The organism is Herbaspirillum seropedicae (assembly GCF_001040945.1).
GTDB classification, from domain to species: domain Bacteria; phylum Pseudomonadota; class Gammaproteobacteria; order Burkholderiales; family Burkholderiaceae_D; genus Herbaspirillum; species Herbaspirillum seropedicae.
In genome coordinates, this window is record NZ_CP011930.1 from 567057 (window position 1) to 1016659 (window position 449603).

The window sequence follows — 449603 nt, forward strand, 5'->3', positions numbered from 1 at the left end:
TTGTAGACGATCTTGCTGCCGGCCTGCGACTGCCGCATCGGATAGGCCGAGTCATCTTCCGGGGTGAAGCGTATGCCCAGCGCGGCCTTGATGGCGTCGCTCAGCTTGACCGGGGTGGTGTTGAAATAGGCGCCGATGAAGTCGGCCTGGCTGTTGCCGTCATTGACCAGGAAATCGGTAGCCTGCATGCCCCACAGCGTGACATTGGTGGCCTTGAACCAGTAGGCCCCGCCCTCGGTCTTGTAGGGCGGCCCGAAGGCGGCGAACAGGTAATCATAGAAATACTTGCTGTTGAGCTGGTTCAGGCACAGCAAGGCATTGCCGACCTCGATGCCGAAGCTGGGTTGCGGGGCAGCCTGCGCGGCCGGGGCCAGCGCGGCCGCGCAGGCCAGCATCAGCGCCGGCGCAGCGGCGGCCAGACGACGTACGATTTTCAAGCGGACTCCCAGGAAATTGCCTGTTTGGCATGGGTCAGATGGGTCGGTAATGCCGTCGATGACGGCCAGGGAGTCGATTGTAGGGGGCTTTTGCCGATATTCCAATCGGCATGATGTCAGCTTGCTACCACCTCAGCTGCGCCGCCGGATCACGCGGTCGCCGCGCGCCGATGGACCATCGTGCGTGGCCTGGGCTTGCGCCAGGTGGCCCAGACCATCCAGAAAGGAGGCGATGCCAGTCCCCTTGACCAGCACGCAGGGCTTGCCCAGCTTCTTGCAGGTGCTCTTGACCAGGTGATAGGCGTTGTGACTGATGTTGCCCGAGGCGCAGATGACGATATCGGCGGCGGCCAGCATGGGAGTGAGGCGGTGCAGGTTGTCCTCGCGCCCGCCATCGTGATGCAGGAAGCGGCCAGCGCGGGTTTCGATCTGGGTGCGGTAGTGGTTGCGGGCCCCGGTGAGACCGCCCACGCACAGCACGCAGCGGTCCTCCAGCGAGACGTTGGCAAGGGCAGGGGAAAGCGGGGCAGCGTGCATGGCGACAGACTCCGTGGCAGTGAGAGACATGCCAGCCTACGTCCTGCCTGGCCGCGTGCGAACGAATCAATTCGCAGCAGCATATGCGCTTTGCGTGTTTGCGCCCGGGTCAGGCCGGTCCTTGCGCACGGGCCTGGCGCACCTGGCGCTGCATGGCGCGCACGAAGTCGGGCAGGCGGCGGCCATTACGGTCAGGATAATGACCTTGCTCGCTCATCTGTTGCACCCGGTCCAGCCGGAACGAGCGGAAGTCTTCGCGCGCCTCGCACCAGGCCGCCAGCAGCCAGGTACCGCCGAAGAAGGCCAGCGCCAGCGGCCACACCACCCGCTGGCTGGCGCGCTGCTGGGCGTCGCTGTAATCCAGCAGCAGCTTGTGGCGGCTGCCGATGGCCTGGCGGATCGCCTCCAGCCGTTCGCCCTGTCCGCATTCATCCGGCACGGCCGGTGCAAACAAGGGCGTGGCTTCGACGAAATCGCGTTTTTCCTTGGGCAGGGCCAGCACTACCTTGGCCAGCGCCGACGCCGCCGATGCACCCAGTTGCGGGCCACCCCAGGCCTGCACCATGCGCATGCCGATGACCAGGGCGTCGATTTCGTCGGCATTGAACATCAGCGGCGGCAGGTCATAGCCGGGCTTGATGCGATAGCCGACGCCGGCTTCGCCATCCACCGGCACGCCCGAGAGGGAGAGGTCGCGGATGTCGCGATAGATGGTGCGCTCGGACACCGACAGCCAGGTCGCCAGCTGGCGGGCAGTGGTGAGGCGGCGTCCGCGCAGGTATTGGGTGATCTGGAAGAGGCGGTCGGCTCGACGCATGGCAGGGGCAGGGAAACAGGATGCGCGCCATTCTGGCATGCCGCCGGAGCAATGACCACCGGCTTCGATGCTGCTGTGCAAGGTGCGCGCATCCTGCTCTCCTGCGCCCCTTTAGTTCATCGCATGCAGCGCCAGGCGATTGCCTTCGCTATCGATGAACTGGGCGATGTAGCCGATGTCGTTGGGCAGCTGGAAGCGTTCCATGACGATCTCACCGCCGGCCTCGCGCACCCGGTCCAGCACGGCCTGGATCGAGGGGCCGGCATCGAGGTAGATCAGCGTGCCCTGGCGGCTGGGCTCCAGCCAGCCGGGGCCGGTCAGGCAACCGATGGACTGGCCGTCATCCCGCACGAAGATGGCCATCGGGCCTTCTTCGGACAGCTGTTCCTGGCGCAGCTGGGTGGCGAAGACGGCTTCGTAGAAGCGGGTGGCGCGCTGCAGATCCTTGGTGGCGATCTCGAACCAGTTGACTTGGGTTTGCATGATTCTTCCTTGTTCTGTTGAGGGATGCGTAACATGCCGGTTGGCATGCGACGCATCATGCGCGAGGGCTACTGACACCATCCTGTCAGTAGCCCTCGCCAAGGAAGAACAATGGGCTGCCGCTGGCCGTCAGCGCGAGCCGGCCAGGGTAGCGGCGCGCTGCGAGGAGGCGTCATCCGCATCGAGATGGTCTTGCTGGGCCGCATAGCGCCGCGCCAGCACCGCGCACAGCATCAGCTGCATCTGGTGGAACAGCATGATGGGCAGCAGCACCACCGCCGCGCCACTGCCGGCAAAGAGCACCGAGGCGATGGGAATGCCCGAGGCCAGCGATTTCTTGGAACCGCAGAAGACCAGCACGATCTCGTCGCCGCGCGGCATCTTCAGGGCGCGTGCGCCATAGGTGGTGATCAGCAGGACCGCGCCCAGCAGCATCGCATTGACCAGCACCAGCAGCGCCAGCTGGCCGGGCGGGAACAGGTGCCAGATGCCCTGCGCCACCGCAGCGCTGAAGGCGGCGTAGACCGAGAGCAGGATGCCGCCACGATCGACCACGTTGACGATCACCTTGTGGCGGTTGATCCAGTCGCCTATCCACGGGCGCAGCAGATTGCCCAGCACGAAGGGCAGCAGCAGCTGCAGCAGGATGCTCAGCACCTGCGACAGGCCATTGGCTTCATGGTGACGGTGCAGCAGCAGCGTCACCAGCAGGGGCGTGACCAGGATGCCCAGCAGGTTGGAAGCGGTGGCGCCGCAGATCGCCGCCGGCACATTGCCGCGCGCAATCGAGGTGAAGCCGATCGAGGATTGCACCGTCGAGGAGAGCGTGCAGACGAACAGCACGCCCATCCACAATTGCGGCGTGAGCAGGTCCGGCGCCACGGCCTTGAGCCCCAGGCCCAGCAGCGGGAACAGCAGGAAGGTGGAGCCCAGCGTGAGCAGGTGCAGCCGGGGCTGCTTCAGGCCTGCCAGCGCGGCTTCGCGCGAGAGCTTGGCGCCGTGCAGGAAGAACAGCAGCGAGATGGCCACGTTGCTGGCCACGTGCATGAATTGCTCGAAGCTGCCCGTGGCGGGGAAGAGCGTAGCCAGCAGCACGGTGCCGATAAGCAACTGGGTGAAACGGTCGGGGAGAAAGCGGTTCATGGCGGACTCGATGGAAGGATGGGTTTGTCCTCATCATAGGAAAAGCCATGCCCATCGGGAACCCCTCTGATAACGTTGACTGTCATCGGAAATGCCGATGATAATGCCGCCATGCTCAATCCCATATGGCTACAGACCTTCAGCACCGCCGCCAGCTCGGCCAGTTTTACCGAGGCGGGCCGCCAGCTGGGCCTGACCCAGTCCACCGTCAGCGACCATATCCGCCGGCTCGAAGAAAGCCTGGGCCGGCGGCTGTTCGTGCGCGATACCCATTCCCTGGCCCTGACCGCCGATGGCGAGAGCCTGCTGGTGCATGCGCGCCTGATCCTGCAGGCGCACGCCCGCGCCGAGGCGCAATTCAGCGCCCCGCGCCTGCGCGGCCGGGTGCGCTTCGGCACCTCCGATGACCTTGCCATGGGGCCGCTGCCGGACATGCTGGCGGCCTTCCGCAGCCAGCACCCCGAGGTCGAGCTGGAAATCACCATTGGTCTCACCAGCGACCTGTATGCCTCACTGGACCAGGGCAAGCTCGACCTGCTGGTGGGCAAGCGCCGCAGCGGCGAGTCGCGCGGCCACAGCATGTTTTCCACCCCCATGCAATGGCTGACCCGCCCGGACACCCTGGTGGACCTGGCCGAGCCGCTGCCGCTGATCCTCTTGCCCGAGCCCAGCATCACCCGCGCCGCCACCCTGCAGGCGCTAGGCAAGTCGGGGCATCACTGGCGCATCGTCTGCACCAGCGGCAGCCACGCCGGCTGCATGGCCGCAGCCCGCGGCGGCCTGGGACTGGCGGCCTTGCCGCAGCACCTGGCCTCGCGCGACCTGGTGCCGCCGCTCAATCACGCAGCCTTGCCGGCCTTGCCCGATGTGGAATATGTGGCGCTGACGGCGCGCCGGCTATCGCGTCCGGCCGATACGTTGTACCAGATCCTGATGGCCAGCCGCCTCAGCCGCAACTGAGCGCTACTGTGCGTCTATGATCCGTTGCGGCGCATCCAGCGCACGGATGCGCCGGTCCACGAAGTAGCCGCCGGCCTCCATGTAGCGCAGGTAGTGGCGGCCGCACCGCGTGCAGCGGGCGATATTGCAGCGGTTGTAGGGATACCAGCGGGGTGCGATGGGCGCCTCGGGCGAGGCATAGCGGGTGCCGTCGGGATGGTATTCGGTGAAGGTGGGTTCGTCGTAGGGATCGACGATGAGGGTGGCGATATCGTCCAGCTGCGTTTCCGGCAACGACAGCGGCAGGCTGATCCAGCCGCTGCTGTCGCTGGCGCGGCAGTTGCAGTCCTGCGAGACGGCTGCGCTGCGGGCCGCCAGTTCGCGTAGATGCGCCAGGTCGGCGAGGGGAAGCTGATCTTGCATGAGCGTCGATGTCAGCCTGTGGATAAGATCAGGTGGAATGACATAAATGATTTATCCACAGGCCTGGATGAACATCCTATTTCTTCGGGTTGTAGCGGATATCGCCTTCGAACAGCTGGGCCGTGCCGCCGCCCAGGTCCGACTGCACCGGCCACACTTCATGGCCGATGCGCAATTCCGTGCCTTCATGGACGGCCTTGGCCACGATGATGCGCGCATCTTCAGCGGCGACCATGCCTTCCTTCATCTGGCTCACTTCTTCCAGCAAGACCTTGACCTCGTAGGCCAGCGCCTTGCGCTTGTCGCTGGTCTCGTGCAGCAGTTCGGGGGTGGCCTTGTCGGGATTGAGCTTGTAGTAGCTCTGCTGCTTGATGGTGCGGTCCAGCTCGGCCACCTTGCGGCTGTATTCCTGTTCCTTGATGGCGATCTTTTCTTCCAGGTAGGGATCCAGGCCGACCTGTATGCGCGTGTGCGCAGCGGTGGGCGCACCGATGACATTGGCGCGGATGATGTTGGTGGCTTCCACGCGGCCGCCGATGATGTGGCCGGTGCGCGGATTGCCCTTGCCCACCGTGATCTCGTTGCCGGCCAGCAGTTCGCAGTGGCGCGCGTTGCCCAGCACCAGGATGTCGTCGGCGGCTTCGATGTGGGCGCTCTCGGCAAACATCACCTGCACCGATTTCTGCGAGCTGATGCGCGAGGCGATGGCCGTGGTGCCGGCGCCGGCGGCCACGCCTTCGCTATGGCCGATCACTCCGCCCTTGACCGTGACGCTGCCGCCGGCCACGATCTCGGCCGCTTCCACGGTGCCATTGACCACCACGTCGCCGCCCACGTGCAGTTTCATGCCCGTCATGACGTCGCCCGAGACCCGTACCGTGCCCTCGAAGGTGAGGTTGCCGGTGGAGAGGTCGACGTTTTCCACATCGATGACCGGGTTGACCTTCACGCCATTCTTGATCAGTGAAGGCTGGCCCGGCACCATCGCGATGAGCAGGTCAGGGTCGTCCGGACTCGGTTCGGCGCCCACGCATTCCTTGGCAAAGCCGATGTCGGCAATCGGACGGGCCGGCACCTTGCCGCCGCGGATGTCGATGCCATCCTGGCCCGGCACCGGCGGGATGCGCCGCATCAGCGGATCACCCACCGAGACCTGCAGGATGTGGCCCATGTCGGCATAGGAGACCACGGCGTCCTCGTCGATGTCGGCCAGCTCTTCTTCCTTTTCTTCCAGCAGGCTCTCGAAGCGCGCCGGCTCGGCCGGGGTCGGCATGAGGCCCTGGGCGATCACCAGCTTGTTGCACTGGCCCGCCGAAAGGGCATGGCGCAGCGTCTCGTGCAGGATGCCGTAGCTGATGCCGGCAGCGCGGATGGCGTTGACTACTTCCACGCTCTTGGCGCGACCGCCATAGGGCGGCACCAGGGTCAGCGACGCCGTCATCAGGTCATCGGCCACCTCCAGCGCGAATTCGCCATCGCGCCGTTCGGCGATGACCTGGCTGACCGCCTCCTTGGCCCCTTCGGCCTTGCGCACGAAGGCGTTCAAGACCGAATCCTGGAAGAACAGCTTGGTGAGGCCGTGGTCCGTCATGGCCTGTTTCAGGAAGGCCAGCGTGAGTGGCGGAAAGCCCTCCATAGGCGTAAACGTGGCGCTCAGTTCGCCGCTGGCCCTGTCGAACGCGAACGACAGTGGTTGCGGGTTTGCTTGGTTCATGCTGGTCCTCGATGAATGGCTGCACCGGGTCGGCCGGGTATCATGCGCACCGTGAGCGGTAGAGGAAGGCGGGCAATCGTTGGCGCTGTCACGCATTCTGCCGCCGCCCTTGCTCTGGCCGATTGCCGGCCTGTCGCCCCCCACGGTGCGCTACGACCGTCATTGTAATGTGGCAAGATGATCTAGTAATTTGACTGTAAGCACAAGTTTTGACGACTTTCGCTCTAGATTAGGCTCTTATCGTTAGTTTTATGTTAAGTACCCAAATAGAAGACTTCAAGGCCGACGATGCCCGCCATCGCGCCGGCCGGACCAGTACGCTGGTCAGCATCCTGGTCAACATCGCCCTGGTGATCCTGCAGGTCACGGCGGGCGTGTTCTCGGGCTCGCAGGCGCTCATTGCCGACGGCATCCATTCCCTGTCCGACCTGGTGTCGGATTTCGTCGTCCTGCTGGCCGGCCATCACAGCCGCAAGCAGCCTGACGACGATCACCAGTATGGTCACCAGCGTTACGAAAACGCCGCCTCGCTGGCGCTGGGCGCGCTGCTGCTGGCCGTGGGCGTGGGCATGCTGTTTTCGGCAGCGCAGAAGATCCAGGCCTATGGCCATACGCCGCCGGTGCATGTGGCCGCGCTGTGGGTGGCCCTGACCGCCTTGCTGGCCAAGGAACTGCTGTTTCGCTACATGTTGCGCATCGCCGAGCGGGTGCGCTCCAGCATGCTGGTGGCCAATGCCTGGCATGCGCGCTCGGACGCCGCCTCGTCGCTGGTGGTAGCGCTGGGCATCGTCGGCAGCCTGGCCGGCTTCACGCTGCTGGACCCGGTCGCCGCCGCCGTGGTCGGCCTGATGGTGGTGCGCACCGGCTGGGGCTTTTTCTGGAGCGCCCTGCATGACCTGATGGATCGCGCCGTCTCGGCCGACGAAGCCCAGGCCATCCGCGCCACCCTGCTGGCCACGCCTGGCGTACAGGGCGTGCATGATCTGCGCACCCGGCGCATGGGCGACCTCACGCTGGTGGATGTGCATCTGGAGATCGATGGCGCGCTCACCGTCACGGCCGGCCACGCCATCGCCACGGCGGCGCGCCGACGCGTGCTCGATGCGCATCATGTGCTCGATGTGATGACCCACGTGGATCCGGTGGAGTCGCCGCACCCGGCTGCCTAGACCAGCAGAGACGCGGCGTATCGAGACGCCCCGTGCGTCCAGCTAAAGAAGCGGCGACAGGGCACCGTTAGAGTGCTATCGCTTCTTGTTTCTTGCGCTCATGAGTCCATTGACCTCGGTGTCGTCGGCACCGGCCTATCTTCCCGCCGCAGCAGTGGCGCCAGCCGCCAGCGCTGCGAGTACTGCATCGACCCCATCGAGCCCATCGACGTCATCAACGACTTCCTCCGCCGCTGCGCTCGGCGTGCGTCCGTCCGCCCCTGCGCTGTCACTGTATTCTGCTGACGGCCGACTGACTGCGCCGGCGGTCTGGGAACAGCGGCAGGACGACCCGCTCTCTGCGCGGCTGGCCCGCAACCTCGCCGCCAGCGATACGGCGGGCCGCTGGAGCGGACTGGGCAAGGCCCTGCTGGACCAGGCCAGCGTGAGTAGTTCGGTCTATTCGCAGTCGGTGCTGCTGTCGGCCACCGCCGCGCAAGGAGACGATGGCGTGCATGCCATCCTGCGTGACCAACTGCACCGTTTCGCCAGCCAGCGGATCGCCCTCACGCTGACCACTAACGCCGGGGCGCGCATCGACGTGCAACTGGGAGCCAATGCGGAGGGCGTGGCCGTCGATTTCAAGGTGTCCCAGGGCAGTCTCAGCGACGAAGACCGCGCCGCCGTGACGGCCCTGGGCGAAGCCTTCGACCAGGCCATCCAGGGGCTGGCCGGACGTCCGCCCACCCTGGCGCTGGACAAGCTGATGCAGTTCGATACGCACCAGCTGGCCGCGCTTGATTTCACCGCCACGCTGGGCGATGACCTGAGCCTGCAACTGCAGATCGACGGCAGCCAGCGCAGCGTGACCGCCCATACCGCTGCCGGCGCCATGAAAGTCGGCCTGGACGCCACCGCGGCCCCCGTGACCGGCAGCGCCCAGCAACGCCAGCGCGCCATTGCCAGTTACCTGGAACAGTTCGACGCCGCCGCCCGGCGCGGACAAGGGGACGCCGGCCTGATGGCCCTGTTCAAGGACGCCTTTGCGCAATTGCATGCAAGCGCCACCGCGCCTGTGCAGGACCACACGCCTGCGCTGCTGGCGGCCGACGCCACGGATCGCGGCATGCTTTCCGGGCTGGGGGATTTCAGCGCCTCCATCACCGGCAACAGCGCCTGGCCCAATCCCTTGCGCCGTGACGAGGTCGATGGATTCGACTATCAGGTCTCGCAGCGCACCAGCTTGTCCGGCGCCGGCCAGGCCGATCGCAGCATCGTGCAGCAGGCGCAGTCGCGACTGAAGGCGTCCTACCATCAATCGCTGCAGCCCGACCTGCCCCTGCAACTGGACAGCACCCGGCAATCGCAGAACTACACCTACCACCAGATCGATGACCGCGCCGACAGCCAGCTGGAAATCGGCTATCGGCAAGGTTTCATGACGCAGGCGCGCCTGCGCCAGTCGGCCAGCCAGGACAGCCGGGTCAGCAAGTACGTGCTGGGTGAGCTGGTCAGCCAGACCCACACGCCCTTGCAGGCGCAGATCGTGCGCGACTTTGCCGCCCAGTTGCAGGATGGCAAAGAAGCCCGTGCCGCCGACGGCGCCTATCGCCGCAGCCGCCTGCTGGACGGCATCAGCGAGCTGGGCCTGTTGCAGAGCGACCCGCAGCGCGTGCGCGCGCATGGCGCGCAGTGGCTGACAGAATGATGACCTTGCACGCATCCGTGCGTGACAGCAACAGTGCCAGCACAGCCTTGTACAAGCCCGCCGCCATGCGCTAGAATGCGGCCTTCTCTTTGGGGAGTAGCCAGCTTCCGGATCATCCGGAAGAGCCCGTGTCAACATTCTCGGCAGCAGCAGCTGCCGTGGCGCGGGTAGCCAATCGGTAGGCGAGACCATAGACGTTTCCTGCGGCCAGGCTGGGCGCGCAGGCGCGTCCATGGACTTTTCGCCCGGCCAAGGAATCCCCGCTCATGAATTTCCCCGCTCTCGTTCTCCTCGCGCTTGCGATGTCCACTGACGCCTTTGCGGCAGCCATCGGCAAGGGCGCCGCCATGCAGAAACCGCGTTTCCTGCAGGCCCTGCGCATCGGCCTGCTGTTCGGCGTGATCGAAGCCATCACGCCCCTCATCGGCTGGTTCGCCGGTTCGGTGGCCACCAAATGGGTCTCCCAATGGGATCACTGGATCGCCTTTACGCTCTTGCTGGTGCTGGGTGTGCGCATGATCCGCGAAGGCATGAGCGACGATGATGAAGACGAGGACGCCAGCGCCGCCCCGCAAAAGCAATCGGTGGTGATGCTGGCCTTGACCGCCGTGGCCACCAGCATCGACGCCATGGCCGTGGGCGTGGGCCTGGCCTTCATCGACGTCAACATCCTCGAAGCAGCCCTGTTGATTGGCCTGGCCACCACCACCATGGTCACCATCGGCGTGATGGTCGGCCGCGTACTGGGCCACCTCATCGGCAAGCGCGCCGAGATCATCGGCGGCGTGGTGCTGATCGGTGTGGGTGCGGCGATCCTGTATGAGCACTTGAGCCGCGCGGGCGGTTGAATTCAGCGCGCCGTGGCCGGGCGCAGCCTGGCTGCGCGCGCGGCGCAGTAATCGGCGGCCATCAGGCGGAAGGCCGTGACCGCCGGATTGTCCTGGTCGGGCCGCCAGGCCATGCTCATCTCGGCGCGCGGCGCTTCGTCGGCCAGCGGGCGGAACTCCACCCGGTCGTAATGGAAACGCTGCGCCGAGGCCGGCAGGATGCCAACGCCCAGCCCGGCGCGCACCAGCGAGAGGATGGTGTGGCTCTGGTCGATGTACTGGGTGAAATCGGGTTTGACATCCGCCGCCCCCAGCATGGCCATGATGCGTTCGTAGAAATACTTGCCATGCGTGGGCGAATGCATGATGAAGGGCTGGCCATCGAGCTGGGTGGTGGCGATGCGGTCGTAGGCGGCCAGCGCATGACCCTGGGGCATGGCCAGCACCAGCGCTTCCTCGTCCACCAGTTGCAGTTCCAGCGGCTGGCGTGATGCGACTGGCCGCAGGAAGCCGATGTCGATGGTGTTGGCAGTGAAGGCTTCCAGTTGCGCGACCGAAATCAGTTCGAAGAGCACCACATCGATCTCGGGCAGGCTGGTGCGCGCCTGCATCAGCAACTCCGGAATCAGCTCATAGCCCGCCGCGCCGGTGAAACCCACCCGCACGCGCCCGGTCTTGCCTTGGCTGGCGCGGCGCACCGTGCTCTCGGCTTGTTCAGACAATTGCAGCAGGCGCGACGCATCGGCCAGGAAGACGCGGCCTTCGGTGGTCAGCCGCACCGTGCGGCCGACCCGCTCGAACAATTGCACGCCCAGCCTGTGTTCCAGCAGATGGATCTGCCGCGACAAGGGCGGCTGGGTCATGTTCAGCAGCGCCGCCGCACGGCGGAAATTGAGTTCGGTCGCAGCGACCACGAAACAACGGACTTGAGCCAGATCGAGCATGAGGATTCGCCGGTAAGGGGAGCGCCTGCATTATAGGCATGGCCGCTCCCGGGCGCGGCCATGATCCGCTTCAGGTGGTGAGACTGCCCTCGGGGCGCTGTCCCGCCAGGCCTTGCGCCAGGCTGGCCAGCACCATCTCGCCCATGGCCGTGCGCGATTCCACGGTGGCGCTGGCGCGGTGCGCCTGCAGCACCACCTGGTCCATCTGCAGCAAGGCGGCCGGCACGTTCGGTTCATCCACGAACACATCCAGTCCTGCCCCGGCGATCACGCCGCGCTGCAGCGCATCCACCAGGTCCTCTTCCACCACCAGCTTGCCGCGGGCGATGTTGATGAGGATGCCTTCGCGTCCCAAGGCGTCGAGCACGGCCGCATTGATGATGCCCTGCGCCTTGTCGGCGGCGGCGGCCAGTACCAGCACATCGCTCTCCCGCGCCAGTTGCAGCAGTTCCGGCTGGAACGCGTAGGGCAGGTCCTCCATGGCGCGCAGGTCGGTATAGGTGATCGGACAGCCGAACGCGGCAGCGCGCTGGGCGATGGCGCGACCAACCTTGCCCATGCCGACGATGCCCACGCGCTTGCCGCTCAGGCGCCGCGACAGCGGGATGGCCGTGGGCGACGGATGGCGCACCCAGTCGCCGCGCTGCACGAAGGCATGGCCCGGACAGATCTGCCGGCTCACCGCCAGCATCAGGCCCAGCGCCAGGTCGGCCACATCCTCGGTGAGTGCGCCGAAGGTGCCGGTGACCGGCAGCCCCTTGCTGCGGGCGTGGTTCAGGTCGACCGCGTCGGTGCCGACACCATTGACGGCCACCACCTTCAGGGCCGGCAGACTATCCATGAGCGCATTGCTGATGCCGGTGTGGCCACCGGTGATGACGCCTTCGATGACGGCGCCGTGGCGCGCGATGTAGGCCTCCTTGTCCTCCTGCTCGAACAGGCGGTGCATGTGGTAGAGGCTTTCGAGCTTGTCATTGATGGCCGGGACCAGGATGGGATTGAGCTGCAGCACGTGGCGTTTCATGAGGGGACTCCTTCTCGTTCGATGGCAATGCCGGCGGATGATGCGGGCATTCCGGCGGCACGTCCAATCCGAAAAGGCTATCAATTGATTCAGGAAATGGTGGTAGATCCGGTATCAATATCCCTCCCTATCGATTCAATCTGCACATCACCTGATAGCCAGAAAAGATTGGACGCCATGCAAGGGCGCGGCCATGATTCCCGGCATCGGCCCCCAAGAGAGCCGCGATGAACGCCGGGCGCCAACAGATCCCGCACGGGACGCATGACAAGGCCCGCCACCGCACTGGAGACAAGCATGAACCTGGGATCACCCCCGCGCCGCCACCCGCTGCCGTCCTGAGCGCGCCTTGCCGCCGCCATAACGATAACCACGAGACACGCCTTCAAGGAGCCCGACAATGCATCATGTCGACGCCGCCGACCCGGTCGGCCGCGGCAGTTCCGCCGCATCCGTTGCACCCGCTGCATCCGCCGCATCCAATGCCCCCGCCGCCGCTCAGATCGGGCAGAAGCCGACCCGTTACCGCTGGGTGGTGATGGGCCTGATCTTCCTGATCTGGGCCATCGCCTGCGCTGACCGGGCCAATTTCGGTATCGCCTTGCCCTACATGAAGAAGGAATACGGCATCACCAATACCGAAGCCGGACTGATCGTGAGCCTGTTTTCGTTTGCCTATGGCCTGGTGCAGATTCCGGTCGGGCTGATGTACAAGCGCCTGAGCGAAAAGACCACCGGCATTCTCTTTTCCGTCTTCATGCTGCTGACCTCGCTCTTCACCGGGCTCATGGGCACGACCTCTTCGGTCTTGCTGCTGCAGCTCTACCGCGTGGGGCTGGGCTTGTCCGAGGGACCGCTGGGCATCGGCTGTACCAACGTGATCAACCGCTGGTTCCCGCCCGAGGAAAAGGGCACCGCCACCGGCCTCTGGATTGCCGCCTCCAAGCTGGGCCCCCTGATCGTGCCCACGGTCTGCATCATCGTCATCCAGCTCTGGGGCTGGCGCGAAATCTTTTACGTATTTGCCGTGCCCGGCATCTTCCTGGCCATCCTGTGGTTCTTCCTGGTGACCAATTCGCCCTCCGAGAACCGTTTCTGCAATGAGGCCGAACGCCGCTACATCACCCAGGATGTCGCGGCCGGCCCCGCCACCGCCACCGCCAGCAGCCGCGCCCATGTGGGCGCGCAAGTGACGCCGATGCCCTGGCTGGACGGCATCAACCGCACCCGCCGCGTGCCACGCCTGGAAACGCTGCGCCAGGTGTTCACGTCCTGGAACGTGATCGGCGTGGCCATCGGCTATGGCTGCATGATCGGCATCAGCAATATCTTCATGTCGTGGATTCCGACCTACCTGGTCACGGTCAAGGGCTTTGCCTCGGTGAAGATGGGCTTCCTCGCCTCGGCCCCCTTCATCGGCGCGGTCGCCGGCAACATGCTCGGCGGCGTGATCTCGGACCGCCTGCTGGGCGGCCGCCGCAAGCCCATGATGCTGCTGGGTGCGCTGGGCACGGCCCTGATGACCCTGCTGCTGGTGGAAGCGCCCGACAGCGTGCTCTACCTCGGCGCCATGCTGATGCTCTCGGGCCTGATGCTGGGCATCGGCTTTGCCGGCTACTCGGCCTATCCCATGGGCCTGGCAACCAAGGCCACCTATCCGGCCGCCTTCGGCATCGTCAATTCGCTGGGCCAGATCGGTGGCGCCTGCGCACCGCTGGCCGTGGGGATGTTGCTGGACCGCTATGACTGGAGCAGCGTCTTCCTCTACATGGTGGGGACATCGCTGCTGTGCCTGGCGCTGCTGCTGAGCGTGGTCGAGCCGATCACGGTGAGGAAGGCCGGGGAGGAAGCCTGAGCGCCATCGGCCCGGGATCATCGGGACGGGCGAACAATGTTGCGGGTGAATAATATCTCATCGATATTAATAGGAATCGAATTATATATTGGACAAATGGAAGCACCCGAGGCACCCTTACGGTCCCTTTTTCCCTAAGCCGCCTCTGAGGAGACACCCATCATGCCAACCTACCGTTCCTATACCACCACCCAGGGCCGCAACATGGCCGGCGCGCGCGCGCTGTGGCGCGCCACTGGCATGAAGGATGGCGATTTCACCAAGCCCATCATCGCGGTGGTCAACTCCTTCACCCAGTTCGTGCCCGGCCACGTCCACCTGAAGGACCTGGGACAGCTGGTGGCGCGCGAGATCGAGGCGGCCGGCGGCGTGGCCAAGGAATTCAACACCATCGCCGTCGATGACGGCATCGCCATGGGTCACGACGGCATGCTGTACTCGCTGCCCTCGCGCGACCTGATCGCCGACTCGGTGGAATACATGGTCAACGCCCACTGCGCCGACGCCATGGTCTGCATCTCCAACTGCGACAAGATCACCCCGGGCATGCTGATGGCCGCCATGCGCCTGAACATCCCCGTGGTCTTCGTCTCCGGCGGCCCGATGGAAGCCGGCAAGGTCATCAAGACCGTCAACACCGACAAGAAGGTCATCAAGCTGGACCTGGTGGACGCCATGATCCAGGCCGGCGACAAGAACATCTCGGACGCCGACGTGGCCGAAGTGGAACGCTCGGCCTGTCCCACCTGCGGTTCCTGCTCGGGCATGTTCACCGCCAACTCGATGAACTGCCTGACCGAAGTGCTGGGCCTGTCGCTGCCGGGCAATGGCACCATCGTCGCCACCCACGCCGACCGCAAGGAACTGTTCCTGCGCGCTGGCCGCCTGATCGTCGAACTGGCCAAGCGCCACTACGAACAGGACGACTACAGCATCCTGCCGCGCAACATCTGCACCAAGGAAACCTGGGAAAACGCCATGACCCTGGACGTCTCCATGGGCGGCTCCACCAACACCGTGCTGCACCTGCTGGCTGCCGCGCACGAAGCCAAGGTGGAATTCACCATGGCCGACATCGACCGCATCTCGCGCCGCGTGCCCTGCCTGTGCAAGGTCGCCCCGATGACCAACAAGTACCACATCGAAGACGTGCACCGCGCCGGCGGCATCATCTCCATCCTGGGCGAACTGGCCCGCGCCGGCTTGCTGGACACCTCCCGTCCCACCGTGCACAGCAAGACCCTGGGCGAAGCCATCGAGAAGTTCGACATCCGCGTTTCCAGCGATCCGGCCGTGCACAAGCTGTTCCGTGCTGCGCCCGGCGGCGTGCCCACGCAGGTGGCCTTCTCGCAGGAAGAGCGCTTCGAGGCCAACGACCTGGACCGCGCCAACGGCTGCATCCGTGATCGTGAACACGCCTACTCGCAGGATGGCGGCCTGGCCGTCCTCTACGGCAACATTGCCGAGAAGGGTTGCATCGTCAAGACGGCGGGCGTGGATGAAAGCATCCTGAAGTTCTCCGGCACCGCACGCGTCTTCGAAAGCCAGGACGCCGCCGTGGAAGGCATCCTGGGCGACAAGGTCAAGGCCGGCGATGTCGTCATCGTGCGCTACGAAGGCCCCAAGGGCGGCCCCGGCATGCAGGAAATGCTGTATCCGACCTCGTACATCAAGTCCAAGGGCCTGGGCAAGGCGTGCGCGCTGTTTACCGATGGCCGCTTCTCCGGCGGTTCCTCCGGCCTGGTGATCGGCCACGCCTCCCCGGAAGCGGCTGAAGGCGGCGCCATCGGCCTGGTGGAAGAGGGCGACATGATCGACATCGACATCCCCAACCGCACCATCAACCTGCGCATCTCCAGCGACGACCTGGCCAAGCGCCGCACCGCCATGGAAGCCCGTGGCGACGCCGCCTGGCAACCGGGCAACCGCCAGCGCGTGGTCTCGCAGGCGCTGCAGGCCTATGCGGCGCTGACCACGTCGGCTGATCGTGGCGCGGTGCGTGATCTGTCGCAATTGAAGCGCTGATCTGTTGATCTGCCTGAAATGACAAAGCCGCCCGGTGCATGCCGGGCGGCTTTTTTTGCGCCCGCAGTCCGGGCGCGCTACCTCCGCGCTTCAGGCCTTGAGCTCAGGCCGCATATGCGTCGCCGCAAAGGCCAGTCCCTCCTCGAATGAACTCAGCACCATGTCCACCTGATCCTTGACCACGCCAGCCTCTACCTCTTCGCTGAAGAACGAGGGGCGGATCGTCGCCAGCAGCGCCTGCGGAATGGCTGCGCGCAGCGTGCGCACCTGCTCTTGCCAGCGCGCCAGGCTCTCGCGCAGCGGATAGACCAGGAACACGATGGAGACCAGCTCGGCCTTGCTGCTGTCGGGCTGCTCGTCCTCCGGACGGTCCAGCGTGATGCTGCGGGCGTCGATGCCGGTCATGCGCAGCGCATGCACCAGCAGTTCGCAGAGCAGGTCGTCGCGCTCATGATCGAGCCCCGCGCACAGCACCACCGAGCCCACCGGCACATCCAGCGAGCCTTGCCAGCGTCCCAGCCGGGCCTGGCGCAGTTCGCGCAGGTGGGCGCCGACGCTGCTGTTGAGCAGCGGCACTTCGCGCCGGCGGCGCAGGCTCTTGGGCGTGCCGGGGGTCTGCATCAGGGTTTCGGTCAGTTGCGAGATGGAACTGAGCAGGCGGTTCTGCTGCGGCCCTTCGATGCGGCCCTCGCGGAAATCCACTGCGGCCAGCGCCAGGCCGGGCAAGAGCACCTGGTCGCAGTACTTGGCGAAGCTCTGCTTTTGCAGATGACGGCGCGCATCGCGGATGATGGCGTCGGATTCGCCGGCCAGGGCGCGCTGGTAGAAGCGTTCGGCATGGCTCATGTCGGGCGCTTCGCCCAGGAGGATGCTGATGGGTTCCAGCGCGGCGACGTGGCGTCCCGCCACCACCAGGCATAGCGTCAGCGGGGTCGACAGCAACAGGCCGATCGGTCCCCACAGGCTGCCCCAGAACAGCGCCGAGACGATCACCGCCAATGGCGACAGCCCCGAACTATGGCCATAGATGCGCGGTTCGATGAAGTTGGCCACGATCACTTCCAGGCAGCCGTAAAAGGCCAGGAAGGACAAGGCCAGCCACCAGCCCGGATCGATGGCTGCAATGAAGATGGCGATCATCACCCCCGAAGCCAGCGCGCCCAGGTAAGGCACGAAGCGCAGCACGCCGGCCAGCGTGCCCCACAGCACCGCATGCGGCACGCCGCCGGCGGCCAGGACCGCGCCCATGATCAGGCCGAACGCCAGGTTGACCAGGAACTGCGAGAAGAAGAAGCGCGACACCCCTTCGGCCGCGTCACCCAGCGCCTGCATGGTGCGGCTCATCTCGGTGAGGCCGGCCAGGCGGATCAGGCGCTCGCGCAGCGATTCCTGTTCCAGCAGGATGAACACCAGCAGCACCAGCACGATACCGGCCTGGCCGATCGGTCCCCAGGCCAGCGCAAAGAGGCGCTTGATCGCCCCTCGCACCGACATGCGGGTATCGGCTTCGGCCGCAGGCGCCGGCGCAGTGGCGGCGGCATGGCTGGCCTTCTTGCCGCTGCGGGTGGTTTCCGGCACCGGCTGCGGGATCACCGCGCTCAGTTCCGCTTCCAGCCGCGCGAAGGGGCGCTCGGTCATGGCGCGCACGCTTTCCACCTTGTCCTGGATGGCTTCGCGGTACTGCGGCAGGTCACTGGTGACGCTGACCAGCTGGAAGGCCAGCACCACCGCCAGCGCCACCAGGCAGGAGCCCACCAGCAGCACCGAGACGATGGCTGCCCCCGCGCGGTTCAGGCCGAGCGCATCGAGCTTGCGCACCAGCGGCAGGATGATCAGGCTGGCAATGCCGGCCACCGCCAGCGGCGCCAGGATCTCGCGGCCGAAATAGAGCATGCCCAGCGCGACAGCAGCGCCCAGCAGGGTGGTGGAATTGAAACGGGAGAGCGCGGAAGCTTTGCTGTGGATAGTCATGGCGTGTTGAGCTTGGCCTGAGGGGCAGGGGGCAGCGCGAGTATAGCAATGCCCGCCGGGCTGGCGTGGCGGCGTCGGCAGAAGTTTTTTTGCTGCGGGCTGATCCGTTTTCGGAAGTCGAGGGTCAAGGCAGATGAGAACGCTTCTTTTTTGCATCCGGAAGCGTATCCCCATCTTGTCCATCATTCATCGATCCGAAAGGTAAGCACCATGCGGCAGGCACAGCGCCACTGGCAGTCCAGCGAGTTTTCTTCCCCTCTTTGCACCCGTCCCACCGCCGTCGCGCAAGCCGCGCGCCTGCTGGTCCTGGGCACATTGCTGGCGGCGCCGGCCGCGTTCGCCCAGGACAGCGGCACGGCCCAGGACGCCAGCCTGCCCACCGTGACCGTCACCGGCCGCAGTGATACCGGCCTGCCCGCAGCCTATGCCGGTGGCCAGGTGGCGCGTGGCGGCGGCCTGGGCGTACTGGGTACGCAGGACGTGCTCGATACTCCCTTCTCGACCCTGAACTACACCGTCGAAGGCATCAAGAACCTGCAAGCCCGCACCGTGGGCGATGTCATCACCAGCGAAGCCTCGGTGCGCAACACCAACGGCGATGGCGGCTTCGGCGACAGCTACCAGATCCGTGGCCTGCCGGTGTCGGTCAATGACACCGGCTTCAATGGCCTCTATGGACTGGTCTCGCTGAGCCGTATGTCCACCGCCATGCTGGAGCGGGTGGAAGTGCTCAAGGGACCCGGCACCCTGATGTATGGCATGGGTCCGGCCGGCGGCGTGGGCGGCGCGATCAACCTGGTCAGCAAGCGCGCTGGCGAGGAACCGGTTTCCAGCCTCACCGCGACCTATGTGGGCAGCGCCCAGCTGGGCCTGCAGGGCGACATCGGCCGGCGTTTCGGCCAGGACAAGGAATGGGGCATCCGCGTCAATGCGCTCTATGCCGATGGCCGCACCAGCGTGGCCGACAACCGTCAGCAGCAGAGCATGGGTTCGCTGGCGCTGGACTATACCGGGCGCAAGCTGCGCTGGACCCTGGACGCCTACACCCAGCACGAAGACACCCGCAACTTCCGGCCGCAGTTCAGTATCGGCACCACCAGCATGCCATCGGCCCCGGCGGGCGACAGCAATCTCTATCCCGGCAATACCTTGCAGATCGACGACAAGGTCGTGGCAACCCGGCTGGAATACGATCTCACCGAGCAATTGACTGCCTATGGCGCGATCGGCTACCACGAAGGCGCGACGGCGCAGAGCTTCCCCAGCGCCACCATCACCGGCCTGGATGGCGCGACCTCGGTGCGCAATGGCTACTACGACCAGAAGGTCGTCAGCACCTCGGCCGATGTCGGCCTGCGCGCGCGCTTTGCCACCGGGCCGGTGCAGCATACCCTGAGCATGGCGGCCAATACGCTGGACCAGCAGACCAGCTACTTCTACTTCGTCAACGCCACCGGCGTGGCGTCCAACCTGTACCAACCCGCTCCGCTGGCCCCGGTCACCGCCGCCCGTGGCGAACCCCTGCCGCAGAGCCAGACGCGCCTGAGCGGCCTGGCGCTGACCGATACCCTGTCCATCGCCGATGGTCGCCTGCTGCTCACCGGCGGCCTGCGCCGCCAGCAGGTCTACAGCAACAGCTTCAGCACCCGCTCCAGCAGCAACAAGATCGGCTATTCGCCGGTGCTGGGCGTGGTGGTCAAGCCGCTGGAAAACCTCTCGCTGTATGCCAACTACACCGCCGGCCTGTCGGCGGGCGGCTTTGCCGGCGCCCAGTACGCCAATGCCGGCCAGGCCTTTGCACCCTACAAGACCAAGCAGTATGAAAGCGGCGTGAAGCTCGACTGGGGACGCGTCACCACCACCGCCGCGGTGTTCCAGATCGAACGCGCCAACAGCTCCACGGCCGTGGTCGGTTCGCAGACCTTCGCCACCCAGGATGGCCGCGCGCGCGTGCGCGGGCTGGAGCTGTCAGCCTATGGCGAAGCGCAGCGCGGCCTGCGTCTCATGGCCAGCGGCACCTTCTTCGAGACGCGCCAGTCGCATACCGTGGGTGGAACCAATGACGGCAAGGAGATCGGCGCCGTGCCCAAGCACAACTTCAACCTCGGGGCAGACTGGGACACGCCGTGGCTCCAGGGCCTGGCGCTCAATACGCGCATCATCAACACCGGCGCGAGCTGGTACAGCGACGCCAATACCGTCAAGGTGCCAGGCTGGACCCGCATGGACCTGGGCGCGCGCTACACCAGCCGGTTGGGCGGCCAGACCATCACCTATCGCGCCAACCTGGAAAACCTGTTCGACAAGCATTACTGGATCATGCAGAACGGCTATGCCGGCTACGGCGCAGGTCGCACGCTGGTGTTATCGGCACAGGTGGACTTCTGATGTGATCGCGCCGCGCTGGTCTCGGCGCAGAGCCTGTGGTGGGCTCTTCCCCGTTGCTGGCGCGGCGTTCCAGGCTGGAGGGAGAAATCGAGGGCGCGTGAGCTTCTCACGCGGCCTTGTTCAGGTGGACCTTCTACGCTGACCTTTTCTGCACCATCACGCTGCCGGCTGTTCATACAGCTCCAGCGGCAAGCCATCGGGATCGGCGAAGAAGGTGAAGCGCTTCTCCGTGTATTCATCGACGCGGATCTCTTCCACCGCCACGCCCTGTGATTCCAGCCAGGCCTTGGCGGCGGCCACGTTTTCCACGGCAAAGCAGAGATGGCGCAGGCCGCAGGCCTCGGGCCGCGAAGGCCGCGCTGGGGGCGCGGGAAAGGAGAACAGTTCCAGTTGCCCGCCGGAGGGCAGGGCCAGGTCCAGCTTCCAGGACTGGCGCGCCTCGCGGTAATGTTCGGCCACGACGCGCAGGCCCAGCAGGTCGACGTAGAAGGCGCGCGAGGCGGCATAGTCTGAACAGATCAGGGCGACGTGATGGATGGCTTGCAGTTGCATGGGCGTTTCCTGATACGAAAAGTTAGGGTTTGCCGGGCCGGCGGTGCGCCAGCGGTGCGCAGACGGCGCGTACTTTGTCGCGCAGCCAACGATGCGCCGGGTCCAGTTCCACCCGTGGATGCCACATCAGCGACACGATGATGGGCTCCAGCGGCAGCGGCAGTTCGAACACATGGATGCCAGCGGCGCTGCCGTCCTTGCGCTCTGCACCGGCGCGGGTGAGGAAGGAGCCCGGCACCATCGTCACCAGGTCCGAGGTGCGCACCACCGCCAGCGCACCGGGAAAGCTCGGCACCACCGCCACCACCCTGCGCACCAGCCCGCGCGCGGCCAGCGCCTCGTGCAGCGGACCTGCGGCCACGCCGCGTGGCGAGGCGCTCACGTGATCAAAGGCGCAGTAGCGTTCGGCGCTGACCCGGCGCAGCGCTGCCAGCGGATGGCCGGTGCGCACCGCTCCCACGAAGCGATCGCGGAACAGCGTCTGCAGGCGCACCTCCGGCCCCATCTCGCTGGCCACGCCAATCTCCAGGTCGGCGCTACCCTCGCGCAGCGGCACTGGCCCGCGCTCCACCTTGGGCACGAAGCGCAGCCGCACCAGTGGCGCCTCTGCGGTCACGGCCTCGATCAACTGGGCGCCCAGGGCTTCGATGAAACCATCGTTGGCGCGGATGCTGAAGTCGCGCTCCAGCCGGCTCAGGTCCAGCTCCGGCACCGACGGGCGCAGCACCGAACGCGCTTCGTGGACCACATTGCGCACGCGTTCGCGCAGCGCTTCGGCGCAGGGGGTGAGCACCATCTGGCGTCCGGCGCGCACCAGCAGCGGGTCGCCGGTGGCTTCGCGCAGCCGCGTGAGGGTGCGGCTCATGGCCGAGGCGCTCAGGCCGAGCCGACGCGCTGCGCCGGCCACGCTGGCTTCGGCGATGAGGGCATCGAGGGCGATGAGCAGGTTCAGGTCGGTTCCAGTCATGACGGGGATGCTAGCACGATCGCGCCAGACATGGCGTCGCATGCAATGATCCATTGCAAGCCATGCGTCTTCCGCCTTGTCTGCCGGATGGCTATAGTGAAGGCCTGTCCCGCTTTTTGCCGATCCCCGCCATGGAACTGTTCTCCGACCACCCCAACGATGAAGGCTTGCCCGGCAAGCAACGCCGCCGCGCCATGCTGGCCGTCATGACCGCCACCACCATGGCCGTCTTCGACGGCACCATCATCAATGTGGCGCTGCCCCAGATCAGCCAGGCCCTGCAGACCTCGGCAGCCGTGTCGATCTGGGTGTCCAATGCCTATCTGCTGGCCACGGCCATGACCCTGGCGGCCTTTGCGGCGCTGTCCTCGCGCATCGGTTTTCGCGCCCAGTTCAGCGCCGGGCTGGCGGTGTTCACGCTGGCCTCGCTGGGCTGTGCGCTGTCGGGCTCGGTGACCTTGCTGATACTCATGCGCATCCTGCAGGGGCTGGGCGGCGCGGCCATGCTCAGCATTGCGCCGGCGATCCATCGCACCATCTTCCCCAATCGTCTGCTGGGCCGCATCCTGGGTCTGAATGCCGTGCTGGTGGCCGCCAGCACGGCAGTGGGGCCGGTGCTGGGCGGCACCTTGCTGGCCATGCTGGGCTGGGAATGGATCTTCGCCATCAATGTGCCGCTGGGCGTCTTGGCGGTGTGGCTGGCCTGGAACGCCGTGCCCGATACGCGCAAGCCGGCCCAGGCCGCCTTCGACCTGGCCGGCGCACTCTGGTCGGCGCTCGCGATGGGGGCGCTGATCATGGCCGCCGATACCTGCGCGCGTTTCGCCGAACCCGGCCAGGGCAGTGGGGCCGCCTTCACCGCCGCCGCCTATGCTGTCACGGCGCTGCTGGCGGGCCTGGCCTTTGTGCGCGGCCAGCGTCGTGCCGCTGATCCATTGTTGCCGCTGGACATCTTCGCCAACCCACGCTTCTCGCTGGCCGCGCTGACCTCACTGGCTTCCTTCGTGGGGCAGGGCATTGCCTTCGTGGCCCTGCCTTTCCTGTTCCAGAACGCCTATGGCTATACGGCCTTCGAATCGGCGGCCTTGTTCACGCCCTGGCCGCTGGGCATCGTGCTGGTCGCGCCCCATGCTGGCCGGCTGGCCGACCGTCATTCGCCGGCGCTGTTGTCCAGCCTGGGGCTGGCGCTCTTTGCGCTGGGGCTGGTGCTGCTGGCCTTGCTGCCCGATCAGGCCCAGCCTTGGGATATCGGCTGGCGTGCGCTGGTCTGCGGCATGGGTTTCGGATTCTTCCAGAGTCCCAACAACCGCGAGATGCTCGGCAATGTGTCGCGCGAGCGCAGCGGCAATGCCTCGGGGGTGCTGGCCATCATGCGTACCTTCGGGCAATGCCTGGGGGCGGCGCTGCTGGGCGTGATCCTGGCCGTGCGGACTGCCGCCGCCGTGGCGCAGGGCGAGTTGCAGATGAATCCCGTCCAGGATGGCGAGGCGATCCGTATCGCACTGTGGCTTGCGGCAGCGGCCACCGCGCTGGCGACGGCAGTGAGCGCCAGCCGTCTGCGTCGCAAGGCTGAATCGCCCGCCTGATGAGCTTTTGCGGGCGATGGTGCAGAAAACGTCAGCGCCGCCGAATGTATGGACAAAACTGAAATGTACGTAAAATCTAGATTTTATAGAACCCGTAAAGCATCGCTAATCCTCGCTTTGGCGTAACCGGCAGGAGCATAGACTGGCTCCTGCTTGTCGGCGTTCTTTCTGCCACATTTGCAACAATAACCATCACAACGCAAACCTCCCCCGACGCCAGTCTCAAGCAGAGGTTCTGCAGTCCGTCTCCCGGCAAGCACCGTCAAACTTCTCTCCGGCCTCATCCTTGAGTCGGCCGGAGGATATCGTATAGGGGACACACTATGGGCAATCTGAAAGTCGTCACCAGGCTGGCATTGGGCTTTGGCCTCATCCTGGTATTTCTGCTGAGCATTTCCGCACTGGGTTTATATGGTATGGCGCGCGTCAATGATGCGCTCACCGACATCACCGACGTCAACAATGCCGAGATCAAGCTGGTCACTGCCTTGCGCAATGCGCTGAGTCAGCGCGCATTGGCTATCCGCAACATTGCCTTGCTCGATGAGCAGGCCGACATGCAGGTGGAATCGCAGACCCTGGCGCGCCAGGAAAAATTGTATGCCGATGCGTATGCCGCATTGGACAAGATGTTCACCACCGAAGCTGCCACCACCGAGCGCGAGCGGCAGTTGCTGGTGCAGATCAAGAACGATGAGGCGGCGACCTTGCCGCTGATGGCCAAGGCCGTGCAGCTAGGCCTGGAAAACAAGGCGGCCGAGGCGGGCAAGATGCTCATCACCCAGGTGCGCCCCAAGCAGCAGGCCTGGATCAAGTCGCTCACTGAGCTGGCGGAGTTCGAGGACCAGCTCAACGATGAAGCCGCCACGAGCGCGCGCAACACCTATGCCTGGCTGCGCATGGTGACAGTGGCCGCAGCGCTGGCCGCGCTGCTGGTCGGTGTGGCGGCCTCGGCGCTGATTGCCCGCAGCATCCTGCGCCAGCTCGGCGCCGAACCCTCCGAGGCGCAAGCCGTCGCGCGTGACATCGCCAGCGGCGACCTGACCGCCACGGTGCGCGTGCGCGAGGGCGACAGCTCCAGCCTGATGGCCTCGATCGAACAGATGCGTTACCAGTTGAATGTGATCGCGCACGGCATCAAGTCCGCCGCCGAGACCATCTCGGTGGCCAGCGGCCAGATCGCCCAGGGCAACTTCGACCTGTCGCAGCGCACCGAAGAGCAGGCTGCCTCTCTGGAAGAGACCGCCGCCAGCATGGAAGAGCTGACCACCACCGTGCGCCAGAACACCCAACACGCCAGCGAGGCGCTGCGCCTGTCGGGCGGCGCCACCGAGACCGCCGCGGCGGGCAGCCAGGCCTTCGACCGCGTGGTGCAGACCATGGACCGCATCACCGCCAGCAGCAGCAAGATGTCCGACATCATCAGCGTCATCGAAGGCATCGCCTTCCAGACCAATATCCTGGCGTTGAATGCGGCGGTGGAAGCCGCGCGCGCCGGCGAGCAGGGACGCGGCTTTGCGGTGGTGGCGTCGGAAGTGCGTTCGCTGGCCCAGCGCAGTGCGGTGGCGGCCAAGGAGATCAAGGAGCTGATCGGCGAATCGATGTCGCACGTCGGAGCCGGTTCGCAGCTGGTCAGCGACGCCGGCCAGCAGATGGCCCAGATCGTGGCCTCGGTGCAACGATTCGGCGAGATCATGAATAACATTGCCACCGCCACCCAGGAACAGGGCAGCGGCATCGAGCAGATCAATACGGCCATGGTGCAGATGGACCAGGTGACCCAGCAGAACGCCGCCCTGGTGGAAGAGGCCAGCGCCGCTGCGCAGTCGCTGTCGCAACAGGCCAGCGGCTTGCTGAAGGTGGTCTCGGTGTTCAAGATCCGCCAGGACCGATCACTGGCCGCGCCGCTGGAACAGGCGGCGCTGACGCGCACACCGGGGATGCCGGGGATGCCGGCACTGCATTGAGGAGCGTGTTCTTCGCTGTGCCGATCCGGTCAGGCCGGATCCGCACAGTTCCGCTCAGGTCGGATCAGCTGGAAGCGCCGTCTTCGTCATCCTCGTCCTTGGGCACGAAGACCATGCCGGTCTTGGCGTTGTAATCCATCAGGCCGGCATAGCGCCCCCAGGCGATCATGGTCTCGAAGGTCTTTTCGGGATTGTCGTAGGGCAGGGCGCTGCCGATGTCCTTCAACACACGCTCGGCCTCGATTTCCTCGGCCTCGCCCAGCAAGGCCAGGATGATGTGGAAGATGCGCAGCTTGTAGACCTGCTCGGCAAAGATGGCGCGCTGGCCCAGGCGGTCGGCGGCCACGAAGCGGCGGCCCAGGTCGGTCAGGTAGACCTCTTGCTTGGGCGTATCCACCAGTTCCAGGATTTCCGCCGCCTTCACGGTGGCGATGGTCTCGCCGAATTCCTTGCCGATCTCGTCGGAGATGTCGTAGATGTTGTTCAGTTCCGGCTCGTCGTGCAACAGGCTCATCAGGCCCAGGATCTGGCCCACCGGGATCAGCGGGATCGACTCCATGCGCTTGCGTCCGCGCGAGATCGGCTCGCCCGGCACATGCACTTCCGGCGGCAGGTCGGGCAGGGTGAGGGTGGTGATGGCTTCGTGGATGATATTGACCAGGCGCTGGAATTCCGGGCTCTTGGTATCGCGCGGATAGGGCAGGGGATTGTCCAGCACCAGGCCCAGGCGGCCCGGACGCGGAAACACCACGACGATGCGCGTGGCCATTTCCACCGCTTCCTCGATGTTGTGGGTGACCATGAAGATCGAGGTCAGGCCGCTGTCGGGCGCACGCCACAGGCTGATCAGTTCCTGGCGCAGGTTCTCTGCGGTCAGCACGTCCAGGGCGCTGAAGGCTTCGTCCAGGCACAGGAGCTTGGGCTTGGACACCAGCGCGCGCGCAATGCCCACGCGCTGGCGCATGCCCCCCGAGAGTTCACGCGGATAGGCGCTGTGGTAGTTGCCCAGGCCGATCAGTTCGATGGCGCGGTCCACCGCCGCATCGCGTTCTTCGCGGGTCGGATTGTGCGACATCAGGCCCACGGCCACATTCTGTTCCACCGTCAGCCAGGGATAGAGCGCGAAGGTCTGGAACACCACCGAGGCATCGCGATTGACGCCATACAGCGGTTTGCCCGCGGCCATGGTGTGGCCCGAGCTGGGTTCCACCAGGCCGGTCAGGCAGCGCAGGATGGTCGACTTGCCCGAGCCGGACTGACCCAAGAGGGCCAGCAGTTCACCTTCGTGGACGGCCAGGTCGATGTTGTCCAGCACCTTGAGCTCGTGGCCGCCGGCGGTGTTATAGGATTTGCTGACGGCGCACAGTTCAGCGACGGCGGGACGTTGTTGCGGAGAAGTCATGGTCATGGCGTGGCTCAAGGTCAATCGAGACGGAAACGGCGTTCGGCGAAGGCATACAGGCGACGCCAGACAAACTTGTTCATCAGCACGACGAACATGGACATCACGCCGATGCTGGCGATGATGAGAGGCGTATCACCGGACTTGGTGACCGCCGAGATATAGGCGCCCAGGCCATCGGCCTTGAGCGAGACATCGCCCCAGCTGGCCAGTTCAGCCACGATGGAAGCATTCCAGGCGCCGCCGGCGGCGGTACACGCACCGGTCACCCAGAACGGGAAGATGGCCGGCAGGATCAGGGTCTTCCACAGGTTCCAGCGCGACAGGCCATACATGCGGGCGGCTTCCTTCAGGTCATTGGGAATGGCCATGGCCCCGGCAATCACGTTGAAGAGGATGTACCACTGCGTGCCCATGGCGATCAACAGGATGCTGCCCCAGTTCATGCTCACGTTGGCGGCCACGAACCAGCCCACCACCAGCGGGAAGGTCATGTTGACCGGGAAGGACGCGCCGATCTGCGCCAGCGGCTGGGCGAAGCGGGCGATGTGCGGCTTGGAGCCGATCCACACGCCTACCGGGGTCCAGATGAGGGTGGCAATCACCGTCATGGCCAGCACCCGCAGCATGGTCAGGAAACCCAGCCAGACGATGTGGCCGAACAGGCTCCAGCTCATCGCGCCATGCAGTGCATCGATGGCCGCCACCAGCCCGCGCAGCGCTTCGAAGATCAGCAGGCCGCAGATCAGGCCCGTCAGCACGCGCTTGGTCCAGCGTTCGCGGGTGATGCGGGCCGGTGTCGGTGCGGCCGAGGTGCCCGGACGGTGGCGCGCCAGCCAATCGCCCAGCGGCTGCCAGCATTTCTCATCGAGCCAGGTGAAGACGTAGGAGCCGCGCAGCAGGTCATAGACCCAGGAGGTCGGCGGCGAGCTCGATTCGGTCAGCTCGATCTTGAACTTGTCGGCCCAGGCCAGGAGAGGACGCCAGACCAGCTGGTCGCTCACCAGGATCAGCGCCAGCATGGCGATGACCGCCCACAGCGCCGCCGTATGGTCGCCCTGGTCGATGGCCTGGGCCATGTAGGAACCCAGGCCGGGCAGCTTCAGGTCCTTGTTCATGACGCTGATGGCCTCGCTCTGCGCCACGAAGAACCAGCCGCCGCCGAAGGACATCATCGAATTCCAGATCAGGCTGTGCGCCGAGGCCGGCAGTTCCACGGTGCGGAAGCGCTGCCAGGCCGTGAGGCGATAGGTGGTGGCGGCTTCCTGCATGTCGGTCGGGATGGTGACCATGGAGTGATAGAAGCCGAAGGCCATGTTCCACACCTGGCCAGTGAAGATGGCGAAGATGGCCGCGCATTCCACGCCCATCAAGCTACCCGGGAACAGCGCCATGAAGCCGGCCACGGTGGCCGAGAGGAAACCCAGCACCGGCACCGATTGCAGGATATCGAGGGCCGGCAGGATGAGGGCGCGCGCACGGCGGCTCTTGGCGGCCAGGTAGCCGGTGCCGATGGCGAAGAATAACGAAAACGCGAACGCGATCCACATGCGCAGCAGTGTGCGCCCGGCGTAATAGGGGATCATGGCCGGCGAGCTGTCCACCTCCAGCTGGTCGGACGGGTCGAAGTGGACCAGCATGCCCTTACCGAAGTGCAGGGCGCTCCACAGCAGGCCGAACAGCACCGCCAGCACCAGCGCATCGATCCAGCCGAAGCCAGGCTTGACTTCTTCATAGGCCGTCAGCTGCGGCGAGGTGGTCTTCATTTTCATGGCGGCAAGGCGGGATGGCGGTGGTGGCTGGGCAAGGAGTGTTCAGGTGGTTGCGGGCCGGTCTGGCCTGATCGGTCGGACCAGGCGTCCCCGAGGACTGGCGGCGCAACTGTAACAACAAATTCTGACAGTTTCTTGACCAGCCCGTCGGCTGTCGCACAAATGCCAAGTATCGACACTGGAACGCATCTCATGCCTATTGATGAAATGCGTTCCAATGACAACCGGCGCCGGGGCAGCAAGCCCGGGCGCCGGTGTAGATGAGGTGTGCTGATCGGGCCGGATGGCCGTCTCAGTGAGGTTCTAGGCGGTGGCAGCCGTCGCGGCCTTCCTCGGAATCAGGCTCCACATCGCCAATCCACTGAGCAACAACAAGCCCGCCAGGATATAGAGCGCGATATCCATGTTGCCGGTCCGTGTCTTGACCAGCCCGATCAGCCAGGGGCTGACGATGCCGCTGGTAATGCCCACGCTGGAAATGAAGGCGATGCCCGGGGCGATGGTCTGCGCGGGCAACAGGCCCGGCGGCAGCGACCAGAAGATGGGCAGGGCCGCGAAGATCAGCACCGCCGCCACCGACAGCAGGCCCAGCGAGACCGCAAAGCTGGAGGGATGCAGCGTCAGCGCCGCCAGCGCCAGTGCGCCGCCGGTGGTGCAGACGGCGAAGTGGCCGTGACGCTCATTGCGGCGGTCGGAACGGCGCGCGATCAGGATCAGGCCGACTGCACCGATGGCATTGGGAATGACGCTATAGAGCGAAACCTCGACCACGTCCTTGATACCAAAGTCGCGGATCATCAGCGGCATCCAGAAGTTCAGCGTCAGCGAGCCGCAGGTCAGGGCGAAGTAGATGAAGGCGAACAGGTAGGTGGTGCGATGCGACAGCGCCTGCCTGAGCGCGGCCAGCGAATGGCCGCTGACATGGTGGGTGCGCAGCGCTTCCTGTTGGTGACGGGCCTGCAGGAAGCTGCGTTCTTCCGGGCTGAGCCACTTGGCCTGGGCCGGCCCGTCGGCCAGCAGGAAGATCGCCAGCAGGCCCAGCACCACCGCCGGCGCGCCTTCGATGGCAAACATCCATTGCCAGCCGTACAGCCCCATCACGCCGGCCATGTCACGCATGATCCAGCCTGAGACCAGTCCCCCCAGCACCCCCGCCACGGCCACGCCGGCAAAGAAGATGGCCATCACCGCCGCACGGCGGCGGGCCGGGAACCAGTAGCTGAGATAGAGCACGATGCCGGGGAAGAAGCCGGCCTCGAACACCCCCAGCAGGAAGCGCAGCGTATAGAAGTGGGCCGCATCGGTCACCGCCATCATGCCCACCGAGGCCAGTCCCCACAGCACCATGATGCGCGAGAAGGTGCGGCGCGCGCCGAAGCGCGCCAGCGCCATGTTGCTGGGCACTTCAAAGAGTACGTAACCGACATAGAAGATCGCTGCGCCCAGGCCATACATGGCGTCGCTGAAGCCCAGGTCCTGCTTCATCTGCAGTTGCGCAAAGCCGATGTTGATGCGGTCCAGGAAGGAGACCACATAGCAGATGAAGAGGAAGGGGATGATGCGCAGCCAGACCTTGCGGTAGATCGCGTCTTCGGCCTGGCTGGCAAGGCTGGGGGTGGTGGACAGCGTCGCGCCGCCCGAGGATGGGGTCATCATGGTTGTCTCCGTTGTGTCGGCGCCTGGGGCGCTCTTCTGGATATCGTTGTAGGAATCGTGCAGGCATCGTGCTGCGGTGACAGCCCGGTTCCCGGCCGGGCATGTCGTCAGCGACTGCGCGCTCAGGCCGCTTCCGCCAGGGGCGCGGCGACGCCGGCGCGGGCGCTGCGCATGGCGTCGAGCAGCACGTCGTGGCCGCCGATGTGATTGCACAGCAGCAGGATCAGGCGCGCATTGACGGCCTGGCTGGCTTCATCGTCCAGTCCGCGATGCATCTCGATGAGGGCTTCATAGAAGTCGTCCGGGCGGCTCAGGTTGGGGGCGGTGTTGAGGTTCATGCAGGTCTCCAGTGTTGATGTTGTTGGTCGGTCTTGCGTTTGCCTATGCCTATGCGGCCAGCGCCTGTGCGGCATTGGTTGTGTTGGTGGTGTGGGTGGCGTGTCCGGTGGCGCGCAGCAGCGCCTGCGCGACGGCTGCCGCGTCGGCGCTACGCCAGCGGGCGCTGACATGCTGGTCGGGGCGGATCAGGTAGCAACTGCCCGGGTGGGCGTCGTAGCGCTGGGCCGCCAGCGTGTCGATGTCCTGCACCTGGATGGCTTGGCCAGCGAGCGTCTGCAGCACCCGTTCATCCTCTTGCGTGGCGGCCTGCGCACTGATGAAGAGCAGCCTCAGTGCGTCAGGCTGGGCCAGCGCCGCCAGTGCTTGCCGCGTGGCGGCGGGCAACTGGGCCGGTGCGGCAAAGATCATCAGCACGAAGCGGTCACCCAGTTGCGGCAACAGCCAGGCCGGCTGGCCTGCCTGCAGCAGGGGCGCATCGCAGCAGGGGGCGCCGGGCCGCATCGGGCCGGTGAAGGCTACAGCCTCTGGCGCGGCGGCCTGGTCCGGCGTGTTCAGCGGTGACTGGTCCAGCGTGGCCGGCAGCGACAGCCGGCCGCTGTTGACCAAGCGGCGGGCGAAGGCATGCTCGCGCGCCAGGCCCAGGACGGCGTCGCGGAAGGCGCGGCTGACCGCGCTCTTGGGTGTGATGAAATCGGTGGAGCGGGTGGAATTGAGCAGGTTCTCGTCGGCGGCATATTCGCGCTCGCTGGCATAGCTGTCCAGCAGGCTGTCGGGAGCCTTGCCTTGCAGCACATGGGCCAGTTTCCAGGCCAGGTTCTCGGCGTCCTGGATGCCGCTGTTGGCCCCACGCGCGCCGAAGGGTGAGACGCAATGCGCGGCATCGCCCACGAACAGCACCCGGCCGTGGCGGAAGCGCTCCATGCGCACGCACGAGAAGGTATAGACGCTGACCCATTCCAGCGAGAAGGACACCTCCTCGCCCAGCAATGCGCGCACCCGCGGGATGACGCGCTCGGGGGTCTTTTCCAGCACCGGATCGGCGTCCCAGCCAAGCTGGAAGTCGATGCGCCAGACGTCGTCGGGCTGGCGGTGCAGCAGCACCGATTGCTGCGGATGGAAAGGCGGATCGAACCAGAACCAGCGCTCGGCCGGGAAGGGGGCGTCCATCTTCACGTCGGCGATGAGGAAGCGGTCGCGGAAGGTGTGGCCCTGGCTTTCCAGTCCCATCATCTTGCGCAGCGGGCTGCGCGAACCGTCGGCGGCCACCACGTAGCGCGCCTTGAGCGTGTAGCTGCCCTGCGGGGTGTCGACGGTGAGCGCTTCGTGGTCCTCATGGTGGGCGATGGCGCTGACCTTGTTCTTCCAGCGGATCTCGATGTGGGGCCACTGCTGCGCCTGCTCCAGCAGATAGCCCTCGACATAGTATTGCTGCAGGTTGATGAAGGCCGGACGCGCATGGCCGCTCTCGGGCAGCAGGTCGAACTCGTACACCGCCTGGTCGCGCAGGAACACCTTGCCGCGATTCCAGCCCACGCCCTTGTCCACCATGCGCTGGCCGCAGCCGATGCGGTCGAAGATGTCCAGGGTGCGCTTGGCAAAGCAGATCGCCCGTGAGCCGGTGGAGAGGGTGTCGTCATCGTCCACCAGCACCACTGCGATGCCTTGCCGCGCAAGGTCGATGGCGCAGGCCAGGCCGACCGGGCCGGCGCCGATGATGACCACCGGATGCACCGGCGCATGGCCGGGCGACTGCTGTTCGGCGCAGGGTGTCCAGGCAAAGCGCTGCTGCTGGTAATCGATGGCTGGGTTCTGGTTCATTCTGGGTCTCCTCGCTTTCCTGCTGCCATCAGGCCTGCAGCGCCTTCCACATTTCCTTGTCGCGCTCGGCGGTCCAGATGCGCGGGTGACTGATGCCGGAGGCTTCGTCAAAGGCGCGGGTCACGTCGAAGGGCAGGCAATGCTCGTAGATGAAGACCTGACCGAACTTGGGGTCCATCAGGCTGCGCGTATGCGCCATGGCTTCCTTCAGGCTCATCTTGGCGGCCACGGCGTCCTTGCCGGCGCGCAGCAGCGTGGAGACGAAATCGCGGGTGTAGGCAATGCCTTGCTCGACCTGTTCGCGACCCACCAGGGCCGGGCCGCGTCCCGGCACCAGGGCGTCGGCCTGCAGGTCCGAGAGCGCATCCAGGGTGGCCGGCCATTGTTCGAGCTGGGCGTCGCCGCAGTAGCAGGCGGCGTCGTATTCGACCAGGTCGCCGGAGAACAGCACCTTCTGGCTGGGAATCCACACCACCGTATCGCCCTTGGTGTGGCCTGCGCCGAGATGGGCGATCTTCACTTCCAGATTGCCCATGAAGATCGTCATCTCCTTCTCGAACACCATGGTCGGCCAGGTCAGGCCGGGCACGGTCTCGACGCCGGCGAACAGGCGCGGGAAGCGCTCGATCTCGGACTTCATGTCGGCCTCGCCGCGCTCGACGATCATTTCGTAGGTGCCGCGGCTGGCGATGACCTGCTCGCCGCCTTCCTGCAGATAGGCCGAGGCCCCCAGCACGCGCACTGCGTGATAGTGCGACAACACCACGTACTTGATGGGCTTGTCGGTGATGGCGCGGATGCGCGCGATGAGGTCCTGGGCCATGGCCGGCGTGGCGGTGGTGTCGATCACCATCACGCTGTCGTCGCCGATGATGACGCCGGAATTGGGATCGCCCTCTGCCGTGTAGGCGTAGGCGTTGTCGGAAAGTTGGACGAAGCTGATCTTCTTGGCTTCGAGATCTGCCTGGGATGCAAAGGCCTTGGCCATGGCTGCCTCTCTCTATCGGGTTGCGGGCTGGAGCGGGGACGAGCGCAGGCAATGGCTGGCGCCTTGGGGGCTGGTCTCCGTCCACGTCTGGGTGGTTCTGGTGTGTTTTTGGGTGACCCGGTGTGGCCGGGTGAACACATCTTAGTGAGCGGATTTGCATTAGTCAATATCAAATACGCTTGCTGCTGGTTAATGGCGTTCCAGGCAATGAGAATTGCCGGAGCAGCGTCCGAGCCCGCAGAGAGGGAATCAGGGAGCGGCGCGGTGGATTAGAATCCAGCCTTCGACGTTCGCTTCTATCCCTTTTCGATCACGACCGGAAATTGCCGATGCCCCAGCCGCCTGCCAAGACACAACGAGGAATCCAGAGCGTGGAAGTGGCCGGCCGCCTGCTGCAGGCGCTGGCGGCGGCACGCCAGCCCATGCCGCTGGTGGCGCTGGCCGCCGCCGCTGGTCTGACCTCGGCGCAAGCCCATACCTATCTGGTGAGCCTGTTGCGGCTGGGCTTGATCAAGCGCACGCCGGCCGAGGGCCACTATGAGGCCGGTCCGTTGGCGCTGCGCCTGGGTGTGGCGCGACTGTCGCAACAGCCGGCCTATCGTCTGGCCATTGCGCAGGCGCAGCACCTGAGCGCGGCCACGGGGTGCAGCGTGGCGGTCTCGCTGCCGACGCCGGAAGGGCCGACCATCGTCCACTACGCCCATGCCGGCAAATCCTTGCACCTGAACCTGCACGTGGGCAGCGTCATGGCCCTGGCCGATACCGCCACCGGCCGCACCTGCTGCGCCTTCCAGCCACCCCAGCAGTGGCTCCCCGCCTGGGAGCGCCAGCATCCGGAGGCCAGCCGCGCGCGCATCCGCCAGTTCCAGGCCGAGCTGGAGGCGATCCGCCAGCGCGGCCTGGAGCGCGCCATCGATGCACCCAGTCCGGGCGTGTCCAGCCTGTGCATGCCCTTGCTGGACCAGGATCAGGTGCTGTCGCTGCTGCTCACCGTCATCGGTCCCAGCGGCAGCATCGACACGGGCTGGCGCGGCGCGGTCGCACGCGAGCTGCGCGCCTGCATCGCCAGCATCAGCAGCCAGTTGAACGAGGAAACCGCATGAAACACCTGCCCCCTGACGACGCCCCAGCCGATAGCGATGCTCGCGGCCAGCGCGGCATCCAGTCACTGGACAACACCGGTCAATTGCTCGACGCCCTGCTGGCGGCGGGCCGTCCGCTGGCGCTGGGCGACCTCGCGCGGCTGGCCGGCATGCCGGCGGCCAAGGCCTTTCCGCATCTGGTGAGCCTGCAGAAGATCGGCCTGCTCATGCGGGATGCGCAGGGCAATTTCCTGCCCGGCGCGCTCGGCCTGGAACTGGGGCTGGCCGCCTTGCAACGGCTGTCGCCGCTGCGTGAAGCCGAGGCCGAAGTGGCGGCATTGGCGCAGGAGACGGGTTTGTCGGTGGCGCTGGCGGTGGCCGGTCCCTTGGGGCCGACCGTGGTCCGGCTGGAAGAATCCTCGCGGCCGCAGCACGTGAGCCTGCGCATCGGCACCGTGCTGTCGATGGTGCATACGGCCATTGGCCGCGTGTGCGCGGCCTGTGCGCCGGCAGATGGCTTGCCCGGCGCGCTGGCGCTGGATGGGATCCGGATGGAAGGGGCCGCGCTGGAATCGGTCTGCCATGCCGATGGCAGCCTGCATGCCGCTTACGCTGCCCAGCTGGCCAAGATCCGGGCGCAGGGCATGGACCAGGCGCTGGGACATCCGGTGCCAGGCATCAATACCCTGGCCGCGCCGGTGTTCAATCACGCCGGGCAACTGGCGCTGGTGATGGCGGTCATGGGCAGCAGCGGCAGCTACGATACCGCGTTGCAGGGCGCGGTGGCGCAGCGTCTGCGCAGCGCGGCGCAGGCAGTGTCATGGCGGCTGGGCGCGGCCCTGGATGCTCAGGCGCCCTTGGCCTGAGGCGCGGCGCGGTATGTTCTCCTGCGCCGCTCAGTTCGGCGCGACCCGGCTTTCCAGTATGCTCTGCACCCGGCGCGCCAGTGCTTCCATCTTGAAGGGCTTGGTCATCAGTTGCATGCCCCGCTCCAGATGGCCGTTGTCGAAGGCGGCGTTTTCGGCGTAACCGGTAATGAAGAGCACGTGCAGATCCGGTCGCGCGGCGCGTCCGGCGTCGGCCACCTGGCGCCCATTGAGGCCGCCCGGCAGGCCCACGTCGGTGATGAGCAGATCGATACGCTGCTTTGATTGCAGGATGCGCAGCGCACCCGGCCCATCCTCGGCCTGCAGCACGTCATAGCCGGCGTCACTGAGGATCTCCGCCACCAGCATGCGGATGGAGGCCTCGTCATCGACCACCAGCACCACCTCGCCGTTGCCGTCGCCCGCAGCCGTTTCATCGAGCGCGTCGGCCTCGTCCTGTTCGTCGCCATCGTGCTGGTGGCGCGGCAGATAGATCGATACCGTGGTGCCTTGTCCCACCTCCGAATACAGCCGCACCTGGCCGCCCGACTGCCGCGCAAAACCATACACCATCGACAGCCCCAGCCCGGTGCCGGCGCCGATGGGCTTGGTGGTGAAGAAGGGATCGAAGGCGCGCGCCAGCACATCGGGCGGCATGCCCACGCCGCTGTCGGTGACCGAGATGCAGACATATTGGCCGGGAGGCAGGTCGCGCTCGTGCGCCCATCTGTCATCCAGCCATTTGTTGGCGGTCTCGATGGTCAGCCGTCCACCGCCGGGCATGGCGTCGCGGGCGTTGATGCACAGGTTCAGCAGCGCGCTCTCCAGTTGCGGGCCATCCACGAAGGTCGGCCAGAGGCCCCCCGCGCCCACCACTTCCAGCACGATGGCAGGGCCGATGGTGCGGCGGATCAGCTCTTCCATGCCGCTGATGAGCGCATTGACCCGGGTCGGCTTGGGCGCCAGCGTCTGGCGGCGCGCAAAGGCCAGCAACCGCTGCGTGAGCGAGGCGGCGCGCTGGGTGCTGCGAGCGGCCAGTTCGACGTAGCGCAGCAGTTCCTCGCCGCGTCCCTGCACCAGACGCACGCGCATGAGGTCCAGGCTGCCGCTGATGCCGCCCAGCAGATTGTTGAAGTCATGCGCCAGGCCGCCGGTGAGCTGGCCGATGGCTTCGATCTTCTGGGAGTGACGCAGCGCTTCTTCAGTGGCCATCAGCTCGCGCGTGCGGGCGCTCACTTCGGCTTCCAGCGATTCATTGATGGCGCGCAGCCGCGCTTCGCTCTCGGCCAGGGCGCGCTGGTTGCGGATGCGTTCGAAGGCGGCGCAGGCGCGTTCGCTGACTTCGCGCACGATGGCCAGTTCGTTCTCGGTCCAGACGCGCGGCGCATCGCTGCTCACCTGCACCAGCGCCACCGGCTGGTCCTGCGCCAGCACCGGCACATCCATGAAGGACACCACGCCCAGCGCGCGCTGCTCGTCGGCCAGCGCGACAGTGCGGGCGTCGCTGGACACATCGGCCACCAGCATGGGATGGCCCTGCTCCAGCACGCGCTGCAGCGGCCGCCGGGCATGCGCCTGCAGCCCGCGCTCGGCATCGTCATCGCGATGGAAACGCCACTGGCCCAGGTCCTGGCACTGCCGTTGCGGCCCAAGAGTGTGGAAACTGACCCAGCGCGCGGTCAGCGCTTCGCCGATGATGTGGGCAGCCGCGCTGGCGATGTCTTGCGGCGAATCGGTGGCGCGGATCGCGTCGGCCAGGTGCAGCAGCGCATGCTGGCGCGCTTCGCTGTGCTTGCGGTCGGTCACGTCGCGGGTGGTGCCGGCGACCGCTTCGACTTCGCCATCCGGTCCCAGGACGGGGAAGATGATGTAGTCATAGATGCGCCGTCCGAACGTGCCATTGAAGGGCACGTCGCCGCGCACCGGGCGTTTGGTGGCGCGCACCTGTTCGATTTCGCGGCTGTGCATTTCCGCATGCCAGGGTTCATAGCCCAGTTCCAGGCAAGTCTTGCCGATGGCCTCGTCCCAGGTCTTGCCCCACATCTGCAACAGCACCCGGTTGGCATAGGTGAAGCGATGCTCCAGGTCCCAGGCGTAGGCCAGGTCGGGTGTGGTGGCGAAGAAGGTTTCGTAGAAGCGCCGCCGCCGCTCGGATTCGTCGGTCAGGCGGGCCAGCTCGGCCACCGCTTCATGGCGCAGGCGCGTCTGCTGCAGGCCATGCTCGGCCGCCGGCTGCGCCGCGATGGCGCGCAGCTTCACCGACAGGCCGTGCGCGCCGGCATAGCAGGAGACCGCGTAGGCCGGTCCGGGCTGGTGATGCGGATGGATCAGCACGGCGTCACGACTGCGCTGGTCGGCCTGCACGGCCCGCAGGCACTCTTCCAGCGGGCTGCCCAGCAGCTCGGGGCAGGCCTGCCAGATAGGACGGCCCAGCAGGTCCTGGCCATGCGGGTTCAACAGCGCCTGTGCGGGGCTGTCGAGGAAGACGAAACGCCACTGCGGGTCCAACGCGAAAAACGCCTCGGGCGGAAGCGCCGGCAGGCGGTCAGGGGAGAGGGCGGTCGACATGGCGCACCTTGATTTTTGGTTACGCCGATTTTAGATGAGGTTGCGTGAGGATGCTGTAGGACAACCTGCCTAATTGCATCCTGCGCAACAGGAATGCTTGACCGGGAAATGGCTCATCAGGTGAGATTGCCCGTCGGAAATCCGCTTGCCATCAGGGTTTTCCTGAGTTGGGCCGGCTCTGTCGGACGTTATAATGTTGACCTTTGGTCTACCGACCCAGCCCCGTCGCCTGGCGACGCCTTTCCGGCAGAAACTCCCTCAGATGCGTCTTTCCTCATGGATGAGCAGTTTGCGTAACTACTGGCGTGTCGACCACGAGCGGCCGCAGCTGGTGATCGCGCAATACCAGGCGTTCTCGACCAAGATGCCGATGATGTATCTCATCCTCATCATCAACAGCTGGGCCTTGGCCTACACCTATCTCGACCTGGCTCCGCTCTGGCTGGGGCTGTATTTCCCGGCTGTGCTCAGCGTGCTGTGTTCGGTGCGCCTGCTGTTCTGGTGGCGCAACCGCCACCTGGTTCCCACGCCTGTCGCGGCGGCCCAGGCGCTGCGCCGGACCAACCTGCTGGTGGCGCCGATCGCGCTGAGCTTCTCGCTCTGGTCGATCATGCTCTTCCCCTATGGCAACGCCTATGCCCAGGCGCATGTGGCCTTCTACATGGGCATCACGGTCATCTGCTGCATCTTCTGCCTGATGTACCTGCGCTCGGCGGCGCTGACCGGGGCCCTGATCGTCAATGGCATCTTCACGGTCTTCTTCCTGTCCACGCACATCCCGGTCTTCGTGGCGGCTGCGCTCAATGTGGTGCTGGTCACCATCGGCATGCTGGTCATCGTCAACAGCCATTACGAGGACTTCACCCGCCTGGTCGAAGCCCAGCTCAGGACCGCCGTGCTCAGCGATGAGAACCTGCAACTGGCCAATGTGGATTCGCTCACCCAGATCCCCAATCGCCGCAAGTTCTTTGCCCAGCTCAACGAAATCTGCGCGCGCGCCCACGGTGCGCAGCAGCGCTTCGCCGTGGCCATCCTCGACCTCGATGGCTTCAAGGCGGTCAACGATCTGTACGGTCACAGCCACGGCGACCGTCTGCTGGAGCAGGTTGGCCAGCGCCTGCTGACCGCGTGCCGCGACCCGGCGCTGCACCTGGCGCGGCTGGGCGGTGACGAGTTCGCGCTCATCATCGACCGCGACCTGAGCGATGCGGCCCTGCAGGAGATCGGCCAGCAGCTCTGCCACACCCTGCGCCGGGCCTTTGTGCTGGACAAGGCCGTGGTGCAGATTGCCGCCTCGGTGGGCGTGGCCACCTTCCCCGACATGGCCGCCGATGCCGCCACGCTCTACGAGCATGCCGACTACGCGCTCTACCAGGGCAAGCGTGAACGGCGCGGCACGGTCACGCTCTTCTCGGAACACGACAAGGCCCAGATCCGGCGCAAGTCCAACATCGAACAGGCCTTGCGGCTGGCCGATTTCGAGCGGGAACTGTCGGTCTTCTTCCAGCCCATCGTGCGTCTGGACGATGGCCAGGTGATCGCCTTCGAAGCCCTGGCGCGCTGGCACAGCACGGTCAAGGGCGCTGTCTCCCCGGTCGAGTTCATTCCGGCGGCCGAGCGCATGGGCATCATCAACCAGTTGAGCGTGATCCTGCTCAGGAAGGCGCTGGCCGCCGCTGCCAGCTGGCCGGCGCAGATCCGCCTGTCCTTCAACCTCTCGGCCAATGACATCAACAGCAGCGAGGGGATGGCCGAAATCATCAAGCTCATCAGGGAATCCGGATTCTGTCCTTCACGACTGGATCTGGAGATCACCGAGACCGCCCTGCTGCAGGACCTGGAAAAGACCCGCCAGCTCATCCACTCGCTGCGCCAGCTCGGCTGCGGCATCACCCTCGATGATTTCGGCACCGGCTATGCCAGCCTGAGCCACCTGCATGCGTTACCGCTGACCCGCATCAAGATCGACAAGAGTTTCGTGGCAGACATCGGGCAGGATGCGGTGAGCCTGAAGATCGTCAAGTCCCTGCTGGCGCTGACGCTGGACATGGACCTGGCGTGTGTGGTGGAAGGCCTGGAGACGCCGCAGCATCTGGCCGTGCTGCGCGAGCTGGGCGCGATGTATGGACAGGGCTACCTGTACGCCCGCCCCATGGCCGCCGACGATGTCGCGCCCTGGCTGGCGCAGCGGGCCGCCCGCGTGCAGGCAGGCTGAAGTCAGCGTGGCCGGCGCCGTGCGGCATCGAAGTCCATGCCGTTGGCGCGATAGATTTCCTGCAAGGCATTGTGGATGTGGGGATCGTCGCTGGTGACCAGCAGCAGGGCTTCGCAGGACCAGAACACCTCTTGCCGGCCCGCTCCCACGTTGGGATCGTCACGGCTGCCGGCCATGTCCATCCAGCTGCTGTCCTGATGCACATCGGTTTCCTTGTACTCCAGGATGAAGTTGCCGCTGGACGGGCCCGCTTCATCATCCATCACCCGCAGCTCCAGCCGGTCCGCCGGAAAGCCACGTTCGCGCAGGGCGGCATAGGCCTTTTCGGCCCGCGCCAGCGACGGAAAGGGAAAGGCCGCCACCGTGGCGGCTGCCTCGTTGCGCCGGCCTTGCTCCTGGCCCGCCTCGCCGAGCGCGTTCATACCTTGGCCTTCTGGCCGGGCGTGGCCGAACGGATCAGGAAGTCGCGTGTGACCGTGGGCAGGTTGTTGAGCATCCAGCTGCTCATGGCCTTTTCCTGTTCCAGGATCTGCGTACAGACCTGTTCGGTCTCGGTGTCACCGGCTTCGCGGGCAGCAGCGATGAGCGAGGTGTAGCAGGCAATCTCCAGGTTCTCGAAGACGTAGCCAGCGATGGCGCCCTTGACCACTTCGTCGTGCTGGGTCATGCCGCCAGCGGCCTGGGCAAAGGCGGTCATGCGGCCGGCCAGGTCCTTCATCATCGAGGCGCTGCCGTTGAGGCGCTTGATGCAGCCTTCCACCAGTTCTTGCTGGCCCAGGGTTTCCTGCAGGTGGGATTCCAGCCGCGCCTTGAGTTCAGGATAGTGATCGATACGGCTGGCCTGGGCCTTGAGCATCTGCTCGGCCTGCTGCTCCATGGCGTGGGCGTCCTTGAGCCAGGCCAGCAGGTTTTCGTTGACGTCGGTGGTCATGGCAATCTCCTTGGGTAGGTGGGGGGCAGCAGCACAGGGCTGCTGCGCCGTTGGCGGAACTCGGTTGAGGGAAACTCAGCTGAGGGAACTCAGCTGAAGCCACTCAAGGCTGTCAGGGCTTCTTGGCCTTGAGGTTCATCTCCGGATCGGCAGAGCCCAGCTCGGCGCCGGTCAGCGGTTCGCCGTCCTGGGCCGAGGCGGTGCGGGCGGCCAGCTGGTCCAGCACGGCCTGCTCGTCGGCGCTCAGCTCCACGCTGGCCTGGCCGTCACCGCCATCGACGGGAGTGAGCGCATCGGCGCCGTCCAGGCGTTCCCATTGCTTGCCGTCGTTCCACGGCCCGGTCTGTTCGCCCAGCCCTTGCGAGAGGTTGACGTAGACGCGCGAGAAGCGCGGATCGCCCGGCATCTTCCCGGGAGGGAAATTGGGACGGATGGCATAGAGCGCCTTTTCGAAGGACTTCTGGTGCGCGATCTCGCGCGTCATCAGGAAGCCCAGCGCCTCCTTCACGCCCGGGTCGTCGGTGAGATTGATCAGGCGCTCATAGACGATTTTGGCGCGCGCTTCGGCGGCGATGTTGGAGCGCAGGTCGGCAGTGGGTTCGCCGATGGTGTCGATATAGGCGGCGCTCCACGGCACCCCGGCCGAATTGACCAGCGGCGCACCGGCGCCGTACAGCACCTGGGTGACGTGGCTGTCGTTGCCGGCGGCGGTGATGTCCTTGTAGAGCAGGCCTTCTTCTTCCACGCCTTCGGCGAGCTTGCCCTTGGCGCCCTTGTTGAGCATGACCACGATATTGCCGATCACTTCGAGGTGGCTCAGTTCTTCGGTGGCAATGTCGAAGAGCATGTCCTTGCGACCGGGATCATCCTCGGCCAGGGCCTGGGTGAAGTAGCGGCAGGCCGCCGCCAGCTCGCCCTGCGGGCCGCCGAATTGTTCCAGCATCAGATTGGCCAGGCCGGGGTTGGGCGCAGCCACACGCACGGTGTATTGCAGGCGTTTGTTGTGGGCAAACATGTCCGTCTCCTTGTCGGGGTTGGGGATGAGAGTGCGTCGAGTTGGGGAGTGGCCGGACCACGCGCAGCGGATCGCAGGGATCGCCGCGCCGCATCCAGCTCAGAGACGATGCTAGGCCGCAGGTGCTCAGCCATACCATCGGGCGCTGCGGAAAACTGCCGGTGGCGAGCCGCGCATCGGCATGTCGGACATCCTTAGCGCGGCCGTGCGCGTCAGAGGGCGATGAGCGGGTGATTCAGTGTTAGTCCGATGGGACAGCACGCGGGCCTTGGCTAGACTGCTGGGATCATGCGCCGGTACACCAACCGTACGCCAGCAGCACCTTAGCCGTACCTCTCAGTCGTCCCTCTTTACTCCCGGGAGCATCATGTTCGAGGATTTCAAGCCGTCGGCCAGCAGCGCCGCCACGTCCGCCGCCATGGCGGCTCCGGCGGGTGCTGCTGGCCTGGCAGCGGAGCACCGCATGCCCATCCGCTGGCCCATGGTCGCGCTGGCCCTGACGCTGGCCTGTGCAGCCATGGGCTGGTGGAGCGTGCGCGATCCGCGCATCTGGCACGCCTACTGTGGCGGCATGGCCGCCGCTGCCGCCACTGCGGCAGGCACCCTGCCGCTGTTTTTCTCGCGCCGTTTTTCTGCACGCATGGCTGATTGCTGCACCGGTTTCGGCGCCGGCGTGATGCTGGCGGCGTCGGTCTTCTCGCTCATCCTTCCAGCCTTGCAAAGTGTGCGCACTGCCGGCATGGGGCAGGGCCAGGCCAGCCTGGTCATCGGCGCCAGCGTGGTGGCCGGCGCCTTGCTGGTATTGCTGTTGCAGCGCGCCGGCCAAGGGCATGACGACGCCGCGCGGCAGGCGGCGCTGCGGCGGGTCTGGCTGTTCGTACTGACGGTGGGATTGCACAACCTGCCCGAAGGCCTGGCCGTGGGCGTGGCCTATGGCGGCGTGCCGGCCGAGCAGGCCTCGGTGCTGACCTTCGGCATCGCCTTGCAGGATATCCCCGAGGGCATGATCGTGGCCACGGCCCTGCGCGGGATCGGTTATTCGCGGGCCGACGCCATCGGCTGCGGCATCCTCTCCGGTCTGGTGGAGCCGCTGGCGGCCGTGGCGGGCGCGGCCGTGGTGGCTTTGTCGTCGGCGCTGTTGCCGTGGGCGCTGGGCGGCGCCGCCGGCGCCATGCTGTTCGTGCTGGCCCACGAAGTCATTCCCGATCCGCATCGTCGCCACGATGCACTGGCAGCGACCTGCTGCCTCATCGCCGGCTTCGTGCTGATGATGGTGCTGGATACGGCGCTGTCCTGACCCCTTCGCCGGCGCTCACGCGGCGGCGTGGACACGCCGCCGCACTGCCTATCAATGAGGACGATTCACCATGCAAGACCAGGACAGGGACACCCCCTTCGATCCACCGGAACCCCCGCTGACCTATGCCGAACTCTGGCATGGCGCAGACGTGCTCATCCGCAAGGCGGGTGAAGACGAAGCCAGCTCGCGCTGGGTGTTCCTGTCGGCCTTGCTGATGTTGTCGCTGTGCCTGGAAGCCTACCTCAACCATGCCGGCCCGCTGCTCTTCGGCAGCACCTGGAGCGAGGGGCCGCAAGCGCTGGTGCACAAGAACGTACGCGCCAGGCTGGCGCTGATCTGCACAGCCTGTGGCGTGGAATGGAGCGCACGCCGCAAGTACTGGACGGTGGCCTCGACCCTGATCGATCTGCGCACCAGCCTGGTACTGGCGCGCCAGACCCGGCTGAATGCGGCGGCCGATACGCGCACCCAGGAACAGTCCGGGGTGGTCGATCCATCGTGGAGTCCGTATTGCAACCGTGCGGTGGTGCTCGACTATCGCGCCGAGCTGCGCAGCCTGCTGGCGAGCATCCATGGACGGCTGCCCGCACAGGGAAGAGGCAATCTGTTCGCCCTGTCGAGCTAAAAAATAAGTAAAAAAATAGCCCGCCGTGAGGACACGGACGGGCTGCTGCGCGCAGGCCGGAGAAATCAGGCGGCCAGCTTTTCGTTGACCTTCTGCAGCGCCAGGGCGCTGAGCTTTTCGTCGGTGGCCTTTTCTTCCTGCAGGGTTTCGTCGAGCAGGCGGGCCGCATCGTCCAGCCCCAACTGGCGCGCCAGCGCGCACAGGGTGCCATAGGCGGCGATCTCGTAGTGCTCCACCTTCTGGGCTGCGCCGATCAAGGCGGCATCAAGAACAGCGCCCTTCTCGATCTCATCGATTTCTTCGCGGCCTTCTTCCACCAGGCCTTCCATGGCAACGCACTTGATGCGCTTGAGGCGCAGTTCGCTGCCTTCCACCAGGCGGTCGATGCGTTCGATCTGCCCCTGGGTTTCTTCCAGGTGCTGCTCGAAGGCCTGGCGCAATTCAGGCAGGGTGGCCGCGCGCGCCAGGCGCGGCAGCGCGCGGGTCAGTTGTTTCTCGGCGCTGTAGACGTCCGACAGGCTATGGATGAACAGGTCCTTGAGGGTCTTGACGGTCATGCTGATCTCCTTGCTGGATGCAATGATGGGAAGGGTGGGATAGGAAAAAAGGGCGAGCAGGCAAGAGGGCCGGAGAAAAAGAAAGAGGACCCCGCAGGGTCCTCTGCCAGAGGCATGCAGCTAAGGGAATTAGCCGTTGTTGCCGCCCTGGTTGCCACCGCCATGGCTGTTCTGGCCGCCCTTGCGGCCGGCTTCACGCGCCTCTTCCGAAGTGAACTCGTGGGCGGTGCCCTTTTCGTGGGCGGCCTTGCCGCCCTGGCTGGCGATCTCGCGCTGCTTGTTTTCATCCATCGAAGCGAAGCCGCGGTTGCTGGTCGAGCCTTGGTTCTGGTTTGCCATGATGTATCTCCTAATGTCATGAGGGTGGAAAAAACCGCAGGGCCGTCACTGCCCTACGAGTCCTCATCTTAGGGATAGCCTTGCGCCAGCCATATCGGTGCAGCGCTCGACTGAGGGGTGGCGACTACTGTCAGTCTTGCCAGAGTCGCTGAAGAAGAGCCTAGAACTCATTTCATAAATAGGCGTGAGTGCGAGCGAGTCCCGTTTGGGATGAAGTGCAAGGCGCGAATTTGGGTCAAGACTGGGCGTCTTGACCCAAATTCGTAACGCAGCAATTCGCCCAAACGGGCCGCTCCCTCCGGGTTCTGCCCAGAAAGGGCGCTGGCCGCGTTGCGCTCCTTGCGTGTGGCACCGCCACACGACGCGTCGCGCGCCTTGCCAGCGCCCTTTCTGGGCAGAACGCATCTCACGCCTATTTATGAAATGAGTTCTATGCGCGACCGTCGTTGCAAGCATTGCGGGTAAAGGGCGCCTCCGACAGGACGATCTCCATCTGCAGGCACATCCACTTCATCTCGGCCAGGCGCATGCGGAACGCGTGGATGGCGTGGCGGCGTTCGTTCAGGTCGACTACGCGTGAGTTCTCGATGCCGCCCACGGTCTCCAGGGCGTCATGGGCTTGCCGGCTTGCCGAACGCAGGGCGTCGAGACTGTTGAGGAAATGCTGTTCTCTATTCATCGTGTTCTCCTTGTGACGAACTTTCATCATCGTCGTCGGAGCTCGGCGATACAAGCGCTACAGGGGAGAAAAGCGGCGCCAGCAAACGCGCCGCGCGCCTCACGCCCATGCGCCGGGAATGGATGAGCGCAGGACTGGAATCAGCGTCAGGGATGGAAGAGTCAGCTGCGGCGGGACCGTGCCGCTGCGGAACAAAAGACAGGCAAAGCACTCCATTGCCTGTTCGATGTTGAGCCTACTGTACTGGGAATAACAATGAAGAAGAAGCAAGCACTGATCGAAGGCGTGAACCGGCTCAAGGCCTCCCACGAACAGGCGGCCGGCATCCTGCAGGTGATCGTCCACGATGTAGTCAGACTCAGCAAAGGCAGCGAAGGGCTGCCCGACCGCAAGCACTTCAAGCGCTACCGGCGCGCCATCAAGGAACTCAAGCTGCAGTGCCTGCAAGTGGAGATGGTGCTGGCCGAATTCGACCGTGAGGAATGAAGCCGGACAGCCGCCGCCAGGTGGGCGACGGCGTCCGATGCCGTCGGGCAATTACAGTTGCGGACTATTCTCACGCAGGTCCAGGTCGGAATAGTTCTCTCCCTCGGGCTTGTTCTTCGAGCCGTATTCGCGGCTGTCACCCGGTGCATAACGCTCACCGCCGCCGCGCAGGTCGCGTTCATTGCTGCCGCTGTGGGCATTGTGTTCGCCCGCCGGTTGCGGTTGCAGATCCTGCGGTCCCGAGGTGTGTTCGCCGTGGGTGTGCTTGTTGATGGCGTCGCTCATGCTGTCCTCCTTGGCTAGGAAAAATGGGGATGGAAAGGCGCGATGCGTAGTTCGCGTCGATTCGCATCGATTCGCATCGATTCGTATCAAATTCGCATCATGATCCTAGCGCCCCCGACCGCTCGGGTATGTCGGCCAGCCTGCAGATCCCATCGCGCCTTCCTCTGACGTCCATGCCGGAATCGGCCCGCGGCGATGCGCTCATCAAAGCGGACTGACGTGTCCGTCAGCGCTGGCCGACACCGCATGGCGGGCCTCGCTGATGGCTGCACGGTTCCAAGCTCCCTACTCTTGATACCGAAGGCGCACGGCCGCGGCCAGCGCATGCTGACTGCGGCGGGCCTTCGGGTCACTGGCAGACCAGGACGACCCTTCTATTCAACCGAGCAAGGAGATAGCACATGTCTAGCGAACATACCCGCGGCGGCAGCCACGAACAGCACGTCAAGGCAGGACAGCAGAGCCACAAGAACTCCCCCGGTTCCTCCTCCGGCAGCGGCAGCAAGTCGGCCAGCGCTGGCGGCTCTTCCCAGGGCGGTTCGCATGAGCAGCACGTGAAGGCTGGCCAGCAAAGCCACAAGAACAGCAAGTGATGCCTTGCCCGCGCCACTTGACGCCTAGCGAACGGCCGCCGCGCGCGGCCGTTTGTATTGGCATCCTTTTTCCCTCACGCACCCAGGAGCTCGTGTCATGGCCATCGAATCCAAACTCCCCACCCGGGCCAACCCCAGTCCGGCGCAATCCTCGTCGGACGCCACCGCCCGCCAGGCGCGCAGCGACCACGTCGAGAACCGCGAGACCAGCACCGATCACGCCAACAAGGAAATCGCCAAGCCCGAGTTCGATGTAGTGCAGGAGCAGGCCCGCTCGCCGCAGTAAGGCAGGCGCGGTTCCGCACCAGATCAACCCATTGCCGAGAAGGAGACGCCATGCGCGCCTTGCTCTATCATTCCGCCCACGATGTCCGGGTCGAGACGGTACCCGACCCGATCATCCAGGAAGCCGACGACGTCATCCTCAAGGTCACCGCCACCGCCATCTGCGGCTCCGACCTGCACCTGTACCGGGGCAAGATCCCCGCCACCAAGGCTGGCGACATCCTCGGCCATGAATTCATGGGCGTGGTGGTGGAAGCGGGACCGGCGATCAAGCGCCTCAAGAAAGGCGACCGCGTCGTGGTGCCCTTCGTGATTGCCTGCGGGCAGTGCTTCTTCTGCGACCAGCATCTCTACGCCGCCTGCGAAACCACCAACCCCGACCGCGGCGCGTTGATGAATGCCAAGGGCATTCGTTCCGGCGCCGCCATGTTCGGCTACAGCCACCTGTATGGTGGCATGCCCGGCGGACAGGCCGAATACGTGCGCGTGCCCAAGGCCGACGTCGGACCGATCCGCATCGACTCGGCGCTGGCCGATGAGCAGGTGCTGTTCCTGAGCGATATCCTCCCTACCGGCTATCAGGCCGTGAAGAACGCCGGCGTACGTGAAGGCTCCAGCGTCGCCATCTACGGCGCCGGACCGGTCGGCCAGATGGCGGCGGCATCGGCGCGCATGCTGGGCGCGGAAAGGATCTTCATGGTCGATCACCACGCCTACCGGCTGCGCTTTGCCCAGGAGCAGTACGACGTCATTCCCGTCAATTTCGACCAGGTTGATCCGGCGGAGTACATCATCGCCAATACCGCCGGGCGCGGCGTGGATGGCGTGATCGATGCGGTCGGCTTCGAAGCCAAGGGCAGCGTGCTGGAGACCGCCATGACCACGCTGAAGCTGGAGGGCAGCAGCGGCCAGGCGCTGCGTCATTGCATCGCCTCGGTGCGGCGCGGCGGGGTCATCAGCGTGCCGGGCGTGTATGCCGGCTTCATCCATGGTTTCCTGTTCGGCGACATCTTCGAGAAGGGCGTCACCGTCAAGACCGGCCAGACCCATGTCCAGCATTACATGCCCGAACTGCTGGCCAGCATCGAGGAAGGCCGTCTGCGCCCGGACGCCATCATCACCCACCGCCTGCCGTTGGAAGACGCCGCGCGCGGCTACCAGATCTTCAACGACAAGCTGGAAGACTGCCGCAAGGTGGTGTTGACCGCCTGAGGCCGCCCTGCGCGGGTAAAGCCTGGCGCCGGATGAAGCCAATGTATGAGCAAATATAATGGATCAATGAGATCAAATCATTTTTATTCATGATTGCATCCGCATAGAATTCACCCCACACATTGACCACCTCGAGTCAGCCCTTGCCGGTCTGCCCATGCAGGCAGGGCAGCCCGGCAAGGCGCGGACTCGAGTTCAGCAATCACGGGGCCGGATCATCATGGATAAAGATTTGTCGTTTGCCATCAAGCGCATTTGCTTCGACGAGGACTATCGTCCCGCCGACAACACCCGCATCACCACCAACTTCGCCAATCTGGCCCGTGGGGCGCAGCGCCAGGAAAACCTGCGCAACACCTTCCGCATGATCAACAACCGCTTCAACGCGCTGGCGCACTGGGACAATCCCAAGGGCGACCGCTACGCCGTGGAGCTGGACATCATCTCCGTCGAGATGGGCTTTGCGGGCGAAGACCACGCCCAGGCGCTGCCACTCATCGAGGTGCTCAAGACCAGCATCGTCGACCACAAGACCGGCGAGCGTATCGAGGGCATCGTCGGCAATAACTTTTCATCCTACGTGCGCGATTACGACTTCAGCGTCGTGCTGCTGGAGCACACCCGCGGCCAGCCCGACTTCAGCGTGCCGGAGCATTTTGGCGAGCTGCATGGCAAGCTCTTCAAGCGCTTCGTGCAGTCGCAGGCCTACCAGGCGCACTTCAGCAAGCCGCCCGTGATCTGCCTGAGCGTGGCCAGCAGCAAGACCTACCATCGCACCGAAAATCTGCATCCGGTGCTGGGCGTGGAGTACCTGCAGGATGAATATTCGTTGACCGACGCCTACTTCGGCAAGATGGGCCTGAAGGTGCGCTACTTCATGCCACCCGACAGCGCCGCGCCGCTGGCGTTCTACTTCAGCGGCGATCTGCTCAGCGACTACACCAACCTGGAACTGATCAGCACCATCAGCACGATGGAGACCTTCCAGAAGATCTATCGCCCCGAGATCTACAACGCCAATTCCGCCGCCGGCAAGACCTACCAGCCCAGCCTGAAGCACCAGGACTATTCCCTCACGCGCATCGTCTATGACCGCGAAGAGCGCAGCCGCCTGGCAATCGAGCAGGGCCGGTTTGCCGAGGAACACTTCATCAAGCCCTACCAGGCCCTGCTCGACCAGTGGTCGGCCAGCTACGCCCATTGATCTCTCCATCTACAAGGTCTTCCACCGTGAAAAAAAGATTGCCCACCTCCACCGCCGGCAGCCTGCCGAAGCCCGCCTGGCTGGCCGAGCCTGAAAAACTCTGGTCACCCTGGAAGCTGCAAGGCGCAGAACTCGAAGACGCCAAGCGCGACGCCCTGCGCCTGTCGCTGCAAGAGCAGCAGCATGCCGGCATCGACATCGTCAGCGACGGCGAACAGACTCGCCAGCATTTCGTGACCACCTTCATCGAACACCTCGACGGCGTCGATTTCGCCAAGCGCGAGACGGTGCGCATCCGCAATCGCTACGACGCCAGCGTGCCGACCGTGGTCGGCGCCGTGTCGCGCCCCAAGCCGGTGTTCGTGGACGATGCGCGATTCCTGCGCAGCCAGACCGACCAGCCGATCAAGTGGGCGCTGCCTGGCCCCATGACAATGATCGACACCCTGTACGACAGCCATTACAAGAGCCGCGAAAAGCTGGCCTGGGAATTCGCCACCCTCCTCAACCAGGAAGCCCGCGAGCTCGAAGCGGCGGGGGTGGACATCATCCAGTTCGATGAGCCGGCCTTCAATGTCTTCTTCGATGAAGTCAACGACTGGGGCGTGGCCACCCTGGAGCGCGCCATCGAAGGGCTCAAGTGCGAGACCGCGGTGCACATCTGCTATGGCTACGGCATCAAGGCCAACACTGACTGGAAGAAGACACTGGGTTCCGAGTGGCGGCAATACGAAGAGACTTTCCCCAGGTTGCAGGCCTCCAGCATCGATATCGTCTCGCTGGAGTGCCACAATGCACGCGTGCCGATGGACCTGATCGAGCTCATTCGCGGCAAGAAGGTGATGGTCGGCGCCATCGATGTGGCCAATCATGGGGTGGAGAGCGCCGAGGAAGTGGCGGCGACCTTGCGCCGCGCCTTGCAGTTTGTGGAGGCGGACAAGCTCTATCCTTGCACCAACTGCGGAATGGCGCCGCTGCCGCGGGACGTTGCGCGGGGGAAGCTTGCTGCACTGAGTGCAGGGGCGGAGATTGTGCGCAGGGAGCTGGGGGCTTGAATCCTGGCTGTCTTTTTCAGAACGGCATGCTTGGATGGCCCTCGCCCGCTTGCGCGGGCTAGGGCTGCATGCGCCGGTCTGCCGGTGGCGTGTCGTATCCCACCCAACGGCATGCCCGGCCCCCTCCGCTGCAGTGCGTCCCTCTACACTTCTGTGTGATCAAAGGATTTCACCCCTTCGAGTTGCATAAAGGTCTGCATCACTTTCTGGAACTCTCTTTCGGACAAGCGACTGAAGACGATAAAGACTTCATCGTATCTTTCATCCTGGTCGCGCTTGACGACGAACTTGCTGACGCAAGCGGCGGACCTGCCGAGCAAGGTGGGCAGGTGGCTCATGTTGAAGCTGTCCGCCAGGACCAGGAACTTCACGCCCCGTTTTTGCTTGTCCGCGAAAAAACGGCGCTCCAAGGGCTTCATGCCGGCCAGGATGAGGAGGACAATGAAGGTTCCCGCCACCGCCGCCACATACATGCCACCGCCTACCGCCAAGCCGATGGCCGCGACCGTCCACAGGCTGGCGGCGGTGGTGAGGCCACGGATGATCTCGCCGCGCAGAAGGATGGAGCCTGCGCCCAGGAAGCCAATGCCCGACACCACCTGGGCAGCCATGCGGGACGGGTCAAGCACAACCTTGTCCGATTGCAGGATGTTGGCAAAGCCATAGGCCGACACCAGCATGATCAAGGTCGAGCCCACGCTCACCAGCATATGCGTACGTAAGCCTGCCGCCCAGGAAAGACGCTCGCGCTCGATCCCGATCAGGCTGCCCAGTACTGCCGAGACCGTCAATCTAAGGATGACCTCTGTTGCTGAAATCATGTGCTTCTCCTCCTAGGCAAGGATGGTGGATGAACGACTGCGTTCCTCCTGTCAAGGAATAAATTATTTATATCATTATTTTCTGAGACAGGTTCCGGCATGGAAAATTCGCTGACAGGCCGGGGAGGACCTTGATCTGCCGAACACAGGCGCGACAGTCTTGCCCATCTGTTGCGGTCACCGTTGCCATAACCCTCATTTCACTTTCCTGACCAGCGTCCGGGCCGGATTCAGGTGGCTTCCATCCCTGGATATAGGCGCCATATAGGCCACGGGCTTTCCGGTGTCCGTATCGATGAGCACCGAGTGTTTCTCACCGCGCTTGAACAAGTGCGCCTCGCCCCATTGCCTCAGCGCCACGACCAGTGGAAACAGGCCGAGGCCGGTTTCGGTCAGTACATATTCCTGATACGAAGTCCCGTCCGATGCCGCTTGCATTTCCAGAATGTTGGCATCCACGAGCTTGCGCAAGCGATCTGCCAGGATATTCTTCGACACCGACAAGTTACGCTGAAAGTCACCGAACCTGCGTATCCCATCAAATGCATCCCGCACGATCAGCAGCGCCCATCGGTCTCCCACCACGTCCACGCTACGTGCGACGGGGCAATGTTCTTCGTGGTGATCCGCATGACTTGACATGGCTCTTCCTGGCTCGTGTGGATGGCAAAGTGGTTGCATTTTAAAATCGTGTGGCATAGCATTCAACTGGTTTCAAATCAGAACCAGATTGATGGCATGGCGACTTCTTCCCCTCCCTTATCCCAAGGCTTGCTTCTCCTGTTCGCGATTGCAAGCGGCTTGAGCGTGGCCAACGTTTATTACGCGCAGCCTTTGCTGGATGCGCTGTCTGACGATTTCAAGATCAGCCAGGCGGCAGTGGGCGGTGTCGTTACCGCCACCCAGCTTGGCTGTGCACTTGCCTTGCTTCTGCTGGTGCCGCTGGGCGACAAGGTCCCGCGCAAGATGCTGATGGGCATTCAATTGCTTGCCCTGGTGTGTGCGCTAGTGACAGTGGGACTGGCGCGTTCTTCCTATGTGCTTTTGGCGGGCATGCTGGCGGTCGGCCTGTTGGGCACGGCCATGACGCAAGGGCTCATCGCCTATGCGGCAAGCGCCGCAGGAGAGGATGAACGTGGACGTGTGGTGGGTGCGGCGCAAAGCGGCGTGTTCATCGGTTTGCTCCTGTCGCGCGTGTTCTCGGGCGCCGTCAGCGATGTCACGGGGTGGCGGGGCGTCTATCTCTGTGCAGCGATCATGATGCTGTGCCTGGCTTGGCCATTGTGGAAGCGCCTGCCGGCGATACCGGTACAAGCGGACGGATTGAGGTATCTGACACTCATCAAGTCGATGTGGTGCTTGCTGCGTGATGATAAAGTGCTGCAGGTGCGTGGCGTGCTGGCAATGCTGATGTTCGCCGCCTTCAATGTTTTCTGGAGTGCGCTGGTCCTGCCGCTGAGCGCAAGCCCCTACCATTTCTCGCACACCGTGATCGGCGCCTTCGGACTGGTGGGTGTCATTGGGGCGCTGGCGGCATCGAAGGCCGGGAGATGGTCAGACCAGGGACATGCGCAACGCACCAGTGCGGTTTCATTAGCGGTGCTGCTGCTGGCATGGTGGCCGCTTTCACTGATGGAGTCTTCCTTGTGGGCATTGGTGGCGGGGATCATCCTGCTCGACCTGGGCGGTCAGGCTTTGCATGTGACGAACCAGAGCTTGATCTTTCGGAGCAGCCCGCAAGCGCATAGCCGGCTGGTGGGCGTCTATATGTTGTTTTACGCGGTAGGCAGTGGCCTGGGCGCCATTTCCACCACGGCGATCTATGCGGCCAGAGGATGGCAGGGCGTGTGTTTTCTCGGCGCCGCCGTGAGCTTCATCGCGTTGCTGTTCTGGCTGATGGCCAGGCGCGGCGATTGAATAGCCAGATAATTCGGAGAAGAAGGAGCACCCGCAATGGACAACGCAAAGGCCTGGGAGGCGGCTGCCGCTGGATTTGCAGCAGCCCGCTCCAATATCGGCAGCGAGATCGTGAGACAGTGGGCTAGCGGATTTGGGACAGGCAGCGAGGTAGTGGATATGGGTTGCGGATCAGGTGTGCCGATTTCCCAGGTATTAATCGATGCCGGTTTGACGGTCTTTGGGATCGATGCCTCTCCAACACTGCTGGCGATGTTCGCCGATCGCTTCCCGCAAGCGCGTGCGGTTTGTGAAACGATACAGGAGAGCACGCTTTTTGGCAGGAAGTTTGACGGTGCAGTGGCGGTGGGACTTCTTTTCCTCCTTTCCGAGAGTGATCAACGAGGGATGATTGACAAGGTAGCGCAAGCTCTTCGACCAGGTGGGCGCTTCCTGTTTAGTGCGCCGGCTATCCGATGTGAATGGAGAGATATCCAGACAGGGCAGCTATCGCTGTCTCTGGGGGAGGCGGAGTACAGGCGACTGTTGAATGCAGCGGGTATGCATCTTGGGAATGGGTATGTGGATGAGGGCGGTAACCATTATTTTGATGCTGTGTTGACTACTTGATTGAAAAAATCAGTTGAGTGATCTTTGAATTTTCGGTCAGAAGTGGTCAATCCTAATGATCAAGAATTTGATCATCTCTCTGAAATAAGAAAATTAAAATGGTGTGAAAATCGGCTATTGTGGCGCGCTTCAAAAGAATCGCTTTGACTCTTGTTTGTGGAATGGTTTTTCAATCTCAGACGAAGTGGCGGAGAGAAGGATGTCCGATGCTATCGCAGGCGCTGCACAACGGTTGAAGGGCGCCTGCCAATAACGCGCATTCAAAATATCGAAAAAGAGGCTCTGAGAGTTCGGGCTCCTGCTCCTGTCAGTATGTAAATGTCTGCTACGCGTTCGATGGCGATGTTCGATAGAAACGGCCCTTCTTCCGGCCCCTTAGGTAGTTTCGGACTTTGTATCAAAGTGTGCGCGTGCTGCTGATATGGCCAGCTTATTTGCGTCAGCCCACTTGACCAGCGACATGACTGGTCCCCACAGTGTCATTCCTAGCGCAGTGAGTTCGTAATCTACTCGCGGCGGAATCGTTGGATATATCGTTCGGGTAATCAGCCCGTCGCGTTCCAGACCTCGCAGGGTCAGCGTCAGCATACGTTGTGAAATGCCGTCTATTTCCCGCTTCAACTCATTGAACCGCCTAGTTCCATTTGCCAGCGTGGCGATGATATAAAGGCTCCACTTGTCGCCGACGCGATCGAGGATCTCCCGGGTGACGCGGCAGCCTTCTGACTCAGGGGACGGCATGTCTTTGGGTAGCTCAATGTGACTTGGTGACATACATGTGCCTCCTTGTGAATTAACGAAGAGAACCATACCATCCTCAGTATGGTTTAGTAATTCAGATTATTTAAATTACTTAGTTCTTACTTTATACCAGGGAGTCATCATGACGCACGTCCTGCTAATCACTTCAAGCCCTCGTGGAGCTGACAGTCTTTCTTCCAGATTTGCCACTGAAATCGCCGAAGGCATTAAGGCTAGCTCTGCCGGAACGCTGAAAGTGCGCGATCTCATAGCAGATCCGCTTCCTCACATCACTTCAGCGTACATCCAGGGGCGGCTCACAGCCCCAGAGAACAGAACACCCGACCAGGTTGCGGCGGTGGCGCTCGCACAAGAGTTGGTGGATGAGTTAAAGGCCGCCGACATAGTTGTAATTGGATCGGGAATGATCAACTTCGGCCCCTCCTCGCAGCTCAAGGCTTGGTTTGATCACGTAACATGGCCGTCAGTCACTTTTGCCTATGATGACAATGGGCCGAAGGGCTTGCTGACTGGCAAGAAGACCTACCTCGTTGCCGCAGCCGGCGGCGTGTTCTCTGAAGGAATTTGGGCAGCGTTTGACTTCCAGAGCAACTATCTTCTGCACCTGCTCAGTTTCATTGGTCTGAGCGACGTTGAAATGGTGTGTGTAGAAGGTACTGTGTTTGGTCCGGACGCGGCAAAGGCGGCCATCGCAAATACTGAGGCGGCCGTGCAAGTCCTGTTGAATAAGGCGGCATGATCACGACGGCGAAGAACGCCGTCATGCTGTTGGGTACGGGTAACTGCTAAAAGGACGGCTTAGATCATGTTGCGAATTGACCTCTATACGGAGATCACCTGTCCATGGTGTTTTGTGGGGCAGCACCGGCTCGACAAGGTTCTTCGAGAACGCTTTGCGGAGCTGACGGCGGACATTCACCATCATCCGGTTCTTTTACTACCGGACGCGCCGGTGACGGGACTCTACATCCCCGACTTGTTGCGCACGCGCTATGGCGTGACAGATCCAAAGTCAGCATTTTCCCGTCCAGAATCTGAGGCTCGCGCATCCGGGTTCCACTTGGATCTTAGCCGCCAGCGTTACGCCTATCCGACACAAGCGGCGCACGCTATCATTTTGGCGGCCAGAGAGCGCCGCACGCAGCACCAGCTCGCCATCGCAATTACGGACGCATACTTTATCGATGCGAAAAACATCTCCGATGTTGATGTATTGGCTGATCTTGCTGCAGATCACGGATTTAGTGCGGATGAAGCCCGTGCTATAGCGCTTGATCCAATACAACACAAGCGGATCGAGCAACAGGCTGCGAACTCCAATGCCGTCGGCGTAAATTCGGTTCCGCACTTTGTTTTCGGAAGCAACTCAGCCCTCAATGGAGCGTGCAGCGAAGGTGAAATTGCTCACGTGATCGGGAAGACGTTGCACGCCGTCACCGGAGGTCGATAACCACCTCGGCGTAGCCAGCGATCGCCGAGAATCAGACCTTCAATTCACTATTGTAGGGTCAATAATAATCGGGCTCTCATGTATTCATTATGCGTTTATCCAAAGTCAGGATTGAGGACAAGCGCCTTGCTTTGGTGTACGTAACAATGGCCGCCCCGGCATGGCGTTCGTCAGCCTGCCCTCATCGACAACCAGTTCGCCGTTGACCACGGTCGCAACAACTCCCACCGATCGCTCTTCATTGTTGACGTAGGTGGCGCGCGGAGCGTATGCAATGGGATCGAACACGACCACGTCGGCAAAATGACCCGGCTGCAGACGCCCTCGTCTGGCGATGCCCAGCGCGTCTGCCGGATAGGAGGTGCTGCTGCGGATGAACTGCGCCAACGTGATGGTGTGCTGGTTCCGTACATATTCGTGATACTTCTCGGCAAACGACGCCACTGTACGCGGATGGCCGTGGAAGGAATCGGATGAGGTCATCACCCATGGACGTTTCATGAATGCCACCACATCCTTATTGCTCTGGTTGAAGGAGGCGATGACGATTTCACTATCTCGAAGAACCTCAATGGCGGCGCTGACCGGATCAGTGTTGCGCTCTTGCGCAAGCTGTTCAAGCGTCTTGCCGACGTACTTGGGGTTGCCCTGGGAAAAGAGGATGGCGCCGGCCCCGTTGCGCAAACGCAGGTTCTCGCCAATGTCGCGGTGCAGGCGTTGCTGCTGAGCTGGATCGTCGAATCTCCTGAGCATGGCAGGGCGACCACCATCCAATGCCCAGGGTGGTATAAGCGCCGCCGAGAACCGCGTGCTGGAAGCGAGCCAAGGGTACTGGTCGGCGGTAATGCGCAGCCCTTGCGCACGTGCAGCCTCGATCATGCGGATGATGGCGCCGCTCTGTCCTTCCACGCTTTTTCCCAGCGCCTTGATATGGGCCACATTGGCGGCAATGCCCGCCTCTCTGGCAATGCGGATGACTTCCCGTATCGATTCGGCAAGCCCGACGTTGTAGGAGGCCTCGTCGCGAATATGGCTGTCGTAGATGCCGCCGTATTGCGCAGCAACCTTGGCCAGGGCGATCACCTCTCCGGTGCTGGCAAAGTTCTGCGGAGCATAGAACAGTCCCGTTGAGAAGCCAATGGCGCCCTCGCACATGCCCTTGGCGACCAGGGCCTTCATCGCTTCCAGCTGCTTCTGGTCGGGCTGCTGGTCCGCCTCGCCGAGCTGGCTTCGCCTGATGGGGCCGAAACCGACATACATGGCGGCGTTCGGCCCTATCCCATGCCTGCTCAGCCAGGCGGCCTGTTGGGCGACTTCATAGCTGCCGCCGCCATCGTTGCCGATGACGGCGGTCGTCACGCCCTGTGTGAGGAAGTAATCCACCTGCCGCTTCTTGATGTCGTCGGTGAACATGTCTCTATCGGCGTGCGTATGCGCGTCAATGAACCCTGGCGCCACGATGGCCCCGCGGGCATCGATGACGCGCAGCGCCGTGAAGCGCGAGCGATCGGCCTTGCCGACATAGACGATGCGGTCGCCTGCAATGCCGAGCTCGCCGGATAGGGGCTCATCATGCTCGCCGTCATAGATACGATCGCTCTGAATGATAAGGTCGAGCTGGACAGGCTGGGCGATTGCCACGCCGGATGTCGCAAAGCACGCTGCCACCGTTGCGATGGCCATCTTGCGCAGATGCTGCTGGCCTGCCTTGCCAGGCAGGGCGGTGCGGCTGGCTGGCGAATGATTTCTTCCTGGCATAGGTATTCCTTGATGTGGGGGACATGCAGCACCGGCGGCGGCCCTGTGCATCCTCAGTCAGCCAACACCAGTGGCTGGCGTCCAGCTCCCAAGGGGGCGCTTCGTGTGTAGAAATCCACGTAGAGCTTCCCTGCCAGCAGCGCTTCCCGGTCTTTTCCCTGCAGTACGATCGATGCCTTGACGCTCTTCTGGTGTTGCCGCAGCAGGTTGGCGACCACCGGTCCCGGCTTGTCGGCCTCGCCGCGCTGCAGCGCCAGGCTGATCACATCGGACGCCGCCACCTTCCTGGCGCTGGCCTGATAGTCCAGCCGGGCGGTGACCGGGTCGTAGGCAAGTTCTACGCGTACCGACGCATCGCCAGGCTGATCCAGCACGATGGGCTTGATGCGCCTGAGTCCCGGCGCTTTGCCTGCGACCAGGGCGGGTGTGCTGTATGGCGATCGCCGTGGACCGATCTTTTGTTCCCATCCGTAGGCAAGGCCGAGCAAGGCGGGCTCTGCAAATTCCGGGGCCAGCAGCTCCAGCGATACCGGCAAGCCGTCTTCGGTAAAGCCGACCGGCAAGGCAAGCGCCGGCAATCCCGTGGTGGCGCTCAGCTGGCAATTCATGGCGCCGCCTTGCGGCTCTCCGATCAAGGCGGCCTTGCGCTGGATGGTGGGATAGACGAGCGTATCGAGATGGTTTTTCTGCATGACATCAGTCATCAGGCTCTTCAAGGCGCTCCGTTTAAGCATGACCTTCTCCAGCTCCTCCTTGTCTTTCGGATTCTGCAGATCCACGCTGTTACGCAGGCGCAAGCCGGCCTCGAGCAGCTCATGCTCCATGCCCCGCGCCAAGATCTCGCCAAGGCTGCCGACCGGAGCGCCCGGATGACTCTGGAGATAAGCGCCCAGGTCATACTTGAATTCATAGGGAATGATGCTGCTGCCGCTGAGCAAGCCGTCGAGTTCCGGGATGGTGACGTCGGTGACAATCGCGCCCTGGTCCTTGAGTTGTTGCAGGGCCTTGTTGATGGCGGCAGACACTTCCGCATCCTCGGGCGCGGCGCCGAAGAGTGCGCGGAGGACGCCGATCCTGGCCCCTTGCAGACTGTCGGCCCGCAAACCATCCCGATACGACTTGGGGATGTGGCCATTGGCGTCCACGGTGGAGCTGTCCTGTGGATCGCTGCCTACCGTGGCGTCCAGCATGATCGCAAGATCTTCCACCGACCTTGCCAGCGGGGCGGCGACATCCTGGGTCGAGGAGAGCGGCATGACGCCGCTGCGGCTGGCCAATCCGCGCGTCGTGCGCAAGCCGAACAGGTTTTGATGCGCTGCCGGGATGCGGATCGAGCCACAGGTGTCGCTGCCCATCCCCGCTGCAGCGAAGCTTGCCGCCACGGCGGCACCGGTGCCACCACTGGAGCCTCCCGGGGCGCGTCGCGGGTCATAGGGATTACGGGTGAATCCGGTCAGGGAGGAGACTGTGGTCACCCCGGCGGCCAATTCGTGCATCGTGGTCTTGCCGAGGATGACCGCGCCGGCCTCACGCAAACGCTTGACCTGGAAAGCATCCGCCTGGGCCTGCAGGGTGGCCAGGGCCAGTGTCCCGCCGGTGGTGGGCATGTCCACGGTGTCGTAGTTGTCCTTGACCAGGATAGGTATGCCGTGCAGGGGACCGCGCGGTCCTGACTGGCGACGCTCGCGGTCGAGCTGGTCTGCCTCTTCCAGCGCTTTGGGATTGAGCGTGACGATGGCGTTGAGCGAAGGACCTTGCTGATCATAGGCCCGGATACGGGCGAGATAGGCCAGCACCAGGCTGCGTGAGGTCGCCCGTCCGGCATCCTGCGCGGACTGGAGATGGGTGATGGAGGCTTCGAAGACCGGGTCTTGTGCCAGCCTACGCTGGCTCGCCGTTTCCTTGCCCTGGGCGAAGGACGTCTGCGTCATGGCGCCCAGCAGCATGGCGGTGAAGACAACTGACGACGCCCGCGCGAATGATGAAGTGTTGTTGCTGTGATATTTCATGATCGATCCTTTGGTTGCCTGGTCAGCTGCTTGCCTTGGAGCGGCAGGGCGCTTGATCGCGCCGCTTGCTCGCTGCGTGACGAGCAATTACGTGGCCCGCCCTTGCTCCCATGTGTTGTCCCAGCCGCCACGTCACCACGCCATTGACGATGACGGCATCGATACCCTGGGCGGGTTCTGCCGGTGTTTCATAGCTGGCGGTATCCCGAATCGTGGCCGCGTCGAACACTACGATGTCGGCGTAATGGCCGACCTCCAGCGTGCCGCGTTCGTGGAGCTTGAAATTGCGCGCGGTCAGGCCCGTCATTTTCCAGACGGCGACTTCCAGATCGAAGAGCCCGAGATCCCGGCTGTAATGCCCCAGGATGCGGGGGAAGGTTCCCCACAGCCGGGGATGCGGCTTTTCCCCGGTGGGGATGCCGTCCGATCCGATCATGGTCTCGTCGAAAGCAAGGATGTTGCGCACGTCACTTTCATCCATGCCGAAATAGACGGCGCTGGCGGGTTGCAGGCGCGCTGCGGCTTCTTCCTTGCTCACGCCCCATTCGGCGGCGATCGCATCGAGCTCGCGGCCAGCCTGCTCCGGATGCGGCTTGCTCGAGCTGATCAAGATGCGCCCGACCAAGCGCTTGGGGTCCCGGTGCAACATGGTGGAACTGGCGTTGTAGGGATAGCAGTCCAGGGCCACGCACTGGCATTGCATGGCCTGGCGTATGCGCGCCAGGGTCTGGGAGGACTTGCCGAAGTTATGTGCACGCTGCAACTTGTGATGCGAAATCACCACCGGTGCATTCAGCTCCCGGCCGATCAGGAAGCTCTCCTCCAGCGCCTCCATCGATTTGTCGGCCTCGTCGCGCATATGCGTGACGTAGAGTGCGCCGGTCCCGGCAATGGGGCGGCACACGTCGATGACTTCCTGGGTGCTCGCATGCGCTGCCGGCGGGTAGTAAGTCCCGGTGGAAATGCCGATGGCGCCGGCTTCCAGGGCTTCATCCAGCAAGGCGTTCATGGCGCTGATTTCATCTGGTCGGGCTTCTCTTTCCAGCGCATCCATCGTCATCACGCGCAAGGTGGAATGGCCCACCATGGCCGCGACGTTGACTGCCGATGGCGTCTGGCGCAAGGCGTCCAGATAGCTGCTGAATGTCTCAAAGCGGGTCCCGTCGGCATCGTCGAGCAGGCTGAGCGGCGCCGGCAATGGCGTGCCGGCACGCAGCGGCGCGATGCTGATGCCGCAATTTCCTGTGATTACCGTGGTGACACCCTGCGAGATCTTGAATGTCATGTCGGGTTGCGAGAGCACCGCCTGGTCATCATGGGTATGGGAATCGATGAAGCCGGGCGCCACTATCTTGCCGCTGGCGTCTATCCTTTGCGCCGCCTGGCGATGCGACAGGTTGCCGATCTCGGCAATGCGGCCATGGCGAACACCGATGTCGGCGCGGAATCGTGGCGCCTTGCTGCCATCGATGATCGTGCCGCCGGTGATCAGCAGATCGAATGCTGGACTGTTTTGCATCTGCATGTCTCGTATGAACTTGTTGAAAGGAATCAGGAGGTGTGGGAAGACGACGTCTCCGGCAGGGTCGCCGCTGGCGCCGCTGGTGGCGCCAGCCGCCAGGTCATGGCAATGAGGAAGGACATCATGGCCGAACCCACCAGGAACCAGAAGGCGGCCAGGTAAGCGCCATTGAACGCGACGATCAGGCTGCCCATGACCACCGGGGCGATCGAGCCGGCCAGCTGGCCGCCAAAATTCATCAGGCCGGTGGCGCTGCCGATCAGGTGCGAAGGGAAGTGCTTCAGCGGGACGGAAAAGACGGTGGCGTAGACAAAATTGAATGACAGCAGGCACAAGGTCCAGTAGACCACCAGCAACTCGATGACCGTGGTGGAGATCATGAGCGCCAGAAACACCGCGCAAGCCAGCGCGCCACCCATCATGAAGTACTTCTCACGCCCCTTGCCGTGCTTGTCCAGCAGCCAGCCCACTACATTGGTGCCCAGAAACGCCAGCAGATAAGGGATCGCCGATGCGATGCCGATATGCAGCAGATCGATCTGATACACCTTCAACAGAAAGGAAGGCATCCAGGAGATCATCCCGATATAGACGATGCTGGTACAGAACCAGATGGCGGTGAGGCGCAAGGCGGTGGGATTCTTGACCAGCTCGCGCAGTTGATTCTTTGGACGCGCGGCGCTTCTTGCCTGTTGTGCGGCCATGCCGCTTCTCAGCGCCAGCCACAGGATCGCGGCCACGATCATGCCCACGAAGGCAAGAATGTGGAAGGTGCCGCGCCAGCCGAGATAGACCACCGTCAGCGCCACCATTCCCGAGCCGACCGCATTGCCCAGAAAGACCGTGGAGATCAGAAAGGATTTGGCGCGTGCACGCTCTTGTTGCGGAAAGACTTCCGCGACGGTGACCGAGCTGGCAGGGGAGAAGCATCCTTCTCCGGCGCCGAACAGGAAGCGGATCAGCAGCAGTGAGGCGAATGACCAGGCCATGCTGGTGAGCCCGGTAAACAAGGACCAGGCCACCACACACATGACAACGACGATGCGTGAGCCGTAGCGGTCGGACAGCCATCCGCCCATGAGTTGCATGAGCGCATAGCTGACGTAGAAGGCGCTGAGCACCATGCCGGCCTGTTGCGCATCCAGGGCGAATTCCTTGCTGATCGGTATGATCGCCGTGCTCATCACGATGCGGTCTGCATAGCCCACGGCCCAGGCCAGGAACAGGGCCGACAGGCAGATCATTTTCTGCGCTCGCGTAGTTGCCATTGGCATCTTCTCCTCAATATTGTCGATGTTCTTGATGTCGGATGATCGGCAAGCCGCGCCATCATCTGCATGTGTCGACTATAGGAGAGCGGGCTGGCCATCGTCCAATGAGAAGAAATTGCTGCCCCATAACCTAAGGTTATATACTTGTTTGTCCATTGTCTGGAGCTGCCATGCGCCTGCGTCATATCGAGATTTTCAGCGCCATCATGCAGACCGGCAGCGCCATCGGGGCGGCAAGATTGCTCAACGTGACGCAGCCGGCCATCAGCAAGATGCTGCGACACGCCGAACAAACGGTGGGCTTTGCATTGTTTCTGCGTTCGGGTGGGAAGCTGGTTCCCACCCCGGAAGCATTACGGCTGCAGCAGGAATTGCAGCCTTTTGATGAACAGCTGGCGCGCATCCGGCGGGTGGTCAGCAATCTCGCCAGCGGGAGCGAGGCGCCCTTGCGCATTGCAGCCACGCCGGCCATTGCGCATCATCTTGCACCCAAGGCCGTGGCATTGTGGTGCCAGGCGCATCCCGATTCAGAATGCCTGCTGTCGGCCTCGCATACCCGTGAACTGCTGTACTCGCTGTTGCTCAACGAGGTCGATATCGCCCTGACCATGCAGCCGATCTCGCATCCCAACCTGATCACCACGGTCGTGTGCGACTGTGACATCTATGCCATCGCGCCGGCCCAGTGGTGGCCGCAAGAGCGGCTCGATACTCCCATCACGCCAGATGAGATTGCCGGACAGCCTTTCATCTCCATCGATATCCGCTCCCATCTGGGAGCATCGGTATCAGCGTGGCTGGCAGGCGTGTCTCCCCCTCCCGATGTCAAGGTCACGGTGCAGACCTATACCTTGGCGCGATCGCTGGTAGAGGCGCGTATTGGCATCGCCGTGGTCGATCACTTCACCGCCAAGGCAGGGCACGCAGACAAGGAAATACAGATGCGCCGGATCGACTTGCCTACGGCCAACAAGGTCTACGCCATCACCAATCGTTCCAGGCCGGCGCCCAAATCGGCGAATTTCCTGTTGGAGGCAATCCGTTCCTTGCCGGACTGAGGGGGCGATGAAGAGGGCCGGTCCTCAGTTGCCCACGTCCCGCACGACGGCCGAGTAAGGAATGGGCGCCCAGGCAAAGCCATCTCCCGCGCGGAGGATATGCCCCAGTCCAGGAAAGGAGAGGTGCGGTCCCGCAACCAGTTCATGCGACTGCGCCAGCGCTTCCAGCGCTGCTATCCGGGTTCGGGCGGCCTGCGCCTCGTCTGCATCGAAATCCACGGTCACGTTCGGATGGGGAAGTTGCACCTCTGCGGCATGGATGATATCGCCGACGACGCGCATCCGACGACCTCGGCTTTCGATGTCGTAGAAGCTATGACCCGGCGTGTGGCCCGGCGCCGGAATGGCTTCTATGCCCGGGAACAGGGTCGTTCTTCCGCTGAATGTCCTGATGCGTCCCGCCGCCAGATAGGGCGCCAGCGCTGCCCGTCCTTCAACGAACATCTGCTGGTGGCTGGCCTTGGCCTGCGCTTTGGCGGAATCACTCATCCAGTAATCCAGCTCGCTCTTGGCCAGGAAGACATCTGCGTTGGGAAACTGCCTTTCACCGTCTCGGGCCAGACCTGCCGAATGGTCGCCATGGACATGCGTCAAGAGCACGGCATCAATGGAGGCGGGATCATAGCCGGCGATCTTGAGCGTCTCGACCAGATGGCCGCAGCAAGAACCAAAGACCTTGCCGGCGCCGCTATCGATCAGAATGCGTCGTTCGCCGGTATCGATCAGAAAGGCATTGATGGAGGTTTCACGATTCACCGGCTCCCCGGCATCGCGGAACTGGGCAGTCAGCGCGTGCTTGTCCATGCCATGCATGATCTGGTCGAAAGGCACAGGGGTGGTGCCGTCGGTCAGCACCGTGACTTTGAAGTCACCAACAAGCACGCGATAAATCCCAGGAGTTTGAGAGAAGGTTTGTGCCGCCGTCAATTGCGGGCCATCGGCAGCGTGGACGGTTGCCGCACTCATTGCCGAGAGTACGGATGCGAAAATCAGGACAATCAGTTTCATCACTATCACCATCAAAGTAAGATAAACAGTCTCAACAGCATCAACAACATTCACAACATCAACAGCCGCGACAGGCAGCTTGTGGCTGATAATGGTGAGCCCTAAGTGACGATAGTTAAAGTACTAACCTGACGGTAAGTATGGAAAAAGAGAGAAAAAAATTCCGCCAGATTGACTGCAGCGTGTTTCTGGCGGATTGTCCCGCGCGCGACGTGTTGGCGCTGCTGGCCGAAAAATGGACCCTGCTCGTCTTGCACGCGTTAAGTGAGAAGACGTATCGAACAGCTGAGTTGAGAAGGCGCATTGGCGGCGTATCGGAAAAGATGCTGATCCAGGCCTTGCGCCGTCTTGAGCAACATGGTCTGGTAAGTCGCATGAGCTACCAGACCGTTCCGCCGCATGTTGAATATTCGCTGACACCGCTGGGGGTATCGTTGAGCAGCATCGTTTGCGCCTTGGATACGTGGGTGGAGACGCACGCATTGGAAATCAGCGGGTGGGAGAACAAGCACTAATTGGCATCCAGCGGCAACCAGCGTCATTGATGAGTATTGATAACAAGAGGAAGAAGATGGAAAAGAAAGTGGCAGGAACCGCCGGCTATGGAGAAAACGCGGCGCAGTTGGCAACGCAGTATGAAAGCATCGAATTCGAGGCCCTCCATCACGACGTCCTTCATTTGTTTCCAACCCAGCCCAGCGCGATCCTGGACATTGGCGCAGGCTCTGGCCGCGACTCCGCTGCGCTGGCGCGCAAGGGACACGCTGTCACGGCAATAGAACCTTCGAAGGAATTACGCGAAGAAGGCCAGCGACGTCACGCCTTGCTCGATATCCACTGGATTGATGATCATCTTCCTGATCTGCAGGTGGCCAAGCGACTGGGGCGAACTTTTGACTTGATATTGCTCACCGCGGTATGGATGCATCTGGAAAAACAGGAGCGGGAAATTGCGATGCAGGCGATTGCCGGGTTGTTAGGTCCCGAGGGGAAGGTCATGATGACACTGCGGCATGGTCCTGTTCCTCCAGGCAGGCAGATGTTTGATGTCTCACCGCACGAAACTGTTGAACTGGCGGCGCAATCCGGTTTGCAGGCGCGACACCTCAGCGAACGTGCCGATATGTTCGACCGTACTGATGTACGTTGGAGTGTCGTTGTGTTGGAGAAGGTGTAGCAGTAGTGATCCGGCTTTCGCATTTCATCGTAGGACCCGATCCCGGCCTGGCCGGACGTATGAAGGAGCTGTCTTCAGTCGCCATGTTTCTCGGCATGTTCATCAACACAAGATCAATTCACGCTGGCACGATGCCAGTCATGAGCCGTCTGCTCATTGCAGCCCTGCTGCTGCTCTTGTCCGCTTGCGCCAGCGACCCCTTGGCGAACGCCGATGCCATGACGCAAGCGGCTGGCTTGCGGCGCGAGCTCACCAGGAGCGGTCCCTTCCTGCTGACCGCCTATGTGCGCATCAGCCGCCTGGACCAGCCGTTGAACCTGTATATCGAGGGCGATGGCCTGGCCTGGCGTAGCCGCTACGAGCCCTCTGCAGATCCCACGCCGCGCAAAGCCTTGGGATTGTCGCTGGCGGCGGCGGACAACAGCGCCAACATGGTCTACCTGGCGCGACCTTGCCAATTCACGCCCATGGCCAGCAACCCCGCCTGCAATGTCGGCTATTGGACGGGCAAACGATTTGCTCCCGAGGTGGTAGCGGCGATGAACGAGGCGGTCGGGCATTACCTTGAACGCGTTCCTGGTCAGCGTGTCAATCTGGTCGGATATTCCGGCGGCGGCGCCATCGCGGTGTTGATCGCCGCACGCCGCAACGATGTGGCCACCGTGCGCACGGTGGCTGGAAATCTGGATCACGTCGCGTTGAACCGCTGGCACAAGGTGACGCCGATGTCGGATTCACTCAACGCCATCGATGTGGCAAGCCGCGTCGCCGGGATTGCGCAACTTCATTTCAGTGGAAGCGACGACGTCATCGTGCCGGAGCGGTTTGCCAGGGCGTTCGTCCAGCAGGTCGGGGCCTGCGCGCATCTGAGGGTGCTACCTGGGTTATCCCATGAGGGAGACTGGGCGGCGATATGGCCGAGCTTGCTGAGGGAGGCGCCGTACTGTGATCATTGAGAGGTCGACAGACCAGAGGGGCCTGCTGGTGCTTGCCCGACCTTTAGTCTGAGCGAAATTTTCCCGGACTGCGTCCCGTCAGTTCCTGTTGACGCAGGAACCCGTCTGGCCAAGGTGCGTTCCTATGCGCCTTGGCCAGGCCGTGAGGCAGTGAATATAGGTCCATCTGCATACGGATTATTGGAACGCATCTCACGCCTATTTATGAGGGGGGGAGTGCACTCAAAATAGGGGTAACCGTGCCCGGATCCAATCCCATTTGGTGGGAGGGATCGATATCGACTGCATGGGACTTTCCCTAGCGCTGTCGAAATAGATGATTGAATCTACTCCTTCAGTCAGATCACGTTCAGTCGCCGAATTCACGTAGTAAGAGAAGTAGCGCTCGGCGAGTAAATCCCCGGACCTACCGAAGACCTGGAGTCTGATTTTGGTACCGTTCTTGATGTCGGCCCCGCACAGCTTGATGTCGTACATTGCACCATGAAATATCTTCTCGCCACCGTTTAGATCCTTCGTGAAGGATTCGCAGCGTCCATAGGTCGGTTGAGCAAGGTGGGCGCAAAGACCAAATCCAATATAGACCACCAACGCTATGCCAATGAGTTTAACGGCTCTAGTCTGCATATCTCGCCAAGTTTGAACACGATAGGTTTTTTCAGTTTGAGGTACACGGGCTTCGAATAGATCATGAAATCTTGGCCTCTGTCATGTTTCTCCCGCCATCGATTGTAGTCAGCGTTAAAGACCGGGAAATAGACATCTGACTCCCTGAAATTAGCGAAGAAACTCCTGCGGGTGTCTACCGGTTTGTTGATGGCCTTTACCCATATATCAATATCTAAATCCCTCTTTGGTTTATTAGACCCTATAAGCCATGTACCTGGCGCAATGATAATTCCATGCCTATTCCAGTGCCCCAAATATTGTTCGCCATTGAATGAGTAGTTGTCTTTCACGTAAGCGTAGACATGCGTAATCGTGCCAACGGCGTCGAGGCAATAAAGGCTTTTTGATTTTTCGTATCTGAAATACTTTTCGCCGGAGATGTCAACGCTACCGACAGCGACGTAGATATTGAAGTTTGCCAATGCTCCCGTAAGATCTGTCAGGGTGAAGCCATCAAAGGTATCTCCGTCACTTAGTGAGGAGAGTTGAAATTGCCAGTCGATGTGAAATTGCAGAAGATCTGTCAAAGATTGAGATGTGTTGAAGCTAAGATCGTTGGTTCGCTCCTCTGAAAACCGTTTTCTTATTCTCGTCAGAATCTTCTGTTTGGCTGAATCAACGGCGGCGGCATTGTAGATGTCTTTGGACAAGAGTTCTTCATATTTTTTCTTGACGATCCCAAACTTCAGCACCCATTCAAGCGTCACATCGGTGTCGTTGATCGGCTGGATCGACTTTGGATTGTTGTCATAGATGTGGGCGGGACCGGAAAACCACCTTCGCGCCAGTTTCGCCGAGACAGTCCAGCCCAAATTGTCCATGGCAACGGGCACATCCTGAAGATCGAAAATAGGCGGATTGTCGCAAACCTCTACTTCCAGTTGTTCAGGTTGCGCTTTCTTCTTTTGTTGGCTCGCTTTGGGATTCTGTATGTCTTGCGGCGGCGCAGATCGCTCCTGAGTCTTTTCTGCCGTCGCAGTGGGTATGGGCGGAGGTGGCTTCACGCCGGGGGCGGCTCTGTCAATCGCTATGCCTCTTGGTGTGTTCAGTGGGATGCATCCTCGAATTGCGCTGAATTCTTTTAATTTGGATCCGAATAGACCTTTCTGCAGGTGGTAATACGGGGCCTTTTTCACGTCCGCCATCGATACTCCATGAATGATTTGAGCAAGTATTTCAACAGTCTCGATTGAGCATTTTGATAGACCTCTCGCAGAGCATTTGGGGATCTGTTTTCACCACGGTCAGCTTTCCGCTCGGGGCTTGAGCCTGCCGTCGAAATGACTAAGGCGCATGCCATCAAGGTCTTGTTGCTGGAACTCTGGGACTGGTCGTAAATGACGAGAGGTAGTTAGCGATGGAGAGAGAAGCTCGCTGTTGGGGAGGATGATATTCCGACCGGACTATGAAGAAGACGGATCCCAGCAAGAAAACAGCTGAGCTAGAAGGAAAACTTGGCGAATATTAAATTTATTCGGACTGATATGCCTGAGGCGCGGCGTCCAATGGTGACTTTAGCGAATTCTCGTACGAGGTGTATTTGCAGAAGGCGCTGTTGTTCTGGCAAGTAGTTGATGCGTCCCACGCAATACTTGGCGATTCAGGTTGAAGAGCTCACTGGCAGTACGCTGTTGCCCATTGGCCAGGAGTCATCATCGTTCCTGGCCATTGATAGACAAGCTCTATGTTCAACGGATGTTTTTCTGCCAGCGCTGCAATTCATTTACCAACTGGTCTCCCTCTCCGCCGTAGAAGAAATCTTGTGAATGGCCAGATCCGCCCCTTCGAACTCCTGCTCCGGATCAAGGCGGATACCGACTGCCTTCTTGAGCAAGCCATACACGATCCACCCGCCCAGCGCTGCAATGACAATGCCCATCACGCTGCCGATCAGTTGTGACAGGAAGGACACGCCACCCCGGCCCCCCAGCGCCTGCAGGCCGAAGATGCCCGCCGCCAGGCCGCCCCACAATCCGCACAGCCCGTGCAGCGGCCACACGCCCAGCACGTCGTCGATCTTCCATTTGTTCTGGGTGCGGGTAAACATCCACACGAAGATCGCCCCGGCAATGCCGCCGGTGACCAGTGCGCCCAGCGGGTGCATCAGGTCCGAGCCGGCGCATACCGCCACCAGGCCGGCCAGCGGGCCGTTGTAGGCGAAGCCGGGGTCATTGCGGCCCATCAGCAGCGCTACCAGTGTGCCGCCGGCCATGGCCATGAGCGAATTCATCGCGACCAGGCCATTCATCTTGTCCAGCGTCTGCGCGCTCATCACGTTGAAGCCGAACCAGCCCACCGTCAGGATCCACGCGCCCAATGCCAGGAAGGGAATGTTGGAGGGCGGATGCGCAGCAACCGCGCCTTCCTTGCTGTAGCGGCCTCGGCGCGCGCCCAGCAGCAGCACGGCGGGCAGGGCGATCCAGCCGCCGACGGCGTGGACCACGATGGAGCCGGCGAAGTCGTGGAATTCTGCGTCGAAGGTGGCGGCCAGCCAGGCTTGCACGCCCAGGTGCTGGTTCCATGCAATGCCCTCGAAGAAGGGATAGACCAGGCCCACCAGCACGGCCGTGGCCACCAGCTGCGGATTGAACTTGGAACGCTCGGCAATGCCGCCCGAGATGATGGCCGGGATCGCGGCGGCAAAGGTCAGCAGGAAGAAGAACTTCACCAGCTCGAAGCCGCTGCGCTGCGCCAGCGTCTCGGCGCCGGCGAAGAAGCTCACGCGATAGGCGACGTAGTAGCCGATGAAGAAATAGACGATGGTCGATACGGCAAAGTCCGCCAGGATCTTGACCAGGGCATTGACCTGGTTCTTCTTGCGCACTGTGCCCAGCTCAAGGAAGGCGAAGCCGGCATGCATGGCCAGGATCATGATCGCCCCTAGCAGGATGAAGAGGGCGTCTGCGCCGTTTTTGTGATCGTCCACCAGAAAATCTCCCAAAAAGTGTGCGAGGAAATGCTTGAAAGCCAGGACTAAAGCAATTTCCGTTCCATTTTGGTGAGAATTCAGCAGATCATTGATTCAAAAAGACTTTTTTAGTGCGTCAGTGTCTTGTCCGGCAAAGTGCTGCACGAACTCCGTGCATGCAGAGGGGGCGGGAGGATGTCGAGCTTCATTTTGGTGCGCTGGATGGGGGCGGTATTCCATTCCCCCCAGTGTCGATGAAAATCACCGCATTTCGGGCAGGGTCAGCATTAGTCAGCGCGATTTCATGGGACGGTCATACATGATTGCTAAATTGCAATCCCCCGTGTATCGCTCACCCCCTCACAGGAGTCGCCATGCCAGACCAGAACCCGCCAGCCGACCACAGCCGCCGCCGCTTCCTGCGCGACAGTGCGGTCACCACCGTCACCACTGCCGCCGCGCTTGCCAGCCCGGCCGCTTTGTCCGCCACCCCGGCCGCACCGGCCATCGTCACTTCCGAACGCCTGCGCCCGCAATTGCCGGGCGGCGTCATGAGCGGGGATGTCACCCGCGACAGCGCCATCCTCTGGGCGCGGGCCGACCGCAATGCCCGCATGCTGGTCGAGTACTCGACCAGCGGGAACTTCTCCAACCCCGTCCGTATCGCCGGTCCCACGGCGCTGGCGCGGGAGGACTACACCGCCCGCGTGGACCTGCGCGACTTGCCTGCCGGCCAGCGCCTGTATTACCGCGTGCGCTTCCAGGACCTGGTGCATGAGTCGGCGCTGAGCGAGCCGCTCACCGGCAGTCTCATGATGCCAGCCTCAGCGCACGGCCAGGCGCGTGACATCACCTTTGCCTTCTCGGGCGATGAAGCCGGCCAGGGCTGGGGCATCAACGAGCAGTGGGGCGGTTATCGCGTGTACGAAAGCATGCGCCGCTTCCGTCCGGATTTCTTCATCCATTCGGGTGACCAGATCTATGCCGATGGGCCGATCCAGGCTGAAGTGAAGCTGGACGATGGCAGCCTGTGGCGCAATGTGGTGACCGAAGCCAAGTCCAAGGTAGCGCAGACGCTGGACGACTATCGCGGCAACTTCGCCTACAACATGCTGGACGCCAACAAGCGCCGTTTCGCCGCCGAGGTGCCGTTCCTGGTCCAGTGGGACGACCACGAGGTGCGCAACAACTGGTACCCGGGCCAGGAGATCGGCGCGGCTGAAAAGCGCTACGACGAACGCAACATCGATGTGCTGGCCGCCCGTGCGCGCCAGGCCATGTTCGAACACAATCCCTTCCGCATCGACAGCGCCGATCCTTTCCGCATCTATCGCTCCTTCAACCATGGGCCGCTGCTGGAAGTGTTCATGCTGGATGAGCGCAGCTATCGCGGCCGCAATTCGCCCAATCGCCAGAAGGGCGGGCACGATGCCGACTTCCTCGGCCCCGAGCAGATGCGCTGGATTAAGCAGGCGCTGCTGCGTTCGCGCTCGACCTGGAAGCTGATCGCCAGCGATATGCCGCTCTCCATCGTGGTGCCGGACCTGAACCCGGATGTGCCCAAGGGGACCTTCGAAGCCTGGGCCAATGCCGACAATGGCAAGCCCTCCGGGCGCGAACTGGAAGTGGCCGAGCTGCTGCGCTTCATCAAGCAGCATGACATCAAGAACGTGGTCTGGGTGACGGCCGATGTGCACTACGCCTCGGCCACGCACTACGCACCGGAGCGGGCCCAGTTCACCGACTTCAAGCCCTTCTGGGAATTCGTCGGCGGGCCGATCAATGCCGGCACCTTCGGACCTGGCGAGATCGATCGCACCTTCGGTCCGGATGTGCGTTTCGTCAGCATCCCGGCGGACATGAAGCAGAACCGCTCACCGGCGGAACTGCTGCAATTCTTTGGCATCGGCAAGATCGATGCGAAGAGCAAGACGCTCACCGTCACGCTGCACAACACCGACGGCAAGGAGATCTACAAGGTGGAGTTGCCGCCGGAGGCCTGATCGGGTGATCCCTTGATGGATGTGTTGTAGCAAGGCTGGACCGGGATCAGCCCGGTCCGGCGAGCTTGCGCGAGATCGTCGCACAGGCTTGCAGCAGCGGTTGCACATAGGCCTGCTGTGCATCGGGCAGGCGACGATAGAGCGGAATGCTCACGCTCACGCAGGCGACCGGCACGCCATCGGCACCGACGATGGCCGCGCCGTAACAGAAAATCTGGGCTTCGTTTTCTTCACGGTCTTCGGCGTAGCCGCGTGCGCGGGTGTCTTCCACATCGGCGCGCAGGGCGGCCAGTTCGGTATGCGTGTTGGCGGTGAAGGCTTGCAGATGCAGCGTACGCATCAGGCGTTCGCGATGCGCTTCTTCCAGTCCGGCCAGATAGGCCTTGCCCACCGAACTCGAATACAAGGTCACGCGGGTGCCGATGCGTGAATCCATGCGCACTGCTTGTGGACTTTCCAGCTTCTCGATGTAGACCATGCTGTGATCGCTGGGCACGGCCAGGTGCACGGTCTCGCGGGTGAGGTCGCGCAGCTGGCGCAAGGACTCGATGGCGGTGGTGCGGATGTCGCTGCGGTCCCAGGCGCGGCTGGCCAGGTTGATGAGACGCGGACCGACTTCATACTGCTTGTTGCGCGGGTTTTCCACCACCATGCCTTCGGCCATCAGTGCAGCCAGGATGCGATAGACGGTTGGCCGCGGATAGCCCGACAATGCGGCCAGTTGCGCGATGTTCAAGGGCGCGTCCTGGTCGGCGATCAGTTGCAGCACCACCATGAACTTGGAGAAGGCGGCGGTGCCGGCGATCCTGGCGGCGTCATCTGGAGGTAGGGCGTGGGCGGGCATGAGCGCGGGCGATGGAAACGGAGTCGCGGGAGATTATAGCGGAGCCCCTGCGTAAAAAATCCCGCGCCGCCTGGAGCCTCGGCGCGGGCAAATGGCATTGCACGTGAAAGCAGGGCGGATGGCTCAGGCCACCAGGTAGCCGCCATCCACCGGCACGATGGCGCCGGTCATGAAGGACGCCGCCGGTGAACACAGGAAGGCCACCACCTGGCCGACGTCTTCCGGCTGCCCCCAGCGGCCCAGCGGGGTGCGCGCCAGGATGGGGCCGGCGCGCACGGGGTCGTCCTGCAGGGCCTGGGTCAGTGGAGTGGCGATCCAGCCGGGCGCCACCGCATTGACGCGGATGCCGTCAGCGGCATAGGCAATGGCCAGCGACTTGGTCAGTTGCGCTACGCCGCCCTTGCTGGCGCTGTAGCCGGGTACCAGGCCGCCGCCGAAGAAGCTGAGCATGGACGCCGTATTGACGATGCAGCCCCTGGACTGCCTGAGCAGCTCGCGCGCGGCGGCGCATACGCGCATGGTGCCGGTGAGGTTCACGGCGATGACCTGCTCGAATACTTCCGTCTCCAGTTCCGCGCCTCGCTTGATGATGCCGGCGCAGTTGACCACGATGTCCAGTTGCGTGAGGCCGGCCAATGCAGCGCGTACGCTCTCTTCGCTGGCGACGTTCATCTCCACCAGGGTGACCTCGCTGCCGGCGAATTCTTCATGCGCAAAGGGCGGCAGGCCGGCGGCGATCACGCGGGCGCCGAGTGCAACCAGTTGTCGCGCGACAGCCGCGCCTATGCCTTGCGTACCGCCGGTGACCAGGGCGGTCTTGCCCTTGAGCAGATCGGGAATGAAGCTCATTGTTTTCCTTGTGGTGGGTGGCAGGAGACTGGCTGGATGCCGCTACCCGCAGGCGGCGGCATCGGGTCAGGCTACTGGTGCATGACGGTGGGGAGGATCAGGCGTGGGACTCGATGGGTTTGTCCACCACGAACATGTAGACCAGTGCTGCGGCAAAGGCGACGGCGGCGCTGATCAGGAGGGCGTTGACGAAGGAGTGGGTCTGGTCCACCACCACGCCGGTGATCACGGGGGCGAGCGAGCCGCCGAGATAGCCGCCGAAGTTCTGCATGCTGCCCAGCGACGCCACCAGGCGGCGCGGAATGGCCACCGACACCAGCGCCCATGCGCCGCCCGAAGCCATGTTCACGAAGGCCATGGCCAGCGAGATGTAGACGATGGCCATGGTCGTGCTGGGGGTGTAGGCCGCCGGGATGGTGAAGGCGCCGGCGCCGATCAGGCCTGCGCAGATCGGCCATTTGCGGCTGCGGATGGCGGGCATGCCGCGCTTCATCAGGCCATCGGCGATATAGCCGGAAGAGAGCATGCCGAGCGTACCGAAGATGTAGGGGATCACCACCACCCAGCCGGTGCGCGCAATGGAGAGGTGGCGCTCATGCTCCAGATAGGCCGGCAGCCAGGTCAGGTACAGCCACACCATGTAGATCACGCCCATGAAGCCGAACAGCATGCCCCAGGTGGTGCGGTAGGTGAAGAGGCTCTTCCATTCGCTCCAGCTCAGCTTGGCATTGGCGTTGGGATCATTGTCGTGGTCATCGGCCAGGTAGAGCACTTCGGAGGGCGTGAGCTGGACTTCGTTGCGATTGCGGTAGAACAGGTACCAGCCCACCGAGACGGCGATGCCCAGCACGCCCATGATGACGAACATCATGCGCCAGCCGAAAGACAGCATCAGGATCGTGAGGATGGGCGGCGCCAGCGCCGGTCCGATGGTGGAGGAGGCCACGAAGATGCCGGTCGGTCCGCCGCGCTCGCGCATGGCAAACCATTCCGAGACCACCTTGGCGCCGGCCGGGAACTGCGGCGCTTCGCCTAGCCCCAGGAAGACCCGCGCCACCAGGAACTGCTGCAGGTTGTTGACGAAGCCGCCGGCCAGCTGCGCCACCGACCAGATGAACATGCCCGCGCCCAGCATCACGCGTGCGCCGAACTTGTCGAGCATGGCGCCGATGGGCAATTGCGAGAAGGCATAGGCCAGCGAGAAGGCCGAGAGCAACAGGCCCATCTGCGAGGCAGAGAGATTGAGTTCCTGGCTCACCGAGTGATTGGCGATGGACAGGGTGCTGCGGTCGAGGTAGTTGACGATGCCGGCCAGCATCAGGAAGCTCAGCGCGACCACCTGTATGCGTTTGAGCCGGGGGCTCTTTTCCTTTTGGACTTCCATGGGTTACGTCTCCAGTGTGAATGAGTCAATGCCATTGGCTTGCTTCGTGCCGGCTCCGTCTGTTGCGGTGCTCGCTGTCGATGACATGGCCGAAGCGTCATGCAAGGATGCTGTCTTGAGGACGTTGTGGATGCCGTCCCTGCTACTGCTCCGGCGCCGCCCGAGTCAGGCCTCGGTGTGGCCTGGCTCGGGCGGCGATCCTTGCTTGCCCGGATGATTCCTTTGGTCGAGCGGCAAGCCGCTCAGTAGGTCGCGCGCCCGCCCGAGAGATCGAACACTGCGCCGGTATTGAAGCTGCAGGAACCGGAGCACAGCCATGCGCACATGTCGGCGACCTCATCGACGCTGCCCAGGCGATGCATGGGGCTCTTGGCGATCATGGTCTGCACATGCGCCGGCGACATCTGTCCCAGCAGCGCGGTCTTTACGGCCGCTGGTGCAATGGCGTTGACCAGCACGCCGCTCTCGGCCAGCTCCTTGCCCAGCGACTTGGTCAGCGCCAGCACGCCCGCCTTGGCGGCGCTGTAGGCCGAGGCATTGGGCGTGCCTTCCTTGCCGGCCAGCGAGGCGATGTTGACGATGCGTCCGCGTCTGGCCGCGCGCATGGCTGGCGTTACGCTGCGGCAGGCATGGAAGACGCCCAGCAGGTTGACCTGCACGATGCGATGCCACTCACCCACGTCATACTCGTCCAGTGGCACGGTGGGACCAGCGTAACCGGCGTTGTTGATGAGGAAATCGATGCGGCCGGTGTCGGCCAGCAATTCCTGGGCGGCCTGCATGACCGCAGGGGCGTCGGTGATGTCGATGCTTTGTTGCCGATAGGGCGAGGCCGCGTCATGGTGCTGGTCCCAGACCACTACCTGCGCGCCGCCAGCGGCCAGGCGCGCGCTGATGGCTGCGCCGATGCCGCCATGGCCGCCGGTGACCACGGCCACGCAGTCGCCAAAGTCATAGGATGCGCGGGAATAAGTCATTTCATTCATCCTCAGCGTACGAAGCGATCGACGTAATCACTGCCCAGTCCAACCGCTTCATAGTGCTTGCGGCACATGTCGAGCTTGGTGAAGACATCCTCGTAGCCTTCGAACTTGCCCCAGGGATCGCAATAGAACATGACGCCGGTGATGTGAAAGTAGGTGATCATCTCGTCCACCTCTTCGGGCACGTAGAGGGTGTGGGTCTCGCCCGGCGGCTCGAAGACGTAGCTGCCTTGCTCGGCGATCCAGTCGTGTTCCAGGTAGCGCCACTTCCCCTTGAGGACCATGCCATGCACCGGCGCCGGATGGCGGTGGCGCGACAGCACACCCGACTTGCGTACGCGCAGCAGGTTGGTCCAGTAGCCCTGCGAGACATTCAGGCACAGCGGTCGGAACCAGACGTTCTCGGCCTGCGGCACCCAGATGCGCTCATCCTCGGGGATGGCCGGGTTGACGACGATCTCCAGCGGCGCTTCCTTGGGGTTGGGGAATTGATAGGGCTGCATGCGCGAATCGGCGGGCATGGGGCTGCTCATGGGTGTCTCCTGTTGAGTGGGGCGTCGACGGCTGTATTTTTATTTGTCCGTATTATGGACATTACGTCTGCTATGTGGTCACTGTGCTTCAAGCAAAACGCAGTGTCAATGCCGTCCAGGTCTGGCAGACCGGTAATGAAAGCGAGTCAGGCGGCGGAATCTGGCTATAAGGCCATGGATAGGAAGGAAACAGCGTGTACCCTACAAGGCGAGTCAGCCGGCAGGTGGGTCCGCATGAAAAAATTTGCAGCAGGCGTTTCATCTCCGTCCTGCGGGAAGCCGCAGGCGGAGGATGAGAACGTGGTGGGATGCCGCCTCAGTCGTTCCAGTGGACCTGGGCGAAGGCCTCGGTAAGGAAATCCAGCATGGCCCGCATCTTGGCCGGCAGGTGGGCGCGGCTGGGATAGACCGCGTAGATGCCCAGTTCGGGCGCGCCATAGTCTCCCAGGATGGAGACCAACTGGCCGCTGCGCAGGTACTGGTCGATCATGAAGGTGGGCTGGCGGGTGATGCCGATGCCGCCCAGCGCCGCCTGTACGCAGCTGTCGCCATTGTTGACGTGCAGGCGCGAACTCACGCGCACGCTCACCGGACCTTCCGGGCCGTTGAACTGCCATTCGTCCTTGCTCTGGTTGTAGCTGTAGCTGATGGTTTGGTGCTGGGCCAGTTCGTGCGGATGGGCCGGCGTGCCGTGGGCGTCGAGATAGGCGGGCGAGGCGCAGACATGCAGGCTGGTGCTGGTGAGCTTGCGATGGACCAGGGTGGAGTCGGACAGGCGGGCGATACGGATGGCCATGTCATAACCCTCGTCGATGATATCGACGATGCGGTCCGACAGGGTAATGTCCAGCGAGATCTCGGGATGGCGCTCCAGGAACATCGGCCACAGCGGGGCCAGGTGCAAGACGCCGAAGGTGAGCGGGGCATTGATGCGCAACAGGCCGGTGGGCTTGGCGCTGCCGGAGGAGAGCAGGTCATCGGCCTCTTCGAGGGCGGCGACGATCTGCTTGCAGCGTTCCAGATAGAGGGCGCCGGCTTCGGTGAGCGAGAGCCGGCGCGTGGTCCGCTGCATCAGCCGCGAGCCCAGGCGGGCTTCCAGTTCCAGCACCGTGCGCGAGACCGCCGCCTTGGAAATGCCGAGGGCCTCGGCGGCCTTGACGAAGCTGCCCAGGTCGGCCACGGCGATGAAGCATTCGATTTCGCGCAGTTTGTTCAAATCATCTATCCCCTGAAGGCGCCGCGTGCGCCCTCGAGCAGGGGCGACTCAGGCGGCGACCGGTTGTTGCGCCAGCAGGCGGGAGCCGGTGCCGAAGGCAAAGGCGTCCATGCGCAGGCTATGATACGTCGAACCACTGTCCAGGTGTACCAGCTGGGTCCAGTCATCGGCCGCACCCATGGCAAAGAAAAGGGTCAGCAGGTGTTCATCGCTGGGATGATTGCGCACGGCGTGCGGGGCGGTGGTCCGGTAGCCGAACAGGGCGTCGCGGTCGCCGGCCTGCATGCGGTCCAGGAACCATTGCAGGAATTGCAGCGTATGCGGGGCATCGCCGCTATCGGCGTCGTTGCGGCGCAGTTCGCGCAGGTTGTGCGTGAAGCTGCCCGAGCCCACCAGCAGGATGCCTTCCTTCGCCAGGGGCGCCAGCAACTGGCCCACCTGGAAGTGATAGGCCGGCGGCTGCTGCGATTGCAGCGACAGCTGGATCACCGGCACATCGGCCTGCGGATACAGGTAGCGCAGCGGCACCCAGGCGCCATGGTCCAGGCCCCAGCCGCCATCGGTATGGGCCGGCAGGCCGCCGTCGCGCAGGCGTTGCGCCACGTGTTCGGCCAGGGCCGGGGCGCCGGGGGCGGGGTAGTCCAGTTCGTAGAGTGCTGGCGGGAAACCACCGAAGTCATGGATCACGCGCGGCTTGGCCTGGTTGCCCACACGCGGGGTGAAGGTTTCCCAGTGCGGCGACACCACCACGATGCCACGCGGACGCGGCAGCGTCGCGCCGATGCCGGCCAGCAGCGGACCGGTGCGACCAGGCTCCACGGCCAGCATGGGCGAACCGTGCGAGACGAACAGCGAGGGCAGGGGGAGGCTATCAGCGGCGATGGTGGACATGACGGGATTCCTTGGATATTGCACTAAATGATATAAAACATTGACGCCGGGCGTGCGGCCCGGCTGTTTGTATGACCAGTGATGACTTGTGATGAGCTGTGCCGTTACCTGCGCGGCTCTTCACGCTTCAAGGCAAAGGCGCCGTCGCCCAGCAGGAACACCGCGATCAGGCCGACGATCCACAGCGCCAGGTATTCCCAGCCGCCCTTGGGGTTGGTGAAGAAGAAGCCGGCCTTGCCATGCACCAGCACGATCGCGCCCAGCAGGTCGGCTGCCAGCGGCAGGGCCAGCCAGCGGCCATAGTAGCCCAGTACCAGCGCAATGCCGCCGACCACTTCCAGTGCGATGACCGGATAGGCGAACCAGCCCGGTACGCCCAGCGAAGCAAAGAAGCCGACGGTGCCGGCCGGGGTGAAGACGAAGATCTTCAGGCCGGCGTGGACCAGGAAGAAGACGCCCATGGTAACGCGCAGCAGGAAGGCGGCGTAGTCGGCGCGGGTGTTGACAGTGACGGTGCTCATGATGATCCCGGGAAAGTGTGGAGTGGATGAAGGATGGTCGGCGTTGCGCATTTTTCTTGCGGCGCTATCAGCAATGACCATGTCCACACTGTAGGGGAGAAGGCGGGCCGGATAAACCGGTGGTGGCGGGATGGATTGTCTTGGTGAGGTTGACAATCCATCCGTGCCCGCGAAGATCAGTCTTCGCTGTCGCGCGAAACCGGCTTGGCTTCTTCACGGCGGTTGTAGCCGGCCACCATGTCGAAGCGGAACAGGCGGCATTCCAGGGCGCCGTTGAAGAACGGGGTCTTGCGCGATTCCTTCAGGCGCATCAGCTTGGGCAGGCCCAGGTCAGCCGAGAACAGGAACACGCTCCAGCCGGCAAAGCGCTGCTTCAGGGTGCTGGAGAAGGCGCTGAAGAATTGCGCAAACAATTCTTCGGTCGGCAGGGCGCGATCGCCGCGCACGCCGATCCGTTCGCCGTAGGGCGGGTTGGAGAGGATGATGCCGACCAGCGGCTTGCCCTCGGCGTCCACCGGCGGCTTGATTTCCTGGGCTTCGATCTGCTTCAGCGGCACCTCGAAATGCACGCCGGCGCGCACCAGGTTCTTGCGGGTCAGCTCGACCATGTCGCCGGAGATGTCGCTGCCGAAGAGCGTGGGCGTGGTCGGGATGGGATTGGGTTTGAAATCGCCCTTGATGGCGAACCAGGCATCGGCGTCGAAGTTGCTGAACTTCTCGAAGGCGAAGCGGCGGCGTGCGCCCGGCGGCACGCCGGCGATGATCTGCGCGGCCTCGGCCAGGATGGTGCCGGAGCCGCACATGGGATCGAACAGCGGCACGCCCGGCTTCCAGCCGGCCGTGCGCAAGAGGCCGGCGGCCAGGTTCTCGCGCAGCGGCGCGTCGCCGGTCTCTTCGCGCCAGCCGCGCTTGAACAGCGCCTCGCCCGAGGTATCCAGGTAGACCGTGAAGTTGTGGGCGTCGACGAAGCCGGCGATGCGCATGTCAGGCGTACGCGTGTTGACCGAGGGACGCAGCTTGAACTGGTCGAGGAAGCGGTCGCAGATGGCGTCCTTGATCTTGAGCGTGGTGAATTCCAGGCTGCGCAGGGGCGACTTCACCGCAGTCAGGTCCACGCGGATGGTGTGCGAGACCTTGAACCAGTCTTCCCAGGCTTGCGCGAGCGTCAGGTCGTAGATGTCGTTTTCATTCTTGTAGGAACCATGGCCCATGCGCAGCAGCACGCGGCTGGCGATGCGCGAGTGCAGGTTCATCTGGTAGGCCGCCAGCAGCGTGCCCGAGCAGTGCACGCCGCCAGGCACCTGGTTGTGCACCTTGAGGTTGGCGGCGGGACCGGCGTGCTGGGCGATCTCGTTGAGTTCTTCGGCCAGGGCGGCTTCCAGGCCGCGCGGGCAGGGACAGAAGTAAGAGTAGTTGGTGTCGGGAGATTGCATGGGAGTACCTTTTATCCGTTGGAAAACAAAGTAACAAAAATGAAAAAAGCCGGACTGCGCGGCTCGGTGCGCAGTCCGGCGTCATTGTACGCTGGCCGCTCAGGCTTTCGCGAAAGCCCGCTCGAGGAAGTCCAGGCGGTCCTGGCCCCAGTAGCCTTCGCCTTCATAGATGAACCAGGGCGCGCCAAAGACGCTGGCGGCATTGGCTTCATCGGTGAAGCGGTCGAATTCGGCTTGCACGCTGGCCGTTTCGGCCGACTTCAGCAGGGCTGCGCCATCGTGTTCCTGGACATTGGCGATGGCCACCAGGGTGTCGGGGTCGGCGATGTTCTTCTGTTCTTCCCAGACTGCGCGCATGACCGCACCGGCCAGACGCAGCGCGGCGGCGGTGCCGTGGGCCAGCTGGGTGGCGATGATCAGGCGCGCGGCATTGTCGCTGTTGACCGGGAAATGGGCCGGCTGCAGGATCATGGGCTTGCCCAGGAATTCGCTCCAGCGCGCCAGTTCCTTCAAGCGATAGGCCTGGCGCTGCGGCGCCCGCTTGGCCAGCGGCAGGCCGCCGGAGACGCCGAAGATCTTGGACAGGTCGAAGGGCTTGGGCAGGATCTGCACCTGGTATTTGTCGGCCAGGGCGACGAAACGATCGTGACCCAGGTAGGCGAAGGGCGAATGCGGCGCGAAGAAGTACTCACAGACTTTGCTCATGACCGGCTCCGGAAGGATGTGGGTGTGGAATGAAGCGTACGTGGACTTGGACTGGGACGATGCAGAACGGTCAGAACGGCTTGACGACGACCAGGATCACGATGGCCAGCATCAGCAGCACCGGCACCTCGTTGAACCAGCGGTACCAGACGTGGCTGCGCACGTTCTTGCCGTGTTCGAATTTCTTGAGCAGCGAACCGCAGGCATGCTGATAGCCGATCACCAGCACCACTAGGAACAGCTTGGCATGCAGCCAGCCATTGCCCGGACCCTTCCAGAATTGCCAGGTCAGGACCAGCAGCCATACGCCCAGCGCCAGCGCCACCAGCGAGATCATGCCGGTGAAGCGGTACAGCCGGCGCGCCATGCCCAGCAGGCGTTCGCGGCTCGCCACCTCGGTTTCCTGGGCCAGGTTCACGAAGATGCGCGGCAGGTAGAACAGCCCGGCGAACCAGGAGGCGATGAAGACGATGTGCAGGGCTTTGATCCAGAGCATGGCTGTCCTTGTCGATGGCGTAGGCGTTGAGGATGGGGTGAAGGCTTACTGGCGCACCTGGCCGTTGCCCAGCACTATGTACTTCAGCGAGGTCAGGCCTTCCAGTCCGACCGGGCCGCGTGCGTGCAGCTTGTCGTTGGAGATGCCGATCTCGGCGCCCAGGCCATATTCGAAGCCGTCGGCAAAGCGCGTGGAAGCATTGACCATGACCGAGGCCGAATCCACTTCGCGCAGGAAACGCATGGCGCGGGTGTAGTCCTCGGTGATGATGCTCTCGGTGTGCTGGGACGAATGGCGGTTGATGTGCTCGATGGCCTCGTCCATGTCGGCCACCACCTTCACGGCCAGGATGGGGGCCAGGTATTCGGTGTCCCAGTCTTCTTCGGTGGCGGCTTTGAGCAGCGGGTAGCCGGCCAGGATCTCGGCGGCTTCGGCGTCGCAGCGCAGTTCCACTTCCTTGACGCGATACAGCTCGGAGAGCGGCGGCAGGATGGCCGCGGCGATGTTGCGCGCCACCAGCAGGGTTTCCATGGTGTTGCAGGTGCCATAGCGATGGCACTTGGCGTTGAAGGCTACGTCCAGGGCCTTGCGGGTGTCGGCCTTGTCATCGATGTACACATGGCAGATGCCGTCCAGGTGCTTGATCATGGGCACCTTGGCTTCCTTCATCAGGCGCTCGATCAGGCCCTTGCCGCCGCGCGGGACGATCACGTCCACGTACTCTTGCATGGTGATGAGCGCGCCCACGGCGGCGCGGTCGGTGGTCTCGACCACCTGCACCGCTTGTTCCGGCAGGCCGGCGCCGGCCAGGCCTTCCTTGACCAGCTTGGCCAGGGCCTGGTTGCAGTGGATCGCTTCGGAGCCGCCGCGCAGGATGGTGGCGTTGCCGCTCTTGATGCACAGGCCGGCGGCGTCCACCGTGACGTTGGGTCGGGCTTCGTAGATGATGCCGATCACGCCCAGCGGCACGCGCATCTGGCCGACCTGGATGCCGGTGGGGCGGTACTTCATGTTGCTGATCTCGCCGATGGGATCGGGCAGGGAGGCGATCTGCTCCAGGCCTTCGGCCATGGTGGCGATGGCCTTGTCCGACAGGGTCAGGCGGTCCAGCATGGCCTCGGCCAGGCCGTTGGCGCGGGCCGCTTCCAGGTCCAGCGCATTGGCGGCGCGCAGGGCGTCGGCGTCGCGGCGGATGGCTGCGGCAATGAGCAGCAGCGCCTGGTTCTTGGCGGCGGTATCGGCGCGCGCCATGGCGCGCGAGGCGGCACGGGCCTGCTGGCCGATGCGGTTCATGTAGAGGTCGATGTTTTCCATACGGTTTTCTCCGGGGCGCGATGGGCGCGTCGGGTTCGATGTGGTTGAATCAGCGTCCGCGGGCCAGCTTCAGGCCCAGCTGCAACAGGGCGTCCCACGGGTCGCCGGCAAAGCTGCGGGCGCGCAGGCCCTTGACCATGCGGTCCACCAGGGCGGCTTCCTGCAGGGCCTGTTCCAGCGCGGCCAGGCTGATGCGGCGCAGGGCCGGTTCCATCAGGCGTTCGCGCGGGCCCCAGATGCGGTATTCCTTCAACAGCGCGCCCACGGGTTTGCCCTGGGCCATGCCGGACTTGAGCTTGAGCAGTGTGCGGATTTCTTCGGTGACGGCCCACAGCACCAGCGGCAGGGCTTCGCCTTCGCCCTTCAAGCCTTCCATCATGCGCGTCAGCCGCGCGATGTCGCCCGATAGCATGGCTTCGTTGAGCTTGAAGACGTCGTAGCGCGCCACGTTGAGCACGGCGTCCTGCACCTGTTCGAAACTGAGCTGGCCGGCCGGGTAGAGCAGGGCCAGCTTCTGGATTTCCTGGTGCGCGGCCAGCAGGTTGCCTTCCACGCGGTCGGCGATGAAGTCCAGGCAGGGCCGGTCGGCGCTCTGTTGCTGGGCCGCCAGCCGGTTGCCGATCCAGCCGGGCAACTGGGGGCGCTCCACCAGCGGGATGTCGATATAGACCGCCGCCTGCTGCAGCGCGCCGACCCAGGCCGCCTTCTGCGTGGCCCAGTCCAGCTTGGGCAGGCTGATGATGGTCAGGTTGTCGGGCGAGAGATTGGCGGCGTAATCCTGCAGCGCCTGGCCGCCATCCTTGCCGGGCTTGCCGGTGGGGATGCGCAGTTCGATGAGCTTCTTGTCGCCGAACAGCGATTGCGACTGGTTGGCCGCCAGCAGTTCGCCCCACTTGAAGCTGCGCTCCACCACCAGCACTTCGCGCTCGGTATAACCGTTGGCGCGGGCGCTGCGGCGGATCTTATCGGCCGCTTCCAGCGCCAGCAGGTGCTCGTCGCTGGCGATCACGTAGAGCGGCGCCAGCGATTTGCCGAGATGGGCGTCCAGGGAGTCGTGGCGCAGTTGCATGGCGCAGCGGGCCGGATCAGGAATCCGAGTCGGCCGCAGCCTTCTCGTTCTTGATGGCCGTCTTGGACGCCGACAGGCGGCGCAGGATCTGCTGCACCAGGTCGGACTGCATGTTGCGGTAGAGCAGAGTTTCTTCCGCCTGCTTGGCCAGTTCCTGGTTTTCGTCATAGGTGATGACGCGGCGCAGGGTGATGGCCGTGGGCGGGATGATGATCGCGCCCTTGGCATCGGTGACCGAGAAGCTGAAGTTCTGGAACAGCGCGTATTCACGCACGCGGCCATTGGTGTTCAAGGTCAGCACCTGGCGGTCGCGCGAATCGGCCAGGACCTTGAGGTTGGCCTCGGCCTCCTTGGCGTCATCGACGACGGTGGCGCCGCTGGCCTGGATGTTGCGCTTCAGTTCCACGCCTACCGGTGAATTGGGCGGGAAGCCCAGGTAGATGGTCTTGAAGGGCAGGTCGGCTGCCCCGCGCAGGTGGAAGCCGCAGGCCGAGAGCAACACGGCGGCGGCCACCATCAGCAGCCATTGCGGGAAACGCTTGATTTGGACTTGAGCGTGCATGGATATCGGTCGGTTGGGTTGGCCCGGATCAGGCGACGATGTTGACCAGCTTGCCGGGCACCACGATCACCTTCTTGGGCGCGCCGGTGAGGAATTTCCTGACGTCCTCGTTGGCCAGGGCAGCGGCCTCGATGGCGGCCTTGTCGGCATCCTTGGACACCGTCACTTCGCCACGCAGCTTGCCGTTGACCTGCACCACCAGCTTGATCTCGCTTTGTTCCAGCGCAGCGGCGTCGACCTGCGGCCAGTCGGCGTCGAGGATGTCGCCCTGCGCCTTGGCATAGCCCAGTTCCTGCCACAGCACATGGGTGATGTGCGGAGCCACCGGGTTCAGCACGCGCAGGAAGATCGAGAAGCACTCGGCAATCACCGCATCACCGGCCGCGCCGGCAGCCGGCTTGGCCGCTTCCAGGGTGTTGAGCATCTTCATGCAGGCCGAGACCACGGTGTTGTACTGGATGCGCTTGAAGTCGTTGTCGGCCTGCTGCAGGACCTTGTGCACTTCGCGGCGCAGGGTCTTGAGGCTGTCGTCGAGCTGGGCCGCATCGACCGCACCTGCCGCGCTGATGCGCGCGGCGTTGTTGTAGCCGAACGCCCAGACGCGGCGCAGGAAGCGGTTGGCGCCTTCGACACCGGCGCCGGACCATTCCAGGGTCTGTTCCGGCGGCGAAGCGAACATGGTGAACAGGCGGGCCGTGTCGGCGCCGTACTGGTCGATCTGGGCTTGCGGGTCGATGCCGTTGTTCTTGGACTTGGACATCTTCTCGGTGCCGCCGATCATGACCGGCTGGCCGTCTTCCTTCAGCACGGCCGAGACCGGGCGGCCCTTGTCGTCGAAGGACAGGTCGACATCGGCCGGGTTGTACCAGGTCTTCTTGCCGGCAGCGTCCTCCCGATAGTAGGTCTCGTTCAGGACCATGCCTTGGGTCAACAGGTTGGTGAAGGGCTCGTCGAACTTGACCAGGCCGAAGTCGCGCATGACCTTGGTCCAGAAGCGCGCGTACAGCAGGTGCAGCACGGCGTGTTCGATGCCGCCGATGTACTGGTCCATGGGCATCCAGTAATCGTTGCGGGAGTCGACCATGGCCTCGTTGCTGCCCGGCGAGGTATAGCGCATGTAGTACCAGGACGAATCCACGAAGGTGTCCATGGTGTCGGTTTCGCGGCGGGCCGGCTTGCCGCAGCAAGGGCAGTCGACCTTGAGGAATTGCTCGTGCTTGTTCAAGGGATTGCCGCTGCCGTCGGGCACGCAGTCTTCCGGCAGTACCACCGGCAGATCCTTCTCTGGCACGGGGACGTCGCCGCAATCCGGGCAGTGGATGATGGGGATAGGCGTACCCCAGTAGCGTTGGCGCGAGATGCCCCAGTCGCGCAGGCGGAAGGTCACCTTCTTCTCGCCCAGGCCCTGTGCGGCCAGGTCGGCGGCCACTGCATCGACGGCCGCCTGATAGCCCAGGCCATCGTATTTGCCGGAGTGGATGGTCTTGCCGGCTTCCTTGTCGCCGTACCATTCTTCCCAGGCCTCGGTGGAGTAGGTCTTGCCTTCCACGCCGATGACCTGCTTGATCGGCAAGTTGTATTTGCGGGCGAAGGCGAAGTCGCGTTCGTCATGCGCCGGCACGCCCATCACGGCGCCGTCGCCGTAGGTGATGAGCACATAGTTGCCGACCCAGACTTCAACCTGGTCACCGGTCAGCGGGTGGGTGACGAACAGGCCCGTGGGCATGCCCTTCTTTTCCATCGTCGCCATGTCGGCTTCGATCACGCTGCCTTGCTTGCATTCGGCGATGAAGGCTTGCAGGGCCGGGTCGTTTTCTGCGGCGAGCGTGGCCAGCGGGTGTTCCGGGGCTACGGCGCAGAAGGTCACGCCCATGATGGTGTCGGCGCGGGTGGTGAAGACGAACAGCTTGCCATCGTTGATCAGTTGGCCGTCCGCGCCCTTGATCTGGTGCGGGAAGGCGAAGCGCACGCCGGTGGACTTGCCGATCCAGTTGGCCTGCATCAGGCGCACGCGCTCGGGCCAGCCGGGCAGCTTGGTCTCCACGTGTTCCAGCAGCTCGTCGGCGTAGTCGGTGATCTTGGCGTAGTACATCGGGATCTCGCGCTTCTCGATCACGGCGCCCGAGCGCCAGCCACGGCCATCGATGACCTGCTCGTTGGCCAGCACGGTCTGGTCGATCGGGTCCCAGTTCACGGTGCCGGTCTTCTTGTAGATGATGCCCTTCTCCAGCATCTTCAGGAACATCCACTGGTTCCACTTGTAGTACTCGGGACGGCAGGCGGTCATCTCGCGCGACCAGTCGATGGCCAGGCCCATGGACTGCATCTGCGACTTCATGTAGTCGATATTGGAATAGGTCCATTGCGCCGGCGGCACGCCATTGGCCATGGCGGCGTTCTCGGCGGGCATGCCGAAGGCGTCCCAGCCCATGGGCATCAGGACGTTGTAGCCGTTCATGCGCAGGTAGCGGTACATCACATCGTTGATGGTGTAGTTGCGCACGTGGCCCATGTGCAGCTTGCCGGAGGGGTAGGGCAGCATCGAGCAGGCGTAGAACTTCTTCTTGTCGCGGCCCTGCTTGTCGCGGGCGTTTTCGACGGTCTTGTAGGCGTCGATGGCGTTCCAGTGCTGCTGTGCGGACTGTTCGACTTCGGCTGGGCTGTATTTATCTTGCATGACGGGCTGATACGGATGGAATGCGGTTGGGAAGGGATTGCAATTCGAAACCCTGCATTATACCGGCTCGCCACCCGGGCGCGGCAGTCCCGGGGGCATGGGCGCTGGGGCGCCCGCCATCGTCGTGTTGTCCTGCCTGAAAAAAACCCGCCCCCCGGAAAGGGAGCGGGCAAAAACCCCTGCGCCAGTGCAGGGCGGCAACAGGGGTGAGCAGCGAAGCAACCAGAGGCTGCGCCCGGTGGGGCGCGGCCTCCGTCGAGAGGGCGCTTCAGGGTTGTCCCCTCGAGCCGCTATGAAACCACTATCGAAATACTTCGTGTTGGAAGTCGAAATATTTCCTATTCAATATCGAATAATTTCGATTCGACAATTTTTTTGGGTCTTTTGCCCGAAATTGGCAGGCCTTGGGGCTTGCTTGTGGTCATGAAGGGGTAACAAACGATGGGCATCATGAAATCGTTTTCATTGCCCTGGGTCTGCCGTGCGTCCATCGATCAAACAAGTCGCCCATCTGGCGGGCGTGTCCATCGCCACCGTGTCGCGCCTGCTCAACAAGCCGGGCTCCGTGAGCGCGGAGACGGCCGAGAAGATCCATCGCAGCATCGCCGAACTGGGCTTCCGCCCCAATTTCACGGGACGTAACTTGCGCGCCGGCAATTCCCGCACGGTGGGGGTGGTGGTGCCCACGCTGTCCAACACGGTCTTTGCGCAATGCCTGCAGGGCATCGAACTGGCTGCCCGGGCGCTGGATTATTCGGTCATGTTCACCACCACCGAATACCTGCCGGAGGAAGAGACGGCGGCTGTCGAATTGCTGTTGGGCCATCGGGTCGACGGCATGATCCTCACCGTCGCCGACGCCAGCGCCAATGCCACGCTGGACTTGCTGGAGCGCGAGCGTATTCCCTTCGTGCTGGCCTACAACCAGCTCGGCACTGACCAGACGGCCGCGCCGGCGCGCGCCTCGGTGTCGGTGGACAACCGCGCCGCCGCCTGCGATGCGGTGGCGCACCTGATCGGGCTGGGCCATCGCCGCATCCAGATGCTCTCGGGCCGCTTCAATGCTTCCGACCGCGCCATGCAGCGCTACTACGGCTACCTGGACGCCATGCGCGCCGCCGGTCTCGCGCCCATGGCGGTCATCGAGGTCGAGCGCCACACCCTCACCGCCGCGGCGGATTACCAGCAGATGATGGCCGATCCGCGTCAACGTCCGACCGCGCTGTTCTGCTCCAACGACCTGCTGGCCATGAGCGCCATGCGCGACCTGCGCGCGCTGGGGATGAAGGTGCCGAACGATATCTCGGTGATGGGCTTCGACGGCATCCCCGTGGGGGCGCTTATGGAGCCGGTGCTGGCCAGCGTGGTGCAGCCCTCCGAACAGATCGGCGAGGTCGCCCTGCGCGTGCTGGTGGAGGCCATCGAACGCAATGCGAGCGCCGCAGCCGCTGCCGCGCCCGACCTCGCGCTGAGCGCGTCCTGGCTGCGCCACATCCTGCCCCACGCCGTGCGCAGCGGGGGCTCGGTCGCGCTTCCCGCCACGGGCGTGGATTGCTGATTTCCCTGTCGTACTTTTGTTATTCAACCCATAGGAAAGGACCTGACATGTTCCTCAAACGTGTTATTCAAACCGCTGCCGGCGCGCTGTTGCTGTCGGCTTCCCTGGCCGCCCAGGCCCAGACCGCGATCTGCTACAACTGTCCGCCCGAATGGGCTGACTGGGCAGCCCAGATCAAGGCCATCAAGGAAAAGACCGGCGTGACCGTGCCGCCGGACAACAAGAACAGCGGCCAGGCCCTGGCCCAGCTGACGGCTGAAAAGGCCAGCCCGGTGGCGGACTTCGCCTACCTGGGCGTGTCCTTCGGCATCGAGGCCAAGAACAAGGACCTGGTCGCCGCCTACAAGCCGGCGCACTGGAACGACATTCCCAATGGCCTCAAGGACCCGGACGGTTACTGGTTCACCATCCACTCCGGCACCATGGGCATCATGGTCAATGTCGACGCCCTGAAGGGCAAGCCGGTCCCCAAGTCCTGGGCTGACCTGCAAAAGCCAGAGTACAAGGGCCTGATCGGTTACCTCGACCCGGCCTCGGCTTTCGTCGGCTATGTCGGTGCGGTGGCGATCAACCAGGCGCTGGGCGGCACGCTGGACGATTTCTCGCCGGCCATCGGCTACTTCAAGAACCTGCAGAAGAACCAGCCCATCGTTCCCAAGCAGACTTCCTATGCACGCCTGATCTCGGGTGAGATCCCCATCCTGCTGGGCTATGACTTCGACGCCTACCGCGCCAAGTACAAGGACCATGCCAACGTGGCCTTCGTGATCCCCAGCGAAGGCACCGTGACCGTGCCCTACGTGGTCGCGCTGGTGAAGAATGCGCCGCACCAGGCTGAGGCTAAGAAGGTGCTGGACTTCCTGCTGTCCGACCAGGGCCAGGCCATCTGGGCCAATGCCTACCTGCGTCCGGTGCGCGCCTCGGCCATGTCCAAGGAAGCCGAATCGCGCTTCCTGCCGGCTGCCGAATATGCCCGCGCCAAGTCGGTGGACTACGGCAAGATGGCCGAAGCCCAGCGCAAGTTCGGCGAGCGCTACCTGGCTGAAGTGCGATAAATGCAGGGCGCAGGAGCAAGCATGAAAACCGTTCTTCCCACCTCGGCCAGGCCAGCCCGCCCGCCAGCCAGCCGTCCACGCCGGGCGGGCAATCAGGTGTGGCTGTGCTTCGCCGTGCCGGGCCTGACGCTGTTCTGCGCCTTCTGGCTGCTGCCCATGGCGCGGCTGGTGGGCGTGGGCGCCTCCGGTCCCGATGGCGCCATGGCCTACCTGTCGGTGCTGACCAACCGCCATTACTTTGCCAGCCTGGTGTCCACGCTGGCGCTCTCGGCGGCGGTCACCGCAGCGACCCTGGCCATCTCGGTCTTCGTTGGCTTGTTCCTGCAACGTCATCGCTTTCCTGGCCAGGCGCTGCTGCTGGCCATGCTGACCTTCCCGCTGGCTTTCCCCGGCGTGGTGGTCGGCTTCATGGTCATCATGCTGGCCGGGCGTCAAGGGCTCATCGGTGCATTGACCAACGGGCTCTTCGGTGAATCGCTGGTATTTGCGTATTCACTGGCGGGCTTGTTTCTGGGTTACCTGTATTTCTCGATTCCGCGCGTGATCCTCACCGTCGTGGCGGCCGCCGAGAAGCTCGATCCTTCGCTGGAAGAAGCGGCCCGTTCGCTGGGTGCGCGGCCCTGGCAGGTGTTGCTGCATGTGGTGCTGCCCGCATTGCTGCCGGCACTGGTCTCGTCGGGCGCGATCTGCTTTGCTACCAGCGTGGGTGCATTCGGTACGGCCTTCACGCTGGCGGCCAACATCGATGTGCTGCCCATGACGATCTATAACGAATTTACCGGCTATGCCAACTTTGCTACGGCGGCCTCCCTGTCCATCGTGCTGGGCGTGATCACCTGGGCCGTGCTGGCGCTGGCGCGCTCGCTCACCGGCAGCGGCGTCGCGGCGGCGGCTTAAGGAGCAGCGCATGCAGAATCGTTTCCGTTTCTATCTTCAACTGGGCTTTACGCTCTTGGTGTGCGCCTTCCTGGTGGTGCCGGTGGTGCTGTCGATGCTGGCCGGCGTGACCGAGAATTTCTTCGTCGGCTTGTCCAGCGGCCTGACGCTGCGCTGGGTGGCCCAGGTGTGGGAGATGTACCAGCCCACCATCTGGCGTTCGCTCTTCATCGCACTGGCTTGCCTGGCGGTGACGCTGGCCGCCGGTGTGCCGCTGGCCTACATGCTGGCGCGCTATCGCGGCGGCAACAGCCGCCTGGCGCGCGTGATCGAGGAATTGCTGATGATGCCGGTGGCCGTGCCGGGCCTGGCCACCGCGCTGGCGCTGATCATGGCCTATGGCCAGTACCGCGAGTTCCGCGCCAGCCTGTGGTTTATTCTGGTGGGGCATGTGATCTTCACGCTGCCCTTCATGGTGCGCCCGGTGCTGGCGGTGATGCAGTCCTCGCAACTGGCCCAGCTGGAAGAAGCCGCCGCCAGTCTCGGCGCAGGACGCATGCGCCGCTTCTTCGGCATCGTCATTCCCAATGCCGCCTCGGGCATCCTGGCCGGAGCGCTGATGGTGGTGACGCTGTCCATCGGTGAATTCAACATCACCTGGATGCTGCACACGCCGTTGACCCAGACCCTGCCGGTGGGCCTGGCCGATGCCTATGCATCGATGCGGCTGGAGGTGGGATCGGCGTATACGCTGATCTTCTTTTTCATGATCATTCCGCTCCTGATCGGCATGCAGTGGGCGACCCAGGCAACGCGCAAGAAAGTCAGTCTATGAAGTCCCATCAAGAAGCCGTCTCTATCCGTCTCTCCCAGTGCGCCAAGTCCTTTGCCAATGGCACGCGCGCGCTGCAGCCGCTGGACCTGCAGATCCATCCGGGCGAAACCCTGGTCCTGTTGGGGCCTTCCGGCTGCGGCAAGACCACCACGCTGCGCATGATCGCTGGCCTGGAGTTTCCTGACGAGGGCGGCCGCGTGCTGTTCGGCGAGGAAGACGTGACCATGCTACCCATCGAGAAACGCGGGGTGGGCATGGTGTTCCAGAACTACGCGCTGTTTCCCAACATGAGCGTGGGCGAGAACATCGCCTATGGCATGAAGATCCGCAAGATCGCCGCCGGCGAGCGCGCCGAGCGGGTCGAGCGCCTGCTGGAGATGGTGCATCTGCAAGGCCTGTCGCACCGCCGCGTGGACCAGCTCTCGGGCGGCCAGAAGCAGCGTGTGGCGCTGGCGCGCGCGCTGGCCATGGAGCCGCGCGTGCTGCTGCTGGATGAACCGCTCACGGCGCTGGACGCCAAGCTGCGCGAAGCGGTGCGCAGCGATCTCAACAAGCTCTTGCGCAGCCTCGGCATTACTGCCATCTACGTCACCCATGACCAGGGCGAGGCGATGGCCCTGGGCGACCGCATCGTGGTCATGGAGCGCGGCAAGATCTCGCAGATCGGCACGCCCCAGGAGATCTACTATCATCCCGCCAATGACTTCGTGGCCGAGTTCATCGGCGCGATGAACCGGGTCGATGGTATCGTGGCGGGAGACCGCCTGCAGTTGCCTACCGGTACCTTGCCGCTGCCGCCGGATGCGGTGGCGGGACAGCCGGCGCAGGCGCTGTTCCGGCCTGAAGATGTGGAGGTGATCGATATCACCGAAGCCGATGCGCATTGCCTGCGCGGCAAGCTGATCAACACGTTTTTCCTGGGTGACCGCACCCGCTTTGAAATCGAGATTGGCGCAGAGCGCCCGGTGATCGCCGAGACCAGCCGCCGCGGCTGGTGGGAAGCCGGGCAGCAGATCGCCATCCGCGTGCCGGCCACGGCGCTGGTGACCATGGCGCCGCGCGCCGCGAAGGAGACCGCATGATACTGGGACAGATTTCCGACCTGCACATCAAGACCGACGGCAAGAAATCCTATCGCGTGGTCGATACCGCCGAGAGCTTGCGTCGCTGCGTGGCTCAGGTCAACGGCCTGAAGCAGCGGCCCGATGCGCTGGTCATCACGGGCGACCTGGTCGATTTCGGCAAGCCCTCGGAATATGCCTGCCTGCGCGAACTGCTGGCGCCGCTGGCCATGCCTTACTACCTGCTGCCGGGCAATCATGATGAGCGCAATGCGCTGCGCGCGGCTTTCCCGGACCATGCCTATCTGCAGCAGGGGGGAGAGCGCATCGAATACGTGATCGAGGATCATCCGGTGCGCATCATCGCGCTTGATACCGTGATTCCGCGCCAGAGCGGCGGCGCACTGTCACCGCAGAGCCTGCAATGGCTCGATGAGGTGCTGGCGCAGCAAGCGCAGCGGCCCACCGTGATCGCCATGCATCATCCGCCCTTTACCACCGGCATCGGCCACATGGATGACATGGGGCTGGCCGATCCGCAGGCCTTGGAGGCGGTGGTGCGCAAGCATCCGCAGGTGGAGCGCATCCTGTGCGGGCACTTGCACCGATCCATCCAGCGTCGCTTCGGCGGCACGCTGGCGACGACTTGTCCGGGCGTATCGCACCAGGTCCAGCTGGATCTGGATGCGCAGGCGCCGTCCTGCTTCGTGATGGAGCCGCCGGGGTTCCAGTTGCATTGGTGGGATGAGGCGGCCAGGAGCCTGGTCAGCCATACGGCCTTCATCGGGGAGTTCGAGGGGCCTTATCCGTTCTATGACGGGGATGAGTTGATCGATTGATCGATTGGTTGATTGGTTGATTGGTTGATTGGTTGATTGGTTGATTGGTTGATTGGTTGATTGGTTGATTGGTTGATTGAGCGGTCAAGCAGATCAATGATCTTGATGTGCCAGGCATTGTTCGACCTGAGCAGGCACCCCCTGGGGCCGTGTCGAAGCCAGTCCTGAATCTGTCGAAAGGGCGCGCCGTCGGCGAACCTTCGATACGCGGCTATGCCGCTACTCAGGCCGAACGGTCGTCATCGCATCAAGCATCAAGGGCGGGAAGAAGGTCCTTACTTCCACACCAGTTCAATCACCGGCGGTTCGCCGTAATCCTCGCAACGGTCATTGATGGCCGTGCAGCAGAATTCCACATCTTCCACCAGGTCCGGCAGGCGCTTGTGCAGGTCGGCGCTGTGGCTGATCTCGATGGTCAGCACTTCCTTGGGTTTGAGCTTGAAGCGGCACATGCCTTCATCGTCGCGCAGGTAGGACAGGCAATCGACCCAGGCATCCATGTTGCGGCCATAGAAATCGGGGAAGCCGAAGGCTTGCGCGCTTTCGGTATGGAAGCTGTCCCAGTCGGTGATGCGGTCGCCCGCCAGTTGTACGGTGGCCATGGATCAGGTTTCCTTCCTCAGTTCTCTTTCTTTTCTTGCACGTGCGCCGGCGTTTTGGGATCGGTGACGAAGCCCAGCTTGCTCAGCCCCGCCCCCTGCGCGGCCGACATCACTTCGGCAATGGTCTGGTAGCGGGTGGACTTGTCGGCGCGCAGTTGCAGTTCCGGTTGCGGTTGCTTGCCCGCCGCGGCAGTCAGGCGCGCATCGAGTTCTTCGCTGGAGACCGGCTGGTCGTTCCAGTACAGCTTGCCGGCCGCGTCGATGCCCAGAGTGATGGTCTCCGGCTTTTCCGGCGCGGGGGCGGACTGCGCAGTGGGCAGGTCCAGCTTGAGCGCGTGGGTGAACATGGGCGCGGTGATGATGAAGATCACCAGCAGCACCAGCATCACGTCCACCATGGGGGTGACGTTGATGTCGGCCATCGGGGCCGAGTTCTGGTTGTCGTTGAATCCTCCGAAACTCATGATGTGCTCCCCGGGCGCATTAGCGGCGCACGCCGCCGACGCGCTCGCCGGTGGTCAGATACGCATGCAGGTCATGGGCGAAGCCGTCCAGTTCGGCCAGTACCACGCGGTTGATGCGGGTGAAGGCGTTATAGGCCAGCACCGCAGGAATGGCCACCAGCAGGCCCAGCGCGGTCATGATCAGCGCTTCGCCCACGGGACCGGCGACCTTGTCGATCTGCACCGTGCCACTGGCCGAGACCGCCACCAGCGCATGGTAGATGCCCCAGACGGTGCCGAACAGGCCTACGAAGGGGGCGGTCGAGCCGACCGAGGCCAGCAGCGTCAGGCCACGTTCCAGGCGCGCCGAGACGCGGTTGATTTCACGGCGCAGGGTGCGCGTTATCAGCTCGCCCGGATCGGTGGCGGCGTTCAGCGATGGCGTGCCTTGCTGGCGGGTGCCGATGTCGGCAGCTTCGGCGGCGCGCTCGGCCATGGGGGTGTAGATCTGTTCGCTGTCCAGGCGCTGCATGGCGGCGGTGGCGTCGGCCAGCGTCGGGGCCTGCCAGAAGCGCTCCAGGGCGTTGCTGCCGCGGCGGATGCGCCAGGCCGCCCAGGCCTTGGAGAGAATGTAGTACCAGCTGGCGATGGACATGATCAGCAGCAGATAGGCGACCGAGTGGGAGACGGCGTCGCCTTGCGCCCAGTAATGGGCAAATCCAATGTTCTGTTCCATGGTGCGTGCTTTCGGGAAAGACGCCGCGCGGACGCGGCAGGGAGTCAATGACAGTGAAGCGCGGAGCAGTCGCTTGGAGCGGCCGACCCCAAAAAAATTCGCTGCCGGACCTGGTGGGGCGCGGCAGCGTCGGGCATTTCCTGTGGTTCCGGGCTCGGCTTACTTGAAGCCCAGCACATCCTGCATGTCGTACAGGCCGGTTTCCTTGTCGGCCAGGTAGCGTGCGGCGCGCAGGCTGCCCATGGCGTAGGAGACGCGGCTGGAGGACTTGTGCGAAATCTCGATACGCTCGCCGATGCCGGCAAACAGGACCGTGTGGTCGCCGATGATGTCGCCGCCGCGCACGGTGGCAAAACCGATGGAGGAGGGATCGCGTTCGCCGGTCACGCCTTCGCGGGCATAGACGGCGACGTCGTCGAGCTTCTTGCCCAGCGCGTCGGCGATGACTTCGCCCATCTTCAGCGCGGTGCCGGAGGGCGCATCGACCTTGAAGCGGTGATGGGCCTCGATGATCTCGATGTCGTAGCCGTGCGAGAAGTTCTTGGCCGCCATCTCCAGCAGCTTCATGGTCACGTTCACGCCCACGCTCATGTTGGGCGCGGCCATGATGGCGGTCTTCTCGGCGTAGGCTGCGATAGCGGCCTTGCCTTCGGGCTCGAAGCCGGTGGTGCCGATGACGACCTTCACGCCATGCGCGGCGCAGTATTCCAGATGCTTGAGGGTGCCTTCGGGACGGGTGAAGTCGATCAGCACATCAGCCTTCGCCAGTCCGCGCGCCAGGTCGGACTCGATCAGGACGCCCGTGGCCTTGCCCAGGAACAGGCCGGCATCGGTGCCGATGCTGGGGGAGGTCGGGGTGTCGAGCGCGCCGGCCAGCTGGAGGTCGTCGGCGTTGAGGATGGCTTCGATGAGCATGCGGCCCATGCGCCCGGAGGCGCCGGCCACGGCGATATTCAATACGGTCATGACAATCTCGGGATTACTTGTTGGCGGAAGACGGGGCGACGGGCGAGGCAGGTTTGACGTCGTCGTCGGTCAATTTCGCCTTGGAGCCGACCTTGGCGTCGGTGATCAGGGTCAGGTATTCGCTCTCGGTGGGCAGGTCCTGGCCGCCTTGCACATGGTCCAGCAGGTCATCCTTGAAGAACACGGTCACGCGGCTGGTCATGATCTCGCCATTGCCCTTGGCCAGGCGGAAATCGTAGTCCCAGCGGTTGGTGTGGAACATGTCGGTCAGCAGCGGCGTACCCAGCACGAAGCGCACCTGGTCGCGTGTGAGGCCCGGACGCAGTTGCGCCACCATCTCGCGGGAGACGAAGTTGCCTTGCTGGATGTCGATGCGGTAGGGGCGCAGGAAACCGAACAGGCTGTTGCTCTTGCCGCTCACTTTCACGCCCTGGGCGTCGGCCGCAGCCTGGTCCGGGGCCTTGGTCGAGGAGCAGCCGGCCAGCGACAGCGCCAGCAAGGCGGCCAGGCCGATTGCGGCGGAATGATGACGGGACTTCAGACGGGAAAGCATGAGCATAAAGTTTTCAACCGGGTTGAGCCATGAGCCTAAAGCACTATATGATAAGCTAGAACTTACTTCTTAAATAGGCATGAGTGCGTTCCGTCAGCAAAAGGCTTCTCCACAGCCAGCCGGAACCGTCCCCAGGCCTTCCCCGCGGGACCCGCGCGCCTGTTTGAGACCAGTCCAAAACCCGGGAACCCACTCTACCATGCCGAACAATCCATCCGAACTGAAGGCCAGCGGCCTGAAGGCTACCTTACCTCGCCTGAAGATCCTGGAGATATTCCAGAACACCTCGGTGCGTCACTTGAGCGCTGAAGATGTCTATAAACAATTGCTTTCCGACAATCTCGATGTGGGTCTGGCCACCGTCTACCGGGTGCTGACCCAGTTCGAGCAGGCCGGCTTGCTCCAGCGTAATCACTTCGAGACCGGCAAGGCCGTCTTCGAACTCAACGAGGGCTCGCACCACGACCACCTGGTCTGCCTGGACTGCGGCAAGGTCGAGGAATTCTTCGACGCCGAGATCGAGAAGCGTCAGCTGAAGATTGCCCAGGAGCACGGTTTCGAGATCGCCGACCACGCCCTGGCCCTCTACGGTCATTGCAAGAACTGCAAGAAGCTGAAGAAATAAGCGCTACGCAAGCTCTCCGCGCTGTCATATGAAAAAAGCCACGTGTACCTCACGTGGCTTTTTTGCATTCCGGCCCGCCCTGCGGATTCAATGCTGGCTCAAGGCGCTGGAGAGCAGCTTGGCCGTGATATCGACGATAGGGATGACGCGCTCATAGGCCATGCGGGTCGGCCCGATCACGCCCAGGGTGCCGACGATGCGGCCGTTGACTTCATAGGGCGCGGTGACGATGCTCATGTCATCCATGGGCACCAGCTGGGACTCGCCGCCGATGAAGATCTGCACGCCGGTGGCCTTGCTGGAGACATCCAGCAACTGCAAGAGCCCGGTCTTCTGCTCGAACATGTCGAAGAGGCGACGCAGCGAATTCATGTTGGACGACAGGTCGGTCACCGACAGCAGGTTGCGCTCGCCGGAGATGACCACGTTGTTGTCGGCCTCTTCGCTCATGGCGTCGCTGCCGGCTTCGACGGCAGCCTGCATCAGCGCGGTCATGTCGTCGCGCAACTGGCGCAGTTCGCCCTGCAGGTGCATGCGCACCTGGTCGAAGGACTGGCCGGCGTAGTGCTGGTTGATGTAGTTGGCGGCCTGGGTCAGCTGGCTGGGGGTGTAATCGACCTCGGTGAGGAGCATGCGGTTCTGCACGTCGCCGCCCTGGTCGACGATGACCAGCAGGATGCGCTTTTCGGAGAGCCGCAGGAACTCGATCTGCTGGAATACCGATTCGCGCTTGGGTGTCATCACCACACCGGCAAACTGCGACAGCGACGACAGCACCTGGGCTGCATTGGTGATGATCTTCTGGGGCGAGGTGCTGTGTTGCAGGCGGGCCTGCAGGCGGCCTTCCAGCGCGCTTTCGTCGATGGCCTCGACGGTGAGCAGGGTATCGACGAACATGCGATAGCCGCGCGGCGTGGGCACGCGGCCCGCCGAGGTGTGCGGGCTGGCGACGAAGCCCATCTCTTCGAGATCGGCCATGATGTTGCGGATGGTTGCCGGTGACAGTTCCAGGCCCGACAGTTTCGACAGGGCGCGCGAACCGACCGGCTGGCCGTCGGCGATGTACCGTTCGACCAGGGCCTTGAGCAGTGTGCGGGCGCGGTTATCGAGTTGCATGGTGCATATTCTAGCGGCTTATTCTGCAAAAAGTGACGCCACCAGCGCCGATGGCCTGATTTGCCCCTTCGTCATGCCGCGGATTGCGCCTCCAGCCAGTCATGCAGCTCATGCAGGTCGCGGCAGACGGCGTCGGGCCGGATGTCCTCGGGCAGCACGCGCCCGAAGCGGTTCATCCAGACTGCCTTCAGACCCGCCTGCTGGGCGCCTTGCACGTCCAGCAAGGGATCGTCGCCGACATAGACGGTCGCGCCCGGCGCCACCTGCAGCGCTTCGCAGGCGGCATGGAAGATGGCCGGGTCGGGCTTGGCGCGGCCGAAGCGATGCGCGGCGATGGAGACCCCAAAATGGCCGGCCAGCCCGATGCGCTCCAGATCGGCAAAGCCGTTGGAGACCGAGCCCAGGGTGAGCTTGCCCTTCAGGCGCAGCAGGGCCGGCTCCACGTCGTCGAACAGCGCGACGGTGCTGCGCGCTTCAGAGAACAGGGCCATGGCCGGGTCGACCAGCGCCAGGTCCACGTCATGTTCACGGAAGACCTCCGAGAGCGCCGTATGGCGCAGCTTCCAGAGATTGATGCGGTAGGCGGGATCGGTCTGCATCAGCGCCATGCGGCGCTCGCGCAGGCTGGCGATGGTGTGGGCCGCCGCCACGGCGGGCGCATGCTGGCGCAGCCAGTCGTAGAGCAGGGTTTCGGCGCGCACCAGCACGGGTTCGATGGCCCATAGGGTATCGTCGAGGTCGAACAGGACCGCCTGGATGGGGGAGGCGGCCGGCGAGGCGGGCAGGGTGGAAGCGCTTGGTTTCATTACAATGTCATCTCAAATTATGGTCTAATCCGCAGCATGTGGCCCATCAAATTACCCGTTCAGGCAGCCGTACCCAAAACCGTCGCCATCGTCGGCAAGTTCCAGGCCGTCGGCATTGCGCAGATCTTGTCGGACATTGCCGTGTTCCTAGAGTCGCATGGCCACACCGTGGTATTCGAGGCGGAAACCGCCGAGAACGTCGCGCTGCAAGGCTATGACAGCCTGACCACCGAGCAGATCGGCCAGCATGCCGACGTGGCCATCGTGGTCGGCGGCGACGGCACCATGCTGGGCATCGCGCGCCAGCTGGCGCCCTACAATGTCCCGCTCATCGGCATCAACCAGGGTCGCCTGGGCTTCATTACCGATATCGCGCAAGACCGCATGATACCGGCTCTGGCCGATATGCTGGAGGGCAAGGTCGAGGCCGAGTCGCGTTCGCTGCTGGAAGCGCGGGTCTATCGCGAGGGCGGCGAGATCTTCCGCGCCCTGGCCTTGAACGACGTGGTGGTGGCGCGGGGCTCCACCTCCGGCATGGTCGAGCTGCGGGTGGAGGTCGATGGCCGTTTCATGTACAACCAGCGCTCCGATGGCCTCATCGTGGCCACGCCCACCGGCTCGACCGCCTACGCGCTCTCGGCGGGCGGGCCGATCCTGCATCCCAGCCTGCATGGCATCGTGATGGTGCCGATTTCGCCGCACTCGCTGTCGAACCGGCCGATCACGCTGTCGGATTCCTGCGAGATCGTCATCCAGGTCGTCTCCGGGCGCGAGGTCAGCGCCAACTTCGACATGCAGTCCTTGACCAGCGTGCTGCATGGCGACCGCATCGTGATCCGCCGCTCGGCGCACAAGATCACCTTCCTGCATCCCCAGGGCTGGAGCTATTTCGACACCCTGCGCGAGAAGCTGCACTGGAATGAATACCCGTCCATAGAAGGCCGATTACAATAAGCCGCAATACCGAGCCCCGAGCCCCGAGCCCGGCCAGCCCGCGCCGGCTCGCCCGAGAATACCGGCCCGTCCGTCCAACCCGCTGCGAGACCACCATGCTGCGTACCTTAACGATCCGCGACTTCGTGATTGTCGATGCCATCGAGCTCGAATTCGCGCGCGGATTTTCCGTCTTCACCGGCGAGACTGGCGCCGGCAAATCCATCCTCATCGATGCCCTGGCGCTGGCCCTGGGCGGACGGGGCGATCCCAGCGTGGTGCGCGAGGGCGCGGCCAAGGCGGACGTGAGCGCTGACTTCAGCGCGACCCCCGAGGTCCAGGCCTGGCTGGAAGAACACGAATTCGCCGACGAGCACGGTGGCGTGCTGCTGCGCCGGGTGATCGACAATGCCGGGCGCAGCAAGGCCTATATCAATGGCAGCGCCGCCACCGCCGCGCAGTTGCGCGAAGTCGGCGAGATGCTGGTCGATATCCACGGCCAGCATGCGCACCAGTCGCTGATGAAGGCCGACGCCCAGCGCCAGTTGCTGGACAGCCAGGCCGGCCTCCTGGAGCAGGCGCGCGAGGTAGCTGCGTCCTACAAGACCTGGCGTGCGCTGGCGCGCCAGCGCGAACAGTTCGAGCAGGATGCGCGCAATGTGCTGCTGGAGCGCGAGCGCCTGGAGTGGCAGGTGGCCGAGCTGCACAAGCTGGCGGTCAAGCCCGGCGAATGGGCCGAGATCAGCACCGAGCACAGCCGTCTCTCGCATGCCGCCGCGCTCATCAGCGGGGCGCAGGAAGCGCTGGGCGTGATCTCGGAATCGGAGTCGCCCATCCTCTCGCAGCTGTCCTCGATCACGCAGAAGCTCACCAAGCTGGTCGATGTCGATACCGCCCTGAAGCCTGTACTCGATGCCCTCGAGCCAGCGCAGATCCAGCTGCAGGAAGCGGTCTATGCCTTGAACGATTACCTGGGGCGGGTCGAACTCGATCCGGCGCGCCTGCAGGAAGTGGAAGAGCGCCTCGAAGCCATCCACTCCACCGCCCGCAAGTTCCACGTACAGCCTGATGAGCTGCCCGAGGAATACCGCAAGCTCTCCGAACAATTGAAGCAGCTGGCCGACGCCAGCGACCTCGACGCCCTGCGCGCGCAGGAAGACAAGCTCAGGCAAGCCTATCTCGCCCTGGCCCAGAAACTCTCCAAGGCGCGCGCCAAGGCCGCTGCTGCGCTGGGTGAGGCGGTGACGGCGGCGATGCAGGACCTGTCGATGGCGGGTGGGCGCTTTGAGATTGCCCTGAATGAAGTCGAACCGGCCGCCTACGGGCTGGAGCAGGTGGAATTCCTGGTCGCCGGCCACGCCGGCGTGGCCCCGCGGGCCCTGGCCAAGGTGGCGTCCGGCGGCGAACTGGCGCGTATCTCGCTGGCCATTTCGGTGATCGCCTCGGCCGCTACCAGCATTCCCACCCTGATCTTCGACGAAGTCGACAGCGGCATCGGCGGCGCCGTGGCCGAGGTGGTCGGACGCTTGTTGAAGCGCCTGGGCCAGGATCGCCAGGTGCTGTGCGTGACCCACCTGCCGCAGGTGGCCAGCCAGGCCAACCAGCACTACCAGGTCAAGAAGCGCAGCGAGGGCGGCAAGACCCTGTCCGATATCGACGGGCTCGACGCCAAGGCGCGCGTGGAAGAAATCGCCCGCATGCTGGGCGGCCTGGAAATCACCGCCACCACGCGCAAGCACGCCCGCGAGCTGCTGGCCTCCTGAGCTGCGCGTCGGTCTCCCTTACAAGAACACCAACAGAATCGACCATGGCCTTTCGCACCGAACCGAAGCATACCCACGGCAGTTCCGCCTCCACCGCCATCGTGCTGGTCAACCTGGGCACTCCCGACGCGCCCAATGCGCCTGCCCTGCGGCGCTACCTCGGGCAGTTCCTGTCGGACCCGCGCGTGGTCGAGATACCGCGCGCCGTCTGGTGGTTCATCCTCAATGGCGTCATCCTGCCGTTCCGGTCTTCCAAGTCCGCCGAGAAGTACGCCAGCATCTGGACCGAGCAAGGCTCGCCCCTGCGCGTGCATACCGAGCGCCAGGCCGCTGCCCTCGGTGCGCAGCTGGCCGCGCGCGGCCATCACCAGCTGCAGGTGGTGCATGCGATGCGTTATGGATCGCCATCGCTGCCGCAGGTGCTGGACCAGCTCAAGCAGCAGGGCTGCACCCGCATCCTGGTGCTGCCCGCCTATCCCCAGTATTCCGGGACGACCACGGCATCGATCTTCGACGCGGTCTTCGATCATTACCGCAAGGTGCGCAACATTCCCGAGCTGCGCCTGATCCGCAATTACCATGACCAGGATGGCTACATCCAGGCGCTGCGCCAGTCGGTGCTGGATCACTGGGAAGTCAACGGGCGGCCCGACAAGCTGGTCATGAGTTTCCACGGCGTGCCCAAGCGCACCCTGGAACTGGGCGATCCCTATCATTGCGAGTGCTACAAGACGGCGCGGCTGCTGGCGCAATCGCTGGGCCTGAACGATGAGCAATACCTGGTCACCTTCCAGTCGCGCTTCGGCAAGGCCGAATGGCTGCAGCCCTACACCGCGCCCACCGTACAGGCGCTGGGGCGGCAAGGCGTGCGCCGCATCGACGTGATGTGTCCGGGCTTTACCAGCGACTGCCTGGAAACCCTGGAAGAGATTGCGATGGAGGTCAAGGATGAGTTCCTGCATGCCGGCGGCAAGGAATTCCACTTCATCCCCTGCCTGAACGAGTCCCCGGCCTGGATTGCCGGCATGGTCGAGATCGTCGAACAGCACCTGGCCGGCTGGCCGACCATGAGCAATGCCGCCGCCCGCGAGCAGATGGCGCAAGACGCCGCCATTTCGGCAGAGCGCGCCAAGGCGCTGGGTGCGCCTCAATAATTTTCCCGGTGGAAATGAAGGGCGCGGCCGGAATTGCCGGCCCGCTCCTACTGGCCTGCTAAAATAGCAGGCTAGTTCCTTTTGCTTGGCGTTTTGGCAATGTAGCCGATCCCAGTGGCAACTATTCTTGCCTTGAAGTAATCAGCAGCCCCGCTGGTCAGAGCGTGAACTCGCCGACCAGATGGGTATAGCTGATCCAGGCTGTGGCCAGCAGGCTGTAGAGGGCGACCAGGAGGGTGGCTGCAAGCAGGGGCAGTTTCATGATGACACCTTGTTGGCGCGACAAGAGTGAAGAAAAAGAGGCAAACGGGGAAGCGGGCCCACGGCCGGGCTTGAATTCATATTAGGTTGAGCTCGTATTAACTTGTAGCTCAGCTCGGTAATTTCTGTAAGCGCGCGTGACATTTTTATTCTCGCATCGGCAGGAATAGGCAAAAAGCCCTTGAAAAACTAGGGACATGCCTTACTTGAGCCGCATCCCGTGGTCGGGTGGCGTGCTGCAAGCGCCTGCCGCACGTACGTAACCTATTGATTTGTTGGAGGTAATTCAGGAATGCAAGACATGGAAAAACAGGAAGCCCAATCCGTCCAGCAAGACAACCAGGCTGCTGACGCCGCCGCTGCCACCGCAGCCGAGCAGGCTGCACCGGCTGCTGCCGCCGAGCCGACCCTGGAAGACAAGCTGGCCGCCGCCGAAGCCAAGGCTGCCGAGCTGCAGGACGCCTTCCTGCGCGCCCGTGCCGAAGGCGAGAACATCCGCCGCCGTGCTCAGGAAGACATCGCCAAGGCCCATAAGTTCGCTATCGAAGGCTTTGCCGAGTCGCTCTTGGCCGTCAAGGACAGCCTGGAAATGGCCCTGAAGATCGAAAACGCTTCCCTGGAATCGCTCAAGGAAGGCGTGGACATGACCTTGAAGCAACTCTCCTCGGCCTTTGAGAAGAACAAGCTGCAAGAGGTCAACCCGCAGGCCGGTGACAAGCTGGACCCCATGAAGCACCAGGCCGTCTCGGCCGTGCCGGCCGAGCAGGAAGCCAATACCGTGGTGGCCGTGCTGCAAAAAGGCTATATGATTTCCGAGCGCCTGCTGCGTCCGGCGCTGGTGACGGTCGCCCAGGGAAAGTAAGCGGACCGGCGCCGGGAGGGGAACAAGGGAAAAGGCATCATTTTTGCTTATTCCGGTGGTTCCGGCGCTTGAAAGTCCATCTTTCCTCCACATATTAAAACCATTCAAAACTACTGTAGCCCGGCATCCAGGGCTGAAAGATCGAAGGAAAAATCATGGGAAAAATCATTGGCATTGACCTGGGCACCACCAACTCTTGCGTTGCCGTCATGGAAGGCAACCAGCCCAAGGTGATCGAGAACTCCGAAGGCGCGCGTACCACGCCTTCCATCATCGCCTATCAGGAAGACGGCGAGATTCTGGTCGGCGCACCCGCCAAGCGCCAGGCCGTCACCAACCCCAAGAACACCATCTACGCCGCCAAGCGTCTGATCGGTCGCAAGTTCACCGAGAAGGAAGTGCAGAAGGACATCAACCTGATGCCCTACCAGATCGTGGCCGCCGACAACGGCGACGCCTGGATCGGCGTGCGCGACAAGAAGCTGGCGCCGCCGCAGATCTCGGCAGAAGTGCTGCGCAAGATGAAGAAGACCGCCGAGGACTACCTGGGCGAAGAAGTCACCGAAGCCGTCATCACGGTGCCGGCCTACTTCAACGACGCCCAGCGCCAGGCCACCAAGGACGCTGGCCGCATCGCCGGTCTGGACGTCAAGCGCATCATCAACGAGCCGACCGCAGCTGCACTGGCCTTCGGCCTGGACAAGGCGGAAAAGGGTGACCGCAAGATCGCCGTGTATGACCTCGGCGGCGGCACCTTCGACGTGTCCATCATCGAAATCGCCGATGTCGATGGCGAAAAGCAGTTCGAAGTGCTCTCCACCAACGGTGACACCTTCCTGGGTGGCGAAGACTTCGACCAGCGCCTGATCGACTACATCATCGACGAGTTCAAGAAGATCAACGGCCTGGACCTGTCCAAGGACGCCATCGCCCTGCAGCGCATCAAGGCCTCGGCCGAGCGCGCCAAGATCGAGCTGTCGTCCTCGCAACAGACCGAGATCAACGAGCCCTACATCGCCATGGCCAATGGCGCGCCGGTCCACCTGAACCTGAAGATCACCCGCGCCAAGCTGGAATCGCTGGTCGAGGAACTGATCGCCAAGACCATCGAGCCCTGCCGCACCGCCATCAAGGATGCCGGCGTGAAGGTCTCCGACATCGACGACGTGATCCTGGTCGGCGGCATGACCCGCATGCCCAAGGTCATCGAGAAGGTCAAGGAATTCTTCGGCAAGGATCCGCGCCGTGACGTCAACCCTGACGAAGCCGTCGCCGTGGGCGCCGCCATCCAGGGTTCGGTCCTCTCGGGCGACCGCAAGGACGTGCTGCTGCTGGACGTGACCCCGCTGTCGCTGGGTATCGAAACCATGGGCGGCGTCATGACCAAGATGATCAAGAAGAACACCACCATCCCGACCAAGTTCAGCCAGGTGTTCTCCACCGCCGACGACAACCAGCCGGCCGTGACCATCAAGGTCTACCAGGGCGAGCGTGAAATGGCCGTGGGCAACAAGGCCCTGGGCGAATTCAACCTGGAAGGCATCCCGCCGGCGCCGCGCGGCACCCCGCAGATCGAAGTGACCTTCGACATCGACGCCAACGGCATCCTGCACGTGGGCGCCAAGGACAAGGCCACCGGCAAGGAAAACAAGATCACCATCAAGGCCAACTCCGGCCTGAATGAGGAAGAGATCGAAAAGATGGTGCGCGACGCCGAAGCCAACGCCGAGGAAGACAAGCGCCTGAAGGAACTGGCCGAGACCCGTAACCAGGGCGATGCGCTGGTACACTCGACCAAGAAGGCGCTGGGCGAATACGGCGACAAGCTGGAAGCCGGTGAGAAGGACGTCATCGAAGCCGCCATCAAGAACCTGGAAGAAGCGTTGAAGGGTGACGACAAGGCCGCCATCGACGCCAAGACCGAGGCGCTGTCGACCGCCGCCCAGAAGCTGGGCGAGAAGATGTACGCCGACCAGCAGGCGCAAGCCGCTGCCGCCGGTGGCGCCGCCGGCGCCGCAGGCGCCCAGGCTGGTGCTGCCGGTGCTGCGCCCAAGGACGACAACGTGGTCGACGCCGACTTCAAGGAAGTGAAGTAATCCGGGTCTGAACCTCGTTTCATCTGAGGTCTACACTCGCGCCCGGGTGCGGATTTTCCGCAGCCCGGGCGGATTTTTAGGAACGAGCTCCAGAAGCATCCACCCGGCCGGGTTGTCTTTTCGGCCAGGCCGGTACGCCGAGTCCGCAGTCAAAAGCTGAACTCGGCTTTTTCACATTGTTGGTTTCCGGTCGTGCTTGCGCGGCCGCAGATGCAGGCCATCGCAGCAGCGACGGAACACAATAACAAGGTGGGTTATACAACATGGCAAAACGTGATTTTTACGAAGTGCTCGGACTGGCGAAGAACGCCAGCGACGACGAGATCAAGAAGGCTTATCGCAAGCTGGCGATGAAGTACCATCCTGACCGCAACCCCGACAGCAAGGGCGCGGAAGACAAGTTCAAGGAGGTCAAGGAAGCCTACGAGATGCTGTCGGACCCGCAGAAGCGCGAGGCCTACGACCGCTACGGCCATGCCGGCGTCGATCCCAACATGGGAGCAGGCGGCGGTGCGGGCGCAGGCGGCTTTGCCGATGCCTTCGGCGACATCTTCGGCGACATCTTTGGCGGCGGCGGAGGCCGCGGTCGCAGTGCCGGTCCGCAGGTCTATCGCGGCGCCGACCTGCGCTACAACCTGGAGATCACGCTGGAGCAGGCCGCCCACGGCTTCGACACCACCATCCGCGTGCCGTCCTGGGACCAGTGCGATACCTGCCACGGCAGCGGCGCCAAGCCCGGCACTTCGCCGGTCACTTGCACCACCTGCGGCGGTCATGGCCAGGTGCGCATGCAGCAGGGCTTCTTCAGCATCCAGCAGACCTGCCCGAAGTGCCACGGCAGCGGCAAGATCATTCCGGAACCCTGCCCTACCTGCGCCGGCGCTGGCCGCATCAAGCGCAACAAGACGCTGGAGGTGAAGATTCCCGAAGGCATCGACGATGGCATGCGCATCCGCTCCTCCGGCAACGGCGAGCCGGGCGTCAACGGCGGTCCTCCGGGCGACCTGTATGTGGAAATCCACATCAAGCCGCACGACGTCTTCCAGCGCGATGGCGACGACCTGCATTGCGAAATGCCGATCTCCTTCGCCAAGGCCGCGCTGGGCGGCGAGATCGAAGCCCCCACGCTCAACGGCAAGGCTTCCTTCTCGATTCCCGAAGGCACCCAGAGCGGCAAGACCTTCCGTCTGCGCGGCAAGGGCATCAAGGGAGTGCGGTCCGGTTATCCGGGCGACCTGTTCTGCCACGTCGTGGTGGAAACTCCGGTCAAGCTGACCGAACGCCAGAAGGAACTGCTGCGCGAGTTCGAGCAGCTCACCACCGAAGGCGGCGCCAAGCACAGCCCGCAGACCAAGACCTGGAAGGACAAGGTCAAGGAATTCTTCGAGTAAGCCGCAGTTTCAACTTCAGCTTCAGCTGCAGCAACAAAGCAAAAGGCCAGCGACATCGCTGGCCTTTTTCTTGTCCACAGCCTGACTGCGAACAATCAGAAGCAATGCTCCTGCGCCGGGAAGCTGCCGTCCTTGACCGCAGCCACATAGCGGCGCACCGCCTCCTCGATGCCGCTGGCCCCGTCCATGAAGTTGCGCACGAAGCGGCTCTTGTGGCCGGGGAAGACACCCAGCATGTCATGCATCACCAGCACCTGGCCCGAGCAATCAGGGCCGGCGCCAATGCCGATGGTAGGAATGCTCAGGCGGTCGGTCACTTCCTTGCCCAGCGTGGCGGGCACCGCTTCGATCACCACCAGCGAGGCGCCCGCCTGTTGCACGGCCAGCGCATCGGCATGCAATTGGGTCGCGCCATCGCTGGTCTTGCCCTGGACCTTGAAGCCGCCCAGCTGGTGCACCGATTGCGGCGTCAAGCCGATGTGGGCGCACACCGGGATGCCGCGCTCAGTGAGGAACTTGATGGTATCGGCCAGCCAGACGCCCCCTTCGAGCTTGATCATCTGCGCGCCGGCCTGCATCAGCAGGGCGGCATTGCGGAAGGCTTCTTCGCGGGTCGGATAGGTGCCGAAGGGCAGGTCGGCGATGATCAGCATGGTGCGCGTGCCGCGCGCCACCGCCGCCGTGTGGTAGGCCACATCCTGGATCGTCACCGGCAGGGTCGAATCATGGCCCTGGCAGACCATGCCCAGCGAGTCGCCGATCAAGACCGTGTCCAGCCCGGCGCGCTCCATGAGCGTAGCAAAGCTGGCGTCATAACAGGTCAGCATGCTGATCTTGTCGCCCTTGGCGCGCATGGCCTGCAGGGTGTGGGTGGTCACCGGCTTGGCGCGTGCGGCGCCCGATTCCTGAAGATAGCCTGCCATGAAGAATTCAACCTCCGTGATTGAGAAAGGCGCGCTTGCCGTGCATCTGCTGGATGTGCTGCAGCAGGATGGCCAGATCGGCGTCGTTGTGGGCCGGATCCAGATGCTCGGTGTTGACGGTCAGCACCGGCGCGTCTTCGTAGTGATAGAAAAAATGACTGTAGCATTCCGACAGCCGTTGCAGGTAATCCAGCGAGATGGCCTGCTCCATGGCGATGCCGCGTGCGCCGATGCGGGCCTGCAAGACCTCCGGCGGCGCCTGCAGGTGGATCACCAGGTCCGGAATGCGCACCTGCGGCTGCAACTGGCGATGCAGGGCGTCGTAGAGCGCCAGTTCGTCGCCGGCCAGGGTCAGCTGGGCGAACAGGATGTTCTTTTCCAGCATGAAGTCGGCGATGAAACGGCCCTCGGCCAGCGCCGGATCCAGTGGCGCCTGCAACTGCCCCATGCGTTGCAGCAGGAAGAAAGCCTGGGTCTGGAAGGCATGCCGCGCCGCATCCCGGTAGAACTCGGCCAGGAAGGGATTGCCCTCCGGCTGTTCCAGCAAGGCTTGCGCTCCCCACAACGTCGCCAGGCGCGTGGCCAGTGAGGTCTTGCCCGCCCCGATGGGGCCGTCGATTGCAATGTAGCGGTAGCTTTCCAGTTCCATGGTGTCTTTCCCCCGGGCGCGCCGGGTGCGGCATTGTAGTTGATTTCATCCTCTGCGGCGCTGCACTGCCCCAGGGAGATGTTTGTTCTCTGATAACGCACCCATGGTCGATGTCGCCATGAACCACAACTCAGGCGTAAACCGGCCCCTATTCCTCGCAAGGACTGCTGCGGGCTAGCCGCACAATAAGCTGTCCACAGGTGCGCTTGCACGATAGACCGGCAGCGCCCGCCTTTAGTGCCAGGGGCAGCCTGCACCAACCGGTCCATTCGGACTGGTCAGATGAAAATCAGTGTGAATATTTTTCCTGTTGCCAAAAGATCAGCGCAGAGATGCCGTAAACACCCTGACGAAGGCCTGACAGATTGACTGACGCAATGAAAAACGCCGACGGCGGGCAACGGGCAGGCCAATCCGCCCGCCGGCCATGACTGATGATGACGACCTTGGGATAGTGGCTGTGAAATCGCTTCGCAATATCTTGCCGGCGCTGTGCCTGGTGAACCTGTTGTTGTTCATGATGCTGGCGCAGCACTGGTGGCTGGGTGCGCTGGTGGGCTTGCTCATCGGCGGCGCGTTCTACCTGACCTGCCTGCCGGCCCCGCCGCCGCCAGCCCAGGCCAGCGCAGTCGCGCCAGCACTGCCAGCGCCGCCGGCGGCCGCCGCCGCGCAGGACGATGCCGGCCAGCAACTCGACGGCCTGCTGCGCGAGGTGCTGCCGGTCTGGCAGGGCAATGTGCAATTGGCGCGGGCGCAGACGCAATCGGCCATCGATAGCCTGACCGCGCGTTTCGTCGGCATCCACGAACGGCTGGAGGGGACGCTCGACCCGGCCCGTCACGGCGCGGGCGGCGAAATCCTGCAGACCGTCCAGCATGCGGCCGACCAGTTGGGCGGCATCGCCACGGCGCTGGAAGGCATGCTCAGCTCACGCCAGGCGCTGGCCAGCCGCCTGGATACGCTCTTGGCCGCCAACGACGAGATCCGTCGCCTGGCCCAGCAGAACGAGCAACTGGCCGGGCAGACCGGCGTGACCGATCTCCTGAGCAGTGAGCAGAGCTGGCAGGAGCTGGCCGAGCGTTCTGCCGAAAACAGCCGCCAGATCGCCGCCCGCGCCAAGAGCGCGCGCCAGCAGATCCAGGCGGTGCTGGGCGCGTCCGGCGAGGCTCCTGCCGGTGAGGGCGAGATCGTGGAACAATCGCGCGCCGTGATCGACCAGGTCATCGCTGATTTCCGCCAGTCGGCCATGAAACTGTCCAGCACCGTAGAGCAACTGGAAGACGAAAGCCGTGAAGTGGACCGCGAAGTCTGCGACATCCTGGTCCATCTGCAATTCCAGGATCGCATCAGCCAGATTCTTGACCATGTGCAGCACGACATCGCACGTCTGCGTGCAGCGGCGGCAGAGGACGCGCCGGCGGCATTGCCCAGTGCGCAGCAATGGCTGGCCGATCTCGAAAAGACCTATACCACCCAGGAACAGCGCCAGGTCCATGCCGGCCAGCAAGGCGGCGCAGCGACGGCTTCGCAAGTGGATTTCTTCTGAGGACGGGCGATGGAAAAAAACATACTGATCGTCGATGACTCTTTCAGCCTGCGCCAGACCATCTCGGCGGCCTTGAAGAGCGCCGGCTATCACGTCGAGGAAGCCGCCGACGGCAAGCAGGCCCTGGCCCACCTGGATGGCCGCAAGTTCAACCTGGTCATTTCGGACCTGAACATGCCTCATCTGGACGGCCTGTCCTTCGTGCGCGAGATGAAGCAGATGCCGGCCTACAAATTCACGCCGGTCATCATGCTCACCACCGAAAGCAGCGAGGCCCGCAAGCAGGAGGGCAAGGCCGCTGGCATCCGCGCCTGGGTGCACAAGCCCTTCCAGCCGCCAGTGCTGCTCGACGCGGTGGCCAAGCTGATCTTGCCCTGAACGCGTCAGCGCGGCGCAAGGCCTGTCCGATACAGTGCAGCAATACAGAGCAATACAGAGCAATACAGTTGAGCAATACAGAGCAACACAGAACGAGAGAAAGCCGAGAAGCACAACATGCCAGTGACCCTCACCGTGCAAGAGGACAAGCTGCTGCTCCAGGTGAGCGGCGGCCTGACCATTTTCCAGGCCGCCGAGCGCAAGCCCGAGCTGCTGCACGTGCTCACGCTGGCGCAGCCGCAGGTGCAACTGGACCTGGCCGGCGTGGACGAGATCGACACCGCCGGCATACAGCTGCTGTTGCTGCTGCGACGCGAACTGCGCGCACAGGGGCGCAGCCTGGACATCGTCGGCGCGAGCCCGGCCTTGCTGGTCGCCTTCGACCTGTTGCAGTTGCATGAGCGTTTCGGCATGGAGGCCGCATGAGCAAGGACTCCGCCCGCCACGCCATGGTGCAGGAAGCCCGCGAATTGCTGGTGGCCATGGAGGCGGCCCTGTTGCAGACCGAAATGGAAGGCCCCAGCCGCGACAGCATCCACGCCATCTTCCGCGCCGCGCATACCATCAAGGGCTCGGCCGGCCTGTTCGCCTTCGACAGCATCGTCCAGTTCACCCACCATCTCGAACACGTGCTGGAGCGGGTGCGCGAGGAGAGGCTGGCGCTGGATAGCCATCTGATGTCGCTGCTGCTGCAGTGTAGCGATTACATCGGCGAACTGGTCGACGCCATCGAGCGCGGCCAGGAGGCCGAAGAACCCAATGCCGAGCGGCGCGCCGCCTTGCTGGCCGAACTCGATGCAGTCGCCGCCTTTTCGGTGGACCACGGGCCCGCCTCTGTACCTGTACCGCTGGCGGCCCTGCGCGGCGCCGCCGGCAGCGAGAGCGCAACAGCCGATCAGGCCGCCACCCGCGTCCCGTATTGGCATCTCTCGCTGCAATTGAACGAGAACGTGCTGCGCGATGGGCTCGATCCCTTGTCCTTCCTGCACTACCTGCGTTCGCTGGGGCGCATCGTGGCGCTGGTCACGGTCGAATCGGCCATTCCCGAGGCGGCGGCGATGGATGCCGAGAGTTGCTACCTGGGCATGGAAGTCTGCCTGGCCTCGGACTCCACGCTGCAGACGCTGGAAAATGTATTCGAGTTCGTGCGTGATGACAGTCGCATCGACATCCTGCCGCCGCGCGCGCCGCTGTCGGCCTACGCCGAGCGCCTGGCGCGTCTGGCCCCGCAGGACGCCGCCCGCTTGGCCGCCGCATGGCGCGGCCTGGCGCTGTTCGACCAGACACAGTGGCAGAGCCTGGAGGCCGCCAGCGCCACGCCGTCGGACGCCCTGGCTGCAGCCGTGGAACCCATGGCGGCAGAGGGCGTGCTGCAACGGCCGCGTGCGCTGGACGAGCGTCGCGCCCAGGAACAGAAATTCATCAAGATCGAAGTCTCCAAGCTCGACCAGCTCATCGACCTGGTCGGCGAGCTGGTCATCGCCGGCGCCAGCGCGCGGCTGATCGCGCGTCGTCGCAAGGACAGCCAGTTCGAGGAAGCCACCCAGGCCATCGATACCCTGATGGAGCAGATCCGCGACGCCGCGCTGACCTTGCGGATGGTGCAGATCAACGAAGTGTTCCAGCGTTTCCCGCGCATCGTGCGCGACATCGCGCGCGACCTCGGCAAGGACATCGACCTGGTCATGACCGGCTCGGACACCGAACTGGACAAGTCCATGGTGGAACGCCTGGCCGACCCGCTCATGCACATCGTGCGCAACGCCATCGACCATGGCATCGAGCCGGCGGCCGAGCGCCTTGCCGCCGGCAAGCCGGCCAAGGCCAGCCTGCAGCTCAACGCCATCCATGAATCGGGCAGCGTGGTCATCGAAGTCATGGACGATGGCCGCGGCATGGACCGCGAGGCCATCCTGGCCAAGGCGGTGGCGCAGGGGCTGGCCAGTCCCGATGCCGAACTGAGCGATGCCGAGATCTACCGCTTCGTCTTCGAGCCCGGTTTTTCCACCGCCCGGCAGGTGACCGAACTGTCGGGGCGTGGCGTGGGCATGGATGTGGTCAGGCGCAATATCGAAGCGCTGCATGGCGAAGTGAGCATCGATACCGGACGCGGGCGCGGCACTGTGGTGCGCCTGCGGTTGCCGCTGACGCTGGCCATCATTTCCGGTTTCCAGGTGGTGGTGGGCAATGCGGTGTTCGTCATTCCGCTGGACATGGTGGTGGAATGCATCGACATGCCGCCGCAGCAGCCGGGCAGCCATATCGTGAACGTGCGCGATGAGCCCTTGCCCTTCGTGCCGCTGCGCGAACTGTTCGACCTGCCGGCGCGCGAGCGCGGGCGCAACAGCCTGGTCATCGTCCAGTACGGACCACTGCGCGCGGGCCTGCTGGTCGACGGCCTGCTGGGCGAGTGCCAGGCGGTGATCAAGCCGCTGGGGCGGCTGTTCGGCAAGGTCAAGGGATTGTCGGGATCGACCATCCTGGGCGATGGTCGGGTGGCGCTGATCCTGGACATCGCCCATCTGGTCCATCACACCCAGCAGCAGGAACAAGGCAGTGCGCAGGCCTATGCCGAACGCGGCGTGGCCTCCGCACCATGACAGGCACAAGCCAGAACAAGGGGACGCGAGCATGCGAGAAACAATGACCCACAGGATGAGCATCAAGCAGCTCTTCATCTGGCTGGCCCTGGTGCTGTCCATCCTGGTGGCGGTGGTGGTCAGCCTGACCGGCGCACTCAAGGACGCCAACCTGGAGCTGGAACGGGCGCACCAGTCGCGTTACGACTCCACGGCGCTGGCCAATGAACTGCGTCGCACCGCCGAGGACATGACCAAGTTCGCGCGCGCCTACGTGACCACGGGCGATCCGAATGACGAGGATCGTTACTACATGATCATGGATATCCGCAACGGCAAGCGCGCGCGGCCTTCCAACTATGACCGCTTCAACTGGGACCTGGTCAACGCCCGCAAGCTGGCCCTGGACCCCGGCGCGCCGGGGGTGCCGCTGGGCGAGCTGATGAAGCGCGCCGGCTTCACCGACGAAGAACTGGCCAAGATGCAGGAAGCCCTGAAGCTGGGCGACCAGCTGGCCAAGATCGAGATCACGGCCTTTCATGCGGTCAAGGGTGAGTTCGATGACGGCGAAGGCAAGTACACCGTCATCGGCGCGCCCAACCAGGCCATGGCCCAGGAACTGGTGTTCGACCAGACCTACCGCACGCTGTTCGGCAAGCTGATGAGTCCGGTCAACGATTTCCTGCGCTTGGTGGACGAACGCACCCAGGCCAACGTGCGGCAGGCCGGCAAGGACTACGCCGAGCTGGAACAGAAGATCTTCTGGCTGCTGGCTGCCTCGGTGGTGGTGCTGTTTGCCTGCCTGTGGCTGTCCTATCGCATCATCCGCTCTCAGATCGGCGGCGAGCCACGCGACGCCATGAGCGTGCTGCGCCGCGTGGCCGAGGGCGATCTCACCGTGGTGGTACCGCTGCCCAAGGGTGACAAGCTCAGCGTGCTCTACAGCACCCAGCAGATGATCAACAAGTGGACCGATGTCATCGGCGATGTCAGCGGCACGGCCACCTCACTGGCCTCGGCCTCGGAACAGATCTCCTCCTCCTCGCAGGCGCTCTCGCACAATGCCGCGCAGCAGGCCGCCAACGTCGAAGAGACCAGCGCCTCGGTGGAAGAGATCACCGCCACCATCGCCCAGAATGCCGACAACGCCCGCACCACCGATGGCATCGCCAGCCTGTCGGCCAGCGCCGCTACCGAAGGCGGGGAAGCGGTGCGCGAGACGGTCGCGGCGATGAAGCAGATCGCCAGCAAGATCGGCATCATCGATGACATTGCCTACCAGACCAATCTGCTGGCCCTGAACGCGGCCATCGAGGCAGCGCGCGCCGGTGAGCACGGCAAGGGCTTTGCGGTGGTCGCCGCCGAAGTGCGCAAGCTGGCCGAACGCTCCCAGAGCGCCGCCCAGGAAATCATCGCGGTGGCCGAGACCAGCGTGGGCCTGGCCGAGAAGGCCGGCGGCCTGTTGAACCAGATGGTCCCGTCGATCCGCAAGACCGCTGACCTGGTGCAGGAGATCGCTGCCGCCTCGCACGAACAATCGACCGGCTTGGAGCAGATCAACAATGCCGTGCACCAGATGGCGCAGACTACCCAGATGACGGCCTCGGCCTCGGAAGAGCTGTCGGCCACTTCGGAAGAGATGAGCGCCCAGGCCATCCATCTGCAAGACCTGATGCGTTTCTTCCAGGTCGGCGAGCCGCGCAAGAACGCCCCGCGCGCCAGCAAGGCGGTGCCGCTGCCGCCCTCGGGCGGCAAGTCCGACAGCGTGCGGCGCCTGTCCATGCTCGATGCGCCCGAGGATGAGCGCGGTGTCGATGAATCGTCTTTCAAGCGCTTCTGAGGAGAGCCATCCAGTGAAGAGCCCAACCGGACCAGCAAGGAGAGCAGGCCATGCCTAGCGTGTCCCTGAACGGCGAGAGCAAGCGCCGCCGCGCACAGGAAGAGGTGGTCGAGAGCCGCCAGTTCCTCACCTTCCTGGTGGGAACCGAGAGCTTCGCCATGCCCATTGCCAGCATCCGCGAGATCATCGAGTTTTCCGGCCTGACCGAGGTGCCGCTGATGCCCGCCTTCCTGCGCGGCGTGATCAACCTGCGCGGTTCGGTGGTGCCGGTGATCGACTTGTCGGTGCGCTTCGGGCGTGCTCCCACCGTGGTAGCCAAGCGGACCTGCATCATCATCATGGAGCTGCAGCAGGATGAGCAGCAATTGCTGCTGGGCGTGATGGTGGATGCGGTCAGTGCGGTGCTGAGCATCGGCGTGGACCAGATCGAACCGCGTCCCTCCTTCGGGGCGGGCATCCGCGCTGACTTCGTCGATGCCATGATCAATGTCAACGAGCGCTTCCTGGTAGTGCTGGATGTGCCACGGGTGTTGTCGGTGGATGAACTGGCCAGTCTCCTGGGCATGAGCGCCGAGGATGCACTCGGTGGCGGGCCTGAAGCCATCGGCAGCATCAGCGGTGCGGCGCAGGAGTAGCGGTAATGACCGGCCCCCACGGCATCGCACTGGACGAAGAGGTCAGCGACCATGACATGCTGCTGTTCCAGCGCCTGTTCAAGCAGCAGATCGGGCTGCACCTGCCCTTGTCCAAGAAGGCCTTGCTGCAGAGCCGCCTGGCGGGACGCCTCAACGAACTGGGCTTGCGCCACCTGGGCCAGTACCACGCGCTGATCAGCAGCGAAGCGGGCGCACAGGAGCGCCAGCGCGCCATCGATCTGATCACCACCAACGAAACCTATTTTTTCCGCGAACCGGGCCACTTCGATTTCGTGGTGGGGCAATGGCTGCCGCAGCTGGCCCAGCAGCCGCAACTGCGCATCTGGAGCGCGGCCAGCGCCACCGGCGAAGAAGCCTATACCCTGGCCATGCTGCTGGACCATCACCGGCCTGGCGCCAGCTGGTCGGTGTTCGCTTCCGACATCAGCACGCGGGTGTTGCGTTTCGCCCGGCGCGCGCTCTATCCCATGGTGCGTGGGCAGAATATCCCGCGCGCGTATCTGCGCCGCTATTGCCTCATGGGCGTAGGCGAGTACGAGGGGCATTTCCTGGTGCAGGCCGACCTGCGCGCCAAGGTCCAGTTCGCGCAACGCAATCTCACCCGGCTGGACGAACATGACGATGGCCAGTACGACCTGATCTTCCTGCGCAACGTCATCATCTATTTCGATTGCGAGACCAAGCTGCAGGTGCTGCGCGACGTGATCGCGCGGCTGCGGCCGGGCGGCTACCTGGTGGTGGGACACTCCGAATCCCTGCACGGCATGGACCTGGGGCTGGACATGCAGTCGCCGTCGATCTACCGGAAACCCGCATGAGCACGCCAGCGATGATCCGCGTCATGGTGGTCGATGACTCTTCGGTGGTGCGCCAGCTGATGCAGCAGGTGCTGGCGCAGACGCCCGATATCCGCGTCATCGGCACGGCGCCCGATCCGGTCTTCGCGCTGCGCAAGATGCAGCAGCAATGGCCGGATGTGATCGTGCTCGATATCAAGATGCCCCGCATGGATGGCGTGAGCTTTCTGCGCCAGATCATGGCGACCCGACCCACCCCGGTCATCATGTGCAGTGCGCACGTGGGGCCGGACAATGCGCTGGCCGCCGAAGCGCTGGCCGCCGGGGCGGTGAGCGTGATTGCCCGCCCGCAACTGGGCGTGCGTGATTTCCTGCAGCAGGCCGTGGAGGAACTGGCCAGCGCGATCCGCGCCGCCATGCAGGCGCGGGAAGGGCAGCGTGCGCCGAAGGCGCCAGCGCGCCTGGGACTGAGCCCGGTCAAGGCAGGCGCGCGCGAAATGCTGCATGATGCAGCTTGGGGGGCGGTCTTGCAGCGCTATACGGCCGATGCGGTGCTGCAGCCGCCCGGCCCGGAAGATGGGCTCAGGCCGGCCACGGCAAGGATAGTGGCCATTGGCGCGTCCACCGGCGGACCGCAGGCGCTGGAGCGGGTGCTGGGCAAGCTAAGCCAGCGTTGTCCCGGCATCGTGGTGGTGCAGCACATGCCGCAGCGCTTTACCCGCAGCTTTGCCGAGCGGCTGCACCGGATCTCGGGGGCCGAGGTCAAGGAAGCCGAGCATCTCGACCGGATCCTGCCCGGACGCGTGCTGATCGCTCCCGGAGGGCGGCATCTGGTGGTCAGGCGGGAGGGCCTGCAGTACTATGTGGAAACACTCGACGGCCCGCTGGTGAGTCGGCACAAGCCCTCGGTGGATGTGCTGTTCCGCTCGCTGGCCAAGGCCGCTGGCAGCAATGCAGTGGGCATCATCATGACGGGCATGGGCGATGACGGCGCGCGCGGCATGCGCGAGCTGGCCGATTGCGGTGGCGCCACCTATGCCCAGGACGAAGCCAGCAGCGTGGTCTTCGGGATGCCCAAAGAAGCGATACAACAGGGTGGCGTCGGTGACGTCATCACACTGGAACACATCTCTGCCGTGATAGAACAATATGCCTGCCGATAACCTCAACGAGCTGATCAAATCCGCGCTGGTGGTCGATGACAGCGCGGTGCAGCGCCAGCATAGCGTGCAGCTGCTGCAGCAGCTGGGTGCGGACCTGATCTACGAGGCCGGCAACGGCAACGAAGCGCTGGACCTGCTGGGGCTGCTGAAGCTGCCGCCCAGCCTGATGGTGGTGGACCTGGAGATGCCGGGCATGGATGGCATCGAGCTGATCCAGCAATTGCAGCAGAAGGGCATCGACGTTCCCCTCATCGTCGCCTCCAGTCGCGAGACCTCATTGCTGCTGTCGGTGGAAACCATGATCCACGCGCTGGGGATGAATCTGATCGGCGTGCTGCAAAAGCCGCTCAACCAGCACCAATTGCGCGCGGCGCTGGAGTCGTTCCGGCCGCACGGGACCGAACATCAGCCCGATCACGATCCCCAGCCCTCGATGTGCGAGCACGACCTGGGCGCGGCCATCGAAGGCGGCCAGGTGCTGCCCTACTTCCAGCCCAAGGTGGATGTGCAGACCGGCATCCTCAAGGGGGTGGAGGCGCTGGCGCGCTGGATCCATCCCGAGCGCGGGATGGTGTCGCCGGATCGATTCATCCCGCTGGCCGAGCAATGCGGGCTGATCCATCCGCTCACCCTGGCCATGATGGACCAGGCCATGGGGCAGGCCGCCATCTGGCATAGCCGGGGGCTGGCCATCAAGGTGGCGGTGAACCTGTCGCCCTTGTTGCTGGAGAAGCCGGACTTCCTGCATCGCATCCTGGAACTGGTGGACAAGCATGCGCTGCCGGCTGAGCACGTGGTGCTGGAAATCACCGAGAGTTCGGTGGTGGCGCACAAGGGCAATTCGCTGGGCATGCTGGCGCGTCTGCGCCTGAAGGGATTCGGGCTGTCCATTGACGATTACGGCACCGGCTTTTCCTCGATGCAGCAACTGGCGCGCATCCCCTTCACGGAGCTGAAGATCGACCGTTCCTTCGTGCATGGCGCGCATGACCGCAAGAACCTGCGCGTGATCCTGCAATCCGCGCTGGACATGGCGCAGCGGCTGGAGCTGGTGACCGTGGCCGAAGGGGTGGAAACGATGGAAGACTGGCGGCTGCTGCAAGACTTCGGTTGCAGCCTGGGCCAGGGTTACCTGATCGGCAAGCCCATGCCGGCCCATGAATTACCGCTGTGGCTCAAGGGCCATCATCGCCGCCTGCATGAATTGCGTCCGGTGGCGCGGGGAACGGCTAGCGGCAGCGCGCTGTGATCGAAGAGGGAAGGAGGGCGGCGTGGCCGCCCTTTTATTTTCTACGGATCAGATTCTGCGGATGGGCTGGTCCGTGATCGCATCCAGCAGGGGACGCGCTGCGCCCACGCCCGGTATCACCGCGTTCTCATCGATTTCCAGCAAGGGGGCCAGCACGAAGGCGCGCTGCACCATGCGCGGATGCGGCACGGTCAGTTCCTGGTCCGCGATGCGGGCCTCGCCATACATCAGCACATCCAGGTCCAGCGTACGCGGCGCATTGCGATAGGGGCGCTCGCGTCCGTGCTGCAGTTCGATGGCCTGCAAGGCATGCAGCAAGTCCAGCGCCGGCAGGGTGGTGCTCACCAGCGCTACGGCGTTGACGTAATCGTCACCGCTGGCATCGACGGGCGCGGTGCGATACAGCGAGGAGCTGCGCAGCAACTGCGTCTGCGGCAGCGCCGCCAGCCGCGCAATGGCCGTTTCGACGGTGGCGCGGGCGTCGCCCAGGTTGCCGCCGATACCGATCCAGGCCAGCGTGGAAGCGGGTTCCATCCGCTCAGCCTCAGTCGCTGCCGGCGCCCGCATCACCGCCTGCGCCCTCGGCGCCGCCGGTACTGCTGCGGCGGCGACGACGGCGCTTGGGCGCTGGGCTCGCGCCGCTATCGGAGTCGGGCGCTGCGCTTTCTGCACGGGCCGGGGCCTCTGCAGGGGCAGGGGCGACATCGCCGGCGGGTGCGGTGTCATTGAAGTCAGCGTCGCCGCCGCTACGGCTGCGGCTGCGTCCGCCACGACGCTTGCGTTTCTTGGGACCGGCAGCCACGCCGGCGGCATCGGCGGGCTTGCGGGCGATCAGTTCTTCGCGTTCCGCGCCGGTGCCGGCGATGAAGGCTTCCCACCATTCGCCCAGCTCGGCATCGAGTTCGCCGGACTGGCAGCGCAGCAGCAGGAAATCGAAGCCGGCGCGCAGGCGCAGGTGTTCCAGCAGCTTGTAGGGCGCCTTGCCCACGCGGCGTTCGAAGCGCGGCTGCATGGCCCAGATGTCACGCATGTCCGAGGCGATCTTGCGCTGCAGGGCCAGCTTTTCGGTCTGGGCGTCCAGCACATCATCGGCCGCCAGGTGCAGTGCGGGAATCGGATATTCGCCGGCCGCCTGGTAGGCGCGCCACTTTTCCAGTACCTGGTGCCACAGCAGCGAAGCGAACAGGAAGCCCGGCGAGACACCCTTGCCCTGCTTGACACGGGCATCGGTATCGGCCAGCGCCAGGGTCACGAACTTCTCGCCCAGCGGCTGTTCCAGCACCACGTCCAGCAGCGGCAGGAGGCCATGGTGCAGGCCTTCCTTGCGCAGCTGCTGCAGGCAGGCCAGGGCATGGCCGCTCATGAGCAGCTTCAACATCTCATCGAACACGCGCGCGGCCGGCACATTGTCGATCAGCGGGGCCATCACGCGGATGGGCGCGCTGCTGGCCGGGTCGATGGTGAACTTGAGCTTGGCGGCAAAGCGCACCACGCGCAGCATGCGCACCGGATCTTCGCGGTAGCGCGCCTCGGGTTCGCCGATGATGCGCAGCTTCTTGTCGCGGATGTCGGCGATGCCGCCGTGGTAGTCCAGCACGGCCTGGCTGGCCGGATCGTAGTACATCGCGTTGATGGTGAAGTCGCGCCGGGTGGCGTCTTCATGCTGCTCGCCGAAGGTGTTGTCGCGCAGCACGCGGCCATGTTCATCCTTGGGCGCGGCTTCGGCGGAGGCGCCGCGGAAGGTGGTGACCTCGATGAGTTCCTGGCCGAACATCACATGCACGATCTGGAAGCGGCGGCCGATGATGAAGGCGCGGCGGAACAGTTGCTTGACCTGTTCCGGCGTGGCGTTGGTGGCCACGTCGAAGTCCTTGGGCTTGATCCCCAGCAGCAGGTCGCGCACCGCACCGCCGACGATGAAGGCCTTGTAGCCGGCTTCCTGCAGGGTTTGCGTGACCCGCACGGCATTAGGCGAGACCAGGCTGGGATCGATGCCATGTTCCTTGGGGCCCAGCACATCGGGCTCGATCTTGCCGTCTGCGCCGGCCTTGGCGCGGGTCTTCCTGGCTGGCGCGGGGGGCTCGGCGCTGGCTGCTGCGGCGGCCGTCTTGCCCCGGCCCAGGATGGAGCGAATCAGTTTCTTGATCATTGCGCGTGGCCGTCGGCAAAGAGGTTCAGCACCGGCCAGCCGCGCGCCTGGGCATGCGCCAGCAGCTTGTCGTTGGGGTTGGTGGCAATGGGATCGGTCACGCGTTCCAGGAGCGGAATGTCGTTCTGCGAATCGCTGTAGAAGTAGCTGCGTTCGAACTTGTCGAGGGCGTGGCCCAGGCGGTCCAGCCAGGCTTCGGTATGGACGATCTTGCCGGGGCCGAAGGTGGGCGTACCGTCGAGCTTGCCGGTGAGGTTGCCTTGGGCGTCCAGCACCGGCATGGCGGCGATCAGGTGTTCCACGCCGAAGTGCAAGGCGATGGGCTTGGTCACGAAGTGGTTGGTGGCGGTGACGATGGCCACCAGGTCGCCGGCGTCCAGGTGCTTCTTCACCAGCGCCACGGCTTGCGGCAGGATGGCGGGCTTGACCACTTCGTCCATGAATTGCAGGTGCATCTCATCGAGCTGCTCGCGCGAGAAGCGCGCCAGGTTGCCCAGTGCGAATTCCAGGTAGGCCACCGGGTCCAGCGTGCCGTTCTGGTAATGGGCGAACCATTGGTCATTGGCCTTGCGGAAGCTGTCGGCATCCACGGCGCCGATGCGCGCCATGAATTCGCCCCACTCGTGGTCGGAGTCGAGCGGCAGCAGGGTGTGGTCGAGATCGAAAAGGGCGAGGTTCATTGTTCTCCGGATTCCTGTTGTAACAGTTCGCGCAGCAAAGGCAGGGTGATGGCGCGCTTGGTGGCCAGCGAGTAGCGGTCCAGCGCGTCGAGCATGCGCGACAGCGAGGGCATGTCGCGGCGGTAGTGGGTGAGCATGTACATCATCACGGCGGGGGGGATCTCCAGGCCGCGGTCCAGCGTGATCTGCAAGAGGGCGGCAATCTTCTCGTCGTCGGAGAGATCATGCACCTGGTAGATCAGGCCCCAGCCGAGGCGGGTGCGCAGGTCTTCGCGCAGCTCCAGCCGGGTCGGCGGCAGGGTGCCGGAGCAGACCATCCAGCCGCCCTGTTCGCGGATCTGGTTGAACAGGTTGAAGGCGGCGATCTGTTGTTCCTCGAACAACTGATCGACATCATCGAGCAGGTAGTGGGTGATCTGCGGGCTGTAGTCGAAGGCCGCATCGGGCGAATCGGCGCGGATCAGGCGGGCCTGGCGGCCCTCCTGCGCCACGCGGGTGGCCAGGGCCTGCAGCAGGTGGGTCTTGCCTGCGCCGGCTTCGGCCCAGAGGTAGAGGAAGCGGTCGGTGCTGGCGCTGCCGGTCTGGGTGGACTGGTCCACGCCGGCCGTGGCCAGCAGCTTCAAGCGCTCCAGCAGTTCTGCATTGCGGCCGGTCACGAAGCTGTCGAAGCTCTGCGGCTGGTCCGCGCTCAAGTCGAGCGGAATCTGTTTCATCGGCGTGTATCAGCTACGAAGGCCGCAAGCAGCTTGCGGCCAGTTAATGCAGGACGGCGCCAAGCGCCCGAGCCTGCGCAGCGTCCTGCAAGGGCAGGGAGGCTGGGTTGGATCATACATGGTTCAACGGTTGTAAAAATTGCTGGCCAGGTATTCGCGTCGCACATGCAGCGCGATCACCGAGACGATGGCCGAGGCCGGCAGCGCCAGCAGCACGCCGACAAAGCCGAACAGCTGGCCAAAGGCCAGCAGGGCGAATATCACCACCAGCGGGTGCAGGCCGATCCGCTCGCCCACCAGCTTGGGCGTGAGGATGAAGCTTTCCAGCACCTGCCCCACGCCATAAATCAGGGCCACCCACAACAGTCCGATGGCGCCATCGAACTGCAGGATCGCCGCCAGGATCGCCAGCACCAGCCCCAGGCCGAAACCGACATAGGGGATGAAGACCAGCAGGCCGGTGAGCACACCCACCGGCAGCGCGCTGTCGAAGCCGGCAGCGGTCAGCGCAACCGAATAATAGACCGCCAGCACCAGCATCACCAGCAATTGGCCGCGCAGGTACTGTCCCAGCAGGCCATCGACCTCGGCGGCCATGGTGTTGATGCGGCCGGCCCAGCGGCGCGGGATCAGGATCTGCATGCGCTTGATGAACTGATGCCAATCCTGCAACAGGTAGAACAGCACCATCGGCACGAACAGCAGATTGGCCAGCCAGGTCAACAGCGCCGTGCCGCCCACCTTGGCCGAGGCCAGCACCGAGGTCCAGACTTCATCGCTGCTGGTGCTGATCTGCTGGGTGAGCAGGGACTTGATGCCGGCCAGGTCCAGGCGCACGTCGATGCCCAGCTGGTGCAGGCGCGGCGAGACGAAGGCGTTCAACTTGTCCAGCAGCGGCGGCACCTGGGCCTGCAGCAGCGGGATCTGGCGCAGCACCAGCGGCACCACGATGAGCACCAGTGCAAGGCCGGCCAGGATCAGCAGCAGCACCATGATGGTCACGGCCACGAAACGCGGCACCCGGACCGGCCCCAGGCGGCGGCTGGCGATCCAGTCCACGCCCGGATTCAAGGCGTAGCCGATGATGCCGGCGGCGACGAAGGGGGAGAGCATGGGCCCCAGGGCGATCAGCAGCGCCAATAGCAAAAAACCGACAATGAGCCACACCAGGTTCTGTTTTTGCTCTTCGGACAAAGAAAAAGGCATGGAATCGGAGTTCGGGAGTGTCGGTTTTGTTAAAATCACGGCTTGGCAGGGCGATCGCACCCTGCAATCCCCCTATTTTACCGTCTTCACTGGCAATTTCATCATGACTTCACCTTCCAATGTCTCCCTCTCCTACCGTGACGCTGGCGTCGATATCGATGCCGGTGACGCCCTGGTCGAAGCGATCAAGCCGTTCGCCAAGCGCACCACCCGCGAAGGCGTGCTGGGCGGCATTGGCGGTTTCGGCGCCTTGTTCGAGATCAGCAAGAAGTACAAGGAGCCGGTGCTGGTGTCCGGGACCGACGGCGTGGGCACCAAGTTGAAGCTGGCCTTCCACCTGAACCGTCACGATACGGTCGGTATCGACCTGGTGGCCATGAGCGTCAACGACATCCTGGTGCAGGGCGCCGAGCCGCTGTTCTTCCTCGATTACTTTGCCTGCGGCAAGCTGGACGTGCCCTCGGCCACCGATGTCATCAAGGGCATCGCCGCCGGTTGCGAACAGGCTGGTTGCGCCCTGATCGGTGGTGAAACCGCTGAAATGCCCAGCATGTACCCGGACGGTGAATACGACCTGGCCGGTTTCGCTGTTGGCGCGGTGGAAAAGTCCAAGATCATCGATGGTACCAAGATCGCCCCCGGCGACGTGGTGCTGGGCCTGGCCTCCTCGGGCGCGCACTCCAACGGTTATTCGCTGGTGCGCAAGATCCTGGATGTGGCCAAGCCCGACCTGGAAGCCGATTTCCACGGCCGCAAGCTGGCCGATGTGCTGATGGCCCCGACCCGCATCTATGTCAAGCCGCTGCTGTCGCTGATGGAAAAGCTGGAAGTCAAGGGCATGGTCCACATCACCGGCGGCGGCCTGGTCGAGAACATCCCGCGCGTGCTGCAGGATCACCTGACCGCCGAGCTGGACGCCAAGTCCTGGACCATGCCGCCGCTGTTCACCTGGCTGCAGCAGCACGGCGGCGTGGCTGACGCCGAGATGCACCGCGTCTTCAACTGCGGCATCGGCATGACCGTGATCGTCTCCAAGGAAAACGCCGACGCTGCCGAAGCGCACCTGAAGGCGGCTGGTGAAACCGTCTACCGTATCGGCGCCATCCGTGCCCGTGCTGAAGGCGAAGCACAGACCATCGTGCGCTGATCGATTCCTATAAATCGTTTTAACGATTTATAAAGTAAAAAGGCTGCATTCCCTGGAATGCAGCCTTTTTTATTTCGGTAGGAAATTTCCCGTCCAATGAAAACTTAGTTTTGTTAAAACAAAGACTAAGTTTCCAAAAGGAAAATCTAACAGTTCAGCTTGCCTGCCCGACATCCCCATCCTGTTCAGCCAGGATCTGTCGCGGCACCGCCTGCAGCCCCCGCGCCACGCCATTGGGCGGCGGCACGCGCACCGGCTCGCTGATGTCGCCGACGCTGGAGAGGACGTTCTGCGTATCTTCCGGCGGCGCATCCCAGACCGGGTCGTCGATGGCTTCGAAGACGCGCTTCAACTGCGATCCCCAGCTGCGGCGGATCATCTGGAAATACTGGTTCTGCTCGTCAATGGTGACGAAGCGGGTCACGGCCAGGTCTTCATTCTGGTAGACCAGCAGGTCCAGCGGCAGGCCCACCGAGATATTGGACTTCAGCGTCGAATCCATCGAGATCAGGGCGCATTTGGCGGCCTCGTCCAGCGAGGTCTGCGGGGCGACGACGCGGTCGATGATGGGCTTGCCGTACTTGGATTCGCCGATCTGGAAATAGGTGTTCTCGTCGTGCGATTCGATGAAGTTGCCCGCCGAATACATCTGGAACAGCCTACAGCGTTCACCCCGGATCTGGCCACCGAAGATGATGCTGACGTTGAAGTCGATGCCGAACTTGCTCAGCTCGGCCGCTTCACGGTCATGCACGGCGCGGATGGCGTCGCCCAGGATCTGTGCGGCTTCGTACATGGACGTGGCGGTCCAGATGCTGCGTCCCTCGGCATTGGTGCGCTCGGTCAGCATCTGGCGGATCGATTGCGAAATCGACAGGTTGCCGGCGGTCATCATGACCATCACGCGGTCGCCCGGATTCTCGTAAACACTCATCTTGCGGAAGGTGCCGATATGGTCAACACCCGCATTGGTGCGCGAATCGGACAGGAACACCAGGCCGCTGTTGAGGCGCATGGCTACGCAGTAGGTCATGATGGAATCTTGATACTTGGAAACGGAAAGCCGGATTTTACCGTAAGGCCCGGTGTGCAAGCGCGCGCGCCGGGGGCATCTGTCGTGACGTACCTACAGTAACGGCCTGTTTCCAGAAAAGATGACAGCGGCTGTGCTCCTTTATTTGCAGGGAAGCACAGCCGGGAGGGTTCATGCTGCCAAAGGAACAAGAAAATCACGGCTGATGCGATTGCCCAGCTCGAAGATGCGCTCCAGGAATTCGGTGAGCGTATCGTGCAGCCCAGCTTCCAGGATTTCCTCGATGCGCGCGAATTTCAGGTCCGCATGCAGCTTGCCGGCAAAGCGCTCGGTGTCGGCCGAGACATCGTTGCGCACATGGTGCAGGTTGGAAATCACATTGCCCATGCAGGCCAACAGCGAGCGCGGCATGTCCGCACGCAGGATCAGCAGTTCAGCCACGCGTTCGGGGGTGATGACGTCGCGATAGACCTTGCGGTAGATCTCGAAGCCCGACACCGAACGCAGGATCGCAGCCCAGTAATAGAAATCGAGCTGGCCGGTTTCTTCGGCAGCGCCCTGGCTCTGCGATTGTGATTGCGATTGTGACTGGCCCTGCTTGTGCGACTGCGTTTCCTTGGCGCCGTGGAACTTGACGTCGATGATGCGCGCCGTGTTATCGGCCCGCTCCAGGAAGGTCCCCAGGCGGATGAAGTGGAAGGCCTCATCCTCCAGCATGGTGCCGATGGTCACGCCCCGCGAGAGATGCGAACGATGCTTGACCCATTCGAAGAAGTCGCTGGGGTTCTGCTCCAGCGCATTGGTCTGCAGGTAGGACTGCATCTTGATCCAGGTGGCGTTCTGGATTTCCCAGGCTTCGGTGGTCAGCGCACCGCGCACGGCGCGCGCATTCTCGCGGGCCTGGCGCAGGCAGGAGGCGATCGAAGACGGGTTGTTGGGATCGCGCACCATGAAGTCGATGACATCTTTTTGCGTGAGCTTGTCGTATTTCTGGTTGTAGCCATAGAGCAGTTCCGAAATGCCCAGCACGGCGCGCCAGCCCTGTTCGGCGTCGTCGGTGGATTGCGGCAGCAGTGCGGTCTGCACGTGCACGTCCAGCATCCGTGCGGTGTTCTCGGCGCGCTCGGTGTAGCGGGCCATCCAGAAGAGGTGATCGGCGGTACGGCTGAGCATCTTATTTCTCCAGAATCCAGGTGTCCTTGGTGCCGCCGCCCTGCGACGAGTTCACCACCAGCGAGCCTTCCTTCAGGGCCACTCGCGTGAGTCCGCCCTTGACCATGGTGATCTGCTTGCCCGACAGGACGAAGGGACGCAGATCCAGGTGGCGCGGGGCGATGCCCGATTCGACATAGGTCGGGCAGACCGACAGGGCCAGCGTGGGCTGGGCGATGTAGCCATCGGGCTTGGCGATGATGCGCGCGCGGAAGTCCTCGATCTCCTGCCTGGTCGAGGCCGGGCCGACCAGCATGCCGTAGCCGCCGGCGCCGTGTACTTCCTTGACCACCAGCTTTTCCAGGTTGGCCAGGGTGTAGGAGAGATCCTCCTTCTTGCGGCACTGGTAGGTCGGCACGTTGTTGAGGATAGGATCTTCGGACAGGTAGAAGCGCACCATGTCCGGCACATAGGGATAGATCGACTTGTCATCGGCCACACCGGTGCCGATGGCATTGGTCAGCGTCACCTTGCCGGCGCGGTAGGCCTGCAACAGGCCCGGCACACCCAGCGCCGAATCGGGACGGAAGGCCAGCGGATCGAGGAAGTCGTCGTCGATGCGGCGATAGATCACGTCGACCCGCTTGGGGCCGCGCGTGGTGCGCATGTAGACCACGTTGTCCTTGACGAACAGGTCCTGCCCCTCGACCAGCTCCACGCCCATCTGCTGGGCCAGGAAGGCATGTTCGAAATAGGCCGAGTTGTACATGCCCGGCGTCATCACCACCACGGTCGGATCGGTCACGCCGGCCGGCGCCACCGAGCGCAGGTTGTCCAGCAGCAGGTCGGGGTAGTGGTCGACGGGAGCGATCTTGTGGCGCGTGAAGAGATCGGGGAAGAGCCGCATCATCATCTTGCGGTTCTCCAGCATGTAGGAGACGCCGGAGGGCACGCGCAGGTTGTCTTCCAATACGTAGAACTCACCCTCGCCGGCGCGCACGATATCGACCCCGGCGATGTGGGCGTAGATGTCGTTGACCACGTTCACATCCTGCATCTCGCGCCGGTATTGCGCGTTCTGGAAGATCTGCTCGGGCGGGATGATGCCGGCCTTGACGATCTTCTGCTCGTGGTAGATGTCGTGGATGAACATGTTCAGCGCCCGCACGCGCTGGACCAGTCCGGCTTCCAGCCTGGCCCATTCGGCCTTGTGGATGATGCGCGGAATGATGTCGAAGGGGATCAGCCGTTCAGTGCCGGCATCGTTGCCATAGACTGCGAAGGTGATGCCGACGCGGCGGAAGATCAGGTCGGACTCGGCACGTTTGCGGGCGATGGTCTCCGCCGATTGCGCGGACAGCCAGTTGGCGAATTCGGCGTAGTGCTGGCGCACCTGGGCCTCATTGCCGTGGCTCTCTCCTGAATACATCTCATCGAAAAAATGTGCCATAGGTTTGCTTCGCGTTCCCGTGGGGAGCGGGAATCTTTCTAAGTGGGTTGTAACGAAAACAGAGGCGGTGGGTACGGCAAAACGGCAGCGTGACTGCCGCCAGACTACAGCGTGATGCGATGGCGCTAAGGGACTGCCGCTGCACGCCAGAGCCAGCGTGCATGAGGAAAGACTAACAGAGGCTTGAAATTTTTGACAGAGGAAAATTGCATGCTTTTGTCCTCGCCGGCGCGGGCCTGCCCCCATGGAAGGCAGACCCGCTGCGGCTTCAGTTATTCCAGGGCGTGGGGGCGGGAACCTCGCAGGGGGCCGGCATGGCGATGGTCTTGAAGTCGGCCGGACTAACGATTTCGAGATACTCCATGTCGGGCGAATAGTCGAACAGGAAGTGCACGATGCCGGGCCGCTGGTGGACGCAATCGCCTGCCTTGACCAGCGTGACCTCGGTCTCGTACATGAAGCGGGCCCAGCCCTTCAACATGATGACGATGTGGAAGTTGGCCTCATGCCGATGCCAGCCGGTGCCGGCCTGCGGCGCGGTGTTGGCCTTGACCAGTTGCGCCACCACCTGGCCACCGGTGGCGGCCGCAATGCCCAGGTCGCGATACAGGAAGAAATCGCGCAGACCGCCGGTTTCATAGGGCGTGTCGCCCTCGCTCACATGCGAGAAGGTGTTCTGCGCCAATACGCTTGCTTCCGCTACGGTATTCATCACATCCGTCCTTTCTGCGGTTTCCCGCCATGGGCCTGCGACAAAAACGGGCGCGATCCTTCCTGGTGCTGCGCCCTAGAATTCCACGTCCAGCTCGTCGATGTCCTCCGGTTCCTTCTTGGCCGCCGTGATCCACTCCTGCATCTCCGGCATGGCCATGATGCGCTTGGCGTAGGCGGTGCAGATCGGGTCGAGCTTGACGTCATAGGTCATGAATCGCGTCACCACCGGGGCATACATGGCATCGGCCACGGTGCGCTGTTCGCCGAACAGGAAGGGGCCGCCGTACTTGGCCAGGCATTCCTTCCAGATCGTGGTGATGCGCACGATGTCGGCCTCGGCGCGCGACCACACCTTGAAGTTGGGGAAGTGGCCCTTGAGATTCATCGGCAGCGCCGCGCGCAGGGCCGAGAAGCCCGAATGCATTTCGCCGCACACCGAGCGGCAGTGCGCGCGGGCGGCCAGGTCGGCCGGCAGCAGCTTGGCGGCGGGGCGGATTTCGTTGAGATATTCGGCAATGGCCAGCGTATCCCATACCAGTACGTCGCCATGGTGGAGGCTGGGCACCAGGATGGAAGAAGACAGCAGCAGGATCTCTGCCCGCGCCGACGGATCGTCCGGCGGCACGATGTCTTCCTCGAAGGAGAGTCCGGCGAACCTGGCCATGAGCCAGCCGCGCAGGGACCACGAAGAGTAGTTCTTGCTGGTGATGCGCAAAGTCGTCTTAGGCATGTCAGTCCTTTATCTGTTTTGTGCAGGTTGACTTTGGGCGCGCTACCGCTTGCGCGGCGGTGTCACGTTGCCCGCCCCGTCTGCGCATCGGTGCGGGCCAGGCCACGTTGCGGGCCTCTGTCTGCTTGCTTGCAAAGCTTGTGCCAGCTCGCGGGAACTGCGGGTCTGCCGCCGCAGGCGGCAAGGCGGCCGCTTCCGTGGCACGACAATTGCATCCTCGACAGGACGATCGACAGGCGAAAAGACCATCCAGAGGCGGCGTTCCCATGATCCCTACCTATCAGCTCTACCAGAACTACGCCGATGCTACCGATCCGCTGCGGGCTTGCGCCCGGATGATGGCGCAGGCGCTGGGCGCAACCTGGCCGGGGATTCCGGTGCATCCCTATTGGCGCAAGATGGCCTCGGCCTGCGAGGTCTTTGCGCGCACCCAGCTCACCCATGCGCGCCCGCCGTTCGGCATCGCGACGGTGGAAGAGGAGGGGTGCACGATTTCGGTGCATGAAGAGGAAATCCACGCCACGCCCTTCTGCGGCCTGCTGCATTTCCGCAAGGACAGCGCCACCGTCCAGCCCAAGGTGCTGGTGGTGGCGCCGATGTCAGGCCACTTCGCCACCCTCCTGCGCGGCACCGTCAGGACCTTGCTGCGCGACCACGACGTCTACATCACCGACTGGCGCAATGCGCGTGATGTGGCCACCGCCCATGGCCGCTTCGGCCTGGACGAGTATGTCAGTCACATCATCGACTTCCTCGGCGTGCTCGGCCCCGGCGCCCATCTGCTGGCGGTGTGCCAGCCCACGGTCGCGGCGCTGACCGCCGCTGCCGTGATGGCGGCCGACGGGCATCCGGCCCAGCCGCGCAGCATGACCCTGATGGCCGGGCCGATCGATACGCGGGTCAATCCCACCGCGGTCAACGCCCTGGCCAAGAGCAAGCCCATCGCCTGGTTCGAAAAGAACATGATCAGCACCGTGCCGGCCCGCCACGCCGGTGCAGGGCGGCGCGTCTATCCGGGCTTTGTGCAGCTGGCGGCGTTCATGAACATGAACCTGAGCCGCCATGTCGAGGCCTTCGGCAAGCTCTACCACCATCTGGTCGACGGTGAGCACGCCCGCGCGGACCAGATCAAGGACTTCTACGAAGAATATTTCGCCATGGCCGACCTGCCGGCCGAGTTCTATCTGGAAACCGTGCGCACGGTCTTCCAGGAACACGCCTTGCCGCTGGGCAAGCTGAGTTATGCAGGACGACCGGTCGAGCCGCGCGCGATCCGCCGTACGGCGCTCTTTACCATCGAAGGCGAGAAGGATGACATCTGCGCCGTCGGCCAGACCTTGGCCGCACAGGAACTGTGCAGCGGCATCCGGCCCTATATGCGCCTGCACCATGTTCAGACGGCGGTGGGCCATTACGGCGTCTTCAACGGGCGCCGCTGGGACAATGAAATCTACCCGCGCCTGCGGGATTTCATTAATATGCATCACAGGTAGGGCCAGCAAGCATGCGCCCACCGCTTTCCAAAAACTAACAAAATACTGCGAGGACCGTGGCAGATCACGAAAGTAACAAGGTAACCAACGAGGTAATAACGCGGTAAGAAAAACCAGGTATGCATGTGTTGCCTGCATGTGACCCATAATACGAGCCACCAGGCTTGACCATTTGCTTGTCGTAAAGGAATTCCATGTCGATCCACGTGGCCCTGAACCATGTCACTTCTTACAAGTACGACCGCGCCATCAACCTGGGGCCGCAAGTCATCCGCTTGCGTCCCGCGCCACACAGCCGCACGCGCATCCTGAGCTATTCGCTGCGGGTGCTGCCTGAGCCGCATTTCATCAACTGGCAGCAGGACCCGGAGTCCAATTACCTGGCGCGCCTGGTGTTTCCCGAGAAGACCACCGAATTCAAGATCGAGGTCGATCTGGTGGCCGAGATGTCGGTCATCAATCCCTTCGACTTCTTCCTCGAGCCCTATGCCGAGCAATTCCCCTTCGACTATGCCGAGGACTTGCAGAACGAACTGCTGCCCTACCGCCAGAAGCTGCCGCTCTCGCCCCTGTTCGCGCAATTCCTCCAGAGCATCCCGCGTGAGAAGGTCGGCAGCGCCAACTTCCTGGTGGCGCTGAACCAGAAGCTGGCCAATCACATCGGCTATACCATCCGCATGGAACCGGGCGTGCAGACGCCGGAAGAAACGCTGGAACTGAAATCCGGTTCCTGCCGCGACTCGTCCTGGCTGCTGGTGCAGTTGCTGCGCCACCTTGGGCTGGCGGCGCGCTTCGTGTCCGGTTACCTGATCCAGTTGACTGCCGACCAGAAATCGCTGGACGGTCCTTCCGGCCCCGAAGCCGACTTCACCGACCTGCACGCCTGGTGCGAGGTCTACCTGCCCGGCGCCGGCTGGGTCGGTCTCGATCCGACCTCGGGCCTGTTTGCCGGTGAAGGTCACATTCCCTTGTCCTGCACGCCCGAACCGGCCTCGGCCGCGCCGGTCAGCGGCCTGGTCGATCCTTGCGAAGTGGAGTTCGAGCACCTGATGTCGGTCAAGCGCATCTGGGAAGCGCCGCGGGTGACCAAGCCCTATACCGAGGAACAGTGGGCCGACATCGAAAAGCTGGGCCATGCCATCGATGCCGACCTGCACGCCAATGACGTGCGCCTGACCATGGGCGGCGAGCCGACCTTCGTCTCGCTGGATCATCCTGATGAGCCCGAGTGGAATACCGCCGCCATGGGGCCGACCAAGAAGCCGCTGGCCGCCGAGCTCTATCACCGCATGCGCAACAAGTATGCCGCGCAGGGCCTGCCGCATTTCGGCCAGGGCAAGTGGTATCCGGGCGAGCAGCTGCCGCGCTGGGCGCTCAATTGCTATTGGCGGCGCGATGGCGAACCGATCTGGCTCAATCCGGCTCTCATCGGTGACGAGACCCGGCCCAACGTGAGCGACAAGATCGTCACCAGCCACTTCCTGCATCGCGTGGCGCAGCGGCTCCGGGTGGATGGCAAGAACGTCTTCCCCGCCTATGAAGACGTGTTCTACTACATGTGGCGCGAGCGCCGCCTGCCCGGCAATGTCGATCCCTTCGATTCGCGCGTGGATGACAAGCAGGAGCGCGAGCGCCTCATGAAGGTCTTCACGCAGGGCCTGCAAAGCGCGGTGGGCCACGTGCTGCCGCTGGCGCGCAGCCATGACGGCCAGGGCTGGCAGAGCGGTGCGTGGTTCCTGCGCAGCGAACGCTGCTACCTGTATCCGGGGGACTCTCCCTTGGGCTATCGCCTGCCGCTGGATTCGCTGCCCTGGGTGAAGGAGGGCGAGTATCCGGCCGTCTATCCGGCCGATCCGACTCAGGCCTTCCGCCCCTTGCCGGGCAGCGCCGAGATCCGCCGCCAGATGGGCAGTCCGCAAGAACCCCTGGCGGGTCTGGGCAAGGCTGTCAGCAGGGCTGCCGCTGCTTCCAGCGCTGCCACCGCTTCCACCATTTCCGATATGGGCCGCGCCAATGCGGCAAGCCCGACCCAGCCTGTGCCCGCGCCCTTTGAATCGGCCAACTGGCTGACCCGCACCGCACTGTGTGCCGAGGTGCGCAATGGCGTGTTCTACCTGTTCATGCCGCCCTTGGCGCAACTGGAACACTACCTGGAACTGGTCGCCGCCATCGAGGCCGTGGCCGAGGAACTGAAACAGCCGGTGCTGCTGGAAGGCTATGAGCCGCCGCATGACCCGCGCCTGCGCAAGTTCAGCGTCACGCCCGACCCCGGCGTGATCGAAGTCAACATCCAGCCGGCCAACAATTGGAGCGAGCTGGTCGAACAGACCACGCACCTCTACGACGCCGCACGCGCCTCGCGCCTGACCACCGAGAAATTCATGCTCGATGGCCATCACTCCGGCACCGGCGGCGGCAACCACATGGTGCTGGGCGGCATCACCACCAGCGATTCGCCTTTCCTGCGCCGCCCCGACCTGCTGCGCAGCCTGATCTCGTATTGGCACAACCATCCTTCGCTGTCCTATCTGTTCTCGGGCATGTTCATCGGCCCGACCTCGCAGGCGCCGCGCATCGACGAGGCGCGCAATGATTCGACGGTGGAAATCGAACTGGCCTTCAACGAGATGGACAAGCAGGTCGCCAGAGGCGATTGCCCACCCTGGCTGGTTGACCGCTTGTTACGTAATCTACTGATCGACGTCACCGGCAACACCCACCGCGCCGAGTTCTGCATCGACAAGATGTATTCGCCCGACAGTGCGACTGGCCGCCTGGGCCTCCTGGAACTGCGCGCCTTCGAGATGCCGCCGCATGCGCGCATGAGCCTGACCCAGCAACTGCTGCTGCGCGGCCTGGTGGCGCGGTTCTGGAAGCAGCCCTACAAGCCGGCGCGCCTGGTGCGTTGGGGAACCGAGCTGCACGACCGCTTCCTGCTGCCGCATTTCATCGAGCAGGATTTCGCCGATGTGATGGCCGACATGAACGAGGCCGGCTACCCCATGCGCGCCGAATGGTTCGCCCCGCACATGGAATTCCGCTGCCCCAAGATTGGCGACTATGCGGTCAAGGGCATGCAGATCGAATTGCGCACGGCGCTGGAACCCTGGCATGTGCTGGGTGAAGAGAGCAGCGGCGGCGGCACGGCGCGCTATGTGGATTCCTCGCTGGAACGCCTGCAGGTCAAGATCAGCGGCATGGCGTCCGACCGCTACGTGCTCACCTGCAACGGCGTGTCGGTGCCGCTGCAGCCCACCGGCACGGTCGGACAGTTCGTGGCCGGCGTGCGCTACCGGGCCTGGCAGCCGCCCTCGGCGCTGCACCCCACCATCCCGGTGGATTCGCCGCTGACCTTCGACCTGGTCGATACCTGGAACGGCCGCAGCCTCGGCGGTTGCCAATACCACGTGGTGCATCCGGGCGGACGCAATTACGAGACCTTCCCGGTCAATGCCTTCGAGGCGGAAAGTCGCCGCCTGGCGCGTTATTTCCGCATGAACCATACGCCGGGAAAATTGCAGGTCACGCCGGCGCGAGCGTCTATCGAGTTTCCTTTTACGTTAGACTTACGCTACTTCTAAAACTGAGCCGGGCGCGGCTCCGCGCTGCTTCCAGCGCGCTACGCCACAGCGGGCCTGCCCTGTGCGCGTGCGCCGCCCGGCCGCCAATGACTTATGCCCCAGCGTCTCCTGGAAAGCTATCCGGTGGCCAGCGATCGTTATGACGAGATGCTGGCAGCCGACGGCCGCCTGCGTCCGCATTGGCGAACCCTGATCGACCAGCTTGAAAACCTGTCGCCGGACATGTTGCGCCGGCGCGCCAACGAGGTGCGCGACGCCATCGCCTCCGACGGCGTCACCTACAACGTCTATGCCGACCCCAAGGGCGCCAACCGGCCCTGGGAGCTGGACCTGCTGCCGCATCTGGTGTCCTCCGAGGAATGGGATTTCCTGGAGCGCGCCGTAGGCCAGCGGGCGCGGCTGATGAATGGGCTGCTCTCCGATATCTATGGGCCGCAGACCCTGATCGCCGAAGGCTTGCTGCCGCCGGCGCTGGTGTTCGGCCAGCATGGCTACCTGATGCCCTGTCACGGCTGGCAGCCGCCGGGCGGCGTGCATCTGCACGCCTATGCGATCGACCTGGCGCGCTCGGTCGATGGCACCTGGTGGGTGGTGTCGGATCGCACCCAAGGACCCTCCGGCACCGGCTACGCCTTGCAGAACCGCCAGATCATGGCGCGCGCCATGCCCGAAGCCTTGCGCGACATGCATGTGGAGTCCCCGCATCGCTACTTCCATACCTTGCGCGCGATGTTGACGCGGCTGGCCCCGGCCCAGGGCGAGGTGCCGCTGATCGTGCTGCTCACGCCAGGCCCCTATAACGAAACCTATTCCGAACATGCCTTCCTGGCGCATACGCTGGGCTTCCCGCTGGTGGAAGGGGTGGACCTGACGGTGCGCGGCGAGCAGGTCTTCCTGAAGACGCTCAATGGCCTGCGTCGCGTCCACGCCATCTTGCGCCGCATGGACGATGACTATTGCGATCCGCTGGAGCTGCGTGCTGATTCCGCGCTGGGCGTGCCGGGCCTGACCCAGGCGGCGCGCCTGGGCAATGTGCTCATCGCCAATTCGCTGGGCAGCGGCGTGCTGGAATCGACGGCGCTGCATGGCTTCCTGCCGGCCATCAATGAACGCCTGTATGGCGAACCGCTGCTGCTGCCTTCGGTGGCCTCGTGGTGGTGCGGCGAGAAGCCTGCACTGGATTACACGCTGGCGCACTTCGATGAACTGGTGATCGTACCGGCGTTTTCTTCCATGCGCATGCAACCGGTGTTTGGTCACAGCGTCACCGGCGCGGCGCGTCGGCGCCTGATCGAAAGCCTGCAACTGCAACCGCATGCCTATGCTGCGCAGGAATGGGTGCGGCTGTCGCAAGCGCCGGTCATGTCGCGCAGTGGCGATTATCGCCTCATGAATCGCACCATCAGCCTGCGGGTGTTCGCGGTGGCCGATGGCGAGGGTGGCTACCAGGTAATGCCGGGCGGCTTGACCCGCGTGGCGCCACGTCAGCGGCGCGATGTGGTGTCGATGCAGCAGGGCGGCACCAGCAAGGATGTGTGGGTACTGCGGGAAGAGGACAGGCTGGAGGCCCATGACGCCCCCGAGGGGCATGGTGCCGAAAACGTCACCCTCATCAAGGGCACCGTCGACGTCTCGTCGCACTCGGGCGAGAACCTGTTCTGGATGGGGCGCTATTCGGAACGCGTCAAGAATCTTGCGCGCCTGTTACGGACGACCTTGCAGTACACCATGGATGGCCAGACCGAAAGCCGTGGCATGCTCGGCAGCGTCTCCTGGATCTGCAGCCAGCTGGGCGTGCAGATGCCCAAGTCGGATCCGCGCCCGACCATCACCGGCTTGCAGCAGAGCCTGCAGGCGGCGGTGGTGGACCCGTCCGCTCCGGTGAGCGTGGCCACGCAACTGCGCCAGCTGGCCAATGCCGCCTACCAGGTGCGCGAACACCTGTCGCTGGACAACTGGCATGCCCTGACCAAGATGCCGGCCATGGTGCAGGAACGCATCAATACGCCGGCGGCCGCGCAGCATGTGCTGGGCAATGTGATCGATGCCTGCTCGGGCCTGGCCGGTCATGCGCTGGATGACATGACGCGCGACGCCGGCTGGCAATTCCTGATGGTAGGCCGCCACATCGAGCGCATGGCCAACATGGCCGCGCTGTTCGACAACTTCCTGCGGCTGCCGCCGCAGCGCCAGACGGCGGCGCTGTCCTGGCTGCTGGAGGCGGCCAGCAGCATCGTTACCTATCGCGTGCGCTATCGCCGCACGCCGGAATGGCTGCCGGTGCTGCACCTGCTGGTGTTCGACGTGAGCAATCCGCATGGCATGGCCTACCAGTTCCGCATGCTGCAGCAATACATGAGCGAGATCGCGCAACAGCTGGGCTTGCTCAGCATGACCATTCCCACCCATCTGTCCAGCCAGCTGGAGGCGATGAACCTGAGCGAATTCGCCCATGAGCATCCCAACGTGGAACAGGCCAATGCGCGCCTGACGCAACTGATGCGGGACGCCGTCAGCGGCGGCTACATGCTCTCCGATGATCTGTCCCGCCATTACTTCACGCCGCTGACCGCACCGGTCAGCCAGGGGGTCTGAGAGGACAGCCATGAGCGACCGCCACGTCTATCGCATCCATCACCAGACCACCTACCAGTATGCGCTGCCGGTACGGCTGTCGCACCAGGTGCTGCACCTGACGCCGCGCGAGCTGCCCTGGCAGGCGTGTCTTTCGCATACCGTCAACATCCTTCCGCAGCCGCAGCTGGTGCGCAGCTACGAAGACAATTTCGGCAACATCATCAAGGCCTTTTCGCTCGATACCGATCACACCAGCCTGGATGTGCAGGCCGATTCCTGGGTGGCGCTGAGCGCACGCGGCCAGCCGCAGGCGCAGATGGCCTGGGATGAGGCGGCCATGCAGATGGCCTATCACGGCGGGCGCGTGATGATGCCGGGGATGCTGGAGGCGTCCAATTTCCTGTTCGAATCCTCCCATGTGCGCATCAAGCGTGAATTCATCCGCTATGCAGCCGAGTGTTTCGGGCCGGGCGTGTCGGTGCTGGAGGGGGTGCGCACGCTGATGCTGCGCATCCATGAGGAATTCGCCTTTGATCCCGCGGCGACCACGGTCTCCACGCCGGTCACCGAGGTCTTCGTCAATCGGCGCGGCGTGTGCCAGGACTTTGCCCACCTGATGCTGTCCTGCCTGCGTTCCATCGGGCTGGCGGCGCGCTATGTGAGCGGCTATCTGCTGACCGAACCGCCGCCGGGACAGCCGCGGCTCATTGGCGCGGATGCTTCCCATGCCTGGGTGTCGGTGTACTGCCCTGGCGTGAATGGCGCGGAAGGAAGCTGGATCGATGCCGATCCGACCAATGGCGTCTTCCCCGATACCAGTCACATCACGCTGGGCTGGGGGCGCGATTTCCTCGATATCTCGCCCTTGCGCGGCGTGCTCATCGGCGGCGGCCAGCAGAGCATGCAGGTGGCCGTGACCGTGCTGCCCGCCGAAGAAGCGCAGGGCTTGCAGCTCTCCATCTGAACCCTGGACCATCCGGACATTCAGGGCGTGCGGATGTGATCGATCAGCGCAATGGTCGCTTCATCGGGCGGCGGCGTGAGCAGGCTCACGATCACCATCGCGGCCATCCCCACCGGCACACCGAAGATGCCCGCGGAGATCGGCGCGATGTGGAACCACTGGCCCGCTGCGCTGCCGCCGAAGGAGGGATTGGTGTGCAGCATGTAGTACACGCACATCAGGAAGCCGCAGAGGATCCCGGCAATCGCGCCGGCCTGGTTGGCGCGCTTCCAGAACACACCGAGCACCAGCGCCGGGAAGAGTGTCGAAGCGGCCAATGAGAAGGCCGCGCCCACCATCGAGAGGATGTCGCCCGGCTTGAGCGAGGCCGCATAGGCCGCCAGCAGCGCCACCACCAGCAACAGCAGCTTGGAAATGGTCACGCGCTTCTGCGTGGACGCGCTGGGATCGACCACCTTGTAGTACACGTCATGCGAGAGCGCATTGGAGATGGTCAGCAACAGCCCATCCGCGGTGGACAGCGCCGCCGCCAGGCCGCCAGCGGCCACCAGCCCGGAGACGAAATAGGGCAGGCCGGCGATCTCCGGCATGGCCAGCACGATGATGTCGCCATCCATGGAAATCTCGCCCAGCTGCACCAGGCCGTCGCGGTTCAGGTCGGTGATGGAGACCAGCGGATTGAGCTTGTCCATGTTGGCCCAGTAGTACACCCAGTCGGGCAGGTGGCTGTAGCTGCTGCCCACCAGCGAGGTGTAGATGTCGTACTTCACCAGCACGGTCAGGGCCGGCACGGTGAGGTAGATCAGCATGATGAAGAACAGGGTCCAGAATACCGAGGTGCGCGCCCCGGCCACGGTGGGCGTGGTGTAGTAGCGCATCAGGATGTGCGGCAGGGCGGCCGTGCCGAGCATGAGGCAGAACACCAGCGCCAGGAAATTGTTGCGCTTGATGTCCGAACTCTCCTGGTCGCGCCCGGGGAAGGGTTCGGTCTGCGAGACCGGCGGTTGGGCGCGCGCCAGGTTGGCCGCGCGCGCTTCGGTCCATTTGCGTTCGGCTTCCTCGGGGGACTTGGGATAGGACGACAGCGCCCGGCTGGCGGCCTTGATCTCGGCCAGGGAGGCGTGGTTGTCGCGGCGGACCTGGTCGGCGTTGGTGTGCGCTTCGAGACGGCCATCGACCCAGGATTGCGGCAGGTTCCTGAGCTTGCGCTCATAGTCGTCGGCGCGCGCCTGGAAGATCTTGCGGATTTCCTTTTCCTTGGGATCATCCTCCAGCCGCTGCTCGATGGCGCTGAGCTTGGGCAGCACCGCACCATAGGCCACCGGCGGCACCGGCACCGTGGTGTGCTTGGCCGAGAGCCAGATCACCGGGATCAGGTAGGCCAGCAGGATGATGATGTACTGCGCGACCTGGGTCCAGGTGATGGCGCGCATGCCCCCCAGGAAGGAGCACACCAGGATGCTGGCCAGTCCCAGGAAGATGCCGATGGAAAAATCGATGCCGGTGAAGCGCGACGTGATCAGGCCCACGCCATAGATCTGCGCCACCACGTAGGTGAAGGAGATCAGGATGGTGGCGGCCACGGCGAGGATGCGGATGACGTTGACGCCCTGGCTGCCCGGCCGGCCCGGATAGCGCGCGGCGAGGAAATCGGCGATGGTGTACTGGCCGAACTTGCGCAGGTAGGGGGCGATCAGCAGCGCCACCAGGCAATAGCCGCCGGTCCAGCCGAGGATGTAGGCCAGGCCGTCGAAGCCTTGCAGGTAGAGGCCGCCGGCCAGGCTGATGAAGGTCGCCGCCGAGATCCAGTCGGCGGCAGTGGCCATGCCGTTGAAGAGCGGCGGCACGCGCCGACCGGCGACATAGTATTCGGGCACGTCGGAGGTGCGGCAGACCACGCCGATGCCGGCGTACAGGCCGATGGTGACGAACAGGAACAGGTAGCCGATCCAGGTGCGCGGCATGCCCTCGCGTTCCAGGATGGCCAGCACGCACAGGAAGGCGATGAAGCCCAGCGTGTAGAACCCGTAGTAGCGGCACAGGCGCCGGAAGAAGTCCTTGTTACTCTCCATTGCCGCTCTCGCCTTGTTCCCGCCGCACCAGCTGTTCGATGCGCCGCATGCGGCGCAGGTAGATGACCACGATGGCCAGGTAGATCAGCATCATCCCTTGCGCGGCCATGTAGAAGGAGATCGGCCAGCCGAACAGGTGGACCCGGTCCAGCTCGCGGGCGAAATAGATGAAGAAGAACGTGGCCAGGAACCACAGCGCCAGCAGCCAGGCCGTCATGCGGCGCGTGCGGTGCCATTGGTTGCCAGGGTCGGAGGGGAGGGCGCCGTGGTCCATGTCAGGTGATGTCGTCGAAGAAGGGCGTGCGCGGCATCATGCGAAAGCTCACGCGAAAGACGCAGCCCGGATACTTGGGATCGGTGCTGCGCGGATTGCTGGTGATCTCGAGCGCTGCCTCGTGCTGCTGGGCGATCTCGCGCACGATGGCCAGGCCCAGGCCGCTGCCGGTGCTGGGCGTGCCGAGGATGCGATAGAAGCGTTCGAACACATTGGCGCGCTCGGCCACGGGAATGCCGGGGCCGTTGTCTTCCACTTCCAGGATGGCCAGGCCGCCGCCCTCGTCGGTACGGGCGCGCACGGTGACGCGGCCATTGCCGTCATGCGGGGTGTAATGCAGGGCATTGTCCAGCAGGTTGGACAATAGTTCGCGCAGCATCACCGGGTTGCCGGTGATGAGGATGGGATGATCGGGTTGCTCGAAGCCCAGGTCGATGCGCTGGGTGAAGGACATCGGCACCCAGTCCTGCACGACGCTGCGGGCCAGCTCATTGAGTTCCACCGGGATCATGCCGCCGGACTGCGATTGCTGGTTTTCGGCGCGGGCCAGGGAGAGCAGCTGGTTGACCAGGCGCGTGGCGGTTTCCGAACTCTTGGCCAGCTGTTCCAGCGAGCGCCGCACATCGACCTGGTCATCCTGACGCAGCGCCAGTTCGGATTGCATGCGCATGCCCGCCAGCGGGGTCTTCATCTGGTGCGCAGCATCGGCGATGAACCGCTTCTGGATGGCGATGGTCTGCGACAGCCGCGCCAGCATGTCGTTGAGGGAGCGCACCAGCGGCGAGATTTCCTCCGGCACCTGGCCGGAATCGATGGGCGAGAGATCATCGGGCCGGCGCGCGCGGATGCGCTGCTGCAGTTCCGACAGCGGCGACAGGCCGCGCGAGAGCGCAAACCACACCAGCGCCAGCGCCACCGGCAGGATGATGAACTGCGGCAGGATCACGCCCTTGATGATTTCATTGGCCAACTGGGCGCGCTTTTCCAGGGTCTCGCCGACCTGCACCGTGGCCAGGCGCGGCTCGCGCGAGGCAGCGCGCTGGGCGGCGCTGCGGCGCAGGTCCACCTGCAGGGTGGCGATACGCACGTCGCTGCCGTGCAGGATGTCATTGCGGAATTGCACCGTGCCCACGGTGCTGCGGTCCTCGTCGGGCGGCGGCTGCGGCATGTCCACATCGCCTTCGATGTATTCACCCGCGGGGCCGGTGACCTTGTAGTAGATGTTGTCGATGTCGTCGGCGCGCAGCAGGTCGCGCGCCGACACCGGCAGGCGCGCCACGACCTTGCCGTTGACTTCGGAGACCTGTTGCGCGAGCACGGTGACGCTGTCTTCCAGGGCGCGGTCGAAGGGCTGGTTGGCGATCGATTGCGCGATCAGATAGGTGATGGCGATGCTCATCGGCCACAGCAGCAGCAGCGGGGCCAGCATCCAGTCGAGGATTTCGCCGAACAGGGAGCGCTGGATGCGCTCCACCGGCTGCGTGGCCAGCGCAGCGCGGCGCTTCTTGCGCGGCGCCGGGGCGTCGCTGGCCTGCTCGGTAGCGGCCTGGGCGGGATCGCGCGCGCTCATGGCTGTCCGGCGCGCAGGCGTGCGGCAAGAGCGGGAAGGGAATCAGGCAGCGTTGTTGGATGCGGCCAGCGCTGCGGCATTGCCGGCCTCGGGCAGTTTCTCCAGGCAATAGCCCAGCCCGCGCACGGTCGCGATGCGTACGCCGCCAACTTCGATTTTCTTGCGCAGGCGATGGACATAGACCTCGATGGCATTGTTGCTGACTTCCTCTCCCCATTCGCACAGGTGGTCCACCAGTTGTTCCTTGGAGACCAGGCGACCCGTGCGTTGCAATAATACTTCCAGCAGCCCCAGTTCCCGCGCTGATAATTCCAGCATCTGTTCGCCGATGTAGGCGATGCGGCCGACCTGGTCATAGGAGAGCGGGCCATGGCGGATCACCGTCGGTCCGCCGCCGGCGCCGCGCCGGGTCAGGGCGCGCACCCGCGCTTCCAGTTCGGAGAGGGCGAAGGGCTTGGCCATGTAGTCGTCCGCACCCAGGTCCAGGCCCTGCACGCGCTGTTCCACCGAGTCAGCAGCGGTCAGGATCAGCACCGGCAGACGCGAGTTGCGCGCGCGCAGGCGACGCAGCACTTCCAGGCCGGACATCTTGGGCAGGCCCAGGTCCAGGATCAGCAGGTCGAAGTCCTGGGTGGAGAGCGCCGAATCGGCCTCTACGCCATTCTTGACGCAGTCGGCGGCGTAGCCGGAATGGCGCAGGGACCGGGTCAGACCGTCGGCCAGTACGCTGTCGTCTTCAGCAAGGAGGATGCGCATAGGAATCGGTCAGCGAGGCGGGCTCGGCTGATTTGTCTCGTGTCGTCGAATTCTTGTGGAACTTTTCATTCATATTCCACTAATTCATGGGCCAATGCAAATCAGGGTTATCCTGATGCGCTTGTCTCTGTGGACGCTTCCCTGCTTCTTTCCTCTTTCCTGCTTCTCCTGCTTTCCTGGCCTTGCCCGGAAGTGTAACAATTCAGCCAGAGGCATTGAACTCTGAAGCTTAGGCCTTATAGTATGGAGCGTCAGCAACATTTACTTGCTGGCAGCGCAATTTTTGTTGTTATAATTTCCCGCATCCATTGCTGGAATATCCGGAATCTCCGATGAAACGTTTGTGGGTCCTTCTGCTGATCTGTCTGTTGCCGGTGCAAGTATTTGCAGCGGTGCTGACGTACGCCAGCTCGATGGCCGCGACCGATTTCGCCGCTCCCGTCCCCGTACAGGCTGCCGCCGTGCAGCACCTGGCCGGCAAGACGGTCTCCCTGTCCGACCAGGCCGCCGCCGACGATGCGTCGCAGGCGCTGCTGGCCGATAACGGCTCGTCCGACGAGGACAGCGCCGGCTATCTGGACAATGGTGAAGATTTCTCCACCCATGCCGGCATCGGTGACGAACCCGTGCTGATCCAGTCGCTGGCCGTCGTGCCGCAAGCTTCCAGCCTGGCGCCCGCTCTCAGTAGCGATGCCGCCCTGCAACCTCCCTTCCTGCCCCGCGCAGGACGTCCTCCCCGGGCCTGATCCCGTCGCTGCGCGCGACCTGTCTTGCTGCGCCCGCTGAACTGCCCCTGAACCATCGAGGCCGCGCGTCGTGCGACAGCAGGCAACTGCGCGCCTGCGGCCAGCACCCGCCAGCCTGCGCCGGTGCTGATCCTTCCAGGGCAAACCACCAGTTTCACGAATCACGGCCGATGTGACCGCATCACATCATCAGAATCCTCTAGGAGAAAGCATGAAAAAAGCATTTGTCGCGCTGATAGTGGCGGTGATGACGCTGTCTGTTGGCATTTCGACCGTTGAAGCCAAACGTCTTGGCGGCGGCGGCTCGATCGGCAAACAGTCCTCGAGCGCCAGCCGTCAGGCGCAGAGCCCTGCCCCGATGCAGCAGAACCAGGCTGCCGCCGCCAAGCCGGCCGCCCCTGCGGCGGCTCCGGCTGCCGCCGCTGCCAAGCCGAGCATGTGGAAGGGTCTGCTGGGTGGCGCGCTGCTGGGCCTGGGCCTGGGCGCGTTGCTGTCGCACTTCGGCCTGGGCGGCGCCCTGGCCAGCATGATCAGCACCATCCTGACCGTGGCCCTGATCGCCCTGGCGATCATGTTCGTGGTGCGCATGTTCCGTCGCAAGTCGGAAGCTTCGCAGCCTGCGCCGGCCTGGGCGGGCGCTGCACCGCAAGCGGCTGACAACGCTTCGGCCACGCCCCAGATCGGCTCCATGCTCAAGACCGACCAGTCTGCAGCCGCAGCGACGCAAGGCGGTTTCGGTGGTGGCTTCGGCAATGCCGAGCAGGCTCCGGCCTATGGCGTGCCGGCTGGTTTCGACACCGTGGGCTTCGTGCGCAATGCCAAGACCTATTTCATCCGCCTGCAAGCGGCATGGGACAAGGCCGACATCAACGACATCCGCGAATTCACCACCCCGGAAATGTTTGCCGAGCTGCGTCTGCAGATCCAGGAACGCGGCGCCGCCAGCAACCAGACCGATGTGGTCTCGCTGGATGCCGAAGTGCTGGGTGTGGAAACCGTGGGCAACGATTATCTGGCCAGCGTGAAGTTCTTCGGCTTCATCAAGGAAGATCCGACTGCTTCGCCGGCCCAGTTCGCGGAGATCTGGAACCTGTCCAAGCCGGCTGCCGGCCAGGGTGGCTGGGTGCTGGCGGGTATCCAGCAGATCGACCCGGTTTCCGCCTGAGCGGGGCAGCAAGGTTCATGTAACAAGTAACAGTTTGGCGCGGAAGGCGGCGGTTAGTGGATGAGCGTCGCCAGTCCGTTTTACCGCCGGCTTTTGCCGGCGGTTTTTTTTTATGTCCGTTCCACGCCTGCATTATTCTTCACTCCCACCTTGAACTGGCTTCCCGTGCAGCCGCGCAGGCTGTCCTGGTCCTGCCTTTGCATCCCTTCCGTCTCTTGGCGCACGATAGAAAAAGCACCGCATCAGCGGCGCTTGTGAGCTTGTTCGTCAGTCTCCTGGCCTGGGTTCTGCCTGTCCCGGTCTCGGTGCAAGGAGCGGCCCTCCGATAGCGGAAACAGGAGCGCCACCACCACCAGGATGAACAGCAATATCAGCGTGATCTGATCCAGTCCGTCCATGTTCAGGCCGCCTGCGCGGCCGTCCAGATGGCCACGTCGTTGGTATTGATCTTCCTGGGCAGCAGACCGGCTGCGAAGAAGGTGTCGGCGATGCGTTGCTGTTCGCCCAGCGCCTCCGGCCGGACGGCCCGTACCTCGTAGCTGCGGCGGCTGTTGGCCAGCTCGATGGTGTCCGCATCCAGGCCCCATAGCGGGGCCAGGAAGGCAGCAGCTTCCTTGGGGTGCTGCTTGACCCAGTGGCCGGTTTTCTGCAGTTCGTCGAATACGACGCGCAAGACCTCCGGGCGCGCCTGCGCGAAGCTGGCCGAGGCCAGGTAGTAGCGCTGGTAATCGGCCACGCCACGGCCGTCGGACAGGATGCGGACCTGGGACTGTCGCTGCACGCCAGCCAGGAACGGATCCCAGGTGACCCAGGCATCCACGCTGCCACGCTCGAAGGCGGCGCGGCCATCGGCCGGGGAGAGGTAGGCGGCATCGACATCGCTGAACTTCAGGCCGGCCTTCTCCAGCGTGGCGATCAGGAGGTAATGCACGCCGGCGGCCTTGGTCACCGCGATCTTCTTGCCCTTGAGATCGCTGGCCTTGCGCAGCACGGAATCAGCCCGCACCACGATGGCCTGGGCCGCCGGGGAGGGGGACTCCTGGGCCACATAGGCCAGCTTGGCGCCCGCAGCCTGGGCGAATACCGGTACGGTGTCGGCCACGTCGGCGCTCAGGTCGACCCCGCCAACGTTGAGCGCTTCCAGCAGAGGCAGGCCGCTGGCGAACTCATGCCAGCTGATCTTGGCCCCGGTGGGCGCCAGAAGTTTTTCCAGCGTCCCGTTGGCCTTGAGGATGGTGAGCAAGGTGGAGGATTTCTGGTAGCCGATGCGAATGGCTTTGTTGCCTTGCGCGAAGACACTGGCTGGCGCAAGCGCGCTGCCCAGGCCAAGTGCTGTGGCGGCGTGTAGCAAGCGGCGGCGAGTGGAGTCGGTGGAGTGCTTGGACATGGATGCGCTCGAAAAAATGGGTTCAGGATGTCTGCTGGCTGGATTGCCGTCGTGCCTCGCGCCAGCCAAGGCTCTTTTGCTCGACGGCTCGCAGCAGGCCATCGCTGAGCTTGCCCAGCAAGGCCAGGATGAGGATGGCCGCCAGCACCAGGTCTGGCCGGCTGCTCTCGCGCCCGTCCGAGAGCAGATAGCCCACGCCCTTGGTGGCGGCGATCAGTTCTGCGGCCACCAGGAACATCCACGCCAGGCTGAGCCCGCCACGCAGGCCGGCAAACAGGTAGGGTAGCGACGCCGGCAGCAGGATGTGACCAATCAGCGCCTGCGTATTCAGCCCGGACGTGGTGCCGACTTCGATGAGCTTATGGTCGATGTCGCGGATGCCGGCCACCAGGTTCAGATAGACCGGGAAGAAAGCGCCGATGGCGATCAACACCACCTTGGGTGTTTCATCGATACCCAGCCAGAGCAGCAAGAGTGGAATCCAGGCCAGGCTGGGGATGGCGCGCAGCGCCTGGAAGCTCGGCTCCAGCAGGGCTTCGGCGCGACGACTGATGCCCACCAGCAGGCCCAGCGCTACCGCCAACGCACTGCCGATGACAAAGCCGGCGGCCACCCGCGCCAGGCTCGCAGCGATATGCGGCAACAGTTCACCGCGCTGCGCCAGCGACCAGAGCGTGTGCGCCAATTCGCTGGGCGGAGGCAGCAGGCGAGCCGGGATCAGCTCCAGCCGCGCGCCGGCTTCCACCAGCAGCAGGAAGGCCAGGGGAACGATCCAGCCCGTGAAACGGCCCGGGCGATAAGCGTCGTCATGCGGCCAGCCACGCCGGTGCGTTCTTGCAGTCGACGTGGAGGTTGGCATGCTGGTTTGCCTTGCACTCGAGCCAGCCGTATCCCCGGCCTGCAACGTCGCCGGGAGGGAGATAGGATCGGACATGGCCTCAGGCCCTCACCACGCCCTGGGCATAGCTGGGATCGATCAAGGCATTGATGGTGCGGGGCAGATCGGTGCCACTCTTGACCAGGTCTTCTTCCAGCAGGATGGGGGCGGCCGCGCGCAGGGCCTCGATGTGTTCGCGGCCGATCTGCGGCTGCGAGAAATCGTTGCGCTTCAATTGCAGCCGGGCCACTGGTGCGGACAGCTTGGACTCTTCCGACAGCAGCGCCACGGTCTCGTCCGGATGGGCGATGATCCAGCTGCGCGCCCGTTCATAGGCAGCGATCACGCGCTTGACCTGGTCCGGATGGCGCGCCGCAAAGCTGTCGCTGACGTTGAGGAAACCATAGGTGTTGAAGTTGACGTTGCGGTAGATCAGGCGCGATCCGGCTTCCAGTTCGCTGGCCGCCAGATGCGGATCGAGCCCGGCCCAGGCGGCCACGCGGCCTTGTTCCAGCGCGGCGCGGCCGTCGGCGTGCTGCAGGTGGACGATCTCGACATCGCTCTTCTTGAGGCCGTTTTCATGCAGGGCGCGCAGCAGGAAGAGATAGGGATCGGTCCCTTTGGTGGCGGCGATCTTCTTGCCCTTGAGTTCGTTGATGGATTTCACCGGTGACTCCTTGCCCACCGCCAGCGCCGTCCATTCCGGACGCGAATAGATATAGACCGCCTTGACCGGATTGCCGTTGGCGCGCGCCAGCAAGGCCGCCAGGCCAGCGGTGCTGCCGAAGTCCACGCTGTCGCTGTTGAGATATTCAAGCGCGCGGTTGCTGCCCTGGCTCAACACCCACTTCACTTCCGTGCCTTGCGCCTTGAGGTCTTCCTCCAGCCAGCCGAATTTGCGCAGCACCAGGCTGGGCGGCGAGTAATAGGCATAGTCCAGACGGATGACCTTGGGCGGCTGCGCTGCGCTGGACAATAGAGGGATGCCGCCCAGGGCGGTGACGCCGAGCGCGGCGGGCGCCAGGCGGAGGAAGTCTCTGCGGTGCATGGATCGGTTCTCCCGGAGGTGGACGGTCTCGCGCCGGATGGCGCAGACGCGACAAACCGCTACTCTAGGGAGGAAGCCAGGTGGGTAGAACGACTATTTTCACGCTTGCATATGCGGCCCGCGCATGTGGCAGACCGCTGCAAGGAGCGGGGCTGCGACCGGGGCGACGGTGCTCATGCAGTCCTGCAGAGGAGTGGTGATGCTGCGCTGTAGTGACGCAGTCCTGCCTAAGTATGGTCAAGGAGTGGTCAAGGAGAAGTGCGATGCGGCGTTGATTCACCGAGCCAGTGCCGCAGCGAAACAAGGCACTGCACCGACCAGGCCGCGTCAGTGGCGCCGTCGTCGGTACTCAGGGTCAGGGCAGGCAGAGTTCGAAGACTGCGCCGCCGTCGGGATGATTGGACAGACGCGCCTCGCCTTGGCGCGTCTCCTTGTTGTGCGCAGTGGCGATGGCGTTGCACAGGTCCATGCCCAATCCGGTGGAGGGTTTCTTTTCCTGGGTGCCGATGCCGGGACCATCATCGCGCACACTGAAGACGACGCCCCCCTCGGGGTGATTGCGGCAGCCCAGCGCGATGCGCGTGCGCGCAAACCGGCTGGCGTTCTGCAGCGCCGCTTCCAGCGCCAGCGCCACCAGGTGCTCATCGAAAAAGCCGATGATCGGCATGTCCGTCTCGTCGACCACCAGGGTGAGGGCGCCCTGGACGCGCGCGACCGCCTGCTCGCGCACCAGCGACTGCAGGAAGTCCTGCGGCGAGACCGCTTCCACCTGGGCGCGCAGTCCCTGGGAGTCGGCCTTGTAGAGCGTGAGGAAAGCGATCAGCTTTTCCTGCAAGGCCAGGCAGGTCACATGGGCCTGCTGGACGCGCGGCACGTCGTCGGAAAGACGACGCAATTCGCCCTCCAGAACGCCCAGGGAATTCTTGATGTCGTGAATGATGATCGCGGCAAGCTTGGGATCCATGGTCAGCTCTTCGGGGCTACTTTGCTCAGGGTGTCGCGCAGGAACTTGTGCATCTTGGCGACTCTATCGTTGCCCGGAATCAGGCGATCCAGCGTGGCCAGGTAGCGGCGCACGCGCTTGACGTATTCCTCGTTCCAGCCGCGCTGGCTCATCCACAGCAGATGCAGTTGGGCCGAGGCCAGCAGCACGCCGGTGTTCTCCGGCATGCTGGCCAGCGCTTCCTCCAGCTTGGCCAGCGATTCATCCGGCTTGGCGCTGCGCATGAGGGCGTTGGCTTCGGCGATGACGCTCATGCAGTGCTTGACGGCGCCATCGACCAGCTCGTCGGCCAGGTTGGCGCGGCCGGTATCGGCCAGCACCTTGCGCGCCAGCATCAGCAGGGTCTTGTTTTCGTGGTCGGACTTGACGGCGTCGGCGATGAGCTTGCTGCCTTCCTCGTCGCGACCCATCGAGAAGGCGGCCTTGGCCAGGGCCAGCGTGGCCATGTCCGAGGTCTCTTCGCCAGCAGCCTGGCGGGCGGTCTCGAAGGCCTGCTGGGCCGAGATGGTATCGCCCAGCTGCACGTAGGCCTGGGCTTGCACGGCGGCTTGCGCCGAGATGAACAGCTTGGATTCCTCGTAGCGGCGCGGGGCGCTTTCCAGCAGGCGCAGGGCGGCATCGGCGTCACCACTGTCGATATGCACCTGGGCCAGCGAGAGCAGGTCGGTGGGTTGTGCGGTCAGCGAGCCCTTGGTGTGCTTGAGCACCTTGTCATAGGCTTCGCGCGCCTGGTCCAGGTGGCCGCTGCGATAGGCCACATCACCCACCAGCCGGCTGCGGCGCGCCGAAGGGATGATTTCCGACGAGCGCGTGAGCGCCTCCAGCGCACCTTCCTGGTTGCCCTGGGCCTCGTCGATCTGCGCCAGCAGGTCATAGGCGGCGATGAACTGCTTGTTCTGCGCCAGCACATCCTCGACGATGGCGCGAGCGTCGTCCATCTGGCCGGCCACGATATTGCAACGGGCCAGGCCGATCTTGGCCCAGACCAGGTCGTCACGCATGCCCAGCGCCTGCTTGTAGACCTCGCGCGCCTCGTCGACGCGGCGCTGCTCGATGAGCAGCGTCCCCTTGGTCTTCATGATCTCCACGATCCACTTGGGCGCCGCCTTGAGCACGTTGTCGCATTCGGCGATGGCGCCGCTGATGTCCTTGCGCTTCATCTTCTCGGTCACCGGCAGCATGGCGTGCTGCTTTTCCAGCAGGCGGTCCACGCGCTCGGCGATGCGGCTGGCCGTCAGCGGCTTGAGCATGTAGGCGTCAGGCTGGAACTCGGCCGCGCTGGCCACCAGGTTGTAGCCGCTCTCGGCGGTGACCATGATGAACATGCAGGTCGGCGAGAGCATGTTCTGGGTGCGGAAGAACTCCAGCAGCTGCTGGCCGTTGCTTTCCTTGTTCAGGTTGTAGTCGCAGATGATCAGGTCATAGTTGCCCGATTGCACGAAACGGATGGCCTCATCAGGCGTGGCGGCCTGATCGACCTTGGTCACGCCCAGCTGTCCCAGGTGCATGCGGATGTTCTGACGCATCGTCGGCATGTCGTCGATGATCAGGCTGCGAAGGGCGCTGATATGGCTGAAAGGCACTAAACTCATGGGAACAATGTATCCAACGATGTGGACTGCAAAATATTGCTGTAATGCAATAAGCGTCAAGATGGCGTAGTTTTACACTTATATTGACGTAAAGCTGACGAAAAATTCTACCAAGTCGCGAGTGTGCCGTTTTTTTGCCGCCCTTGCATCATTCCTCTGCGATTTAGCCGCTTGGAGGGACCGCGACTCTCTTATAATTGTGGTTTTCCTTCCGAACGCTTCTCGGGCGACGAACAAAACGCTTGCACGAAGCACTGTTTTTTTATACAGTATCGCTCTATCGGGGCGTTGAACCGATGCGCGCGGCGAGGCCGCAGCGACATTGCGTTAGATATTGCGCTGTATTGCCGGTCCACCGGCCGCCCCAGCATCACATTCCCCGGGTACCCCTTCTTCACGACATTTTGCCGAGAGAGACTTATGGACGACAAAAAAGCTGCGAACAACTCTGAGAAGAGCAAGGCGCTGGCCGCCGCGTTGGCACAGATTGAAAAGCAGTTTGGCAAGGGCTCGGTGATGCGCATGGAAGATGGCGTCATCGCCGAGGAAATCCAGGCGGTCTCCACTGGCTCACTGGGCCTGGACATCGCCCTGGGCATCGGCGGCCTCCCGCGTGGCCGCGTCATCGAGATCTACGGCCCGGAATCCTCGGGCAAGACCACCCTGACCCTGCAATCGATTGCCGAGATGCAGAAACTGGGCGGCACCTGCGCCTTCATCGATGCCGAGCACGCACTGGACGTCACCTATGCGCAAAAGCTGGGTGTGAACCTGAACGACCTGCTGATCTCCCAGCCCGACACCGGCGAACAGGCCCTGGAAATCTGCGACGCCCTGGTACGTTCCGGCGCCGTGGACCTGATCGTGGTCGACTCCGTGGCCGCACTGACCCCCAAGGCTGAAATCGAAGGCGACATGGGCGACTCCCTGCCTGGCCTGCAAGCCCGCCTGATGTCGCAGGCGCTGCGCAAGCTGACCGGCAGCATCAACCGTACCAATACCACGGTCATCTTCATCAACCAGATCCGCATGAAGATCGGCGTCATGTTCGGCAACCCCGAAACCACCACCGGTGGTAATGCCCTGAAGTTCTACGCCTCCGTGCGCTTGGACATCCGCCGCACCGGCTCGATCAAGTCCGGCGACGAAGTCATCGGCAGCGAGACCAAGGTCAAGGTCGTCAAGAACAAGGTCGCTCCGCCGTTCCGCGAAGCCCACTTTGACATCCTGTATGGCGAAGGCACCTCGCGCGAAGGCGAGATCCTGGACCTCGGTTCCGAGCACAAGGTGGTCGAGAAGTCCGGCGCCTGGTACAGCTACAACGGCGAGCGCATCGGCCAGGGCAAGGACAATGCCCGCAACTACCTGAAGGAACATCCGGAACTGGCGCGCGAGATCGAAAACAAGGTCCGCGTGGCCCTGGGTGTGCCGGAACTGGCCGGTGGCGAAGCCGAAGCCGAAGCGAAAGCCTCCTGATCTTCCGCTCCCTCATTCATGCGCCTGCGTGGCGGCTGGGTTTGCCTGAGCCGTTGCCGTCAGGGAGGCGTTTGATTGCCCTGCGCCTGCCATGTGCTGCTGTTCTGGCGGGCGATGGGGTGCTGTCGTAGTCGCCATATCTTGTTTGTTCCGCGTTGCGGGCAGGCAGGGTATGGGTACCGAACTGCGCTTGTTTTGCCGCATTACTGCATCATTGCATCACCGCTTCATTGCATCATCGTCTCACTGCATCACCCTTTCATTGCATCCTTGCCTCACCGTTGCGATGCCCTGAATGGTTTTTACTGCATCAGCTTCCCGTGTATTCATCTGCTCCTTCGTCCGTGTAATCGAACGTCATGCCCAGACCGCCGATCAGCCTGAAAGCACGGGCGCTCAAATATCTCTCTTCACGTGAGCATAGTCGTCTGGAACTTGCGCGTAAGCTTGCCCCTTACGCGCAAGAGGGCGACGACATCGAAGCGCTGCTCCAGTGGCTGGAGCAGTCCCGCTTCCTCTCCCAGGAACGTTTTTCCGAATCGCTGGTGCATCGCCGCGCTGCGCGCTATGGCAACCAGCGCATCCTCTCCGAATTGCATGGCCACGGCATCGAAGGCGAGGCCATCGCCGACCTGAAGGCGGATCTGGCCGCTGGCGAAGCCGAGCGGGCCGCCCAGGTGCTGCGCCGTAAATTCACTGCCCCGCCGGCCGACGCCGAGACCCGCGCAAAGCAGATGCGCTTCCTGCAGCAGCGCGGCTTTTCCCATCGCAGCATCCGGGAGGCCTTCCAGACCGCCTGGCTGGACGAAGACGATCCGAGCTGACCGCGCCTTGTATCACTGTCGGCGTCATTGCCCCGAGGTAATTGCTGGGGCAATTCGGCAGGCCGTTTTTCTCGACGTCCGGGACTTGGTGCGCGACCTATCCCGGCGAGTGGTAATTTCTCCTCTTTCTCCGGCCTGTTAGCGCTACCAGCCAACAGCCCGTCTTGCCTGTGCTAAAATTCGGAAGTTTTTGCTGCGGCGCGCAAGCCTGAGGAGATATCGCCGGTAGCCGGTTGTCAATACGGCGCCACGATGTAAGGCCCACGACAGCAGCAGGAATGGATAATGCGAACGCACTGGCGCAAGCTGGCGCGTCACGAATATCAGACCAACTAAAGCAGACGGCATGCATATGCCCAATTCTACGAATTCACGCGCAACCCGCGCAGCTCACGCCTGCGCCCGTCCCCATCCGGTTACGGATGCGACACCCGCCTGCGGGTTGCAGTCTGCTTTCTCGTCGGTCGGCATTGCGCTGGCCACCGAATTTCAATCCGGCAAGTTTCATTCATTCAGTGTCTAAAGGGAAGCTCCCATGAAAATCCATGAGTATCAGGGTAAAGAAATCCTGCGCCAGTTCGGCGTAACCGTGCCGCGCGGCATTCCGTGCATGTCGGTCGACGAAGTCGAAGCGGCCGCCAAAGAGCTGGGTGGTCCGGTGTGGGTCGTCAAAGCCCAGATCCATGCGGGTGGTCGCGGCAAGGGCGGTGGCGTGAAGGTGGCCAAGTCCATCGAACAGGTCAAGGAATACGCCAACCAGATCATGGGCATGCAACTGGTCACCCACCAGACCGGTCCCGAAGGCCAGAAGGTCCGTCGCCTGCTGATCGAAGAAGGCGCTGACATCAAGAAGGAACTGTACGTTTCCCTGGTCACCGACCGTGTCTCGCAGAAGGTCGTGCTGATGGCCTCCAGCGAAGGCGGCATGGACATCGAAGAAGTGGCCCACAGCAACCCGGAAAAGATCCACAACGTCATCATCGACCCGGTCGATGGCCTGACCGATGCGCAAGCCGACGACGTGGCCGCCAAGATCGGCGTGCCCGCTGCTTCCATCCCCGCAGCCCGCAAGAACCTGCAAGGTCTGTACAAGGCCTACTGGGAAACCGACGCTTCCCTGGCTGAAATCAACCCCCTGATCCTGACCGGCGACGGCAAGGTCATCGCCCTGGACGCCAAGTTCAACTTCGACTCCAACGCCCTGTTCCGTCATCCGGAAATCGTCGCCTACCGCGACCTGGACGAAGAAGATCCGGCTGAAGTCGAAGCCTCCAAGTTCGACCTGGCCTACATCTCCCTGGACGGCAACATCGGCTGCCTGGTCAACGGCGCCGGCCTGGCCATGGCCACCATGGACACCATCAAGCTGTTCGGCGGCGAGCCGGCCAACTTCCTGGACGTGGGCGGCGGTGCCACCACCGAGAAGGTCACTGAAGCCTTCAAGATCATGCTGAAGAACCCCGAACTGAAGGCCATCCTGGTCAACATCTTCGGCGGCATCATGCGCTGTGACGTGATCGCCGAAGGCGTGATCGCTGCTTCCAAGGCGGTCTCGCTGAAGGTGCCTCTGGTGGTGCGCATGAAGGGCACCAACGAAGACCTGGGCAAGAAGCTGTTGGCCGATTCCGGTCTGCCGATCATCTCGGCCGATTCGATGGAAGAAGCCGCCCAAAAGGTCGTGGCAGCCGCCAAGTAAGTAACCCAACACGCAAGCCTGCGCGGCGCGAGCCGCCGGCCGCAAGCGATTGCAGCCACAGGCGCCGCCAGCGGCGCAGGCATCACAGTCAAGGAAGAGAAATGTCGATCCTCATCAACAAAGACACCAAGGTCATCACCCAAGGTATCACCGGCAAGACCGGCCAGTTCCACACCCGCATGTGCCGCGACTACGCGAACGGCAAGAACGCCTTCGTCGCAGGCGTGAACCCGAAGAAGGCCGGTGAAGACTTCGAAGGCATCCCCATCTACGCCAACGTCACCGAAGCCAAGAACGCCACCGGCGCCACCGTCTCGGTGATCTACGTGCCGCCCGCCGGCGCTGCCGCCGCCATCTGGGAAGCCGTCGAAGCCGAGCTGGACCTGGCCATCTGCATCACCGAAGGCATCCCCGTGCGTGACATGCTGGCCCTGAAGGACCGCATGGCCAAGGCCGGTTCCAAGACCCTGCTGCTGGGCCCGAACTGCCCCGGCCTGATCACCCCGGACGAAATCAAGATCGGCATCATGCCGGGCCACATCCACAAGAAGGGCCGCATCGGCGTGGTGTCGCGCTCGGGCACCCTGACCTATGAAGCCGTGGGCCAGCTGACCGCCCTGGGCCTGGGCCAGTCCTCCGCCGTCGGTATCGGTGGCGACCCGATCAACGGTCTGAAGCACATCGACGTCATGAAGGCCTTCAACGACGATCCGGACACCGACGCCGTCATCATGATCGGTGAAATCGGTGGTCCTGACGAAGCCAACGCTGCCCGTTGGATCAAGGACAACATGAAGAAGCCGGTGGTCGGCTTCATCGCCGGCGTGACTGCGCCCCCGGGCAAGCGCATGGGCCATGCAGGCGCGCTGATCTCCGGTGGTGCCGACACCGCCGAAGCCAAGCTGGCCATCATGGAAGAGTGCGGCATCAAGGTCACCCGCAACCCGTCCGAAATGGGCCGTCTGCTGAAGTCGGTGCTGTAATACCTGCCGCGTTTTCCGGGCAGCTCGGCCGAGGTGTCCGGAAGGCAGGCTGTACCAGCCATATCAGTACCCGCAAGATCAGCAAGACCAGCATGGGGAGCTCCGGCTCCCCATGTCATTTTTGGCTAGCCGTCGCCAGGCGATGGCACTAATCGCGTACCACGCGGTCAGCCAGCCATGCGCCCGACCAGCGGCGCTGTTTTTCCAAAAGGACATGCATGGAATTCCTGGCCAACCTGAACTGGATCGCGGTCGTGCAGATCATCCTGATCGATATCCTGCTCGGCGGCGACAATGCCATCGTCATCGCCCTGGCCTGCCGCAACCTGCCGGACAAGTTGCGCATGAAGGGCATCGTATGGGGGACCGTCGGCGCCATCGCCATCCGCATCGCGCTCATTTCCTTTGCGGTGACCATGCTGCAGCTGCCCTACCTGAAGCTGGTGGGGGGCGTGCTCCTGCTGTGGATCGGCATCAAGCTGCTCAACGAGGATGAGGACCACGCCGAGGTCGATGGCAGCGATCGCCTGTGGGGCGCAGTCAAGACCGTCATCGTGGCCGACCTGGTGATGAGCCTGGACAATGTGATCGCCATTGCCAGCGCGGCCGAACAAGCTGCCGGCGAACACCGGCTCATGCTGGTGGTGTTCGGGATCGTGGTCAGCATTCCCATCATCGTCTGGGGCAGTACGCTGGTCTTGAAACTGATGGAGAGATTCCCGGTGATCGTCACGCTGGGCGCGGCCTTGCTGGGCTATATTGCCGGTGGCATGATCTTCAGCGATGGCGCCATCCAGGGACTGTTGCGAGATTTCATCGACCAGACCGAATTCCTGGTGCCAGGCGCCTCCGTGCACCTGAGCCTGCCTGGCCTGGTGGGCGCGCTGGGGGTGGTGCTGATCGGCCTGAGCCTGAAGCGCCGCCGGCAGCAACTGGCGGGCTAGCCCGCCCTTGCTGCCGAGGGGCGGTGGCCGAAGTTTTTCCCGAAGTATTTTCAAGTCTTGCGCGGCGTTGACCCAGGTCAGCGCCAACAGGCATCAAAGCGCTAAGCTTTGCAACTTATTCGCTAGTGCGTATTTCCGGCCTTGCCCATACTGGCAACGCCCTTTCATTTTCACGAGGAACCCATGAAAGCAGCCGTCACCCGTTCATCCCAACAAGGCTTCACCCTGCTCGAACTGATGGTGACGCTGGCCATCGTCGGCATCCTGGCCATGCTGGGCGCGTCGCAATACCAGGACTACATTGCCCGTGCACGCGTCTCGGAAGGCTTCAACCTGGCCGAGCCCTACAAGCTGGCCGTGACCGAGCAGATCAGCTCCAACAACGGCGTCTTCACCGTGGCGCAACTGGGCCTGCCGGCCTTTACGCCCACGGCCAACGTCACCGGCATCAGCGTTTCGCCGATGCAGCCGCGCGGCGTAGGTGGCGTCATCACCATCACCTACAGCGCGCAGGTGGGCGAGGGCGGCACGCTCACGCTGACCCCGACCATCGCCTCCGGCACCATCCAGTGGCAATGCGCGGCGGCGGGCGTCACGCAGGCGCCGACGCCGCAGGGGGCAACGGCCAATACCGGCTTCGTGGCCGGCACGCTGCCCGCCAAGTACGCACCGGCCAATTGCCGCGGCTGATCCAGCCCTGCGCTCATCAAAAACGCGCCCGCAGGCGCGTTTTTTTTCGGCGCTGACTGGCGTCTCAGGGACGCGGCATGCTGATGTCGCTCTTGCCGCCGCGCTTGTCGGTGACGCAGATATCGCTCATGACCATGGTCTTGTCGACCGCCTTGCTCATGTCGTAGACGGTCAGCAGACCGATCTGCACGGCGGTCAGCGCTTCCATTTCCACCCCGGTCTTGCCGAAGGTTTCCACGCGGGCGGTGCAGCGCACCGAGGCGCTGGCGGCATCGGTCTCGAAGTCCACCGACACGTGCGTCAGCGCCAGCGGGTGGCACAGCGGAATCAGGTCCCCCGTGCGCTTGGCGGCCATGATGGCGGCGATGCGGGCAATGCCCAGGACATCACCCTTCTTGGCCGTGCCGGATTCGATGATGGCCAGCGTGGCTGGCTGCATGCGGATCACGCCAGTGGCCACGGCCACGCGATGGCTCTCGTGCTTGCCGCCGACATCGACCATGTGGGCCTGTCCGCCCTGGTCGAAATGGGTGAGGCCGCCGTTGGCGGCGGGTGCGCCGGGTGTGGTCATAGGATGTGCCAAAAGTCAGTAGGAAACGAAGGAGCGGGTATCATAGCAGGCAGGTCGCAAGCTGCCTTGCGGCGCCATTGCCACTGCCCCTTTACCCGTCTTCGTCCATGCAACGATACGTTCCTGATGCCATTGCCTGCTCACGTCGGCCAGCGCGCAAGCTGATCACCCGACTGCTGAGTGCGGCCCTGCTGCTGTTGCCGGCTGCGCCGCTGACCCTGCTACCTCATCCGGGCGTGGCGCAGAGCCTGCCCACGCTGGGCGATACCGAGCGCGAAGGCCTGTCGCCGCTGATGGAGCGCCGCTTGGGCGAAGAGATCATGCGCGATATCCGCAGCGATCGCGATTACGTCGATGATGGTCCGATCTCCGAATACCTCAACAATTTCGGCCTGAACCTGGTCTCCATTCACCCCGAGGTACGCGGCGAGGCCGGTTTCGACTTCCAGTTCTTCATGGTGCGCGATCCCATGCTCAACGCCTTCGCCTTGCCGGGCGGCTTCATCGGCGTCAATAGCGGGCTGGTGCTGGCGGCGCAGTCGGAGTCCGAGCTGGCGGGCGTGATGTCGCACGAAATCGGCCACGTCGCGCAGCGCCACATCGCGCGCATGCTGGGCCAGCAGAAGCAGAACTCCATGATCCAGCTGGCCGCCATCGTGCTGGGCGCGCTGGCCGGGGTGTCCAAGGCGGGTGGTGACGCCGCCATGGCGACGATGATGGGGGGCACCGGCCTGGCCGTGCAGCGCCAGCTCAACTTCAGCCGTGACGCTGAACGCGAAGCCGATCGCATCGGCCTGCAGATCATGCGCGATGGCGGCTTCGATCCCTCCGGCATGGTGACCTTCTTCGGGCGCTTGCAGGCGGCTTCGCGCAACTACAGCGATGCCGTGCCGCCCTACCTGATGACGCACCCGCTGACGACCGAGCGTATTGCCGATATCGAGGCGCGCATCCGCGACCAGCGCTACAAGCAGCGCGTCGATAATCCCGAGTTCCAGCTCGTGCGCGCACGCACCCAGGTGCTGCAGAACGACACGGTGCAAGGCCTGCGTGAGAATGCCGAGAAATTCATCGCCCAGGCCCGGCAGAACACCAAGTTGCAGACCGCCGCGGCCAAGTATGGCCTGGCCTACGTCTACTATCGCCAGAACAAGTTCGAACAGGCCGAGACCGCCTTGAAGGAAGCCCAGGAAGCGGCCATCCCGATGAAGACCGGCATCATGTTCGGCAGTCTCGACATCGATATCAAGATCGCTCGCAAGCAGTCATCGCAAGCGGTGCAACTGGCCGATGCGCTGCGCAAGCAGTTTCCGATCTCGCGGACCATCGCCCGTCAGTACGCCGATGCGCTCATTGCTGCGCGCCGCACCGATGAGGCCGTGGCCTATCTGCGCGACCAGGCCCAGCTCTACCGCAGCGACGCCCAGGTGCAGCAATTGCTGGCCAAGGCCTATGCGTCCCAGGGTAAGCAGGCCTTGCAGCATCTGGCCCTGGCCGAATCCTATGCCCTGAATGGCAGCTTGCTGGCCGCCATCGATCAGTTGGGTATCGCCCGCCGCGCGCCGGATGCGACGTTCTACGATCAGTCGCAGATCGATGCGCGTGAGCGCGAGTGGAAGGAACGCTGGAAGGATGAGCAGAAAGAAATGAAGGACCGCAGCTAGCCAACGAGAGGGCAGGCTCACTCCTGCTGGGCGCGCGGTAGCGAGACGAAACCAAAGCGCGTGGCCAGCGCGGCGGCGGCGATGCGCTGCAGCGGCACGGCCTGGGCGTCATGGATGAACTGCAGCGAGACACTATCGTCGCCTTCCATCCAGGCCATGAGCGCTGCTTCGTCCGCGCGCTGCCCCGCCTGCAGGCAGGGCAGCAACTGCGCCAGGTCGCGATCATCGACGCCGCAGAACTGGCCCCCGGCTTGCAGATACAGCCGTCCGCTCTCATCCATCCATGCGGCCTCGAGGGCGGGCAGCGCTGCGCCGGTATGCAGTACCAGCTGTAAGGCCTCATTCAAGCCCGGTTGCGTGCGTGCAATCAGCGGCATCCATTCCAGATCGACATAGACCCGCTGCGGGCCATTCTGGAAATACCAGCGGCCGGTCTCGTCGCTGTCATAGTTGCGCTCAATGAACGCCAGCAGGGCAGGGTGGCGGATGGGATCGCCCGGCAAGTCCAGCTGCTGTGCGCGCTCGTCGCGCATGCGCCAGCCGCCGCGTGCGTCCAGCCGCAGCCAGCCAAAGCAGTGCGGCACGTTGGGCCATCTGGCCATGGCCTGGCGCACCACCTCATCCATGGAACGCCTCCGCCTGGGCCGCGAAGCTGCTTTCGGACCTGCCCTCCAGGAAATGCAGCAACCGTCGCGGCAGCCAGTCCAGGCGACCGGGCGGCCCGCCGGCGGCAAAGCCGACATGGCCGCCTTGCTCCGGATAGTCCAGCACCACTTCCGGCGCTGCCGTGCGCGGCAGGTGCTGTTCGGGCAGGAAGGGATCGTTGCGGGCATTGAGCACCAGGGTGGGCACGGTGATGTCGTGCAGGATGTGCTTGGCGCTGGCGCGGTCCCAGTAGTCTTCGGTATTGCGATAGCCGTGCAGGGGCGCGGTGACGATATTGTCGAAGGCGTACAGGTCGCGCGCCGACAGCAGCGCCTCGCGGTCGAACAGGCCTGGGAACTGGTCCAGCTTGGCCAGGCACTTGGGCCGCATGGTGCGCAGGAACACCCAGGTGTAGAGCCGGTTGAAGCCAGCGCCCAGCGCCGCACCGCCACCGGCCAGGTCCAGCGGCGCCGAGACGGCGCAGGCGGCGTCGAGGATCTCGGCCTGGTGCTGCGATTCGCCCAGCCAGCGCAGCAGCGCATTGGCCCCCAGCGAGACGCCGCAGGCGTAGAAGTGGGTCGCGGCCAGGTCTTGCTGACGCAGCTTCAGGCGGCGGATGATCCAGTCCAGCTCGGCGCTGTCGCCCGAGTGGTAGAAGCGCGGAGCAAGGTTGATTTCACCCGAGCAGCCGCGGAAATGGGGGATCGCGCCATGCCAGCCACGGCGCGCCACCTCGGCCATGAGCGCGCGGCTGTAGTGGCTGTCGGACGAGCCTTCCAGGCCATGGAACAGCACTACCAGGGGCCGGCCCGGCTGGCCATCGACGAAGTCGATGTCGATGAAGTCGCCGTCCGGCGCTTCCCAGCGTTCGCGCCGGTAGGCCACCGTCGGCTTGCGCACGAAGGTGGATGGGTAGATGGTCTGGAGATGCCCGCCGGGAAGCCAGCGGGGCGGGATGTAAAGCATGGGACGGCCTTGCGCTAGGTTCGGTGCTTCAGTGCTTCAGTACTTCGGTGGCGGACTCAGTGCAGCATCGCACCGCTGGCCACCGCCTCCACCGGCGCGGCCCCCGGCGCCACCGAAGCATGGTGCATCACGATGCGCCAGCCCATGGCGGTCTTGAGGTAGACGTTGGTGGCAATCACGTGGACATCGGGTTGTTCGTTGCCGTGATCGATTTCTTCGATGACGCTATGCACCGAGGTCATCATGTTCTGCGTGGCATGCAACTGCCGCGGCCGGATATGCAGGCCGCCGCTGGAGAGGATGTCTTCCCAGACTGCGCGGATCTCGGCATGGCCCACCAGGCGCTGCGCGCCGGGATGGATGCAGACGATTTCCTCGTCCTCGGCCCATAGCGCCATGAGTGCGTCCAGATCGGCGCGGGCGAGGGCGTCGTAGTAGGCCGCCTCGATGTCATCGGGGGAGCCATGGATCAGTGTGGTGCGCGGCATGACAATAAACTCCGGTTCAGATGAAAAGAGGGCCTTGTGGGCCCTCTCGTGTCTGGCTTGGCGGGCTCAGTGGCCTTTGACGACGGTGCCCGGCTTGAGCTGGTACTGGGTCCCGCAGTATGGACATTTGGCCGCGCCATGCGCGTCCAGTTCCAGGAACACGCGCGGATGCGAGTTCCAGGTAGTCATGCCGGGGCCGGGGCAGTGGGCCGGCAGGTCCTTGCCTTCGAGCAGGACGACGCCCTGCGATGCTTGAGCTTGGCTCATCTTTTTCTCCGTGGGTAGTGCAATTGAAACAGGCAATTGAAACAGGTTGAACGTTTGTGTTGCGTGAACAGCTTTAGGACAGCGTTAGCTTAGCGCCTCACACCAGCGTGAGCCAGTGCTTGTACTGCGGTGCGCGCCCGGCCACCACGTCGAAGAACAGCGTCTGCAGCTTTTCCGTGACCGGGCCGCGCGCGCCGCTGCCGATGACGCGCCGATCCAGTTCGCGGATCGGCGTGATCTCGGCGGCGGTGCCGGTGAAGAAGGCTTCGTCGGCGCAATACATCTCGTCGCGGGTGATGCGCTTCTCGATGACCTCGATGCCCAGGTCGCGCGCCATGGTCAAGACGGCGTCGCGGGTGATGCCATCCAGGCAGGAGGCCAGGTCGGGAGTATAGATCTTGCCGTTCTTGACGATGAAGACATTTTCGCCCGAGCCTTCCGAGACATAGCCCTCGGTGTCCAGCAGCAGGGCTTCGTCATAGCCGTCGGCCAGCGCTTCCTGGTTGGCCAGGATGGAATTGATGTAGTAGCCGCAGGCCTTGGCGCGCACCAGCGAGACATTGACGTGGTGGCGCGAAAAGGACGAGGTTTTCACCCGGATGCCCTTGTTGAGGCCATCCTCGCCCAGGTAGGCGCCCCAGGACCAGGCCGCCACGGCCACATGGATCTGGTTGCCCTTGGCCGAGACGCCCAGCTTCTCCGAGCCGATCCAGATCAGCGGGCGGATGTAGCAGGACTCCAGCTGGTTCTCGCGCACCACCTGGCGCTGGGCCTGGGCCAAGGTGTCGTGGTCGTAGGGGACCTCCATCTGGAAGATCTTGGCCGAGTTCCGCAGGCGACGGGTATGTTCCTGCAGGCGGAAGATGGCGGTCCCGTCAGGGGTCTTGTAGGCGCGTACCCCCTCGAAGACGCCCATGCCGTAGTGCAGCGTGTGGGTCAGCACATGGACGGTGGCGTCGCGCCAGTCGATGAGCTCGCCGTCCTTCCAGATCTTGCCGTCGCGGTCAGCCATGGACATCATCTTCTCCCGGATTTTCTAGGGTTGCTCTAGGGTTGCAAAGCACTGGTGTAAAGCAAAGATCTCCATTCTAGCGGATTCACGCGAGTAAAAACTTTCATCTGTACAATTGTCAATCTGAGTAAGAATGCAAACAAGCAAGTCCCTCACGGAATCAATAACATGCAACAGGAGACAGGCGAGTCCGACTCAGCCCGGGGGCTGCGCAGCCCCCTGCCGGAACAGCGCCGCATCGAGAAGGAAGCCTTCCAGGAAGGCTGGCGCGCCAGCGCCTCGACCATACCGGCGGTGCTGGCCTGGGGCGTGGTCTCGGGCATGGCCATGGTCAAGTCGGGCATGAGCATCTTCCAGTCGCTGGGAATGAGCCTGCTGGTCTACGCCGGCTCGGCGCAGTTCGCGGTGCTGCCGCTCTTGGCGGTGGGCACGCCCTTGCTGGTGGTGTTCTTCACCGCCATGATCGTCAACCTCCGCTTCATCATCTTCTCGGCCGCCGTGGCCCCGCACTTTGAGCATCTGCCCTGGTATCGCCGCATCTGGTATGGCTTCTTCAATGGCGATATCTCGATGGCCTTCTTCCCGCAGCGTTTCCCACCCTCGACCTTTGGTCAACCGGCCGGCAAGATCGGTTATTTCTCGGCCATCTGCTATCCCGGCTGGCTGGCCTGGCAACTGGGCGCGACCATCGGCATCCTGCTGGCCAGCCAGATCCCGGAGAGCTGGAACATCGGCTTCGCCGGCACCCTGGCGCTGATCGCCATCATGATCCCGATGACCAGCAGCCTGCCGGCGCTGGCCGGGGTGGTGGTGTCCGGCACCGTGGCGGTGCTGGCGCTGGAGCTGCCTTACCGCTTGGGTTTGCTGCTGGCCATGGTGCTGGGAATGAGCGCGGCCATGCTGGCCGACAAGTTGCTTCCCGGCAAGGATGAGGAAGAGGAGCTGGCTGCATGAGCGACTGGTACATCTGGTCAGCCATCGTGCTGATGACCTTGTCCACCCTGATCACCCGCAGCGGCTTCTTCCTCTTCGGTCATGCCGTCAAGCTGCCGCCGCGCCTGAAGCACGCGCTGGGCTACGCCCCGGCGGCGGCGATGGCGGCCATCATCTTCCCCGACCTGGTCACGGCGCGGGGCGTGATCGAGCTCAGTCTGGCCAATCCGAAGTTGCTGGCCGGCATCGGCGGCGCCATTTTCTTTGCTGCGACGCGGCATCTTCTGGGAACTATTGTGGCCGGAATGACACTCTTTACAGTATTGCGCTGGATGTTGTGAACCTGCCCGCAAGGGTGGGCGGCACCGCCCAGCGGCCCGCGGACCTGCCAAAAAGCCGTCTGGAGCAGGTCAGGCTGGAGTAAAATACGACGTTTTTCGCCCCCTTCTTAGAATTCCTACCTATGAAATTCAACCGACTGAGCGACCTCATCTCCAACAAGCAACTGCAGGGCAAACGTGTCTTCATCCGCGCCGATCTGAACGTGCCGCAGGATGATGCCGGCAATATCACCGAAGATACGCGCATCCGCGCCTCGGTCCCGGCCATTCGCGAAGCCCAGCAGGCAGGTGCTGCGGTGATGGTGACGTCTCATCTCGGCCGTCCCACGGAAGGCGAGTTCAAGCCCGAGGATTCGCTGGCGCCGGTGGCCAAGCGTCTGTCCGAACTGCTGGGCAGCGAAGTCAAGCTGGTGGCCAACTGGGTCGACGGCGTGGACGTGCAGCCGGGCCAGGTGGTGCTGCTGGAGAATTGCCGTCTGAACAAGGGCGAAAAGAAGAACAGTGATGAGTTGGCGCAAAAGATCGCCAAGCTCTGCGATATCTACGTCAACGACGCCTTCGGCACCGCGCACCGCGCCGAAGCCACCACCTACGGCGTGGCCAAGTTCGCCCCCGTTGCCTGTGCCGGCCCGCTGCTGGCGGCCGAGCTCGATGCCTTAGGCAAGGCGCTGAACCAGCCGGCCCGTCCGCTGGTGGCCATCGTGGCTGGCTCCAAGGTGTCCACCAAGCTGACTATCTTGAAGACCCTGGCCGAGAAGGTCGACAACCTCATCGTCGGTGGCGGCATCGCCAATACCTTCATGCTGGCCGCCGGCCTGAAGATCGGCAAGTCGCTGGCCGAGCCGGACCTGGTGGACGACGCCAAGGCCATCATCGACCTCATGGCCAAGCGCGGTGCTTCGGTGCCCATCCCCACCGACGTGGTGGTGGGCAAGGAATTCTCGCCGACCGCAGCGGCCACCGTGAAGGCGGCGGCTGACGTGGCCGACGACGACATGATCTTCGACATCGGTCCCCAGACCGCCGCCGCCCTGGCCGAGCAGCTGGGCCGTGCCGGCACCATCGTCTGGAATGGTCCGGTGGGCGTGTTCGAGTTCGATCAGTTCGGTGGCGGCACCGAAACCCTGGCGCGCGCCATCGCCGCCTCCTCGGGTTTCTCCATTGCCGGCGGTGGCGACACCCTGGCGGCCATTGCCAAGTACAACATCGCCGACAAGGTCGGCTACATCTCCACCGGTGGCGGCGCCTTCCTGGAATTCCTGGAAGGCAAGACCCTGCCGGCGGTCGAGATCCTGCTGCAACGTGCGCAATAAGCGCCACATAAGCGCCGCATAAGCGCCGCAGGCAGCAAGCAATGACGGCGGCACGCCGCGCCTTGCGCGGCGGTGGCGGCCTGAACCGGATTCTGAGTCTGTAGCATCACCAAAGGGGAACGCGCAGGAGACGCGCGTCCCGGGGCGGAAGCTCTCCGCCTGATCGGCCCTGCATCGGGCCGGGCAGCGGGCTTCTTCATCAAAAAAGTCGCAACCAGAAGGTTTTCATGTCCAGAGCAACAAAAATCGTCGCCACCATCGGCCCCGCCTCGAGCGACCGCGAGACCCTGACCCGCATGATCCGCGCCGGCGTTGACGTCGTGCGCCTGAACTTCTCCCACGGCAAGCCGCAGGACCACATCGACCGCGCCACGCTGGTGCGCGAAGTGGCCGACGAATGCGGCAAGAAGGTCGCCATCATGGCCGACCTGCAAGGTCCCAAGATTCGCGTGGGCAAGTTCGAGAATGGCAAGATCATGCTGGCCAATGGCGACAAGTTCATCCTCGACGCCGATTGCCAGATGGGCAACCAGGAGCGCGTGGGCCTGGACTACAAGGCGCTGCCGCGTGACCTGAAGGGCAACGACGTGCTGCTGTTGAACGATGGCCTGATCGTGCTGAAGGTCGAGCGCGTGATGGGCAACGAGATTCATACGGTGGTCAAGATCGGTGGCGAACTGTCCAACAACAAGGGCATCAACCGCCAGGGCGGCGGCCTGTCCGCGCCGGCGCTCACCGCCAAGGACATGGACGATATCAAGACCGCCATGAGCTTCCAGGCCGACTACGTGGCGGTGTCCTTCCCCAAGAACGCCACCGACATGGAAATGGCGCGCCAGCTCTCCAATGTCGCCGGTGAGCCCTTCGGTCACAAGCCGATGATGATCGCCAAGATCGAGCGCGCCGAAGCGATCCCGCTGCTGCAGGAAATCCTGGACGCCTCCGACGGCATCATGGTGGCCCGTGGCGACCTCGCCGTGGAAGTGGGCAACGCCGCCGTGCCGGGTTTGCAGAAGCGCATGATCAAGATGGCGCGCGCCTCCAACAAGCTGACCATTACCGCGACCCAGATGATGGAGTCCATGATCGTCAATGCCGTGCCGACCCGCGCTGAAGTCTCCGACGTGGCCAACGCCGTGCTCGATGGCACCGACGCCGTCATGACCTCGGCCGAGACCGCTTCCGGCAAGTATCCGGTGGAAACCGTGGAAGCCATGCACGCCATCTGCCTGGAAGCCGAGCGCTCCGAGAACGTGCAGCTGGATGCGGACTTCCTGAACCTGCGCTTTACCCGCGTGGACCAGTCGATCGCCTATGGCGCGCTGTTTACCGCCCACCACCTGCGCGTGAAGGCCATTGCCGCGCTCACCGAATCCGGTTCGACGGCGCTGTGGATGAGCCGTCACAACATCGATATCCCGATCTTTGCGATCACTCCCAATGTCGCGACCCGCCGCAAGGCTGCGCTGTTCCGCAATGTGCATACGCTGGAACTGGCGCAGTGTCCCGACACCGAAGCCATGTTGAAGGGCGCCCAGGATCTGCTGCTGGCGCAAGGCGTGGTGCAGAAGGGAGACCTGATCGTGGTCACCTGGGGCGAGCCCATCGGCCAGGTCGGCGGCACCAATGCGTTGAAGATCCTGCGCGTTGGCGAGTACTGATTTTTTATCGTTCTGGAGTTTTCATCATGCCTCTCGTATCCATGCGTCAATTGCTGGACCACGCTGCCGAAAACGGCTACGGTCTGCCAGCATTCAACGTCAATAACCTGGAGCAGGTCACCGCCATCATGGAAGCAGCCAATGAAGTCGGCGCGCCCGTGATCATGCAAGCCTCCGCCGGCGCCCGCAAGTATGCTGGCGAAGCCTTCCTGCGCCACCTGATCTCGGCGGCCGTGGAAGCCTATCCGCACATCCCCGTGGTGATGCACCAGGATCACGGCCAGTCGCCGGCGGTCTGCATGGCCGCTATCAAGTCCGGTTTCTCGTCCGTGATGATGGATGGCTCGCTGGAAGCCGACGGCAAGACCGTGGCCAGCTACGAGTACAACGTCGAAGTCTCGCGCAAGGTGGTGGAGTTCTCGCACGCCATCGGCGTGACCGTCGAAGCTGAACTGGGCGTGCTGGGTTCGCTGGAAACCATGAAGGGCGACAAGGAAGACGGCCACGGCGCTGACGGCACCATGACCCGCGAACAACTGCTGACCGACGTGAACCAGGCCGCCGACTTCGTCAAGGCCACCCAGTGCGACGCGCTGGCCATCGCCATCGGTACTTCGCACGGCGCCTACAAGTTCTCGCGCAAGCCCACCGGCGACATCCTGGCCATCGACCGCATCAAGGAAATCCACGCCCGCATCCCCAACACCCACCTGGTGATGCACGGTTCGTCCTCGGTGCCGCAGGAACTGCTGGCCGAGATCCGCGAATTCGGCGGCGACATGAAGGAAACCTATGGCGTGCCGGTCGAGGAAATCCAGGAAGGCATCAAGCACGGCGTGCGCAAGATCAACATCGATACCGACATCCGCCTGGCCATGACCGGCGCGATCCGTCGCTACCTGTTCGAGAACCCGTCCAAGTTCGACCCGCGCGATTACCTCAAGCCAGCCCGCGAAGCGGCCAAGCTGGTCTGCAAGGCGCGCTTCCTGTCCTTCGGTTGCGAAGGCCAGGCTGGCAAGATCAAGCCGATCTCGCTGGAAAAGATCGCCGAGAAGTACAAGAGCGGCGAACTGGCGCAGATCGTCCAGTAAGCGCTTAGCACTCCGTCAAGCGCCGGCACTAACCGACCGGAATCGCCCTGAAAATGGCGGTTCCGGTTTTTGACTTTACGAGAAGACCACCATGAGCAGTCTCTACAAATCCTCGATCACTTCCCTGCCGCTGTTGGGCGCAGGCAAGGTCCGCGAAAACTATGCCGTCGGCGACGACAAGCTGTTGATCGTGACCACCGACCGCCTGTCGGCCTTCGACGTCATCATGAATGAACCGATCCCCGGCAAGGGCAAGGTGCTCAACCAGATGAGCGATTTCTGGTTCGACAAGCTGGGCCACATCGTGCCCAACCACCTGACCGGCGTCGATCCCGAGTCCGTGGTGAGCCCGGCCGAAGTGGAGCAGGTGCGCGGACGCGCCGTGGTGGCCAAGCGCTTGAAGCCCATCCTGGTGGAAGCCGTGGTGCGCGGCTACATCATCGGTTCCGGCTGGAAGGATTACCAGGCCACCGGCGCGATCTGCGGCATCCGGCTACCGGCCGGCCTGCAACAGGCTTCCAAGCTGGAACAGCCGATCTTCACCCCGGCCGCCAAGGCCGACCTGGGCGAACACGACGAAAACATCAGCTTCGAAGAAACCGAAAAGCGCATCGGCGCCGAACTGGCCCACAAGATCCGCGACGTCGCCATCCAGCTCTACAAGGAAGCGGCGGACTACGCGGCGACCCGCGGCATCATCATCGCCGACACCAAGTTCGAGTTCGGCCTGGATGACAATGGCGTGCTGCACCTGATGGATGAAGTGCTGACCGCCGACTCCTCGCGCTTCTGGCCGGCCGACAGCTACCAGGTCGGTATCTCGCCGCCGTCCTTCGACAAGCAGTTCGTGCGCGACTACCTGGAAACCGTCCAGGGCTGGCGCAAGACCCCGCCGGCGCCGCCGCTGCCGGCTGACGTCATCGAAAAGACCGGCGCCAAGTACCGCGAAGCGCTGGAGCGCCTGACCGGCAACAAGCTGAAGGACTGAGATCATGAGCGATACCGTCAAGCCTTTGGTCGGCGTAGTCATGGGTTCGTCCTCGGACTGGGAGGTGATGCAGAATGCGGTCGCCATCCTCAAGGACTTCGGCGTGCCCTTCGAAGCGCAGGTCATCTCCGCGCACCGCATGCCGGACCAGATGTTCGCCTATGCCGACAGGGCCCGCGCGCGCGGCCTGCGCGCCATCATCGCCGGCGCCGGCGGTGCGGCGCACCTGCCGGGCATGATCGCCGCCAAGACCATCGTGCCGGTGCTGGGCGTGCCGGTGCCTTCCAAGTATCTGCGCGGCGAGGATTCGCTGTTGTCCATCGTGCAGATGCCCAAGGGCATTCCGGTGGCCACCTATGCCATCGGTGAAGCCGGCGCCGCCAATGCGGCGCTCTCCGCCATCGCCATGCTGGCCACCACCGACGCGGCTCTGGCTGACAAGCTGGAAGCCTTCCGCAAGACCCAGACGCAAGTCGCTCTCGACATGAAGTTGCCTGTATGACCCAGCAGTCCGCCTCCCCACTTCGTCCCGCCGTTCCTTCGACCACCCCGGCCACCTGGCTGGGCGTGATGGGCGGCGGCCAGCTCGGCCGCATGTTCGCCCATGCGGCGCAGAGCATGGGCTTCAAGGTCGCCGTGCTGGAAGCCGACGCCGATTGCCCGGCCGGGCAGGTGGCGGACCGCCTCATCAACGCGGGCTATGACGATGGCCCGGCGCTGGCTGAACTGGGCGCGCTGTGTGCAGCAATCACCACCGAGTTCGAGAATGTCTCGGCCAAGAGCCTGGCCACGCTGGCGGCGCAGACCTTCGTCGCCCCCGCCGCATCGGGGGTATCGATTGCCCAGGACCGCACCGCCGAGAAGGCCTTCTTCACCGAATGCGGATCGCAGTCCGGCGTGCTGCCGGCGCCGCACCTGGTCATCAACAGCGAGGCCGACATCGAGGGACTGGACGCGAATCTGCTGCCCGGCATCCTCAAGACCGCCCGCATGGGTTACGATGGCAAGGGCCAGGTGCGCGTGCGCAGCGTCGAAGAAGTGCGCGCCGCCTTCGCTTCGATGGGGGGCGTGACCTGCGTGCTGGAAAAGATGCTGCCGCTGGCCTATGAAGTCTCGGTGCTGGTGGCGCGTGGCCATGATGGCCAGGCGGTGGTCTATCCGATTGCCGAGAACGTGCATCGCGATGGCATCCTCTTCACCACCACCGTACCCGGTCCCAACATCAAGGCCGATGCTGCTGCGCGTGCACAGCAGGCGGCGTTGCAGATCATCGGCGCGCTGCAGTACGTGGGCGTGCTGTGCATCGAATTCTTCGTGCTGGAAGACGGTGCGCTGGTGGTCAATGAAATGGCCCCGCGCCCGCACAACAGCGGCCACTACACCATCGATGCCTGCGTCACCAGCCAGTTCGAACAACAGGCCCGCGCCATGGCGCGCCTGCCGCTGGGCGATACGCGCCAGCATTCGCCGTCGGTGATGTTGAACATCCTGGGTGATGTCTGGTACGAGGGCGACACCGACACCCAGCGCGAACCCGCCTGGGACCAGGTGCTGGCGCTGCCGGGCGCACACGTGCACTTGTACGGCAAGGCCGAAGCACGCCGTGGCCGCAAGATGGGCCACGTCACCTTCACCGGCGCCACGCTGGCCGATGCGCAGCAGCAGCTGACGGCGGCTTGCGCCATCCTTGGCATTGCCCTGTAAGGTAAGAGGGCGGCGATGAACGACAAGAGCGCATCTTCCTCGGCCATTGACGCTGCGGCCGTCATGCATGCGGCGCGTACGCTGGAGCGCGGCGGCCTGGTGGCCTTCCCCACCGAGACCGTCTATGGCCTGGGCGGGGATGCCGAGAACCCGGCGGCGATTGCGGCCATCTATGCCGCCAAAGGTCGTCCGGCCAATCACCCGGTGATCGTGCACGTCTCCCCCGAGGCCGATATCGGCTATTGGGCCGCCTCGGTACCGGTGGAGGCGCGCCGTCTGATCGCCTCGTTCTGGCCTGGTCCGCTCACACTCATCTTGAAGCGCGCTGCGCATATTCCTGACGCTGTGGCCGGCGGCCAGGATTCGGTGGGGGTGCGTTGTCCTGCGCACCCGGTGGCGCAGGCCTTGCTGCGTGAATTCCGTGGCGGCAAGGGCGGCATCGCGGGCCCCTCGGCCAACAAGTTCGGCCACGTCAGCCCGACTACGGCCGAGCACGTGCGCGAAGAATTCGGCAGCGACGCCGGCAGTCTCGTGGATTATGTGCTCGACGGCGGGCAGAGCGAGGTGGGTATCGAATCGACAATTGTCGATCTGTCCCGTATCGATACCCATGGTCCGGTGCTGCTGCGTCCCGGCCAGATCAGCGCCGAGCGCATCGAGGCCGTGCTCGGCGTGCCCCTGGCCACACCCGATGCGAGTGCGCCGCGCGCTTCGGGCACGCTCGATGCGCACTACGCGCCGCATACGCCGGTCGTCCAGGTCGCCCCGGAAGAGTTGGCCACGGTGCTGGAGAAGCTGGCGGCGCTGGGCAAGAAGGTCGCCCTGATCGCACGCCTGCAGCGCTCCGGCCTGGTCAGCGTGACCCGTGCCATGCCCGACACAGCCGACGCCTATGCGCATGACCTCTATGCCGCCCTGCGCGACATGGATCACACCGGCGCCGACCTGATCGTGGTCGAAGCGCTACCCCTCAGCGGCCAATGGCAGGGCGTCAACGATCGCCTGCGACGCGCTGCCTTCGACTCGCAAGGCTTGCTGGCACGCCTGTTCCAGGCCTGAACCGCGCGACCTTTCCCCTCGCATCGCCCGCTGAACCGCACCCGTACTGACTCTTGGGTCAGTACGTGGTTGCCAAAAGCCTACATCGCTTCACAACTTCTATACAAATTGTGACAAAGCTGGCATAGTGTGCCTCAAGAATAGTACGCACGTTCTTTTTGGTGCGGAGGCGTGAGTTCAGGTGATGCAGAAGTTACTGATCATTACGCCGGACAAGAAATAACGAAAAGCGGTCATCAGCCGTAGATAAGATCCCGTCAGACGCGAGCTGGCGGGAACAAAAAACCGGGCCACGCCCGCAACTCTTGGAGACAGCAATGCAAAAACAATTTTCTTTCCTGCCGAAAATCGCCGCGTTGTCCGTGATGGCCGCGTTTGCTGCGCCGGTCATGGCGCAGACTGCAGGCAGCAATATCGTCAACGTCGGCTGGTTCCATCTGCAGCCGCAGGATTCGAGCAGCGGCCTGACCAAGCTCAATGGTCCGCAAGCCGGTTTCTTCCCCAACAGCACTTCTACGGTCAGCAATGCGGATACATTGGGGATCGCCTTCACCCACTTCTTCACTGACAACTTCGCAGTGACTGCCGACCTGGGCATTCCTCCCGAGTTCAAGCTCAAGGGCACTGGCGACCTGCAAGCATTGGGTGAGCTGGGCAAGGCCAAGCAGTGGAGCCCGGCCATCGTCGCCAAGTGGTACTTCGGTGGCGCCCAGGACGCCTTCCGCCCCTTCGTCGGTGCCGGTGTGACCTATGTGTGGTATTCGGACGTGTCGCTGTCGCAGGCCTTCCAGAACCGCGCCTCGCTCAACAGCGGCGGTACTGCCACGGCCAACCTGAGCTCCTCCTGGGCGCCGGTGCTGACCGGTGGCGCGACCTACGCCTTCAACGACCGTTGGTCGGCCAGCTTCTCGGTGTCCTACATTCCGCTCAAGACCGACGCCGATATCACCGCCAATCCGGCGGGTGCCTTTGCTGGCCTGGGTCCGCAGCGCTACAAGACCACCATCACTCTGGACCCCATCGTCACCTTCCTGTCGGTCGGCTACAAGTTCTGAGTCGTCCTCCAGCGCCAACGAAAAAGCGCCTCGATGAGGCGCTTTTTTCATGGGCGCAAGCGCTCCGCTTCAGAGATCGCCGGTCTTGATGAAACGCCCACCGTGGAAAACCAGCGCTGCCTGCGGATCGGCTTCGCAATGTTCGACCTCACCCACGAAGATGACATGGTCCCCCTCGGGATACTGGCTGCGGTTATGACATTCGAACCACGCTGAGGCGCCCTCCAGGATGGGCTGGCCGGTGCGGGAGAGGGTATAGGCGACGCCTTCGAACCGGTTCTCCATCTTGCTGGCGAACTGCTGCGCCAGATGGGCCTGGTCGGCGCTGAGGATATTGATGACGTAGTGCGAATTGCCGGAGAAGACCGGCATGCTGTTGGCCTTGCTGCCCAGGCTCCAGAGCACCAGGGGTGGGTCCAGCGAGACCGAGTTGAAGGAGCTGGCGGTCAGGCCCAGCAGGGTGCCGTCGGCCAGGCGCGTGGTGATCACGGTCACGCCGGTGGCGAATTGAGAGAGGGCCTGGCGGAAGTGCGCGGCGTCGAACTGACGCGCATCGGCGCGCGGAAAACGAGTGTGCATCAGGAATCGGATCGGGTTGGTGGACGCCAACTGCGGCCGGTGAAGGCGGCGCAGCAGCGCAGATGCGCACATGATAACGGATACGGAGCGCGCCTGCCGTCCGGCCACCCGGCTGGGCCGCAGGACGTTAGCTTCTTTTTCGCGCCGGGCTGGCCTTGGTAGCGGCTGCGCGCAGGCCGGGCTGTGGGATCGGGTGGATGAGCGGCCAGAGGGTTTGGGCGACCAGAGTGGAGCCGATCGTGGAAAGATGATCGTAGTCGCGATAGAGCAATTGCCCATCCTTCATGGCCCAGCATTGCTGGTGATCGCACAGCGGGGCCGCTGCATCGAACGCTTGCACCTGCGGGAATTGCCTGAGCAAGGCGTTGACGGTTTCACGATAGTGCTGCGTATGCTGCGCGAAGACGGCCTGCTGGATGGCGCAGTTAGGCAGCGACGTGGTCTTGGGACGCAGGGGCATGCTGATGTCCAGGCAGTATTTGGGATGGAAATCCAGAATGGGGATATCCATGACGAAAATCACTTTTTTGCCGGCCGCAGTGAGTGTCGCCAGCATGTCGCGCAGCGCGCCTTCGAAGACCTCGCCGGGTAGTTCGCGATCATAGATGTCCAGCCGCGCGGAGAGGACGACCGTCCGCACGCTGGCTTGCCTGGCTGCGCTGGCGATGCTGTCCCTGGCGGGAGCACAGTCGTGGCGCTTGGTGTCAGCGGAGACGCCCGAGAATCCAAGGCAGGCCCCGACGGCGCGCATGCCGATGATGTCGCCGTTCTGCGCGGCGTAACTGGCCAGGCCATCGTAGAGATGCCAGGCGTGCGAATCGCCGATGACGACAATGGTCGGTGCGCCGGGACGCGACTGCCGGCAGAATTCGAGCCCGGCTCCGCCATCGGCCGTGCAGGTGGCGTCGGTAGTGCCCACGAAAAGTGGCTGCTCGGCATAGTGGGTAGCCAGGCGGAAGGACAGTCCATTGCGCTGGAAGTCGTTGTAGCCGGCCGTTGCAGTCACGCTCAGCAGCAGCGCCAGCAGGGCCGGCACCATCCAGGACTTGGCGCCGAAACGCACCGGGCGTTCCAGCAGCCGGTAGGTCAGCCAGGCCAGCAGCACGCTCAGGGCCACGGCCGCCAGGGGCAGCGGCGCTCCCGGTCGGGTCGGGGTGAGGATGTGCATGAACGACAGGATGGGCCAGTGCCACAGGTAGAGCAGATAGCTGACCAGACCGATCCACACCAGCAGGGGCCGACTCAGCAGGTGGCGATTGACCCACGCCTGCGGTCCGCTGCTCACCAGCAGCACCGCCCCCGTCACCGGCAGCAGCGCCCATGCACCAGGGAAGTAGCGGTGGCGGTCGATCAGCACCAGGCCGCACAGCAGCAGCGCCAGGCCCAGGACGGAGCGAAGGTGGATGGAGGGCAGGTGGGGCAATCTGAACGATGAGGTGGAGAAGGCCACGCCCTTGCGCATCACGCCGAATGCACACAAGGCCCCGGCTAGCAATTCCCACACCCGTGTGAAAGGCAGGTAGAAGGTCTTGACCGGATCTTGCGCCACCCACCAGAGGTTCAGGGCGAAAGAGGCCAGCATCAGCAGCACCAGGCTATTGCGCAGCGGCATCCGGGCGCGCCAGAGGCCACAGACCAGCAGCGGATAGACCAGGTAGAACTGTTCTTCCACCGACAGCGACCACAGGTGCAGCAGCGGCTTCATGTCGGACTCGACATCGAAGTAGCCGGATTCCTTCCAGAGCACGAGGTTCTGGATGAAGCCCGCGCCGGCGGCCATATGCTTGCCTAGCTGGCGGTATTCTTCCGGCAGCAGCGAGAACCAGCCCAGCACGAAACAGCTGGCCAGCACCAGGATCAGCGCGGGAAAGATGCGCCGGATGCGGTGGACATAGAAGTCCGTGAAGGAGAAACGGCCCTGGTCCAGCTGGCGGAAGATGATCGATGAAATCAGGAAGCCCGAGATCACGAAAAAGATGTCCACCCCAATGAAGCCACCCGGCATGGCGTCCGGAAAGGCATGGAAGACCACGACTGAAACAATGGCGATGGCCCTGAGCCCGTCGATATCCGGGCGATAGGAAAGCGGCTTCCCCTGCGCGCTTTCCGGCTTGCTGACTTGCATTATTGTTCTTGCCCCGTGTAGTGATGCACGCATTTCCACCGTGCGCACCGCGACAAGGATGGAAAGCGACGTACATTCCGGACCCCGCCGGAAAAATCATGTTTTGCGCGCCAGCCAACGACCCCTCGTTGCCTGGCGCGTGCAGATTTTACCGGCTATTGATGAGCTTATTAACCAGGATTTACGTTTTTGTGTCCTTTGCACCTCGTCTGGTCCACTGTTCTGCACGCTTGTTGTCGAACTGAAAAGTGTTCCGGCAGCCCCTGCACGGGGCTGCTCGTTTTCGGTTAGAGTTGCATCCGGAGCAAATGAATCGGGAGGACATGATGGCCAAGGAAATCGCAGTACTGGGCGGCGGCTGCTTCTGGTGCCTGGAGGCGGTCTACCAGCAGGTGCGCGGGGTCGAGTCGGTGGAGTCCGGCTACACCGGCGGCAGCGTCGTCAATCCCAGCTATGAGCAGGTGTGCGGCGGCCAGACCGGGCATGCCGAAGTGGTCAAGCTGGCGTTCGATCCGCAGCAGATCAGCTACCGTGAGCTGCTGGAGATCTTCTTCACCATCCACGATCCCACTACGCTGAACCGCCAGGGCAATGATGTCGGGACCCAGTATCGTTCAGTCATCTACTACCAGGACGAAGCGCAGCATGACACGGCCCGCCATATCATTGCCGAAATGGCGCTGGTGTGGGACGCCCCCATCGTGACCGAATTGTCACCTCCCCAGCCCTACTACCGGGCCGAGGATTATCACCAGAACTACTTCGTGCAACACCCTTTCCAGGGATATTGCGCCTTCGTGGTTGCGCCCAAGGTGGCCAAGCTGCGCGAAGTGTTCGCCGAGAAGAGCAAGCCCGAGTAGGGGCCGTTCAGCTCGCCGCCAAGCACAACGGGCATGCCGCAGCATGCCCGTTGTGCTTTGTGCTTGGTGTGGTGTGCCTGCAGCCGCAGCCCGGAGTGCAGTCCAACTAGCGGCGATAGATGTACTGGCGCGACCACGGCAACTGCTGGGCGCTGCGGCCTGCCTTGGTGCAGACCACCTGGTACAGCGAGATCCAGTCGCGTTCGAAGCCGTAGGCGCTGCCGGCGAGATAGACGCGCCAGATGCGGTAGTGCTTCTCGTCGGTCACCCGATGGATGGCCTCGGTATTGGCTTCGAAATTGTCGGCCCAGATGCCGCAGGTGCGGGCGTAGTGGCGGCGCAGGTTTTCCACGTCGAAGGCTTCCAGCCCACCTTCCTGCATGGTCTTGAGCACGGTGCTGATATGCGGCAGCTCGCCGGCAGGGAAGACGTACTTGTCGATGAATTCACCCGCGCCATAGGGAGATTCGCCGTTCTCGATATCAGTGCTGGTGATGCCGTGGTTCATCGCCATGCCGCCATCGGCCAGCAATTTCCTGATCTGCGCAAAATAGCTCGGCAGGTTCTTGATGCCCACATGCTCGAACATGCCCACGCTGGTAATGCGGTCGAAGCTGCCGGTGACGTCGCGGTAATCCTGCAGGCGGATCTCGATGCGGTCCGACAAGCCGGCCGCCTCTACGCGCTCGCGCGCCAGCGCGTACTGGTTGCGGGACAGCGTTACGCCCACGCAGCGCGCACCATATTTCTGTGCGGCGCGCAGCACCAGCGCGCCCCAGCCGCAGCCGATGTCGAGCAGGGTCTGGCCCGGCCTGAGCTGGATCTTTTCCAGGATATGGTCGATCTTCTTGATCTGGGCCGTGGCGAGGTCTTCGTCGCCGTTCTCGAAGTAGGCGCAGGAATAGACCATGTGCTCGTCCAGGAAGAGCTTGTAGAAGTCGTTGGAGACGTCGTAGTGATACTGGATGGCTTCGGCGTCGCGCTTCCTGGTGTGGGTCACGCTGCGCACCATGCGCCCCAGCCGGCCTTCGGCCTTGAGGGTATTGGAGGCCAGGCTGTTGGCGACCTGGATGATGCTCTTGACCTTGCCTTCGACTTCGATCTTGCCTTCGACGTAGGCTTCGCCCAGATTGGCCAGCGAGGGGGTGAGCAGTGAGGTGATGGCCGATGCGTGTGGGACTTTCAGCGTGACCTCGGGCGTACCGCTGCCGAAGTCATACTGCTGTCCGTTCCACAGCACCAGCCGCAGCGGCAGGGCCGATACATTGCGAATGTTTTCTACCCAGGCGTCAAGCTTCTTTTCCCAAAACACGATGTTCCTCCGCGTCAGTGATGTGGATGCTCAACAGCCCTGCCAGGCAGGTGTTCTCGTCCTCAGGGCTGCAGGCGTTGCCGTTGCCATTGCCCGCTGGCATCACGCGTATAGAGCACGCGGTCATGCATGCGGGATGGGCGGCCTTGCCAGAATTCGATGCGTTCGGGGATGACCCGGTAGCCGCCCCAGTGTTCGGGACGGGAGGGATGTTCGCCGAATTGCTGCTTGGTTGTTTCGTATTGCTGTTCCAGCTTTTCGCGGCTTTCTACGGTGCGGCTTTGCTGTGAGGCAATCGCGCCGAGCTGGCTGGCCAGCGGGCGACTGTAGAAATAGGCGTCACTTTCTTCCTGGCTAACGCGCTCGATTTTTCCTTCGATGCGGACCTGGCGTTCTAGTTCTACCCAGTGGAACAACAAGGCGACGTAAGGATTCTCTGCCACGTCGATGCCTTTGCGGCTGTCATAGTTGGTAAACCAGGTAAAGCCCTGCTGGTCGAACTGCTTGATCAGCACGATGCGCGACGACGGCCGTCCATCCTTGCCCACGGTGGCCACGCTCATGGCGTTGGGCTCGGGGATCTGGGCCCGGCTGGCCTCGTCGAACCAGATCGCAAACTGGTCGATGGGGTCGGCGGCGGTCTCGGTCTCGGACAGACTGGCGCGGCTGTAGTCTTTACGAAGGTCGGCTAAGGACGACATGCTACTTGCTCCTTGGGGAACGGCGCTAGATTAGCGCGTTTTAAAAAGTTTTGCAGGGCAGCAAAACGGCGAATGCGAGCCATTGTGCGGCCTGCGGCCCGATGGCTCCATGATCGCAAGCAAGCCGGGCAATAAAAAAGCCGATGCATTATCGCATCGGCTCTGCCTTGCTGCCCGGTGCGGTCGGGACATCGACCGCGCCGGCAAAGGATCCCCTGGATCAGTTGGTCTTGACCGCTTCGACCTGGATGGCCAGCTTGGTTTCCATCGAGAAGCCGTACTTGGCGCCGTAGTCGATGCCGAAGTCGGCGCGGTTGAAGGTGGCCGAGGCGTCGCCGCCGCAGACTTCACGCTTGAGCATGGGGTGCTGGATGCAGTTGAACTTGTTCAGGGTCAGGGTCACCGGCTTGGTCACGCCATGCAGGGTCAGCTCGCCTTCGACGGTGGCCGGCTTGTCGCCGTTGAACTTGATGTTGCCCTTGTACTGCGCGGTCGGGTACTTGGCGACGTCGAACATGTCGGCGCTCTTGGCGTGCTCGTTCATCTTGGCGTGGCCGAAGTCGATCGAGGCGGCATCGATGGTGATGTCCACGGTGCCGGTCTTGGCGGCGCGATCCAGGGTCACGGTGCCGCTGGTCTTGTCGAACTTGCCGCGCCAGATCGATACGCCCATGTGGTCAGCTTCGAAGCTGGGATAGGTGTGGCTGGGATCGATGCTGTAGGTGTCGGCGGCATTGGCGGACATGGCGGCGCCAGCGGCGACCAGGGCGAGCAGGAGGTGGTTCAGTTTCATGTGTAGTGTTTCCTTGATGTGTGAAAAATCGCAGAGGAAGCCCGCGGGGAGCGGGGCGTCATGGCGCGGAACTGCTGTTTTGCTTTATCGCTTATCTCTTGTCGTTTACTGTGCAACGATGTGGAACTTGATCGTGACTTCATCGGCCACCATGCCGGTGTCTTTCCATTCACCTTCGCCGATGTTGTAGGTCAGGCGCTTGATGGGCAGGACGCCGTCGAACACCTGGGCCGCGCCTTCCTTCTTCACGGTCAGGGGGAAGCTCACGTCGGTGGTCTTGCCCTTGATGGTCAGCTTGCCGGCGACATCGTACTTGCCGGCGCCGTTGGCCTTGATGCTGCTGGAGACGAAGCTGGCCTTGGGGAATTGGGCGGCGTTGAACCACTCCTTCTTCTGCACTTCCTTGTTGTAGTCGGGCTCGCCGAGGTCGAAGCTGGTCACGTCGATCTCGACGTTGGCTTTGCCCTCAGCCGGCTTGGCGGCGTCGAAGTCGATGGTGGCGGCGAACTTCTTGAACTTGGCGTCCACCGGCACGTTCAGTTGCTTGAAGGTGGCCACCACGTTGCTCTTGGCGGCATCCACCTTCAGCGGTGCAGCCTGGGCGGAGAGGGCGAAGGAGGCGGCGGCCAGCGCCAGCAGGGTCGGTTTGATGAAGCGGTTGAGAGTCATATCGGGTTCCGTTGAAAAAACGAGCGGGAGGAAAGAATCTGCGTGCTGCCGTGGATGCCTACGGCAGGATGCGCTTGAAGATATTGTCGCGGTCGATGAACTGATGCTTGAGCGCCGCCAGCACATGCAGGGCAAACGCGCCCAGCAGGATCATGTTGAGCCAGTAGTGGGTTTCCTTGAGCAGGGGCTTGAGCTCCGGATTGGGCGCCATGAGCACCGGCAGCGGCAGCACGCCCAGGTAGACCACCGGGACACCTGCGGCCAGGCTGTAGAAATAACCGGAAACAGGAATGGCGAACATCAGCGCGTACAGGCCCAGGTGCAGCCCATGCGCGGCCGACTGTTGCCATTGCGGCATGTGGGCCGGATACGCCGGCGCGCGGTGCGTCAGACGCCACAGCAGACGTGCGCAGGCCAGGGCCAGCACGGTCACGCCCAGCCACTTGTGCCAGGAAAAATACTTCAGCTTGGTGGGCGTGAGGCCCGGAATGTCGACCATGGTCAGCCCCAGCCCGAAGGCGGAGATGATCAGCAGGGCGATCAGCCAGTGCAGCAGCATGGCGGGTTTGGTGTAGCGGTCCATAAGTGGTGACGAGTAGGTGGCGTTTGGAGCGGCTGGCTCGACAAATGGTTCTGTCGGGCTGGCGAGCCGGACGGCATCAAGAGATATGCGGTTTTCTTGATGCGGGGCATCATGCCACTTTTTGCAAATGCTGAGTATAAAGAGCTTTCCCAGCCCTTATTACTTGGGGAAACCGCATATCAGCCGTCCGCTTTTGCGAGTAATCGCCACATTATTCCTTTAACCGGTGCAGTAAATGAAAAATGGCGCACATCGCTGTGCGCCATTCTGGATTTCTGGTTTTTGACGCCGGACGGGACCGGAACCAGGCGCCGAACTGGCTTAGATCTGCTTGGCCAGTTCCACGGCGGTGCCGATGTAGTTGGCCGGGGTCATGGCCAGCAGGTGGTCCTTGGCCTCTTGCGGGATGGCCAGGCCATTGATGAAGTCGCGCAGGGCGTCCTTGGAGATGCCCTTGCCGCGGGTCAGTTCCTTCAGTTGCTCATACGGATTCTCGATGCCATAGCGGCGCATCACAGTCTGCACCGGTTCGGCCAGCACTTCCCAGGTGGCGTCGAGGTCGTCGGCCAGGCGCTGCGGGTTCACTTCCAGCTTGTTCAGGCCGCGCAGGCAGCTGTCATAGGCCAGCAGGGTGTAGCCAAAGCCCACGCCGATGTTGCGCAGCACGGTGGAGTCGGTCAGGTCACGCTGCCAGCGCGAGACCGGCAGCTTTTCGGCCAGATGCTTCAGGACGGCGTTGGCCATGCCCAGGTTGCCTTCGGAATTCTCGAAGTCGATCGGATTGACCTTGTGCGGCATGGTCGAGGAGCCGATTTCGCCGGCCTTGGTGCGCTGCTTGAAGTAGCCCAGGGAGATATAGCCCCAGATGTCGCGGTTCAGGTCCAAGAGGATGGTGTTGGTGCGCGCCACGGCATCGAACAGCTCGGCCATGTAGTCGTGCGGCTCGATCTGGATGGTGTAGGGGTTGAAGACCAGGCCCAGGCGCTGTTCCACGACCTGCTTGGAGAAGGCGGCCCAGTCGGTCTGCGGGTAGGCCGACAGGTGGGCGTTGTAGTTGCCCACGGCGCCATTCATCTTGCCCAGGATCTCGACGGCGGCGATACGCTTGGCCGCGCGTTGCAGGCGCGCCACGACGTTGGCCACTTCCTTGCCCAGGGTGGTCGGGCTGGCCGGCTGGCCGTGGGTGCGCGAGAGCATCGGCACGGCCGCGTGTTCGTGGGCCAGTTCGGTCAGCTTGGTGATCACGGCTTGCAGCGAAGGCAGCAGCACGGTGTCGCGCGCGGCCTTGAGCATCATGCCGTGCGAGGTGTTGTTGATGTCTTCGGAGGTGCAGGCGAAGTGGATGAATTCGGAGGCGGCCACCAGTTCGGGCACATCCTTCACTTTTTCCTTGAGCCAGTATTCGACTGCCTTCACGTCGTGGTTGGTGACGGCTTCGATTTCCTTGATGCGGGCGGCGTCGGCTTCGGTGAAGTCAGCGGCCAGCTTGTCCAGCAGGGCAAGGGCAGTGGCCGAGAACGGCTTGATCTCGGCAAAGCCGGCTTCGGACAGGGCTTGCAGCCAGGCAATCTCGACCTTCACGCGATGGTGCATGAAGCCCGCTTCAGACAGCAGCGGACGCAGTTTATCGGTCTTGGAGGCATAGCGGCCGTCCAGCGGGGACAGGGCCGAGAGAGCAGAGAGGGACATGGTGGAAACGGATGAGGTGCGTTGACTGAAGATTGGCGGGTGTTTGGCAGCATTGGCTGCAGAACCGCAATCGCCCGGGCCGGCAATTCTACCATTGGGCGGCGCCACGGCCCAGTTTTAGCGGGGTGTTGCTTTCCCGTTTGTACACGGGGCTTCCAGAATGAGGCAGAAAATGCGAATGTTATAATCCAGCCAGAACATTACTCGAAACGCTATGCTAAAACTCATCGGCTCCAATGCCAGTCCGTTCGTGCGCAAGGTGCGCGTCGTGATGGCCGAAAAAAAGATCGATTACGAATTCATCCTGGAAGATGTCTGGAGCGCGTCGACCACCATCCAGCAAAGCAATCCCCTTGGCAAGGTGCCTTGTCTGCTGATGGATGATGGGGGCGCGATGTTTGATTCCCGCGTGATCGTGGAGTATCTGGATACCCTCACGCCGGTAGGCAAGCTGCTGCCGCCCAATGGCCGCGAGCGCGCCGAGATCAAATGCTGGGAAGCGCTGGCCGACGGCATGCTGGATGCGGCCGTGCTGGTGCGTCTGGAAAAGACCTTGCGCCCGACCAAGCAGCAAAGCCCGGAATGGATCAAGCGCCAATGGAGCAAGGTCGAGGCTTCCCTGAAGGCGATGGCGGACGGCCTGGGCGAGAAGCCCTTCTGTGTCGGCAACCATTATTCCCTGGCCGATGTGGCGGTGTGCTGTGCGCTGGGCTGGTTGGCGTTCCGCTTCCCCGACCTGGCCTGGCGCGAGGACTATCCCATGCTGGCGCGCCTGTTCGACAAGGTCTCCGAGCGGGTTTCCTTCAAGGACACGGCGCCGCACATCTGATCGGAGCGGGTGTCGGGCATAAAAAAGCGCGCTTCATGAAGCGCGCTTTTTGTTTGCCTGTTCCGCCTTATTCGCCGGCGGGGGACATCTGGCTCTGCAGGTAATTCTGGATGCCGACCTTGTCGATCAGGTCCAGTTGGGTTTCCAGCCAGTCGATGTGTTCTTCGGTGTCGTCCAGGATCATCTGGAACAGCTCGCGGGAGACGTAGTCACCATGCTGTTCGCAGGTGGCGATGCCTTCCTTGACCGTCTTCTGGGCGGCCTGCTCCAGCTTTAGGTCGCATTGCAGCATCTCCGGGGTGTTCTCGCCGATCATCAGCTTGTGCAGGGCCTGCAGGTTGGGCAGACCGTCGAGCATGAGGATGCGGTCGATCAGCTTGTCGGCATGCTTCATTTCGCCGATGGATTCGGCATATTCCTTGGCGCCGATCTTGTCCAGGCCCCAATGCTTGTACATGCGTGCATGCAGGAAATACTGGTTGATGGCGGTGAGCTCATTGGTCAGTTGAGCGTTGAGCAATTTGATGACTGCGGGATCGCCTTTCATGGGACGCCTTTGTACGAGAAATGTGGATGAAAGAGACCGCTTTGCTGGGTGACGTTGCGCTGCCTGGCTGCGGACGGACGGGATCATAGCCCAGGCGTTTCAATTCATCATCAACAATTAGCGGGAATCATTCTTGCCTCTATTGTCGCTTGCCAAAAATATCAAAAAAAAACCTCTTTCGCCAAGCGAAAGAGGTTCTTATTGTAAAGCCTAGATGGCAGGATGTTTGCTACCGTTGGCATCGCTTGCCCGCATGCTGTGCGGGCGACCGAAAGGTTATTTTTTGTCAGGATCCGTCACGAAGCCGATCTTGGCCAATCCACCGGATTGCGCCGCCGACATCACCTGCGCCACCTTCTCATACTGGGTGGTGCGTTCGGCGCGCAGATGCAGCTCGGGTTGCGGCTGCTTCTGGGCGGCGGCGGCGATGCGTACGCTCAATTCGCCGCTATCGATCTTTTCTTCATTCCAGAAGACATTGCCGCTGGCGTCGATGGACAGGTTGATGCTTTCCGGCTTGACCTGATCCGGCTGGCTGCTGGCCTTGGGCAGGTCGATCTTGACCGCATGGTTCATGACCGGAATGGTGATGATGAAGATGATCAGCAGCACCAACATCACGTCCACCAGCGGCGTGGTGTTGATCTCCGGGTTGAAGTCGTCGTCCGAATCGGACAGGGAACCCATCGCCATCACGCCCTCCCGACGGCGGTCAGCTTGGCCTTGCCGCCATTGGGCTGGCCATCTTCACCGGCAGCACGGGCGCCGGTGACGAACAGGGCGTGCAGGTCGAAACCGAACTTGTTGAGCTTGGCGAGGATGGTCTTGTTGCCGCGCACCAGGGCGTTGTAGCCGAAGGTGGCGGGGATGGCCACGGCCAGGCCCAGCGCGGTCATGATCAGGGCTTCGCCGACCGGGCCTGCCACCTTGTCGATGCTGGCCTGGCCGGTGGTGCCGATGGACACCAGCGCGTGATAGATGCCCCAGACAGTGCCGAACAGGCCCACGAAGGGAGCGGTGGAGCCCACCGAAGCCAGCACGGCCATGCCGGCTTGCAGCTTGCCGGAGGCTTCGTCGATGGCCTGGCGCAGCGACAGGGTGACCCAGTCGCTCACCGACAGCTGGTCATGCAGATGGCCCTTGTGGGCGGTGTGGTGGCTCATCGCGGTCACGCCGGCCTTGGCGACTTCAGCGAAGGGATTGTCCTGGCCCAGGGTGGCCACGCCTTCGGGCAGGTTGGTGGTATCCCAGAACTGATGGCCAGCCGCCGCCGAGGCCTTGCGCAAGCGCAGCAGCTGCAGCGCCTTGGTGATGATCACGTACCAGGATGCGATCGACATGGCCAGCAACAGGACGGCGACGCCCTTGGTGACGAAATCGCCTTGCGCCCAGAGGCTTTCCAGACCGTACGGACTAACTTCCATGATGTTTCCTTCTATTTCTGTCAATGATGGGGATGGTGATACGAAAGCGGCTTTTAGTTCAGGCGGAAGGCCAGGCTGCCTACGGTGCTGACGGTAATGGCCTTGCCATTCTCGATGTAGGGCTTGAAGACGGCGCGCATGATGGCGTTGCGGGCGGCGTCGTCCAGCCGTGAATAACCCGAGGACTTGGTGATCTCGACCTTCTCGGCGCGGCCGCTGGTGTTGACGGTCACGCGGAATTCCACCACGCCTTCCTCGCCCATGCGGCGCGAGACGCTGGGATAGGTCGGGTTGGGGCGTTCGATGTATTCGATGCCGGAGGTGATCTGCTTGGGCAGCACCGGTCCGGGCGGCGCGGCGGGCGCCGGGGTCGGCTCGGCGGCCACCTGTGGCGCCGGGGCGGCAGGCTGCGGCGGTTGCGGCGGCGCCGTGATGGCCGTGGGAGCGGGCGTTTCGGTGACCGGGATGGGTTTGGGCGGCGTCACCGCCTTCTTGACGATCTTCACTTCCTTGGGCGGCGCCGGTTGGGCCTTGGGCGGGGCCGGCTCAGGTGCTTTCTCGGGAACGATGAAGGTGGCGATCACTTCCTTGGGCACGGCATTGACGGCCTGCTTGACCAGGCCGCTTTGCAGCGCCCAGAAAAAAGCGATATGCAACAGGATGATCAGGCCCAGGGGGCCAATCTTGCGTGCCTGGCGCATCAGTGCGCTGGGTGGGGACATGCTCATGAGTAAGGGGGACGTGGCGTTCATTGATCTGGTTCAGGCGGCAGCCAGCGACGGGTGGAAGACCACCGGCCGCACGCCCTGTTGTGTTTGACGTGCGCTGCTGAGGCATTCACGCAAGACGTTCTTGGCGCAGGAATGGCATTTGCCGCAGCAAGTGCCAACGCCGAGCTGCTTGCGCAACTCGGCCATGGATGTCATGCCTGCATCGACCGCCTGATGGATCTTTCCCTCGGAGATGTTGTTACAAACACATACGATCATTGTACGCCTCGCTGCCTGCTTCAACAGGCCCTATGCGGATCTCGCTCCTGCAACCATGCGCGAGAAGAAATTGAATTTTTCCGGCGGCGGCATCGTCCGCTCCACTACGGTGGCCCACTGTTCCGACAGTTGCTGGCACGTCGCCCGCAAGACCGGCGCCAGGTTGGGCAGTTCCGCCAAGGCCTTCAGGTGCCTCTCGATGACCGAGGCCAGTTTCACGCAGCTCTGCGTTTCCTGGCTGTTGTTGGCGGTGTAGTGCGACATCAGATGCAGTACGGCGGAAACCAGAAGTTCAGGTTGTGCCGGCGCGCCGTTGGGTTCCACGAATGCGGACGTCATGTTGTCGGTAACCATCAAACTCTCCTCACTAGGCTAGCTTGGCTGGCGACGCGTCTGACGATCAACGCTGGCTGGCCTGTTTATCCACCTGGTCTGATACCGGACGGCTCAGGCCGTCAGGATCAGCTTGTTCAACTGGGTCAGTCGCAACTTGTAGATGCGACCACCGTGATCGATCTCCAGTTCACGCATCTGACGGAACAGGTCCGTGCTCTTGATGCGGGTGATCGGCGTTCCGTTGGCGGTGGTGCCGGGCTTGTTGCGACGTTCCATGCTGTGGTCGTTCAGTTGGCTCATTACAATCACCTCCTATTAAATGCGAACAATTCTTATTTAGATTATTTGCCATTTGCGGCTGGATTGCAAGCCCTTTTATCGGTGTGATTGATAATTTTTATCATTTGGCTGCAGCGGGGAAACAGTTCCAGCCTACAGGAGCTGTCAATGTTGCCAAAAAGAAAACGCCCTGTAGCGAAATCGCTGCAGGGCGTCCGATCTGATTGCTGATGGGTAACTTCAGTCCGGCAAGGCTCCGTTTTCGATGATGCCGCCGCCCAGGCAGACGTCGCCGTCATACAGCACAGCCGACTGGCCTGGGGTGACCGCCCATTGCGGGGTGTCGAAGGCCAGCGAGAAGCTGGCGCCGGCATCGCTGAAGCCGCAGGGCACATCGGCCTGGCGGTAGCGCGTCTTGGCCGACAGCGCAGCCATTTGCGGGGCATGGCCGGCCACCCAGCTGACCTGGCCGGCTGACAGGGTGGGCGAGAGCAGCCAGGGATGGTCATGGCCCTGCACGATGTAGAGGGTATTGTTTTCCACATCCTTGCGCGCCACGTACCAGGCATCGCCATGGCCATCGGCATTCTGGTGCGCCTTGAGGCCGCCGATGCCGATGCCCTTGCGCTGGCCCAGCGTGTAGAACGACAGTCCCACATGTTCGCCCACGGTCTGGCCGTCGGCGGTCTTGATCGGGCCCGGCTTGTAGGAGAGGTAGCGGTTCAGGAATTCGCGGAAGGGGCGCTCGCCGATGAAGCAGATGCCGGTCGAGTCCTTCTTCTTGGCATTGGGCAGCTGCAGCTGCTCGGCGATCCTGCGCACCTCGGTCTTGTGGATCTCGCCCAAGGGGAAGACGGTGCGCGAGAGCTGTTCCTGGTTCAGGCGATGCAGGAAATAGCTCTGGTCCTTGCTGGCGTCGAGCGCCTTGAGCAGCTGGAAGTCGCCCTGCGGACCCTGGCGCACGCGGGCGTAGTGGCCGGTGGCGATCAGGTCGGCGCCCAGCTTCATGGCGTGGTCGAGGAAGGCCTTGAACTTGATCTCGGCATTGCACAGCACGTCCGGGTTGGGCGTGCGGCCGGCCTGGTATTCGCGCAGGAATTCGGCGAAGACGCGGTCCTTGTATTCAGAAGCGAAGTTTACTGCTTCGATATCCACGCCCACCACATCGGCGACGCTGACCGCGTCGATCCAGTCTTCACGGGTGGAGCAGTATTCCGAATCGTCGTCATCTTCCCAGTTCTTCATGAACAGGCCGATGACCTCATATCCCTGTTCCTTCAGCAGCCACGCCGAGACCGACGAATCCACGCCGCCCGACATGCCGATGACCACTCTTTTCTTGCTCATGTTCTATCCGTTCTATGCGCGCAGCCGCGCCGCTGCTGCTTATTGATCCTGATCCGCCAAGGGTCCGATCGCGCTGGGATCGGTATGCACCAGTTCCAGCGGCGCCCGCTGGCCGGCCAGGTAGTCGTCCACGCAACGCAGCACCAGCGGGCTGCGGTGGCGTTGGGCGCAGGCCGCCAGTTCCTCGCGCGTCATCCAGACAGCGCGCAGGATGCCCTCATCCAGCGCCCGTTCGAGCGGCTCGCCCACCGTGCCGGCGAAGGCGAAGCGCAGGTAGGTGGCCGACAGGCCGCCGCGCGAGGACGACACGTTGCGTGAAAGATAAGTGCCCACCAGCGCCGTTGGCGTGAAGACGTGCGCCGATTCTTCCAGCGCCTCGCGCACGGCCGCGTCGACCAGGGACTCGCCCGGTTCCAGGTGGCCGGCCGGCTGGTTGATGCGCAAGCCGCCCGCGCTATGCTCTTCCACCATCAGGAAGCGGCCGCCGCGCTCGATGATGGCGGCCACGGTGACAGAGGGTTTCCAGACTTCAGACATTGATGACCTCGTGAATCCGGCATTTTACCCTGTCGCCGCCGACTCTTCAGCGCAAAGCCCCGCTGCGGGCCGCGGGCGCCTTGTCCGCCGAAGCCGTAAATCTGTCGGCGGGCAAGACGAGTCGTGTAAGATCGCGGTAAGAATTCAACAACAAGGAGCTTCGCATGAGGATTGGGATTCCCGCCGAAAGCCGGGACGGAGAAACGCGGGTCGCGGCGACCCCGGAAACCGTCAAGAAGCTGGTTGCCGCAAAGCACGAAGTGATGGTCCAGTCCGCCGCAGGCCTGAAGTCCAGCATTCCCGATGAGGCCTTTGTCGCCGTCGGCGCCAGCATCGGCAGCGCCGACGCCGTCTTTACCGCGGAAATCCTCCTCAAGGTGCGCGCCCCTGACCAGGCCGAACGCGCCCGCATCAAGCCTGGCACCGTCGTCATCGGCATGCTCAACCCCTTCGACGCCGACAACATCGCCGCCATGGCGGCCGCCGGCCTCACCGCCTTCGCCCTGGAAGCGGCGCCTCGCACCACCCGGGCGCAGTCCATGGACGTGCTGTCCTCGCAGGCCAACATTGCCGGCTACAAGGCCGTGCTCATGGCCGCCAATACCTACCAGCGCTTCATGCCCATGCTTATGACCGCTGCGGGCACCGTCAAGGCAGCCCGCATGCTCATCATGGGCGCCGGCGTGGCCGGCCTGCAGGCCATCGCGACGGCCAAGCGGCTGGGCGCGGTGATCGAAGCCTCCGACGTGCGCCCGGCCGTGAAGGAGCAGATCGAGTCGCTGGGCGCCAAATTCCTCGACGTGCCCTTCCTGACCGAGGAAGAAAAAGAGATCGCCCAAGGCGTGGGCGGCTATGCCCGCCCCATGCCGCCGGACTGGATGAAGCGCCAGGCCGAACTGGTCCACGAACGCGCCAAACAGGCCGACATCATCATCACCACCGCCCTGATCCCCGGCCGCAAGGCGCCGGTGCTGATCAGCGAAGACACGGTCAAGGCCATGAAGCCCGGTTCGGTGATCCTGGACATGGCGGTCGACCAGGGCGGCAACTGTCCTTTGTCGGAACCCGGCAAGACTGTCATCAAGCATGGCGTGCACATCATCGGCGAAGGCAACCTGGCGGCCCTGGTGGCGGCCGATGCCTCGGCGCTGTATGCGCGCAACGTGCTGGATTTCCTGAAACTGATCATCGATGCCGAAGGCAAGCTGGTCATCAACAGGGAAGACGATATCGTCGCGGCCACGCTGCTCTGCCAGGGCGGCGAGATCCTGCGCAAATGAATCTGCCGCCCCGGGTCGGCAGAAAACCCGGGCGTTTTCAGCCCCACCAAGCCCATCAATTTCGGAATCAAGAAGGAAGAAGTACATGCAACGCATCATGCTGCGCGCGAAGATCCATCGCGCCTCGGTCACCCAGTGCGACCTGAACTACGAAGGCTCCTGCGGAATCGACGAAGACCTGCTGGAAGCCGCCGACATCCGCGAGTTCGAGAAGATCGAACTCTACAACGTCAACAACGGCGAACGTTTTTCCACCTACGCCATCCGCGGCAAGCGCGGCAGCGGCGAGATCTCGCTCAACGGCGCGGCCGCCCGCCTGGCGCACCTGGGCGATCTGCTCATCATCTGCACCTATGCGCCGATGAGCGATGAAGAAGTCGCTACCTACAAGCCCAAGGTGGTCTTCGTGGACGACAAGAACCGCATCACCAGCCTCAAAGCGATCTGACCCTCACCAAGAACCGTTCGGCCCGCTTGTAGCAGTTTTACCGGCGGACCGCACAACAAGGAGGAACACCATGGAAGTCAGCCATACCATCATCAACCTGATCATCTTCGTGCTGGCCATCTACGTCGGCTACCACGTGGTCTGGACCGTGACCCCGGCCCTGCATACGCCCCTGATGGCGGTGACCAATGCCATCTCGGCCATCATCATCATCGGCGCCATGCTGGCCGCTGGCCTCACTGAAGGACCGGTGGGTCGCATCGCCGGCACGCTGGCCGTGGCGCTGGCGGCGGTCAATGTGTTCGGCGGCTTCATGGTGACCCAGCGCATGCTGGAAATGTTCAAGAAGAAAGAGCCCAAGGCCAAGTCGGGAGAACAAGCATGAGCATGAACCTGGTGACCCTGCTGTACCTGATCGCATCGATCTGCTTCATCCAGGCCCTGAAGGGCCTGTCGCACCCGGCCACGGCGCGGCGCGGCAACAGCTTCGGCATCGCCGGCATGGTGATTGCGGTGCTGACCACGCTGGCGCTGATCGTCAAGATCAAGGGCGAGGGCGGCAATCCTTCCGGTGACATCGGTTACCTGCTGGTGGCCGGCGGCGTGATCGTCGGTGGCGGCATCGGGGCGTATCTTGCGCGCAGCGTCGAGATGACCAAGATGCCCGAACTGGTGGCGGCGATGCACTCGCTCATCGGTCTGGCCGCCGTCTGCATTGCGGTGGCTGCCGTGGCCGAGCCATGGGCGCTGGGCATTTCGGCGCACGGGCAACTGATCCCCGTGGGCAACCGGGTGGAACTGTTCATCGGCACCTTCGTGGGCGCCATCACCTTCTCTGGCTCGGTGATCGCCTTCGGCAAGCTCTCGGGCAAGTACAAGTTCCGCCTGTTCCAGGGCGCGCCGGTCAACTTCGCCGGCCAGCATTTCCTGAACCTGCTGCTGGCCGTGGCCATGATCGGTTTCGGCATCATCTTCGTGCTCACGCAGAACTGGCTGCCTTTCATCATCATGGCGGCGATTGCCTTTGCGCTGGGCGTGCTCATCATCATCCCCATCGGCGGAGCCGACATGCCGGTGGTGGTGTCGATGTTGAACAGCTATTCCGGCTGGGCGGCGGCGGGCATCGGCTTCTCGCTGAACAACTCCATGCTCATCATCGCCGGTTCGTTGGTCGGTTCTTCTGGCGCGATCCTCTCCTACATCATGTGCAAGGCGATGAACCGCTCCTTCTTCAACGTGATCCTGGGCGGGTTTGGCGGCGACGCGGCGGCGGCCGGCGGCGGCGCCCAGCAGCAGCGCAACGTCAAGTCGGGATCGGCCGATGATGCGGCCTTCCTGATGGGCAATGCCGAAACCGTCATCATCGTGCCCGGCTACGGCCTGGCCGTGGCGCGCGCCCAGCACGCACTGAAGGAATTGACCGAAAAGCTGACCCACAACGGCGTGACCGTGAAATACGCGATCCACCCGGTGGCTGGCCGCATGCCGGGTCACATGAACGTGCTGCTGGCCGAGGCCGAAGTGCCGTATGACCAGGTCTTCGAGATGGAAGACATCAACAGCGAATTCGCCCAGGCCGATGTGGTGCTGGTGCTGGGAGCCAACGACGTGGTCAACCCGGCGGCCAAGGACCCCAAGTCGCCCATCGCGGGCATGCCGATTCTGGAAGCCTACAAGGCCAAGACCGTGATCGTGAACAAGCGCTCCATGGCCGCCGGTTACGCCGGCCTGGACAATGAACTGTTCTACATGGACAAGACCATGATGGTCTTTGGCGACGCCAAGAAGGTCATCGAGGATATGGTCAAGGCGGTGGACTGAGTTTCGTCTGCTCCAGCAGAAATGACAACGGGCTGCGCAGTGATTGCGTAGCCCGTTTTCCTTTGCTTCCGCAGAAGCGCAGAGCGGCGCTTACTTGGTGCCGAAAATACGATCCCCGGCATCGCCCAGGCCCGGCACGATGTAGGCATCCTCATCCAGGTGCGAATCCAGCGAAGCGACGTAGAGCTTGACGTCGGGGTGGGCATCGGCAAACACCTGCACGCCTTCCGGCGCCGCCACCAGCGCCACGAACATGATATGCGAGGCTGGCACGCCGCGCTTCTTCAAGGCGTCCACGGCATAGACGGCCGAGTTGCCGGTGGCGACCATGGGGTCGCACAGGATCATGATGCGATCCTGCAGGTCCGGCAGGCGCACCAGGTATTCCACCGGCTGGTGGTTCTGGTCGCGGTAGACGCCGATATGGCCCACGCGCGCCGAGGGGATCAGTTCCAGGAGGCCATCGCTCATGCCCACGCCCGCGCGCAGCACCGGCACCACGGCCAGCTTCTTGCCGGCGATCACCGGGGCTTCATAGGTCACCAGCGGGGTCTCGATGGTCTCGGTGGTCAGCGGCAGGTCGCGGGTGATCTCGTAACCCATCAGCAGCGTGATCTCGCGCAGCAGGTCGCGGAAGGTGCGCGTGGAGGTGCGCTTGTCGCGCATGTGCGAGAGCTTGTGCTGGATCAGCGGGTGGTCGAGGATGAAGAGATTCTTGAAGCGCGGGTCTTGTTTCATGGCAAATGCAGATCTGCTGGATGGAATGCTGGGTGGAGCGGCGGACGCCGCAAGTCAGCATTGTCGCATTTCCTGACCGCCTGCGCGACGACAGGACGTCGCGCAACTGCAGCATTATTCACCTCATCGGCGACCGAACATCATGTGCTCGGCCAGCAGGCCGCGCGCCCCGGGGAGCAGGTCGATGGCGCCCAGCGACAGGCCCAGTGCCGCTTGCAGGGGAGAACCCTGGGGCGAGCCGGCAAAGATGCGGGCCATCAGGTCGGTCAGTCGGATGGTCAGGCTGCGATCCTGGCCGCGCTGGCGCTCGAAGGCCTGCAAGGCCTGGGGGGAGATCTCCCGCGCCAGCACATCGGCCAGCACGCGGGCGTCACGCAGGCCCAGGTTCAGGCCCTGGCCGGCCACCGGGTGCAGGGTCTGGGCGGCATTGCCGATGGCCACCACGCGCCGGCTCTGGCCGGGGCGGGCGTTCAAGCCCAGCGGGAAGGCGTGGCGCGGGCTGATACGGGTAAAGCGGCCCACCCGTTCGCCGAAGGTGCGCTGCAAGGCCGCCAGGAAGCCGGCATCCTCCAGCGCCATCAATTGTTCGCCGGTGGCCGGGCGCACGCACCACACCAGCGCATAGCCGTCGTCCTGCGGCAGCAGGGCCAGCGGGCCTTCATCGGTGAAACGTTCGAAGGCGCGATGGGCGATCACGCCATCGGCCTGCACATGGGCGATGATGCCGAGTTGCTGATAATCGCGCTGCAGGGTCTTGTGCTGCTGCTCGCCGAAGACACCGCCTTCGGCCTGGATCACCAGGTGCGCGCGCAGTATGCGGCCATCCTTGAGCGTGACGGCGACGTGCTGGTCTTCTTCCTCGATCTGCTGGGCTTCGGCAGGCCGCATCAGGCTCAGTCCCAGCGGGGCGATGGCCGAGGCCAGGGCGCGGTTGACTTCGCCATAGCGCGCTACATAGCCCAGCGCGGGCAACTGGTAATCCTTGCGGTCCAGCAGGGTGCGGCCGAAGTGGCCGCGGCGCGAGACGTGGATCTGTTCGATGGCGGTGGCGCTGCGGCCGATGTCGTCCCAGGCGCCCAGTTCATCGAGGATCTGGCGGCTGCCGTAGGAGAGGGCGATGGTGCGCGGATCGGCCGCTGCCTGTTCGGGCGACTTCATGTCCACCAGCGCAATGCGTGCGGCAGGCAATTGGCGTCGGGCCAGCAGGCCGGCCACGCTCTGGCCGACCGGGCCGCCGCCGCAGATGATCAGGTCGAAATCGACGGATTCCATGATGCCGGGAGATGCCTTCTACAGAAGATTCAGGAAGGCGTCATTGTAGCGGAGCCGCGCCGGCCGGGCTTGATCCGGCGCATGCACGGCCTGCAGAGCTAGGGTGTTTCAGCCCTGGCGCATCAGCGCTTCGATATCCTCGACCTTGGTCGGCACGCCCGTAGTCAGCAGTTCGCAGCCCGATGGGGTGACATGGGCGTCATCCTCGATGCGGATGCCGATGTTCCAGAACTGCTCCGGCACGCCCTCGCCCGGACGCACATAGATGCCCGGCTCGATGGTCAGCACCATGCCCGGTTGCAGGGTGCGCCAGGGTTTGCTGCCGTCGGTCGTGGCGGGGTCGCGGTAGTCGCCCACGTCATGCACGTCCATGCCCAGCCAGTGGCCGGTACGGTGCATGTAGAACTGGCGATAGTCGCCTTTCTCGATCACATCCTCCAGCGAGCCGACCTTGGACTTGTCCAGCAGGCCGGTATCGAGCATGCCCTGCGCCAGTACGCGTACGGCGGCGTCATGGCCATCCATGAAGCGTTTGCCGGGCGCGGTCTCGGCGATGGCAGCGGCCTGTGCGGCCAGCACGATTTCATAGAGCGCCTTCTGCGGGCCGCTGAAGGCGCCATTGGCCGGGAAGGTGCGGGTGATGTCGGAGGCGTAGCTGTCCAGTTCGCAACCGGCATCGATCAGGACCAGGTCGCCGTCCTTGATCTCGGCGTCACCCGCGCGATAGTGCAGCACGCAACTGTTGGCGCCGGTGGCGACGATGGAACCATAGGCCGGGTATTGCGAACCGTTGCGGCGGAATTCGTGCAGCAGTTCGGCTTCCAGATGGTATTCGCGCAGGCCAGGACGGCAGATGCGCATGGCGCGGCAATGCGCTTCGGCGGAGATGATGCCGGCGCGCTTCATGACGTCGATCTCGTAGGCGTCCTTGAACAGGCGCATGTCATCCAGCAGCACGCTCACATCGACCACGGCCGCAGGCGCCGACACGCCGCTGCGGGCCAGGGCGCGCACGCCTTGCAGCCAGCGCTGCAACTGCGCATCGCGCTTGTCATCGTGGCCCAGCGCGTAGTACACGGCGCGGGCGTCGGAGAGCAGGGCGGGCATGCTCTTGTCGAGTTCTTCGATGGGATGCGCCGCGTCCAGCGCGAACAGTTGCTGTGCGGCCTGCGGACCGTGGCGATAGCCGTCCCAGATCTCGCGTTCCAGGTTCTTGTCGCGACAGAACAGGATGCTGCGGTTTTCCTTGCCGGCTACCAGCACAAGAACCGCTTCCGGCTCGGTGAACCCGGTCAGGTAGTAGAAGTAGCTGTCGTGGCGATACGGATAATCGGCATCACGGTTGCGCATCACCTCGGGCGCGGTCGGGATGATGGCAACGCCGCCCCCGGCTTGTTGCAGGCTGGCCAGCAGGCGGGCGCGGCGGGCGGCGAAGGGGGAGGCGTCGAAGCTCATGGTCGGTTTCCTTGCGGTGGCAGGTTCAGTGCTTCCAGTTGGTCGATGGTGCCGACGTTGTGCCATTCACCCCGATAGACATCGCCGCCGATGCGGCCCTGGTCGGCGTATTGGCGCAGCAGCGGTCCCAGCTTGGCGTGGGTCCCGGGGGGGATGCCGTCGAACATCTGCGGGCGATACACGCCGATGTTGGCGAAGGTCAGCTTGGGCTGGCCTTCGTTGGCCAGCGCAAAGTTGTTCAGGGCGAAGTCGCCCTCCGGATGGAAGGGCGGATTCTTGACCAGGTACAGCCAGGCCATGTCGCGCTGGTCTTCCGGCAGCGGCTTGCCCCAGGGGTCTTCGTCTTCCAGCACGGTCAGCAGTTCGCTGTAGTCGAAATGCGGGCACCAGATGTCGCCCGAGACCGCGATGAACGGCTGTTCCCCCAGCAGGTGGCGCGCCTGGGCGATGCCACCGGCAGTCTCCAGCGCCGTGCCTTCGGGCGAGTAGAGCAGTCGGGCGCCGAAGCGGCTGCCGTCGCCGAGGGTGTCCTCGATCATCTGGCCCAGGTGGGCGTGATTGATGACGATCTCGGTGATGCCGGCGCGTACCAGCGAGAGGATCTGCCAGACGATGAGCGGGCGGCCACGGACTTTCAGGAGCGGCTTGGGGCAGCTATCGGTCAGCGGACGCATGCGCTCGCCGCGGCCGGCTGCGAAGATCATGGCTTTCATGGTCGGCGCCTCAGAAGGTGTAGCCGAACTTGGGCGCGTGTTCCTGCTCCAGCTTCTCGATCAGGCGCACCAGGGGCGTGAAGGCCACGTAGCGGCGCGCGGTCTTGAGGGTGTATTCCATCACCAGCGGGATGTCCTTGAGGTAGCCATCCTTGCCGTCGCGGTGCCACAGGCGGGCGAAGATGCCCAGCACCTTCAGGTGGCGCTGCAGGCCCATCCATTCGAAGTCGCGGTAGAAGGTATCGATGTCGGGCGTGACTGGCAGGCCGGCGCGGCGCGCCTTTTCCCAGTAGCGGATGGCCCAGTCCAGCACCATCTCTTCATCCCACTGGATGTAGGCGTCGCGCAGCAGCGAGACCAGGTCGTAGGTGATGGGGCCGTAGACGGCGTCCTGGAAGTCGAGAATGCCGGGATTGCCCTTGGGCAGCACCATCAGGTTGCGCGAATGGTAGTCGCGGTGCACGTAGACCTGGGGCTGGGCCAGGTTGTTGGCCAGGATGGCGTCGAAGGTCTTGTCCAGCACCGCGTTCTGTTCGTCGGTGAGCGTCACGCCCAGGTGCTTGCCGATATACCACTCGCGGAACAGCTCCAGCTCGCGCAGCAGCAGGGGGCGGTCGTACTCAGGCAGGGCTTCGGGCTTGCTTTGCGCTTGTAAAAGTACCAGGGCCTCGATCGCATCCATGTATAGTGCGTGCGCGCTATCGGCCGACAGTTGCGACAGGTAGGTGGTCGAACCCAGGTCGGAGAGCAGCAGGAAGCCACGCTCGCAGTCCTGCGCCAACACCTTGGGGACGGTCACGCCGGTCGCGGCGAACAGGCCTGCCACCTCGACGAAGGGACGCACGTCCTCTTGGGGAGGGGGCGCATCCATGACGATGGCCGAGCCGCCGTCCGGGGTATCCACCCGGAAATAGCGGCGGAAGCTGGCGTCGGCCGAGGCCGGGCGCAGGGTAGCGGGCAGCACCGGGGTATCGGCCAGGGAGGCGAGCCAGGTGTGCAGTTCGGACAGACGGGGATCAGGGGGGGAGCCAGGTGAAGACATGAACTATCGGAGGAAATCGTTTGACGAGGTTGAGTTCCCATATAATAAGGGATTCATCCCAAAAAATCCGCCTGCACGGTATCTGGCCACTCTTTTCATGATCCGGTTTTCCAAGTCTTTAACTGAACGTACTGTCAACTGGCGGCTGGCGCGTCTGTTCTCCTCGGCGATGGCCGTGGCCTCGGCCTCGGCGCTGTTGCCCCTTTCCGTGTATGCGCAGATGACCCTGCCTGCGCCAGTTGCCGCGCCTGCGCAGGACCAGGACGCGCCCGTCAACGTCAGCGCCGAGCAGATGACCGGTCGCCCTGACCGCCAGGTCAACCTGGATCGCGACGTCGAAGTGGTCAAGGGACCGACCACCATCAAGTCCGACAAGGCCGAATACCGCATCATCCAGGACGAGGTCGAAGCCACCGGCCACGTCTGGATGCGCCGCCTGCAAGACCAGTACACCGGCGACCACGCCGAAATGAACATGGGGACCGGCGCGGGGTATGTCAGCAGCCCGACTTATCTGATCGGCAAGAATGGCGGGCGCGGCAAGGCCGAGCGCATCGATTTCATCTCCGACGACCAGGCGCTGGTGACCCAGGGAACCTACAGCACCTGCGAGGCCCCCGATCCCGACTGGTATCTGCGCGCCAACACCATGGACCTGGACAGCGGACGTGACGTCGGCACCGTGCGCGGCGGCTTGCTGTATTTCAAGGATGTGCCGATCCTGGCGGCTCCCTGGATGTCCTTCGCCCTCTCTGGAGAGCGCAAGTCCGGTGTGCTGCCTCCCACCATTGGCGCGACCAGCACCGGCGGTTTCGAGCTTGCCGTGCCTTATTATTTCAATCTGGCGCCCAACTATGACCTGACGCTGGTGCCCAAGTACATCGCCCGGCGCGGATTGCAGATGGGGGCCGAGACGCGTTACATGGGCGAATCCTACAACGGGGTATTCAACGCCGAAGGCATTCAGGACAGGGTGACGGGAACGGGGCGCTATTCGCTGTCTTCGCGCCATAGCCAAATTCTGGCGCCGGGACTGCAGCTGGATTGGAATCTGAATAAGGCTTCGGACAACGATTATGCGTCGGATTTCTCTCACTCCATCACCGGCAGCACTACGCGTCTATTGCCACGCACTGCCAGCCTGACCTACAGCAGCACCTACTGGACCCTGGTGGGGCAGGTCTCCAAGTACCAGTTGCTACAGGACGTGAACGCCCCCATCGTCAAGCCGTATGACCGTGTGCCGCAGATCACCTTCAACGGCACCCGATACGATATTGGTGGTTTCGATTTCAACACCGTGGCCGACTTCACGCGCTTTTCCAGTGGCGCCCTGGTCGGTGGCGATCGCGCCTACCTGACCCAGTCGGTGTCCTACCCCATCGTGCGGCCGGGTTACTTCATCACGCCCAAGGTCACCCTGGACGCCACCAGCTACAAGCTGAACAATCTCGCGCCGGGCCAGCAGACCAACCTCACGCGCACGGTGCCGACGCTGTCGCTGGATTCGGGGCTGATCTTCGAGCGCGAATCCGACCTGCTCGGGCGCAGCATGACCCAGACGCTGGAGCCGCGCCTGTTCTACGTGCGCACGCCCTACCGCGACCAGACCAAGCTGCCGATCTTCGATTCGGGCCTGGCAGACTTCAACTTCGCGCAGATCTTCAGTGAGAACCGCTTCGTCGGCCACGACCGCATCAGCGACGCCAACCAGTTGACGGCGGCCGTGACCTCGCGCCTGATCGAGGAAAACGGCCTGGAGCGCCTGCGCGCCACCGTGGGCCAGCGTTATTACTTTGCCGACCCCAAGGTCGACCTCACCAGCACCTCGACCACGGCCACCACCACTACGTCCTCCGGCAGCCTGGGCAGCAAGTCCGATCTGCTGCTGGCGCTGGGCGGCCAGATCACGCGGGAATTCTCCACCGACAATACGGTGCAGTACAGCGAGACCTTGCGCCAGATGGTGCGTTCCAACTTCGGGATCCGCTGGCAACCCGCGCCCAAGCGCGTGCTGAACCTGCAATACCGTCTGGACCGCACCTACGTCAATCCCTACACGGGCGTACTCGATCCGCTCAAGCAGGTCGACGTATCGGGCCAGTGGCCGCTGTCCCAGCGTATCTACGCGGTGGGCCGCATCAACTATTCCATTCCCGATCGTACCGTGGCCGAAGGCTTGCTGGGCCTCGAGTACAAGGCCGATTGCTGGGTCTTCCGTGTCGTGGCGCAACGTATCCCCACCTCGTCCACCAAGGCCTCCACGGGCTTCTTCTTCCAGCTTGAACTCAACGGCTTCTCCCAGATCGGCTCCAACCCCATGGACGCCATCAAGAGCAGCGTGCCTGGCTACCAGAAAGTGAACCTGCCAGACTCTACCCCCGGCAACAACTTCTAACCTTTTCGAACCAACGACAGTCCATGCGTAATATGCGTACACCACTCCTCGCAACAACCAAAACAGTGACCGCGCTGCTGTGCATGCTGGGCGTGATCAGCAATGCGCAGGCGCAGTTCGCCACGACCATCATTCCGGTGACTCCGCCAGAGACCTCGGCCCAGCCGGCGCCTGCCAACGGCAAGCCGCCCGCCGCCAGCCCGGCTGCGCCCGCCAAGGCAGCCGCCCCGGCGCCGGCCAAGGCCACTGCAGCCGCGCCCAGCCAGGCGCGCGTGGAGCCCCGTCCGGTCGATTCGATCATGGTCGTGGTCAACAACGAAGTCATTACCCGCCAGGAAGTGGCCGATCGCCTGGCCAGCGTGGTCAAGCGCATGTCCGCGCAGAACGTGCAATTGCCGCCGCGTGACCAACTGGTGCGCCAACTGGTGGAGCGCATGATCGTCGAGCGCGCCCAGGCCCAGATGGCCAAGGAAAACGGTATCGTCGTCGATGACGCCATGCTGGACCGCGCCATGCAGCGCATCGCCGACCAGAACAAGCTGTCCATGGCGCAATTCCGCACCCGTCTGGAAGCCGAAGGCATGAACTACGCCAGCTTCCGCGAAGAGATCCGCCGCGAAATCCTCAGCCAGCGCCTGCGCGAGCGTGAAGTGGATAACAAGGTGGTGGTCACCGAGTCGGAGGTCGACAACTACCTTGCCGCCGAAGCCAACGCCGGCGGCCAGCGCCAGGAACTGGATATCGCCCAGATCCTGATCCGCGTGCCCGAGAACGCCACGCCCGACCAACTGGCCCAGCGCCGCGAGCGCGCCGAGGATGTGCTGCGCCAGCTCAAGACCGGCGCCGACTTCGCCAAGACCGCCGCCGCCTATTCCGACGCCTCCGACGCCCTCTCCGGCGGCGACCTCGGCTGGCGTCCTGCCGACCGCCTGCCGCAGCTGTTCCTGGATGGCGTGGCCAAGCTGCAGGATGGCCAGGTCAGCGGCCTGTTGAAGAGCGGCAATGGCTTCCACATCCTCAAGCTGGTCGGCCGCCGCACGGCGGACGGCGCCCAGGCTGCCGCACCGGCGGTGCAGCAGACCCATGTGCGTCACATCCTCATCAAGGTCAACCAGGTGGTCACCGCCGCCGAAGCCAAGCGCAAGCTGACCGAACTCAAGGAGCGCCTGGATCACGGTTCGGCCACCTTCGAGGAACTGGCCAAGCTGTATTCCAACGACTTGTCCGCCTCCAAGGGCGGCGACCTGGGCTGGGTCTATCCGGGCGATACCGTGCCCGAATTCGAGCGCGCCATGGATCAGTTAAAGCCGGGCGAAGTCAGCCAGCCCATCGAGACGCCGTTCGGCTATCACCTCATCCAGGTGGTCGAGCGCAAGACCGATGACGCTTCCAAGGAGCGCGCCCGCCAGGCTGCACGCCAGGCCATCCGCGAACGCAAGATCGATGAAGCCACCGAAGACTGGATGCGCCAGATCCGCGACCGCGCCTACGTCGAATACCGCAACGACGAATAAGTCCGGCAGCGGGCGCATCTGCGCCCTTGTCCGCGCAAGAGGCCGGCCGCACAGCCGGCCCTTGCATTTTTTGAAGCCCGATATCGTGAGACGCCATGAACCGACCCATCCTCGCGCTGACCTGCGGTGAACCGGCAGGCATTGGTCCCGAGATCTCGCTGCGTGCTGCCTGGGAGCTGCGCCACGAAGTGCGCTGCATCCTCCTGGGCGATGCCGCCCTGCTGGCCCAGAGCGCCTATGAGATCGATGCGCAGATGCGCGTGGCGGCCATCTCCATCCAGGCCTGGCGCAACAGTGGCTTGCCGCATTTCCCCACCGATTGCCTGACCGTCATCGATTGCCCGGTGGCCGAACCCGTCCGTCCTGGCGTGCTGGATGCGCGCAATGGCCGCGCCGTCCTGCAGACACTGGACCTGGCCGTGCAGGGCGCCTTGTCGGGGGCGTTCGCAGCCATCGTTACCGCGCCGCTGCAAAAGAGCACCATCAATGATGCCGGCGTGGCCTTTACTGGGCATACCGAATACCTGGCCGAGGTCACCCACACGCCGCAAGTGGTGATGATGCTGGCCGGCGGCCAGTCGCCCCACCTGCGCGTGGCGCTGGCCACCACCCACCTGGCCTTGAAGGATGTCCCGGCGGCGATTACCGCCGACAGCCTGGCGCGCACGCTGGACATCCTGCACGCCGACCTGCGCAGCAAGTTCGGTATCGCCCGCCCGCGCATCCTGGTCACGGGCCTGAACCCGCACGCCGGTGAGAATGGCTACCTGGGCCGTGAAGAAATCGAGGTCATCAGCCCCGCGCTGGAAGCGGCGCGCGCGCGCGGCATCGACGCGCGTGGACCGTATCCGGCCGACACCCTGTTCCAGCCCAAGTACCTGGAAGACGCCGACTGCGTGCTGGCCATGTACCACGACCAGGGCCTCCCGGTCCTGAAGTTCGCCAGCTTTGGTCATGGCATCAACATCACGCTGGGCCTGCCGCTGATCCGTACCTCGGTCGATCATGGCACGGCCCTCGACCTGGCTGCCGCCGGTCTGGGTCATGCCGACCATGGCAGCATGCTGGTGGCCGTGCGTGCCGCCGCCGACATGGCGCGGCGCCAGAAGCGCGCCTGAATCATCGCAAGAACACTGGAATCCCCATGAAACATATCCCGCGCAAACGCTTCGGCCAGAACTTCCTTACCGATGAGATGGTGCTGCACGACATCATCACGTCCATCGCTCCCGCCGCCGACGACGCCATGGTCGAGATCGGTCCCGGACTGGCTGCCATGACCGCACTGCTGCTGGAAGGACTGCGCCACCTGCACGTGGTGGAACTGGACCGCGACCTGGTCGAACGCCTCAAGAAGCGCTTCGATGCTGCGCGCCTGACGGTGCATTCAGCCGATGCGCTCAAGTTCGATTTTTCCACCATCCCGGTGCCCGAGGGCCGCAAGCTGCGCGTGGTCGGCAACCTGCCCTACAACATCTCCAGCCCGCTGCTGTTTCATCTGGCCGAGATCGCCCCGCAGGTGCAGGACCAGCATTTCATGCTGCAGAAGGAAGTGGTCGAGCGCATGGTGGCCGAGCCGGGCAGCAAAGCCTATGGCCGCCTGTCGGTGATGCTGCAATGGCGCTACCACATGGAATTGCTGTTCGTGGTGCCGCCCACCGCATTCGATCCGCCGCCCAAGGTCGATTCGGCCATCGTGCGCATGATCCCGCTGGCCCAGCCGCTGGCCTGTCAGCAGGCCTTGCTGGAACAGGTGGTGACCAAGGCGTTCTCGCAGCGGCGCAAGGTGATCCGCAATTGCGTGGCCGGCTTGTTCAGCGAGGATGAACTGCGCCAGGTCGGCATCGATCCGCAGGCGCGCCCGGAAGCCGTGCCGATGGAACAGTTCGTGGCCCTGGCCAATCTGCTCGCTGCCCGCCAGCACTGAGGCGCTGAGTTGCCGAGCCGCCTGCAAGGGCAGGGCGGCGGTAATTGTCACAGCCTGTCGTCGAGCCGTAAGAACTGTAACGAAGATTCATATTTGATGGATTCGAACTGAAGCTGGTCTATATTGGAATCGTGCCGCGAGAGTAGACGCCAGAAGCAGAGGGCAGAAAGCGCGGACTTCTTTGACAGGAGCCAATCATGGCCAGCAAAAAAATCGCATCGGTATTGATCGCCACCACCCTTCTTGCCTCGGCTGCCGCCGTGAGCACGCCCGCCATGGCGCATGACCGTGGCGGCAACGGAGTGGCCATCGCTGCCGGGATCATCGGGGCCGTCGCCATCGGTTCCCTGATCGCCAACGCCAACAGCGCCCCGGTATACCAGGCCCCGCCGCAGCAGGTCTACTATGAAGCGCCGCAGCCGGTCTATTACCAGCCGCCGCAACAGGTGGTCTATGAACAGCCGCGCTATTACGCACCGCCGCCGCCCCCGCGCCCGGTGCGCTATGTGGAGCGTACCGAGGTGCGCACCTATCGCTACGATGAACGTCCGGATTACTACTATTACGGACGTTGATTGAAGTGCTGCAAGCGTGACGAGCGCTCATCTGGTCGGTGAGCCCGGCTGACGACATCCAGCCATCTTGAGGAAGACGGACAACCGCAGGGTTGTCCGTTTTTTTGTTGGCGGCCGGTGGGCGACCCATGCCGGCGGGCGGCGCGCAAATGGGGGATAATGTCGTCTTGCTTCACATTAGCTATGAAAAGGAGTCGCCAAGTGAGAATGTTGCATACGATGCTGCGCGTGGGAAATCTGGATCGCTCCATCGATTTCTACACCCAGGTGCTGGGCATGAAGCTGCTGCGCAAGAATGACTATCCCGATGGCAAGTTCACCCTGGCCTTCGTCGGCTATGGCGAGGAGCGCGACCACACCGTGCTGGAACTGACCCATAACTGGGACACCGATTCCTACGACCTGGGCACCGGCTACGGCCACATCGCCATCGAAGTCGACGACGCCTATGCCGCCTGCGATGCGGTCAAGGCCAAGGGCGGCACGGTGACCCGTGAAGCCGGTCCGATGAAGCATGGCAAGACCGTGATCGCCTTCGTCACCGACCCGGATGGCTACAAGATCGAGTTCATCCAGAAGAAGGAACAGTTCGACGCCGCCGACTGAGGCCGCCGTCGGTCAGCCTGCCAGCCCGCTCACGCGGGCTTTTTTCATTCCCCGGCAGGCCCTTGCCTTCAAGCGCATCATCACAAGAACAGCAGGAACGCCAATTGAGTCTCTACCAACTATCCAAAAGCCACCTGCGCCGCCTGTGGGTCGAATACGGCATCCTCTGGAGTGGCGCCGTCATCGTCGGCCTGGTCGCGGTGCTCTACGCCCAGGCCATCGAGATCGGCTTCGGCGTGTTCCGCAGCATCCAACACCGCTCGCCCTGGCTGCCGCTGCTGCTCACGCCAGCCGTCTGCGCGGCTTGCGTATGGCTCACGCGCCGCTACTTCCCGGGCTCCGAAGGCAGCGGCATCCCGCAGGCTATCGCCACGCTGCATGGCGATACCGCCGAGCGCGGCAGCACGCTGCTGTCGCTGCGCGTATTGCTGGGCAAGATCGTGCTGTCGGTGGTGGCCATCGCCGGGGGCATGACCATTGGCCGCGAAGGTCCGACGGTGCAGATTGGCGCGGCCATCATGTACAACCTGCGCCGCCTGTATCCGGCTGGCTACGAGCACATGGAGCGCCGCCTGATCCTGGCTGGCGCCGCCGCCGGTCTGGCCGCCGCCTTCAACACGCCGCTGGCCGGGATCGTGTTTGCCATCGAGGAACTCTCGCGCAGCTTCGAGCAGCGCGCCAGTGGCGTGGTCATCACCACCATCATCTTTGCCGGCCTGGTGGCGCTGTCCATCAATGGCAACTACACCTACTTCGGTTCCATCGCCTTTCCGGGTGAGACCAGTGGCCGCCTGATCCTGGCGGTGATCGTCACGGCCGTGCTCATGGGCGTGGCCGGCGGGCTGTTCTGCTGGCTCATCCTCAACCCCACGCGCTGGATTCCGCCAGCGCTGGTGACATTGCGCACCGAGCGCCCGGTGGCCTTCGCGGCGGTCTGCGGCTTCATCGTCGCCGTCATCGGCGTGGCCGCGGGCGGCGCCACCTTCGGCAGCGGCTACGAGCAGGCGCATGGTTTGCTCAATGATGGCCAGGGGCTGTCGGTGTTCTACCCCTTCCTCAAGTTTGCTTCCATGATCGGTTCCTACCTGCCAGGCCTGCCGGGCGGCATCTTCGCGCCCTCGCTGTCCATCGGCGCCGGCTTCGGCAACCTGCTGCACCTGCTCTTCGGCGGTACCTCGCTCCCCATGCTGGTGGCGCTGGCCATGGTGGGCTACCTGGCGGCCGTGACGCAGTCCCCCATCACCGCCTTCGTGATCGTCATGGAAATGGTCGATGGTCACGCCCTGGTCATTTCGCTGATGGCTACCGCGCTGATCGCCTCGGCGGTCTCCAAGGTGTTCGCACCGCCCTTGTATGAAACCCTGGCGGAGCGCTACCTGAAATCCTGAGATCGGCAGATCGTTTTTCCTGCTGAAATTCGTCAAAACGCTGCGTCAATTTGACGCAGCGTCGAGACAAGCGCGTGCATGGCGCTTTTGCGGCCATCTCCTCGTGCCGTGGCGTCGAACGCGACAATATGTCGCAGCTGCCCATCCTGCCCCTTGTCCATAATCCCGCCTTCCCGTTTGCTCGCAGACGGTATCGATAAAGACAACCACAGGGGATTCCCATGCAATCGACTCCATGCGCCTGCGCCATCGCGCTGGCTTTCACCGTGTGCGGCGATGTGTTCGCAAGCGGTGATGAACAGACGCCGCTGCCTGCCATCACGGTACGCGGCGCCAAGCCCTCCATGACACCACCCAGTGCCGACAGCGCTGCGCTGCTCAATGACCAGCCCGGTTACGCCACCGCCGCCGGAGGCGGTGTATCGGCCTTGCCGGTGCTCAATGGCTTTGCCGCAGATCGCCTCAAGACCCGGCTGGACGGCATGGAAGTCACGGCCGCCTGCGGCAACCAGATGAATGCACCGATGTCGTACATGCCGCCCGCGCAGGTGGGCATGACGCGCGTGATCGCCGGCATCACGCCAGTCAGCGTGGGCGGCGACAGCATCGGCGGCACCATCGAATTGAACTCGCCCGCGCCGCAGTTTGCGAGCCAGCCCGGGCAATGGCTGACCAAGGGTGGTTTCTCGGCGTCGGCACGCAGCGTCAATTCGGAGGTGTCGGCATCGGTCAATGCCACCGTGGCCAGCGACCAGCTCTCCGTGGCCTACGTGGCCAGCCAGTCGCGCGCCGAGAGTTACGTCAACGGCAATGGCGACAAGGTGCTCTCCAGTCTCTACCAGAGCAACAACCATGCGCTCACCCTGGCTGCGCGTGGCGAGGGCCAGCAACTGGTACTGAAGGTAGGCCAGCAATACATTCCCTACCAGGGCTTCCCCAACGAATACATGGACATGACCGGCAACCGCTCCACCTTCGCCAACCTGGGCTACGAGCGCCGCTTCGACTGGGGCAGGCTGTCCGGCAAGCTGTACTGGCAGCGTACCGAGCATGAGATGGGCTTCTTCGGCACCGAACGGCGCGGCAACATGCCCATGCAGACGCAAGGCCGCGACCTTGGTTATGCGTTGCGCGCCGATATCGACCTCGCTGCCGATAGCAGCAGCGTGCTGCGGGTGGGTCATGAATACCATAGCTTCCATCTCGACGACGTCTGGCCGCCGGTGGCCGGCTCGATGATGATGAGTCCGCGCACCTATGTGAATATCAACGGCGGCAAGCGCGATCGTTTCGCACTCTTCGCCGAATGGGAGCATAAGCTCGACGCCCGCTGGAGCACTCTGCTGGGCTTGCGCGACGAACTGGTCAAGAGCGACGCCGGCAATGTGCAGTCCTACGGCACCAACATGATGAACCAACCCGATCTCAATGCCGCCAACGCCTTCAATGCGCGCAGCCACGCCAAGACCGACAACAACATCGACCTGACCGCGCTGGCCCGGCTCGAAGCCGATGCTGGCAGCCGCTATGAATTCGGCTATGCCCGCAAGACCCGCTCGCCCAACCTGTACGAGCGCTATACCTGGGGCCGTGGCGGCATGGCCATGCGCATGACCAACTGGTTCGGGGATGGCAACGGTTACGTGGGCGATATCGATCTCAAGCCTGAAGTTGCGCATACGCTCTCCGGCACGGCCGACTGGCACAGCGAAGATAGCGAGGGCGGTGAGGGCAGTGAGGGTAGTGAGCGCCGCTGGTTCTTCAGGCTCACGCCCTACTTCAGCTACGTCGAGAACTATATCGATGCCGATCCCCTCGGCCGCTTCAATCCCTATCGCGTGGCGGCGGCTTCAGGCGCCTATCTGCAATTCGCTAATCATGACGCTCGCCTCTATGGCATCAACGCCGCGTGGAAATGGCCGCTCTGGCGCGCTGCCGGTCTGGGGGACATCGCCTTTACCGGCAAGGCTGGCCTCACGCGCGGCAAGCGCGTCGATGGGGGCAACCTGTATCACATGATGCCGCTCAACATCCTCGCCGCGCTGGAGCAGACCTGGGGCGCATGGAGCAATCGCGCCGAGCTGAACTACGTCGCGCGCAAGAGCCGGGTGGACAGCAATCGCCTGGAACCGGTCACGGCCAGCTACAGCGTGGTCAATCTCAAGAGCAGCTATCGCTTCAACCAGCACATCAGCGTCACGGCGGGGGTCAGCAACCTGTTCAACCGCAACTATGCCGAGCCGCTGGGCGGCGTCTATCTGGCCGGACTGGCGCAAGCCAGGAGCGGCAGCCTGCAAGCCTTGCCGGGCTATGGACGGTCGCTGGATGTGGGGGTGAACGTGAGTTTCTGAGCGAGCGCACCGGGTACAAGGCGGCGCGGGCCATGCCGCTCAGAAGATTGGCATGGTCTCCGGCGCACTGTCGCGCAGCGCCTTCTTGGCGGACTCGAATTCGGGGAAGATCGATTGCACCGTAGCCCAGAAGCGCGGGCTGTGGTTCATCTCGCGCAGATGCGCCAGTTCGTGGGCGATCACGTAGTCGATCAGCGGCAGGGCGAAATGCATCAGCCGCCAGTTCAGGCGGATGCGCGCATCCGAGGTGCAGGAGCCCCATTGGGTGGTGGCCGAGGACAGGGCGTAGGAGCGATATTGCACGCCCAGTTTCTCGGCGTAGATCATGAGCCGCTTGCCGAACAATTCTTCGGCGCGCGCCTGTATCCAACCCTGCACGCGATCCTTCAACTGTTGCTCGCCAGCGTCGGCGGGCAGGCTGATGTTGAGCTCGCGCGTGAGCTCATCCAGGTACACCGCCTGGCGCTGCCCGGTGCGGATGCGCAGGGTGATGTCGCTGCCCAGGTAGGGCAGGGTGGCGCCGTCGCGCCATTGCATCTGCGGTTGCAGGCGGCGCGCCGAACGCTCGCGGCGCTCGTTGAGCTTGGAGAGGATCCAGCGCTGCTTTTCACGGATGGCGTTGTCGATCTCGGCCAGCGTCACCCATTTGGGCGCGGTCACGCGCAAGCCCTCGTCGCTGACCAGAAAACCGATGGTGCGACGCTTGGAGCGCAGCAGGGCGAAGTCGATGGTGTGCTCGCCCAGCTGGATACGGCGCTTGCCATCGGCCGGCCGGGCGCTGGGCGGCGCCAGCAGCGGGCTGGCGGGCGCCGGTACGTCGGGGATCAGGGGCGTGGGCAGCGGCGCGGCGTGGACCACCGGATTGGGGGTGACGATGAGCGGCGGCTGTACGGTCGGTGAAGGCAGGGCCGGGCCAGGATCGGCCATGGGCGCTGCCGTCGCGGAGGGCGCAGGAGCTGGCGCCGCAAACAAGTCCAGTTGCAGCGAGAGCTGGTCGGGATTGGGCTTGGGTTTGCGGAGCAGTATCAAGGCAGTGGCGGCGTCCTGTGTTGCTGTTGGCTAAGGATCAAGACCGTGCAGCATCGCTGGAAGTAGCGGCTGAAGCGGCTGGCCGGGGCGCGCTGTTTTTATAGACGTCCGGCGAAATCACGCGCATCTCGGATTCTATCCAATTTTCGACGCGCTCGTTCAACTCCTGGGGATTCAAGCCTTCCGGTGAAATCGGCTTGCCGATGGATACCGTGATAAGCCCCGGTTTCTTGATGAAGCTGCCCTTGGGCCAGCATTGGCCGGAGTTCATCGCGATAGGCACGACCAGCGTGTTGGTTTCCACCGCCAGGCGCGAACCGCCGGCCTTGTACTTGCCCTGCGAGCCTACGGTGGTGCGCGTGCCTTCGGGGAACATCATGATCCACTGGCCATCGCGCAGACGACGCGTGCCGTGCTCCAGCACCTGGGCAAAGGCGTCGCGACCCTTCTTGCGGTCGATCGGGATCATGCGCAGCAGGGCGATGCCCCAGCCGAAGAAGGGAACGTAGGTCAGTTCCTTCTTGAACACGAACACCAGCGGACGCGGCATGTTGATGACGTAGAAGATGGTCTCCCAGGCCGACTGGTGCTTGGAGAGCAGGATCACCGGGGCGTCCGGGAGGTTTTCGGCGCCGCGGATCTCGTAACGGATGCCGCAGATCACGCGCGCCGTCCAGATCACGAAGACGTTCCAGCGCGAGGTCCACCAGTAGCGCTGGGCATAGGGGAAGGGCGCCGACAGCAGGCAGGCGAAGGACCAGATGATGGTGGCCACGGCCATGAGGGCCATGAAGACCACCGAACGAAGAATCAGGACAAGGCGCAAAATCGTTTCTCCCATGCCTTAGGCATGTTGATGTTGTGAATGGACAGGCTCCGCAGCCAAGCGGATGGCCCGCACTATACCGAAACGCCGACCACCGGTTTCAGGATGAAATCAACCACGGCCGATAAATCCGGGAAGACCAGCGTGCCCGGCGGCAAGCCGCCCTTGGCCTGGGTCTTCTCGCCCTTGCCGGTCAGCACCAGGCAGGGTGCGCAACCGGCCACGTAGCCGGCCTGCAGGTCGCGCAGCGAATCGCCCACCGTGACCACGCCGCCGCGCAGGCTGATATTGAAACGCTTGGCGATCTCATGGAACATGCCCGGCTTGGGCTTGCGGCAATCGCAATTGTCATCGGCCGAGTGCGGGCAGAAGAACACTGCATCGATGTCCGCGCCCGCCTGCTGGGCGGCGGTGTGCATCTTCTGGTGGATGGCGTTGAGGGTCTTGATGTCGAACAGGCCGCGCGCCACGCCCGACTGGTTGGTCGCCACCACCACCCGGTAGCCGGCCTGGTTCAGGCGCGCAATGGCTTCCAGCGATCCCTTGATGGGGATCCACTCGTCGGGCGACTTGATGAAGGCGTCCGAATCCTGGTTGATGACGCCATCGCGATCGAGGATGATCAATTTCATGCCTGCGGCTTCCCTTCATGAACACCGCCGCGCAGGAACAGGCCCATGCGCGGCGGAGCGGTACTGCAAAAACGGCTGGTGGCGCAGGTCTTACGCCGCCAGCTTGGAGATGTCGGCGACCTGGTTGAGCATGCCGTGCAGCGCCGCCAGCAAGGCCTGGCGGTTCTTGCGCAGTTGCTCGTCCTCGGCATTGACCATGACGTCGTTGAAGAAGGCGTCGACATTCTGGCGCAGCTGCGCCAACGCCTTCAAGGCCCCGGCAAAGTCGCCCTTGGCGTAGGCCGCCTCGACCTGCGGGCGGGTGGTCTGCATGGCCGCGAAGAGACCTTGCTCGGCCGCTTCCTGCAACAGGCTTTCCTGCACAGCGCCATGAGCGTCGATGGCCACGCCCTCGATCTTCTTGAGGATGTTGGTGATGCGCTTGTTGGCCGCAGCCAGCGCCTCGGCTTCGGGCAGGGCGGCGAAGGCTTGCACGGCTTGCAGACGTTCCACCACGTTGTCCAGCACCTCGGGTTGCTGCGCCACCACGGCTTCCACTTCGTTCTGCGCAAAGCCGCGCTCGCGCAGCAGGCCGCGCAGGCGATCGTAGATGAAGGCTTGCACGTCGGCGCGCGGATCCTTGAAGTTGGCGTTGCCGGCGAACAGTCCGGTGGCCGCATCCAGCAAGGCCGTCAGCGACAGCGGCAGGCGCTTTTCCACCAGCATGCGCAGCACGCCCAGGGCGTGACGGCGCAGGGCGAAGGGGTCCTTGTCGCCGGTGGGCTGCAGGCCGATGCCCCAGATGCCGACCAGGGTTTCCAGCTTGTCGGCCAGGGCCACGGCGGTGCCGGTGGCGGTGGTCGGCAGGGCGTCGCCGGCAAAGCGCGGTTGGTAGTGTTCGGAGGCGGCCAGTGCGACTTCGTCGGCTTCGCCATCGTGACGCGCATAGTATGTGCCCATGATGCCTTGCAGCTCAGGGAACTCGCCCACCATGTCGGTGAGCAGGTCGGCCTTGGCCAGCAGCGCGCCGCGCTCGGCCAGCTTGACGTCGCCGCCCAGCAGGCTGGCAATCTTGCCGGCCAGCGCCTGCACGCGCTCGGTGCGCTGCAGCTGGTTGCCCAGCTTGTTGTGATAGACCACGTTGGCCAGTTGCGGCACGCGCTCGGCCAAGGTCTTCTTCTTGTCCTGCTCGAAGAAGAACTTGGCGTCCGACAGGCGCGGGCGCACCACGCGCTCGTTGCCGCCGATGATGTGTTCGGGATGCGCGGTCTCCAGATTGGAGACGATCAGGAAGCGCGAACGCAGACGGCCGTTGGCATCGGTCAGCGCAAAATATTTCTGGTTGGTCTGCATGGTCAGGATCAGGCATTCCTGCGGCACGGCCAGGAATTCGTCCTCGAACTTGCATTCATAGACCACCGGCCACTCCACCAGCGCAGTGACTTCATCCAGCAGCGCTTCGGGCATCAGCACCTGGTCGGCGCCGGCCTTGGCCAGTAGCGCGGCGCGGATCTTCTCGCGGCGCTCGGTGAAGCTGGCGATGACGTTGCCTTGCTGGGCCAGGGATTCCACATAGGCGTCGGGCGCAGCGATCTGCAGCGCGCCGGCAGACAGGAAGCGATGGCCCAGCGTGGTGCGGCCCGCATCCAGGCCCAGCGTATTGATCGGCACCACATCGTTGCCCAGCAGCGCCACCAGATAGTGGGCTGGACGAACGAAATGCACCGTCTCGCCGGCGGCGCGGCCGAACTGGCGCTGGTAGCTCATCACCTTGGGGATGGGCAGCTTGGACAGGCTCTCGTCGAGTGCCGCCTGCAGGCCCACGGCCAGGGCCGAACCCTTGGCGGTATAGGTGTAGAAGAAGCTCTCGGCCTTGCCATCCTGGGCGCGTTCCAACTGGTCCGGCGTGATCACGGTGGCGCCCGTGGAGGCGGCCAGGGCGGCCAGCTTCTTCACCAGCGGCGCCGACGGGCGGCCTTCGGCGTCCAGGGCGACGCTCACCGGCAGCACTTTTTCGCGGATCGACTTGTCCGGCGAGGCGGCGCACACCTGGGTGATGGAAACGGCCAGGCGGCGCGGGGTCGCATAGGCGGTGGCGGTGGCATCAGCGTCGAGATAGCCGCGGCTTTGCAGGCCATTGAAGATGCCCGTGGCGAAGGCATCGCCCAGCTTGGCCAGAGCCTTGGGAGGCAGTTCTTCGGTGACGAGTTCTACGAGGAGTGTCTGGTTCATGTTGTCAGTCTTGCTGTCTTGCTCGGGACGCCCGCCCACGCAGGGGCCGGCGCCGCATCATGTCATGGCGTTGCGCTTCAGGCCGCAGCCTTGGCCGGACCCTGGCCCAGCATCGGGAAGCCCAGGCGCTCGCGCGATTCGAAGTAGGCCTGCGCCACCGCCCGCGAGAGATTGCGGATGCGGCCGATGTAGGCCGCGCGCTCGGTGACCGAGATGGCGCCACGGGCGTCGAGCATGTTGAAGGTGTGGGCGGCCTTGAGGACCTGTTCGTAGGCCGGCAGCGCCAGCGGCACTTCCATGAGGCGCTTGGCTTCGGCTTCGTAGTTGGAAAACAGCGAGAACAGGAACTCGGTGTTGGAATACTCGAAGTTGAAGGTGGATTGCTCCACTTCATTCTGGTGGAACACGTCGCCATAGGTCAGGTGCTTCTTGACGCCGTTCTCCATCCATTCGGTCCAGACCAGGTCATAGACGTTTTCCACGCCCTGCAGGTACATCGCCAGACGCTCGATGCCGTAGGTGATCTCGCCCAGCACCGGCTTGCAGTCCAGGCCGCCGACCTGCTGGAAGTAGGTGAACTGGGTCACTTCCATGCCGTTCAACCACACTTCCCAGCCCAGGCCCCAGGCGCCCAGGGTGGGGTTTTCCCAGTCGTCCTCGACGAAGCGCACGTCATTCTGCTTCAGGTCCAGGCCCAGCGCTTCCAGCGAACCCAGGTACAGGTCCAGGATGTTTTCCGGCGCCGGCTTCAACACCACCTGGTACTGGTAGTAGTGCTGCATGCGGTTGGGATTCTCGCCATAGCGGCCATCCTTGGGACGGCGCGACGGCTGGACGTAGGCGGCGCGCCACGGTTCCGGGCCGATCGCGCGCAGGAAGGTCGCGGTGTGCGAGGTGCCGGCACCGACTTCCATGTCGTAGGGTTGCAGCAGTGCACAGCCCTGGGCGTCCCAATATTCTTGCAACTTGAGGATGATTTGTTGAAATGTCAGCATCGTGTGTGGTTGCCTGGCGAACCGGCGGAGGAATTGCGAAAACCTTGGATTTTAGCGCCTTTTGGGGCGTTTGACCCGGTTTTGCCGGGTCGGCGTCTCAGCGTCTGGGCATCAATGGCGGATGCGCGCAGCCTTGTTGCGGCCCCAGGCCAGCAGCAGCATGAGCAGGGCCAGGCCCAGCACCAGCTTGTTGCCCAGCAGAATGTAGGGGGTCTGGCCGCCATAGCCTTGCACCGTGGCCGACAGCACGCCGCGGGTGTAGGGCGGCAGTTCGCTGGTGGCGCCGCCCGGCAGGATCACCGCGGTCGCTCCGGTGTTGGTGGCGCGTAGCATCGGACGGCCCGTCTCCAGCGTGCGCATCTGCGAGATCTGCAGATGCTGGGGCAGGGCGATCGAATTGCCGAACCAGGCGATGTTGGACAGGTTCAGCAGCACGCTGGCCTCCGGCTGGGCGGCGCGATAGGCCGCGCGCAACTGGCCGGCGATTTCCTCGCCGAACAGGTCTTCGTAGCAGATGTTGGGCAGCACCCATTGGTCTTTCACGCCAAAGGGCGATTGCACCGGCGCACCGCGCGTCATGTCGCCCAGCGGGATGTGCATCATGTCGACGAACCAGCGGAAACCCGGCGGGATGAATTCACCGAAGGGCACCAGATGATGCTTGTCGTAGCGATAAGGCAAGAACGCCGACCCCATGCCCGGCCCGAAGCCCAGCACCGAGTTGGCGTACAGCTGCGGCCCGTCGGAGAGGGGAATACCCAGCGCCAGATGGCTGCCGCTGACCTGTGCAAAGCGGGCGATGCGCTCCAGGTAGTCCGGCGGCAACTGCTGCGGCAACAGTGGAATGGCGGTCTCGGGCGTGGCGATCAGGTCGGCCGGGGCCGCGCTGATCATCTGCTCATACATGCCCAGCGTGGCCACCAGGGCATCGTTGGAGAATTTCATTTCCTGCGGGATATTGCCCTGCAAGAGCCGCACCGAGATCGGCTGCCCTTGCGGCGCAGTCCATTTCACCAGGCGCAGCGCCACGCCGCCAGCGCAGAGCAGGGCCGCTGCGCACAGCGGCAGGATGATGCGCTGGCCGGTGCCGGCCACGCCCTTGCGGGACAGGCCCATCCACAACAGGGCCAGGCTACCCGCGATCAGGGCGGCGATCCAGCCGACCAGGTAGACCCCGCCCACGGGCGCAAAGCCGGCCAGCGGCCCGGCGGTATGGGCATAGCCCGAGACCAGCCAGGGAAAACCCGTAAAGACCCAGCCGCGCGCCCATTCCATCAGCGCCCACAGCGCCGGCAACATGAACAGCGCCAGCACCAGCGGCGAGGACGACCAGCGTGTGCGCAGCCAGCTGGCCGCCGCCGTCGCCGCGCCCGCGTACAGGCCCAGATAGAGCGCCAGCAAGCCCACGGCCAGCGCCGCCATCCAGGCCGGCATGCCGCCGTAGTCGTGCATGCTGATGTAGAGCCAGTGCACGCCCGCTGCAGCCCAGCCAAAGCCGTACAGCCAGCCGCGCAGGAACTGGCTGCGCATGCTCGCCTGCGGTTGCGCCAGCACGCCGTGGAACAGCCAGGCCAGCGCCAGGATCTGCAAGGGCCACAGCTTGAAGGGCGCAAAGGCAAACACATTGATGGCGCCCGCGGCCACCGGCATCAGCAGCCAGGCGGCCGCGCCCAGGCGACCGCGCGCGGCGGTCTGCCCGTGCGGGAGGCGCAGGTCGTGAGGGGAGGGGGAATTCACAATCGGACCGGCAGGATCAGGTGCTATTCGTCGCTGGCTGGCGCCGGTGGCAATTGCGAGACCAGCAACACATGCACCTGGCGCGCATCGGCGCGCAGCACTTCGAAGTGCAGGCCGTCGATATCGAACTCGTCGCCCTTGCGCGGCACCCGGCCCACATGGTTGGCCACCAGGCCGCCGATGGTGTCGGCGTCGTCGTCGGAGAAGCGGCTGCCCACTTCCTCATTGAACTGCTCGATCTCGGTGAGCGCCTTGACGCGCCAGCGCGCGCCGTGCGGGCCATCCTTCAAGGCCAGCACATTGTCCTCGGCTTCGTCGAAATCGTATTCATCCTCGATGTCGCCGACGATCTGTTCCAGCACATCCTCGATGGTGATCAGGCCAGCCACGCCGCCGTATTCGTCCACCACCACGGCCATGTGGTTGCGGTTGGCGCGGAAATCGCGCAGCAGCACATTCAGGCGCTTGGATTCGGGAATGAAGATGGCCGGGCGCAGCATGTCGCGCACATCAAAGGATTCTTCGGCGTAATAGCGCAGCAGGTCCTTGGCCAGCAGGATGCCGACCACCTTGTCGCGTTCGCCATCGACTGCCGGGAAGCGCGAGTGCGAGGTCGCCAGCACCTCGGGCATCCAGGTTTCGATGGGCTTGGAAATATCGATGGTGTCCATCTGCGAGCGCGGGACCATGATGTCGCGCACGGCCAGGTCGGACACCTGGAACACGCCTTCGATCATCGACAGCGCATCGGCATCGATGAGATTGCGCTCGTGGGCATCGTGCAGCACTTCGAGCAGTTCTGCCCGGTTTTCGGGTTCGGGGGAAATCAGTGCGGTGAGTCGTTCGAACAGGGAACGATGGGGTTTAGCGTCAGACTTGACGCTACTAGGGTGATCTTGCATGGCGTTAGGCGCGAGCCCGACGTAGTTTCGAAGAGCCATAGGATACAACAATTATGTGACAAGTCCACTAAAGGGCCGGCCAGAGCGGCCTGCCCCGCGTGTTCATCAGCGTCTTCTTGCCCGCCGGAAAGCACGGCCGCCGGATACGGATGCGTGCGTGCAAAAAAAAGCCGGCATCACGGATGCCGGCAAGGACTTCATCAGGGAAACGGTATCGCTCTTGCGCTAACTGTTTGTTGCGGTTGCTGCTGCGGCAGCCCGGTCTGGGCTGCGTGGTCTCATGCGTAGCTGAGGGCTTCCATATGTACCGGTCCGGACACGGCAGCGTCCTCCCGTTCTGCCGAGCGCAGGTGCTGGGGCGCATTCTGAGCGCGGCTGAGCTTGAAGATGCTGACCACTTCCGTCAGCGCCACGCTCTGCTGTTGCATCGAGGCGGCGGCGGCCGCGGCTTGCTCGACCAGGGCGGCGTTCTGCTGGGTGGCTTCGTCGATCTGGGCCACGGCGCGGTTGATCTGTTCCAGGCCGCTGGTCTGCTCGGCGCTGGCGGCGCTGATGTCATGCATGATATGGGTCACGCTCTTGATGCTTTCCACCACTTCATGCATGGTCGAACCGGCCTCGCTGACCTGCTTTTCACCGGTGACGACCTTGGCGACGGATTCATTGATGAGCGCTTCGATTTCCTTGGCGGCCACTGCCGAACGTTGCGCCAAGGTGCGCACCTCGGACGCCACCACGGCAAAGCCGCGTCCCTGTTCACCGGCACGGGCGGCTTCCACAGCGGCGTTCAAGGCCAGGATATTGGTCTGGAAGGCGATGCCGTCGATGACGCTGATGATGTCCACGATCTTGTGCGAGGACGCGCTGATGGAGTTCATGGTGTCGACCACGCGGCCCACGGCGGCACCGCCCCGGGCAGCCACTTGCGAAGCGTTGTCGGCCAGGCGGTTGGCTTCACGGGCATTGTCGGCGTTCTGCTTGACGGTGGCGGTGAGCTGCTCCATCGCCGAGGCGGTTTCCTGCAGGGAACCAGCCTGTTGTTCGGTACGGTTGGACAGGTCCATGTTGCCTTGCTTGATTTCATCGGAGGCCACGGCAATGGTGTCGGTGCCCTGGCGCACTTCGCCGACGATGTTCACCAGGCTGTCGTTCATGCCCTTGAGGGCGCTCATCAGCTGGCCCAGCTCATCCTTGCTGGTGACTTCGATGCGGCTGCCCAGGTCACCCGATTGCACGCTCTGCGCCACGCTCACGGCCTGGGCCAGCGGACGGGAGATCGAGCGGGTCAGCAGCCAGGCCACCATGCCGCCCAGCGTCAGGGCTGCCAGGCTGGCTGCCAGCATGGTCCACTTGGCCAGGGTATAGGCGGCTTCGGCCTCTTCCACGTTGGCTTCGGAATTCTTGCGCAGCAGCTTGTTGAATTGTTCGACCTGGGCGATGACGCGGTTGAGGATGGGCATGCAATCCTTGACCAGCGAAGCGCGCGCAGCCTCGGTTTGTTGCGAGGTGGCCAGCTTGACGATATTGACCGCCACCGGCAGGTATTGCGCTTCCAGCTGGCGCAGCTTCTCCAGCATCTCGCGTTCCTGCGGCGAGCTGGCCGGATGCTGCATCAGGCGGCCCAGTTCGGCCATGCCGGCATCGATGTCCTGTTGCGACGAACCGACCAGGTCCAGGTCGTTCTTTTGATCTGCAGCAGACTGCACCAAGGTCAGGTTGCGCGCGGCGATGGCGCGTAGGCCGACGGCGAATTGCACTTTGGACAAGGCTTCCAGCTTGCCCTCATCGACGGAGGTCAGGAAGACGATACGATCGTTCAGGCGCGACACTTGCTGCAGGCCGAAGGCGGCGACCGCCACCAGCAGGATGAGTACGGCGGCAAAGCCAAGGCCAAGACGATGGCCGATCTTCAAGTTCTTCATGACAACCTCCCCGAAATAAGTTTTTGTTTGGTATGGGAGGCATTCTTGTTCAGTACAGCCATGATTCCTATCGGGGTTTTCCTGAAATGCGGGAAAAGATTGGCGTATGCACAGCCGTATTGTTGATATGGCGACATCAAAAGAATCGTTTACTGATCGCAAATGCATCATCGATCAATTTTTCGATAGGCAGAGTGGCAAATGATGACTGCCTGGCCATCCGCGCATCGCAAAAAAAAACGGCCTGCCGTAGCAGACCGTCTTCGGGACCCTTTTTCCTGATCACCAGATCATCAGATCATCAGATCATCACGCCTTCATCGCGCGGCATAGGGATTGGCATAACCCAGACCAGCCAGGATCTCGGTTTCCAACGCTTCCATCTCGTCGGCTTCCTCATCGTCCTCGTGGTCATACCCCTGTGCATGCAGCACGCCATGCACCACCAGGTGGGCGGTATGTTCTTCCACGCTCTTCTTCTGCTCAGCCGCTTCCTTCTCCAGCACATCGGTGCAGAAGATGATGTCGGCCTCGGTCACTTCGCTGTCTTCATCTTCTGTATAGGCAAAGGTCAGCACATTGGTGGCGTAGTCCTTGCCGCGATAGTCGCGGTTGAGGTCGCGGCCCTCTTCGCTGCCCACGAAGCGCAGCGTCAGCTGGGCCGGCGCGAACAGGGCGGCTTGCACCCAGCGGCGCAGCAGGGTGGTGGTGATGGTCTTCTTGAGACGCTCATCGGCATATTGCACTGAGAGCGTGAGTTTATGTTTTGGCATGGCGCGGCTTGGCAGACTTGGTCAGGAGGTTGGTAGCAGTGCGGGCGGTAGCGCGCGCGGTATCGGGTTTGCTGTTGCCAGCGGCGTCATAGGCATCGACGATGCGCGCGACCAGCGGATGGCGCACCACGTCGGCGCTGGTGAAGCGCGAGAAGGCGATGCCGCGCACCTCGTGCAGCACCGAGATCGCATCGACCAGGCCGCTCTTCTGGCCATGGTGCAGATCGACCTGGGTGACGTCGCCGGTGATGACGGCCTTGCTGCCGAAACCGATGCGGGTCAGGAACATCTTCATCTGTTCCGGCGTGGTGTTCTGCGCTTCGTCGAGGATGATGAAGGCGTGGTTGAGCGTGCGGCCGCGCATGTAGGCCAGCGGTGCGATCTCGATGGCCTGCTTCTCGAAGAGCTTCTGCGTGCGATCAAAGCCCAGCAGGTCGTACAGCGCGTCATACAGCGGACGTAGATAGGGATCGACCTTCTGCGCCAGGTCGCCCGGCAGGAAGCCCAGGCGCTCGCCCGCTTCCACCGCCGGGCGCGTGAGCACGATGCGTTGCACGGCGTCGCGTTCCAGCGCATCGACCGCGCAGGCCACGGCCAGGTAGGTCTTGCCGGTGCCGGCCGGACCCACGCCGAAGGTAATGTCGTGTTCCAGGATGGCGTTCAGGTACTGGCTCTGGTGGGGCGTGCGACCGCGCAGGTCGTGCTTGCGGGTCTTCAGTACCGGGCTTTCGGGCAGCGGATCCTGGCTGTCCTTGTCTTCCTCGACCGCAGCTGCTACGGCGGCCTTGCCACGGCGCGCCGGCAAGGGCGGCAGGCCCGCTTCTTCATCGGCGGCGGCGTTGGCGCGCTGCTCGACCAAGGCCAGCTGGATATCATCCACCGCCACCGGGCGGTCGGCCTTGTCGTAGAAGCGCTCCAGCACTTCCACGGCGCGCTCGGCATTGGTGCCGGTGACGATGAAGCGGTCGCCGCGACGGAAGATGGTCACATCCAGCGCCGCCGAGATCTGGCGCAGGTTTTCATCGAGCGCACCGCACAGGTTGGCCAGGCGCTTGTTGTCCAGCGGCTGGGGCGTGAAGTGGTGAGGCTGGTTGGGGATCTTTTTCAATGCACGATTCCGGTTAGGGGGAGGGATTGAAACATCAATGCTGGGTCACGATCTCGCCGCGCAGCGAGAAGGGGAAGGCTTCGGTGATGCTGACCTCGATGATCTGTCCGATCAGGCGCTGGCCGTTCGGGCCGCCATCGAAGTTGACCACGCGATTGCTTTCGGTACGGCCCTGCAGTTCATGCTCGCGGCGCTTGGAGACGCCTTCCACCAGCACACGCTGCACGGTCCCGACCTGGGCCGCACTGATCCTGGCGGCATTGTCGTTGAGCGCGGCCTGCAGGCGCTGCAGGCGGGCCAGCTTGACTTCCTGCGGGGTGTCGTCCGGCAGGTTGGCCGCCGGCGTGCCAGGACGCGCGCTGAAGATGAAGGAGAAACTGTTGTCAAAGCCCACATCGGCCACCAGCTTCATGAGCGCCTCGAAATCTTCCTCGGTCTCGCCAGGGAAGCCGACGATGAAGTCCGACTGCACCGTGATATCCGGACGCACCTTGCGCATGCGGCGGATCACCGACTTGTATTCCAGCGCCGTATAGCCGCGCTTCATGGCCGCCAGCGTGCGGTCCGAGCCGTGTTGCGCGGGCAGGTAGAGGTGGTTGCACAGCTTGGGCACCTTGGCGTAGGTGTCGATCAGGCGCTGCGAGAATTCCTTGGGATGGCTGGTCACGAAGCGGATGCGCTCGATGCCGGGCAGCTCGGCGATGTATTCGATCAACAGCGCGAAGTCGGCAATCTCGCCATCTTCCATCACACCGCGATAGGCGTTGACGTTCTGGCCCAGCAGCATGATTTCCTTGACCCCCTGATCGGCCAACCCGGCCACTTCGGTCAGCACATCCTCGAAGCGGCGCGAGACTTCCTCGCCGCGGGTGTAAGGCACCACGCAATAGCTGCAATACTTGCTGCAACCTTCCATGATGGAGACATAGGCCGTGGCCCCTTCCACGCGCGCCGGCGGCAGGTGGTCGAATTTCTCGATCTCGGGGAAGCTGATATCGACTTGCGGGCGACCACTGTAGCGCCGCTCCGAAATCATCTGCGGCAAGCGGTGCAGGGTCTGCGGGCCGAACACCATGTCCACGAAAGGCGCGCGCTTGATGATGGCCTCGCCTTCCTGCGAAGCCACGCAGCCGCCCACGCCGATCAACAGCGCGGGATTGTTCTTCTTCAGCGCGCGCAGCCGGCCCAGGTCGGAAAACACCTTTTCCTGCGCCTTTTCGCGGATGGAACAGGTGTTGAGCAAGATCACGTCCGCCTCTTCCGGGCGGTCGGTCTTGATCAGGCCATCGGAGGCATTGAGCACGTCAGCCATCTTGTCCGAGTCGTACTCGTTCATCTGGCAGCCGAAGGTTTTGATGAATACTTTTTTCTGCATAGATCGTTATCAGGCCATGAGCGCCATGAGCGCGGGGAAAACGCATGCCAACATGCGCGCGCCGGCGTGGCGGAGGGCGGTGAGCCGCTGCCACCGGCTGCGGATGCGCTCTTGCCAGACAGGAAGAACCTCCCTTGCAGCGGGGCAGGAGCCCGTTTCCGGAGGAACGCGATTATAGCACCGCAAGCCGCGCCGGGCGGGGCGGGCAGGCGGCCGGCCGGGCTTGCGGCAGGGCGCTCACAGTTCCCCGCAGCAAGCCTGCAACCACTCCAGCACGGCGCGCAGCCTGGGCAAGGCCTTGAGGTCGCGGTGGAACACCGCCCACAGCTCCCGCACCAGTTGTGGCGTGCTCTCCACAGTCTGCAGCTCAGGCGCCAGCAGATAGCTGGGCAGCAAGGCCAGCCCGACCCCGGCGCGCGCCGCCATGCATTGCGCCACCAGGCTGGCGCTGCGCAGGCGCACCGGGTTGCCGTCGGCGTGGGCGGCCAGCCAGCGCGTCTCGGGGATGTCCGGCACGCTGTCGTCATAGCCGATCACCGGGGCGCTGCCGCGCTGGTGACGCCAGGCCGCCACCTGATCGGCGGTGCCGCACAGGTAGAAGCGCACCACGCCCAAGCGCCGCGCGATCAGCTCACCGTCCTGCGGGCGGGCAAAACGCAGGGCCAGGTCGGCTTCGCGCCGGGCCAGGCTCAAGGTCTGGTGGCCCATGGCCAGTTCGATGTCCAGGGCCGGCCATTGCTGCAACAGGCTGGGCAGGCGCGGGGCCAGGAACAGGGTACCCATGGCATCGGTGCAGGCCAGGCGCAGCTTGCCCTCCATGCGCAGGTCTTCGCCGGCCAGGGTGCGCGCCAGCTGGCGGGTCTGGTCCTGCATGGCGCGCGCGGCCGCCAGCACGCTCTCGCCCAGGCGGGTCAGTTCGATATCGTCGGCGCGGCGGATGAACAGGGGCGCGGCCAGGGTCTGCTCCAGCTGCTGCAGGCGCCGGCCGATGGTGGCATGGGTCACGCCCAGCACGCGCGCCGCGCCCGAGAAGCTGCCCGCATCGACGAAGGCGGCGAAGCTGCGCAGGCTTTCCCAGTCGGCATGCAGGGCTGCCCGTGCAGCATGGTGGCGGGAGGCGGGACGGGATGCGGGGCGGGCTGTTAATTTTTTCACAGTCAGATGGCGATCACGTTGAATGGTGGTGCGAATTTTATCGGACTAAGATGCCTGCATCCCGCTTCGTCCTCTTTTCAGCAAGGAGTTTTCCATGAGCACACCCCAGACCCTGATCCAGATCGCCGGTGGTTCGCCACGCGCCGCCACCTGGCAGGAAGCCGCGCTGGTCATCATCGACCACCAGACCGAATACACCACTGGCCGCGCACCCCTGGCCGGCATCGGCGCAGCCGTCGCCGAAGTCGCTCTCCTGCTGGAACACGCGCGTGCTGCCGCTGCGCCGGTGATCCATGTGGTCCATCACGGCAAGCCGGGCGGCGCCATGTTCGATCCCCAGGGGCCGCATGTGGCCATCATCGACGGCGTGCAGCCGCAGCCGGGCGAGGCGGTCATCACCAAGGGCCTGCCCAATTCGTTCGCCGGCACCACCCTGGATGAGACCCTGAAGAAGACCGGCCGCAAATCGCTCATCATTGCCGGCTTCGCCACCCACATGTGCGTGAGCGCGACGGTGCGCTCGGCGCTGGACCATGGCTATGCCTGCACGGTCGTGGCCGCCGCCTGCGCTACCCGCGACCTGCCTGATCCGCTGGGCGGGCCGGCGCTATCGGCAGCCGAGATCCAGCGCGTGGCGCTGGCTGAGCTGGCCGATCGCTACGCCACCGTGGTGGCCCATGCGGGGCTGTTGCCAGCAGTCTGAGAACGCTTTATCAGCACAGGGGAGGACGCATCTGCGTCCTCTTTTTTTTGCGTTCACTGCGCGACTTATCGAGAAGCGGATCGATATCGCCGTTTTGCTCACAAAATTTCATCACGTTGACGGCGCGGAACTAGCAATAATTAGAAATTGAAACCAAGAATCAGTGGAGACAAGGAACAAGCGCAGGTTCATGCGTTAGTTTATCGGCTGCCCAAAAACCACCCTGATCCGGCGCCATCGACTGCAATAGCAGGACCGGCGCGGCTCATGGGCTGGGAAAGAAGATCGGAGCATGCGCGCACCAGGCGTGTTCCCTAACAGAATGCAGATGCTGCATTCGCTTTGCCGAAACGGCAGCAGCCCAACAAGGATAGATCGAAGATGATGTCGGCAGTCTATCGCGACAGGGTGCAAGCCCTGCTCGCCAGTGGTCAACGCAAGATACTGGGCATCGCCGGCGCGCCCGGCAGCGGCAAGTCCACCCTGGCCCAGGCCTTGCTGGAACAGGCCGGGGAGCGCGCGGTGGTGCTGCCCATGGATGGCTACCATCTCGCCAATGCCGAGCTGGCGCGGCTGGGACGCGCCGCCCGCAAAGGCGCGGAGGACACCTTCGACAGCGCCGGCTACGTGGCGCTGCTGAGCCGCCTGCGCAGCCAGGGCGGCGATGAACTCATCTACGCGCCGCAATTCCTGCGCGAGATCGAGGAAGCCGTCGCCGGCGCCATCCCCATTCCGCCCAGCACCCAGCTCATCATCACCGAAGGCAACTACCTGCTGCTCGATCGCGGCCACTGGGCGCGCGTGCGCCCGCTGCTCGATGAATGCTGGTACCTGGAGGTCGACCCGACCCTGCGGGTGCAGCGCCTCATCGCCCGACACGTGCAGTTCGGCCGCACGCCCGAGGCCGCCCGCGCCTGGGTGATGGACAGCGACGAAGCCAATGCCGCCCTCATCGAGACCACCCGCCCGCGCGCCGATCTGATTTTCCGCTGGGACTGACGTCCCGGCATTGCTGCCCCGTACTGCCCGAAGACCAACAATCCCCCTTCACGGAGACCCGCATGATCAAGAACACCATCGCCATCGCCTGTTCCACCCTGTTGCTGGCGGCCGCCGCGCAGCCCGCCATGGCCGCTGACAAGCCGCTCAAATCGGTGGGCGTCACCGTGGGCGACCTGGCCAATCCCTTCTTCGTGGCCATCGCCAAGGGCGCCGAGAGCGGCGCGCACAAGATCAACCCGGACGCCAAGGTCACCGTGGTCTCGTCCAAGTACGACCTCAACACCCAGGTCGGCCAGATCGAGAATTTCATCGCCAACAAGGTTGACCTGATCGTGCTCAACGCCGCCGATTCCAAGGGCGTCGGCCCGGCCGTGAAGAAGGCGCAGAAGGCCGGCATCGTCGTGGTGGCCGTGGACGTGGCCGCTGCGGGCGCGGACGTGACGGTGATGTCGGATAACACCATGGCCGGGGCCGAGTCGTGCAAGTTCCTGGCCGAGAAGCTGCAGGGCAAGGGCAATGTGGTCATCGTCAATGGTCCGCCGGTGTCCGCAGTGATGGATCGGGTGACCGGCTGCAAGGCCGAGTTCAAGAAGTCGCCCGGCATCAAGATCCTCTCCGACAACCAGAACGCCGGCGGCAGCCGTGATGGCGGCATGACCACCATGTCCAACCTGCTGGCGGCCCAGCCCAAGATCGATGCGGTCTTCGCCATCAACGATCCCACCGCCATTGGCGCCGAACTGGCCATCCGCCAGGCCAAGCGCAGCGACATCAAGTGGATCAGCGGCGTGGATGGCGCGCCCGACGCCGAGCGCGCGCTCAAGGACAGCAAGTCGCTGTTTGCCGCCTCACCCGCGCAGGACCCCTACGGCATGGCTGCCGAGAGCGTCGCCATCGGCTACGCCGTGATGAACGGCCGCGCCCCACAGCAGAAGGTCAAGCTGTTGCCGGTCAAGCTGATCACCCGCGACAACGTGGCCGACTACCAGGGCTGGGTGCCGGCCAAGTAAGCCTGGCGCGGGCTGCGCCCCGTGCCCTGGGCACGGGGCGGGCAACGTGAACCACGCCGACAAGCTGAACCACGCGCAAGGCCGCTTCCCGGACTTTATTCCTGTTGATATGACCCAGACTCCCTTGCTCCAGATGCGCGGCATCCGCAAGTCCTTCGGCGCCACGCTGGCGCTGTCGGACATGCACCTGACCATCCGCCCCGGCGAGATCCACGCCCTCATGGGTGAGAATGGCGCCGGCAAGAGCACGCTGATGAAAGTGCTCTCGGGCGTGCATGCGCCCGACCAGGGTGAAATCCTGCTCGATGGCCGGCCCGTCGCCCTGCGCGACCCGGGCGCCAGCCGCGCCGCCGGCATCAACCTCATCTATCAGGAACTGGCGGTGGCGCCCAACATCAGCGTGGCCGCCAATGTCTTCATGGGCAGCGAGCTGCGCACCCGCCTGGGCCTGATCGACCACGCCGCCATGCGCAGCCGCACCGACGCCGTGCTGCGCCAGCTGGGCGCGGGCTTTGGCGCCAGCGACCTGGCTGGTCGGCTCTCCATTGCCGAGCAGCAGCAGGTCGAGATCGCCCGGGCGCTGGTGCATCGCAGCCGCATCGTCATCATGGACGAGCCCACCGCCGCCCTCTCCGAACGCGAGACCGAGCAGCTCTTCAATGTCGTGCGCCGCCTGCGCGACGAAGGCCTGGCCATCATCTACATCAGCCACCGCATGGCCGAGGTGTATGCCCTGGCGGATCGGGTGACGGTGCTGCGCGATGGCAGTTTCGTCGGTGAACTGGTGCGAGACGAAATCGATTCGGAACGCATCGTGCAGATGATGGTGGGACGCTCCCTCAGCGAGTTCTACCAGCACCAGCGCATCGCCCCCGCCGACGCGGCGCAATTGCCCACGGTCATGCAGGTGCGCGCGCTGGCTGGCGGCAAGATCCGGCCCGCCTCCTTCGACGTGCGCGCCGGCGAAGTGCTGGGCTTTGCCGGGCTGGTCGGCGCCGGTCGTACCGAACTGGCGCGCCTGCTCTTTGGCGCCGATCCCCGGTCGGGCGGCGACATCCTGCTCGAGGGCCGCCCCGTGCATATCGACCAGCCGCGTGCGGCCATGCGGGCCGGCATCGCCTACGTTCCCGAAGACCGCAAGGGCCAGGGCCTGTTCCTGCAGATGGCCGTCGCTGCCAATGCGACCATGAACGTGGCCTCGCGCCACACCCGCCTGGGCCTGGTGCGCAGCCGTTCGCTGGGGGGCGTGGCGCGCGCGGCGATCCAGCGCCTGAACGTCAAGGTCGCCCATCCCGAGACCCCGGTGGGCAAGCTCTCCGGCGGCAACCAGCAAAAGGTCTTGCTGGCGCGCTGGCTGGAGATCGCCCCCAAGGTGTTGATCCTCGACGAGCCCACGCGGGGTGTGGATATCTATGCCAAGAGCGAGATCTATCAACTTGTCCACAGGCTGGCCAGCCAGGGCGTGGCGGTGGTGGTCATCTCCAGCGAACTGCCGGAGGTGATCGGCATCTGCGACCGCGTGCTGGTCATGCGCGAAGGCATGATCACCGGTGAGCTCGCCGGCGCGGCCATCACCCAGGAAAACATCATGCGCCTGGCCACCGACACCAATGTCCCGCGCACCGCGCCGGCCTCCCACTCTTCTCCTACTCCCCTGGCTCCCTCTCATGGCTGATACCAAGATGACGCACACCCACGATGCCGTCCCGCCCGGCGCCCGCCGGTCTTCTTCCACCACCGCGCAATGGCTGCTGCACCGGCTGGGCATGCTGCCGGTGCTGGTGGTGCTGTACCTGTTGTTCTATGGGCTCACGCTCTACCTCAGCGGCGATGGCACCTCCAATTTCGCCAGTGCCGAAAACACCATGAACATCCTGCGCCAGGTCGCCATCAACCTGGTACTTGCCGCCGGCATGACCTTCGTCATCCTCACTGCCGGCATCGACCTCTCGGTGGGTTCGGTGCTGGCCGTCTCGGCCGTGCTGGGCATGCAGGTCTCGCTGGGCGCCGCACCGGGCTGGGCGATTCCGATGTTCATCTTCTCCGGCCTGGTCATGGGCATGGTCAACGGGGCCATGGTGGCCTTGCTCAACATCAACGCCTTCGTGGTCACGCTGGGCACGATGACGGCCTTTCGCGGCGCCGCCTACCTGCTGGCCGACGGCACTACCGTGCTCAACAATGACATCCCCAGTTTCGAATGGATAGGCAATGGCGACTTCCTGCACGTGCCCTGGCTGATCTGGGTGGCCGTGGCGGTGGTGCTGCTGTCCTGGGTGATCCTGCGCAAGACCGTGCTGGGCATGCACATCTACGCCATCGGCGGCAACCTGCAGGCAGCGCGCCTGACCGGCATCCGCGTGGGCCTGGTGCTGCTGTTCGTCTATTCGATCAGCGGTCTCTTCTCCGGCCTGGCCGGGGCCATGTCGGCCAGCCGCCTGTATGGTGCCAACGGCAACTGGGGCAGCGGCTATGAGCTCGACGCCATCGCCGCCGTGGTGCTGGGCGGCACCAGCCTGATGGGCGGCGTGGGCAGCATCTGGGGCACCGTCGTGGGGGCGCTGATCATCGGGGTGATGAACAACGGTCTGACCATCCTCGGCCTGTCCTCGTTCTGGCAATACGTGGCCAAGGGCGCGGTGATCGTGCTGGCCGTGATCCTCGACAAATGGCGTCAGAAGGACGCCGCCCAATCTGCCTGATCCGCCTGATAAGGATGCACCATGCCACAGCCTGATTTCGAAAGCCGCCGTTTCCTGCATGCCCACGTGGCCGATACCCTGGCCTTCTACGACCGTCACGCCATCGATCCGCTGGGCGGCTTCTTCCACTATCTCAAGGACAATGGCCGCGTCTACAACGCCGGCCATCGGCACCTGGTCAGCGCCACCCGGCTGGTCTTCACGCAGACCATGGCCTACACCCATTCTGGCCACACGCGCTACCTGCGGCAGGCGCGCCGCGCCTGGGATGAGCTGGCGCGCTTTCGCCATGCCAGCGGGCCGCTGCAGGGACTCTATGCCTGGACCCTGCAGGACGAGCGCATCGAGGACGCCACCGTGATGGCCTATGGCCAGGCCTTCGTGCTGCTGGCCTGCGCCCATGCGCATCGCATCGGCCTGTGCGGCGAGGATGCGGTGGCCGACGCCTTCGAGCGCATGGAGACGGCCTTCTTCGAACCAGCCCACCAGGCCTATGCCGATGAGATCACGCCGGCGGGCGAACTGATCGGCTATCGCGGCCAGAACGCCAACATGCATATGTGCGAAGCCTGCCTATCGGCCTATGAAGTCACCGGCCAGCGCCGCTACCTGGAGCGCGCCCTGGCCCTGATCGAGCGCTTCGTCTTCGACCTGGCGCAGCATACGCAAGGGCTGGTGTGGGAGCACTATCACCAGGACTGGACGCCCGATCTCGACTACAACAAGGGCAAGCGCAGCAACATCTTCAAGCCCTGGGGCTTCCAGACCGGGCACCAGACCGAATGGGCCAAGCTGCTGCTCATCGCCCACGGCCATGCGCCCAATGCGGCCTTCCTGCCGCGCGCGATCGAACTGCACCAGGCGGCCTGGACCTACGGCTGGGATAGCATCCACGGCGGCCTGATCTATGGTTTCGGCCTCGAGCGGGAGCCCTACGACCGCGACAAGTATTTCTGGGTGCAGGCCGAATCCTTCGCCAGCGCCTGGCGGCTGTGGCGCGCCACCGGCGAGCCGGCGTTCCGTGACCAGTACCGCATGCTGTGGGCCTGGAGCTGGCAGCACATGGTCGATCATGAGCATGGTGCGTGGTTCCGCATCCTCGCCGCCGATGGCAGCAAGCTGGAAGACACCAAGTCCCCCGCCGGCAAGGTGGACTATCACACCATGGGCGCCTGCTGGGATGTGCTGGCCGTGGGCGGCCTGGGCGTATAAGGCCAGCGCAGCCCAAGGAGGCAGCAGCGCCGGCAGCCAGGCCTCAGGGTGTCTTCAGGAAGACCTTGTCGTAGAGCCTGCGGATCTCGGCCGTCGATTCCGGGTCGTGCCAGCGTTCCACCATGGCGCGATAGGCCGGCGTGGGGCGCTCGGCCAGCAGCACCTGGTTGACCTGGTCGATCACTTGCCGCCCCCATGCATTCCTGGGACACATCACCCGGTTGAACACGACCTCGTCCGCTTCCTCGGTGCGGACGGCGGCCAGCTCGTCGGCGTGGCCGAGCAGACGGGCCTGGTAGAAGGCCAGCAAGGGCAGCTCGATCATGTAGTCGATGCGCCCGGCCAGCAGCATGCTGATGGCCTCGATCTGTTCGGAATAGTTTTCCCGCGCCGGATACTCGGCCAGCAGCCGGTCCACCGTCGGGCTGTAGGAGCGGTCGCGCATCACCGAGGTCACCAGCTGGCGATTCTGCAACAGGCTCTTCAACGATTGCGGATGGCTGAACTGCGCCAGCCGGTCGCGCCGCACGATCACCCGCAAGGGCAGGAAGATCGAGGTCGGCAGCGAGAAGTAGGCATAGGCCTCCCGCTCGCTGGTGCGTAGCGCACCGATATAGCACCAGTGGCTGCCTTTGCGGATCTCGCTGATCACGCGCGGGAAGGGCGCGGCCAGGTCCACGTGCTGATATTGCGGCAGGTGCGAGGTGACCACCCCCAACGTCAGATCGAAAATGCCCCGGCCCGCCCATTCCCCTTCACGGATCATGTAGGGCGGCACATGGTGCCGGCCCCAGATGATCTGGTTGTCCGGCTCACTGGCCCGCACCGCAGGTGGCAGTGTCAGCAGCGGGAGGCAGGTGAGCAGCAGCAGGAGCAGGCGGGACCACATGGTTGGCTTTCAGGACAGGTCAGTGCAGGATCAAGGCGATACGATCAGTTCGGTGGCCAGCACGACGCGGTTGCGTCCTTCCATCTTGGCGCGGTAGAGCGCAGCGTCGGCGGCCTGCAGCAGCCCATCCAGGCCGGCCCCGGGCTGGCCCGGATTGCAGCTGGCCACGCCCGCGCTGATGGTGATGCGGCCCATGGCCGAGCCCGCATGCGCAATGGCCAGCGCATGCACGGCGTCGCACATGCGGCGCAGCATGTCGGCGCCGGCCTGGCCATCGGTATCGGCGGCAATGATGGCAAACTCTTCGCCGCCGTAGCGCGCCACCGTATCGCCCACGCGCGCGATGGACTGCCTCAGCGTCTGCGCCACCTGGCGCAGCACCGCGTCGCCGGCCAGGTGGCCGTAGTGGTCATTGTAGGGCTTGAACCAATCCACATCGATGAAGGCCAGCATCAGCGGCGTGCCGTGCCGCATGCTGCGCCGCCATTCCTGCTCCAGTGTTTCATCGAAGCTGCGGCGGTTGGCAATGCCGGTGAGACCATCGGTGAGGCTCAGCGAGCGCAGCTGTTCATTGGCCTGCGCCAGGTCACGCGTGCGCTCGGCGATGCGCAGTTCCAGCGATCTGTTGAGCGCCGACAGGGACTGCTTTTCCTGTTCCAGTTCCTTGTAGAGCGCGTGGTTGTGGATGGTGTGGCGATGCAGCTTGGCCAGCATGAGATTGATGGCGTCGGCCAGGAAGTGCAGCTCGTGGCGACGCCGTCCCGGCAGGTGGATGCTGCGCGGCGTTTCCATCTGGTTCAGGTCCAGCTCGCGCACGAAGTCCGCCAGCCGCGTGATGGGCTGGCCCAGCCAGCGGCGGAACACGTACAGGAAGATGAACCACAGCACCAGCGTCTTGATCACCGAATTGATCAGGATCAGCGTAAAGCCGTAAGCCACCTTGCCGATCACCACGTGGCGGCTGGAATAGACCGTCCAGCTGCCGATGTCGTGCATGACCCCATGTTCATCGCGATAGAGGATGGGAAAGCGGTGGCTGGTGGCGGCGTTGAGAAAGCCGGGCCGCACCGCGCTCTGGCTGCCGTCTTCCTCGATATGCACCTGCGCGCCGCTGCTGTCGATGATATTGCCCAGCGCCATCACCAGCCGTCCTTGAGGATCCTCGATCTTCACCCCCGTGACCACCGGCAGGTTGCTGATGCCAGCCAGGGTCGCCTTCTGCACGTCGCCCTGGAAGCGCCAGGTGGAGCTGGCCAGGCTCGCCCCGAAGGTACGGTCCATGGCCAGCAGTTCATTGTCCACGCTGGAGCGGGCATGCCGGTATTCCGCCCCAAGCTGTACGCAGGTCACCACCAGCGTAACCAGGAAGTAACTCCCGAAGATGATGCGCAGCAGATGAACCGCCAGGGAGTTCTTGGAAAGCAGATTCATCGTCTCAGGCGCGCGGGATGCTCTGCTCGAAGCTGAACAGGTTGGACGGATCGTACTGCCGCTTGACGTGCTTGAGACGCTCCAGGTTGCTGCCGTAATAGGCCCTCGCCCAGTTCGGCAGTTCGCGACTGGGGAAGTTGACGTAGGACTGCGGCAGCATGTAGGGCTGCATGGCCGCGAAGTATTCCGTGAGCCATTCCTGCTGGCGGCGCACCACGTCGGGCTTGTCGATGGGCGCCCAGGCGCATTCCATCTCGAAGATGTAATTGGCGTTGCGATGCACGTAGGCCGTGGCATCCGCAGCCACGTCGCGCACCTTGCCGCCGATGGCGAAGAGGATGCCCATGTTCTCCGGCAGGAGCGATCCACCCGGCCACTTCATCATGTAGCGCAGCATGGTCTCCAGCGCCTGCGGCGGCAGCGCCTCGGCCACGTAGGAAGAGCGCAGGTCGTACATGCCATTGGGATCATCGGTGATGAGATAGTCGCGCGCCTGCCAGTAGCGCATCTGGCGGATGTCGCTCTGGAGCGGCTTGACCAGTTTCAGCGCCGGAGCCAGCGCCTCCAGCGCCTTGTCCTTCGGCCCGAAGAATTGCCCCAGCGTGGTCACCCGCAATTGTTCGCGGCGCGGGAAGGGGCCCGGTGCGTCAGGATAGGCCTTGGTGCGGGTAGAGATCTGGGTGGCGTGATTGCTCTGGATTTCCTGCAGCAGGGTCAGCAGTTCGATCTGCTGTTGGCCCGGCCAGACGATGTTGAAGATGGTCACGTCATCCTTGACCTCATGCAGCTCGAAGCTGAAGGCGGTATTGATGCCGAAGTTGCCGCCACCGCCGCCGCGCAGCGCCCAGAACAGATCGCGATGCGGTCCCTGGGCGTCGGCGCTGACCTGCTGGCCGTTGGCCAGCACGACATCGGTCTGCACCAGGCTGTCGCAGGTCAGGCCCGCATGGGTGGCGGAGAAGCCCCAGCCGCCCCCCAGCACCAGCCCGCTGGCGCCCACGGTCGGGCAGCGTCCCGAGGGGATGGCGAAGTCGGTGCCGCTGAAGGTATTGGCCATGTCCTGGTTGCTGGCGCCGGCGAGGATGTAGCCGCGATTCTTGGCCAGGTCGTACCAGACCTTGTTCATGGCCTTGACGTCGATGAGCAGGCCGGTCGTGGTGGAGAAGCCCGCATAGTTGTGGCCGCCGGAGCGCACCGCGAACTTCTCGCGATGGTCGGCCGCCCAGCGCAGGCAGAGCTGCACATCGTGGGCATCGGCGCACATGGCCACCGCACGCGGAAGGATATCGGCATAGCGCGCATTGTTAGGCGCCGCCGCCATGGCGTAACCCATTTCGCCCGGCAGGATCAGCCGGCCATGCAAGCTGTTGCGCAGCGCGCGCAGGTTCTTGGGCGTATGCAGCGCAGGCGCCGCCTGGACCACCCCCGGCACGCTGGCCGCATACAGCAGCGCCGCCCCAGTCTGAAGGAATTTGCGCCGTGGCAATGCCTTGGAATCTTCCATTCGTTTCCCCGCTGAAATTGTTTTTTCTGTGGCCCCGTCAGGATTGGCGAAGCTCGTGAATTCTAACAGCGGCTACCCCATGAGAAGACAGGGCAATTACGTATTGTGATGTTTTATGAGTTTATGTTTGTTACGTTGGATTGTTGTGCAACAGTGTATGCGCAGGCGCATTGTCGCGTGTTGCAGAGGCAGCGGCCCAGGTCTTGGCAGGCAGCAGCTTGAACCACTCCATCGCAAATTCCGCGTTCTCGCTGGCCGCCGTGGAAATGGCTACTAGCCTGTTCGCGTGCCTGCGATCTGCTACATGACGGCCGGCATACTTGATGGCCAGCACGGATCTTCTTGTAAGACAGTATTATTTTCCGTCTGTGAATTCAGACAGGACTTCCTTAATGTCATCCTTGGAAAGATAGCCGGAATTGATGATCGCGCGGAGCTCATCTTTGGTGAAGGGATGATTCCTGAGTCGGTTGACGACTGCATCCTGACTGAAAGCAGTTGCCTCTACCGGATCGATCATGGTGGGATCCTGCAGGGTCTCCAGTTCCAATGGCATCCGATCAATGTTGACGTAGATCTTGTAGCGGGAAAATCCTTCGGGGAAGGAGGTGTCGTAATAAAGGCTTGTGCCGACTGGCAGCATGCCGTTGGATGCCTGTTCGGTACTGAGCTGCAATGGTGTGGTGAGGCGGTGGATCTTTGTTATGTTGGATTTCCAGACAAGATAGCCATAAAAAAACAAACTCGCTGTAACGGTCCCAGCAAGGAAAAAAAGTATCCTGCTTTTCATTTTCCTGATCCGTAAGCATCAATCCTTATGGCTTTAGCGAGATGCCATCATTCTCCGAGGCGCCGATGCAACGTCCCCTTTCACCCAGGTTTGTCCGCTCAAGTTTTGGCCGGCACGACCTTGAACCACTCCATGGCGAACTCCACGTTCTCGCTGGCTTCCGTGCTAACGCGCTCGCTCATGCCGTCCTTGGCGGTGGTCGCCAGCTGGTCTCCGGCTGAACTCTTGATCCGATAAGGGATGTCAGAGAGTGGAGTCCCATTGGGGTCCTTCACCACGAAGGCTTCGTCGAAGAGCTTGTACTTGGTGTCTGGCAGCGCCATCAGATCCGGAGAGACGCTCGCTCCCCCCGGAAACGCATGCGTCGCCCCCTTCACCGAAAACGTCCCCGGACAAGCAAAGGTAATATTCCCGCCCTCCAGCGTCACCGAAGCCTGTCCTGCCTGCAACACGATCTTCTGACGCGCCTTGATCTCGATGCTGTCGTTGACGCTGGTAACAGTCACATCCTTGTCCGCCAGGATCTCCAGGGCGTCGGTATGGGCCTGCAGCGAAACCGGTCCATTGGCGGCGAAGGCCTGGATGCCGCCATCATGGCTGTAGAAGCTGGCCGCTTTGCCGGCGGCGGCGCTGGCCGTGTCGGCGGCGCTCCAGTGGACGTCGCCCTGGGTGGTCCATTGCAGGTTCTCTGCGGCATACAGCAAGGTGGAGGCGTTACTGGTCCAGTTGATGCTGGAGGGGGAATCCATCAGCACGGCAGCCTTGGCGAATTTTTCCACCGGCTGCGCGGCGTCGGTATTGCGTGTGCTGCCGTCGGACTTGAGCGCGTCCTGGCCATTCACGCTGGCCGGATGCTTGCCCTGATCACTGGGATCGATCAGCGCCAGGAAATCGGTCTTGGCCTGCAGCGCCTGGGTGCTGCTGAGGGCTTGCTGCTGCGTGGCAGAGTCGCTCATCGTCTGGGCCAGCGACTTCGCTCCCTTGAGCTGCGCAATGGCGCCAGCCGCATCCATCTGCGTGCCAGTTACGCTGGCGCCGTTGAGTGGGCGCGCGGTGGTGGAGAGCAGCAGGCCTTCGCCGCCGCGCACCACGCCCCAGGCATCGCTGCGCAATTCGAAACCCTGGCCCCGGTAGCTGCCGCGCTGGGCGCCGGTATCGGCCTGTTCCACCAGGTGCCCCAGGTTCAACTGTGACTTGGCCGTGCTGGAGGCAAGGCGCATGCGCAACTGCGACTGGGTATCGTCCACTACCCACTGGTTGAATCCGCTGCCGTCATGGGCGGTGCTGTGCCAGCCAGAGATGCTGCCTGCATGGTTGATGCCGGAATCAGCGCCGGCCGGGAAGGGCGGCGCATCGCTGCCATTGTAGAGCTGGGCCACGACCACCGGACGATCGATATCGCCTTCGATGAAATCGACCAGCACCTCGCTGCCTACGCGCGGGATGAACTGGCTGCCCCAGTTGGGTCCGGACTGCGCCTCGGCCACGCGGATCCAGGTGCCGGAACTGTCGTTGCCGTTGGCGTTGCCGTCCTTGTCGTCCAGATTGCCGGTCTCCCTGAGCCCGCCAGGATTGGGCGACTTGCCGCGCTGCCAGTGGAATTGCACCTTCACGCGGTGGTTGCGGTCGGTCGTGACCGCCGCATCGGCCGCGCCCGTGACCAGCGCCGTCTGCGTGCCGCGGGCAGTGGGCTTGAGGCGCTCGGCGATGGCCGCCGGCACCATGGGTACGCTGTCGCGGATGGCCGTGAAGCTGTTGCGGTAGGTCCCGGCCTGCAGGTCGTCATCGCGCTCGGCCGCAGCGCTGCCGCCAAAGAGCGCGCCTGCCGCCGGTGCGAGGATGCGGGTGATGTTGGCGCTGACATTGTTGCGCGCCGCATGGCGCACGCTCACGACCTTGAAGGCGTTCTCACCCTCGGGATAGCGCTCGTGCTGCAGCAGCGTGAAGCGCGCTCCTGCCGCCAGTTGGCGCGCCGCGCCTGCGCCCTCGAAACGCTTGTTCTGCATCTCCAGCGCCTGCAGCATCAGCTGGGCATGGGCGGCGGCAGCGTCCTGGTCGGCGAAGTCCTGCTGACCGGTGCCGTCGTAGACTGGCAGGGACGGGAGTTCTCCGGCATCCAGGGTCGAGCCCTCCTCATGCGAGGGAGACGAGAGCTTCTCCGGATGCCAGCTGGCCAGCGCCACGCCGTTGGGGCGCACGCTGCGCACGGCGGCAAAGTCGGTGATGGCATCGCTGGCTTCCATGGCCGCCACCCGATGGAAACGGATGTACTCATCGCCACCGGGCAGTGCCGGCGCCTTGGCGTTGCGGTCGAAGATCACCAGCTTGTGGCGGGCATGCGGCTGCGACTGGTCGTGCTGCTGCGTGGCGTCGTCCTGTTCGTGCTCGAAGCGGAAGTTCAGGCCTTCGGAGGCCAGGATACGGCGCAGGAAGGCGTAGTCGGTCTCGCGATACTGCGTGCAGATGTCGCGCTTGGCCAGCGTCTGCGTCACCTCCAGCGAGAAATTGGCCTGCGGGTATTCCTTGAGCACGGCTGCTGCAATATCGGTGACGGTCATGTCCTGGAACAGGAAGCTGTCATGGCGGCGATCCAGGAAGGCCAGGAAGGATTCCAAGCGCAGCCGGTAGCGCGCCAGCCCGCCATCAGCGCCCAGCCACGAGGCCTGGGTGCAGTAGCCATGCCAGGCGCGCGTGCCGCCATCGGCCTGCAACAGCCGCAGGCTGATCTCGGCGCCGATGAACTGTTTCAGGTCGAGGTCGGTGGAGATGGACAGCGCATCGATGTCGAAGCGGAAGTTGTCATTGACGCTTTCCTCGCCCTCGAAGCGTTCTACCGCCAGCGTCTCGGGCAGGCCTGCGGACTGCGCCGTGGTCATGGTGATGAGGCGGGCGTTCTGCGACAGGCCGGTACCAAACAATTCAGTGACGGCGGCGGTGAGCGAATCGGGCAGTGGCAGGTTCATTGCGATGGACGTCGGCGGTTACGCTCCCTGCATGGGATCAGGGCAGGGTGATGGTCAGGTTGGCGGTGCGCGGGGCCAGCTTGACGATGTCGGTATAGCCGGCCAGGCCGTTCTCGGTGCCGCTGGTGAGCATCCAGTTCAAGCCCAGGTAGGCAAACAGCGCGATGAGCGCGAACAGCGAGCCCACCGCCCACAGCGGCACATCGTTGCGCAGCTTGTTGACGATGGCGTCGGGCCGCGCCCAATGCGGTGCGAAACCGGCGCTCTTGCCTTTCATGTGGGCGATTTCATCGCCCAGGCGGGCGGTGAGGTAGCCGAGCTTTTCCGGCCCCTCCAGCGCGTACTTGCCCTGGAAACCCAGCAGCAGGCACATGTGGAACACTTCCAGCGCCTGCACGTGGGCGTTGCCGCGCACCCGCAGGTCTTCCAGCTGCTTGAAGAAATTCTCGCCGGCCAGTTGGTCGCCGAACATGGTCAGCTGCAGCGGACGCCGTTCCCAGGCATCGCGGATGGTGAAGTTGGAGCGCAGGATGATTTCATCCACCGAGGCGCAGAACGCATACTTGGCGGCGTAGACGTCTTCCGGCGAGACATCCAGCTTCTTGGCGTTGCGCTCCACGTCACCCAGGAATTTCTGCATCTTGATGGCGAAGGAGGCCTCATCCAGCGGTGCGTTGCCATTCCTGAGCATGAACAAGGCATAGAAGCCGTCATACATCAGGTCCAGCAGCGAATTGGCCTTTACCGGCGCGCTGGCCGAGGTCGGCGATGGAGAGGAGGACGGGAAGCTGTCCTGGTCGAGCAGGGAGGGGGCCGAGGTCATGTTCATTGGGTCACCGCCAACAGTTCAAGTTTCAGATCCCGGATACCCGCCGGGACATAGATGCAGATCGATTGCGCCTGCAACATGCGCTCGTACATGGCGCCCTTGTTCTCCAGCGCGAAGTAGTAGGTATCCGGCCGCACCGGCAGCGCCGCAGGCACTTGCGGCGAGTGCACCAGCTTCACGCCCGGCAGCGCGGCCAGCACGAACTTCTCGACATCGTCCGGCGCGCCGATCTTGAAGCGCAGCGGCACCACATCGACCAGTTCGATGGCCGGCAGGTCGGCGTTGACGGCCAGGTAGAAATTGGTCTTCTCGTCGATCTTGCCCGAGTCCAGCATGCCCAGGTGATATGACGGCTTGGTCTCGTTGAGGGCGATGGCGAAGTAGCGCGAGGAAATCACGGTGTCGAGCAATTCGCGGATGATGCCATCCAGGCGCGCGAAGGCCGGACCTGGATCCTGGTGATCATAGGCCGGCAGGTCGGCCAGCGCGACGCTGCGCGAGAAGGTCATCAGCGAGCCGCCCAGGGTCAGCAACTGTTCGTAGAGACGTTCCGGGTGCAGCAAGGGATTGTGGAGGTAATGCGACAGGCTGGCATAGGCCGTGCTGGCGGTGTGCAGCAGCCAGAACGAGGTGATGTCGCCGGAGCGGAATTCCACCACGCTCTTGCTGGGCTCGCGGTGATGGCCGTAGAGCGCGCTGACCTTGGCCTGCAGCGCATCCATCAGGCGGCGCAGGCGCAGCAGCAAGAGCGGCGCGGCGTGCACCGACAGGCTGGGCGGCACGAAATTGGGATCCATCTCGAAGCCCGAGGAATTGGAACGACGCAGGCGCACGATGGGGATGCAGACCAGCGAGTCGCGCGGTTCGTTTTCCGAGACCAGGCGCACCGCCTTCTTCAGGTAGCTCATCTCAGCCTTGGCGGCCTCGGTGAACAGATCGGGGGTCTCGCTATTGTCCAGCAGATAACGATTGGACTGGTTGCCGCCAGCGGCCTGGGCGAAGTTGCTGCCGAAGCTCTTCATTGCCGGCAGCGCCGCATAGAAGGTGACCGACTGCTGCGTCAGGGCGATCTCACCCAGCTCGATGGGATCGGGCAGGTCGTCGCCATCGGGCGCCTTGTAGATCTCGCCATCCTGGAAGATCAGCGACAGCTCCAGGATGCGCAGGGTATTGTTGTTCAGTGCATCGCGGTCCACCTGCAGGGCCGAGACGCCCCAGCAATAGGGATGCAGGGCCGAGGCGGTCTGGCGCAGCCGGGTCTCGTGATAGAGGTCTTGGCGCTGGAAGTGCTGCGGCCGCAGGAACAGGCCTTCTCCCCACAGGACTTTATTGGAATGATTCACTTGTATTGCCCCATTTGACGTGATGATGTTGTTATTGCTGTCATGTCCGTACTTCGTACTTCAAAGCTCTTCAATGGCCCATCGGCGGTCCTGCTGATCAGCTTGACGGGCACTGCACCGGCGCCAGCATCAGGTTCTTCTCCAGCGGCTGGCCCTGGGCGTCGATGGCGGCGGCGCCCGCCCCGACGGTGACGGAACAGGACTGCAAGCCGACGGTGATGCCGCTCTTTTCGCTCTCGTCCGCCTTGAAAGCCAGGCGCCAGCGTTGCTGGGCGGGATTGACGTACAGCGCCACCACGCCAACGTAACCGGCTTCGTAACTGACTTTCTCGACCGCTTCGTAACGCTGGCCGGGCACCAGTGTAACTTCCTTGACCTCCAGAAGATCAGCCCCGAGCAGCTCCTTTTCCTTTTGCGGACTTAGAAACGTCTCATATGACGCCTGCTGGAAACTAATGTTCTGCTTGAGCTTATAAATTTTTACGACCAGGGCCAGCGGCCGCTTCTGCGCATCCAGGTTGAGCGCCTTGGAAGCGTGCAGCTTGATGAAGACCGAGCGGGGCTGCTTCATCGAATCCGGGACTTCAGGTGCATCGGGCTTCTTCAGGCCCAGCGCCTCCATTGTCGACTTGGCAACCTGCCCTACGGCAGAGGCTGCGCCGACGGCGGCGCAGCCGGAAAGGGAAAAAATAACAGTCCCGATGGCCAGGCTGTTAGTAATCGATGGTCTTTTCAACTCTGCCCCGTGCGTTTTATTTGTGTAAGCGGGAGGTGCCTGATGCACTCGATTTAGAAAGTTTTTACATATTGCGGAACTGGACCGCTACTGTTCTGTCTATGCGATACGTTTGAGCAACATTAAGTTCAACTTACGAAAAACAATTAACTTAAAAACTTAAAACTTAATTAATTAGTTGGTTGCCAGCCTCATCAACCGGCTGGTCGCGATTGGAGCGCGGGATGGATAAAAAGTGCATTTTTTCGCACAAATTTTCGCGCAACGGTCGCTCAGGGAATTCATTGATGTCTCAACAGTAAGCGTTCGGAGATCTCCGGGTGCTGCATGGATCGTCTGCGCGCCCTGCGCGCAGATGTTTTTTTTTGTCGAAAAACAAAAGGAGTAATCCCGCATGCGCATTAACACAATAAAAACAGGCCTGGTCATCCCGGCATTACTGCTTGCCGTCCTCAGCGGCTGCGCCAATACCTCATCCAAGCCCGGCCCGGAAGACGAGGCCAAGAACACCCTGGAAAGCGGCGTGGCCAAGGCCAATGCCGCCCAGACCGAAGGCAAGACCGATGAAGCCGTCTCGGTGCTGAAGGTGGTGGCGGCCCGTTTCCCTGCTGACAAGACCCCGTGGGTGCGCATTGCCCAGATCCGCTTCGACAGCGGCGACTACAGCGACGCCATCGTCAACGCCCAGGAAGCCCTCAAGCGTGACCCCACCGACAAGGTGGCCAACAGCATCGTGACCGTGGCCAGCCTGCGCCTGGCGACCAAGGCGCTGGGCGACCTGCGCACCCAGAACGCCCTGAACGGCTCGGTCAAGACCGAAGCCCAGGACCTGACCAAGATCCTGCGCGAAAGCCTGGGTGAAGCCGCCCTGGTGCCGCCGCCGGCCAAGCCCCCGGTGGCCAAGCGTGGCCGCGTGCAACGCAAGGCCGCGCCCCAGCCGGCCGCCCCTGACAACGACGACGCTGGCGGCAGTGCGCCCAGCAGCGGTGGCAGCGGCCCCAATCCCTTCGGCAACCTGAAGTGAAGCAGTGCGGGCGGGAGCCTGCTCCCGCCTCCAGAAAGGCCTCATCGCGGTGGGGCGTCCTAATCCCTTAGCAGCGGAGCAGTCATGGCAAAAAGAGAAAGCATCCAGAAGAAACTCCAGAAGGTCCGTCCCCCGCGTGTGCAGATGACCTATGACGTCGAGATCGGCGACGCGATCGAGAAGAAGGAACTGGCCTTCGTCACCGGCGTGGTCGGTGATTTCGGCGGCAATTCGGAAGTGCCGCAGCCGCGCCTGAAGGACCGCAAGTTCGTCAATGTCGATCCCGACAATTTCGATGAGGTCATGAAGGCCATCGAACCACGCGCCGTCTATCGCGTGCCCAACGAACTTTCCGACAAGGGCGGCGAATTCGCGGTGGAACTGAAGTTCCGCTCGATGGAGGATTTCCGTCCCGAGGCGGTGGTGCAACAGGTCGAACCGCTGCGCAAGCTGCTCGAAGCCCGCACCAAGCTGGCCGACCTGCGTAACAAGATCGCCGGCAACGACAAGCTGGAAGACATCCTCAACGATGTGCTCAACAGTACCGAAAAGCTCGCCGAGCTGCGTCAGCAAACCAACAAGTAAAAGAGAACGCCATGTCCGCTCAACTCCATTCCGAAACGGCAGCTGCCCCCGCAGCGGCCAGCGCCAGCCTGCTGGACGATATCGTCGAACAGAGCAAGGTCGCCAAGTCCGCCTCTGAACATGACCGTGCCAAGGACCTCATCACCGAACTGGTGAACCAGGTCATGGAGGGGACGGTGGTGGTCTCCAGCAATCTCTCGGCGACGCTGGATGCCCGTATTGCAGAGCTGGACAAGTTGATCTCCAGCCAGGTCAGCGCCATCATGCACGCGCCGGAATTCCAGAAGCTGGAAGGCAGCTGGACCGGCCTGAACTACCTGGTGCGCAACACCACGGTGGGCGAGAACCAGAAGATCAAGATCCTCAACGCCACCAAGAAGGAACTGGTCAAGGACTTCAACTCCGCACTGGAATTCGACCAGAGCGCCATGTTCAAGAAGGTCTACGAAGAAGAATTCGGCACCTTCGGTGGCGCTCCCTTCGGCGTGCTGCTGGGCGATTTCGAGATCACCCGCCAGCCCGAGGACATGTATTTCATCGAGCAGATGTCGCGCATTGCCGCGGCCTCGCACGCGCCCTTCGTCACGGCCGCCTCGCCCGAACTGTTCGGCCTGGAGTCCTATGCCGACCTGGGCAAGCCGCGCGACCTCTCCAAGGTCTTCGATACGGTGGAATACGCCAAGTGGAAGTCCTTCCGGGAATCCGAGGATTCCCGCTATGTCGGCCTGACCCTGCCGCGCTTCCTGGGCCGCCTGCCGTTCAACCCCAAGGATGGCACCACGGTCGAAGGCTTCAATTTCGTCGAGGACGTCGACGGCAGCGACCATTCCAAATACCTCTGGTGCAACGCCGCCTACGCCTTCGGCACCAAGCTGACCAAGGCCTTCGAGGACTTCGGCTGGTGCGCGGCGATTCGCGGTGTGGAAGGCGGCGGCCTGGTGGAAGACCTGCCGACCCACACCTTCAAGACCGACGAGGGCGAAGTGGCGCTGAAGTGCCCCACCGAAATCGCCATCACCGACCGCCGTGAAAAGGAGCTCTCCGACCTGGGCTTCATCTCGCTGGTGCATTGCAAGAACACCGACTACGCCGCCTTCTTCGGCGCGCAGTCCGCGCAGAAGCCGAAGAAGTACAACACCGATTCGGCCAACGCCAATGCAGTCCTGTCGTCCCAGCTGCAATACATCTTCGCCGTCTCGCGCATCGCCCACTACATGAAATCGATGATGCGCGACAAGATCGGCAGCTTTGCCGCTGCCTCCAACGTGGAAGATTTCCTCAATCGCTGGATCTCCCAATACGTGCTGCTGGATGACAATGCCACGCAGGAAGCCAAGGCGCAGTTCCCGTTGCGCGAGGCTTCGGTACAGGTGTCGGAAGTGCCGGGACGGCCGGGCGTCTATCGCGCCGTGTCGTTCCTGCGTCCGCATTTTCAGCTGGATGAACTGTCTGTGTCGCTGCGCCTGGTGGCGGAGCTGCCGCAGGCCGGCAAGTCCTGATTTTTCCCTCCCTCACACTTACAGGATAAGTTATGGCAATTGACGTCTACCTCCAAATCGACGGTATCAAGGGCGAATCGACCGATGATCTGCACAAGGACTGGATCGAGTGCAAGACCGTCGACTGGGAAGTCCTGCAGCCCAAGTCGGCTACGGCCTCCACCGGTGGCGGCCACACCGCCGAGCGCTGCGAGCACAAGGATATCGTCTTCACCAAGGTCGCCGACCTGGCTTCCCCGCTGCTGCTGCAGAACTCGTCCTCGGGCAAGACCATCCCCAAGGCCAAGTTCGAATTCATGCGCGCCGACGGCAAGGGCGAGCGCGTGCGCTACTTCGAGATCGAACTGACCAACGTGATGATCAGCAGCGTCAAGCCCAGCATCGAGTCCGGCGAGATCCTCAACGAAACCGTCGGCCTGAAGTACTCCACCGTCAAGTGGAAGTACACCCAGCAGAAGAAGGATGGCGGCACCGCCGGCAACACCTCGGGCGGCTGGGACCTGTCGACCAACAAGGTCATCTGATCCCTGGCTGTACCTGCGTGCGCAGCCGTCCTGGACGGTGGCGCACGCGCTGTTGCAAGAGACCCGCGGCGGCGGCAGCGCCAGCGGGTCTTGCTTGTTCCCGGCTGAATAATTCGAACACCTTAAACGTCGGATAAGGCATATGAAAGGCTTTGCTCCCAGCCTCTTTGACAGGCTCATGCACGAGAGCGACCGGGTGTCGCCCAATACCGTGGTCAGCCGCCTGTCGATCGAAGAACTCAAGGACGCCGTGGCCCGCGACCTCGAGGCCATGCTCAATACGCGCGCCGTGATCCCGGAACAGCTGTTCCGGCATTTTCCCGAATGCAGCAAATCCATCATTGCCTATGGTCTGAACGACTTCGCCGGCATGAGCCTGGCCAGCCTCGATGACCGCGCCGCCATCTGCCGCTCGCTGGAAGAGGCGATCGCCCGCCACGAGCCGCGCCTGCGCAATGTGCGCGCCTCCCTGGAGGTGCAGGAAGGCAGCATCAACCGTCTCAATTTCGCCATCAGCGCCTTGCTGGTCGTCAATGCGGCCCGCGAGGCGGTCAGCTTCGACGCCGTGCTGCAGCCTTCCAGCCTGCAGTATTCGATCAGCAAGGGGCGCGCCACGCGCATAGGAGTCTAAGTGCAAGAGCTGCTTCCCTACTATGAACGCGAACTGAGCTTCCTGCGGCGCTACTCGCGGGAGTTTTCCGAACGCTATCCCAAGATCGCCGGCAGCCTGCTGATGTCCGGCGAGGTCTGCGAAGACCCGCACATCGAGCGCATGATCCAGTCCTATGCCCTGCTCAATGCGCGCGTCTCCAAGCGGCTCGACGACGATTACCCGGAATTCACCGAAGCCCTCTTCGAGGTGCTCTATCCGCACTACCTGCGGCCTTTCCCGTCCTGCTCGATTGCGCGCATGGATTACGCCGCCTCGGCCGCCCAGCTGACCACGGCCAGCGTGATCCCGCGCGGCACCGCGCTGACCACGCGCCAGGTCAAGGGCGTGGCGTGCAAGTTCCAGACCGCCTACGACGTCACCGTAGCGCCGATCCGCCTCTCGCACGCCACCTTCGCCCCCATCATCGAAGCCCCCGAGGCAGTCACGCTGCCGACCTCGGTGAGCTCGTCGCTGTCCATCGTCATCGACACCACCTCGGAACAGCTCACGCTGGCGCAGCTGGGTCTGTCTTCGCTGCGCGTGTTCATCGATGGCGAGGCCTCGTTCTGCGCAGCCCTGCGTGACAGCCTGTTCATGCGCAGCGTAGCGGCCTGGGTCGAACTGCCCAACAGTGGCCGCTGGACTGCCTTGCGCAAGGTGCCGCTGGCCGAGGTGGGTTTTGCCGAAGACGATGCGCTGATCGATTTCCCTGCGCGCTCGCACCCGGCCTATCGCCTGTTGACCGAATATTTCTGCTTCCCCGAGAAATTCAATTTCTTTGACCTGGACCTGGCGGCCATCCTGGCCTTGCTGCCCACCGGCACGCGCAAGTTCACGCTGCACCTGGGCTTGTCGGGCCTGCGCGCCGATTCTCACGTAGCCCGCCAACTGGGCGGCGTGAGCGCGGCCAATCTGCTGCTGGGCTGCACCCCCGTCATCAACCTGTTCCGCCAGCGCGGCGACCCGATCCGCCTGACCCATGCCGGCGCCTCCTATCCGGTGGTGCCGGACGCTCGTCGCGCCTTCGGTTATGAGGTCTATTCCATCGATTCGGTGCAACTGGTGCGGCAGACCCCGCAGGGCGAATCGGTGACCCAGTTCCGTCCCTTCTACTCGTTGCGCCATGGCCAGTCGCCGGAAAAGGAAGGGCACTACTGGGCCATGCGCCGCGACGAGCTGGTAGCCTTGAAGAGCCCCGGCTACGAGACCGAGATTTCCATCGTCGATATCGATTTCGATCCCGCCGAGGTAGAGACCGATACGCTGTCCATCGAACTGACCTGCACCAACCGCGACCTGCCAGCCTCGCTCACCTATGGCCTGCCGGGCGGCGATCTGCAGATGGAAGGCGGCGGACTGGTGCGTTCGGCCGCGCTGCTGCGCAAGCCCACGCTGCCGGCGCGCTTCGAGCGCGGGCGCGGTGCGCACTGGCGGCTGATCTCGCATCTGTCGCTGAACCACCTCTCGCTCATGCGCGGCGGGCTGGAAGCCTTCCAGGAGATGCTCACCCTCTACGACCTGTCCAATTCGCCGATCTCGCAGCGCCAGATCGGCGCCATCGTGTCCATCGACCACAAGGCCAGCACCGCCTGGCTGCCTGGCAACCCCTTTGCCAGCCTGGTGCGGGGCATCGAGGTCAAGCTCACCGTCGATGAAGAGGGCTTCGTCGGTAGCGGACTGCATGCCTTTGCCGGCGTGATCGACCGCTTCCTGGGTCTGTACGTGCACGCCAACAGCTTTACGCAATTACGCGTGTTATCCAAACGCACCGCAGAGGAACTGCTGATATGCAAGCCACGCAGCGGCGATTTGAACCTAGCGTGATCGAGCGGCTCTTCGCCGCTCCCCATCGCTTCCAGTTTTTCCAGGCCGTGCGCATGATCGAGCTCTGGTTCAAGCGCAATGGCGTGGCGCCCGAGCGCGCAGTGTGCGACTTCCTGCGTTTCGCCAATCGCACCGCGCTGGGTTTTCCTGCCAGCGAGATCGAGGCCATCGACGCCGTCGCCAGCAGCGACGATACCTCGGTGGCCGGCATGGCGCAGTCGCTGCGCGAAGGCAAGATGAAGTACGTGCGCCTGACGCCCACCTTCATGGGTTTCCTGGGCGGCAGCGGCGCGCTGCCTGCGCACTATACCGAGCGCATCGCCCGCCACCAGATCGAGCACCGCGACGAAGGTCCGCGGGCCTTCCTGGATGTGTTCTCGACGCGCTCGCTGGCCTTGTTCTACCAGGCCTGGAGCAAGTACCGCCTGGCCTTCCAGTACGAGATGGGACGCCGCGACAAATTCCTGCCGCTGCTGCTGTCGCTGTCGGGCATCGGTTTTCGCTCGCTGCGCGAACGCCTGCTGGAAGTCGATGGCCGCGGCGTGCGCGATGAATCCATCGCCCATTTCGCCGCCGCACTGAGTCACCGGCCCGCCTCTGCACCTTACATGCAGCAGGTATTGAGCGAGTATTTCTCGATACCGCTGACCATCGAGCAATTCGTCGGCCAATGGTACGACGTACCGCGCGAGCACCAGACCATGCTGGGATCGACCAACTCGGCGCTGGGCACCGCCATGGCCGGCCAGCGCGTCTGGCAGCGCGACCTGCGCATGCGCCTGCGCCTAGGGCCGCTGGCCTTGCCCGACTTCGAGCAGTTCCTGCCGGGCGCGCGCGCATCGCAGGCGCTCTCGCGCATGCTGGGCGTATTCACCGGCCCCACGCTGGAGTACGAGATCCAGCTGATCTTGCGCGCCGAAGATGTACGCGGACTGGGATTGTCACCGGACCGTACCGGCGGCCGCCTGGGCTGGGACAGCTTCGTGGCCACCGCACCGCAACAGCAGGACCGGGCCGATATCTGCTATCAGCTCGCCGTGCACTGACGACACCGCCAACAACGACAAAACGGGAAAACCAACACCATGGGCATCAACCTCAAATCGCTGATCAGCAAGCTCAACGACAGCAGCCGCCTCGCCACCGAACGTGCTGCCAGCCTGTGCATGGCGCGCGGCCAGTATGAAGTGGACCTGGAGCACCTGTTCCTGGCGCTGCTGGAAAACCCGCAGACCGACTTCAGCCTGATCGTGCGCCGCAGCGGCATCAGCCCCGACAGCCTGCAGGCCGATCTGGAACACGAGATCAGCCAGTTCAAGAACGGCAACACCCGCACCCCGGTGCTCTCGTCCCATCTGCAGACGCTGTTCGAACATGGCTGGCTGATCGCCTCGCTCGATGGCGAGCGCCCCAGCATCCGCAGCGGTCATCTGCTGCTGGCGCTGCTGACCCAGACCGAGCTGGCGCAACTGGCCTATCGCGGCTCCAAACTGTTTGCCCGCTTCAAGGTGGATGAACTCAAGCACGACCTGGCCAAGCTGACCGAAGGCTCGGTGGAAGCCCCCGCCTTGGCATCGGCATCGGCATCGGCAGCCGCAGATGGGCAGGCAGACGAGCAGCAGGGCGGCGACCCGGTCGGCGAAATGCGCGCTGGCGGCAGGACACCCGCGCTGGACCAGTACACCACCAACCTCACCCAACGCGCCCGCGAGGGCAAGATCGACCCGGTCGTCGGCCGCGATGGCGAGATCCGCCAGGCCGTCGATATCCTGCTGCGGCGCCGCCAGAACAACCCCATCCTCACCGGTGAAGCCGGCGTGGGCAAGACCGCCGTGGTCGAAGGGCTGGCGCTGCGCATCGCCCAGGATGATGTGCCGCAGGCCCTGCAGGGCGTGGAGATCCACACGCTGGACATGGGCCTGCTGCAGGCCGGCGCCAGCGTCAAGGGCGAGTTCGAGAACCGCCTCAAGGGCGTCATCGACGAGGTCAAGAAGAGCCCGCATCCCATCATCCTCTTCATCGACGAAGCCCATACCATGATCGGCGCCGGCGGCCAGGCCGGCCAGAACGACGCCGCCAACCTGCTCAAGCCAGCGCTGGCGCGGGGCGAGCTACGCACCATCGCCGCCACCACCTGGAGCGAGTACAAGAAGTACTTCGAGAAGGACGCCGCCCTGGCCCGCCGCTTCCAGGTCATCAAGGTCGAGGAACCGACCGAAGAAGTCGCCTGCGCCATGCTGCGCGCCATGGCCCCGCTGATGGAAAAGCACTTCGGCGTGCGCGTCTACGACGAAGCCATCACCGAAGCCGTGCGCCTGTCGCATCGCTATATCAGCGGCCGCCAGCTGCCCGACAAGGCCATCAGCGTGCTCGACACCGCCTGCGCCAAGGTGGCCCTGGGCCAGAACGCCACCCCCGCGCGCCTGGAAGGCGTGACCCGTCGCCTGGAACGGCTCGCCGCCGAGATCGCCGCACTGGAGCGCGAAACCCGCAGCGGCGCTTCCCACGCCACCCGTCTGGGCGAACTGCAGGCCCAGCACGCGCAGGCCATCGCCGAGCAGACCGAGCTGCAGCAACGCTGGGAGCAGGAGCGCGAACTCAATGGCCGCATCCAGGCCGCCCGCGCCGCGCTGGAAGAGGCCAACCAGGAAAGCGCCAGCAGTCAGGACAGCGCGGCCGCCCGCAGCGAGTTGCAGCAGCTGCTGGCCCAGTTGAAGGAGCATCAGGGCGAAACGCCGATGGTGCCAGTGCAGGTCGATGGCCATGTGGTGGCCGAGATCGTGGCTGGCTGGACCGGCATCCCGCTGGGCAAGATGGTCAAGGACGAGATCAAGACCGTGCTGGGACTGGATGCGCTGCTCAAGGAGCGCGTGCTCGGCCAGCCGCAGGCCACCGCCGCCGTCGCGCAGCGCGTGCGCACCTCGCGCGCCAACCTCGATGATCCCGGCAAGCCCAAGGGCGTGTTCCTGTTCGTCGGCCCCTCCGGCGTGGGCAAGACCGAGACCGCCCTGGCCCTGGCCGACGTGCTCTACGGCGGCGAACGCAAGCTCATCACCATCAACATGAGCGAGTACCAGGAAGCCCACACCGTCTCGGGCCTCAAAGGCTCGCCCCCAGGCTACGTCGGCTACGGCGAAGGCGGCGTGCTCACCGAAGCGGTGCGACGCAATCCCTACAGCGTGGTGCTGCTCGACGAAGTCGAGAAAGCCCACCCGGACGTGCTGGAGCTGTTCTTCCAGGTCTTCGACAAGGGCGTGATGGACGATGGCGAAGGGCGCGAGATCGACTTCAAGAACACCATCATCATCCTCACCAGCAACGTCGCTTCCTCGCAGCTGATGCAGGCCTGCCTGAACAAGAGCGCCGCCGAGCTGCCAACGCCGGACGAACTCGACGTGCTGATCCGCCCGCAACTGGTCAAGGCCTTCAAGCCGGCTTTCCTCGGTCGCCTGAAGGTCATTCCCTACTATCCGATCAGCGACGAGGTGCTCGAGCAGATCATCAAGCTCAAGCTCGGACGCATCGCCAATCGCATCGCCGAGAACCACAAGGCCGAGTTCAGCTATGACAAGGCGCTGGTCGAAGCCGTGCTGGCGCGCTGCACCGAAGTGGATTCAGGCGCGCGCAATGTCGACAACATCCTCAACGGCAGCCTGCTGCCCGAGATTGCCGAGAGCGTGCTGGCGCGCATGGCCGAAGGCCAGGGCATCAGCCGCATCAAGGTGTCGGCCGGCAAGAAGGGCGACTTCAAATACACCATCCAGTAACGAGTAACCAGTAATCAATAACAAGTCACCATGCTTGAGTGAGATCATGACGCGCACAGCAGCTCCCCATCCTTCGACCTCGCCACAACCCGGCGCCGCCAGGAGCCGGCCATGAACCTGTCGGACCTGCCCGCCCTGTTCGGCGCGTGGAGCCAGTCGGCCCGCGTGATGCGCCTGCATACCCCGCTGGACCAGGACTACGGCCCCCATGCCCTGATGGCCGAGCGCCTGCAGGCGGTGGAGCAGGTCGGCCCGGGTGAGGACAGCAGCGCCATCGATCAAGCCATCGCCGGCTATCGTCTGCAGCTGTCGTGCCTGAGCCTGAACGCCGACATCTCGCTGCGCAAGCTGCTGGGCCAGCCCGTGCTGCTGGAACTGGATACCGATGGCGGCGCGCGCGCCTTCCACGGCCATGTGACCGCCTGCCGCATGGAAGGCGCCAATGGCGGCATGGCCCGCTACCTGTTGACCATCGAACCCTGGCTGTCCTTCCTGCGGCACCGCCGCGACAGCGCCGTGTTCCAGGACATGAGCGCACCCGCCATCATCGAAGCCGTCTTCGCCGACTATCGCGGCCAGGGCCGTCTGCAACCCGCCTGGCGACTGGATCTGCAGGATGCCTCGGCCTATGCCAAGCGCAGCCTGGCCACGCAGTACCAGGAAACCGACCTGGCCTTCGTCACCCGCCTCATGGTCGAGGAAGGGCTGTTCTACTATATCGAGCACCAGGGCGACAGCAACAGCGCCAGCCTGGGCAGCCATACGGTGGTGATCGCCGACCATAACGGTAGCTTCAAGCCCAATGCGCGCTCCACCGTCGCCTTTGCGCAAACCAACGCCGTGATGGCCCAGGACAACATCGACCGCTGGCGCAGCGTACGCCGCTGGCAGACCAATGCGGTCGAGATCCTCACCTGGGATTACCGCCAGACCGCCGTGCGCGCGGCCAGCACCGCCAGCAGCGGCGAGAACGCCCATGACAAGCTGGTCCTCACCAGCCGCGACGCCCCCGGCCAATACATCAACGAGAGCCCCGAACAGGCGCAGCGCCAGGCGCTCAACCAGATGCAGGCCATCGAAGTGCGCAACAAGGTCTTCACCGGCGCGGGCACCGTGCGCAGCTTCCTGCCCGGCACCACCTTCACGCTCACCGGCCACTACGACCACGACGGCGGCGACGACGACCAGTTCGTCCTGCTGCGCGTGGTCCACCAGGCGCACAACAACCTGAGCGCCGACCTCAAGGCCGGCGTGACGGCGCTGCTGGGCCAAGCCCAGCTGGACGATCACGACCACAAAGGCAGCCTGCTCGACACCGCCTTGCGCTCCGCCGATACGCAGGCGCGCCCGGTCTACCGCAACCGCTTCGAAGCCATCCGCAACAAGATTCCCTATCGCCCCCTGCTGGTCGATGCCCAGGGCGAACGCCTTTATCCCAAGCCCCAGGCCCATGGCCAGCAGAGCGCCGTGGTCGTAGGCGCGCAGGGCCAGGCCGTGCACACTGACCGCGACAACCGCATCCGCGTGCAATTCCACTGGCAGCGCGGCGAGCGCAGCCACAGCGGCCTGTCCTCACCGACGCCTGACGATCATGTGGGCGCCCCCGCCAACGAACAGGCCGGCACCTGGGTGCGCGTGCTGGCGGGCCTCGCGCCCACGGCCGGCGCCAACTGGGGCGGCCAGGCCGTGCCTCGCGTGGGCCAGGAAGTGCTGATCGATTTCATCGAAGGTGATATCGACCGACCGGTGGTGATCGGCACCCTCTACAACGGCCGCGGCGTCGACAATGCCCAGGGCAACCAGGCCGGGCAGGGCGCAGGCAGCGCCACCGGCAATGCCCCGGCCTGGTTCCCGGGCAGCAGTGGCGCGCACAATCATGCCGCCGTGCTCTCCGGCATCAAGACCCAGGCCCTCTCCGCCAGCCAGAGCGGCGGCGGAGGCTATAACCAACTGGTATTCGACGACAGCCCCGGACAGGCGCGCGCAGCGCTGCAACAGCACGCCGACGCCCACGACGGCGCCAGCGAGCTCAACCTCGGCCTGCTGCGCCAGCAGACCGACAACCAGCGCCTGGCCACGACCGGCCAGGGCTTCGAACTGAAGACCCTGTACAGCGCCGCGCTGCGCGCGGGGCAAGGCCTGCTGGTCTCGACCGAAAAGAGCATCAGCGCCCAGCTCGACATGACGCAGGGACTGTCGCAATTGAGCGAGAGCGCACAAAAGCAGCAGCAGCTGGCCGAGACCGCGCAAAAGCACAACGCCCGCCTGGAAGGCGAGAGCGACGCCGCCAAACTACCCGCGGTCGAAGCCATGGGGGAGAGCATTGAGGTGCTCAAGGCCACCCAGAGCGCCAGCACCGGCAGCAGTGGCAGTGATGGCCAGGGCAGCAGCGCCACCACCGCCACAACCGCCTTCAGCGCCCCGCAGCTGCAGCTCTCCAGCCCGGCCGGCATCGCCGCCGTCACCCCGGCCAGCGCCATCATCGCCGCGGGTGTGACCAGCAGCGTCACCGCGGGCAAGGATATCAACCAGATCGCCCAAGGCAATCTGCATTACCTGAGCAAATCCGGCATCAGCCTCTTCACCTATGGCAAGGCCAGCAACGGCAGCAAGCCGAACCAGGAAACCGGCATGGCCCTGCATGCAGCGGCGGGCAAGGTCAGCGTGCAGAGCCAGGCCGGGCAGACCTTGCTGACCTCGGCCAAGCAGTTGACGGTGGCCAGCGTGGGCAAGGATGTCAGCGTTGCGGGCAAACAGCATGTGCAACTGGCGGCGCAAGGCGCGTGGCTGCGGCTGGAAGGCGGCAATATCGAGGTGCATGGGCCGGGGGCGATGGAGTTCAGGGCGAGTGCCAAGGAATTGACTGGGCCGGCCAGTTCTGGCTCCAGTGCCAGCGTGCCGGCGCCTGGGCCGTTGGCTGATTGTGAGTACAAGAGTGGCGCCTGAGGGCACCCCGAATTCTGAGAACGGCGTAAGAAGGATCGCATCATGAGCCAATCCAAAGTCAATGAACAACTGCGTGCCGTCTTGTTTCAGTTGCGCGAAGTTCATCCCCGCAGCCATGTGCATCTGCTACTGGATGGCAATCACCCTTGCGCCGATGATGATGCGTTGCATATTGCCCGTCTGGCCAAGCGCGATATTCCGGCCAAGGCAGTCCCGGTGCCGCGCGCCGATTTTGTACACGATCCCGCGATTTGCCCTTCCTTGGTAACGCTGTATTCACCTGGCGATCGCGGATATCCCGACGAGTTGCTGCTGGATTTGAGCATCGACCACGCATGGCGTCGGCGTGACAGCATTAATGGCAGTTACGTTTGTGGATGGCTGGTGTCGGAAAGTCCGGCCCATGACATCGCCACCCATCTGGCGCGTGCATGTGAGTTGTTCGACGTGCTGCGCGGATGTCGCCGTGTACTGCCGTTGTTTGAGCCCCATCGCCTGTCGCTGGTAGCCGATGCGGGACTGGAGAGTTTCCTGCGCCGCTGGCTGGGACCGATCAGCCACTGGCTGTGGCTGGACATGCAGGGTGAACTCCATAGTCTCGCGGTCAATGAATTGGCCGAAGGAATCTCCAGCAAGGAACATCTCAGCCAGCGGCACTGGCAGGCGCAGCAGCGGGTAGCCAATGCGCGGCTGGTTGCCATGGCAATGGCAGACGCCGGGATCATCCTGCCCACCCACCCGGAAACCGCCATCGATGCGTCCCTGCAGCGGGCCGGGGACCTAGGACTGCAACGTACTGAAGATCTGGTCTTCTTCGCGCTCAACGACTTTTCGATTTCACGCGATTGGACCGCGCATCCCGCCGCGGCGAAGGCGATCAGACAGGCGCAGCAGGGCGAACAGACCTTGAGTGAACTGATGTGCGAACTGTCCGACAACACGCTGGAAGAAATCGCCGCGTCACGCGGGGCTGATTAAACTGTATTTGGAGAGGTTCTGATGGGCACTGAAGTCACTCAAGTTAAATCGACCACTGGCGCGGCGACGATGCGCGCCAATGCCAATAGTGCACAGAAATGCGCGCTCGGCAGCAATGGCCAATGCAGTTTCTGCCAGCGCACGGGCTACCCTATCCTGCCACTGCGCTATGCCGTCAAGCCCTCGTATGTCACTGCAATAGGCGCTGGCCCGCAGTCGCTACCGCAGATGGATAAGTTCGCGGCACAGCCGCTCAAAGGAAATCGTTACACGTTGCGCGTGCTGCGCAAAGGCTATGTCCATGTCTACATGGGGGTCAAAGGTCATTGGCAGACCTACGCGGTAACCGATGATGGCTACCTGCGCTTGCTGAAGAATCCCGACGATCCAGATGCCAAGGGTAACCGTCCATTGACCGAGGCATGCAAGCGGGATGGTCATAACATACCGGCCAGTTTTATCAACATTCCCGAGAAGTACAAGAAGGTATGGATCGGCTTCTCTGAACTTCCCTGGCGCAAGGAAGTGCGTTCTGCCTTTGAGGCGAAGCCGGATGCCCGGATGCAGCAGGTTGACTTGACCCAGATGGCCAACGCGCCTGCACAGGTTCCCAATGCGCTGGAGATCACCCCCGACGGGACGAGCCTGCATGCCTATGTCGAGGAATATGCCAGGGATGCCGGTGACTACGCCAAGCGTCTACAGTATCCGGCGCCAGTGGTGTCTGCCGAGAAGGTAAGCAAAGGCGATTTCCAGTGGGAGAGTTTGCACGGCAATTATCCCCGCAGCGGTCAACTGGCCGCCGTTGGCGAACATGCTACCGCCTACCAGAAGAAAACGAAGCGGAAGATGGCAGCACTCGTTCTGCATGATCCGGTTGGTATGGTGCAGGAACTGAACGGCGCAGTTTCCCGCGTGGTGAAAGCGCGTCAGGACTTTGGGGCGGCCGTGATGCGGCCGCTGATAGTCTCTCAGTCGATACTCGGCCTCAAGAAATTCTTTGAGCAGGCCGCTTCCGCCAATCGTGAGGCTCAAGAGAAGAAGGACAAGAAGCCGGACAAGCAATACGAGCTGGATACCGAATCCATACCAATGTCGGGGACGGCAGGCATCTCTGTCTACAACATGAAGACGACGACCCGCGCAGAGCGCGCTCAGCGGGACGCCGACGATGCGTGGATCCGGATCGCCAGGCGTTACGATGAAGGCGCCCGCGCGGCCTTCGATCAGCGCTATACCGAGGCCATGAAGGGTTTCGAGGAGGGCATCAAGAACCAAGGTCACGACTGGGCCTTGTGGGCCGGGCACGATGCCTGGCGCTTGCACTTCAAAGACTATGTGACCAACTACGGATCTGACTACAAGGATTTTGTCGAGATGTCAGCCGTATGCTTGTCTGGCGGAACCGGCGAGGATGAGTATTCGCAGGCGCTATGGATGAAATGGTTTTCCGCCAAGCCTGACGATGTGACTAATCCAGTGTTTCAGGGCTTGTTCGGCGGTCGCAAGGAACTGCTAGCTTTCCTGCTCCCGGAAAAACCTTCTCTGTGGAGCGAAGATAACGAGCTGAACAAGACCGATAAGCTGTACGAGACCGCTAAAGGAATCACTGCCTCAGAAGAAGTAGACGGACCGAAGAAGTTAGAGCACTTCATCGATGGTCGTGTCAAGACATGGGCTGCGAGCCTCATGACCACCATCAGCGCGGTTTCCACGAGAGTAGACGCCAAACTGAGTCAAGTGGCATTGTTGACTGTCAACCGCGCCATCCAGGCTGGCCAATATTTGTATAGCGGGATCAGCACGACTTTCATCAAGGTAAGAATGACGGTTGGCGATTACCTCAAGTTACTCAATGAATTGGGAATGAAAGTACGAGATGGCATGCGCAAGCGAGTCAATTCGTTGCTGTTTGCGGGCTTTCTTAGTATCTCCGATGCGAGGATTCGTGATCGCATCATCGACGTCACTATCTGGAGCATTGAAAAGGTTTCAGCCATCAAGGCGGCCATTTCCAATGCTGCTAAGTCCGCGGCTGATACTGGCAAGGCAGTGTTAAGTAAGCTCTCTGTCTCCGCAGCGATGGTCAGCGACGAAGTCAGGAAGGAACTTCGCTCCTTGGTCGGGAAAATAGAGCTCAACGCGCAGCAGGCCCGTGTGCTGGCGCGTGACCTGATGGCGAGAAACCTTAAGCTTGGTGCTGTAGGCGAACCTGCGCTGGCCGCAGGCTCTCTTTATTTTCAGTTGTGGGCGTGGAAGGATTCGATGAAGTCGGTCAAGGAGAAAGTCGGCGCAGAAGGGACCGAAGCCCAGTTATCTTTGGTGTCTGCGGGGATCGGCGTGCTGGCCGCTAGCACTGAAGCCTTGGGCGGTTTGTTCAAGCTCTTTAGCGCCGAGGCAGCGGGAAAATTTCTGATGCGCTGGGCAGGGATCATCGGCATGTTCTCCGGTGCCACTGATGTCCTGCAATCGCACGCTGCTTCGGTGAGAGCAGGTAAAAAAGGTGATGCAGATGCTTCAAGCTATTATAGTGTCGCTACAGTTACGTTTTCGTTCGGTGTCATCGCCTCTGGTTTCGCCATAGGTAACCCGGCGCTATTAGGCGGGTTGCTGGGACTGGGCCCAATGGGTTGGGTCATCCTATTAGTCGGCGTGGGTATATTCTTCACGTGGATGGCGATGAACGCAGAGTCCTCTCCCGCTGAGCTGTGGGCCGATCGATGCTATTTTGGACGGGACATCAATGGAAAGGGCCTCTGGTCCGACGCACAGATGGATGAGGAAATGCAAGAGCTCAATAGCATCGTGTCGGGATTGAGAGTCGAACTGGGTAGCCGAAGCTTTTCAACCCGTTGGTTTGGCGATGATAAGCTTGAAGATTACAATGTTAAGCTGAGAATAACATTCGGCATTTTCAGCGCAGAGAATTCAGCCTACGAATGGGTATGGTTCGCTCGCCACAAGTCCAAAGGAAATATCGAGTTGAAGCGAGGACAGTTTGGCAAGGTTCCCCGTCCGCTGGCGACATCGACCTTAAAATCTCATGCGGGTCTTTCTGGCGTCGATTTGCCGACGGTGTATCCAGGCCCGGATAACTCACTCAAGGTCGTAGAAATGTACGCCGGGGTCCACTCAGGAAAATATAAAGAAACCACGGTGGTAATCAACTTCTGGCCCGACGCGACTAATAGCGAAGATTGCTTGGCAGGGACAGTGGTAACGGAGGATGTGTGACAGCAAGTAAGACAAGCCGATTTACTCCCAAAAATCCGCTCTGGGACGAGGATCTTCCAGAGCGCGAGTCGGGAATCGACTTCGACCAGCGTTTGGATAGCCCGCTTCTTGATGAAGATCTGAACCACGTCGATGAGAACTACCTGGAGATTTCTCGTACGTCATCGGTAATCAGGGGGCTAGGCGTCCTGGTCGGAATAATGTTTCTCGCAAGCGCTATTGCGTTTCTTATTCCTGATCTGATCCGGCAGTGGAACGTGTTTGTCACAAGGTCTCCTTTGCTTGGGCTCTATTACTGCACCATGCTCGTGGGAGCGGCCTTGGCGGCGGGCCTGTTTGCTCTGCATGACTGTCTACTTCCTAGAGATACGCCAGTCCGGTTTAATCGAAACACCAGAAAAATATACGTCTACGAATACACTGCCTCATTACGGCGTTTGCAGCGCTGGCGCAAGGAGATCAAGATCTATGACTGGGATAACATCGAGGCGGAGATTGCCAAGGTGTCGGGATTTACGGGGAAGGCTTACGTCGTGCGGCATGAACTGGTGCTGGTGATCTGCAAAGCAGGAACCAACGAGGTCATCGACCGTATTTCACTCAAGGGCAATGACGTCACCGTCGAGACCTTGTATCAATTGTGGTCCTACGTCCGCCGGTTCATGGCATACGGACCGGCCCGCATTCCTGATCTGAAAGCAAGAGTGCAAGGTGTGAGTTTCGTTAGTAGCTTGTTCCACTTCATGCCCTACATTTCACCAACCGAGGAAGGACGGCGCTTCCGCAGCAAGATGCGCTGGCTGGATTACCCGATCATTTTCCTGACGATCTGGTTTTTCTGGATATGGTTGCCTCTCGGGATCTGTAACTACATCGCAATGAAGTGTGCGCCCGAGCCTAAATGGCCGGCTGAGATTGATGCAGAAAGCCGATCTCTTCGGTCGTCCTGAAGCGGGGATTGTGGTACTCAGCCAGAACACAATGGTCTGACGAATCACCTCCGCCGGCGATCAGAACGACAGTATCAACTGCATGTCGATCATCGGACCGACGTTAGCGACCTTCGCGCGATCAGGTCAGGGGACAATATCGGGCACTGCCATAGCAATTCCGCATGCGATTCCGCCCAGGGTTTGCCGTGACATGATAGTGTCGAAGCCAACAGCGGAGATCGCCTGGCCGGGAAATTGATCACGGAGGATAGGTGACAGCGAGCAGTAGAACCCGATTTACACCGAAAAATCCTTCCTGGTATGAGGACCTCGCAGCACGCGAATCTGAAATCGATCTCAGTGAGCGTCTGGATAGCCCAGTTCTCGATGAAGACCTGAATCACATCGACGAGAACTACCTGGAGATTTCTCGTACGTCATCAGTGATCAGGGGGCTCGGTGTCCTGATCGGAATATTGTTTTTTCTAAGTGCAGTCGGGTTCTTTATTCCTTTCCTGATTTATCAGTGGGATCGCTTTTTCGCCATAGCTCCTTTTCTTTGCGTCTATTATTGCGTCATGCTGGTAGGCGGAAGCGTGGTGGTGGGCCTGTTCGCCCTGCATGACTGTCTGCTCCCGCGGGATACACCAGTCCGGTTCAATCGAAACACCAGAAAAATATACGCCTACGAATACAAAGCGTCATTACAGCGTCTGCAGCGCTGGCGCACGGAAATCAAGATCTACGATTGGGACCAGGTCGAAGCCGAGATTGCCAAGGTGTCGGCATCCACGGGAAAGACCTACGTCGTGCGGCATGAACTGGTGCTGGTGATCTGCAAAGCAGGAACCAACGAGGTCATCGACCGAATTGCCCTCAAAGGAAATGACGTCACCGTCGAGACCTTGTACCAATTGTGGTCCTACATCCGCCGGTTCATGGCTTACGGGCCAGCCCGCATTCCTGAGCTGACAGTAAGAGTCCAAGGTGTTGGCTTAGTCAGCTGCTTGTTCCACTTCATGCCCTACATTTCCCCAACAGAGGAAGGAAGACGCTTCCGCAGCAAGATGCGCTGGCTGGATTACCCGATCATTTTTCTGACGATCTGGTTTTTCTGGATATGGTTGCCTCTTGGGATCTGTCACTACATCGCAATGAAGTGCGCCCCCGAGCCACATTGGCCAGCAGAGGTGGATGAGGAAAGTCGTCGAGGCAAGAAAATCAGTTCTTGGCAGGATGCCACCACAGCGGGGATCCCTCGACGGAGCCATTGACCGCGGAGGATGTGTGACAGTAAGCAGGAAAAGCCGATTTACACCGAAAAATCCTTCCTGGTATGAGGACCTCGCAGCACGCGAGTCAGAAATCGATCTCAATGAGCCTCTGGATAGCCCAGCTCTCGATGAGGACCTGAATCACGTCGATGAGAACTACCTGGAGATTTCCCGTACGTCATCTGTGATCAGGGGGCTTGGCGTCCTGATCGGGATAATGTATTTCCTGTTTGCTGCCTCGTTCCTTTTCCCTATGCTCATCGAGCAGTGGCACGACTATTTCGTGACGGCTCCTTGGTTCGGGCTCTATTACTGCACCATGCTCTTGGGAGCGACCTTGGCGGCGAGTCTGTTCGCGCTGCATGACTGTCTTCTCCCGCGGGATACGCCAGTCCGGTTCAATCGAAACACCAGAAAAATATACGTCTACGAATACACTGCCTCATTACAGCGTCTGCAGCGCTGGCGCACCGAAATCAAGATCTACGATTGGGACCAGGTCGAAGCCGAGATTGCCAAGGTGTCGGCATCCACGGGAAAGACCTACGTCGTGCGGCATGAACTGGTGCTGGTGATCTGCAAGGCAGGAAGCAACGAGGTCATTGACCGAATTTCACTCAAGGGCAATGACGTCACCGTCGAGACCTTGTACCAATTATGGTCTTACATCCGCCGGTTCATGGCATACGGGCCAGCCCGCATTCCTGATCTGAAGGCAAGAATGCAAGGCGTGGGCTTCGTCAGCAGCTTGTTCCACTTCATGCCCTACATTTCACCGACCGAGGAAGGAAGACGCTTCCGCAGCAAGATGCGCTGGCTGGATTACCCGATCATTTTCCTGACGATCTGGTTTTTCTGGATATGGCTGCCTCTTGGACTCTGTTATTACATTGCAATGAAATGTGCGCCCGAGCGCGTTGGCCGGCAGAGGTGGATGAGGAGAGTCGTCGGGGAAAATAGGAGCGTCCTCCATCGGATCTTACATGGAGTGAGCGACGTGCCGAATTGCACCGAAAGATGGTCCGTTTTTTGAGTGTTATCCTTCCGGATAGCAGACTTTTTTCTGAACGTTATTTTTCCGACTCTGGAAAATGTGAGGAAACCATGGTGGTAATCAACTTCCGGCCGGACTCCGCTAACAGCGAAGATTGCTTGGCATGGGCGCTGGCAGCGGAGCAGAGATGACCAGTGGAAGTCGTTTTTCTCCGAGCAATCCTCTGTGGTATGAAGATCTGGCTCCCAGAGCATCGGAGATCAACTTTGAAGAAAAGCTGGATGGTCCTCTGCTGGAGGAGGACCTTAATCATGTCGATAACAATTATGTGGAAATCTCACGTACATCATCTGTATTGCGAGGGGGCGGACTCTTCACGGGCCTGATATTCTTTTCGTTCGTTGGCACAGTGATTATTCCATTGATCAGTACGATCGGCCTCCAGTTCTTTACCCTCATTCCACTGTTGGGAGTGCTTGCTGTCGTGATGTTGCTCGGCATTTCCGTGTGGGCATTTTTTCTCATCATCTACGACTGCCGGTTGCCGAGAGATACCCCTGTCCGGTTCAATCGTAATACACAAAAGGTCTATTCCTATGAGTACGCCGCTTCGCTTTCTTCGTTCAAGCGTTGGCACAAGGAAGTCAAGGTCTACGACTGGAGCTGCGTGGAAGCGGAAGTTGCCAAGTTCTCGGGCTTTTCGGGCAAAGCATATATCGTTCGTTATGAACTGCATCTCGTAATAGGTAAGCCGGGAACGCATGAGGTCATCGACCGCATTGCCTTGAAGAGAAATGACGTAACCGGCCTCACGCTCTATGAGCGCTGGTCTTACCTTCGTCGATTCATGGCGGATGGTACCGGTCGCTTGCCTAAGCTAGAGGTGCGGCAACAAGAGCTCGGATTCTTGAAGAGTTTGTTCAGCTACATGCCTTATCTTTCGCCTACCGATGAAGGAAGGCGATACCGGAAAAAGATGCGTTGGGTAGATTATTGCCTAGCGCTGGTGCTGGTATGGTTTTTCTGGCTCTGGCTTCCGTTGGGATTGTGTCACTACGTTGCGATGCGTTGTGCTCCGGCGCCACAGTGGCCCCCAGACCTCGACGGTGAGAGTCGGTCCGGGCGTAGTTCGCAGGAAGGCAATAGAAAATAAACCCCTCACCCCTGAACGCAGCACGCCCCCGCTTGTCCAAAAAACCGGAAAGGGCCTGGCCAGCACGGCGCCAGGTCCCGGATCTTGATCACAAGACAATAAAACAGACCGGAACGACAACAACATGAAGCTACCAACGCTCAAATCCCTCTTGGGGGGCAAACCAGCCATGTCCGCCATTGAACCTCTGCTCAATCCCATCAACGACAATGCGCCTGCCGGCGAGGACCTGTCCTTCACGGCCGACCTCGACGCCATCGCCGAGGCGCGTCGCTTCGACGATCCCACCCTGGATCAGGGCGAGTGGGTGATCGACATCAAGGAGGCCGACTGGCCCTTCGTCGAACAACACTGCGCGCGCCTGCTGGAGGGACGCAGCAAGGACCTGCGGCTGGCGGTGTGGTACTCCGAGGCGGCCTGCAAGACGCGTGGCCTGCGCGGACTGGGTGACGGCTTCCTGCTGGTGGCGGGGCTGTTCGATCGCTTCTGGGACAACATGTACCCGCAGTCGGAAGAGGGCGACCACGACCAGCGGGTCGGTAACCTGACCTGGCTGCTGGCCCGCAGCGTGGCGATGTCGCGCGAGATTGCGCTCACCGAAGGGCGCGGCAGCGCCTATTCGCTGATCGATTTCGAGGCCGCCCGCACCCGCGCTGCCAATGCCGAGCGGATCGCCAACGAGGGCGGGCAGCCGGAAGAGGGTGTCAAGCTGGCGGTCATGGAGGCGGCGCGCAAGCGTAGCTCGCACGCCTTCTACGAGGCCATGCTGGCCGATTCGCAATACTGCGTGCAAGCCCTGGAGCAGTTGGAAAAATCCGTCGATGCGCGCCTGGGCGTGAATGGTCCGGGCTTCTCGGCCGCGCGCGAGGCGCTCATTGCGGTGCGTGAGACCGTGGCGCGCTTTGCGGCCGATACCGGGCTGCGCAGTCCGCAACTGCAAGACAGCGCGGCCAGTGGTGCTGCGGCTGATGCGTCGGCTCCGCCAACATCGGTGGAAGAAACGCCGCCAGCAGGCGCAATGATGCAGCAAGGTCCGATCCGCACCCGTGCCGAAGCCATTGCGCAGTTGCGCGCGGTGGCGGAGTTCTTCCGTCGCACCGAGCCCCATAGCCCGGTCGCGCACCTGGCCGACAAGGCGGCGCAGTGGGGCGAAATGCCGCTGCATGCCTGGCTCAAGAGTGTCATCAAGGATGATTCCACGCTCTCGCATGTGGAAGAATTGCTGGGCTTGCTGCCGCCGCGCAGGGAGTGATCGGCGCTGCCCCAAAAAAACGGAACCGATGGTTCCGTTTTTTTTATGCCCGCATTTGCTGACTACTGAACATTAATTAATCACTACTAATTACTAACTACCAACTCATTAATTAATAACTAATGCTTACATACGCAGTGCCGTCTTACTTGGCGATACGGAATTCAATGCGGCGGTTCTTTGCGCGCCCCTCTGCCGTGGCGTTCGAGGCCACCGGGCGATCCGGGCCTTGGCCAGAGGTGCTCAGCAGGCTCTCGTCGACGCCCTTGGCGCCCAGGTAGGCCTTGACTGCATCGGCACGGGCCAGCGACAGCGAGATATTGCTGGCGCGCAGGCCTTCGTTGTCGGTGTTGCCGATGATTTCCACATGACGGCCCTTGAGCTTGAGCATGGTGGCGGCGATCTCGTCGAGGATGCGCTTGCCCTCGGGGGTGAGGGTGGCCTGTCCGCTTTCGAAGGAGACGACGCGATTGGCCAGGGCGTTATCCAGCAGGCCCTGCTCGGAGGTGGACACGCGCAGCCCGTTGTTGACGGTATAGGACGAGTTGAGGCTGCTGGCCATGTCGCTGGCGATCTGCTGGCGCTGGGCTTCGTTGGCGACCTCGCCGGTGATGGAGACGGTGGTGCCGTCGATCTTTAGCTGGCCGCGGCTGACCGCTTTCAGATTGGGCGAGATCAGGCTCTGCACATGGTTGTTCCAGTTGGCCGGCAGCACTACCTGGCCCACGGCGATCTGGTCGACCACGCGGTCGGCGCCATAGACTTCGCGCAGGCGGGCCAGGGCGGCGGCCTTGCTGGCTTCGTCAGGGACGGTACCGGTGACCAGTACCTGGCCGGGGGCGGGCGTGGCCACGGGGGGCGCGGCGTTCTGCGCCAGCGCGACGTTGGCGAGGTTGCAGAGCAGGGCCGCGGCGAATACGCAGGCGGGCCGGCGCAGGGAAGGGAAGAAGGACGTATCCAAGGTTCAGGCTCCGATGAAGGCTTCGCGGAATGAGTCGAGTGCCGATTTGAGCGACAGGCCGGGGTGCGAGAGATAGCTCGACAGCTTCTGGATGCCGTAGTCGCTGCTGACATGTTCTTCGATCCAGTCGGCCTGGTCGAAGGCGATGTTGTGCTCGGCTCCGGCCTGGCTGTCGAGCACCGAATGCAGGGTGCGCGGCGAGGCCCCGGAAAAGCCCAGGATCATGCTGGGCTGCTCATCGAGGATGGTGAGGAAGAGCGCCAGTTCGAAATCGGCACGGCTCAGGAAAGGCGTGATCAGGTTCATCCAGAAACTGGCCACCAGGGCGCGGTACATCGGGTCGCGCGGCAGCGGCAGGATCAGGTTCTTGTCCAGTCGGCTGGAGGTGCTGGCCATCACCGGTTGCAGCAGCAGCCCCAGGGCCAGCAGCAGCTGGCGCGGGGTGCCGGTGAAGCCGGCCTGCTCCAGCATCTGTTGCAGGCCGCCCAGCGTCTGCATGTCCAGGAAGTCGGCGAAGGCGGCGTTGTAGCCGGCGCTGTTGATGTCCAGCTCCAGCGTGGTCGTGGCCAGGGTCTGCAAGGGGGCGGCGGGGTCATTGGCGCTGAGCACGCCGTTGGTCAGCGTCTCCAGGCGCGTCCACAGGCGCGAGAGGATCAGCGGGCCGTTGCGCACGAAGGCGCCGGGATCCTCGACCTCGATGGCGCTCATCGAGATGAACGGGAAGCGCCGTTGCGACTGGTCGCTGCTGGCGCGCAGGTGGCCGGCGACGGCGCGGCGGCTGCGCGGGCCCATGACCACGAAATGCAGCGGCTTGACGCCGTCATAGATGATCTTCCAGCGCGGATCGCGCGCCAGCATTTCCATGGTCTGCGCCAGCCAGTTGTCCAGCAGCGTGATCAGGGAGGCGTTGTCGGTGGCCTTGATGAAATCGCCGCGCGTGGGGATCTTGCCGAAGTAGCCGACCTTGATGGGGGTGCCGGTTGCACTCATTGCTTGACCCCTGTAATGGTTGGTTGATTGTTGGACTGGGGGGCTGCAGCGTCGGTCGCCATCGGCTGCCCCGGCTGCATCGGCGCAGTGCCAGCGGCGCCGGCAGGAGCAGGGGCGAGGACGGGCGCAGGCGCTCCCCCAGCAATGGTCTCCGGCAGCTTCAGGCCGCGCAGGCTGGCGGTGCCGCGGGCAGGGCCGTTGGCGGTGCCTGAGACTTCGGCGCTGCTGATGATCTTCAGGTTGACCACCACGGTGACGCCCTCATTGGTCCAGGACAGCTCGAAGACGCCGTTGTCCTTGCGCTTGCGCTGGGCCGAGTTGATCAGGCGCTCCAGGCCGAAGCGGCCGGGCTGGCTGGCCACTTCGATGGTGCGGCCGTCGTAGGTCTGGGCCGTCACGCGGGCCCCTGGCGTACCCTGCGGATTGGGCCAGATGAAGTTGGTCCACTGCGCCTGGGTATTGCGGTAGCGCAGTTGCTGGCCGTCGATCTCGATGGTGTACTCCAGGGCACCGGGCGCGGGCTGCGGCTGGATCTGGAACACGGTCTGGGCGCTGTTGGCGCCGCCATTGGCATCGCCGCCGCCGCCCGGGGCGCTGATCCAGCTGGCGAAGTTGCTCGTAATGGCCGGTGACAGGTTAATGCCCATGTCCGCCCACTTGCGCGGCGACAGCGTATCGCCACGGCGCACCACCAGCGGACCCATGGCCGTGGTGACGAACTTGGAGATGGCGCCATTCTCGCCGAAGACGGTGCCGATCTCGCCGCTGTTGGCTTCGATTTTGGAATTGGGCGAGAACGGGTACTTGGCTGCCAGATTGCTCTGGAAGGGTTCGTACACCTGGGCGCGCCAGATCTTGTTGACCTCGCCTTCGGTCGGCCGCACCAGGGCGTTGAAGCCCTGCACCAGCGGACGCACCAGCAGCGGACGCAGCACGGTCTTCTGCTGGTCGTTCAGGCCGGGCAGCATTTCCTCGTCGACGAACTTGAGCGAATCGGACAGTTCGGAACCGTTGCCTTCCAGCGTCTGCTGCATCAGCTGCTTGGCGCCGGGGCCGGTATCGCCCTGGTTCTTGATGGTGTTGAGGCGGGTGCGCAGCTTGGACAGGTTGTCCAGATAAGTCTGCAGCAGCGATCCGTTCTTGTCCTTGCTCACCACCAGGCGCGCCACGCCGCTGAATTCGCGGCCGACTGGACCCATCGGGATGGCGGTCGTGCCATCGGCGTTGAACTGGGTCGGCGCGGGGGCAGGGGAGCGGCGCAGGATGGTTTCCTTGAACCAGCCCATGAAGCCGCTCTTGGCGTTGGCCAGGCCGGCGTCCACCAGCGAGGGATTGTCCCAGGAGGTCTCGTCATAGACGGTGTTGATGACCTTCTTCATCGGCGAGGTGATGGGATCGCCCAGGCGGTTCATGGCATTGGTGGCGTCGTCCAGGTTGCGCAGTTCGACGATGCTCACGCCCTGCAGGAATTTCTGCCATTCGCGCGCATATTCGGTCTTGTACTGCGTCACCAGGGCCTTCTGGATCTGCTCGGGGCTGCCTTCCAGCGTCAGGTCATCCTTGGCTGAGGTCTTGAGCACCCAGTCGGCGCTCTGCAGTTCCTTGTTGGCGGCTTCCTTGAAGGCTTCCTGGACGAATTTCTCCCAGGCGTCGCGGGTGAAGGTGCCGGGGATGGCATAGCTGCCCATGACCAGTTCGCGGTCCTTGTCGCCGACGATGCGCGCTACCGTCATGGAAGCAAAGCGGGTGGCGGCGCGGGCCTTGACGTCGGCGTACACGCGTTCGCGCGCGGGCATGCCGCGCACCACGCGGCGCAGGTTTTCGCGGGCCTGGTCCACCAGGGTCAGCTTGTTGTCGATGGTCGGCCAGGAAGGATCGTTGATCTGTTCCAGCGAGAAACTGATGAGGCGCTCGGCGCTGCGGATCATCTGTTCGCGCGGCATGGTGCCACGGTTGGTTTCCAGCCAGCCGCGCCAGAAGCGGGTGATCTGGTCGTTCAGATGGCTCGATTCGGCGCGCGACTTGTCGGCCAGCATCAGATAGGTCTTCAGGGCGTTATAGGCATCCTCGACGCTGGTGGCCGAGCTGTCCTTGTAGGTGCGCAGCGCGCTGGCGGCTTGCGCGCCATTGTCGGCCACTGGCGTGATGCCGCCCGATTGCGGCGGACGCGACATCGGCTCCAGGCGCGCGGCATTGGCGTTGACTTCCATCAGGTAGCTCTCGATGTTGCTGGCCACCGGCTTCAACATGATTTCCTTGATGCCGGAGAAGTATTCCTCGCGCAGCTTGCGTTCCAGCAGATCACCCTGGTAGAGACCCATGCCCACTGAGATGGGACGGCTGGCGCGGTAGCGGTCCAGCTGTTCGATGCGGTCCTGCAGGATTTCCAGCGCCTCGAAGCGCGATTGCAGGTCCAGGCGTTTTTCCTGCAGCTTGACGGCCTTGTCCATGTCGGCCTGCACATTGGCCAGCAGCTGGCGATTGCCCATGTAGGACCAGCTCCAGCCACCCAGCAGCACGCCCAGGATGGCGATGGCGGCGAAGAAGGTGGCATAGCGCATGCGGATCTTGGTGCGGCTGGTGTACTGCGCCACCAGCTGCTTGTCGGCGAAGATCACCTGCTTGAACAGGTTGTGCAGGAAGAAGCCGTGCTGGGAAAAGATCTCGCGTTGCGGCTTGTGTTCCAGCGCCAGTCCGAAGCGGTCGGCGATGCGTTGCGAAGAGGCGCTCACGGTGGCGCCTTCCTGCACGGCGCTGGTGAAATAGAAGCCGCGGAAGACCGGCTTGAACTGGAAGGGATTCTCTTCGAACAGCGTGGCCACGAAGGAGCGCAGCACGCCCTTGATCGAGGAAAACTCCAGCGGGAAGGTCAGCACGCCCGGGGCCATGTTTTCACCGCGCTTGACCGACATGCTGGCCAGGCTCATCTCCTTGAGGCCGGCGTAGAGCTCGTCGAAACGTTCATCGAAGAAGCTGACCACTTCCTGGCCGCTGCGCTTGCGGTCGTAGGCGAGGGTAGCGCCCCAGACGCGGTCACGCTCGCTGCGTTCGGTGTCGAGGAAGAATTCATTGAAGCCGGTGATCAGGTCGGCCTTGGTGAAGACCACATAGACCGGGGCGAACACTTCCAGCTTTTCAGTCAGCTCCTGCACGCGCTGGCGCAGGTTCTTGGCCAGGTTGATGGCGAATTCGGGACGGTTGCCGGTCAGTTCGGCGATGCTGACCGCGATGATGATGCCGTTGATCGGCGCTTGCTTGCGATAGCGCTTGAGCAGGCCCAGGAAGCTGAACCACTCGTTGCGGTCTTCTTCATAGACCGAATAGCGGCCGGCGGTATCGAGCAGGATGCCGTCGGTGGTGAAGAACCAGTCGCAGTTGCGGGTGCCGCCCACGCCGTGGACGATCTTGCCGCCCTTGTCGGCGAAGGGGAACTGCAATCCGGAATTGGCGATGGCGGTGCTCTTGCCGGCAGCGGGGTTGCCGATCACCATGTACCAGGGCAGCTCGTAGAGGGCGGCCGAACCGGACTTCTGCCCCAGCTTGGAGGTCTTGATGGTGTTGATCGCCTCCAGCATGCGGGTGCGCAGCGCGGCGACTTCTTCGCGCTGGGCGCCGTCGCTGCTGGCCGCCACCGACTGGGTGGCTTGCTGTTCCAGCACTTCGCCCAGCTTGCCGGCGGCGCGCCGCACCTTCCAGCGCCGGTACAGCCAGTATCCCAGCCAGCATAGCAGGGCGATGGCCAGGATCACGGCGGCCCAGGTCAGGGCCAGCTCCAGGGTGCTGGCGCCGATGAAGAGGAATGCGGCCAGGGCGGCGAAGCCGATGATGACCAGGGTGCGGGTATCGCTGAGGAAGTGCCAGAGTCGTTGCATGATGGTGGCGATTCTTGGTAAGAGTTATTTTTATGCGGTCGCAGCTGGGGCCGCCGTCGCTTCCGGGGTTGGCGTTGATACGGTGCTGGGGGAATCCTGGGGACGCACGACCATGGCCGCGCGTTCATGGGCGTGGTCATTGCTCACGCACAGCGCGGCCTGTCCCAATGCTTCGCTGGCGCTGTGGGCCAGCACCAGTGCGCTCATCACGGTGGCCGCGCCTGCCGCGCCGCAGCCGGCGCCCAGTTTCACGCACTGGCTGCCGAGATCGATCTCGGGCAGGCTGTCGTAGCCCATCTTCATGATTTCCTCGGTGCGGCTGCCACGATAATCGCTGTCGGTGGCCAATAGGCCGATGGCGGCGGGGGCGACGCCCGCGTCCTGTAGCGCGCCCTGCACCAGCCGGGAGAGGAATTCGCCCTCGATGCGGCCGGGCGCATCGGCTGACTTGTCCTTGCGACCGACCGCGGCGCGATGCAACAGCACCAGCGTATCGGCGCCCAGCGCAATGGCCTGGGTGGCGTCGGCCAGGATCAGCCCGGCAGCGCCCTCGCCGGGCGACTTGCCGGTATTGGCGCTGCTGCACAGCAGCTGTTGCTGCGTTTCCCATTCTTCGACGATGGCGTCGTCGAGGGAGGATTCGGCGGCCACGGCCACGGCCAGGTAAGGCGAGGTCAGCTGCGAGGTCGGTTGCTTGGCGTTGACGTCGCGGCTGGTGGCGATGAGACGATCCAGATGCAGCATGGGATGCACCGACTCTCCCGCAATCACCGGCAGCACCGTGATCTTTTCGCGCGGCCAGCCCTCCTGGGCCAGCAGGTCGCCCAGCCATTGCGCCGCCTGCAGGCGCTGCGCACCCTCCCAGCGCGCCGGCAGCAAGGCCAGCAGATGGACCTGCGGCAGGCCGACGGCCTCGCGCTGATGCGCAGGGGCCTCGAGATATTGGGTCAGGAAAGGATGGGCCAGCAGACGCTGACCCAGTTCGCGGGTGATGTCGGCCGCCAGCGCCAGGGTGCGCAGGTGGCCGGTCGCCAGGGTGGGGGCTTGGGCGGCTTCGGGGGACTGGGCTTCCAGCCAGGCGAGGTAGTCGGATTGGGCGCCTTCCACATCCAGCGCGCCGATCCGGCCGGCCAGGATGGGGAAGCCCTGGCGGTCAGTCAGTTCAGGGTCCAGATCCAGGCGGGCGTCCTGCTTCTGCAACTGGGAGAGCAGGGTGGCGGCGTCGTCGCCTTGCGGGGAGCGCAGGGCGCTGGCGGCGATGACCAGCGTCCAGTGTCGTTCGACATGGTGGGCCGGGGTGGCCGGCGCTTCAGGAGCGGGCGTCTGGGCAGCGGCGGCCTGGCGGGCGGCGGCCGCTGCGGCCAGGCTCAGGCGCAGCTTGCGCACGCCCCACACGAGCAGCAGGAAGCAGACCGGCAGCACCAGCAGGAAGAGGATGACATCGCTGATGTCCGGCATGTGGTTGGAGCCGGACCAGTAGGCGATGAACATCACCCAGGTCACTGCAAAAATAGCGCAGACGAACAGGCTGCGTTTGATCCATGTTCCCATCAGCATCCACCTTTTATTGTTCTTTGTGCCCTTGCCGCACTGCGTTCAAACGGAGGTCGTCGCCTGGCTTGCAATGAGCACTGCGCCGCAGGCGGTCTTGTCGCCATCGCGCGCCACGGGCGCGCCATCGATGATCATGGTCGGATCGCCGCTGGCGATGGTGGTGGAACCGTGTCTGGGGCAACTGACCTTGTCGCCAACCCGCGCCACCTGCTTGCCGCCGACCATGGTCACGCCGCTGGCTTGGATGACGGTGCCGCCGTGGGAGGTCTTGTCTCCGAGCACGATGACCGGCTGGCTCATTGCTGTTCCCCTTGTCGTTGTTGCATGTGATGACAACCTGATTCTCTTGCCGGCCCCGCCGTTGACGGCGGCGGGCCCGTGCAGAAAAAGTTATTTTTTCATGACGCCCGGGAGGCGATATTCGGTGTGGCCGAAGTCCATCAGTTTCCAGCGCCCGCCCCAGGTCAGTCCCACCGATTCGGCTACCTCTCCGTAGTGGCGGTAGGCTTCCATCGCCCATGGGTCCTTCTCGCTGATGACCAGCTTGCCATTGCGCACGAAGGCGCAGTCACCGGCCAGGCCATACTGGTGATAGCTCTGGAAGGCCGCCGCATTGGTGACGTTGCCACCCATGCCGGCCAGCATGTTCTGCCGTTCGGGACTGCGGTAACCCTCGATGAGCGCCATCTCGATACCGTATTTTTCTTTCATGATCTTGAAGACCAGAAGCAGGCGCTGCGCATATTCAGGATTGAGCAGCTGCCAGTTACGGCTGGCATCGACCAGCATCGGCCTGACCTGGACAACCTCTGCAGTGGTGAACATGTCCGGCGGCAGAGGAGGCGGTGGTACGAGTAGCTCGCCCTTCAAAAGTTCCGCGATCTGCGCATTGGCCACGCGATCGGCAGGCTCGAAGCCGCCGAGCATGGATTTGCCGCTTAACATAAAAGCAAGTATTGCCGGACCTATCAGTAACAGAAGGACAAGGCCGACGATCACGTAATTACCGCGTACGTAGCCGATGCTGGCGGAAAATGAATGCCTGATGCCCGAGGCAGTCCCGGCAAGGACGGCGTCGCCCTTCCTGTTCCAGCGGTCCCAGCGCTGCCTCAGGCTGGCCATGCGGCTGTTGAGGAAGGCCAGCGTGAGTTCTCTGCCCGACGGGAACAGCAGCAGCCACATGGCGAAGCAGGTGACGAGCAGGTAGAAGATGATTAGGAGGAACAGCACGACATCCCCTTTTTTATTCTGTCTTTATTCTGTCCACCGTAGCGCCGGAAGAAAACCTTGCGTAGGGCAGCGTATTTCTGGGCGAACGCCGATTGATCGGCAACGGCGGATTAACTATCAATTAATAACTATCTAATAGGGATTCGCCCTCTGCGTACCCCGTCATATCGCTAAGTATTTTGCATCACCCCGGAAGCCAGACAGTCAGTATCGGCAAGATCCCATTCATTTCAGGCTCCGACAGCTTGGCCACTGATGAAGTTCGCATGCGCCCTCCGATTTTGCGTGAAATCTGCTGGCTGGCTTATCTGCCTGACAACGATGGGGCGGCGGGCGTGGCCAACGGTCGCCCTGCAACCGGCTTGCGCGTCCTCTGCGGGTTTGACTCGCACTTGACTGAAAGGCAACAAAGTCCGTCGATGCTGTAATCACGTAACCGTGATGTACGTTGCTGCGGATGAGGTGCGCGGGAACTCTTGAGCATCGCTGATGTCCCTGCAAACACTTCATCGTGTTTTGAATGCATCGCTTGCGATGGCGATGATGCCAGCCATGCGGCTGGCGAGGAAGTGCAATGTGCGTGCATCACGGGACGTGAAAAAAGCATCAGCCATCCTGCAAGACGCTGTAAAGCGCAGCAGAACGGCGGGCGATAGGCAAAAAACGATCTCAAGGGAAAAATGCGGCATCTCTTTTTTCGTACTGGCCGCGCTCCTGCGGCAGTGGACGGAGGGTGGCGCAATCGCATGAACAAGCAGTAACAGGAAATCAATAAAAAATCCAACAACTCTTGCGAGTTGCATAACACAGGAGTACGGCCTTGCAGCCCCCGAAACAAGAGAAACCTGCATCCACCAGACCGAGCCTGCTGTCCGGTTCGGATACGCCCGGGGCGGACGAAGTTCGCATCCTCAATTCCATCTCGGATACCAAATCCTCCGGCCGCGCCAGCGTCCCTGCCGCGCGTGGCAAGGGCGGTCGTATCGCCGCCGTGGCCGTGCTGCTGCTGTTGCTGATCGGCGCCGGTGCGCTGGTGTTGAATGGCCGCTCCGAATCTGGCGCCCCCGTGGCGGCCGCGCCAGAGGCCAAGCCGGTCGCCCCGCTGGCGGCGGCCGAACCCAACCCCAACCCCAACTTGGCCTCGGCCGCGCCCTCGGCATCGACGCCGCCAGCGGCCAGCGCCGACACCGCAGTCATCAACGACACCGGTCCCGGTAGCGCCCAGCCTGAGCCGCCTGCCCCGCCTTCCAGCCAGGCCCAGCTGACCAATGCGCTGGAAGAAGGCGTCAAGCCTCCTCCCTCCACGCTGAAGAACGCCCTGGAAGCCAAGCCGGAAAAGCCGGAGAAGCCCGCCAAGCAGGCCGCCCGTGAAGAGAAAAGGAAGAAGGCCGCCGAGGCCAAGAATGACAGCGATGTCGATCTGATCAAGGCGCTGGTGGCGCGCACGCCGGAGGCGGACAGGAAGAGCCAGGCGCGCGACAGCGCAGCAGGCGCATCGAGCCGCAAGCTGGCCCAGGGCGATACGAGCGCCCCGGCCAAGCACGCAGGCGGCCGCAATGTGGACGTGGTCGAGCGCTCTGGCAAGGAGAGCACGGAATCCTTGCTGCAACGCTGCCATGCCCTTGGTTTCATCGAAGGCGAATTGTGTCGCTGGCGTATCTGTTCGGGCCGCTGGGATACCGATGCCGCCTGCAAGGTCGCCAATTCCAACCCCAACTGAAGCACCCCGACCCATCGCTGAACTGCCGTGCCGCGCCCGCTAGCCTGTTGGCCGCCGGGCGTCTTACTTAGAGCTTGTGACCCATGTCTGACCTGCTGACGCAACTGATGCAATTCACCGGTGCGAGTCGCCTTTACAGCCTCTCGCTGGGCGACGCCGCGCCCGCTGGCGAATTGCTGGTGGAGGCATTTGCCGCCTCGGAAGGGCTGCATGCGGTCGGGCTGCGCGAAGTCATCGTCCTGAGCCTGGACGCCGGGCTGCGCCTGAAGTCCTTGATCGGGCAGCGCGCCACCCTGGTGACGACCTTGTCCGATGGCAGCCGCACCCAGTTCTCGGGGCTGGTCAACGAGGCCGCCAAGCTCGGCAGTGAGGGCGGCCTGGCCCGTTATCGCTTGCGCATCGTGCCCTGGGTCTGGCTGCTCTCGCAGTCGCATAACAGCCGGGTGTGGCAGGACAAGACCGTCATCGACATCGTCGAAGATGTCTTTGCCGACTATGCGCCCCACGCCGCCTGGACCTGGACGGATGAGGTGGCGCCCTTCATGCAGCAGGTGCAGCCGCGCAGCTATACGATCCAGTACCGCGAAAGCAATCTGGCCTTCGTCAGCCGCCTGCTGGCCGCCGAGGGCCTGTCATGGCGCGTGGAGGAATCTGCCGACGCAGCATCCGGCCATCGGCTGGTGCTGTTCGCCGATTCGACTTCGCCGCGCGCCTTCCCCGAAGACCTCACCAGCACCAGTCCGCTCGGCGGCAGCGGCATCCGCTTCCACGCCGGTACCGCCCGCGAGGAGCAGGACAGCATCCAGGCGCTGGCCGCGCGCCGGGCCTTGCAGCCGGCCTCGTTCACCTTGCTGTCCTACGATTACAAGAGCAAGCAGGCGGTGGCCACCAGCCTGCCCACCCGTCACGAATTCGGCGGCAAGGACGCCCCCCGCCTGGAAAGCTATGACAGTCCAGGCCTGTATGCCTATACCGATGCGGCCGAGGCCGATCACTATGCCCGCCTGCACCTGGAGGCCAGTGAAGCCCGCAACAAGCTCTGGCAGGCGCGCAGCACCGTGCGCACCTTGCGTCCCGGCACGCGCTTTACGCTGGCCGACGGTCCGCTGGGCCTGTCCGCTGCGCAGGATGGCGCGCCCCGGCAATACGCCGTGCTGTCGGTGATGAGCGTGGGTGTCAACAATCTGCCCAAGGATGCGGCCGAAGGCCTGGCCGAACTGTTCGGCCCGATTCCACCCTTGCTGGAAGACTGCGTGGCCGCCTGCGAAGAAGGCCAGTCGCTGCTGCACGGCCAGTCCGGCCCGGACTCTCTGCAACTGCTGGGGCAGACCGACATTGCCGGGGTGATCGCGCAAGCCCGCCAGCTGGGGTATGCCAATGCCTTCGAGGCGATTCGCGCCGACGTGATCTGGCGCCCGGTGCTGGCCGATGGCACCGGCTTGCGCCTGCACGCGCGTGCCACCGCGCGCGGCAGCCAGAGCGCCATCGTGGTGGGGCCGCAGGGCGAGACCAGCGCCAGCAGCGCCGGCGAGATCCATTGCGACCGCCTGGGGCGTGTGCGCATCCGCTTCCACTGGCAGGGCCGCAACAATGACGCCGCTGCCACCTGCTGGGTGCGCGTGGCGCAACGCGCAGCCAGCGGTGGCGCGGGCATGCAGTTCCTTCCTCGCATCGGCCAGGAGGTGCTGGTGCAATTCATCGAGGACGATATCGATCGGCCCGTCATCGTCGGCGCGCTCTACAACGGCCGTGGCGAGGGCGCCGCTGCGCCCACGCCCGGCGGCGATACTGCGCAGGCCGGCAGCGACGATCCTGCCCGCGCCTTCACCAGCGCCACCGACCTGCAGGCCAGCGGCCAGGGCAACCTGGCCGGCGGCAATGCACCGACCTGGCACGGCGGCAGCCAGGACAGCGATGGCCACGGCAACACTGCCGCGCAATGGGGTATCCGCTCCAAGGAATTCGGCGGTTCGGGCTACAACCAGATCGTCTTCGACGATACCGATGCGCAAGGGCGCATCCAGCTCAAGACCACCCAGTCGGGCAGCGAGCTCAACCTCGGTCACCTGATCCACACCGCAGACAACTATCGCGGGAGCTTCCGTGGCACCGGCGCAGAGTTGCGTACCGATGCCTATGGCGCGCTGCGCGCTGGCGGCGGCATCCTGTTCTCCAGCTACAAGATCGAGCAGAACGCCGCCTCCCGTGACCCGGCCGGCGACAATGTCGGCGGCATGGCCTTGCTCAAGCAGGCCGCCTTGCTGGGCAAGACCTTCAACGAGGCCACGCTCACCCACAAGACGGTCGGCCTGGCCAGCCATCTGGGACCGACCCAGGCCAGCGCCAGCACCATCAACGACAGTGCCGCGCCGTTGGAAGCCATTCGCGTGGCGGCCTCCGGGATGGTCGATGGTTCGCCCGAGAACAGTGGCGCAGACGTGGCAGCGGCCAATACGCAAACCGGCGAGAGCAAGCTCCCGCACAGCACCGCGGCGCTGATCGGCATCGCGGCCAAGGAGGGATTGGGCGCCGTGGCCGGGCAGCACATGCAGCTGGCCAATGGCGAGACGGTCAATCTCCTCTCCGGCGCCGACAGCCAGCAGGTCGCCGGCAACCAGTATCGCTTGCGCAGCGGCCAGGCGCTGGGCGTGCTGGCCGGGGCGATGGCGGCAGGCGAGGGCGGCACTGGCTTGCAGATGATCGCCGCGCAGAAGAACATCGACGTACAGGCCCAGGCGGACGGACTCACCGTCCAGGCACGCGACCAGGTCCGCGTGATCAGCGCCAATGCCGGCGTAGACTGGGCCGCCGCCAAGAAGATCACGCTCTCCACCGCCGGCGGGGCCAACATCACCATCGAGGGTGGCAACATCACCGTGCAGTGTCCGGGCAAGCTGACCATTCATGCCGCCCAGAAGCTGTTCGCCGGCCCCGTGTCCAAGACGCTGCCCTTGCCCCAGATGCCCAATAGCGTCTGCAAGGACTGCATCCTCAATGCCATGAAGCAGGGTGCGCCGGGAGTGCTGGTATGAGCGCGGACCAGGGTGATCCGCTGGGCCTGCAGGCCTGGGCGCTGGAATGCGCTGACCGCGGCCATGGCGCCTATCTGCTGCTGGACAGCGCCCAGGCTGAAGGCAGCCATCTGAAGCTGCAGGCGATGCGGCTGCCCTATGCTTCGCTGTTCGACGGCAAGCGTGAAGAGGCGCTGCCCGAGATTGCCCCGCTGCTCATTAGCCTGTCCGGGCTGGATGCGCCGCGGCGCGAACGGCTGGCCTCATGGATATCTCAACTGGCCTTCAGCGCGCCGTGCCTGAGCTGGTATGAGAGCCCCTTGCCCTTGCAGGCCTTCGCAGCGCATCTGCGCAATTTCCACCAGGTGGGCCTCAGCGACGGCCAGGCCATGATGATGCGCTGGTACGATACGCGCATCCTGCCCATCTGGGCGCAGGCGCTGACGCCGGAACAACGTAGCTTGTTCACGGGCGGCATGTTCAGCATCGCCTATGTCGATCGCTTCGGCGAGGCCAAGACCATTCATCAGGCCAGCGAAGCCGGACCGCCGAGCGCGCCGCCGCCGCTGGATCAGCCGCTAGTGACACTGGATGATCAGCAGTTTGGCTTGCTGGTCGATGCGGGCGATCTGGATACCCTGGTCAATCATCTGAAATTCGTCATTCCGGACGAGACCCGCAAGCTCGCACCGCGCACGCTGCTGGACTTTGTCGCGAAGTATCAGCAAGAGGCCGTGGCGGCGGGTCTGGATGATATCGATCGCCAGGCCCAATATGTGCTGCTGGCGCTCTATACTTCCGGCCGTGGCACGGCGCATCCGTTGATGCAGGCGTTGATGGCCGATCCGCCTGCTTCCCTGGACGCTTACTATGAGGCCATCCAGGCCATGCCGGAAGAGGTGTGGGAAGCGGGGGCGCCGCTGTGGGAGCAGGAAGCGGCGAGCAGCGTGGAATGAAGGCTTTATCAGCGAAGGCGCGCGCCTCGATATCTGTCTTGCTGTTGCTGGCCATGCTCATCGGCTGCAAGGACGCAGAATCGCGCGGGGAGAACTATACGATGGATTTCGGGGCATACAACCATACCGACCACAGTATCGATGATTTCGAATTCCAGTTCAAAGGAGGCCAGCGTGCTGCCGGCGGCTTTGTCGGCAAGGGGGAGGGAGGCGGCGACATCTGCTGCGCTTCGGTCCCCATGCAATGGACACCGACGCTGACCGTGCAGGTGCGTGCCAGCTGGAAGGACGGCGCCGGCGTCGTGCAGGCCATTTCCCGGGAAGTGCCGCTGCCTCGATATGCCAGCAAGGACGCGGGACATCTCGATATCCATTTCCTGCGCAACGGTGAAGTCAAGGTCTTTGTCACGTCACTGGCGACCTGGCATCCGGATTATCCCTTGCAGGGCAAGGATGTCGAATTGAAGTCCGTCCTTCACTGAGCAGAGGGCCGATAAGGATGAACATTAAGGATGAACATGCTCCATACCGCCATGAGGGGAGAACGCGCATGTCGCATGAACACTGGATGAGGCGCACAGCATTGCTGCAGGCCGTGCTGGCAATGGGCTTGGCCCTGTTGCTGTGCCTGAGCACTTTCTCTGCCCGGGCACAGACCAACCCGGATCTGAAGGCCTTGGTAGATCATCTCAAGTTCGTCATTCCGGATGAAACCGCGCTGGTCGATCCGCAACAACTTGAGCGTTTCGTCGCGCAGTATCAGAAGCGCGCCGCCGCTGCTGGCCTGCGCGATATTGACCGCCAGACCGCCTACGTACTGGTCGCGCTGTACACCTCCGGCAAGGGCGTCGAGCGGCCGGAATTCAAGAAAGTGATGGAACATCCGCCCGCTTCTGCGGATGAGTTCAGTGACGCCATGATCGGACTGCCGCAGAGTGTGTACGATAGCGGCACGCCATTGTGGGATAACAGCGCCTATGCAAAAGGCCGATAGAAAAGCAGTGCCGCTGTGCGTCTCATGGTGTGCGCCTCCTCTTGATCGCATCACCAGGCGCACCGTCGAACCGCATCGACCGCTCGCGGCTGTCAACCTCGCCTTGGAAAGGCAACAAGAAAGATGATAAGAATTCCCCGGTTCAATCTCAGCGGGTTGCTGAGTATCGTGGCGCTGGCGATGTTGGCCATCGTCTCCGGTTGCAGCAATGCCGAAGCGCCTGCGGCCAGGATGACGCTCAACCTGGTGCCCTACAACCACATGACTGACGGCATTGCCAACTTCGATGTCCAGGTCAAAGGCGGTAGCAAGAGCGGTGGCGGATACCTCCATGCGGGCAGCGGCGGCGGCAGCATGATCTGCTGCGTTTCTATTCCCGAGAAATGGCAGCCTGGCCTGACGGCCAAGGTCACCGCTGAGGTCTACCGCAGTTCCGGCGAAAAGTACGACATTGCAAAGGAAGTCCCCATTCCCGAGTACACACGCGAACAGGCCGGGCACCTCTCTGTCCATTTCCTGCGCGATGGCGAGGTAAAGATATTCGTCACCCGTTATGCGCTCTGGCATCCCGACTATCCGCTCAAGGGCAGGGAGGCCGAGCTCAAACCTGCTGCCAGATAAACCAGGATAGATCAGGAGTCGTATCGTGAGCATGCTTTATACCGGGCGTCCGGTGCCCATCGACGGACACCGCAAGTTCTCCGCCAAGGAAGCCCTGCAGCGCGCCAAGGCCATGCGCTGCCTGCGCGCGCGCGGCCAGACCGAATGCAAAGGCCAACTGTTTACCGGACTCTTCTTCGACGGCACCGGCAACAACGACAAGTGGGTCGAGGATGGGCAGACCAAGAACCAGCGTCAGCGCAACAAGCACAGCAACGTGGCGCGCTTGTTCGACGCCTATATCGATGATCCGGACAATGGCTTCTTCCGCGTCTACATGCAGGGAGTAGGCACGCCCTTCGCCGAGATCGGCGACACCTTCAAGCTGGGCACCGACATTGGTGGCAGCGGTTTCGGTTACATGGGGGCTGATCGCATCAACTGGGGCATTACTTCCTTGCTCAACGCGGTCTACAGTTACGCCACTGGAGGATCGCTGTTTTCCGGAAATGAACAGAGGGATCTGGTCAATCTCATGAGCATGCAGATGCTGCAGAACGGGAACGTCAATGCCATGCCGCCGGATTGGCAGATAGGGGAATGGACGGTGCCGGGTTATCTCACCACGGCGCCGGAAAAGGTCCGACGGCTTGCGATGTACAAGACCTTCATGCAGAAGTTGGCCACGGCGGTCAAGAGCAGTCAGCGCAAGGTGGTGCAGATCAACGTTTCGGTGTTCGGTTTTTCACGCGGCGCGGCCGAGGCGCGTGCATGTTGCCATTGGCTGCATGAGTTGTTCACGCCATCCGGAGGCGCATTTGAACTGGCAGGTATTCCGATCCGCATCGGTTTCCTGGGGGTATTCGACACCGTGGCTGCTGTTGGCATCGGCGATGTCACGCCGGTGACGTTTGGCCATATGGCCTGGGCTGACAAGACCCAGAGCGTGCCGCCCGCAGTGGAGCAATGCGCCCACTTCGTGGCATTGCATGAACAGCGGGCGAGCTTTCCGCTGGAATCCTCGACAGGGTGGACCAACGTAGGCTATCCCGGGATGCACTCAGACATCGGGGGCGGCTATTTCCCCGGCGAACAGGGAAAATCCATGCCTTCCTGGGGAAAGTCACCGCATCTGTCGCAGATTCCCCTGATCGATATGCACTTCACCGCGCTCAAGGCGGGAGTTCCCTTATGGACTACCGGCGAGATTAACGCGGACCCGTCCCTGTCGGCCAGCTATGCCACCGACCCACGTCTGATCAAGAGCTATAACGACTGGCTGGCGACCAATGGCATCAAGGCCGGCAGCATCCGGGAATATACCGAAGCCCATACGCGCCAGTACCTGCGCTGGCGGGGCTCCCTGCATGAAGGAAAGGGCGGCTTGATGCTGGGCAAGCGCTTCTACCAGGATGCCGGTACCTCCGATAAGAAGGACATGCTCGAAGCAGATGTGGAATTGGGGAAAATGATCCGTGACTGGCGTGAGCGCGCCAGCCTGAATCTCGATCAACGCATGGGGCAGATGGCCCAGAAGTATGTGCGGCGGGTGTCGCCACTGACCGGGATGCTGATGGGACCGTCCAAGGATAGGCTGACGGCGCAAGAAAAGAAGTTCTACGACATCATGTGCAGCGACCCGATGCCTCCGGCCGCGTGCGTGACCTTGTTTGAAGATTACGTGCATGACTCACGGGCGGGCTTCCGGGTGATGGGCAAGCACGAACCGATCTTTTTGACTGGAGGTTATGCGCGCTTCCGTCATGTTTTTCTGCAGGGCGAAGGCGACTCGGCCACACGCAAGATCACTGAGCTGGTCGAGCGCCACGTCGGCGATCGCGCGGCGGATATGGCCGAGGATGCCCGGGACATCAAGGACTATACGGTACGTACCTACGACCGTGCGCGAGCGCGCATCGTCAGCGGCTATCACGCGGTAGAGGATGCCGCGGTACGCGCCAAGCGTGAGGTGGAAGCCAAGGCGCTGGCTGCCAAGCGGGAAATCGAGGCCCAGGCCGAGGCGGCGCGCAGGCAGGTTCAGGCCACAGCCGCGGCGGCCAAGCGTCAAGCCGTGGTGCTCAAGGACAAGACCGTGGCCGAGATCAAACGCGAAGCCGACGAAGCCCAGCGCATCTACGACGCCGCCCAGAAGCAGGTGATTCGCAAATACCAGCAGATGGAAGCGTTCTGGCACCAACACATCCATTGATCGAGGGCCGCTCGGGCCATTGTCTTGGCTTGATGCCGTTTTCAACATCAGGGAAACGCTGCGACGAAGACATCCGTCGCAGCGTTTTTTTTGATTCTGATTGAAGGTGTTGATTGCAGGAGGGTGAGACAGTCCAACGGTATTGGTCCGGCCGTTATGTCCCCACGAGCCTTGTCAGCAAGGGGCCGGTCTCTCGTATGTCGGCGCGTGGCCGGGGAACCGGCCGCGACGACGTTCCGCCGCGGCCGCTTGCGCTATTTCGGTCAGGCGCCTGACCAGGCAGAACGTCGCTCTCCTTCTTGCCGCCGAACGGAGCGCCTGTTGAACGGGCTGTTCGGCGGGAAGCGCGGTCATGTGCCGGAGGCGAAACGGGGGAATTCCTTCTCCGGCACGCCGTTCGACAACAAACCGGAGATTGTCGCGCCTGCCATGTTCATGAATGTCGCAGGCGGCCTGCCGGTTCCACGTTCCCTGATCTTTCTGTCGCCCTATCTGCTACGGGCATGAGCGCCGCGATTCAGTGCAAGGCCCGCACCCGCGCTCCGGACAGATTGGAAAACCGCCAGGCATTGGTGTCCGGGGAAAACACCGCGCATTCGTCCCCGCAGCCGGTGCTGCCCCATTGCTCGCGCAAGCAGCGCAGGTTGGCGAAGGCGGCGCGATCCAGCGCATGATGCGCGCTTTGCGCCAGACGGCTGTCGCTCCAGCCAGCGGTGATGCGCATCAGATGGCCGTAGTGGTCGCCGCCGACTCGGCTCCACCATTGCTCGACAAAATCGAAGACATCCTGCTCGATATCCAAGCGGGACATGCCGTGCAAGGTATGGCGCATGTTGATGGGCAGCGGCAAGAGCGGCGTGATCAGCAATTGCTGGTCATCCTGCAGCAGCGCCTGGGTGTCGGAAGCGGAAAACCCCAGCGCCAGCATCAGCCGCCGCTGGTGCTCGGGGCGGCCGGACAGGACGCGCTCCAGATCGATCTGTTCCAGCGGCGCGCGCTGCCAGCCGGACAGGCCGCAGCTCAACAGGTGCTGGCGATAGATCTCGGCGTCCAGGGCGGAGGCGAAAGCCAGCACTCCGCTCTCCTCTGCGGTGCGCAGGTAGAAGGTGACGTGGCTGTCGTCGCCAGGCAGTTCGCTGCCTGTGAGTCTCACCAGTCCCCACAGGGGCAGGGTCTGATCTTGATCGGCGATGTTGGTCGTTCTCATGGCGGCCTCCCAGGTTACACAGCCGTGCGGCTGCCGGATAAGCATGAGTGGCACGCCGCAGCAGGCTGGTTCCGCGCTACAGCATCCTGCGGGCGCTGGCATCGACCGCAGCGCCCAAGCGCTCGACCAGGCCGTCGATGTCGGCGTGGGTGGCGATCATCGGCGGCGCCAGCAGGATGCGCGCCGCCGATGCTCGCACCAGCACACCCTGCGCCAGCGCCTGCCGGGCGCAATCGATACCCGCCGCCGCTTCATCGGCGAAGCGCGCCCGGCGTGCGGGGTCGGGAGACAGTTGCAGGGCCGCCAGCATGCCGTTGCCCTGGATGTCGCCGACCAGAGGATGGTTGTCGAAACGCTCCCGCAGGCAGTGCTGGAGATACAGACCGGTATCGTGCTCGACCTGGCGCGCCAGGCCGCCTTCGTCCAGCGCGCGCAGGTTGGCCAGGGCGATGGCCGTTGCGGTCGGGTCGGCCTGGTCGATGCGGCCATCAACGGGAAGGGCGCCCTCGACGGCAGCCAGCGTGTCCGCCATTGGCGGTGACAGCACCAGCGCGGCCAGCGGGGCCAGGGCCGACGTCAGCCCCTGCGCCAGCAGGACGATATCCGGGCTGAAACGCAACTGCGTATGGGCAAACCATTTGCCGGTGCGACCGCAGCCACCGATGCCTTCGTCGATGCACAACAGTACGTGATGGCGGCTGCAGATGCGCTGGATCTCCGGCCAATAGCTGTAGGGCGGATGCAGCAGGCCGCTGGCTCCGGTAAAGGCGTGCGCGACGAAGGCGGCGACATGCTCCGGGCCCAGGTCGAGGATGCGCTGTTCCAGTGTGCGGGCCGCCGCCAGCCCGAATTCATATTCGTTCAGATAGCCGTCATGGCCAAACCAGTCGGGCGCGGCGATGCGCAGGCTGTCCTCCGGCGCGCTGCGGCGGCCCCGTCCCGATACAGCGGCTTCGGGTTCACCGTCATGGCAAGTGATGATGAGGCGCCGGTCGGGCTGGCCGACGGCCGTCCAGTAGTGGCGCACGGCGCGGAGCATGGCCTGCCAGGCGATTTCATGGGTGCTGGCGCTGAGCACCCGAGCACCGGCGGCGCTCAGTCGTGCAGACAAGGCCGCGTTCAGCGCCAGCTGCGCGGCTAGCGGGTCGGCAGCAGGAAGGCTCATTGGCCTTGCCGCAGCCGCCAGCGCCGCATGGCCATGGCCCAGGGTATTGCCGTACAGGCCGCAGACGCCGTCGAGCAGGCAGGCGTCATGCGCGTCCCATACCTGCATGCCGGCGCCGCGCACGATAGCGTGTCCGGCGCCCTGCGAGAGGCGGCGCAAAAAGGCGGATGACAGCGTGTGATGATCGTCCCCGGGGCGGGCCAGGGCGTGGCCGATGAAATGGTTCATGAGGGCTATATCGATACGTTGGAGAAGGCGCGACCGCTCCAGGCCGTCACGCGGACAAGGATGGGTGGGGCAGGAACAGGGCGCGGTTCCGCGATCCGCCTGCAGCACGGGATGGAACCGCAGGGCCGACAGAGACGACAGAAAGACATTGCGGCGCGGCCCTGCGTTGCGTTCTTCCAGGAGAAATGGACGTGGCCTTTCCAGTCATCGCTTTCAATCCCGCCACTGCGGCCGCCGTCACCAAGGCGCTCGCGCCCGTCGCCCGGAGCGTTAGCTCTGCGGTTTCGCAGTTCGGCGCACTGCTGCGCAAATGCACGCCCGAGAAGATGGCGCAGGCATTCTCCGCCAATCCCAGGCTGGCCGGGGCGATGGAAAAAATGGGGCCGCATCTCCAGAAGATGACGACCTCGCTGAAAAACAGCAGCGCATTCCAGCGCCTGATGCAGGGCCTGCGCGAACATGCCGGAGAGTACCTGCAGGATGCAGTCCACAACGCGACCACGGCAAGTGTGGACAAGCCGGACAGGCAGCATGACCTCAACGTCTATCAACAGCTGTTTCCGCCCGGTGCGCACACGCTGTCGTCCCAGTCGTTCAGCGGCAAGCTCAGCATGGTCAGCGCCATGGTGGGCAAGGAGCGCTGGCATGTGCTGGTCCCGGTGTCGGGTGCAGCGGGTGCACAGGGTGCATCAATGAGTCGAACGGACTGGCAAACCGGCGCCAACGGCATCCACACCTGCAAGACCTGGGAGCCCGCCACCCAGCGCAACTGGAACTGGGTGCAAAACAGGGTGGGAGACCAGATCGCCATGGGCGATCCCAAACCGGCCCAGGACGGCGGCAATATGCGCTCGGTGTTTCTTTACCCCGCCGATGGCGGGCCGGTCTCGTCCAAGCTGCTGCACCAGCAGGCCGATGGCCGCTTCAGTCTGGTCGATCCGGGCGGCGCGACCGATGCGCGGCGTCCAGGCCAGGCCAAGGCGCACGCTCAGACAGAGTTCAGGGGCGCAGCGCAGGACCAGCCAGGTTTCGTCATCGAAGTGATGGACGATGAGGTCGTGCGCGCAGCCAGCGATCGTCAGGCACTGGTGCGCAGAACGGCGCGCACCTGATTCCTGATCCGATTGAATTTCGATTGATTTCCGATGCAGTCCGACCCGCCGGCCAGTCCGGCCGTCGGACTGTATCGTCTACATGAAAGGGGGCACTATGCAAGACAAGGCCCGGTCCGGCCCTGAGCCGGAGGATATCGGGGCGATCATGGAGAGCCTGTTCGCCTCGATGAAGCAAGCCTCGCTGGAGGCGGCGGCCACCCGTGATGAGGACGTGGTCGACGCGCCTCTCGTGCCGTTCGAACCGCCATCGGTCAGCCAAGGCAATGCGCTCAATCGCGACATGCTGGACAAGCTGGCGCAAGACCCGCGTTTCGCCGGCGACGTCCAGGAACTGCGAGCGCGGGCCGAGCAAGCCTTTGCCGCATTGCTCAACGAGGCTTACCAACTGGCGCCGGTGGGCGTGAGCAGCGCCATCGCCGGTAATGTGGCCATGGGCACGACCATGGAAGTGCGTGACCTGATGTCGGCCTCGCGGCGTAATCTGTCGGGCTCTGGCAGCAGTCATGACGAGCGCAGGCTGATGTCCCAGTATCTGGTGGTGGCCGGCATTTCCAATCTTGGCCAGCCTGGGTGGGATCCCACCGTCGCCAGCTCCTATGCGGAAGAGGGCGACAATCTGATCTGCGCATTGCTGTCGCCGCCGCGCGCCTGATGCTGGGAACCAAGCCCGCTCTGGCGACCACAGATTAGTCCCAACCACTCTTTTGGAGAAAACATCATGTTGCCTATTCTCGGTGCTCTGGCGAAACCGCTTGGTCTGGACATCCTGTCCAAAGGTGTCGAAGGTCTGTTAGGTGGCGGTGATAAGAAGAAGGAAAACACGGATATCAACTGATGCCGTGGGTCTCCGCCCCGGTGCGCGCCGGGGCGGAGACACGTTGTTCCGGCGTCCGCTTGCAAGCAGGCGCCATAAGAAGAAAGAAGGGGATGTCGATACAACGCTACTGGGCGCTGGTGACCGATCTGTACCGCCAGCTTGGCATCGAGGCCGCACCGGGCATGCACCAGGCGGTTCAGCTCTGCATCGACGATGTCGATTTCATCCTGTTCTATGGTGGCGTGCTGGCGCCCGACAGTGTCGTCATGCATTGCACCTTCGGCGCACTGCCCACGGCGTCCCGGGACCGCATCCTGTTGCGCCTGCTGGAAACCCAATCCCATCTCTTCGGCGTATGCGCGCCGGTCTTTTCCTGCGATGCGGCGCAGCAGCACATTACGCTGATGTGCCGCTTTCCCTTGCGGGATGACCAGCCCACCGAATCCACTCTGGAGTTGCTGCATCTCTTCGCCGGCATGGCCATGCGCTGGCGCAAGGATCATTTCCTGGACTAGCCGGGCCTGCTTGCACGGTCTTGTGCGCGGCGCTGATCCGGATTATTAGAACGCATCTCACGCCTATTTATGAAATGGGTTCTAATCATTCCAGTCCGCTCCACCTCCATTCCAGGGGTGTTTCCTTTCCTGTTCTCCGTTCTTCCTCTTCCCTGCGTTCGCCCTTGATGCCGTTCGCACATCTCCCCCTGAAACGGACATGCCCCGCACGAGGCGGGGCATGGATCAGTGATGAGGAAGAGGATGAAGATGATGCAGAGAATGCATCATAAGCGCGGGGTCAGCCGCCGCTGATATCGCCCTGCTGTTCGCCCACACCCTCGCCCTGGACCGCACCCTTGATGGCTTGCAGGTCTTCCGGCTTCATGCCCATCAGGCCGGCCAGCTTCTTGAGTTCTTCGTCCGAGATGCTGCCATCCATCAGTTTCTTGAGCAGCTTCTGGATGTCGTCGTCACCGCCGCCGCCAGCGCCGCCAGCACCTTGCGAGCCGCCGCTCTTATCGGCGCGGTTCTGCAGCTCCTGCATGATGGCGTCCTTCTGCCATTGCGCCGTGTTCGGGTCCATCAGGCCCTTCATCAGGTCTTCGTTGGACTTGCCCTGCAAGCCTTGTTTGAAGCCATCGATCTGGCTTTGCGAGGGGGTGTCGGCGCCGCCGAGCGGACCGGTCGATCCGCCGGTGAAAGTGACATTCATGTTCATGCTCGATCCTTACAGAAAGATAAATGGGAGAGGCGTGCTCAGCGTCAGAGAGCGCGGGGTATTGCCAACGTGGGTAACGGCGCGTTGCGTCCTGGTTCCATGCGCACAAGGACAGCGCCGTGGTGATTGCCGTGCAGCGGTGGAACTGTCGTGGCCGCCGTGCCCACATAAGGGGGACCGGACTGCTGAAGGTGCGGTGCGGTATTTCTTAATTTTCTATCTGATTGGAGGTTTCTATGAGCATGAACAACGCAGCCGCCGGCGCAGGCGCATTGAAGGCAACCGGCGACATTATGTTTGGCAATCAAATGAGCTCCATGGTCGACGCGGCAAACACCTACGTGAAGTTTGACAAGAAGGGCCGCGACTACGCGATGCAGAACATTTAAGAAACAGTTCGTGCAGGAGGGTGGCGGAACCGGATTGCAGGCTATCCGGTTCCGCCGACCTGGCAGCGCGTGAGGCCACCTTCGGCGGTTTCTGTCTTTGTTACTTACGGGAGATGCTCCTCTATGTCCACTTTTCAACAGCAGATGAATGCGACGCAGGCCACGGGCAATCCGTCGATGCGCCAGGACCCGTCCAATGCCTCGGTGCAGAGCGCCCAGCTTGGATCGGAACAGGCCATGGAATTCCAGCTCTGGGTGGCCCAGCAGGCGACCTCGCTGGCCAAGCTCAAAGTGTTCAGCACCATGGCAAAGAACATCAACGATCAGCAGTAATCCCGCCGCTGCTGCGCAGGCTGCGCGGCAAAGCGGGGACTTTCCTGTCGCGAGGACCAGCATGCAGAACCTGCCCAATACATCCGATGCCTCGATCAGCCAGCGCCTGTCGGTGCGGCGCGCCGCCAGCCAGGCTGTGCGCACGGTCGAGGCGACCAATGCGGCGGCGGCCAATGTGGACAACGTCGCCATCTTCGCCAAGTTCATGAAGAAGGCCGAAGACACCGCCCAGGCCTCCATCTGAGGAGCGGCTGCGGCCGTCGCTCATCCTGCCCGCAGCGCCCGGCGTTTCGCAAGGAACGGCCGGGCGCTTGCGCTGTGCTGGCAGCGGCGGCAGCGCCGGCGAGGCGCGCCGGAACTAATGAACCCGCGCTGTCACTCATCCATCGAGTCCGCTATCCCTGTCTTTTCGCACGTCGTCGACAGGCAACGTCGAGTTCCGCAGGTAACGCGCGGTAGCGCGGCGCCGTTGTAGTTCGAGCCCAATCTATGGAGATCCGCATGTCGACAACCTTTACCATCACCACTACCCAGACCTATGTCACCGATGGGCCAGGCGCCCCGCCGGGACTGTTCAATTTCGGCAATCAGCAGTCGCAGGAATATGGCGATATCCATCTGTTCGGCAATTCGCCGGGGCAGCAGGGAGACAGTTTCCTGGACAGCCTGGATATTCCGGATGTGCTCAAGAACCTCCTGCGCGAAATGATGGGACAGGCCAGCGCCGGTGGCGGCAGCGGCAATGGATTGCCTTCCGAATCGGGCGCGGCCAAGACCATCAACCAGTTCCAGAAGGACAACAACATCGATCTGCTGTCCTCGAAACAGGTACAGCAGATGGCCCAGACTGGCTACTTCACCGACAAGGACGGCAATACCAAACAGGTGCCGCCGGAGGTCCAGCTGGCCGCCATGAAGATGATGGACAACGGCGGCGAACTGTTCAAGAAGCTGGAGTCCGCCCATAACGGCAAGCATGATGGTCTGCTCAGCCAGGTCGATTACAGCGATGCGCTGCAGGACGGCAGCCTGTCCAACACGCCCGGTCAGCGCAATACGCCCTACCAGCCCGGCCTGCCGCTGGACTTCATCCTGCAGGCGCTGATGAACGGTCATGTCTCCAAGGACCAGCCGGACGACTACGATGCGGCCAAGACCATCAACCAGTTCCAGAAGGACAACAACATCGATCTGCTGTCCTCGGAACAGATGCAGCAGATGGCGCAGACCGGCTACTTCACGGACAAGGACGGCAATACCAAACAGGTGCCGCCGGAGGTGCAGGCCGCCGCGCAAGCCTTCATGGACAACGGTGGCGAACTCTTCAAGAAGCTCGAATCGGCCCTCAACGGCAAGCATGACGGCAAGCTGAGCCAGGTCGACTTCACCGAGGCGGTCAAGGACGGCACCATTGCGCCGGGCTATGGCAACGGGAATGGCAACGGCAACGGTAACGGGAACTTCGGTTTCGGCAACGGCAACGGCAACGGTTTTGGTTTCGGTCTCGATCCCTCACAATTCGGCGGCGGCAGCAATCTGCCGGGCGGCTACGACGCGGCCAAGACCATCAACCAGTTCCAGAAGGACAACAACATCGATCTGCTGTCCTCGGAGCAGGTACAGCAGATGGCGCAGACCGGCTACTTCACCGACAAGGACGGCAATACCAAGCAGGTGACGCCGGAGGTGCAGGCCGCCGCGCAGTCCATGATGGCCAATGGCGGAGAGCTGTTCAAGCAGCTGGAGTCGGCCCTCAACGGCAAGCATGACGGCAAGCTGAGCCAGGTCGATTTCACCGAAGCAATCAAGGACGGCACCATCGCGCCGGGCTACGGCAATGGAAATGGCAACGGCAACGGTAACGGTAACGGTAACTACGGTGTCGGCAACGGCAACAACAATGGCTACGATCCGACGCAGTTCGGCGGACGTACTCTGCCGTCCGACTCCACCGCCGTCAACACCATCGAGAAGTACCAGAAGGACAACGGCATCGGCCTGATCTCGGCCGACCAGATGCTGCAGATGGCGCAGACCGGCTACTTCACCGACAAGGACGGCAATACCAAACAGGTGCCGCCCGAGGTGCAGGCCGCCGCCCAGGCCTACATGGCCAATGGCGGCGAGCTGTTCAAGAAGATCGAAGCGGCCGTCACCGGCAAGCATGATGGATTGCTCGGCCAGAACGATCCGGGACAAGCCCGCGAGGACGGTACGGTCTCTGCCTGAGTCCGCTCGCATAACGCCGCGCAGGCTGCCTTGGCTGCTTGCGCGGCATGAAAGAACAGCATCATGATCACATCCATCCGACCCATCATGGCGACGGCCACGCATGCTTCCGCCGCACGGGCCAACGCCGGCTTCTTCCGCCAGTACGGACAGTTCGCCGACAACTATTACGCCAACCCTTCCACAGAGGCGGTCACCCCGGCCTCCTCCACGCCTGCTGCGCCGATGACGCGCGCCTTGTTCAGCCCGACATCGGCGGGCGTGTTCCATCGCCTGCGCACCCCGCGCAAGGCAGGCGCAACGGTAGCCGACAAGCGGCGCGGCGATACCGTGCGCGGTCCGGCCCAGGCTGCCGCCGAGCCGCCGCCGATGCCTGGCATGGGGTCGGGCGAGGCGCGCGTGGGCGCCATTCACGAGGACAGCCGCAACGACAATCCGCTGGCGTCGGACCGGACCCGACGCACCCGCACGCCCGCCATGGCCGACCAGGCCGGCGCACCGGCCAGCCGCGCGGCCAGCCTGGCGGCGCAGCCGGCTGCCGCCGGCAACGGTGTCGGCGCTGCGCAGGCGCGGGCGGGACGCGACCGCGCCATCATCAATCTGTTCATCAGGCCGGGCGGCGATATCTATCGGGCCTACATCGGCGCTTACGCCGCCTGACGCGATCCGCGCGGCGGCGGTCAACGCTGCAGCACAGCGCTACTTTTGACGAAAGGATGCAGGCAATGAAAGCCGATTCATTCCCTCCAGACGAGGTTTCCTGGCAAGCCGGTGGCAGCCCGGCGGATGGCGCCATGCCGCTGCTGGACGAAGATTTTCCCTGGCATCGCATCCGGCGCTTGCCGCGCAAGTGAATCCAGCGAGCCCTCTCAACAAGCGGAGAACGACATGCAATGGAGCAGCGGTTACGTGCACGGGATTGATTACCCGGTAGGCTTTTTCCCGGAGCAGAGCCCCGTCCATCTCAGTTTCGCCTGCCTCGCGCAGGGTGTGGAGCCGGTCCCTCTGGACAGGGAATTCACCTATATGGAACTGGGCTGCGGCCAGGGCCTGACCTCCACCGTGCTGGCGGCGGCCAATCCCCAGGGGCGCTTCTATGCGGTCGATTTCTTGCCGACCCAGGTGCGCACTGCGCAGGATATGGCCAGCGCCGCCGGGATCGATAACCTGACGGTGCTGGAATGCAGCTTCGAACAGATGGCGCGTGGCGAGATCGATCTGCCGGCCTTCGATTTCGTGACCATGTATGGCGTCTACAGCTGGGTCGACCGCACAAACCGGGGCCACATCCTCGACTTCCTGCGCCGCTACCTCAAACCGGGCGGCATCGTCTACCTGAACTACAACGCCTTGCCCGGCTGGAGCTCGGCCTTGTCGCTGCAGCGCATGCTGCGCGAATTCGGCCGTCACGACATGTGTGATCGCCAGGCCCAGCTGCATCAGGGCGGTGCGCTGGTGCGAGCGCTGTCGCAGGCCGGCGCCGCCGCCTTCGGCGCTGCCGAGGCCACCGGCCTGCGCCGGCGTCTGCGCGCGCTGGAGAGCGATGAGCCAGGCTACCTGGCGCACGAATATCTCAACCAGGGCTGGGACGCGCTGTTTTCCATCGACGTGATCCAGGACCTGGCGCAGGCCAAGCTGGACTATGTCGGTTCGGCCGAACTGGCCTACGGTTTTCCGGAGCTGTACCTGAGCCATGCGCAGCAATCGCTACTGGCGCAGCAGCCCAATGCCGGGATGCGGGAGCTGGTATGGGACCAGATCTGCAACAGCAGCTTCCGCGAAGACATCTACGTGCGCGGGGCGCGCCGCATGAGCCCGCATCAGCGCGACGCCTGGCTGGAGCGCTGCGGGCTGGCGCTGACCGAAGCACCCTCGCGCATCACGCTGGAGCTGCCGCTGGCCATCGGCAATGTGCGCGCGGATGCGCATACCTACCAGCCGGTGATGGATGCGCTGTGCCAGCGTCCGCATTCGTTCGCCGAGCTGGCGGCATTGCCGGCGCTGCGCAAGCAGGGACGAGGATTACGCGAGATCGCGTCGATGGCGATCTTGCTGTCGGCCTCACGCCAGGCCGCCCCCTTCTTCCTGTCCGCTGCCGCACAGCCGCGCCAGGCGGCCCAGCGCCTTAACCGCCTCATCGCTGGCTGGTCGGCCGAGTCGGACTGCTTCCAGGCGCTGGCCTCGCCGCTGTTGGGCAATGGCCTGCCCTCGGGACTGTTGCAGCGGGTGGCGTTCGATCAGTTGTCCCAGGCGCAGTCGCAGCCGGAGCAATGGGTGCTGCCCATGGCGCAAGCCATCCATCGCCAGGGCACCCATCTCCAGCGCGGCGGTGCGCCATTGTCGACACGGGAGGAAATCCACGCCGAGCTATTGGCGCTGGCCCAGGCCATCTGCACGCAGCGCCTGCCGGTCTGGGCCAATCTGAACATGGCGCCGCAACAGGCGACATCGCCAGGATGAAGGCTCAGCAGTAGCCTGCTTCAGGACGTGACAGGGGGTACCGGGTTACCGGGTTCACAGGGGAGACGGCCTGAACAGGCCGTTTTCATTGCTAGAATGGCCCACATTCGCCGGCGCGCCGTACAGGGCCGCCGCCCATCCAACCAGGATCACCACCGTGGACCAACAGCACGACGATATTTCCGGCCAGGAGGTCAAGCAATTGCTGCTCGACCTGATGCAGTATTGCGACCAGCAGACCGCAGCGCGTCCCGCGCTGGAATTGCAGATCGGCGAGATCTTCACCCGCACCTCGGTAGAACCGGCCGGGGTCGATCTCTATCTTTGCGTCACCGCCACCTTGCCGCCCGTGGGCGCGCCGGCGACCGCCTTGCTGACGCCGCCTGCGGCGCTGGAGGCAGCGCCGATCAATTCCATCGACTTCCTCTGGCACGCCGATGAAGGGCGCTACGTGCTGGTGCGCAAGGTGCCGCTGCGCCTGCTCACCGATGAACGCAGCGTGATGGATGAAATCCTTGCCACGGCCGACCTGGCCGCCAGCTGCGCGCAGGAGATCGCCGCCGACGCCAAGTCCTGAACGGACCCTGGCTGGGCTGCTTGCATCGCTCCTGCGTTTCATCAGGATGACCCGGCATGCCGCCGGGCCTGCTCCCTCAACCTTCCTTGCGCCGCCCCGAACCACGGCGGGCGGCTGCCTTGTCATCGCCGTATTCCTGGCGGACGGCGGCACGCACGCGTGAGACGCGGGAGCGCACAGTGCCGATCGGGATATTCAGATGTTGCGCCGCTTCTTCATAGGTGGCGTCGCCGTCCAGCACTGCCTCGAAGGTATGGCGGATATGCGGCGGCAGTTCGCTCAGCATGTCATCGACCTTCTGGGCGATCTGGCGCAGCTCATAGACCATCGCCGGGTCGGCGCTGGCGTCGACCAGCTGCTCCATGAAGTTTTCCTCGACCATCTCATAGCGATCGGCGCTGTTGCGACGCACCTGATTGCGCGCCAGGTTCAGCCCGATGCCGAATAGCCATGTGGAAGGCTTGGACAAGCCCGAAAAGCGGTGGGCGCACTTGACCGCTTCGATGAAGGTATTCTGCACGACGTCTTCGGCGTCTTCGTGGTTGCCCACATAGCGCAGCACGAAACGCAGCAGATGGGTGCGATGCTTGGTGTACAGCGCCACGATGTCGATGGGCGCACCGGCTGGTTCGGTAGCGGCCTGCGCCGGCACTGCAGGGCCGGCCTCGACAGCGGCGGCGATGGGGAGGAGGGCAGTGGGGTTGGCGATGGTGAGGGCCTCTTCGCCTTCGTCTTCAGATGCGGCGGCTTCCAGTTCGAAAGCATGGTGGGCGTCGGACTCGCTTGCTTGCATGTGAAATGCGGTGTGCATCGTGTTCTCCTTGGCAGATCAGGTGTGTGGGATGATCGAGCGCTGCCTGCTTGTGCGTTTTTTTCAGCCGCTGCTCGTCTGGCATGGGCGCAAGATATCAGCGGCCCGACGGCCCGCATGCGTTCGTTGAACATTCGTGAGACTTTGAAGAATGTTGAGGATTTGCCGTGTGCGACAGGGAACCGCGGCAGTGTCCTTTTCCGTTTTTCTGTGCTCCACTGCGCCAGGCGCGACGATGGAACCTGCCGCCATGCCGTCGCCACCCAATGGCATCATGGCTTCCTTCAAACCATTCAATCCATCCATCGGCCAGCCGCAACCTGGCCAGGCCGGACCGGGATTTCCTCCCGGCCTGACGCCGACCCGCGGCCCTATCCACAAGCCCCACACGGGACGGCAGGCGCCAGGTGGACTGGGCAACACCGAAGTCGTCCCCTTCGATGCGATCAACATGCCGGCTGGCGTGCGATCGCTGCCGTTCTCCAGAAAGACGCTGAAGCACTTTGTCGTGCCGGTGCAGCCAAGGCAGCAGCGCGACCAGACACCAGGGCGACGCGGACGATCCGAGAAGGGCGAAAAGAAGAACGGTGAGGCGGCGGCCTCGGTGCTGGACGCGCCCGTCGATCTGGCCACGCATGCCGAGGCCGCCTTCGATCCGAGAGACGTGCTCGAGCGCAAGCTGGGGCAATCGCGCGAAAAGGATCGCGAAGCCCGCGAAGAGGTGGAAAAGAAACTCAAGGAACATGCCGTGCTGGACGCCGTGAGCACCATGCTGCGGGCGCGGCGCGAAGTCGAGGCGCGCCAGCAGGGCGGCCTGCCGGCCGCCGATCTGTTCAAGTCCAACAAGCTCAAGAATTCCGTGGCCCAGATCCTGGGTTCGCTGATCCGTAATCGCATGGGCGAGATCCGGGGTGAGTTCACCCACGTGCAAGAGGCGGTCGAGGTCGGCGATCCCAGTCTGGAGCCCCAGCGCGGCCTGCGTCGCGAACTGCGCATCATCATCGGCGCGCCGCGCGACAGCGAGGTCGAAACCGAACTGTCGGTGGCCGTCATGGCGCGCGCCCTGCAAAGGCACGCGCCTGACTGCTTCAGCGAAATGGCCGACGTGATCTGCAGCCAGATGGTCGGCGCCACGCTGAACCAGGACAACCTGCGCAAGAACCCGGTACGCAACCGGGGCGCGTACGCCCTGGCCATTTCCGATAGCAAGTGTTTCATGCAGTTGCGCTCGACCATGAGCGTGGCCAGGCAGCTGCTGGTGAACCTGTCCGAGATCAAGCCCTGAACCTGAGCCGCGGCGGACCTGCCGCGCTCATATCGATGAGGGGGAGCAATGCAAGTCAAGGTAGATGACGTCGGCCTGACCGTGATCCTGCTGACCGCCGCCGAGGCCGGCTGGGGCAAGGGCAAGGTGCCGCAGCTGATGGCGCAGATCGTCGATATCGGCGGCATCGACAAGAACGCCCGCGCGCGCGCCTATCGGCTGGTGCGCGACGCGATCGTGGAGTTGCCGCTGACGATCTGGGCGCAGGACAAGCTCAATGCACGACGCGAATTGCTGGACGAACTGAACCGGCAGGTGACCGCCTTGCAGGCCGGGATGTCGAACTTCCCGACCCCGGAGGAATTGCGCGAAGACGCATGGCGGCAGGAACTGGACACCCTCTATCGCGCCGCCGGCGACGCGCCGGCCCGCACGCCCTCGAGAAAAAGGTGAGTAGACGATGAAGGAACTGATCATGAGACTGATCGGCGAGGCCCGCATCCAGCAGGCTGTCGCCATGAGCCATGTCGACAACGGCATGCATGTGTTCGCCTATCCGCAGGAGGCGGGCATGTTGATCGCCCTGGGCGTGAGCGCCGAGGCGCCGATGCGGCCGGAGGATATCCTGCGCCGGCGCGGCGCTGAACTGCGCCTCTTCGGCGGCTGGCTGCCGGCCTTGTTCAATGATGGCGGCATCTATGTGGTGCGGCGTCTGAGCTCGGAAGAGGAAGAGGGCGGCGACGAACTCGACAGCCAGCTCGAGGCCGCGCTGGAGCTGCTCAATTGAACGCCCGCATTGCCGCCCCCGGTATTGGCCGGCAGTTGCCGGTCGATCCGGGCGAACTGGCCGAGATCCACAGCACCGAGGCGCTGACGGGGCTGCAGAAGTCGCGTCCGCTGCTGTCCAACGAAGAAGAAGCCGCCTCGCTACCCGCACTGGAATTGCCGGTCGATCCGCTGCAGCGGGTGCTCACCGAGTTGCTGGGACCGGCGCTGACCTCCGACAATCCGGTCTGGCGCGGTGACCCGGTGCCCTCGCTGCGCGGCTTGCAGCGCCTGCTGGTCGCGCATTCCCTGACCTTGCCTGAAGGGGCGGCGCGGGCGCCGCTCATGGACGCCTTGCGCCAGGTCGAACTGGCGGTGCGCATGCGCCTGCGCTGGCTGCAGATGAAGCACGCCGAAGCGCTCACCGGCGTAGCAGACACGGAGGCCGCGCATGCGCAAGAAGAGACAGCATGAGGGCATGCAGGCTGAGCTGGTCGCCGCGCTTGGCCTGGTGTGGGGACTGCTCAACGCCTACCAGTACGAAGAAGCCTATGCCCTGAGCCGCGGCTGCCTGCTGCTATGGCCGGACGATGAAAAGCTGCGGTTGATGCACGACTTCGCCGCCACCGAGGTGCTGGAACCGGTCGACCAGCAGCGCCTGCGCCGCATGCGCACGCCGCACAACGCCGCCTGGGTGGACCTGGTGCTGCGCCGGCTGCAATACGCCCAGGACAATCGGGCGCCGGCCTAGACGGCCCGGTCCGCTCCCGTCTCCAACCGATCACAGGGGAATCGCCATGAAAGCCATGGGCATCGTGATGCTGCTCAACAAATTCGCCATCCAGCTCGGCAAGCGCGCCGAATTGCTGGCGGCGGCGCTGGTCATCGGCATCGTCTTCATGCTGGTGCTGCCCATGCCGATCTGGCTGCTCGACATCCTCATCGCAATGAGCCTGTGCGCTTCCGGGCTGATCGTGGTGGTGGCCATGTACATGGCCGGGCCGACCGCCTTTTCGACCTTTCCGGCGGTGCTGCTGCTGACCACCTTGTTCCGTCTGGCGATCTCGGTGTCGACCACGCGCCTGATCCTGCTGGAAGCCGACGCCGGTCACATCGTCGAGACCTTCGGCAACTTCGTCGTCGGCGGCAACCTGGTGGTGGGGCTGGTGATCTTCCTGATCCTGACGGTGGTGCAATTCATCGTCATCACCAAGGGCTCGGAACGGGTGTCGGAAGTGTCGGCGCGTTTTTCCCTGGACGCCATGCCGGGCAAGCAGATGTCCATCGACAGCGACTTGCGCGCCGGCATCCTCACGCCCGAGGAAGCCAAGGCCAAGCGCGCCCACCTGGGCCAGGAAAGCCAGCTGCACGGCGCCATGGACGGCGCCATGAAGTTCGTCAAGGGCGACGCCATCGCCGGCATCTGCATCGTCGCCATCAACCTGATCGGCGGCATCTCGATCGGCATCATCCAGCGCGGCATGGATGCCGGCCAGGCCATGCAGGTCTATTCCATCCTCTCCATCGGCGATGCGCTGATCGCCCAGATCCCGGCGCTGCTGATCTCGCTGGGGGCCGGCATCATCACCACCCGCGTCAGCGATGATAACGAAGAGGGTGAAACCAACATCGGCCGCGACATCGTCGGCGAGCTCTTCGGCGAACCCAAGGCGCTGCTCACGGCAGCCGGGATCATGCTGCTGTTCGGCCTGATCCCGGGCATGCCGACGGTCATCTTCGTGGCGCTGGCCGTGGGCTTGTGCGTGGCCGGCGTGGTGGGCATGCTTAAGCCCCTGGCCGACGCCGAGATGGCGCGCGAATCGGAGGAGCTCGAACGCAAGAACGCCGGCATCGTCGATCTCACCAGCTTTGCCGCCACCACGCCCTTCATCCTGCGCATGAACGAGTCCATGCGTGGCAAGGCCGAAGCCGAGGTGATCCGCACGGCGGTGCGCATCATGCGCAACGCCATGCTGGAACGGCGCGGGATTCCCGACCTCAAGCCCATCGATTTCGAGTTCAGCAGCATGGTGCCGGAAGGGCGGGTGTTCTTCATGATGTCCGAGGTGCCGCTGGTGGATGCCGAGATCATGCTGGGCTGGAGCGCCACCCGGGAATCGCTGGAGCGGGTGCAGGAACTGGGCTTCCAGGGATTCGAACGCAATATTCCCGGTTCGCGCCGGCGCCGCGTCTGGGTCAAGACCGAAGACCCGGAGAAACTGGCCGAGGCGGGCCTGCTGGCCGAATCCTGGGAAAAGGTATTCGCCTCCGACATCGAAGTGGAGATGCTGCGCAACTGCCAGATGTTCGTGGGCGTGAACGAGGTGATCCGCTTCACCCGCTGGGCCGAGCGCCGTTATCCCGAGCTGGGCAAGGAAGTGGTCAAGACCGTCACCCTGCCGCGCCTGACCGAGGTGGTGCAGCGGCTCACCCGCGAAGGCGTGTCGCTGCGCAATGCGCGGCTGCTTCTGGAGACCACGCTGGACTGGGCGCCCAAGGAGCGTGATCCGGACGTCATCGCCGACTATGTGCGGCTGGCGTTCAAGCGCCAGCTCTGCTTCGAGGCCTCGCGCGAGGGACTCATCGAAGTGATCTTGCTGTCGCCGGAGCTGGAAGACCAGCTGCGCAACGCCATGCGGCAGACCAGCCAGGGCAGCTACCTGGACATCGATTCCGAACTGGAACAGATGATCCTGGACCGCCTCAACGAGCTCTCGACCAATGTCAGCACCCCGATCGTGCCGCCCGTGCTGGTCACGGCGGCCGATATCCGCCGCTCCGTGCGCAAGCTGATCGAAGAGGAATTCTTCCCCGTCCCGGTGTTTGCGTTTTCCGAGCTGACCCAGCACGCCAAGGTCAAGCCGGTGGGGATGATCGAGGTGTGAGCCCTGCGATGGCGGCGGCAGTGGTGGAACCGCATCGGCTGCGCCGACATTCATGAAGGAACCGAAGCGCAGCACGACGGCATCGTCGCCTGCGCCTAGCAGGGCGCATTGCCCACCACCGTCTCATTGCGCCACCGGCGGCCCGGCGTCTGGGCCTGCCGTCGATGGCCGCTAAGGAAGCATCATGCCTTCATTCGATATACACAATCTGTTTTCCAGTCTGCATGGCGTAGCGCCGCCAGAGGACCGCTCCAGCCAGTCGCCGCGCACCTCGCCTGAGGGGGCGTCTCGACCAGGCGGGCAAGGCTTTGCCCGCATCGCCAGCATAGTCCAGGAATTCTTCTTGAAGAGGGGGGAGAACATCCTGGCCAGCCTGCTTGAGGCCTACTCGCCCACCAGGGACACCGAGCGCGCCCTGAACGCCATCTTCCGCGGCGCCGGCTGGGATATCGGACAGTCTGCGCCGGTGCCGGGTCACGATGCCGCCTCGTCTGCGCCACAAGACCAGGCAAGGCCGGCGGACTATTTCGGCGACCGTCTGCGAGAACGCTTTCGCGGTCTCTTCGGCGATGTCATGCCTCCCAATCTGGCCGCGTTCCTGGAACAGCGGCCCCAGCAGATCTCGCGCGAACTGGAACAATTCCGGACCCAGCTACTGCACCACCGCGAACACGGCGGGCCGCCGCCGGCGCCGCCGAGATCGCTGCCCAGCCATCTGCATGCAGCGGTAGCCCAGCTCGATCCGCGCAATGCGCAGCAATACGCAGAAGACCTGCTGGAGATCGTCCAGGCTGATGGCGAGCTCCAGCAGCGCGCCAACCAGGCCACCATGCAGGGCGTGGGCCAGGTGCCGCGTCCGCGGCCAGGGCACGAGCATGGGCAAAGCGGTGGTCCGTGGGAGCCCGATCTGGCCCCCGACGGTCAACCGCAGCCGCAGGAACCGGACAGCGATGCTAGTGCGCCGGTGTACCCGCAGCCGCCGGCAGCCCCGCCGCCCTCGTCGTCCACGCTCACCTATCGCCCGCCCACGGTGCAGTCCGACAGCGAAGGCGACCACCCGCCGCCGCGTCCACCCAAGATCTGACGTCCGAAAAAAAGCGTGGCATGGTCCGCCGGATCCCTGGCATCCGGCGGCAAGCAGAAACAATCGTGGTGAAACCGGAGCATGAAATGATGAGCCTCTCAGCCAAACAGTTGCGTTCGCCGGATGCAGCGGCCCCGTCGACGCAGCCGATGACCCATGACCAAGCCATGGAGATCATCGAGCGCGCCAGCAAGGACAAATACCTCGCGCGCGATCTCGATCTGATGCGTGACAAATGCTACGCGTTCGTCAGCGACATGATGGATGAAGTGACCAAGGCGCTGGCCGAAAAGGAAAAGCACACACCGGCCCTGCTCAAGAGCCGGCCGGAGCAGGCGGTGACGGCGATCTCCTTGCGCGCGACCGCGCAGAAACGCGAAGAGACCGCCCGCAAGCGCCGCGAACTGGCCGAGGCCATGGTGCTGGGTGCGCTGCTGAACATGGACAATCCCGACTGGGACCCGCGCAATCCGGCCACCCATCGCAGCAGCGACAATTTCTTCATCGCCTTGCTCAAGAGCGCCTTCCGGTAGGAGATGGAACTGCCTTCGCACGGCGCACACAGATAGCGCGGCATGGCGCGCACGCCTTGTCGCGCCCCGCATCCGATTTGATGGAGCAAGATCATGCAAGAACTGCGCATTCTCAACGGCTATCACCGTGGCGCGACATTGCCGCTGGCCGATAGCGGCGAACGTATTCTGGGCGCAGAGGAAGACGCCGACGTGGTGCTGGCCGATCCCGGCATTGCCGGGCAGCACGCCAGGCTTGCGTTGACGCCCGAGGGCTGGACCCTGACCGCGATGGACGGCTGCCTGCGCCGGGCCGACAGCAACCGGCCGGAGTCGGCATTGCAACTGGCCTTTGGCGAGCTGGCGCGCGCCGACCGCATCTGGTTGACCGTGGTCGATCAGGATGCGCCATGGACCGACCCGCCGCCGGAGCCGGTCGATACGCCGCACTCCTCTGGCGACCAGGAGGGCCCACCAGCGGACCAGGAGACCGCGTACAGCGACGCACTGCCGCTGCCCGCTACGGATGAGGACGAGCCGCAGCAGCAGGCGCCAGCCCCGACGCCGGACGATGCCACCGCCGCCGAGCCAGCCCTGGCGCGGCGCGGCCGCGGCTATCGCATGGTGCTGCTGCCGTTCTTCATGGCCACCGCGCTGACCGGTGCGGCCGCCTATGCGCTGAGCAGCCATCCGGCGCCGGCCGATGAGCAGGCCCGGGCGCGCGCGGAAGAGCTCAAGCGGCTGGCCGCGCTGCCGCGCAAGCTGCCCGCGGCCGAGCTGGAAGCCGCGCTGCGCAAGCGCCTGGCCGAGGTCGATCTGCTCTCCCGGATGACGCTGGACCTGCGCGAGGGCGCATGGACCCTGCGCGGCGCCATGGGCGAGGACGACGCCGAGCGGCTGCAACGCATGCTGCGCGATTTTGCCAAGGCCTACGTCATCGACTTTCCCATCGACGTCAAGATCGGCAGCCCGGAATCGATGCTGCCCTTCCGCATCGTCCAGGTGCTCAACGGCAGCGATCCCAGCATCGTCACCGATGACGGCCGCCGCCTCTACGTCGGCGACGAGTATCGCGGCGTGCGCCTGGCGGCGGTGGCGGGCAACCAGATCAGATTTACCGGCAAGCAAGCCTTGAACGTGTCATGGTGAAGCGCGACGATGTCTTCCAGGCCGCGCTGGAGGGGCAACTGGCCGCGCTGCGCGCGCGTCTGCCGGCCTGGCAGGCCGCACTGCCGCTGCGTCCGGGCTTCTCCAGCCAGGGCCGGGTCGCCCAGGTGCTGGGCACCTTGATCGAGGCGCATATGCCACCAGTGCAGATCGGCGAGCTGTGCAATCTGTTCAATCCCGAGCAGCCCGGCAAGACCATGCTGGCGGAGGTGGTCGGGTTCACCGACAAGGCCTCCATCCTTTCGGCACTGAGTCCGCTGGAAGGCGTTTCCACCCGCACGGTGATCGAACCCTTGCGGCGCTCTCATTCGATCGAGGTCGGCGACCACCTGTTCGGCTGCGTGCTCGACGGCTTTGGCCGATGGATGTTCCGGGCCCCGGCCGCGCAGGAAAATGTCGCCACCTGGCGCGCCATGTCGCCGGTGATCCGCGATGCGCCGCCGGCCACCAGCCGCCCGCGCATCGCCACGCCGCTGCCTACCGGCGTGCGCGCCATCGATGGACTGCTGACCATGGGCATGGGCCAGCGTATCGGCGTCTTCGCCGGGCCGGGCTGCGGCAAGACCACGCTGATGGCGGCCATCGCGCGAGGCTGCCAGGCCGAGGCCATCGTGTTCGGCCTGATCGGCGAGCGCGGGCGCGAACTCAACGAATTCCTCGACCACGAGCTGGACGCCGAACTGATCCGCAAGACCGTGGTGGTCTGCGCCACCTCCGACCGCACCTCGATGGAACGCTCCCGCGCAGCGTTCACGGCTACCGCCATTGCCGAAGGTTTCCGCGACCGGGGAATGAAGGTATTGCTGCTGGTCGATTCGCTCACCCGCTTCGCGCGGGCGCAACGGGAGATTGGCCTGGCCGCCGGCGAACCACCGGCACGCGGCGGCTTCACGCCCTCGGTCTACACCATGCTGCCGCGTCTGATCGAACGCGCAGGCGGCACCCCCCAAGGGTCCATCACGGCCATGTATACGGTGCTGGTGGACGGCGAATCGAGCTCCGACCCGATCGGCGATGAGGCCAAGTCACTGCTGGACGGCCATATCCTGCTCACCCGCAAGCTGGCCGAACAAGGACATTACCCGGCCATCGACGTGCTGGCCAGCATCAGCCGCGTGATGAGCAACGTCACCTCGCGCGAGCATCGCCGCGCGGCCTCGCGCTTTCGTGAGCTGCTGGCGCGCTACCAGGAGATGGAATTGCTGATCCGACTGGGCGAATACAAGTCCGGCGCCGACCCGGTGGCCGACCGCGCCATGGAGTTGCGGCCGGAGCAGCTGAGCTTCCTGCGCCAGGATACCAGCGGCAGCGCCGATTTCCAGGAAACGCTGGACACCCTGATGGAGATGGCCCAATGAGGGCGGGCGCGGCCATGGACGCTGCATGGGGCAAGCCTGCGGGCAAGCGCGAAGTGGTCGATGTGGCTGAACCGAAAAGACCGGACCGCCGCCTGGACCAGTTGCTCAATGTGCGCAAGCAACGCCTTGGACGGCTGGAGCGCGAGCGCAACGAAGCGCGCTCCTCGTGGCGCACGCTGCGCACCGACCTGGGCGCGAAGACCGACCAGTGGCGCCAGGCCAGGGAGCGCGCGCAATCCGAATGGATGGCCGCGCGGGCGGCATTCTTCGGCATGACGATCACCAATGCCGATTTCAAGCGCGCCAAGACGGCCTATGAGCGCATGAAGATGGAGGCCGGCCAGATGCGCCTGGCCTGCGTGTCGCTGGCCCGCGCTTGCCGCCGGGCGGGGGACGACTATTTCATCGCCCGCCAGCGCGTCAAGGACGCCAACAAACAGCAGGAAAAACTGACCGTCCTGCGCGACGAGATGAAGGCGCTTGCCATGGCTCAGAATGAACAGGCCTGATATGTCGGCATCGCCCTTGTCGCTGTCCTTGTCGCTGGCGTCCGAGGCAAATCTGCCGTTGGCACCACCGACGCCCAAGCCGGCCAGGCTGAAGTTGCCGCCCCGGCCGCCTGTTGCGGCGTCCACCGCCGCAGAGGAGGCCAGACCCGCGCCCAGGCAACTCCAGCCGCAACGACCGCAGCGCAATGCAGCGCATGGCCAGGCCACCTCACGCAGCGTGCCGCGTGCGCCGGGCGAACGCGAGACGCGCACCGCCGGCGCCGAGCAGGAGCGTTCCCCCGCGGGACTGCCTTTGCTGTTGACGGTGGACGGGCAGGGCGGGCAGCGTGGACAGGGCGACGGCGGCAGCGAGGGCGATGAGCAGAGCGGCGGCACGGGCGCAGCGGGTTTGCGTGGCGTGCCGGACGAGGCGGACGAGCTGGACTGCGCGCTGCTGGCCGAGGCCATGCCGCCGGCCGGGGCCAGCGGCCTCTTCGAGGTGCTGCTGCCCTGTGGTTCGCGGCTGGGCGTGGCGATCGACATCGGCCCGCGCTACACCTCCTTGCTGCTGATGCCTTCCACCGAACGCCTGCGGGTGCAAATAAAAAAGAAAAGGATGGAACTGGAAAACACGCTGGCGCAACGTATGGAGACATCCGTCAGGCTGACGGTGTTGTAAGGGGCGGGCAGGAGCGGCGGCGTGATGCGGCCTGGCTGGCTGATCGCGCTGTCGCAGCCTGGCGCTTTCCTTGCGATCCAACAGGCTGCCATGTCCGAATCTTCCGATGTCCTCTCCTCGTCGCCGCTGGTCTTGCCGCTTGATCTACGCAGCGGTGCGCCGCTCATCGGCGCCGAACAGGCGCAATTGAGTCGGCTGCTCGGACGCGGTGTGCGTCTCGCGCTGGGTCGGGACGACATGGCGTTGCTGGCGCTGCCGGCGTCGGCGACGGCAGCATCGGCAGTAGCGGCGATGGCGCCGGACCTGCGGTTGCAGACCGCGGACGGCGTATTGCTGCTGGCGCAGGGAGAGCGCTTGCTGGCGGGATTGACCGGCATCGATCCCGCCGCCAGCCGACATGCCGATGGCAGGTTCGCACCCTGGCTGGCGGCGGCGCTGGCGGGACGTCTGCAGCAGACGGCGCTGGCCAGCCTGCACACCGTCCAGCCATGCGCGGCGGGCGACGCCGCCCAAGCCGGCCTGGTCGCGCTGCGTCTGCGTCTGCGCGATCCGACCCACGCCATCGAGACCCTGGCCTGGGCAGCGCCCTCGCTATGGCGCTGCTGGCTGGAAGCCGCCGAACCGATGCAGATGCCCCTATCGGCCTGGTCGGGCCTGCCCTTGTCGAGCACCGTCCTGCTGGCCACGCATCGCTTGCCCAGCAGGGTCATGGAGGCGCTGCGGGTGGGCGACCTGCTGCTGCCTGAGCGGCCCTTGTTTGACATCCACGGCCACGGCCGCATGACGCTGGGCGCCCGCCAGTGGCGGGTGCGCTATATCGCTCACCAGCGCTTGCAGATCATTTCACAGGAGAATGCCTTGAACCATGACACCGACCTCGCGCAATCGTCCGCAGACCTGGACGCCGATCCCGATGACGAGGCCTTCCATGACGCCGATGCGTCTGCGGCCAGCGCGGAGGAGGGCGACGAAGGGCGGGACGGGGAGGACGGGCCGGACGTTGCCGTTGAACTGCCCCTGACGCTGCAGGTCGAGCTTGGCCGCTTGAGCCTGTCGCTGTCGCAGCTGCGGGCGCTGGGCGAACAGGTCGTGCTGGAGCTGCACGGCGCTTCCGCCCAGGCGCTGCGCATCACCAGCGCAGGCGTGGAACTGGGCCGGGGCGAGGTGGTGTCGGTGGATGGCCGGCTGGGCGTGCGCATCGTCCGCTGGAGCGGCGCATGCTGAGCGGGCAGTTCGATGTCGTTTCATTCTCGGTGCTGCTGGCGCTCATGGCGCTGGTGCCGCTGATGGTGGTGACGACCACTTCCTTTCTCAAGATCTCATTGGTGCTGCTGGTGCTGCGCAACGCCATCGGCGTGCAACAGGTGCCGCCGACGCTGGCCATCTACGGCATCGCCCTGGCCTTGTCGGTATTCATCATGGCGCCCACTGTGCAGGAGGTGGGCAAGCGCGCCATGGCGGTGGACGTGTCCCATCCGGCGGCCTCGCGCACCGTGCCCATCCTGGAGCGCGCCCAGGATGCCTTCGATCCGCTGCGCAAGTTCATGCTCAAGATGAGCCATGCCGAGCAGCGCGAGATGTTCCTGGCCTCGGCCAAGAAGCTCTGGCCCAAGGAAGCGGCCAAGGATGCCCAGCCCACCGATGCGCTGATCCTGATCCCGGCCTTTGTGGTCTCTGAATTGCAGACCGGGTATGAGATCGGCTTTCTGATCTATATCCCCTTCGTGGTGATCGATCTGCTGATCTCGAATCTGCTCATGGCGCTGGGCATGCAACAGGTGAGCCCGCAGACCATCACCATTCCGCTCAAGCTGTTGCTCTTCACGCTGGTAGGCGGATGGGCCAAGCTGCTCAACGCGCTGGCCATGTCGTATGTCTGAGCGACGGGTCCTTTCCTGTCGCATTCCATCTCCATTGAACCCACATTGAAACCGAGGAGACGGCCGTGGCCGATACCATCAACTTTTTCCAGCAGAGCCTGTGGATGGCCATCATGATGTCGGCGCCGCCGCTGCTCATTGCCACGCTGTGCGGGCTGGGCGTGTCGCTGATCCAGGCGGTGACCCAGATCCAGGACCAGACGCTGCCCTACGTGGTCAAGCTGGTGGCCGTGGCGGTGACGCTGGCCAGCATGGGCCGCTGGATCGGCGTGGAAATGTTGCGCCTGGCCGACCTGGCTTTCACCATGGTGCCGGACATCGGACGCTGAATCATGCCGGCTTCGCTGCTGCTCGATCTCCAGGCGGTGCTGGTCACGATGGCGCTGGTCACCCCGCGCGTGCTGGTGTGCCTGGTGATCCTGCCCGGCTTCGGCCTGAACGTGCTGACCGGCCTGGCCAAGAACACCGCCGCCATGGCCATCTCCTTGCCGGCGGCGCTGCCGACCTTCCTGTTCGTGCAGCGCACCGCACCGGACATGCTCACCACCGGCGTCATGGTCTTCAAGGAGGCCATGATCGGCCTGATGTTCGGCGTGCTCATGGCGATCCCCCTGTGGGTGGTGCAGTCCATCGGTTCGATCTTCGACAGCCAGCGCTCACCGATCCAGATCCAGGCCAACAACGCCACCGTGGACCGCGATGCCAGCGCGGTAGGCGCCTTGCTGCTGCAGGCGGTCGTGCTGGTGATGGTGCAGGCCGGCATGTTTGCCGGCATGGCGCGCATTCTCATCGAAAGCTATGCGGTATGGCCGGCCTTCACCCTGGCGCCCCCCTTCGAGCCTGGTCATTTCGACGTGCTGGTCAAGCGTTTCGGCGAGCTGCTCTGGTACATCGTGGTGTACGGCGCGCCGGTGCTCATTCCCTTGGTGCTCATCGAGTTCGGTTTTGCCATCGTCGGCGTGTTCGCCTCCAACCTGCAGGTGTCCTTCGCCTCGGCGCCAGTCAAGAGCCTGGTCGGCCTGCTGATCATGCTGTTGTACTGGTCGACCTTCTCGCACTACGTGGCTGGCGACTTCGCCCACCTGCTCGACCTGCTGACGGTCCTCATGGCCCAGCGCTGACCCGGCAAGGATGACATGAGCGACGACAAGAACGAAGAACCGACCGACAAGAAGATCGAGGACGCCAAGAAGAAAGGGCAGATCGCCGTCAGCCGCGACCTGGCCCGGCTGGTGACGCTGGTGGCGGTGATGGAGGCGGCGCTGGCCGCTGACAGCCTGTGGCGCGGCGCGGTCTTCAATCTGATGGAGGGTGGGGTGCTGGGGGTGGGGCAGGATTTCCAGACTGCCATGAACAACCAGCTGACGGCGGCGCTGATCTTACTGGCCGTGGCCTTCTTCGCGGTGCTGGTGATCTGCCCGCTGGCCGCCGTGGTCGGGCACTGGGGCCAATTCGGCATGCTCATCGCCACCGAGGCGCTGGAGCCCAAGCTGGACAAGTTGAACCCGGTCAACGGCATCAAGCAGATCTTTTCCAAGAAGAAGCTGGTCGAGCTCTTCATCACCGTGGGCAAGGCAGCCCTGATTGCCGGCATGATGTATAGCGCCATCCACAGCCAGCTGGGCGCCATCTTCACCTTGGCCGGGGGCGAACCCAAGGACGTCTATGAGGCCTTCGTGACGCTGTTGCGCAATATCTTCCATCTCATCATCGTGGTCTGCCTGGTGCTTGGCGTGATCGATTACGCGGTGCAGAAATACTTCCACAAGAAGGACCTGATGATGGACCAGGAAGAGATCAAGCGCGAGTTCAAGGAATCCGAAGGCGACCCCATGGTCAAGGGACAGCGCAAGCAGCTGGCGCGCCAGTGGGCCAATGAAGCGCCGGCGGCCAAGACCGAGAAGGCCAACGCCGTGGTGGTCAACCCGACCCACTTCGCGGTGGCGATGTTCTATGACGCCGATGAGGCCATGGTGCCGCTAGTGCTGGCCAAGGGCCGCGACGAGATCGCCCAGGCAATGATCGCGCGCGCGCATGCCTGCGGCATCCCGGTGATCCGCCATGTCTGGCTGGCGCGCACGCTCTACGCCACCTGCCAGGACGACATGCCGGTGCCGCGCTCCAGTTACCAGGCCGTGGCGCAGGTCTATGCGGTGGTGCACGAGCTGGTCGCCAGCGGCGAAGTGCAGCGCGAAGTCGAACTGGAATCCCTGGGCGAGCCGCCCGAACGCGACACCCTCCCGAAAGGATGAACATGGCACGGCCCCCCGATCTCAGCGAGCTGGTCAACACCCGTCCACCTGCACCGCGCCGTCCCAGAGCATCGGCGGAAGAGCCGCCGGCGCAGCGCAGCGCGCCGTCGCCGCCCGCTGAACCGGCCTCCCGATATGGCCCGGAAAGCGAGGTGCCGCTGGGCGACGCCGCGCCCGCGCGCGGTGTCGAGCCGGTGATCGAGCCGGAGATCGAATCGGCGCGTAGCCCGGCATCGGTGCCGATCGGGCGTGGCGAGGCTGGTCAGGAGCTCATCATCGGCAGCGGCGACCGCGCCCACCATCTGGCGCTGGCGCCGGGTGTTGGCCACAGCGTATTGCGTGCACCGCGTCCCCTGCGTGGGCGAGAAGGAGGGGGCGCGCCCGCACCAGGCGAGCCCTTGATCGCCCGCTCGCCCCCCGGATCGCGCGCCGATTGCCGCCGACGTTGCGGCCTGGGCGCATGCTGCGACCCGGCCTCGGAGCTGGGTTGCGGCGGCCTGCACTGTGCCGGCGGGCGCTACGTCACCCTCTGAATGCATAGCGCGGGAACCGGCAGGGGCGTGGCGCCCACCCACACACTGTCCAATCCGGATTCCGAGGGAGCCATCCACATGCAACAGGCCTCATTGCAGCAGAGCAGTACTCCGAATGACCTGGCCGGTGGGCCGACCCGCGACGCCGGCATCCACATGGAGATTCAGCCGGGTGGGGCGGAGGCTGAGCATTTCAAGTCCATGTTCGAGCAATACCTCAACAAGGACGCCCTGCGGCTCAAGCCCAATACCCATTCGCTGGGCAGCGCGCTGGCGCAGCGGACCTCGTCGCTGGCCGCCGAGGTCAAGCAGGACCAGCTGTATGTCTCCAGATTGCTGGAGCAGGCCACCCGCACCGGCGATTCCATGCAGCTCATGAAGGCCATGATGGCGCTGAGCGACTACCAGATCCGCGTGCAGACCATCTCCAAATGTGTTTCCAAGGCGTCGACTTCGGTCGATTCGCTGACCAAGCTCCAGTAACCCGAAAGGCGTCCGATGTCCTTTACCGCCCGCATGCTGCGTATGGGCTGCCTGTTGCTCTTGCTGGCAACGCTGGCGGCCTGCTCCAGGATGGTTGTCCTGCAGGCCGCGCTCAATGACGCCGATGCCAATGAAATCATCCTGGTGCTCAACCGCAAGGGCATCGAGGTCGACAAACAGAAAGGCAAGGACGGCGTGACCTTGCTGGTCAAGGACGTGGAACTGTCGCGCGCGACCGAAACCATGAACGCCGCCGGCCTGCCGCGCCGCAGTCTCTCCAATCTGGGTGAGGTGTTCAAGAAGCAGGGCATGATCTCTTCGCCCATGGAGGAACGCATCCGCTACATCCACGGCCTGTCGGAAGAGCTCGAATCGACCATGCTGCAGTTCGACCACGTGGTCTCGGCGCGGGTCCATGTGGTGCTGCCGGAGCGCATCGCGCCGGGCGAGCCGATCCAGCCGTCCTCGGCGGCGGTGTTCGTGAAATACCGTCCGCCGCTGGACGAGGATGCGGTGATGCCACGCATCCGCCGGCTGGTGGCTTCCAGCATTCCTGGCCTGGCCAGCGAGGATGGCCGCAGCAAGGTATCGGTGGTGATGATGCCGGGTGAACCGCCCACGCCGGGCATCGAATGGACCATGCTGGGGCCCTTTACGGTGGCCGTGTCTTCCGCCGGCGGCCTGGCGCTGACCATGAGCGCCTTGTTGCTGACCACCTTGTCCAGCCTGGGCTACATCGGCTTGCAGCGCGCCTTGCGTCATCCGCGCGTGGCCCGGATGGTGGCCGAATTCGCCGCCCGCCGCATCAAGAAAGCCCAGGACAAGGCTCAGGCCAAGGCTCAGGGCCAGGCCAAGCCCCAGGCGCCCGAGCCGACGGCAGGGCGCGGCACATGAGGCAGGACAGGATGGACCCCAAGGCGGCGTCCGCGCCCAGCGCATCCTTCCTCGACTGGTGGTTTGCGCCGTGGAGCTATGCGCACAGGCCGTGGCCGTCGCTGTGCCAGGGCATGCTGGCACAGCGCGATGCGTATCGGGATTGGTGCCGGGTGGTCGGCGTCGCGGCGGACCTGCCGGACAGCGGCGACCTGCGCTGGCAGATGACGATACGCGACAGCGAGGAGTTCCATCACGCCGCCACCCTGTATGGCGGCCTCTTTGCCGCGCGTCGGCACGATCAAGCCGAACTGGCCTGGCTGACCCCGGCGGAGCGCCGCTGGTGTCTCAGCGTGGCGCTGACGCAGCCGCTGCAGCCCTGGTCGGGATCGCTGCCGGAGGAGCTGCGCGCCATCGGCGTACGCGCACGCGGCATGGCCGAGCTGGCGCTGCGGCTGGAACGCGCCTTTCCCGGTCTGTGGTCGCGGTTGCGCCTGCTGCTGCCGGAGCAGGAGGCGCACCAGCTGGCGCAGGTGTTGACGCCGACGCTGTCGGCATCTGCACCGCCGCCCCTGCCGCGTGAGCGCGAACGTAACTGCTGGCAGCTGTGCCTGGCCCAGGCGCGCGCTGGCGCCTTGTCAAGCCAGGCGCTGTTGTCGGCTTGACCCTTACCCTTACTTCTTACCCTTACCCGAAGCGAGTTCTTACGTGGCGCCAGCGACCTCATCATTCCTTGCCGCAGAGCTTTGCCTGCCGCCCAGCCTGCGACCGCGCCACGGCGTGGTGAGCAGCGTCGATTTCCGGGTGACCGAAGACGCCCGCCTTGCCGCCGCGCAGCTGGTGCAGCAAGCCCAGGCCGAGGCCGCTGGCATTCGCGAGCAGGCCCGGGCCGACGCGCTGGCGGCCTTGCACGATGAAGAGCGGCGCATCGCCCATGAAGCCGGCCAATTGCTGGCGCGCCTGCGCGAACGCGAGGCCAGCATGCTCGAGGGCGTCGCCGGGCTGGCGGTCGATCTGGCCCATTCCATCTTCGATCGCCTGCTGGTCGATACCACTGCCCGCGAACGGGTGATGGCCGCCTGCCGACGCGTGCGCGAAGAAGCACCGCCCAAGCTGACCGAGGCCGTGGCCTGGCTGCATCCGGAGGACGCCGCCAGCCTGGCGCAGGAGGACGCCTTGCCGTGGGAGTTGCGCACCGACGCACGGCTGGCCCAGGGCAGTTGCCGGCTGGAGGCGGCCAGCGGCGAATGGCGCGCCGACTTCAGCCTGGCGGCCGAGGCCTTGCGCGCCACTGTACAGCAATGGAATGCACCGGGAGGCGGTGCGACGGAGGACGCGTGCGGCGTCGGTCAGGACGATGAACTGGATGACGATCCCGACCAGGAAGAGGAGGACGGCGAACAAAGTTGAGACTTTTCCAGGCGAACCGGATGACTGCTGGTGTTACCTATCGAGAGAACCACCTTAGTCAACCGACCACCGGAGCACCGGAGCGCAAGCCGCTTGCCGGTCCGGTCCCCCGAGGAGCAGAGCATGTCAGCCCAATCCAATCCCTTCCTGCAGAACCTGCGCCAGCTCAACACACGTTTCGACACCACTGCTGAGCAACTGAGCGATTTCAATCGCCGCCAGGCCGATGGCGAACATCCCGATCCCGCCGAATTCATGGATCTGCTCGGCAAGCAGTCGGTGACCCGCACTGCCATGACGGCCCAGTTCGGCCTGATGCAGAAGCCGCTCAAGACCGTCCTCAACGAAACCCGCTGAGGCGATGGTTTCCCAGGAAATGGAGCAGTGGCTGCAAGCGCTGCCATTGGGCGAACCGATCGACATCGGCGGTGAAAGCCTGTGCCTGCTGGTCGATGATGACGGCGCCGAGCTGGTGCTGGTGCTGCTGCGCGAGCCCAGCCAGGCGCAGATTGCCGAGGCCATGCGCAGCGGCTTCCAGTGCGCGCTCGACTTTGAGGCCGGCCTGGCCATTGCCGAGGATAGCGGGGCGCTGGTATTGAATCGCTGGCTGGCGCAGGCCGAGACCTGGGTCGATGTGGCCGAGGCGTTGGAGGACATCCTCAACCAGGCCGCCTTGTGCCGCGTGGCGATGAAGCCGTCCACGGCGCGGCCAGCGCCAGAGGCAAACCGGGCCGAGCTGCGCATGCGCGCGGCCCTCAACGGGGGAACATCATGAACGCGCGTGAGATCATCAAATCCTGGGGCATGGGCTTGCTGCTGGCAGGCTTGCTGTTGTGGGGCACGACCTTGCACGCCGCCGTGCCGCCGGCCTGGAAGGACGGCGGCTTTTCCATCAGCGCCAATGGCATGACGGTGCGCGGCGTGCTGGAGGAGTTCAGCCGTACCTATGGCGTGCGCCTGAACCTGAGCGCTGACGGCGCCCAGATCGTCAAGGGCCGGCTCAAGGCCGACAATGGCGTCGAGTTCCTCAACCGGCTTACCGGTGCCCACAGGATGCGCTGGTTCGTCTACAACGATACCTTGTACGTGACCCCGGCGGCCGACAATACATCTTCACGCATGCAGGTCGGGGAGGACGCTGTCATGGACGCCAAGGCGGCGCTGGTGGGCCTGGGCCTGTTCGACGAACGCTTCGGCTGGGGTGAGCTTCCCGATGAAGGCGTGGTGATCGTCAGCGGTCCGCGGGTCTATGTGGACCTGGCGCGCGAGGTGCTGATGCCGGTCGGCAAGAAGGAAAAGCTGCGCGGACGGCAGATCATGCTGTTTCGCCTGAAGTACGCCAGCGCCAATGACCGGGTCATCAATTCACGCGGCAAGGCAGAGACCATTCCCGGCATCAAGACCATCCTGACCAATCTGCTGATGGGCGCGCACGGCGGTGAAAAGGTGACCGGCAACAACCGCTTCGACGCCGACAGCCGCAAGCGCTCGCGCACCGGGCGCATTGCTCGCGCCGATGGCGACGAGGCCGCAGCGGAGTCCTCGGGCCAACGCTTTACGCCGCTGTTCTCGCCGCCGGGCGGCAATGGCCGCAATCAGCTCATGGCCGGCGCGGGCAACGACAATGCCGGCGCAGGCGCGAGCGCTGCGCAGGAAGCCGAAGGCAAGCAGCCGCCGCGCATCGAAGCCGATTCCAGCCTCAACGCCATCATGATCTATGACGACATCGCCAAGCGCGACATGTACGCCGCCCTGATCAACCAGCTCGACGTCAAGCCGCAGCAGGTGGAGATCGAAGCGCTGATCGTCGACATCGACCGTAGCCGCCTGGCCGAGATGGGCGTGGAATGGGGCGCGCGGGCCGGGGTGGTCAATACCACCGTCAACGGCACCACCACGCAGTCCAGCGGCACCGACCTGCCGCTGCCGGGCGCGACCCTGCTCATCAGTGACGCGGCCCGCTTCTATGCGCGCCTGAAGGCCATGGAGTCCAACGGCGAAGCGCGCGTGCTGGCCACGCCCACCGTGCTGACGCTGGACAACGTGGCGGCCGTGCTGGACCTGAGCCAGAGCGCCTACGTGTCCCTGATCGGGGAGCGGGTAGCGGACATGTCGGACATTACCGCCGGCACCATGCTGCGGGTGATCCCGCGCATCATCGATGACGGCGGGCAGACGCGCGTGCGGCTGGAGGTCGATATCGAAGACGGCTCGCTCAACAACGGCAACAACGACAGTGGATCGAACTCATCCCGCGGCACCGGTGCGTCCACCATCGCCGCCAGCGTGACCCGCTCCACCATCAACACCCAGGCCATCATCGATGCACAGCAGACCCTGATGATTGGCGGCTATCGTGCCGAATCGCTCATCCGTAACAAGCAGAAGGTGCCGCTGCTGGGCGACCTGCCGGTGGTGGGCGGATTGTTTCGCAGCGAATCGCGCTCCAACAGCACACGCGAGCGTCTGTTCCTGATCACGCCGCGCATTACCAGCTTCGATGGAACACGCCTGGCCTCCAATGCCGCTGCCGCGCGTCCTAACAGTGCCTCGGCGGGAGCTGCAGGTGCAAGCACGGCAGCGCCGCTGCCGCCGAATGCGCCTGGCATGCCCAGCGCTCCCGTGCCCGCGCCCAACCAGACTTCGCTGCCACTGCCGGCCCCCGCCGGAGCGGCCACTTCCGGCGGCGCGCCACCGGTGATGCTGCCCTTGCCCGTAGGCGCGGCCACACCCAGGGCGGAAGAACCGGCCACGGCGGCGGCCCCCTCCGGCGGATCGCTGATGGGGGTACGCATGCCCTTGCGCAAGACCGCCAACCGGTGTGCGCGACCGGGCAGCGTGGGCATGCTGTAGCGCAGCTGTGCGCCGGGAGAAAAATATTTCCTCAATGATGGAACCGCCCAGGTGAGCATCCGCACTCATGGATATCTCACCTGGCGTCAGTGACTGGTAGAGCAGCGCCGGGTGGCAAGAAAGCCAGTAGCAAGGGCAGCAACAAAGGTAGCAAAAAGGCAAGGGGGCTCCATACGGATCGCAAGACAGGGATTCCGGAGCGGAGGAAAGACGTCCGTCATCCAGTTCCAGTCGGTCATATTTGTTGAGAAATTTTTTCCGGCTTTTCGTTAATATCTGCGACAAGCCTGACAGACAGGACGCAGCAACAGTCCTGCAGGGAAGTAGCTCATCGCGAGGCGTACCGCGCCGATGTAGAGCTCGTCTGTCGCAATGACAGGCGATGCGGTGAGAAAGATGCAACGGTAGCAATCATCAATCGGCACAACCAGCACCAGCCAGTACCAATCAGCAGCAACCGAACGTACCAGAAGGTCGGCGACATCGATGGCGCTGGCGGCCGTCGTCCGCCGGTGCGACCAGGACTCCGCAGGGAGCCGGGGACGGCGTTTGCCTTTTTTTAACGATGATGTTCATGGGAAGCATATGAATCGCACGATCACAGCAGGCAAGCATCGCAGTGGCCCCTTGGGCGCCGCCTGTGCCCTCATGTTCCTGGCCGCCCTGGGTGCGGCCGGAGAAGTCCGCGCCGCCGGTATCGCAGCGCCGGCCGATGTCGCTTCGGCGCTGTCGTTCTCCAGCGCAATCGACCAACGTTTCGAGCTGCTGGCCGGCGACACCGGCGCGGCCGATGATTGCCTCACGCAGGGCGCGGCCGTTGATACCGTCTTCATGCTGGCCAAGGCGGAGATCGACAAGAAGACAGTACGCGACAGCGCCGCGCGCAAGAAGGGACAGGCCGCAACCGTGACCGACACGCCCGCCTCCGCAGCCGATACGCCATCGACCGCTGCCAGCGCCCTGCCTGCCGCCACGCCGTTACCGGTTGCGCCAGCGGCCGTGGGTATTGCCGCTAGCGCCACGCGTGACTGGGAAATCATCGTCTCCGACAAGACCCTCAATGCCACCATGGCCCGCTGGGCCGCCGCAGCCGGCTGGCAATTGCTGTGGGAGCTGCCGGTGGACTACGCGGTGGAAGCGCGCACCCGCGTCAGCGGCACCTTCGAGGAGGCCGTCTCTATCGTGGCGCGCAGCATGGAAGGCGCCGAGATTCCGATGAAGGCGGTGTTCTATCAGGGTAACAAGGTCTTGCGCATCATTGCCAAAGGGAGCGAGTAATGAACCTGGCATCCATGAAATTGCCGATCCTCTTGCCCCTGGTGGTGGTGATGGCGGGCTGCAGTGCGCTGGCCGATCGCATCGAGGGCAACGTCAACCAGGAAGGCGATCGCGCCACGCGGCTGAGCCGCGATGTCGGTCGCACCGCACCGGGATCGGTGCTGCCCTCCACCCCGCTGGTCAAGCACGAGTCCGGCATCTGGCTGGGCAAGACCGCCATCAAGCTGGGGCAGCCCTCATTGCCGCCGATCTTCTATGAGCCGACCACCTTCGACCGCACCATCAATTCGCTGACCGAACTGGCCGAACGCATCACCTTGCGCTCAGGCCTGCCCAGCAAGGTGACGCCGGATGCGTTGGAGGTCTCCTCGGCCGCCTTCCGTCTGCGCGGCGGCGGCATGCCTCTGCGTCCGGGCATGATGGGCGCGGGCCCGGCCCCAGCCGGCGGCGCGCCGGTCGCCATGCTGCCGCTGCCCCTGGGCGCGCCGGGCGAGGGACAGAGCAGCCCGGTGCAACCCGGACGGGGGCCGGCTGCCAGCACCGGCCAGACCCAGCCGACCTTTACCGACCTGCCCAATGGCGTGCGCATTGCCTATAACAGCGGTTCGCTCAAGGGCTTGCTCGATACGGCGGCGGCACGCTTCGGCGTGTCCTGGAAGTTCAGTGAAGGGGTGATCCAGTTCTTCCATACCGAATCGCGCAACTTCCAGATCAGTGCGATTCCGGGCGACTCCACCTTCTCGGCCACCGTGACCAGCGGCGCCACGTCGACCGGAGGAACGGCTGGTACCAATGGCGGCGGTGGCAGTGGTGGGGGCAGTGGTGGCGCCGGCAGCGGCGGTGGCGGCGTCAATGCCAACAACACGCAGAATACCGCCGTCGCCTCCAAGCTCTCGGTCTATACCGGCATCGAGTCGGCCATCAAGGTGATGCTCTCGCCCTATGGCAAGGTGCTGGCCTCGCCTGCCACCGGCTCGATCACGGTGGTGGATACCCCTGATTCGCTGGATCGCATCGCCACCTACATCGACGGCGAGAACAAGTCACTGTCGCGCCAGATCGCCATCAACGTCACGGTGCTGTCGGTCACCTTGAGCGACGATGACCAGTACGGCATCAACTGGAATGCGGTGTACAGAAGCCTCAACAGCACTTTCGGCATCGCCAACGCCTATGAGGGGGCATTGAGCACCGGCCTGGTGTCGTTCACGGCGGGTATTCCCAGCAGTGGAACCTCGGGCTTTTCCGGCAGCCAGGCGGTGATTCAGGCGCTATCCCAGCAGGGCAAGGTGAGGCGCCAGACCACCGCTTCGGTGGTCACGCTGAACAACCAGCCGGTGCCGGTGCAGGTGGCACGCCAGACCACCTACCTGCAATCGCTGCAAAGCTCGCTGGTGGCGCAGGTCGGGACGACCACCTCGTTGACACCAGGCGTGGTGACGGCTGGCTTCAACATGAGCATCCTGCCGCACATGCTGACCAACGGCACGGTGATGCTGCAGTTCTCTACCGATATCTCGACGCTGCGCCGCATCCGCCAGATCACGGCCAGCACCGATTCCTCCGGCAGGGCCACGGCGCTGATCGAATCGCCCGAACTGGATACGCGCAACTTCCTGCAGCGGGTGGCGATGAAGTCCAACGAGACGCTCATCATCAGCGGTTTTGAACAGACCGATGAAAACCTCGGCCGCAGCGGCGTGGGGGATCCGAAGAACCTGCTGCTGGGCGGAGGCGTCTCGGCCGCCACCAACAAGGAAGTGATCGTGGTGCTGATCACCCCGGTGGCCATGGGCTCTGCCTCGTAAAGGGTTGTCATGGCCAGCATCGTCATCACACTGGACAAGCACAAGTTCGTCGGCGGCTTGTTCTGGCAGTCCCTGTCCAAGCCGCGCGAACTGAACCGCGAGGCGGCCGACCTGGGTCGCAAGATCGACTCCGACCTGATGGTGATCCGCATGGATCACACCACTGCCCAAGCCGGTTTTGCGCAGTCGCGGGAAGGGATTCGGCGCGGCATGTATTCGCTGGCAGCGGTGGTATCGAAGACGCTGGCCATCGAGGGCGCGTTCTATGACGGCGAACAGCAACCGGTCCACAACTGGCTCGGGGCGTTCAAGCTGCCGGAGGGCAACTGGATCTACTTCGCCGTGCGCGACGCCAACTTCCTGCCCAACGGTGACTTCGTGGGCAGCAAGGAAGAGGTGCTCGATCGCCTGCACAACGATTACGCACTCGGTGGCTGGAACGTGGTGTTGGGCGAGGAAGAGCTCAAGTCCTTCGGGTTCCATAACTTCCAGCCGCGCGACATCCGCAGCTTCATTCCGCAGCGCGCGGATGGCAGCCTGCGCATCCACAAATGGTGGGGCCTGCGCCAGATCGGCGGTCGTCCTTCATGGCTGCCCATGGCCGCTGGCGTGGCTGCACTGGCGGCCCTGTCGCTGGCCGGCGCATGGGGATGGCGGCTCTACCAGCAGAAGCAGCAAGAGCGCGAACGCGAGATCGCCATGCAGCAGGCGCGCGAACGCATTCTGCGCGAAGCCTCGGCGGCGGCGCGGCCCTGGTCCAAGCGGGTAGCGCCGGCCATGCTGGTGCGCGCCTGCCAGAAGCAGTTCGTGCATCCGACCGCGGGCGGCTGGTTGCTGGATTCCTACTCCTGCACCCAGGACCAGCAGACCTACCTGTGGAGGCGCGGGAGCTCTTCCATTGCGATGCTGCGCGAGCAGCTGCCCGAGGCCCAGGTCGACGCTTCCGGCGAACACGCCAGCTATGTGCGTGCGCTCAAGCTGGGCAACCCGCAGAACGAAGAGCTGCAAGACCAGCGCCAGGCCATGGAGCAGGTGCTCTCGCGCCTGCAGATGATGGGGGTACCCATGAAGGTCGTGGCGGCGCCCGCGCTGCAGTTGCAGAACGGTGAGCAGCAGTGGCAGCCGAACTGGCGCAGCTATCTGTTCAAGCTCAACGCCGCCGGCATGGAGCCGCAGGAGATCGCCGGCATTCTCAACCGTCCCGGGGTGCGGGTCGACAAAGTGCTTTATCAAGGATCCGAATGGATCATGGAGGGAACGATCTATGCAAAGTAAGCATTTCAACGCCATGGTCACCGTGGCCATGGCTGCGCTGGCCACTGGTTGGGCGAGCGCTTGCGCCGCCGAGACGACATCGGAAAGCCTGACCCGGATCGAGGCCGAGACCATGGTCCTCAAGGCGCGCGAAAAGCAGCTGGAGATCCAGGCCAGCATCGTCGGCAGGCAGAACGAGATCGCCGCCAAGCAGAGCCTGACGGCGGCCATGACCCAGGCCGAGGTGGTGGGTGATCCGGTGGTGCGGGCCATCGAGGGCATCGGTGGGCGCATGTATGCGACCCTGCAGATGAGCGATGGCAGCGTCATCGATGTGCAACAGGGCGATACCCTGCCGGGCGGCATGAAGATCGTCTCCATCGGCCAGCGCGAAGTGCTGGCGCAGTCCAATGGCCGGCGCCTGCGACTGTCGGGCTACGCGCCGCCTTCCAGCAGCTTCAACCCCAGCTTCCCGCCTGCGGGGATGGCGGGGGCAGCGCTACGGGGAGCGGCAAGATGAAATTGCGTCTGCCACGCCGCCGTGAACAGGCGTTCTCGTCTGCCGGCGGCGCCATTGAAATCGTTCCGGGATTCGACGGCGCCCAGATCCTGAGCCACTCCGGCATGCTCGAAGCCGGCCAGGAAGAACGCAAGCTGCTGTGCCTGCTGGCCGATGGCCGCTTGCTGGTGGTGGCCGGCCAGGAGCTCAATCCGCATGTGCAATCCTACATCGGCCGGCTGGAGCGCCTGGGGCAGCCCTACCAGCTGGTGCCGGGTGACATCGCGGTGATCTACCGGATGAACCGCATCAGCACGCGTATCGGCGGGCCCCAGCCGGAAGAGCGCCATCAGGAGCACACCATGATGCAGGTCACGGCCAAGGACCTGCTCAACAAGGCCTGTCGCTCGCGTGCGTCCGACATCCACCTGCGGGTGCGCAAGAACTGTACGGAAATCTATTTCCGCATCCATAACGACCTGGTGCAGGTGGGCGGCCAGACGCGTGAATACGGCGAGCGCCTGCTGGCCACGCTGTATGGCGCCATGACCTCGGTCTCGGACAGTTCGTACAAGCCGACCGAGCGCCAGGACGCCGCCATCGCGGATCGCGACAAGCTGCCGCCGGCCTTGTATGGGGTACGCATCGCCACGGTGCCCACCAGCGAAGGTTCGGTGATGGTGCTGCGCCTGCTGTACAACGATGCGGGCGACAACATCGACCTGCGTCCACTCGGCTTCTCGGAGGCCCATGCGAGCGCCTTGCAGAAGCTCAAGGAACAGCCGGTGGGCATGAACATCATCAGCGGCCCGACCGGTTCGGGCAAGTCGACCACGCTGCAGCGCGTGCTCACGGGCGAGATCATCGAGGCCGAAGGCAAGTTGCATGTCTTGACCATCGAAGATCCGGTGGAATACCCGATCGACGGCGCGGTACAGACCGCGGTGACCAATGCCGGCAGCGAGGAAGAGCGCTCGCGCGCCTTTGCCGCCGCCATTTCCAACGCCATGCGGCTCGATCCTGACACCATCATGATCGGCGAAGTGCGTGACCGGGCCACGGCCCAGAATGCGCTGCGGGCTTCGATGACGGGGCACCAGGTCTGGACCACGGTCCATGCCAACAGCGCCCTGGCGATCATCGACCGGCTGCTGGATCTGGGCCTACCCGCCAGTCTGGTAGCCGACCATGCGGTGGTGACCGGCCTGATCAGCCAGCGGCTGGTCAAGAAGCTGTGCCCGTGCTGCCGCCAGCCTCTGGCCGCGCGTCCGGAGGTGCTGCCTGCGGCCGTGCTGGCGCGAGTGCGCCAGGCGGTCTCGCCCAGCCTGGACGGCGTATGCGTGACCGGACCGGGCTGCGAGCACTGCGCCGGGCAGGGCACCGTCGGACGCACCGTGGTGGCGGAAATCATCATTCCCGACGACCACTTCTTCCGCCTGGTGCGCCAGGGGGAGAAGAGCGAGGCGCTGCAATACTGGATCGACGAGCTGGGCGGCCAGACGATGCTGGCGCATGCCATCGACAAGGTGGCCTGCGGCGAGATCGATCCGCGCATGGCCGAGAAGGTGGTGGGCCATCTGATCTACGAACGCGCGCCGGTGGCGCCGTTTCTAACCGTGGTGGAGGGGCGCAGTGCTACCTGATCTGAACCGCTGGTGGGCCAAGGCCCAGTTCACCGATACGGCGCGGCTGCGCCTGTACCGCAAGATGTCCAAGATGCTCAGCAATGGCCTGCCGCTGCTGAAGGTGCTCGAAGAGCTGCGCGACCGCGAGTCGCACTATGGCAAGAAACCCAAGGAACCGCTGGCGATCATTCTCGATGATTGCCGCCGCAGCGTACAGAACGGTCGGCTGCTCTCGGAGGCGCTGGAAGGCTGGGCGCCGCGCGCCGAGCAGATGATCCTGATGGCCGGGGAGCAGTCCGGCAAGCTCGAAGGCACCCTGGTGGCGGTGGTCAACGTGGTGCAGGCGCGCAAGAAGATCCATTCGGTGATCGTGGGCGGCATGGCCTATCCGCTGGCGATCCTGGCGCTGGTGCTGTCCTACGTCTATCTGTTCGGGGTCAAGGTGATCCCGCAGTTCACCCTGATGATGGACCCGGCCAAATGGCATGGCGCGGCGCGCTCGCTGTACCTGATGTCGCTCTGGGTGCAGCAGTGGATGGGCTACACGCTGGTAGCGCTGGCCCTGCTGATCGTGCTGCTGATCGTATCGATGCCGCGCTGGCGCGGCAACCTGCGGATCTGGGTCGATCGCACGCCGCCCTATTCGATCTATCGGCTGATGGTGGGCAGCGGTTTCCTGATGGCGTTCTCGGCCCTGCAAAGCGCCGGCGTCACGGTCGAGAAGGCGCTCATGCGCTTGTCGGGCGTGGCCCAGCCGTGGCTGCGCGAACGGCTCGATGGCGCGCTCCTGGGCGTGCGATCCGGTTTGAATTGCGGTGAAGCCTTGCGCAACACTGGTTACGGATTCCCGTCACGGGAGGTCATCGACGACCTGTGCGTCTATGCCGAATACAAAGGCTTCGCCGAAGCCCTGAAACTGCTGGCCGACGAATGGATGGAGCAGGGGGTGGAAATGATTTCCCTGCGCATGAAGGTGGTCAATGGTTTCGCGGTGGTGACCATGGCCATGGTCATCGGCTGGCTGGTGATCGGATTCTTTGGCATCCAGCAGGAAATCGCGGCGCTGGCCCGTGCGCACTAGCCGTCGGCACGTCCACGCAAGCGAGGTTTTTTCAACGAGTTCTACTTGGCACTCAACTTTGATAGGGGTTCATCATGCAAGACGAAAAAGTAAAAGACAGCCATCGGCCAGCCATCCGTTCCGATAGTCCGCTGCAACGCCAGCAAGGCGCCTCGCTGCTGGAGGGCATTGCCTACCTGGGGATCGCGGCCATCGTGGTCATGGGCGCCATCTCACTGCTGACCGGGGCCTTCAGCAGCGCCAAATCGAACCAGGCCAACGAAGAGGTGATCGGCCTGCGCACGGCGGTGCGCAAGCTCTACATGGGACAGACCTATCCCACCACGGCGGTGGTCGATACCTTGATCGCCGCCAAGGCCGTGCCCGGCACGCTGGCCATCGATGGCGGCGCGCTCAAGAATAGCTGGGGCGGGACGGTGGCCGTGGCGGGCAGCGGCACCGGGTTCACCATCACCTATCCGCAGGTGCCCAAGGATGTCTGCGTGAGCATGCTCTCCGGCGCCAACGGCTGGACCTCGGTCAACGCCAATGGCGGCACTGCCGTCCAGACGTTCCCGGTGACGGCCTCCCAGGCCACCGGCCTATGCACGGCGGCGGACAACTCGGTGGTCTATACCTCCAGCTGAGCGCTGGCCTGACGTCCAGTCAGCAACGCCCGTGTTCCAACCTTGCCGCCGGACATGGCGCCGGCGGCGCGCATCGCCAGGGAGTCGTGCATGTGGAATGCCGTAGTGCTGGCCGTGATGATCGCGGCCGCAGGGGTGTACACCACCCGCAATCTCCAGGCGGTCGATCAGGCCCATCAGGAGCTGGCCTCGGCCGATGCGGCAGAGGTGGGCATCTACCGTAACGCCGTGATCGATTATTTCAGCGACCATGACGTGGTCAATACCAGCGTGTCGACCGCCAGCCTCAAGAGCGGCGCCTACCTGCCATCCTGGAGCAGGCTGTACCAGCAGAGCGGGGCGCTGTCCTGGACCAACTACCGCGACGCCGACGGCGTCATCTATGTCTACGCCACCAGCCTGCCGCCGCGCAACCTGGCGGCCGAACTGGCCAGGCTGGCGCGCAATTCGGTATTGCTGGGCGTCTATGACAGCGCCCACGCCACCTTGCAGTCACCGGTGTATGGCGAGACCCACATCCCGGTGACGGCGCTTTCTTCCCTGTCGATTCCCAATGGCGCGCCGGTCTGGCTCGCAATGACGAAATGAACAAGATACCCAGCAGATTGCCTCCCCCGGCGCACCGCCAGCGCGGTATCGCCATGATTGAAGTGCTCGGCGCGCTGGCCGTCGGCGCGGCCCTGGTGATGGGCTTGTCGAGCGTGATGGATACGTCCCTGGAAGATGTGAAAGGGCAGCAGGCGGCCTATCACCAGTCGCAGATCGTGGCGGCCGCGCAGAAGTACATCGCCGCCAACAGCGCCAGTCTGCAGAGCGCGCTGCCGGCCGCTTCGTCGCTGATGGCGGTGGGGGTGCCGCAGCTCATCGCCGGCAAGTTCCTGGCCACTGGCACGCTGACCAAGAACGTCTATGGGCAGACGCCTTGCCTGCTGATCCGCCAGCCGGACCCGGCCGGGGCGCCCGGGCAGTTCGACGCCCTGGTCGTCACCAGCGGCGGCACGCCCATCCCGTCCAAGGCGATTGCCATGATCGCCGCCAATGCCGGGCCGGGCGGCGGCTACATCAGCACCGCCGACCCCGGCAACGCCCGTGGCAGCAACTGGAGCAACAGCACGGCGTTCTATCGCAGCACCACCTGCGCGGGAGGCAACAACCTGAGCGGCGGCAGCGCCGATGGCGGCCATCTGGCCTCCAACCTCTTCTATGACGGACCGGGACAGGTCGCGGCCGACTTCCTCTATCGCAACGCGGTGCCGGGACGTCCCGAGCTGAACCGGATGAATACCCCGATCCGCATGGCCAGCAACGCGCTGGTGGCGCTTGGCTCGTCTTGCCTGAACAGCGCCGGTGTGGCCGAGGCCGGCATGGCCATCGATAGCGCCACGCGCGGCCTGGCGGTGTGCGGCGCGGCCGGCGTCTGGACCTCGCCCACGCAGTGGAAGAATCCCGTGGCCAGCTATGCCAGCCTGCCCGCTGCGGGCAATAGCGTGGGCGACGTGCGCATGGTGACCGGGCTGTCGCGCGCCTTCACTTACAACGGCAGCGGCTGGGTCGCCCTGGCGGTGGACCAGAACGGCGACCTCAACGTGCCCGCCACGATGACGGCCCGCAACGTGCGCACCACGCAGAATATCGTGGCCAATGGAACCATCCATGCCGATCAAGACATTAGTACAGGTGGGTCCGTCTCGGCCGACTATGACGTCAACGCCGCACATGCCGTCAATACAGTCGATCTGTACGCCGCTCACAACGTGGTGACCGAAGGGCTGCAGGTGAACCGCTGGGCGTCCAGCCCGGCGTTCTCGGTAGGCATCAACTATTTCGTTGCCGGCGCGCCTTGTCACTACTCGGAGTGGGACCCCTGGGAAGGCACGAACCACATCACGTTCCCGGTAGGAACGGTGGTCATGGATGCCAATTATGTGCCGCTGATCTGCGGCGCCGACAAAACGATGAGATACGCAAATGGAACCTATACACCCTGAATACCCTGAACATCCTGAACGAGCGAGCTGGCGCAAGCGCCTCCTGTGGCAAGCCGTGGCGCTCATGCTGGCCGCGCTGAGCTACGCTCCGACGCTGGCGCTGGCCTGCTGGAACGAGACCGCCTCCTGGTATGGCGTCAATGTGCACCTGCTGTACGCCATCGCCAAGACGGAATCGAACCTCAACCCCAAGGCCATGAACAAGAACAAGAACGGCAGCTACGACATCGGCATGATGCAGATCAACAGCAGCTGGCTGCCCACGCTGCGCAAGTATGGCGTGACCGAAGAGAACCTGCGCGACCCCTGCGTGAACCTGCAGGTGGGCGCCTGGATCCTGGCCCAGAACATGCAACGCATGGGCCTGACCTGGGACGCGGTGGGCGCCTACAATGCGCGCAATCCCAAGCTGCGCGTGAAGTACGCACAGAAGGTCTACAAGAACATCCCGCAAGAGGTGATGGCGCAGGCGCAGTGATGATCTGTGACAGCAAGGTCATGAAAAACATTGATTTTTAGCTCGCCGCGGCATTTTTTGCTCAACGCCATACGGCCTCAAACGCCCGTGGCAGAGGCAGTGGACGCCAGCGTGTTGAAGATTCTTGAACATTTGCGACGCGCCAAGCAGGTATAGTAGACTCATTCGCTGGCGTCTCGCCAAACGCCGTCAATCAAGACAAAAAGTGCTAACAAATCAGGTGGCTGAATGTCAAATGATCTTTTCCTCGCCCGGGACCTGCAAAGAGAACTGCTGGCGCTTGTCAATTCTTCCCAGACGTTTTCCGATATCCATATCGAGCAGGATCAGCCGCTCATGCTGAAGACGCCGCGCGGGTGGCAGCCGGTGCACGACATGCCGGTGGTGATCGAGCAGCTCGCGCCCCTGCTGTCGGCCATCGACGAAGACTGGGAAGACAAGATCATCGACGGCGCGCTCGATTGTCCCTATGTGTTGGGCGAATGGCGGCTACGCTGCAATATCTATCGCATGGCGCGCGGCAGCAAGGTGGCGGTGTCGATCCGCCGCTTTCCGCTGGAACCGCTGGCGCTGGAACGCACGGGCCTGCCCAGCTATGTCAAGACGGTGCTGGAAGCCACCAAGGGCATCATCCTCGTCACGGGTCCGACGGGCGCGGGCAAGACCACGACGATCGCGTCGATGCTCGACTATATCAACGCCTCCCGCCGCGGCCACATCATCACCATCGAAGAGCCTATCGAATACGAATTGCAGCGCAAGCAGTCGATGATTTCGCAAAAGGAAGTGCCGACCGATACCGAGAGCTTTTCTTCAGGCTTGCGCGAGGCGCTCAGGCAGAAGCCGGATGTGCTGATGGTGGGCGAGATCCGCGATTTCGACACGGCCGACACGGTCTTGCACGCCGGCGAGTCAGGCCACCTGGTGCTGGCCACGCTGCACACCAGCAGCGCCGTGCGCGCGATCACCAAACTGCTGGGCTTCTTTCCCCAGGAGCAGCGCGCCCAGCGCGCCGCCACGCTGGCCGAAAGCCTGGTGGGCGTGATCTTCCAGAGCCTGTTGCCTTCCGAGGATGGCGAACACCATGTGATGGCCAGCGAGATGGTCTTCAACAACAACCAGCAGATCGCCGCCTTCATCAGTGACCCGGCCAAGCTGCATCTGATCGGCGATTTCATGAAGCGCAAGGAAGACAACATGTCGCGCAGCCTCAATGAAGTGCTGCTGCAACTGGTGCACAAGAAGAGCGTCTCGGCGCGCGATGCCTTGCGGGTGGCCTACAACCGGCTGGAATTGCACGAGATGCTCAACAGCGCCAAACGCTGATCCCGTTTTCATCGGACACAGGCCTGCACAGACGTTCAGGCATCGACGACCTCGCAAGAGGTCGTTTTTTTTGCCCCCGCTGAAGCTCAATGATGTTCACCGGCAGGAACCGCGATGCCGGTCCGAGGCACCCATGGGTTATTCCACAACAAGGGGAACCCCATGTCCAGAAGCCGCTTTATCGAACTGACCAATGATTTCTGCGAGCTCGCCCACGTCGATCAACCAGAGCTGATGGTGCAGGGCAATGCCATCGCAGTCGATGGCGTCGATTTCTTCGTGCAATACGATGAAGAGCTGTCCCCCGATCACCTGATCGTCTACTGCGACTTCGGAGAGCCGCCGCCAGCGCGACGGCTGGAGGCGTACCAGGCGCTGCTGGAGGCCAATATGCTGATCTATGCCGCCAACTCGCCCGCCTTCATGCTGGGCCCGGACCAGCGCGTGGTCTTCGGCTACCAGTGCCGCCTCAATGAAGTGCGCGCGCCGGAACTGATGAACATCTTCCTGAACCTGGCCGAGCAGGCGCGCGACTGGCGCACCGACCATTTCCTGGGCGACTGAGCCAGGCGCTTGGCCGTCATTGTCCTACCTTCCATCCACCGAGGAGCCGTCATGGGTCCAATCAACGATAAAGCGAATATCACGGCGGGCTATTTCCATCACGTCGACGATACCACCAAGACGGCGACCGCCTTGCGGGCGACGTACCAGCCCAGCCTCAACAACAAGATCACCAACAAGTTCGCGCGCATGGACATGCCGCGCCTGGCAGGCTTCACCAATGCCGTGCGCGACTTCGATCTGTCGATCCGGCAGTCGTGGAACCGCAATCGACTGGCCAGCGCACGCAACAAGATCGATGACCTGCGCGCCAAAGGCGAGGGTGGCGACAAGAGGCAGCGCCTGCAGGCCTCGGTCGAGCGCCGCGAGCACAAGGACGTACGCCATACGGACAAACGCGCCATCGGCGAGGCAGCGGTGCATCAGGCTCTCGAGGACGAAACGAAGGCGGCCCAGGATTTGCTGCAGGCACGTCTTGCGTCGCTCCAATACCAGCCTCTGGAGGGACTGCGCGCGGTCGAACATGAGCGCGTGAGCAGCCGTTACCTCAGCGCCACCGGTGATGGCCATCGCATCAAGATCCATTCGGAGGGACCGCCGCGCCTGGCCGCGATGGTCGCCAACCAGGTCAGTGCGGGATATGACCGCGGATCGAGCGGCATTTCCAATCGGACGCGCAGCGCCATGCAGCACGCCTTGGTCGGCATCCAGGGTGCGGCGCTGTCGATCAAGGGCGGCGTGGCCGGGCAACTGGCCGGCAGCCGCATCCTCGACCAGGGCAGCCGTGCGCGCATGGATGTCAGGGCTGCGCGCGCGGGCGAGAAGCGCGAGATGCTGCAGGCCTCCTTGCGCGGCAACGTGGCGCTCAATGCGGCCTACCAGCAAACGGTGGAGCAGCAGATCGCCGCGGCCGGCAGGCGCCAGGATGCGCGCGCTGCTCCCGGTGGAGAGGACTTGCCGGAGTACGTGGTGCGGGCCTCGCACGAGGGCGTCAAGCCACCGCAGACCCGTTTTTGGGATCGCAAGGTGAACCAGTTCTACGCCGCCACACCGGCCAAGACCGAGGCCGCCGCGGCTGCAGATGACGCCTCCAGCATCAGCTCCCTGGACGAGAAAGAAATGGAGCAGGAGCAGAGCACACAGCGCAAGCCGGGCCGGCTGGGACGTTTCGTGCTCGGTGTGAGCAACCTGCGCAACAAGCGCGAGGTAAGGCGGGCCGCAGCTGACGTGGCGATCGCCCAGGCCAAGCTGGCGGGCTCTCCCGCCCAGGAAAAGGAGAAAGTCTACGAGGACGCGTGGCAGCGTGGCAATACGGCGCTGGCCAAGTCTTCCCACGCTTACGCGACGCGGCGCTCGGCCTGGTCGGGCAAGCTGATGGAAACGCTGCAGCAGCAGGAGATACGCAATTTCCAGAACGACGCCTTTCCAGCCCAGGCTGACCTGAACGAGCAACTGCCCTGGCAGCGTCGTCCCGGCGACGAGCGCGACGAGCGCTGAGAGAGGAGACAGGCATGCTGGATCTGACGCAATCGCAACCACCCGCGTGGATGGATTTCAGGCGCACCCGCATCGTAGGCTGGCAGGAGATAGAAGACATGGTGCAGCCCCATCTGCATGAGATCGCCACACGTTACGACCTGCTGGTGGCCATCCTGCGCGCCGGCAGCCCGGTGGCGGCGCTCATTGCGCGTCACACCGGCATGCCGATCGATTACCTGGTCTGCAGCCGGCGCAATGCCGAGCCGCATTTCCTGGACGGGACGGTGCGTGCGCCCCGTGGCCGCCGCATCCTGCTGGTTGACGATGTCTGCGGCAGCGGCTGGACCTTCGAGCGCGCGCGCGCCTATTGTGCGGCGCTGGGCAACGTCACCGGGACCTTCAGCGTATTCCGCTGCGATGCGCCCGAGATGTACGTGCCCGACTATAGCCTGCCGGCCGCGCCCGACGACTATCTGCGCTGGCCCTGGGAATACCAGGCTGAGAGCGAGATGCCGCCACAGCCTGCACTGTCCGTACCCTCCACACCATCCGCACCATTTCCATCGCCCGCACCGTTGACCGCCTGAGGTCTTCTGCGGCGCCTGTCGCGCCGCAGTCAATCCGTTCAATACCCTCAATATCCTCCATCCACCCCGGTCGCAGATCGATTGCGAACCGGGGTGCACCCGCCTCACTCCCCCTGTGCTGAAAAGCAGCCGCGGTAGTGACAGCTGCGCAGCCGTGATGACGTGATGACGTGCATGCGCGCATGGAACTGTCATCACCGCAGCTCCCACCCATAGTCATCGATAGGGCCGATCCCCGGCAAGGCAGGACGCGATTCTCGCGAGGCCGGCTATTCGCTCTCTCCTTACCCAAGGCGCAATGCCGTGATCGAGGTCGTCTGTTGTTGACGCGATGCGATTGCAGTACGCCGCCGCGGGCTTGATACGCGACCGCACTGGCCGAGCACGGCGGGTGCAAGCACACATCGGCTTTTGATGACGACGTCGCCGACGTCCTGCGCAACGAAAGCCTTTTTCATCACATTCATATTGAAGAAAATCATGCATATCCCTTCTCCCTGCTGCAGCACCACTCCGCCGCCCGAAGTCAACGAACTGCAGGACCGCGCGCAACCGGCGGGACAACAGCGCGCAACGGTTACCGAGCAACCGCAGCCGCACACCGGCCTTCCTAGCTTCATTCCACCCAGTCGCGGCAACGTCGCGGCACTCTACGATAGCGTGCCGCGCCGCGCCAGCCAGGAGTCGATCGAGCGGCCCCCATCGCGCACTTCCATTGCCTCGGCGGGCCCCGGCAGCGGTAGCCGTGATGAGCTGGAAACCCTGGCAGCGGCAGGCCGTGAGCTGCGCACCAACCTGGAGGCCTGCAAAGCGTCGGGCGACTACAGCCGTTACGGCGAGTTGGTCAATATCGGCGGTGTGGCCGCACTCAAGTTCAAGGACGACGACGAAGGCATCCAGAACTTCCGTAGCCTGCTGGCGGCCTCCAAGGAAGCCATGGGAATCAACGGCGTGGCAGTGCTGATCCGCCCCAAGACCGGATATCCGGGTTCTGAGCTGTTCGCGCTGGAGAAAGACAACTTCCAGACCGTCGGCGGCGTCACCCATGAGGGCACCGCCATCAGCATCTGCAAGGGTGGCGGCAAGATGCCTAACGACACCCGGTTTACCGACATCATGGATGTCCTCTACGAGGTCAACTACAAGCGCAACGGCACGCCGCTGCACTTTGCCTGCCTGTCCTCCATCGCGGATCTGTACAACAAGAAATGCGGCGCCGAAACATTTGGCGTGGTCGCCAAAGAGGCCAAAGACCATACTCCTGGCTGGGGCGACGAACACACGCAGCACTTCAAGAAGGCATGGGATACCTTCGTCTTCGAGACCGAGATCGATGGCAAGCCGACCACGATCAACCTGCCCCTCGTCGGTATGCGCATCAATCCCCAGTTGCGCGCAGAGATCAAGGAGACCGGCAAGGCGCTTGGCAAGGCCACCCAGGACTCTACCGACTTCTCCAAGCTGGACGTCTACGCCGGCGCGGTCGATATGTACGCCGCGGCACAAGCCAAGGACAAGCAGGAAAAGCAGCAAAAGCAGGCAGCACAAGCCGAGCAGGTCGCGGCTTAAGTAAGCTCCTGCTCATCCAACAGAACTGATCAATCTTGCAGCCGGCAGTGGCCGGCTGCAAGTCACCTCACTCCAATCGGCGCGCACCAAGGTCGCGGCATTTCATCTCGCTTTGCTCCCTGGCATAGAGCGCCATGGCAAAGCGGCCGCGCACACACGGCCAAGACGGTCGATTGGATCCCCAAAGAAAGGCATGGAAATGGTCCAGGCAAGCGGTTCGACAGATCGAACAAAACAGGTATCAATCAGCCCCGATGTCATTGAGATGGAGACCAATCCGTCTTCCGCCGCACGCGAGGGCGTCAAGGCTGCGCAGAGCAATCTCTCCTCCAAGGCATTGGGCAAGCAAGCCAAAACTGCGGCCTCAGGCCCGCTCCCCACGCAGTACGTCGCGGCCATGGCGCCCGCTGCTGTTCCGGCACGGGTGCATCCCGCCAATATCCCGAAAAAGATCGTCAATCACTTCTTCCCGCCGCCGCCGGAAAATGTGGGGGAAATCCTGACTTCCTATGAGGAGGCGATCAGGACCGTGCGCGAGTCACGGCCGGTTGACGAAGCCAAATACGAGGCATTCCAGACCAAGCGGCTGGAGGCGCTCGAGCTGGAATCCAAGGCGGCCTTGATGAGCCGGCAGCTCGCCATGCTGGAAGACATCCAGCAGCACGCCGACGCGGCGTTGAATGTAGAGAACCTGCCGGACAATGTGGCCAAACTGATTTCCGACACCGTGGCCACGCTCCCGCACGCTGAGCGAAAAGGCGTCGTGGCCGAAATGAAGAAGAGCGTGGAGCAGGCCTGGAAAGCCGTGGATACGGCCTGGGACAAGGCGCTGGTCGATTATCTGGACGCCCATCAACTGAAGCGCCCGGAGCTGGAAAAGGGTTTTGCGCGGGCAGGTTCCCCTGCCTACGCCTCGCGTGTCATCGCTCCGGCGCTCCTGAGCGCTGCTACCGCCATTCCCTCGTTCATCCACGCCTCGACCCCGGAGGGCCGCCTGGGGGTGACCGGGGCCAGTGCATTGACCACCTTGCTCATTGCCAGCCTGATTCATCCACTGACGTATGCTGGCACCACATTGACCTCGGTAACGTGGTCGGACCGGCTGTTTGATCACGCTGCAGATATCCAGGATCTGCTCGGCACCAAGATGATCGACGAGGTCGACAAGCAGTTGCAGGCAAAGCAGGGCAAGGCCAATGAAGCCCTGCAAGGCTGGAATGCCGTCAAGGGCGGTGACGATGTCCACGCCAAGGAGACGGCGCTGCAAGGGCTGCAGGACGCCGTCAAGGATCTGGAAGCGGCCAACCATGAATATCTCATGCGCGCAGACCTCAACCGCGTGTATATACAGGGATTCGGGATCCAGGGGCTGAACAACGGCGCGAAGTATTACGGCAACGTGGCGCTGGGCCCCCTGGCCGCGGTGTTGGGCTCCACCGCCGGCGCCAGTATCCAGCTCGGTATCGCGGGGGCGCAGTTCGCCTCGCATATGGCAGTCTCGCCTTATGACGAGAAGAACAAGCAGTTGAGAATGTTCTACCTGCGTATGCGGGCCTCGGCCCCCAGGCCGGGCGAGACGCGGGAAGAAACGCTGCAACGATTCGGCAAGGAGATCCGCGATCCCTTCAAGGTGGCCGAAGGCGCGCTGCAGCAGATCTTCACCGCTCGCGTGGGCAAGCTCGATACGGACATCGCCGACACCCTCAAGATCAAGCCGAACGAATGGCAGATGGTGGTCAAGCTCAACGAATTTGAAGAGGCCGGTGGTGAACCGGGCGTCTTCGAGGGCGACTTGGAGGCGGCCCTGGCAGTGAGAGCCCGCATCCAGACAACCAAGAATGCGCTGCCGGCGAAGGACCAGGAAAAGCTGGAAAAGAAGATCAGCGAGCGCAATGACACGGCGCAGGACATCCGGCATGTCGCCGCCAGCGAGTTTTCGAAAGTGTCGAAACTCAACCAAGGGGAAGTCTATCAAGGCCTGCAGATAACGCCGCCTTCCTCGGGCATCCTGGAAGGCCTGAAGAACTTCTTCGCCGGCCCCTTCAGCCCGGAATTCCTGATTGGGATGAAGCAAGGAAAGGCCCGCATGGAATTGCCTCAGGAAGTGATGACGACCTACGGGATGTCCTATTGGGCTGCATTCCAGCTGGGAATCTGCGGCGAGAATGGTCCGCTTATCCTGTCCAAGCTGGCCCAGCTCTGCCTGGCCGGAGCGGCCTACGGGATGACCAAGGAATCACCCAGCGACAAGGCCACCATCGCATTGCAGTCCACCTTGGCCGGTATTAATCTGCTGGTGACGGGCGTGCTGATCTATTCCTCGTACCAGCTCTTGAGCATCGTCTTGCATCCCAAGATGAAGCGTGAAAAATATGGTCCCCTGGCAGGCGGACGCAGCGCCGAGGCCAACACCACCTACCTGGCCAGTCTACTGAAAGACCGCGAACCGCATCGCGCTGAACGCACCCGCGATGACGCCGACGCCGGATTGCAGCGCACCGGCATGGGCGCTGGCTTCAGCAAGGAGCTGGGAAAGACCATCGTCAGGCGGTTGACCGTGCTGGCGCGGGAATCGATCCCCGCTGGCAAGGCCAGAGATCACTTCCTTGAGTCGGTCGGAACGCTCGATACGATCAAGAAGGAAATCGAAAGACAGAATCCGGAATTGGCAGAACAGATGCACAAGGAAAGCGAAGCGCTGCTGGATAACGCCGAGATGATGCATGGCGCGATCCAGGAAATCTCGGAGTCAAGCGCGCCGCCGCCGCTGGAAGCGTTGTCCCTCGAAGAACAGGAAGACCGGCCCAAGCAGCCCTCTGGTCCTCCCAGTCCCACCGACGACAAGTAACGGCTCGGTGATCCGGACGGGTTCATTGCAAGCATAGCGTGACCTGTCCGAGAGGAGAATCGAAACGCGGTCGGCCACGAGCCGGCCGCGTTGTCTGTCAACACTTCAGCCCTCAACGAGGACGCAATGGCAATAAAAGAATTCTATCGGTTCATCGACAAGATCTGCGAGCTGGCTCGCATCCCCCATCCCCAATCGCTGTATGAACGCGCGGACATCGAGGTGGACGAAGTCAAGTTCACCCTGGTGGACGCGAGCGGCAAGAGCGGCCGCTGCATGCATGTCTATTGTGATTTCGGTCCCTTGCCCAATGGACCGGATCGACAGACGGTGTGCTACCGGCTGCTGGACCTCAACCTGGAATGTTTCGCCAACAGGGAACCGTGCTTTTCCATCGATACGACCTCCAATCACGTGGTCTTGATGGACCGTGTTCCTTTCGATGCGGAGACCGCGCTGGAGACGCTGAACATGCTGGCCAAGCTGGCGGCGCAGGCCAAGCAATGGCGTTCGGGCTACTTCCTGCCGAGCGAGGAAGCGGCCTCCGGCACCACCGTCAAGCGCGGCGGCAGCGCGGCCTTTTTCAAGAACAGGTCGATGGTCAACGCTAGCGCAGGGACCTGAGACGCTATCAGCGTCACGCCGTCGAGACAGGCGCTGCATGGCCCGCTGGCCTATCCTCAGTCGACGTCCCAATCCTGGCCATCCAGGACGATGCGCCGTGGCCCAGGCGCGCTGCGTTCGGCATGCAGGCCCAAGCGCGCCCGCACCGAAGGACAGGCGCGCATGCGTACACCGATACGCACGGCGTCGACGCTCATGTCCACCGTCGGCGGCGCGGCGGCGATGGCGCGGATCAATTTGTTGGCGCTGTGCTGGACGTGCACGTCGCCCAACAAGAGCGAGGCCAGCAAGGCGCCGATCTTCTCGTCCAGCAGTTCGACCGGCACCGCTTCATGCGCCAGCCCCAGCTCACAGGCGCGCGCCGCGGTGAGCAATTCATTGGTCTGGAAATAGCGTTGGCATTGCCGCGCACCGATGGCGCGCACCAGATGCGGCGTGATGACCGCCGGCGCCATGCCGAGCCGGTCGTCCCCCATGGTGAAGTGCGCGTGATCGGCCGCGATACAGATGTCGCAGGCCGCAGCAAGCCCCGCGCCGATGCCGGCGGCCTTGCCTTGTACGCGGGCCACGGTGGGCTTCTCGCATTCCGCCAGGACCTGCAACAGTTGCGCCAGCTTGCGCGTATCGTCCAATGCGCCATTGATCGGCGCGTCGGCCTGCGCCCTCAGCCATTGCACTTCGATGCCGTGGGAAAAACTTTCGCCACGGGCGGCCAGCACGATGGCGCGCACTTCCGGATCCTTTGAAAAGACGCCGACGGCGCGGATGATATCGCGGGCAGTGAGGCGGTCGATGGTGTTGCCGTCATAGGGGCGATTGATCCAGATCCAGCCGACGCTGGCCAAACCGTGCTTCTTCGTTTCCGTTTCGACGCAAGAGGGAGGGACGCGTGCGTTCATCATGATATCCGTCAGTGGGGGAGGGCGACTGCCCGTGCCTTGGCGTGGACCGCGGCGGGGCGGAGCGGACTGGCTGCGCCGGCACGATGATGTACCGGAAACCCGAGAGGGATCGGCCGACTGTTCTGAGGGCGCCTAGCGCACTATAGGGCCTGTGGATTTTTTATGTCAATCGATTTGACGGAGGGTGAGGCGATGTTGTCGACACGCTCTGCAGTGGACGCTGGTCCATCAAGATCAGCCGTTCCTCCTGGCTCGGCAGTGCATTGGCGATGCTGTTTTCTCAATATACTTTCTGAGTATATTTCCTATCGCAAATCGGTCATTTGCAGCGCGAGCGTTGATGATTACACTCCTGGCCATCTCCGTAGTCGATCTCCGCGGTCGATTTCTGTGGTCGATTTCTTTAGTCGCCGCCCTGATCGGTCTCATCACTTGACCGCATCCGTTCCAGATGCGCCATGTAGCGAGCCAGCGTCGGATTGCCATTGTCAGCGCGATAGACGAAAGACACCGGATGGCGCAGCGTGAGTTCGGGATGATCGACCAGCACCACGCCTTCCGGGCAGGTATAGGCGCTCACGTCGGAGACGATGGCATAGCCCACACCGGCGGCGACCAGGCCGAGAATACTCAATACATCGCTGGCCAGCTGGGCCTTGCGCGGCACCAGGTTGACCATCTGGCACTGGTAGTTCAGGAACTGGTCATAGCCCGGCGCGACCTCGGCCGGGAACCAGATCGCCGGCTCATCGTGCAGCGCCGCCAAGTGCCTGGGCACCTGCCGGGCCAGTTGGCTGTCGCGCGGCAGGGCCAGCTTGAGCCGGCATTCGAACACCTGGATCTCGCCGAATTCGTGCGCCAGGAACTGGTCATTGGGCGGATATCGCCAGGCCAGGAAACCGGCATCCAGATCACCGCTTCTGATCCGTTCCAGCTGCCGAGCCGAGAGGCCCGGCTCCAATGACACTGCGATCTGCGGTTCAGCCTGGTGGAAGTGGCGCAGCGAGCCAAGGATCCGCGGGTGCCAGCCGAAATTGGGCGTGATGCCCATGCGCAGATTGCCTTCCAGGCCCTCGGCCACGCGCGCCACTCGCTGCCGCGTCTCCTGCAGGTCGGCCAGCATGCGACGGGCGTCGATCACCAGCTGCTGCCCAGCGGCAGTGAGCGTCGCACCGCGTACGCTGCGATCGAACAGCGCAGCGCCCAGCTCTTCTTCCAGGTACTTGATCTGCCGGCTCAGCGCCGGCTGCGCGATGTGCAAGCGTCGCGCAGCTTCGGCCACGCTGCCGTGCTCGACCACACCGAGGAAATAGCGAAGATGGCGGAATTCCATGGCGAATGAGATATACCTGTGAAGTATAAAAATTATACTGAAAAGGAATTTTTAAGTATAGATCGCAAGTCCTATACTGCGCAGACTAATCAATAACAAGTGGAGACGAGACATCATGAATCACCCTGTCCAAGGCACGGACCCAAAGACACAACGTCGCGCAGTCATCGCCGCAACCTTGGGCAATGTGCTCGAGATCTACGACTTCATCATCTTCGGCATCTTTGCCGTCGCGATTTCCAAGACCTTTTTTCCGAGTGGCGATGAGTATGCGGCGTTGATGTTTACGTTCATGACCTTTGCCGCCGGCTTCGTGGTGCGTCCCATCGGTGCGCTGGTGCTGGGGCAGTATGCGGACAAGGTCGGGCGCAAGAAGGCGCTGAGTTTCACGCTCATATTGATGGCGATTGGCACGGTCATTCCGGCGCTGTGCCCGTCCTACGATTCCATCGGCATCGCGGCCACCGTGATCCTGGTGTTTGGTCGTCTGCTGCAAGGCTTCTCGGCCGGCGGCGAGATCGGCAGCAATGTGGCCATGCTGGTGGAGAATGCCTCCAGCCGCAATCGCGCGCTGTTCTGCTCGTTCCAGCAGATGGCCCAGGGTGGCGGCGTGCTGCTGGGCGGCATCGTCGGTTATGTGATCGCGGTGGTGTATGGACAGGAACGCATGCTGCAGGATTACTGGCGCCTGGCCTTCTTCGTGGGGCTGGTGATCGGCCCCGTGGGTTGGTACATCCGTCGCGTGCTGCCGGAAACGCCGGAGTTCGAACGCAGCAAGAAAAAGGAATCGGTCGATTCTTTCCTGGAGGGCGTGAAGGCCAACTTCGGCCGCATCCTGATCGGCATTGCCATCATGATCTTCTGGACGGTGGCAACCCAGGTGTCGAACTACTTCACCACCTATGCCGTGCGTGAATTGCATATGCCGGTGGCGTCGACCTATCTCGGCCAGATTTCCTCCGGCCTGACCTTGCTGGCGATCTGCCCGCTGGTGGGCATGCTGGCCGACCGCATCGGTCCCTACAAGCCCATGGCCTTCGGCGCTGCGCTCGCGGGGGTGCTGGCCTATCCGTTGTTCAAGATGCTGGTGGCGACACCGACCCTGCCCACGCTGCTGCTGGTGCAGATCGCCATCTCGGTGACGCTGGGCCTGTATGCCGCCTGTGCGCCGCTGGTCATGTCCGACATCTTCCCGACCCGCTATCGCGCCACCGGCATCGGCACTTCGTATGCACTGGGCGTGATGATCTTCGGTGGACTCACCCCCATGATCGTGACGACCTTGATCCAGATCAGCGGCGACAAGCTCATCATCGGCCTGTACCTGACCGCTGCCGCACTGCTGAGCCTGGCGCTGATCGGCGCATTGGTCCGGATGCAGCGAAAGCCCGTGCCCGCCTGAGGTCCGTCGCCCTGTGCCGCCATCAATCAAGCAAGCTTAGGAGAGACACATGGATATAGTCAATGATGGGATCAAGGAATTGCCCAAGGAGATGGACCTGGTTTCCATCCGGCGGCATCTGCATGCCCATCCCGAATTGCGCTTCGAGGAAAAGCGCACGGCCAGCTTCGTTGCCGACATGCTGCGCAGCTATGGCCTGACGGTCGCAGAAAACATCGGCGGCTATGGCGTGGTCGCCACGCTGCGCAAAGGGAAATCGACGCGCGCCATTGCGCTGCGAGCGGATATGGATGCGCTGCCGATGAGCGAGCAGAATGACTTCTCGCACATCTCCACCTGCGCCGGGAAGATGCATGCCTGCGGCCACGACGGCCACACCACCATGCTGCTGGGGGCGGCGCGACGTCTGAGCCGCGAGGTGGAATTCGACGGCACCGTGCATTTCGTGTTCCAGCCTGCCGAAGAAGGCGGCGCCGGCGCACGCCTGATGATCGAGGATGGTCTGTTCGAGCGCTTTCCCGCCGACGCCATCTTTGGCGTGCACAACTGGCCGGGGCTGCCGGCCGGCAGCTTCGGCCTGCGCCCGGGGCCGTTGATGGCCTCCAGCAATACCTTCAGCGCCACCCTGTTCGGGCGCGGCGCGCATGGCGCCCAGCCGCATCGCAGCATCGATCCGGTGCTGGCGGCGGCGCAATTGACCTTGGCCTGGCAGAGCATCGTCACGCGCAATATCAATCCCAATCATCGGGCGGTGATCTCGGTGACGCAATTGCACACCGGCACGGCCGACAACGTCATTCCCGAGCAGGCCACCTTGTCGGGCACGGTACGCAGCTTCGACGCGGAGACGCTGGATCTGATCGAACACCGCATGGCCGCCATCGCCGAAGCGATCGGGCAGATGTTCGATCTGCGCGTGCAGTTCCATTTCGAGCGCCTCTATCCGGCTGTGGTCAATCATCCCGAGGCCACCCAGCAGGCGATGCAGGCCATGATGGCAGCGGTCGGGGCCGAGCAGGTCGATGGCGACACCGAGCCCGCCTTTGCCTCTGAGGATTTCGCTTTCTATCTGCAGCACAAGCCGGGGTGCTATGCCTTCCTCGGCAATGGCGTGATTGCTGACGGCAAGCAGGCGGGTTCGCAGGCCACCTCGCGTGAATTGCATAGCCCGTTCTACGACTTCAATGATGACATCATCGATGCCGGCGTCGCCTACTGGGTCAGCTTGGTGCGGCAGTATCTGGGCGTGGCTGCGTGAAGTCTCCGGTGATCGATCCCATGCTGCTGCAGTCTGCAGTCATGGGGGAGCCTGCCCGCGAAGGGGAGGCCGCGCGTGCAGCCGATTTTGCCGCCTTGCCGTGGAAGCAGATCCTGGAACGCGCCGCGCAGCTGTCGGCAGCCTGCCGGCATGAAGGCAAAGTGGCGGACTACATCCCGGCGTTGGCGTGTGTTGCACCGGACCAGTTCGGCATGGCCGTGGCCACGATCGACGGTGGCGTCCATTGCGTCGGCGACGGAGAGACCCGGTTTTCCATCCAGAGCATCAGCAAGGTCTTTCTGTTGACGATGGCCTATGGCAGCTACGGCGAAGACCTGTGGAAACGCGTGGGACAACACCCCAGCACCAATCCATTCAATTCCCTGATCGAGCTGGAGCTGGAGCGTGGCGTACCACGCAATCCCTTTCTCAATCCGGGCGCATTGGCCGTGGCCGACGCCTTGCTGAGCCGGCACACGCATCTCGAGTCCGCCATGGTGTCGCTGATGCGCGAGCTCAGCGGCAGCGCGGACCTGAATTATGATTCGGAGGTCTTCAACAGCGAGCTCCGTAGTTCGTCGCGGCACCATGCGGCGGCCTATCTGATGCAAAGCCATGGCAATTTCTCCAACGAGGTCGGCGAGGTGGTGCGCGCCTATTGCGCCAGCTGCGCCATCGAAGCCTCGTGCGTGGAGCTGGCGCGTGCAGGACTGTTCCTGGCCAATGGCGGGCGCGATATCGCAAGCGGCAGGCAGCTGCTGTCGGCGCGCGAGGCGCAGCGTGTCTGTGCGCTCATGCTCACGACCGGCACCTATGAGTATTCCGGCATGACCGCCTTTGCCATTGGCCTGCCCACCAAGAGCGGCGTGGGTGGCGGCGTGCTGGCGGTGATCCCGGGGCGCGGCTGCATCTGCGCCTGGTCGCCGCGACTGGACCCGCGAGGCAATTCGGTGCGCGCAATGAAGGCGCTGGAACTGGTGTCGAACACGGCCGGGCTATCGGTATTCGCCTGAAGTGTCGTTGATATCTCTGCGAGGGCGGATGCCCTCGCTGGAGGCCGGCTCATCCTGGCCTGGTGGCGAATGCCTGCATGGATTCGCCACCTTTTTTACCGGGGTGCGTGGGCAGGAGCTGCACGTCTACGTCTGTCCCGCAGCCAGCTCTGCAGTCAGCTTTGATTGGCCTCGCTCACGGGCGACGCCCCTTCGTTGTCGACCGGATCGAGCCGATAGCCCTGGCTGTAGGCAGTGCGGATGACCACGACATTGCGATTGTCGATCTGCAGTTTCTTGCGCAGCTTGTAGACGTGCTGTTCGATGGTGCGGCCGGCGATCTCGCTGTCGGTGCTCCAGATCACCGAGCCTAGCGTTTCCCGCGAAATGTAGACGCCGGGGGAGGAAAAGAATAACCAGGCCATGCTGAACTCGCGCGGCGTGAGCGAAATGCCCATGCCCTGGTAGCTGAATTTGGCGGTGTCGCGCTGCAGCTGGAAGCCGGCATACTCGATAACACGGCGATTGTTCTTCGGTGCGCAGCGGCGCATCACTGCGTTGATGCGCGCGACCAGTTCGACCGCGTCGAAGGGGCGTTGCAGGAAGTCGTCGGCTCCATTGTCCAGCACACGGGCGACCACGTCTCCACCGGAGGCCGACGACAGGATCAGGGTGGGGATGGGATCGCCGCTGCGCAGGCTCAGCCATGAAAAGATGCTGTCTTCGCTTTCGGCGCTGGAGAGGTCGATGATGACGAAATCGAAGGTCTTGCGCTTCAAGGTGCGCAGCAAAGAGGTTTCCGCGTCGAACTGCGTCGGCAGATAACCGACCCGGGCCAGCGCAGTTCTGACCTGGTCGAAGACATTGGAATTGCGGATATAACAGGCGATGTTCATTGGCTGACAATCGGTCGTTGCTATGGCCACTTGCCACTGCGCCTGACAGGACGCGCCGGGCTTGAAGGAAGGGTTTGACTGCAGGTTCCCTCCGCATTTTGGGAACAGCTATATTAGACCAAAACCCCAAGTTCTATCTGGGAAATTCCACGTTCGCGTTTGATTTTCAGTAAAACATTTCCGCATTCCGACAGCCGGTGCGAGCAATGCGCGACGGGCGTTTGAGAAGCAGCCGCATCGGCATGCTGCGCGTGCATATTCTTTCTGCAAGCGCTCGCATCATGTCCGTAAGTCGAACTGCGTTGGAAGTGCTGGAACGCGTGTGATCAACGAGACTCGGCCCTGCATGTCGATGCATGAACTCGCTCTTTTGACGGGCTGGCGTGTGATGTCGCCATCGTGATCGGGCGCGGCAGGCGCGTCGTCGAAACGATGGCTCGCGGTATCGCATCGCTGTCGTCCGAAGCGATGTGCGAACGACGCCAGGGGAGTCCGCGCATCGCTGGCGCGCGAGGATGGCGGAGACGGGCGTGCGTACGTCGTTGCTATCTCGTCAATCTCGGAGTGGGTGCGCGAGGATGTCCGGTTACCTGAAGCGGCGAGCCTGGCGTGTTCTCCCGGATGAAGTCGCAGTGGGTGCCGGCTAGAGACACTTGAAGTGGACCTTCGCCTCATAGTCGTCGTTGGCGGTGAGCGAGGGAAAACGCGGCGAAGCCACGTAGGCTGCCAGGCCCGCAGCCGTCTCCTGCGGTTCGGCGCGCCGCACCGGCAAGCCGCGGAAATGGGTATCGGCGCTGACGACGGCGTGATTCAGGTTACGCTCACGACAGGTGGATTGCGCCAGCTGCAGCGAACTGCCCAGCGCCTGCTGTTCATTTTCCGAATACGCGACACTGCGATAGCTTCCATCTTCCAGCGGCATCAGGCTGGCTACAGGCGCCGTCGTGCAGGCGGGCAGGGAGAGCAGCGACAGTACGACGATGGCAAGGCGGATGACGGCGGGGGAAGTCATGGGGAGCTCCTGGTCGAGGAAACATCTGTAGGGCAAACAGGAACACACCATGTGCGGACGGACCGGTGGTGATGGTGTGCGTCCTGTTCAGTGGCGCGGTGTGCGACCGTGGTTCCCTGCAATCTCATCGGCCTGTGAGCTCCAGCTTCAGCAACATCAGAAGCAGATTGTCCGGTGGCGCTGCTGCTACTGCTGGTGCTGGTGCTGCGGCGTCACCGTGCGCTTGCTCCTGCCGCCCCAGCGGACTCCACTGCGGATCATCCAGATGATGTAGCGCCGCAAACACCATGTCCTGCGCCAATTGACGGCACTGCTCGAGGTGCGCCTGCCGACGTTGCGCCTGCGCGCGCGCTCGGATGATGTCGTAGTGATCCGTCACCTCAGACAATGGCGCTGGTGTCGGTGTGGTCGGCCCGGCCGCGCCTGCCAATTGCTGGGTGAGCGAATCGATGAGCTTGGTGACGGTGTCCGCAGCCGTGGCTTGCCAGGCCATCAGGGTGCGGTGCGCTGCCGGGTCTTGCTGCAGGGTGCGCAGGTCGGCGGCCCGTGCGGCTGCGTCGGTGGCCGGGCGGGCGGGGAAGGACGGGGTCATGGCGACACCTCGATATCGCTGGCCAGCCTGTGCATGACCGAGGTCCAGGTATTGGCGGCCAGCTGCTGCTTGACCGGACGCAATACCGCACCGAATTCGCTCTCCAGCAGATACTGCTCATGCAAGGCCAGACCTTCGCTTCCCAGCAGCATGTTGCTCAGGTTGCTGCGCTGGGCCTGACGTTTTTCGGGCGTGGACATCTTCTCCGGCTCGGACTGGGCAAGGGCGCGCAGCTTCTGCTCCAAGCGCTCGTCAAACACTTTCCTGAAGCCAGGATCGCTGTCGATGCCGGCCTCGCTGAGTCCATTCTTCTGCAGGCTCAGATGGTGTTGCAGCCGTTGGCGCTGTGCCTGGCCATAGGCCTGGAACGTGGCGCTGCCAGTGACGGCGGCGGCGGCCAGTTCGTTGACCTTGGTGCTGAGCTTGTGCCGCACGCGGGTCCACATGGCCTTGAGCATGGGCTGATCCATCTCGAAGGAAAACACCTTGGCATAGCGCTGGCGCAGGTAATCCATGTAGGGCGCATGGTCGGCCGCCTCGAATTCGGCGCGCTTGGCCGCCAGTGCGGCCTCGCGCGCTTGCGGCGTCATCTTGTCGTATTGCTGTGCGTTGGCCTTGCGTTCGTTTTCCATCAGTCTGTCGCACAAGGCCGCGAAGGCGGCGGCGAAAGCCGGCGGTGGCTCGACCTTGCTGATGTCGCTGACCAGACCCAGCTGGGCGCGACGCGTATCGCGCTCGCCCTTGTTCCACAGGTAGCCCAGATCGACGTGCAAATCGTTGAGCCGTCCCAGGTCGAAACCCATCTCCGTGAGCGCATTGACGATGGCTTCGGCGCGGGCCAGCGAAGGCTTGGCGTCCTTGAAGTCCGGGTTGTTGAGATCCCCGGGATCGTTGAGCATCTTGTCGATGGCGTTGTTGACCTGTTCGTCGGTCAGCGGCACCTCCCGTTCGGGATGGCGAGGCGGCGGCAGCCCCTCTTTGGCGCGCAGCTCAAGTTCCTCCTTGAGCGCCCGCGCGCGCGCTTCTTTCGGCAGCGCCGTACCGAGCACCTGCAAGGGAGCGTGGGATCCTACGTCGATGGCTGCGATATCGATGATGATCGGCTCTTCCTCCACATCGACCTCGACCTGGCTGGGCCGCATGTCGGCCTGGTATCCGGCTTGGGGCTGGTGTACGCCTTCACGAGGCCCGCGCCGTTCTCTCCTGTCTTGCTTCTGCTCCCTTTCCTCCCTCGCCTGCCGGTCATGCCGGGAATGCTTGCTCCTGGAGGTGTGCGAACGGTGGCGCGCCTGCTCTTCCCAGAACTCGTCAGGGGTAGGCGCCTCGCGCGTCTTGCGCCCGGAGGTTCCGCTAGTCTTCGCCTTCGTGCTGGTGTTGGTACGCGCTTGTTCACGACCGTATCGATGCGAGCGGGAGTGGCGCGATGATGGACCCGCACGTTCATCGGCGCGCGCCGCGGCAGGGCGGGTGTCGAAGGACGGCCGGTCGGCCCGCGCACGCGGGCGGCGTGCGGATTCGGGGGGCGACTCCGTCTGGAACGCGCCGGTGCGCTTCGGATCGACGTAGCGAGGGGATCGGGGATCGGTGCTGGGGTGGGTGAAGATGCCGGCGGACGCGCCCGGATCGGCTGCGCGGGCAGAAGGCATGCTGCGCGGCTGCGGTGGCGGCGCCTGCGGGAATTCCGGCGCTGGAGCGTAGACCGGGCGCGGCGGCAGGATCTCCATCACATGACAGTAGGGATTGCCGGGGTGGACGGTGTAGACGATGGGATTGGGCGTTCCCGGCGGGCTGAGCTGGAATGAGCTGGTGGCAGGGATATTGTCACGCACCACGTAATACAGCTTGACCTTGCCTGAACTTGGGTAGCTCATGTCCATGTGCCAGACGCTGGTGCAGTACTCATTGCGCATGGCGGCTTGCATCAGCGCAAAGCGCATGGTGGGCGGCAAGGCGTCGATCGTCCCGGTCGCCCACCAGGGAACGCGCGGGTCGGGCGGCAGGACGAAGGCGGGGACTGCCACAGGTACCGCCACCGGCATAGCTACCGGCACCTGTACCGGGACGGGTACCGCGTAGTAGAGCGGCGGTGGCGGCATGGCCTGCGCACCCGCTGGAGGGCTCTGCGCGGACGTGGCTTGTGCTTGCGGCGCAGCCTGCACGCCAGCATTGGCGTTGGCGTTGGCGCTGGCGTGCGTCTTTTCATCCTTCGTCTGGGGCGCGGTAGCGCGGCGCTGGGGTGGAGGGGCATCCGCGGCGGTGTCGGCGGCGGGAGTGCGCAGGTCGGGCAGCGTAGCGCTGCGCCCCTGCTCGCGCAGTTCTCGTGCGGTGAAGCCGTAGCTGGACGAAGCTTGCTCGGCGGTGACCGCTGGCGTCGGTGCGGGGATCGCTTGCGGCTCTTCGTAGGCGGTATCGCTGATCGTGCGCTGGCGGCCGTTATCGCGCAGGGTGGCTAGTTCGATAGCGTCCTGTGGCGCTTGCGGCAGCGGCGCCGGCACACGGAACTCGACGGTCATCTCTTGCCAATCCCAATCCAGGTCGGCTGAACCGAAATGGTAGACGCCGGTGCGTTCTTCCGGTTCGGGCAAGAGCAGGACAGAAGTCGATGCGGCTTGCGGTTCGACAGCGTTGAGCGGTGCAGCCACTTTGGCCGGCTCGATGCTGGAGGATGACTTCGATACCTTTTCCGCAGCCTTGCTGCTGTCTTTCTTGCTGGCTTCAGCGCTGGGCTTTGTCTTGCCTGATGTGCGGCTGACGCTTCCCGATGCTGCCTTGGTGCGCTCGGTCCGGCGGGTTGGCAAGACCGCGATGGTCGCCGCCGCGACGGGCTCGGGCGCGGGTTCGGGAGCGGGCGGCGCCATCAAGGCCAGCCGCATGCCACTCATGATGGAAGCAGGTTGCACGCTGAAGGTCTCTACGGCGGGTAGCCTGTTCGGAGGTGGGGCCACCGTGGCGAGATCCCTTACCTGGATGACCCCCGCTGCCGAGGGCTCAGGCTTGCGCAGCGCCTGTGGCGCTGAAACAGTCAGGCTGGCAGCATCGGCAAAGGGGACCAGGGCGTCCGACACCGCTGGCGCCGGTGCGGTGAGCAAGCGCTGCGCGGGGCCATCGTCAAGGCCGTCGCGGGCCTCGTCTTCGCTGCTCTCGTCATCTTCCTCGCGTGGGTGGAGCAGCGCAGGTGCAGGCAGGGTTTTTTCCTTCCCTTTTTCTGTCCCTTGCTCGTTGGCGTTTTCATGGCCATGTTCCGCCTCGGGCAAGAGCTCCTCATCGCGCTCTTCCGGTGCTGGCAAACTGGCGGCCACGCGCGAAAAGCGCAGTGCGCCAGGCAGGTCCGCCGCATCGTCCTGCCCCTGGAGCTGCAAGTGCTGCAGGTCGGGATGGGCGTAGATGGAATTGAGCTGCTCCAGCCTGTAGTGACTCCTTCGCGGCGCAATGCGCCCACGGCGTTGCTCGCTGCCGTCCTTGACATGCAGATCAAGGCGGTCAAGTTCTGTCTCAAGCAACTGCTTGGCGACTTTGAGCTCATCGGATACGTGGTCAAGCAAGTCCTGCAATTGTTGAGCGCTATGGGGACCGGCCGAGAACACGATTTCGCCGGTGGGCTGGATGAAGGGCGGCATGTTGCCGTGGTCCAGCAGGGAGGTGGTCTTGTCGTGGCGCTCGGTATAGTCGTCGAGCTGACGTAACAGGCCGGTGATGGCCATCTGTTCCTCTTCAGCCATCCCGGCGGCGGCCAGTGCACCGATCAGCGTGGCCAGTTCCAGTTGTTTCGGAGCCAGTGCGGCATATTGCTCATCGAGCTTGCGTTGCGTCTCGGCCAGCATGTTGTCGAGGGCCGCGATATCGGCTTGCCTGGCCTCGATCCTGGTCCGCAGGGATTTCTTTTGCCTGTGCAGTTCCGATCTCGAGGGCGCTTCGCTGCGCTGGCTTCTCTTGTCTTTCGTGCGGCTTCTTTCGCTGGCCGCGGGTGGGTTTGACAGTGCGTCGAGCTGGCTCTGGAGGCGGAGGAGCGAGGCCTTGCAATCCTGCTTTTCTTCGCGATAGCTGCGCAATTCGGCGTTGCTTTGCTTGATGCCGCTGTGTCGATGCGCCTCGGCGAGCACTGCTTCCATGTCGATGCGCTCATACAGGCGTCGGCATGCGTCGGGAATCGTGCGCAAGGCGGTGAAGCCGTCGAGCTGCTCACCGATGTGATCGAGCATGCGTTGTTCTGTCCACCATTGGGTGCCAATGGCGGCAAGTTCTTTGTCGGCCGTTTCGATGAGCGGCTTCAGGCCTGCCTTGGCGACGATCAGGTTGCAGTAGCGCTCTACCCATTGGTTTTCGTTAGGGCCGCGCTTTGCGTATTCCTTGAGGCTGCCGCTCAGGATGTATTGTTTCTTCGGGACGTCTTCCCTGATTTTTCTTGCGGCCAGCTCGGAGTATTCGACCCGAGCATCGTACAGCGTCTGTGATTTGGTGGAGAGAGCGGAAACCATAATAGGGGAACCATCGGGGTGTGGGATGCCACCCGGCCCCGATGCCATGCATCCGGTCGCGGGCGATGAAAGCCGCGCCTGCTTGCAGGGCGGCGCAATATGCGGCTGTTCATGAGTGGCGGCAGGCCGACGGGGGTTCCGGGCGGGAGGCGGAGCCTACCCTAGGCGAGGGGGCGGAGAGTGCGCGATTGGGTGGGCCGACTTAGTGGCGACAATCGAAGGCGGGACAACTGGAAGAGGGGAATCAACAAGCAACCGCCACATCCAGAAAACAAAAAGCCCGCCATCTCGTAAAAGAAGGCGGGCTTTTCGGACGACGCCGCATACACATGAAATGTCCATGCAGCGACGGGTATCTGGTGGTGATAGGTGGACTTGAACCACCGACCCCAGCATTATGAGTGCTGTGCTCTAACCAGCTGAGCTATATCACCAGGAGGCAAGCCCGAGACTATAAGGGTCAGAAGGCTTGCTGTCAACACTTTTCTGCACATCCCCGAGTTTTAGTTATCCACAGCCTCGCGCACCCGCGCCAGCACCTCTGCCGTGGCTTCGGGCCGGTTGCAGTCGATGCTGATGCGCTCGGGCATGGAGCGCAGCCAGGTCAACTGGCGCTTGGCCAGCTGGCGGGTGGCGGCGATGCCTTTCTCGCGCATGGCGGCCGCGTCGATGCTGCCGTCCAGGTATTCCCACATCTGCCGGTACCCCACGCAGCGCATCGAGGGCAGGCCCAGGTGCAGGTCGCCGCGGGCGCGCAGGGCGCGGACTTCGCGTTCCAGGCCGCCATCGCGCAGCATCAGGTCAAAGCGCAGGGCGATGCGGTCGTGCAGTATGGCGCGCTCGGAAGGCTCCAGCGCCAGCGGCAGCAAACGCATGGGCAGCGGTTCGGCCGGCTTTTGCGCCAGCAGCGCTGACATCGGCTGGCCGGTCAGCAGGCTGATCTCCAGGGCGCGCTGGATGCGCTGGCTGTCGTTGGGCTTCAGGCGCGCGGCCGTGACCGGGTCCAGCTCGGCCAGCCGGGCATGCATGGCTGGCATGCCCACTCGCGCCGCTTCTTCGTCCAGCTGCGCGCGCAGGGCTGGGTCGGCTTGTGGCAGTTCGTCCAGGCCGTCGCGCAAGACCTTGAAATACAGCATGGTGCCGCCGACCAGCAATGGCAGCCTGCCGCGGGCAATGATCTCCTGCGTCAGGCGCAGCGCGTCCTGGCGGAATTGCATGGCCGAGTAGGCTTCGGTGGGATCGATGATGTCGATCAGGTGGTGCGGCACTTGGGCCAGCTCGGCCGGCGTGGGCTTGGCGGTGCCGATGTCCATCTCGCGGTAGACCAGGGCCGAATCCACGGAAATGATTTCGCAGGGCAGATGGCGGGCGATCTCCAAGGCCGCCGCAGTCTTGCCGGAGGCGGTGGGGCCCATGATGGAGACGGCCAGGGGAAGCGTCTGGTCTGTCATCTACTGGCCGCGCAGGAAGAGCTTGTCCAGGTCCGACAGGCCCATCTGGGTCCAGGTCGGGCGGCCATGGTTGCACTGGTCGGAGCGCTCGGTGGCTTCCATCTGGCGCAACAGCGCATTCATCTCGGGCAGGGTCAGGCTGCGATTGGCGCGCACGGCGGTGTGGCAGGCCAGCGTGCCGAGCAGTTCGTTGCGGCGTTCCAGCAGCACGCGCGAGCCACCATATTCGCGCACGTCGCGCAGCACGTCGCGGGCCAGGGTCTGGGCGTCGGCGTTCTTGAGCAGCGCCGGCACGGCGCGCACCGCCAGCGTGGTGGGCGACATCACGGCAATGTCGAAGCCCAGGGCGGAGAGCGTTTCCTGATGTTCTTCCACGGTGCCGACTTCGACCGGGTCGGCGTAGAAAGTCACGGGAATCAAGAGCGGCTGCACGAACATCTCGTTGCCATCGAGTGCGGTCTTGAGCTGTTCGTAGAGGATGCGCTCGTGGGCGGCGTGCATGTCCACTACCACCAGGCCAGCCTGGTTCTGCGCCAGCACATAGATGCCGTGCAGTTGCGCCAGGGCGAAGCCGAGCGGGAAATCGCCCTCGGGCAGCGCGGCCGGGGCGGCGGCGGGCGTGGCGCCATAGGCCGCTGGGGCGGAACCGTCGGGCTCGCCGCTGGTGGGCGCGCTGCGGAACATGCTGCCGTAGGCTTCGGTGTTCTGGCGTACGCCAAAGCCGCTGTTGCCGCCGAAGGAGAAGGGGCGCGGGGCTTCGGCGAACTGCGCCGAGAAGCTTTGCTGCTGTTGTTCGCCTATCCATGGCAGCGGAGCATTGGCGGCGGGCGGCGGCGCGCCGGCGCTGTCGTCGGACTGGGGCGCGGCGCCGGGCAGGTTGCCGAAAGAAACGGCCGAGGTCTGCGCCAGTGCGCGTGAGACGGCATGGAAGACGAACTGGTGTACCGCCCGGCTATCGCGGAAGCGCACTTCGATCTTGGAGGGGTGGACGTTGACGTCCACCAGCGCCGGGTCCAGCGTGAGCGACAGGGCGTAGGCCGGATAACGGTCGCCATGCAGCACGTCCTGGTAGGCGGCGCGCACGGCGTGGGTGAGCAGCTTGTCGCGCACGAAGCGGCCGTTGACGTAGAAGTACTGGCCATCGGCGCGCGCCTTGGAGGCGGTGGGCAGGCCGACGAAGCCGTGCAGGCGCAAGGGGCCGGCGCTCTCGTCGAGCGGCAGGCGGGCGTTGGCGAATTCGTCGCCGAGGATGTGGGCGCTACGCTTGGCGAATTCGCCGACGTTCCAGTGGTCCACCGTCTTGCCGTTGTGCGACAACGAGAAACTCACGTCCGGACGCGCCAGCGCAATGCGGCGCACGACTTCGGCGCAGTGGCCGTATTCGGTCTGTTCGGACTTGAGGAATTTGCGTCGCGCCGGCGTGTTGAAGTAGAGGTCCTGCACATCGATGGTGGTGCCCTGCGCTCCCGAGGCGGGAGCGACGGTACCGAACTGGGAGCCGGTGATTTCCCAGGCATGGGGGGCGTCGGCGGTGCGGCTGGTGACGGTCAGTTGCGCCACCGAGGCGATCGAGGCCAGCGCTTCGCCGCGAAAACCGAGTGTGGAGACGTTTTCCAGGTCGGTCAGGGAGGCGATCTTGGAGGTCGCATGACGGGCCAGGGCCAGCGGCAATTGCTCAGGGGGAATGCCGCGTCCGTTGTCGGTGATGGCGATGCGTTTGACGCCGCCTTGCTCCAGGCGCACGGTGATCTGGGTAGAGCCGGCGTCGAGGGCGTTTTCCAGCAATTCCTTGACCACGGCGGAGGGACGTTCGATCACCTCGCCGGCGGCAATCTGCGAGATCAGCTGATCGGGCAGGGCCTGGATGGGGCGATAGGACGGCATGGCGGTCGGGTCGGAAGCGGAGGGGGAGTGCGGTGCGTTCATGGCGGGATTATACCGTCCAAGCGGCGCCGCCTGGCCGTCGCCGCCCATGTGACGAAGCCGCCCGTGGGCGGCTTCGAAGGCGGGTTGGGTCAGCGATGATCGGGCCGGAAATACGCCTCAGATGCGGAAGGTGCTCACGGCTGCCGCCAGGCGTTCGGCCTGCTGTTGCAACGATTGCGCGGCTGCGGCGGCCTGTTCGACCAGGGCGGCGTTCTGCTGGGTGCTCTCGTCCATTTGCGCGATGGCGCGGTTGATCTGGTCGATGCCTTCGCTCTGCTCGCGGCTGGCGGTGGTGATTTCACTGATGACGGTGGACACGCGCTGCACGCTGGAGACCACGTCGTTCATGGTGTTGCCGGCCTGGGTGACCAACTGGCCGCCACCGGCCACCGTCTGCACGGAAGCGTCGATGAGTTCCTTGATTTCCTTGGCGGCGGCGGCACTGCGCTGGGCCAGGGTGCGCACTTCGGTGGCCACGACGGCAAAGCCGCGTCCCTGTTCGCCGGCGCGCGCTGCTTCCACGGCGGCGTTCAAGGCCAGGATATTGGTCTGGAAGGCGATGCCATCGATCACGCTGATGATGTCCACGATGCGTTGCGACGAGCTGTTGATGGCGTCCATGGTCTGCACCACCTGGCCGACCACCTCACCGCCATGGCTGGCCACTTCCGAGGCTGCGCTGGAGAGTTCGTCGGCCTGCTCGGCGTTGGCGGCGTTCTGCTTGACGGTGGAGGTCAGCTCTTCCATGGCCGAGGCGGTTTCTTCGAGGGCGCCGGCCTGCTGTTCGGTGCGCACCGACAGGTTGAGGTTGCCCGAGGCGATCTCGCTGGCGGCGGTGTTGATTTCTTCGGTACCGGCGCGCACGCTGGAGACCACCTCGCTCAAGCCCATGCTGATGCCGTTGAAGGCGCCCATCAGGCGACCGATCTCATCACTGCTGTGCACGTGCAGGCGGGTGGTGAGGTCGCCGCTGGCGATGCGGTCGGCGGCCTGGCAGACCGCATCCAGCGGACGCGAGACCATGCGGTTGACCATCACCGTCAGGATCGCCGCCAGCACCGCCAGGAACAGCAGGCCCAGGCCGATATAGAGGTTGCGCATGGAACTGACTTCGCGGGTGATCTCGTCGACCGCCGCCTCGCCGGCGATGACCCAATGCCATCCCGGGTAGTAGGTGAAGGCCAGGATCTTCTTGCGGCCATCGGCGGCGGTGTAGGGCAGCGAGCCGTCCTTCTGTTGCAGCATGGTCTTGATATAGGTGTCGCCGGCGGCGTCTTTCAATTCCAGCAGGCTGCTGCCTTCTTCCTTGCCCTCGCGCGCAGCGCCGGCGATCATCACGCCCAGGTCCTTGCCTTCACGGGCGTTGAGGGCGAAGAAGTTGCCGGTGTCGCCGATCTTGAGCGCCTTGATCTGGTCCTTGAGCGCCTTGATGTCGCTGGAGATGTCGATGCCTACATAGAGCGCGGCGATGATCTGGCCGGCATTGTTCTTCACCGGCACGTACTTCGTGATGTATTGCTTGCCGAACAGCGTGGCGAGGCCGCTATAGGCTTTGTCGGACTTCAGCGCTGCGTAGCCGGGGTGGCTGCGGTCGAGCAGGGTGCCGATGGCGCGCTCGCCGTTTTCCTTCTTCACGGAGGTGGAGATGCGCACGAAGTCTTCGCCGGTCTTGGCGAAGATGGTGGCGGTCACGCCGGTCTTGGCAGTGAAGCGGTCGGGGATGGAAAAGTCCAGGTTCAGCTCATGGCCATCGTTCTGCAGCACCGGGGTGGCGCGCTCGCCGATTTGCACGGTGCGTGTTTCATCCAGGCTCAGCTTGCCGAATTCGCTGTCGAACATGGTGGAGAAGCGATCGACCTGGCTGTTCACGGAGCGGTCGAAGAGGCCGACCATGTTGGCGATGCCGCGCGTATCGTTGCGCATCTGTTCTACCGAGCGCTGCTCGATCATGCGCGAGGCCGAATAGGTGATCAGCAGCAAGGCGATCACGAAGACGATGCCCACCAGGGCCACCGTCATGGCGGTCAGTTTGGCTCCCACCGATCGATGGAAGAGGGATGCGCTACGCGCAGCAGACGTCGAATTAGCCATGGCTGTTGTTCTTTTTTGAAACGCATAATGTGGAAATGCAAATACCGAACGGGACCGGTTCAGGTCACCTCGGCGACGCTAGCGACTCGCCCCGATCGGCGAGCTTGAATCCCATCTGTTTTCCTTTGTTGTCCAGGAGGCAACGAAAGCGAAGAACGCACTAGCCCTGCGCCCTGGATTGCTCCGGGCGCGTATGTCAAATCGCGGTATCTGCTGGGGAATGCGTCAGTATATCGTCAGCTTATTGCGCTGCATCAAAATACTTGGAATGTTTGCGCTCACATTCAACTGTGCTGTTGTTTTTCCACCGGGAAAGTGCATTTCTTGCATTCCGCCGATACGGGCCGATACGGGTCGATACGGACCGATCCGGCCGACGCCTCAGCCTGGCGCGGCGGACTTGCACGGGGGCGCCCATCGGCCGTCCGGTGAGCCACCGGCGTGCAGGTCGCGCACCCAGTTTTCCAGCGCATCGGCAGACATCGGCCGCGAAAACAGATAGCCCTGCGCCACATCACAGCCTTGGCTGATCAGCAAGGCATATTGTTCGGCGTCTTCCACCCCTTCGGCCACGACGGTCAGCTTGAGGCTCTCGCCGATGCGGATGACGGCATTGGTCAGGGCGCTCACGGCGGGGTCCTTGGCCATGTCGCGCACGAAACTCTGGTCCAGCTTCAGTTCCGAGACGGGCAGCTTGCGCAGGTAGCCCAGGCTGGAATAGCCGGTGCCGAAGTCGTCCATGGCCAGCGGGATGCCCAGCGCATGCACGGCGGCAATGGTCTGGCTGGTGCTGGGGTTGGTGTCCATGAGCACGGTTTCGGTGATTTCCAGGGTCAGGTCGCTGGGTTCGAGGGCATAGCGGCGCAGCAGGCCGGTGACGAATTGCGGCAGGTCCAGGTCGTGGAAATTGGTGGCCGACAGGTTTACCGAGATCGACGGCACCTGGATGCCGCGCCGACGCCAGTCGGACAGTTGGAAACAGGCTTCTTCCAGGGCCCACTTGCCCAGTTCGCCGATCAGTCCGCATTCTTCCGCGATGGGAATGAAGCGCCCTGGCGAGATCTGTCCCAGTTGCGGATGATGCCAGCGCGCCAGCGCCTCGACCCCGTGCAGGCTCTGGTCATGCAGCTTGATCTGGGGCTGGAAGTTGAGCTCCAGGTCGCCGCCGCGCAGGGCGTCGCGCAGGGCGCTTTCCAGCGCCAGGCGCTCCTGGGCCATGCTGTTCATCTCTTCGCTGAAGAAGCTGAAACGCCCACGATTGACGGCCTTGGCCTGGTACATGGCGATGTCGGCCCGGTGCAGCAGGGTCTCGATGTCGTTGCCGTTGTCGGGGAAGATGGCCACGCCGATGCTGGCCGAGGGGTTCAGGGGGGTGCCGTTGATGTGGCAGGGCATGGCCAGGCGCTCCTGGATGCGCTTGACCACTTCGGTGAGGTGCTGGGTGTCGTACTGGGTGAGCACCACCACGAACTCGTCGCCGGAGAGCCGGCCGACGATGTCCGAGCGGCGTGCCTGCGATTGCAGGCGGGTGGCCACTGTGCGCAGCAGCTCGTCGCCGGCCTGGTGGCCCAGTGAATCATTGACCTGCTTGAAGCGGTCCAGGTCGATGAACATCACCGCCACCGTGCTGCAGTTGCGTTCGGCGGCGGCAATGGCCTGGCCGGCCTGCACTAGCAACAGGCTGCGGTTGGGCAGGCCGGTCAGGGAATCGTAGAAGGCCAGCTGGTGGATGCGCGCGCGGGCATCCTCGCGCTCGATGGCCAGGGCGCACAGGTGCAGGCCGGCTTCCACCAGCAGGTGATGGAAGGCGCTGGGTTGCCCGGGATGGCGGTAATAGAAACCGAAGGTGCCGATCACCTGGCCGCTGGCCGATTTGATCGGGGTGGACCAGCAGGCGCGCAGGCCGTGGGGCAGGGCCAGGTGCTTGTAGTCGTTCCAGTGGGGATCGGTCTGGATGTCTTCCGAGATCACGGTCTGGCCGGTATAGGCGGCGCTGCCGCAGCAGCCCACCATCGGCCCGACGTGCAAGCCATCGATGGCCTTGCTGTAGGCCTCCGGCAGGCTGGGCGCGGCCAGGGTGCGCAGGCAGCCGTGTTCATCCACGCGCAGCACCGAGGCAATCACTTCGGGGGCGACCCGTTCCACTTCTTCGCACAGCAGATTCATCTGCTCGCTCAGCGACGAGTCGCGCGCCATGGCGTTGAGCACGCGGTATTGCAGCACCTCATGCACCTTGGTATTGGTGATGTCGGTCATCACGCACACCGCATGGATGAGCTTGCCCGCGCCATCCAGGATGGGATTGACCACCGCCGAGATCCAGACCGGCTGCTCTTGCATGTCGTGGATCAGTTCTTCGGTGTGGTAGCTGCGCCCCTGCACCAGCTCGCCGTGGCAGCGCTCCAGCGACTTGACGAAGGTGGGCCGGCTGGCGAAGAGTTCGCCCGGCAGGCGCCCGATCACCTGCTGGCTCTCGAAGCCCAGCATGCGGGTAAAGCCGGTGTTGTGGAAGACGATGCGGTTCTGGTCGTCGGTGATGAGCACCGCATTGTCGGTTTCGTTGATGCCCAGCGAGAGCAGGTGCAGGTGTTCGCGGTCGCTTTTTTCGCGGGTGACGCGGTAGGTGACATCGGTGCCGATGCAGATCACCCGTTCGGCCTTGCCATGCGCATCGAGCAGGGGCGAGTAGGTGGCTTCCCACCATATGGTGCGGCCGCTGCGGGTGCGGCGCGGGAAGCGGCCGGAAAAGAAGCGGCCCAGGCTGACATCGCGCCAGAAGCAGGTGTATTCCTCGCTGGCCGCATAGTCGGCCTCGCACAGGATGCTGTGGGGCTGGCCCAGCAGGTCCTCGGCCAGGTATTCCATGGTCTTGAGGTAATTGCCGTTGGCCGCCAGGATGACGCCCTCGGGGGAGAGCTCGACCACGCCCAGCGAGCGATTCAGGGCCGAGAGGATGCTGTTGCTGTGACGCGAGTCGTCGATGTGGGCGCTGATGTCGGCCGCCACCGAGATCACCTTCAGCAACTGCCCCTGGGCGTCGAGGATGGGACTGCACAGCGCTTCCAGCCACACGGTAGCGCCGCCGACATGACGCCGCTGCAGGGTGCCGGCGATCAGTTCGCCCTTGCGCAGGTGTTCCCAGAACTGCTGGTAGGCATCGGTCTGGACATAGGCCGGATCGCACAGCATGCGGTGGTGCTGCCCGACCACGTCGGCGCGGCGGTAGCCCAGCATGGCCAGGAAGTTCTCATTGGCCTCCAGCACCGTGCCGTCCGCGGAAAATTCCAGGATGGCCATGGAACGCCATAAGGCCGCCAGCAGCGCGTCCCGCTCGCTGCCGGACAGGCGCTGGTGATCTACTTCGCCCATGAACGAGTCCTGGCTCCCCATACGGCCCCCTCCTGTCGCCGTTAATGACGCCTGCCCAGGCGTCTTGCCCTCATGCAGGGAGCGCGCGTAACGCTTCACCTTTTGCATGTCAGATGTAAAGAAGCTGACTTGATCATATGCCAAAACCTGTCCCTTGTGCCAATGCCGATGCGCGTGGCGGCAATGCGGCGATCAAATTGCCACACGAAGTCAACGGGAGACAGCGGGAGACGATGAGACCATGGTGTATGATGAGCCGGCGCGATGACGCCTTGTCGTCCCTGCGTAATATTTCTAGGATGAAATATTCTTGCCGCGTGGCGATGGGGCGCCCCGGCATCGATGATTCACGGACGATTGGGTGTTATGGATTATTTGCAGTTGCTGGACGTGCTGGTGCACGTGGACAAATACCTGGGTGTCCTCATTGAGCAGTACGGCGCCCTCATCTATGCGGTGCTGTTCCTGATCGTCTTCTGCGAGACCGGCCTGGTGGTGTTGCCCTTCCTGCCGGGTGACTCGCTGCTGTTCATTGCCGGCACCTTCTGCGCCACCGGCGCCATGGACATCTGGCTGCTGATGACGCTGCTGGTGGTGGCGGCAGTGGCCGGCAACACCCTCAATTACTGGATAGGCGGCTGGGTCGGCCAGCGCGTCTATACCCACAACTATCGCTGGCTCAATCCCGAGGCCCTGCGCAAGACCCACGCCTTCTACGAAAAGCACGGCGGCAAGACCATCGTCATCGCCCGCTTCACGCCCATCGTGCGTACCTTTGCGCCATTCATCGCGGGCGTGTCGGCCATGAGCTTCGCGCGCTTCCAGCTCTTCAACGTGCTGGGCGCTTTCCTCTGGGTGGTGGGGCTGGTGGTGCTGGGTTACCTGTTCGGCAATATCCCGGTGGTGCAGCAGAATCTCAATACGCTGGTGCTGATCGGCATCGTCGCCGCCGTCTTTCCCATCGTGCTGGGGGGACTGTGGCAGATCTGGCGCAAGCTGCGCGGCAAGCGCAAGGTCAGCAACGCCTGAGACTGATGTCCTGAGTCCGGCATCGATAAAGAAAAACCCGGCCTGTCGCCAGCGCCGGGTTTTTTATCGCCTTGCGGAATCCACCCATGGACCCGGGCCGGGCCTTAGGTCAGCTTGTTCTTGGCCAGCGGCGGATTCTTGGCGAAGTAGTTGCGGATGCCGGTGAGGATGGCGTCGGCCATCTGTTCCTGGTAGCGCTCGTCGGTGAGCTTGGCTTCTTCTTCCGGATTGGAGATGAAGGCGGTCTCGATCAGGATGCTGGGGATGTCCGGCGCCTTCAGCACGGCAAAGCCGGCCTGCTCCACCGCGCCCTTGTGCAGCTTGTTGATACCGCCGATTTCCTTCAACACCGCATTGCCCACGCGCAGGCTGTCGTTGATCTGCGCCGTGGTCGACAGGTCCAGCAGGACGCTGGCCAGCTGGCGGTCATGGGTCTTGATGTTGACCCCGCCGATCAGGTCGGCCGAGTTTTCCTTGTTGGCCAGCCAGCGCGCCGCCGTGGAGCTGGCGCCCTTTTCCGACAGGGCGAACACCGAGGAGCCGCGCGCGGTCGGCTGCACGAAGGCGTCCGCGTGGATGGAGACGAACAGGTCGGCCTGCACCTTGCGCGCCTTGACCACGCGCTGGCCCAGCGGCACGAAGAAGTCGGCGTCACGGGTGAGCATGACGCGCATGTTGGGGTATTGCTCGATCTTGCGCTTCAAGCGCTTGGCGATGGACAGCACCACGTCCTTCTCGCGGTTGCCGCGCGCGCCGGTGGCGCCGGGGTCTTCGCCGCCGTGGCCGGGGTCCAGCGCGATGGTGATCATGCGGGTGAGCTGCATGCGCGGTTCGTCCGGCACGACCTTGGGGTTGCGCTCGTTCTTGTCTTCCGGCTGCGGCTTGATCTCGGCCAGCGGGGCTGGATCGGGTTTGGGCGGCGTGACCGGACCTTGCGCCAGCGGCGGGTTGGCCGGGCTTTCCTTGTTCCAGTCGCCCTTCTGGATCAGGGCGGCGATCGGGTCCGGCGGATTGGCCGGATAGAGGTCGATGACGAAGCGGTACTTGTATTCGCCCACCGGCGCCAGGGTGAAGACCTGGGGCTTGATCTCGTCCTTCAGGTCGAACACCAGACGCACCACGCTGGGCCGGTTCTGGCCCACGCGCACCTGCTTGATATACGGATCGTTGGGCTGGATCTTGGCGACCAGGTCCTTGAGGGTGCTATTCAAGTCGATGCCCTCGATATCCACCACCAGACGCTCCGGGTTCTTGACCACGAAGTGGGTGACCTTGAGGTCGCTGTCGTTTTCCAGCGTGACGCGGGTGTAGTCGTCGGACGGCCAGACACGCACGGCCAGGATCTGCGAGGCCAGGGCGGGCAGGGGCGTGATGACGGAGACGAACAGTGCGCCACCGGCCTTGAGGATGGTACGGCGGCTTTTGGACTTCACAGGTTTGGAGCGAATTTCAGGCGAGCGAGGCATTGATGACCCTTGTCGGACAACGCACGCAATTCTACATCACGACCGTCACCTGCAAGCGTCAGGTTGACGTGGATGTCCGGTGGCGGCAACACCGGATCACCCTTTTCGGGCCATTCGACGATACAGACGGCGTTTTCATTGAAATGTTCACGAAAACCCGCATCGAGGAATTCTTCCGGGCTGGCCATGCGATACAGGTCGAAGTGGATGACTGTTACCATGCGGCCTGCAAGCATCACTTCATAGGGTTCGGCCAGGGTATAGGTCGGGCTCTTGACCCGTCCCTGATAGCCTGCTGCATGCAGCAGCGCGCGCGTGAGCGCCGTCTTGCCGGCCCCCAGGTCGCCATGCAGGTAGATCGCCAGGCCAGGCGCCAGCACCCGCGCCAGGTCGGCGCCCAGGTGCGCGGTCGCGGCTTCGTCGGGCAGGTGGAGATGGTGTGCTTGCATACGATCTTGTTTGTTACGTTATCAGTACGTTATCAGTTACATCAACATCAGTTACATCAATTGCTTCATGACCGCTAACGCCGTCCCCGCCGCCGCTACCGCCAATGATCTGGCCGACCCCGCCTACCTGGCGGCGCTGGCGGCCGCCATCAAGGACTGGGGGCGCGAGCTGGGTTTTGCCGACGTGCGTATTGCCGATGTGGACCTGTCGCACCGCGAGGCCGGCTTCCAGGCCTGGCTGGACAAGGGCTACCACGGCGAGATGGATTATATGGCAAGCCACGGCCTGAAACGGGCGCGTCCGGCCGAACTGGTGCCGGGCACGGTGCGGGTGGTCAGCGTGCGCATGCCCTATCTGCCCAAGGCGAGTGGCCCGGCCGAGCCTGACTGGCGCGCCCGCGAAGAAGCGCGCAGCGCCGATCCGGGTGGGGCCCAGGTCTCGATCTATGCCCGTGGCCGCGATTATCACAAGGTCTTGCGCGCCCGCCTGCAGCAGCTGGCGACGCGTATCGAAGGCCGTATCGGTCCCTTCGGCTACCGTGTCTTCACCGATTCGGCGCCGGTCATGGAAGTGGCGCTGGCCGAAAAGGCCGGCCTGGGCTGGCGCGGCAAGCATACGCTCTTGCTGCACCGGGAGGCCGGTTCGATGTTCTTCCTGGGCGAGATGCTGACCGACCTGCCGCTGCCGGTGGATGATCCCGTCACCCCGCATTGCGGCCAGTGCAGCGCCTGCATCACGGCCTGTCCGACTGGCGCCATCGTCGCGCCTTACGAGCTGGATGCGCGACGCTGCATCTCCTACCTCACCATCGAACTCAAGGGCAGCATCCCCAGCGAGCTGCGCCCGCTGATCGGCAATCGCATCTATGGCTGCGACGATTGCCAGTTGTATTGCCCCTGGAACAAGTTTGCCCAGCGCGCCAGCCTGCCTGACTTCGACGTACGCCACGGCCTCGATAGCGCCAGCCTGGTCGGGCTGTTCGGCTGGAGCGAAGAAGAATTCCTGAAGAACACCGAAGGCAGCGCCATCCGCCGCATCGGCCATGAGCGCTGGCTGCGCAACCTCGCTGTGGGGCTGGGCAATGCCGCCGATGCAGCTTCGCACCGGGGCGACGCCGCCATCGTGGCGGCCTTGCGGGCGCGTCTTGCGCATCCCTCGGCGCTGGTGGTCGAGCATGTGCAATGGGCGCTGGCGCGCCACGGGGTCAGCTGAGTCGGGGCGTCCTCAATGCACCAGCGCCAGCCAGAAGGGAATGGTCAGCGCCGAGAGCAGCGTGCCGAAGGAAATCAGAAATGCCGTGAACGGCCCATTGCCGCCCATGCGCGCGGCCAGGATGTAGGCGCTGGAGGCGGTCGGCAGGCTGCAGAACAGCACCACGATGCGCAGTTGCAGCGGCGGCAGTTGCAGGTGCTGGCCGATCAGCCAGGCTACCGCGGGCACTGCGAAGAGCTTGATGAAAACGAACCAGCCCACCACCGGCTTGCTTTCCTTGAGTCCCGACAGGCGCAGTCCGGCGCCCACCATCAGCAGGCCCAGCGCAATGGACGCCGCGCCCAGGCGCGAGAGCACGACACCGGCCACTTCCGGCAGATGCAGGCCTAGTGCAGAAAACGTCAACCCGCCCGCGGTGGCCACCAGCAGCGGGTTCTTGGCCAGTTCGCGCAGCAGGTTGCTGTTCTTCGGGGCCAATGCATGGACGGCGGCGATATTGCACAAGGGCACGCCGAAGCCCAGCAGGATGGCCATCAGGCCCGCGCCTTCCTCACCCGCCATGCGGGTGGCCAGCGCCAGGGCGATATAGGAATTGAAGCGATAGGCGCATTGCATGCCGGACTCGTAGGTCATGGGCGTGCTGCGCAGGAAGGGCTTGCCCAGCCAAGTCAGGGCAATGCCCGCCAGCAGCGCCAGCAGGCCCGTCTGCACCAGGCCGCCCGTGACCGAGAGGTCGACCTTCAGGCGCGCCGTGGAATAGAACAGCAATGCCGGAAAGAGCAGGAAATAGACCAGCTTTTCCATGCCGGCCCAGAATTCATCCCCCCAGTTGGAGATGCGGTAGACCAGGACGCCCAGCGCAATGAGGCTGAAGTCCGGCAGCAGGAGATTGAGGATTTCCAATTGGCTTTACAGGTTTTACTTGAGCAGACGCGCCAGTTCGACGGCGGTCTTGACGTTCATCTTGTCGAAGATATGGGCGCGATGGACTTCCACGGTGCGCATACTGATGCCGAGCTCATCGGCGATGACCTTGTTCATCTTGCCGGCCAGGATCAGGTCCAGCACCTCGCGCTCCCGCACGGAGAGCGCCGCCAGGCGGCTTTGCACCGCATCCTCGGCGCCGCCGGCGCGCGAGCTGGCCAGCGCTTCCAGTACACGGTCCATCAACTGGTTGTCATTGAAGGGCTTTTCGAAGAAATCGAAAGCGCCGTTCTTGAGCATGTCCACCGCCATGGGGACATCGCCGTGGCCGGTGAGGAAGATGACCGGGCGACGGTGCAACAGGCCCTTGGTCTTGAGGTCGTTGAACAGCGCCACCCCGCTGGTGCCGGGCATGCGCACATCCAGCAGCAGGCATTCGCCCTCGGCATCGATGCCGGGACTGGCGGCCAGCGCCGCCAGCAGGGTCGGGCCGCTGTCGTAGGCGGTGGCGGCGATGTTGCGCGAACGCGCCAGCCAGGCCAGCGAATCGCGGATGATCTCTTCGTCGTCAACTATGTGCAGCATCGGTGTGGGGCGAAGGCGGCCGCGGAAACCGCTCGGCAGCCTGTCTTGTGGGTTTAGTCAGGCCCGCTCTGGGCGGGCAGCGAAAACCGGAAGATTGTACCGCCTGCCGGGTTATCGGTGTAAGTCAGCGTGCCGCCGTGGAATTCGATGGTGGTGCGGCAGATGTTCAGACCCATGCCCATGCCCTCGGCCTTGGTCGAGAAGAAGGGGGAGAACAGGCGTGCCGCCACATCGTCGGGGATGCCGTGGCCCTGGTCGGTCACCGACACCGTGACCGATTCGGCGCCATCCTCGTTGCGCGTCACCTCGGCGGCCACACGCAGGATGCGCCGCGCCGACGGCACCGCCGCCATGGCCTGGATGCCGTTGCGGGTCAGGTTCAGGATCACCTGTTCCAGCAGGATCTGGTCGCCCAGCACCGGCGGCAGCGAGCGCGGCACCTGCAATTGCAGCACCACGAAGAACTGCTGGGCCTGCAATTCGATGAGCGGGGCAACGTTGTCGATGAGCTGGCGCATCTGCACCCGCTGGCGCGCCGGCTCGCGCTTCTTGACGAACTGGTGCACGCTGCGGATGACGTGGCCGGCGCGCTGGGCCTGGGCATGGATCTTTTCCAGCGCCGGCTGCAGCGCCTTGGGATCGGCCTGGCCCTGCTGCATCAGGTTCAGCGCCCCGGTGGTATAGCTGGAGATGGCCGCCAGCGGCTGGTTCAGCTCGTGCGCCAGGGTCGAGGCGATCTCGCCCATGCTGGCCAGGCGGGCGCTGGCCTGCAGCTTTTCTTCCTGGGTGCGGTTGAGGTCTTCGGCGCGCTTGCGTTCGGAAATGTCGAGGATGGAGCCCATCCAGCCGGTCTGCTTGCCATCCTGGTCCACCAGCGGCGATTCGAAGATCAGGACCGGGAAGCGCTCACCGTCGCGGCGCTGGAAGATGGTCTCGAACTGCGGTGTGGCGCGACCGGCCAGGACATTGGAAAACCGTTCCTGGTATTCATCCATGGCTTCCGGCGCCCAGTAGGGCATGGGCGGGATCTTGCCCACCAGTTCTTCGGCGGCAAAGCCGACCATCTTGCAGAAGGCCGGATTGACATAGGTGATGCGGCCCTCCAGGTCGCGTGCGCGCATGCCGGTGACCAGCGAGTTTTCCATCGCCGCCCGGAACACCGCTTCGTTGAGCAAGGCCTTCTCGGCCTTGGTGCGGCGATTGATGTCGCGCCACAAGGCCCACAGGCTCCACAACAGGCCCAGCGAGAGCACGATCACCGAGCCCACCAGCAGGTTGGGCAAGAGCTTGGGCGCGCTCTTGGTGCTATTGGTATGCAGCACCAGCGTGAGACCGGGCAATTCCAGTTCGCGCCGGTGGGTATAGACGTTCAGGCCGGGACCGCCCGAGGTGCGGCGCGCCACCACGTTGTCGTCGGTATCGGTGAGGGAGATTTCATTGTCCTGCGCAAACCACCACGGCACCATTTCATTGAGGATGCGCGCCACCGCATAGCTGGCCACGAGGCTGCCGACGTAGTGATTGTCATGGAACAGCGGCACGTGATAATCCATCAGCATGGGCTCGGCGATGCCCGGCGGCACGGCCGGGGGGCTGTAGAGCGGGCGGCGCATCTGGCGGGCGCGCTCGCCAGTCATCAGGGACGACTTGGAGAGGTCGGCGCGGGTGATGGGGAAATCATCGGTGGAGGCCACCGGGCGGCCTTCGGCATTGAACCAGGTGACGCGATAGAACTCGCGGTTGTTGCGCAGCAGGGCGTTCAGGCGGCTGCGGAAATGCTCCTGGTGCAGGCGGCCATTGGTGATCTCGCGGCCGATGATGCGCATGCTCTCGTCGTCGCGGCTCAACTGGAAGCGGATCGCCTGTTCCACCCAGAGCGAATCGGCAATGAGCTGCTCCAGCCGTTCGCTGGCTTCCATCTGCTGCGCCTGGCGCGGCAGCCAGATCAGCGTGGCCAGGAACAGGCACACCAGCAGGAAGGGGATCAGCCAGCGCATGGTGGTCTTGCGGCCCGAGGCGCGCAGCTGCGAGGCGGCGCTGGGCTGGGGAGCGATCGGTGGCGGCGGGATGGATTTCATGACGCCGCCAGTGTAGCGGCCGTGCCGGGCTTGCGCCAGCATCCCGGTCGATGGGAATGCCAGCCCGTGAGACCTGGGGACATTGTGGTTAACCACACTTGCCCCGTTTTGGTGATGCTAGGCAAAATGCGCCGGCATTCGTGGACCGCGCCAGTTCCAATAATAATTAGAACCCATTTCATAAATAGGCGTGAGATGCGTTCTGCCCAGAAAGGGCGCTGGCAAGGCGCGCGACGCGTCGTGTGGCGGTGCCACACGCAAGGAGCGCAACGCGGCCAGCGCCCTTTCTGGGCAGAACCCGGAGGGAGCGGCCCGTTTGGGCGAATTGCTGCGTTACGAATTTGGGTCAAGACGCCCAGTCTTGACCCAAATTCGCGCCTTGCACTTCATCCCAAACGGGACTCGCTCGCACTCACGCCTATTTATGAAATGGGTTCTAAGAAAATCCAATAAACGATTTACACCTCACTGGGGAGACAAGCATGAAACTGAAGTCCATCCTGCTGGCCATGACGGCTGCAGCCATCGTCAGCACCAACGCCTTTGCGCAACAGCCCATCGTCATCAAGTTCAGCCACGTGGTGGCCAACGACACGCCCAAGGGCAAGGCTGCCGAACGTTTCAAGGAACTGGCCGAGAAGGCCACCAAGGGCCGCGTGAAGATCGAGGTCTATCCCAACAGCACCCTGTACAAGGACAAGGAAGAACTGGAAGCCCTGCAACTGGGCGCGGTGCAGATGCTGGCGCCCTCGCTGGCCAAGTTCGGCCCGCTGGGCGTGAAGGAATTCGAGGTCTTCGACCTGCCGTATATCTTCCCGACCAAGGAAGTGCTGTATCGCGTGACCGAAGGTCCGATCGGCAAGGATCTCTTCAAGAAGCTGGAGCCCAAGGGCATCACCGGCCTGGCATACTGGGATAACGGGTTCAAGGTGATGTCGGCCAACAAGCCGCTGCACCACCCGGCCGATTTCCGTGGCCTGAAGATGCGCATCCAGTCTTCCAAGGTGCTCGACGCACAGATGCGCGCACTGGGCGCCAACCCGCAGGTGCTGGCCTTCTCCGAGGTCTACCAGGCCTTGCAGACCGGCGTGGTCGATGGCACCGAGAACCCGCCTTCGAACCTCTATACCCAGAAGATGCATGAAGTGCAGAAGCACGTCACCGTCTCCAACCACGGTTACCTGGGCTATGCCGTCATCGTCAACAAGAAGTTCTGGGATGGCTTGCCCTCTGACATCCGCACCCAGCTCGAAGGCGCGATGAAGGACGCCACCAAGTACGCCAACGCCATCGCCCAGCAAGAGAACGATGCTGCGCTGGCCGCCGTCGAGAAGACCGGCAAGACCACCGTCTACCGCCTCACCGACGCCGAAAAGGCTGAATGGCGCAAGGCGCTGCTGCCGGTACAACAGCAGATGGCCAGCCGCATCGGCAAGGACCTCATCGACGCGGTCAACAAGGAATCGGCAGCGCTGGGCCAGAAGTAAGCACGGCCACGCTGCCCCGGGCGCGCGCGCCTGCGCGAGCGCACAAGAACCAATAACAATCCAAACAACCTGAGCCACTGGCCGGTCCCGATGGGGCCGGCCTGCTGGCGCAAGGAGACATCATGAAGTTACTCGACCATCTGGAAGAGTGGCTGATCGCGTTCCTCATGGCCGCGGCCACCTTCATCATCTTCGTCGCGGTGGTCCACCGCTACGCCTCCGGCCTGGATATCCCCTGGCTGCAAGACCAGCTCATCCAGATCAACATGAGCTGGGCGCAGGAGCTGTGCATCTTCATGTTCGTGTGGATGGCCAAGTTCGGCGCCGCCTATGGCGTGCGCACCGGCATCCACGTGGGCGTCGATGTGCTGATCAACCGTCTGAACACCCCCTGGCGCAACAAGTTCGTGCTCTTTGGCCTGTTTGCCGGCGCGCTCTTCACCGGCATCGTCGGCACCTTCGGCGCCGAGTTCGTCTATGACATCGCCCAGCACGACAGCACCTCCGAGGTCATGGAAGTGCCGATGTGGATCGTCTACCTGGCCGTGCCGCTGGGGTCTTACCTGATGTGCTTCCGTTTCCTCCAGGTCGCGTGGAATTTCCACAGGACCGGCGAATTGCCCAAGCATGACCATGCCCACGTGGAAGGTCTGGACGAAGAAACCAGCGGAGGTAAAGCATGAATGCACTGATCATTTTCGTCTTGCTGTTCGCCCTGATGCTGACCGGGATGCCCATCTCGATCTCGCTGGGCCTGACGGTACTGACTTTCCTCTTCACCATGACCGAGGTGCCCATCCAGTCGGTGGCGCTGAAGCTGTTCACGGGTATCGAGAAGTTCGAGATCATGGCGATCCCGTTCTTCATCCTGGCCGGCAACTTCCTCACCCACGGCGGCGTGGCGCGGCGCATGATCAACTTCGCCACGTCCATGGTCGGCCACTGGCATGGCGGCCTGGCGCTGGCTGGCGTGCTGGCCTGTGCGCTGTTCGCCGCAGTGTCGGGCTCGTCGCCGGCAACCGTGGTGGCGATCGGCTCCATCATCCTGCCGGCCATGGTCAAGCAGGGCTTCCCCAACCGCTTCGGCGCGGGCGTGATCACCACCTCCGGCGCACTGGGCATCCTGATCCCGCCGTCCATCGTGATGGTGATGTATTCGGTCTCCACCAATACCTCGGTGGGCAAGCTGTTCATGGCGGGCGTGGTGCCGGGCCTGTTGCTGGCTTTCCTGCTGGGCGTGACGACCTGGTTCCTGGCGCGCAAGAACAATTACCCGCGCCTGAAGAAGGCCACCTGGGCCGAGCGCGCTGCAGCCTTCCGCAAGAGCGGCTGGGGCCTGTTCCTGATCGTCATCGTCATGGGCGGCATCTACACGGGCGTCTTCACGCCGACCGAAGCAGCGGCCATGGCGGCGGTGTATGCCTTCTTCATCGCCGTCTTCGTCTACAAGGACCTGACGTTGAAGCAAGTGCCCAAGGTCTTGCTGGACTCGGCTTCGATGTCGGCCATGCTGCTCTACATCATCACCAATGCGGTGCTGTTCTCCTTCCTGGTGACCAGTGAAAACATCCCGCAGGCGATGGCGGCATGGATCACCGATTCGGGCCTGGGACCGATCACCTTCCTGCTGGTGGTCAACATCCTGCTGCTGCTGGCCGGCAATGTCATGGAGCCTTCGTCGATCGTGCTGATCCTGGCGCCGATCCTGTTCCCGGTGGCCATGAAGCTGGGCATCGATCCGGTGCACTTCGGCATCCTCATCGTGGTCAACATGGAAGTGGGCATGTGCCATCCGCCGGTGGGCCTGAACCTGTATGTGGCCTCGGGCATCACCAAGATGGGCATCACCGAGCTGACCATTGCGGTCATGCCGTGGCTGTTGACCATGCTCGGTTTCCTGGCCCTGGTGACCTACTGGCCGGCCCTGTCGCTGTGGCTGCCTAACCTGATCTATAACTGATCGGTGGGAAATGGGCCGACCCCGCGCCGACCTCGCGCAGCAGCGCGGGGTCGGCTTCATCAGATGTCTGTTGAGTTGCTGAAAAGCATGTTGTTTTTGCCCTGAAAAAGTGCTTTGAAAGCGCGCAGAGTGCTGCTAAAGTGCGGGCTTCGCTGAAACGGCAAACGGTCATTGCCGACCCAGCAATCGAATAGAGCAGTCTTGTTTTTGGTTCATTGTTGTTGATGTACGCGCCTGGCCGGCGACCCTTCCGAATCATCGGAACGGCGCACCCGGGCGGCACCGGATACAAAGCGGGTGGTGCATAACAAACGGTATCGATACCGGGAAACTGAGGAGACGTGCATTCGATTGAAGCCGTTCAAACGGCCGGGAATGCATCAGGAGTATTTTGAAGGCGCATCTGCGGATGCGCCTTTTTTCTTTGTGCCGCGCGGTCTTGGTTGCGCTTGTAAATCGTTTATACGGTTTATATGTTTTTTGCGCGCTGCCTCAATCCGTCAGCCCACCACACGCTCCCCGTGCGGTGTGGACACCACGGCACGCAGGCTGGCCTGCTTTCCTTCCTTCAAGACAATGCGCGCATCGGCCAGCCCGATGGCCTGCCAAGCGGCTTGCAGTTGCTGGGCAGCGGGATGTTCCAGGAGCAGTTGCTGCAAGCGGCAGCCACGGTCGGGCAGGGCAGTGGCCGGGTGCGGCTGGCTGAGCCACTGGATCAGGGAGGGCATCACGCCGTCGCAGGCCAGCGCACCATCGGCGGCAATGGTGATGAGCCAGTCCAGCGCACCCCGGCTCATGGGTTCGATCATCCCCGGTGAAATGGGGCTGGCCGCCACCGCAGCCGCGATATCGCTGGTGCGCGCCACCCAGTGCGCCAGGCGCGGGACGGCAGCCTTGGTCAGTTGATCCATGCCGAACCAGCGTGGCCGCCCTGGCGCATCGGCGTTGGGATCGATGGTGATGACTTCCAGATAGAAGCCTTCGCCCAGCGACAGCAGCGCATTGTGCGTACCCAGCCGCACGTGCTGGCCACCGATGCGCGGGGCCATGGAAACGCCCAGGCACTGCTCGACCCAGGCCATGCCGGATTTGAGTGTGGGGGCGGTGATGACCAGGTGGTCGGGGGCGGTGTGCAAGCCGATGGTGCTCATGCGGTCTCCAGGAAGTTTTGCCCGATGGTATCAAGCCTGCACATGAATTGCTTACAATAGGGCCCCAGGCCCGTGCCGCGTTTGCCCTGTTTGCTCCGCCTTCCGATGACCCAAGCTGACTCCCCGTTGACCGCCCTGTTCTCCGCCGTGGTGCATACGCCCTTCGGCGGCATGGGCGTGCGCACCGAGGCCGGCGCCCTGGTCGAGATGGTCTACCTGCCGCCGCACTACGCCGAGAAGGACGCCACCGACGCCGTGGCTGCGCAGGCCGTACAGCAGATCACGCACTATCTGGCTGACCCCGCCTACCGTTTCGACCTGCCGCGGCTGAGCGTCGGCAGCGCCTTCCAGCAGCGGGTCTGGCAAGCCATCATGGCCATTCCCTGTGGCCAGGTACTGACCTATGGCCAGGTCGCCAAACGCATCCAGTCCGCACCGCGCGCGGTCGGCCAGGCCTGCGGGGCCAACTGGTACCCACTGGTCATTCCCTGTCATCGGGTGACCGCTGCCGGTGGGCTGGGCGGCTTTTCGCATCACGACGCCGAGGATGGCTTCCACCTGGAGGTCAAGCGCTGGCTGCTGCGCCATGAAGGCGTGGCCGGATACTGACGCATACGCATGGGACGCACCACACCAAAGATCGAGGCTCCGGCCGTGAGCCGTGAAGCCATCGACGAATTCTGCGACAGCCTGTGGCTGGAAGATGGCTTGTCCAAGAACACGCTGGAGGCCTACCGGCGCGACATGACCCTGTATGCCCACTGGCTCTACCAGGAGCGCGCCAAGGCCCTGTACGAGACGCAGGCCGAGGACCTCAACGCCTACTTTGCGGCGCGCCACGATCAGACCAAGCCCAGCTCTTCCAACCGCCGCCTGGCGGTGTTGAAACGGTTCTTCCAGCTGGCGCTGCGCCAGCATCACGTGGCCGCCGATCCCTGCCTGAAGCTGCGCTCGGCACGCCAGCCGCAGCGTTTTCCCAAGACCCTCTCGGAAGGCCAGGTCGAGGCCTTGCTGGCCGCGCCGGATGTGTCCACCCCGCTGGGATTGCGCGACCGCGCCATGATCGAGCTGATGTACGCCAGCGGGCTGCGGGTCTCGGAACTGGTGTTGTTGAAGAGTATCGAGGTGGGCATGAACGAGGGCGTCCTGCGCGTGACCGGCAAGGGCAGCAAGACCCGCCTGGTGCCGTTTGGCGAGGAAGCCGGCAGCTGGCTCATGCGCTACCTGGCCGAGGCGAGGGCGCAGATCCTGCAGGGGCAGGTCGACGATGCCTTGTTCGTGACCGCCCGCGGTGGCCCGATGACGCGCCAGATGTTCTGGACCCTGATCAAGAAATATGCGCTGCAGGCGGGCGTGACGGCGCGCCTGTCGCCGCATACCTTGCGCCACGCCTTTGCCACCCACCTGCTCAACCATGGGGCCGACCTGCGCGTGGTGCAGCTGCTGCTGGGTCATGCCGACATCTCCACCACCCAGATCTATACCCACGTCGCCCGTGAGCGCCTCAAGCAACTGCATGCCGCACATCACCCCCGCGGCTGATCTTTGCGGCATAATGTGCGCCCATGACGGCCCGGCCCGGCCTGTGTGGCCGGTCAGCCGCCGTCAGGAAGAATACCGATGAGCGCCAAGAAAGAACACATCTCCGAAACCCCGGCCACGCAATTCCTGCGCAAGCAGGGCGTGGCATTCACCGAACATCCTTACGACTACGAGGAGCACGGCGGCACCTCGGTGTCCTCGCGCGAGCTGGGCGTGGACGAGCATGCGGTCATCAAGACCCTGGTGATGCAGGACGAGGCCGCCAAGCCGCTCCTGGTGCTCATGCACGGCGATTGCAAGGTGTCGACCAAGAACCTGGCGCGCCAGATCGGCTGCAAGTCGGTCGAGCCCTGCAAGCCCGAGGTGGCCAACCGCCACTCGGGTTTCCTGATCGGCGGCACGTCGCCCTTCGGCACCCGCAAGGCCATGCCGGTCTATGTCGAGTCCAGCATCCTGGAACTCGGCAAGATCTATATCAATGGCGGGCGGCGCGGCTTCCTGGTCGGCATCGACCCGGCCGTGATCCTCAAGGTGCTGCCGGCCAAGCCGGTCCAGTGCGCCCTGGCCGACCCGGCCTGACCAGAACCCCGAGACAAGAAAGAACGCATTCATGTACAACATCCTCTTCGCCATCGGCGCCTACCTGATCGGCTCGCTATCCTTCGCGGTGCTGGTCTCCAAGCTGTTCGGCCTGTCCGATCCACGCACCTATGGCTCCAAGAACCCGGGCGCTACCAACGTCCTGCGCAGCGGCAACAAGAAGGCCGCCGCGCTGACCTTGCTGGGCGATGGCTTCAAGGGCTGGCTGGCGGTGTGGCTGGCGCAGAAGTTCGGCCCGCACTATGGCGTGGATGACACCGGTATTGCGCTGGTGACATTGGCGGTGTTCCTGGGCCACCTGTGGCCGGTGTTCTTCCGCTTCGTCGGCGGCAAGGGCGTGGCCACCGCGCTGGGCATCCTGCTGGCGCTGGACATATGGCTGGGCCTGGCCACGCTGGCGACCTGGCTGGCGGTGGCCTTCGCCTTCCGTTATTCCTCGCTGGCGGCGCTGGTGGCGGCCTTGTTCGCACCCTTCTACTACGGCCTGCTGTTCGGCACTACCGACGGTATCCTGCTGGCCGTGGTGGCCATGGCGGCGCTGCTGATCTATCGCCACCGCAAGAACATCGGCAATCTGCTGGCGGGCAAGGAAAGCCGGATTGGGGATAAGAAGAAGGCTGGCAAGTAAGTTAGGCAGCCGGGAAAGCGGAAGAAAAGGAAGTAGAGGTAGTAAAGGAAAAGAAGGGTCGCAATCTGCATTGCGGCCCTTTTTGTTTATATCGTTTAAATGATTTCCGGGGTGTTCGGAACGGCTTGCTTCTGAGGCGGCCGCAACTCATCCAGCGGCCAGCGCGGTCGCACGCTGAAGCCGTATTGCTTGCGCGCCGCACCCGGTTCCTCGCGCAGGCGCATGGCGCCGGCGAAGGCGATCATGGCGCCGTTGTCGGTGCAGAACTGCAACTCCGGATAGAAGACTTCATAGCGCCGCTTGGCCGCTGCCGCATTGAGGGCTGCGCGCAACTGCGCATTGGCGCCCACGCCGCCGGCGATGACCAGGCGCTTCAGGTTGGTCTGCTTCAGCGCCGTCATGCACTTGGCCACGAGCACGTCGACGATGGCGTCGACGAAACCGCGCGCGATATTGGCCTTGTCCTGCTCGCAGATATTGGTGCTCTGCTGCTTGACCACGGTGAGGACCGCAGTCTTCAGGCCCGAGAAACTGAAGTCGAGATTCTTGGAATGCAACATCGGACGTGGTAACTGGTAGGCGTTCGGATCGCCAAATTCGGCCAGCCGCGAAATCGCCGGTCCACCCGGATAGCCCAGGCCCAGCAGCTTGGCCGACTTGTCGAAGGCTTCGCCGGCCGCATCGTCGAGGGTCTCGCCCAGCAATTCATAACGGCCCACGCCATCGACCCGCATCAACTGCGTATGACCGCCCGAGACCAGCAGGGCGATGAAGGGGAAGCGCGGCGGTTTGCTCGCCAGCAACGGTGACAGCAGGTGGCCCTCGAGGTGGTGGATGCCCAGCACCGGCTTGTCCAGCGCCAGCCCCAGCCCGCAGGCCACCGAAGCGCCCACCAGCAGCGCACCGGCCAGGCCAGGTCCCTGGGTATAGGCGATGGCGTCGATGTCCTGGGCTTGCACCTGGGCATCGGCCAGGGTTTGCCTGAGCAGGGGAATGGCGCGGCGGATGTGGTCGCGCGAGGCCAGTTCCGGGACCACGCCGCCATATTCCTGATGCATGGCAATCTGCGAATGCAGGGCATGGGCCAGGAGGCCGCGCTCGGTGTCGTACAGAGCAAGGCCGGTTTCGTCACAGGAGGATTCGACGCCGAGAACTAACATGGGAATGGACTCAATGAAGCGGCCGGGCTGCCCCCTTTGACAGGCGGGAGGCAGGCGCGGCAAAGGCGCTATTGTAATGGAAAGCCCGGCCGGACATCCCCGCGCTGTGGGGCGCGGCGGTTTTGGTGTACCCTTCGGCCATGCAAAACAATGCCCATACTCCTGCTCCGGCTGCGGCCGTCGAGCCTGCTTCCGGTCTTTCTTCCCATGCTGCTTTCGTGGCCGCGCCTTTCATCAAGGAAATCGGCCGTGGCAAGGATGGCGCGCGCAGTCTGTCGCGCCAGGACGCCCGGACCATGTACCAGGCCATGCTCGATGGCCGTGTCAGCGATCTGGAGCTGGGGGCGATCCTCCTGGCCATGCGCATCAAGGGCGAGTCGGTGCAAGAGATTGCCGGTTTCCTCGATGCCGCCGAGGCCTCCATGCCGGCGCTGCGCGCCCCGGCGGGGCCTTACGCGCCGGTGGTGCTGCCCAGCTACAACGGCTCGCGCAAGATGGCCAATCTCACCCCGCTGTTGTGCATGCTGCTGGTGCGCCGGGGCGTGCCGGTGCTGATGCACGGCGTCACCCATGATCCGCAGCGTGTCACCAGCGCCGAAATCTTCACAGCCCTGGGCCAGCCGCACGCCGCCAGCATCGAGCAGGCCCAAGCCCTGATGGCGGCCGGCCAGCCAGCCTTCGTGCCGATCACCGTGCTGGCCCCGGCCATTGCGCGCCTGCTGGGCATGCGCCGCATCCTGGGGGTGCGCAACTCCACCCATACCGTGGTGAAGATCATGCAACCCTTCGCGGGGCCGGCCTTGCGTCTGACGTCGTACACCCATCCCGAATACCTGGAGATGCTGACCGACTACTTCAGCAACGCCGCGCCGCCTGAGCGCGGCGACGCCTTCCTCATGCGCGGCACCGAAGGCGAGACGGTCGCCAATGCGCGCCGCGCCCAGCGCATCGACTGGTTCAGTGGCGGCACGCGCACCGTACTGGTGGAAAAACAGAGCGTGGCCGAAGAACTGCCCGATCTGCCCGAGGGACAGGATGCCGCCGCCACCGCGGCCTGGATCCGCGAGGTGCTGGAGGGCCAGCGACCGGTGCCGGAAGCCATCGCCGAGCAGGTCGAGCACTGCGTGGATGTGGCGGCACGATTACGTTGATTTTTTGTTGCGCAGCGTGGATGATTCACCACACCCTATCCTGCCGCGCGGGAAGCTGACACATTGACAGCATCGCTGCACAAGACCTGTCAGCAATGGTCAGTAAAAAAACGCTGGAAACAATGCCGGCGCTGCGGCATGGAGATGGAGGCGGAAAGAAGAGGATGGGGTTGATCCCAGGGAACGGGATCGTACAGCGCAGAGGAGCGAAAGAAAACGCGTCCGATCAGTCAGACGCGTCAAGCGCGGGAGCGGCGTCGGGTGGGGGCCTTGGCAGGAGCAGCGGCCTTCTCGACGGTGCTGGCGGCGACCTGGGCGAAGGCGAAGATCACTTCCTTGACGACCTTGCGTTGTGGCGCAGGCAGGTTGATGAAGGCCTCGAAGGCTTCGCGTTCGCGGTAGCCGATGGCTTCTTCCCAGCGCGCGCGGCGCTTGTCGATGCGCTTGCCGATCTCTTCGCCGAAGCGCAGATGCTGTGGAGTAACGATGAGCCACTCGGCCAGGGTTTCGAGCTTGTCCTGCTTGGGCATGGACTCGCCGAGCAGCCAGCGTCGCACGCCGTGCAGCGTCATCGGCTTGCCCCAGTAGCGCAAATTGAATTCCCGTTCCAGAACGGCGGGCTTGGGTTCGTATCCTGCTTTTTCCATCGCGGTGCGCAAGCGCTTGGCGAATTTTTGATTGGCGGTTTCCATGGTTTCGAAGGTACTTTGAGGTAGAGCTTTCCGGGGTACGTTTGCATTTGGGATGAGTTACGCAGCAAACGTGATTTATACTCACCAGCTGGGATGAAGTCGCCATCGGCGTCCATACGACCCCATGGAAAGCTGCGCCAGGCAAGGCCGGCGAGCGTTTGCAGCGAGCGGAAAGGTGGCCATGCGCAAGTCTCCGATGCGATGGGGGAACACCTTGTACGATGGTGCAGGTTCGTGCGAACGCAGTGCCGCATGTCAGGTCATCAGGCCACTTCAAGTACGTCAGTGACTTGCGCCGTGATGGTGCGACAGGGGCATGCGCTGGACCGGCGCTTGTTCTGCAGGCGTCCTCGTTGGGGTTGGACTATTGTTAGTCCAGATGGCTGACGGCGTCAGCCCTTATTGATGTTTTTTTATTTTCTGTGTCTGTAGCGACACAGCGCAATGCGGCGCAAACCAGCGCCGCAGCGGGGGCAGGGCGGTTTCGGCAGGGGCCGGCGCGTTAGAATGGCGGCGCACCTTCAGGGGGATATCACTGATGCTGCAGGTGGGTAACCTAAAGTTTTCCCATCCTGCGAGGATGGTGTGGATCCGCCAGACCAGTCCGCCATGTGGTCGGGGCTGGGTCTGGCCGCTGAGCGCGGATCGCCGGCCGGATTTGCTGCAAGTCAGGACAAGCCGAACAATCAAAGAAGCAAACGGCGTCCTTGTGATAAGTTTCAGTGATTTTTATCGCTTTTCAGTTACGTAACTTTTAAGTACTTTTTCCGGACCGGAAAGGTCCGGGATGGAACGCGGCGACCCGTTGCGCAGCAACGGTGGATCGACTGACGTCCGCACACCCGCCAGCCAATGTTGCCGGCCCGGGTGCACCGGGCGGAATGGCCGCGCTACCGTACAGGCGCATCTCCCGCGGGCTCCCAGCGATCGCCCGCGAGGAGATGGGCAATCGTTCCGGGTTTGTCCATGTCAGGTTCATTCCATTTCCTGCTGTTGGCCTTTGCGGTGCTGGTGGCCAGCCTGTCGGCCTATGCTGCGCTGGAAGTCTCCGAGCGCATGGTGATGCAGGAATCCCAGCATCGCCGCCTGTGGCTGTCGGTGGGGGCGGTCGTGCTCGGCCTGGGCGTGTGGGCCACGCTGTTCCTGACGGTGGCGGCGCTGGGCTTGTCGATGCCGGTCGGCTTCGATATCCGGCTGACCGTGCTGGCGCTGTTGCTATGCCTGGGCAGCGCCTTCTACCTGATGCACCTGTCCGGCTTGCGGCGGCCCCATCCGAGCCGGCTGGCCATCGGCGGCCTGTCCATCGGCGCGGCCATCAACGCAGCTTTCCATATGGCGCTGGCCGCCATGCAATTGCTGCCGGCGCTGTTGTACCAGCAGGTCTTGCTAGGCCTGGCCTTGCTGCTGACCGAACTGATCGGGGTCTTCATCGTCGCCCTGTTTTCGGCCAGCAATGGCCGCAAGCCCAAGGCCGGCTCGCTCAATTCGCAGCAGACCCGGCGGGTGCTGGCGGCGTTGCTGGTGGGGCTGGGCCTGGTCGCTGCGGCCACGGCTGGCCTGCGTGCGCTGGTCATCGCGCCGCACACGCAGAGCTTGGCGGTGGCCAGCCTGCTGCGCGAGCACCTGGTCAACGGCATCGTCTTCCTGGCTTTCCTGGCGATGGCGCTGGCGCTGGTGATCAGTGGCGTGCAGCGCAACCAGGTCTTGAAGCGCATCGTCGGCCGCACCAATGACAAGCTGCTGCATTTCGCCACCCACGACGTGCTCACCGGCCTGCCCAATCGCGCCTTGCTGGCCGACCGCATCCAGCACGCGGTGGAGGTGGCACGCCGCAACGGCAAGACCTTTGCGGTGCTGTTCATGGACCTGGATGGTTTCAAGGCCATCAATGATTCGCTCGGCCATGCGGTGGGCGATGGCCTGCTGGTGGCGGTGGCGCAGCGCATCCGGCAATGCCTGCGCGGTGAAGACATGGTTGCGCGCATCGGCGGCGACGAGTTCGTGGTGGTGGTGGGCAACCTGTCCTCGCCGGATGTGGTGGAGCAGTTGTCGGAAAACATCCTCGCCGCCCTGCGCCAGGATTTCCAGATCGATGACGCCACCCTGCGCGTGACCTCCAGCATCGGCATCGCCGTCTATCCCAATAGCGGCGACAGCGTCGATGCATTGATGAAGAATGCTGATGCGGCCATGTACGAAGCCAAGCAGAGCGGGCGCAATACCTATCGTTTCTTCGAGCCGGCCATGCATGCCAGCGCCATGCGTCACCTGCAGGTGCGCCAGGCGCTCCAGCAGGCCATCGACGAGCAGCAGTTCCGCCTGCATTTCCAGCCCAAGTACCGTGGCGCGAGCAAGGAGCTGACCGGGCTGGAAGCCCTGCTGCGCTGGACCCATCCGCAACTGGGCGAGATGGCCCCGACCGAATTCATCCCCATTGCCGAGCGTTCCGGCCAGATCCTGTGCATCGGCGACTGGGTGCTGCAGGCGGTCTGCGAACAGATCGCCCGCTGGGATGCGGCAGGGATGAAGCCGGTGAAGGTGGCCCTGAACCTGTCGCCGTTGCAGATGCGCACCGATCTGGTGGCGCGCATCGTGGAACTGGTGGGGGCGGCGGGCATTGCCCCGCAACGGCTGATGTTCGAGATCACCGAGACGGCGGCGATGAAGGATGTGGAGCGCAGCCAGCGGGTGATCGGCGAACTGCAAGCGCTGGGCTTCGATATCGCCATCGATGACTTCGGCACGGGCTATTCCAGCCTGGCCTACCTGGCGCAGTTCCACTGTCGCCAGATCAAGATCGACCGCTTCTTTACCTCGCGCCTGGATGGCGATGATCACTCCGGACGCGCCATCGTGGCCGCCATCATTGCGCTGGCCCATGCCTTGCAGATGGAGGTGGTGGCCGAGGGCGTGGAAACCGAAGGGCAGTTGCGCGAGCTGCAACTGCTGCACTGTGATCAGGTGCAGGGCTTCCTGCTGGGGCGTCCGGCGGAAGCGCCCAGCGTGCCGGGGCTGGTCCAGGCCAGCAACGATGACCTGTTCGGCGCGGCGGCTGGCGCGAGCGCCGTGCTCAAGCTGGAGCGTTGAGCCAGCGGCGCTGGATGTGGCGCAGGTAGTAGAGCAGGCCGATCCCGACTAAGCCCAGGCTGGCGCTGTTGGCCAGCCAGAAGCCGGCCGGTCCCAACAGGTTCGGCGGGGTCAGCCCGAGCGGATCCAGGCCGAGCAGATAGCCGCCGCCCAGTCCCACGCCCCATAGCGTGACGGCATAGATCACGGTCGGCACCACCGCCACCTTGTAGGCGCGCAGCACGAAGGCGGTGGTCACCTGCAGGGAATCGAAGAGCTGGTAGAAGGCGATGTAGAGAAACAGCGGCAGCGCTGCGCCGATGATGAGCGGATCAGGTGTATAGGCGCGGATGATCTGCCCGCGCAGGCAGTAGACCACCAGCCCGACCAGCACCGACAGCGCGATCGCCAGGCGGATGCCGGCATTGCCGATCTTCTTGGCCACCGCAAAGTTGCCGCCGCCAATGGCTTGCGCCACCAGGGTGCTGGTCGCGCTGGCAATGGACAGCGGCAGCATGTAGAGCACCGTGCCGACATTGGCGGTGATCTGGTGTCCGGCCACCGGCACCGCACCCAGGCGCGCGATGAAGACGGCCATCAGGGTAAAGGCGGTGACTTCGATGAAGTAGGACATGCCGATGGGAATGCCCAGCCACAGCAGCCGTCGCAGGGTCTTCCAGGAAGGGGCGACGAAACCGCGGCCGAACAGCTTCAAGGGGCGATACACCGGCAGGCGCGCCACCAGCAGCCAGGCCGCCAGCATCATCAGCCAGGCGATCAGGGTGGTGGCGATGGCGCAGCCGGGGCCGCCAAAGGCCGGCAGGCCCAGGCCGCCGAAGATCAAGAGGGCGTTCAGCGGCAGCTTCAGCAGCAGGCCGCAGACCTGGATGGCCATGACCATCTTGGGGCGGGCGATGGCGGTGTTGAGCGCGGAATAGACGCGGAAGAACAGCGTGGCCGGCAGCGCCAGCGCTTCGATACGCAGGTACAGCGTGGCCTTTTCCACCAGCTCCGGCGAGGCCTTGGCCACGCTGAGAAAGAGCGGCGAGAACATCAGCACCAGCGCGCCGATGACTGACAGGAACACGGCCAGCCACATCCCTTGCCTGACCTCGTCGCCGATCTCGTCGTGACGGCCGGCGCCGAAGAGCTGGCCGATGGTCGGCTGCAGCGCCTGCAGCACCCCCGACAGGCCCACGAAGACACTCACGTAGATCGATACCCCCAGCGCCAGCGCGGCCAGGTCCAGCGCCGAGAAGCGCGAGACCATCACGGTATCGATCACGCCATTGGCGATGAGCGCCAGCTGGCCGACCAGAAGCGGCCAGGCCAGCCGCGCGATGCGGCCGACGTGGTGACGGGAGGACAGGGCGGGCAGTTCAGTGGTCACGCGCAGGCAATCATGAGGGCCGCTCAGTCTTTGCTGCGGCGATAGAGGCGGAAGCGCTCGTCGCGGTCAGAGGGGCGGCGGCCTTCCCAGACCATGCGCCAGGCGCCGGGATACTGGCGCAGCATCAGCGCCGCGTCCTGGTTGCTGATGTCATCCTGCAGCAGCAGGTAGTCGCAGCGCTGGCCATGCTCATCGGCAAAGCGCACATTGCCGAAGTAGGCGAACGAGGCGCGCTGCGCCGGGCCGACATTGGTCTGCACGCACTGCTTGACCGAGCCCAGCTTGGACTCGATCTGCTCGGCCACGCCCGCATAGCTCTTGCCATAGTTGACCCAGGGCAGCCACAAGGTCATCAGCAATACCCAGCACAGGATCACGCCGCCCGAGGACAGCACCACGGCGCGCCACAGCACCGAGGGACGGCGCGAGATGCGCCAGTGGACCACGACGATCCAGGCGATGGTGGCGGCGATGGCGATGGCCAGCGAGATCCACGCAAAGCCCGGCTTGAAGCCCGGCGCCAGCTTGTAGGCATTGCGCGCGATCTGCGCGGGCCAGCCGGTTTCCTTGGCGATCCAGCCGATCCAGATGAAGGCCGCCGACGTGGTCAGGGTCATCACCGAGAACCAGTCCACTGCATTGATGGCGCCGCGCTTCATGGTCGGCAGGCCGAAGGCCGCCAGGATCGCCAGCGCCGGCAGCAGCGGCAGCAGCATGCCTTCTTCGCGGTGGATGTTCATCAGCACCAGCAGCGTGATGGGGATCAGGAAGGCCAGCGGCAGGGCGATATGCAGCGACCCCAGCTGGCGTCGCCAGGCGTAGAGCGCCCATCCCGCAAAGGGCCAGGCCGGCCAGGCGAACCAGACGCCGTACTTGCCCAGGAAGGCCAGCGTGGCCAGGGTGGGGACGTTCAACTGGTAGGTGTTCCAGCTCATCCAGAGTTCGAACTGGCCGGCGGCCTCGCTGGGGATCAGCGTATGCAGCGCCAGCAGCCAGGCCGCGCAGATGAGCAGCGCCAGCGGCAGGGCCAGGCCCAGCACCAGCGCTGCGGCGCGACCGTCCTTGCGCAGCGCCGTCAGCAGTACCAGCGCCAGCAGCACGCCCACCGGCAGCAGCCAGCCATAGGTCAGCACCAGCATGCCCAGCGCCAGGCCCAAGCCCAGCGCGTGGCGCACGCGATGCGCATCGAACACCCGCGCTGCGCCATACATGGCGTAGGCGACCAGGGCGATCTGCAAGGTCTTGGGGCTGGTCTCGTGGCTATGCAGCAGCAGGCCGAGGAAACCGAGGTAGATCAGGAAGGCGCCATCGGCCAGGGTGCGGCCGAAATCCTTGGGCTCGGGCTGGCCGCCAAAGGCCAGCTTGAGCGGCTGCGCCTCGGGGCGACGGCCCAGCAGGTAGGTGGTGTACCAGATCGAGAGCGACCCGACCAGGAAGCAGCCGATGGTGGAGACGCGCGCGGCCAGCGGATCGCCGAGCAGCCAGCCGAAGAGCTGGATGCAGATGGCGCCGAACCAGTAGGCCAGCGGACTTTCCGCCGGCAGCGGGAGTCCGGCCACATTGGGCGTCAACCAGTCGGCCAGATTGCCATGGGCCATGGTCCACATGATGCCGAAGCTGGTGGCATCCTCGTTCTTCCAGGGATCGCGGCCGATCAGGCCGGGCAGGATGTAGAGGAGGGCGAGCGCAAGCAGGGCCATGCGCGGAAGCGCGTTGGTCGCTGCGGCAGGAAGACGGACTGGCTTCATCAAGATCTTGTTGCTCTTGTTCTGGACTGCGGGGTTGGGTGGTCTTGCTTGCCGTGCGGGCTGGCTGCGCGGCATCGCTCGGGAGGGCGATTTCCGGTGTTATTTTTTTGCAGGCCCTATTGTGCAGGAATTCACCGTAAATAGTTGTTTCTGAGTGCGACAGCAGGTGCGCCACGACAAGGTGGGCCAAACAAAAAAGGCAGCCGGAGCTGCCTTTTTTGAGGGAAGTACAGATTACGCCTTCGAGACAGCAGTCTTCGAACCGACGGAACCGAACTTCTGGCGGAACTTCTCGACGCGGCCAGCGGTGTCGACGATCTTGTGCTTGCCGGTGTAGAACGGGTGCGATTCGGAGGACACTTCGATCTTCACCAGGGGATATTGCTTGCCTTCGAACTCAGCGGTTTCGCGCGTGCCGATGGTGGAGCGGGTGATGAACTTGAAGTCGTTCGACATGTCGTGGAACAGGACTTCGCGGTAATCCGGATGGATGCCTTCTTTCATGATTGCCTCAAGAGTAGTTTGGTAGCCAATCGCCACTTCGTCGGTCGCCTTGCTTCTTGACCCGATTGATGATCACTTGCCGGTTTGGAAAAGTCCGAAATTATACAGTGGAATCAGGGGCTTGGGTCAAGGCGGGCCACTGGCCGCAGGCCGTCGGCGTGGTTTTTCAGTTGAAAATACGTCGCTATTGTTGCTGTCAGGTCAATAAAAAACGGCATGTCCGATGAAGGACATGCCGTTTCCTGATCTTGCCAGCGGCGATGCTTAGTTGCCGCGACGCATCATGTCGAAGAACTCGGCGTTGTTCTTGGTGGACTTCATCTTGTCGAGGATGAATTCCATCGCCTCGATCTCATCCATGTCGTACATGAGCTTGCGCAGCACCCAGATCTTCTGCAGCTGGTCCGGCTTGATCAGCAGCTCTTCGCGGCGGGTGCCGGACTTGGAGAGGTTGATGGCGGGGTAGACACGCTTCTCGGCCAGGCGGCGTTCCAGATGCACTTCCATGTTGCCGGTGCCCTTGAATTCTTCGTAGATCACGTCATCCATGCGCGAGCCGGTTTCGATCAGGGCCGTGGCGATGATGGTCAGCGAGCCGCCTTCTTCGACGTTACGGGCCGCACCGAAGAAGCGCTTGGGGCGTTGCAGCGCGTTGGCGTCCACACCGCCGGTCAACACCTTGCCGGAGGCCGGGATCACGGTGTTGTAGGCGCGCGCCAGACGGGTGATCGAGTCCAGCAGGATGACCACGTCCTTCTTCATTTCGACTAAGCGCTTGGCCTTTTCCAGCACCATTTCGGCGACCTGGACGTGACGGGTGGCCGGTTCGTCGAAGGTGGAGGCGACCACTTCGCCGCGCACCGAGCGCTGCATTTCGGTCACTTCTTCCGGACGTTCGTCGATCAGCAGCACGATCATCACGGTGTCCGGATGATTGGTGGTGATGGCGTGGGCGATGTGTTGCAGCATCACCGACTTGCCCGACTTGGGCGAAGCCACCAGCAGGCCGCGCTGGCCGCGGCCGACCGGGGCGATCAGGTCGATGATGCGGCCGGTGATGTTTTCCTCGCCGCGCATGTCGCGCTCAAGCTGCAAGAGCTTGTTGGGATGCAGCGGCGTGAGGTTTTCAAACAGGATGCGGTGCTTGGAGGCTTCCGGCGGTTCGCCGTTGACCTTGTCGACCTTGACCAGGGCGAAATAGCGCTCGCCATCCTTGGGCGTGCGCACTTCACCTTCGATGGAGTCGCCGGTATGCAGGTTGAAACGGCGGATCTGCGAAGGCGAGATGTAGATGTCGTCGGTGGACGCCATGTAGCTGGCGTCGGGCGAGCGCAGGAAGCCGAAGCCGTCAGGCAACACTTCGAGGGCGCCATCGCCAAAAATCTGTTCTCCTGATTTTGCGCGCTTCTTCAGGATGGCAAACATCAGCTCCTGTTTGCGCAGGCGCGCAGCATTCTCGATGTCCAGGCTGATTGCCATTTCCAGCAAGGCAGAGACGTGCATCGCTTTTAGTTCTGATAAGTGCATATGAGTGTCCCGGGACGGGATAAGTAAAGGTGGGGGAGGGAGTTGCGTGGTGTGGATCTAGGATAAAGCCAGGCACCGTGTGCCGGGCGGACGGCAGCGCGAGCGCGCCGCCGCCGGATGTTACATCAGAATCAGATGTTGCTGTCGATGAACGAGACCAGCTGGCCCTTGGCCAGTGCGCCCACCTTCTGGGCGGCAGCCGCGCCGTTCTTGAACAGGATCAGGGTCGGGATGCCGCGGATGCCGAACTTGGCCGGGATGGCCTGGTTGGCGTCCACGTCCAGCTTGGCGATCTGCAGCTTGCCTTCGTATTCCTTGGCGACTTCTTCCAGGATCGGGGCGATGGCCTTGCAGGGACCGCACCATTCGGCCCAGAAATCGACCAGGACGGGTTTGTCGGACTTGAGCACGTCGGCTTCGAAGGAGGCGTCAGAAATATGTTTGATGATGTCGCTCATGGCATTTCCTCGGATGGAGGCTGTGTATAAGTGGTCAGTAAGTAATTAGCGCCGGTGGACAATACCGTATTGCCTGGCGTGAGCCATCAACGCTTCCGGAGTTGCTAGGTCTACGTGGAGTCGTTGCGCGCCGATTCAAGTTGTTTTGAAGCGCGGCAGGAGTAAGCGGCGGGGTACAGAGGCAATCATAACCCATTTTCGGCGAATGTGTAGATGGCGCTGGGGCAGCCTGTTGTCGCGCGTCATCAGCCGGCGTATCGGGCCTGCGGACGAGGCGGCAAGCGGCTTTGCCGGCCATCCATGGCTAAAAAAGGCGGCAGCGCCGCACGCGCCTGGCATACAATGCGCAGCAGTTTTAGCTCTGTTTTCCCTTGTGGCTGATTGAAAAAATCTCTTGATGCCAGAGAAAAATACAATCAGCCCCCCGCATTGAGGCCCGAGAACGCATGCTGTCCGCGACCGTACCGATTCCCCCTTCGCCCGATTTCTGGCAGCAGGCCGTGCGCCAGCTGCTGCATCCGGGACAGCCGCTGGGCCAGGCCTTGCAAGCGCAGGCGGGTGCGGCGCTGGATTTCTCGGGCGTGCAGTTGATGGTGCCGGCGTTTTCGCATGCGCAGAATTTCAAGGCCGCGCTGAGCCGCGAGTTACGCCGTCCCTATATCGCGCCGCGCATCAATACCCTCTCGGGCCTGTTGGCCATGCAGCCGCCCGGCGAGGACGCGCCACCTTCCGAGAGCGAGCGGCTCATGCAGCTCTATGCGCAATTACGCGAGCACGGCTGGCTCAAGAAGATGTTTTCGGCGCGCCGCAATGCCGACCTGCTGCCCTTGGCGCATACCCTGCTGGACTTGTCCGATGAGCTGAGCCTGGCGCTGCTGCCGGAGATCCGCGCCAGCGCTGGAGAAGACGCCATCGCCGGCCGCTGGACGCAGGCGCTGGCGCAACTGCTGGCGCCGCTGGCGCCGTCGGCGCACGCCATGCTGTCCGAAGAAGCGGCGCTGGTATGGCAGATATGGAAGATCCAGCTGGATGCGCGCGATCGCATCGTGCAGCGTTTCGACGCCATGCTGGACCTGGCCGCACGCGCCAGCCTGCCGCTGATCTGGGTCAGCCCGACCGAGCCGGAACCGCTGGATGCGGCCTTCCTGGCCGCCTATGCGCAGCACCAGCCGGTGCGCATCGTCACCCTGGACTGGAGCCGTGCAGCCATGGCGCCGCTCTATCCGCTCTACCTGTCGGCCTGGGGCGAGCTGGTGCGCGAGGAGGAGGGCCCTGCGCCGGCCTACGAGGAGTTCGCCGCATCAGCGCCACCCGAGGCATCTGCAGCAGCACCAAGCGCCTTGCCCTTGCTCTGCCCGGCGAGCGACCTGGAGAACGCCGCCGTACAGAGCGCCCAGATCGTGCTGCGCTGGCTGCAGCAGGGCAAGAACGAGATCGCCATCGTGGCGCAGGACCGCGTCACCGCGCGCCGCCTGCGCGCCTTGCTGGAACGCGCCCAGGTGTCGGTGGCCGACGAGACCGGCTGGAAGCTCTCCACCACCCGCGCCGCCGCCGCGCTGGCGGCCTGGAACGATCTGGTCTCGGCGCGCGGCGAGACCAATGCCTTGCTCGACCTGTTGAAGTCGCCCTTCGTCTTCCCCGCCGACCCCGGTCGCGCTGATCGCGTCATGCGTATCGAAGCGCGCTTGCGTCGCGCCAATATCGCCGGCGACTGGCAGGCGCTACAGACCGCCTTTGCCGACGCCCGCGATCCGGATGACCTGCAATGCATCCTCACCCTGGCGCGCCAGGCAGCCCGCTTCGGCGGCCGCAAGACGCTCTCGCAATGGTGCGAGACCCAGCGCAGGCTCTGCGAAGCGCTGGGCATGGATGCGGCCCTGCGCGAAGATGGCGCGGGCCAGCAGTGTCTGCTCATGCTCGATGAGATCGCCGCCGAGCAGGGCGCCTTGCAGGACCAATTCTCCTTTGCCGAGTGGCGGGCCCTGCTCAACCTGCGGCTGGACGCCACCTCCTACATGCCGCCCATCAAGGACCGCCGGGTCGTGATGCTGCCGCTCAATGGCGCGCGCCTGCGCCGCTTCGATGCGGTGCTGGTCATTGGCGCAGATGCCGCCCACTTGCCGTCGCCGCCGCAGGAAACCCTGTTCTTCTCCAACGCCGTGCGGCGCGAACTGAACCTGGCCACCCGCGCCACGCGCCAGCGCCAGCAGTTACGTGACCTGGTTGAACTGCTGTGCATCAATCCGGAAGTGGTGTTGTGCTGGCAGACCCACCAGGATGGCGAACCCAATCCGGTCAGCCCCTGGATCGAGCGACTGGAGCTGAAACTGGCGCAGCAGGGCGCGGCGCCCTTGCAGCGGCTGGAGTTGCCGCCGCCCGTGCAGCAGTTGCGGGCGCTACCTTCCAGCATGCCCGCGCCAAGCGCGCCGGACCTGTTGCCGCCGACGCTGTCGGCCAGCGGTTTCGGCAGTTTCCTGGCCTGTCCGTATCAGTTCTTCGCCCAGCGCATGCTGCGCGTGGCCGTCATGGATGAACTCTCGGAAATGCCCGAGAAGCGCGACTACGGCAGCTGGCTGCACGAAATCCTCTACAAGTATCACGCCCACCTGCGCGACAACGACACGCCCTTGCCGGCCCGTGCAGCGTTGCTGGCGCAGTTCTCGGAAGAGGTGTTCCAGCGCGAGATGCAGCGCCATCCGGCCGCACTGGCCTTCCATGCACGGTGGCAGAAGGTGATGCCGGCCTATCTGCTGTGGGCCAATGAACGCGAAGCCGAGGGCTGGCAGTTCGCCTTCGGTGAAGAGTCGCAATCGCAGACCTTGCAGTGGAGTGATGGCGGCATCGAACTGTATGGCCGCCTCGACCGCGTGGACCGCAATGAGCAGGGCCAGCGCGCCCTGCTCGATTACAAGACCCGCAGCGCCGCCAGCCTCAGGCAGAAGGTCAAGGAAGACGATGACCACCAGTTGGCCTTCTATGGCCTGCTGGCCGGTGGCGTGATCGAACATGCCCACTATGTGGCCCTCGAATTGGGCCCCGACAAGAAGACCGGCGACGCCGCCGCCCCCGATTTCGCCCGCAGACAGAAGATGCTCCAGCAACAGATCACGACCACCATGCAAGCCGTGGCGCACGGCGCGGCGCTGCCGGCCAACGGCATCGAATCGGTCTGCCAGTATTGCGAGATGCGCGGCCTGTGCCGCAAGGGAGCCTGGCTGTGAGCGCCGCCGAGCGAGCACCGGCGGCCTATGAGGTCAATGGCGAGGCCGTCGACGCGGCGGTCTTCACGCGCGCCGCCTGCGATCCGCGCCATTCGGTGGTGGTGGAAGCCTGCGCCGGCAGCGGCAAGACCTGGCTGCTGGTGGCGCGCATGCTGCGCTTGCTGCTCGCCGGAGCGCAGGCGCCGGAACTGCTGGCCATCACCTTCACCCGCAAGGCCGCGCAGGAAATGCGCGAGCGCCTGCTCGAACTGCTGCATGAACTGGCGTTGGCCGACGAAGCCGGCGCGGCGGCCCTGTTGCGCGAACGCGGCGTGGCCGAGCCCGATCTGCCACGGCTGCTGCCGCTGGCGCGGGGCTTGTATGAGCGCATCCTCTCCTCCGAGCAAAGCCTGTCCATCGACACTTTCCATAGCTGGTTTGCGCGCCTGTTGCAGATCGCGCCGCTGGCCTCGGGCGTGCCGTACGGCTACACCCTGACGGAAAAGAATGGCGAACTGCTCGATGAAGCCTATCGCCGCTTCATGCAAACGCTGCGCGAACCCGAGGGTGCGCACATCAAGGCAGCGCTGCTGGAACTCTATGAGCTGGCCGGCGACTTCAATGCGCGCCAGTTGCTCGACGCCTTCATCGACAAGCGCGCCGAGTGGTGGGCCGCCACCCAGGACGATGAGCAGGAAGGCGAAGAGGGCGCAGAGGAACACGCAGCGCCAGCCCCGCTGCGCTGGCTGCAGGCGCTGTGCGGCGCGGACGCGCAACGTGACGCCCGGCTGTCGCTGTGGGAAGAGCACGCGCTGGTGGCGCGCGCCAGCCAGCTGGCGATCCTGCTGGGACAGGGCGGCAGCGCCAACCAGGCGCGCGCCGTGGCCATCGAATCGGCATTGAGCGCCGGCCCGGCGCTGGAACATTTCGATGCACTCTATAGCCAGTTCTTCGACGACAAGGACAAACCGCGCAAGAACGGCAAGGTCAAGTCACTGCTGGCGGCTCTGGTACAGCACTTCGAGGCCAGCGAGGACGCTGCGCTGGTCGCCTTCGAAATGGAGTTCAACGCCGTCGGCGAGGCGCTGCGCAAGCTGCAGGGGCGCAGCAAGGAAAAGGACGTGCTGCAACTCAATGCCGCGCTCTTTACCGCCGGCCGCGCCTACCTGGCCTGCTACCAGGAAGTGAAGGCCGAGCAGCGCGTGCTGGATTTCGCCGATCTGGAATGGCAGGCCTATCGCCTCTTGCGCAACGAGGCCAGCGCGGCCTACCTGCAGACCCGGCTGGATGCGCGCTACAAGCACATCCTACTGGACGAGTTCCAGGACACCAATCCGCTGCAATGGTGCATCGTGCGCTGCTGGCTCGATGCCTATGGCGGCGATGCGGCGCAGCCCAGCGTGTTCGTGGTGGGCGATCCCAAGCAGTCGATCTATCGCTTCCGTCGCGCCGAGCCGCGGGTGTTCGTGGCTGCGCGCGAGATGTTGCGCGCCCAGGGCGCGGCCATCCTGCGCGCCAACCAGACGCGCCGCAATGCCACCGCGGTGGTCGATGTGCTCAATCGCTCATTCGTCATGGGCGGCAATCCGCTGTTCGCCCAGCAGACTACGCTAGGCCTTGCTGGAGGCGAGGTCTGGCGCTTGCCGCTGGCGCGGCCGGACGATGGTGCAGAAAACGTCAGCAGCGCCGACACCGATGCGGCCAGCGCCGCGCCCGAAGGGGAGCCGGAAGTCATCCCCTGGCGCAATCCGCTGACCACGCCACGCGGCGAAGAGGATGATGCGCGCCGCCTGCTGGAAGGGCTGGCGTTGGCGCAGGCCCTGCTCAAGGCGTATCGCGAAGTGCCGGTGGTCGAGGGCAAGGGGGCGCGGTCCATGCGCTGGGGCGACATCATGCTGCTGGTGCGCAAGCGCACGCACCTGGCCGCCTACGAGAGCGCCTTGCGCGCCGCCGGCATCCCCTTCATCTCCGACAAGCGCGGCGGCCTGCTCGAATCGCTGGAGATTGCCGACCTGATCGCGCTGCTGACTTTCCTCATCACGCCCAACGATACGCGGGCGCTGGCCCATGTATTGAAGAGTCCCATCATCAGCGCCACGGACGACGATCTGGTGCAGATCGCCCGTCGCGCCGCGCAGGCCGAGGGCGGCCACTGGTGGCGACAGCTGCAGGCCATGCAGCAGGAAGGCGCGGCCTCGGCCGCCCTGGTGCGCGCCGTGACGCTGTTGCAGCGCTGGCTGCTGGCCGCGCCCCACCTGCCGGTGCATGACCTGCTGGACATGATCCTGCACCAGGGCGAGCTGGTGGCGCGCTATGCGCAACATGCCTCGCCGCTCACGCGCAGCCAGACCCTGGGCAATATCGCTGCCTTCGTCGAGCTGTCGCTGAACATGGATGCGGGGCGGTATCCCAGCCTGCCCAAATTCATCGATGCACTGCGTGTCCTGCAGCGCAGCGCCGGCGGCGATGCCCCGGACGAGGCCAGCGTGGACGCCAGCGGCGACGCCGTGCGCATCCTGACCGTGCACAGCGCCAAGGGACTGGAAGCGCCGGTGGTGGCGATCCTTGATGCGAACCATAGCGATTCGGTGGAAGACAACCTGGGCATCCTGTGCGCCTGGCCCCAGGATGAAGATGCGCCCACGCACTTCTCCGCCTTTGGCCGTCGCAGCGAACGCGGCAGCGCGCGCGATCCGCTGTTCGAGGAAGAAGAAACGCTGCGCACCCAGGAAGACTGGAACCTGCTCTACGTGGCCGTCACCCGCGCCAAGCAATTGCTGCTGGTGTCCGGCGTGGCCGGCACGCGCGGTGCGGACGCGGGCGGCGTGGTGCAGGGCAGCTGGTACCAGCGCCTCTTCGCCAGCGATGCGCCGGTGCGCGAGATCAGCGAAGAAGCCGTCCATGGCGCCGAGGCCGCCGCCATCGAAGAGCGCTTCTCGCTGGCGCTCTTCGATCCGCGACCATTGCCGATGTCGCTCTTTGGCGCGCCCGCCGATGACCCGCAAGACGCTGTGCCGGCCCTCACCGCTGATGGCGCCTTGGTCAGCACCGACGCCATCGATGAAGGCGTGGCCCTGCACGCGCTGCTGGAACGGCTGACCCATGGCCATGCCTGGCCGCTGCATGTGCCATCGGCCAGCGTGCTGGTGCGCTGGCTGGGTATTTCTGCAGAGATGGCGCAGGTGGTCCATGCCCAGGCCCGTGAGGTGCTGGCGCAGCCGCAGCTGGAACGCTTCTTCAATCCGGCCCTGCATCGCTGGGCGCGCAATGAGATGGAGATCGTCACGCCCAATGGCCTCATGCGCCTGGACCGCGTGGTCATGTTCGACGATGAACTCTGGGTAATCGATTACAAGCGCCGCCTGCTCGACAGCGAGCGCGCCGACTATGCCGCGCAGCTGGGGCGTTATCGCAGCGCCCTCATGTCGGTGTTTTCTGACAAGCAAATCAGGTCTGCGCTGATTACTGCAGAGGGCGCGCTCATAGAGCATTGAGGCTCCCCCAACTTCCTTCTTCAACTCCATGCGCTGCGGATAAATTCCAGAAATTCAAAAACATCAGATCAGGAAATTAAAAAGATTCCGTTGTAATTTAAAGATGACGCATCGCGAAGAGTCATCGACGCGTCGGGAAGAAAGAACGAGCCAGTGACACCATCGGACAGCAAGGAATTCGGCATCGCCGGTTTTCTTCATCCCGATTTGTGAGTACACTCGACCCCGACCTCGCCGGGTAGTCACGCATCGCATCGCCGATCTCGCCACCCGGACTCACGCGATCCACGCAGGCGGCTCTGGGCATGGCCCATGTCCTGCGCGGTTTCAACAACCTAATCGTTACACAGGAGGAGATATGGAGTGGGCTCTTCCGTCTTTCACGCTCGCACAGACGCTGCAATGGAATGCCTTGCTGGTATTCGGCGGCTTGCTGCTGTTCGGGCTGATCGCGGGCTACGTAGTTTCCAAGTCCCCATGGGTGCCACGCATCACGGGTTATCTGCTGGTCGGTTTCCTGCTCGGATCGGGCGGCTTCAATCTGCTCTCCGGTGAAGTCCTCAAGGTCACCAATATCTTTGCTGACATCGCTGTCGCGCTGGTGGTCTATCAGTTGGGGCGCTATGTCGACATCGGCTGGCTGCGCCGCGAAAAATGGCTGATGATCACGGTGGCCGTCTCGGCGGTGCTGTGCTTCGGCTTCGTCAGTATCGCGCTGACCTGGTTCGGCACCGATTCGGTGATGGCCCTCTTGGGCGGCGTGATGGCCATTGCCACCGCTCCGGCGGTGGTGCTGGTGGTGCTGCGCGACCTCAAGGCAGAAGGCCAGGTCACGCGTCGCCTGGCCGCCATGACGGCGCTCAACAACTTCGTCGCCGTGCTGGCTGCTTATGCCTTGCTGCCGGTAATTGCGCATGAGGCTGGCACGCCGGTCTGGACGCTGATCCAGCACACCCTCTATTCACTGGTGGGCTCGGCCATCCTGGCCTACCTCACCTACTGGCTGATGATGCCGCTGGCGCGCCTGCTGGGCCGCGAGAACAGTTCGCAGTTCGTGCTGGTGATCTCGGTGATCGCGCTGGCCATCGGTGTGGCGCATGCACTGCATCTGCCGGTGATGCTGACCATGCTGATCTTCGCCATCCTCTCCAAGAACCTGGATCGCCAGTTCGACCTGATGGAGCTGGAGTTCGGCGTGGCCAACGAGTTGTTCGTGGTGATGCTCTTCGTCACCGTGGGCGCATCGATGAAGCTGTCGGACCTGGGCCTGTTGGGCTTCTCGGTGCTGATCCTGATTGCGGCGCGCTTCCTGGCCATGGGCCTGGGGATCTTCCTCTTTGCGCGCTTTGCACGCATGAACTGGCGGCAGGCCGGCTTGCTGACCCTGGGCACCTTGCCCATGACTGAAGTGGGCGTGGGCCTCATGCAGACCGTGTCGTCACTGTATCCGCACACCACGGCCAATGTCTTGCCGCTGCTGGCCGGCAGCATGGTGGTCCTGGAATTCCTGGGCCCGGTGGCCACGCAGTTTGCCCTGATCAAATCTGGAGAGAGTGGACGCGAATGAATACCGAGACACTGATCCGCAATGAACATGACAGCCCTGCCAGCCAGGCCCACGTGGCCGGCCCGCAGGGCAGCGCCGGCATCCTGCCGTTCGGTTCTTCCACGCCCTTTACCATGGGCATCGAACTGGAACTGCAACTGGTCAACCGACGCAACTACAACCTGGCCAGCGATGCGGTGGACCTGCTGAACTGGATCGAGCCACGCGATCTGCAAAAACAGATCAAACTGGAAATGACGCAAGGGATGATCGAGCTGAACTCGGGCATCCATACCCGCGTCGATGAACTGATCGAAGAGTTGAAGGGCTTGCGCGCCGCCTTGAACAAGGGCGCGCAATATCTCAACATCGACGTCTCCGGCGGCGGCGCGCACCCCTTCCAGCACTGGAACGAGCAGCGCATCACGCCCAGCGAACGCTTCCATTACCTGCACGAGAAGTACGGCTACCTGGCCAAGACCTTTACCGTGTTCGGCCAGCATATCCACATCGGCGTGGAGAACGGTGATGATGCGCTCTATCTGACCCACGGCTTCTCGCGCTACGTGCCGCACTTCATCGCCTTGTCGGCGGCTTCGCCGTTCTACCAGGGCGCCGATACCAAGTTCGATTCCTCGCGCAGCAACGTGGTGCGCGCCTTCCCGCTGTCGGGTACCGCTCCGGTGCATACCAAGTGGGCCGAGTTCGAGACCTACTACGATGAATTGCACCAGATGGGCATCATCGCCAGCATGAAGGATTTCTATTGGGACATCCGCCCCAAGCCCGAATACGGCACCGTGGAAATCCGCGTCTGCGACACGCCCCTGACCATCGAGCACGCCGCGCACCTGGGCGCCTACGCCCAACTGCTGGCGCGCTGGATCCTGACCGAGCGGCCATTCGTGGTAGGGGATGATTTCTACCTGCTGTATCAATACAACCGCTTCGAAGCCAGCCGTTTCGGCCTCAACGGCCAGCTGGCCTTGCATGGCGCCACGCCCTCGCAATCGCGCAAGCTGCCCATCTATGAGCACCTGTTGCAGCAATTGCAGTTGCTGGAGCCCTATGTGGCCAATGAGGCCGAGCAGCAGACCATCCTGCGCCTGCGCCGCATGGCGCATGACCGCCTCTCCGATGCCGCCTGGTTGCGCCAGATGTTTGCGCAGCGTGGTTCGCTCAACGACATGATGCGGCTGTCCTCGGAATTGTGGATGGGCGTGGAACCGCCGCCGTATTTCCAGTGATGGCCCACCAGGCTCACGGGTCCAAAGCTTGAGGCTTGGCTTTCCGGGCGATTGCAGAGCGCAAGGGAAGTCAGGAGGAAGAAGGCAGGAGGCTGGCGTCGCGAGATGCCGGCCTCTTGTCTTTTGGGGCGGGTATCGCCGACAATCACGGCTTTGAAGCGGCCTCGGGCTGCACCGAATGCGTGCCGGAGGAAGCATGAGCAAGACCAATCCCAATCATTTTGATGTCGCCATCATCGGCGCTGGCGCGGCCGGCATGATGTGCGCCGCCGTGGCCGGCCAGCGTGGCCGGCGCGTGGTGCTGATCGATCACGCCGGCAAGCTGGCCGAGAAGATCCGCATCTCCGGCGGTGGCCGCTGCAATTTCACCAACGTGGGCGCGGGGCCGCAGCACTACCTGTCGCAGAATCCGCATTTCTGCCGCAGCGCCTTGTCGCGCTACACGCCGCAGGATTTCATCGGTCTGGTCAAGCGCCACCGCATCGGTTTCCATGAAAAGCACAAGGGCCAGCTGTTCTGCGACGATTCCGCCGAAGACATCATCGCCATGCTCAAGGCCGAATGCGACGCCGGCAACGTCAGCTGGCGCATGCCCTGCACGGTGCAGGAGGTCGGCAAGAGCAGCGAGCACTTCCGCATCGCCACCAGTGCCGGCGAGATCCAGGCGGCCAGCCTGGTGATTGCGACCGGCGGCCTGTCCATTCCCAAGATCGGCGCGACCGATTTCGCCTATCGCATCGCCCGCCAGTTCGACCTCAAGCTGGTCGAGACGCGTCCCGGCCTGGTGCCGCTGACCTTCGATGGCAAGGCCTGGCAGTCACTGACCGAGCTGGCCGGCATTGCGCTGGAGGTGGAAGTGGAGACCGGCGCGAAGAAGGAGCGCGGGCATTTCCTCGAAGACCTCTTGTTCACCCATCGCGGCCTCTCGGGGCCTGCCATCCTGCAGATTTCCAGTTACTGGAAACCCGGCACCCCGCTGACCCTGAACCTGCTGCCGCAACTGGACGTGGCCGAGACGCTCATCGACGGCAAGGGGACCATCAAGAAGAACCTCGGCAATATCCTGGCGCAGTGGCTACCCAATCGCCTGGCCGAGGGCTGGCTCAAGATCAATGGCTTCGATGCCGGCGGGCGCATCGCCGACATGCCCGACAAGTCGCTCAAGAAACTGGGCGATTCGCTCAATCGCTGGGTGATCCTGCCCAGCGGTTCGGAGGGGTACCGCAAGGCCGAAGTCACCCTGGGCGGAGTGGATACCCGCGAGCTGTCGCAGCAGACCATGATGGCCAACAAGGTGCCGGGCCTGCATGTCATCGGCGAGGCCATGGACGTGACCGGCTGGCTGGGCGGCTACAACTTCCAGTGGGCCTGGGCCTCCGGTGTGGCGGCGGGTTCGGCGGTGTGAGAGGGATTTTTCCTTCGGCAGCCCTTGACTTCAGGTGAATCATCATCTTGACTGTGATAAGTGCCTGATTCTTATCCCTTTTTTACCGCGGGGGTGGAAAAAATGCCACGTTTGGCCTTCCAATCGGGTGCCAGTGCTGCTACAATCGCTTTCTTTGCTAATCCAACCTAACCTTTTTGGTTTGAATTTACATGACCACTATTCGCGTTAAAGAGAACGAGCCGTTCGAAGTTGCAATGCGTCGCTTCAAGCGCACCATCGAGAAGACCGGTCTGCTGACCGAACTGCGCGCACGCGAGTTCTACGAAAAGCCGACCGCTGAGCGCAAGCGCAAGCTGGCTGCTGCCGTGAAGCGTCATTACAAGCGCATCCGCAGCCAACAGCTGCCCAAGAAGCTGTACTAAGAATTTCTCGCCGCGCATTCGTGCGGCCGATGTGTAAACCCGCTCCGGTGTTGGTCCGCAGCGGGTTTTCGCATTTATTTCCGGCGTCATCTCCGGCGTCGCTGCGGATCAGGGTGCTTTCCTGGTTTTTCCTCTTTTGAGCCCCATATGAAGGAAAAAAGCAGCGATCCGGACTGGCGATAAGCCCATCCATGTTCTACGATCCTAAGGCCAGGCCGCGTGATTGCCGTCTGGAATACTGGATGCGGGATGGCGCCAGATCGCAGAATACTCATCCACCTCATCTTCGGAGTACCCCATGGGTTTGAAAGAGCAGATCACGGAAGACATGAAGGCCGCCATGCGCGCCAAGGATATGGGCAAGCTGGGCACCATCCGCCTCTTGACCGCCGCGATGAAGCAGAAGGAAGTCGATGAACGGGTCGAGCTGACCGACGCCCACGTGCTGGCCATCATCGACAAGATGGTCAAGCAGCGCAAGGATTCCATCTCCCAGTTCGAAGCCGGCGGCCGCCAGGACCTGGCTGATGTCGAGAAGGCCGAACTGGCCGTCCTCTCCACCTACATGCCGGCCAGCCTCTCGGACGACGAGATCAAGGCCGAGGTGCAGGCCGCCGTGGCCGCCACGGGCGCTGCCGGTCCGCAGGACATGGGCAAGGTCATGGGTGTGTTGAAGCCCAAGCTGGCCGGCCGTGCCGACATGACGGCCGTGTCCGCGCTGGTCAAGGCCGCGCTGGCTTCCTGAGCCGCGTCTTCCTGGCATTGCGCCTAGCCCCGACAGTTCAGCTACCCAGGTGATTCCTCAGTCGTTCATCCAGGACCTGCTCAACCGCGTCGACATCGTCGACGTGGTGGGACGCTACGTGCAATTGAAGAAGGGCGGGGCCAATTTCATGGGCCTGTGCCCCTTCCACAACGAGAAGTCGCCCAGCTTCACCGTCAGCCCCACCAAGCAGTTCTATCATTGCTTCGGCTGTGGCGCGCACGGTACCGCGATCAGTTTCCTGATCGAATATTCCGGCATGGGCTTCGTCGAAGCCGTCAAGGACCTGGCCCAGAACGTCGGCATGGTGGTTCCCGAGCGCGAAGACAGCATCCCCCTGGCGCAGCGCCAGGAGAAGCAGGCCAAGAGCATGGCCCTGTCGGACGTGATGACGCGCGCCAACGATTTCTACCGTCACCAGCTGCGCAGCGCCCAGCCGGCCATCGCCTATCTCAAGGGGCGCGGGCTGACCGGCGAGATCGCCGCCCGCTTCGGGCTGGGCTATTCGCCCGACGAGTGGGATAGCCTGCGCCAGGTTTTCCCCGACTACGACAACGAAGCCCTGGTCGAGTCTGGCCTGGTGATCGACAAGAGCGAGGAGGGCGGCGCTCATCGCAAGCGCTACGACCGCTTCCGCGGGCGCATCATGTTCCCCATCCGCAATACCAAGGGCCAGGTGATCGGCTTTGGCGGGCGGGTGATGGATGGCGGCGAGCCCAAGTACTTGAACTCGCCCGAAACGCCGCTATTTCAGAAGGGTAGCGAGCTGTACGGCCTGTTCGAGGCGCGCCAGGCCATCCGCGAAGCTGGCTATGCGCTGGTGACCGAAGGCTACATGGATGTGGTCGCGCTGGCCCAGCTGGGCTTCCCGCAGGCGGTGGCCACGCTGGGGACGGCGTGTACGCCGATCCACGTGCAGAAGCTGGTGAGGCAGACCGACCAGGTGATCTTCAGTTTCGATGGCGACAATGCCGGCCGCCGCGCCGCCCGCCGCGCGCTGGAAGCCTGCCTGCCGCATGCCTCCGACAACAAGACCATCAAGTTCCTGTTCCTGCCCAAGGAGCATGACCCCGACAGTTACGTGCGCGAGATGGGCGCGCCGGCCTTTGAAGAGCAGATCCGTGAAGCGCTGCCGCTGTCGCAGTTCCTGCTGCGCGAGATCATCGGCGAGAACGACCTGCGCACGCCCGAAGGCCGCGCCCATGCGCAGTTTGCCGCCAAGCCGCTGCTGCAGGCGCTGCCCGCCTCGGCGCTGCGGCTGCAGATCGTGCGCAGCGTGGCCCAGGCCACGCAGTCCACGCCGGCTGAGCTGGAAGTGCTGTTCGAACTGGAAAAGCCGGTCGCCCGGGTCCGCGCCGCGCCAGCACGCAGCAAGCGCACCGCCCCGGTCGGGCTGGAGCGCCAGATCATGCGCCTGCTGGTCGCCCATCCGCAGCTGGCCGCCGACCTCGATGCCGGTGCGCTGGAAGCGATCGCCCGCATCGCCCCGGACCAGGCCGAGATGCTCACCCATCTGGTCGGGGTGGCCCAAGGCATGGGTGAGCAAGCCAATTTCGCCGCCCTGGTCGAGCACCTGCGCGAGGGCGGCCCCGAATTCGATTCGATGATTGCCGAAATCGCCGCCGAATCGGAATCCGAATTTGATGTCGTGCGCGCCGAGATGGGCGGCGCCATCCGCCAGGCCCGCATCCGCGCCCTCGACGAAGAGATGCAGATGCTGGTGACGTCCAATCTGCGTACCGAAGAAGATCGCAACCGCTACCGCGAACTGATGCAGCGCAAGGAATGGCTCAAGCGCCAGGCCGGCGCGGCAGTGGCGGCGGGATGAAGGTGGAATGAAAAGCGCGTCTCCCGCAGGGGAGGCGCACAAGGCAAGAGCGGGGACCCGCCATGGCGCGTGCATTGCAGGTGCAGATGACGGGGGAAAGTGCAGGAGCGGCTCGGCAGGGGCGCCCGCAAGCGATGGCAAAGCGTTGCAATTTGCTGTCATTTGCCGTCCCGATGGGCTGGCGATAGCCGAATATCGCGGCTTGATCCGGGAGAAAAGGCCCCCATCTGTGCTATACTATAGGGCTTTAGTTCCGCCGGATGGCTCTTGCATCCTCATCCTGCGGCAACATGCATTTCATCCCGACGCCTGGGATGCAGTGACGGCAAGCAGCGTATCGCCTGCCGGATTGTGGATGGCAAGACTGCCTGCCTTCGCAATCGATGGGCCGCCTGGTAAAAAGGAACGTTGCGCGTGCAGCCGGAGTCTACCGGGAAACCGGAACCGGAGTTGCATCATTAGCATGACTTGATTGGCGCAATGAGTGAATTCTCAATTGGCAGTTGATTCTATGGCAAATGCAATGAAGAAACCCGCGAAAACTCCAGCAGCGTCGACAAAGAGCAGCAAGACGGTGACGGCGGCAAAACCGACCGCCGCCGCCAGGCCCACCAAGGCGGTGGCCGCCAAATCGCCAGTCAAGGGGACAGCGAAGGCAGCCGATACCGTAAAAACCACGGCAAAGACTGCAGCAGCAGCGACGCCGAAAAAGACGGCAGTCAAGACAACTGCCGCCAAGCCGGCCCGCGCCGCAGCGCCCAAGGCGACTGCAACGCCAGCCAACAAGTTACCTCAAGCCGCCGAACAAGCGGTTTCTGTGAAAGCGACGAAGACTTCCGTGACCACCAAGAAACCCGAAACCAAGACCGCCAAGACCACCAAAGCAGCAAAGGTCGAAGGCAAGGACGTCAGCGCGACTGCCGCGTCGAGCGTAAGCCAAACCACTGATGCCGCTGCCCTGGCAGCCATCGACACTTCCGGCTATGTGCTGCCCAGCGTCAAGGTGCCGGGCCGCCGTGGCCGCAAGCCCAAAGAATTCCAGCCCGAGAGCGACGAAGTGGCAGCGCTCAACACCATCGAGCGTACTGAGTTGAAGGCGGCCGACAAGGCCAAGGCCAAGGACCGCAAGGCCAAGGAAAAGGCCTTGCTGAAAGACGCCTTCTCCTCCGACACCGAAGCCAGCGAAGAAGAGCTGGAACGCCGTCGCCAGAAGCTCAAGACCCTGATCAAGCTCGGCAAGGAGCGTGGTTTCCTGACCTTCTCGGAAATCAACGATCACCTGCCCGAGAACATCGTCGATCCCGAAGCCATCGAAGGCATCATCGGCACCTTCAGCGACATGGGCATCTCGGTCTACGAGCATGCCCCAGACGCTGAAACCCTGCTGCTGTCGGACAACGTGGCCAACGTCGCCAGCGATGACGACGCCGAGGCCGCTGCCGAAGCCGCGCTGTCGACCGTGGACTCCGATTTCGGCCGCACCACCGACCCCGTGCGCATGTACATGCGCGAAATGGGCTCGGTCGAACTGCTGACCCGCGAAGGCGAAATCGAGATCGCCAAGCGTATCGAAGATGGCTTGAAGGACATGATCCAGGCCATCTCCGCCTGCCCGACCACGATCGCCGAGATCCTGGCCGCGGCCGAGCGTATCTCCAAGGACGAGATCAAGGTCGACGAGATCGTCGACGGCCTGGTCGATCCCAACGAGAGCGAGCAACAGGTCGAGGCTGCCTCTTCCGACTCCGATGAAGACGACGAGGACGAAGAAGAAGAGGAAGAAGACGAAGAAGAAGAGGAAAGCGAGAGCACCGGCTCTGGCGCCGCCGGCTTCTCCGCCGAACAGCTGGAACAGTTGAAGCGCGACGCGCTGGGCAAGTTCGCCGTCATCGGCACCCAGTTCGAGAACATGCGTAAGGCCTTCGAGAAGGAAGGCTACAACTCCAAGCCCTACGTCAAGGCGCAGGAAATCATTTCCAACGAGCTGCTGGGCATCCGCTTCACCGCCAAGATCGTCGAGAAGCTGTGCGACACCCTGCGTGCCCAGGTGGACGAAGTGCGCACCGTGGAACGCCAGATCCTGGACGTGGCCGTCAACAAGTGCAACATGCCGCGCGCGCACTTCATCAAGGTGTTCCCGGGCAATGAAGTGAACCTGGACTGGGTGGACGGCGAAGTGGCGGCCAACCATGACTACAGCGCCGTGCTGAGCCGCAACGTGCCGGCCATCAAGGAACTGCAGCAGAAGCTGATCGACCTGCAGGCCCGCGTGGTGCTGCCGCTGCAAGACCTGCGCGCGATCAACAAGAAGATGGGCGCCGGCGAGAAGAAGGCGCGCATGGCCAAGCGTGAAATGACCGAGGCCAACCTGCGTCTGGTGATCTCGATCGCCAAGAAGTACACCAACCGTGGCCTGCAGTTCCTGGACCTGATCCAGGAAGGCAACATCGGTCTGATGAAGGCAGTGGACAAGTTCGAATATCGTCGCGGCTACAAGTTCTCGACCTATGCGACCTGGTGGATCCGTCAGGCCATCACCCGCTCCATCGCTGACCAGGCGCGCACCATCCGTATTCCGGTGCACATGATCGAAACGATCAACAAGATGAACCGCATCTCGCGTCAGATCCTGCAGGAAACCGGCGCCGAGCCGGATCCCGCGACCCTGGCGATCAAGATGGAAATGCCGGAAGACAAGATCCGCAAGATCATGAAGATCGCCAAAGAACCGATCTCCATGGAAACGCCGATCGGTGACGACGACGATTCGCATCTGGGCGACTTCATCGAAGACAACAACACGCTGGCCCCGGCAGATGCGGCGTTGCATGCTTCGATGCGCAACGTGGTCAAGGACATCCTGGATTCCCTGACCCCGCGCGAAGCCAAGGTGCTGCGCATGCGTTTCGGTATCGAGATGTCGACCGACCATACGCTGGAAGAAGTGGGCAAGCAGTTCGACGTGACCCGCGAGCGTATCCGTCAGATCGAAGCCAAGGCCTTGCGCAAGCTGCGTCACCCGTCGCGCTCTGACAAGTTGAAGAGCTTCCTCGAAGGGAATTGATAGAAGGGCATCATCATCAGCCGGCGGAAATGTTAAAATCGCCGGCTGATTTTTTGGCCCCCTAGCTCATGCTTGGTTAGAGCAGCGGACTCATAATCCGTTGGTGCCGTGTTCGACTCACGGGGGGGCTACCAGTACCAGAGCGGCTTAGCGACTTATTGTCCTAAGCCGCTTTTTCTTTTGCTGGGGGATTTTTTGCCCATTTTGCCAAAACGCCCTGTGAATAAAATAACGTTGCATTCAGGGAAAACAAAGTCGAATGTTGAACGTTGCCAGTGAATGTCAGCTATTGGCCGATAGCTGACCCTTTCGAACATCAAGCCCACGAAAGCGGCTTTCGTCACAGGTGACCAATCCTGCTTTGGATTAAACCAGGCGGTATCCCTTGGCGGTCAGGCTTTGTACGATCCAGTCATTACCTCTCCATCCGCAATACAGCGCCTTCGCCAACGTCAGCATTAACGCCAGCGACCAAGTAACTGGCGAGTCGAAGGTGCACAGCAGCTTGGCGGCCACTTCCGCGGCGAACAATCGGCCAGCCTGTGGAAGAAGTTCTTCTGAAAATGCCCATAACGTACTGAGCGTCAACGCGCCCCAATTGAATCCATGGCGGACTTTCCGCTCAGGCAGCGTCGGGTGAATAAATAGCCTGCTTGGTTTCATAAATTGAATAATCTGGCAATTCTCGACAGGCGTCGCACATCGGCTCTCCAAATTCTATGTGGCGCGTTGTTATATAAGAAAAATCGTCATTCGGAAATGTTCGGAATGGCAACTTTTATCTTGGTCGGAGCGACGGCGCTGCATTTCGGCGGTGTAAGCCGTTGTCCGTTTCTGGCCGGAAGCAGCCGCACCCGCTCTCGTTCAAGCTCGCTGGCGATACTCTCTACTGGATATCGATACCGAATTCCCATCAGGATCTTTAGCATTAGCGAATTGATAGCCATTTGCCTGATGGGTACCGCCGAATTCCAGACCTCTTTGCGCAGAGTCGGCCTTAAATTTTTCAACATCGGAAACACTGAACATCAGCTTGACCACTGCCTGCCCAAATTTCAGAGATTTGGCTGCCTGATGAATCAAAAGGTTGATGCCGGCATCTGGGGCATTCAATTCGATGAGGCCATCATCTACTTCACCGGTCGTCCTGAATCCAAAATAATCTTTGTAGAAGGCACTGGTTACAGCAGGATTACGGGCGTATATCAAAATCGTATTGAGCGGTGCAGTCATGGCTCGAACAGAGGAATAGGAAACTTGAAAGTTTGGCCGAAAGGCCTTCGTTGCAGACTTTATCAATAAGCGCTATTTTTTCAGCCAATCCGACTCTTCGTGAAAGTCTGCTTCTGGCCGATAGTGGACACCGCTCAAACGTTGTTCAGCGCGTGCGATAACCGAGGATCGTTCATCCAAACAGAATCAGAAACGGAGAATGCCTCTTTCGCACGGCCAGAACTAAGTGCGTCCTCGCGCGATAGCATCCGGCCCAATACCCCCTCATGTTCCCAGCGCGATCCAGGCGCATCTACAACTCGACATCCTGGGCTGCCATCGATTACCCGCCATTCAATGGCTACACACTCCTTTGCGTTCTTGTCGGCACCATTGCCCCAGCCTCGCATGCTTATCGCCATTGCAACACCATTCTCAGGATGTGACACGGTAAAGGTGCATGCATACACTGCAAATGGCCCGTCGCCGTCATAAACAAATCCCCGAAACGTTTTTGTTTCATGTCCGCATGTGCCGCAATTGCCAACTATGGCTTCACTTCCTTGTTCTATCCGAAAAAGATCATTCATTTTTTATCTCATAGGGCTTGATGTCAGTTCCTGGCCGGTTGCTGACGCCGCTACGTCTTGTCAATGGGATGAGACAGGGTCCATGCAGCATATCTCTCGTCAATACGGGACTTGATGAGATCGTAGTTTTGCCAAGTATCTTTTACCGCGTACTCAGATCCAAGATCTTTGACAAGTAGCTCTCGATAATCCTCAATAAACCTGCCCGTCGACAACTCAAAATAGTCTCGGGCGAAGCTATTTCCTCTGGCAGTGACCATATAGTCGATCAGGCAGTCACCCAGCCGTTCATATAATTGAGGCCCAGTAAGTTCCCGGCGCTTGAACTGCGCAATAGCATTGGAAACATCAGGTGAGCTCTCATGTAGAAAGTTCATATCGGCCAACCATCCAACAAAAACACCGGTATGGACGTAAGCCTGGGAAATGGGAAATGATGAGGGAAAGTCATCTGCACCATAATGATACTTGGCCTTGTCATAGACAAAGGGCTCTTCATTTACTGATATTTTTGTCGTCATAGTAGATTTTTGTCTAAATGCACAATTCGGCGCCAATAAAGGTCCGCTTCTGGCCGATTGCGGACTTACTGACAGTAGTGTCGCAAAAGAAAAGCCACCCGTATAGGTGGCTTAAGATCATTTTTTGTTGCACTCCGGAATAAGCGCTCGGCCAACTATGTTCATAGCCGCTACGACGATTTCTTACCGATACGCTCGATTGCACTCTTTAAAGAACTGGTCGCTAGGTGGGCATACCGTTTGGTGCTGGATGCTGTCTTATGGCCTAGTACCGCGCCGACAGTGTATAGATCGACGCCTTCGTTGATCATTGAACTGGCTGCACTATGTCGTAAATCGTGAAAATGCAGCCAGTCTAGACCTACCAATTTTCGAGCATCTCTGAAGTGCTTGGAAATTCGACTTTGATCAGGGAGTGGGACTTTGGCGCAGCAGCGAATCTTTCGATGCATCGGAACGATCCGAGGCTCACCATTTTTGGTTTCATCCAGCACGAATGCATCGTGCGTTCTTTCTGCCCGGAGAATTTCAGACATGCGCATTCCGCTATAAAACGCGATGCGAACAGCAGCGCGTGTGGGGCGGTGTTTCGATGCAAGGCACAATTGAAGCATTTCCTTCCTGGTGATATATCGCCGTCGTTCATTGCGAACCAGAGGGGCAATCACCCGTTCGGCAGGATCGTGTTCGGACATACCGTGATGCTTCCATGCATATCTGCACGCTGACGTGAGATAGCGAATCCGGTTTCGCAGGGTTGCGGCGGCAAGTGGTGAATCATTATCTTCATCAGCACGTCCAGCTTTTGCCATATATGATTTGCAGACCTGCGCCAGCTCAGACATATGCCGCCCCTTGTATGCGAAATACATCTGCGCCAACTCACGGGCAATGTTAGCACCACTTTTTAGAAGTGGTACTCGCTCCTCAATATAGATATCGACTGCATCATCAATCAGATGATCTGGGCGCTCAACATTGTTGGCTACTGCGTAGAGACGCGCTGATTCTTCACGGTCGAAGGCGTCCGCCTGGGATTTATTCCAAGTTTTCGGAAGGTATTTTCTAACCCTGATCCGCTTACCTTTAAGCCGGCGGTCAAATTCAAAGACGAAATTACCTCTTTCTTTATCACGGTATATCGGCATGATTCCAGATAGCTATGTAGATCGGCAGGTTTGAACAGTATGCGGCGTCCAATTCGGTAGCACGGAATGGGGCCAGCAGGCGCGGCGAGGTCATAAATGTGCCGCGACGACACCCCCAAAGCGTCCGCTGCTGCTGAGACGCCAATTAGGGTAGGCTCAGGATTCACACTCTGCATCTGCATTCCCTTCGAAAATAGGACCAGCAACTTCTACGAAGACATTGCTGAAGTCGGCTAAGCAAAGCGACCGATCTCCGCGATTGAGTTCTGCGTGTCGACGAACGCTACCGCAGTCATCGCTCGAAAGAATATCGGCCAAGGACACACCTCTGAACGAGCCTGGAAGGGCGTTGTCGAGTTCCACCCAGGCAAATCGCTCACCATTACCCAGGTGCTGACGAATGACCGACACATAGCCCGCCAGCACACCATCGTCGGGCGTGTTGAATGTAATGCGGTCCAGGCTCTGCGGAGGCTGCATCACGAAGTCGCGCGACTTGCTGTCGGGGGCGATCAAATCAAATTTCGCAGGTATATTCATTGCTTCTTCTCCTTGGTGGCCGTAACAGAGCACACGCCAAAGCGATCGACGGCGGCGGCGATCACGTCGCAGCTATGGGCTGCGATGGCGGTGTAGGAATGGCGTGCGCTGGCAGTGCGCACGACGACACGAAACGCGGTCATGGGGCGTTCCCTTTCGTTGGGTTGGGATCAATCGGAAGTTCACCGACATCAAGTCGGCCGGCACGCCAGTCGGCGACCTGGCGCGGCGTGCCATAGCGCGGGGACTTGTCGGGCACTGGCGCCATGCGCGGCCACGGGCATGCCTTGATGGCGTCCCAGTCGGCGAGCGCGCGGCGCTGTTCTTCGGCTGTCATGTCCGGTGCCGGCCATGCTGGCCTGTCGTCTACCGCCGGCCGTGGCCAGGGGCATGCGCCCAGGGCAAGCCAGGCATGATCGATCTGCGCGGCTTGGTCGGGCTTGAACATGACCGGTGCTGGAGCCGTCTTCGGATCGAAGGACACATCGGCCGCAAAGCCAGTGACGGCGGGCTGCGTACAGTTATTTACACGAGTCCAAGGGAACCCCAACCCCGCCGATGCGCGGGCTTCTGTGCCTTGAATAGGGATCCATGTGTGGCGGACTGACTTGAAAACCACCCCTGCCATCTGGCGGCATTGCACGCCATAAGGCATGACCCGTTCGCGCTCTTCATAGCGACCGGCTACAGTCTTGGTTTCCTTGGCCAGCGTGACCATAAGGTCGTCGCGCTTCACCAGAGCACCACCTTGGGCACGCAGATAGCTCGCCCAACATGCGCGCTTTTCACCTTCGACCTTCTGCACGGCATCCCAGGCGGCCGCCATGGCCGGCGGCGCTTCTTGCATCATGTCTGCCGGCACGCGGCGTAGCTCGCGCCAGATGCTGACGGGAGCGCCACCCCATTGCTGGAACTGACGAATGCCCCAGCGGGCGGCCCAGGCCTCGACGCGGGCGGATGGTGTCAGCTCATAATCTCCGGCCGTGTCGGTGGTGACCACATAGCCTTCCTTGGTCTTGTGGTCGGCCACGCCGTCAATGTTCTTGGCTACGTACTTTGCGATATAGCCGGCTGCACTACCTTTGGCCCAATCGATGCGCTTCACGTCCAGGCGGCGCTTGAACGAGCCGGGCTCGCCACGATCCACGCGCCAGGCGTAGCGTTTCATAACGCGTATGGCGCGGCTGGCCACGTCCTTAACGTGCGGCGTGGTATATCCCGGCAGCGCGCGAACAAACACCAGCATGTGCCAGTGCGGGCATCCGTCGTGATGTGGCTCGGCGATCCGAAAGCCATACAGGCCAATGCCGCGCCTGGCCAGCGCCGAGCGTGCCAGCGCTGTGACCTTGCCCAGGTACTTGTTTGCCGTGCGCGGATCTGACCCGTCGTATTTCGGATTCGGCTTCCCGCTATGAAGTGTGCGATGGAAGCGCGAAGGGCACGACCAGGTGAGGAACAGCCCGGTATCACCGCAGTCTCTTGCAATCATCTCGAAGCCATTGATGCGCAGCATCAATTCGCCGCGGCGAATGGCCTTATTGGCGGTCGTCTTTTCGGCCAGCTCGGCGATGCTGAATTCCTGGCCAGCCTCGTTGCGCACCATGGTGGCTTCCAGCGCAGCGGCATTGCGCTTGTTCTGCGCCATGCGCGCCAGCACCGCATCGTTGCTGGCATATGGCTCGCCGTGGTAATGGACATAGCCCAGGCGGATATTGCCGCCCTCGAACGCGCGGCCGACTACCTTGCGCAGTTGCCTGCGCCACCAGCGCGGATCAACCACCCGCGCAATGATGGCGCGCAGGTCATCGTCATCCACTTCCGGCACGTCAATGCCGTAGTCGCTGCATTCCTGTTCGATGATGTCGCGGGCATGCGTATCCGAGATCGCTTTCCACAGCATCTTCTTGACGTTGTCGGCGGCCCGCTCGGCAGTGGCGCAGATGTCCGCATCGTCTTGCGAAAGGTCGATGCCAGCAGGTACGTACTTGTCCGCGAACTCACGCACGAAGTCCACGGCTACCGGCTCAAAGATGCGCCGCCAATGCCACACGGACATCAGCTCTAATGCCTCGCTGACCACCCGGCCCCGCCATTTCAATGGAATGCGTTTTAGCTCTTGCGCGAACTGCGGCGACTCAGTAAAGGCCTTATGCTGTCGGCGCGTCTTCGCATCGACTTTTCTAGACTGCATTGAGGACTCGCTCATAGGTGGTAATTGCGCGCAGCACCGCATGGCGCATGGCCAGGCGTTCGGCTTCCGTGAAAGAGTGAATTGGAGATTCCCAGCGATCAGGCGACAGTCCGGCCAGGGCCAGGATGTGGCGACGCACGGGCTTGGCGGTGGCCGCCCAGGAGTACGCCACCGCAGTTTGATGGTTGGGCCGCTGACGCTTGCTCAACATGGCCAGCGCCTTCTGCAGCTCAGCGTTCGCCGCTTCATCACCTGGCGGCGTGGGTGCTTGTGCAGCGCGCTCGCGCAACAGCTCTGTCACCGGGCGGAACGATGCATGATCCTTGATACGTGCGCAGCGCATGGTCAGCCTTTCACCAGGCCGAGGGCCGACAAGATGACCGGCGCAAGCAATAGCAAGCCTGCAAGGCAATAGGAAAGCACTGCGCGCATCACCACTCCCCCAGCAGGCCGCCGAGCATGTTCAGCCGCAAAGCAAGGCTCCTGCCGATGGCCTGCTTTCCTTCCCAAATCACATCCCATTCGGTACCACTGAGAGAGCGACGATCTAGCAGCCGCTGCGCGCAGCGGTAGCGGATCATGTCTTCGGCAAAGTGCTGCCTGACTGTTACCGTGAAATTGAAATTCGCAGTGGTCATGATTTTTCAGGGTGAGCGAATCCCGCGTGCGCCAAATGGCGCACGGCAGGCTTTGATTTATCGGGAGTAGGGCGGCGGGTTAAACGGTCGCGAGGTCTAGCGTCAACTGGTTCTTTGCGGCCAGAAATGCACGCGAGGAAATTGGAATGCGGACTTCTGGATTCGGCATGGCTGACATCGACACCGTGCGCGAGACTTCAAGTGTTGCCACGAAGGTATGGCCACATTCGACGTTCTGGCATTGGTACGTGATTTCTTTCATCATTGACGACATGGTGCGGCTTTTGGCCGCTCTCACACGATTTTGGCAGTGTGGGCATGGAATGCTGATTACGCGCATGGCTTCTTCCCCTGAACGGCATAAAGCACTCTTGCCTTGCCGGTAACACGTTTTGCACCTTCACGAACCGCTACGGAAAAAATGAACTCGGCGGCGTCTTCGATTGACTCGAATCCCTCGATCACCATCAGTTTTTTCAGTGCCTCAATGAGTTCGGGGCTTGTCTGCGTCAGTTCGATATCAGGCATTTTGAGGCACTAAAAAGTGGCTCTTCAGCGCCTTGGTTTGCATGCTTTGGTTGATTACTATTGGCACATCACGAGCAACAACGAACTCAACAGCCTTGTGCAGCATCATGTCGTGCGCCAAGGTCGCCAAGTTTTCACCCTGCAGTTGTGCGAGCGACTTCATGAAAGCGTAGTTGTCGGCGTTGCAGCGGATCACGATTCGGTGATCGCGGATGTGGCGTGGATCGTCGTACATAGACTCCCCCTGGTCAGGCGGTTGCAGATTGGTGTTCTTTTTCGTACGCCTGAATACCTTTCAGGACCATGAGGCGGAGAAAGGACGAGCGAGTCCGATGGTCTTGAACCGCATAGGCAGAGACTTTTTCCGCCTCGCGAGAATCCAGGCGGGTGGTCATAACCACCGATGTGACATCCCTGATAGCGGGAATGTCAGTTTCATGTCTTGGTGGCAATGAAATGGTGGATGTAGACATAGGGTAAAATTTGTATACGTCACTTAGCAATGACGGAAGAATAGTCCGATAAATCGTACCAGTCAACAAATTAAGATGGAAATTTCACCCTTTGGGGAACGCCTTAAGAGCGAACGGCTGCGTCTCGGCTTTTCGCAAGAGGCCTTTGCAGCGGTCGGCGGAGTCCGGAAACAAGCCCAAATTTCTTACGAGCAAGGAAAAACTCTCCCGGATATTGGATTTATGGCCGCCGTCTCGAAGATCGGGGTAGATGTTTCATACGTGATATTTGGGATTCCAACTGCGGACGCTTTGACCTCTGATGAACAGCAGGTTCTCCAGGGATTTAGGCGGCTCGACATTATCGGCAAAGCTCGCGTGCTAGGCGTTATCGAGGGCGCGGCCCCAGCGGAGGCCGGTCGCAAGAACGCCGCACACATTACCGTCGGTGGCAGCATCGGCCAGCATATTACTGGCGATATTCACGGGACACTCCAAGGCCCAGTCATGGGCAACAAAATAAAGAAGAAGTAAAGAATATCGGTGCAGGGATGCCGATTTCCGTTTGCGCGTGTGCTGGGGAGCAGCGCGTGTTTCAATTTGCCGCGACGCCTGATAGGGAGTTACGCGGTAGGTGTTAATCAGTAGGTTTTGAATGTCAGAAAAAATAGAAGCACAGGGCGATATCGGCCAGATTATCGAAGGCAACATTCATGAGGCGCCGCGGTTTAATAACGTAGTAAATCTGAACTTGGGCGAAGCCAAAAAGGAAGTGCAAAGAATTACGGAGTACCAGAGAAAAAGAATCAATATGCTGGTGAAGGAATGGGCAGCAATTTGCGGCGATAAAGAGATCGAAATTTATAAAATTTTCATCGCAGATTACGGCATCCAATATTTCCGGGAATTACCCATCGAGCATTACACGAAGGTCAAGGAGACACTCGAAGGTTGGATTGATGCGGGCACCGCGAAAACTGATAGAGCCATAGACCAAGCGCGTATGCTGCCGCCGACGTCCGAACAGCACAAGGTCCATGAATGTGCGGTCTGCAGCGAAAAGGATGTAGCGATCGCCCGAGCGCAGAAACAGGTGCTCATCCATTGGTTGCTAGTTTTGGTTCTGGCTATGACGTGCGGATGGCTACTCTACAAAATGCCCGCGCCGGCAGCACCAGAACAGGTTGCAGACAACACCACGTGTTTTTCTGAAGGAAAGGCATACTCGACCGGCGGCACCATCAGAGTGGACGGCGATCTGATCAAGGAATGCATTTACGATGCGACGGCCGGTAAATCATTTTGGTCGAAGCCACGATAGTCAATCGGTGTTGTTCTCCGCGATGATCTCGCGGACCTCTTTGATTTTGGCCCACTCCAGAGCGGCAGCACGTTTGGCACTTTGCTTGGAGGCATAGGTCCGTTTCAGTGTCTTGGCGTTGTCGGCCTTGCCTGCCAGCTCGGTGCCTCTGTTGTTTTTCTTGTTTGCTTTGTCGTGCCACTCTGCTTTTACTCCGGTGATGCCTTCCTCCGGGTCGTGATCCAGCTCGCACTCGGTATCGGCTACCTCAGATTTTGTTTCGAACTCGATGCGCGTGGTGAATCCATTTCCGTTGATGGAATGCGTGACCGTCTTCGATAGCCACTCCGTCGTATCGATGTCGGCCTTGAATCCGCTCACCACCACAGGCGACTGCGGCATGATGCGCGCATCCCCCAGCGCAAGCTGCATTTCGAACGTGGCCAAGCCGCGCTCAATCCTCTGCCATTCGGCTACGGCTGCGGTGCGCGCATCGGCTTCATTCGCAAACGTCGTACGCAGACGCTTGCTGTTGCCGGCCTGGCCAGCGACGACGCTGCGACGGCGCCCATACTTCTCATCCATCCAGAACGCACGAACTCCACTATACGCATCAGATTCCGAGCTGTGATAGCGGTGCTGATCGCCCAGCGCCCGCACCACCTTGACCACCGGCAGCGGCTTTCCGCTGGCCGTGCGACTGTCATTGATCGGCATGAAAAGCAAAGTGTCATTCTTGACCGTGGCCACCGCGTCGTATTTCTTGCCCAGGCGACGCAGCAGCGCCGAGTCGCTTTCGTGCGTCTGGTCCAGGTGCTTGATGGCGATGGCCCGCAGGCTGGCCGATATTCCGGACGCCAGACCATTGCTGGCGGCCACGGCATCCACCACGGCGCCGAGTGTGGTTTCATGGAAGCTGCGGTCGCGTTGCTGCCGAAATGCATCGATCATGCTGGCCGACCTGGCCCGAATGGTGATGCGATCCGGCGAACCACTATGCTCCACCTCAGAAACGACGAACGCGCCTTTGTCCACCAGCGGGGAGCCCTGCCAGCCCAGGGCGAAAGACAGCTTGGCCCCCATGGGCGGAATCTTCAGCTTGCCGTCGCCATCGTCCAACTCGATATCGAGCTGGTCAGCTTCATCACCTCTGCACTCGCGCAGGGTGATGCTGATGAGCCGATCCGAAACCGGTCGGCTGATGTCCTTTTCTTCGATGATGATGCGAAACGCCGGTGCGGTAGTCGTCATCAGCTACCCCCACCGATTGCGCCCTTGACGCCGTTGATAGCGCTGCCCACCACATCACGCGCCTTATCGGCAATGCTGTTCGTGATCCCGTCGATGTCGACCATGTTGCGCAGGTCGGAGATATCACCCAGGCCGAGCGCCGACAACACGCTATCGTCCGTGCGTTTGAGCTTGATGGTGAAATCGATGCGCTTCGCGTCACCATCGCCATCCAGCACGGTGCGTCCTTCGTCGATGCTCTCGATGACGTAGGAGCCGTAAATCCGGCCCGTTCCTTGGATCAGAAACCAGCTCTTCCCGGTATCGGCCATCAGGCGCAGCGCATCGAGCGAGAAAGCCGAGCCGGTGAGCTCAGGCGCAATCCAACCGGATAGCGTGATAGCGTCATCCCCCTTGCCGGTGTACTGCAGGGCATCGCGCCGGCCGACGCGCGAGTTGCCCGCGAACTTCCATTGCGTTTGCCGCTGCAGCTCTTGATAGGCCAGCGTGGGCAGGCTGAAAACGAACATTCCCAAGACCATCATCATGATGCGACTCCTGTTAATCCCAATCCGCCAGGTTTGAACGTTGGCGCGAGGCCTTCATCCGGTCGCGCCGATCCAGCTCGACGGCCACCGCGCGCGCAATCGCTTGCTCATCCATCCCAGGCAGTGGCTGGATGATGATTTGCACCGTGTCGCCCTGGTGGACGACCGGTTGCGTGCTCGCCGCGCTGAGCGGCGGGCGGCTGTCGAACGCCATGGCCGGCATGCTTCCCGCGCCGATGGCCACGGCTGCGCCGGCGCTGGCCAGCTTACCGGCCAGGCCGCTAACGGCCGACAGCGGCCCGTCTTGGCCACGATTCAAGCCCACGGCCAGACCCTGCATGGTGTAGTCGCCCAGCTCCGCAAATACGCGGCTTGGGCTATGGATGTCGAGCTTTTCCTTAAACCACCCGATGACGCTTGATCCTGCGCCCAGCACCGCATCCTTGACCGCGCCAAGCGCCCTGGTAATGCCGCTGGCCAATCCCTGTAGGATCATGGCGCCGAAGTCCGAGAACTTCGCCGGCAGCTCAATTCCGAACCAGCTCAGGACGCCCGCAAAGGCCTGGTAGAAGATCCCCAGCGGCGACCAATTGATAATCAGCGCAGCAACACCGCCCAGGCCGCCGGCAAAGGCTGCACGGACCTGCTGCCAGAGATTTCCGAAGAAGCCGGCAATGGGCTCCCAATTCCGGTATAGCAGATAGGCCGCGCCGGCAATGGCCGTGACCGCCAGGCCAATAGGGTTCATCAGGAACACCCGGCCGAGCCACATGAAGACCGTCCCAATGCCGCGCAGGATCGGCATGAGCAGATTGCCCTGCAGGCCGATCTTCGCGAACAGGACGTGCAACATGGCATAGGGGCCGATGACAGACGCCAGGGCCAGCATCAGCGGCCCCATCACCACCATGATGCCGGCGATGGCGCTGAAACCTACAATCATTGCCTTGGCCGTGGCAGGATTGCGCTCCATGAAACCGGTTAGCGCCTGGACGGCGTTCGTAGCCATCTCCAGGCCAGCGGCATACAGCGGCAGGATCTTGCTGCCCAGCTCCAACTTCAGATCGGCTACCTTGGACAGCGTTTCGAGTTCCTTGCCGCTGGCCGTATCGCGTCCGAGCTTGTCCAGTTCGTCAATGTTGGCCGCGCCGCGGTTGAGCTTTTCATTCTTGTGGATCTGCGCACGCTGCTGGTACATCGTCGAGAACAACTGCGCCGCCGTACGGTTCGAAAAAATACCGCCGATGGCATCAAGGATGCCTTTCTCGTCGGTGATGCCCTTGCTGGCCAGTTGCGGCAGCAACACCTTTTCCATCCATTCGAACTGGTTTTCGCGGAACAGGTCAGCGCCCTTGATGGCGCCCGGATTCAGGTACGACACCTGGCCGGCCTTGTCGTGCCTCACCTTACTGGTATCGCCGATCAGGCCCAGGTCTGCCAGCATGCCAATAGAACGCTTGGTGGTGCGGCCCTGATAGAGGTTCTGATAGGCACTCATCATCGACGTGCCCACCCGGTTGCCGCCCATTTCCTGCACCAGCGATTCCATCTGATAGTAAAAGGCCTCATCCTTGATGCCCTTAGCGGCAATGCCGCCCGTCTTGATCAGGTTCAGCCACTCGCCCGGGCCGACCCGGCCGCCGGTGGCGGTCAAGACTTGCTGCACCATGTTGGCCTGCTTGGAGAACGTGCCAATGTCCTTGGTCCCGTTGCGCATTTCGATGACCTTGAGCATGTCCATGAACTTGCGCTCGTTCTCTGCACCCTCGGCCTCGCCATAGAAAGCATGGTTGCCGAATTTCATCTTGGCCATCATCGGCGCCACCATTTCAGCATGGTGCGTATCGCCGAAGGCCGTGATGCCGTCGCGCAGCAGTTGCAGATTGTCCAGCTGACTGGTGCCGTAGGTTTTCATCTGGCGGGCGAACTTGATCGCCTCAGCCGTGGCCGCCGGCCCCAGGCCAAGCGCGCGCACGCGTCCGTTCTCGGTCTCGTAGTGCTTCGCCTCTCTCAGGCCCGCCAGCGCAGGCGCACCCATGGCCGCGCCAGCAGCGGTTGCGCCGACACCCGCAGCGGCCAGGCCGCCCGCGGTGCTGCGCAGTTTGTCGGCGCGCTGGCGCGCGTTGGCCATGACCTGCTGCTGCCGATTGCTGGCGGCAAGCTTCTTCTGCTGGTCGGCCAACTCGGCATTCGTGGCAGCAATGCTGTTCTTGAGCCAGGTTTGTGCATTGGCGAGCTGGCGGGAGCCAATGCCAGCATCGGCCAGGCGCTCGCGCAGGGCGCGATACTGCGCTCCCTGCTTTTCGCTGGCATCTTGGAGAGACTTGACGCTGCGCACCGCTGCGTTGAATTCGCGCGTCATGGCGCGGGTCGGATTTTCGGCCGCCTTCATCCGGGCGGCCAGCTCAGAGACGCGCTGCTGCGCCGTGGCCAGCTCAGCACTGGTCTTGCGCATGCTCTGGTGCAGGTCGCGCAGGCCGTTGAGGTCTGATTGCTGCTTGTTCAGCTCGCGCAGGCGGTCGCTGGTGTCCTTCAGCGCCTTGCCGGTGTCCCTGGCGCCGCCGGCGATCTTCTTCAGCGGGGCGGTGATCTTCTCCATCATGGAGAAAACCACCTGCATCTTGAGTTCATTTGCCATTTATTCCGCCCCGCTTCTTACTCGGGCGCGTTCGCGCCACTTCATGAGGTCTGCCAATTCCAAGTCATCCATCGCGGCGGGCGGCCAGTGGAAGACCGTCGCGATGTCTGCCATGGCGTCTTCTACTTCGATTGGGAGACCAAGGCGCGGTCCGCCTTCGGTGCCAAAAAAACCGATACTTCCATGCCGCACTTGATCAGGTCGGCCGGGTCCATGTTGGCCACATCGAACTGCGTCAAGGTCGGCTCGCTGATGCGCGGCAGCACCACCTGCAGGGCGCTCACGTTCATGTTCATCAGGTCCATCAGGCTCACGCCCCGCAGCGCGCCCGACTTGGGACGGCGCAAGGTCAGTTCGGTGATTTGGGTATTGCCGCGCGTCAGCGGTTCATCCAGCTCGACAACAACGGATTCGATCTTGGCGGCGGTGGTGGTATTGGTGGTCATGCGAATTCCTTGTCAGATGGGGAAATGAGAACAGCCGGCGGCGGCCGGCCGCCAGGTTCTTACAGGCCGATGGCCTTGCGGATATCGGCTCGACGATCTTCGCCGCCGACAATCTCGATTCCGTTCATGAAATCGAAATCGAAAATCACTTCGTTGTCGATGGTGAGCTTGTAGGCGCTCAGTGGCATAGCGAACTTGTGGGCGGTGTCTTCGCCTACCTTGGCGTTACCCATGTCCACTTCCTTGTAGCGTCCGCGCACGGTGATTTCGACCGCCTGCACCGAACCGTCGTCATCGTTCTGGTATGCGCCCGCGAAGCGCAGTTGCACGGCGCCATGCGACTTGGCGGCATACTGTTTCAACGATTCCTTGACCAGGCCGCCGGCGGTCCACTCCAGCTGTATCGCTTCCTGCCCCAGGTCAACGGAGACGGGGCCGGACATGCCGCCGGCGCGGTATTCCTCCATCTTGCGCGACAGCTTGGGCAGGGTTACTTCGGGGACCATGCCTCTATAACTGATACCGTTTTCGAAGAGATTGAAGTCCTTCAGTTTGTTGGCGATGCCCATGTTTGATTCCTTTCTCGGTGGGTGAGTTAGCAGCCGTTCCCTGGCAGCTAGCGTTTACGCCGCGACGCGTGCAGCGAAGTCGGCAAGGTATTGATCGGTAATGCGCTGCTGGAACAGCAGGTTTTCCACCGGCGGCACAGGGGTGTAGCTGTAGTCGATGGTGAGCTTGCCGGCCTTCAACGTGTCCTTGTCGTTGTACTTGTCATCGAACCAGGCTTCCCCGTCGATGATGTAGCCGCTGGCCTTCAGCGAGCGGAACTTGGCGTTGATGCTGGCCACCAGGTCCTTGACCAGGGACGGTGTCATGGGCAGGTCCACATAGACCAAATGCGCTTCTGCGATGGTGTCGGCCAGCACCTGCGCGGTGCGGGTGTAGTTCTCGAAGGGGAAGTAGCCGCCCTGGACTTCGCAGGTGCGCGAACCCCAGAAGCGATAGCCGCTCATGTTGATCAAGGTGGTCACTTCCTTGGCGTTGAGCACGCCGGCGTCAGTGGCTGGGTCTTGCAGATCCCAGAACACATCACGGCTGATGCCAGTCGGGCCGTTCACGACCACATTGGACAACGTCTTGTGCCAGCCGGTCTGTTCGTCGATCTTGGCGCGCAGGCCCAGCGCGAAGGCGACGGCCGAGATATTGGCGTCCTTGCTGGTCGCCGTATCCCACGAGACGAATTCGGGCCAGAGCAGCATCACTTCTCGCTGCCCGAATTCGGCTCGGTAGGCGGTGGCGGCGGCCGCCGTGGCGCAGTTCCAGCAGTAGGCATAGACGAACGCCCGCAGCGTCTGCGCGATGGATGCCAGCGCATTAGTCACTGCCTTGGTATCCAGGAACGGCGCGCCGATGATACGCGGCTTGATCCCCAGCTTGGCCTGGGCGGCCAGCAGCGCCTTGACGCCCGTATAGCGGCCTTCCGCCGAGACTCCGCCGATGACAAGGCTGGTCTGCTCGGCCTCGCTTTCGGCTTCGGCCACACGCACCAGCACCACCAGCGGCTTGGCCTGGGCGGCGATGGCTTCCAGCACGCGGCGCATAGTGCCGGTTTTACCCGCTTTAGCCTGCGCGGAAACCACGTTGGTGATGAGCACCGCCGTATCCAGCGGGAAGGCCTCTGCATCGGCGTCATCAGCGGTCACGATGACGCCGATAACGGCAGTGGAAATGGTGCGAATTGGGCGCGTACCTTCGTTGATTTCGATGACGCGTACGCCGTGGTGGTAGTCGGTTGCCATGGTGATAGCTCCTGTTGGGTTAGGCTTGCGCCGGTTCTTGGTCTTGCAGCTCGCCGGCCTCGTCCGGCACTTCCAGTTCGGCCGTGTCCGCCGGCGGTGCTGGCAATGGAATCTCCTCGATGATCCATTCGCCGGTGGTGTCGTATTCCGGGTGCATCGCCGTGAACGGAGAGAGCCAGCGGGCGCGATGGCCGTCCGGAATGGGGGGCGGACGCTGTTGCACGGCCATGAATGGCACGTTGAGGCGTTCTTCCATGGGGAAGGGGTAGGCGGCCACCGCGTAGAGGAAGACGCCGGCTTCGTCGGTCTGATAGCAGGTAATAGCGGTCATGGTCAGATGTGGATACGTGGGGCAAATGCCGTGTTGGCGTGGCGGGTTTCAGTTGCGGTTCGGGCTACGCGGCTGGCGTCGAAGATGACCGGCACATAGGAGCCAGAATCGGCAGACGGCCCGGGTGTTGCACCGCTCCCGAGCCCGAAAGCCCCTGTTACCGTGGCCGGGTTGTTTTCAACCAGACCGCCGCTACTGGCGCTGCGCTTGAAGGAACCCGTAATGTTCTGCAGGGCGTCAGCCTGGAAGGAGCCGATACCACGGACACCTGCCGTATCGGCGTTCGTGCCGGTAAATCGGGTGCCGACGTTGCGCAGGTCCGGCAAGCGGAAGTAGGTATCGTCAACATCCGCGAACTTGAACTCCTTTGCGGTCCAGGCGGCGGCCGCTACGACATGGCCGTTCTGCTGCGCCCATGCCCACAGCGATGCCTGCGCAGTTTTTGACGCAAGCCCGCCGACCAGGTCCGCTTCGTACGAACGCGGTACGGTGGTGGTGCCAAACTCCAGAGCGCCGCAGCGCAGTGTCCGATAGCCCTTGAATGCGCCGGCGCCGGTCACTTCCACCCACTCCAACCAGCCCAGGCCGGGAACGAAGATCAAGGCCGCTGCTTTCTCTGCCGGGATGGCTTGGAAAAACATCGGCCCGGTGATGACGCTATCTGCCAGTGCGCTCATACATCCTCCTTCATCTGTGCCATGAGGGCATCAATCCGCTTTTGGAGGGCCTGCATTGCGGATCTGTCGCCGGTCAGGACGAAAGCACGCTGGGCGGCCGGTTGCTCGTTCTGTTCAATCAGAGCGATCTGCGAGGCGATGGCGGCATTGCGTGCGACCTTCGCTGCTGCCTGGTCAATCTCCCAGGTCTTTCCATTCCATGCGCCGAACGCGGGCGGCGGCTGGTCGGTGAGGCCGCATTCCTGGGGCGTTACGCCAATGCGTTCCAGGGCTTCCTGCTGGCCGCTGTCGGTGTGCCAGTAGATGCCGCGATAGTCCGCGACTTCGCGCCAGGAACCATCACGGTAGTCTTGCGGAACCTGTCCGTCGTCGGAGAGGTAGGCGGCCACATGCCCCGGAGAGACAAAGGGCGGTGGGGTGTCGATAGTGGCAAAGGCCGGCAGGCGATACTGGCCAGGCAGCAACGGGTCTTCACGTGCGACATCCGGCTCGATCAGTTCACCGGTTGCCCGGCTGTAATGAAAAATCTTCATGGTTTCTAGTAAGCGATAATGGGCAGATAGTTACGATTTCTCGGGCGCGTTTCTGCTGCACCGGCAGGCAGGACCAAGCCAGCAGAGGGGCCGACAAATCCACCCGATCCGTTTTGGAAGTACCAGCCCGTGCCGCCGCCGACGCTAGTGTTGGACTGGAGATTGTGAGAGTGGCTTTTCAGGCTATCTTCCCGCTCACAACCGATCTGACCGCCGGTCACGGTCAGGGCAGTGGCCCCACCTGATGCAGCAGGAAGGCTCAAGGTGATGCCGGCCGCAGAGATAGACGCAATCGTGGTGTTGGCCTGCAAGCCGGTGCCGGCCACCGGTTGACCGACGAACAGGCCACGCGTGGACGAAAGGCCCGTAACGCTCACGCTTCCAGCAACCAGAACCGCATCGATGACCGACTTTTCGTACGCACGGGAGCCCTGGTCAAGCGAACGATCGAACAAGCCACGATCATCCATGATGCCGAACGTGGCCGCGCCGCCGCCATTGCCATAGCCGTGCAGGAAGAACCGGCCCAGCGCATTGCCGGTGCTAGCGGTGGCGTTGTTGGTCAACGTCACCTGATTGGTGCTATCGATGCTCTTGATGGTGGTGCCGGCCGGCAGCGTGGCGTGCTCATATGGCATACCCACCCAAAGATCAGAGGTGCGAGACAGCCCGCTGACGATTGCGCCGTTGGCGCTCTGCGTGATGGTGCCAGCGCGCACTGGTGCGAGGATGTCGAACAGCGCCGGATAGCTCGCCCGTGGGTAAGCGCTGCCATCACGAACCAATGCCCAGGCCGGGCAATCCAGGGTTGGCCATTTCATCGGCACGCCCGTCAGCGCCGGCGCTGCGCCCAGGTTCTTGCGCGCCGTGGGCACGTCGGCAACGTCCGCCAGATTCTTGCTGGAATCCAACGGATTGACGACGGTTCCAGCGGTCTCATTCTGCGCCACGGCCATGCGGGTGCCATTAGGATAGGGCTTCGCCAGCGTGATGCGGCTCTGGCTGTTGACAACGTAATCCAAGCCCTTGTCCAGCCGTGCGCCGCCGATGTAGACCACCACGCCATTGGTGGTGACCTTCGCCAGATCGACGACGGTCTGCCCTGCCGCCAGCGTGATGGACTCCTCAACGGTGTTGACATTGATTTTCACGCCATCGGTCAGGTCTGCCCATTCCACATCGCCGCTGCCGTTGCTCTTCTTGCGCAAGATCTGGCCGACCAGGCCGCCAGGTATCACCTCCGCCGGATGATGGGTGTGGACCTTCTGGGCCGCGTAGCTTTCCAGATAGCTACGGGTGGCCAGGACGACGCTAGGGTCAATCTTCAGCTCAACGGTCGCAGCGCTGGTCACCACGATGACCATACGAATGACCTGCGTTTTCCCCGACCCTTCGGACATTTGCGGCTTGTAGGTCGGCGGGCAGTTTCCAATGGCCACGAGGTCACCATCTTCGTCATACAGGCCTTGCTCACGAATCCACCATCCGCCGACGTTCTCAGGGATGACCTGTTCCACGATGACCTGATTTCCGTTCTTCGGATCAAGTGACACCTGATTCAGCGGCGCCCGGCGAACCTCATTCAGCAGCTTCGTGCGCTTCTTGTCGGGAACGGGGACAGTGCCGTTTCCATCCCCGACGCCCATTTCCGCAAAGCGGAAAGGCACGCCCAAGGCCTTGGCCTTTGCGTCCTTGGCTTCCCCGATTTCGGTCAGGGTGCAATAGAAATTCTGTGCCATCATTTTCCTCAGTTGGTGGCGATAAGCGGGAAGATCGTTGTCGATTCGATCAAGTGCAGGCGCGCATAGAAGCCCTGGGCCAACTGCACTTCAATCGGATCAGGCGAATAGGGATACACCGTGATTTCTTCGCCCATGTACGCCCCGACCGCAATAGCCGTGGTGCCTCGAACCTCAAGGTGCAGGGCCAATCCGATGAGGTGGCGAGATAAGGGCTTGGCGTCATCAATGAGCCGTTCCATTTCCAGAAACATCGCATCGGTGATGCCCGAATCCAGTACACCGACCTCCAGCGCGAACGTGCCCCGCTTGCCTCGCGGTTCGGTCTGCCACCATTCGGTGATTTTGATGAGGTAGCCCAGCGACTCGACCACGCCGCGCACGGCCGCAATGGTCCCCTTGTGCTGATGGATGTACCGGGCGGCCTTGATGGTGCCGCGCTTGATGCTCTCGGACCAACCATCGTCCCAGCGGTCCACGGAAAACGACCAGGCCAGGAACGGCAGAAGCTCAACCGGGCAGCGGTCGGGGCTCCACAAGTCGCGAAGGGGAACCGGCGTTTCCGCCAGCTCCGCGCAGGCACGCGCCAGCGCACGCTCTAAGGGCGTGGTGTTGGGCGGCAAGGTAGGGACGGGGTTATACATCGTCCACTTCCTCCAGCACCTCGGCCTTGATCCTGATCGCCGTGCAGCGCGCTGCCTGTGTCCGGCCGCACAAAATATCGGCCGCCGGCGACTTGACGATGACGTTACGCACGCCCTCGACCTTCAGCGCCGCCACGTAGGCATTGCGATACACGCTGTAACCGAGAGGGCGCAGCGGCTTGGAAATCGCCGCTGCGTTTGCGCGCGCGGCGTTCAGCGCAATCGCGGCCTCTGGCCCTTTCTCCACATAAACCACTGCCTCTAACTCGTAGTCGGTCACGGCGCCTTGCACCACGTTGACGAGGTCGCCGAGCGGACGGACATCCTCGGCCGACAGCGCGGCGTCCACGGTCGCCAGCAGGTCCGCCGGTGCTTGCCAATCTTCCGTGTTGGCCAGCACCGCCACGACCACTTCGCAGGGGGCCGGGCTGATCGCTCGAGCGTCCATCACGCGGCCGTCAGCACTGCGCGCGTGGAATTCATAGGCGTTACGCGGCCCGGCCACGGACAAGGCGTCAGGCGCTTCTTGGATGCGCAGGCGGTAGGCATCGTCGCCTTCCAGCACTTCGGCCACAGGCGGCTGCGCGTCCGGATCGGCTGGGACCAGCACCAGGCGCTTGACGTTGTTGTTGGCTCCAATCTGGTCAAGGTCGGAATCCATGGCGAAGGCCAGCATGATGGCCTTGGCGGCATCGTTGACGCGGTTGCGCAGCAGCAGCTCTTGATAGGCGTTCTCCTGCAGCAGCTTGGTGGACGGCTCCGACTCCAGGGCCAGCACCTTGGCGGCGGCGTCGCGCTGGTCTTCAGGCAGCAGCGCCAGCACGGCCGCCTTGCGCGTGGCCAGGATGGTTTCGAAATCCAGCGTCTCCAGAACCTGCGGCGCGGGCAATAGGGTCAGGTCGATAGGCGAACTCATTGCGCCGCCCCTTCACGGACCTGCACCGAGAACTCCACGGCTGCACCGTTCGTGACGCCCTGAAGAACGACGGAAACCGCGCCGGTGGCATCCCGGTTGAGCGTGACCGACGACAACGAGATGCGCGGCTCCCACAGGGCCAGGCGATACGCGACGGCGGCATAGATGCGCAGGATGGTCACGCCGTTTAGCGGCTGGTCGATCAGCTCGGGGATTTCCGATCCGTAGTGACGGCGATAGATGCGGGTTCCCAGCGGCGTCATGAGGATGTCGCGCACGGACTGCCGGATATGTTCCAGCAGGGTCATGCTGCGGCCAGTGGATGCGTTCATGCCGATCATGGCTGCGACGCTCCCGAACTCTCGTCACCGCGCTTGACCTCGCCGTGCTTGTGGCGGCGCAGGCTGATATCGCCTGCTTTCACATCGCCAGCGGCCTGCACATCCCCGTCAACGATCATGGCCGCGCCATCACCACCGCCGAGCACCTTAGCGCCCTTGTTCAAGGCGCTGAAGCCCTCCACGATGAGATTGCCCTTGATGGTCACATTGCCGGTGCAGGTGGTTTCTTTGGCATCTGCCGTGACGGCATCCGCTTTCACCAGGGCCGAGCTGCCCGCCGGCAGGATGGCGGACAGCGTGTGCCGGCCGAAATCGTAGAGCACCACCGCGCCGTCAGGGTAGTGGATGGAACGGATCGTCAGGGAGGTTTGCGGCGCCGGCGAATCGGCCGAGAACAGGCCGGCCAGGACTTTACCTTGGGTCAGGTCGCCGTTAGGGGACAACACAATGACCTGCTCGCCAACGGAAGGCGGACACCAATCGACCACATCACCGGCGCGCAGCGCGACCCACTGCAGCCAGGTGGTCAGCAGAGAGGGAGATAAGCGCACGCGCACCTTGTCCGCCCTGATCTCGGCAATCTTGCCGGTGCGGATCAGGTTCGGGATGGTGCGGACGAGTTCGGAGAGGTCGGGCGTCATGCAATCCATGTTGCCGGATCGCGCGCGGGAAGGCACTTTACGACGGGTTGATATCCGCCTTATCGACTTTTAATTCCGTAAGAAGCGCTTTCGGTCTACGAAACTAGTTGTTCCACTATGTGTGCGGCATAGCGCGAATAGAGCTATTCATGCGCTCGACTTATCATTAGCAGCGGCTCCCTCTTTCCCGTATTCGACAAGTAATATCTCAAGTTGAAGACACATCGGCTTCATTTGGCCAATTAAATGCCGAAGCGACGCCATTACCTCACGGCACTCTTGTCGCTCAGCAGGTAGCTGAAGGCTGCTTTTCTCGGCTAATTGGAAGAGAGATTTTGATTCATCAAGAAGCAGCCCCAGATCAGACATCTGCTTTTTGAATTTTGCAAGTTCATCCATTTCGGCTTCACGCCCTTTCTGCTCAGTTAGCAGATCATGAAACGCCAATGGCATATTTTCAAGCTCGACAGTTCGGGAGCTTCGTCATTCAAGCGTCATATGCGCCAGCAGTATTTCTCTAATCTCATCAATATCTTTTTCTGTAAAGCCTAGCAGCCGGCGCTCTGGATATTTATAGCTCGGCCCGCGTGGCGCGACCTTATCCGGTAGGCCTTCGTGATGCACCCGCGCGACGCGGGCCACCTTACCGAAGAAGCCGAGCGATGCTTGGCTGGCGTCCGCCTTGATTTGCAAGTATTTATTCAGGCGGAGCTTGTTGAACATCGCCGCCTTCTGTCGCTTGATGCGGCCAGACTTGCTACGCAGCTCTTTGCGGTTCTTGCGTGCGGGATAAGGCGTGCCATCGGGGGCCACCTGCTGGGCGATCAGGCGGGCATGTTCGCGTCTCAGGTCATTGGCGACCTGGCGCACGAGCTGGCGCCGCTGCGCCGGCTGCACCTTCGCGATCAGGGCGGCCGCCCATTCTTCCAGGCGTTGCAAATCGTCACTCATGGCAGCGCCGGAACGTCCCATTCAGCCAGCCGCGTATCACCCTTGTAGAGCTGCCAGAAGGCATCGGCAAATGGTGGCGTGAGCTGCGGCTCGGCTGGATGCGATACCTGCAGCCGACCCCCATCCTCGCGCTTGACGATAGTGCGCTCGGTGAGGGACAGCTTGATAGACAGGTCCAGGGATTCGGCGCTGTTCATGTCCACTTCGAAACGCACGGCCTTCTTGGCGTTCTCCGGGTTGGCGAAGGCGTCGTGTTGGTGGACCCGCAACCAGGCCAGCAGCGGCACGAACACCAAATCGAGATCCGGGCCGATGTCGGTCAAGATGAGGTTCAACACATAGTCATATTCGAAGGACATGCCCGCTGTGCCAGTAGCACGCGCTCCGCCTTCGTCAATGAAGATGTGCAGTTTGTCCGGGTTCTGCGCCAGTTGCTTAATCGCCTTGCGCAGGTAGTCCCGTAGGTTCGTGGGCTTGTACATTCAGGTTCTTCCGCAGAGCGTTGTAGGCGTCGATCAGGGCGTTGGCTTGCCGGATGGCGTCATCGCCTTCTCCGGCGATGTCGTCAAGAAACTCCGCTGCCGCTGGCGCAAGTTCGGCTCGCGCTTCCTGGCCAGGTCGGCCGAGAGCGCGGGAATCTGCGCAACCGGCTCCGGCGGGCACTGGAGCGATGACGGGGACTGACAGGCGGATAGCGCCGCTGCGCACGCCAGCAATAAAGGTGTTTTTCTCATGAAGAGCGTCGTCCCTTTCTTTGGTGAGTTTGTCGCTGATGGACTGGATATCGTCTCGGGCACGCCGCTCTGCAGTCAGTACCTGCAAGGTTCGGTCGGCCCGCGCATCGGCCGCCGCCTGGTTGGCAATGGCAATTTCGGCCTTCAGGTGGTAAATGTCGGCATTCTTGCGCCAGCCTTGCACCACCCAAGCCGCCGCCGCCACTGCCGCCAGCATGCCCACGCCCAGCACACCGCGCAGGCGAGCGCGCCACGATTCGGTGAGCGTCATGCCAGCACTCCACCGGCCTCGACGAAGGCGAGGTGCAGCTCTTCGCTGGTCTTGAGCGTCGGCAGCTCGACGGCTTGGCCGCCCTCGCGGGTGAACGCTTGTTCCAGGTCCACATAGCGATGCTCGAACTGCCCATATCCTGCGCCTGGCAGCGATGCCCAGATGTTCTTGCACTTGGCGATAGCCGCCGCCACGCGGCCCGCATCAATGTCAGGGAGCGCGCCGCGTTCGTCGATTTGCTGCAGGGCGATAGCATCTTGCACGTCCGGCCCGAATCCGGTCAGCCGCAACTGCTTGCGATAGAAATCGTAGTAGCGCATCAACAGCTGGTAGCCGCCGGCCGCCGTGGACCAGTTCTTGATGCGCGGAATCCAGACCCGCACCCGTGGATGGTCGGCATAGCTGGTAAAGCGGGTGCGGCCGACGATCTGGTCATAGCCCCGGTCGCGTGTGGTGGGCGAATTGGACGTGCCTTCGGAAAAGCGCAGCATGCCCAGGAAGGCGCGGCGGTTGTCGATCGGATTCACAGCGCATCCTTCGCATCACGCGCCAGCTCGGCAATGTCCTTGCCTTGGCGCCGTTGGAACCACAGGGCGACGGCCCGAGTTACCCACCAGGCCGGCGCTCCGACCATCACGTCAACCGGCTTTGGCCCGAGCACGGCAGCTATCGCAGGGACGTTCCGGGCCAGCACGGAAAACGCCACGTCGCCGAACATGATCGAGAACGCCCCGGCGCACGCCAGGCGCACCACGAATTCCTTTTCGTTGAAGCTGCCATCGGCATTGCGCGGCGGCAGGACGATATACAGCAGCGCGGCGCCGACCATGCCCAGCACGGCCTTGATGCCGTAGATTTTCAGAATGGCAGCGATGCCGCCCGCAGATTCTGCTGCCATGACGTGATTTCCCCTTGTCAGTGTTTTGGTATTCATGTTGTCAATCCCACAGGCTGACGCTGTCCTGCGCGGTGGTCGGTGTTTCCACCGCAGCAGGTAGCGTGACGATGGTTCCGGCCGGCAGCACCGCACCGAGCGCGGCCAATGCTGGATTCAATGCAAGCGCCTGCTCGACATAACCGGCGCTCGCACCCAGGTAGCGAAACACCAGCGCGTCGAGCGTGTCGCCTTGCTGGCTGCGCACCTGCATCAGATCAGCTCCACGGTCGCATGCGTGCGGCCGAGCATGTCATTGATGGCCCAATGCCCATTGCGGCGCTGCACGTCCGGCGCGGTATCCATCCATTCCATTTTTTTGGTGTCGGTCAGCGCGCTAGCGGTGGTGTCGTAGTCTCGATAGCTTTCGAAAATGTCGGCCTTGGCGAAGCTGTACACCGCACGCCGGTAATGCGCGACGAGCTGGCTTTCCCCGTCCACCTTGGGCGCAGGCACCTCGTCCAGCTTCTGGAGGCCGGCGGCCAGGTGGCCAGCCTGCCAGTCACGCAGCAACCGGTTGACGGACAAGATCGCGTCCACCAGCGCCGGCCGCAGCCGGGCGTCGGTGACAGTCGAGTCCAGCCGCATGGCGTCGCGCATGGCCGGCATGCTGATGTCGGGGAAAAAGCCGTCGTTGCCAATAGGCTTCACGTCGGGCGGTGCGGCGGGCTCCGGTATCACCGGTATGTCATCGATATAGCTCATGATCTTGGAAAGTAGGGGGCGGTGGCCGGAACATCAGGCGGACTAAGCCGCATCCGTCCCGGGCCGCCCTGCGCCGTGGGGTGCTCTTTACGTGGGTGGTTCGGCGTATTTCTTGAGACGCCGTTCCAGCCGCTCGATTTCCTTCTTGACGCCAGCGGCCTGGTGCAGCTCGCTGGCGCGGCTCAGGTGCTGCAGCGCCGCCGTGGCGTGGTCGGCAGAAGCCGGCGTGATGCTCTCCGCGTCCACCTGATTGACCAGCTCCAGCAGGGCCAGACCCAGCGCCTTATGCACTTTGGCGCGCGCCTGGTCGGGCGTGTCGGCATTGCCGGTCATGGCCAGTACCTGCTGCAGGAGGTCGGCGGCGCGCGCCGGCTGTTCCTTGAGCTTGCCGCCCAGGCTGGCCACCGCAAAATCGTCCTGCAGCAAGGTGGGCAAGGTGCGGTTGTAGCGATCCGGCAGGGTGAACTTGTGCTCCAACGCATAACCCGCCAGCTGGATCGCCCGTTCGTAATCGCCCACGTCAATATGCCACACCAGCACGTGCATCAGCACTTCGTCTTGGGCGCCACGACCGGCCGACAGAACGCCGTCAATCCAGTGCTGATAGGCCGGCAGCATGGTGGCCTTCATCTCTATCTTGCGTTCGATGGACTGGATGTTGGACAGCCTCTTTCGATCCTCATGCAGCTTCATGAGCATCAGCTCATAAGCGCTGCCGGTGGTCACGCCGCCGGGCTCGCCGGCGGCCGCCGCCATCTGGCCGAGCATGCGTTCCCGGTGGCGCGCAGCGGGAGAGAGGCGGGACATCAGGCGGCACCCTTGGGCGCATCCTGCAGCACCACGTTTTCCACCAGGGCGGCCAGGCCTTCATCTTCGATCACATAGGCGTCGTTCGACGATTCATAGTTCTCGATGCGGTCGGCCTTCGGTTCATCCACCACGCGACGGCGGCGGCCGCCGTTCTGGAAGTAGATCGACAGGTTGTCCAGGCGCGTGATGAGCATGGCATTGGCCGGGAAGCTCGGCACACGCACTGCCGGCAGGCCGCCGATGCGTTTCTGGCTCACGATGATGTCAGTGGCCAGGGCCTCGGTCGGCTTGTTGTCCTTGTTGATCATCGGGAAATACTTGTCGTGCAGCAGTTCGCGGCCGACGATCACCACCAAGCTCGTATCGTCCTGATACCACGGGTCCAGATTGGTCACAGCGTCGTAGACAGCCGCGTCGAGGTTGGCATAGTCGGCGCCTTCGCCCGAGCCGATAACCACCTTGCCGGGCAGTTCAGGGCCGACCAGGCCCATGACACGCTGCGGCGAGTGCTCGCGGATCTGCTGCAGCCAGCCCTTGTTGACGTCCTGCAGCAGCGGATACTGCGCCAGGTTCGTATCAGCCGCGACCTTCACGCCATTGAAGCCGATCATGATGCGGTCCAGCGCCTGGCGCTTCAGGATGGCGGTAGCTACGCGGGTCTGGAAGTCCTTGAACTTTGCCCAGGCGTCCAACTTGGCATAGGTGATATGGGTGTCGAAGTTGGTTTTCTCGCAGCGATAGCGGCGATTCGACATGGCGGACGCATCGCGGGTGCTGCGGCGCTTGTCGCCGCTCGTATCGGTACGGCTGGCCACCGGCCCCGAGACGCCCAGGCCGATCTTTTCGCCTTCCAGCTCATCGACACCGATGATGTTGATGCTGCCCAGGAATTCGGAGGATTCCTGCATTTTGTCTTCCAGCGTCTGCTGCACGCTCGGTTCAACGGAGAACGTCGAATGAACGGCGCCGCCGGCGACGTCATTCAGGCTCGCCAGGCGCGTAGTGTAGGCGTTATAGGCGACGCGGGTCTGATTCTTCATGTGTTCTGCTCCAGGGTAATTGCGGAAATGGATTGGTGCGTGGTCCGGCTCAGAACTCGGTCAGCACGACACCGCTGTTGCTGCCGCCGGTGGCCGGCGGACGCTGCACGTCGTTCTTGTCGGTCAGGTTGATGGTCTGGCGGAATTGTTCGGCGGCGGTCGACTCATCGCCGACACGCTTTTCCAGCTTCTCCAGACGAGTGACGGCCTCGGCGGCATCTTTGGCGGCCTGAGTGGCAACCTGCGCGAACTCGCCCACCTTCTCGGCCACGGCGGTCATGGCGGCGACCACGTCAGCATGCTGGGCGTCGGCCTTCTTCTCGCTGCCACCGAAGCGGCTGAAAATCTGCTTGATGGTCTCGGCCACGCTAGGGCCGTCGTCTTCGAATTCGATTTTGGTTTCCACGCCTTCTGAGAACAGGTTCTCCGGTTTCAGCTTGCGCGGGGTGAATGGCGAGGCCTTGGGATTCGAGGCCGAGAACTGCAGAATTTCGGTCCCCAGGCTGGCCGGGCTGTCGGTCACGGCCAGGCCGACCAGATAGGCGCTGCTGATATCCGCGAACTTGTCGGCCAGCTCGATGCTGGTATAGATCTTCTGGCGGTCCTTGTTCATCGCAACCAGGGCGGGCGTGGGCTCGATCTGTGCGAACAGCGCCAGGCGCTTGCCGGCGTCAGTATCGACTTCCTCGGCCTTCAGCGCGAGCACATCGCCGTACGCCTTGAACGGGCCATCGGGCAGCAGGCTGCGCAGGTGCTCGACCCACACACGGGCGCCGTAGGTCTTGACGTTGTAGTTGTCGGCCATCTGCTGGATTTGCTCGCGGCTGATGCTGCGACCGTCGGTGGTCGCGCCCTCGGTCGCGACGCGGAAAAATTTGCTCTTGGTTGCCATGAGTTTTCGCGCTCGTTATCGGTTGATCGGATAACGTCATCTTCTGCCGATGGGCGAAATGCATCAATCGAGCAAGGGTTGATATGGGGGATAGCGACTCGCCAAGTTCCCCGCTACGCGCGCGCGCCGCCTACGCTTGCGGCATGTTAGACATTCCACACGACATCAAGGAAAGCATCGACCAGGCGGCCGAGCCACGACACGTTGCGCGCCGCTTGTATTTCGAGGGCTGGCGAATCTCGTCCATCGCGCGGCATCTGAAGATCAAGCGCACGACGGTCAATAGCTGGAAGCACCGCGATGAGTGGGAAAAGGTCTCGCGCCTGGAGCGCGTAGAGATTGCCCTTGAAGCGCGCATAGTGCAACTGATCGGAAAGGAAGTAAAGGGCAACGGCGAGTACAAGGAACTCGACGCGCTGATGCGCCAACTGGTGCAAGCTGCGCGCGTACGCCGCTATGAGCAACCGGGCGGCAATGAAACCGATCTAAATCCGAACATCGCCAATCGCAATGCCGCGCCGAAGAAAAAGCCGGTGCGCAACGAGTTCAGCGAAGAGGCACAGCAGCGCATCATTGAGGCTTTCAACGATTCGCTGTTCGACTACCAAAAGGTCTGGTTCCGTAATGGCAGCGAGCGCACGCGGATTATCCTGAAGTCACGCCAGATCGGTGCGACGTGGTATTTCGCACGCGAGGCGCTGATTGATGCGATCCAGACCGGGCGCAATCAGATTTTTCTCTCGGCCTCGAAGTCGCAGGCCCACGTTTTCAAGCAATACATCATCCAGTTTGCGAAGGACGCGTGCGGGGTGGAGCTGTCAGGCGATCCCATCGTGCTGCCCAATGGGGCGCACCTGTATTTCCTCGGCACGAACGCGCGCACCGCCCAGGGCTATCACGGCAATTTCTATTTCGACGAGTTCTTCTGGACGCACAACTTCACCGAGCTGAACAAGGTCGCGTCCGGCATGGCCCTGCACAAGAAATGGCGGAAAACCTATTTCTCGACACCATCGGCCACCACGCACCAAGCCTATTCATTCTGGACCGGTGAGGCATTCAACAAGCGCCGGGCCAAGGGCGACAAGGTCAACATCGATGTCAGCCACAAGCGTTTGTCTTCCGGCTTCACCGGCGAGGACAAGATATGGCGCCAGATCGTCACGATCATGGACGCGGCGGCAGGCGGGTGCGATCTGTTCGACATCGACGAGCTACGCGATTTCGAATACTCGCCCGATCAGTTCGACAACCTGCTGATGTGCAATTTCATCGACGATTCTGCGTCGGTGTTCCCGCTGGCCGACCTGCAGCGCGGCATGGTGGATTCCTGGGTGGATTGGGATGACTACAAGCCGTTCACGGCGCGGCCCTTTGGGCATCGCCCCGTCTGGATCGGCTATGACCCCTCACTGACGGGCGACAGCGCCGGCTGCTCGGTGATTGCGCCGCCGCTGATCCCTGGCGGCAATTTCCGCATTCTGGAGCGCCACCAGTGGCGCGGCAAAGACTTTGCCGAGCAAGCCGCTCTCATCAAGGAAATGTGCGGCCGCTACAACGTCCAGTACATCGGCATCGACACGACCGGCATGGGCGTGGGCGTCTATCCGCTGGTGAAACAGTTTTTCCCGGGCGTGACCGCTATCAGCTATTCGCCGGAAGTCAAAACGCGCATGGTGCTCAAGGCACAAAACATCATCCGCAGCGGCCGCCTGCAGTTCGATGCTGGCTGGACTGACATCGCGCAGTCCTTCATGGCCATTCGCAAAATTCTCACGCCCAGCGGTCGCGCCGTCACCTATGACGCCGGCCGCTCGGAAGAAACCGGCCACGCCGATTTGGCCTGGTCGGTCATGCACGCCCTCGACTATGAACCCTTCGAAGGGACCACCGCTAACAACACCTCATCTATGGAGTTCTTCTGATGAAACACAGAGCACGCCGCCACGCGGCTGCACCCGCCAGTACGCCGCCGGCCACTGTCGAGACAACGCCGGCGCCATCCGTCGAGGCCTTTAGCTTTGGTGATCCATCGCCGGTGCTGGAAGGCCGCGACATGCTGGCCGATATCGAGTGCTACCGCAATGGTGATTGGTACGAGCCGCCCTTGAGCACGGTCGGCCTGGCCAAGTCCTTGAATGCCAGCGTCCACCATGCCAGCGCCATCTGGTGCAAGGTCAATATCCTGTCCTCGACCTTCCGACCGTCCGCCGCTCTCAGCCGCGCGGAATTCACGCGTCTAGCCCTCGATTTTCTGCTGTTCGGCAACTGCTATGCAGAGCGCCGCGAAAGCATGACGGGCAAGCTGTTGAGCCTGAAGCATGCGCTGGCGAAATACACACGCGTGGGCGTCGAGCCGGGGCGGTATTTTTTCGTGAACGGCTGGCGTGCGAGCTACGAGTTTGAGCCTGGCTCCGTCTGGCATCTGCAAGCCCCGGACATCAACCAGGAAGTGTATGGCGTGCCGCAGTACGTGAGCGCGCTGCAATCGGCCTGGCTCAACGAGTCCGCCACGCTGTTCCGCCGCCGCTACTACCTCAACGGGTCACATGCGGGCTTCATCCTCTACATGACCGACACGGCCAGCAACGTGAATGACGTGGACAAGCTGCGCGAAGCCCTGCGCAACAGCAAGGGGCCGGGCAATTTCCGCAACCTGTTTGTGTATGCGCCGGGCGGCAAGAAGGATGGGCTGCAGATCCTACCGGTCTCCGAGATCGCGGCCAAGGATGAATTTTTCAACATCAAGAATTGCACGCGCGATGACGTGCTCGCTGCACATCGTGTGCCGCCGCAGTTGCTGGGGACCATGCCTAACAACACCGGGGGATTTGGCGACGTGACCAAGGCCGCCGCCGTCTTCGGCTGCAACGAAATCGAGCCGCTGCAGGCGCAGTTCCTTTCCCTGAATCAATGGGCTGGCGAGGATGTCGTCAGCTTCCGCCCCTATCAACTTCCCACTACTGAGAGCAAATAATCATGAGCGACCACGCAGATAATGCAGACAAAAGAATCTACGGCGCCATCGCGGCAGGCCTGGCCGCAGCACGACGAGCGCCGATGCTGCAACCGGACTGCCGCTGTCATTTTTGTGAGGAGGCAGTGGCGCCCGGAATTCTGTTTTGTAATTCCGATTGTCGAGACGATTTTCAGCGCCTGATGAACTCCAGAGTGAGGGCGGGAACTTTTTAATAGGGCTGCTTGGCCATGTAACCACCTAGGATTTTCTCTGACGCTGTTTTGAAACATATTCTGACGTCACTGTCGGCGCGAAGATCCCACCAAACGAGAAGCTGCTGATGTACTAAATTGAGAACCCCTCCCATAATGAAAAATCGTTCAGAAATCAATCTGGAGACTGAATCTCAACATTAGAGGTTTGCCATATGCCCGATAACCCGCGTACTCGCGCTATCCTGATCATTGAGGACAATCTGTACGTTCGGGAGATTTTCGCCGAGGTGTTCGACGCCGCCGGTTATGAAGTACATCAGGCCGGTAACGGGGCGGAGGGCCTTGAAATTTTGTTGAGCTCCCCCGGCAGAGTGAGTGTGGTGCTCACCGATCTCCGGATGCCTGTCATGGACGGCTTGCGTTTTGCCACTGAGCTCAAAAAAGACGTCCGATTCGCCGGCCTGCCCGTGGTACTGCTTAGCGCAACGCCAATGGCCAATTCTTGGGAGGCTCGCAAGGTTTTTGCTGCGCTCTTAGTTAAACCATGCCCTTTTTCTCAACTACTGGATACGGTTGAGGCGGTTCAGTAGCCTTTACGCTTGCACCTCAGGAATTGCCGTTCTCTGGTGACGGGCGCTCTTCCTTTTCCCGAATTTTTTGATGCGCCAACCAAATTGCCATGCTGCGCAAGCTATTGAAATCGGGGTAGATAGTGGAGGTGTCGCGGATGACCTCTGCAGAGCTGCCGTTCCGAAGCTCCAACGCCATCCGCCATCCCTCGTTAAGCTGATAGCCGACGATGGTAACGTCATAGCTTTTGTAAAAAAAGTTGAGTGTTAGCGCCGCCACTGGAGAGACCTTTCCGTGCAATTTTCGATGTTCCGCTATCGATTTTGCGGTGGCCTCTACAACGTAGGCACCTATTCTTTGAGCAGAGCGGAAGATGTTCTCCCGCTGTTTGTAAAAGTGAATGCTGAGCTGCATTCACGATGTGGCTTAGAAGACTCTACCATATCTTCTCCTTTAAAGACCGAGGCCGGTCTTTTGACGCCCCTTTGTGAAGCTGTTGTGCATGCTTCTTCTCAGAGAAACCGATCCGTTTGCTGCGTTATATCCCTTAGGTTCGCCGCGCCGGAGGACATCGGCTATAGATTCGAAAAGCGAGGGAGTAAATCTTGATCGGCAAGGCGAATCTCAATCGCATTTGCCACCTTGACATGCTCCTTGTTTTTTACCGAGAAGGTTTCATTCGGAACGCTGACGACGATTGTTCCTTTCCGCTTGTTGTCCTTGTCCAAAACTGGAATGAGCTCTGGAGCCTCTGGCACCTGTGCCGGTGTCAGGATCTCTGGCAAATACAGCATCCAGCCGACGCCAGGGTGATCTTCGAAAACCGCATGTCGGGTTGCATAGGGTGGGGGGCTGACCTGAATAAATGGCGCAGGAAAGATCTCTAGAAGTGTATTGATAATCTGAACGATATTTTCCTTTTTCTCTAGTGCTTGCACCCCCTTGGAATTCAGCTCGAAAGATGACCTTGAGTGATTAGAAGCAATTGACAATTTGTGCAATAAAACAGCACCGCCGTCATCTTCCTTTCCGTTCCACACACCTAATATTCTAAATTTTTCAGATGGATCAGCTTTTTCTTCTTCGTGAAAAATAGCAACGGCCGCTGGTGACGGCCCATTCTTATCAAACGCGACGTTGCGCCGCGCGTTATCTGGCGTGTCTGCAGGTGGGCACCAGTCCTCAAGCGGCATACCTATGGTGTCCAATAGCATAGCCACTTGCCAAAGTTGCTTAAGGTGTTCGTAAATGCTGGGAAGGCTTTCGATACCAGATCGATAGGGGAATTTGATATTCATCTGATTAGGGCATAAAAATTACTGTTATTGGTAGTCCGTCGTTGCGAAATAGGTCTTTCATGTGGTCGGCGACGAATTTTTCCATAAAATACCAATTGAGCCTGGCGGGGGGGGATGCTGCGGTAACACTACCTTGCTTTTCTGCTTGCTTCCGCAGTTTTCTATATCCTGTGAAAGAGAAAAAGAACTTTGGCGTGTCCGTCTCTTGATTAAAAAATTGGGCATATCGCGCCTTGGCTTCCTGCAAGAGACATTCAGCTGAGCGAAAGCCATCGAAGTCCACGCCAGAAAATGCCCATTCCGTATTGGGTGCGAAACCTGTCACTCGCGCCTGATACTCACGAGAGATATCGGACATATTCCACTTTCGAGACACTAGCGCCCCGCCGTCTGGCGGACATTTCTTGCATTTCTCACTCTGCTTTGCCACGTCAACTTGAGCAAGCGGCTTGCTTTCAGCTTCTTCAGCATTCTTGGAGTTCGAATACACCGCAGCGGCGCCGCCCGCTGCGACAGCAGAGCTAACCAACCTAATCCAGGCCAAAACTTCCGCAGAAATGGCGGGAAGCAAAGGGATAGCTGGAAAGCCCATGTTTATTCCTCTTCTTGTTGTGACGTACGAGCGAAGTAACGCAGCACGTCTTTCATATCATTTAACCGCTGTTCGGGCGTAGCACCGGGCTTGCTCAAGTATTGCTGTGTACCTGGCTGTTCGAAGATGCCGGGATAGTCGGCGGACATGTACATCATGTAGATGAGCGAAGGCGTTTCCGTAAAGCTCAGGGTCAGCCCATTGTCATAAGCAGCACGCATGCGGGCGATGATTTCCGAGCGACCAGGCTGCGCTTGTAGATCAGGGCGGTCGACCAAGAATTCATCTGCGACCGCTGCAACAAAGTTGTCCGCATCCCGAGCCTGCAGCTTTTGAAATTGTTCTTCAGTGATCTTGAGCATCATGCCTTCCAATTCGCACGCGACGACCCTCCCTCAACAGCAGCCATTCAGTAATCCCCTCGAACAGATAGCGGCGCTGCGTCTCATCGAAATCTCGTGCTGCACTGGCCAATGCACGTGGGTCCCACAGACGCAGCAATGCCAGCCGGCCATCGGGTAGCTCCATTTGCATACGGGATTGGAGGGCGTGCGCCAGCGCGTCTAGTTCCATCGTTGTGATAATCCATGACACTGATGCAACCCTTGTCTCCAGTAGCGCCGCGTGGCTGACCAGATCGAACGGCGCGCTTTCAGCATCGAGAAGCCAAGGGCCAGAAGGCGCGAGATGTTCATCCACTGTACCGATGAAGAGCCCGCGCACGCTCGGGCTTTCTTCCAGCGCCTGTTCGTGATGTTGATGGTAGTGAAAGCCATCGACCAAGGCATAGAGTCTGAGCTGCGGCGTGGCCGTCCGTAATTGCGCCAGCCGGTACTTGATCTCGGAAGGCATCAGTCGCGCACGATCATGGTTGCGCCGGCCTTGGCGGCATTCATCAGACAACTAAGGCAGATACCTGATTCGACCGGGGCGGCGGGATTAGCCTTAGCCAGGTTAGCGGCGTCGGCAGCAGTGCCCGCAGTCGAACCAACTTCTTGTTGCGCTGCATGGGTGGTGAGGGCCTGAGTGGCGATCAGGATGGCTCCACACGCGGTGCGGTCCCCGTCGCGAGCCGGCGCCTTGCCATTAGTGATCATGTCTTCTGCGCCGGAGGTAATGGCGAACGTCCCTTTGCAGCGTGGGCAGGTGGTGAGGTCGCCTATGCTCGCCACGGCCTTGCCGTGGATCAGAAAGGACTGGTCACCACTGATGACGGTCCCGCCGTGGCTGGTCTTGTCTCCAACGGTGATGAAAGGACGACTCATGTTTCCCCCGCCAGGGTTATCGATGACGCACGAAGCGTGCGCTGTTGTGCTGGCTTTGATGGGAGGTGGCGCGAATTGTTCCCAGTCAATGAGAAGACGTTCTAAAGGGCCTTAGGCGACCTTAGGTTGGATTGGCGGGGCGAGGGGAGAGACTATGAATGTTGCTATTTTGTAATTTTTGGGGCTTTTTCAGCCCGGCGCGCGCGGTTGCCCCCACCCCGCGCCTGCTCGCTACATACGTCGGTTTTGACTCAGATTTGCGTCAAGCCCCGAAGCACGTCTTGCCTGACCCGCTGGCCCGCCTGACGGTCACCAAATTTGACGCATTTTGACGCATGCAACTAACAAAGCCCTTACCTTATACTCCCGTAATACAAGATTTACTTTTGCCATTTAATTACCTTTTATTTCCCACAGGATTTTTATGCTTTTTAGAGAAATTGAGACGGCGCAGCGGCACGTGCGGACCGACGCATATCAGATGTCAATCGGTGAAATAGTCACCATGTATGAAAACAGGGAGATCATCATTGACCCTGAATTCCAACGACTCTTCCGTTGGAGCATCGGGCAGAAATCGAAGTTAATCGAGTCGATTCTCCTTGGGATACCTCTTCCATCAATTTTTGTGTTTGAGAAAGAGGACGGGAGTTGGGAGCTCATTGATGGCTTACAGCGGATTTCCACTATTCTTGAATTCATGGGGAAGCTTCGACAACCCGACGGCGAGATCGGGGCACCCTCGGTCTTAGAGGCGACGAAATATCTACCGTCCCTTCGTAATGCAGTTTGGGACAAATCAGAGGCAATCGAAAGCGTTTCGTTAGATGAGCAAATGCCATTAGATAGAAGTTTTCAACTTGCAGTCCGCAGAGCTCGTTTAGGCGTTGAAATTCTGAAACGACCTAGTGACGACCATACTAAGTACGACCTATTTCAGCGACTGAATTCTGGAGGTTCGCAGGCCAACTCGCAGGAATTGCGAAATTGCATCATGTTGATGGTGAACCGCGACTACTTCCGCACTATCAAGGCCGCAGCTGAATCCGCGGTGTTTCAGCAGATCTTGGGTATCAGCGAAGAACAGTCCGAGCGGCAGCGTCACATGGAAATGGCGGTTCGCTTCCTCGTGCATACGGGTGTTGATTATGACGGCACGCTCGACGTGGAGGAGTTTATAGATGAAGGTGTTGTAGCCTTAGCTCAGCGACCGGAGGCAATTGAAAGTGTCAGCCGAATTCCTTCGACTTTTGGTCTTCTTCATGAGGCACTGCAGGTAGACGCCCTACGTCGATTCCAAGATGGTCGACATATCGGACGCGTTAGCTTGGTTGGATTGGAATGCGTGGCAGTCGGGGTCGCTCGGAATCTCGATAGCATCCTTGCACTGGGCGCTCCCGCAGCGGCGGAATTTGTAAAGCTAAAGGCTCGAGAGCTTTGGGCACAGCCAGAATGTGAAACTTTCATATCGCCAGGCCTTCGCGGAACTACAAGATTACAACGTACGATTCCATTTGGAACACATTGGTTCTGTCCATGAGCAAGCCGTTCACTGATTCCGACTTTTCACAGCAAATTACTGAGGAGCGCACTTGGAGAATCCGTGAAATCACCGATCTCAAATCGGCGATAAATCGCGGGGATGCGACGTTACAAAGGGTTCTGCTAAGAGCTCTGGTGGCAATTTGCTACGCACATTGGGAAGGCTACGTTAGATTCTCCGCGCGAAAGTACATGGAGCACGTTGCGTTACGGAAACTGCCTTATAGTGGGCTTCACGGGCAGTTTTTAAGAAATCTTTTTTTGCCCAGGCTTGCCGCGCTGAGCTCCTCAAAAACGAGCTTGAGTGATCGCTGCCGGCTCGTCGAGGACATACTGTCCTCGTCCGACCGTCGCTTTAGCCAACTCAATGATGATCTGATCAATACGAAATCAAATTTGAATTTCGAAGTCTTTTCTGACATCTGTTTAGTCTGCGGTATTGAAACCACCAGTTTCCAAGACACGGAGACGTTTATAGATGTTTCTTTGCTCAAACGAAGAAATTCGATTGCGCACGGGGAAGATACATTAATTGGTTTGAGTGAGTTGGACACCATCGTCAACAACTCGATTGACCTAATGCGTAGGTTTGGCGATCTTCTCGAAAATCACGTCGTGCTCAAAGCATACAAGGCGGTGTGACAAATGTCTCTCACGAAAATGTTCGCTGTTTAAGATTTAGCGGCAAAATCTCCGCGGAGATATTCGTGGGCGACGTTCGAGTTTCCTGCCTTGATTTAAGCCGCGGCCGATCAACCTAGCCGTATACTAGGAAGAGCAAAGCGGCGTTGTAGAACGCGATTAAAGGTCGACATGCCATGGAAATAAGCACTACGAGGGCACCTGCGGGCCTCGATTGCGGAGCAAAATCAGCATGCCTTGTTGATATTTATAAATTCCCTCGCAGATTCTTAATCAACAGGGCAGGCGGCTAAGCTAGTTTCACACGCTGTTTCCGAATAACAAATCCTGCCCAGGATTTCGAGAGATAATTCCCAGCTTGCTTGCTGGGGAATATTTTGCCCAAACGAGCGCAAAACCGCGAATTGGCGCACTGTATGCGTAACCAGTGGCCCGCGTCGGATGGGTCTTTGCGGCGTGCCGTCAACATGCGCTTTTGACTCATAATCCGTTGGTGCCGTATTCGACTCACGGGGAGGGCTGCCACTATCTAAAGGGGGATTCCGAGAGATCGGAGTCCCTTTTTTTTCAGCTGAAAGTAGTGCGTCACAATCAGCGAACGCGAGGTGGTTCTTGTTTGCCGGCGTCAGGTAGGTATGGACATGTTGAATAGTCATCGTGAACAACATCAACCGCAGCGCTGTGAATCAACCACCCTGACCTGCAATAAGTCCCGCCGATAAACCCCAGGGCTTTTTCCCGTCCACTTGCGAAAGGCCCGATGGAATGCACTGGCTTCCGTGAAACCAAGCTGCGCAGCTATTGCAGCCACGCTGAGTTCGTTTGCTCCGAGCAGCGTCTGGGCGATGCCGCTGCGTATTTCATCTTTGAGGGAGGCATAGCTTTGTCCTTCGTCACGCAGGCGACGTCGCAGGGTGGCTGGCGATACGCCGAGCCGCTCGGCCATTGCTTCGAAGTCCGTCCAGTCGGTGGGAGACGATTGCTTCAGACAGGCGCGCAGCCTGGTGACCCACCCGGTGTCATGACGATATCGCACCAGAAGGTTGGCCGGCACATCCCGCAGGAAGGGCTTCAGCGCGGCGTCAGAGCGGATCACCGGAAGATCAAGATAGATGGACTCGAAGCTCAGGCAGCATCGAGGCTTGTTGAAGTTGACGGGCACCCCGAAGAATTCCAGATAATCAGGCCTTCCTTCCGGCAGAGCGCAGGAAAAGTCGATGCACTGCAAGGGAATGCGCCGGCCTACCAGCCAGCAGGCCAGTCCGAGCAGCAGTAGCAAGAAAGTCCGGTAGGCAAAGGCAGGATAGGGCGACCTGTTCTTGATCAGGATGATATGGGCCTTGCCGTCATCGATCCGCAATTCGCCATACGGTTCATCCAGTACGATGCGCAGGAAGCGCAAGGCCCGGCGCAATGCCTGTCCCAGCGACTCTGCATGCAGCACGGCATGGCACAGCAAGGTGAAGCTTCCCTGGCGCATGGGACGCGCCGACAGGCCGAAGAACTCATCGTCCGTGATGCGCGCGATAGCCAGCCACAACGCTCCATATTGCTCCGCGCTGACCGGCCCGACCTCATCCGTGGTCAATCCCGCCTCCTGCAGCACTGGCTCGGTGTCATATCCTTGCCTCACCAGGCAGCCCAAGGCGTCTTCCACAAATGAGAAAGGGATGGGAGCCGTGTCGCAGGTCTTTTTCAACATGGTAAATCCGATCAAGGAATCAGCAGCTATTTGTCATTGATTGCAATGTTTTGCCGGCCTAGTATCTATTGCCATACACATTGAAGTCACGAGTGTAAGCGCAAAAAATACAAAGTGGAGACGACATCATGCCTGAGCTTATCCCCGCGCCGCGCCAGCCGGACTATGCAGACGTCTATGCAGGATTTCGCATCGAGACGCTGCGAGAGCAGTTTCAAGGAGACTTCGAGACCGGCATCAATGCCTGTGTCGAGTGCTGTGACCGGCATGTCAAGGGAGATAACATCGCCCTGGAGTTCGTCTCCCTGCATGGCGAGCATCAACAGTACAGTTTTGCGCAGGTACGCTCGATGGCGGCACGGGTGGCCAATCTGCTCAGGCAGCAAGGCATCCAGCCGGGCCAGATCGTGGCCGGGATGCTGCCGCGCACGCCGGAGCTGTTGGCTACGGTGCTGGGCACGCTGCGCGCCGGCGCGGTGTACCAGCCCCTCTTTACGGCCTTCGGACCGAAGGCGATAGAACATCGGCTGGCGCTGAGCGGCGCCAGCCTGATCGTCACCAATGTGGCCAACCGGGATAAGCTCGATGAGATTGCCAATTGTCCCCAAGTCTGCACGGTCAGGGAAAGCAACGATCCCCTGCGTGCCGGTGACATCGATTTCCGCGCTGCTGTGGACGCCCAGTCGGATGACTTCGCGCCGGTCCTGCGCAGCGGCGCCGACCTGATGCTCATGATGTCCACCTCCGGCACCACGGGTGCGGCCAAGGGTGTGCCGGTGCCCTTGTCGGCGCTGCAGGCGTTCTCGGTCTACATGCGCGAGGCAGTCGGCTTGCTGCCGCAGGACAAATTCTGGAACATGGCCGATCCGGGCTGGGCCTATGGCCTCTATTACGCGATCATCGGCCCGTTGGCCATCGGCCACGGCATCACCTTCAACGAAGCCGCATTTACCGTCAGCGGGACTTACGAGACCATCCGCCGCCTGGGTATCACCAGCCTGGCCGGTGCGCCCACGGCCTATCGCATGATGATGGCCGCAGGCGAGGAGGCCGCCGCCAGTGTCAAAGGCAGGCTGCGCGCGGTCAGCAGTGCCGGTGAACCATTGAACGCCGAGGTGGTGCGCTGGTTCGCCAGCGCCCTGGATGTCCCCATCCATGACCATTACGGACAGACCGAGCTGGGCATGGTGGTCAACAACCATCACGCCTTGCGACATGAGGTCGTGCCAGGATCGGCCGGCTTTGCCATGCCAGGGTATCGCGTCGTGGTGCTCGACGAGAACCACCAGGAGCTTGGTGCGAACCAGCCAGGCGAGCTGGCCATCGACATCGCGAGATCGCCGCTGTACTGGTTTTCCGGTTACTGGAAGCAGGATACGCCTGCCATTGCCCACGGCTATTACTCCACTGGCGACAACGTCGAGCTGGAGCCCAACGGCAGCATCAGTTTCATTGGACGCTCCGACGATGTCATTACCTCGGCGGGCTATCGTATCGGGCCGTTCGATGTCGAAAGCGCACTGCTGGAGCACCCGGCGGTGGCTGACGTGGCCGTCATCGGCCTGCCGGACCCGGAGCGTACCGAGATCGTCAAGGCCTTCGTGGTCCTCTCGGACCAGTTCAAGGCCAGCGATGCATTGAGGGAACAATTGGCGCAACACGTCAAACGGCGTCTTTCCGCCCACGCCTATCCACGCGCCATCGAGTTTCTCGACGCCCTGCCCAAGACGCCCAGCGGCAAGCTGCAGCGTTTCGTGCTGCGCAAGATGGAGGCGGACCGGCGCGCTGGCCATCCCTGAAACGCGCGGGTCGCGTTTGATTCAATCGAGAATAAGCGAGGAGAGACAATGGCTGTAAAACAAGGTGTCTACGTCGTCACCGGCGCGGCTTCCGGACTGGGGGCGGCCACTGCCGAGCAGCTCATCAGGGCCGGCGCCAAGGTGGTTCTGGCCGATGTCAATCCGGTGGCCGGCGAAAAGATGCAGGCCACGCTCGGCGCCAATGCCCGGTTCGTGCTCACTGACGTCACCAGTGAGACCAGCGCGCAGGAGGTCTTTGGCGTTGCCAGCTCCATGGGGGCGGTGGTCGGGCTGGTCAACTGCGCGGGCATTGCTCCGGGGGAGAAGTTGCTGGGCAAGGGCGGCGTGCACCGACTGGACAGTTTCATGCGTGCACTCAACATCAACCTGGTGGGCTCGTTCAACATGGCGCGGCTGGCAGCGCAGCACATCAGCGCTGGCCCGGCCGACGCGACGGGCGAGCGTGGCGTCATCATCCACACGGCCTCGATTGCGGCCTTTGACGGGCAGATGGGGCAGGTGGCCTATGCCGCTTCCAAGGGCGGGGTGGTGTCGATGACCTTGCCGATGGCGCGCGAGCTGGCCCGCCATGGCATACGTGTCGTGACCATCGCACCCGGCATCATCGAAACGCCCATGATGCTGGGGATGCCGGAGGAAGTGCTGGAGTCCTTGAGCCGCAACGTACCCTTCCCACCCCGGCTCGGCAAGCCATCCGAATTTGCCGGCCTGGTCATGCATATCCTGGAAAACCGCTACCTCAACGGCGAGGTCATCCGCATGGATGGTGCGCTGCGCATGAGCGCCAAGTAAAGGAGCCCAGGCAGCCCAGGCAGATGTATGAACGAACAAGATACATGACATATCAATGAAGCTGCAAAGAGGAACAACATGTCCGAAGACCCGGTTGTGATTGTGTCGGCCGCCCGTACCGCGATGGGTAGCTTCCAGGGAGCCCTGGCTGATCTGCCGGCGCCACACCTGGGCGCCGTGGCGATATCGGCCGCCCTGCAACGTGCCCAGCTATCTGCTGCCCAGATCGCGCAGATCGAGCAGGTGTGGATGGGTTGCGTGCTGCAGGCAGGCCTGGGCCAGGCTCCCGCACGGCAGGCCGCCTTGCGTGCCGGTTTGCCGCAGACGGTAGCCTGCGCTACCTTGAACAAGGTCTGCGGCTCGGCCATGCAGGCCGTCATGCTGGGGCATGACAGCATCCTGGCCGGTTCGGCGTCAATGGTGGTGGCCGGCGGCATGGAGTCGATGTCCAATGCCCCGTATCTGCTCCCCAAGGCCAGACGGGGTTACCGGCTTGGGCACGACAGGTTGCTGGATCACATGTTCCTCGATGGACTGGAGGACGCCTATTCGGACCAGTATCGCGGTCGCCTGATGGGAACCTTCGCCGAGGACTGCGCCAGCGAGTTCGGTTTCACCCGGGCCCAGCAGGATGCCTTTGCGGTCCAGTCCACCTTGCGCGCGCGCCAGGCGATCAGCGGCGGTGGCTTCGACTGGGAAGTGGTTCCTGTCGACGTGGCGGGAAAGAAGGGCAGCGTCGTGATCAGCCAGGATGAGGGGCCGATGGCGGTGAACCTGGAGCGCATCGCCACGCTCAAACCAGCCTTCAGTGTCGACGGCACGGTCACTGCCGCCAATTCCTCTTCCATCTCTGACGGCGCAGCGGCCTTGCTCCTCATGCGCGAATCGGCGGCGCTCAAGCAGGGCTTGACGCCCTTGGCCAGGATCCTGGGCCACGCCTCGTATGCCGGTGCGCCCGAGAAATTCCCCACTGCCCCCATTGGCGTGCTGCGCAAGATATTCGCCAAGACCGGGCTGGATGCCGCCAGCACGGACCTGTTTGAAATCAACGAGGCATTTGCGGTGGTGCCCATGGCGGCCAGCCGGGAACTGGACATCGACATGGAGAAGATCAATGTCCACGGGGGCGCCTGTGCGCTAGGACACCCCATCGGTGCTTCCGGGGCGCGCATCATCGTGAGCTTGCTGGGAGCGCTCAAAGCACGCGGGCTCAAGACAGGCATCGCCAGTCTGTGCATCGGCGGCGGCGAAGCGACCGCCATCGCCCTGGAGCTGTCATGACGGTCGAGCACTGCTCGCATGAAGAAAGGTCGGGAAATGTTGCTCAGTCCTGAACACGAGATGATCCGCGACGCTATGCGTCACTTTGCCCAGGAACGCCTGTTACCCTTTGCTGCGGACTGGGACAGAAATCATACCTTTCCCGCCGAGGCCCTGAAGGAACTGGCCGAGTTGGGCGCCATGGGCATGTGCGTGCCAGAGCAGTGGGGCGGCGCCGGAATGGATTACATGAGCCTGGTGCTGGCACTGGAAGAGATTGCCGCAGGCGACGGGGCGACTTCAACCATCGTCTCGGTCCAGAATTCACTGGCCTGTGGCATTACCGAGAAGTACGGGAGCCCGACCCAGAAAGAGCAATGGCTCAAGCCGTTGGCGCGCGGCGAGATGTTGGGCTGCTTCTGCCTGACCGAGCCGCATACCGGCTCGGACGCAGCAGCCATCAGGACCAGGGCCGAGCGCGATGGTGACGATTTCATCCTCAACGGGACCAAGCAATTCATCACCAGCGGCAAGCACGCCGGGGTGGCCATCGTATTTGCCGTCACCGACAGGTCAGCAGGCAAGAAGGGCATCTCCTGCTTCCTGGTGCCGTGTGATACGCCGGGCTTCGTGGTCGGACGCAGCGAAGAAAAGATGGGACAGCATGCTTCCGATACGGTCCAGATCATGCTCGACAACTGCCGTGTTCCTGCCACAGCCTTGCTCGGCAAGGAAGGCGAGGGCTATCGCATCGCCTTGTCCAATCTCGAGGCCGGCCGGATCGGCATTGCCGCGCAGAGCGTAGGCATGGCGCGCGCCGCCTTCGAGGCCGCCGTCAGCTATGCCCGGCAGAGGGAATCGTTCGGAGTCCCCATCATCGAGCACCAGGCCGTCAATTTCCGCCTGGCCGACATGAACACCTTGCTGGATGCGGCCAGGCTCATGGTGTGGCGCGCCGCCCAGTTGAAGGATCAGGGACGTCCTTGCCTCAAGGAGGCCTCGATGGCGAAGATGTTCGCCTCCGAGGCCGCCGAGAAAATTGCCTCCGATGCGATCCAGATCCATGGCGGCGTCGGCTATACCAGCGACTTTCCGGTCGAGCGCATTTACCGTGACGTGCGCATCTGCCAGATCTATGAAGGGGCCAATGATATCCAGCGCCTGGTCATCGGTCGGGCCATCGCCAGCGATCAAGCGCATGCGTGAAAGGTGACGTAGGTCTAACGAACGAATAAAGGCTGCAAGGCTGCAAGGATGCCAATCGGCAGCCTTGCAGCCTTTATTCTTTTGGGGACCGTGACCTAGTGCGACAACAGGCTCTGCGGAGTACAGCCAAAGGCGGCGCGGAATACCCGGCTGAAGTGGGACAGATCGGAGAACCCGGCGTCCAGCGCCGCCGTGGTGACATTGCCGGCATTGCCTTCGGTGAGGGCGCGATAACTGGCTTGCAATCGCACCCGGCGCAGCACATCCATGGGAGTCTGGTTGTGCTGGGCGAAGGCGCGTGTCAGCGTTCTTTCGGAGACGTGGTGAGCTGCGGCCAGGACGTGGAGATTGAGTTGCGGGTCGGTATAGTTCTCTCGCAGATAGGCGAGAACACGTTTGTAGAGATCATTCTTTTCTGCCGCAGTTGTCCTGGCGCCGGGGGCGGCCAGGCTCAAGGCGAGCACGTCCAGCAAGGCGGCGCTATAGCGGACCGCCGACTCGGCATCGTTGAATTCGCAAGTGCCTGCTTCTTCCAGCATCGAGCGCAGCGCCATCACACCGGGCCTGCGGGCGTCGATCAACTGCGCGGTCAGGTGTTCGGCTTCGGGACAGCGGCTCAACAATGACTTGCGTGGCAAGCGGGTCAGATAGATCTTCTCGGGGCCCAGTGCGAACTCGAAAGGGCGGGCGCCATCGTACAAGGCCATGTCACCCGATTGCAGGCGGGCCTGGCGCCCGTCCTGTGCCAGATAGGCTTCGCCGCTGACCATGAAGGCGAGCCACAGGTCGTCGTCGGGATTTGAACGAATATGGTGCGCATCACGTCGCCAATGGTGCAAGGGCGAACTCATGATGGCCATATCGACCATCCCGATGGAATTGACGGACATGGCGCCGTCGAAGACCGGTTCTCCCAACAGCTTGCTGTCTGCCTGGAGGCAATGACGACAGACGACATCATTCCAATACTCGAAGCGCCTTGGCGCTTCGACGATCTCAGTGGTGTATTGAGCCTTCATAAGGGGCACTCCTGATCTATCGAGTCGATGCAGACATGCTGGCTGATGACCGGGCTGGCGAATGAGCTTGGCTGGCTGGTTTCGTGCAGCATTGTGGCTGCTGGAAGACCGATCCCCGGTAGCAAAGTATCCGCCAGATGAACGCGCAAGGGCAATAGAATTTCATGCATCGCTGCCAATGGCGCTACATATTTTGTGCAAAATTTATGCCTGCCTCAGGAGATTCGGACAAGCTGCGCTGATGGAGGAATCTGATCGAGGCTTGCGTACACTTCACGACCGTAGATCGCCCGGAAAGCAGCCAGGGCAGAGCGTTTTCAGCGCAGCGAAGAAAATGCTGGCAGGTGAGGGCGGCGTGGTTCCAGGCAGTGCCCAGCATATTGCTCAGGGCGAAAAAAAACCACTGGGTGGATCACCCAGTGGTCTTGCCGATGCCCCGTCGGTTGACCGGCTCGGGGGTGTTTCTGCTCAGGAAGTTTTAGCGTCGCGCAACATACCGGTTTGCGGATGGCAGTTGATGTATTCCAGCCATTGCGTAGCACCATCGGAGACCGACACCTCGTGATAAAGCCTGAGTTTTTTCAGGCCAGTGACGACCTTGAAGAAGGTGGTGAAGATGCGCAGGTGGGTGGGATGTGATTCGGCCCAGCGTTCCAGCAGATCCAGCGAGCGCCAGTGGCCGATGTCGTAGGCAATGTCGAGCAGATTGCCCTCCAGGTCCACATTGCGCACGAAGCGGTTGCTGTAACAGCCGATCTCCTTCCCCTGGTCGCGCAGGAAGTCCATGCCATCCTGCAGAGGTGGCAGCATCTCGTTGAAATAGAGCGCGCGCTCCTCCGGGTCGGCATCGACCCAATCCTGGCCGGAGCGGATCAGGGCGATGTTGTCATGCCCCTTGAGCAGCACCCGGCCGCCTTTGGCCGGCTCGCCGGAAAGCACTTCAAGCTGGCCTGAAGGGCGCATCCGGTCCACTTGCGAAGCGGGAAAACGATCACGCATCGATCCCCAATACCCGTGCTCTTCTATGTCGTCGCTGATGCGGTCCATGACAGCGCCCACCCCGGGCAGATCTTCCTTGAATGCATACAGGGTCTCGAACTGCTCGGCGCGTGGCGAGAAGACTTCCCTGAAGTAGCCGAGGCCATCGGCGAGCCGGGCATCGCTGTCCCACCATCCGGCGACGTCGGGGGAACGCATCCAGCGGCAATAGCGGCCCGCATCACGCCAGTAGCCGACCACGATGAAGTTGCCATAGCCCTGGTTGTCGAGGTGATAGCTCATGTCATGGTTGCCTGGGCCATCGGGCAGAGCGAAGCTGGAGACGATGTGGCGCATGGCCTGCAGTGCCTGCGCCCGCTTTTCTTCCTTGAACTGGATGCCCAGGTAGGCCATCGTCACTTGCGTCAGCGTTGCATCAGCGCGGCCGACCCACATCGGGAAGGGAGGTTGATAATCGTCGTCCACCCGGCGTGAGAGCGTGCGAGGACATTTGAGATGCTGGTCGATTGCGGATTCCATGCGGGATCTCCTTCTGGGAAAAATATCAATGCAAAGTGGTACTGGCGCGCTCGTCGAACGCGGCCGCACCGTATAGCTGCGCCCAGGCATCCGGACCGGCTTCGATTTCGGTGGTGGTAAGCAGGCAGGCGTCGAGCTCCTCGGTCAGCAAGTCCCCATCGATGCCTTGGCCGATGAAGACCAGTTCCTGTCGGCAGTCGCCCGCCAATGCGTCCCACTTTTCCTGGATGCCTTGCCGGCGATAGGTGTCCTGCGGCCATTGGGCCGGCTCGATGAAACGCCACCAGCGGCCCACGAAGCCCCACTGGAACTGGCCGCCGGTCTGGACCAGCAGGGCAATGTCGGAATATCTGCTGGAGATCCAGAGATAGCCTTTGCAGCGCAGCAGGCGGCCATTGCGCCAAGGACGTCCGAGCCAGTCCAGCAGGCGGCCGGGATGAAAGGGCAGTCGTGCGCGATAGACGCTGGAAGAGATGCCGTAGGTGTCGGCCTCGGAAGGCGGGTGGGCGCCATCCATGGTCTGCATCCATCCTGGCATGCGGGCCAAGCTGGGCAGATCGAACAGTCTGGTATCGAGTACCTGATCCAGATCGACCTCGCCGTGCGCCATCGGCAGAATCCGTGCAGTCGGATTGAGCTTCTGCAGCACTGCCTTGAGCGAGGCGAAGGCGCTGGCGTCGATCAGGTCGACACGGCTGACCAGGATCACGTTGGCATACTCGACCTGCTCGATGAGCAGGTCGGAAAGCGGGCGCGTGCTGGCGCCATCGGCCTGGGCAATGGCGACGTGGTCAGCCAATTGCTGTTCGAACGTCTCGCCGTTGACCACCGTGACCAGTGTGTCCAGTCGCGCCAGCTCGCTCAGGCTGAAACCATCGCTGTCGAGAAATGCAAAGGTTTCCGCCACCGGAATGGGCTCGGAAATGCCGGTCGATTCGATCAGCAGATAATCGAAACGGCCCGACCTTGCCAGTGCGCTGACCTGCTCCAGCAAGTCGGCGCGCAAGGTGCAGCAGATGCAGCCATTGCTCATCTCCACCAGTTCGTCATTGCCGCGGTAGAGTTCGGTATTGCGCCGTACATCGTCGCCATCCATGTTGACTTCGCTCATGTCGTTGACGATGACCGCCACTTTCATTCCTGCCCGGTTGCGCAGGATATGGTTGAGCAAGGTGGTCTTGCCAGATCCGAGAAATCCCGATAACACCGTCACCGGGATCCTCTGCGCCTGAGCATTGAGCAATACCTCGGGCGCCGGTTCGTTCATGCGCGTCCACCTTGTTGCGGCGCCTTGTCCAGATAGCCTTCGAACAGGTCGACCACCACGAAGCCATCGTCGCAGGCATCGCCCCACACATCGCGGTTACTGAACTGGACGTGATAGGTCGGCTGCATGGCGGCGCTCTTGTCGCCGTGGCCGATGGTGTCGGGGAAGGGCCATTGTTCGGTGGTACGGTGCAGCACCACGCCTTCCTTGCCGCGAACATAGCCTGGGCAGCGGATATGGCCGGTGACACGTTCGTCGCGCACCAGGACGCGGTCGCCCACTTCAAAGGGCGGACGGCCGGTGATGGCGGGGCGGCCCTTGGATTGTGCGGGGCGGGCCAACTGGAAGTGGGAACCCAGCGCCTCGTCGAGTTCCTGCTGGGTGAGCACGCCTAGCTCCACCAGCAGCGATGCGGTAGCGATGACATAGCGCTCGTAGTACTGGGTGTTGGCTTGCTGGCGGAACTCGATGCGTTCCACCGCGTGACGCACTTCGTCCACGCTGTAGAGCTTCATGTGATCGGCGCCCAGGAACATCAAGGTATAGGCCAGGTGTTCCCAGTCCTGCTTGAAGACCTTCTTGTAATCGAGGCTGTTGATGGTGTGCGGAATCCGGCCGAAGCCTTGAACACCGCCGAGGTCGTGAAAGCCATCCATGTTTGAATCTCCGTTGATTGATTAGAAATAAGAATCAAGCTGCTGTGTACCGGACCGGTGCTCAACCGACCTTGGGCAGGGCCACACCGATGAGCACGTCCTTGGTGATGAGCTTGCTGAGCGCCTCTTCACTCCAGCCTTCGGTGCCGGCCGGACGCATCGGCAGCACCAGGTAGCGGGTCTCGGCGCTGGTGTCCCAGACTTTCACCGTCATGTCCTTGGGCAGTTCGGTGCCGAGCTCGGCGAGCACCGTGCGTCCCTCGCGCACCAGGCGGGCGCGGAATTCGAAGCCCTTGTACCACTCCGGCGGCAGGCCCAGTACCGGCCAGTTGGTGCAGGAGCAGAGGCTGCAGACGATCACGTTCTTGAGTGTGGGCGTGTCTTCCAGCGCCACGATGTATTCGCCCTGCGGGCCGGTGTAGCCGAACTCTTCGCAGGCGGCCGTGCCGTCACGCAGCAGCAGTTCGCGGTATTGCGGGTCGCTCCAGGCCTTGGCCACCACGCGGGCGCCATTGGCCGGGTCGAACTTGTTGGCCAGCAGATCGGTCAGGCCTTCGATGTAGCCTTCCGGGATCAGCTTCTTGTCGTTGAGAACCTTGAAGAGCGCCCAGGCCCGTTCACCGGGGGTGGATGTCTGTGCGGAAGAGGATGGATTGCTCATGATTTGTTGACTCCTGGCTTGAAAATGCGGGGTGGGAAAAAATGCCTTTAG

General features: G+C 63.1%; 422 protein-coding genes, 2 tRNA genes, 1 pseudogene and 1 riboswitch (1 of these 426 only partly in view). Of the genes and pseudogenes, 208 read left to right on the plus strand and 217 right to left on the minus strand.

Annotated features, from left to right (window positions below; all coding sequences use genetic code 11):
• The 5 genes from ACP92_RS02580 to ACP92_RS02600 form a co-directional block, all read right to left on the minus strand.
• On the minus strand, window positions 1-437 hold the 5' portion of the coding sequence (locus tag ACP92_RS02580) for a hypothetical protein (RefSeq protein ID WP_041310058.1). 73 nt of this gene lie to the left of the window's left edge; 437 of the gene's 510 nt are visible here — the first part of the coding sequence; the start codon lies at window positions 435-437; its stop codon lies off the left edge, out of view.
• Window positions 438-569: 132 nt separating this feature from the next.
• Entirely contained in the window at window positions 570-974 is a 405-nt protein-coding gene (locus ACP92_RS02585) for a DUF2325 domain-containing protein (protein WP_041310061.1), read from the minus strand.
• 109 nt (window positions 975-1083) lie between these two features.
• Window positions 1084-1791, minus strand: a complete 708-nt coding sequence (locus ACP92_RS02590; RefSeq protein ID WP_041311450.1) for a helix-turn-helix transcriptional regulator — start codon at window positions 1789-1791, stop codon at window positions 1084-1086.
• 111 nt (window positions 1792-1902) lie between these two features.
• Window positions 1903-2274: a VOC family protein gene (locus tag ACP92_RS02595; RefSeq protein ID WP_013232559.1), complete on the minus strand. Its 372-nt coding sequence runs from the start codon at window positions 2272-2274 to the stop codon at window positions 1903-1905.
• 129 nt (window positions 2275-2403) lie between these two features.
• Complete coding sequence (locus ACP92_RS02600) at window positions 2404-3417, minus strand: bile acid:sodium symporter family protein (RefSeq protein ID WP_041310064.1); 1014 nt, start codon at window positions 3415-3417, stop codon at window positions 2404-2406.
• A gap of 111 nt (window positions 3418-3528) precedes the next feature.
• On the opposite strand from ACP92_RS02600, the gene ACP92_RS02605 reads away from it, so the two are divergent.
• A complete protein-coding gene (locus tag ACP92_RS02605; protein ID WP_041311452.1) occupies window positions 3529-4377 on the plus strand; it encodes a LysR family transcriptional regulator in 849 nt (282 codons plus the stop codon).
• A gap of 3 nt (window positions 4378-4380) precedes the next feature.
• Here ACP92_RS02605 and ACP92_RS02610 read toward each other — a convergent pair whose 3' ends face one another.
• On the minus strand, window positions 4381-4779 hold the full coding sequence (locus tag ACP92_RS02610; RefSeq protein ID WP_041310066.1) for a hypothetical protein: 399 nt from the start codon (window positions 4777-4779) through the stop codon (window positions 4381-4383).
• A 76-nt stretch (window positions 4780-4855) separates the two neighbouring features.
• Complete coding sequence (locus ACP92_RS02615) at window positions 4856-6493, minus strand: DUF342 domain-containing protein (protein ID WP_013232562.1); 1638 nt, start codon at window positions 6491-6493, stop codon at window positions 4856-4858.
• Between the two features lie 251 nt (window positions 6494-6744).
• Here ACP92_RS02615 and ACP92_RS02620 point away from each other — a divergent pair, with 251 nt between their 5' ends.
• The 3 genes from ACP92_RS02620 to mntP all read left to right on the plus strand — a co-directional run bounded on the left by ACP92_RS02620 (window position 6745) and on the right by mntP (window position 10197).
• Window positions 6745-7662 carry a cation diffusion facilitator family transporter gene (locus ACP92_RS02620; RefSeq protein WP_013232563.1) on the plus strand — a complete coding sequence of 306 codons (918 nt, stop codon included), beginning with the start codon at window positions 6745-6747 and terminating at the stop codon, window positions 7660-7662.
• A 100-nt stretch (window positions 7663-7762) separates the two neighbouring features.
• The gene (locus tag ACP92_RS02625) at window positions 7763-9349 is read left to right on the plus strand and encodes a hypothetical protein (RefSeq protein WP_013232564.1); all 1587 of its coding nucleotides are present in this window, start codon (window positions 7763-7765) and stop codon (window positions 9347-9349) included.
• A gap of 74 nt (window positions 9350-9423) precedes the next feature.
• Window positions 9424-9608: riboswitch (yybP-ykoY riboswitch) on the plus strand.
• Window positions 9609-9615: 7 nt separating this feature from the next.
• The gene (gene mntP, locus ACP92_RS02630; RefSeq protein ID WP_013232565.1) at window positions 9616-10197 is read left to right on the plus strand and encodes a manganese efflux pump MntP; all 582 of its coding nucleotides are present in this window, start codon (window positions 9616-9618) and stop codon (window positions 10195-10197) included.
• Between the two features lie 2 nt (window positions 10198-10199).
• On the opposite strand, the gene ACP92_RS02635 is transcribed toward mntP, so the two are convergent.
• Entirely contained in the window at window positions 10200-11120 is a 921-nt protein-coding gene (locus ACP92_RS02635; RefSeq protein ID WP_013232566.1) for a LysR family transcriptional regulator, read from the minus strand.
• A 70-nt stretch (window positions 11121-11190) separates the two neighbouring features.
• The gene (locus tag ACP92_RS02640; protein ID WP_041310069.1) at window positions 11191-12144 is read right to left on the minus strand and encodes a 2-hydroxyacid dehydrogenase; all 954 of its coding nucleotides are present in this window, start codon (window positions 12142-12144) and stop codon (window positions 11191-11193) included.
• Between the two features lie 400 nt (window positions 12145-12544).
• Between ACP92_RS02640 and ACP92_RS02645 the strand changes: the two genes are divergently transcribed.
• Together ACP92_RS02645 and ilvD are read left to right on the plus strand one after the other, a co-directional pair.
• The gene (locus tag ACP92_RS02645) at window positions 12545-13999 is read left to right on the plus strand and encodes an MFS transporter (protein WP_013232568.1); all 1455 of its coding nucleotides are present in this window, start codon (window positions 12545-12547) and stop codon (window positions 13997-13999) included.
• Between the two features lie 162 nt (window positions 14000-14161).
• The gene (gene ilvD, locus ACP92_RS02650; protein ID WP_048348489.1) at window positions 14162-16024 is read left to right on the plus strand and encodes a dihydroxy-acid dehydratase; all 1863 of its coding nucleotides are present in this window, start codon (window positions 14162-14164) and stop codon (window positions 16022-16024) included.
• A gap of 90 nt (window positions 16025-16114) precedes the next feature.
• Here ilvD and ACP92_RS02655 read toward each other — a convergent pair whose 3' ends face one another.
• The gene (locus ACP92_RS02655) at window positions 16115-17995 is read right to left on the minus strand and encodes an AI-2E family transporter (protein WP_013232570.1); all 1881 of its coding nucleotides are present in this window, start codon (window positions 17993-17995) and stop codon (window positions 16115-16117) included.
• Between the two features lie 210 nt (window positions 17996-18205).
• Here ACP92_RS02655 and ACP92_RS02660 point away from each other — a divergent pair, with 210 nt between their 5' ends.
• On the plus strand, window positions 18206-20383 hold the full coding sequence (locus tag ACP92_RS02660; RefSeq protein ID WP_013232571.1) for a TonB-dependent receptor: 2178 nt from the start codon (window positions 18206-18208) through the stop codon (window positions 20381-20383).
• A gap of 156 nt (window positions 20384-20539) precedes the next feature.
• On the opposite strand, the gene gloA2 is transcribed toward ACP92_RS02660, so the two are convergent.
• Window positions 20540-20935 carry an SMU1112c/YaeR family gloxylase I-like metalloprotein gene (gloA2, locus tag ACP92_RS02665; protein WP_013232572.1) on the minus strand — a complete coding sequence of 132 codons (396 nt, stop codon included), beginning with the start codon at window positions 20933-20935 and terminating at the stop codon, window positions 20540-20542.
• 22 nt (window positions 20936-20957) lie between these two features.
• On the minus strand, window positions 20958-21902 hold the full coding sequence (locus tag ACP92_RS02670; RefSeq protein ID WP_041310072.1) for a LysR family transcriptional regulator: 945 nt from the start codon (window positions 21900-21902) through the stop codon (window positions 20958-20960).
• A 131-nt stretch (window positions 21903-22033) separates the two neighbouring features.
• Here ACP92_RS02670 and ACP92_RS02675 point away from each other — a divergent pair, with 131 nt between their 5' ends.
• Together ACP92_RS02675 and ACP92_RS02680 are read left to right on the plus strand one after the other, a co-directional pair.
• A complete protein-coding gene (locus tag ACP92_RS02675) occupies window positions 22034-23488 on the plus strand; it encodes an MFS transporter (protein ID WP_041310075.1) in 1455 nt (484 codons plus the stop codon).
• Window positions 23489-23811: 323 nt separating this feature from the next.
• Window positions 23812-25455 carry a methyl-accepting chemotaxis protein gene (locus tag ACP92_RS02680; protein WP_013232575.1) on the plus strand — a complete coding sequence of 548 codons (1644 nt, stop codon included), beginning with the start codon at window positions 23812-23814 and terminating at the stop codon, window positions 25453-25455.
• A gap of 64 nt (window positions 25456-25519) precedes the next feature.
• Here the strand turns inward: ACP92_RS02680 and ACP92_RS02685 are convergent, their stop codons facing one another.
• The 6 genes from ACP92_RS02685 to ACP92_RS02710 form a co-directional block, all read right to left on the minus strand.
• On the minus strand, window positions 25520-26863 hold the full coding sequence (locus ACP92_RS02685) for an ABC transporter ATP-binding protein (protein WP_013232576.1): 1344 nt from the start codon (window positions 26861-26863) through the stop codon (window positions 25520-25522).
• Window positions 26864-26877: 14 nt separating this feature from the next.
• On the minus strand, window positions 26878-28623 hold the full coding sequence (locus ACP92_RS02690) for an ABC transporter permease (RefSeq protein ID WP_013232577.1): 1746 nt from the start codon (window positions 28621-28623) through the stop codon (window positions 26878-26880).
• Window positions 28624-28932: 309 nt separating this feature from the next.
• Window positions 28933-30285 carry an MFS transporter gene (locus tag ACP92_RS02695; RefSeq protein WP_041310078.1) on the minus strand — a complete coding sequence of 451 codons (1353 nt, stop codon included), beginning with the start codon at window positions 30283-30285 and terminating at the stop codon, window positions 28933-28935.
• 122 nt (window positions 30286-30407) lie between these two features.
• On the minus strand, window positions 30408-30623 hold the full coding sequence (locus tag ACP92_RS02700) for a DUF2783 domain-containing protein (protein WP_013232579.1): 216 nt from the start codon (window positions 30621-30623) through the stop codon (window positions 30408-30410).
• A gap of 49 nt (window positions 30624-30672) precedes the next feature.
• The gene (locus tag ACP92_RS02705) at window positions 30673-32442 is read right to left on the minus strand and encodes an FAD-dependent oxidoreductase (protein ID WP_013232580.1); all 1770 of its coding nucleotides are present in this window, start codon (window positions 32440-32442) and stop codon (window positions 30673-30675) included.
• A 28-nt stretch (window positions 32443-32470) separates the two neighbouring features.
• The gene (locus ACP92_RS02710; protein ID WP_013232581.1) at window positions 32471-33430 is read right to left on the minus strand and encodes an MBL fold metallo-hydrolase; all 960 of its coding nucleotides are present in this window, start codon (window positions 33428-33430) and stop codon (window positions 32471-32473) included.
• A gap of 329 nt (window positions 33431-33759) precedes the next feature.
• On the opposite strand from ACP92_RS02710, the gene ACP92_RS02715 reads away from it, so the two are divergent.
• Together ACP92_RS02715 and ACP92_RS02720 are read left to right on the plus strand one after the other, a co-directional pair.
• Window positions 33760-34533, plus strand: a complete 774-nt coding sequence (locus tag ACP92_RS02715) for an IclR family transcriptional regulator (protein ID WP_013232582.1) — start codon at window positions 33760-33762, stop codon at window positions 34531-34533.
• The gene (locus tag ACP92_RS02720; protein ID WP_013232583.1) at window positions 34530-35378 is read left to right on the plus strand and encodes an IclR family transcriptional regulator; all 849 of its coding nucleotides are present in this window, start codon (window positions 34530-34532) and stop codon (window positions 35376-35378) included. Before ACP92_RS02715 ends, ACP92_RS02720 begins: the two co-directional genes overlap by 4 nt.
• A 30-nt stretch (window positions 35379-35408) precedes the next feature.
• On the opposite strand, the gene ACP92_RS02725 is transcribed toward ACP92_RS02720, so the two are convergent.
• On the minus strand, window positions 35409-37946 hold the full coding sequence (locus ACP92_RS02725) for an ATP-binding protein (protein ID WP_013232584.1): 2538 nt from the start codon (window positions 37944-37946) through the stop codon (window positions 35409-35411).
• A 262-nt stretch (window positions 37947-38208) separates the two neighbouring features.
• Between ACP92_RS02725 and ACP92_RS02730 the strand changes: the two genes are divergently transcribed.
• The gene (locus ACP92_RS02730; protein WP_013232585.1) at window positions 38209-40161 is read left to right on the plus strand and encodes a putative bifunctional diguanylate cyclase/phosphodiesterase; all 1953 of its coding nucleotides are present in this window, start codon (window positions 38209-38211) and stop codon (window positions 40159-40161) included.
• 2 nt (window positions 40162-40163) lie between these two features.
• Here ACP92_RS02730 and ACP92_RS02735 read toward each other — a convergent pair whose 3' ends face one another.
• From ACP92_RS02735 to ACP92_RS02745, 3 genes are all read right to left on the minus strand, one after another.
• Window positions 40164-40583: a hypothetical protein gene (locus ACP92_RS02735; protein WP_048348490.1), complete on the minus strand. Its 420-nt coding sequence runs from the start codon at window positions 40581-40583 to the stop codon at window positions 40164-40166.
• Window positions 40580-41092, minus strand: coding sequence for a ferritin-like domain-containing protein (locus tag ACP92_RS02740; RefSeq protein ID WP_013232586.1), 513 nt, complete (start codon window positions 41090-41092; stop codon window positions 40580-40582). The genes ACP92_RS02735 and ACP92_RS02740 overlap by 4 nt, the downstream gene beginning before the upstream one ends.
• 112 nt (window positions 41093-41204) lie before the next feature.
• Complete coding sequence (locus tag ACP92_RS02745) at window positions 41205-42107, minus strand: manganese catalase family protein (RefSeq protein ID WP_013232587.1); 903 nt, start codon at window positions 42105-42107, stop codon at window positions 41205-41207.
• 367 nt (window positions 42108-42474) lie between these two features.
• Between ACP92_RS02745 and ACP92_RS02750 the strand changes: the two genes are divergently transcribed.
• On the plus strand, window positions 42475-43404 hold the full coding sequence (locus ACP92_RS02750; protein ID WP_013232588.1) for a ZIP family metal transporter: 930 nt from the start codon (window positions 42475-42477) through the stop codon (window positions 43402-43404).
• A gap of 70 nt (window positions 43405-43474) precedes the next feature.
• Window positions 43475-44032: a hypothetical protein gene (locus ACP92_RS02755; RefSeq protein WP_013232589.1), complete on the plus strand. Its 558-nt coding sequence runs from the start codon at window positions 43475-43477 to the stop codon at window positions 44030-44032.
• A gap of 65 nt (window positions 44033-44097) precedes the next feature.
• Here ACP92_RS02755 and ACP92_RS02760 read toward each other — a convergent pair whose 3' ends face one another.
• From ACP92_RS02760 to ACP92_RS02770, 3 genes are all read right to left on the minus strand, one after another.
• Window positions 44098-44589: a YciE/YciF ferroxidase family protein gene (locus ACP92_RS02760; RefSeq protein WP_013232590.1), complete on the minus strand. Its 492-nt coding sequence runs from the start codon at window positions 44587-44589 to the stop codon at window positions 44098-44100.
• Window positions 44590-44718: 129 nt separating this feature from the next.
• Complete coding sequence (locus tag ACP92_RS02765) at window positions 44719-44928, minus strand: KGG domain-containing protein (RefSeq protein WP_013232591.1); 210 nt, start codon at window positions 44926-44928, stop codon at window positions 44719-44721.
• A gap of 430 nt (window positions 44929-45358) precedes the next feature.
• The gene (locus ACP92_RS02770) at window positions 45359-45607 is read right to left on the minus strand and encodes a hypothetical protein (RefSeq protein WP_041310081.1); all 249 of its coding nucleotides are present in this window, start codon (window positions 45605-45607) and stop codon (window positions 45359-45361) included.
• Window positions 45608-45862: 255 nt separating this feature from the next.
• On the opposite strand from ACP92_RS02770, the gene ACP92_RS02775 reads away from it, so the two are divergent.
• Window positions 45863-46093 carry a hypothetical protein gene (locus tag ACP92_RS02775; RefSeq protein WP_041310084.1) on the plus strand — a complete coding sequence of 77 codons (231 nt, stop codon included), beginning with the start codon at window positions 45863-45865 and terminating at the stop codon, window positions 46091-46093.
• Between the two features lie 51 nt (window positions 46094-46144).
• Here the strand turns inward: ACP92_RS02775 and ACP92_RS02780 are convergent, their stop codons facing one another.
• Window positions 46145-46378: a hypothetical protein gene (locus tag ACP92_RS02780; RefSeq protein ID WP_041310087.1), complete on the minus strand. Its 234-nt coding sequence runs from the start codon at window positions 46376-46378 to the stop codon at window positions 46145-46147.
• 401 nt (window positions 46379-46779) lie between these two features.
• Here ACP92_RS02780 and ACP92_RS02785 point away from each other — a divergent pair, with 401 nt between their 5' ends.
• The 5 genes from ACP92_RS02785 to ACP92_RS02805 all read left to right on the plus strand — a co-directional run bounded on the left by ACP92_RS02785 (window position 46780) and on the right by ACP92_RS02805 (window position 50727).
• Entirely contained in the window at window positions 46780-46971 is a 192-nt protein-coding gene (locus tag ACP92_RS02785; protein WP_041310090.1) for a hypothetical protein, read from the plus strand.
• Between the two features lie 97 nt (window positions 46972-47068).
• Window positions 47069-47257, plus strand: coding sequence for a hypothetical protein (locus ACP92_RS02790; RefSeq protein ID WP_041310093.1), 189 nt, complete (start codon window positions 47069-47071; stop codon window positions 47255-47257).
• A 50-nt stretch (window positions 47258-47307) separates the two neighbouring features.
• Entirely contained in the window at window positions 47308-48468 is a 1161-nt protein-coding gene (locus tag ACP92_RS02795; RefSeq protein WP_013232595.1) for a zinc-dependent alcohol dehydrogenase, read from the plus strand.
• A gap of 220 nt (window positions 48469-48688) precedes the next feature.
• Window positions 48689-49672 (plus strand): DUF1852 domain-containing protein, encoded by a 984-nt coding sequence (locus ACP92_RS02800; RefSeq protein ID WP_013232596.1) that lies wholly within the window; start codon window positions 48689-48691, stop codon window positions 49670-49672.
• A 26-nt stretch (window positions 49673-49698) separates the two neighbouring features.
• Entirely contained in the window at window positions 49699-50727 is a 1029-nt protein-coding gene (locus ACP92_RS02805) for a methionine synthase (RefSeq protein WP_013232597.1), read from the plus strand.
• Window positions 50728-50870: 143 nt separating this feature from the next.
• Here ACP92_RS02805 and ACP92_RS02810 read toward each other — a convergent pair whose 3' ends face one another.
• Together ACP92_RS02810 and ACP92_RS02815 are read right to left on the minus strand one after the other, a co-directional pair.
• Entirely contained in the window at window positions 50871-51548 is a 678-nt protein-coding gene (locus tag ACP92_RS02810) for an MgtC/SapB family protein (protein ID WP_013232598.1), read from the minus strand.
• A gap of 195 nt (window positions 51549-51743) precedes the next feature.
• Complete coding sequence (locus ACP92_RS02815) at window positions 51744-52190, minus strand: winged helix-turn-helix transcriptional regulator (protein WP_013232599.1); 447 nt, start codon at window positions 52188-52190, stop codon at window positions 51744-51746.
• A gap of 96 nt (window positions 52191-52286) precedes the next feature.
• Here ACP92_RS02815 and ACP92_RS02820 point away from each other — a divergent pair, with 96 nt between their 5' ends.
• The gene (locus tag ACP92_RS02820; protein WP_013232600.1) at window positions 52287-53465 is read left to right on the plus strand and encodes an MFS transporter; all 1179 of its coding nucleotides are present in this window, start codon (window positions 52287-52289) and stop codon (window positions 53463-53465) included.
• Window positions 53466-53501: 36 nt separating this feature from the next.
• Entirely contained in the window at window positions 53502-54074 is a 573-nt protein-coding gene (locus ACP92_RS02825) for a class I SAM-dependent DNA methyltransferase (RefSeq protein ID WP_013232601.1), read from the plus strand.
• 375 nt (window positions 54075-54449) lie between these two features.
• Here ACP92_RS02825 and ACP92_RS02830 read toward each other — a convergent pair whose 3' ends face one another.
• Complete coding sequence (locus tag ACP92_RS02830) at window positions 54450-54848, minus strand: winged helix-turn-helix transcriptional regulator (RefSeq protein WP_013232602.1); 399 nt, start codon at window positions 54846-54848, stop codon at window positions 54450-54452.
• Between the two features lie 109 nt (window positions 54849-54957).
• Between ACP92_RS02830 and ACP92_RS02835 the strand changes: the two genes are divergently transcribed.
• Both ACP92_RS02835 and ACP92_RS02840 read left to right on the plus strand, forming a co-directional pair.
• Window positions 54958-55575 carry an FMN-dependent NADH-azoreductase gene (locus tag ACP92_RS02835; protein WP_013232603.1) on the plus strand — a complete coding sequence of 206 codons (618 nt, stop codon included), beginning with the start codon at window positions 54958-54960 and terminating at the stop codon, window positions 55573-55575.
• A 66-nt stretch (window positions 55576-55641) separates the two neighbouring features.
• Window positions 55642-56286 (plus strand): DsbA family oxidoreductase, encoded by a 645-nt coding sequence (locus ACP92_RS02840; RefSeq protein WP_013232604.1) that lies wholly within the window; start codon window positions 55642-55644, stop codon window positions 56284-56286.
• Window positions 56287-56391: 105 nt separating this feature from the next.
• Here ACP92_RS02840 and ACP92_RS02845 read toward each other — a convergent pair whose 3' ends face one another.
• The 4 genes from ACP92_RS02845 to ACP92_RS02860 are packed head-to-tail and all read right to left on the minus strand — an operon-like array spanning window position 56392 to window position 62843.
• On the minus strand, window positions 56392-58044 hold the full coding sequence (locus ACP92_RS02845; RefSeq protein ID WP_013232605.1) for an N-acyl-D-amino-acid deacylase family protein: 1653 nt from the start codon (window positions 58042-58044) through the stop codon (window positions 56392-56394).
• A 53-nt stretch (window positions 58045-58097) separates the two neighbouring features.
• Window positions 58098-60053, minus strand: coding sequence for an amidase (locus ACP92_RS02850; RefSeq protein WP_013232606.1), 1956 nt, complete (start codon window positions 60051-60053; stop codon window positions 58098-58100).
• A 22-nt stretch (window positions 60054-60075) separates the two neighbouring features.
• The gene (locus ACP92_RS02855; protein ID WP_013232607.1) at window positions 60076-61572 is read right to left on the minus strand and encodes an N-acyl-D-amino-acid deacylase family protein; all 1497 of its coding nucleotides are present in this window, start codon (window positions 61570-61572) and stop codon (window positions 60076-60078) included.
• A gap of 32 nt (window positions 61573-61604) precedes the next feature.
• Window positions 61605-62843 (minus strand): MFS transporter, encoded by a 1239-nt coding sequence (locus tag ACP92_RS02860; protein ID WP_167578374.1) that lies wholly within the window; start codon window positions 62841-62843, stop codon window positions 61605-61607.
• A gap of 173 nt (window positions 62844-63016) precedes the next feature.
• On the opposite strand from ACP92_RS02860, the gene ACP92_RS02865 reads away from it, so the two are divergent.
• Window positions 63017-63904, plus strand: coding sequence for a LysR family transcriptional regulator (locus ACP92_RS02865; RefSeq protein WP_013232609.1), 888 nt, complete (start codon window positions 63017-63019; stop codon window positions 63902-63904).
• A 24-nt stretch (window positions 63905-63928) separates the two neighbouring features.
• Here ACP92_RS02865 and ACP92_RS02870 read toward each other — a convergent pair whose 3' ends face one another.
• Window positions 63929-64912, minus strand: coding sequence for an MBL fold metallo-hydrolase (locus tag ACP92_RS02870; RefSeq protein WP_156181688.1), 984 nt, complete (start codon window positions 64910-64912; stop codon window positions 63929-63931).
• A 140-nt stretch (window positions 64913-65052) separates the two neighbouring features.
• Here ACP92_RS02870 and ACP92_RS02875 point away from each other — a divergent pair, with 140 nt between their 5' ends.
• The 3 genes from ACP92_RS02875 to ACP92_RS02885 all read left to right on the plus strand — a co-directional run bounded on the left by ACP92_RS02875 (window position 65053) and on the right by ACP92_RS02885 (window position 67045).
• Complete coding sequence (locus ACP92_RS02875; RefSeq protein ID WP_013232611.1) at window positions 65053-65427, plus strand: winged helix-turn-helix transcriptional regulator; 375 nt, start codon at window positions 65053-65055, stop codon at window positions 65425-65427.
• 56 nt (window positions 65428-65483) lie between these two features.
• Complete coding sequence (locus tag ACP92_RS02880) at window positions 65484-66089, plus strand: class I SAM-dependent methyltransferase (protein WP_013232612.1); 606 nt, start codon at window positions 65484-65486, stop codon at window positions 66087-66089.
• A gap of 131 nt (window positions 66090-66220) precedes the next feature.
• The gene (locus tag ACP92_RS02885; protein WP_041311464.1) at window positions 66221-67045 is read left to right on the plus strand and encodes an alpha/beta hydrolase; all 825 of its coding nucleotides are present in this window, start codon (window positions 66221-66223) and stop codon (window positions 67043-67045) included.
• Between the two features lie 593 nt (window positions 67046-67638).
• Here ACP92_RS02885 and ACP92_RS02895 read toward each other — a convergent pair.
• Both ACP92_RS02895 and ACP92_RS02900 read right to left on the minus strand, forming a co-directional pair.
• On the minus strand, window positions 67639-68859 hold the full coding sequence (locus ACP92_RS02895; protein WP_013232615.1) for a DUF6402 family protein: 1221 nt from the start codon (window positions 68857-68859) through the stop codon (window positions 67639-67641).
• A gap of 578 nt (window positions 68860-69437) precedes the next feature.
• Window positions 69438-70640: an ammonium transporter gene (locus tag ACP92_RS02900; protein WP_041310099.1), complete on the minus strand. Its 1203-nt coding sequence runs from the start codon at window positions 70638-70640 to the stop codon at window positions 69438-69440.
• A 356-nt stretch (window positions 70641-70996) separates the two neighbouring features.
• Here ACP92_RS02900 and ACP92_RS02905 point away from each other — a divergent pair, with 356 nt between their 5' ends.
• Window positions 70997-72625: an alkaline phosphatase D family protein gene (locus ACP92_RS02905; protein WP_013232617.1), complete on the plus strand. Its 1629-nt coding sequence runs from the start codon at window positions 70997-70999 to the stop codon at window positions 72623-72625.
• A gap of 46 nt (window positions 72626-72671) precedes the next feature.
• Here ACP92_RS02905 and ACP92_RS02910 read toward each other — a convergent pair whose 3' ends face one another.
• From ACP92_RS02910 to leuS, 15 genes are all read right to left on the minus strand, one after another.
• Window positions 72672-73469, minus strand: coding sequence for an IclR family transcriptional regulator (locus ACP92_RS02910; protein WP_013232618.1), 798 nt, complete (start codon window positions 73467-73469; stop codon window positions 72672-72674).
• 123 nt (window positions 73470-73592) lie between these two features.
• Entirely contained in the window at window positions 73593-74318 is a 726-nt protein-coding gene (locus ACP92_RS02915; RefSeq protein ID WP_013232619.1) for an SDR family NAD(P)-dependent oxidoreductase, read from the minus strand.
• A 97-nt stretch (window positions 74319-74415) separates the two neighbouring features.
• Window positions 74416-75702 (minus strand): MFS transporter, encoded by a 1287-nt coding sequence (locus ACP92_RS02920; protein WP_013232620.1) that lies wholly within the window; start codon window positions 75700-75702, stop codon window positions 74416-74418.
• A gap of 242 nt (window positions 75703-75944) precedes the next feature.
• On the minus strand, window positions 75945-76679 hold the full coding sequence (locus ACP92_RS02925) for an SDR family NAD(P)-dependent oxidoreductase (RefSeq protein WP_013232621.1): 735 nt from the start codon (window positions 76677-76679) through the stop codon (window positions 75945-75947).
• A gap of 11 nt (window positions 76680-76690) precedes the next feature.
• Window positions 76691-77218 (minus strand): 2,4'-dihydroxyacetophenone dioxygenase family protein, encoded by a 528-nt coding sequence (locus tag ACP92_RS02930; protein ID WP_013232622.1) that lies wholly within the window; start codon window positions 77216-77218, stop codon window positions 76691-76693.
• A gap of 316 nt (window positions 77219-77534) precedes the next feature.
• Window positions 77535-78434, minus strand: coding sequence for a LysR family transcriptional regulator (locus ACP92_RS02935; protein WP_013232623.1), 900 nt, complete (start codon window positions 78432-78434; stop codon window positions 77535-77537).
• Window positions 78435-78482: 48 nt separating this feature from the next.
• Window positions 78483-79325, minus strand: a complete 843-nt coding sequence (locus ACP92_RS02940; RefSeq protein ID WP_013232624.1) for a dioxygenase family protein — start codon at window positions 79323-79325, stop codon at window positions 78483-78485.
• A 104-nt stretch (window positions 79326-79429) separates the two neighbouring features.
• Window positions 79430-79846: a DoxX family protein gene (locus ACP92_RS02945; RefSeq protein ID WP_013232625.1), complete on the minus strand. Its 417-nt coding sequence runs from the start codon at window positions 79844-79846 to the stop codon at window positions 79430-79432.
• A gap of 176 nt (window positions 79847-80022) precedes the next feature.
• Window positions 80023-81279, minus strand: coding sequence for a THUMP domain-containing class I SAM-dependent RNA methyltransferase (locus ACP92_RS02950; RefSeq protein ID WP_013232626.1), 1257 nt, complete (start codon window positions 81277-81279; stop codon window positions 80023-80025).
• A 99-nt stretch (window positions 81280-81378) separates the two neighbouring features.
• The gene (locus ACP92_RS02955) at window positions 81379-81984 is read right to left on the minus strand and encodes a 2-hydroxychromene-2-carboxylate isomerase (protein ID WP_013232627.1); all 606 of its coding nucleotides are present in this window, start codon (window positions 81982-81984) and stop codon (window positions 81379-81381) included.
• Window positions 81985-82054: 70 nt separating this feature from the next.
• Entirely contained in the window at window positions 82055-82480 is a 426-nt protein-coding gene (locus ACP92_RS02960) for a CopD family protein (RefSeq protein ID WP_013232628.1), read from the minus strand.
• Between the two features lie 45 nt (window positions 82481-82525).
• Complete coding sequence (locus tag ACP92_RS02965; protein ID WP_013232629.1) at window positions 82526-83794, minus strand: glutamate-5-semialdehyde dehydrogenase; 1269 nt, start codon at window positions 83792-83794, stop codon at window positions 82526-82528.
• A 49-nt stretch (window positions 83795-83843) separates the two neighbouring features.
• On the minus strand, window positions 83844-84863 hold the full coding sequence (gene holA / locus ACP92_RS02970; protein ID WP_013232630.1) for a DNA polymerase III subunit delta: 1020 nt from the start codon (window positions 84861-84863) through the stop codon (window positions 83844-83846).
• A gap of 16 nt (window positions 84864-84879) precedes the next feature.
• Window positions 84880-85425, minus strand: coding sequence for an LPS-assembly lipoprotein LptE (locus tag ACP92_RS02975; protein WP_013232631.1), 546 nt, complete (start codon window positions 85423-85425; stop codon window positions 84880-84882).
• Window positions 85426-85453: 28 nt separating this feature from the next.
• Entirely contained in the window at window positions 85454-88102 is a 2649-nt protein-coding gene (gene leuS, locus ACP92_RS02980; RefSeq protein ID WP_013232632.1) for a leucine--tRNA ligase, read from the minus strand.
• A 481-nt stretch (window positions 88103-88583) separates the two neighbouring features.
• Here leuS and ACP92_RS02985 point away from each other — a divergent pair, with 481 nt between their 5' ends.
• Genes ACP92_RS02985 through ACP92_RS03010 form a run of 6 tightly spaced genes read left to right on the plus strand, consistent with a single transcriptional unit; the run spans window position 88584 to window position 94326 of the window.
• Window positions 88584-89660 carry a LacI family DNA-binding transcriptional regulator gene (locus tag ACP92_RS02985; protein WP_013232634.1) on the plus strand — a complete coding sequence of 359 codons (1077 nt, stop codon included), beginning with the start codon at window positions 88584-88586 and terminating at the stop codon, window positions 89658-89660.
• A 47-nt stretch (window positions 89661-89707) separates the two neighbouring features.
• Entirely contained in the window at window positions 89708-90715 is a 1008-nt protein-coding gene (locus ACP92_RS02990) for an ABC transporter substrate-binding protein (protein WP_013232635.1), read from the plus strand.
• 21 nt (window positions 90716-90736) lie between these two features.
• Window positions 90737-91612, plus strand: a complete 876-nt coding sequence (locus ACP92_RS02995; RefSeq protein ID WP_013232636.1) for an ABC transporter permease — start codon at window positions 90737-90739, stop codon at window positions 91610-91612.
• Window positions 91613-91622: 10 nt separating this feature from the next.
• The gene (locus tag ACP92_RS03000) at window positions 91623-92426 is read left to right on the plus strand and encodes an ABC transporter permease (RefSeq protein ID WP_013232637.1); all 804 of its coding nucleotides are present in this window, start codon (window positions 91623-91625) and stop codon (window positions 92424-92426) included.
• Window positions 92423-93508, plus strand: a complete 1086-nt coding sequence (locus ACP92_RS03005; protein WP_013232638.1) for an ABC transporter ATP-binding protein — start codon at window positions 92423-92425, stop codon at window positions 93506-93508. The genes ACP92_RS03000 and ACP92_RS03005 overlap by 4 nt, the downstream gene beginning before the upstream one ends.
• On the plus strand, window positions 93505-94326 hold the full coding sequence (locus ACP92_RS03010; protein ID WP_013232639.1) for a phosphodiesterase: 822 nt from the start codon (window positions 93505-93507) through the stop codon (window positions 94324-94326). The genes ACP92_RS03005 and ACP92_RS03010 overlap by 4 nt, the downstream gene beginning before the upstream one ends.
• Before the next feature lie 275 nt (window positions 94327-94601).
• Here ACP92_RS03010 and ACP92_RS03015 read toward each other — a convergent pair whose 3' ends face one another.
• The 5 genes from ACP92_RS03015 to ACP92_RS03035 form a co-directional block, all read right to left on the minus strand.
• Complete coding sequence (locus ACP92_RS03015) at window positions 94602-94928, minus strand: barstar family protein (RefSeq protein ID WP_013232640.1); 327 nt, start codon at window positions 94926-94928, stop codon at window positions 94602-94604.
• Window positions 94929-94945: 17 nt separating this feature from the next.
• Window positions 94946-95392 (minus strand): ExbD/TolR family protein, encoded by a 447-nt coding sequence (locus ACP92_RS03020; RefSeq protein WP_013232641.1) that lies wholly within the window; start codon window positions 95390-95392, stop codon window positions 94946-94948.
• 19 nt (window positions 95393-95411) lie between these two features.
• Window positions 95412-96107: a MotA/TolQ/ExbB proton channel family protein gene (locus tag ACP92_RS03025; protein WP_013232642.1), complete on the minus strand. Its 696-nt coding sequence runs from the start codon at window positions 96105-96107 to the stop codon at window positions 95412-95414.
• A 159-nt stretch (window positions 96108-96266) separates the two neighbouring features.
• Window positions 96267-97073: a 4-hydroxy-tetrahydrodipicolinate reductase gene (gene dapB / locus ACP92_RS03030; RefSeq protein WP_013232643.1), complete on the minus strand. Its 807-nt coding sequence runs from the start codon at window positions 97071-97073 to the stop codon at window positions 96267-96269.
• A gap of 13 nt (window positions 97074-97086) precedes the next feature.
• Window positions 97087-97632, minus strand: a complete 546-nt coding sequence (locus tag ACP92_RS03035; protein WP_013232644.1) for an outer membrane protein assembly factor BamE — start codon at window positions 97630-97632, stop codon at window positions 97087-97089.
• Window positions 97633-97825: 193 nt separating this feature from the next.
• Between ACP92_RS03035 and fur the strand changes: the two genes are divergently transcribed.
• Window positions 97826-98251 (plus strand): ferric iron uptake transcriptional regulator, encoded by a 426-nt coding sequence (gene fur / locus ACP92_RS03040; RefSeq protein ID WP_013232645.1) that lies wholly within the window; start codon window positions 97826-97828, stop codon window positions 98249-98251.
• Between the two features lie 87 nt (window positions 98252-98338).
• Here fur and hrcA read toward each other — a convergent pair whose 3' ends face one another.
• Both hrcA and ACP92_RS03050 read right to left on the minus strand, forming a co-directional pair.
• The gene (gene hrcA, locus ACP92_RS03045; RefSeq protein WP_013232646.1) at window positions 98339-99367 is read right to left on the minus strand and encodes a heat-inducible transcriptional repressor HrcA; all 1029 of its coding nucleotides are present in this window, start codon (window positions 99365-99367) and stop codon (window positions 98339-98341) included.
• Window positions 99368-99438: 71 nt separating this feature from the next.
• Entirely contained in the window at window positions 99439-100173 is a 735-nt protein-coding gene (locus tag ACP92_RS03050; protein WP_013232647.1) for an HAD family hydrolase, read from the minus strand.
• A 36-nt stretch (window positions 100174-100209) separates the two neighbouring features.
• Here ACP92_RS03050 and ACP92_RS03055 point away from each other — a divergent pair, with 36 nt between their 5' ends.
• The 6 genes from ACP92_RS03055 to dnaJ all read left to right on the plus strand — a co-directional run bounded on the left by ACP92_RS03055 (window position 100210) and on the right by dnaJ (window position 108633).
• Window positions 100210-101127: an NAD kinase gene (locus ACP92_RS03055; RefSeq protein WP_013232648.1), complete on the plus strand. Its 918-nt coding sequence runs from the start codon at window positions 100210-100212 to the stop codon at window positions 101125-101127.
• A gap of 95 nt (window positions 101128-101222) precedes the next feature.
• Window positions 101223-102869 carry a DNA repair protein RecN gene (recN, locus tag ACP92_RS03060; protein WP_013232649.1) on the plus strand — a complete coding sequence of 549 codons (1647 nt, stop codon included), beginning with the start codon at window positions 101223-101225 and terminating at the stop codon, window positions 102867-102869.
• 44 nt (window positions 102870-102913) lie between these two features.
• The gene (gene hemH / locus ACP92_RS03065) at window positions 102914-104023 is read left to right on the plus strand and encodes a ferrochelatase (protein ID WP_013232650.1); all 1110 of its coding nucleotides are present in this window, start codon (window positions 102914-102916) and stop codon (window positions 104021-104023) included.
• 553 nt (window positions 104024-104576) lie between these two features.
• A complete protein-coding gene (gene grpE / locus ACP92_RS03070) occupies window positions 104577-105146 on the plus strand; it encodes a nucleotide exchange factor GrpE (RefSeq protein WP_013232651.1) in 570 nt (189 codons plus the stop codon).
• 155 nt (window positions 105147-105301) lie between these two features.
• Window positions 105302-107242, plus strand: a complete 1941-nt coding sequence (dnaK, locus tag ACP92_RS03075; RefSeq protein WP_013232652.1) for a molecular chaperone DnaK — start codon at window positions 105302-105304, stop codon at window positions 107240-107242.
• A 263-nt stretch (window positions 107243-107505) separates the two neighbouring features.
• The gene (dnaJ, locus tag ACP92_RS03080) at window positions 107506-108633 is read left to right on the plus strand and encodes a molecular chaperone DnaJ (protein ID WP_013232653.1); all 1128 of its coding nucleotides are present in this window, start codon (window positions 107506-107508) and stop codon (window positions 108631-108633) included.
• 95 nt (window positions 108634-108728) lie between these two features.
• Here the strand turns inward: dnaJ and panB are convergent, their stop codons facing one another.
• Both panB and ACP92_RS03090 read right to left on the minus strand, forming a co-directional pair.
• Window positions 108729-109556 (minus strand): 3-methyl-2-oxobutanoate hydroxymethyltransferase, encoded by an 828-nt coding sequence (panB, locus tag ACP92_RS03085; protein ID WP_013232654.1) that lies wholly within the window; start codon window positions 109554-109556, stop codon window positions 108729-108731.
• A 7-nt stretch (window positions 109557-109563) separates the two neighbouring features.
• A complete protein-coding gene (locus tag ACP92_RS03090; protein ID WP_013232655.1) occupies window positions 109564-110205 on the minus strand; it encodes a deoxynucleoside kinase in 642 nt (213 codons plus the stop codon).
• A 460-nt stretch (window positions 110206-110665) separates the two neighbouring features.
• Here ACP92_RS03090 and ACP92_RS03095 point away from each other — a divergent pair, with 460 nt between their 5' ends.
• The 9 genes from ACP92_RS03095 to ACP92_RS03135 all read left to right on the plus strand — a co-directional run bounded on the left by ACP92_RS03095 (window position 110666) and on the right by ACP92_RS03135 (window position 120413).
• Entirely contained in the window at window positions 110666-111751 is a 1086-nt protein-coding gene (locus ACP92_RS03095) for a chemotaxis protein (protein WP_048348492.1), read from the plus strand.
• Window positions 111752-111760: 9 nt separating this feature from the next.
• On the plus strand, window positions 111761-112129 hold the full coding sequence (locus tag ACP92_RS03100) for a response regulator (protein WP_013232657.1): 369 nt from the start codon (window positions 111761-111763) through the stop codon (window positions 112127-112129).
• A gap of 117 nt (window positions 112130-112246) precedes the next feature.
• On the plus strand, window positions 112247-112555 hold the full coding sequence (locus ACP92_RS03105) for an STAS domain-containing protein (protein ID WP_013232658.1): 309 nt from the start codon (window positions 112247-112249) through the stop codon (window positions 112553-112555).
• Window positions 112552-114729: a chemotaxis protein CheA gene (locus ACP92_RS03110; protein WP_013232659.1), complete on the plus strand. Its 2178-nt coding sequence runs from the start codon at window positions 112552-112554 to the stop codon at window positions 114727-114729. Before ACP92_RS03105 ends, ACP92_RS03110 begins: the two co-directional genes overlap by 4 nt.
• Before the next feature lie 31 nt (window positions 114730-114760).
• On the plus strand, window positions 114761-116548 hold the full coding sequence (locus tag ACP92_RS03115; RefSeq protein ID WP_013232660.1) for a methyl-accepting chemotaxis protein: 1788 nt from the start codon (window positions 114761-114763) through the stop codon (window positions 116546-116548).
• Between the two features lie 50 nt (window positions 116549-116598).
• Window positions 116599-117183: a chemotaxis protein CheW gene (locus ACP92_RS03120; protein ID WP_013232661.1), complete on the plus strand. Its 585-nt coding sequence runs from the start codon at window positions 116599-116601 to the stop codon at window positions 117181-117183.
• 5 nt (window positions 117184-117188) lie between these two features.
• Window positions 117189-118022 (plus strand): CheR family methyltransferase, encoded by an 834-nt coding sequence (locus tag ACP92_RS03125; RefSeq protein WP_013232662.1) that lies wholly within the window; start codon window positions 117189-117191, stop codon window positions 118020-118022.
• Window positions 118019-119164 (plus strand): protein-glutamate methylesterase/protein-glutamine glutaminase, encoded by a 1146-nt coding sequence (locus tag ACP92_RS03130; RefSeq protein WP_013232663.1) that lies wholly within the window; start codon window positions 118019-118021, stop codon window positions 119162-119164. The genes ACP92_RS03125 and ACP92_RS03130 overlap by 4 nt, the downstream gene beginning before the upstream one ends.
• Window positions 119151-120413 carry an EAL domain-containing response regulator gene (locus tag ACP92_RS03135; protein WP_013232664.1) on the plus strand — a complete coding sequence of 421 codons (1263 nt, stop codon included), beginning with the start codon at window positions 119151-119153 and terminating at the stop codon, window positions 120411-120413. The genes ACP92_RS03130 and ACP92_RS03135 overlap by 14 nt, the downstream gene beginning before the upstream one ends.
• A 48-nt stretch (window positions 120414-120461) precedes the next feature.
• Here the strand turns inward: ACP92_RS03135 and folK are convergent, their stop codons facing one another.
• The 5 genes from folK to ACP92_RS03160 all read right to left on the minus strand — a co-directional run bounded on the left by folK (window position 120462) and on the right by ACP92_RS03160 (window position 125161).
• The gene (gene folK, locus ACP92_RS03140; protein ID WP_013232665.1) at window positions 120462-120947 is read right to left on the minus strand and encodes a 2-amino-4-hydroxy-6-hydroxymethyldihydropteridine diphosphokinase; all 486 of its coding nucleotides are present in this window, start codon (window positions 120945-120947) and stop codon (window positions 120462-120464) included.
• A 10-nt stretch (window positions 120948-120957) separates the two neighbouring features.
• Entirely contained in the window at window positions 120958-122562 is a 1605-nt protein-coding gene (gene pcnB / locus ACP92_RS03145) for a polynucleotide adenylyltransferase PcnB (RefSeq protein WP_013232666.1), read from the minus strand.
• A complete protein-coding gene (locus ACP92_RS03150) occupies window positions 122559-123242 on the minus strand; it encodes a histidinol-phosphatase (protein ID WP_013232667.1) in 684 nt (227 codons plus the stop codon). Before ACP92_RS03150 ends, pcnB begins: the two co-directional genes overlap by 4 nt.
• On the minus strand, window positions 123239-123955 hold the full coding sequence (hda, locus tag ACP92_RS03155) for a DnaA regulatory inactivator Hda (protein WP_013232668.1): 717 nt from the start codon (window positions 123953-123955) through the stop codon (window positions 123239-123241). The genes ACP92_RS03150 and hda overlap by 4 nt, the downstream gene beginning before the upstream one ends.
• Before the next feature lie 123 nt (window positions 123956-124078).
• Window positions 124079-125161, minus strand: a complete 1083-nt coding sequence (locus ACP92_RS03160) for an AI-2E family transporter (protein WP_013232669.1) — start codon at window positions 125159-125161, stop codon at window positions 124079-124081.
• 103 nt (window positions 125162-125264) lie between these two features.
• On the opposite strand from ACP92_RS03160, the gene purM reads away from it, so the two are divergent.
• A complete protein-coding gene (gene purM, locus ACP92_RS03165) occupies window positions 125265-126308 on the plus strand; it encodes a phosphoribosylformylglycinamidine cyclo-ligase (RefSeq protein ID WP_013232670.1) in 1044 nt (347 codons plus the stop codon).
• A gap of 154 nt (window positions 126309-126462) precedes the next feature.
• Here purM and ACP92_RS03170 read toward each other — a convergent pair whose 3' ends face one another.
• The 5 genes from ACP92_RS03170 to ACP92_RS03190 form a co-directional block, all read right to left on the minus strand.
• Window positions 126463-127341 (minus strand): proteasome-type protease, encoded by an 879-nt coding sequence (locus tag ACP92_RS03170; protein ID WP_013232671.1) that lies wholly within the window; start codon window positions 127339-127341, stop codon window positions 126463-126465.
• Window positions 127342-127512: 171 nt separating this feature from the next.
• Window positions 127513-128514 (minus strand): alpha-E domain-containing protein, encoded by a 1002-nt coding sequence (locus tag ACP92_RS03175; protein ID WP_013232672.1) that lies wholly within the window; start codon window positions 128512-128514, stop codon window positions 127513-127515.
• 1 nt (window position 128515) lies between these two features.
• Window positions 128516-129943: a circularly permuted type 2 ATP-grasp protein gene (locus tag ACP92_RS03180; RefSeq protein WP_013232673.1), complete on the minus strand. Its 1428-nt coding sequence runs from the start codon at window positions 129941-129943 to the stop codon at window positions 128516-128518.
• Between the two features lie 268 nt (window positions 129944-130211).
• On the minus strand, window positions 130212-130655 hold the full coding sequence (locus tag ACP92_RS03185) for a cupin domain-containing protein (protein WP_013232674.1): 444 nt from the start codon (window positions 130653-130655) through the stop codon (window positions 130212-130214).
• A 75-nt stretch (window positions 130656-130730) separates the two neighbouring features.
• Window positions 130731-131387, minus strand: a complete 657-nt coding sequence (locus tag ACP92_RS03190; protein ID WP_013232675.1) for a glutathione S-transferase family protein — start codon at window positions 131385-131387, stop codon at window positions 130731-130733.
• A gap of 266 nt (window positions 131388-131653) precedes the next feature.
• Here ACP92_RS03190 and ACP92_RS03195 point away from each other — a divergent pair, with 266 nt between their 5' ends.
• The 4 genes from ACP92_RS03195 (at window position 131654) to ACP92_RS03210 (ending at window position 140002) form a co-directional block, all read left to right on the plus strand.
• The gene (locus tag ACP92_RS03195) at window positions 131654-132880 is read left to right on the plus strand and encodes a polyhydroxyalkanoate depolymerase (protein WP_013232676.1); all 1227 of its coding nucleotides are present in this window, start codon (window positions 131654-131656) and stop codon (window positions 132878-132880) included.
• 194 nt (window positions 132881-133074) lie between these two features.
• A complete protein-coding gene (locus tag ACP92_RS03200) occupies window positions 133075-136461 on the plus strand; it encodes a transglutaminase family protein (protein ID WP_013232677.1) in 3387 nt (1128 codons plus the stop codon).
• Between the two features lie 93 nt (window positions 136462-136554).
• Complete coding sequence (locus tag ACP92_RS03205) at window positions 136555-139056, plus strand: circularly permuted type 2 ATP-grasp protein (protein ID WP_013232678.1); 2502 nt, start codon at window positions 136555-136557, stop codon at window positions 139054-139056.
• A gap of 10 nt (window positions 139057-139066) precedes the next feature.
• Window positions 139067-140002: a transglutaminase family protein gene (locus ACP92_RS03210; protein ID WP_013232679.1), complete on the plus strand. Its 936-nt coding sequence runs from the start codon at window positions 139067-139069 to the stop codon at window positions 140000-140002.
• Window positions 140003-140022: 20 nt separating this feature from the next.
• Here ACP92_RS03210 and ACP92_RS03215 read toward each other — a convergent pair whose 3' ends face one another.
• From ACP92_RS03215 to ACP92_RS03230, 4 genes are read right to left on the minus strand one after another with little or no spacing between them, the layout of a single operon-like run.
• Window positions 140023-142074, minus strand: a complete 2052-nt coding sequence (locus tag ACP92_RS03215; RefSeq protein WP_013232680.1) for a sodium:solute symporter family protein — start codon at window positions 142072-142074, stop codon at window positions 140023-140025.
• Window positions 142064-142348 carry a DUF4212 domain-containing protein gene (locus ACP92_RS03220; protein ID WP_013232681.1) on the minus strand — a complete coding sequence of 95 codons (285 nt, stop codon included), beginning with the start codon at window positions 142346-142348 and terminating at the stop codon, window positions 142064-142066. Before ACP92_RS03220 ends, ACP92_RS03215 begins: the two co-directional genes overlap by 11 nt.
• Before the next feature lies 1 nt (window position 142349).
• The gene (locus ACP92_RS03225) at window positions 142350-143918 is read right to left on the minus strand and encodes a sensor histidine kinase (protein WP_048348493.1); all 1569 of its coding nucleotides are present in this window, start codon (window positions 143916-143918) and stop codon (window positions 142350-142352) included.
• 42 nt (window positions 143919-143960) lie between these two features.
• Window positions 143961-144674 carry a response regulator gene (locus ACP92_RS03230; protein WP_013232683.1) on the minus strand — a complete coding sequence of 238 codons (714 nt, stop codon included), beginning with the start codon at window positions 144672-144674 and terminating at the stop codon, window positions 143961-143963.
• A gap of 332 nt (window positions 144675-145006) precedes the next feature.
• Here ACP92_RS03230 and ACP92_RS03235 point away from each other — a divergent pair, with 332 nt between their 5' ends.
• Together ACP92_RS03235 and ACP92_RS03240 are read left to right on the plus strand one after the other, a co-directional pair.
• The gene (locus tag ACP92_RS03235) at window positions 145007-145420 is read left to right on the plus strand and encodes a hypothetical protein (protein WP_013232684.1); all 414 of its coding nucleotides are present in this window, start codon (window positions 145007-145009) and stop codon (window positions 145418-145420) included.
• 211 nt (window positions 145421-145631) lie between these two features.
• Complete coding sequence (locus ACP92_RS03240) at window positions 145632-146585, plus strand: Tim44 domain-containing protein (RefSeq protein ID WP_041310106.1); 954 nt, start codon at window positions 145632-145634, stop codon at window positions 146583-146585.
• Between the two features lie 242 nt (window positions 146586-146827).
• On the opposite strand, the gene ACP92_RS24805 is transcribed toward ACP92_RS03240, so the two are convergent.
• The 6 genes from ACP92_RS24805 to ACP92_RS03265 form a co-directional block, all read right to left on the minus strand.
• Complete coding sequence (locus tag ACP92_RS24805) at window positions 146828-146983, minus strand: hypothetical protein (RefSeq protein ID WP_167578375.1); 156 nt, start codon at window positions 146981-146983, stop codon at window positions 146828-146830.
• 2 nt (window positions 146984-146985) lie between these two features.
• Window positions 146986-147972, minus strand: a complete 987-nt coding sequence (locus tag ACP92_RS03245; protein WP_013232686.1) for an aliphatic sulfonate ABC transporter substrate-binding protein — start codon at window positions 147970-147972, stop codon at window positions 146986-146988.
• Between the two features lie 22 nt (window positions 147973-147994).
• A complete protein-coding gene (locus ACP92_RS03250; RefSeq protein WP_013232687.1) occupies window positions 147995-148831 on the minus strand; it encodes an ABC transporter permease in 837 nt (278 codons plus the stop codon).
• Window positions 148832-148910: 79 nt separating this feature from the next.
• Window positions 148911-149897, minus strand: coding sequence for an aliphatic sulfonate ABC transporter substrate-binding protein (locus ACP92_RS03255; protein ID WP_013232688.1), 987 nt, complete (start codon window positions 149895-149897; stop codon window positions 148911-148913).
• 355 nt (window positions 149898-150252) lie between these two features.
• The gene (locus tag ACP92_RS03260) at window positions 150253-150861 is read right to left on the minus strand and encodes a sensor histidine kinase (protein ID WP_013232690.1); all 609 of its coding nucleotides are present in this window, start codon (window positions 150859-150861) and stop codon (window positions 150253-150255) included.
• A 2-nt stretch (window positions 150862-150863) separates the two neighbouring features.
• Complete coding sequence (locus ACP92_RS03265; RefSeq protein ID WP_013232691.1) at window positions 150864-152492, minus strand: tetratricopeptide repeat-containing response regulator; 1629 nt, start codon at window positions 152490-152492, stop codon at window positions 150864-150866.
• Between the two features lie 420 nt (window positions 152493-152912).
• Here ACP92_RS03265 and recA point away from each other — a divergent pair, with 420 nt between their 5' ends.
• The 6 genes from recA (at window position 152913) to ACP92_RS03295 (ending at window position 159105) form a co-directional block, all read left to right on the plus strand.
• Window positions 152913-153968 carry a recombinase RecA gene (recA, locus tag ACP92_RS03270; protein ID WP_013232692.1) on the plus strand — a complete coding sequence of 352 codons (1056 nt, stop codon included), beginning with the start codon at window positions 152913-152915 and terminating at the stop codon, window positions 153966-153968.
• 359 nt (window positions 153969-154327) lie between these two features.
• A complete protein-coding gene (gene recX, locus ACP92_RS03275; RefSeq protein WP_013232693.1) occupies window positions 154328-154792 on the plus strand; it encodes a recombination regulator RecX in 465 nt (154 codons plus the stop codon).
• Window positions 154793-155327: 535 nt separating this feature from the next.
• The gene (gene sucC, locus ACP92_RS03280) at window positions 155328-156488 is read left to right on the plus strand and encodes an ADP-forming succinate--CoA ligase subunit beta (RefSeq protein WP_013232694.1); all 1161 of its coding nucleotides are present in this window, start codon (window positions 155328-155330) and stop codon (window positions 156486-156488) included.
• Between the two features lie 101 nt (window positions 156489-156589).
• Entirely contained in the window at window positions 156590-157471 is an 882-nt protein-coding gene (gene sucD / locus ACP92_RS03285; protein ID WP_013232695.1) for a succinate--CoA ligase subunit alpha, read from the plus strand.
• Between the two features lie 218 nt (window positions 157472-157689).
• The gene (locus ACP92_RS03290) at window positions 157690-158415 is read left to right on the plus strand and encodes a TerC family protein (RefSeq protein ID WP_013232696.1); all 726 of its coding nucleotides are present in this window, start codon (window positions 157690-157692) and stop codon (window positions 158413-158415) included.
• Between the two features lie 183 nt (window positions 158416-158598).
• The gene (locus ACP92_RS03295) at window positions 158599-159105 is read left to right on the plus strand and encodes a pilin (RefSeq protein WP_013232697.1); all 507 of its coding nucleotides are present in this window, start codon (window positions 158599-158601) and stop codon (window positions 159103-159105) included.
• 64 nt (window positions 159106-159169) lie between these two features.
• Here ACP92_RS03295 and moaC read toward each other — a convergent pair whose 3' ends face one another.
• Window positions 159170-159676 (minus strand): cyclic pyranopterin monophosphate synthase MoaC, encoded by a 507-nt coding sequence (moaC, locus tag ACP92_RS03300; protein WP_013232698.1) that lies wholly within the window; start codon window positions 159674-159676, stop codon window positions 159170-159172.
• 107 nt (window positions 159677-159783) lie between these two features.
• On the opposite strand from moaC, the gene ACP92_RS03305 reads away from it, so the two are divergent.
• A complete protein-coding gene (locus ACP92_RS03305) occupies window positions 159784-161340 on the plus strand; it encodes a M48 family metalloprotease (RefSeq protein WP_041310109.1) in 1557 nt (518 codons plus the stop codon).
• Between the two features lie 17 nt (window positions 161341-161357).
• Here the strand turns inward: ACP92_RS03305 and ACP92_RS03310 are convergent, their stop codons facing one another.
• The 5 genes from ACP92_RS03310 to ACP92_RS03330 all read right to left on the minus strand — a co-directional run bounded on the left by ACP92_RS03310 (window position 161358) and on the right by ACP92_RS03330 (window position 164724).
• Window positions 161358-161966 (minus strand): DUF2946 family protein, encoded by a 609-nt coding sequence (locus ACP92_RS03310; protein ID WP_041310112.1) that lies wholly within the window; start codon window positions 161964-161966, stop codon window positions 161358-161360.
• Entirely contained in the window at window positions 161959-162951 is a 993-nt protein-coding gene (locus ACP92_RS03315; RefSeq protein ID WP_013232701.1) for a YheT family hydrolase, read from the minus strand. The genes ACP92_RS03310 and ACP92_RS03315 overlap by 8 nt, the downstream gene beginning before the upstream one ends.
• A 56-nt stretch (window positions 162952-163007) precedes the next feature.
• Window positions 163008-163439, minus strand: a complete 432-nt coding sequence (locus tag ACP92_RS03320; RefSeq protein WP_013232702.1) for a YybH family protein — start codon at window positions 163437-163439, stop codon at window positions 163008-163010.
• Between the two features lie 66 nt (window positions 163440-163505).
• The gene (locus ACP92_RS03325; RefSeq protein ID WP_013232703.1) at window positions 163506-163706 is read right to left on the minus strand and encodes a zinc-finger domain-containing protein; all 201 of its coding nucleotides are present in this window, start codon (window positions 163704-163706) and stop codon (window positions 163506-163508) included.
• A 97-nt stretch (window positions 163707-163803) separates the two neighbouring features.
• The gene (locus ACP92_RS03330) at window positions 163804-164724 is read right to left on the minus strand and encodes a branched-chain amino acid transaminase (RefSeq protein WP_041310115.1); all 921 of its coding nucleotides are present in this window, start codon (window positions 164722-164724) and stop codon (window positions 163804-163806) included.
• 162 nt (window positions 164725-164886) lie between these two features.
• Here ACP92_RS03330 and ACP92_RS03335 point away from each other — a divergent pair, with 162 nt between their 5' ends.
• The 10 genes from ACP92_RS03335 to ACP92_RS03380 all read left to right on the plus strand — a co-directional run bounded on the left by ACP92_RS03335 (window position 164887) and on the right by ACP92_RS03380 (window position 174863).
• Entirely contained in the window at window positions 164887-165672 is a 786-nt protein-coding gene (locus ACP92_RS03335) for an AzlC family ABC transporter permease (protein WP_013232705.1), read from the plus strand.
• Entirely contained in the window at window positions 165669-165992 is a 324-nt protein-coding gene (locus tag ACP92_RS03340) for an AzlD domain-containing protein (protein ID WP_013232706.1), read from the plus strand. Before ACP92_RS03335 ends, ACP92_RS03340 begins: the two co-directional genes overlap by 4 nt.
• A 122-nt stretch (window positions 165993-166114) precedes the next feature.
• A complete protein-coding gene (locus tag ACP92_RS03345; protein WP_013232707.1) occupies window positions 166115-167305 on the plus strand; it encodes a phosphoglycerate kinase in 1191 nt (396 codons plus the stop codon).
• A 227-nt stretch (window positions 167306-167532) separates the two neighbouring features.
• Complete coding sequence (gene pyk, locus ACP92_RS03350) at window positions 167533-168966, plus strand: pyruvate kinase (RefSeq protein WP_013232708.1); 1434 nt, start codon at window positions 167533-167535, stop codon at window positions 168964-168966.
• Between the two features lie 26 nt (window positions 168967-168992).
• On the plus strand, window positions 168993-170057 hold the full coding sequence (fba, locus tag ACP92_RS03355) for a class II fructose-bisphosphate aldolase (protein WP_013232709.1): 1065 nt from the start codon (window positions 168993-168995) through the stop codon (window positions 170055-170057).
• A gap of 91 nt (window positions 170058-170148) precedes the next feature.
• Window positions 170149-171045 carry a phosphoribosylaminoimidazolesuccinocarboxamide synthase gene (locus ACP92_RS03360; RefSeq protein ID WP_013232710.1) on the plus strand — a complete coding sequence of 299 codons (897 nt, stop codon included), beginning with the start codon at window positions 170149-170151 and terminating at the stop codon, window positions 171043-171045.
• A gap of 4 nt (window positions 171046-171049) precedes the next feature.
• On the plus strand, window positions 171050-171547 hold the full coding sequence (purE, locus tag ACP92_RS03365) for a 5-(carboxyamino)imidazole ribonucleotide mutase (RefSeq protein WP_013232711.1): 498 nt from the start codon (window positions 171050-171052) through the stop codon (window positions 171545-171547).
• Entirely contained in the window at window positions 171544-172749 is a 1206-nt protein-coding gene (locus ACP92_RS03370) for a 5-(carboxyamino)imidazole ribonucleotide synthase (RefSeq protein ID WP_013232712.1), read from the plus strand. Before purE ends, ACP92_RS03370 begins: the two co-directional genes overlap by 4 nt.
• 15 nt (window positions 172750-172764) lie before the next feature.
• Window positions 172765-173808, plus strand: a complete 1044-nt coding sequence (locus ACP92_RS03375) for an L-threonylcarbamoyladenylate synthase (protein WP_013232713.1) — start codon at window positions 172765-172767, stop codon at window positions 173806-173808.
• A gap of 317 nt (window positions 173809-174125) precedes the next feature.
• Window positions 174126-174863, plus strand: a complete 738-nt coding sequence (locus ACP92_RS03380; protein WP_013232714.1) for an OmpW/AlkL family protein — start codon at window positions 174126-174128, stop codon at window positions 174861-174863.
• Between the two features lie 69 nt (window positions 174864-174932).
• On the opposite strand, the gene ACP92_RS03385 is transcribed toward ACP92_RS03380, so the two are convergent.
• Window positions 174933-175442 (minus strand): flavin reductase family protein, encoded by a 510-nt coding sequence (locus tag ACP92_RS03385; protein ID WP_013232715.1) that lies wholly within the window; start codon window positions 175440-175442, stop codon window positions 174933-174935.
• A gap of 127 nt (window positions 175443-175569) precedes the next feature.
• The gene (locus tag ACP92_RS03390; protein ID WP_048348494.1) at window positions 175570-177567 is read right to left on the minus strand and encodes an acyltransferase family protein; all 1998 of its coding nucleotides are present in this window, start codon (window positions 177565-177567) and stop codon (window positions 175570-175572) included.
• A gap of 326 nt (window positions 177568-177893) precedes the next feature.
• Here ACP92_RS03390 and msrA point away from each other — a divergent pair, with 326 nt between their 5' ends.
• On the plus strand, window positions 177894-178427 hold the full coding sequence (gene msrA, locus ACP92_RS03395; protein ID WP_041311471.1) for a peptide-methionine (S)-S-oxide reductase MsrA: 534 nt from the start codon (window positions 177894-177896) through the stop codon (window positions 178425-178427).
• A gap of 106 nt (window positions 178428-178533) precedes the next feature.
• Here msrA and ACP92_RS03400 read toward each other — a convergent pair whose 3' ends face one another.
• The 6 genes from ACP92_RS03400 to purB form a co-directional block, all read right to left on the minus strand.
• Complete coding sequence (locus ACP92_RS03400) at window positions 178534-179739, minus strand: SAM-dependent methyltransferase (protein ID WP_041310118.1); 1206 nt, start codon at window positions 179737-179739, stop codon at window positions 178534-178536.
• Between the two features lie 62 nt (window positions 179740-179801).
• Window positions 179802-180440 (minus strand): pyridoxamine 5'-phosphate oxidase, encoded by a 639-nt coding sequence (pdxH, locus tag ACP92_RS03405; RefSeq protein WP_013232719.1) that lies wholly within the window; start codon window positions 180438-180440, stop codon window positions 179802-179804.
• Between the two features lie 220 nt (window positions 180441-180660).
• Window positions 180661-181233, minus strand: coding sequence for a YceI family protein (locus ACP92_RS03410; protein ID WP_013232720.1), 573 nt, complete (start codon window positions 181231-181233; stop codon window positions 180661-180663).
• Window positions 181234-181338: 105 nt separating this feature from the next.
• Window positions 181339-181902 (minus strand): YceI family protein, encoded by a 564-nt coding sequence (locus tag ACP92_RS03415; protein ID WP_013232721.1) that lies wholly within the window; start codon window positions 181900-181902, stop codon window positions 181339-181341.
• Window positions 181903-181960: 58 nt separating this feature from the next.
• A complete protein-coding gene (locus ACP92_RS03420; RefSeq protein WP_013232722.1) occupies window positions 181961-182485 on the minus strand; it encodes a cytochrome b in 525 nt (174 codons plus the stop codon).
• A gap of 321 nt (window positions 182486-182806) precedes the next feature.
• On the minus strand, window positions 182807-184174 hold the full coding sequence (purB, locus tag ACP92_RS03425; RefSeq protein ID WP_013232723.1) for an adenylosuccinate lyase: 1368 nt from the start codon (window positions 184172-184174) through the stop codon (window positions 182807-182809).
• Window positions 184175-184388: 214 nt separating this feature from the next.
• Here purB and ACP92_RS03430 point away from each other — a divergent pair, with 214 nt between their 5' ends.
• Window positions 184389-185003 carry a glutathione S-transferase family protein gene (locus tag ACP92_RS03430; RefSeq protein WP_013232724.1) on the plus strand — a complete coding sequence of 205 codons (615 nt, stop codon included), beginning with the start codon at window positions 184389-184391 and terminating at the stop codon, window positions 185001-185003.
• A gap of 67 nt (window positions 185004-185070) precedes the next feature.
• On the opposite strand, the gene bfr is transcribed toward ACP92_RS03430, so the two are convergent.
• The 9 genes from bfr to ACP92_RS03475 form a co-directional block, all read right to left on the minus strand.
• Window positions 185071-185550, minus strand: coding sequence for a bacterioferritin (bfr, locus tag ACP92_RS03435; RefSeq protein WP_013232725.1), 480 nt, complete (start codon window positions 185548-185550; stop codon window positions 185071-185073).
• A gap of 276 nt (window positions 185551-185826) precedes the next feature.
• The gene (locus ACP92_RS03440) at window positions 185827-186243 is read right to left on the minus strand and encodes an ExbD/TolR family protein (protein ID WP_013232726.1); all 417 of its coding nucleotides are present in this window, start codon (window positions 186241-186243) and stop codon (window positions 185827-185829) included.
• Window positions 186243-186974 (minus strand): MotA/TolQ/ExbB proton channel family protein, encoded by a 732-nt coding sequence (locus ACP92_RS03445; RefSeq protein ID WP_013232727.1) that lies wholly within the window; start codon window positions 186972-186974, stop codon window positions 186243-186245. The genes ACP92_RS03440 and ACP92_RS03445 overlap by 1 nt, the downstream gene beginning before the upstream one ends.
• Window positions 186975-187027: 53 nt before the next feature.
• On the minus strand, window positions 187028-187726 hold the full coding sequence (locus tag ACP92_RS03450; RefSeq protein ID WP_013232728.1) for an energy transducer TonB: 699 nt from the start codon (window positions 187724-187726) through the stop codon (window positions 187028-187030).
• Window positions 187727-187735: 9 nt separating this feature from the next.
• Window positions 187736-187963, minus strand: coding sequence for a (2Fe-2S)-binding protein (locus tag ACP92_RS03455; RefSeq protein WP_013232729.1), 228 nt, complete (start codon window positions 187961-187963; stop codon window positions 187736-187738).
• Between the two features lie 30 nt (window positions 187964-187993).
• On the minus strand, window positions 187994-188317 hold the full coding sequence (locus ACP92_RS03460; RefSeq protein WP_013232730.1) for a hypothetical protein: 324 nt from the start codon (window positions 188315-188317) through the stop codon (window positions 187994-187996).
• A gap of 93 nt (window positions 188318-188410) precedes the next feature.
• Window positions 188411-188599, minus strand: a complete 189-nt coding sequence (gene hemP, locus ACP92_RS03465) for a hemin uptake protein HemP (RefSeq protein WP_041310121.1) — start codon at window positions 188597-188599, stop codon at window positions 188411-188413.
• Window positions 188600-188818: 219 nt separating this feature from the next.
• Window positions 188819-189925, minus strand: coding sequence for a tRNA 2-thiouridine(34) synthase MnmA (gene mnmA, locus ACP92_RS03470; protein WP_013232731.1), 1107 nt, complete (start codon window positions 189923-189925; stop codon window positions 188819-188821).
• A 39-nt stretch (window positions 189926-189964) separates the two neighbouring features.
• Window positions 189965-190462, minus strand: a complete 498-nt coding sequence (locus tag ACP92_RS03475; RefSeq protein ID WP_013232732.1) for an NUDIX hydrolase — start codon at window positions 190460-190462, stop codon at window positions 189965-189967.
• Between the two features lie 164 nt (window positions 190463-190626).
• On the opposite strand from ACP92_RS03475, the gene ACP92_RS03480 reads away from it, so the two are divergent.
• The 4 genes from ACP92_RS03480 to ACP92_RS03495 all read left to right on the plus strand — a co-directional run bounded on the left by ACP92_RS03480 (window position 190627) and on the right by ACP92_RS03495 (window position 194011).
• Window positions 190627-191742, plus strand: a complete 1116-nt coding sequence (locus ACP92_RS03480; RefSeq protein WP_013232733.1) for a Re/Si-specific NAD(P)(+) transhydrogenase subunit alpha — start codon at window positions 190627-190629, stop codon at window positions 191740-191742.
• An 85-nt stretch (window positions 191743-191827) separates the two neighbouring features.
• Window positions 191828-192190 carry an aspartate 1-decarboxylase gene (gene panD / locus ACP92_RS03485; protein WP_006461708.1) on the plus strand — a complete coding sequence of 121 codons (363 nt, stop codon included), beginning with the start codon at window positions 191828-191830 and terminating at the stop codon, window positions 192188-192190.
• Window positions 192191-192260: 70 nt separating this feature from the next.
• Window positions 192261-192575, plus strand: coding sequence for an NAD(P) transhydrogenase subunit alpha part 2 (locus ACP92_RS03490; protein WP_013232734.1), 315 nt, complete (start codon window positions 192261-192263; stop codon window positions 192573-192575).
• Window positions 192572-194011, plus strand: coding sequence for an NAD(P)(+) transhydrogenase (Re/Si-specific) subunit beta (locus ACP92_RS03495; protein ID WP_013232735.1), 1440 nt, complete (start codon window positions 192572-192574; stop codon window positions 194009-194011). Before ACP92_RS03490 ends, ACP92_RS03495 begins: the two co-directional genes overlap by 4 nt.
• Before the next feature lie 90 nt (window positions 194012-194101).
• On the opposite strand, the gene upp is transcribed toward ACP92_RS03495, so the two are convergent.
• From upp to ACP92_RS03520, 5 genes are all read right to left on the minus strand, one after another.
• Window positions 194102-194749, minus strand: coding sequence for a uracil phosphoribosyltransferase (gene upp, locus ACP92_RS03500; protein WP_013232736.1), 648 nt, complete (start codon window positions 194747-194749; stop codon window positions 194102-194104).
• Between the two features lie 123 nt (window positions 194750-194872).
• Entirely contained in the window at window positions 194873-196021 is a 1149-nt protein-coding gene (locus ACP92_RS03505) for an FAD-dependent monooxygenase (RefSeq protein ID WP_013232737.1), read from the minus strand.
• Between the two features lie 108 nt (window positions 196022-196129).
• The gene (locus ACP92_RS03510; RefSeq protein ID WP_013232738.1) at window positions 196130-197476 is read right to left on the minus strand and encodes an aminopeptidase P N-terminal domain-containing protein; all 1347 of its coding nucleotides are present in this window, start codon (window positions 197474-197476) and stop codon (window positions 196130-196132) included.
• Window positions 197473-198189: an N-acetylmuramate alpha-1-phosphate uridylyltransferase MurU gene (gene murU, locus ACP92_RS03515; protein ID WP_013232739.1), complete on the minus strand. Its 717-nt coding sequence runs from the start codon at window positions 198187-198189 to the stop codon at window positions 197473-197475. The genes ACP92_RS03510 and murU overlap by 4 nt, the downstream gene beginning before the upstream one ends.
• Before the next feature lie 10 nt (window positions 198190-198199).
• The gene (locus ACP92_RS03520; RefSeq protein ID WP_013232740.1) at window positions 198200-199231 is read right to left on the minus strand and encodes an aminoglycoside phosphotransferase family protein; all 1032 of its coding nucleotides are present in this window, start codon (window positions 199229-199231) and stop codon (window positions 198200-198202) included.
• Window positions 199232-199328: 97 nt separating this feature from the next.
• On the opposite strand from ACP92_RS03520, the gene ACP92_RS03525 reads away from it, so the two are divergent.
• The 8 genes from ACP92_RS03525 to ACP92_RS03560 all read left to right on the plus strand — a co-directional run bounded on the left by ACP92_RS03525 (window position 199329) and on the right by ACP92_RS03560 (window position 209990).
• On the plus strand, window positions 199329-201629 hold the full coding sequence (locus ACP92_RS03525; RefSeq protein WP_013232741.1) for an LPS-assembly protein LptD: 2301 nt from the start codon (window positions 199329-199331) through the stop codon (window positions 201627-201629).
• A gap of 23 nt (window positions 201630-201652) precedes the next feature.
• Window positions 201653-203143, plus strand: coding sequence for a peptidylprolyl isomerase (locus ACP92_RS03530; protein WP_013232742.1), 1491 nt, complete (start codon window positions 201653-201655; stop codon window positions 203141-203143).
• 95 nt (window positions 203144-203238) lie between these two features.
• Complete coding sequence (pdxA, locus tag ACP92_RS03535) at window positions 203239-204261, plus strand: 4-hydroxythreonine-4-phosphate dehydrogenase PdxA (protein ID WP_013232743.1); 1023 nt, start codon at window positions 203239-203241, stop codon at window positions 204259-204261.
• 26 nt (window positions 204262-204287) lie between these two features.
• On the plus strand, window positions 204288-205070 hold the full coding sequence (gene rsmA, locus ACP92_RS03540) for a 16S rRNA (adenine(1518)-N(6)/adenine(1519)-N(6))-dimethyltransferase RsmA (protein ID WP_013232744.1): 783 nt from the start codon (window positions 204288-204290) through the stop codon (window positions 205068-205070).
• 197 nt (window positions 205071-205267) lie between these two features.
• Window positions 205268-205645, plus strand: coding sequence for a hypothetical protein (locus ACP92_RS03545; RefSeq protein WP_013232745.1), 378 nt, complete (start codon window positions 205268-205270; stop codon window positions 205643-205645).
• A 201-nt stretch (window positions 205646-205846) separates the two neighbouring features.
• On the plus strand, window positions 205847-206251 hold the full coding sequence (gene gloA, locus ACP92_RS03550) for a lactoylglutathione lyase (RefSeq protein WP_041310124.1): 405 nt from the start codon (window positions 205847-205849) through the stop codon (window positions 206249-206251).
• Window positions 206252-206355: 104 nt separating this feature from the next.
• The gene (locus ACP92_RS03555) at window positions 206356-207639 is read left to right on the plus strand and encodes a chloride channel protein (protein ID WP_041310127.1); all 1284 of its coding nucleotides are present in this window, start codon (window positions 206356-206358) and stop codon (window positions 207637-207639) included.
• 221 nt (window positions 207640-207860) lie between these two features.
• Window positions 207861-209990: a TonB-dependent receptor gene (locus tag ACP92_RS03560; RefSeq protein ID WP_013232748.1), complete on the plus strand. Its 2130-nt coding sequence runs from the start codon at window positions 207861-207863 to the stop codon at window positions 209988-209990.
• A gap of 39 nt (window positions 209991-210029) precedes the next feature.
• On the opposite strand, the gene ACP92_RS03565 is transcribed toward ACP92_RS03560, so the two are convergent.
• The 12 genes from ACP92_RS03565 to ACP92_RS03620 all read right to left on the minus strand — a co-directional run bounded on the left by ACP92_RS03565 (window position 210030) and on the right by ACP92_RS03620 (window position 224655).
• Window positions 210030-211019 carry a M48 family metallopeptidase gene (locus ACP92_RS03565; protein ID WP_041310130.1) on the minus strand — a complete coding sequence of 330 codons (990 nt, stop codon included), beginning with the start codon at window positions 211017-211019 and terminating at the stop codon, window positions 210030-210032.
• A gap of 37 nt (window positions 211020-211056) precedes the next feature.
• The gene (locus ACP92_RS03570) at window positions 211057-211860 is read right to left on the minus strand and encodes a lysophospholipid acyltransferase family protein (RefSeq protein ID WP_013232750.1); all 804 of its coding nucleotides are present in this window, start codon (window positions 211858-211860) and stop codon (window positions 211057-211059) included.
• Window positions 211861-211919: 59 nt separating this feature from the next.
• Complete coding sequence (gmhB, locus tag ACP92_RS03575; protein ID WP_013232751.1) at window positions 211920-212477, minus strand: D-glycero-beta-D-manno-heptose 1,7-bisphosphate 7-phosphatase; 558 nt, start codon at window positions 212475-212477, stop codon at window positions 211920-211922.
• 90 nt (window positions 212478-212567) lie between these two features.
• Window positions 212568-214688: a glycine--tRNA ligase subunit beta gene (gene glyS / locus ACP92_RS03580; RefSeq protein WP_013232752.1), complete on the minus strand. Its 2121-nt coding sequence runs from the start codon at window positions 214686-214688 to the stop codon at window positions 212568-212570.
• A gap of 77 nt (window positions 214689-214765) precedes the next feature.
• Window positions 214766-215683, minus strand: a complete 918-nt coding sequence (gene glyQ / locus ACP92_RS03585) for a glycine--tRNA ligase subunit alpha (RefSeq protein WP_013232753.1) — start codon at window positions 215681-215683, stop codon at window positions 214766-214768.
• Window positions 215684-215794: 111 nt separating this feature from the next.
• On the minus strand, window positions 215795-217420 hold the full coding sequence (gene lnt, locus ACP92_RS03590) for an apolipoprotein N-acyltransferase (RefSeq protein ID WP_013232754.1): 1626 nt from the start codon (window positions 217418-217420) through the stop codon (window positions 215795-215797).
• Window positions 217421-217443: 23 nt separating this feature from the next.
• Window positions 217444-218322 (minus strand): HlyC/CorC family transporter, encoded by an 879-nt coding sequence (locus ACP92_RS03595; protein ID WP_013232755.1) that lies wholly within the window; start codon window positions 218320-218322, stop codon window positions 217444-217446.
• 278 nt (window positions 218323-218600) lie between these two features.
• A complete protein-coding gene (locus ACP92_RS03600) occupies window positions 218601-220244 on the minus strand; it encodes a methyl-accepting chemotaxis protein (RefSeq protein WP_013232756.1) in 1644 nt (547 codons plus the stop codon).
• A gap of 317 nt (window positions 220245-220561) precedes the next feature.
• Window positions 220562-221017 carry an rRNA maturation RNase YbeY gene (gene ybeY / locus ACP92_RS03605; protein WP_013232757.1) on the minus strand — a complete coding sequence of 152 codons (456 nt, stop codon included), beginning with the start codon at window positions 221015-221017 and terminating at the stop codon, window positions 220562-220564.
• Window positions 221004-222125 carry a PhoH family protein gene (locus ACP92_RS03610; protein ID WP_013232758.1) on the minus strand — a complete coding sequence of 374 codons (1122 nt, stop codon included), beginning with the start codon at window positions 222123-222125 and terminating at the stop codon, window positions 221004-221006. The genes ybeY and ACP92_RS03610 overlap by 14 nt, the downstream gene beginning before the upstream one ends.
• Window positions 222126-222159: 34 nt before the next feature.
• A complete protein-coding gene (gene miaB, locus ACP92_RS03615) occupies window positions 222160-223500 on the minus strand; it encodes a tRNA (N6-isopentenyl adenosine(37)-C2)-methylthiotransferase MiaB (RefSeq protein ID WP_013232759.1) in 1341 nt (446 codons plus the stop codon).
• 237 nt (window positions 223501-223737) lie between these two features.
• Window positions 223738-224655 carry a LysR family transcriptional regulator gene (locus ACP92_RS03620; protein WP_041310133.1) on the minus strand — a complete coding sequence of 306 codons (918 nt, stop codon included), beginning with the start codon at window positions 224653-224655 and terminating at the stop codon, window positions 223738-223740.
• Between the two features lie 94 nt (window positions 224656-224749).
• On the opposite strand from ACP92_RS03620, the gene ACP92_RS03625 reads away from it, so the two are divergent.
• The 6 genes from ACP92_RS03625 (at window position 224750) to ACP92_RS03650 (ending at window position 231284) form a co-directional block, all read left to right on the plus strand.
• Window positions 224750-225358, plus strand: a complete 609-nt coding sequence (locus ACP92_RS03625; RefSeq protein WP_013232761.1) for a cysteine hydrolase family protein — start codon at window positions 224750-224752, stop codon at window positions 225356-225358.
• A gap of 381 nt (window positions 225359-225739) precedes the next feature.
• Window positions 225740-226357: a nucleoside/nucleotide kinase family protein gene (locus ACP92_RS03630; RefSeq protein ID WP_041310136.1), complete on the plus strand. Its 618-nt coding sequence runs from the start codon at window positions 225740-225742 to the stop codon at window positions 226355-226357.
• Between the two features lie 62 nt (window positions 226358-226419).
• Window positions 226420-227370, plus strand: a complete 951-nt coding sequence (locus ACP92_RS03635; protein WP_013232763.1) for an ABC transporter substrate-binding protein — start codon at window positions 226420-226422, stop codon at window positions 227368-227370.
• Window positions 227371-227479: 109 nt separating this feature from the next.
• Window positions 227480-229045 carry a sugar ABC transporter ATP-binding protein gene (locus ACP92_RS03640; RefSeq protein WP_013232764.1) on the plus strand — a complete coding sequence of 522 codons (1566 nt, stop codon included), beginning with the start codon at window positions 227480-227482 and terminating at the stop codon, window positions 229043-229045.
• Window positions 229038-230072 carry an ABC transporter permease subunit gene (locus tag ACP92_RS03645; RefSeq protein WP_013232765.1) on the plus strand — a complete coding sequence of 345 codons (1035 nt, stop codon included), beginning with the start codon at window positions 229038-229040 and terminating at the stop codon, window positions 230070-230072. The genes ACP92_RS03640 and ACP92_RS03645 overlap by 8 nt, the downstream gene beginning before the upstream one ends.
• Window positions 230073-230093: 21 nt before the next feature.
• Window positions 230094-231284 carry an AGE family epimerase/isomerase gene (locus ACP92_RS03650; protein WP_013232766.1) on the plus strand — a complete coding sequence of 397 codons (1191 nt, stop codon included), beginning with the start codon at window positions 230094-230096 and terminating at the stop codon, window positions 231282-231284.
• Window positions 231285-231327: 43 nt separating this feature from the next.
• Here the strand turns inward: ACP92_RS03650 and ACP92_RS03655 are convergent, their stop codons facing one another.
• From ACP92_RS03655 to tssJ, 9 genes are all read right to left on the minus strand, one after another.
• Window positions 231328-232173, minus strand: a complete 846-nt coding sequence (locus ACP92_RS03655) for a TIGR02285 family protein (RefSeq protein ID WP_013232767.1) — start codon at window positions 232171-232173, stop codon at window positions 231328-231330.
• A 30-nt stretch (window positions 232174-232203) separates the two neighbouring features.
• A complete protein-coding gene (locus ACP92_RS03660; RefSeq protein WP_041310138.1) occupies window positions 232204-233604 on the minus strand; it encodes a GGDEF domain-containing protein in 1401 nt (466 codons plus the stop codon).
• Between the two features lie 4 nt (window positions 233605-233608).
• Window positions 233609-235108, minus strand: coding sequence for an FAD-binding oxidoreductase (locus ACP92_RS03665; protein WP_013232769.1), 1500 nt, complete (start codon window positions 235106-235108; stop codon window positions 233609-233611).
• A 130-nt stretch (window positions 235109-235238) separates the two neighbouring features.
• Window positions 235239-235442, minus strand: coding sequence for a hypothetical protein (locus ACP92_RS24470; protein ID WP_013232770.1), 204 nt, complete (start codon window positions 235440-235442; stop codon window positions 235239-235241).
• Between the two features lie 21 nt (window positions 235443-235463).
• Window positions 235464-235898, minus strand: coding sequence for a hypothetical protein (locus ACP92_RS03670; RefSeq protein WP_013232771.1), 435 nt, complete (start codon window positions 235896-235898; stop codon window positions 235464-235466).
• Between the two features lie 98 nt (window positions 235899-235996).
• Entirely contained in the window at window positions 235997-238861 is a 2865-nt protein-coding gene (locus ACP92_RS03675) for a type VI secretion system Vgr family protein (protein ID WP_013232772.1), read from the minus strand.
• Between the two features lie 37 nt (window positions 238862-238898).
• Window positions 238899-239684, minus strand: a complete 786-nt coding sequence (icmH, locus tag ACP92_RS03680; protein ID WP_171941712.1) for a type IVB secretion system protein IcmH/DotU — start codon at window positions 239682-239684, stop codon at window positions 238899-238901.
• A gap of 2 nt (window positions 239685-239686) precedes the next feature.
• On the minus strand, window positions 239687-241033 hold the full coding sequence (tssK, locus tag ACP92_RS03685; protein ID WP_013232774.1) for a type VI secretion system baseplate subunit TssK: 1347 nt from the start codon (window positions 241031-241033) through the stop codon (window positions 239687-239689).
• A gap of 97 nt (window positions 241034-241130) precedes the next feature.
• The gene (gene tssJ, locus ACP92_RS03690) at window positions 241131-241769 is read right to left on the minus strand and encodes a type VI secretion system lipoprotein TssJ (RefSeq protein WP_216665912.1); all 639 of its coding nucleotides are present in this window, start codon (window positions 241767-241769) and stop codon (window positions 241131-241133) included.
• 394 nt (window positions 241770-242163) lie between these two features.
• Here tssJ and ACP92_RS03695 point away from each other — a divergent pair, with 394 nt between their 5' ends.
• The 16 genes from ACP92_RS03695 to tssA all read left to right on the plus strand — a co-directional run bounded on the left by ACP92_RS03695 (window position 242164) and on the right by tssA (window position 264407).
• Window positions 242164-242793 carry an outer membrane protein assembly factor BamD gene (locus ACP92_RS03695; RefSeq protein ID WP_013232776.1) on the plus strand — a complete coding sequence of 210 codons (630 nt, stop codon included), beginning with the start codon at window positions 242164-242166 and terminating at the stop codon, window positions 242791-242793.
• An 84-nt stretch (window positions 242794-242877) separates the two neighbouring features.
• Window positions 242878-243378 carry a type VI secretion system contractile sheath small subunit gene (gene tssB / locus ACP92_RS03700; RefSeq protein WP_013232777.1) on the plus strand — a complete coding sequence of 167 codons (501 nt, stop codon included), beginning with the start codon at window positions 242878-242880 and terminating at the stop codon, window positions 243376-243378.
• Between the two features lie 11 nt (window positions 243379-243389).
• Complete coding sequence (tssC, locus tag ACP92_RS03705) at window positions 243390-244877, plus strand: type VI secretion system contractile sheath large subunit (protein ID WP_013232778.1); 1488 nt, start codon at window positions 243390-243392, stop codon at window positions 244875-244877.
• A 32-nt stretch (window positions 244878-244909) separates the two neighbouring features.
• Complete coding sequence (locus ACP92_RS03710; RefSeq protein WP_013232779.1) at window positions 244910-245401, plus strand: Hcp family type VI secretion system effector; 492 nt, start codon at window positions 244910-244912, stop codon at window positions 245399-245401.
• Window positions 245402-245543: 142 nt separating this feature from the next.
• On the plus strand, window positions 245544-246032 hold the full coding sequence (gene tssE / locus ACP92_RS03715; RefSeq protein ID WP_013232780.1) for a type VI secretion system baseplate subunit TssE: 489 nt from the start codon (window positions 245544-245546) through the stop codon (window positions 246030-246032).
• Window positions 246033-247877 (plus strand): type VI secretion system baseplate subunit TssF, encoded by a 1845-nt coding sequence (tssF, locus tag ACP92_RS03720; protein ID WP_013232781.1) that lies wholly within the window; start codon window positions 246033-246035, stop codon window positions 247875-247877.
• Window positions 247841-248923 (plus strand): type VI secretion system baseplate subunit TssG, encoded by a 1083-nt coding sequence (gene tssG, locus ACP92_RS03725; RefSeq protein WP_013232782.1) that lies wholly within the window; start codon window positions 247841-247843, stop codon window positions 248921-248923. Before tssF ends, tssG begins: the two co-directional genes overlap by 37 nt.
• 39 nt (window positions 248924-248962) lie before the next feature.
• Window positions 248963-251644, plus strand: a complete 2682-nt coding sequence (gene tssH / locus ACP92_RS03730) for a type VI secretion system ATPase TssH (RefSeq protein WP_013232783.1) — start codon at window positions 248963-248965, stop codon at window positions 251642-251644.
• Between the two features lie 111 nt (window positions 251645-251755).
• Window positions 251756-254590, plus strand: a complete 2835-nt coding sequence (locus tag ACP92_RS03735; RefSeq protein ID WP_013232784.1) for a type VI secretion system Vgr family protein — start codon at window positions 251756-251758, stop codon at window positions 254588-254590.
• A 42-nt stretch (window positions 254591-254632) separates the two neighbouring features.
• Window positions 254633-255568 (plus strand): hypothetical protein, encoded by a 936-nt coding sequence (locus ACP92_RS03740; protein WP_013232785.1) that lies wholly within the window; start codon window positions 254633-254635, stop codon window positions 255566-255568.
• A gap of 21 nt (window positions 255569-255589) precedes the next feature.
• Window positions 255590-258802, plus strand: a complete 3213-nt coding sequence (locus tag ACP92_RS03745; RefSeq protein WP_013232786.1) for a T6SS effector BTH_I2691 family protein — start codon at window positions 255590-255592, stop codon at window positions 258800-258802.
• Window positions 258799-259752 (plus strand): DUF6708 domain-containing protein, encoded by a 954-nt coding sequence (locus tag ACP92_RS03750; protein ID WP_041310141.1) that lies wholly within the window; start codon window positions 258799-258801, stop codon window positions 259750-259752. The genes ACP92_RS03745 and ACP92_RS03750 overlap by 4 nt, the downstream gene beginning before the upstream one ends.
• A 254-nt stretch (window positions 259753-260006) precedes the next feature.
• Window positions 260007-261008: a DUF6708 domain-containing protein gene (locus tag ACP92_RS03755; RefSeq protein ID WP_013232788.1), complete on the plus strand. Its 1002-nt coding sequence runs from the start codon at window positions 260007-260009 to the stop codon at window positions 261006-261008.
• Window positions 260929-262041: a DUF6708 domain-containing protein gene (locus ACP92_RS03760; protein WP_232284896.1), complete on the plus strand. Its 1113-nt coding sequence runs from the start codon at window positions 260929-260931 to the stop codon at window positions 262039-262041. Before ACP92_RS03755 ends, ACP92_RS03760 begins: the two co-directional genes overlap by 80 nt.
• Before the next feature lie 148 nt (window positions 262042-262189).
• Complete coding sequence (locus tag ACP92_RS03765) at window positions 262190-263155, plus strand: DUF6708 domain-containing protein (protein ID WP_013232790.1); 966 nt, start codon at window positions 262190-262192, stop codon at window positions 263153-263155.
• A 124-nt stretch (window positions 263156-263279) separates the two neighbouring features.
• Window positions 263280-264407 (plus strand): type VI secretion system protein TssA, encoded by a 1128-nt coding sequence (tssA, locus tag ACP92_RS03770; RefSeq protein WP_013232791.1) that lies wholly within the window; start codon window positions 263280-263282, stop codon window positions 264405-264407.
• A 145-nt stretch (window positions 264408-264552) separates the two neighbouring features.
• Here tssA and ACP92_RS03775 read toward each other — a convergent pair whose 3' ends face one another.
• The 6 genes from ACP92_RS03775 to ACP92_RS03800 all read right to left on the minus strand — a co-directional run bounded on the left by ACP92_RS03775 (window position 264553) and on the right by ACP92_RS03800 (window position 273014).
• Window positions 264553-265368: an OmpA family protein gene (locus tag ACP92_RS03775; RefSeq protein WP_013232792.1), complete on the minus strand. Its 816-nt coding sequence runs from the start codon at window positions 265366-265368 to the stop codon at window positions 264553-264555.
• A gap of 3 nt (window positions 265369-265371) precedes the next feature.
• Entirely contained in the window at window positions 265372-266358 is a 987-nt protein-coding gene (gene tagF, locus ACP92_RS03780; RefSeq protein ID WP_013232793.1) for a type VI secretion system-associated protein TagF, read from the minus strand.
• Window positions 266355-270230 carry a type VI secretion system membrane subunit TssM gene (tssM, locus tag ACP92_RS03785; protein WP_013232794.1) on the minus strand — a complete coding sequence of 1292 codons (3876 nt, stop codon included), beginning with the start codon at window positions 270228-270230 and terminating at the stop codon, window positions 266355-266357. The genes tagF and tssM overlap by 4 nt, the downstream gene beginning before the upstream one ends.
• Window positions 270231-270260: 30 nt before the next feature.
• Complete coding sequence (locus ACP92_RS03790) at window positions 270261-271781, minus strand: hypothetical protein (protein WP_156181697.1); 1521 nt, start codon at window positions 271779-271781, stop codon at window positions 270261-270263.
• 45 nt (window positions 271782-271826) lie between these two features.
• Entirely contained in the window at window positions 271827-272084 is a 258-nt protein-coding gene (locus ACP92_RS03795; protein WP_013232796.1) for a PAAR domain-containing protein, read from the minus strand.
• A 90-nt stretch (window positions 272085-272174) separates the two neighbouring features.
• Window positions 272175-273014, minus strand: coding sequence for a M15 family metallopeptidase (locus ACP92_RS03800; protein ID WP_013232797.1), 840 nt, complete (start codon window positions 273012-273014; stop codon window positions 272175-272177).
• 489 nt (window positions 273015-273503) lie between these two features.
• On the opposite strand from ACP92_RS03800, the gene ACP92_RS03805 reads away from it, so the two are divergent.
• The 9 genes from ACP92_RS03805 to ACP92_RS24475 all read left to right on the plus strand — a co-directional run bounded on the left by ACP92_RS03805 (window position 273504) and on the right by ACP92_RS24475 (window position 283011).
• Window positions 273504-273764 (plus strand): hypothetical protein, encoded by a 261-nt coding sequence (locus ACP92_RS03805; RefSeq protein WP_156181700.1) that lies wholly within the window; start codon window positions 273504-273506, stop codon window positions 273762-273764.
• A 70-nt stretch (window positions 273765-273834) separates the two neighbouring features.
• Window positions 273835-274734 (plus strand): hypothetical protein, encoded by a 900-nt coding sequence (locus ACP92_RS03810; protein WP_232284897.1) that lies wholly within the window; start codon window positions 273835-273837, stop codon window positions 274732-274734.
• A gap of 83 nt (window positions 274735-274817) precedes the next feature.
• Window positions 274818-277766 (plus strand): type VI secretion system Vgr family protein, encoded by a 2949-nt coding sequence (locus tag ACP92_RS03815; RefSeq protein ID WP_013232799.1) that lies wholly within the window; start codon window positions 274818-274820, stop codon window positions 277764-277766.
• Window positions 277763-278701: a DUF4123 domain-containing protein gene (locus ACP92_RS03820; protein WP_013232800.1), complete on the plus strand. Its 939-nt coding sequence runs from the start codon at window positions 277763-277765 to the stop codon at window positions 278699-278701. Before ACP92_RS03815 ends, ACP92_RS03820 begins: the two co-directional genes overlap by 4 nt.
• The gene (locus tag ACP92_RS24170; protein WP_013232801.1) at window positions 278698-279183 is read left to right on the plus strand and encodes a DUF3304 domain-containing protein; all 486 of its coding nucleotides are present in this window, start codon (window positions 278698-278700) and stop codon (window positions 279181-279183) included. The genes ACP92_RS03820 and ACP92_RS24170 overlap by 4 nt, the downstream gene beginning before the upstream one ends.
• 68 nt (window positions 279184-279251) lie before the next feature.
• Window positions 279252-279695: a hypothetical protein gene (locus tag ACP92_RS03830; RefSeq protein ID WP_041310149.1), complete on the plus strand. Its 444-nt coding sequence runs from the start codon at window positions 279252-279254 to the stop codon at window positions 279693-279695.
• Window positions 279696-279818: 123 nt separating this feature from the next.
• Window positions 279819-280316: a DUF3304 domain-containing protein gene (locus tag ACP92_RS03835; protein ID WP_013232803.1), complete on the plus strand. Its 498-nt coding sequence runs from the start codon at window positions 279819-279821 to the stop codon at window positions 280314-280316.
• A 112-nt stretch (window positions 280317-280428) separates the two neighbouring features.
• Window positions 280429-282504: a T6SS phospholipase effector Tle1-like catalytic domain-containing protein gene (locus ACP92_RS24025; protein ID WP_167578376.1), complete on the plus strand. Its 2076-nt coding sequence runs from the start codon at window positions 280429-280431 to the stop codon at window positions 282502-282504.
• A gap of 321 nt (window positions 282505-282825) precedes the next feature.
• A complete protein-coding gene (locus ACP92_RS24475) occupies window positions 282826-283011 on the plus strand; it encodes a hypothetical protein (protein ID WP_156181703.1) in 186 nt (61 codons plus the stop codon).
• A gap of 10 nt (window positions 283012-283021) precedes the next feature.
• Here the strand turns inward: ACP92_RS24475 and ACP92_RS03845 are convergent, their stop codons facing one another.
• Both ACP92_RS03845 and ACP92_RS03850 read right to left on the minus strand, forming a co-directional pair.
• A complete protein-coding gene (locus ACP92_RS03845) occupies window positions 283022-283711 on the minus strand; it encodes a hypothetical protein (RefSeq protein ID WP_013232806.1) in 690 nt (229 codons plus the stop codon).
• A 76-nt stretch (window positions 283712-283787) separates the two neighbouring features.
• On the minus strand, window positions 283788-285104 hold the full coding sequence (locus ACP92_RS03850) for an aminotransferase class III-fold pyridoxal phosphate-dependent enzyme (RefSeq protein WP_013232807.1): 1317 nt from the start codon (window positions 285102-285104) through the stop codon (window positions 283788-283790).
• Window positions 285105-285289: 185 nt separating this feature from the next.
• On the opposite strand from ACP92_RS03850, the gene ACP92_RS03855 reads away from it, so the two are divergent.
• From ACP92_RS03855 to ACP92_RS03865, 3 genes are all read left to right on the plus strand, one after another.
• Entirely contained in the window at window positions 285290-286216 is a 927-nt protein-coding gene (locus tag ACP92_RS03855) for a hypothetical protein (protein ID WP_013232808.1), read from the plus strand.
• A gap of 97 nt (window positions 286217-286313) precedes the next feature.
• A complete protein-coding gene (locus ACP92_RS03860; RefSeq protein WP_013232809.1) occupies window positions 286314-286871 on the plus strand; it encodes a hypothetical protein in 558 nt (185 codons plus the stop codon).
• Window positions 286872-287146: 275 nt separating this feature from the next.
• Window positions 287147-287551: a CesT family type III secretion system chaperone gene (locus ACP92_RS03865; RefSeq protein ID WP_013232810.1), complete on the plus strand. Its 405-nt coding sequence runs from the start codon at window positions 287147-287149 to the stop codon at window positions 287549-287551.
• 280 nt (window positions 287552-287831) lie between these two features.
• On the opposite strand, the gene ACP92_RS03870 is transcribed toward ACP92_RS03865, so the two are convergent.
• Window positions 287832-288251, minus strand: a complete 420-nt coding sequence (locus ACP92_RS03870) for a hypothetical protein (protein WP_013232811.1) — start codon at window positions 288249-288251, stop codon at window positions 287832-287834.
• A 236-nt stretch (window positions 288252-288487) separates the two neighbouring features.
• On the opposite strand from ACP92_RS03870, the gene ACP92_RS24480 reads away from it, so the two are divergent.
• From ACP92_RS24480 to ACP92_RS03900, 8 genes are all read left to right on the plus strand, one after another.
• Window positions 288488-288640 (plus strand): hypothetical protein, encoded by a 153-nt coding sequence (locus tag ACP92_RS24480; protein WP_156181706.1) that lies wholly within the window; start codon window positions 288488-288490, stop codon window positions 288638-288640.
• 123 nt (window positions 288641-288763) lie between these two features.
• Complete coding sequence (locus ACP92_RS03875; protein WP_041310152.1) at window positions 288764-288973, plus strand: hypothetical protein; 210 nt, start codon at window positions 288764-288766, stop codon at window positions 288971-288973.
• A 61-nt stretch (window positions 288974-289034) separates the two neighbouring features.
• Window positions 289035-289217 (plus strand): hypothetical protein, encoded by a 183-nt coding sequence (locus ACP92_RS03880; RefSeq protein ID WP_041310155.1) that lies wholly within the window; start codon window positions 289035-289037, stop codon window positions 289215-289217.
• Between the two features lie 257 nt (window positions 289218-289474).
• On the plus strand, window positions 289475-291202 hold the full coding sequence (locus ACP92_RS03885) for a hypothetical protein (RefSeq protein ID WP_041310158.1): 1728 nt from the start codon (window positions 289475-289477) through the stop codon (window positions 291200-291202).
• Between the two features lie 63 nt (window positions 291203-291265).
• Window positions 291266-291862 carry a hypothetical protein gene (locus ACP92_RS03890; protein ID WP_048348495.1) on the plus strand — a complete coding sequence of 199 codons (597 nt, stop codon included), beginning with the start codon at window positions 291266-291268 and terminating at the stop codon, window positions 291860-291862.
• A 65-nt stretch (window positions 291863-291927) separates the two neighbouring features.
• Window positions 291928-292056, plus strand: a complete 129-nt coding sequence (locus ACP92_RS25160; RefSeq protein WP_269147546.1) for a hypothetical protein — start codon at window positions 291928-291930, stop codon at window positions 292054-292056.
• A gap of 34 nt (window positions 292057-292090) precedes the next feature.
• Window positions 292091-293662: a class I SAM-dependent methyltransferase gene (locus ACP92_RS03895; protein ID WP_013232814.1), complete on the plus strand. Its 1572-nt coding sequence runs from the start codon at window positions 292091-292093 to the stop codon at window positions 293660-293662.
• Window positions 293663-293819: 157 nt separating this feature from the next.
• Window positions 293820-294239 carry a hypothetical protein gene (locus tag ACP92_RS03900; RefSeq protein ID WP_049788044.1) on the plus strand — a complete coding sequence of 140 codons (420 nt, stop codon included), beginning with the start codon at window positions 293820-293822 and terminating at the stop codon, window positions 294237-294239.
• 76 nt (window positions 294240-294315) lie between these two features.
• Here ACP92_RS03900 and ACP92_RS03905 read toward each other — a convergent pair whose 3' ends face one another.
• Window positions 294316-295050, minus strand: coding sequence for an RNA polymerase sigma factor (locus ACP92_RS03905; protein WP_013232816.1), 735 nt, complete (start codon window positions 295048-295050; stop codon window positions 294316-294318).
• A 235-nt stretch (window positions 295051-295285) separates the two neighbouring features.
• Between ACP92_RS03905 and ACP92_RS03910 the strand changes: the two genes are divergently transcribed.
• From ACP92_RS03910 to ACP92_RS04100, 39 genes are all read left to right on the plus strand, one after another.
• Complete coding sequence (locus tag ACP92_RS03910) at window positions 295286-296335, plus strand: hypothetical protein (RefSeq protein ID WP_013232817.1); 1050 nt, start codon at window positions 295286-295288, stop codon at window positions 296333-296335.
• Window positions 296336-296383: 48 nt separating this feature from the next.
• Window positions 296384-296767, plus strand: a complete 384-nt coding sequence (locus ACP92_RS03915) for a hypothetical protein (protein ID WP_013232818.1) — start codon at window positions 296384-296386, stop codon at window positions 296765-296767.
• Window positions 296768-296789: 22 nt separating this feature from the next.
• A complete protein-coding gene (locus ACP92_RS03920; RefSeq protein WP_232284898.1) occupies window positions 296790-297101 on the plus strand; it encodes a hypothetical protein in 312 nt (103 codons plus the stop codon).
• The gene (locus ACP92_RS03925) at window positions 297098-297553 is read left to right on the plus strand and encodes a hypothetical protein (protein ID WP_013232820.1); all 456 of its coding nucleotides are present in this window, start codon (window positions 297098-297100) and stop codon (window positions 297551-297553) included. The genes ACP92_RS03920 and ACP92_RS03925 overlap by 4 nt, the downstream gene beginning before the upstream one ends.
• Entirely contained in the window at window positions 297531-297830 is a 300-nt protein-coding gene (locus ACP92_RS03930) for a hypothetical protein (protein ID WP_013232821.1), read from the plus strand. The genes ACP92_RS03925 and ACP92_RS03930 overlap by 23 nt, the downstream gene beginning before the upstream one ends.
• 46 nt (window positions 297831-297876) lie before the next feature.
• Entirely contained in the window at window positions 297877-299964 is a 2088-nt protein-coding gene (gene sctV / locus ACP92_RS03935; RefSeq protein ID WP_013232822.1) for a type III secretion system export apparatus subunit SctV, read from the plus strand.
• Between the two features lie 184 nt (window positions 299965-300148).
• The gene (locus ACP92_RS03940) at window positions 300149-301048 is read left to right on the plus strand and encodes a hypothetical protein (RefSeq protein ID WP_013232823.1); all 900 of its coding nucleotides are present in this window, start codon (window positions 300149-300151) and stop codon (window positions 301046-301048) included.
• Window positions 301049-301134: 86 nt separating this feature from the next.
• On the plus strand, window positions 301135-301581 hold the full coding sequence (locus ACP92_RS03945) for a hypothetical protein (protein WP_232284899.1): 447 nt from the start codon (window positions 301135-301137) through the stop codon (window positions 301579-301581).
• A 93-nt stretch (window positions 301582-301674) separates the two neighbouring features.
• Window positions 301675-302709, plus strand: coding sequence for an FHA domain-containing protein (locus ACP92_RS03950; protein ID WP_013232825.1), 1035 nt, complete (start codon window positions 301675-301677; stop codon window positions 302707-302709).
• Entirely contained in the window at window positions 302703-304085 is a 1383-nt protein-coding gene (locus ACP92_RS03955) for a FliI/YscN family ATPase (protein ID WP_013232826.1), read from the plus strand. The genes ACP92_RS03950 and ACP92_RS03955 overlap by 7 nt, the downstream gene beginning before the upstream one ends.
• A 14-nt stretch (window positions 304086-304099) precedes the next feature.
• Window positions 304100-304594 (plus strand): hypothetical protein, encoded by a 495-nt coding sequence (locus ACP92_RS03960; protein ID WP_156181710.1) that lies wholly within the window; start codon window positions 304100-304102, stop codon window positions 304592-304594.
• Window position 304595: 1 nt separating this feature from the next.
• Entirely contained in the window at window positions 304596-305252 is a 657-nt protein-coding gene (locus tag ACP92_RS03965) for a hypothetical protein (protein WP_013232828.1), read from the plus strand.
• A gap of 90 nt (window positions 305253-305342) precedes the next feature.
• Entirely contained in the window at window positions 305343-306476 is a 1134-nt protein-coding gene (gene sctQ, locus ACP92_RS03970) for a type III secretion system cytoplasmic ring protein SctQ (protein WP_167578377.1), read from the plus strand.
• Entirely contained in the window at window positions 306470-307132 is a 663-nt protein-coding gene (gene sctR, locus ACP92_RS03975) for a type III secretion system export apparatus subunit SctR (RefSeq protein ID WP_013232830.1), read from the plus strand. The genes sctQ and sctR overlap by 7 nt, the downstream gene beginning before the upstream one ends.
• 65 nt (window positions 307133-307197) lie before the next feature.
• Window positions 307198-307461: a type III secretion system export apparatus subunit SctS gene (gene sctS, locus ACP92_RS03980; protein ID WP_013232831.1), complete on the plus strand. Its 264-nt coding sequence runs from the start codon at window positions 307198-307200 to the stop codon at window positions 307459-307461.
• A gap of 3 nt (window positions 307462-307464) precedes the next feature.
• A complete protein-coding gene (locus ACP92_RS03985; RefSeq protein WP_013232832.1) occupies window positions 307465-308253 on the plus strand; it encodes an EscT/YscT/HrcT family type III secretion system export apparatus protein in 789 nt (262 codons plus the stop codon).
• Window positions 308254-308268: 15 nt separating this feature from the next.
• Window positions 308269-309384, plus strand: coding sequence for a type III secretion system export apparatus subunit SctU (sctU, locus tag ACP92_RS03990; protein ID WP_013232833.1), 1116 nt, complete (start codon window positions 308269-308271; stop codon window positions 309382-309384).
• Between the two features lie 2 nt (window positions 309385-309386).
• A complete protein-coding gene (locus ACP92_RS03995) occupies window positions 309387-309917 on the plus strand; it encodes a hypothetical protein (protein WP_013232834.1) in 531 nt (176 codons plus the stop codon).
• Between the two features lie 78 nt (window positions 309918-309995).
• On the plus strand, window positions 309996-310400 hold the full coding sequence (locus tag ACP92_RS04000; RefSeq protein ID WP_013232835.1) for an EscI/YscI/HrpB family type III secretion system inner rod protein: 405 nt from the start codon (window positions 309996-309998) through the stop codon (window positions 310398-310400).
• 15 nt (window positions 310401-310415) lie between these two features.
• Window positions 310416-311294 (plus strand): type III secretion system inner membrane ring lipoprotein SctJ, encoded by an 879-nt coding sequence (sctJ, locus tag ACP92_RS04005; RefSeq protein WP_013232836.1) that lies wholly within the window; start codon window positions 310416-310418, stop codon window positions 311292-311294.
• Window positions 311291-311938: a hypothetical protein gene (locus ACP92_RS04010; RefSeq protein ID WP_013232837.1), complete on the plus strand. Its 648-nt coding sequence runs from the start codon at window positions 311291-311293 to the stop codon at window positions 311936-311938. Before sctJ ends, ACP92_RS04010 begins: the two co-directional genes overlap by 4 nt.
• Before the next feature lie 43 nt (window positions 311939-311981).
• Entirely contained in the window at window positions 311982-312683 is a 702-nt protein-coding gene (locus ACP92_RS04015) for a FliH/SctL family protein (protein WP_013232838.1), read from the plus strand.
• Between the two features lie 123 nt (window positions 312684-312806).
• A complete protein-coding gene (locus ACP92_RS04020) occupies window positions 312807-313040 on the plus strand; it encodes a hypothetical protein (RefSeq protein ID WP_013232839.1) in 234 nt (77 codons plus the stop codon).
• Between the two features lie 4 nt (window positions 313041-313044).
• On the plus strand, window positions 313045-313458 hold the full coding sequence (locus ACP92_RS04025; protein ID WP_013232840.1) for a hypothetical protein: 414 nt from the start codon (window positions 313045-313047) through the stop codon (window positions 313456-313458).
• Window positions 313455-315536 (plus strand): type III secretion system outer membrane ring subunit SctC, encoded by a 2082-nt coding sequence (gene sctC, locus ACP92_RS04030; protein WP_013232841.1) that lies wholly within the window; start codon window positions 313455-313457, stop codon window positions 315534-315536. The genes ACP92_RS04025 and sctC overlap by 4 nt, the downstream gene beginning before the upstream one ends.
• A gap of 585 nt (window positions 315537-316121) precedes the next feature.
• Window positions 316122-316814 (plus strand): toxin co-regulated pilus biosynthesis Q family protein, encoded by a 693-nt coding sequence (locus ACP92_RS04035; protein ID WP_013232842.1) that lies wholly within the window; start codon window positions 316122-316124, stop codon window positions 316812-316814.
• Window positions 316814-318622 carry a PilN family type IVB pilus formation outer membrane protein gene (gene pilN / locus ACP92_RS04040; RefSeq protein WP_013232843.1) on the plus strand — a complete coding sequence of 603 codons (1809 nt, stop codon included), beginning with the start codon at window positions 316814-316816 and terminating at the stop codon, window positions 318620-318622. Before ACP92_RS04035 ends, pilN begins: the two co-directional genes overlap by 1 nt.
• Before the next feature lie 9 nt (window positions 318623-318631).
• Window positions 318632-319897, plus strand: a complete 1266-nt coding sequence (gene pilO2 / locus ACP92_RS04045) for a type 4b pilus protein PilO2 (protein ID WP_013232844.1) — start codon at window positions 318632-318634, stop codon at window positions 319895-319897.
• The gene (gene pilP, locus ACP92_RS04050; RefSeq protein WP_013232845.1) at window positions 319887-320396 is read left to right on the plus strand and encodes a type IV pilus biogenesis protein PilP; all 510 of its coding nucleotides are present in this window, start codon (window positions 319887-319889) and stop codon (window positions 320394-320396) included. The genes pilO2 and pilP overlap by 11 nt, the downstream gene beginning before the upstream one ends.
• Window positions 320393-322018 (plus strand): GspE/PulE family protein, encoded by a 1626-nt coding sequence (locus ACP92_RS04055; RefSeq protein WP_013232846.1) that lies wholly within the window; start codon window positions 320393-320395, stop codon window positions 322016-322018. Before pilP ends, ACP92_RS04055 begins: the two co-directional genes overlap by 4 nt.
• Window positions 322008-323081 (plus strand): type II secretion system F family protein, encoded by a 1074-nt coding sequence (locus ACP92_RS04060; RefSeq protein WP_013232847.1) that lies wholly within the window; start codon window positions 322008-322010, stop codon window positions 323079-323081. Before ACP92_RS04055 ends, ACP92_RS04060 begins: the two co-directional genes overlap by 11 nt.
• Window positions 323082-323155: 74 nt before the next feature.
• Window positions 323156-323707, plus strand: coding sequence for a type 4 pilus major pilin (locus tag ACP92_RS04065; RefSeq protein ID WP_013232848.1), 552 nt, complete (start codon window positions 323156-323158; stop codon window positions 323705-323707).
• A gap of 90 nt (window positions 323708-323797) precedes the next feature.
• A complete protein-coding gene (gene pilM, locus ACP92_RS04070) occupies window positions 323798-324295 on the plus strand; it encodes a type IV pilus biogenesis protein PilM (protein WP_013232849.1) in 498 nt (165 codons plus the stop codon).
• A 53-nt stretch (window positions 324296-324348) separates the two neighbouring features.
• The gene (gene pilV, locus ACP92_RS04075; RefSeq protein ID WP_232284900.1) at window positions 324349-325695 is read left to right on the plus strand and encodes a shufflon system plasmid conjugative transfer pilus tip adhesin PilV; all 1347 of its coding nucleotides are present in this window, start codon (window positions 324349-324351) and stop codon (window positions 325693-325695) included.
• A complete protein-coding gene (locus tag ACP92_RS04080; RefSeq protein WP_013232851.1) occupies window positions 325676-326173 on the plus strand; it encodes a lytic transglycosylase domain-containing protein in 498 nt (165 codons plus the stop codon). The genes pilV and ACP92_RS04080 overlap by 20 nt, the downstream gene beginning before the upstream one ends.
• Before the next feature lie 228 nt (window positions 326174-326401).
• Window positions 326402-327499: a type IV pilus twitching motility protein PilT gene (locus ACP92_RS04085; protein ID WP_013232852.1), complete on the plus strand. Its 1098-nt coding sequence runs from the start codon at window positions 326402-326404 to the stop codon at window positions 327497-327499.
• 162 nt (window positions 327500-327661) lie between these two features.
• Entirely contained in the window at window positions 327662-328063 is a 402-nt protein-coding gene (locus ACP92_RS04090; RefSeq protein WP_013232853.1) for a CesT family type III secretion system chaperone, read from the plus strand.
• A gap of 51 nt (window positions 328064-328114) precedes the next feature.
• Window positions 328115-329560 carry a hypothetical protein gene (locus ACP92_RS04095; RefSeq protein WP_013232854.1) on the plus strand — a complete coding sequence of 482 codons (1446 nt, stop codon included), beginning with the start codon at window positions 328115-328117 and terminating at the stop codon, window positions 329558-329560.
• Between the two features lie 14 nt (window positions 329561-329574).
• Window positions 329575-330129, plus strand: a complete 555-nt coding sequence (locus ACP92_RS04100) for a phosphoribosyltransferase (RefSeq protein ID WP_013232855.1) — start codon at window positions 329575-329577, stop codon at window positions 330127-330129.
• Between the two features lie 284 nt (window positions 330130-330413).
• On the opposite strand, the gene ACP92_RS04105 is transcribed toward ACP92_RS04100, so the two are convergent.
• Window positions 330414-330611 carry a hypothetical protein gene (locus tag ACP92_RS04105; protein ID WP_048348496.1) on the minus strand — a complete coding sequence of 66 codons (198 nt, stop codon included), beginning with the start codon at window positions 330609-330611 and terminating at the stop codon, window positions 330414-330416.
• On the opposite strand from ACP92_RS04105, the gene ACP92_RS04110 reads away from it, so the two are divergent.
• The 3 genes from ACP92_RS04110 (at window position 330610) to ACP92_RS24030 (ending at window position 335170) form a co-directional block, all read left to right on the plus strand.
• Window positions 330610-331698: a hypothetical protein gene (locus tag ACP92_RS04110; protein WP_041310170.1), complete on the plus strand. Its 1089-nt coding sequence runs from the start codon at window positions 330610-330612 to the stop codon at window positions 331696-331698. The genes ACP92_RS04105 and ACP92_RS04110 overlap by 2 nt on opposite strands.
• Before the next feature lie 112 nt (window positions 331699-331810).
• Window positions 331811-334546 (plus strand): hypothetical protein, encoded by a 2736-nt coding sequence (locus ACP92_RS04115; protein ID WP_156181713.1) that lies wholly within the window; start codon window positions 331811-331813, stop codon window positions 334544-334546.
• Between the two features lie 126 nt (window positions 334547-334672).
• Window positions 334673-335170: a CesT family type III secretion system chaperone gene (locus tag ACP92_RS24030; protein ID WP_013232858.1), complete on the plus strand. Its 498-nt coding sequence runs from the start codon at window positions 334673-334675 to the stop codon at window positions 335168-335170.
• Between the two features lie 56 nt (window positions 335171-335226).
• On the opposite strand, the gene ACP92_RS04125 is transcribed toward ACP92_RS24030, so the two are convergent.
• On the minus strand, window positions 335227-336015 hold the full coding sequence (locus ACP92_RS04125; protein ID WP_049788046.1) for an enoyl-CoA hydratase-related protein: 789 nt from the start codon (window positions 336013-336015) through the stop codon (window positions 335227-335229).
• 460 nt (window positions 336016-336475) lie between these two features.
• Window positions 336476-337405: a LysR family transcriptional regulator gene (locus ACP92_RS04130; RefSeq protein ID WP_013232860.1), complete on the minus strand. Its 930-nt coding sequence runs from the start codon at window positions 337403-337405 to the stop codon at window positions 336476-336478.
• A gap of 115 nt (window positions 337406-337520) precedes the next feature.
• Between ACP92_RS04130 and ACP92_RS04135 the strand changes: the two genes are divergently transcribed.
• From ACP92_RS04135 to ACP92_RS04145, 3 genes are all read left to right on the plus strand, one after another.
• Window positions 337521-338807 carry an MFS transporter gene (locus ACP92_RS04135; protein ID WP_013232861.1) on the plus strand — a complete coding sequence of 429 codons (1287 nt, stop codon included), beginning with the start codon at window positions 337521-337523 and terminating at the stop codon, window positions 338805-338807.
• Between the two features lie 49 nt (window positions 338808-338856).
• Window positions 338857-340065 carry a M20 aminoacylase family protein gene (locus tag ACP92_RS04140; RefSeq protein WP_013232862.1) on the plus strand — a complete coding sequence of 403 codons (1209 nt, stop codon included), beginning with the start codon at window positions 338857-338859 and terminating at the stop codon, window positions 340063-340065.
• Window positions 340066-340160: 95 nt separating this feature from the next.
• Window positions 340161-341078, plus strand: a complete 918-nt coding sequence (locus tag ACP92_RS04145) for a glutaminase (protein WP_041311518.1) — start codon at window positions 340161-340163, stop codon at window positions 341076-341078.
• Between the two features lie 155 nt (window positions 341079-341233).
• On the opposite strand, the gene ACP92_RS04150 is transcribed toward ACP92_RS04145, so the two are convergent.
• The 9 genes from ACP92_RS04150 to ACP92_RS04190 form a co-directional block, all read right to left on the minus strand.
• Window positions 341234-341953 carry a response regulator transcription factor gene (locus tag ACP92_RS04150; protein ID WP_013232864.1) on the minus strand — a complete coding sequence of 240 codons (720 nt, stop codon included), beginning with the start codon at window positions 341951-341953 and terminating at the stop codon, window positions 341234-341236.
• A 643-nt stretch (window positions 341954-342596) separates the two neighbouring features.
• The gene (locus tag ACP92_RS04155) at window positions 342597-342965 is read right to left on the minus strand and encodes a hypothetical protein (RefSeq protein WP_013232865.1); all 369 of its coding nucleotides are present in this window, start codon (window positions 342963-342965) and stop codon (window positions 342597-342599) included.
• A gap of 124 nt (window positions 342966-343089) precedes the next feature.
• Entirely contained in the window at window positions 343090-343557 is a 468-nt protein-coding gene (locus tag ACP92_RS04160; RefSeq protein ID WP_013232866.1) for a hypothetical protein, read from the minus strand.
• Window positions 343554-348032, minus strand: coding sequence for a coiled-coil domain-containing protein (locus ACP92_RS04165; RefSeq protein ID WP_048348498.1), 4479 nt, complete (start codon window positions 348030-348032; stop codon window positions 343554-343556). The genes ACP92_RS04160 and ACP92_RS04165 overlap by 4 nt, the downstream gene beginning before the upstream one ends.
• A 357-nt stretch (window positions 348033-348389) precedes the next feature.
• Window positions 348390-348466 (minus strand) — tRNA-Met (locus ACP92_RS04170).
• 69 nt (window positions 348467-348535) lie between these two features.
• The gene (gene miaA, locus ACP92_RS04175) at window positions 348536-349483 is read right to left on the minus strand and encodes a tRNA (adenosine(37)-N6)-dimethylallyltransferase MiaA (RefSeq protein WP_013232868.1); all 948 of its coding nucleotides are present in this window, start codon (window positions 349481-349483) and stop codon (window positions 348536-348538) included.
• Window positions 349484-351409 (minus strand): DNA mismatch repair endonuclease MutL, encoded by a 1926-nt coding sequence (mutL, locus tag ACP92_RS04180; protein ID WP_041310188.1) that lies wholly within the window; start codon window positions 351407-351409, stop codon window positions 349484-349486.
• Window positions 351410-351526: 117 nt separating this feature from the next.
• Window positions 351527-353500, minus strand: coding sequence for a methyl-accepting chemotaxis protein (locus tag ACP92_RS04185; protein ID WP_013232870.1), 1974 nt, complete (start codon window positions 353498-353500; stop codon window positions 351527-351529).
• A 381-nt stretch (window positions 353501-353881) separates the two neighbouring features.
• Complete coding sequence (locus ACP92_RS04190) at window positions 353882-356890, minus strand: sensor domain-containing protein (protein ID WP_013232871.1); 3009 nt, start codon at window positions 356888-356890, stop codon at window positions 353882-353884.
• Between the two features lie 345 nt (window positions 356891-357235).
• Between ACP92_RS04190 and ACP92_RS04195 the strand changes: the two genes are divergently transcribed.
• On the plus strand, window positions 357236-357898 hold the full coding sequence (locus ACP92_RS04195) for a VTT domain-containing protein (protein ID WP_013232872.1): 663 nt from the start codon (window positions 357236-357238) through the stop codon (window positions 357896-357898).
• Between the two features lie 104 nt (window positions 357899-358002).
• Here the strand turns inward: ACP92_RS04195 and ACP92_RS04200 are convergent, their stop codons facing one another.
• Together ACP92_RS04200 and tsaE are read right to left on the minus strand one after the other, a co-directional pair.
• Entirely contained in the window at window positions 358003-359364 is a 1362-nt protein-coding gene (locus tag ACP92_RS04200) for an N-acetylmuramoyl-L-alanine amidase (RefSeq protein WP_013232873.1), read from the minus strand.
• On the minus strand, window positions 359328-359813 hold the full coding sequence (gene tsaE / locus ACP92_RS04205) for a tRNA (adenosine(37)-N6)-threonylcarbamoyltransferase complex ATPase subunit type 1 TsaE (RefSeq protein WP_013232874.1): 486 nt from the start codon (window positions 359811-359813) through the stop codon (window positions 359328-359330). Before tsaE ends, ACP92_RS04200 begins: the two co-directional genes overlap by 37 nt.
• A gap of 67 nt (window positions 359814-359880) precedes the next feature.
• Here tsaE and queG point away from each other — a divergent pair, with 67 nt between their 5' ends.
• Window positions 359881-361026, plus strand: coding sequence for a tRNA epoxyqueuosine(34) reductase QueG (queG, locus tag ACP92_RS04210; RefSeq protein ID WP_041310191.1), 1146 nt, complete (start codon window positions 359881-359883; stop codon window positions 361024-361026).
• 12 nt (window positions 361027-361038) lie between these two features.
• Here the strand turns inward: queG and ACP92_RS04215 are convergent, their stop codons facing one another.
• Genes ACP92_RS04215 through ACP92_RS04225 form a run of 3 tightly spaced genes read right to left on the minus strand, consistent with a single transcriptional unit; the run spans window position 361039 to window position 364613 of the window.
• Complete coding sequence (locus ACP92_RS04215; protein WP_013232876.1) at window positions 361039-361929, minus strand: AEC family transporter; 891 nt, start codon at window positions 361927-361929, stop codon at window positions 361039-361041.
• A gap of 15 nt (window positions 361930-361944) precedes the next feature.
• Window positions 361945-362535: a response regulator transcription factor gene (locus ACP92_RS04220; protein ID WP_013232877.1), complete on the minus strand. Its 591-nt coding sequence runs from the start codon at window positions 362533-362535 to the stop codon at window positions 361945-361947.
• Between the two features lie 53 nt (window positions 362536-362588).
• Window positions 362589-364613, minus strand: a complete 2025-nt coding sequence (locus ACP92_RS04225) for a two-component system sensor histidine kinase NtrB (RefSeq protein WP_013232878.1) — start codon at window positions 364611-364613, stop codon at window positions 362589-362591.
• A gap of 482 nt (window positions 364614-365095) precedes the next feature.
• On the opposite strand from ACP92_RS04225, the gene ACP92_RS04230 reads away from it, so the two are divergent.
• The 3 genes from ACP92_RS04230 (at window position 365096) to ACP92_RS04240 (ending at window position 368060) form a co-directional block, all read left to right on the plus strand.
• Window positions 365096-366100, plus strand: a complete 1005-nt coding sequence (locus ACP92_RS04230; RefSeq protein ID WP_013232879.1) for a TRAP transporter substrate-binding protein — start codon at window positions 365096-365098, stop codon at window positions 366098-366100.
• Between the two features lie 122 nt (window positions 366101-366222).
• Complete coding sequence (locus ACP92_RS04235; protein WP_013232880.1) at window positions 366223-366783, plus strand: TRAP transporter small permease; 561 nt, start codon at window positions 366223-366225, stop codon at window positions 366781-366783.
• Window positions 366780-368060, plus strand: coding sequence for a TRAP transporter large permease (locus tag ACP92_RS04240; protein WP_013232881.1), 1281 nt, complete (start codon window positions 366780-366782; stop codon window positions 368058-368060). Before ACP92_RS04235 ends, ACP92_RS04240 begins: the two co-directional genes overlap by 4 nt.
• A 500-nt stretch (window positions 368061-368560) precedes the next feature.
• On the opposite strand, the gene ACP92_RS04245 is transcribed toward ACP92_RS04240, so the two are convergent.
• A complete protein-coding gene (locus tag ACP92_RS04245; protein ID WP_013232882.1) occupies window positions 368561-369211 on the minus strand; it encodes a VOC family protein in 651 nt (216 codons plus the stop codon).
• 105 nt (window positions 369212-369316) lie between these two features.
• Here ACP92_RS04245 and ACP92_RS04250 point away from each other — a divergent pair, with 105 nt between their 5' ends.
• The 4 genes from ACP92_RS04250 (at window position 369317) to plsY (ending at window position 371981) form a co-directional block, all read left to right on the plus strand.
• Window positions 369317-369820, plus strand: coding sequence for a methylated-DNA--[protein]-cysteine S-methyltransferase (locus ACP92_RS04250; protein WP_041310194.1), 504 nt, complete (start codon window positions 369317-369319; stop codon window positions 369818-369820).
• A 9-nt stretch (window positions 369821-369829) separates the two neighbouring features.
• Window positions 369830-370753 carry a site-specific tyrosine recombinase XerD gene (xerD, locus tag ACP92_RS04255; RefSeq protein WP_048348499.1) on the plus strand — a complete coding sequence of 308 codons (924 nt, stop codon included), beginning with the start codon at window positions 369830-369832 and terminating at the stop codon, window positions 370751-370753.
• Between the two features lie 78 nt (window positions 370754-370831).
• Window positions 370832-371332, plus strand: a complete 501-nt coding sequence (locus tag ACP92_RS04260; protein WP_013232885.1) for an aminoacyl-tRNA deacylase — start codon at window positions 370832-370834, stop codon at window positions 371330-371332.
• 31 nt (window positions 371333-371363) lie between these two features.
• The gene (gene plsY / locus ACP92_RS04265; RefSeq protein WP_013232886.1) at window positions 371364-371981 is read left to right on the plus strand and encodes a glycerol-3-phosphate 1-O-acyltransferase PlsY; all 618 of its coding nucleotides are present in this window, start codon (window positions 371364-371366) and stop codon (window positions 371979-371981) included.
• A 95-nt stretch (window positions 371982-372076) separates the two neighbouring features.
• Here the strand turns inward: plsY and tsaD are convergent, their stop codons facing one another.
• The gene (gene tsaD, locus ACP92_RS04270; RefSeq protein WP_013232887.1) at window positions 372077-373141 is read right to left on the minus strand and encodes a tRNA (adenosine(37)-N6)-threonylcarbamoyltransferase complex transferase subunit TsaD; all 1065 of its coding nucleotides are present in this window, start codon (window positions 373139-373141) and stop codon (window positions 372077-372079) included.
• A gap of 140 nt (window positions 373142-373281) precedes the next feature.
• Here tsaD and ybiB point away from each other — a divergent pair, with 140 nt between their 5' ends.
• The gene (ybiB, locus tag ACP92_RS04275) at window positions 373282-374292 is read left to right on the plus strand and encodes a DNA-binding protein YbiB (protein WP_013232888.1); all 1011 of its coding nucleotides are present in this window, start codon (window positions 373282-373284) and stop codon (window positions 374290-374292) included.
• A gap of 239 nt (window positions 374293-374531) precedes the next feature.
• Here the strand turns inward: ybiB and ACP92_RS04280 are convergent, their stop codons facing one another.
• The gene (locus ACP92_RS04280; RefSeq protein ID WP_041310197.1) at window positions 374532-374984 is read right to left on the minus strand and encodes a hypothetical protein; all 453 of its coding nucleotides are present in this window, start codon (window positions 374982-374984) and stop codon (window positions 374532-374534) included.
• 966 nt (window positions 374985-375950) lie between these two features.
• Between ACP92_RS04280 and ACP92_RS04285 the strand changes: the two genes are divergently transcribed.
• The gene (locus ACP92_RS04285) at window positions 375951-378071 is read left to right on the plus strand and encodes a putative bifunctional diguanylate cyclase/phosphodiesterase (protein WP_013232890.1); all 2121 of its coding nucleotides are present in this window, start codon (window positions 375951-375953) and stop codon (window positions 378069-378071) included.
• Here the strand turns inward: ACP92_RS04285 and ACP92_RS04290 are convergent.
• From ACP92_RS04290 to trxA, 5 genes are all read right to left on the minus strand, one after another.
• Window positions 378055-379440: an MATE family efflux transporter gene (locus tag ACP92_RS04290; RefSeq protein ID WP_041310200.1), complete on the minus strand. Its 1386-nt coding sequence runs from the start codon at window positions 379438-379440 to the stop codon at window positions 378055-378057. The genes ACP92_RS04285 and ACP92_RS04290 overlap by 17 nt on opposite strands.
• Before the next feature lie 23 nt (window positions 379441-379463).
• The gene (locus ACP92_RS04295) at window positions 379464-381188 is read right to left on the minus strand and encodes an ArnT family glycosyltransferase (protein ID WP_013232892.1); all 1725 of its coding nucleotides are present in this window, start codon (window positions 381186-381188) and stop codon (window positions 379464-379466) included.
• Window positions 381189-381422: 234 nt separating this feature from the next.
• Entirely contained in the window at window positions 381423-381692 is a 270-nt protein-coding gene (locus ACP92_RS04300; RefSeq protein WP_008325780.1) for a type B 50S ribosomal protein L31, read from the minus strand.
• Window positions 381693-381956: 264 nt separating this feature from the next.
• Complete coding sequence (rho, locus tag ACP92_RS04305) at window positions 381957-383219, minus strand: transcription termination factor Rho (protein WP_008325783.1); 1263 nt, start codon at window positions 383217-383219, stop codon at window positions 381957-381959.
• 131 nt (window positions 383220-383350) lie between these two features.
• The gene (gene trxA / locus ACP92_RS04310; RefSeq protein WP_013232893.1) at window positions 383351-383677 is read right to left on the minus strand and encodes a thioredoxin TrxA; all 327 of its coding nucleotides are present in this window, start codon (window positions 383675-383677) and stop codon (window positions 383351-383353) included.
• Window positions 383678-384123: 446 nt separating this feature from the next.
• Between trxA and ACP92_RS04315 the strand changes: the two genes are divergently transcribed.
• From ACP92_RS04315 to dnaG, 8 genes are all read left to right on the plus strand, one after another.
• Complete coding sequence (locus ACP92_RS04315) at window positions 384124-386898, plus strand: PD-(D/E)XK nuclease family protein (protein ID WP_013232894.1); 2775 nt, start codon at window positions 384124-384126, stop codon at window positions 386896-386898.
• The gene (locus ACP92_RS04320; RefSeq protein ID WP_013232895.1) at window positions 386895-390371 is read left to right on the plus strand and encodes a UvrD-helicase domain-containing protein; all 3477 of its coding nucleotides are present in this window, start codon (window positions 386895-386897) and stop codon (window positions 390369-390371) included. The genes ACP92_RS04315 and ACP92_RS04320 overlap by 4 nt, the downstream gene beginning before the upstream one ends.
• 358 nt (window positions 390372-390729) lie before the next feature.
• A complete protein-coding gene (locus ACP92_RS04325; protein ID WP_013232896.1) occupies window positions 390730-391938 on the plus strand; it encodes a cation:proton antiporter in 1209 nt (402 codons plus the stop codon).
• Window positions 391935-393164 carry a YbdK family carboxylate-amine ligase gene (locus ACP92_RS04330; protein ID WP_041310206.1) on the plus strand — a complete coding sequence of 410 codons (1230 nt, stop codon included), beginning with the start codon at window positions 391935-391937 and terminating at the stop codon, window positions 393162-393164. Before ACP92_RS04325 ends, ACP92_RS04330 begins: the two co-directional genes overlap by 4 nt.
• A gap of 196 nt (window positions 393165-393360) precedes the next feature.
• Window positions 393361-394569, plus strand: a complete 1209-nt coding sequence (locus tag ACP92_RS04335; protein ID WP_013232898.1) for a BaiN/RdsA family NAD(P)/FAD-dependent oxidoreductase — start codon at window positions 393361-393363, stop codon at window positions 394567-394569.
• Between the two features lie 191 nt (window positions 394570-394760).
• Window positions 394761-394973 carry a 30S ribosomal protein S21 gene (gene rpsU / locus ACP92_RS04340; RefSeq protein ID WP_006462949.1) on the plus strand — a complete coding sequence of 71 codons (213 nt, stop codon included), beginning with the start codon at window positions 394761-394763 and terminating at the stop codon, window positions 394971-394973.
• A gap of 298 nt (window positions 394974-395271) precedes the next feature.
• Window positions 395272-395718: a GatB/YqeY domain-containing protein gene (locus ACP92_RS04345; RefSeq protein ID WP_013232899.1), complete on the plus strand. Its 447-nt coding sequence runs from the start codon at window positions 395272-395274 to the stop codon at window positions 395716-395718.
• Between the two features lie 49 nt (window positions 395719-395767).
• Window positions 395768-397564: a DNA primase gene (gene dnaG, locus ACP92_RS04350; RefSeq protein WP_013232900.1), complete on the plus strand. Its 1797-nt coding sequence runs from the start codon at window positions 395768-395770 to the stop codon at window positions 397562-397564.
• A 492-nt stretch (window positions 397565-398056) separates the two neighbouring features.
• On the opposite strand, the gene ACP92_RS25015 is transcribed toward dnaG, so the two are convergent.
• The gene (locus ACP92_RS25015; protein ID WP_232284902.1) at window positions 398057-398287 is read right to left on the minus strand and encodes a hypothetical protein; all 231 of its coding nucleotides are present in this window, start codon (window positions 398285-398287) and stop codon (window positions 398057-398059) included.
• 115 nt (window positions 398288-398402) lie between these two features.
• On the opposite strand from ACP92_RS25015, the gene rpoD reads away from it, so the two are divergent.
• Both rpoD and ACP92_RS04360 read left to right on the plus strand, forming a co-directional pair.
• A complete protein-coding gene (gene rpoD / locus ACP92_RS04355; protein WP_231944429.1) occupies window positions 398403-400628 on the plus strand; it encodes an RNA polymerase sigma factor RpoD in 2226 nt (741 codons plus the stop codon).
• Between the two features lie 55 nt (window positions 400629-400683).
• A tRNA-Ile gene (locus tag ACP92_RS04360) sits at window positions 400684-400762 on the plus strand.
• Between the two features lie 232 nt (window positions 400763-400994).
• On the opposite strand, the gene ACP92_RS24485 is transcribed toward ACP92_RS04360, so the two are convergent.
• From ACP92_RS24485 to ACP92_RS04395, 14 genes and pseudogenes are all read right to left on the minus strand, one after another.
• Window positions 400995-401291 (minus strand): hypothetical protein, encoded by a 297-nt coding sequence (locus ACP92_RS24485; protein ID WP_013232903.1) that lies wholly within the window; start codon window positions 401289-401291, stop codon window positions 400995-400997.
• Window positions 401292-401492: 201 nt separating this feature from the next.
• Entirely contained in the window at window positions 401493-401861 is a 369-nt protein-coding gene (locus ACP92_RS24175; protein ID WP_081441881.1) for a VOC family protein, read from the minus strand.
• A gap of 134 nt (window positions 401862-401995) precedes the next feature.
• Window positions 401996-402430 carry a hypothetical protein gene (locus ACP92_RS24180; protein WP_013232905.1) on the minus strand — a complete coding sequence of 145 codons (435 nt, stop codon included), beginning with the start codon at window positions 402428-402430 and terminating at the stop codon, window positions 401996-401998.
• A gap of 50 nt (window positions 402431-402480) precedes the next feature.
• Window positions 402481-402951: a DUF7832 domain-containing protein gene (locus ACP92_RS04365; RefSeq protein ID WP_013232906.1), complete on the minus strand. Its 471-nt coding sequence runs from the start codon at window positions 402949-402951 to the stop codon at window positions 402481-402483.
• Window positions 402952-403121: 170 nt separating this feature from the next.
• Window positions 403122-404099, minus strand: coding sequence for a tyrosine-type recombinase/integrase (locus tag ACP92_RS24185; RefSeq protein WP_013232907.1), 978 nt, complete (start codon window positions 404097-404099; stop codon window positions 403122-403124).
• A 14-nt stretch (window positions 404100-404113) separates the two neighbouring features.
• A pseudogene (locus tag ACP92_RS25290) lies at window positions 404114-404281 on the minus strand (helix-turn-helix domain-containing protein); the annotation flags it as partial.
• Complete coding sequence (locus tag ACP92_RS04370; protein ID WP_013232908.1) at window positions 404256-404639, minus strand: hypothetical protein; 384 nt, start codon at window positions 404637-404639, stop codon at window positions 404256-404258. The gene ACP92_RS04370 and the pseudogene ACP92_RS25290, both read right to left, overlap by 26 nt.
• The gene (locus ACP92_RS24810) at window positions 404636-404782 is read right to left on the minus strand and encodes a hypothetical protein (protein WP_008330650.1); all 147 of its coding nucleotides are present in this window, start codon (window positions 404780-404782) and stop codon (window positions 404636-404638) included. Before ACP92_RS24810 ends, ACP92_RS04370 begins: the two co-directional genes overlap by 4 nt.
• Window positions 404779-406830, minus strand: a complete 2052-nt coding sequence (locus ACP92_RS04375; protein WP_013232909.1) for a replication endonuclease — start codon at window positions 406828-406830, stop codon at window positions 404779-404781. The genes ACP92_RS24810 and ACP92_RS04375 overlap by 4 nt, the downstream gene beginning before the upstream one ends.
• Window positions 406820-407173 carry a hypothetical protein gene (locus ACP92_RS04380; protein ID WP_041310210.1) on the minus strand — a complete coding sequence of 118 codons (354 nt, stop codon included), beginning with the start codon at window positions 407171-407173 and terminating at the stop codon, window positions 406820-406822. The genes ACP92_RS04375 and ACP92_RS04380 overlap by 11 nt, the downstream gene beginning before the upstream one ends.
• 88 nt (window positions 407174-407261) lie before the next feature.
• Window positions 407262-407468 carry a hypothetical protein gene (locus tag ACP92_RS04385; RefSeq protein ID WP_041310213.1) on the minus strand — a complete coding sequence of 69 codons (207 nt, stop codon included), beginning with the start codon at window positions 407466-407468 and terminating at the stop codon, window positions 407262-407264.
• A gap of 79 nt (window positions 407469-407547) precedes the next feature.
• A complete protein-coding gene (locus tag ACP92_RS24195; protein ID WP_013232910.1) occupies window positions 407548-407808 on the minus strand; it encodes an Ogr/Delta-like zinc finger protein in 261 nt (86 codons plus the stop codon).
• A complete protein-coding gene (locus tag ACP92_RS04390; RefSeq protein WP_013232911.1) occupies window positions 407799-407996 on the minus strand; it encodes a hypothetical protein in 198 nt (65 codons plus the stop codon). Before ACP92_RS04390 ends, ACP92_RS24195 begins: the two co-directional genes overlap by 10 nt.
• Window positions 407989-408231 carry a hypothetical protein gene (locus ACP92_RS04395; protein ID WP_013232912.1) on the minus strand — a complete coding sequence of 81 codons (243 nt, stop codon included), beginning with the start codon at window positions 408229-408231 and terminating at the stop codon, window positions 407989-407991. The genes ACP92_RS04390 and ACP92_RS04395 overlap by 8 nt, the downstream gene beginning before the upstream one ends.
• Window positions 408232-408544: 313 nt before the next feature.
• On the opposite strand from ACP92_RS04395, the gene ACP92_RS04400 reads away from it, so the two are divergent.
• Together ACP92_RS04400 and ACP92_RS04405 are read left to right on the plus strand one after the other, a co-directional pair.
• On the plus strand, window positions 408545-408982 hold the full coding sequence (locus ACP92_RS04400; protein WP_013232913.1) for a helix-turn-helix domain-containing protein: 438 nt from the start codon (window positions 408545-408547) through the stop codon (window positions 408980-408982).
• 121 nt (window positions 408983-409103) lie between these two features.
• A complete protein-coding gene (locus tag ACP92_RS04405; protein WP_013232914.1) occupies window positions 409104-409769 on the plus strand; it encodes a hypothetical protein in 666 nt (221 codons plus the stop codon).
• On the opposite strand, the gene ACP92_RS04410 is transcribed toward ACP92_RS04405, so the two are convergent.
• The 26 genes from ACP92_RS04410 to ACP92_RS04535 form a co-directional block, all read right to left on the minus strand.
• Window positions 409770-410999, minus strand: coding sequence for a contractile injection system protein, VgrG/Pvc8 family (locus ACP92_RS04410; RefSeq protein WP_013232915.1), 1230 nt, complete (start codon window positions 410997-410999; stop codon window positions 409770-409772).
• Window positions 410999-411526 (minus strand): phage tail protein, encoded by a 528-nt coding sequence (locus ACP92_RS04415; RefSeq protein ID WP_013232916.1) that lies wholly within the window; start codon window positions 411524-411526, stop codon window positions 410999-411001. The genes ACP92_RS04410 and ACP92_RS04415 overlap by 1 nt, the downstream gene beginning before the upstream one ends.
• Window positions 411527-411539: 13 nt before the next feature.
• Window positions 411540-414128 carry a phage tail tape measure protein gene (locus ACP92_RS04420; RefSeq protein ID WP_232284903.1) on the minus strand — a complete coding sequence of 863 codons (2589 nt, stop codon included), beginning with the start codon at window positions 414126-414128 and terminating at the stop codon, window positions 411540-411542.
• Window positions 414129-414164: 36 nt separating this feature from the next.
• Window positions 414165-414278: a GpE family phage tail protein gene (locus ACP92_RS24200; protein ID WP_006464173.1), complete on the minus strand. Its 114-nt coding sequence runs from the start codon at window positions 414276-414278 to the stop codon at window positions 414165-414167.
• Between the two features lie 8 nt (window positions 414279-414286).
• Complete coding sequence (locus ACP92_RS04430; RefSeq protein WP_013232918.1) at window positions 414287-414610, minus strand: phage tail assembly protein; 324 nt, start codon at window positions 414608-414610, stop codon at window positions 414287-414289.
• Window positions 414611-414669: 59 nt separating this feature from the next.
• Window positions 414670-415179, minus strand: a complete 510-nt coding sequence (locus ACP92_RS04435; protein WP_013232919.1) for a phage major tail tube protein — start codon at window positions 415177-415179, stop codon at window positions 414670-414672.
• 54 nt (window positions 415180-415233) lie between these two features.
• Entirely contained in the window at window positions 415234-416409 is a 1176-nt protein-coding gene (locus ACP92_RS04440) for a phage tail sheath protein (protein ID WP_013232920.1), read from the minus strand.
• 19 nt (window positions 416410-416428) lie between these two features.
• A complete protein-coding gene (locus ACP92_RS04445; RefSeq protein ID WP_013232921.1) occupies window positions 416429-416740 on the minus strand; it encodes a hypothetical protein in 312 nt (103 codons plus the stop codon).
• A gap of 2 nt (window positions 416741-416742) precedes the next feature.
• Window positions 416743-417417 carry a hypothetical protein gene (locus tag ACP92_RS04450; protein ID WP_013232922.1) on the minus strand — a complete coding sequence of 225 codons (675 nt, stop codon included), beginning with the start codon at window positions 417415-417417 and terminating at the stop codon, window positions 416743-416745.
• Window positions 417414-417950, minus strand: a complete 537-nt coding sequence (locus tag ACP92_RS04455) for a hypothetical protein (RefSeq protein ID WP_013232923.1) — start codon at window positions 417948-417950, stop codon at window positions 417414-417416. The genes ACP92_RS04450 and ACP92_RS04455 overlap by 4 nt, the downstream gene beginning before the upstream one ends.
• 5 nt (window positions 417951-417955) lie before the next feature.
• Window positions 417956-419692 carry a phage tail protein gene (locus ACP92_RS04460; protein WP_013232924.1) on the minus strand — a complete coding sequence of 579 codons (1737 nt, stop codon included), beginning with the start codon at window positions 419690-419692 and terminating at the stop codon, window positions 417956-417958.
• Between the two features lie 5 nt (window positions 419693-419697).
• On the minus strand, window positions 419698-420333 hold the full coding sequence (locus tag ACP92_RS04465) for a phage tail protein I (protein ID WP_013232925.1): 636 nt from the start codon (window positions 420331-420333) through the stop codon (window positions 419698-419700).
• Complete coding sequence (locus ACP92_RS04470; protein WP_013232926.1) at window positions 420326-421249, minus strand: baseplate assembly protein; 924 nt, start codon at window positions 421247-421249, stop codon at window positions 420326-420328. Before ACP92_RS04470 ends, ACP92_RS04465 begins: the two co-directional genes overlap by 8 nt.
• Window positions 421246-421590 (minus strand): GPW/gp25 family protein, encoded by a 345-nt coding sequence (locus tag ACP92_RS04475; RefSeq protein WP_013232927.1) that lies wholly within the window; start codon window positions 421588-421590, stop codon window positions 421246-421248. Before ACP92_RS04475 ends, ACP92_RS04470 begins: the two co-directional genes overlap by 4 nt.
• Window positions 421587-422231 (minus strand): phage baseplate assembly protein V, encoded by a 645-nt coding sequence (locus tag ACP92_RS04480; RefSeq protein ID WP_013232928.1) that lies wholly within the window; start codon window positions 422229-422231, stop codon window positions 421587-421589. Before ACP92_RS04480 ends, ACP92_RS04475 begins: the two co-directional genes overlap by 4 nt.
• A gap of 147 nt (window positions 422232-422378) precedes the next feature.
• Window positions 422379-422630: a hypothetical protein gene (locus ACP92_RS04485; RefSeq protein ID WP_156181716.1), complete on the minus strand. Its 252-nt coding sequence runs from the start codon at window positions 422628-422630 to the stop codon at window positions 422379-422381.
• An 84-nt stretch (window positions 422631-422714) separates the two neighbouring features.
• The gene (locus ACP92_RS04490; protein WP_041310220.1) at window positions 422715-423182 is read right to left on the minus strand and encodes a phage virion morphogenesis protein; all 468 of its coding nucleotides are present in this window, start codon (window positions 423180-423182) and stop codon (window positions 422715-422717) included.
• Window positions 423179-423664, minus strand: a complete 486-nt coding sequence (locus tag ACP92_RS04495; protein ID WP_013232931.1) for a phage tail protein — start codon at window positions 423662-423664, stop codon at window positions 423179-423181. The genes ACP92_RS04490 and ACP92_RS04495 overlap by 4 nt, the downstream gene beginning before the upstream one ends.
• The gene (locus ACP92_RS04500; RefSeq protein WP_013232932.1) at window positions 423618-424187 is read right to left on the minus strand and encodes a lysis system i-spanin subunit Rz; all 570 of its coding nucleotides are present in this window, start codon (window positions 424185-424187) and stop codon (window positions 423618-423620) included. The genes ACP92_RS04495 and ACP92_RS04500 overlap by 47 nt, the downstream gene beginning before the upstream one ends.
• Window positions 424184-424714 carry a glycoside hydrolase family 24 protein gene (locus ACP92_RS04505; RefSeq protein WP_013232933.1) on the minus strand — a complete coding sequence of 177 codons (531 nt, stop codon included), beginning with the start codon at window positions 424712-424714 and terminating at the stop codon, window positions 424184-424186. The genes ACP92_RS04500 and ACP92_RS04505 overlap by 4 nt, the downstream gene beginning before the upstream one ends.
• Window positions 424711-425121: a hypothetical protein gene (locus ACP92_RS04510; protein ID WP_013232934.1), complete on the minus strand. Its 411-nt coding sequence runs from the start codon at window positions 425119-425121 to the stop codon at window positions 424711-424713. Before ACP92_RS04510 ends, ACP92_RS04505 begins: the two co-directional genes overlap by 4 nt.
• A 4-nt stretch (window positions 425122-425125) precedes the next feature.
• Entirely contained in the window at window positions 425126-425335 is a 210-nt protein-coding gene (locus ACP92_RS04515) for a tail protein X (protein ID WP_013232935.1), read from the minus strand.
• On the minus strand, window positions 425335-425826 hold the full coding sequence (locus ACP92_RS04520; protein WP_013232936.1) for a head completion/stabilization protein: 492 nt from the start codon (window positions 425824-425826) through the stop codon (window positions 425335-425337). The genes ACP92_RS04515 and ACP92_RS04520 overlap by 1 nt, the downstream gene beginning before the upstream one ends.
• An 87-nt stretch (window positions 425827-425913) precedes the next feature.
• The gene (gene gpM, locus ACP92_RS04525) at window positions 425914-426633 is read right to left on the minus strand and encodes a phage terminase small subunit (RefSeq protein WP_013232937.1); all 720 of its coding nucleotides are present in this window, start codon (window positions 426631-426633) and stop codon (window positions 425914-425916) included.
• On the minus strand, window positions 426633-427676 hold the full coding sequence (locus tag ACP92_RS04530) for a phage major capsid protein, P2 family (protein WP_013232938.1): 1044 nt from the start codon (window positions 427674-427676) through the stop codon (window positions 426633-426635). The genes gpM and ACP92_RS04530 overlap by 1 nt, the downstream gene beginning before the upstream one ends.
• Window positions 427677-427725: 49 nt before the next feature.
• Window positions 427726-428568, minus strand: coding sequence for a GPO family capsid scaffolding protein (locus ACP92_RS04535; RefSeq protein WP_013232939.1), 843 nt, complete (start codon window positions 428566-428568; stop codon window positions 427726-427728).
• A 143-nt stretch (window positions 428569-428711) separates the two neighbouring features.
• On the opposite strand from ACP92_RS04535, the gene ACP92_RS04540 reads away from it, so the two are divergent.
• The 3 genes from ACP92_RS04540 to ACP92_RS04550 all read left to right on the plus strand — a co-directional run bounded on the left by ACP92_RS04540 (window position 428712) and on the right by ACP92_RS04550 (window position 432332).
• Entirely contained in the window at window positions 428712-430493 is a 1782-nt protein-coding gene (locus ACP92_RS04540) for a terminase ATPase subunit family protein (protein WP_013232940.1), read from the plus strand.
• Window positions 430493-431545, plus strand: a complete 1053-nt coding sequence (locus tag ACP92_RS04545) for a phage portal protein (RefSeq protein ID WP_013232941.1) — start codon at window positions 430493-430495, stop codon at window positions 431543-431545. Before ACP92_RS04540 ends, ACP92_RS04545 begins: the two co-directional genes overlap by 1 nt.
• A 409-nt stretch (window positions 431546-431954) precedes the next feature.
• Window positions 431955-432332 (plus strand): response regulator, encoded by a 378-nt coding sequence (locus tag ACP92_RS04550; RefSeq protein WP_013232943.1) that lies wholly within the window; start codon window positions 431955-431957, stop codon window positions 432330-432332.
• Window positions 432333-432348: 16 nt separating this feature from the next.
• Here ACP92_RS04550 and ACP92_RS25020 read toward each other — a convergent pair whose 3' ends face one another.
• From ACP92_RS25020 to ACP92_RS04580, 6 genes are all read right to left on the minus strand, one after another.
• Window positions 432349-432726 carry a hypothetical protein gene (locus ACP92_RS25020; protein WP_013232944.1) on the minus strand — a complete coding sequence of 126 codons (378 nt, stop codon included), beginning with the start codon at window positions 432724-432726 and terminating at the stop codon, window positions 432349-432351.
• A 161-nt stretch (window positions 432727-432887) separates the two neighbouring features.
• Window positions 432888-433610: an immunity 52 family protein gene (locus tag ACP92_RS25025; protein WP_013232945.1), complete on the minus strand. Its 723-nt coding sequence runs from the start codon at window positions 433608-433610 to the stop codon at window positions 432888-432890.
• Window positions 433611-433614: 4 nt separating this feature from the next.
• Entirely contained in the window at window positions 433615-434202 is a 588-nt protein-coding gene (locus tag ACP92_RS24210) for a restriction endonuclease fold toxin 5 domain-containing protein (RefSeq protein WP_013232946.1), read from the minus strand.
• A 2-nt stretch (window positions 434203-434204) separates the two neighbouring features.
• Window positions 434205-434567, minus strand: a complete 363-nt coding sequence (locus ACP92_RS04570) for a hypothetical protein (protein ID WP_232284904.1) — start codon at window positions 434565-434567, stop codon at window positions 434205-434207.
• Window positions 434548-435054, minus strand: a complete 507-nt coding sequence (locus ACP92_RS04575) for a DUF4123 domain-containing protein (protein WP_013232948.1) — start codon at window positions 435052-435054, stop codon at window positions 434548-434550. Before ACP92_RS04575 ends, ACP92_RS04570 begins: the two co-directional genes overlap by 20 nt.
• On the minus strand, window positions 435054-435467 hold the full coding sequence (locus ACP92_RS04580; protein WP_013232949.1) for a PAAR domain-containing protein: 414 nt from the start codon (window positions 435465-435467) through the stop codon (window positions 435054-435056). The genes ACP92_RS04575 and ACP92_RS04580 overlap by 1 nt, the downstream gene beginning before the upstream one ends.
• A gap of 424 nt (window positions 435468-435891) precedes the next feature.
• On the opposite strand from ACP92_RS04580, the gene ACP92_RS04585 reads away from it, so the two are divergent.
• Both ACP92_RS04585 and ACP92_RS04590 read left to right on the plus strand, forming a co-directional pair.
• On the plus strand, window positions 435892-437007 hold the full coding sequence (locus ACP92_RS04585) for a DUF262 domain-containing protein (RefSeq protein ID WP_013232951.1): 1116 nt from the start codon (window positions 435892-435894) through the stop codon (window positions 437005-437007).
• A complete protein-coding gene (locus tag ACP92_RS04590; protein WP_041310226.1) occupies window positions 437004-437651 on the plus strand; it encodes an MAE_28990/MAE_18760 family HEPN-like nuclease in 648 nt (215 codons plus the stop codon). Before ACP92_RS04585 ends, ACP92_RS04590 begins: the two co-directional genes overlap by 4 nt.
• A gap of 667 nt (window positions 437652-438318) precedes the next feature.
• Here ACP92_RS04590 and ACP92_RS04595 read toward each other — a convergent pair.
• On the minus strand, window positions 438319-439353 hold the full coding sequence (locus ACP92_RS04595; RefSeq protein WP_013232954.1) for an AraC family transcriptional regulator: 1035 nt from the start codon (window positions 439351-439353) through the stop codon (window positions 438319-438321).
• A 128-nt stretch (window positions 439354-439481) separates the two neighbouring features.
• Here ACP92_RS04595 and ACP92_RS04600 point away from each other — a divergent pair, with 128 nt between their 5' ends.
• The 4 genes from ACP92_RS04600 (at window position 439482) to ACP92_RS04615 (ending at window position 444431) form a co-directional block, all read left to right on the plus strand.
• Complete coding sequence (locus tag ACP92_RS04600) at window positions 439482-441152, plus strand: AMP-binding protein (protein ID WP_013232955.1); 1671 nt, start codon at window positions 439482-439484, stop codon at window positions 441150-441152.
• 48 nt (window positions 441153-441200) lie between these two features.
• Entirely contained in the window at window positions 441201-441965 is a 765-nt protein-coding gene (locus tag ACP92_RS04605) for an SDR family NAD(P)-dependent oxidoreductase (RefSeq protein WP_013232956.1), read from the plus strand.
• Between the two features lie 78 nt (window positions 441966-442043).
• Complete coding sequence (locus ACP92_RS04610) at window positions 442044-443246, plus strand: acetyl-CoA C-acyltransferase (RefSeq protein WP_013232957.1); 1203 nt, start codon at window positions 442044-442046, stop codon at window positions 443244-443246.
• Window positions 443247-443282: 36 nt separating this feature from the next.
• Window positions 443283-444431 (plus strand): acyl-CoA dehydrogenase, encoded by a 1149-nt coding sequence (locus tag ACP92_RS04615; protein ID WP_013232958.1) that lies wholly within the window; start codon window positions 443283-443285, stop codon window positions 444429-444431.
• 95 nt (window positions 444432-444526) lie between these two features.
• On the opposite strand, the gene ACP92_RS04620 is transcribed toward ACP92_RS04615, so the two are convergent.
• From ACP92_RS04620 to nthA, 5 genes are all read right to left on the minus strand, one after another.
• A complete protein-coding gene (locus ACP92_RS04620; RefSeq protein WP_013232959.1) occupies window positions 444527-445450 on the minus strand; it encodes a helix-turn-helix domain-containing protein in 924 nt (307 codons plus the stop codon).
• Window positions 445451-445918: 468 nt separating this feature from the next.
• The gene (oxdA, locus tag ACP92_RS04625) at window positions 445919-446968 is read right to left on the minus strand and encodes an aliphatic aldoxime dehydratase (RefSeq protein ID WP_013232960.1); all 1050 of its coding nucleotides are present in this window, start codon (window positions 446966-446968) and stop codon (window positions 445919-445921) included.
• A 25-nt stretch (window positions 446969-446993) separates the two neighbouring features.
• Window positions 446994-448235, minus strand: a complete 1242-nt coding sequence (locus ACP92_RS04630) for a GTP-binding protein (protein WP_013232961.1) — start codon at window positions 448233-448235, stop codon at window positions 446994-446996.
• Window positions 448232-448891, minus strand: coding sequence for a nitrile hydratase subunit beta (gene nthB, locus ACP92_RS04635; protein WP_013232962.1), 660 nt, complete (start codon window positions 448889-448891; stop codon window positions 448232-448234). Before nthB ends, ACP92_RS04630 begins: the two co-directional genes overlap by 4 nt.
• A gap of 61 nt (window positions 448892-448952) precedes the next feature.
• Window positions 448953-449552: a nitrile hydratase subunit alpha gene (gene nthA, locus ACP92_RS04640; protein WP_013232963.1), complete on the minus strand. Its 600-nt coding sequence runs from the start codon at window positions 449550-449552 to the stop codon at window positions 448953-448955.
• Window positions 449553-449603: the final 51 nt, after the last annotated feature.

What these genes read in the sequence shown, in the direction of transcription:
- ACP92_RS02585 (WP_041310061.1), bottom strand. Translation starts at nt 974, where the DNA reads ATGCACGCTGCCCCGCTTTCCCCTGCCCTTGCCAACGTCTCGCTGGAG.
- ACP92_RS02590 (WP_041311450.1), bottom strand. Translation starts at nt 1,791, where the DNA reads ATGCGTCGAGCCGACCGCCTCTTCCAGATCACCCAATACCTGCGCGGA.
- ACP92_RS02595 (WP_013232559.1), bottom strand. Translation starts at nt 2,274, where the DNA reads ATGCAAACCCAAGTCAACTGGTTCGAGATCGCCACCAAGGATCTGCAG.
- ACP92_RS02600 (WP_041310064.1), bottom strand. Translation starts at nt 3,417, where the DNA reads ATGAACCGCTTTCTCCCCGACCGTTTCACCCAGTTGCTTATCGGCACC.
- ACP92_RS02605 (WP_041311452.1), top strand. Translation starts at nt 3,529, where the DNA reads ATGCTCAATCCCATATGGCTACAGACCTTCAGCACCGCCGCCAGCTCG.
- ACP92_RS02610 (WP_041310066.1), bottom strand. Translation starts at nt 4,779, where the DNA reads ATGCAAGATCAGCTTCCCCTCGCCGACCTGGCGCATCTACGCGAACTG.
- ACP92_RS02615 (WP_013232562.1), bottom strand. Translation starts at nt 6,493, where the DNA reads ATGAACCAAGCAAACCCGCAACCACTGTCGTTCGCGTTCGACAGGGCC.
- ACP92_RS02620 (WP_013232563.1), top strand. Translation starts at nt 6,745, where the DNA reads ATGTTAAGTACCCAAATAGAAGACTTCAAGGCCGACGATGCCCGCCAT.
- ACP92_RS02625 (WP_013232564.1), top strand. Translation starts at nt 7,763, where the DNA reads ATGAGTCCATTGACCTCGGTGTCGTCGGCACCGGCCTATCTTCCCGCC.
- mntP (WP_013232565.1), top strand. Translation starts at nt 9,616, where the DNA reads ATGAATTTCCCCGCTCTCGTTCTCCTCGCGCTTGCGATGTCCACTGAC.
- ACP92_RS02635 (WP_013232566.1), bottom strand. Translation starts at nt 11,120, where the DNA reads ATGCTCGATCTGGCTCAAGTCCGTTGTTTCGTGGTCGCTGCGACCGAA.
- ACP92_RS02640 (WP_041310069.1), bottom strand. Translation starts at nt 12,144, where the DNA reads ATGAAACGCCACGTGCTGCAGCTCAATCCCATCCTGGTCCCGGCCATC.
- ACP92_RS02645 (WP_013232568.1), top strand. Translation starts at nt 12,545, where the DNA reads ATGCATCATGTCGACGCCGCCGACCCGGTCGGCCGCGGCAGTTCCGCC.
- ilvD (WP_048348489.1), top strand. Translation starts at nt 14,162, where the DNA reads ATGCCAACCTACCGTTCCTATACCACCACCCAGGGCCGCAACATGGCC.
- ACP92_RS02655 (WP_013232570.1), bottom strand. Translation starts at nt 17,995, where the DNA reads ATGACTATCCACAGCAAAGCTTCCGCGCTCTCCCGTTTCAATTCCACC.
- ACP92_RS02660 (WP_013232571.1), top strand. Translation starts at nt 18,206, where the DNA reads ATGCGGCAGGCACAGCGCCACTGGCAGTCCAGCGAGTTTTCTTCCCCT.
- gloA2 (WP_013232572.1), bottom strand. Translation starts at nt 20,935, where the DNA reads ATGCAACTGCAAGCCATCCATCACGTCGCCCTGATCTGTTCAGACTAT.
- ACP92_RS02670 (WP_041310072.1), bottom strand. Translation starts at nt 21,902, where the DNA reads ATGACTGGAACCGACCTGAACCTGCTCATCGCCCTCGATGCCCTCATC.
- ACP92_RS02675 (WP_041310075.1), top strand. Translation starts at nt 22,034, where the DNA reads ATGGAACTGTTCTCCGACCACCCCAACGATGAAGGCTTGCCCGGCAAG.
- ACP92_RS02680 (WP_013232575.1), top strand. Translation starts at nt 23,812, where the DNA reads ATGGGCAATCTGAAAGTCGTCACCAGGCTGGCATTGGGCTTTGGCCTC.
- ACP92_RS02685 (WP_013232576.1), bottom strand. Translation starts at nt 26,863, where the DNA reads ATGACCATGACTTCTCCGCAACAACGTCCCGCCGTCGCTGAACTGTGC.
- ACP92_RS02690 (WP_013232577.1), bottom strand. Translation starts at nt 28,623, where the DNA reads ATGAAGACCACCTCGCCGCAGCTGACGGCCTATGAAGAAGTCAAGCCT.
- ACP92_RS02695 (WP_041310078.1), bottom strand. Translation starts at nt 30,285, where the DNA reads ATGATGACCCCATCCTCGGGCGGCGCGACGCTGTCCACCACCCCCAGC.
- ACP92_RS02700 (WP_013232579.1), bottom strand. Translation starts at nt 30,623, where the DNA reads ATGAACCTCAACACCGCCCCCAACCTGAGCCGCCCGGACGACTTCTAT.
- ACP92_RS02705 (WP_013232580.1), bottom strand. Translation starts at nt 32,442, where the DNA reads ATGAACCAGAACCCAGCCATCGATTACCAGCAGCAGCGCTTTGCCTGG.
- ACP92_RS02710 (WP_013232581.1), bottom strand. Translation starts at nt 33,430, where the DNA reads ATGGCCAAGGCCTTTGCATCCCAGGCAGATCTCGAAGCCAAGAAGATC.
- ACP92_RS02715 (WP_013232582.1), top strand. Translation starts at nt 33,760, where the DNA reads ATGCCCCAGCCGCCTGCCAAGACACAACGAGGAATCCAGAGCGTGGAA.
- ACP92_RS02720 (WP_013232583.1), top strand. Translation starts at nt 34,530, where the DNA reads ATGAAACACCTGCCCCCTGACGACGCCCCAGCCGATAGCGATGCTCGC.
- ACP92_RS02725 (WP_013232584.1), bottom strand. Translation starts at nt 37,946, where the DNA reads ATGTCGACCGCCCTCTCCCCTGACCGCCTGCCGGCGCTTCCGCCCGAG.
- ACP92_RS02730 (WP_013232585.1), top strand. Translation starts at nt 38,209, where the DNA reads ATGCGTCTTTCCTCATGGATGAGCAGTTTGCGTAACTACTGGCGTGTC.
- ACP92_RS02735 (WP_048348490.1), bottom strand. Translation starts at nt 40,583, where the DNA reads ATGAACGCGCTCGGCGAGGCGGGCCAGGAGCAAGGCCGGCGCAACGAG.
- ACP92_RS02740 (WP_013232586.1), bottom strand. Translation starts at nt 41,092, where the DNA reads ATGACCACCGACGTCAACGAAAACCTGCTGGCCTGGCTCAAGGACGCC.
- ACP92_RS02745 (WP_013232587.1), bottom strand. Translation starts at nt 42,107, where the DNA reads ATGTTTGCCCACAACAAACGCCTGCAATACACCGTGCGTGTGGCTGCG.
- ACP92_RS02750 (WP_013232588.1), top strand. Translation starts at nt 42,475, where the DNA reads ATGTTCGAGGATTTCAAGCCGTCGGCCAGCAGCGCCGCCACGTCCGCC.
- ACP92_RS02755 (WP_013232589.1), top strand. Translation starts at nt 43,475, where the DNA reads ATGCAAGACCAGGACAGGGACACCCCCTTCGATCCACCGGAACCCCCG.
- ACP92_RS02760 (WP_013232590.1), bottom strand. Translation starts at nt 44,589, where the DNA reads ATGACCGTCAAGACCCTCAAGGACCTGTTCATCCATAGCCTGTCGGAC.
- ACP92_RS02765 (WP_013232591.1), bottom strand. Translation starts at nt 44,928, where the DNA reads ATGGCAAACCAGAACCAAGGCTCGACCAGCAACCGCGGCTTCGCTTCG.
- ACP92_RS02770 (WP_041310081.1), bottom strand. Translation starts at nt 45,607, where the DNA reads ATGAATAGAGAACAGCATTTCCTCAACAGTCTCGACGCCCTGCGTTCG.
- ACP92_RS02775 (WP_041310084.1), top strand. Translation starts at nt 45,863, where the DNA reads ATGAAGAAGAAGCAAGCACTGATCGAAGGCGTGAACCGGCTCAAGGCC.
- ACP92_RS02780 (WP_041310087.1), bottom strand. Translation starts at nt 46,378, where the DNA reads ATGAGCGACGCCATCAACAAGCACACCCACGGCGAACACACCTCGGGA.
- ACP92_RS02785 (WP_041310090.1), top strand. Translation starts at nt 46,780, where the DNA reads ATGTCTAGCGAACATACCCGCGGCGGCAGCCACGAACAGCACGTCAAG.
- ACP92_RS02790 (WP_041310093.1), top strand. Translation starts at nt 47,069, where the DNA reads ATGGCCATCGAATCCAAACTCCCCACCCGGGCCAACCCCAGTCCGGCG.
- ACP92_RS02795 (WP_013232595.1), top strand. Translation starts at nt 47,308, where the DNA reads ATGCGCGCCTTGCTCTATCATTCCGCCCACGATGTCCGGGTCGAGACG.
- ACP92_RS02800 (WP_013232596.1), top strand. Translation starts at nt 48,689, where the DNA reads ATGGATAAAGATTTGTCGTTTGCCATCAAGCGCATTTGCTTCGACGAG.
- ACP92_RS02810 (WP_013232598.1), bottom strand. Translation starts at nt 51,548, where the DNA reads ATGATTTCAGCAACAGAGGTCATCCTTAGATTGACGGTCTCGGCAGTA.
- ACP92_RS02815 (WP_013232599.1), bottom strand. Translation starts at nt 52,190, where the DNA reads ATGTCAAGTCATGCGGATCACCACGAAGAACATTGCCCCGTCGCACGT.
- ACP92_RS02820 (WP_013232600.1), top strand. Translation starts at nt 52,287, where the DNA reads ATGGCGACTTCTTCCCCTCCCTTATCCCAAGGCTTGCTTCTCCTGTTC.
- ACP92_RS02825 (WP_013232601.1), top strand. Translation starts at nt 53,502, where the DNA reads ATGGACAACGCAAAGGCCTGGGAGGCGGCTGCCGCTGGATTTGCAGCA.
- ACP92_RS02830 (WP_013232602.1), bottom strand. Translation starts at nt 54,848, where the DNA reads ATGTCACCAAGTCACATTGAGCTACCCAAAGACATGCCGTCCCCTGAG.
- ACP92_RS02835 (WP_013232603.1), top strand. Translation starts at nt 54,958, where the DNA reads ATGACGCACGTCCTGCTAATCACTTCAAGCCCTCGTGGAGCTGACAGT.
- ACP92_RS02840 (WP_013232604.1), top strand. Translation starts at nt 55,642, where the DNA reads ATGTTGCGAATTGACCTCTATACGGAGATCACCTGTCCATGGTGTTTT.
- ACP92_RS02845 (WP_013232605.1), bottom strand. Translation starts at nt 58,044, where the DNA reads ATGCCAGGAAGAAATCATTCGCCAGCCAGCCGCACCGCCCTGCCTGGC.
- ACP92_RS02850 (WP_013232606.1), bottom strand. Translation starts at nt 60,053, where the DNA reads ATGAAATATCACAGCAACAACACTTCATCATTCGCGCGGGCGTCGTCA.
- ACP92_RS02855 (WP_013232607.1), bottom strand. Translation starts at nt 61,572, where the DNA reads ATGCAAAACAGTCCAGCATTCGATCTGCTGATCACCGGCGGCACGATC.
- ACP92_RS02860 (WP_167578374.1), bottom strand. Translation starts at nt 62,843, where the DNA reads ATGGCAACTACGCGAGCGCAGAAAATGATCTGCCTGTCGGCCCTGTTC.
- ACP92_RS02865 (WP_013232609.1), top strand. Translation starts at nt 63,017, where the DNA reads ATGCGCCTGCGTCATATCGAGATTTTCAGCGCCATCATGCAGACCGGC.
- ACP92_RS02870 (WP_156181688.1), bottom strand. Translation starts at nt 64,912, where the DNA reads ATGAAACTGATTGTCCTGATTTTCGCATCCGTACTCTCGGCAATGAGT.
- ACP92_RS02875 (WP_013232611.1), top strand. Translation starts at nt 65,053, where the DNA reads ATGGAAAAAGAGAGAAAAAAATTCCGCCAGATTGACTGCAGCGTGTTT.
- ACP92_RS02880 (WP_013232612.1), top strand. Translation starts at nt 65,484, where the DNA reads ATGGAAAAGAAAGTGGCAGGAACCGCCGGCTATGGAGAAAACGCGGCG.
- ACP92_RS02885 (WP_041311464.1), top strand. Translation starts at nt 66,221, where the DNA reads ATGCCAGTCATGAGCCGTCTGCTCATTGCAGCCCTGCTGCTGCTCTTG.
- ACP92_RS02895 (WP_013232615.1), bottom strand. Translation starts at nt 68,859, where the DNA reads ATGGCGGACGTGAAAAAGGCCCCGTATTACCACCTGCAGAAAGGTCTA.
- ACP92_RS02905 (WP_013232617.1), top strand. Translation starts at nt 70,997, where the DNA reads ATGCCAGACCAGAACCCGCCAGCCGACCACAGCCGCCGCCGCTTCCTG.
- ACP92_RS02910 (WP_013232618.1), bottom strand. Translation starts at nt 73,469, where the DNA reads ATGCCCGCCCACGCCCTACCTCCAGATGACGCCGCCAGGATCGCCGGC.
- ACP92_RS02915 (WP_013232619.1), bottom strand. Translation starts at nt 74,318, where the DNA reads ATGAGCTTCATTCCCGATCTGCTCAAGGGCAAGACCGCCCTGGTCACC.
- ACP92_RS02920 (WP_013232620.1), bottom strand. Translation starts at nt 75,702, where the DNA reads ATGGAAGTCCAAAAGGAAAAGAGCCCCCGGCTCAAACGCATACAGGTG.
- ACP92_RS02925 (WP_013232621.1), bottom strand. Translation starts at nt 76,679, where the DNA reads ATGACTTATTCCCGCGCATCCTATGACTTTGGCGACTGCGTGGCCGTG.
- ACP92_RS02930 (WP_013232622.1), bottom strand. Translation starts at nt 77,218, where the DNA reads ATGAGCAGCCCCATGCCCGCCGATTCGCGCATGCAGCCCTATCAATTC.
- ACP92_RS02940 (WP_013232624.1), bottom strand. Translation starts at nt 79,325, where the DNA reads ATGTCCACCATCGCCGCTGATAGCCTCCCCCTGCCCTCGCTGTTCGTC.
- ACP92_RS02945 (WP_013232625.1), bottom strand. Translation starts at nt 79,846, where the DNA reads ATGAGCACCGTCACTGTCAACACCCGCGCCGACTACGCCGCCTTCCTG.
- ACP92_RS02950 (WP_013232626.1), bottom strand. Translation starts at nt 81,279, where the DNA reads ATGCAATCTCCCGACACCAACTACTCTTACTTCTGTCCCTGCCCGCGC.
- ACP92_RS02955 (WP_013232627.1), bottom strand. Translation starts at nt 81,984, where the DNA reads ATGAGCAAAGTCTGTGAGTACTTCTTCGCGCCGCATTCGCCCTTCGCC.
- ACP92_RS02960 (WP_013232628.1), bottom strand. Translation starts at nt 82,480, where the DNA reads ATGCTCTGGATCAAAGCCCTGCACATCGTCTTCATCGCCTCCTGGTTC.
- ACP92_RS02965 (WP_013232629.1), bottom strand. Translation starts at nt 83,794, where the DNA reads ATGGAAAACATCGACCTCTACATGAACCGCATCGGCCAGCAGGCCCGT.
- holA (WP_013232630.1), bottom strand. Translation starts at nt 84,863, where the DNA reads ATGCAACTGCGCCACGACTCCCTGGACGCCCATCTCGGCAAATCGCTG.
- ACP92_RS02975 (WP_013232631.1), bottom strand. Translation starts at nt 85,425, where the DNA reads ATGCACGCTCAAGTCCAAATCAAGCGTTTCCCGCAATGGCTGCTGATG.
- leuS (WP_013232632.1), bottom strand. Translation starts at nt 88,102, where the DNA reads ATGCAAGATAAATACAGCCCAGCCGAAGTCGAACAGTCCGCACAGCAG.
- ACP92_RS02990 (WP_013232635.1), top strand. Translation starts at nt 89,708, where the DNA reads ATGTTCCTCAAACGTGTTATTCAAACCGCTGCCGGCGCGCTGTTGCTG.
- ACP92_RS02995 (WP_013232636.1), top strand. Translation starts at nt 90,737, where the DNA reads ATGAAAACCGTTCTTCCCACCTCGGCCAGGCCAGCCCGCCCGCCAGCC.
- ACP92_RS03000 (WP_013232637.1), top strand. Translation starts at nt 91,623, where the DNA reads ATGCAGAATCGTTTCCGTTTCTATCTTCAACTGGGCTTTACGCTCTTG.
- ACP92_RS03005 (WP_013232638.1), top strand. Translation starts at nt 92,423, where the DNA reads ATGAAGTCCCATCAAGAAGCCGTCTCTATCCGTCTCTCCCAGTGCGCC.
- ACP92_RS03010 (WP_013232639.1), top strand. Translation starts at nt 93,505, where the DNA reads ATGATACTGGGACAGATTTCCGACCTGCACATCAAGACCGACGGCAAG.
- ACP92_RS03015 (WP_013232640.1), bottom strand. Translation starts at nt 94,928, where the DNA reads ATGGCCACCGTACAACTGGCGGGCGACCGCATCACCGACTGGGACAGC.
- ACP92_RS03020 (WP_013232641.1), bottom strand. Translation starts at nt 95,392, where the DNA reads ATGAGTTTCGGAGGATTCAACGACAACCAGAACTCGGCCCCGATGGCC.
- ACP92_RS03025 (WP_013232642.1), bottom strand. Translation starts at nt 96,107, where the DNA reads ATGGAACAGAACATTGGATTTGCCCATTACTGGGCGCAAGGCGACGCC.
- dapB (WP_013232643.1), bottom strand. Translation starts at nt 97,073, where the DNA reads ATGACCGTATTGAATATCGCCGTGGCCGGCGCCTCCGGGCGCATGGGC.
- ACP92_RS03035 (WP_013232644.1), bottom strand. Translation starts at nt 97,632, where the DNA reads ATGCTCATGCTTTCCCGTCTGAAGTCCCGTCATCATTCCGCCGCAATC.
- fur (WP_013232645.1), top strand. Translation starts at nt 97,826, where the DNA reads ATGCCGAACAATCCATCCGAACTGAAGGCCAGCGGCCTGAAGGCTACC.
- hrcA (WP_013232646.1), bottom strand. Translation starts at nt 99,367, where the DNA reads ATGCAACTCGATAACCGCGCCCGCACACTGCTCAAGGCCCTGGTCGAA.
- ACP92_RS03050 (WP_013232647.1), bottom strand. Translation starts at nt 100,173, where the DNA reads ATGAAACCAAGCGCTTCCACCCTGCCCGCCTCGCCGGCCGCCTCCCCC.
- ACP92_RS03055 (WP_013232648.1), top strand. Translation starts at nt 100,210, where the DNA reads ATGTGGCCCATCAAATTACCCGTTCAGGCAGCCGTACCCAAAACCGTC.
- recN (WP_013232649.1), top strand. Translation starts at nt 101,223, where the DNA reads ATGCTGCGTACCTTAACGATCCGCGACTTCGTGATTGTCGATGCCATC.
- hemH (WP_013232650.1), top strand. Translation starts at nt 102,914, where the DNA reads ATGGCCTTTCGCACCGAACCGAAGCATACCCACGGCAGTTCCGCCTCC.
- grpE (WP_013232651.1), top strand. Translation starts at nt 104,577, where the DNA reads ATGCAAGACATGGAAAAACAGGAAGCCCAATCCGTCCAGCAAGACAAC.
- dnaK (WP_013232652.1), top strand. Translation starts at nt 105,302, where the DNA reads ATGGGAAAAATCATTGGCATTGACCTGGGCACCACCAACTCTTGCGTT.
- dnaJ (WP_013232653.1), top strand. Translation starts at nt 107,506, where the DNA reads ATGGCAAAACGTGATTTTTACGAAGTGCTCGGACTGGCGAAGAACGCC.
- panB (WP_013232654.1), bottom strand. Translation starts at nt 109,556, where the DNA reads ATGGCAGGCTATCTTCAGGAATCGGGCGCCGCACGCGCCAAGCCGGTG.
- ACP92_RS03090 (WP_013232655.1), bottom strand. Translation starts at nt 110,205, where the DNA reads ATGGAACTGGAAAGCTACCGCTACATTGCAATCGACGGCCCCATCGGG.
- ACP92_RS03100 (WP_013232657.1), top strand. Translation starts at nt 111,761, where the DNA reads ATGGAAAAAAACATACTGATCGTCGATGACTCTTTCAGCCTGCGCCAG.
- ACP92_RS03105 (WP_013232658.1), top strand. Translation starts at nt 112,247, where the DNA reads ATGCCAGTGACCCTCACCGTGCAAGAGGACAAGCTGCTGCTCCAGGTG.
- ACP92_RS03110 (WP_013232659.1), top strand. Translation starts at nt 112,552, where the DNA reads ATGAGCAAGGACTCCGCCCGCCACGCCATGGTGCAGGAAGCCCGCGAA.
- ACP92_RS03115 (WP_013232660.1), top strand. Translation starts at nt 114,761, where the DNA reads ATGCGAGAAACAATGACCCACAGGATGAGCATCAAGCAGCTCTTCATC.
- ACP92_RS03120 (WP_013232661.1), top strand. Translation starts at nt 116,599, where the DNA reads ATGCCTAGCGTGTCCCTGAACGGCGAGAGCAAGCGCCGCCGCGCACAG.
- ACP92_RS03125 (WP_013232662.1), top strand. Translation starts at nt 117,189, where the DNA reads ATGACCGGCCCCCACGGCATCGCACTGGACGAAGAGGTCAGCGACCAT.
- ACP92_RS03130 (WP_013232663.1), top strand. Translation starts at nt 118,019, where the DNA reads ATGAGCACGCCAGCGATGATCCGCGTCATGGTGGTCGATGACTCTTCG.
- ACP92_RS03135 (WP_013232664.1), top strand. Translation starts at nt 119,151, where the DNA reads ATGCCTGCCGATAACCTCAACGAGCTGATCAAATCCGCGCTGGTGGTC.
- folK (WP_013232665.1), bottom strand. Translation starts at nt 120,947, where the DNA reads ATGGAACCCGCTTCCACGCTGGCCTGGATCGGTATCGGCGGCAACCTG.
- pcnB (WP_013232666.1), bottom strand. Translation starts at nt 122,562, where the DNA reads ATGATCAAGAAACTGATTCGCTCCATCCTGGGCCGGGGCAAGACGGCC.
- ACP92_RS03150 (WP_013232667.1), bottom strand. Translation starts at nt 123,242, where the DNA reads ATGAACCTCGCCCTTTTCGATCTCGACCACACCCTGCTGCCGCTCGAC.
- hda (WP_013232668.1), bottom strand. Translation starts at nt 123,955, where the DNA reads ATGAAACAGATTCCGCTCGACTTGAGCGCGGACCAGCCGCAGAGCTTC.
- ACP92_RS03160 (WP_013232669.1), bottom strand. Translation starts at nt 125,161, where the DNA reads ATGCCTTTTTCTTTGTCCGAAGAGCAAAAACAGAACCTGGTGTGGCTC.
- purM (WP_013232670.1), top strand. Translation starts at nt 125,265, where the DNA reads ATGACTTCACCTTCCAATGTCTCCCTCTCCTACCGTGACGCTGGCGTC.
- ACP92_RS03170 (WP_013232671.1), bottom strand. Translation starts at nt 127,341, where the DNA reads ATGACCTACTGCGTAGCCATGCGCCTCAACAGCGGCCTGGTGTTCCTG.
- ACP92_RS03175 (WP_013232672.1), bottom strand. Translation starts at nt 128,514, where the DNA reads ATGCTCAGCCGTACCGCCGATCACCTCTTCTGGATGGCCCGCTACACC.
- ACP92_RS03180 (WP_013232673.1), bottom strand. Translation starts at nt 129,943, where the DNA reads ATGGCACATTTTTTCGATGAGATGTATTCAGGAGAGAGCCACGGCAAT.
- ACP92_RS03185 (WP_013232674.1), bottom strand. Translation starts at nt 130,655, where the DNA reads ATGAATACCGTAGCGGAAGCAAGCGTATTGGCGCAGAACACCTTCTCG.
- ACP92_RS03190 (WP_013232675.1), bottom strand. Translation starts at nt 131,387, where the DNA reads ATGCCTAAGACGACTTTGCGCATCACCAGCAAGAACTACTCTTCGTGG.
- ACP92_RS03195 (WP_013232676.1), top strand. Translation starts at nt 131,654, where the DNA reads ATGATCCCTACCTATCAGCTCTACCAGAACTACGCCGATGCTACCGAT.
- ACP92_RS03200 (WP_013232677.1), top strand. Translation starts at nt 133,075, where the DNA reads ATGTCGATCCACGTGGCCCTGAACCATGTCACTTCTTACAAGTACGAC.
- ACP92_RS03205 (WP_013232678.1), top strand. Translation starts at nt 136,555, where the DNA reads ATGCCCCAGCGTCTCCTGGAAAGCTATCCGGTGGCCAGCGATCGTTAT.
- ACP92_RS03210 (WP_013232679.1), top strand. Translation starts at nt 139,067, where the DNA reads ATGAGCGACCGCCACGTCTATCGCATCCATCACCAGACCACCTACCAG.
- ACP92_RS03215 (WP_013232680.1), bottom strand. Translation starts at nt 142,074, where the DNA reads ATGGAGAGTAACAAGGACTTCTTCCGGCGCCTGTGCCGCTACTACGGG.
- ACP92_RS03220 (WP_013232681.1), bottom strand. Translation starts at nt 142,348, where the DNA reads ATGGACCACGGCGCCCTCCCCTCCGACCCTGGCAACCAATGGCACCGC.
- ACP92_RS03225 (WP_048348493.1), bottom strand. Translation starts at nt 143,918, where the DNA reads ATGAGCGCGCGCGATCCCGCCCAGGCCGCTACCGAGCAGGCCAGCGAC.
- ACP92_RS03230 (WP_013232683.1), bottom strand. Translation starts at nt 144,674, where the DNA reads ATGCGCATCCTCCTTGCTGAAGACGACAGCGTACTGGCCGACGGTCTG.
- ACP92_RS03235 (WP_013232684.1), top strand. Translation starts at nt 145,007, where the DNA reads ATGAAACGTTTGTGGGTCCTTCTGCTGATCTGTCTGTTGCCGGTGCAA.
- ACP92_RS03240 (WP_041310106.1), top strand. Translation starts at nt 145,632, where the DNA reads ATGAAAAAAGCATTTGTCGCGCTGATAGTGGCGGTGATGACGCTGTCT.
- ACP92_RS24805 (WP_167578375.1), bottom strand. Translation starts at nt 146,983, where the DNA reads ATGGACGGACTGGATCAGATCACGCTGATATTGCTGTTCATCCTGGTG.
- ACP92_RS03245 (WP_013232686.1), bottom strand. Translation starts at nt 147,972, where the DNA reads ATGTCCAAGCACTCCACCGACTCCACTCGCCGCCGCTTGCTACACGCC.
- ACP92_RS03250 (WP_013232687.1), bottom strand. Translation starts at nt 148,831, where the DNA reads ATGCCAACCTCCACGTCGACTGCAAGAACGCACCGGCGTGGCTGGCCG.
- ACP92_RS03255 (WP_013232688.1), bottom strand. Translation starts at nt 149,897, where the DNA reads ATGCACCGCAGAGACTTCCTCCGCCTGGCGCCCGCCGCGCTCGGCGTC.
- ACP92_RS03260 (WP_013232690.1), bottom strand. Translation starts at nt 150,861, where the DNA reads ATGGATCCCAAGCTTGCCGCGATCATCATTCACGACATCAAGAATTCC.
- ACP92_RS03265 (WP_013232691.1), bottom strand. Translation starts at nt 152,492, where the DNA reads ATGAGTTTAGTGCCTTTCAGCCATATCAGCGCCCTTCGCAGCCTGATC.
- recA (WP_013232692.1), top strand. Translation starts at nt 152,913, where the DNA reads ATGGACGACAAAAAAGCTGCGAACAACTCTGAGAAGAGCAAGGCGCTG.
- recX (WP_013232693.1), top strand. Translation starts at nt 154,328, where the DNA reads ATGCCCAGACCGCCGATCAGCCTGAAAGCACGGGCGCTCAAATATCTC.
- sucC (WP_013232694.1), top strand. Translation starts at nt 155,328, where the DNA reads ATGAAAATCCATGAGTATCAGGGTAAAGAAATCCTGCGCCAGTTCGGC.
- sucD (WP_013232695.1), top strand. Translation starts at nt 156,590, where the DNA reads ATGTCGATCCTCATCAACAAAGACACCAAGGTCATCACCCAAGGTATC.
- ACP92_RS03290 (WP_013232696.1), top strand. Translation starts at nt 157,690, where the DNA reads ATGGAATTCCTGGCCAACCTGAACTGGATCGCGGTCGTGCAGATCATC.
- ACP92_RS03295 (WP_013232697.1), top strand. Translation starts at nt 158,599, where the DNA reads ATGAAAGCAGCCGTCACCCGTTCATCCCAACAAGGCTTCACCCTGCTC.
- moaC (WP_013232698.1), bottom strand. Translation starts at nt 159,676, where the DNA reads ATGACCACACCCGGCGCACCCGCCGCCAACGGCGGCCTCACCCATTTC.
- ACP92_RS03305 (WP_041310109.1), top strand. Translation starts at nt 159,784, where the DNA reads ATGCAACGATACGTTCCTGATGCCATTGCCTGCTCACGTCGGCCAGCG.
- ACP92_RS03310 (WP_041310112.1), bottom strand. Translation starts at nt 161,966, where the DNA reads ATGGATGAGGTGGTGCGCCAGGCCATGGCCAGATGGCCCAACGTGCCG.
- ACP92_RS03315 (WP_013232701.1), bottom strand. Translation starts at nt 162,951, where the DNA reads ATGCTTTACATCCCGCCCCGCTGGCTTCCCGGCGGGCATCTCCAGACC.
- ACP92_RS03320 (WP_013232702.1), bottom strand. Translation starts at nt 163,439, where the DNA reads ATGCCGCGCACCACACTGATCCATGGCTCCCCCGATGACATCGAGGCG.
- ACP92_RS03325 (WP_013232703.1), bottom strand. Translation starts at nt 163,706, where the DNA reads ATGAGCCAAGCTCAAGCATCGCAGGGCGTCGTCCTGCTCGAAGGCAAG.
- ACP92_RS03330 (WP_041310115.1), bottom strand. Translation starts at nt 164,724, where the DNA reads ATGTCCATGGCTGACCGCGACGGCAAGATCTGGAAGGACGGCGAGCTC.
- ACP92_RS03335 (WP_013232705.1), top strand. Translation starts at nt 164,887, where the DNA reads ATGCAACAGGAGACAGGCGAGTCCGACTCAGCCCGGGGGCTGCGCAGC.
- ACP92_RS03340 (WP_013232706.1), top strand. Translation starts at nt 165,669, where the DNA reads ATGAGCGACTGGTACATCTGGTCAGCCATCGTGCTGATGACCTTGTCC.
- ACP92_RS03345 (WP_013232707.1), top strand. Translation starts at nt 166,115, where the DNA reads ATGAAATTCAACCGACTGAGCGACCTCATCTCCAACAAGCAACTGCAG.
- pyk (WP_013232708.1), top strand. Translation starts at nt 167,533, where the DNA reads ATGTCCAGAGCAACAAAAATCGTCGCCACCATCGGCCCCGCCTCGAGC.
- fba (WP_013232709.1), top strand. Translation starts at nt 168,993, where the DNA reads ATGCCTCTCGTATCCATGCGTCAATTGCTGGACCACGCTGCCGAAAAC.
- ACP92_RS03360 (WP_013232710.1), top strand. Translation starts at nt 170,149, where the DNA reads ATGAGCAGTCTCTACAAATCCTCGATCACTTCCCTGCCGCTGTTGGGC.
- purE (WP_013232711.1), top strand. Translation starts at nt 171,050, where the DNA reads ATGAGCGATACCGTCAAGCCTTTGGTCGGCGTAGTCATGGGTTCGTCC.
- ACP92_RS03370 (WP_013232712.1), top strand. Translation starts at nt 171,544, where the DNA reads ATGACCCAGCAGTCCGCCTCCCCACTTCGTCCCGCCGTTCCTTCGACC.
- ACP92_RS03375 (WP_013232713.1), top strand. Translation starts at nt 172,765, where the DNA reads ATGAACGACAAGAGCGCATCTTCCTCGGCCATTGACGCTGCGGCCGTC.
- ACP92_RS03380 (WP_013232714.1), top strand. Translation starts at nt 174,126, where the DNA reads ATGCAAAAACAATTTTCTTTCCTGCCGAAAATCGCCGCGTTGTCCGTG.
- ACP92_RS03385 (WP_013232715.1), bottom strand. Translation starts at nt 175,442, where the DNA reads ATGCACACTCGTTTTCCGCGCGCCGATGCGCGTCAGTTCGACGCCGCG.
- ACP92_RS03390 (WP_048348494.1), bottom strand. Translation starts at nt 177,567, where the DNA reads ATGCAAGTCAGCAAGCCGGAAAGCGCGCAGGGGAAGCCGCTTTCCTAT.
- msrA (WP_041311471.1), top strand. Translation starts at nt 177,894, where the DNA reads ATGGCCAAGGAAATCGCAGTACTGGGCGGCGGCTGCTTCTGGTGCCTG.
- pdxH (WP_013232719.1), bottom strand. Translation starts at nt 180,440, where the DNA reads ATGTCGTCCTTAGCCGACCTTCGTAAAGACTACAGCCGCGCCAGTCTG.
- ACP92_RS03410 (WP_013232720.1), bottom strand. Translation starts at nt 181,233, where the DNA reads ATGAAACTGAACCACCTCCTGCTCGCCCTGGTCGCCGCTGGCGCCGCC.
- ACP92_RS03415 (WP_013232721.1), bottom strand. Translation starts at nt 181,902, where the DNA reads ATGACTCTCAACCGCTTCATCAAACCGACCCTGCTGGCGCTGGCCGCC.
- ACP92_RS03420 (WP_013232722.1), bottom strand. Translation starts at nt 182,485, where the DNA reads ATGGACCGCTACACCAAACCCGCCATGCTGCTGCACTGGCTGATCGCC.
- purB (WP_013232723.1), bottom strand. Translation starts at nt 184,174, where the DNA reads ATGTCCCTCTCTGCTCTCTCGGCCCTGTCCCCGCTGGACGGCCGCTAT.
- ACP92_RS03430 (WP_013232724.1), top strand. Translation starts at nt 184,389, where the DNA reads ATGCTAAAACTCATCGGCTCCAATGCCAGTCCGTTCGTGCGCAAGGTG.
- bfr (WP_013232725.1), bottom strand. Translation starts at nt 185,550, where the DNA reads ATGAAAGGCGATCCCGCAGTCATCAAATTGCTCAACGCTCAACTGACC.
- ACP92_RS03440 (WP_013232726.1), bottom strand. Translation starts at nt 186,243, where the DNA reads ATGGCGATGGGTTCCCTGTCCGATTCGGACGACGACTTCAACCCGGAG.
- ACP92_RS03445 (WP_013232727.1), bottom strand. Translation starts at nt 186,974, where the DNA reads ATGGAAGTTAGTCCGTACGGTCTGGAAAGCCTCTGGGCGCAAGGCGAT.
- ACP92_RS03450 (WP_013232728.1), bottom strand. Translation starts at nt 187,726, where the DNA reads ATGAACGCCACGTCCCCCTTACTCATGAGCATGTCCCCACCCAGCGCA.
- ACP92_RS03455 (WP_013232729.1), bottom strand. Translation starts at nt 187,963, where the DNA reads ATGATCGTATGTGTTTGTAACAACATCTCCGAGGGAAAGATCCATCAG.
- ACP92_RS03460 (WP_013232730.1), bottom strand. Translation starts at nt 188,317, where the DNA reads ATGGTTACCGACAACATGACGTCCGCATTCGTGGAACCCAACGGCGCG.
- hemP (WP_041310121.1), bottom strand. Translation starts at nt 188,599, where the DNA reads ATGAGCCAACTGAACGACCACAGCATGGAACGTCGCAACAAGCCCGGC.
- mnmA (WP_013232731.1), bottom strand. Translation starts at nt 189,925, where the DNA reads ATGAGCAAGAAAAGAGTGGTCATCGGCATGTCGGGCGGCGTGGATTCG.
- ACP92_RS03475 (WP_013232732.1), bottom strand. Translation starts at nt 190,462, where the DNA reads ATGTCTGAAGTCTGGAAACCCTCTGTCACCGTGGCCGCCATCATCGAG.
- ACP92_RS03480 (WP_013232733.1), top strand. Translation starts at nt 190,627, where the DNA reads ATGAGGATTGGGATTCCCGCCGAAAGCCGGGACGGAGAAACGCGGGTC.
- panD (WP_006461708.1), top strand. Translation starts at nt 191,828, where the DNA reads ATGCAACGCATCATGCTGCGCGCGAAGATCCATCGCGCCTCGGTCACC.
- ACP92_RS03490 (WP_013232734.1), top strand. Translation starts at nt 192,261, where the DNA reads ATGGAAGTCAGCCATACCATCATCAACCTGATCATCTTCGTGCTGGCC.
- ACP92_RS03495 (WP_013232735.1), top strand. Translation starts at nt 192,572, where the DNA reads ATGAGCATGAACCTGGTGACCCTGCTGTACCTGATCGCATCGATCTGC.
- upp (WP_013232736.1), bottom strand. Translation starts at nt 194,749, where the DNA reads ATGAAACAAGACCCGCGCTTCAAGAATCTCTTCATCCTCGACCACCCG.
- ACP92_RS03505 (WP_013232737.1), bottom strand. Translation starts at nt 196,021, where the DNA reads ATGGAATCCGTCGATTTCGACCTGATCATCTGCGGCGGCGGCCCGGTC.
- ACP92_RS03510 (WP_013232738.1), bottom strand. Translation starts at nt 197,476, where the DNA reads ATGAGCTTCGACGCCTCCCCCTTCGCCGCCCGCCGCGCCCGCCTGCTG.
- murU (WP_013232739.1), bottom strand. Translation starts at nt 198,189, where the DNA reads ATGAAAGCCATGATCTTCGCAGCCGGCCGCGGCGAGCGCATGCGTCCG.
- ACP92_RS03520 (WP_013232740.1), bottom strand. Translation starts at nt 199,231, where the DNA reads ATGTCTTCACCTGGCTCCCCCCCTGATCCCCGTCTGTCCGAACTGCAC.
- ACP92_RS03525 (WP_013232741.1), top strand. Translation starts at nt 199,329, where the DNA reads ATGATCCGGTTTTCCAAGTCTTTAACTGAACGTACTGTCAACTGGCGG.
- ACP92_RS03530 (WP_013232742.1), top strand. Translation starts at nt 201,653, where the DNA reads ATGCGTAATATGCGTACACCACTCCTCGCAACAACCAAAACAGTGACC.
- pdxA (WP_013232743.1), top strand. Translation starts at nt 203,239, where the DNA reads ATGAACCGACCCATCCTCGCGCTGACCTGCGGTGAACCGGCAGGCATT.
- rsmA (WP_013232744.1), top strand. Translation starts at nt 204,288, where the DNA reads ATGAAACATATCCCGCGCAAACGCTTCGGCCAGAACTTCCTTACCGAT.
- ACP92_RS03545 (WP_013232745.1), top strand. Translation starts at nt 205,268, where the DNA reads ATGGCCAGCAAAAAAATCGCATCGGTATTGATCGCCACCACCCTTCTT.
- ACP92_RS03560 (WP_013232748.1), top strand. Translation starts at nt 207,861, where the DNA reads ATGCAATCGACTCCATGCGCCTGCGCCATCGCGCTGGCTTTCACCGTG.
- ACP92_RS03570 (WP_013232750.1), bottom strand. Translation starts at nt 211,860, where the DNA reads ATGGGAGAAACGATTTTGCGCCTTGTCCTGATTCTTCGTTCGGTGGTC.
- gmhB (WP_013232751.1), bottom strand. Translation starts at nt 212,477, where the DNA reads ATGAAATTGATCATCCTCGATCGCGATGGCGTCATCAACCAGGATTCG.
- glyS (WP_013232752.1), bottom strand. Translation starts at nt 214,688, where the DNA reads ATGAACCAGACACTCCTCGTAGAACTCGTCACCGAAGAACTGCCTCCC.
- glyQ (WP_013232753.1), bottom strand. Translation starts at nt 215,683, where the DNA reads ATGCTGACATTTCAACAAATCATCCTCAAGTTGCAAGAATATTGGGAC.
- ACP92_RS03595 (WP_013232755.1), bottom strand. Translation starts at nt 218,322, where the DNA reads ATGCAAGATCACCCTAGTAGCGTCAAGTCTGACGCTAAACCCCATCGT.
- ACP92_RS03600 (WP_013232756.1), bottom strand. Translation starts at nt 220,244, where the DNA reads ATGAAGAACTTGAAGATCGGCCATCGTCTTGGCCTTGGCTTTGCCGCC.
- ybeY (WP_013232757.1), bottom strand. Translation starts at nt 221,017, where the DNA reads ATGCCAAAACATAAACTCACGCTCTCAGTGCAATATGCCGATGAGCGT.
- miaB (WP_013232759.1), bottom strand. Translation starts at nt 223,500, where the DNA reads ATGCAGAAAAAAGTATTCATCAAAACCTTCGGCTGCCAGATGAACGAG.
- ACP92_RS03625 (WP_013232761.1), top strand. Translation starts at nt 224,750, where the DNA reads ATGAGCACACCCCAGACCCTGATCCAGATCGCCGGTGGTTCGCCACGC.
- ACP92_RS03630 (WP_041310136.1), top strand. Translation starts at nt 225,740, where the DNA reads ATGATGTCGGCAGTCTATCGCGACAGGGTGCAAGCCCTGCTCGCCAGT.
- ACP92_RS03635 (WP_013232763.1), top strand. Translation starts at nt 226,420, where the DNA reads ATGATCAAGAACACCATCGCCATCGCCTGTTCCACCCTGTTGCTGGCG.
- ACP92_RS03640 (WP_013232764.1), top strand. Translation starts at nt 227,480, where the DNA reads ATGACCCAGACTCCCTTGCTCCAGATGCGCGGCATCCGCAAGTCCTTC.
- ACP92_RS03645 (WP_013232765.1), top strand. Translation starts at nt 229,038, where the DNA reads ATGGCTGATACCAAGATGACGCACACCCACGATGCCGTCCCGCCCGGC.
- ACP92_RS03650 (WP_013232766.1), top strand. Translation starts at nt 230,094, where the DNA reads ATGCCACAGCCTGATTTCGAAAGCCGCCGTTTCCTGCATGCCCACGTG.
- ACP92_RS03655 (WP_013232767.1), bottom strand. Translation starts at nt 232,173, where the DNA reads ATGTGGTCCCGCCTGCTCCTGCTGCTGCTCACCTGCCTCCCGCTGCTG.
- ACP92_RS03660 (WP_041310138.1), bottom strand. Translation starts at nt 233,604, where the DNA reads ATGAATCTGCTTTCCAAGAACTCCCTGGCGGTTCATCTGCTGCGCATC.
- ACP92_RS03665 (WP_013232769.1), bottom strand. Translation starts at nt 235,108, where the DNA reads ATGGAAGATTCCAAGGCATTGCCACGGCGCAAATTCCTTCAGACTGGG.
- ACP92_RS03670 (WP_013232771.1), bottom strand. Translation starts at nt 235,898, where the DNA reads ATGAAAAGCAGGATACTTTTTTTCCTTGCTGGGACCGTTACAGCGAGT.
- ACP92_RS03675 (WP_013232772.1), bottom strand. Translation starts at nt 238,861, where the DNA reads ATGAACCTGCCACTGCCCGATTCGCTCACCGCCGCCGTCACTGAATTG.
- icmH (WP_171941712.1), bottom strand. Translation starts at nt 239,684, where the DNA reads ATGACCTCGGCCCCCTCCCTGCTCGACCAGGACAGCTTCCCGTCCTCC.
- ACP92_RS03695 (WP_013232776.1), top strand. Translation starts at nt 242,164, where the DNA reads ATGCGCATTAACACAATAAAAACAGGCCTGGTCATCCCGGCATTACTG.
- tssB (WP_013232777.1), top strand. Translation starts at nt 242,878, where the DNA reads ATGGCAAAAAGAGAAAGCATCCAGAAGAAACTCCAGAAGGTCCGTCCC.
- tssC (WP_013232778.1), top strand. Translation starts at nt 243,390, where the DNA reads ATGTCCGCTCAACTCCATTCCGAAACGGCAGCTGCCCCCGCAGCGGCC.
- ACP92_RS03710 (WP_013232779.1), top strand. Translation starts at nt 244,910, where the DNA reads ATGGCAATTGACGTCTACCTCCAAATCGACGGTATCAAGGGCGAATCG.
- tssE (WP_013232780.1), top strand. Translation starts at nt 245,544, where the DNA reads ATGAAAGGCTTTGCTCCCAGCCTCTTTGACAGGCTCATGCACGAGAGC.
- tssG (WP_013232782.1), top strand. Translation starts at nt 247,841, where the DNA reads ATGCAAGCCACGCAGCGGCGATTTGAACCTAGCGTGATCGAGCGGCTC.
- tssH (WP_013232783.1), top strand. Translation starts at nt 248,963, where the DNA reads ATGGGCATCAACCTCAAATCGCTGATCAGCAAGCTCAACGACAGCAGC.
- ACP92_RS03735 (WP_013232784.1), top strand. Translation starts at nt 251,756, where the DNA reads ATGAACCTGTCGGACCTGCCCGCCCTGTTCGGCGCGTGGAGCCAGTCG.
- ACP92_RS03740 (WP_013232785.1), top strand. Translation starts at nt 254,633, where the DNA reads ATGAGCCAATCCAAAGTCAATGAACAACTGCGTGCCGTCTTGTTTCAG.
- ACP92_RS03745 (WP_013232786.1), top strand. Translation starts at nt 255,590, where the DNA reads ATGGGCACTGAAGTCACTCAAGTTAAATCGACCACTGGCGCGGCGACG.
- ACP92_RS03760 (WP_232284896.1), top strand. Translation starts at nt 260,929, where the DNA reads ATGAGGAAAGTCGTCGAGGCAAGAAAATCAGTTCTTGGCAGGATGCCA.
- ACP92_RS03765 (WP_013232790.1), top strand. Translation starts at nt 262,190, where the DNA reads ATGACCAGTGGAAGTCGTTTTTCTCCGAGCAATCCTCTGTGGTATGAA.
- tssA (WP_013232791.1), top strand. Translation starts at nt 263,280, where the DNA reads ATGAAGCTACCAACGCTCAAATCCCTCTTGGGGGGCAAACCAGCCATG.
- tagF (WP_013232793.1), bottom strand. Translation starts at nt 266,358, where the DNA reads ATGAGTGCAACCGGCACCCCCATCAAGGTCGGCTACTTCGGCAAGATC.
- tssM (WP_013232794.1), bottom strand. Translation starts at nt 270,230, where the DNA reads ATGCAACGACTCTGGCACTTCCTCAGCGATACCCGCACCCTGGTCATC.
- ACP92_RS03790 (WP_156181697.1), bottom strand. Translation starts at nt 271,781, where the DNA reads ATGGGAACATGGATCAAACGCAGCCTGTTCGTCTGCGCTATTTTTGCA.
- ACP92_RS03795 (WP_013232796.1), bottom strand. Translation starts at nt 272,084, where the DNA reads ATGAGCCAGCCGGTCATCGTGCTCGGAGACAAGACCTCCCACGGCGGC.
- ACP92_RS03805 (WP_156181700.1), top strand. Translation starts at nt 273,504, where the DNA reads ATGTCCCTGCAAACACTTCATCGTGTTTTGAATGCATCGCTTGCGATG.
- ACP92_RS03815 (WP_013232799.1), top strand. Translation starts at nt 274,818, where the DNA reads ATGTCTGACCTGCTGACGCAACTGATGCAATTCACCGGTGCGAGTCGC.
- ACP92_RS03820 (WP_013232800.1), top strand. Translation starts at nt 277,763, where the DNA reads ATGAGCGCGGACCAGGGTGATCCGCTGGGCCTGCAGGCCTGGGCGCTG.
- ACP92_RS24170 (WP_013232801.1), top strand. Translation starts at nt 278,698, where the DNA reads ATGAAGGCTTTATCAGCGAAGGCGCGCGCCTCGATATCTGTCTTGCTG.
- ACP92_RS03830 (WP_041310149.1), top strand. Translation starts at nt 279,252, where the DNA reads ATGTCGCATGAACACTGGATGAGGCGCACAGCATTGCTGCAGGCCGTG.
- ACP92_RS03835 (WP_013232803.1), top strand. Translation starts at nt 279,819, where the DNA reads ATGATAAGAATTCCCCGGTTCAATCTCAGCGGGTTGCTGAGTATCGTG.
- ACP92_RS24025 (WP_167578376.1), top strand. Translation starts at nt 280,429, where the DNA reads ATGCGCTGCCTGCGCGCGCGCGGCCAGACCGAATGCAAAGGCCAACTG.
- ACP92_RS03845 (WP_013232806.1), bottom strand. Translation starts at nt 283,711, where the DNA reads ATGAGAACGACCAACATCGCCGATCAAGATCAGACCCTGCCCCTGTGG.
- ACP92_RS03850 (WP_013232807.1), bottom strand. Translation starts at nt 285,104, where the DNA reads ATGAACCATTTCATCGGCCACGCCCTGGCCCGCCCCGGGGACGATCAT.
- ACP92_RS03855 (WP_013232808.1), top strand. Translation starts at nt 285,290, where the DNA reads ATGGACGTGGCCTTTCCAGTCATCGCTTTCAATCCCGCCACTGCGGCC.
- ACP92_RS03860 (WP_013232809.1), top strand. Translation starts at nt 286,314, where the DNA reads ATGCAAGACAAGGCCCGGTCCGGCCCTGAGCCGGAGGATATCGGGGCG.
- ACP92_RS03865 (WP_013232810.1), top strand. Translation starts at nt 287,147, where the DNA reads ATGTCGATACAACGCTACTGGGCGCTGGTGACCGATCTGTACCGCCAG.
- ACP92_RS03870 (WP_013232811.1), bottom strand. Translation starts at nt 288,251, where the DNA reads ATGAACATGAATGTCACTTTCACCGGCGGATCGACCGGTCCGCTCGGC.
- ACP92_RS24480 (WP_156181706.1), top strand. Translation starts at nt 288,488, where the DNA reads ATGAGCATGAACAACGCAGCCGCCGGCGCAGGCGCATTGAAGGCAACC.
- ACP92_RS03875 (WP_041310152.1), top strand. Translation starts at nt 288,764, where the DNA reads ATGTCCACTTTTCAACAGCAGATGAATGCGACGCAGGCCACGGGCAAT.
- ACP92_RS03880 (WP_041310155.1), top strand. Translation starts at nt 289,035, where the DNA reads ATGCAGAACCTGCCCAATACATCCGATGCCTCGATCAGCCAGCGCCTG.
- ACP92_RS03885 (WP_041310158.1), top strand. Translation starts at nt 289,475, where the DNA reads ATGTCGACAACCTTTACCATCACCACTACCCAGACCTATGTCACCGAT.
- ACP92_RS03890 (WP_048348495.1), top strand. Translation starts at nt 291,266, where the DNA reads ATGATCACATCCATCCGACCCATCATGGCGACGGCCACGCATGCTTCC.
- ACP92_RS25160 (WP_269147546.1), top strand. Translation starts at nt 291,928, where the DNA reads ATGAAAGCCGATTCATTCCCTCCAGACGAGGTTTCCTGGCAAGCCGGT.
- ACP92_RS03895 (WP_013232814.1), top strand. Translation starts at nt 292,091, where the DNA reads ATGCAATGGAGCAGCGGTTACGTGCACGGGATTGATTACCCGGTAGGC.
- ACP92_RS03905 (WP_013232816.1), bottom strand. Translation starts at nt 295,050, where the DNA reads ATGCACACCGCATTTCACATGCAAGCAAGCGAGTCCGACGCCCACCAT.
- ACP92_RS03910 (WP_013232817.1), top strand. Translation starts at nt 295,286, where the DNA reads ATGGAACCTGCCGCCATGCCGTCGCCACCCAATGGCATCATGGCTTCC.
- ACP92_RS03915 (WP_013232818.1), top strand. Translation starts at nt 296,384, where the DNA reads ATGCAAGTCAAGGTAGATGACGTCGGCCTGACCGTGATCCTGCTGACC.
- ACP92_RS03920 (WP_232284898.1), top strand. Translation starts at nt 296,790, where the DNA reads ATGAGACTGATCGGCGAGGCCCGCATCCAGCAGGCTGTCGCCATGAGC.
- ACP92_RS03930 (WP_013232821.1), top strand. Translation starts at nt 297,531, where the DNA reads ATGCGCAAGAAGAGACAGCATGAGGGCATGCAGGCTGAGCTGGTCGCC.
- sctV (WP_013232822.1), top strand. Translation starts at nt 297,877, where the DNA reads ATGAAAGCCATGGGCATCGTGATGCTGCTCAACAAATTCGCCATCCAG.
- ACP92_RS03940 (WP_013232823.1), top strand. Translation starts at nt 300,149, where the DNA reads ATGCCTTCATTCGATATACACAATCTGTTTTCCAGTCTGCATGGCGTA.
- ACP92_RS03945 (WP_232284899.1), top strand. Translation starts at nt 301,135, where the DNA reads ATGATGAGCCTCTCAGCCAAACAGTTGCGTTCGCCGGATGCAGCGGCC.
- ACP92_RS03950 (WP_013232825.1), top strand. Translation starts at nt 301,675, where the DNA reads ATGCAAGAACTGCGCATTCTCAACGGCTATCACCGTGGCGCGACATTG.
- ACP92_RS03955 (WP_013232826.1), top strand. Translation starts at nt 302,703, where the DNA reads ATGGTGAAGCGCGACGATGTCTTCCAGGCCGCGCTGGAGGGGCAACTG.
- ACP92_RS03960 (WP_156181710.1), top strand. Translation starts at nt 304,100, where the DNA reads ATGGACGCTGCATGGGGCAAGCCTGCGGGCAAGCGCGAAGTGGTCGAT.
- ACP92_RS03965 (WP_013232828.1), top strand. Translation starts at nt 304,596, where the DNA reads ATGTCGGCATCGCCCTTGTCGCTGTCCTTGTCGCTGGCGTCCGAGGCA.
- sctQ (WP_167578377.1), top strand. Translation starts at nt 305,343, where the DNA reads ATGTCCGAATCTTCCGATGTCCTCTCCTCGTCGCCGCTGGTCTTGCCG.
- sctR (WP_013232830.1), top strand. Translation starts at nt 306,470, where the DNA reads ATGCTGAGCGGGCAGTTCGATGTCGTTTCATTCTCGGTGCTGCTGGCG.
- ACP92_RS03985 (WP_013232832.1), top strand. Translation starts at nt 307,465, where the DNA reads ATGCCGGCTTCGCTGCTGCTCGATCTCCAGGCGGTGCTGGTCACGATG.
- sctU (WP_013232833.1), top strand. Translation starts at nt 308,269, where the DNA reads ATGAGCGACGACAAGAACGAAGAACCGACCGACAAGAAGATCGAGGAC.
- ACP92_RS03995 (WP_013232834.1), top strand. Translation starts at nt 309,387, where the DNA reads ATGGCACGGCCCCCCGATCTCAGCGAGCTGGTCAACACCCGTCCACCT.
- ACP92_RS04000 (WP_013232835.1), top strand. Translation starts at nt 309,996, where the DNA reads ATGCAACAGGCCTCATTGCAGCAGAGCAGTACTCCGAATGACCTGGCC.
- sctJ (WP_013232836.1), top strand. Translation starts at nt 310,416, where the DNA reads ATGTCCTTTACCGCCCGCATGCTGCGTATGGGCTGCCTGTTGCTCTTG.
- ACP92_RS04010 (WP_013232837.1), top strand. Translation starts at nt 311,291, where the DNA reads ATGAGGCAGGACAGGATGGACCCCAAGGCGGCGTCCGCGCCCAGCGCA.
- ACP92_RS04020 (WP_013232839.1), top strand. Translation starts at nt 312,807, where the DNA reads ATGTCAGCCCAATCCAATCCCTTCCTGCAGAACCTGCGCCAGCTCAAC.
- ACP92_RS04025 (WP_013232840.1), top strand. Translation starts at nt 313,045, where the DNA reads ATGGTTTCCCAGGAAATGGAGCAGTGGCTGCAAGCGCTGCCATTGGGC.
- sctC (WP_013232841.1), top strand. Translation starts at nt 313,455, where the DNA reads ATGAACGCGCGTGAGATCATCAAATCCTGGGGCATGGGCTTGCTGCTG.
- ACP92_RS04035 (WP_013232842.1), top strand. Translation starts at nt 316,122, where the DNA reads ATGAATCGCACGATCACAGCAGGCAAGCATCGCAGTGGCCCCTTGGGC.
- pilN (WP_013232843.1), top strand. Translation starts at nt 316,814, where the DNA reads ATGAACCTGGCATCCATGAAATTGCCGATCCTCTTGCCCCTGGTGGTG.
- pilO2 (WP_013232844.1), top strand. Translation starts at nt 318,632, where the DNA reads ATGGCCAGCATCGTCATCACACTGGACAAGCACAAGTTCGTCGGCGGC.
- pilP (WP_013232845.1), top strand. Translation starts at nt 319,887, where the DNA reads ATGCAAAGTAAGCATTTCAACGCCATGGTCACCGTGGCCATGGCTGCG.
- ACP92_RS04055 (WP_013232846.1), top strand. Translation starts at nt 320,393, where the DNA reads ATGAAATTGCGTCTGCCACGCCGCCGTGAACAGGCGTTCTCGTCTGCC.
- ACP92_RS04065 (WP_013232848.1), top strand. Translation starts at nt 323,156, where the DNA reads ATGCAAGACGAAAAAGTAAAAGACAGCCATCGGCCAGCCATCCGTTCC.
- pilM (WP_013232849.1), top strand. Translation starts at nt 323,798, where the DNA reads ATGTGGAATGCCGTAGTGCTGGCCGTGATGATCGCGGCCGCAGGGGTG.
- pilV (WP_232284900.1), top strand. Translation starts at nt 324,349, where the DNA reads ATGATTGAAGTGCTCGGCGCGCTGGCCGTCGGCGCGGCCCTGGTGATG.
- ACP92_RS04080 (WP_013232851.1), top strand. Translation starts at nt 325,676, where the DNA reads ATGGAACCTATACACCCTGAATACCCTGAACATCCTGAACGAGCGAGC.
- ACP92_RS04085 (WP_013232852.1), top strand. Translation starts at nt 326,402, where the DNA reads ATGTCAAATGATCTTTTCCTCGCCCGGGACCTGCAAAGAGAACTGCTG.
- ACP92_RS04090 (WP_013232853.1), top strand. Translation starts at nt 327,662, where the DNA reads ATGTCCAGAAGCCGCTTTATCGAACTGACCAATGATTTCTGCGAGCTC.
- ACP92_RS04095 (WP_013232854.1), top strand. Translation starts at nt 328,115, where the DNA reads ATGGGTCCAATCAACGATAAAGCGAATATCACGGCGGGCTATTTCCAT.
- ACP92_RS04100 (WP_013232855.1), top strand. Translation starts at nt 329,575, where the DNA reads ATGCTGGATCTGACGCAATCGCAACCACCCGCGTGGATGGATTTCAGG.
- ACP92_RS04110 (WP_041310170.1), top strand. Translation starts at nt 330,610, where the DNA reads ATGCATATCCCTTCTCCCTGCTGCAGCACCACTCCGCCGCCCGAAGTC.
- ACP92_RS04105 (WP_048348496.1), bottom strand. Translation starts at nt 330,611, where the DNA reads ATGATTTTCTTCAATATGAATGTGATGAAAAAGGCTTTCGTTGCGCAG.
- ACP92_RS24030 (WP_013232858.1), top strand. Translation starts at nt 334,673, where the DNA reads ATGGCAATAAAAGAATTCTATCGGTTCATCGACAAGATCTGCGAGCTG.
- ACP92_RS04130 (WP_013232860.1), bottom strand. Translation starts at nt 337,405, where the DNA reads ATGGAATTCCGCCATCTTCGCTATTTCCTCGGTGTGGTCGAGCACGGC.
- ACP92_RS04135 (WP_013232861.1), top strand. Translation starts at nt 337,521, where the DNA reads ATGAATCACCCTGTCCAAGGCACGGACCCAAAGACACAACGTCGCGCA.
- ACP92_RS04140 (WP_013232862.1), top strand. Translation starts at nt 338,857, where the DNA reads ATGGATATAGTCAATGATGGGATCAAGGAATTGCCCAAGGAGATGGAC.
- ACP92_RS04150 (WP_013232864.1), bottom strand. Translation starts at nt 341,953, where the DNA reads ATGAACATCGCCTGTTATATCCGCAATTCCAATGTCTTCGACCAGGTC.
- ACP92_RS04155 (WP_013232865.1), bottom strand. Translation starts at nt 342,965, where the DNA reads ATGACTTCCCCCGCCGTCATCCGCCTTGCCATCGTCGTACTGTCGCTG.
- ACP92_RS04160 (WP_013232866.1), bottom strand. Translation starts at nt 343,557, where the DNA reads ATGACCCCGTCCTTCCCCGCCCGCCCGGCCACCGACGCAGCCGCACGG.
- ACP92_RS04165 (WP_048348498.1), bottom strand. Translation starts at nt 348,032, where the DNA reads ATGGTTTCCGCTCTCTCCACCAAATCACAGACGCTGTACGATGCTCGG.
- miaA (WP_013232868.1), bottom strand. Translation starts at nt 349,483, where the DNA reads ATGACAGACCAGACGCTTCCCCTGGCCGTCTCCATCATGGGCCCCACC.
- mutL (WP_041310188.1), bottom strand. Translation starts at nt 351,409, where the DNA reads ATGAACGCACCGCACTCCCCCTCCGCTTCCGACCCGACCGCCATGCCG.
- ACP92_RS04185 (WP_013232870.1), bottom strand. Translation starts at nt 353,500, where the DNA reads ATGGCTAATTCGACGTCTGCTGCGCGTAGCGCATCCCTCTTCCATCGA.
- ACP92_RS04190 (WP_013232871.1), bottom strand. Translation starts at nt 356,890, where the DNA reads ATGGGGAGCCAGGACTCGTTCATGGGCGAAGTAGATCACCAGCGCCTG.
- ACP92_RS04195 (WP_013232872.1), top strand. Translation starts at nt 357,236, where the DNA reads ATGGATTATTTGCAGTTGCTGGACGTGCTGGTGCACGTGGACAAATAC.
- ACP92_RS04200 (WP_013232873.1), bottom strand. Translation starts at nt 359,364, where the DNA reads ATGCCTCGCTCGCCTGAAATTCGCTCCAAACCTGTGAAGTCCAAAAGC.
- tsaE (WP_013232874.1), bottom strand. Translation starts at nt 359,813, where the DNA reads ATGCAAGCACACCATCTCCACCTGCCCGACGAAGCCGCGACCGCGCAC.
- queG (WP_041310191.1), top strand. Translation starts at nt 359,881, where the DNA reads ATGACCGCTAACGCCGTCCCCGCCGCCGCTACCGCCAATGATCTGGCC.
- ACP92_RS04220 (WP_013232877.1), bottom strand. Translation starts at nt 362,535, where the DNA reads ATGCTGCACATAGTTGACGACGAAGAGATCATCCGCGATTCGCTGGCC.
- ACP92_RS04225 (WP_013232878.1), bottom strand. Translation starts at nt 364,613, where the DNA reads ATGAAATCCATCCCGCCGCCACCGATCGCTCCCCAGCCCAGCGCCGCC.
- ACP92_RS04230 (WP_013232879.1), top strand. Translation starts at nt 365,096, where the DNA reads ATGAAACTGAAGTCCATCCTGCTGGCCATGACGGCTGCAGCCATCGTC.
- ACP92_RS04235 (WP_013232880.1), top strand. Translation starts at nt 366,223, where the DNA reads ATGAAGTTACTCGACCATCTGGAAGAGTGGCTGATCGCGTTCCTCATG.
- ACP92_RS04240 (WP_013232881.1), top strand. Translation starts at nt 366,780, where the DNA reads ATGAATGCACTGATCATTTTCGTCTTGCTGTTCGCCCTGATGCTGACC.
- ACP92_RS04245 (WP_013232882.1), bottom strand. Translation starts at nt 369,211, where the DNA reads ATGAGCACCATCGGCTTGCACACCGCCCCCGACCACCTGGTCATCACC.
- ACP92_RS04250 (WP_041310194.1), top strand. Translation starts at nt 369,317, where the DNA reads ATGACCCAAGCTGACTCCCCGTTGACCGCCCTGTTCTCCGCCGTGGTG.
- xerD (WP_048348499.1), top strand. Translation starts at nt 369,830, where the DNA reads ATGGGACGCACCACACCAAAGATCGAGGCTCCGGCCGTGAGCCGTGAA.
- ACP92_RS04260 (WP_013232885.1), top strand. Translation starts at nt 370,832, where the DNA reads ATGAGCGCCAAGAAAGAACACATCTCCGAAACCCCGGCCACGCAATTC.
- plsY (WP_013232886.1), top strand. Translation starts at nt 371,364, where the DNA reads ATGTACAACATCCTCTTCGCCATCGGCGCCTACCTGATCGGCTCGCTA.
- tsaD (WP_013232887.1), bottom strand. Translation starts at nt 373,141, where the DNA reads ATGTTAGTTCTCGGCGTCGAATCCTCCTGTGACGAAACCGGCCTTGCT.
- ybiB (WP_013232888.1), top strand. Translation starts at nt 373,282, where the DNA reads ATGCAAAACAATGCCCATACTCCTGCTCCGGCTGCGGCCGTCGAGCCT.
- ACP92_RS04280 (WP_041310197.1), bottom strand. Translation starts at nt 374,984, where the DNA reads ATGGAAACCGCCAATCAAAAATTCGCCAAGCGCTTGCGCACCGCGATG.
- ACP92_RS04285 (WP_013232890.1), top strand. Translation starts at nt 375,951, where the DNA reads ATGTCAGGTTCATTCCATTTCCTGCTGTTGGCCTTTGCGGTGCTGGTG.
- ACP92_RS04295 (WP_013232892.1), bottom strand. Translation starts at nt 381,188, where the DNA reads ATGAAGCCAGTCCGTCTTCCTGCCGCAGCGACCAACGCGCTTCCGCGC.
- ACP92_RS04300 (WP_008325780.1), bottom strand. Translation starts at nt 381,692, where the DNA reads ATGAAAGAAGGCATCCATCCGGATTACCGCGAAGTCCTGTTCCACGAC.
- rho (WP_008325783.1), bottom strand. Translation starts at nt 383,219, where the DNA reads ATGCACTTATCAGAACTAAAAGCGATGCACGTCTCTGCCTTGCTGGAA.
- trxA (WP_013232893.1), bottom strand. Translation starts at nt 383,677, where the DNA reads ATGAGCGACATCATCAAACATATTTCTGACGCCTCCTTCGAAGCCGAC.
- ACP92_RS04315 (WP_013232894.1), top strand. Translation starts at nt 384,124, where the DNA reads ATGCTGTCCGCGACCGTACCGATTCCCCCTTCGCCCGATTTCTGGCAG.
- ACP92_RS04325 (WP_013232896.1), top strand. Translation starts at nt 390,730, where the DNA reads ATGGAGTGGGCTCTTCCGTCTTTCACGCTCGCACAGACGCTGCAATGG.
- ACP92_RS04330 (WP_041310206.1), top strand. Translation starts at nt 391,935, where the DNA reads ATGAATACCGAGACACTGATCCGCAATGAACATGACAGCCCTGCCAGC.
- ACP92_RS04335 (WP_013232898.1), top strand. Translation starts at nt 393,361, where the DNA reads ATGAGCAAGACCAATCCCAATCATTTTGATGTCGCCATCATCGGCGCT.
- rpsU (WP_006462949.1), top strand. Translation starts at nt 394,761, where the DNA reads ATGACCACTATTCGCGTTAAAGAGAACGAGCCGTTCGAAGTTGCAATG.
- ACP92_RS04345 (WP_013232899.1), top strand. Translation starts at nt 395,272, where the DNA reads ATGGGTTTGAAAGAGCAGATCACGGAAGACATGAAGGCCGCCATGCGC.
- ACP92_RS24485 (WP_013232903.1), bottom strand. Translation starts at nt 401,291, where the DNA reads ATGAAACCAAGCAGGCTATTTATTCACCCGACGCTGCCTGAGCGGAAA.
- ACP92_RS24175 (WP_081441881.1), bottom strand. Translation starts at nt 401,861, where the DNA reads ATGACTGCACCGCTCAATACGATTTTGATATACGCCCGTAATCCTGCT.
- ACP92_RS24180 (WP_013232905.1), bottom strand. Translation starts at nt 402,430, where the DNA reads ATGAATGATCTTTTTCGGATAGAACAAGGAAGTGAAGCCATAGTTGGC.
- ACP92_RS04365 (WP_013232906.1), bottom strand. Translation starts at nt 402,951, where the DNA reads ATGACGACAAAAATATCAGTAAATGAAGAGCCCTTTGTCTATGACAAG.
- ACP92_RS24185 (WP_013232907.1), bottom strand. Translation starts at nt 404,099, where the DNA reads ATGCCGATATACCGTGATAAAGAAAGAGGTAATTTCGTCTTTGAATTT.
- ACP92_RS04370 (WP_013232908.1), bottom strand. Translation starts at nt 404,639, where the DNA reads ATGAATATACCTGCGAAATTTGATTTGATCGCCCCCGACAGCAAGTCG.
- ACP92_RS24810 (WP_008330650.1), bottom strand. Translation starts at nt 404,782, where the DNA reads ATGACCGCGTTTCGTGTCGTCGTGCGCACTGCCAGCGCACGCCATTCC.
- ACP92_RS04375 (WP_013232909.1), bottom strand. Translation starts at nt 406,830, where the DNA reads ATGCAGTCTAGAAAAGTCGATGCGAAGACGCGCCGACAGCATAAGGCC.
- ACP92_RS04380 (WP_041310210.1), bottom strand. Translation starts at nt 407,173, where the DNA reads ATGCGCTGCGCACGTATCAAGGATCATGCATCGTTCCGCCCGGTGACA.
- ACP92_RS04385 (WP_041310213.1), bottom strand. Translation starts at nt 407,468, where the DNA reads ATGACCACTGCGAATTTCAATTTCACGGTAACAGTCAGGCAGCACTTT.
- ACP92_RS24195 (WP_013232910.1), bottom strand. Translation starts at nt 407,808, where the DNA reads ATGCGCGTAATCAGCATTCCATGCCCACACTGCCAAAATCGTGTGAGA.
- ACP92_RS04390 (WP_013232911.1), bottom strand. Translation starts at nt 407,996, where the DNA reads ATGCCTGATATCGAACTGACGCAGACAAGCCCCGAACTCATTGAGGCA.
- ACP92_RS04395 (WP_013232912.1), bottom strand. Translation starts at nt 408,231, where the DNA reads ATGTACGACGATCCACGCCACATCCGCGATCACCGAATCGTGATCCGC.
- ACP92_RS04400 (WP_013232913.1), top strand. Translation starts at nt 408,545, where the DNA reads ATGGAAATTTCACCCTTTGGGGAACGCCTTAAGAGCGAACGGCTGCGT.
- ACP92_RS04405 (WP_013232914.1), top strand. Translation starts at nt 409,104, where the DNA reads ATGTCAGAAAAAATAGAAGCACAGGGCGATATCGGCCAGATTATCGAA.
- ACP92_RS04410 (WP_013232915.1), bottom strand. Translation starts at nt 410,999, where the DNA reads ATGACGACTACCGCACCGGCGTTTCGCATCATCATCGAAGAAAAGGAC.
- ACP92_RS04415 (WP_013232916.1), bottom strand. Translation starts at nt 411,526, where the DNA reads ATGATGATGGTCTTGGGAATGTTCGTTTTCAGCCTGCCCACGCTGGCC.
- ACP92_RS04420 (WP_232284903.1), bottom strand. Translation starts at nt 414,128, where the DNA reads ATGATGGAGAAGATCACCGCCCCGCTGAAGAAGATCGCCGGCGGCGCC.
- ACP92_RS24200 (WP_006464173.1), bottom strand. Translation starts at nt 414,278, where the DNA reads ATGGCAGACATCGCGACGGTCTTCCACTGGCCGCCCGCCGCGATGGAT.
- ACP92_RS04430 (WP_013232918.1), bottom strand. Translation starts at nt 414,610, where the DNA reads ATGACCACCAATACCACCACCGCCGCCAAGATCGAATCCGTTGTTGTC.
- ACP92_RS04435 (WP_013232919.1), bottom strand. Translation starts at nt 415,179, where the DNA reads ATGGGCATCGCCAACAAACTGAAGGACTTCAATCTCTTCGAAAACGGT.
- ACP92_RS04440 (WP_013232920.1), bottom strand. Translation starts at nt 416,409, where the DNA reads ATGGCAACCGACTACCACCACGGCGTACGCGTCATCGAAATCAACGAA.
- ACP92_RS04445 (WP_013232921.1), bottom strand. Translation starts at nt 416,740, where the DNA reads ATGACCGCTATTACCTGCTATCAGACCGACGAAGCCGGCGTCTTCCTC.
- ACP92_RS04450 (WP_013232922.1), bottom strand. Translation starts at nt 417,417, where the DNA reads ATGAGCGCACTGGCAGATAGCGTCATCACCGGGCCGATGTTTTTCCAA.
- ACP92_RS04455 (WP_013232923.1), bottom strand. Translation starts at nt 417,950, where the DNA reads ATGAAGATTTTTCATTACAGCCGGGCAACCGGTGAACTGATCGAGCCG.
- ACP92_RS04460 (WP_013232924.1), bottom strand. Translation starts at nt 419,692, where the DNA reads ATGATGGCACAGAATTTCTATTGCACCCTGACCGAAATCGGGGAAGCC.
- ACP92_RS04465 (WP_013232925.1), bottom strand. Translation starts at nt 420,333, where the DNA reads ATGTATAACCCCGTCCCTACCTTGCCGCCCAACACCACGCCCTTAGAG.
- ACP92_RS04470 (WP_013232926.1), bottom strand. Translation starts at nt 421,249, where the DNA reads ATGAGTTCGCCTATCGACCTGACCCTATTGCCCGCGCCGCAGGTTCTG.
- ACP92_RS04475 (WP_013232927.1), bottom strand. Translation starts at nt 421,590, where the DNA reads ATGATCGGCATGAACGCATCCACTGGCCGCAGCATGACCCTGCTGGAA.
- ACP92_RS04480 (WP_013232928.1), bottom strand. Translation starts at nt 422,231, where the DNA reads ATGACGCCCGACCTCTCCGAACTCGTCCGCACCATCCCGAACCTGATC.
- ACP92_RS04485 (WP_156181716.1), bottom strand. Translation starts at nt 422,630, where the DNA reads ATGGATGAACTTGCAAAATTCAAAAAGCAGATGTCTGATCTGGGGCTG.
- ACP92_RS04490 (WP_041310220.1), bottom strand. Translation starts at nt 423,182, where the DNA reads ATGAGTGACGATTTGCAACGCCTGGAAGAATGGGCGGCCGCCCTGATC.
- ACP92_RS04495 (WP_013232931.1), bottom strand. Translation starts at nt 423,664, where the DNA reads ATGTACAAGCCCACGAACCTACGGGACTACCTGCGCAAGGCGATTAAG.
- ACP92_RS04500 (WP_013232932.1), bottom strand. Translation starts at nt 424,187, where the DNA reads ATGACGCTCACCGAATCGTGGCGCGCTCGCCTGCGCGGTGTGCTGGGC.
- ACP92_RS04510 (WP_013232934.1), bottom strand. Translation starts at nt 425,121, where the DNA reads ATGAATACCAAAACACTGACAAGGGGAAATCACGTCATGGCAGCAGAA.
- ACP92_RS04515 (WP_013232935.1), bottom strand. Translation starts at nt 425,335, where the DNA reads ATGCAGGTGCGCAGCCAGCAAGGCGACACGCTCGACGCGCTGGTGTTT.
- ACP92_RS04520 (WP_013232936.1), bottom strand. Translation starts at nt 425,826, where the DNA reads ATGAGCTATATCGATGACATACCGGTGATACCGGAGCCCGCCGCACCG.
- gpM (WP_013232937.1), bottom strand. Translation starts at nt 426,633, where the DNA reads ATGTCCCGCCTCTCTCCCGCTGCGCGCCACCGGGAACGCATGCTCGGC.
- ACP92_RS04530 (WP_013232938.1), bottom strand. Translation starts at nt 427,676, where the DNA reads ATGAAGAATCAGACCCGCGTCGCCTATAACGCCTACACTACGCGCCTG.
- ACP92_RS04535 (WP_013232939.1), bottom strand. Translation starts at nt 428,568, where the DNA reads ATGGCAACCAAGAGCAAATTTTTCCGCGTCGCGACCGAGGGCGCGACC.
- ACP92_RS04540 (WP_013232940.1), top strand. Translation starts at nt 428,712, where the DNA reads ATGTTAGACATTCCACACGACATCAAGGAAAGCATCGACCAGGCGGCC.
- ACP92_RS04545 (WP_013232941.1), top strand. Translation starts at nt 430,493, where the DNA reads ATGAAACACAGAGCACGCCGCCACGCGGCTGCACCCGCCAGTACGCCG.
- ACP92_RS04550 (WP_013232943.1), top strand. Translation starts at nt 431,955, where the DNA reads ATGCCCGATAACCCGCGTACTCGCGCTATCCTGATCATTGAGGACAAT.
- ACP92_RS25020 (WP_013232944.1), bottom strand. Translation starts at nt 432,726, where the DNA reads ATGCAGCTCAGCATTCACTTTTACAAACAGCGGGAGAACATCTTCCGC.
- ACP92_RS25025 (WP_013232945.1), bottom strand. Translation starts at nt 433,610, where the DNA reads ATGAATATCAAATTCCCCTATCGATCTGGTATCGAAAGCCTTCCCAGC.
- ACP92_RS24210 (WP_013232946.1), bottom strand. Translation starts at nt 434,202, where the DNA reads ATGGGCTTTCCAGCTATCCCTTTGCTTCCCGCCATTTCTGCGGAAGTT.
- ACP92_RS04570 (WP_232284904.1), bottom strand. Translation starts at nt 434,567, where the DNA reads ATGATGCTCAAGATCACTGAAGAACAATTTCAAAAGCTGCAGGCTCGG.
- ACP92_RS04575 (WP_013232948.1), bottom strand. Translation starts at nt 435,054, where the DNA reads ATGCCTTCCGAGATCAAGTACCGGCTGGCGCAATTACGGACGGCCACG.
- ACP92_RS04580 (WP_013232949.1), bottom strand. Translation starts at nt 435,467, where the DNA reads ATGAGTCGTCCTTTCATCACCGTTGGAGACAAGACCAGCCACGGCGGG.
- ACP92_RS04585 (WP_013232951.1), top strand. Translation starts at nt 435,892, where the DNA reads ATGCTTTTTAGAGAAATTGAGACGGCGCAGCGGCACGTGCGGACCGAC.
- ACP92_RS04590 (WP_041310226.1), top strand. Translation starts at nt 437,004, where the DNA reads ATGAGCAAGCCGTTCACTGATTCCGACTTTTCACAGCAAATTACTGAG.
- ACP92_RS04595 (WP_013232954.1), bottom strand. Translation starts at nt 439,353, where the DNA reads ATGTTGAAAAAGACCTGCGACACGGCTCCCATCCCTTTCTCATTTGTG.
- ACP92_RS04600 (WP_013232955.1), top strand. Translation starts at nt 439,482, where the DNA reads ATGCCTGAGCTTATCCCCGCGCCGCGCCAGCCGGACTATGCAGACGTC.
- ACP92_RS04605 (WP_013232956.1), top strand. Translation starts at nt 441,201, where the DNA reads ATGGCTGTAAAACAAGGTGTCTACGTCGTCACCGGCGCGGCTTCCGGA.
- ACP92_RS04610 (WP_013232957.1), top strand. Translation starts at nt 442,044, where the DNA reads ATGTCCGAAGACCCGGTTGTGATTGTGTCGGCCGCCCGTACCGCGATG.
- ACP92_RS04615 (WP_013232958.1), top strand. Translation starts at nt 443,283, where the DNA reads ATGTTGCTCAGTCCTGAACACGAGATGATCCGCGACGCTATGCGTCAC.
- ACP92_RS04620 (WP_013232959.1), bottom strand. Translation starts at nt 445,450, where the DNA reads ATGAAGGCTCAATACACCACTGAGATCGTCGAAGCGCCAAGGCGCTTC.
- oxdA (WP_013232960.1), bottom strand. Translation starts at nt 446,968, where the DNA reads ATGGAATCCGCAATCGACCAGCATCTCAAATGTCCTCGCACGCTCTCA.
- ACP92_RS04630 (WP_013232961.1), bottom strand. Translation starts at nt 448,235, where the DNA reads ATGAACGAACCGGCGCCCGAGGTATTGCTCAATGCTCAGGCGCAGAGG.
- nthB (WP_013232962.1), bottom strand. Translation starts at nt 448,891, where the DNA reads ATGGATGGCTTTCACGACCTCGGCGGTGTTCAAGGCTTCGGCCGGATT.
- nthA (WP_013232963.1), bottom strand. Translation starts at nt 449,552, where the DNA reads ATGAGCAATCCATCCTCTTCCGCACAGACATCCACCCCCGGTGAACGG.